The 461373-nt window shown below is 73.4% G+C and carries 443 protein-coding genes, 4 tRNA genes, 1 pseudogene and 1 riboswitch (2 of these 449 running past the window's edge); of the genes and pseudogenes, 203 read left to right on the plus strand and 245 right to left on the minus strand.

Translation table 11 applies throughout. From position 1 onward, the window contains the following. From CRP30_RS04190 to CRP30_RS04200, 3 genes are all read left to right on the plus strand, one after another. Positions 1–192, plus strand: partial view of a (Fe-S)-binding protein gene (locus CRP30_RS04190; protein WP_097182642.1) — the final stretch only. 2103 nt of this gene lie to the left of the window's left edge; 192 of the gene's 2295 nt are visible here — the last part of the coding sequence; the start codon falls outside the window, past its left edge; it ends in the stop codon at positions 190–192. 76 nt (positions 193–268) lie between these two features. Further along, the gene (locus tag CRP30_RS04195) at positions 269–1234 is read left to right on the plus strand and encodes a DUF389 domain-containing protein (RefSeq protein WP_235003159.1); all 966 of its coding nucleotides are present in this window, start codon (positions 269–271) and stop codon (positions 1232–1234) included. Positions 1235–1301: 67 nt separating this feature from the next. Further along, entirely contained in the window at positions 1302–2633 is a 1332-nt protein-coding gene (locus tag CRP30_RS04200) for an MFS transporter (protein WP_097182643.1), read from the plus strand. On the opposite strand, the gene dcd is transcribed toward CRP30_RS04200, so the two are convergent. Further along, entirely contained in the window at positions 2630–3214 is a 585-nt protein-coding gene (gene dcd, locus CRP30_RS04205) for a dCTP deaminase (protein ID WP_097182644.1), read from the minus strand. The genes CRP30_RS04200 and dcd overlap by 4 nt on opposite strands. Positions 3215–3386: 172 nt before the next feature. Between dcd and CRP30_RS04210 the strand changes: the two genes are divergently transcribed. Next, the gene (locus CRP30_RS04210; RefSeq protein WP_099459145.1) at positions 3387–6071 is read left to right on the plus strand and encodes a S8 family serine peptidase; all 2685 of its coding nucleotides are present in this window, start codon (positions 3387–3389) and stop codon (positions 6069–6071) included. 87 nt (positions 6072–6158) lie between these two features. Here CRP30_RS04210 and CRP30_RS04215 read toward each other — a convergent pair whose 3' ends face one another. From CRP30_RS04215 to CRP30_RS04230, 4 genes are read right to left on the minus strand one after another with little or no spacing between them, the layout of a single operon-like run. Then, positions 6159–8549: an ATP-binding cassette domain-containing protein gene (locus CRP30_RS04215; protein WP_097182646.1), complete on the minus strand. Its 2391-nt coding sequence runs from the start codon at positions 8547–8549 to the stop codon at positions 6159–6161. Next, positions 8546–9067, minus strand: a complete 522-nt coding sequence (locus CRP30_RS04220) for a pyridoxamine 5'-phosphate oxidase family protein (RefSeq protein ID WP_200814525.1) — start codon at positions 9065–9067, stop codon at positions 8546–8548. The genes CRP30_RS04215 and CRP30_RS04220 overlap by 4 nt, the downstream gene beginning before the upstream one ends. Positions 9068–9091: 24 nt before the next feature. Next, positions 9092–9502, minus strand: coding sequence for a VOC family protein (locus CRP30_RS04225; RefSeq protein WP_097183129.1), 411 nt, complete (start codon positions 9500–9502; stop codon positions 9092–9094). Positions 9503–9507: 5 nt separating this feature from the next. Continuing rightward, positions 9508–9957 (minus strand): helix-turn-helix transcriptional regulator, encoded by a 450-nt coding sequence (locus tag CRP30_RS04230; RefSeq protein WP_097182647.1) that lies wholly within the window; start codon positions 9955–9957, stop codon positions 9508–9510. A 132-nt stretch (positions 9958–10089) separates the two neighbouring features. On the opposite strand from CRP30_RS04230, the gene CRP30_RS04235 reads away from it, so the two are divergent. Next, positions 10090–10160 (plus strand) — tRNA-Gly (locus CRP30_RS04235). Positions 10161–10182: 22 nt separating this feature from the next. On the opposite strand, the gene CRP30_RS04240 is transcribed toward CRP30_RS04235, so the two are convergent. Further along, on the minus strand, positions 10183–10572 hold the full coding sequence (locus CRP30_RS04240) for a DUF2784 domain-containing protein (protein ID WP_097182648.1): 390 nt from the start codon (positions 10570–10572) through the stop codon (positions 10183–10185). Positions 10573–10623: 51 nt separating this feature from the next. On the opposite strand from CRP30_RS04240, the gene CRP30_RS04245 reads away from it, so the two are divergent. After that, positions 10624–12150 (plus strand): glycosyltransferase family protein, encoded by a 1527-nt coding sequence (locus CRP30_RS04245; RefSeq protein ID WP_097182649.1) that lies wholly within the window; start codon positions 10624–10626, stop codon positions 12148–12150. On the opposite strand, the gene CRP30_RS22405 is transcribed toward CRP30_RS04245, so the two are convergent. Both CRP30_RS22405 and CRP30_RS22410 read right to left on the minus strand, forming a co-directional pair. Then, positions 12108–12761: a CDP-alcohol phosphatidyltransferase family protein gene (locus CRP30_RS22405; RefSeq protein ID WP_159961510.1), complete on the minus strand. Its 654-nt coding sequence runs from the start codon at positions 12759–12761 to the stop codon at positions 12108–12110. The two genes, CRP30_RS04245 and CRP30_RS22405, sit on opposite strands and share 43 nt — an antisense overlap. 7 nt (positions 12762–12768) lie before the next feature. Beyond that, a complete protein-coding gene (locus CRP30_RS22410; protein WP_159961513.1) occupies positions 12769–14283 on the minus strand; it encodes a glycosyltransferase family protein in 1515 nt (504 codons plus the stop codon). Between the two features lie 84 nt (positions 14284–14367). Between CRP30_RS22410 and CRP30_RS04255 the strand changes: the two genes are divergently transcribed. Then, the gene (locus CRP30_RS04255) at positions 14368–15483 is read left to right on the plus strand and encodes a phosphatase PAP2 family protein (RefSeq protein WP_097182650.1); all 1116 of its coding nucleotides are present in this window, start codon (positions 14368–14370) and stop codon (positions 15481–15483) included. Between the two features lie 53 nt (positions 15484–15536). Here CRP30_RS04255 and CRP30_RS04260 read toward each other — a convergent pair whose 3' ends face one another. The 4 genes from CRP30_RS04260 to CRP30_RS04275 are packed head-to-tail and all read right to left on the minus strand — an operon-like array spanning position 15537 to position 19069. Further along, on the minus strand, positions 15537–15995 hold the full coding sequence (locus CRP30_RS04260; RefSeq protein ID WP_097182651.1) for a GtrA family protein: 459 nt from the start codon (positions 15993–15995) through the stop codon (positions 15537–15539). Further along, positions 15992–16759 carry a decaprenylphospho-beta-D-erythro-pentofuranosid-2-ulose 2-reductase gene (dprE2, locus tag CRP30_RS04265; protein ID WP_097182652.1) on the minus strand — a complete coding sequence of 256 codons (768 nt, stop codon included), beginning with the start codon at positions 16757–16759 and terminating at the stop codon, positions 15992–15994. The genes CRP30_RS04260 and dprE2 overlap by 4 nt, the downstream gene beginning before the upstream one ends. Beyond that, on the minus strand, positions 16756–18135 hold the full coding sequence (gene dprE1 / locus CRP30_RS04270) for a decaprenylphosphoryl-beta-D-ribose oxidase (RefSeq protein ID WP_097183130.1): 1380 nt from the start codon (positions 18133–18135) through the stop codon (positions 16756–16758). Before dprE1 ends, dprE2 begins: the two co-directional genes overlap by 4 nt. Next, positions 18128–19069, minus strand: coding sequence for a decaprenyl-phosphate phosphoribosyltransferase (locus CRP30_RS04275; protein WP_097182653.1), 942 nt, complete (start codon positions 19067–19069; stop codon positions 18128–18130). The genes dprE1 and CRP30_RS04275 overlap by 8 nt, the downstream gene beginning before the upstream one ends. A 143-nt stretch (positions 19070–19212) precedes the next feature. On the opposite strand from CRP30_RS04275, the gene CRP30_RS04280 reads away from it, so the two are divergent. After that, positions 19213–20259, plus strand: coding sequence for a hypothetical protein (locus tag CRP30_RS04280; protein ID WP_097182654.1), 1047 nt, complete (start codon positions 19213–19215; stop codon positions 20257–20259). Positions 20260–20263: 4 nt separating this feature from the next. On the opposite strand, the gene CRP30_RS04285 is transcribed toward CRP30_RS04280, so the two are convergent. Beyond that, positions 20264–22312, minus strand: a complete 2049-nt coding sequence (locus CRP30_RS04285) for a putative bifunctional diguanylate cyclase/phosphodiesterase (RefSeq protein WP_143278397.1) — start codon at positions 22310–22312, stop codon at positions 20264–20266. Positions 22313–22576: 264 nt separating this feature from the next. On the opposite strand from CRP30_RS04285, the gene CRP30_RS04290 reads away from it, so the two are divergent. Both CRP30_RS04290 and CRP30_RS04295 read left to right on the plus strand, forming a co-directional pair. Next, positions 22577–23101: a universal stress protein gene (locus CRP30_RS04290; RefSeq protein WP_097182656.1), complete on the plus strand. Its 525-nt coding sequence runs from the start codon at positions 22577–22579 to the stop codon at positions 23099–23101. A gap of 88 nt (positions 23102–23189) precedes the next feature. Next, positions 23190–24869 carry a sensor histidine kinase gene (locus CRP30_RS04295; protein WP_099459146.1) on the plus strand — a complete coding sequence of 560 codons (1680 nt, stop codon included), beginning with the start codon at positions 23190–23192 and terminating at the stop codon, positions 24867–24869. A 15-nt stretch (positions 24870–24884) separates the two neighbouring features. On the opposite strand, the gene CRP30_RS04300 is transcribed toward CRP30_RS04295, so the two are convergent. The 4 genes from CRP30_RS04300 to CRP30_RS04315 form a co-directional block, all read right to left on the minus strand. Further along, positions 24885–25535 (minus strand): response regulator, encoded by a 651-nt coding sequence (locus CRP30_RS04300; protein ID WP_097183131.1) that lies wholly within the window; start codon positions 25533–25535, stop codon positions 24885–24887. A 66-nt stretch (positions 25536–25601) separates the two neighbouring features. Next, positions 25602–26630, minus strand: a complete 1029-nt coding sequence (locus CRP30_RS04305; protein WP_097182658.1) for a type III polyketide synthase — start codon at positions 26628–26630, stop codon at positions 25602–25604. 60 nt (positions 26631–26690) lie between these two features. Then, a complete protein-coding gene (locus CRP30_RS04310) occupies positions 26691–27431 on the minus strand; it encodes a methyltransferase domain-containing protein (RefSeq protein WP_097182659.1) in 741 nt (246 codons plus the stop codon). A 20-nt stretch (positions 27432–27451) separates the two neighbouring features. Beyond that, a complete protein-coding gene (locus CRP30_RS04315; protein WP_097182660.1) occupies positions 27452–27793 on the minus strand; it encodes a DUF3140 domain-containing protein in 342 nt (113 codons plus the stop codon). Between the two features lie 101 nt (positions 27794–27894). Between CRP30_RS04315 and CRP30_RS04320 the strand changes: the two genes are divergently transcribed. Next, positions 27895–28818 (plus strand): ribokinase, encoded by a 924-nt coding sequence (locus CRP30_RS04320; protein WP_097182661.1) that lies wholly within the window; start codon positions 27895–27897, stop codon positions 28816–28818. Positions 28819–28885: 67 nt separating this feature from the next. Continuing rightward, the gene (locus tag CRP30_RS22415; protein WP_159961516.1) at positions 28886–29044 is read left to right on the plus strand and encodes a hypothetical protein; all 159 of its coding nucleotides are present in this window, start codon (positions 28886–28888) and stop codon (positions 29042–29044) included. Here the strand turns inward: CRP30_RS22415 and CRP30_RS04325 are convergent. Continuing rightward, positions 29038–30195, minus strand: coding sequence for an acyl-CoA dehydrogenase family protein (locus CRP30_RS04325; protein WP_235003160.1), 1158 nt, complete (start codon positions 30193–30195; stop codon positions 29038–29040). The two genes, CRP30_RS22415 and CRP30_RS04325, sit on opposite strands and share 7 nt — an antisense overlap. Next, the gene (locus tag CRP30_RS04330) at positions 30192–31001 is read right to left on the minus strand and encodes a TIGR03084 family metal-binding protein (RefSeq protein ID WP_097182662.1); all 810 of its coding nucleotides are present in this window, start codon (positions 30999–31001) and stop codon (positions 30192–30194) included. Before CRP30_RS04330 ends, CRP30_RS04325 begins: the two co-directional genes overlap by 4 nt. Positions 31002–31107: 106 nt before the next feature. Here CRP30_RS04330 and CRP30_RS04335 point away from each other — a divergent pair, with 106 nt between their 5' ends. The 8 genes from CRP30_RS04335 (at position 31108) to CRP30_RS22680 (ending at position 36646) form a co-directional block, all read left to right on the plus strand. Then, entirely contained in the window at positions 31108–32124 is a 1017-nt protein-coding gene (locus CRP30_RS04335; RefSeq protein ID WP_200814527.1) for a TIGR03617 family F420-dependent LLM class oxidoreductase, read from the plus strand. Between the two features lie 99 nt (positions 32125–32223). After that, on the plus strand, positions 32224–32361 hold the full coding sequence (locus CRP30_RS22420; RefSeq protein WP_159961519.1) for a hypothetical protein: 138 nt from the start codon (positions 32224–32226) through the stop codon (positions 32359–32361). 258 nt (positions 32362–32619) lie between these two features. After that, positions 32620–33264: a TetR/AcrR family transcriptional regulator gene (locus CRP30_RS04340; RefSeq protein WP_097182664.1), complete on the plus strand. Its 645-nt coding sequence runs from the start codon at positions 32620–32622 to the stop codon at positions 33262–33264. A 17-nt stretch (positions 33265–33281) separates the two neighbouring features. Next, a complete protein-coding gene (locus CRP30_RS04345) occupies positions 33282–33707 on the plus strand; it encodes a hypothetical protein (RefSeq protein WP_097182665.1) in 426 nt (141 codons plus the stop codon). Between the two features lie 48 nt (positions 33708–33755). Further along, positions 33756–33914, plus strand: a complete 159-nt coding sequence (locus CRP30_RS22675; protein WP_200814528.1) for a hypothetical protein — start codon at positions 33756–33758, stop codon at positions 33912–33914. Between the two features lie 69 nt (positions 33915–33983). After that, positions 33984–34358 carry a LapA family protein gene (locus CRP30_RS04350; RefSeq protein ID WP_235003161.1) on the plus strand — a complete coding sequence of 125 codons (375 nt, stop codon included), beginning with the start codon at positions 33984–33986 and terminating at the stop codon, positions 34356–34358. 133 nt (positions 34359–34491) lie between these two features. After that, a complete protein-coding gene (locus CRP30_RS04355; protein ID WP_097182667.1) occupies positions 34492–36336 on the plus strand; it encodes an acyl-CoA dehydrogenase in 1845 nt (614 codons plus the stop codon). Between the two features lie 145 nt (positions 36337–36481). After that, positions 36482–36646 carry a hypothetical protein gene (locus CRP30_RS22680; RefSeq protein ID WP_200814529.1) on the plus strand — a complete coding sequence of 55 codons (165 nt, stop codon included), beginning with the start codon at positions 36482–36484 and terminating at the stop codon, positions 36644–36646. Positions 36647–36708: 62 nt separating this feature from the next. Here CRP30_RS22680 and CRP30_RS04360 read toward each other — a convergent pair whose 3' ends face one another. Continuing rightward, positions 36709–38076: an MFS transporter gene (locus CRP30_RS04360; RefSeq protein WP_097182668.1), complete on the minus strand. Its 1368-nt coding sequence runs from the start codon at positions 38074–38076 to the stop codon at positions 36709–36711. Positions 38077–38237: 161 nt separating this feature from the next. On the opposite strand from CRP30_RS04360, the gene CRP30_RS04365 reads away from it, so the two are divergent. From CRP30_RS04365 to CRP30_RS04375, 3 genes are all read left to right on the plus strand, one after another. Then, complete coding sequence (locus tag CRP30_RS04365; RefSeq protein WP_097182669.1) at positions 38238–38993, plus strand: 3-hydroxybutyrate dehydrogenase; 756 nt, start codon at positions 38238–38240, stop codon at positions 38991–38993. A gap of 34 nt (positions 38994–39027) precedes the next feature. After that, on the plus strand, positions 39028–39921 hold the full coding sequence (locus CRP30_RS04370; RefSeq protein WP_235003162.1) for a 3-methyladenine DNA glycosylase: 894 nt from the start codon (positions 39028–39030) through the stop codon (positions 39919–39921). A 284-nt stretch (positions 39922–40205) separates the two neighbouring features. Next, positions 40206–41039, plus strand: a complete 834-nt coding sequence (locus tag CRP30_RS04375) for a tyrosine-protein phosphatase (protein ID WP_097182670.1) — start codon at positions 40206–40208, stop codon at positions 41037–41039. Position 41040: 1 nt separating this feature from the next. On the opposite strand, the gene CRP30_RS04380 is transcribed toward CRP30_RS04375, so the two are convergent. Continuing rightward, a complete protein-coding gene (locus CRP30_RS04380; RefSeq protein ID WP_235003163.1) occupies positions 41041–43107 on the minus strand; it encodes a sensor domain-containing diguanylate cyclase in 2067 nt (688 codons plus the stop codon). Between the two features lie 304 nt (positions 43108–43411). On the opposite strand from CRP30_RS04380, the gene CRP30_RS23195 reads away from it, so the two are divergent. Then, entirely contained in the window at positions 43412–43618 is a 207-nt protein-coding gene (locus CRP30_RS23195; protein ID WP_255407325.1) for a DUF4396 domain-containing protein, read from the plus strand. Positions 43619–43698: 80 nt separating this feature from the next. Here CRP30_RS23195 and CRP30_RS23200 read toward each other — a convergent pair whose 3' ends face one another. The 8 genes from CRP30_RS23200 to pdhA form a co-directional block, all read right to left on the minus strand. After that, entirely contained in the window at positions 43699–43833 is a 135-nt protein-coding gene (locus tag CRP30_RS23200) for a hypothetical protein (RefSeq protein WP_254920418.1), read from the minus strand. A gap of 196 nt (positions 43834–44029) precedes the next feature. Then, complete coding sequence (locus CRP30_RS04390; RefSeq protein ID WP_097182672.1) at positions 44030–44491, minus strand: SRPBCC family protein; 462 nt, start codon at positions 44489–44491, stop codon at positions 44030–44032. A gap of 99 nt (positions 44492–44590) precedes the next feature. Then, positions 44591–44986, minus strand: coding sequence for a PPOX class F420-dependent oxidoreductase (locus CRP30_RS04395; RefSeq protein WP_200814530.1), 396 nt, complete (start codon positions 44984–44986; stop codon positions 44591–44593). A gap of 36 nt (positions 44987–45022) precedes the next feature. Beyond that, on the minus strand, positions 45023–46189 hold the full coding sequence (locus tag CRP30_RS04400) for an AGE family epimerase/isomerase (protein WP_097182673.1): 1167 nt from the start codon (positions 46187–46189) through the stop codon (positions 45023–45025). After that, complete coding sequence (locus CRP30_RS04405; protein WP_097182674.1) at positions 46186–46563, minus strand: hypothetical protein; 378 nt, start codon at positions 46561–46563, stop codon at positions 46186–46188. The genes CRP30_RS04400 and CRP30_RS04405 overlap by 4 nt, the downstream gene beginning before the upstream one ends. 28 nt (positions 46564–46591) lie before the next feature. Beyond that, entirely contained in the window at positions 46592–48082 is a 1491-nt protein-coding gene (locus tag CRP30_RS04410; RefSeq protein WP_097182675.1) for a dihydrolipoamide acetyltransferase family protein, read from the minus strand. A 2-nt stretch (positions 48083–48084) separates the two neighbouring features. Continuing rightward, the gene (locus CRP30_RS04415; protein WP_097182676.1) at positions 48085–49062 is read right to left on the minus strand and encodes an alpha-ketoacid dehydrogenase subunit beta; all 978 of its coding nucleotides are present in this window, start codon (positions 49060–49062) and stop codon (positions 48085–48087) included. Next, positions 49059–50201: a pyruvate dehydrogenase (acetyl-transferring) E1 component subunit alpha gene (pdhA, locus tag CRP30_RS04420; RefSeq protein ID WP_099459147.1), complete on the minus strand. Its 1143-nt coding sequence runs from the start codon at positions 50199–50201 to the stop codon at positions 49059–49061. Before pdhA ends, CRP30_RS04415 begins: the two co-directional genes overlap by 4 nt. Positions 50202–50417: 216 nt before the next feature. Between pdhA and CRP30_RS04425 the strand changes: the two genes are divergently transcribed. Beyond that, a complete protein-coding gene (locus CRP30_RS04425) occupies positions 50418–50915 on the plus strand; it encodes an Lrp/AsnC family transcriptional regulator (protein ID WP_097182677.1) in 498 nt (165 codons plus the stop codon). A 64-nt stretch (positions 50916–50979) separates the two neighbouring features. Beyond that, entirely contained in the window at positions 50980–52923 is a 1944-nt protein-coding gene (locus CRP30_RS04430; protein WP_159961522.1) for an alpha/beta fold hydrolase, read from the plus strand. A 3-nt stretch (positions 52924–52926) separates the two neighbouring features. Here the strand turns inward: CRP30_RS04430 and CRP30_RS04435 are convergent, their stop codons facing one another. Continuing rightward, complete coding sequence (locus tag CRP30_RS04435) at positions 52927–53178, minus strand: DUF3253 domain-containing protein (RefSeq protein ID WP_097182679.1); 252 nt, start codon at positions 53176–53178, stop codon at positions 52927–52929. Positions 53179–53328: 150 nt separating this feature from the next. Between CRP30_RS04435 and CRP30_RS04440 the strand changes: the two genes are divergently transcribed. Further along, positions 53329–53841 (plus strand): hypothetical protein, encoded by a 513-nt coding sequence (locus tag CRP30_RS04440; protein WP_097182680.1) that lies wholly within the window; start codon positions 53329–53331, stop codon positions 53839–53841. Here the strand turns inward: CRP30_RS04440 and CRP30_RS04445 are convergent. Then, positions 53820–54497, minus strand: coding sequence for a class I SAM-dependent methyltransferase (locus tag CRP30_RS04445; protein ID WP_097183135.1), 678 nt, complete (start codon positions 54495–54497; stop codon positions 53820–53822). The two genes, CRP30_RS04440 and CRP30_RS04445, sit on opposite strands and share 22 nt — an antisense overlap. 85 nt (positions 54498–54582) lie before the next feature. Here CRP30_RS04445 and CRP30_RS04450 point away from each other — a divergent pair, with 85 nt between their 5' ends. Next, a complete protein-coding gene (locus CRP30_RS04450; RefSeq protein ID WP_097182681.1) occupies positions 54583–55101 on the plus strand; it encodes a hypothetical protein in 519 nt (172 codons plus the stop codon). A gap of 10 nt (positions 55102–55111) precedes the next feature. On the opposite strand, the gene CRP30_RS04455 is transcribed toward CRP30_RS04450, so the two are convergent. From CRP30_RS04455 to CRP30_RS22225, 3 genes are read right to left on the minus strand one after another with little or no spacing between them, the layout of a single operon-like run. Next, the gene (locus CRP30_RS04455; RefSeq protein WP_097182682.1) at positions 55112–56434 is read right to left on the minus strand and encodes a serine hydrolase domain-containing protein; all 1323 of its coding nucleotides are present in this window, start codon (positions 56432–56434) and stop codon (positions 55112–55114) included. A 38-nt stretch (positions 56435–56472) separates the two neighbouring features. Beyond that, complete coding sequence (locus CRP30_RS04460) at positions 56473–56796, minus strand: DUF3817 domain-containing protein (RefSeq protein WP_097182683.1); 324 nt, start codon at positions 56794–56796, stop codon at positions 56473–56475. Between the two features lie 21 nt (positions 56797–56817). Beyond that, positions 56818–57384 carry a hypothetical protein gene (locus CRP30_RS22225; RefSeq protein WP_097182684.1) on the minus strand — a complete coding sequence of 189 codons (567 nt, stop codon included), beginning with the start codon at positions 57382–57384 and terminating at the stop codon, positions 56818–56820. 26 nt (positions 57385–57410) lie between these two features. On the opposite strand from CRP30_RS22225, the gene CRP30_RS04470 reads away from it, so the two are divergent. Beyond that, the gene (locus CRP30_RS04470; protein WP_097182685.1) at positions 57411–57968 is read left to right on the plus strand and encodes a hypothetical protein; all 558 of its coding nucleotides are present in this window, start codon (positions 57411–57413) and stop codon (positions 57966–57968) included. 61 nt (positions 57969–58029) lie between these two features. Here the strand turns inward: CRP30_RS04470 and CRP30_RS04475 are convergent, their stop codons facing one another. Beyond that, positions 58030–59085 (minus strand): C40 family peptidase, encoded by a 1056-nt coding sequence (locus tag CRP30_RS04475; protein WP_097182686.1) that lies wholly within the window; start codon positions 59083–59085, stop codon positions 58030–58032. Positions 59086–59341: 256 nt separating this feature from the next. Between CRP30_RS04475 and CRP30_RS22425 the strand changes: the two genes are divergently transcribed. The 3 genes from CRP30_RS22425 to CRP30_RS04485 all read left to right on the plus strand — a co-directional run bounded on the left by CRP30_RS22425 (position 59342) and on the right by CRP30_RS04485 (position 61971). Beyond that, positions 59342–59509 (plus strand): hypothetical protein, encoded by a 168-nt coding sequence (locus CRP30_RS22425; protein ID WP_159961525.1) that lies wholly within the window; start codon positions 59342–59344, stop codon positions 59507–59509. 42 nt (positions 59510–59551) lie between these two features. Next, on the plus strand, positions 59552–61114 hold the full coding sequence (locus tag CRP30_RS04480; protein WP_097182687.1) for a phytoene desaturase family protein: 1563 nt from the start codon (positions 59552–59554) through the stop codon (positions 61112–61114). Positions 61115–61191: 77 nt separating this feature from the next. Beyond that, on the plus strand, positions 61192–61971 hold the full coding sequence (locus CRP30_RS04485; protein ID WP_255407329.1) for a YhjD/YihY/BrkB family envelope integrity protein: 780 nt from the start codon (positions 61192–61194) through the stop codon (positions 61969–61971). Here the strand turns inward: CRP30_RS04485 and CRP30_RS04490 are convergent. Together CRP30_RS04490 and CRP30_RS04495 are read right to left on the minus strand one after the other, a co-directional pair. Further along, positions 61957–64344 (minus strand): transglycosylase domain-containing protein, encoded by a 2388-nt coding sequence (locus CRP30_RS04490; RefSeq protein ID WP_235003165.1) that lies wholly within the window; start codon positions 64342–64344, stop codon positions 61957–61959. The genes CRP30_RS04485 and CRP30_RS04490 overlap by 15 nt on opposite strands. A 118-nt stretch (positions 64345–64462) precedes the next feature. After that, entirely contained in the window at positions 64463–66616 is a 2154-nt protein-coding gene (locus CRP30_RS04495; RefSeq protein WP_235003166.1) for a HelD family protein, read from the minus strand. 131 nt (positions 66617–66747) lie between these two features. Between CRP30_RS04495 and CRP30_RS04500 the strand changes: the two genes are divergently transcribed. Beyond that, positions 66748–67389, plus strand: a complete 642-nt coding sequence (locus CRP30_RS04500; protein WP_097182689.1) for a hypothetical protein — start codon at positions 66748–66750, stop codon at positions 67387–67389. Between the two features lie 2 nt (positions 67390–67391). Here the strand turns inward: CRP30_RS04500 and CRP30_RS04505 are convergent, their stop codons facing one another. Then, positions 67392–68060 carry an acVLRF1 family peptidyl-tRNA hydrolase gene (locus CRP30_RS04505; RefSeq protein ID WP_097182690.1) on the minus strand — a complete coding sequence of 223 codons (669 nt, stop codon included), beginning with the start codon at positions 68058–68060 and terminating at the stop codon, positions 67392–67394. Then, a complete protein-coding gene (locus CRP30_RS22430; RefSeq protein WP_159961528.1) occupies positions 68057–68203 on the minus strand; it encodes a hypothetical protein in 147 nt (48 codons plus the stop codon). Before CRP30_RS22430 ends, CRP30_RS04505 begins: the two co-directional genes overlap by 4 nt. Before the next feature lie 111 nt (positions 68204–68314). Here CRP30_RS22430 and CRP30_RS04510 point away from each other — a divergent pair, with 111 nt between their 5' ends. Continuing rightward, a complete protein-coding gene (locus tag CRP30_RS04510; protein ID WP_097182691.1) occupies positions 68315–70504 on the plus strand; it encodes an AAA family ATPase in 2190 nt (729 codons plus the stop codon). 68 nt (positions 70505–70572) lie between these two features. Here CRP30_RS04510 and CRP30_RS04515 read toward each other — a convergent pair whose 3' ends face one another. Continuing rightward, on the minus strand, positions 70573–71670 hold the full coding sequence (locus CRP30_RS04515) for a cupin domain-containing protein (protein WP_159961531.1): 1098 nt from the start codon (positions 71668–71670) through the stop codon (positions 70573–70575). A gap of 392 nt (positions 71671–72062) precedes the next feature. Here CRP30_RS04515 and CRP30_RS04520 point away from each other — a divergent pair, with 392 nt between their 5' ends. Next, entirely contained in the window at positions 72063–73190 is a 1128-nt protein-coding gene (locus CRP30_RS04520) for an MFS transporter (RefSeq protein WP_143278398.1), read from the plus strand. 8 nt (positions 73191–73198) lie between these two features. Here CRP30_RS04520 and CRP30_RS04525 read toward each other — a convergent pair whose 3' ends face one another. Continuing rightward, the gene (locus CRP30_RS04525) at positions 73199–73891 is read right to left on the minus strand and encodes a class II aldolase/adducin family protein (protein ID WP_097182694.1); all 693 of its coding nucleotides are present in this window, start codon (positions 73889–73891) and stop codon (positions 73199–73201) included. A 67-nt stretch (positions 73892–73958) separates the two neighbouring features. On the opposite strand from CRP30_RS04525, the gene CRP30_RS04530 reads away from it, so the two are divergent. Then, positions 73959–75218 (plus strand): NAD(P)/FAD-dependent oxidoreductase, encoded by a 1260-nt coding sequence (locus tag CRP30_RS04530; RefSeq protein ID WP_097182695.1) that lies wholly within the window; start codon positions 73959–73961, stop codon positions 75216–75218. A 52-nt stretch (positions 75219–75270) separates the two neighbouring features. Here the strand turns inward: CRP30_RS04530 and CRP30_RS04535 are convergent, their stop codons facing one another. Genes CRP30_RS04535 through CRP30_RS04555 form a run of 5 tightly spaced genes read right to left on the minus strand, consistent with a single transcriptional unit; the run spans position 75271 to position 79909 of the window. Next, a complete protein-coding gene (locus tag CRP30_RS04535; RefSeq protein ID WP_097182696.1) occupies positions 75271–76092 on the minus strand; it encodes an NAD(P)-dependent oxidoreductase in 822 nt (273 codons plus the stop codon). After that, complete coding sequence (locus tag CRP30_RS04540) at positions 76092–77081, minus strand: type 2 periplasmic-binding domain-containing protein (RefSeq protein ID WP_097182697.1); 990 nt, start codon at positions 77079–77081, stop codon at positions 76092–76094. Before CRP30_RS04540 ends, CRP30_RS04535 begins: the two co-directional genes overlap by 1 nt. 4 nt (positions 77082–77085) lie before the next feature. Then, entirely contained in the window at positions 77086–78096 is a 1011-nt protein-coding gene (locus CRP30_RS04545) for an amidohydrolase family protein (protein WP_097182698.1), read from the minus strand. Next, on the minus strand, positions 78093–78797 hold the full coding sequence (locus CRP30_RS04550; protein WP_097182699.1) for a 4-carboxy-4-hydroxy-2-oxoadipate aldolase/oxaloacetate decarboxylase: 705 nt from the start codon (positions 78795–78797) through the stop codon (positions 78093–78095). Before CRP30_RS04550 ends, CRP30_RS04545 begins: the two co-directional genes overlap by 4 nt. Then, positions 78794–79909 (minus strand): zinc-dependent alcohol dehydrogenase, encoded by a 1116-nt coding sequence (locus tag CRP30_RS04555; RefSeq protein WP_097182700.1) that lies wholly within the window; start codon positions 79907–79909, stop codon positions 78794–78796. Before CRP30_RS04555 ends, CRP30_RS04550 begins: the two co-directional genes overlap by 4 nt. 85 nt (positions 79910–79994) lie before the next feature. Here CRP30_RS04555 and CRP30_RS04560 point away from each other — a divergent pair, with 85 nt between their 5' ends. Together CRP30_RS04560 and CRP30_RS04565 are read left to right on the plus strand one after the other, a co-directional pair. After that, positions 79995–80936: an ABC transporter substrate-binding protein gene (locus tag CRP30_RS04560; RefSeq protein ID WP_200814531.1), complete on the plus strand. Its 942-nt coding sequence runs from the start codon at positions 79995–79997 to the stop codon at positions 80934–80936. 8 nt (positions 80937–80944) lie between these two features. After that, positions 80945–81400 (plus strand): RpiB/LacA/LacB family sugar-phosphate isomerase, encoded by a 456-nt coding sequence (locus CRP30_RS04565; protein ID WP_200814532.1) that lies wholly within the window; start codon positions 80945–80947, stop codon positions 81398–81400. 22 nt (positions 81401–81422) lie between these two features. On the opposite strand, the gene CRP30_RS22435 is transcribed toward CRP30_RS04565, so the two are convergent. From CRP30_RS22435 to CRP30_RS04590, 7 genes are all read right to left on the minus strand, one after another. After that, the gene (locus CRP30_RS22435; RefSeq protein ID WP_159961534.1) at positions 81423–81593 is read right to left on the minus strand and encodes a hypothetical protein; all 171 of its coding nucleotides are present in this window, start codon (positions 81591–81593) and stop codon (positions 81423–81425) included. Between the two features lie 295 nt (positions 81594–81888). After that, complete coding sequence (locus CRP30_RS04570; protein ID WP_097182701.1) at positions 81889–83181, minus strand: MFS transporter; 1293 nt, start codon at positions 83179–83181, stop codon at positions 81889–81891. Further along, positions 83182–84327 carry an ABC transporter ATP-binding protein gene (locus CRP30_RS04575; protein ID WP_097182702.1) on the minus strand — a complete coding sequence of 382 codons (1146 nt, stop codon included), beginning with the start codon at positions 84325–84327 and terminating at the stop codon, positions 83182–83184. It abuts the gene before it with no gap. A gap of 84 nt (positions 84328–84411) precedes the next feature. Next, complete coding sequence (locus CRP30_RS04580) at positions 84412–86175, minus strand: ABC transporter permease (protein ID WP_097182703.1); 1764 nt, start codon at positions 86173–86175, stop codon at positions 84412–84414. Positions 86176–86291: 116 nt separating this feature from the next. Beyond that, positions 86292–87398, minus strand: coding sequence for an ABC transporter substrate-binding protein (locus CRP30_RS04585; protein WP_097182704.1), 1107 nt, complete (start codon positions 87396–87398; stop codon positions 86292–86294). Between the two features lie 91 nt (positions 87399–87489). Beyond that, a complete protein-coding gene (locus CRP30_RS22440) occupies positions 87490–87654 on the minus strand; it encodes a hypothetical protein (protein ID WP_159961537.1) in 165 nt (54 codons plus the stop codon). A 152-nt stretch (positions 87655–87806) separates the two neighbouring features. Next, positions 87807–88646, minus strand: coding sequence for an NAD(P)-dependent oxidoreductase (locus CRP30_RS04590; protein ID WP_097182705.1), 840 nt, complete (start codon positions 88644–88646; stop codon positions 87807–87809). Positions 88647–88737: 91 nt separating this feature from the next. On the opposite strand from CRP30_RS04590, the gene CRP30_RS04595 reads away from it, so the two are divergent. Continuing rightward, the gene (locus CRP30_RS04595; protein ID WP_097182706.1) at positions 88738–90060 is read left to right on the plus strand and encodes an MFS transporter; all 1323 of its coding nucleotides are present in this window, start codon (positions 88738–88740) and stop codon (positions 90058–90060) included. Between the two features lie 141 nt (positions 90061–90201). Here the strand turns inward: CRP30_RS04595 and CRP30_RS04600 are convergent, their stop codons facing one another. The 6 genes from CRP30_RS04600 to CRP30_RS04625 all read right to left on the minus strand — a co-directional run bounded on the left by CRP30_RS04600 (position 90202) and on the right by CRP30_RS04625 (position 95224). Then, positions 90202–91251, minus strand: a complete 1050-nt coding sequence (locus tag CRP30_RS04600) for a tripartite tricarboxylate transporter substrate-binding protein (RefSeq protein WP_159961540.1) — start codon at positions 91249–91251, stop codon at positions 90202–90204. 63 nt (positions 91252–91314) lie between these two features. After that, entirely contained in the window at positions 91315–92178 is an 864-nt protein-coding gene (locus tag CRP30_RS04605; protein ID WP_200814534.1) for an alpha/beta fold hydrolase, read from the minus strand. Positions 92179–92206: 28 nt separating this feature from the next. Next, positions 92207–93040 carry a 3-methyl-2-oxobutanoate hydroxymethyltransferase gene (locus tag CRP30_RS04610; RefSeq protein WP_097182708.1) on the minus strand — a complete coding sequence of 278 codons (834 nt, stop codon included), beginning with the start codon at positions 93038–93040 and terminating at the stop codon, positions 92207–92209. Continuing rightward, positions 93033–93542, minus strand: coding sequence for a 3-methyl-2-oxobutanoate hydroxymethyltransferase (locus tag CRP30_RS04615; protein WP_097183141.1), 510 nt, complete (start codon positions 93540–93542; stop codon positions 93033–93035). Before CRP30_RS04615 ends, CRP30_RS04610 begins: the two co-directional genes overlap by 8 nt. Before the next feature lie 2 nt (positions 93543–93544). Next, complete coding sequence (locus tag CRP30_RS04620; protein WP_097182709.1) at positions 93545–94831, minus strand: aromatic ring-hydroxylating dioxygenase subunit alpha; 1287 nt, start codon at positions 94829–94831, stop codon at positions 93545–93547. 69 nt (positions 94832–94900) lie between these two features. Next, complete coding sequence (locus CRP30_RS04625; RefSeq protein ID WP_097182710.1) at positions 94901–95224, minus strand: 2Fe-2S iron-sulfur cluster-binding protein; 324 nt, start codon at positions 95222–95224, stop codon at positions 94901–94903. Between the two features lie 86 nt (positions 95225–95310). Between CRP30_RS04625 and CRP30_RS04630 the strand changes: the two genes are divergently transcribed. Beyond that, positions 95311–95970, plus strand: a complete 660-nt coding sequence (locus tag CRP30_RS04630; RefSeq protein ID WP_097182711.1) for a 2,3-bisphosphoglycerate-dependent phosphoglycerate mutase — start codon at positions 95311–95313, stop codon at positions 95968–95970. A gap of 106 nt (positions 95971–96076) precedes the next feature. Then, positions 96077–96832, plus strand: a complete 756-nt coding sequence (locus CRP30_RS04635) for a FadR/GntR family transcriptional regulator (protein ID WP_200814536.1) — start codon at positions 96077–96079, stop codon at positions 96830–96832. A 13-nt stretch (positions 96833–96845) separates the two neighbouring features. Here CRP30_RS04635 and CRP30_RS04640 read toward each other — a convergent pair whose 3' ends face one another. Then, on the minus strand, positions 96846–98432 hold the full coding sequence (locus CRP30_RS04640) for an ethanolamine ammonia-lyase reactivating factor EutA (RefSeq protein WP_097182712.1): 1587 nt from the start codon (positions 98430–98432) through the stop codon (positions 96846–96848). An 87-nt stretch (positions 98433–98519) separates the two neighbouring features. Next, complete coding sequence (locus CRP30_RS04645) at positions 98520–99641, minus strand: cupin domain-containing protein (protein ID WP_097182713.1); 1122 nt, start codon at positions 99639–99641, stop codon at positions 98520–98522. A 274-nt stretch (positions 99642–99915) separates the two neighbouring features. Between CRP30_RS04645 and CRP30_RS04650 the strand changes: the two genes are divergently transcribed. Both CRP30_RS04650 and CRP30_RS04655 read left to right on the plus strand, forming a co-directional pair. After that, positions 99916–101496 (plus strand): FAD-dependent monooxygenase, encoded by a 1581-nt coding sequence (locus CRP30_RS04650; RefSeq protein ID WP_097182714.1) that lies wholly within the window; start codon positions 99916–99918, stop codon positions 101494–101496. A 163-nt stretch (positions 101497–101659) separates the two neighbouring features. Continuing rightward, on the plus strand, positions 101660–101863 hold the full coding sequence (locus tag CRP30_RS04655) for a hypothetical protein (RefSeq protein ID WP_097182715.1): 204 nt from the start codon (positions 101660–101662) through the stop codon (positions 101861–101863). A gap of 28 nt (positions 101864–101891) precedes the next feature. Here CRP30_RS04655 and CRP30_RS04660 read toward each other — a convergent pair whose 3' ends face one another. The 6 genes from CRP30_RS04660 to CRP30_RS04685 all read right to left on the minus strand — a co-directional run bounded on the left by CRP30_RS04660 (position 101892) and on the right by CRP30_RS04685 (position 109418). Continuing rightward, the gene (locus tag CRP30_RS04660) at positions 101892–102581 is read right to left on the minus strand and encodes an isochorismatase family protein (RefSeq protein ID WP_097182716.1); all 690 of its coding nucleotides are present in this window, start codon (positions 102579–102581) and stop codon (positions 101892–101894) included. 97 nt (positions 102582–102678) lie between these two features. Continuing rightward, positions 102679–103725, minus strand: coding sequence for a Bug family tripartite tricarboxylate transporter substrate binding protein (locus CRP30_RS04665; RefSeq protein WP_097182717.1), 1047 nt, complete (start codon positions 103723–103725; stop codon positions 102679–102681). Positions 103726–103774: 49 nt separating this feature from the next. Continuing rightward, a complete protein-coding gene (locus tag CRP30_RS04670; protein WP_159961543.1) occupies positions 103775–104377 on the minus strand; it encodes a tripartite tricarboxylate transporter TctB family protein in 603 nt (200 codons plus the stop codon). A 53-nt stretch (positions 104378–104430) separates the two neighbouring features. Next, positions 104431–105954 (minus strand): tripartite tricarboxylate transporter permease, encoded by a 1524-nt coding sequence (locus tag CRP30_RS04675; protein WP_097182719.1) that lies wholly within the window; start codon positions 105952–105954, stop codon positions 104431–104433. Between the two features lie 214 nt (positions 105955–106168). Continuing rightward, a complete protein-coding gene (locus CRP30_RS04680) occupies positions 106169–107383 on the minus strand; it encodes an MFS transporter (protein WP_097182720.1) in 1215 nt (404 codons plus the stop codon). 220 nt (positions 107384–107603) lie between these two features. Beyond that, complete coding sequence (locus tag CRP30_RS04685) at positions 107604–109418, minus strand: phosphoenolpyruvate carboxykinase (GTP) (protein WP_097182721.1); 1815 nt, start codon at positions 109416–109418, stop codon at positions 107604–107606. Positions 109419–109638: 220 nt separating this feature from the next. Between CRP30_RS04685 and CRP30_RS04690 the strand changes: the two genes are divergently transcribed. Beyond that, positions 109639–110799: an NADH:flavin oxidoreductase/NADH oxidase gene (locus CRP30_RS04690; protein WP_097182722.1), complete on the plus strand. Its 1161-nt coding sequence runs from the start codon at positions 109639–109641 to the stop codon at positions 110797–110799. Positions 110800–110854: 55 nt separating this feature from the next. Continuing rightward, positions 110855–111262, plus strand: a complete 408-nt coding sequence (locus tag CRP30_RS04695) for a hypothetical protein (RefSeq protein WP_097182723.1) — start codon at positions 110855–110857, stop codon at positions 111260–111262. 7 nt (positions 111263–111269) lie between these two features. Here the strand turns inward: CRP30_RS04695 and CRP30_RS04700 are convergent, their stop codons facing one another. Both CRP30_RS04700 and CRP30_RS04705 read right to left on the minus strand, forming a co-directional pair. Continuing rightward, on the minus strand, positions 111270–111800 hold the full coding sequence (locus CRP30_RS04700) for an SRPBCC family protein (RefSeq protein WP_097182724.1): 531 nt from the start codon (positions 111798–111800) through the stop codon (positions 111270–111272). Then, positions 111797–112117, minus strand: coding sequence for an ArsR/SmtB family transcription factor (locus tag CRP30_RS04705; protein ID WP_097183143.1), 321 nt, complete (start codon positions 112115–112117; stop codon positions 111797–111799). The genes CRP30_RS04700 and CRP30_RS04705 overlap by 4 nt, the downstream gene beginning before the upstream one ends. 84 nt (positions 112118–112201) lie before the next feature. On the opposite strand from CRP30_RS04705, the gene CRP30_RS04710 reads away from it, so the two are divergent. Together CRP30_RS04710 and CRP30_RS04715 are read left to right on the plus strand one after the other, a co-directional pair. Beyond that, positions 112202–112411 (plus strand): hypothetical protein, encoded by a 210-nt coding sequence (locus CRP30_RS04710; RefSeq protein ID WP_097182725.1) that lies wholly within the window; start codon positions 112202–112204, stop codon positions 112409–112411. A gap of 88 nt (positions 112412–112499) precedes the next feature. Further along, on the plus strand, positions 112500–112742 hold the full coding sequence (locus tag CRP30_RS04715) for an acyl carrier protein (RefSeq protein ID WP_097182726.1): 243 nt from the start codon (positions 112500–112502) through the stop codon (positions 112740–112742). Between the two features lie 85 nt (positions 112743–112827). Here CRP30_RS04715 and CRP30_RS04720 read toward each other — a convergent pair whose 3' ends face one another. Beyond that, entirely contained in the window at positions 112828–113391 is a 564-nt protein-coding gene (locus CRP30_RS04720; protein ID WP_200814538.1) for a TetR/AcrR family transcriptional regulator, read from the minus strand. 56 nt (positions 113392–113447) lie between these two features. Here CRP30_RS04720 and CRP30_RS04725 point away from each other — a divergent pair, with 56 nt between their 5' ends. Both CRP30_RS04725 and CRP30_RS04730 read left to right on the plus strand, forming a co-directional pair. Then, positions 113448–114425 carry a DUF2867 domain-containing protein gene (locus CRP30_RS04725; protein WP_097182728.1) on the plus strand — a complete coding sequence of 326 codons (978 nt, stop codon included), beginning with the start codon at positions 113448–113450 and terminating at the stop codon, positions 114423–114425. A 62-nt stretch (positions 114426–114487) separates the two neighbouring features. Then, complete coding sequence (locus tag CRP30_RS04730; protein ID WP_097182729.1) at positions 114488–115450, plus strand: NAD(P)H-dependent flavin oxidoreductase; 963 nt, start codon at positions 114488–114490, stop codon at positions 115448–115450. On the opposite strand, the gene CRP30_RS04735 is transcribed toward CRP30_RS04730, so the two are convergent. The 3 genes from CRP30_RS04735 to CRP30_RS04745 are packed head-to-tail and all read right to left on the minus strand — an operon-like array spanning position 115447 to position 118433. Next, positions 115447–116139, minus strand: coding sequence for a DsbA family oxidoreductase (locus CRP30_RS04735; RefSeq protein ID WP_097182730.1), 693 nt, complete (start codon positions 116137–116139; stop codon positions 115447–115449). The genes CRP30_RS04730 and CRP30_RS04735 overlap by 4 nt on opposite strands. A 24-nt stretch (positions 116140–116163) precedes the next feature. Continuing rightward, positions 116164–117189 carry a cation diffusion facilitator family transporter gene (locus CRP30_RS04740; protein WP_097182731.1) on the minus strand — a complete coding sequence of 342 codons (1026 nt, stop codon included), beginning with the start codon at positions 117187–117189 and terminating at the stop codon, positions 116164–116166. Continuing rightward, on the minus strand, positions 117186–118433 hold the full coding sequence (locus tag CRP30_RS04745) for an MFS transporter (protein WP_097182732.1): 1248 nt from the start codon (positions 118431–118433) through the stop codon (positions 117186–117188). The genes CRP30_RS04740 and CRP30_RS04745 overlap by 4 nt, the downstream gene beginning before the upstream one ends. A 69-nt stretch (positions 118434–118502) precedes the next feature. Here CRP30_RS04745 and CRP30_RS04750 point away from each other — a divergent pair, with 69 nt between their 5' ends. Next, complete coding sequence (locus CRP30_RS04750; RefSeq protein ID WP_097182733.1) at positions 118503–118886, plus strand: MerR family transcriptional regulator; 384 nt, start codon at positions 118503–118505, stop codon at positions 118884–118886. A gap of 42 nt (positions 118887–118928) precedes the next feature. On the opposite strand, the gene CRP30_RS04755 is transcribed toward CRP30_RS04750, so the two are convergent. Further along, on the minus strand, positions 118929–119306 hold the full coding sequence (locus CRP30_RS04755) for an FKBP-type peptidyl-prolyl cis-trans isomerase (RefSeq protein WP_097182734.1): 378 nt from the start codon (positions 119304–119306) through the stop codon (positions 118929–118931). A 141-nt stretch (positions 119307–119447) separates the two neighbouring features. On the opposite strand from CRP30_RS04755, the gene CRP30_RS04760 reads away from it, so the two are divergent. After that, the gene (locus tag CRP30_RS04760) at positions 119448–119834 is read left to right on the plus strand and encodes a VOC family protein (RefSeq protein ID WP_097182735.1); all 387 of its coding nucleotides are present in this window, start codon (positions 119448–119450) and stop codon (positions 119832–119834) included. Then, complete coding sequence (locus CRP30_RS04765; protein WP_235003167.1) at positions 119831–121669, plus strand: glycoside hydrolase family 13 protein; 1839 nt, start codon at positions 119831–119833, stop codon at positions 121667–121669. Before CRP30_RS04760 ends, CRP30_RS04765 begins: the two co-directional genes overlap by 4 nt. 3 nt (positions 121670–121672) lie before the next feature. On the opposite strand, the gene CRP30_RS04770 is transcribed toward CRP30_RS04765, so the two are convergent. Further along, a complete protein-coding gene (locus CRP30_RS04770) occupies positions 121673–122116 on the minus strand; it encodes a MarR family winged helix-turn-helix transcriptional regulator (protein WP_200814539.1) in 444 nt (147 codons plus the stop codon). A 62-nt stretch (positions 122117–122178) separates the two neighbouring features. On the opposite strand from CRP30_RS04770, the gene CRP30_RS04775 reads away from it, so the two are divergent. Further along, positions 122179–122835, plus strand: coding sequence for a maleylpyruvate isomerase family mycothiol-dependent enzyme (locus CRP30_RS04775; RefSeq protein ID WP_097182738.1), 657 nt, complete (start codon positions 122179–122181; stop codon positions 122833–122835). 44 nt (positions 122836–122879) lie between these two features. Here CRP30_RS04775 and CRP30_RS04780 read toward each other — a convergent pair whose 3' ends face one another. Together CRP30_RS04780 and CRP30_RS04785 are read right to left on the minus strand one after the other, a co-directional pair. Beyond that, positions 122880–123740, minus strand: coding sequence for a lysophospholipid acyltransferase family protein (locus tag CRP30_RS04780; RefSeq protein WP_159961546.1), 861 nt, complete (start codon positions 123738–123740; stop codon positions 122880–122882). After that, the gene (locus CRP30_RS04785; protein WP_097182740.1) at positions 123737–124513 is read right to left on the minus strand and encodes a GNAT family N-acetyltransferase; all 777 of its coding nucleotides are present in this window, start codon (positions 124511–124513) and stop codon (positions 123737–123739) included. Before CRP30_RS04785 ends, CRP30_RS04780 begins: the two co-directional genes overlap by 4 nt. A 249-nt stretch (positions 124514–124762) precedes the next feature. Between CRP30_RS04785 and CRP30_RS04790 the strand changes: the two genes are divergently transcribed. Together CRP30_RS04790 and CRP30_RS04795 are read left to right on the plus strand one after the other, a co-directional pair. Next, a complete protein-coding gene (locus tag CRP30_RS04790; RefSeq protein WP_235003168.1) occupies positions 124763–125980 on the plus strand; it encodes an MFS transporter in 1218 nt (405 codons plus the stop codon). Positions 125981–126034: 54 nt separating this feature from the next. Continuing rightward, positions 126035–127045: a DNA polymerase III subunit beta family protein gene (locus CRP30_RS04795; protein WP_200814541.1), complete on the plus strand. Its 1011-nt coding sequence runs from the start codon at positions 126035–126037 to the stop codon at positions 127043–127045. 57 nt (positions 127046–127102) lie between these two features. Here CRP30_RS04795 and CRP30_RS04800 read toward each other — a convergent pair whose 3' ends face one another. Further along, positions 127103–128371: an acyl-CoA dehydrogenase family protein gene (locus CRP30_RS04800; RefSeq protein WP_097182741.1), complete on the minus strand. Its 1269-nt coding sequence runs from the start codon at positions 128369–128371 to the stop codon at positions 127103–127105. 117 nt (positions 128372–128488) lie between these two features. Here CRP30_RS04800 and CRP30_RS04805 point away from each other — a divergent pair, with 117 nt between their 5' ends. Then, positions 128489–129148: an NUDIX domain-containing protein gene (locus CRP30_RS04805; protein WP_235003169.1), complete on the plus strand. Its 660-nt coding sequence runs from the start codon at positions 128489–128491 to the stop codon at positions 129146–129148. Here the strand turns inward: CRP30_RS04805 and CRP30_RS04810 are convergent. Then, the gene (locus CRP30_RS04810; RefSeq protein ID WP_097182743.1) at positions 129138–131111 is read right to left on the minus strand and encodes an acetoacetate--CoA ligase; all 1974 of its coding nucleotides are present in this window, start codon (positions 131109–131111) and stop codon (positions 129138–129140) included. The genes CRP30_RS04805 and CRP30_RS04810 overlap by 11 nt on opposite strands. Before the next feature lie 74 nt (positions 131112–131185). Between CRP30_RS04810 and CRP30_RS04815 the strand changes: the two genes are divergently transcribed. From CRP30_RS04815 to CRP30_RS04840, 6 genes are all read left to right on the plus strand, one after another. Further along, entirely contained in the window at positions 131186–131581 is a 396-nt protein-coding gene (locus tag CRP30_RS04815; protein ID WP_097182744.1) for a DUF2237 family protein, read from the plus strand. A gap of 28 nt (positions 131582–131609) precedes the next feature. After that, positions 131610–132104, plus strand: coding sequence for a glutathione peroxidase (locus CRP30_RS04820; RefSeq protein WP_097182745.1), 495 nt, complete (start codon positions 131610–131612; stop codon positions 132102–132104). 74 nt (positions 132105–132178) lie between these two features. Further along, entirely contained in the window at positions 132179–133234 is a 1056-nt protein-coding gene (locus tag CRP30_RS04825; RefSeq protein ID WP_200814543.1) for a FecCD family ABC transporter permease, read from the plus strand. After that, on the plus strand, positions 133231–134298 hold the full coding sequence (locus CRP30_RS04830) for a FecCD family ABC transporter permease (RefSeq protein WP_097182747.1): 1068 nt from the start codon (positions 133231–133233) through the stop codon (positions 134296–134298). The genes CRP30_RS04825 and CRP30_RS04830 overlap by 4 nt, the downstream gene beginning before the upstream one ends. A 13-nt stretch (positions 134299–134311) precedes the next feature. After that, positions 134312–135139: an ABC transporter ATP-binding protein gene (locus CRP30_RS04835; RefSeq protein WP_097182748.1), complete on the plus strand. Its 828-nt coding sequence runs from the start codon at positions 134312–134314 to the stop codon at positions 135137–135139. Between the two features lie 86 nt (positions 135140–135225). After that, entirely contained in the window at positions 135226–136233 is a 1008-nt protein-coding gene (locus CRP30_RS04840) for an ABC transporter substrate-binding protein (RefSeq protein ID WP_097182749.1), read from the plus strand. An 84-nt stretch (positions 136234–136317) separates the two neighbouring features. Here CRP30_RS04840 and CRP30_RS04845 read toward each other — a convergent pair whose 3' ends face one another. Next, positions 136318–137283: an EamA family transporter gene (locus tag CRP30_RS04845; protein WP_097182750.1), complete on the minus strand. Its 966-nt coding sequence runs from the start codon at positions 137281–137283 to the stop codon at positions 136318–136320. 164 nt (positions 137284–137447) lie between these two features. Here CRP30_RS04845 and CRP30_RS04850 point away from each other — a divergent pair, with 164 nt between their 5' ends. From CRP30_RS04850 to CRP30_RS04860, 3 genes are all read left to right on the plus strand, one after another. Beyond that, positions 137448–138890 (plus strand): aldehyde dehydrogenase family protein, encoded by a 1443-nt coding sequence (locus CRP30_RS04850; protein ID WP_097182751.1) that lies wholly within the window; start codon positions 137448–137450, stop codon positions 138888–138890. Between the two features lie 88 nt (positions 138891–138978). Then, entirely contained in the window at positions 138979–140370 is a 1392-nt protein-coding gene (locus CRP30_RS04855; protein ID WP_097182752.1) for an aspartate aminotransferase family protein, read from the plus strand. A 132-nt stretch (positions 140371–140502) separates the two neighbouring features. Beyond that, entirely contained in the window at positions 140503–141420 is a 918-nt protein-coding gene (locus tag CRP30_RS04860; protein ID WP_097182753.1) for a PDDEXK-like endonuclease domain-containing protein, read from the plus strand. A 43-nt stretch (positions 141421–141463) separates the two neighbouring features. Here CRP30_RS04860 and CRP30_RS04865 read toward each other — a convergent pair whose 3' ends face one another. After that, the gene (locus tag CRP30_RS04865) at positions 141464–141880 is read right to left on the minus strand and encodes a universal stress protein (RefSeq protein WP_097182754.1); all 417 of its coding nucleotides are present in this window, start codon (positions 141878–141880) and stop codon (positions 141464–141466) included. Further along, positions 141877–143385, minus strand: a complete 1509-nt coding sequence (locus tag CRP30_RS04870; protein WP_097182755.1) for an APC family permease — start codon at positions 143383–143385, stop codon at positions 141877–141879. Before CRP30_RS04870 ends, CRP30_RS04865 begins: the two co-directional genes overlap by 4 nt. Positions 143386–143495: 110 nt before the next feature. On the opposite strand from CRP30_RS04870, the gene CRP30_RS04875 reads away from it, so the two are divergent. Continuing rightward, positions 143496–144704: a saccharopine dehydrogenase family protein gene (locus CRP30_RS04875; RefSeq protein WP_097182756.1), complete on the plus strand. Its 1209-nt coding sequence runs from the start codon at positions 143496–143498 to the stop codon at positions 144702–144704. 30 nt (positions 144705–144734) lie between these two features. Here CRP30_RS04875 and gabT read toward each other — a convergent pair whose 3' ends face one another. Next, entirely contained in the window at positions 144735–146093 is a 1359-nt protein-coding gene (gene gabT / locus CRP30_RS04880; RefSeq protein ID WP_097182757.1) for a 4-aminobutyrate--2-oxoglutarate transaminase, read from the minus strand. 139 nt (positions 146094–146232) lie between these two features. Here gabT and CRP30_RS04885 point away from each other — a divergent pair, with 139 nt between their 5' ends. Further along, positions 146233–147738, plus strand: a complete 1506-nt coding sequence (locus CRP30_RS04885) for a PucR family transcriptional regulator (protein WP_097182758.1) — start codon at positions 146233–146235, stop codon at positions 147736–147738. A 57-nt stretch (positions 147739–147795) separates the two neighbouring features. Here the strand turns inward: CRP30_RS04885 and CRP30_RS04890 are convergent, their stop codons facing one another. From CRP30_RS04890 to CRP30_RS04905, 4 genes are all read right to left on the minus strand, one after another. Next, positions 147796–148842: an LLM class flavin-dependent oxidoreductase gene (locus CRP30_RS04890; RefSeq protein WP_097182759.1), complete on the minus strand. Its 1047-nt coding sequence runs from the start codon at positions 148840–148842 to the stop codon at positions 147796–147798. Continuing rightward, positions 148839–150386, minus strand: coding sequence for an APC family permease (locus CRP30_RS04895; protein WP_200814544.1), 1548 nt, complete (start codon positions 150384–150386; stop codon positions 148839–148841). The genes CRP30_RS04890 and CRP30_RS04895 overlap by 4 nt, the downstream gene beginning before the upstream one ends. 155 nt (positions 150387–150541) lie before the next feature. Beyond that, on the minus strand, positions 150542–151261 hold the full coding sequence (locus tag CRP30_RS04900; protein WP_097182760.1) for a cache domain-containing protein: 720 nt from the start codon (positions 151259–151261) through the stop codon (positions 150542–150544). Continuing rightward, positions 151258–152031 carry a FadR/GntR family transcriptional regulator gene (locus tag CRP30_RS04905; protein WP_097182761.1) on the minus strand — a complete coding sequence of 258 codons (774 nt, stop codon included), beginning with the start codon at positions 152029–152031 and terminating at the stop codon, positions 151258–151260. Before CRP30_RS04905 ends, CRP30_RS04900 begins: the two co-directional genes overlap by 4 nt. A gap of 128 nt (positions 152032–152159) precedes the next feature. Here CRP30_RS04905 and CRP30_RS04910 point away from each other — a divergent pair, with 128 nt between their 5' ends. The 4 genes from CRP30_RS04910 to CRP30_RS04925 all read left to right on the plus strand — a co-directional run bounded on the left by CRP30_RS04910 (position 152160) and on the right by CRP30_RS04925 (position 157085). After that, a complete protein-coding gene (locus tag CRP30_RS04910; RefSeq protein ID WP_200814545.1) occupies positions 152160–153656 on the plus strand; it encodes a (Fe-S)-binding protein in 1497 nt (498 codons plus the stop codon). 2 nt (positions 153657–153658) lie between these two features. Next, positions 153659–155230, plus strand: a complete 1572-nt coding sequence (locus CRP30_RS04915; protein WP_097183148.1) for an FAD-binding oxidoreductase — start codon at positions 153659–153661, stop codon at positions 155228–155230. Beyond that, complete coding sequence (locus CRP30_RS04920; RefSeq protein WP_097182762.1) at positions 155217–155537, plus strand: hypothetical protein; 321 nt, start codon at positions 155217–155219, stop codon at positions 155535–155537. Before CRP30_RS04915 ends, CRP30_RS04920 begins: the two co-directional genes overlap by 14 nt. 102 nt (positions 155538–155639) lie before the next feature. Then, the gene (locus CRP30_RS04925) at positions 155640–157085 is read left to right on the plus strand and encodes a gamma-aminobutyraldehyde dehydrogenase (protein WP_097182763.1); all 1446 of its coding nucleotides are present in this window, start codon (positions 155640–155642) and stop codon (positions 157083–157085) included. Between the two features lie 91 nt (positions 157086–157176). On the opposite strand, the gene CRP30_RS04930 is transcribed toward CRP30_RS04925, so the two are convergent. Then, complete coding sequence (locus tag CRP30_RS04930) at positions 157177–158709, minus strand: APC family permease (RefSeq protein WP_097182764.1); 1533 nt, start codon at positions 158707–158709, stop codon at positions 157177–157179. A 330-nt stretch (positions 158710–159039) separates the two neighbouring features. On the opposite strand from CRP30_RS04930, the gene speB reads away from it, so the two are divergent. Continuing rightward, on the plus strand, positions 159040–160068 hold the full coding sequence (speB, locus tag CRP30_RS04935) for an agmatinase (RefSeq protein WP_097182765.1): 1029 nt from the start codon (positions 159040–159042) through the stop codon (positions 160066–160068). Further along, positions 160065–161960: a primary-amine oxidase gene (locus CRP30_RS04940; RefSeq protein WP_097182766.1), complete on the plus strand. Its 1896-nt coding sequence runs from the start codon at positions 160065–160067 to the stop codon at positions 161958–161960. Before speB ends, CRP30_RS04940 begins: the two co-directional genes overlap by 4 nt. Before the next feature lie 64 nt (positions 161961–162024). Here CRP30_RS04940 and CRP30_RS04945 read toward each other — a convergent pair whose 3' ends face one another. Beyond that, positions 162025–162510 (minus strand): Lrp/AsnC family transcriptional regulator, encoded by a 486-nt coding sequence (locus CRP30_RS04945; RefSeq protein ID WP_097182767.1) that lies wholly within the window; start codon positions 162508–162510, stop codon positions 162025–162027. Positions 162511–162713: 203 nt separating this feature from the next. Here CRP30_RS04945 and CRP30_RS04950 point away from each other — a divergent pair, with 203 nt between their 5' ends. From CRP30_RS04950 to CRP30_RS04965, 4 genes are all read left to right on the plus strand, one after another. Next, a complete protein-coding gene (locus CRP30_RS04950) occupies positions 162714–163082 on the plus strand; it encodes a hypothetical protein (protein ID WP_143278399.1) in 369 nt (122 codons plus the stop codon). Positions 163083–163104: 22 nt separating this feature from the next. Beyond that, positions 163105–163896: a thioesterase family protein gene (locus CRP30_RS04955; protein WP_097182769.1), complete on the plus strand. Its 792-nt coding sequence runs from the start codon at positions 163105–163107 to the stop codon at positions 163894–163896. A 93-nt stretch (positions 163897–163989) separates the two neighbouring features. After that, positions 163990–164880, plus strand: coding sequence for a mechanosensitive ion channel family protein (locus tag CRP30_RS04960; RefSeq protein ID WP_097182770.1), 891 nt, complete (start codon positions 163990–163992; stop codon positions 164878–164880). Next, positions 164877–165377 carry a WLR motif membrane protein gene (locus CRP30_RS04965; RefSeq protein ID WP_097182771.1) on the plus strand — a complete coding sequence of 167 codons (501 nt, stop codon included), beginning with the start codon at positions 164877–164879 and terminating at the stop codon, positions 165375–165377. The genes CRP30_RS04960 and CRP30_RS04965 overlap by 4 nt, the downstream gene beginning before the upstream one ends. Here the strand turns inward: CRP30_RS04965 and CRP30_RS04970 are convergent. After that, a complete protein-coding gene (locus CRP30_RS04970) occupies positions 165361–166413 on the minus strand; it encodes a zinc-dependent alcohol dehydrogenase family protein (RefSeq protein WP_097182772.1) in 1053 nt (350 codons plus the stop codon). The two genes, CRP30_RS04965 and CRP30_RS04970, sit on opposite strands and share 17 nt — an antisense overlap. 106 nt (positions 166414–166519) lie before the next feature. On the opposite strand from CRP30_RS04970, the gene CRP30_RS04975 reads away from it, so the two are divergent. The 4 genes from CRP30_RS04975 to CRP30_RS04990 all read left to right on the plus strand — a co-directional run bounded on the left by CRP30_RS04975 (position 166520) and on the right by CRP30_RS04990 (position 171517). Continuing rightward, positions 166520–167581, plus strand: a complete 1062-nt coding sequence (locus CRP30_RS04975) for a threonine aldolase family protein (protein WP_097182773.1) — start codon at positions 166520–166522, stop codon at positions 167579–167581. A 54-nt stretch (positions 167582–167635) separates the two neighbouring features. After that, a riboswitch (SAM riboswitch) is annotated at positions 167636–167751 on the plus strand. Positions 167752–167795: 44 nt separating this feature from the next. Then, positions 167796–169088: a bifunctional o-acetylhomoserine/o-acetylserine sulfhydrylase gene (locus tag CRP30_RS04980; protein WP_097182774.1), complete on the plus strand. Its 1293-nt coding sequence runs from the start codon at positions 167796–167798 to the stop codon at positions 169086–169088. A 19-nt stretch (positions 169089–169107) separates the two neighbouring features. Beyond that, entirely contained in the window at positions 169108–170178 is a 1071-nt protein-coding gene (metX, locus tag CRP30_RS04985) for a homoserine O-acetyltransferase MetX (RefSeq protein WP_097182775.1), read from the plus strand. A 133-nt stretch (positions 170179–170311) separates the two neighbouring features. After that, positions 170312–171517 (plus strand): cysteine desulfurase-like protein, encoded by a 1206-nt coding sequence (locus CRP30_RS04990; protein WP_097182776.1) that lies wholly within the window; start codon positions 170312–170314, stop codon positions 171515–171517. A gap of 10 nt (positions 171518–171527) precedes the next feature. Here CRP30_RS04990 and CRP30_RS04995 read toward each other — a convergent pair whose 3' ends face one another. Next, on the minus strand, positions 171528–172106 hold the full coding sequence (locus CRP30_RS04995) for a gamma carbonic anhydrase family protein (protein ID WP_235003170.1): 579 nt from the start codon (positions 172104–172106) through the stop codon (positions 171528–171530). A 64-nt stretch (positions 172107–172170) separates the two neighbouring features. Here CRP30_RS04995 and CRP30_RS05000 point away from each other — a divergent pair, with 64 nt between their 5' ends. Then, entirely contained in the window at positions 172171–173208 is a 1038-nt protein-coding gene (locus CRP30_RS05000) for a 5-methyltetrahydropteroyltriglutamate--homocysteine methyltransferase (protein ID WP_097182778.1), read from the plus strand. On the opposite strand, the gene CRP30_RS05005 is transcribed toward CRP30_RS05000, so the two are convergent. The 5 genes from CRP30_RS05005 to CRP30_RS05025 form a co-directional block, all read right to left on the minus strand. Next, complete coding sequence (locus CRP30_RS05005; protein ID WP_097182779.1) at positions 173209–173406, minus strand: helix-turn-helix transcriptional regulator; 198 nt, start codon at positions 173404–173406, stop codon at positions 173209–173211. A gap of 5 nt (positions 173407–173411) precedes the next feature. Further along, positions 173412–173819 carry a hypothetical protein gene (locus CRP30_RS05010; protein ID WP_097182780.1) on the minus strand — a complete coding sequence of 136 codons (408 nt, stop codon included), beginning with the start codon at positions 173817–173819 and terminating at the stop codon, positions 173412–173414. A gap of 83 nt (positions 173820–173902) precedes the next feature. Further along, entirely contained in the window at positions 173903–175252 is a 1350-nt protein-coding gene (gene gdhA, locus CRP30_RS05015; protein ID WP_097182781.1) for an NADP-specific glutamate dehydrogenase, read from the minus strand. A 59-nt stretch (positions 175253–175311) separates the two neighbouring features. Next, positions 175312–176202: an NAD(P)H-hydrate dehydratase gene (locus tag CRP30_RS05020; protein WP_097182782.1), complete on the minus strand. Its 891-nt coding sequence runs from the start codon at positions 176200–176202 to the stop codon at positions 175312–175314. Beyond that, positions 176183–176923: a histidine phosphatase family protein gene (locus CRP30_RS05025; protein ID WP_097182783.1), complete on the minus strand. Its 741-nt coding sequence runs from the start codon at positions 176921–176923 to the stop codon at positions 176183–176185. Before CRP30_RS05025 ends, CRP30_RS05020 begins: the two co-directional genes overlap by 20 nt. 105 nt (positions 176924–177028) lie before the next feature. On the opposite strand from CRP30_RS05025, the gene CRP30_RS05030 reads away from it, so the two are divergent. Further along, complete coding sequence (locus tag CRP30_RS05030) at positions 177029–177604, plus strand: YdeI/OmpD-associated family protein (protein ID WP_097182784.1); 576 nt, start codon at positions 177029–177031, stop codon at positions 177602–177604. 16 nt (positions 177605–177620) lie between these two features. On the opposite strand, the gene CRP30_RS05035 is transcribed toward CRP30_RS05030, so the two are convergent. The 5 genes from CRP30_RS05035 to CRP30_RS05055 all read right to left on the minus strand — a co-directional run bounded on the left by CRP30_RS05035 (position 177621) and on the right by CRP30_RS05055 (position 184411). Continuing rightward, the gene (locus tag CRP30_RS05035; protein WP_097182785.1) at positions 177621–178616 is read right to left on the minus strand and encodes a C40 family peptidase; all 996 of its coding nucleotides are present in this window, start codon (positions 178614–178616) and stop codon (positions 177621–177623) included. 356 nt (positions 178617–178972) lie between these two features. Continuing rightward, positions 178973–179275 (minus strand): hypothetical protein, encoded by a 303-nt coding sequence (locus CRP30_RS05040; protein WP_097182786.1) that lies wholly within the window; start codon positions 179273–179275, stop codon positions 178973–178975. A gap of 270 nt (positions 179276–179545) precedes the next feature. Further along, the gene (locus tag CRP30_RS05045) at positions 179546–180934 is read right to left on the minus strand and encodes a metallopeptidase TldD-related protein (protein ID WP_097182787.1); all 1389 of its coding nucleotides are present in this window, start codon (positions 180932–180934) and stop codon (positions 179546–179548) included. Between the two features lie 79 nt (positions 180935–181013). Continuing rightward, positions 181014–182525, minus strand: a complete 1512-nt coding sequence (locus tag CRP30_RS05050) for a TldD/PmbA family protein (RefSeq protein ID WP_097182788.1) — start codon at positions 182523–182525, stop codon at positions 181014–181016. A 23-nt stretch (positions 182526–182548) separates the two neighbouring features. Next, positions 182549–184411, minus strand: a complete 1863-nt coding sequence (locus CRP30_RS05055; RefSeq protein ID WP_235003171.1) for a cation:proton antiporter domain-containing protein — start codon at positions 184409–184411, stop codon at positions 182549–182551. 71 nt (positions 184412–184482) lie between these two features. Here CRP30_RS05055 and CRP30_RS05060 point away from each other — a divergent pair, with 71 nt between their 5' ends. After that, positions 184483–185286: an MBL fold metallo-hydrolase gene (locus tag CRP30_RS05060; RefSeq protein WP_097182790.1), complete on the plus strand. Its 804-nt coding sequence runs from the start codon at positions 184483–184485 to the stop codon at positions 185284–185286. Between the two features lie 153 nt (positions 185287–185439). Continuing rightward, positions 185440–185919 (plus strand): hypothetical protein, encoded by a 480-nt coding sequence (locus CRP30_RS05065; protein WP_097182791.1) that lies wholly within the window; start codon positions 185440–185442, stop codon positions 185917–185919. A gap of 9 nt (positions 185920–185928) precedes the next feature. Here the strand turns inward: CRP30_RS05065 and CRP30_RS05070 are convergent, their stop codons facing one another. The 6 genes from CRP30_RS05070 to CRP30_RS05095 all read right to left on the minus strand — a co-directional run bounded on the left by CRP30_RS05070 (position 185929) and on the right by CRP30_RS05095 (position 189544). Continuing rightward, entirely contained in the window at positions 185929–186315 is a 387-nt protein-coding gene (locus CRP30_RS05070; RefSeq protein ID WP_235003223.1) for a VOC family protein, read from the minus strand. Beyond that, on the minus strand, positions 186312–186740 hold the full coding sequence (locus tag CRP30_RS05075; RefSeq protein ID WP_200814546.1) for a DoxX family protein: 429 nt from the start codon (positions 186738–186740) through the stop codon (positions 186312–186314). Before CRP30_RS05075 ends, CRP30_RS05070 begins: the two co-directional genes overlap by 4 nt. Continuing rightward, positions 186737–187231 (minus strand): SRPBCC family protein, encoded by a 495-nt coding sequence (locus CRP30_RS05080; RefSeq protein WP_097182793.1) that lies wholly within the window; start codon positions 187229–187231, stop codon positions 186737–186739. Before CRP30_RS05080 ends, CRP30_RS05075 begins: the two co-directional genes overlap by 4 nt. Positions 187232–187308: 77 nt before the next feature. After that, on the minus strand, positions 187309–187794 hold the full coding sequence (locus tag CRP30_RS05085; RefSeq protein ID WP_097182794.1) for an SRPBCC family protein: 486 nt from the start codon (positions 187792–187794) through the stop codon (positions 187309–187311). Continuing rightward, entirely contained in the window at positions 187791–188147 is a 357-nt protein-coding gene (locus CRP30_RS05090; protein WP_097183150.1) for an ArsR/SmtB family transcription factor, read from the minus strand. The genes CRP30_RS05085 and CRP30_RS05090 overlap by 4 nt, the downstream gene beginning before the upstream one ends. A gap of 98 nt (positions 188148–188245) precedes the next feature. Then, positions 188246–189544, minus strand: a complete 1299-nt coding sequence (locus tag CRP30_RS05095) for an amidohydrolase family protein (RefSeq protein WP_097182795.1) — start codon at positions 189542–189544, stop codon at positions 188246–188248. A gap of 72 nt (positions 189545–189616) precedes the next feature. Here CRP30_RS05095 and CRP30_RS05100 point away from each other — a divergent pair, with 72 nt between their 5' ends. Then, entirely contained in the window at positions 189617–190297 is a 681-nt protein-coding gene (locus tag CRP30_RS05100) for a DedA family protein (RefSeq protein WP_097183151.1), read from the plus strand. Between the two features lie 11 nt (positions 190298–190308). Next, the gene (locus CRP30_RS05105) at positions 190309–190953 is read left to right on the plus strand and encodes an alpha/beta hydrolase family protein (protein WP_235003172.1); all 645 of its coding nucleotides are present in this window, start codon (positions 190309–190311) and stop codon (positions 190951–190953) included. Positions 190954–190963: 10 nt separating this feature from the next. On the opposite strand, the gene CRP30_RS05110 is transcribed toward CRP30_RS05105, so the two are convergent. The 11 genes from CRP30_RS05110 to CRP30_RS05160 all read right to left on the minus strand — a co-directional run bounded on the left by CRP30_RS05110 (position 190964) and on the right by CRP30_RS05160 (position 205361). Beyond that, complete coding sequence (locus tag CRP30_RS05110) at positions 190964–192499, minus strand: HNH endonuclease signature motif containing protein (RefSeq protein ID WP_097182796.1); 1536 nt, start codon at positions 192497–192499, stop codon at positions 190964–190966. Between the two features lie 54 nt (positions 192500–192553). Continuing rightward, positions 192554–193642, minus strand: coding sequence for an SRPBCC family protein (locus tag CRP30_RS05115; RefSeq protein WP_097182797.1), 1089 nt, complete (start codon positions 193640–193642; stop codon positions 192554–192556). Positions 193643–193780: 138 nt separating this feature from the next. Beyond that, positions 193781–194635 (minus strand): FAD binding domain-containing protein, encoded by an 855-nt coding sequence (locus tag CRP30_RS05120; protein ID WP_097182798.1) that lies wholly within the window; start codon positions 194633–194635, stop codon positions 193781–193783. Beyond that, positions 194632–197109, minus strand: coding sequence for a xanthine dehydrogenase family protein molybdopterin-binding subunit (locus CRP30_RS05125; RefSeq protein WP_097182799.1), 2478 nt, complete (start codon positions 197107–197109; stop codon positions 194632–194634). The genes CRP30_RS05120 and CRP30_RS05125 overlap by 4 nt, the downstream gene beginning before the upstream one ends. Further along, complete coding sequence (locus tag CRP30_RS05130; protein WP_097182800.1) at positions 197106–197651, minus strand: (2Fe-2S)-binding protein; 546 nt, start codon at positions 197649–197651, stop codon at positions 197106–197108. Before CRP30_RS05130 ends, CRP30_RS05125 begins: the two co-directional genes overlap by 4 nt. 186 nt (positions 197652–197837) lie before the next feature. Next, positions 197838–199028 (minus strand): MFS transporter, encoded by a 1191-nt coding sequence (locus tag CRP30_RS05135; RefSeq protein WP_235003173.1) that lies wholly within the window; start codon positions 199026–199028, stop codon positions 197838–197840. A gap of 101 nt (positions 199029–199129) precedes the next feature. Then, positions 199130–200443, minus strand: a complete 1314-nt coding sequence (locus CRP30_RS05140; RefSeq protein WP_235003174.1) for a sigma-54-dependent transcriptional regulator family protein — start codon at positions 200441–200443, stop codon at positions 199130–199132. Positions 200444–200540: 97 nt separating this feature from the next. Next, complete coding sequence (locus tag CRP30_RS05145; protein ID WP_097182802.1) at positions 200541–201809, minus strand: multidrug effflux MFS transporter; 1269 nt, start codon at positions 201807–201809, stop codon at positions 200541–200543. 131 nt (positions 201810–201940) lie between these two features. Next, positions 201941–203341, minus strand: a complete 1401-nt coding sequence (mftF, locus tag CRP30_RS05150) for a mycofactocin biosynthesis glycosyltransferase MftF (protein ID WP_097182803.1) — start codon at positions 203339–203341, stop codon at positions 201941–201943. Continuing rightward, the gene (locus tag CRP30_RS05155; RefSeq protein WP_097182804.1) at positions 203338–203886 is read right to left on the minus strand and encodes a cysteine hydrolase family protein; all 549 of its coding nucleotides are present in this window, start codon (positions 203884–203886) and stop codon (positions 203338–203340) included. The genes mftF and CRP30_RS05155 overlap by 4 nt, the downstream gene beginning before the upstream one ends. Next, complete coding sequence (locus CRP30_RS05160) at positions 203883–205361, minus strand: purine-cytosine permease family protein (RefSeq protein ID WP_097182805.1); 1479 nt, start codon at positions 205359–205361, stop codon at positions 203883–203885. Before CRP30_RS05160 ends, CRP30_RS05155 begins: the two co-directional genes overlap by 4 nt. Positions 205362–205532: 171 nt before the next feature. On the opposite strand from CRP30_RS05160, the gene CRP30_RS05165 reads away from it, so the two are divergent. Then, positions 205533–206531, plus strand: coding sequence for an iron-siderophore ABC transporter substrate-binding protein (locus CRP30_RS05165; RefSeq protein WP_097182806.1), 999 nt, complete (start codon positions 205533–205535; stop codon positions 206529–206531). A gap of 76 nt (positions 206532–206607) precedes the next feature. Here the strand turns inward: CRP30_RS05165 and mftE are convergent, their stop codons facing one another. Genes mftE through CRP30_RS05180 form a run of 3 tightly spaced genes read right to left on the minus strand, consistent with a single transcriptional unit; the run spans position 206608 to position 209280 of the window. After that, a complete protein-coding gene (gene mftE, locus CRP30_RS05170) occupies positions 206608–207348 on the minus strand; it encodes a mycofactocin biosynthesis peptidyl-dipeptidase MftE (RefSeq protein ID WP_097182807.1) in 741 nt (246 codons plus the stop codon). Positions 207349–207404: 56 nt separating this feature from the next. Continuing rightward, the gene (locus CRP30_RS05175; protein ID WP_200814549.1) at positions 207405–208286 is read right to left on the minus strand and encodes an ABC transporter permease; all 882 of its coding nucleotides are present in this window, start codon (positions 208284–208286) and stop codon (positions 207405–207407) included. Position 208287: 1 nt separating this feature from the next. Further along, positions 208288–209280 (minus strand): ATP-binding cassette domain-containing protein, encoded by a 993-nt coding sequence (locus tag CRP30_RS05180; RefSeq protein WP_097182808.1) that lies wholly within the window; start codon positions 209278–209280, stop codon positions 208288–208290. Between the two features lie 38 nt (positions 209281–209318). On the opposite strand from CRP30_RS05180, the gene CRP30_RS05185 reads away from it, so the two are divergent. Continuing rightward, complete coding sequence (locus CRP30_RS05185; RefSeq protein WP_097182809.1) at positions 209319–209999, plus strand: TetR/AcrR family transcriptional regulator C-terminal domain-containing protein; 681 nt, start codon at positions 209319–209321, stop codon at positions 209997–209999. A 41-nt stretch (positions 210000–210040) separates the two neighbouring features. Next, positions 210041–210523, plus strand: coding sequence for a pyridoxamine 5'-phosphate oxidase family protein (locus CRP30_RS05190; RefSeq protein ID WP_097182810.1), 483 nt, complete (start codon positions 210041–210043; stop codon positions 210521–210523). Positions 210524–210529: 6 nt separating this feature from the next. Here CRP30_RS05190 and CRP30_RS05195 read toward each other — a convergent pair whose 3' ends face one another. From CRP30_RS05195 to mftA, 4 genes are read right to left on the minus strand one after another with little or no spacing between them, the layout of a single operon-like run. Further along, the gene (locus CRP30_RS05195) at positions 210530–212413 is read right to left on the minus strand and encodes a putative bifunctional diguanylate cyclase/phosphodiesterase (protein WP_097182811.1); all 1884 of its coding nucleotides are present in this window, start codon (positions 212411–212413) and stop codon (positions 210530–210532) included. A gap of 39 nt (positions 212414–212452) precedes the next feature. Further along, on the minus strand, positions 212453–213682 hold the full coding sequence (mftC, locus tag CRP30_RS05200) for a mycofactocin radical SAM maturase (protein WP_097182812.1): 1230 nt from the start codon (positions 213680–213682) through the stop codon (positions 212453–212455). Next, positions 213679–213981 carry a mycofactocin biosynthesis chaperone MftB gene (gene mftB / locus CRP30_RS05205; RefSeq protein ID WP_097182813.1) on the minus strand — a complete coding sequence of 101 codons (303 nt, stop codon included), beginning with the start codon at positions 213979–213981 and terminating at the stop codon, positions 213679–213681. Before mftB ends, mftC begins: the two co-directional genes overlap by 4 nt. A 13-nt stretch (positions 213982–213994) precedes the next feature. Next, a complete protein-coding gene (gene mftA / locus CRP30_RS22945) occupies positions 213995–214120 on the minus strand; it encodes a mycofactocin precursor MftA (protein ID WP_099459148.1) in 126 nt (41 codons plus the stop codon). A 129-nt stretch (positions 214121–214249) separates the two neighbouring features. Here mftA and mftR point away from each other — a divergent pair, with 129 nt between their 5' ends. Continuing rightward, entirely contained in the window at positions 214250–214852 is a 603-nt protein-coding gene (gene mftR, locus CRP30_RS05215; protein ID WP_097182815.1) for a mycofactocin system transcriptional regulator MftR, read from the plus strand. 50 nt (positions 214853–214902) lie between these two features. On the opposite strand, the gene CRP30_RS05220 is transcribed toward mftR, so the two are convergent. Next, positions 214903–215721, minus strand: coding sequence for a mycofactocin-coupled SDR family oxidoreductase (locus tag CRP30_RS05220; RefSeq protein ID WP_235003175.1), 819 nt, complete (start codon positions 215719–215721; stop codon positions 214903–214905). Between the two features lie 128 nt (positions 215722–215849). Here CRP30_RS05220 and mftD point away from each other — a divergent pair, with 128 nt between their 5' ends. Beyond that, on the plus strand, positions 215850–217082 hold the full coding sequence (mftD, locus tag CRP30_RS05225; RefSeq protein ID WP_097182817.1) for a pre-mycofactocin synthase MftD: 1233 nt from the start codon (positions 215850–215852) through the stop codon (positions 217080–217082). A 14-nt stretch (positions 217083–217096) separates the two neighbouring features. Here the strand turns inward: mftD and CRP30_RS05230 are convergent, their stop codons facing one another. The 3 genes from CRP30_RS05230 to CRP30_RS05240 all read right to left on the minus strand — a co-directional run bounded on the left by CRP30_RS05230 (position 217097) and on the right by CRP30_RS05240 (position 219379). Further along, positions 217097–217300 (minus strand): hypothetical protein, encoded by a 204-nt coding sequence (locus tag CRP30_RS05230; protein ID WP_097183155.1) that lies wholly within the window; start codon positions 217298–217300, stop codon positions 217097–217099. 61 nt (positions 217301–217361) lie between these two features. Continuing rightward, a complete protein-coding gene (locus tag CRP30_RS05235) occupies positions 217362–217886 on the minus strand; it encodes a hypothetical protein (protein ID WP_143278400.1) in 525 nt (174 codons plus the stop codon). A 41-nt stretch (positions 217887–217927) separates the two neighbouring features. Next, positions 217928–219379, minus strand: a complete 1452-nt coding sequence (locus CRP30_RS05240) for a bifunctional 3-(3-hydroxy-phenyl)propionate/3-hydroxycinnamic acid hydroxylase (RefSeq protein ID WP_235003176.1) — start codon at positions 219377–219379, stop codon at positions 217928–217930. Between the two features lie 170 nt (positions 219380–219549). On the opposite strand from CRP30_RS05240, the gene CRP30_RS05245 reads away from it, so the two are divergent. Continuing rightward, complete coding sequence (locus CRP30_RS05245; protein WP_097182820.1) at positions 219550–220677, plus strand: NDMA-dependent alcohol dehydrogenase; 1128 nt, start codon at positions 219550–219552, stop codon at positions 220675–220677. Between the two features lie 70 nt (positions 220678–220747). On the opposite strand, the gene CRP30_RS05250 is transcribed toward CRP30_RS05245, so the two are convergent. From CRP30_RS05250 to CRP30_RS05280, 7 genes are all read right to left on the minus strand, one after another. Continuing rightward, complete coding sequence (locus CRP30_RS05250) at positions 220748–222595, minus strand: AAA family ATPase (protein WP_097182821.1); 1848 nt, start codon at positions 222593–222595, stop codon at positions 220748–220750. Next, complete coding sequence (locus CRP30_RS05255; RefSeq protein ID WP_097182822.1) at positions 222592–223182, minus strand: MOSC domain-containing protein; 591 nt, start codon at positions 223180–223182, stop codon at positions 222592–222594. Before CRP30_RS05255 ends, CRP30_RS05250 begins: the two co-directional genes overlap by 4 nt. 76 nt (positions 223183–223258) lie before the next feature. Further along, positions 223259–223783, minus strand: a complete 525-nt coding sequence (locus CRP30_RS05260; RefSeq protein WP_097182823.1) for a hypothetical protein — start codon at positions 223781–223783, stop codon at positions 223259–223261. Positions 223784–223811: 28 nt separating this feature from the next. Continuing rightward, positions 223812–224933 carry an XdhC family protein gene (locus CRP30_RS05265; RefSeq protein WP_097182824.1) on the minus strand — a complete coding sequence of 374 codons (1122 nt, stop codon included), beginning with the start codon at positions 224931–224933 and terminating at the stop codon, positions 223812–223814. Positions 224934–225034: 101 nt separating this feature from the next. Next, a complete protein-coding gene (locus CRP30_RS05270) occupies positions 225035–226159 on the minus strand; it encodes a vWA domain-containing protein (protein ID WP_097182825.1) in 1125 nt (374 codons plus the stop codon). Beyond that, entirely contained in the window at positions 226152–227075 is a 924-nt protein-coding gene (locus CRP30_RS05275; protein WP_200814550.1) for an AAA family ATPase, read from the minus strand. The genes CRP30_RS05270 and CRP30_RS05275 overlap by 8 nt, the downstream gene beginning before the upstream one ends. Before the next feature lie 129 nt (positions 227076–227204). Continuing rightward, complete coding sequence (locus tag CRP30_RS05280) at positions 227205–228071, minus strand: DUF2382 domain-containing protein (RefSeq protein WP_097182826.1); 867 nt, start codon at positions 228069–228071, stop codon at positions 227205–227207. A gap of 337 nt (positions 228072–228408) precedes the next feature. On the opposite strand from CRP30_RS05280, the gene CRP30_RS05285 reads away from it, so the two are divergent. Next, entirely contained in the window at positions 228409–229218 is an 810-nt protein-coding gene (locus CRP30_RS05285; RefSeq protein ID WP_097182827.1) for a DUF3097 domain-containing protein, read from the plus strand. Positions 229219–229291: 73 nt separating this feature from the next. Here the strand turns inward: CRP30_RS05285 and CRP30_RS05290 are convergent, their stop codons facing one another. Together CRP30_RS05290 and CRP30_RS05295 are read right to left on the minus strand one after the other, a co-directional pair. Next, entirely contained in the window at positions 229292–230131 is an 840-nt protein-coding gene (locus CRP30_RS05290) for an aldo/keto reductase (protein WP_200814551.1), read from the minus strand. A 75-nt stretch (positions 230132–230206) separates the two neighbouring features. Further along, on the minus strand, positions 230207–231463 hold the full coding sequence (locus CRP30_RS05295) for an MFS transporter (RefSeq protein ID WP_235003177.1): 1257 nt from the start codon (positions 231461–231463) through the stop codon (positions 230207–230209). 134 nt (positions 231464–231597) lie between these two features. On the opposite strand from CRP30_RS05295, the gene moaA reads away from it, so the two are divergent. The 5 genes from moaA (at position 231598) to CRP30_RS05320 (ending at position 234629) form a co-directional block, all read left to right on the plus strand. Beyond that, positions 231598–232647, plus strand: a complete 1050-nt coding sequence (moaA, locus tag CRP30_RS05300; protein ID WP_097182829.1) for a GTP 3',8-cyclase MoaA — start codon at positions 231598–231600, stop codon at positions 232645–232647. An 82-nt stretch (positions 232648–232729) separates the two neighbouring features. Next, positions 232730–232972, plus strand: a complete 243-nt coding sequence (locus CRP30_RS05305) for a MoaD/ThiS family protein (RefSeq protein ID WP_097182830.1) — start codon at positions 232730–232732, stop codon at positions 232970–232972. Between the two features lie 22 nt (positions 232973–232994). Next, a complete protein-coding gene (locus tag CRP30_RS05310) occupies positions 232995–233192 on the plus strand; it encodes a hypothetical protein (protein ID WP_097182831.1) in 198 nt (65 codons plus the stop codon). 47 nt (positions 233193–233239) lie between these two features. After that, positions 233240–233740: a GAF domain-containing protein gene (locus tag CRP30_RS05315; protein WP_097182832.1), complete on the plus strand. Its 501-nt coding sequence runs from the start codon at positions 233240–233242 to the stop codon at positions 233738–233740. A gap of 43 nt (positions 233741–233783) precedes the next feature. Then, positions 233784–234629, plus strand: a complete 846-nt coding sequence (locus CRP30_RS05320) for an SMP-30/gluconolactonase/LRE family protein (RefSeq protein ID WP_097182833.1) — start codon at positions 233784–233786, stop codon at positions 234627–234629. A gap of 3 nt (positions 234630–234632) precedes the next feature. Here CRP30_RS05320 and CRP30_RS05325 read toward each other — a convergent pair whose 3' ends face one another. Continuing rightward, positions 234633–235340, minus strand: a complete 708-nt coding sequence (locus CRP30_RS05325; protein ID WP_097182834.1) for a DUF4386 domain-containing protein — start codon at positions 235338–235340, stop codon at positions 234633–234635. Between the two features lie 95 nt (positions 235341–235435). Here CRP30_RS05325 and CRP30_RS05330 point away from each other — a divergent pair, with 95 nt between their 5' ends. Continuing rightward, positions 235436–236146 (plus strand): TetR/AcrR family transcriptional regulator, encoded by a 711-nt coding sequence (locus tag CRP30_RS05330; RefSeq protein ID WP_097182835.1) that lies wholly within the window; start codon positions 235436–235438, stop codon positions 236144–236146. Here the strand turns inward: CRP30_RS05330 and CRP30_RS05335 are convergent. From CRP30_RS05335 to CRP30_RS05360, 7 genes and pseudogenes are all read right to left on the minus strand, one after another. After that, positions 236143–236568 (minus strand): molybdenum cofactor biosynthesis protein MoaE, encoded by a 426-nt coding sequence (locus CRP30_RS05335; RefSeq protein ID WP_235003178.1) that lies wholly within the window; start codon positions 236566–236568, stop codon positions 236143–236145. The genes CRP30_RS05330 and CRP30_RS05335 overlap by 4 nt on opposite strands. Beyond that, positions 236565–237143 carry a nucleotidyltransferase family protein gene (locus CRP30_RS05340; RefSeq protein WP_235003179.1) on the minus strand — a complete coding sequence of 193 codons (579 nt, stop codon included), beginning with the start codon at positions 237141–237143 and terminating at the stop codon, positions 236565–236567. The genes CRP30_RS05335 and CRP30_RS05340 overlap by 4 nt, the downstream gene beginning before the upstream one ends. Before the next feature lie 44 nt (positions 237144–237187). After that, positions 237188–237643, minus strand: a complete 456-nt coding sequence (locus CRP30_RS23405; protein ID WP_439647018.1) for a TOBE domain-containing protein — start codon at positions 237641–237643, stop codon at positions 237188–237190. Positions 237644–237763: 120 nt separating this feature from the next. After that, a pseudogene (locus tag CRP30_RS23410) lies at positions 237764–238264 on the minus strand (ATP-binding cassette domain-containing protein); the annotation flags it as partial. Beyond that, the gene (gene modB / locus CRP30_RS05350; protein ID WP_097182837.1) at positions 238231–239034 is read right to left on the minus strand and encodes a molybdate ABC transporter permease subunit; all 804 of its coding nucleotides are present in this window, start codon (positions 239032–239034) and stop codon (positions 238231–238233) included. The pseudogene CRP30_RS23410 and the gene modB, both read right to left, overlap by 34 nt. Beyond that, entirely contained in the window at positions 239031–239852 is an 822-nt protein-coding gene (gene modA / locus CRP30_RS05355) for a molybdate ABC transporter substrate-binding protein (RefSeq protein ID WP_097182838.1), read from the minus strand. Before modA ends, modB begins: the two co-directional genes overlap by 4 nt. A 97-nt stretch (positions 239853–239949) precedes the next feature. Then, entirely contained in the window at positions 239950–240342 is a 393-nt protein-coding gene (locus CRP30_RS05360; RefSeq protein WP_097182839.1) for a TOBE domain-containing protein, read from the minus strand. A gap of 90 nt (positions 240343–240432) precedes the next feature. On the opposite strand from CRP30_RS05360, the gene CRP30_RS05365 reads away from it, so the two are divergent. The 6 genes from CRP30_RS05365 (at position 240433) to CRP30_RS05390 (ending at position 247212) form a co-directional block, all read left to right on the plus strand. Continuing rightward, the gene (locus CRP30_RS05365; RefSeq protein WP_235003180.1) at positions 240433–242205 is read left to right on the plus strand and encodes a RecQ family ATP-dependent DNA helicase; all 1773 of its coding nucleotides are present in this window, start codon (positions 240433–240435) and stop codon (positions 242203–242205) included. 121 nt (positions 242206–242326) lie between these two features. After that, positions 242327–243970, plus strand: a complete 1644-nt coding sequence (locus CRP30_RS05370) for a carbamoyltransferase family protein (protein ID WP_097182840.1) — start codon at positions 242327–242329, stop codon at positions 243968–243970. Between the two features lie 181 nt (positions 243971–244151). After that, the gene (locus CRP30_RS05375; protein WP_097183160.1) at positions 244152–244595 is read left to right on the plus strand and encodes a DUF4383 domain-containing protein; all 444 of its coding nucleotides are present in this window, start codon (positions 244152–244154) and stop codon (positions 244593–244595) included. Between the two features lie 144 nt (positions 244596–244739). Beyond that, positions 244740–245951: an acyl-CoA dehydrogenase family protein gene (locus CRP30_RS05380; protein WP_097182841.1), complete on the plus strand. Its 1212-nt coding sequence runs from the start codon at positions 244740–244742 to the stop codon at positions 245949–245951. A gap of 30 nt (positions 245952–245981) precedes the next feature. Then, on the plus strand, positions 245982–246380 hold the full coding sequence (locus CRP30_RS05385; protein ID WP_097182842.1) for a DUF1801 domain-containing protein: 399 nt from the start codon (positions 245982–245984) through the stop codon (positions 246378–246380). Positions 246381–246396: 16 nt separating this feature from the next. Then, complete coding sequence (locus CRP30_RS05390; protein ID WP_097182843.1) at positions 246397–247212, plus strand: NAD(P)H-binding protein; 816 nt, start codon at positions 246397–246399, stop codon at positions 247210–247212. 3 nt (positions 247213–247215) lie between these two features. Here CRP30_RS05390 and CRP30_RS05395 read toward each other — a convergent pair whose 3' ends face one another. After that, entirely contained in the window at positions 247216–247416 is a 201-nt protein-coding gene (locus CRP30_RS05395; RefSeq protein WP_097182844.1) for a hypothetical protein, read from the minus strand. Between the two features lie 159 nt (positions 247417–247575). On the opposite strand from CRP30_RS05395, the gene CRP30_RS05400 reads away from it, so the two are divergent. Both CRP30_RS05400 and CRP30_RS22445 read left to right on the plus strand, forming a co-directional pair. Then, positions 247576–248139, plus strand: coding sequence for a SigE family RNA polymerase sigma factor (locus CRP30_RS05400; protein ID WP_097182845.1), 564 nt, complete (start codon positions 247576–247578; stop codon positions 248137–248139). 1 nt (position 248140) lies between these two features. Further along, entirely contained in the window at positions 248141–249547 is a 1407-nt protein-coding gene (locus CRP30_RS22445; protein WP_097182846.1) for a hypothetical protein, read from the plus strand. A 15-nt stretch (positions 249548–249562) separates the two neighbouring features. Here CRP30_RS22445 and CRP30_RS05410 read toward each other — a convergent pair whose 3' ends face one another. Further along, a complete protein-coding gene (locus CRP30_RS05410; protein WP_097182847.1) occupies positions 249563–249778 on the minus strand; it encodes a hypothetical protein in 216 nt (71 codons plus the stop codon). A 25-nt stretch (positions 249779–249803) separates the two neighbouring features. Continuing rightward, complete coding sequence (locus tag CRP30_RS05415) at positions 249804–250319, minus strand: GNAT family N-acetyltransferase (protein ID WP_097182848.1); 516 nt, start codon at positions 250317–250319, stop codon at positions 249804–249806. A 71-nt stretch (positions 250320–250390) separates the two neighbouring features. Between CRP30_RS05415 and CRP30_RS05420 the strand changes: the two genes are divergently transcribed. The 4 genes from CRP30_RS05420 to CRP30_RS05435 are packed head-to-tail and all read left to right on the plus strand — an operon-like array spanning position 250391 to position 252562. Then, positions 250391–251275 carry a DNA/RNA non-specific endonuclease gene (locus CRP30_RS05420; RefSeq protein WP_097182849.1) on the plus strand — a complete coding sequence of 295 codons (885 nt, stop codon included), beginning with the start codon at positions 250391–250393 and terminating at the stop codon, positions 251273–251275. Positions 251276–251315: 40 nt separating this feature from the next. Then, positions 251316–251591: an ArsR/SmtB family transcription factor gene (locus CRP30_RS05425; protein ID WP_097182850.1), complete on the plus strand. Its 276-nt coding sequence runs from the start codon at positions 251316–251318 to the stop codon at positions 251589–251591. An 11-nt stretch (positions 251592–251602) separates the two neighbouring features. Beyond that, positions 251603–252001 (plus strand): VOC family protein, encoded by a 399-nt coding sequence (locus CRP30_RS05430; protein WP_097182851.1) that lies wholly within the window; start codon positions 251603–251605, stop codon positions 251999–252001. Positions 252002–252040: 39 nt separating this feature from the next. Next, positions 252041–252562, plus strand: a complete 522-nt coding sequence (locus tag CRP30_RS05435) for a GNAT family N-acetyltransferase (RefSeq protein WP_097182852.1) — start codon at positions 252041–252043, stop codon at positions 252560–252562. Positions 252563–252565: 3 nt separating this feature from the next. Here the strand turns inward: CRP30_RS05435 and CRP30_RS05440 are convergent, their stop codons facing one another. Beyond that, positions 252566–254143 (minus strand): LCP family protein, encoded by a 1578-nt coding sequence (locus CRP30_RS05440; RefSeq protein WP_235003181.1) that lies wholly within the window; start codon positions 254141–254143, stop codon positions 252566–252568. 196 nt (positions 254144–254339) lie between these two features. Between CRP30_RS05440 and CRP30_RS05445 the strand changes: the two genes are divergently transcribed. From CRP30_RS05445 to CRP30_RS05465, 5 genes are all read left to right on the plus strand, one after another. Continuing rightward, entirely contained in the window at positions 254340–255290 is a 951-nt protein-coding gene (locus CRP30_RS05445; protein ID WP_097182853.1) for an acyl-ACP desaturase, read from the plus strand. Positions 255291–255406: 116 nt separating this feature from the next. Continuing rightward, positions 255407–256213 (plus strand): exodeoxyribonuclease III, encoded by an 807-nt coding sequence (locus tag CRP30_RS05450; protein WP_235003182.1) that lies wholly within the window; start codon positions 255407–255409, stop codon positions 256211–256213. Positions 256214–256253: 40 nt separating this feature from the next. Continuing rightward, positions 256254–257342: an SPL family radical SAM protein gene (locus CRP30_RS05455; protein ID WP_097182854.1), complete on the plus strand. Its 1089-nt coding sequence runs from the start codon at positions 256254–256256 to the stop codon at positions 257340–257342. 22 nt (positions 257343–257364) lie between these two features. Continuing rightward, a complete protein-coding gene (gene yaaA, locus CRP30_RS05460) occupies positions 257365–258111 on the plus strand; it encodes a peroxide stress protein YaaA (protein WP_097182855.1) in 747 nt (248 codons plus the stop codon). A gap of 123 nt (positions 258112–258234) precedes the next feature. Beyond that, the gene (locus CRP30_RS05465; RefSeq protein WP_097182856.1) at positions 258235–260829 is read left to right on the plus strand and encodes a SpoIIE family protein phosphatase; all 2595 of its coding nucleotides are present in this window, start codon (positions 258235–258237) and stop codon (positions 260827–260829) included. 50 nt (positions 260830–260879) lie between these two features. Here the strand turns inward: CRP30_RS05465 and CRP30_RS05470 are convergent, their stop codons facing one another. Beyond that, positions 260880–262547: a DEAD/DEAH box helicase gene (locus CRP30_RS05470; RefSeq protein ID WP_200814553.1), complete on the minus strand. Its 1668-nt coding sequence runs from the start codon at positions 262545–262547 to the stop codon at positions 260880–260882. Between the two features lie 62 nt (positions 262548–262609). On the opposite strand from CRP30_RS05470, the gene CRP30_RS05475 reads away from it, so the two are divergent. Then, on the plus strand, positions 262610–264022 hold the full coding sequence (locus CRP30_RS05475; protein WP_097182858.1) for an amidase: 1413 nt from the start codon (positions 262610–262612) through the stop codon (positions 264020–264022). A gap of 72 nt (positions 264023–264094) precedes the next feature. Here the strand turns inward: CRP30_RS05475 and CRP30_RS05480 are convergent, their stop codons facing one another. The 3 genes from CRP30_RS05480 to CRP30_RS05490 form a co-directional block, all read right to left on the minus strand. Further along, positions 264095–265447: a glucose-6-phosphate dehydrogenase gene (locus tag CRP30_RS05480; RefSeq protein ID WP_097182859.1), complete on the minus strand. Its 1353-nt coding sequence runs from the start codon at positions 265445–265447 to the stop codon at positions 264095–264097. Positions 265448–265483: 36 nt separating this feature from the next. Continuing rightward, positions 265484–270454 carry an NAD-glutamate dehydrogenase gene (locus tag CRP30_RS05485; protein ID WP_200814554.1) on the minus strand — a complete coding sequence of 1657 codons (4971 nt, stop codon included), beginning with the start codon at positions 270452–270454 and terminating at the stop codon, positions 265484–265486. Positions 270455–270546: 92 nt separating this feature from the next. Next, a complete protein-coding gene (locus CRP30_RS05490) occupies positions 270547–270918 on the minus strand; it encodes a phage holin family protein (RefSeq protein WP_097182860.1) in 372 nt (123 codons plus the stop codon). Positions 270919–271033: 115 nt separating this feature from the next. On the opposite strand from CRP30_RS05490, the gene CRP30_RS05495 reads away from it, so the two are divergent. From CRP30_RS05495 to CRP30_RS05505, 3 genes are all read left to right on the plus strand, one after another. Further along, on the plus strand, positions 271034–271483 hold the full coding sequence (locus tag CRP30_RS05495) for a hypothetical protein (protein ID WP_097182861.1): 450 nt from the start codon (positions 271034–271036) through the stop codon (positions 271481–271483). A gap of 71 nt (positions 271484–271554) precedes the next feature. Beyond that, positions 271555–272748, plus strand: a complete 1194-nt coding sequence (locus CRP30_RS05500; RefSeq protein WP_097183164.1) for an ATP-binding protein — start codon at positions 271555–271557, stop codon at positions 272746–272748. Between the two features lie 75 nt (positions 272749–272823). Beyond that, on the plus strand, positions 272824–273576 hold the full coding sequence (locus tag CRP30_RS05505; protein ID WP_097182862.1) for a ZIP family metal transporter: 753 nt from the start codon (positions 272824–272826) through the stop codon (positions 273574–273576). Between the two features lie 9 nt (positions 273577–273585). Here the strand turns inward: CRP30_RS05505 and CRP30_RS05510 are convergent, their stop codons facing one another. After that, a complete protein-coding gene (locus CRP30_RS05510) occupies positions 273586–275355 on the minus strand; it encodes a SpoIIE family protein phosphatase (RefSeq protein WP_143278402.1) in 1770 nt (589 codons plus the stop codon). Between the two features lie 212 nt (positions 275356–275567). Between CRP30_RS05510 and CRP30_RS05515 the strand changes: the two genes are divergently transcribed. Together CRP30_RS05515 and CRP30_RS05520 are read left to right on the plus strand one after the other, a co-directional pair. Continuing rightward, positions 275568–277280 (plus strand): SpoIIE family protein phosphatase, encoded by a 1713-nt coding sequence (locus CRP30_RS05515; RefSeq protein ID WP_097182864.1) that lies wholly within the window; start codon positions 275568–275570, stop codon positions 277278–277280. Positions 277281–277307: 27 nt separating this feature from the next. After that, the gene (locus CRP30_RS05520; protein ID WP_097182865.1) at positions 277308–277766 is read left to right on the plus strand and encodes an ATP-binding protein; all 459 of its coding nucleotides are present in this window, start codon (positions 277308–277310) and stop codon (positions 277764–277766) included. 93 nt (positions 277767–277859) lie between these two features. On the opposite strand, the gene CRP30_RS05525 is transcribed toward CRP30_RS05520, so the two are convergent. The 16 genes from CRP30_RS05525 to crcB all read right to left on the minus strand — a co-directional run bounded on the left by CRP30_RS05525 (position 277860) and on the right by crcB (position 295192). Then, positions 277860–278342, minus strand: coding sequence for a hypothetical protein (locus CRP30_RS05525; RefSeq protein ID WP_097182866.1), 483 nt, complete (start codon positions 278340–278342; stop codon positions 277860–277862). Further along, positions 278339–278701 carry a response regulator gene (locus tag CRP30_RS05530; RefSeq protein WP_097182867.1) on the minus strand — a complete coding sequence of 121 codons (363 nt, stop codon included), beginning with the start codon at positions 278699–278701 and terminating at the stop codon, positions 278339–278341. Before CRP30_RS05530 ends, CRP30_RS05525 begins: the two co-directional genes overlap by 4 nt. Before the next feature lie 49 nt (positions 278702–278750). After that, positions 278751–279266, minus strand: coding sequence for a chemotaxis protein CheX (locus CRP30_RS05535; protein ID WP_097182868.1), 516 nt, complete (start codon positions 279264–279266; stop codon positions 278751–278753). Then, on the minus strand, positions 279263–279646 hold the full coding sequence (locus CRP30_RS05540) for a response regulator (protein ID WP_097182869.1): 384 nt from the start codon (positions 279644–279646) through the stop codon (positions 279263–279265). The genes CRP30_RS05535 and CRP30_RS05540 overlap by 4 nt, the downstream gene beginning before the upstream one ends. Before the next feature lie 2 nt (positions 279647–279648). Beyond that, on the minus strand, positions 279649–280473 hold the full coding sequence (locus CRP30_RS05545; protein WP_097182870.1) for a CheR family methyltransferase: 825 nt from the start codon (positions 280471–280473) through the stop codon (positions 279649–279651). Beyond that, the gene (locus CRP30_RS05550; RefSeq protein WP_097182871.1) at positions 280470–281579 is read right to left on the minus strand and encodes a protein-glutamate methylesterase/protein-glutamine glutaminase; all 1110 of its coding nucleotides are present in this window, start codon (positions 281577–281579) and stop codon (positions 280470–280472) included. The genes CRP30_RS05545 and CRP30_RS05550 overlap by 4 nt, the downstream gene beginning before the upstream one ends. Positions 281580–282009: 430 nt before the next feature. Continuing rightward, positions 282010–282900 (minus strand): hypothetical protein, encoded by an 891-nt coding sequence (locus CRP30_RS05555; protein ID WP_097182872.1) that lies wholly within the window; start codon positions 282898–282900, stop codon positions 282010–282012. A 167-nt stretch (positions 282901–283067) separates the two neighbouring features. Next, a complete protein-coding gene (locus CRP30_RS05560; RefSeq protein WP_097182873.1) occupies positions 283068–283520 on the minus strand; it encodes a chemotaxis protein CheW in 453 nt (150 codons plus the stop codon). 1 nt (position 283521) lies between these two features. After that, positions 283522–286023: a chemotaxis protein CheA gene (locus CRP30_RS05565; protein ID WP_097182874.1), complete on the minus strand. Its 2502-nt coding sequence runs from the start codon at positions 286021–286023 to the stop codon at positions 283522–283524. A 177-nt stretch (positions 286024–286200) separates the two neighbouring features. Then, positions 286201–287814, minus strand: coding sequence for a methyl-accepting chemotaxis protein (locus tag CRP30_RS05570; protein ID WP_097182875.1), 1614 nt, complete (start codon positions 287812–287814; stop codon positions 286201–286203). Positions 287815–288364: 550 nt separating this feature from the next. Further along, the gene (locus CRP30_RS05575) at positions 288365–289981 is read right to left on the minus strand and encodes a methyl-accepting chemotaxis protein (RefSeq protein ID WP_097182876.1); all 1617 of its coding nucleotides are present in this window, start codon (positions 289979–289981) and stop codon (positions 288365–288367) included. A 294-nt stretch (positions 289982–290275) separates the two neighbouring features. Next, positions 290276–291883 (minus strand): methyl-accepting chemotaxis protein, encoded by a 1608-nt coding sequence (locus CRP30_RS05580; RefSeq protein ID WP_200814555.1) that lies wholly within the window; start codon positions 291881–291883, stop codon positions 290276–290278. 313 nt (positions 291884–292196) lie between these two features. Further along, positions 292197–292952, minus strand: a complete 756-nt coding sequence (gene otsB, locus CRP30_RS05585) for a trehalose-phosphatase (RefSeq protein ID WP_235003183.1) — start codon at positions 292950–292952, stop codon at positions 292197–292199. Next, entirely contained in the window at positions 292949–294463 is a 1515-nt protein-coding gene (locus CRP30_RS05590; protein ID WP_235003184.1) for an alpha,alpha-trehalose-phosphate synthase (UDP-forming), read from the minus strand. The genes otsB and CRP30_RS05590 overlap by 4 nt, the downstream gene beginning before the upstream one ends. 13 nt (positions 294464–294476) lie before the next feature. Next, positions 294477–294824 carry a fluoride efflux transporter FluC gene (locus CRP30_RS05595; RefSeq protein ID WP_097182877.1) on the minus strand — a complete coding sequence of 116 codons (348 nt, stop codon included), beginning with the start codon at positions 294822–294824 and terminating at the stop codon, positions 294477–294479. Continuing rightward, positions 294821–295192, minus strand: coding sequence for a fluoride efflux transporter CrcB (crcB, locus tag CRP30_RS05600; protein WP_097182878.1), 372 nt, complete (start codon positions 295190–295192; stop codon positions 294821–294823). The genes CRP30_RS05595 and crcB overlap by 4 nt, the downstream gene beginning before the upstream one ends. A 94-nt stretch (positions 295193–295286) precedes the next feature. On the opposite strand from crcB, the gene CRP30_RS05605 reads away from it, so the two are divergent. Continuing rightward, on the plus strand, positions 295287–296438 hold the full coding sequence (locus CRP30_RS05605; RefSeq protein WP_200814556.1) for a CaiB/BaiF CoA transferase family protein: 1152 nt from the start codon (positions 295287–295289) through the stop codon (positions 296436–296438). On the opposite strand, the gene ngg is transcribed toward CRP30_RS05605, so the two are convergent. The 3 genes from ngg to CRP30_RS05620 form a co-directional block, all read right to left on the minus strand. Continuing rightward, positions 296435–298195, minus strand: coding sequence for an N-acetylglutaminylglutamine synthetase (gene ngg, locus CRP30_RS05610; protein ID WP_200814557.1), 1761 nt, complete (start codon positions 298193–298195; stop codon positions 296435–296437). The genes CRP30_RS05605 and ngg overlap by 4 nt on opposite strands. A 24-nt stretch (positions 298196–298219) precedes the next feature. Next, positions 298220–300004, minus strand: a complete 1785-nt coding sequence (locus CRP30_RS05615) for an N-acetylglutaminylglutamine amidotransferase (protein WP_097182879.1) — start codon at positions 300002–300004, stop codon at positions 298220–298222. A gap of 157 nt (positions 300005–300161) precedes the next feature. After that, on the minus strand, positions 300162–301646 hold the full coding sequence (locus CRP30_RS05620; protein WP_097182880.1) for a S8 family serine peptidase: 1485 nt from the start codon (positions 301644–301646) through the stop codon (positions 300162–300164). 125 nt (positions 301647–301771) lie between these two features. Between CRP30_RS05620 and CRP30_RS05625 the strand changes: the two genes are divergently transcribed. Next, on the plus strand, positions 301772–302764 hold the full coding sequence (locus CRP30_RS05625; RefSeq protein ID WP_097182881.1) for an aldo/keto reductase: 993 nt from the start codon (positions 301772–301774) through the stop codon (positions 302762–302764). 20 nt (positions 302765–302784) lie between these two features. On the opposite strand, the gene CRP30_RS05630 is transcribed toward CRP30_RS05625, so the two are convergent. The 4 genes from CRP30_RS05630 to CRP30_RS05645 all read right to left on the minus strand — a co-directional run bounded on the left by CRP30_RS05630 (position 302785) and on the right by CRP30_RS05645 (position 306619). Continuing rightward, a complete protein-coding gene (locus CRP30_RS05630; RefSeq protein ID WP_097182882.1) occupies positions 302785–303543 on the minus strand; it encodes an iron ABC transporter ATP-binding protein in 759 nt (252 codons plus the stop codon). Further along, positions 303540–304562 (minus strand): iron chelate uptake ABC transporter family permease subunit, encoded by a 1023-nt coding sequence (locus tag CRP30_RS05635; RefSeq protein ID WP_097182883.1) that lies wholly within the window; start codon positions 304560–304562, stop codon positions 303540–303542. Before CRP30_RS05635 ends, CRP30_RS05630 begins: the two co-directional genes overlap by 4 nt. Continuing rightward, positions 304552–305502: an ABC transporter permease gene (locus CRP30_RS05640; protein WP_235003186.1), complete on the minus strand. Its 951-nt coding sequence runs from the start codon at positions 305500–305502 to the stop codon at positions 304552–304554. Before CRP30_RS05640 ends, CRP30_RS05635 begins: the two co-directional genes overlap by 11 nt. A gap of 106 nt (positions 305503–305608) precedes the next feature. Then, on the minus strand, positions 305609–306619 hold the full coding sequence (locus CRP30_RS05645) for a siderophore ABC transporter substrate-binding protein (protein WP_097182885.1): 1011 nt from the start codon (positions 306617–306619) through the stop codon (positions 305609–305611). Positions 306620–306806: 187 nt separating this feature from the next. Here CRP30_RS05645 and CRP30_RS05650 point away from each other — a divergent pair, with 187 nt between their 5' ends. Together CRP30_RS05650 and CRP30_RS05655 are read left to right on the plus strand one after the other, a co-directional pair. Next, on the plus strand, positions 306807–307172 hold the full coding sequence (locus tag CRP30_RS05650) for a hypothetical protein (protein ID WP_097182886.1): 366 nt from the start codon (positions 306807–306809) through the stop codon (positions 307170–307172). Then, positions 307165–307623, plus strand: a complete 459-nt coding sequence (locus tag CRP30_RS05655; protein WP_235003225.1) for a hypothetical protein — start codon at positions 307165–307167, stop codon at positions 307621–307623. The genes CRP30_RS05650 and CRP30_RS05655 overlap by 8 nt, the downstream gene beginning before the upstream one ends. Here CRP30_RS05655 and CRP30_RS05660 read toward each other — a convergent pair. Further along, a complete protein-coding gene (locus CRP30_RS05660) occupies positions 307578–308306 on the minus strand; it encodes a hypothetical protein (RefSeq protein WP_097182887.1) in 729 nt (242 codons plus the stop codon). The genes CRP30_RS05655 and CRP30_RS05660 overlap by 46 nt on opposite strands. Positions 308307–308449: 143 nt before the next feature. Here CRP30_RS05660 and CRP30_RS05665 point away from each other — a divergent pair, with 143 nt between their 5' ends. Then, entirely contained in the window at positions 308450–310753 is a 2304-nt protein-coding gene (locus CRP30_RS05665; protein ID WP_097182888.1) for a SpoIIE family protein phosphatase, read from the plus strand. Between the two features lie 39 nt (positions 310754–310792). Here the strand turns inward: CRP30_RS05665 and CRP30_RS05670 are convergent, their stop codons facing one another. Further along, positions 310793–311302 (minus strand): flavin reductase family protein, encoded by a 510-nt coding sequence (locus CRP30_RS05670; protein ID WP_235003187.1) that lies wholly within the window; start codon positions 311300–311302, stop codon positions 310793–310795. Next, on the minus strand, positions 311299–312237 hold the full coding sequence (locus CRP30_RS05675; protein WP_097182889.1) for a hydroxymethylglutaryl-CoA lyase: 939 nt from the start codon (positions 312235–312237) through the stop codon (positions 311299–311301). Before CRP30_RS05675 ends, CRP30_RS05670 begins: the two co-directional genes overlap by 4 nt. Before the next feature lie 177 nt (positions 312238–312414). Here CRP30_RS05675 and CRP30_RS05680 point away from each other — a divergent pair, with 177 nt between their 5' ends. Then, the gene (locus CRP30_RS05680) at positions 312415–313323 is read left to right on the plus strand and encodes a GGDEF domain-containing protein (protein WP_097182890.1); all 909 of its coding nucleotides are present in this window, start codon (positions 312415–312417) and stop codon (positions 313321–313323) included. An 18-nt stretch (positions 313324–313341) separates the two neighbouring features. Here CRP30_RS05680 and CRP30_RS22235 read toward each other — a convergent pair whose 3' ends face one another. From CRP30_RS22235 to pgm, 5 genes are all read right to left on the minus strand, one after another. Continuing rightward, positions 313342–313998, minus strand: a complete 657-nt coding sequence (locus CRP30_RS22235) for a hypothetical protein (RefSeq protein WP_143278403.1) — start codon at positions 313996–313998, stop codon at positions 313342–313344. 133 nt (positions 313999–314131) lie between these two features. Beyond that, positions 314132–316381 (minus strand): MMPL family transporter, encoded by a 2250-nt coding sequence (locus CRP30_RS05690; RefSeq protein ID WP_097182891.1) that lies wholly within the window; start codon positions 316379–316381, stop codon positions 314132–314134. 48 nt (positions 316382–316429) lie between these two features. Further along, positions 316430–317047, minus strand: coding sequence for a TetR/AcrR family transcriptional regulator (locus tag CRP30_RS05695; protein WP_159961549.1), 618 nt, complete (start codon positions 317045–317047; stop codon positions 316430–316432). 65 nt (positions 317048–317112) lie between these two features. Continuing rightward, entirely contained in the window at positions 317113–318207 is a 1095-nt protein-coding gene (locus CRP30_RS05700) for a M20 family metallopeptidase (RefSeq protein ID WP_097182893.1), read from the minus strand. A 1-nt stretch (position 318208) separates the two neighbouring features. Next, the gene (gene pgm, locus CRP30_RS05705) at positions 318209–319843 is read right to left on the minus strand and encodes a phosphoglucomutase (alpha-D-glucose-1,6-bisphosphate-dependent) (RefSeq protein WP_097182894.1); all 1635 of its coding nucleotides are present in this window, start codon (positions 319841–319843) and stop codon (positions 318209–318211) included. A gap of 664 nt (positions 319844–320507) precedes the next feature. On the opposite strand from pgm, the gene CRP30_RS05710 reads away from it, so the two are divergent. Next, a complete protein-coding gene (locus CRP30_RS05710) occupies positions 320508–321722 on the plus strand; it encodes an HNH endonuclease signature motif containing protein (protein WP_097182895.1) in 1215 nt (404 codons plus the stop codon). Between the two features lie 300 nt (positions 321723–322022). Here CRP30_RS05710 and CRP30_RS05715 read toward each other — a convergent pair whose 3' ends face one another. Continuing rightward, positions 322023–322358, minus strand: coding sequence for a YnfA family protein (locus tag CRP30_RS05715; protein WP_097183171.1), 336 nt, complete (start codon positions 322356–322358; stop codon positions 322023–322025). Between the two features lie 100 nt (positions 322359–322458). Here CRP30_RS05715 and CRP30_RS05720 point away from each other — a divergent pair, with 100 nt between their 5' ends. Both CRP30_RS05720 and CRP30_RS05725 read left to right on the plus strand, forming a co-directional pair. Then, entirely contained in the window at positions 322459–323454 is a 996-nt protein-coding gene (locus tag CRP30_RS05720) for an ATP-binding cassette domain-containing protein (RefSeq protein WP_097182896.1), read from the plus strand. Beyond that, complete coding sequence (locus tag CRP30_RS05725; RefSeq protein WP_097182897.1) at positions 323451–324302, plus strand: ABC transporter permease; 852 nt, start codon at positions 323451–323453, stop codon at positions 324300–324302. Before CRP30_RS05720 ends, CRP30_RS05725 begins: the two co-directional genes overlap by 4 nt. A gap of 9 nt (positions 324303–324311) precedes the next feature. On the opposite strand, the gene CRP30_RS05730 is transcribed toward CRP30_RS05725, so the two are convergent. Further along, entirely contained in the window at positions 324312–325172 is an 861-nt protein-coding gene (locus CRP30_RS05730) for an alpha/beta fold hydrolase (protein ID WP_097182898.1), read from the minus strand. Positions 325173–325237: 65 nt separating this feature from the next. Between CRP30_RS05730 and CRP30_RS05735 the strand changes: the two genes are divergently transcribed. Beyond that, positions 325238–326977 carry a DEAD/DEAH box helicase gene (locus tag CRP30_RS05735; RefSeq protein WP_097182899.1) on the plus strand — a complete coding sequence of 580 codons (1740 nt, stop codon included), beginning with the start codon at positions 325238–325240 and terminating at the stop codon, positions 326975–326977. Here the strand turns inward: CRP30_RS05735 and CRP30_RS05740 are convergent. The 5 genes from CRP30_RS05740 to CRP30_RS05760 all read right to left on the minus strand — a co-directional run bounded on the left by CRP30_RS05740 (position 326964) and on the right by CRP30_RS05760 (position 330776). Beyond that, positions 326964–327356 (minus strand): DUF6220 domain-containing protein, encoded by a 393-nt coding sequence (locus CRP30_RS05740; RefSeq protein ID WP_097182900.1) that lies wholly within the window; start codon positions 327354–327356, stop codon positions 326964–326966. The genes CRP30_RS05735 and CRP30_RS05740 overlap by 14 nt on opposite strands. A gap of 5 nt (positions 327357–327361) precedes the next feature. Then, the gene (locus tag CRP30_RS05745) at positions 327362–327982 is read right to left on the minus strand and encodes a maleylpyruvate isomerase family mycothiol-dependent enzyme (protein ID WP_097182901.1); all 621 of its coding nucleotides are present in this window, start codon (positions 327980–327982) and stop codon (positions 327362–327364) included. 108 nt (positions 327983–328090) lie between these two features. Beyond that, entirely contained in the window at positions 328091–329629 is a 1539-nt protein-coding gene (locus CRP30_RS05750) for a flotillin family protein (RefSeq protein ID WP_097182902.1), read from the minus strand. Continuing rightward, complete coding sequence (locus tag CRP30_RS05755; RefSeq protein WP_200814558.1) at positions 329626–330192, minus strand: NfeD C-terminal domain-containing protein; 567 nt, start codon at positions 330190–330192, stop codon at positions 329626–329628. The genes CRP30_RS05750 and CRP30_RS05755 overlap by 4 nt, the downstream gene beginning before the upstream one ends. Positions 330193–330290: 98 nt before the next feature. Continuing rightward, on the minus strand, positions 330291–330776 hold the full coding sequence (locus CRP30_RS05760; protein ID WP_097182903.1) for a hypothetical protein: 486 nt from the start codon (positions 330774–330776) through the stop codon (positions 330291–330293). A gap of 69 nt (positions 330777–330845) precedes the next feature. Between CRP30_RS05760 and CRP30_RS05765 the strand changes: the two genes are divergently transcribed. The 3 genes from CRP30_RS05765 to CRP30_RS05775 are packed head-to-tail and all read left to right on the plus strand — an operon-like array spanning position 330846 to position 334459. Continuing rightward, positions 330846–332204 (plus strand): DNA polymerase IV, encoded by a 1359-nt coding sequence (locus CRP30_RS05765; RefSeq protein WP_097183172.1) that lies wholly within the window; start codon positions 330846–330848, stop codon positions 332202–332204. Then, complete coding sequence (locus tag CRP30_RS05770) at positions 332201–333829, plus strand: FAD-binding oxidoreductase (protein WP_097182904.1); 1629 nt, start codon at positions 332201–332203, stop codon at positions 333827–333829. The genes CRP30_RS05765 and CRP30_RS05770 overlap by 4 nt, the downstream gene beginning before the upstream one ends. A 9-nt stretch (positions 333830–333838) precedes the next feature. Then, on the plus strand, positions 333839–334459 hold the full coding sequence (locus CRP30_RS05775; RefSeq protein ID WP_200814559.1) for a class I SAM-dependent methyltransferase: 621 nt from the start codon (positions 333839–333841) through the stop codon (positions 334457–334459). 129 nt (positions 334460–334588) lie between these two features. Here the strand turns inward: CRP30_RS05775 and CRP30_RS05780 are convergent, their stop codons facing one another. The 3 genes from CRP30_RS05780 to CRP30_RS05790 are packed head-to-tail and all read right to left on the minus strand — an operon-like array spanning position 334589 to position 337267. After that, a complete protein-coding gene (locus tag CRP30_RS05780) occupies positions 334589–335479 on the minus strand; it encodes a hypothetical protein (protein ID WP_097182905.1) in 891 nt (296 codons plus the stop codon). Further along, positions 335476–336069 carry an RBBP9/YdeN family alpha/beta hydrolase gene (locus CRP30_RS05785; RefSeq protein WP_097183174.1) on the minus strand — a complete coding sequence of 198 codons (594 nt, stop codon included), beginning with the start codon at positions 336067–336069 and terminating at the stop codon, positions 335476–335478. The genes CRP30_RS05780 and CRP30_RS05785 overlap by 4 nt, the downstream gene beginning before the upstream one ends. Before the next feature lie 10 nt (positions 336070–336079). Continuing rightward, entirely contained in the window at positions 336080–337267 is a 1188-nt protein-coding gene (locus CRP30_RS05790; protein ID WP_097182906.1) for a PucR family transcriptional regulator, read from the minus strand. Between the two features lie 96 nt (positions 337268–337363). Here CRP30_RS05790 and CRP30_RS05795 point away from each other — a divergent pair, with 96 nt between their 5' ends. Both CRP30_RS05795 and CRP30_RS05800 read left to right on the plus strand, forming a co-directional pair. Next, positions 337364–338476, plus strand: coding sequence for a ferredoxin reductase (locus CRP30_RS05795; RefSeq protein WP_097182907.1), 1113 nt, complete (start codon positions 337364–337366; stop codon positions 338474–338476). A gap of 52 nt (positions 338477–338528) precedes the next feature. Next, positions 338529–339725 (plus strand): fatty acid desaturase family protein, encoded by a 1197-nt coding sequence (locus CRP30_RS05800; protein WP_097182908.1) that lies wholly within the window; start codon positions 338529–338531, stop codon positions 339723–339725. 94 nt (positions 339726–339819) lie between these two features. Here the strand turns inward: CRP30_RS05800 and CRP30_RS22690 are convergent, their stop codons facing one another. From CRP30_RS22690 to CRP30_RS05840, 8 genes are all read right to left on the minus strand, one after another. Continuing rightward, positions 339820–340239 carry a DUF7715 family protein gene (locus CRP30_RS22690; protein WP_200814560.1) on the minus strand — a complete coding sequence of 140 codons (420 nt, stop codon included), beginning with the start codon at positions 340237–340239 and terminating at the stop codon, positions 339820–339822. Positions 340240–340349: 110 nt separating this feature from the next. Beyond that, on the minus strand, positions 340350–342254 hold the full coding sequence (locus tag CRP30_RS05810) for an Ig-like domain-containing protein (protein WP_143278404.1): 1905 nt from the start codon (positions 342252–342254) through the stop codon (positions 340350–340352). 176 nt (positions 342255–342430) lie between these two features. After that, positions 342431–345046, minus strand: a complete 2616-nt coding sequence (gene dnaB / locus CRP30_RS05815) for a replicative DNA helicase (protein ID WP_097182910.1) — start codon at positions 345044–345046, stop codon at positions 342431–342433. 602 nt (positions 345047–345648) lie between these two features. Then, entirely contained in the window at positions 345649–346095 is a 447-nt protein-coding gene (rplI, locus tag CRP30_RS05820; protein ID WP_097183175.1) for a 50S ribosomal protein L9, read from the minus strand. An 11-nt stretch (positions 346096–346106) separates the two neighbouring features. Then, complete coding sequence (rpsR, locus tag CRP30_RS05825) at positions 346107–346343, minus strand: 30S ribosomal protein S18 (protein WP_097182911.1); 237 nt, start codon at positions 346341–346343, stop codon at positions 346107–346109. An 88-nt stretch (positions 346344–346431) separates the two neighbouring features. After that, a complete protein-coding gene (locus tag CRP30_RS05830) occupies positions 346432–346935 on the minus strand; it encodes a single-stranded DNA-binding protein (RefSeq protein WP_097182912.1) in 504 nt (167 codons plus the stop codon). A 2-nt stretch (positions 346936–346937) separates the two neighbouring features. Beyond that, a complete protein-coding gene (gene rpsF, locus CRP30_RS05835) occupies positions 346938–347225 on the minus strand; it encodes a 30S ribosomal protein S6 (protein ID WP_097183176.1) in 288 nt (95 codons plus the stop codon). Between the two features lie 177 nt (positions 347226–347402). Further along, a complete protein-coding gene (locus CRP30_RS05840; RefSeq protein WP_097182913.1) occupies positions 347403–348383 on the minus strand; it encodes a hypothetical protein in 981 nt (326 codons plus the stop codon). Between the two features lie 205 nt (positions 348384–348588). Here CRP30_RS05840 and CRP30_RS05845 point away from each other — a divergent pair, with 205 nt between their 5' ends. Further along, positions 348589–349404: a deoxyribonuclease IV gene (locus CRP30_RS05845; protein WP_097183177.1), complete on the plus strand. Its 816-nt coding sequence runs from the start codon at positions 348589–348591 to the stop codon at positions 349402–349404. On the opposite strand, the gene CRP30_RS05850 is transcribed toward CRP30_RS05845, so the two are convergent. The 3 genes from CRP30_RS05850 to CRP30_RS05860 all read right to left on the minus strand — a co-directional run bounded on the left by CRP30_RS05850 (position 349291) and on the right by CRP30_RS05860 (position 354005). After that, a complete protein-coding gene (locus tag CRP30_RS05850; RefSeq protein ID WP_097182914.1) occupies positions 349291–350811 on the minus strand; it encodes a glycosyltransferase family 87 protein in 1521 nt (506 codons plus the stop codon). The two genes, CRP30_RS05845 and CRP30_RS05850, sit on opposite strands and share 114 nt — an antisense overlap. Before the next feature lie 143 nt (positions 350812–350954). Further along, positions 350955–353417 carry a transglycosylase domain-containing protein gene (locus CRP30_RS05855; protein ID WP_235003188.1) on the minus strand — a complete coding sequence of 821 codons (2463 nt, stop codon included), beginning with the start codon at positions 353415–353417 and terminating at the stop codon, positions 350955–350957. Between the two features lie 174 nt (positions 353418–353591). Then, complete coding sequence (locus CRP30_RS05860) at positions 353592–354005, minus strand: DUF5318 family protein (RefSeq protein ID WP_097182916.1); 414 nt, start codon at positions 354003–354005, stop codon at positions 353592–353594. Between the two features lie 252 nt (positions 354006–354257). Between CRP30_RS05860 and CRP30_RS05865 the strand changes: the two genes are divergently transcribed. From CRP30_RS05865 to CRP30_RS05875, 3 genes are all read left to right on the plus strand, one after another. Continuing rightward, the gene (locus tag CRP30_RS05865) at positions 354258–354860 is read left to right on the plus strand and encodes a PadR family transcriptional regulator (protein ID WP_097182917.1); all 603 of its coding nucleotides are present in this window, start codon (positions 354258–354260) and stop codon (positions 354858–354860) included. Beyond that, positions 354848–355927 carry an inositol-3-phosphate synthase gene (locus tag CRP30_RS05870; protein WP_097182918.1) on the plus strand — a complete coding sequence of 360 codons (1080 nt, stop codon included), beginning with the start codon at positions 354848–354850 and terminating at the stop codon, positions 355925–355927. Before CRP30_RS05865 ends, CRP30_RS05870 begins: the two co-directional genes overlap by 13 nt. Before the next feature lie 157 nt (positions 355928–356084). Continuing rightward, positions 356085–356858 carry a hypothetical protein gene (locus CRP30_RS05875; RefSeq protein ID WP_097182919.1) on the plus strand — a complete coding sequence of 258 codons (774 nt, stop codon included), beginning with the start codon at positions 356085–356087 and terminating at the stop codon, positions 356856–356858. Positions 356859–356975: 117 nt separating this feature from the next. Here CRP30_RS05875 and CRP30_RS05880 read toward each other — a convergent pair whose 3' ends face one another. Then, positions 356976–357563 (minus strand): YqgE/AlgH family protein, encoded by a 588-nt coding sequence (locus tag CRP30_RS05880; RefSeq protein ID WP_235003189.1) that lies wholly within the window; start codon positions 357561–357563, stop codon positions 356976–356978. Positions 357564–357725: 162 nt separating this feature from the next. Between CRP30_RS05880 and CRP30_RS05885 the strand changes: the two genes are divergently transcribed. Next, the gene (locus CRP30_RS05885; protein ID WP_097182921.1) at positions 357726–359012 is read left to right on the plus strand and encodes an MFS transporter; all 1287 of its coding nucleotides are present in this window, start codon (positions 357726–357728) and stop codon (positions 359010–359012) included. Between the two features lie 15 nt (positions 359013–359027). Here CRP30_RS05885 and CRP30_RS05890 read toward each other — a convergent pair whose 3' ends face one another. Continuing rightward, a complete protein-coding gene (locus CRP30_RS05890) occupies positions 359028–360038 on the minus strand; it encodes a matrixin family metalloprotease (RefSeq protein WP_235003190.1) in 1011 nt (336 codons plus the stop codon). Between the two features lie 65 nt (positions 360039–360103). After that, a complete protein-coding gene (locus CRP30_RS05895) occupies positions 360104–361600 on the minus strand; it encodes a CCA tRNA nucleotidyltransferase (protein WP_235003191.1) in 1497 nt (498 codons plus the stop codon). Between the two features lie 57 nt (positions 361601–361657). Between CRP30_RS05895 and CRP30_RS05900 the strand changes: the two genes are divergently transcribed. The 9 genes from CRP30_RS05900 (at position 361658) to CRP30_RS05940 (ending at position 373814) form a co-directional block, all read left to right on the plus strand. Further along, positions 361658–362134: an NUDIX hydrolase gene (locus tag CRP30_RS05900; protein ID WP_097182923.1), complete on the plus strand. Its 477-nt coding sequence runs from the start codon at positions 361658–361660 to the stop codon at positions 362132–362134. Positions 362135–362208: 74 nt separating this feature from the next. Then, the gene (locus tag CRP30_RS05905; RefSeq protein WP_097182924.1) at positions 362209–364560 is read left to right on the plus strand and encodes a DUF6049 family protein; all 2352 of its coding nucleotides are present in this window, start codon (positions 362209–362211) and stop codon (positions 364558–364560) included. Beyond that, entirely contained in the window at positions 364557–366563 is a 2007-nt protein-coding gene (gene murJ / locus CRP30_RS05910) for a murein biosynthesis integral membrane protein MurJ (RefSeq protein ID WP_235003192.1), read from the plus strand. The genes CRP30_RS05905 and murJ overlap by 4 nt, the downstream gene beginning before the upstream one ends. Before the next feature lie 80 nt (positions 366564–366643). Beyond that, positions 366644–368383 (plus strand): hypothetical protein, encoded by a 1740-nt coding sequence (locus tag CRP30_RS05915; protein ID WP_097183180.1) that lies wholly within the window; start codon positions 366644–366646, stop codon positions 368381–368383. Positions 368384–368454: 71 nt separating this feature from the next. Next, complete coding sequence (gene trxB / locus CRP30_RS05920; RefSeq protein WP_097182925.1) at positions 368455–369435, plus strand: thioredoxin-disulfide reductase; 981 nt, start codon at positions 368455–368457, stop codon at positions 369433–369435. 125 nt (positions 369436–369560) lie between these two features. Next, positions 369561–369887 carry a thioredoxin gene (gene trxA / locus CRP30_RS05925; protein WP_097182926.1) on the plus strand — a complete coding sequence of 109 codons (327 nt, stop codon included), beginning with the start codon at positions 369561–369563 and terminating at the stop codon, positions 369885–369887. Positions 369888–370019: 132 nt separating this feature from the next. Continuing rightward, positions 370020–371207: an N-acetylmuramoyl-L-alanine amidase gene (locus tag CRP30_RS05930; RefSeq protein WP_235003193.1), complete on the plus strand. Its 1188-nt coding sequence runs from the start codon at positions 370020–370022 to the stop codon at positions 371205–371207. A 187-nt stretch (positions 371208–371394) separates the two neighbouring features. Beyond that, complete coding sequence (locus CRP30_RS05935) at positions 371395–372825, plus strand: aminotransferase-like domain-containing protein (protein ID WP_200814561.1); 1431 nt, start codon at positions 371395–371397, stop codon at positions 372823–372825. Next, a complete protein-coding gene (locus CRP30_RS05940; RefSeq protein ID WP_097182928.1) occupies positions 372822–373814 on the plus strand; it encodes a D-alanine--D-alanine ligase family protein in 993 nt (330 codons plus the stop codon). Before CRP30_RS05935 ends, CRP30_RS05940 begins: the two co-directional genes overlap by 4 nt. A gap of 80 nt (positions 373815–373894) precedes the next feature. On the opposite strand, the gene CRP30_RS05945 is transcribed toward CRP30_RS05940, so the two are convergent. From CRP30_RS05945 to rpmH, 8 genes are all read right to left on the minus strand, one after another. After that, entirely contained in the window at positions 373895–374947 is a 1053-nt protein-coding gene (locus CRP30_RS05945; RefSeq protein WP_097182929.1) for a ParB/RepB/Spo0J family partition protein, read from the minus strand. A gap of 28 nt (positions 374948–374975) precedes the next feature. Next, positions 374976–376010, minus strand: coding sequence for a ParA family protein (locus tag CRP30_RS05950; RefSeq protein WP_235003194.1), 1035 nt, complete (start codon positions 376008–376010; stop codon positions 374976–374978). 147 nt (positions 376011–376157) lie between these two features. After that, positions 376158–376838 carry a 16S rRNA (guanine(527)-N(7))-methyltransferase RsmG gene (gene rsmG / locus CRP30_RS05955; RefSeq protein WP_097182930.1) on the minus strand — a complete coding sequence of 227 codons (681 nt, stop codon included), beginning with the start codon at positions 376836–376838 and terminating at the stop codon, positions 376158–376160. 7 nt (positions 376839–376845) lie between these two features. After that, the gene (locus CRP30_RS05960) at positions 376846–377541 is read right to left on the minus strand and encodes a Jag family protein (protein ID WP_235003195.1); all 696 of its coding nucleotides are present in this window, start codon (positions 377539–377541) and stop codon (positions 376846–376848) included. A gap of 80 nt (positions 377542–377621) precedes the next feature. After that, positions 377622–378686 (minus strand): membrane protein insertase YidC, encoded by a 1065-nt coding sequence (yidC, locus tag CRP30_RS05965; RefSeq protein WP_097182931.1) that lies wholly within the window; start codon positions 378684–378686, stop codon positions 377622–377624. Continuing rightward, positions 378679–379053: a membrane protein insertion efficiency factor YidD gene (gene yidD / locus CRP30_RS05970; protein ID WP_097183183.1), complete on the minus strand. Its 375-nt coding sequence runs from the start codon at positions 379051–379053 to the stop codon at positions 378679–378681. The genes yidC and yidD overlap by 8 nt, the downstream gene beginning before the upstream one ends. Next, positions 379053–379463: a ribonuclease P protein component gene (rnpA, locus tag CRP30_RS05975; RefSeq protein ID WP_097182932.1), complete on the minus strand. Its 411-nt coding sequence runs from the start codon at positions 379461–379463 to the stop codon at positions 379053–379055. Before rnpA ends, yidD begins: the two co-directional genes overlap by 1 nt. 1 nt (position 379464) lies before the next feature. After that, on the minus strand, positions 379465–379602 hold the full coding sequence (gene rpmH, locus CRP30_RS05980) for a 50S ribosomal protein L34 (protein ID WP_026856313.1): 138 nt from the start codon (positions 379600–379602) through the stop codon (positions 379465–379467). Positions 379603–380241: 639 nt separating this feature from the next. Between rpmH and dnaA the strand changes: the two genes are divergently transcribed. The 7 genes from dnaA (at position 380242) to CRP30_RS06015 (ending at position 389736) form a co-directional block, all read left to right on the plus strand. Continuing rightward, positions 380242–381981 (plus strand): chromosomal replication initiator protein DnaA, encoded by a 1740-nt coding sequence (dnaA, locus tag CRP30_RS05985; RefSeq protein ID WP_097182933.1) that lies wholly within the window; start codon positions 380242–380244, stop codon positions 381979–381981. Positions 381982–382988: 1007 nt separating this feature from the next. Then, on the plus strand, positions 382989–384137 hold the full coding sequence (gene dnaN, locus CRP30_RS05990; protein WP_235003196.1) for a DNA polymerase III subunit beta: 1149 nt from the start codon (positions 382989–382991) through the stop codon (positions 384135–384137). Positions 384138–384252: 115 nt separating this feature from the next. After that, positions 384253–385185, plus strand: coding sequence for a phosphogluconate dehydrogenase (NAD(+)-dependent, decarboxylating) (gnd, locus tag CRP30_RS05995; protein WP_097182935.1), 933 nt, complete (start codon positions 384253–384255; stop codon positions 385183–385185). A 91-nt stretch (positions 385186–385276) separates the two neighbouring features. Beyond that, complete coding sequence (gene recF / locus CRP30_RS06000; RefSeq protein WP_097182936.1) at positions 385277–386470, plus strand: DNA replication/repair protein RecF; 1194 nt, start codon at positions 385277–385279, stop codon at positions 386468–386470. Beyond that, positions 386467–386967: a DciA family protein gene (locus CRP30_RS06005; RefSeq protein WP_097182937.1), complete on the plus strand. Its 501-nt coding sequence runs from the start codon at positions 386467–386469 to the stop codon at positions 386965–386967. The genes recF and CRP30_RS06005 overlap by 4 nt, the downstream gene beginning before the upstream one ends. A 26-nt stretch (positions 386968–386993) precedes the next feature. Then, on the plus strand, positions 386994–387938 hold the full coding sequence (locus CRP30_RS06010; RefSeq protein WP_097182938.1) for a hypothetical protein: 945 nt from the start codon (positions 386994–386996) through the stop codon (positions 387936–387938). A 124-nt stretch (positions 387939–388062) separates the two neighbouring features. Continuing rightward, a complete protein-coding gene (locus CRP30_RS06015) occupies positions 388063–389736 on the plus strand; it encodes an ABC transporter ATP-binding protein (protein ID WP_235003197.1) in 1674 nt (557 codons plus the stop codon). Here the strand turns inward: CRP30_RS06015 and CRP30_RS06020 are convergent. Further along, a complete protein-coding gene (locus CRP30_RS06020; RefSeq protein ID WP_097182940.1) occupies positions 389733–391211 on the minus strand; it encodes an SDR family oxidoreductase in 1479 nt (492 codons plus the stop codon). The two genes, CRP30_RS06015 and CRP30_RS06020, sit on opposite strands and share 4 nt — an antisense overlap. A 123-nt stretch (positions 391212–391334) precedes the next feature. Between CRP30_RS06020 and CRP30_RS06025 the strand changes: the two genes are divergently transcribed. The 8 genes from CRP30_RS06025 to CRP30_RS06055 all read left to right on the plus strand — a co-directional run bounded on the left by CRP30_RS06025 (position 391335) and on the right by CRP30_RS06055 (position 399625). Then, complete coding sequence (locus tag CRP30_RS06025; protein ID WP_097182941.1) at positions 391335–392759, plus strand: APC family permease; 1425 nt, start codon at positions 391335–391337, stop codon at positions 392757–392759. Positions 392760–393037: 278 nt separating this feature from the next. After that, complete coding sequence (gyrB, locus tag CRP30_RS06030) at positions 393038–395071, plus strand: DNA topoisomerase (ATP-hydrolyzing) subunit B (protein ID WP_097182942.1); 2034 nt, start codon at positions 393038–393040, stop codon at positions 395069–395071. Between the two features lie 96 nt (positions 395072–395167). Continuing rightward, positions 395168–397636 (plus strand): DNA gyrase subunit A, encoded by a 2469-nt coding sequence (gene gyrA, locus CRP30_RS06035; RefSeq protein WP_097182943.1) that lies wholly within the window; start codon positions 395168–395170, stop codon positions 397634–397636. A gap of 78 nt (positions 397637–397714) precedes the next feature. Beyond that, complete coding sequence (locus tag CRP30_RS06040) at positions 397715–398392, plus strand: DUF3566 domain-containing protein (RefSeq protein ID WP_097182944.1); 678 nt, start codon at positions 397715–397717, stop codon at positions 398390–398392. A gap of 197 nt (positions 398393–398589) precedes the next feature. After that, positions 398590–398663, plus strand: a tRNA-Ile gene (locus CRP30_RS06045). A 65-nt stretch (positions 398664–398728) separates the two neighbouring features. Further along, positions 398729–398872, plus strand: a complete 144-nt coding sequence (locus CRP30_RS22695; protein ID WP_200814562.1) for a DLW-39 family protein — start codon at positions 398729–398731, stop codon at positions 398870–398872. A gap of 30 nt (positions 398873–398902) precedes the next feature. Then, positions 398903–398975, plus strand: a tRNA-Ala gene (locus CRP30_RS06050). A 38-nt stretch (positions 398976–399013) separates the two neighbouring features. Beyond that, positions 399014–399625 (plus strand): hypothetical protein, encoded by a 612-nt coding sequence (locus CRP30_RS06055; RefSeq protein ID WP_097182945.1) that lies wholly within the window; start codon positions 399014–399016, stop codon positions 399623–399625. On the opposite strand, the gene CRP30_RS22450 is transcribed toward CRP30_RS06055, so the two are convergent. Then, on the minus strand, positions 399582–400205 hold the full coding sequence (locus CRP30_RS22450; protein WP_097182946.1) for a carboxymuconolactone decarboxylase family protein: 624 nt from the start codon (positions 400203–400205) through the stop codon (positions 399582–399584). The two genes, CRP30_RS06055 and CRP30_RS22450, sit on opposite strands and share 44 nt — an antisense overlap. Before the next feature lie 150 nt (positions 400206–400355). Between CRP30_RS22450 and CRP30_RS06065 the strand changes: the two genes are divergently transcribed. Both CRP30_RS06065 and CRP30_RS06070 read left to right on the plus strand, forming a co-directional pair. Then, the gene (locus CRP30_RS06065) at positions 400356–400889 is read left to right on the plus strand and encodes a peptidylprolyl isomerase (protein ID WP_097182947.1); all 534 of its coding nucleotides are present in this window, start codon (positions 400356–400358) and stop codon (positions 400887–400889) included. Between the two features lie 104 nt (positions 400890–400993). Next, positions 400994–401758, plus strand: coding sequence for a rhomboid family intramembrane serine protease (locus CRP30_RS06070; RefSeq protein WP_097182948.1), 765 nt, complete (start codon positions 400994–400996; stop codon positions 401756–401758). On the opposite strand, the gene CRP30_RS06075 is transcribed toward CRP30_RS06070, so the two are convergent. Beyond that, a complete protein-coding gene (locus tag CRP30_RS06075; protein WP_097182949.1) occupies positions 401755–402171 on the minus strand; it encodes a PH domain-containing protein in 417 nt (138 codons plus the stop codon). The two genes, CRP30_RS06070 and CRP30_RS06075, sit on opposite strands and share 4 nt — an antisense overlap. A gap of 86 nt (positions 402172–402257) precedes the next feature. Here CRP30_RS06075 and CRP30_RS06080 point away from each other — a divergent pair, with 86 nt between their 5' ends. Further along, the gene (locus CRP30_RS06080) at positions 402258–403418 is read left to right on the plus strand and encodes a thiolase family protein (protein WP_097182950.1); all 1161 of its coding nucleotides are present in this window, start codon (positions 402258–402260) and stop codon (positions 403416–403418) included. A gap of 515 nt (positions 403419–403933) precedes the next feature. Here the strand turns inward: CRP30_RS06080 and crgA are convergent. Next, entirely contained in the window at positions 403934–404206 is a 273-nt protein-coding gene (gene crgA, locus CRP30_RS06085; protein ID WP_097182951.1) for a cell division protein CrgA, read from the minus strand. Positions 404207–404334: 128 nt separating this feature from the next. Here crgA and CRP30_RS06090 point away from each other — a divergent pair, with 128 nt between their 5' ends. After that, positions 404335–405084 carry a DUF881 domain-containing protein gene (locus tag CRP30_RS06090; protein ID WP_097182952.1) on the plus strand — a complete coding sequence of 250 codons (750 nt, stop codon included), beginning with the start codon at positions 404335–404337 and terminating at the stop codon, positions 405082–405084. Between the two features lie 17 nt (positions 405085–405101). Continuing rightward, positions 405102–405764, plus strand: a complete 663-nt coding sequence (locus CRP30_RS06095) for an aminodeoxychorismate/anthranilate synthase component II (protein ID WP_235003198.1) — start codon at positions 405102–405104, stop codon at positions 405762–405764. A gap of 73 nt (positions 405765–405837) precedes the next feature. On the opposite strand, the gene pknB is transcribed toward CRP30_RS06095, so the two are convergent. From pknB to CRP30_RS06130, 7 genes are all read right to left on the minus strand, one after another. Beyond that, positions 405838–407757 carry a Stk1 family PASTA domain-containing Ser/Thr kinase gene (gene pknB / locus CRP30_RS06100; RefSeq protein WP_097182954.1) on the minus strand — a complete coding sequence of 640 codons (1920 nt, stop codon included), beginning with the start codon at positions 407755–407757 and terminating at the stop codon, positions 405838–405840. A 154-nt stretch (positions 407758–407911) separates the two neighbouring features. Next, positions 407912–409612 (minus strand): protein kinase domain-containing protein, encoded by a 1701-nt coding sequence (locus CRP30_RS06105; RefSeq protein WP_097182955.1) that lies wholly within the window; start codon positions 409610–409612, stop codon positions 407912–407914. After that, entirely contained in the window at positions 409612–411060 is a 1449-nt protein-coding gene (locus CRP30_RS06110; protein WP_097182956.1) for a peptidoglycan D,D-transpeptidase FtsI family protein, read from the minus strand. Before CRP30_RS06110 ends, CRP30_RS06105 begins: the two co-directional genes overlap by 1 nt. Next, complete coding sequence (locus CRP30_RS06115) at positions 411057–412472, minus strand: FtsW/RodA/SpoVE family cell cycle protein (RefSeq protein ID WP_097182957.1); 1416 nt, start codon at positions 412470–412472, stop codon at positions 411057–411059. The genes CRP30_RS06110 and CRP30_RS06115 overlap by 4 nt, the downstream gene beginning before the upstream one ends. Next, a complete protein-coding gene (locus CRP30_RS06120) occupies positions 412472–413881 on the minus strand; it encodes a PP2C family protein-serine/threonine phosphatase (RefSeq protein WP_097182958.1) in 1410 nt (469 codons plus the stop codon). Before CRP30_RS06120 ends, CRP30_RS06115 begins: the two co-directional genes overlap by 1 nt. A 73-nt stretch (positions 413882–413954) precedes the next feature. After that, positions 413955–414419, minus strand: a complete 465-nt coding sequence (locus CRP30_RS06125; RefSeq protein WP_097182959.1) for an FHA domain-containing protein FhaB/FipA — start codon at positions 414417–414419, stop codon at positions 413955–413957. Between the two features lie 16 nt (positions 414420–414435). Further along, on the minus strand, positions 414436–415272 hold the full coding sequence (locus CRP30_RS06130) for an FHA domain-containing protein (protein WP_097182960.1): 837 nt from the start codon (positions 415270–415272) through the stop codon (positions 414436–414438). A 190-nt stretch (positions 415273–415462) separates the two neighbouring features. Here CRP30_RS06130 and CRP30_RS06135 point away from each other — a divergent pair. Continuing rightward, a tRNA-Leu gene (locus CRP30_RS06135) sits at positions 415463–415545 on the plus strand. Positions 415546–415647: 102 nt separating this feature from the next. Here CRP30_RS06135 and CRP30_RS06140 read toward each other — a convergent pair. The 3 genes from CRP30_RS06140 to CRP30_RS06150 form a co-directional block, all read right to left on the minus strand. Further along, entirely contained in the window at positions 415648–416103 is a 456-nt protein-coding gene (locus tag CRP30_RS06140; protein WP_097182961.1) for a DUF1707 SHOCT-like domain-containing protein, read from the minus strand. A 91-nt stretch (positions 416104–416194) separates the two neighbouring features. Next, positions 416195–416674 carry a pyridoxamine 5'-phosphate oxidase family protein gene (locus tag CRP30_RS06145; protein WP_097182962.1) on the minus strand — a complete coding sequence of 160 codons (480 nt, stop codon included), beginning with the start codon at positions 416672–416674 and terminating at the stop codon, positions 416195–416197. 36 nt (positions 416675–416710) lie between these two features. After that, a complete protein-coding gene (locus tag CRP30_RS06150; protein WP_097182963.1) occupies positions 416711–417874 on the minus strand; it encodes an acyl-CoA dehydrogenase family protein in 1164 nt (387 codons plus the stop codon). Positions 417875–417934: 60 nt separating this feature from the next. On the opposite strand from CRP30_RS06150, the gene CRP30_RS06155 reads away from it, so the two are divergent. Further along, a complete protein-coding gene (locus CRP30_RS06155; RefSeq protein WP_097182964.1) occupies positions 417935–418468 on the plus strand; it encodes a GNAT family N-acetyltransferase in 534 nt (177 codons plus the stop codon). On the opposite strand, the gene CRP30_RS06160 is transcribed toward CRP30_RS06155, so the two are convergent. Continuing rightward, the gene (locus CRP30_RS06160; RefSeq protein WP_097182965.1) at positions 418429–419301 is read right to left on the minus strand and encodes a proline dehydrogenase family protein; all 873 of its coding nucleotides are present in this window, start codon (positions 419299–419301) and stop codon (positions 418429–418431) included. The genes CRP30_RS06155 and CRP30_RS06160 overlap by 40 nt on opposite strands. Positions 419302–419437: 136 nt before the next feature. Between CRP30_RS06160 and CRP30_RS06165 the strand changes: the two genes are divergently transcribed. From CRP30_RS06165 to nhaA, 8 genes are all read left to right on the plus strand, one after another. Next, complete coding sequence (locus tag CRP30_RS06165; protein ID WP_097182966.1) at positions 419438–421033, plus strand: methyl-accepting chemotaxis protein; 1596 nt, start codon at positions 419438–419440, stop codon at positions 421031–421033. A 17-nt stretch (positions 421034–421050) separates the two neighbouring features. Further along, entirely contained in the window at positions 421051–421701 is a 651-nt protein-coding gene (locus CRP30_RS06170; protein ID WP_097182967.1) for an endonuclease, read from the plus strand. A 129-nt stretch (positions 421702–421830) separates the two neighbouring features. Continuing rightward, complete coding sequence (locus CRP30_RS06175; protein ID WP_097183184.1) at positions 421831–422562, plus strand: MOSC domain-containing protein; 732 nt, start codon at positions 421831–421833, stop codon at positions 422560–422562. A 5-nt stretch (positions 422563–422567) separates the two neighbouring features. After that, a complete protein-coding gene (locus tag CRP30_RS06180; RefSeq protein WP_097182968.1) occupies positions 422568–422783 on the plus strand; it encodes an RNA-binding S4 domain-containing protein in 216 nt (71 codons plus the stop codon). A gap of 70 nt (positions 422784–422853) precedes the next feature. Further along, positions 422854–424287, plus strand: a complete 1434-nt coding sequence (locus CRP30_RS06185) for an RNB domain-containing ribonuclease (protein ID WP_097182969.1) — start codon at positions 422854–422856, stop codon at positions 424285–424287. Further along, a complete protein-coding gene (locus tag CRP30_RS06190) occupies positions 424284–425468 on the plus strand; it encodes a pyridoxal phosphate-dependent aminotransferase (RefSeq protein ID WP_097182970.1) in 1185 nt (394 codons plus the stop codon). The genes CRP30_RS06185 and CRP30_RS06190 overlap by 4 nt, the downstream gene beginning before the upstream one ends. A gap of 13 nt (positions 425469–425481) precedes the next feature. Further along, positions 425482–426246, plus strand: a complete 765-nt coding sequence (locus CRP30_RS06195; protein WP_097182971.1) for a nitrilase-related carbon-nitrogen hydrolase — start codon at positions 425482–425484, stop codon at positions 426244–426246. 138 nt (positions 426247–426384) lie between these two features. Then, on the plus strand, positions 426385–429006 hold the full coding sequence (nhaA, locus tag CRP30_RS06200) for a Na+/H+ antiporter NhaA (protein ID WP_159961555.1): 2622 nt from the start codon (positions 426385–426387) through the stop codon (positions 429004–429006). A gap of 4 nt (positions 429007–429010) precedes the next feature. On the opposite strand, the gene CRP30_RS06205 is transcribed toward nhaA, so the two are convergent. Further along, positions 429011–429946 (minus strand): PRC and DUF2382 domain-containing protein, encoded by a 936-nt coding sequence (locus CRP30_RS06205; RefSeq protein WP_097182972.1) that lies wholly within the window; start codon positions 429944–429946, stop codon positions 429011–429013. A gap of 140 nt (positions 429947–430086) precedes the next feature. On the opposite strand from CRP30_RS06205, the gene CRP30_RS06210 reads away from it, so the two are divergent. Together CRP30_RS06210 and CRP30_RS06215 are read left to right on the plus strand one after the other, a co-directional pair. Further along, positions 430087–431625 (plus strand): CYTH and CHAD domain-containing protein, encoded by a 1539-nt coding sequence (locus tag CRP30_RS06210; RefSeq protein WP_097182973.1) that lies wholly within the window; start codon positions 430087–430089, stop codon positions 431623–431625. A gap of 73 nt (positions 431626–431698) precedes the next feature. Continuing rightward, positions 431699–432949 (plus strand): metallophosphoesterase, encoded by a 1251-nt coding sequence (locus CRP30_RS06215; RefSeq protein ID WP_200814563.1) that lies wholly within the window; start codon positions 431699–431701, stop codon positions 432947–432949. Positions 432950–432952: 3 nt separating this feature from the next. Here CRP30_RS06215 and CRP30_RS06220 read toward each other — a convergent pair whose 3' ends face one another. Both CRP30_RS06220 and CRP30_RS06225 read right to left on the minus strand, forming a co-directional pair. Next, entirely contained in the window at positions 432953–433528 is a 576-nt protein-coding gene (locus CRP30_RS06220) for a TetR/AcrR family transcriptional regulator (protein ID WP_159961558.1), read from the minus strand. A 158-nt stretch (positions 433529–433686) separates the two neighbouring features. Beyond that, positions 433687–434718 (minus strand): ATP-dependent 6-phosphofructokinase, encoded by a 1032-nt coding sequence (locus tag CRP30_RS06225; protein ID WP_235003199.1) that lies wholly within the window; start codon positions 434716–434718, stop codon positions 433687–433689. Between the two features lie 161 nt (positions 434719–434879). On the opposite strand from CRP30_RS06225, the gene CRP30_RS06230 reads away from it, so the two are divergent. From CRP30_RS06230 to CRP30_RS06240, 3 genes are all read left to right on the plus strand, one after another. After that, positions 434880–435608 (plus strand): GntR family transcriptional regulator, encoded by a 729-nt coding sequence (locus tag CRP30_RS06230; RefSeq protein ID WP_235003200.1) that lies wholly within the window; start codon positions 434880–434882, stop codon positions 435606–435608. Beyond that, the gene (locus CRP30_RS06235) at positions 435608–436078 is read left to right on the plus strand and encodes an SRPBCC family protein (protein WP_097182976.1); all 471 of its coding nucleotides are present in this window, start codon (positions 435608–435610) and stop codon (positions 436076–436078) included. The genes CRP30_RS06230 and CRP30_RS06235 overlap by 1 nt, the downstream gene beginning before the upstream one ends. A gap of 165 nt (positions 436079–436243) precedes the next feature. After that, positions 436244–436516, plus strand: coding sequence for a GlsB/YeaQ/YmgE family stress response membrane protein (locus tag CRP30_RS06240; protein ID WP_200814564.1), 273 nt, complete (start codon positions 436244–436246; stop codon positions 436514–436516). 39 nt (positions 436517–436555) lie between these two features. On the opposite strand, the gene CRP30_RS06245 is transcribed toward CRP30_RS06240, so the two are convergent. After that, entirely contained in the window at positions 436556–437194 is a 639-nt protein-coding gene (locus tag CRP30_RS06245) for an MBL fold metallo-hydrolase (RefSeq protein ID WP_097182977.1), read from the minus strand. A 115-nt stretch (positions 437195–437309) separates the two neighbouring features. On the opposite strand from CRP30_RS06245, the gene CRP30_RS06250 reads away from it, so the two are divergent. Next, a complete protein-coding gene (locus CRP30_RS06250) occupies positions 437310–437531 on the plus strand; it encodes a hypothetical protein (RefSeq protein ID WP_097182978.1) in 222 nt (73 codons plus the stop codon). Between the two features lie 66 nt (positions 437532–437597). Here CRP30_RS06250 and CRP30_RS06255 read toward each other — a convergent pair whose 3' ends face one another. Beyond that, positions 437598–438134, minus strand: coding sequence for a hypothetical protein (locus CRP30_RS06255; RefSeq protein ID WP_143278405.1), 537 nt, complete (start codon positions 438132–438134; stop codon positions 437598–437600). Between the two features lie 63 nt (positions 438135–438197). Then, complete coding sequence (locus tag CRP30_RS06260; protein ID WP_097182980.1) at positions 438198–438974, minus strand: enoyl-CoA hydratase-related protein; 777 nt, start codon at positions 438972–438974, stop codon at positions 438198–438200. Between the two features lie 172 nt (positions 438975–439146). On the opposite strand from CRP30_RS06260, the gene efeU reads away from it, so the two are divergent. The 6 genes from efeU (at position 439147) to CRP30_RS06290 (ending at position 447769) form a co-directional block, all read left to right on the plus strand. After that, positions 439147–440037 carry an iron uptake transporter permease EfeU gene (gene efeU, locus CRP30_RS06265; protein ID WP_097182981.1) on the plus strand — a complete coding sequence of 297 codons (891 nt, stop codon included), beginning with the start codon at positions 439147–439149 and terminating at the stop codon, positions 440035–440037. Then, a complete protein-coding gene (gene efeO, locus CRP30_RS06270; protein WP_097182982.1) occupies positions 440024–441169 on the plus strand; it encodes an iron uptake system protein EfeO in 1146 nt (381 codons plus the stop codon). The genes efeU and efeO overlap by 14 nt, the downstream gene beginning before the upstream one ends. A 4-nt stretch (positions 441170–441173) precedes the next feature. Beyond that, on the plus strand, positions 441174–442478 hold the full coding sequence (gene efeB / locus CRP30_RS06275) for an iron uptake transporter deferrochelatase/peroxidase subunit (RefSeq protein WP_097182983.1): 1305 nt from the start codon (positions 441174–441176) through the stop codon (positions 442476–442478). Positions 442479–442701: 223 nt separating this feature from the next. Beyond that, positions 442702–444282, plus strand: coding sequence for a protein kinase domain-containing protein (locus tag CRP30_RS06280; RefSeq protein WP_097182984.1), 1581 nt, complete (start codon positions 442702–442704; stop codon positions 444280–444282). Between the two features lie 78 nt (positions 444283–444360). Next, entirely contained in the window at positions 444361–445845 is a 1485-nt protein-coding gene (locus CRP30_RS06285; protein ID WP_097182985.1) for a protein kinase domain-containing protein, read from the plus strand. Between the two features lie 109 nt (positions 445846–445954). Continuing rightward, positions 445955–447769 (plus strand): SpoIIE family protein phosphatase, encoded by a 1815-nt coding sequence (locus CRP30_RS06290; protein ID WP_143278406.1) that lies wholly within the window; start codon positions 445955–445957, stop codon positions 447767–447769. A 10-nt stretch (positions 447770–447779) separates the two neighbouring features. Here the strand turns inward: CRP30_RS06290 and CRP30_RS06295 are convergent, their stop codons facing one another. After that, entirely contained in the window at positions 447780–448577 is a 798-nt protein-coding gene (locus CRP30_RS06295) for a hypothetical protein (protein WP_143278407.1), read from the minus strand. Between the two features lie 153 nt (positions 448578–448730). Between CRP30_RS06295 and CRP30_RS06300 the strand changes: the two genes are divergently transcribed. Next, positions 448731–450014, plus strand: a complete 1284-nt coding sequence (locus tag CRP30_RS06300) for a competence/damage-inducible protein A (RefSeq protein WP_097182988.1) — start codon at positions 448731–448733, stop codon at positions 450012–450014. A 2-nt stretch (positions 450015–450016) separates the two neighbouring features. Here the strand turns inward: CRP30_RS06300 and CRP30_RS22700 are convergent, their stop codons facing one another. From CRP30_RS22700 to CRP30_RS22455, 4 genes are all read right to left on the minus strand, one after another. After that, positions 450017–450175, minus strand: a complete 159-nt coding sequence (locus CRP30_RS22700; protein WP_097182989.1) for a hypothetical protein — start codon at positions 450173–450175, stop codon at positions 450017–450019. 32 nt (positions 450176–450207) lie between these two features. Further along, a complete protein-coding gene (locus CRP30_RS06310) occupies positions 450208–451056 on the minus strand; it encodes a class E sortase (RefSeq protein WP_235003201.1) in 849 nt (282 codons plus the stop codon). Positions 451057–451233: 177 nt separating this feature from the next. Then, positions 451234–452625: an autotransporter outer membrane beta-barrel domain-containing protein gene (locus CRP30_RS06315; protein WP_097182990.1), complete on the minus strand. Its 1392-nt coding sequence runs from the start codon at positions 452623–452625 to the stop codon at positions 451234–451236. Between the two features lie 187 nt (positions 452626–452812). Next, positions 452813–453481: a hypothetical protein gene (locus tag CRP30_RS22455; RefSeq protein ID WP_097182991.1), complete on the minus strand. Its 669-nt coding sequence runs from the start codon at positions 453479–453481 to the stop codon at positions 452813–452815. Here CRP30_RS22455 and CRP30_RS22460 point away from each other — a divergent pair. The 6 genes from CRP30_RS22460 to CRP30_RS06350 all read left to right on the plus strand — a co-directional run bounded on the left by CRP30_RS22460 (position 453474) and on the right by CRP30_RS06350 (position 459439). Further along, the gene (locus CRP30_RS22460) at positions 453474–453737 is read left to right on the plus strand and encodes a hypothetical protein (protein WP_159961564.1); all 264 of its coding nucleotides are present in this window, start codon (positions 453474–453476) and stop codon (positions 453735–453737) included. The genes CRP30_RS22455 and CRP30_RS22460 overlap by 8 nt on opposite strands. A gap of 375 nt (positions 453738–454112) precedes the next feature. Continuing rightward, positions 454113–454319 carry a hypothetical protein gene (locus tag CRP30_RS06330; RefSeq protein ID WP_200814565.1) on the plus strand — a complete coding sequence of 69 codons (207 nt, stop codon included), beginning with the start codon at positions 454113–454115 and terminating at the stop codon, positions 454317–454319. Then, entirely contained in the window at positions 454307–454705 is a 399-nt protein-coding gene (locus CRP30_RS06335) for a type II toxin-antitoxin system death-on-curing family toxin (RefSeq protein ID WP_097182994.1), read from the plus strand. The genes CRP30_RS06330 and CRP30_RS06335 overlap by 13 nt, the downstream gene beginning before the upstream one ends. Before the next feature lie 23 nt (positions 454706–454728). Then, positions 454729–456348: an acyl-CoA dehydrogenase family protein gene (locus CRP30_RS06340; protein WP_097183189.1), complete on the plus strand. Its 1620-nt coding sequence runs from the start codon at positions 454729–454731 to the stop codon at positions 456346–456348. A gap of 119 nt (positions 456349–456467) precedes the next feature. Further along, positions 456468–458588, plus strand: a complete 2121-nt coding sequence (locus CRP30_RS06345; protein WP_235003202.1) for a putative bifunctional diguanylate cyclase/phosphodiesterase — start codon at positions 456468–456470, stop codon at positions 458586–458588. A 116-nt stretch (positions 458589–458704) separates the two neighbouring features. After that, positions 458705–459439, plus strand: a complete 735-nt coding sequence (locus CRP30_RS06350) for an NYN domain-containing protein (protein WP_235003203.1) — start codon at positions 458705–458707, stop codon at positions 459437–459439. Positions 459440–459476: 37 nt separating this feature from the next. Here CRP30_RS06350 and CRP30_RS06355 read toward each other — a convergent pair whose 3' ends face one another. Next, positions 459477–459923, minus strand: coding sequence for a YdeI/OmpD-associated family protein (locus CRP30_RS06355; RefSeq protein WP_097182996.1), 447 nt, complete (start codon positions 459921–459923; stop codon positions 459477–459479). Between the two features lie 180 nt (positions 459924–460103). On the opposite strand from CRP30_RS06355, the gene CRP30_RS06360 reads away from it, so the two are divergent. Together CRP30_RS06360 and CRP30_RS06365 are read left to right on the plus strand one after the other, a co-directional pair. Then, positions 460104–460766 carry a flagellar brake protein gene (locus CRP30_RS06360; RefSeq protein ID WP_097182997.1) on the plus strand — a complete coding sequence of 221 codons (663 nt, stop codon included), beginning with the start codon at positions 460104–460106 and terminating at the stop codon, positions 460764–460766. 76 nt (positions 460767–460842) lie between these two features. After that, a protein-coding gene (locus CRP30_RS06365; RefSeq protein ID WP_097182998.1) for a GTPase family protein crosses the window boundary here: on the plus strand, positions 460843–461373 show its beginning. Its footprint extends 1173 nt past the window's final position; the window shows 531 of its 1704 coding nt (coding positions 1–531); its start codon is at positions 460843–460845; its stop codon lies beyond the right edge, outside the window.

The following is a 461373-nucleotide window of genomic DNA, read 5'->3' on the forward strand; positions in this document are numbered from 1 at the left end:
GCGCTGACGTCGAAGAAGCAGAACGGCGAGGCGGGCGAGCACGTCGAGGTCCTCGACGTCAGCCAGATCCTGCTGCGCTCCATGACGCCGGTCGGCGTGGGCGCCCAGGGTGCGAAGTCCGGGCCGGACGTCGGCACCAAGGCCGGCCCCGACCCGGTCGGCGAGGGCTCGGCGGCCACCGAGCACGAGTAAGGACCGCCTCGCCCCCCACCACTCGCACGCTCGCGGCGGGCCCCTGCGAGGGGGCCGGTAGAACTACCCGGTGCTGATGCAACTGCGGGTCACCGTTCCGCCCGATCGGACGGACCGGGTCCGGGAACTGTTCGAGCGCTCCCCGGGGACGGCGCACCTGGCAGTGCTTCCGGGTGCCTCGCTGAGCCCGGCGGGTGACCTCGTGCTCGCCGACGTCGCGCGGGAGTCCGCCGACGGTCTGGTGGCTGCTCTCCAGGACCTCGACATCGACCGCGACGGCGGGATCGTCATGGTCGCGGTGGACGCGGCCGCCTCGAGGGCTGCGCGCGTGGCGGAGGAACGCGCCCCGGGCGACGGCGCCGACGCCGTCGTCTGGGAGCAGGTCGTCCGCACGGTGGACGCCGACTCCCGGTTGTCGGTCTCCTACCTGGCCTTCCTGACCATCGCGACCCTGCTGGCGGCGGTCGCGATCATCAACGACTCGGCGATCCTCGTCATCGGGGCCATGGTGCTGGGTCCGGAGTTCGCGCCCCTGGCAGGCCTGGCCGTGGCGCTGATCCACGGGCGACGCCGCATCGCGCGCAACGCGGCCGTCTCCCTGGTCGCCGGCTTCGCGGTCGCGATCGGCGTCACGGCGCTCGTCGCGCTGGTCGGCAGGTGGCTCGGCTGGTACGGCACAGAACTGCTCACCGCCGACCGGCCGGAGACCGGCTTCATCACCGCACCCGACCGCTGGTCGGTGGTCGTGGCCGTCCTCGCCGGGATCGCCGGGGTCCTGTCCCTGACGTCGGCCAAGAGCGGCGCACTGGTCGGTGTGTTCATCTCCGTCACGACGGTGCCCGCGGCGGCCGACATGGCGCTCTCCCTGGCCCTGGGCGGGCAGGCGGAATTCGTGCGTGCCGCCACCCAGCTCGGCATCAACCTCGTCGGGATCCTGGTGGCCGCCACCGTCACCCTGGCGCTCCAGAAGATCCTCTGGCACCGCGTCCCACGGGCCGCTCCCCCGATGAGCCGGTTGCCGCGCAGACGGCTGAGCGCCTGAGCACCCGTGCCGGGCCGGTGAGCAGGCCGGGCACCACCGCTGGTCGTCGGTGGAGGACCATGCCGGGGTGACCCGCACCGCCCCCGACCCCAGCACCGTCCGCACCGGGAGCCACCGGGGTCTCGGGTTGATCGCCGTCGCCATCGTGCTCACGGCGCTCAACCTCCGGACGGCGGTCACCAGCGTCGGGCCCGTGCTGGAGGAGATCGAGCGCGGTCTGGGCATCTCCAGCAGCCTGGCCGGGGTCATCACCACGATGCCGGTGCTCTGCTTCGCGCTCATCGGCTTCGCCGGGCCCGCCCTGTCCGCGCGCTACCGCGACTCGCACGTGCTGGCCGGCGCCCTGATCGCGATGACCGTCGGGCTCGGCCTGCGCAGCCTCGCCGGGGCCTTCCCGGTCTTCCTCGCCGGCACCGCGCTGGCGATGGCCGGCGGGGCGCTGGGCAACGTCATGCTCCCCAGCCTGGTGAAGCGCCACTTCCCGGGGCGGACCGGCCCGCTGGTGGGCGCCTACAGCACGGCGATGGGCCTCGGCGCGACCCTGGCCGCGGTCGCCTCGCAGCCGATCGCCGACGCGGCGGGCGGCGAGGGGTGGCGCTGGGGGCTGGTCGTGTGGGCGCTGCCCGCGCTCGTGGCGGCGGCGGTGTGGCTGGCCGTGCCGGCCGCGCCCGACGTCTCGCGGCAGACCCACACCGCGGTCCGGATGCGGGCACTGGTGCACAGCCCGACGGCGATGGCGATCACGGTCTTCTTCGGCGTCCAGGCGCTGCAGGCCTACGTCGTCATCGGCTGGTCGGCGCAGTACCTGCGCGACTCCGGGCTGAGCGCGGCCACCGCGGGCCTCCTGCTGGGCCTGAACTCCCTCGTCGGCCTACCGCTGAGCGCCGTGATCCCCTCGCTCACGGTCCGGCCACGCCTGCAGCGGCCGCTGCTGCTGGTGTTCCTCGCCAGCTACGTGTCCGGCTGGATGGGGCTGTGGACGGCGCCGACCGCCGCCCCCTGGCTGTGGATGACCCTCATCGCGGTGGGCATGGGCACCTTCTCGATGGCGCTCACGCTCATCGGGCTGCGGGCCCGCACGCCCGAGACGGTGTCCGCGCTCTCCACGGTCAGCCAGAGCTGGGGCTACGTGATCGCCGGGGCGGGTCCGCTGCTGGTCGGCGTCCTGCGCGGGGCGACGGGCAGCTACGACGGCATGTTCGTCATCGTGCTGGTGGGCGTCGCGGTGCTGGCCGTGGCCGGGTGGATCGCCACGCGACAGGTCTTCGTCGACGACGAGGTGGAACGGTCGGTCCCCGGCTGGTCACCGGCAGGCCGCTGCTCCGACGTGCTGGAGAGCGCCGGCGTCGAGGCCCCGGCCGCCGCCCGCGTCGCGGACAGCCCGGCGCCGCGCGACTAGGGGCGCCGGGTCTCGGTGCGGGTGAAGTTGCGGTAGGACCGGGAGGGCGTCGGGCCGCGCTGGTCCTGGTACCGCGAGCCGTACACCGCCGAGCCGTAGGGGTGCTGCGAGGCGCTGGTGAGGCGGAACAGGCACAGCTGTCCGATCTTCATCCCGGGCCACAGCGTGATCGGCAGGTTGGCCACGTTGGAGAGCTCCAGCGTGATGTGCCCCGAGAAGCCCGGGTCGACGAAGCCCGCCGTCGAGTGGGTGAGCAGCCCGAGCCGGCCGAGGGAGGACTTGCCCTCGAGGCGTGCCGCCAGGTCGTCGGGGATGCTCACGACCTCCAGGGTCGATCCGAGCACGAACTCGCCCGGGTGCAGCACGAACGGCTCGTCCCCGTCGGGCTCGACCAGCGTGGTCAGGTCGTCCTGCTGCTGGGCGGGGTCGATGTGGGTGTACCGGGCGTTGTTGAACACCCGGAAGAACCTGTCCAGCCGGACGTCGATGCTCGAGGGCTGGACCAGCCCGGCGTCGTAGGGCTCGATGCCGAGGCGACCCTCGGCGATCGCGGCAGTGATGTCGCGGTCGCTCAGCAGCATGGCGCGGAGTCTAGGGACCGCCTTCCTCACCCCTCCGGGCGAACCCACCCGACGGGTGCTCAACCGCCGTCCCCGACCCGCCGTTCACGACGGGGAAGACGTACGCCCACCCCGTCGCACGGGGTGGGCGCCCTCCGGACGGTCCGGCGGACAGACGTCCGGAGGTCCACGCATGAAGAGCAAGCGGATCCAGGCAGCGGTGCTGATCACCGCGGCGGTCGCCGGCTACGCCGGTGCCGCCGCGTTCTCGGCCGCGGCCGCTCCGGCACTGCCCGTCATCACGGACTGGGGTCCGGACGACGGCCACACGCGCTACGTGCTCACCGCCGCGGCGGGGGCCACCTCCCCCGAGCTGCTGGCCGGCCTGGCGGACGTCGACGGCGTCGTCAGCGCCCAGGCGCTGTCCGACGGCCGCGCCCTGATCGCCACCGACGGCCTGCTCCCGCAGGACCTCGCCGGGCTGCCCGGTGTCGCGGCGGTGGACTTCTCGCCGCAGGTCCCGGTGGCCGCCACGGTCAGCGACCCGCTCTTCCCGTCGTACGGGTGGCACCTGGAGAACACCGGCAGCAACGCCTCCGGGCAGCCCGCCGTCGCCGATGCCGACGTCGATGCCACCACGGGCTGGGACGCCGCCACCGGTGACGGCCTCGTCGTCGCCGTCGTGGACTCCGGCTTCGACTCCGACCACCCCGACCTGGCCGGCTCGCTCTGGGTCAACCCCGCCGAGCCCTGCGGCGCCGTCGACACCGACCGCAACGGCAAGGCCGGCGACTGCCACGGCTGGAACTGGTACGCCAACAGCCCCGCCATCGACAACGGCAGCTACGGCAGCCACGGCGCGTCGGTCTCCGGCACGGTCGGCGCACGGGCGGGGAACGGCATGGGCCTGGCCGGCGTCGCCCCTGACGTGACGATCATGCCGCTGGTAATCGGTGGCGGCAGCACCGTCGACGTGCTGGCCGGCGCGGAGGCCATCCGCTACGCCGTCGACCACGGCGCCGACGTCATCAACGCCTCCTGGGGCGGCCCGGTGAACGGGTACGCGCTGGACGCGCTCCGCTCGGCGGTCGCCTACGCCGCCGCGCACGACGTCCTCGTGGTGGCCGCGGCCGGCAACGACAGCGGCAACCGCGACTCGAACCTGGTGTACCCGGCGAGCCTGGACGGCTGGAACGTCATCACCGTCGGTGCCTCCACCGCGGCCGACACGATGAGCTCCTTCTCCGCGTACGGCGCCCGCTCGGTCGACCTCTTCGCCCCGGGCAGCCGCGTCGTCGTCACCACGAACACCGGCGGCTACGCGCTCGCCGACGGCACGTCGTTCTCGGCGCCCATCGTGGCCGCGGCGGTGGCCCTCTACCGGGGCGCGATGCCGACGGCGACGGCGTCGGAGATCAAGACCGCGCTGCTCGCCGACGCCGACCGCGTGCCCGCCTTCGCCGGCCGGTCGGTGACCGGTGGCCGGCTGACGACCAGCCGCCTCACCGCTTCCCTGGTCGAGTCGGCGGCCTACGCCTTCACCTCGATGCGGGCCCCGGCCGGCGTCGTGACCCCCACGATCGGTGTGACCGGCCCCGTCACGGCCGGCGACTACGACGTCGTCCTCGGCCTCGGCATGGAGTACGAGGGCGAGATCTGGGCCGTCGCGGACAAGGCGCTGACCCTGGACGGCGTCAGCGTCACCACCGACGACACCGGCGCCGCGACCTTCCCGCTCGGCGGCCGGGCCGGTCTCGACGGCACCGCGCTGTCCCCGAGCATGGATCTCGGTGACGGCCGCTACGTCCTGACCGTCCAGACGCTCCGCGACGGGGTCCCGGTCGGCCGGGCGTACGCCGCGCCGCTGCTGGTCGGCTCCGCGGTCCCCGCCCCCTCCTCCCCGGGCGGGACCACCCCCGGCACCACCGCGCCGGGCGGGACCACCCCGGGCACGGGCCCCGGCGGATCCGCCCCGGGCACCCCGACGACGCCGGGCGCCGGACCGGCTCCGACGTCGCCGGGAGGCTCGACGCCGCCGCGCAGCCCCGGCATCACGCCGGGCACCACCCCGCCCGGCGCGACGACGCCCGGCACCCCCACCCCCGGCACCCCCTCCCCCGGGACCACGTCCCCTGGGACGACGACCCCGGGCATCACGCCCGGCGCGACCACCCCGGGCACCACACCCGGCACCGGCCCGGGGACGGTTCCGGGCACCACTCCCGGCGCGAGCCCCGGGACGACCACGCCCGGGAGGACGGCACCCGGGACGACGCCGGGCACCACCACACCGGGGACCACGCCCCCTCCCCCGGGGACGTCGGCACCCGTGCCCGGGACGACGACCTATCCCGCGGTCGGCGCCTTCCGGATCACGTCGCTGTCCCCGAACGTGGTGCAGGTCGCCGGCGGCACCCTGGTCACCATCACCGGGCAGGCGCTCCCCACGAACCCGACGGTGCGGATCGGGGCGACGGCCGTGGCCACCGTGTCCACGGCGACCACCACGCGCGTCACCTTCCGGGTGCCCGCCCGGGTGGCGGGGACCTACGACGTGTCGGTCTTCGCACCCGACGGCCGGTCCACGGTCCTGAGCGGCGCGCTCACCTACGCGGCGGCGGTCGGCACGGCCCCCGGCGGGACGACGCCCGGGGCCACGCCGCCCGGCGGGACGACGCCGGGAGCCACCCCGCCCGGCGGGACGCCCGGGGGCACCACCCCCGGCGGAAGCACACCGGGCGGTACGGCACCGGGTGCCGACCCGGGCGTGCGCTCCGGCCCGGCCGGCGAGCGGCTGGTCCGTTCGGCGACCTTCGACCGGCTGCGGAACATCTGGTCCGTCGACTGCTCGTCGTCCTGCACCGGGGTCGCGATCTGACCCGCTGAGAGCTGCTGCGCCCCGTCCGACTTCCCCGTGCGGACGGGGCGCAGCGACGTCCGGGCCCCGTCGTCCGGGCCCCGGCGTTCAGGCTCCGACGTAGTCCGCGAGGTGCCGCCCGGTGAGGGTGGAGCGGGCGGCGACGAGGTCGGCCGGGGTGCCCTCGAAGACGATCCGGCCGCCGTCGTGGCCGGCGCCTGGACCGAGGTCGATGATCCAGTCGGCGTGCGCCATGACCGCCTGGTGGTGCTCGATGACCAGGACCGACTTGCCGCCGTCGACCAGCCGGTCGAGCAGACCGAGCAGGTTCTCGACGTCGGCCAGGTGCAGGCCGGTGGTGGGCTCGTCCAAGACGTAGACATCACCCTTCTCCGCCATCTGGGCGGCCAGCTTGAGCCGCTGCCGCTCGCCCCCCGAGAGCGTGGTGAGCGGCTGGCCGAGGGTGAGGTAGCCGAGCCCGACGTCGTCCAGCCGGTCCAGGACCGTGTGGGCGGCCGGCGTCCGCGCCTCGCCGTCGGCGAAGAACGCCTCGGCCTCGGTGACCGACATGGCCAGCACCTCGGCGATGTTCCGGCCCCCCAGCGTGTACTCCAGCACCGACGCCTGGAACCGCCGGCCCTCGCACTCCTCGCACGGCGACTCGACCGTCGCCATGACCCCGAGCTCGGTGTAGACGACTCCCGCGCCGTTGCAGGTGGGGCAGGCGCCCTCGGAGTTCGAGCTGAACAGCGCCGGCTTCACCCCGTTCGCCTTCGCGAACGCCTTGCGGATCGGCTCGAGCAGCCCGGTGTACGTGGCCGGATTGCTCCGCCGCGAGCCGCGGATCGCGCTCTGGTCGACCACCACGACGCCGTCGCGGCCCGCGACCGAACCGGTGATGAGCGAGCTCTTGCCCGAGCCGGCCACGCCGGTGAGCACGCACAGGACGCCGAGCGGGATGTCGACGTCGACGTCCCGGAGGTTGTGCGTGGACGCGCCGCGGACCTCCAGGGCGCCGGACGAGGAGCGCACCGACGGCTTCAGGGCCACCCGGTGGTCGAGGTGGCGTCCGGTCAGGGTGTCGCTGGCCCGCAGCCCCTCCAGGGTGCCCTCGAAGCACACCGTGCCGCCCCCCGTCCCGGCTCCGGGACCCAGGTCGACGACGTGGTCGGCGATCGCGATCGTCTCCGGCTTGTGCTCGACGACCAGCACGGTGTTGCCCTTGTCCCGCAGCTGCAGGAGGAGGCCGTTCATCCGCTCGATGTCGTGCGGGTGCAGACCGATCGTCGGCTCGTCGAAGACGTAGGTGACGTCGGTGAGGGACGACCCCAGGTGGCGGATCATCTTGGTCCGCTGCGCCTCGCCCCCGGACAGCGTGCCGGCCGGCCGGTCGAGGGAGAGGTAGCCCAGACCGATCTCGGCGAACGAGTCGAGCAGGTGCCGCAGCCCGCTGAGCAGCGGGGCGACCGATGGCTCGTCCAGGTCGCGGACCCATCCGGCGAGGTCGCTGATCTGCATCTGGCACAGGTCGGCGATGCTCTTGCCGCCGATCCGCGACGACCGGGCCTCGGGGGTCAGCCGCGTGCCGTCGCACTCGGGACAGGTCTGGAACGTGATCGCCCGTTCCACGAACGCGCGGATGTGGGGCTGCATCGCGTCGACGTCCTTGGAGAGCATCGACTTCTGGATCTTGGGGACGACGCCCTCGTAGGTCAGGTTGATGCCCTCGACCTTGATCTTGGTCGGCTCCTTGTAGAGGAGGTCGTGCAGCTCCTTCTTCGTGAACTTCGCGATCGGCTTGTCCATGTCGAAGCCGAAGCCGCTGAAGATGCGGCCGTACCAGCCCTCCATGCTGTAGCCGGGCACCGTCAGCGCACCCTCGGCCAGTGATTTGCTCTCGTCGTACAGCGCCGTGAGGTCGAAGTCGGAGACCGCGCCCATGCCCTCGCACCGCGGGCACATGCCGCCCATGTAGACGACGTCGCGCACCACGTTCTTCTCGACCCGACCTCCGGCCTTCTCCGTGCTCATGACGCCGCTGGCCTTGCGCGTCGGGACGTTGAACGAGAACGCCGTCGGCGGACCGACGTGCGGCGTGCCGAGCCGGCTGAACAGGATCCGCAGCATCGCGTTGGCGTCGGTGGCGGTGCCGACCGTGGACCGCGGATTGGCGCCCATCCGCTCCTGGTCGACGATGATCGCCGTCGTCAGGCCCTCGAGCAGGTCGACCTCGGGCCGGGCCAGGCTCGGCATGAAGCCCTGCACGAAGGCGCTGTAGGTCTCGTTGATCATCCGCTGCGACTCCGCGGCGATCGTCCCGAACACCAGCGAGCTCTTGCCCGAGCCCGAGACGCCGGTGAACACGGTCAGCCGGCGCTTCGGGATCTCGAGGCTGACGTCCTTGAGGTTGTTGACACGCGCGCCCAGCACGCGGATCCGGTCGTGGCTGTCGGCGACGGGCACCCCGGTCGATCTCAGGTCGTTCGTCGCCGTGCTCATCGGATCTCCATCTGCTCATCGGTGCCGTGCCCGCTGTCTACCGGATCGGGGAGACGTCCGACCAGCCACCGGCCGTCCCGCATCAGCTCGCGATCGGGCAGCTCGTCCACCTCGCGCCACGCCTGGATGCGGTGCGGGACGACGCGGAACCAGCGGTACGGGCCGTTCGACTCCCGCGGGTCGAAGCCGGTCCGCGCGGCGAACCGGTCTCCCCGCTCCCGCGGCAGCGCATCCATCTCCAGGACCTCGACGTCGCCCTCGATGATCGCGACGTCGCGGGTGAGCCCCAGCCCCAGCCGGACGGCCCGGGTGGCGGCGAGGTTCCGGCCGGTCGGGCTGGTCGCCGGCGTGGAGATCAGCAGCGCCTCGCCGTCCCAGTCGAACGACAGCGGCACCAGGTACGGGACGCCGTCCCCCGAGGCACTGGCCACCCACACGTCGACGTCGTGGGTGAGCCGGTGCTCGGTGTCGCGACGACGTTCCGCTCGGGAGCGGGAAGCGTCACCCATGGCGGTCATGGCATGTCCTTCGGGAACCGACGGTCAGCGCAGTTCCTGGAGCCGGATCATGTTGCCGGCGGGGTCGCGGAAGGCGCAGTCACGGACCCCGTACGGCTGGTCGGTGGGCTCCTGGACGACCTCGGCGCCGCTGCCTTCCAGCGTGGCGAACGTGCCGTCCAGGTCCTTGGTGGCCAGGTTGACGCCGAAGTAGCTGCCCTTGGCCATCAGCTCGAGGATGGTGCGCTGCTCGTCGTCGGTGAGGCCCGGCGTGGCGGTCGGCGGGTGCAGCACGATGTTGGTGTCCGGCTGCCCGGGCGGGCCGACGGTGATCCACCGCATGCCGCCGTAGCCCACGTCGAGGCGGACCTCGAAGCCGAGGGTGTCGCGGAAGAAGGCCAGGGAGGCGTCGGGATCGGTGTGCGGGAGGAAGCTGGAGTGAATGGTGATGTCCATGCCGGTCACGCTAGGGACGGCTCGGTCGCGGGCGCTTCTCGATTCCTGACCGGTCTGGTCACCTGCTTCGCGACGCACGACGGCATCCCGACCGTCGCCCGCGCGTGCTCGCGCCGGTAGACGCTCGGCGGCACCCCCACCAGCTCGGTGAAGCGGGTGCTGAACGTGCCGAGGGACGAGCAGCCGACCGCGAAGCAGACCTCGGTGACGCTGAGGTCGCCGCGACGGAGCAACGCCATCGCCCGCTCGATGCGGCGGGTCATCAGGTACGCGTAGGGCGACTCCCCGTACGCCTGCCTGAACTCGCGGCTGAGGTGGCCGGCCGACATGTGGGCGCCGCGGGCCAGCGCCTCGACGTCGAGGGGCTGCGCGTACTCCCGGTCGATGCGGTCCTTGACGCGGCGCAGGCGGGCGAGGTCGCGCAGGTGCTGCGTCGCCACGGAGCCGCTGGTCACGGTCGGGATCGTGTCATGCCGGACGGGGGTCGCGGCAGACCTCGCGCCGCCCGTCCGGGTGACCCGTGTACTCTCTCCGCAGATGCCACGGCCCGGGCGGCCGGGGCCTGTCTTCGCAGGTCAGAGCATCACGCGGGTGTAGTTCAATGGTAGAACATCAGCTTCCCAAGCTGACAGTGCGAGTTCGATTCTCGTCACCCGCTCTCCCCCGTCTCGCCGATGTGCTCAGGACGACGCGAGTCGCTCGCGGTCGGGCAGGTGCCGCCGCCGGCGCGTCAGCACGAGGACGTAGGACGCCAGGGCGATGCCCATGGCGGTGAGCCAGATCGCCGTCTCGTACTGCGCCGGGTAGAGGGTGTCGCGCAGGTAGTGCGCCGTGAAGCTGCCCTCGTACGGCGTCCGCCCCGCCTGTTCCAGCAGCCACTTCTCCAGCGTGGTGACGGGGCAGGTGAAGTCGGTGAGCGTGACGTAGATCGAGTACAGCGTCACCCCGATGGACGGCCAGATCCAGGCGAACCGGTGCAGCGCGAGGAATCCGCCGACCACCATGTAGACGAGAAACGCCATGTGGCCGAACGCGACGAGTGCCGCCGCCACCATGGCCAGGGCCTCCACAGGGGGACCATAGGCCGGGGACGCCCTTGACGGAACCGCTGGAATGTCCTCGTGACCGTGCGGTCGACGTCGTCCGGGCACGACGGGCGCGCCCGGACGACGACGAAGCGGTTCCTCGGCGTCCTGTGCCTCGCCGTGGTGCTCGTCCGCCTCACCTACCTGCCCCGCCCGTTGCGGAACGACGAGGGCGGCTACCTGCTGGTCGCGCGGCACTGGCACACCGGCGGGGAGTTCCTGTACGGCGACTACTTCGTCGACCGTCCCCCACTCCTCCTGCTGCTCTTCAAGGTCGCCGCCCTCACCGAGTGGGACCAGGCCATCCGGGCGCTCGCGATCCCCTTCGTCGTGCTGTTCGTCCTCGCCGGCTGGCACGCCGGCAGGCTCCTCGGCGGCGACGCGGGCGGCCGGTGGGCGGCGGTGGTGGCCGCGGGTCTGCTCTGCTCCCCCGGGCTGGCCGCCGACCAGGCGGACGGCGAGCTGTTCGGGGCCGTCCTGGTGATGGTGGCCCTCGCGCTGGCGCTCACCGCCTGGCACGCGGACCCACCCGGGAGCGCCGGGTGGTGGGCCGCCGGCGCCGGCGCGGCTGCCGCCGCCGCGCCCCTCGTCAAGCAGAACCTGCTCGAGGGCGTCCTCTTCCTGGCCGGCCTCGTCCTGTTCACGCGGTGGGGACGGGACGAGACCGCTCGGCGCCGTGCGCTCCTCGTCGCGTCGGCCGCCGCGGCCGGTGCGCTCGTCGTCTGTGCGCTGGCCGGGCTCTGGCTGGCGTCGTCGGCGGTGGAGCCGGCCGCCGCATGGCGCGACCTCGTGGGCTTCCGGGGTGCGGCCCTCGACGCCATCTGGTCCAGCAACCCCGACGCCACGATCCGCAGAGGCGCCCAGCTGCTGGTCCTCGGCGTCGTCGGCGGCCTCCTCCCCGTCGTCGTCGTGTGGTTGCTCGGCGCGCGCCGCGACCTCGCGCAGGGCTCTCCGGAAGGACGCACGATCACCGCGCTCGTGCTGTTCGGCGTCGCGGCGATCACCGCGGGGGGCAGCTTCTGGCCCGCCTACCTGCTGCAGCTCGCCCCCGCGGCCGTGCTCGCCGTGGCGGTGGTCGCCCCCCGCGCCACGGTGGCCGGCGCCTGGATGCGCGGGTGCAGCAGGGTGGTCGTCGGCGCCGCGGCCCTGGGAACCACCGTCGCCGTCGTCCTGCACGCGTCGGTGCCGTCGCTCTGGGCCGGCCAGCGGGTCGGCGAGTGGCTGGCGGACTCCAAGGCGCCCTCCGACACGGGCGTCGTCGCGTACGGCCTCCCGTCGGTCCTCGAGACGGCGGACATGTCCTCGCCCTACCCGCACCTGTGGAGCGTGCCCATGCGGACGGCCGATCCCGACCAGGCCCGTCTCCGGGCGACGCTGGCCGGGCCCCGGGCGCCGGCGTGGATCGTGCAGGTCACCGCGCTGGATGCCTGGCACATCGACGACGGGGCGCGGCTGCGCGACCTGGTCCACGACCGGTACCGCGTCGTGGCCACGATCTGCGGCTACCGGGTGTGGCTGCGTCAGGACCTGACGCGGGAGCTGTCCGCCCCACCGTCCTGCTGAGCGGACCGGCCCCCGCCCGGGCGACCCGGGCCGTCCGCAACCGCGACGCCCCCTGGCGCCGGAGCCGCCACCGCGAGGACCACCGGCCCCCGCCTGAGGACCGCCGCCCGCCGGCCGTAGTCGAGCCCGGTGACCAGCGTCCACACCACGGTGCCGACGACGACCACGTCCAGCACGACGGTCCAGCCGGGCACCGCCAGTGCCAGCACGATCAGCGCCGTCTGCGTCGCCGTCTTCACCTTGCCGCCGCGGCTGGCCGGAAGCACACCGTGCCGGAGCACCGTCAGCCGCAGGACGGTGACGGCGACCTCCCGGAGCAGGATGACGGCCGTCGCCCACCACGCGAGGAGGCCGAGCCCGGACAGGCACACCAGCGTCGTGCCCACCAGCGCCTTGTCGGCGATCGGGTCGGCGAGAGCGCCGAAGTCCGTGCACTGCCCCCAGCGGCGGGCGAGCCACCCGTCGGCCAGATCCGTGACCGACGCCGCTCCGAAGAGGATCAGCGCGGTCAGCCGCCCGCCGGCACTGTCCCCGGCGAGGGCGAGCACCGCCGCGACGGCGGGGACGCAGAGCAGGCGCAGGGCCGTGAGGAAGTTCGGGATCGTCCACACGCTCGCGTCACCGCCTGAACAGCATGAGGTGGTACGAGCACCCGGGGCCGCCACCGCTCGCCACGTGCGCGAGGCGGTAGGCCGACATGGCGGGATGGTCGTGGATCGCCTGCTCCGTGGGGTAGTACCCGACGAACGTCCCGGGCTCCCGGCTCGACAGCACGAGGACGTCCGGGGCCCGGTCGTGGACCAGGTCCGCGCGCTCCCGGAAGGGGATCCGGCCGGTCTCCTGGATGAGCGGCTCGTTGAGGAAGAAGTTGTCGACGACGAACCGCCCGCCCGCCCGGGCCGGCACGAGCCCGGCGTCGGAGATGGCGAAGGACGTGCCCGGCGGCGTCGTCCGCAGCCAGTCCAGCGCCGATTCCCGCGCACCGACCCGGCAGTCCATGTACCGCTCCTGCATGCCGTGGACGCTCCGGACATCGGCCGGCGGCAGCGCGAGCAGCAGCAGCCCGGCCGCGGCCGCGAGGACGACCGCCCACACGGAGCGCCCCCGCCGCACCAGCCGGGTGGCGCCGTACCCGACGACGACCGCCGACAGCAGGGCGAGCAGCGGCCACACCGGCATGAAGAACCGGCTGAAGGCATTGGCGCTGTCGAGCGTGCCGATGGATCCCAGCACGTAGACGACCACCGGGGCGGCGAGCAGGCGGGCCCGGCCGCCGACCAGCACCGCACCGACCAGGGCCAGCGCCATCGGCAGCCATGCCTGGTCCAGGAACTTGGTGAGCACGGTGACGCCGTCGCCGGCCCCCGACTTGTAGAGCACCGAGTTGGGGAGCAGGTGCCCGTACAGGCCGAGCCGGAGGCCCTCCAGCACGAGCTGCGAGCACAGCGGGACGCCGCCGAGCACCAGCCCCCGGACGAAGGCCCGACGGCGCGTCGACGCCCGGAACAGGCCGGGCACCTCGCCGGCCAGGACCACGGCGGCCACGACGGCGAGCCCCTCGGGTCGCAGCCACGGGAGCAGGGCGAACACCGCGGCGGCGTGCCACACCCGACCGCCGTCCCGGCGGGCGACCTCGAGAGTGCCCGCGGTGACGACGAGCGCCACCAGGAGCGTCTCCAGCCCGCCGACCGCCCAGAGCGCGAAGGGGGCGCTGCACGCGGTCAGGAAGGCGGCGATCATCGCCGCGTGCTCGCCGACGACGTGCCGGCCCCTGCCGTAGACGAGGGCCACGCAGGCGACGCCGCTGAGCACACCGACCGCTCGCGCCGCCCCCGGGGCCGACCAGCCCACCGCATCGGCGAGCGCCTCGAGCGCCACCAGCAGGGGGTTGCTGAACCCCTCGACGCGCGGGCCGCCCGGGTTCCAGACGAAGCCCTCCCCGGCCGCCAGGTTCTCCGCGTACCGGACGGAGATCCAGGCGTCGTCGGTCAGGAAGCCGCGGAGCACCCAGCACAGCGCCAGGTGGACGCCGGCCGACACACCGACGACGGCCCACCCGAGCCTCGACGCACCCCGGAAGCCCGGCTCCTCCGGAGTCCCCGTCGGGTCGACCGGTAGGGTGATCGTCCTCACGGCGCTCCGTATTTCTGCCGTTCACCGGCGAGTCGAGGCGACGACGACGTGTGTTTGCCGACGATTCAGAGAAAATAGCTGCACATGACTGAACCCGCCGTTCGTGTCGTCCGCTCCGGTGCCTACGGGATGGCCGTCGCCGTGGCACTGGTGAGCGGGATCGTCGCGATCGGCTGCGCCGTGTACCTGGGTCTCCCGCTGCGGGACCCGGACGGCTTCCTCGGACCGACCTACGTGCGCCTCCCGCTGATCGTGACGCTGATGCTCGCGGCGGACGTGCTGCCCCGCGCGCTGTGGCGGACCCGCTCCGCCACGGGGCTGGTGCAGCAGGTCGTCGTCGTCGCACGGGAGCGCTGGCCGTGGCGGCGGTTGCTGCCGGTCCTGATCGGCCTCGCCGCCTTCTACGCCACGTACGTGTCCTACCGGAACCTCAAGCACTTCCTCCCGCTGCTCCGGTCCGACATCGTCGACGACGAGCTTGCGGAGTCGGACGGGTGGTTCACGGGGGACACCGCACCCGCGGAGTTCCTCCACGACGTGCTGGGCACCGGTGCGGCCGCCCACATCCTCTCCTGGGTCTACCTGGCGTTCCTGATGTTCGTGCCCGCCTCCCTCGCGCTGGCCCTGGTCTCGAGGGCCCGCTCCCACGAGGCGTGCTGGTACGTCACGGCGCTGTGCCTCAACTGGTCCCTGGGCACGGCCAGCTACTACCTCCTGCCGTCCCGCGGCCCGGTGTACGCCCAGCCCGAGCTGTTCTGGGACCTCCCGCAGACCGGCACGTCGGCGCTGCAGCACAGCCTGCTGGTGTCCCGCTGGCTCGTCCTGGAGGATCCGCAGGGCACCGACCGCATCCAGAGCATCGCCGCCTTCGCGTCGCTGCACGTGTCGATCATCTTCACGGCGGCGCTGATCGCGCAGCTGACGCTCCGGTCGGTGGCTGTGCGCGCCGTCCTCTGGGCCTTCTTCGCGCTGACCGTCACCGCCACCATCTACTTCGGCTGGCACTACATCGTCGACGACATCGCGGGCCTGGCCATCGGCGGGGGCTCGGTGCTGCTGGCCGCGTGGGGCACCGGGCGGTTCCGCAGACCGGTGGCCGCCGCGCAGGACCAGGACGCGGCCGGGGCGGATCGCCCGGACCCGGACCCGGTGCCGGACCGGCTCCGCCGGCGACCGGAGACCTCCCCGTCAGCTCCCTGAGCACTCTCCGCCCGGCGCGCTCGCGGGGACGGTCGTCCGACCGCCGTGCCGGGTCAGTCCTCGGCATCCCGGAAGACGAACCGCCGGTAGGTCACGAAGCGGAAGACACCACCGAGAGCGAGCCCGACGCCGTTGGCCGAGATGTTGTCCGCCACCGGGCTGGTGAGCCCCATCACGTAGCGGGAGACCGCCAGACAGACCAGGGCGATCCCCAGGGCGACGGCGCTGAGCGCCATGTAGAGCGTGTACTCGCGGACGACGCTGCCGCGTGGGCGGTCCCCGTAGGTCCAGACGCGGTTGCCGACATAGGCGACGGTCGTCCCCAGGACGAGCGAGACGGTCTTGGCGACCAGGGGCTGGTCGCCGAGCAGGCCGCCACCGCCCAGGTGCACGAGCGCGTTGTAGCCCCCGACGTCGACGGCGAGACCGAGCACCCCGACCATCGCGAACCCCGCCGCCTCCCGACGGACCGCACCCGTGCGGCTCTCCACCGCGTCGGCCCGCGCGCTCATATCGGCAGCCTGCGGAAGACCGCCCGTGGCAGGTGCCGGAGCACGCTCATGACCAGCCGCAGCACGGACGGCACCCAGATCGTCTCCTTCCGCCACCGCACCCCCGCCACGATCGCCGTCGCCACTGCCTCCGGCGTCGTGCTCAACGGCGCGGCCGGGAGGTGCGCGGTCATCCGCGTCCGCACGAACCCGGGCCGGACGACCAGCACGTGGACGCCGGATCCACGCAGCGCGTCGCCGAGCCCCGTGGCGAACGCGTCGAGCCCCGCTTTTGCGGCACCGTAGACGAAGTTGGAGCGCCGGGGGCGTTCCCCCGCGACGCTGGAGAGGACCACGAGCGACCCGTGGCCCTGTGCCCGGAGCGCCTGCGCGAGGGGGACGCCGACCGACACAGCCGCGGTGAAGTCGACGGTCACGACCTCCACGGCGTGCTCGGCGTCGCGCTCGGCCCGCTCCTGCTCACCGAGGACGCCGAAGGCGATCAACGCCACGTCGACGTCTCCTCCGGCGAACGCACGGTCCACCACTGCCGCGTGGGACGTGCGGTCGAGGGCGTCGAACTCCAGGACGGTGACCTCGACGGACGCGGGCGCGGCGGCGGCCGCCAGGCGCTCCCCGGCCGACCGGAGAGCCACCGGGTCCCGGCCCGCGAGCACGACGCGGCGGGTGCGGTCCCCGACGAACCGCTCGGCGACGGCCAGGCCGATCTCCGACGTGCCGCCCAGCAGCAGCAGCGACTGGGGGGAACCGAGGGCGTTGATCACAGTGCGAGCCTCCGGGACAGATCGGATGCGAAGACGCGGTCCGGGTCGAGCCGTTCCCGCCCGGCCCGCCACTCCTCGAGCCGGGGGTACATCTGCGGCAGCAGCTCCGGGCGCAGCCGGGAGTCCTTCGCGAGGTAGACCCGCCCCCCGGCCTCGACGACGAGCTGGTCGAGGCCGTCGAGCAGCGCCGCCAGCCCGGGCGTCCGCATGGGGAGGTCGAGCGCGAGGGTCCACCCGGGGACGGGGAAGGACAGCGGCCCGGGGTCGGCCGGCCCGAACCGCTTGAGCACCGCGAGGAACGACGGCGCGCCGGCCGCGCTGAGCCGTCCGACGGCCGTCCGGACGGCGTCCTCCTGCCCGAACGGCACCACGAACTGGTACTGCAGGAAGCCCTCCGCCCCGTACACGCGGTTCCAGTCCAGCAGCCCGTCCAGGGGATGGAAGAACGCCGCCAGCGGCTGGATCTGCCCCTGCCGCCGGCGCGGCGACTTGCGGTACCAGAGCTCGTTGAAGGTGCGGACGGTGCCGCGGCGGAGCAGCCCCGAGGGCACGATCCCGGGGACCGTCGCGACCGGCCGCGGCGCGAACCGCAGCGGGTCCGCGCGGCGGCGGTCCGGGAGCGCCGCCCGGGGAGCGTGGTCGCCACGGGTGAGGACCGCGCGCCCGAGGCTGCCGCCGCGGGCCAGCAGGTCGATCCAGGCCACGGAGTAGCGGTACCGGTGGTCGGTGCTCGTCAGGCGGGCGAGGAGGTCGTCGAGGTCGGTGGCGCGCTCGGTGTCGACGGACATGTAGGCGGTCTCCACCGGGAGGAGCTGCACCCCGGCACGGAGGACCACCCCCGTCAGCCCCATGCCACCGGCGGTGACCCAGAATGCCTCGGCGTCCCTCGCCGGCTCCAGGGACCGGACCTGCCCGTCGGCGGTCAGCAGGTCGATCCACCGCACGTGCTGGGCGAAGCTGCCCTCCTGGTGGTGGTTCTTGCCGTGGATGTCCGCGGCGATCGCCCCGCCGATCGTCACGAAGCGCGTGCCGGGGGACACCGGGGGGAACCACCCGAACGGCAGCACGAGGCGCATCAGCCGGTCCAGGCTCATCCCGGCGTCGCACTCCACGATCCCCCGCGCCACGTCGAAGGACCGCACGCCGGCCATGGGGGTGAGGTCGAGCACGGCTCCCCCCGCGTTCTGCGCGGCGTCCCCGTAGCTGCGCCCCAGGCCGCGCCCGATGACCCCCCTCGGTGGCCGGGCGGTGACCGTCGCGACGGCCGCCTCGTCCGCTGCCACGGGCAGCACCCAGGACGTCGTCCGGGCCGTCCCGCCCCAGCCGGCGAGGACCTGCTGCGACCCTGCGCGCCCCGCGGGGGCGCCGTCAGACACCCAGGGCACCGCAGGTGAAGGCGCTGAGCCAGACGAGGCCGACGACCTGGAGACCGCGGTCGCTCAGCACGATGTCCTCGGGTGTGCCCGCGGCCCCGCGGTCGATGTTCAGGGCGTAGCGCAGGACGCCGACGACGAAGGGCGCCACCGAGAAGGCCAGCCAGGGCACCGTGGCGTCCATCCCCGGGGAGTGCGAGACCTCGAAGGCCCAGAGGCAGTACGTGGCCACGAGGACCGCCGCGGCGATCGACCAGACGAACCGCAGGTAGCTCGCCGAGTACTGCTCCAGGCACGGCCGCATGCTGGGGCCGTCGTCCCCGAGGTTGACCATCTCCGAGTACCGCTTGCCCGCGACGATGTAGAGGGACCCGAACGACGCGACGGTGAGGAACCACGGCGACAGCTCGAGCCCCGCGGCCAGGCCGCCGGCCATGGCCCGGAGGAGGAAGCCGGCCGCGACGACGGCGAGGTCGACCACCGGCTCGTGCTTGAGCCACCTGCTGTACAGGCTGGTCAGCACCGTGTACGTGGCGATGCACGCGGCCAGGGAGTAGTGCCCCGTGAGCGCCGGGAGCAGCACCGCGGCCAGCAGGAGGGCGACCCCGGCGATCGTCGCCGGCAGCAGGGGCAGGTCACCGCGGGCGATGGGGCGGTGGCGCTTGGTCGGGTGCAGCCGGTCGGCGTCCACGTCGCCGACGTCGTTCAGGAGGTAGGTCCCGGAGGAGGCGAGCACGAACGCGACCAGGGCGATCGCGGTGTCCAGCAGCACCTCGGGCCGGAAGAGCACGCCGGCCGCGAGCGGCGCCGCCACCACGAGTCCGTTCTTGGGCCACTGCCGCACGCGCAGGGCCTGGATCAGCGCCCGGGACGCCGAGGTCCGGTGCAGGGTCCGCTCGCCCGCGATGGCGTCGGACACGCCCGTAGCCGGTCTCATGTTGCCGTTCCTCCCTGTCGGCGCCGCACACCCGCTGGCTGGAGCGTTGGTCGGATCGACCGTGGGCCACCTCCCAGCATGCGGGCGGAACGGCCGGAGCGCTGACTGAGCGGACGGCGCCCACGCCCGGGAGACTGCCGTCCGTGGGCGTCGGAACGCCGTACGCACTGGCGGCGACCCGGTCACGTGCCCGGGCCGTCGAGCGCCTGAGCGCGGCACGGTGCCGGGTCGGGCTCGACGGCGTCCTCGCCGATCTCGACCGGACCGCCGAGCGCTGCACGGTCCCCGGTGCGGCCTCGGGGAACGGGTTCACCTGGGACGCCCGGGACCGCGACGACCCGTCCTGGTGGCCGCAGGGCATCGCGAGCATCCGCACGGGCGACGTCCTGCTCGTGGCCTGGTACTCCCGGCGCCGCGGGCTCGCGCCGACGCCGGGCACCCGGATCTCCGTGGTCGACCGGTCGGACCCGGACCGCCCTCGCTACCGGCACGTGCTGCTGGTCGTCCCGCGCCGGCTCCCCGGTCTCCGGGCCACCGGCGCCGTGCGGGTGCACGCGGGTGGGATCGCCGTCTGCGGGGACCTGCTCTACGTCGCCGACACCGTGCTCGGGCTGAGGCTCTTCCGCCTCCGCGACGTGCTGCGCGTCGGGCCGACCGGCCCGTCCCGCGGCTCCACCTACGTGCTCCCGCAGCTCACCGCGTTCCGGGTCCCGGTGCGCTCCGGCCGCCACCGGCTCCGGTACTCCTTCCTCTCGACCGGCGAGCTGGACCGGCAGCCGAGCCTCGTCGTCGGGGAGTACCGCCGCGCGGGCGCCTCGCCCCGGCTGGCCGTCTACCCGATCGACCCGAGCACGTGCCTGCCCGCGGTGGACGGCCGCGGTCGCGTGGCGCCGTCGGAGGTGCACGAGGGCCAGCCGGACCGGATGCAGGGCGCGGCCGTGCACGGCTCCGGGTGGTGGGTCACTGCCAGCGCCGGCGAGGGCGTGGCCGGGGACCTGTACACCGGTGCGCCGCACGGCTGGGTCCGGCACCGCGGGGTCCTGCCGACCGGGCCGGAGGACCTCGCCTGGTCCCGTCCCGGCGAGGAGCTGTGGTGCGCCTCGGAGTGGCCCGGGCGCCGGTGGGTCTTCCCCATCGACCCGGGTCGATGGCGGCCGTCCCCGGATCCGGGCGGGGCGGACGGCGCCTGACCGCTCAGGAGCGGGTGTCCGCCGGGCGGTGCACGTCGTGCAGGGTGCCGGTCGCGACGAGCAGCTCGGTCATCTGCTCGGCCCCCATCGGCCGCGCGAAGTGGTATCCCTGCGCGACGTCGCACCCCAGCTCGCGCAGCAGCGTCACGTGCGCCTGCTCCTCGACGCCCTCGGCGACGACGGTCAGCCCCAGGTTGTGACCCAGGTCGATCGCCGTGCGGACGAGGACGGCGTCGTGCGCGGTGGTGGTCATGCCGAGCACGAACGAGCGGTCGATCTTGAGCTCGTCGACCGGCAGCCGGCGCAGGTACGCCATCGAGCTGTAGCCGGTGCCGAAGTCGTCGATGGACAGCTTCACGCCGAGGTCGTGCAGCCGCTGCAGGACCTCCATGCAGCGCGCGGCGTCGCCCATGACCGCGCTCTCGGTGACCTCGAGCCGCAGCAGGGCTGCCGGCACGCCGTGCCCGGTGAGCAGCCGCTCGACCAGGTCGGGCAGTCCGGCGTCGAGGAGGCAGCGGGTGGACAGGTTCACGGCGACGGGGACGGCGCGGCCCGCGTCCAGCCACAGCCGCAGCTGGGCCAGCGCCAGGTCGAGCACGTGCTCGGTCAGCCGCAGGATGATGCCGGTGCCCTCGGCGGCCGGGATGAAGTCGCCGGGCGGGATGAGGCCCTGGGTCGGGTGCTGCCAGCGCAGCAGCGCCTCCATGCCCTCGATCCGCTCGCCGTCCAGGGTGTACTTGGGCTGGTAGTGGAGGAACAGCTCGTCGCCGCCCTCCAGCGCCCGGCGCAGGTCTCCGAGAACCGTGAGTCCCGACGACGTGGTGACGTGCTCGTCGGGCTCGAAGACCACCGCGCCCGCCTTCATCTCCTTGGCGACGTACATCGCGATGTCGGAGTTGCGCAGCAGCGCCTCGCTGTCGGTGCCGTGCCATGGCGAGATCGCCATGCCCACGCTCGCTTCGACGTCGAGGGAGACCCCGTCGACGTCGAACGGGCGGTGCAGTGCCTCGCGCAGCCGCTCGGCCACCTGCTCGGCCTCGGCGACCCCGTCGACGAGGGGGAGCAGGACGGCGAACTCGTCCCCGCCGAGGCGGGCCACGGTGTCGCCGTCGCGGAGCACCGACTGCAGGCGGGGACCGACCTGGCGGAGCAGCTTGTCCCCGTAGGAGTGGCCCAGGGTGTCGTTGATCTCCTTGAAGCGGTCCAGGTCGATCAGCAGGAGCGCGACCTCGCCGGCCGAGCGGGCGGCCGCGGCCAGGGACTGGTCGAGGCGGTCGCGCAGCAGCTCGCGGTTGGGCAGGCCGGTCAGGGCGTCGTGGGTGGCCTGGTGCCGGTCCCGCTCGGCGGAGCTGTGCAGCTCGTCGGTCTGGTGGCGCAGCTTCCGCGACGCCGACGCGATCAGCCGGAAGACGACGAGGTAGAACACGGTGAGGCAGACGACCAGGGCGATCGTCATGGTCCGCACGTCCTCGGCCACCGCGGCGGCGACCGGGGCGTAGGGCAGGTACAGCTCCATGGCACCGTCCGGGCTGGACGAGCCGTCGTACTGCACCGGCACGTAGACCTCGAGCATCACGCGCTCGCCGTCCTCGCTGCCGGCACTGTCGTCGTGCGAGTGGGAGAAGCCCGACACGACCTTCCCCGCGAGGGCGTCGTCCAGCTCGTGCGACTCCGACACGGCGCCGATGCGGTCGCTCTCGTTGGAGAAGACGATCTCGCGGGCACGGTTGAAGATCTTGAGCTCGACCGGATCGAGGTCGTCGAGCGAGCTGCCGTCCTGGAGGCCCGCCGCCGCGGTGTTCACGGCCGCGGCGACGCTGGCGAGCCGCTCGGGGTCGAAGCCCTCCGCCAGCTCCTGGGGGGTCAGCTGCTGCTGCAGGCCCAGGCGGACGGTGACGATCGCCGTCCACTCGGCCTGCTGGCGCGCCCGCTCGGCGATGGCCTCGCCCAGCACCGAGGAGAGGACCGCTCCCACGGCGATCGTGAGCAGCAGGCTGACCGCGCCGAAGCGTGTCAGGAGGCTGGTGCTCCGCGCCCGTCGAAGGAAGCTCATGACCTGACGATCGGACCGCGGGCCCTCGTGCTTGAGTTCGGGGGCTGCCACCCCCTCCTCGGGGTGAACGACGCGGTCCCCGGTTTCGGCGCTCGCAGAGGTCGGGTATCCCCGCTCCTCAGGGCGCGACGGCGTCGCCGCGTCGTCACGCTCCGTTCGGACACGCACGGTCCGCAGCGGAACGGCATCGGTACGCGTGGTCCGGACGACCGCTCGGGCCCTTGGTCCCTGGGAGACCGCTGGACGCCCCAGCACGATCGGTCCATGAGCGAGATCCGCCCCTGGGAGCCCGACCCGGCCGCCGGGGAGGAGACACCCCTCACGGTGCCGACCGCCCGCAGCGGCGAGGAGACCGTCGAGCCGCTGCGCCTGCCGCCCCTGCTCCCCCGCCGCCAGCACCCCTGGCTCGTCGTCGAGGTGGACGGCACGCCGGCCGGGCACGGCGCACTGGTGTGGGCGCTCCAGGAGGCCGCCCGGCGGGAGGCCACCGTCGTCGCCGTGCACGTCCTCGACGAGCCGGACGGCGACCCCCTCACGGGCTCCGGCCGGGCGCGGGTGCACGTCCAGCTCGCCGCCGCCGACCGCCTGGAGGCACACGTCCTGCGCGCCATCGCCGAGACGGGCGTGCACGGGCGCTCCCGCACCGCGGTGCTGGCCCGGCCGGTCTTCGATGCCCTCACCGCCGCGGCTCACGGCGCCGACCTCGTCGTCGTCGGGGCGGGCTGGAAGACGCTGCTGCGCCAGGCCGTTCCGCGTCCCCTGACCCGCCGGCTGGCCCGTGGCGCCTGAGCGTCCCCGCTCCGGCCCCCGACCCCGGCCGCGCGTGACCGCTCCCCAGCCGCTTCCCGAGCCGCTCCAGGACTCCTACCGTCGGGCCGTGCCCCCGCCCGACACCCTGGAGACGTCTGCGGCGGCCTCTCCTCTGCCCCCCGGCGGCCGGGCCGTCCCGGTGCTCACCGCGGCGCTCCGGGCGGCCGCCTCGGGCAGCCAGCTGGAGGCGACCCTGCACGACATCGTGCAGGCGGCCGTCCAGCACGTCGACGCCGCCTACGGGGCCCTCGGCGTGCTGACGCCCGACGGTGGACGGCTGGACCGGTTCGTCATCGCCGGCATGGGCGACGACGAGCGCGATCTCATCGGCCGACCGCCGGCGGGACACGGCATCCTCGGGCTCCTGGTGGCCGAGCCGTCGGTCCTGCGGCTGGACGACCTGGGCGAGCACGCGGCCTCGGTGGGCTTCCCGCCGGGGCATCCACCCATGCGCTCCTTCCTCGGGGTGCCGGTCCGGGTCGGCGAGGTGGTGTTCGGGAACCTGTACCTGACCGAGAAGCGGGGCGGTGGCCCGTTCACCCCGGCCGACACCGAGGTGGTGCAGGCACTCGCCGCGGTCGCAGGCATGGCGATCGACAACGCCCGGCTCGCCGAGCGGGCCGAGAGCCGGCGCAGGTGGGGGCAGGCCGCCACCGAGATGGCGACCGCCCTGCTGTCCGGCGACGATCCCGACCACGTCCTGCGCGCCGTGTCCACCCGGGTCTCCGCCCTGGCGGACGCGGACATGGCCGGCGTCCTCGCCCCGGCGCCCGACGATCCCGGGGCGCTGACGATCGTCACCGCCGTCGGTCCCGCCGCCCACGACGTCGAAGGGGTCCGGATCCCGATGGCGGGCACCTTCCTGGCTCCCACCCACGACGTCGGGGTGGCGCGGTACATCGAGGACATCAGCGCGATGCCCCTGGTCGGCACCCGCGCCGCGGTCGTCGTCGAGCTGACCGCCGGCTACGGGCCCGCGATGCTGGTCCCCCTGGGCACCGGCGCCAACCGGGGGATGCTCGTGATCCTGCGCTCGACCGGCAGCCCGCCGTTCCACCCGGAGGACCTGGACCTGCTGCAGGCCTTCGCGGCCCAGGCCTCGGTGGTGCTCGAGCTCGCGCACGCCCAGCAGCGGGCCGGCCGCCTCCAGGTGCAGGCCGATCGCGACCGCATCGCGCGCGACCTGCACGACCACGTCGTCCAGCGGATCTTCGCCACGGCCCTGTCGCTGGACCGGCTGGGCAGGTCGCTGGAGGACCGGCACCCCGACATCGCGGCCGGTCTCTCCGCACGCGTGGACGAGCTGCACGGGACCATCGCGCGGATCCGCACCTCCATCTTCGAGCTGCACCAGGCCGAGGACGCGTCGGCCGAGGCACTCCGGCACCGCCTCGCCGAGGTGCTCCGGTCGGTGACCGACGGCCACGAGGTGCGCCCGGACCTGCGCATCCGCAGCGAGCGCGACGACCTCCCGCCCGACCTGGCGCTCGACGTGGTCGCCGTGGTCCGCGAACTCGTCACGAACGTCGTCCGGCACGCGCGGGCCCGCCGGGTGACCGTCACCGTCGAGTTCGCCGAGCGCGCCTGCGTCGTGGTGACCGACGACGGGCGCGGGCTTCCGCCGGTCCTGGTCCGCAGCGGCCTGGCGAACCTGACCGACCGGGCCGAGCGTCGCGGCGGGAGGCTGTCCACGACGTCGTCGTCGTCGGGCACCGAGATCAGCTGGACGGCACCGATCGCCAGGTGAGCCGGGCCTCGCCGGTCAGACGTGCCCGCGGTCCCGGAGCTCGGTGGCGAGGATGGCCGCCTGGGTGCGCCGCTCGAGGCCCAGCTTGGCCAGCACATGGCTGGTGTAGTTCTTGACCGTCTTCTCGGCCAGCCCCATGCGGGCGCCGATCTGCCGGTTGGTGAGCCCCTCACCGATGAGCCCCAGCACGGTGCGCTCCTGGTCGGTCAGCAGGGCCAGCCGGTCGCTGCCGGCGGGCGCCGGACCGCGGGGGCGGGACGAGGCGGGGACGTCGTCGAAGAGGGTCCCGCCGGCGGCGACGGTGCGCACGGCGGAGATCAGGGCCGGCCCGCGGACCTGCTTGAGGAGGAAGCCGGCCGCTCCGGCCTGCACAGCGGAGTCCAGGGCCTCCTGCTCGGCGAAACTGGTCAGCACCAGGCACCGGAGCCCCGGCACCCGCTCCTGGAGCCCCCGGCAGAGCTGGGCACCGTCGCCGTCCGGGAGGCGCATGTCCAGCACGACGACGTCGGGGCGGACGGCGGGCACGCGGGCCAGGGCCTCCGTGGCCGATCCCGCCTCACCCACCACCGTGATGCCGGGATCGTCCTCGAGCACCTCGGCGACACCGCGGCGCACCACCTCGTGGTCGTCGACCAGGAAGACGCGGACCGGCGGGACCTGCTGCACCGGCGACACCCCCACTCTCCGTCACGAGAGTCACAGAGCGTAAACCCGTGGCCGACCTGCGGAAAGTCAGACGGGCATGAGGAGGGCGGCGTAGAGGGTGAGCCCGGGACCGAAGGCCATCACGACCACCGGTCCGTCGACGTCGGCCATCTCCTCGAGGACGAGGAGCACGGTCGCCGACGAGCAGTTGCCGTGCTCGGCCAGCACCCGGCGGGAGGTGGCCATCTGCTCCTCGGCCAGTCCCAGCTCGTCGCGGACGACGTCCAGGATGCGCGGCCCACCCGGGTGGACCGCCCATCCCGCGACGTCCTCGATGCGGAGGCCCGCGCCGGTCAGCAGCTCCTCGACCACCCCGCCGACGTGCCGGGACAGCACGTCGGGGACCCGGGGGGACAGCCCCATGCGGAACCCGAGGTCGGTGACGTCCCAGGTCATGTGGTCGGCGGTGGACGCGTCGGTGCGCGCCACCATGCCGGCCACCCGGCGGCCGCGAGCCGCACCGGGTTCGAGGACGACGGCCGCCGCGGCATCGGAGAAGAGCGCGTGCGCGACCACCTGCTCGAGGTCCCGCTGGGCGGGCTGGACGTGCAGGCTGGTCAGCTCGCAGCACAGCAGGACGGCCGGCCGGGACCGCGCGGTGACGAAGTCGCTGACGGCGGCCAGCCCCGGGATCGCGGCGTAGCAGCCCATGTGGCCCACGAGCAGCCGCTGCAGCCCCAGGGGCATGCCGAGGTCGCTGGCCAGCCGGATGTCGAGCCCCGGGGTGGCGTAGCCGGTGCAGGTGGCGACGGCGAACAGGCCGACGTCGCCCGGTGCCAGCCCGGCGGCGTCCAGCGCGCCCGCCACGGCCTGCTTGCCCAGCGGCAGCGCCTCCTGGACGTAGCGCTCCATGCGGGCGCCGGTCCCCCACTGGCTGAGGTCCTCGTCCATCGGACTGGCCACCGCGTGCCGGCGGCGGACCCCCGCGCTCTGGAAGATGCGCCGGGCGGCACGCACGCCCTCGTAGTGCTTGGCGAAGTAGCCGTCCCAGACGGCGTCCTGCTCGAACGTCGCGGGGAGGGCCGAGCCCACCCCGGTCACGACCGCGCTGGTCACGGGGTTCCCGCGGTCGGCGTCATGACCCGAACATACGTCGCGCGCAACGCACCCGCCGCCTCATCGCTTGCGGCCGTACCCGGCGAACACCACCGCCGTGGAGCGGATCGGTTTCATCGTGACGGACGCACGGCGGCCCAGGGCCCACGGGATCGCCTCCCGCATCGACGGCCGCAGCCCCACGAGCTCCAGGTCCAGCCCCAGCCGGTCGGCGGTGGCCAGCAGGCGGTCCCGGTCGACGAACAGGGCCGGGTCGTGCAGCCCGCGCGGGGGGCCACCTGGCAGCCGCTCGAGCAGGTGGACGTTGACCAGCCGGGACAGCCGGCCGGAGGCGAGCGCATCCAGCACGAGGACGCCGCCGGGGCGGAGCAGCCGGGCGCACTCGGCGACGACGCCGTCGTGGTCCTCGACGTGCTCCAGGATCTCCCCCGCCAGGACGACGTCGGCGCAGCCGTCGGCGAGCGGGACCGCCAGGACCGAGCCACGCACCGGGGTCACGCCGTGCGCCCGCGCCAGCTCCAGTCCGCGGAGGCCGATGTCCACCCCGACGTGCCGGTAGCCGAGCCTCGCCACGTGCGGACCCATCAACCCGCCGCCGCAGGCGAGGTCGACCAGCACCGCCCCGGCCGCCGGGGCGGGCGGGACGTGCTCGGCGCGCGAGGCCGCGAGCCAGTGCAGGGCCGCGAACTCCCCGTCGTGCCGCCACCATTCGTCGGCCAGCTCGTCGTACTGCGCGGGATCGTTGCGCCGGATGGCGGGAAGGTTGCGCCGGATGGCGGGAAGGTTGCGCCGGATGGCCATCAGCCTGCGATCAGCCCCTGTCAGCTCGTCTTCAGCGGGTCGTGGCCCCAGTTCATCAGGGAGTACCGCCAGTTGGAGGTCTCCACGTCCTCCTTGGCCGGTTCCTGGGCCAGGTGCCGCTGCACGTAGCCGTGGACCTTGCGCATGTGCGCCAGGTCGTCGTCGGTCAGGTCGTCCTTCCTCGTCCTCAACAGCTCGACGATCCGGCGACCGGACTGGTGCCCGGTGGACTCGTCGGAGCCGCTCCTCTGCCCGACCGACTGCGACTCGTCGGTCTCCAGCCACTGCTCCAGCTCGCCGGCCGTCATGTTCACCGCTTCGGCGAAGTCGCGCCGGATGTCGTCCTGGTCGTCGTGGGGCACGGGTCCTCCTGGGTCGGGGTCGGGGACCGGTCCGTACCTTTCCCTACCGGGGCAGAAACCGCTGGTCCCCGCAGATCCACCGCACCCGCACCGGAGGCCCCGTGTCCGTCACCGTCGTCGGCAGCCTCAACGAGGACGTGCTGGTCGCCGTCGACCGCCTGCCCGGCCGCGGCGAGACGGTCATCGGCCGCTCCGCGGCCACCGCGCCCGGCGGCAAGGGCGCCAACCAGGCCGCGGCCGCGGGCGAGCTGGGCCCGGGCGTGCACATGGTCGGCCGCGTCGGCGAGGACCCGGCCGGCGACCGGCAGCTGGCGGCGCTCGCCGGGTCGCGGGTGAACGTCAGCCGGGTGCTCCGGACCCGCGGGGTCCCGACGGGCACGGCGACCATCCCGGTCGAGCAGGGCAGCGGCGAGAACCTCATCGTGGTCGTCCCCGGGGCCAACGGGGCACTGGTCCCGGCCGACGCCGACGTCGAGTCGGTGCGCCGGGCGACGGTGCTCCTCCTGCAGCTCGAGGTGCCGATGACGACGGTGACCGCGGCCGCCGCCGCCGCGCGGGGCACCGTCGTCCTCACCCCCGCTCCCCCGCAGCCACTGCCCGCCGAGCTGCTGGAACGCGTCGACGTCCTGGTGCCGAACGAGCACGAGCTGGCCCAGCTGGCCGGCGCCGGGCCGGGCGAGCGGTCCCCCGCCGAGCTGGTCGACCTGGCTCGCTCGGTGGCGTCGTGCGCGGTCGTCGTGACGCTCGGGGCGCGGGGTGCGCTCGTCGTCCCGAGCGACGGCGAGCCGCTCCTCCAGACGCCGCCCCCGGTCACGCCGGTGGACACCACCGGGGCAGGCGACTGCTTCTGCGGCGCGCTGGCCCAGGCGCTGGCGGCCGACCCCGACCTCCCGTCCGCCGTCCGGTTCGCGGTGACTGCCGCGGCGCTGTCGACCACCGGTCCCGGCGCCCGCGGTGCGCTGCCCGACGCCGGGGCCGTGGCCGCGCTCCTCCCACGGACGCCACCGGCGACCGGTCTCGCCTGACCTGGGGGTTGCTCCCGCGGCGACGCGGGCACAGGCCGGTCAGCCGACGGATCGAGGAGGACCCGCCATGACCGAAACCGGTCGCACGCCGCACACGTCCGAACGCGCCGAGGGCGACCCGCCCGGCGAAGACGCGACCGGCGGCCGCACGCCGCACCCGGAGGAGCCGGCGGAGGGCGAGGAGGCCGGTCAGGGCGAGGGCGCCGACACCCCCACCGGTCAGTAGGAGCGCGGCAGCCGCAGGTCGTGCTGGGCGACGAAGCTCAGGATCATCTCCCGGCTGACCGGCGCGATCCGGCTGACCCGCGACATCGTCAGCAGGGCGGCCACGCCGTACTCCTGGGAGAGCCCGTTGCCGCCATGGGTCTGGATCGCCTGGTCGACGGCGTGCACGGCGGCCTCGGCCGCGGCGTACTTCGCGCTGTTGGCGGCGGTGCCGGCGTCCTGGCCGGCGTCGATCAGCCAGGCGGCCTTCTGCGTCATGAGCCGGGCGCACTCGATCTCGATCCGGCAGGCGGCCAGCGGGTGGGCGAGGCCCTGGTGCGCACCGATCGGTGTGCCCCACACCTGCCGGGTGCGGGCGTAGTCGGTGGCCTTGGCCATGGCCAGGCGGGCGACCCCCAGCGAGTACGCGGCGGCCATCACCCGCTCGGGGTTCAGGCCGGCGAACAGTTGCGCGATGCCCTGGTCGGGGTGCCCGACCAGCGCGTCGGCGGGCAGCCGGACGTCGTCGAGGAAGACCTGGAACTGCCGTTCGGGGCTCACGATCTCCATGGGGATCGGGTGCGCGGCCAGCCCCGGGGCGTCGGTGGGGACGACGAAGAGCGCCGGCCGGAGGGTGCCGCGCGGGCCGTCGGCGAGCCGGCCGACGACGAGCAGCGCGTCGGCCTGGTCCACGCCGCTGATCCAGACCTTCTGGCCACTGAGCACCCACTCGTCGCCGTCCCGGCGGGCCGCCGTGGTGATCTCGTGCGAGTTCGACCCGGCGTCGGGCTCGGTGATGGCGAAGCCCATGGTGCTCGAGCCGTCGGCCAGGCCGGGCAGCCAGCGCTGCTTCTGCTCGTCGGTGCCGAAGCGCCCGATGACGGTGCCGCAGATGGCCGGCGAGACCACCATCATCAGCAGCGGGCAACCGGCGGCGCCGAGTTCCTCGAGGACGATCGAGAGCTCGACCATCCCGCCACCGCCACCGCCGTACTCCTCGGGCAGGTTGACGCCCAGGAAGCCGGCCTTGCCCGCCTCCGCCCACAGCGCGTCGGTACGGCCGCCGGAGCGGGCCTGCTCGAGGAAGTAGGGCTGCCCGTACCGCGAACCGAGGTCGGCCACCGCCGCCCGCAGGGCGCGCAGTTCGTCGCCCTCGTCGAAGTGCAGGGTCACGGGGTCTCCTCCTGAGCGGGCGGGCGGTCCGCACCGGGCGGACCGGCGAAGGCCTGGGCGAGGTCGAGCCACCGGTCGGCGTCCGGTCCGGTGACGGTGAGGTGGAGGTCGGCGCGGTGTCGTCGCCGGGTGACCCGCAGGCAGAAGTCGAGCGCGGGCCCGGTGACCCGTTGCGCCGCGTCCTCCGGCCCGAAGGTCCACACCGCACCATCGGGGGCGGTGAGTTCCACCCGGAACGGCTCGGCGGGAGCGGGCAGCCCGTGCTGGGCGAACGCGAAGTCCCGGGTGCGGACACCGAGGTGCGCCACCGCGCGCAGCCGCAGTGAGACCGACGGCGGCAGCCGCAGGGCGTCGGTGACGTCGAGGCCGTGCGCCCACGTCTCCATCAACCGGGCCGTGGCCAGCGAGGCGGCCCCCATGGGCGGCCCGAACCACGGCACCGTCGCGCCGTCGGGCAGCGCCGCCAGCTCGCGGGCGAGTGCCGCCCGACCCGTGCGCCAGCGCGCCAGGAGGGGAGCCGGCTCCCCGGCGGCACCGGCAGCGGCGGCGGCGTCCACCGCACCGGCGAGGTCGGGCCCGGAGGCGGCCACCGCCGCGGTGAAGGCGGTCGGGTCGGTGACCGCGAGCAACGCCTGCTCGTCGGTCCAGGCGAGGTGGGCGATCTGCATGGCCACGGTCCAGCCGGCCGCGGGTGTGGGGGCGAGCCAGGCGATGTCCTCGAGCTGCGTGACGACCGTGTCGAGCTGCGCGCTCTCGGCCGCCAGGTCGTCGAGCAGCGCCGCGAGCAGGCGGGCGCGGTCGGACATCCCACCTCCGTCCGGACCCCGCTCCGGTGCCGGATCCGGCGCCGACCGTACGGGCGGCCTGCTCCTCCTGGCCAGCGGGCCGCCGGGTCGGGCAGGCTCGGGCACCGTGCTCCTCGACGCCGCGCTGCTGACCTCCGGGATCGACGACGTCCCGGCCACCGCCCGCGACCTGGAGGCCCGCGGCTACGCAGGGGTGTGGGCGTCGGAGGTCGACCACGACCCGTTCCTGCCGCTGCTGTCGGCCGGGCAGGCGACCGAGCGGCTCCAGGTGGGCACCGCGATCGCGGTGGCCTTCGCCCGGTCGCCGATGACGCTCGCCACGACCGCCTACGACCTCCAGCGCTACACCCGCGGGCGGTTCGTGCTGGGGCTGGGCACCCAGATCAAGGCGCACGTGGAGCGCCGGTTCTCGATGCCGTGGAGCCCACCGGTGGCGCGCATGCGCGAGTACGTGGCGGCCCTGCGCGCCATCTGGACGGCCTGGCAGGACGGCACGCCGCTGCGGTTCCAGGGCGAGCACTACCGGCACACGCTGATGACGCCGATGTTCGCGCCGGACCCGCACCCGTGGGGGCCGCCGCCGGTGTACCTGGCCGCCGTGGGCCCGGCCATGACCCGCCTGGTGGGCGAGGTCGCGGACGGCCTCCTCGTGCACGGCTTCACCACCGAGCGCTACCTCCGGGAACGGACGATGCCGGCGCTCGCCGAGGGGCTGGCCGCCGCGGGGCGGACGCGGGACCAGGTCACGGTCACCCTGCCGGGGCTGGTCGTCTCCGGCCGCACCGGGGCCGAGGTCGCCGAGGCGGTGAGCGCCGTCAAGGCCACCATCGCGTTCTACGGCAGCACCCCCGCCTACCGCCCGGTCCTCGAGCTGCACGGCTGGGCGGGGCTGGCCGACGAGCTGCACGCCCTGTCGGTGAGCCGGCGCGAGGAGAAGTGGACGGCGATGCGCGACCTGGTGGACGACGAGGTGCTGGCCGCCTTCGCCGTCGTCGCGGATCCGGACGACGTCGCCGCGGAGGTGCGCCGTCGGTTCGACGGACTCGTCGACCGGTTCAGCGTCTACGCCTCCTACCCGGCGCCGCTCGCGCTGTGGGACCCGCTGGTGGCGTCCTTCCGCTGAGTTCCCGCAGCGTCGGGTGACGCAGATCTCAGCCCCTCGGGGGTACATCACGTTCACCTGCCGTTTCCCTCACCGCTGCGCGGGGGCACGCTGGAGCACATGGACGACACGCAGCGCGATGTACGGGTTTCCGACGACTCCACCGAGGTGCAGACCGAGGAGAGCCGCAGCCCCGAGCCGGCGGCCGTGACCGTCGCCCGCATGCTGGCCAACCCTCGCCGCATCCGCCGCAACTGACGGCCCCGTCCCGAGGCTCGCACCGAGCTCGCGAGGTGGGAGGAGGACCGGGTCCTCTCGGTGTCCCCCACCACTCGCAGGCTCGTGGCGGGCCCTGCAGGAGGGCCGTTCCAGCAGCCCGCCGGTGACGGAGAGTCGCCACAATGGCCCCATGCCTCTCCGGTGTCCCGCATAACTCGCGCGCCTCTGGTCACCCAGAGCTACATCCGTCGGCGTGCCGCGAACTGATCCGTCACGTGAAGGTGCACGATCCGTGACGTGACCGCCGCCCCGCTCCTCGCCGCCGACGACACCTACGCCGCAGACCTGGGCGCCGGGTCGCCGGTCCGCCGCAGCCGCGCCGAGCGGCAGGCGATCGTCCTGGACACCGCGGAGCGGCTCTTCGCCGGCCGCAGCTCGCGCAGCGTCGGCATGGACGAGCTGGTCCGCGAGACGGGCCTGGGCAAGATGACGGTCTACCGGCTCTTCAAGAGCAAGGACGACCTCGTCGGGGCCTACCTCTCCCGCAAGGCCGCGACGGTGCTGGCCTTCATCGACGCCGAGCTGGTCCGGCTCGAGGGCGACCCCCGCGCGGCCCTGCTGTCGGTCGTCGACGCCGTCGAGCGGGACGTCACCCGCACCGGCTTCCGCGGCTGCCCGTTCAACAACGTCAGCAGCGAGTACGACGATCCGCAGCACCCCGCCCGCAGCGCGGCGGCCGACTACAAGTTCGAGCTGTACGGCCGGCTGGAGCGCCTGGCCGATCAGGTGGCCCCCGGCAAGGGCGAGGACCTCGCCGCCCAGCTGCACCTGATCATCGACGGCATGTACCTCTCCGGCGGCCTGCTCGGGCCCGACGGCCCCGCGTCGCACGGTCGCCGGCTCGCCGAGCGCCTGATCGTCATCGCGCAGGGCACCGTCTGACCCAGGACGATGGACGGGTGACGACCGACCGCACCCGGCCCGATCTCGACGATCCGACCGTCGAGGGTCTGGGCAAGCTCTCCGAGGCGCTGGAGACGGTCGAGCAGGCCCGCGGGCTCCTGTACGGCTTCCACCAGCTGACCGGCAAGGCCGACCTGCTGCTCCAGGACGCCGTCGACCTGCTCCGCGAGGCCGGGCACGCCGCCCTGGCCGACGACCTCGACAGGGACCTCGTCGGCCGCAACGTCATCGCCGACCGGTGGACGTTCCAGATCGTCGAGGACTACGACGCGCACTACTGGACGACGTTCCGCGACCTCGACGCCCGGGCCCGCGACGAGCTGGCCGGCGGGGACCGGCACGTGCTCGAGGCGCGGATGAAGCAGCGCGAGCGGACCGCCGGCCATCCCCGCCACGAGGCCGGTCCCGCGCTGGCCGACTGAGGAAGGACCCCGCTGTTTCGGTCACCTCGCGGCGGGCACCTGCCGGACATGACGATGCCCGAGGAGAACGACCGCGACGTGCAGCCTCTCGGCAGCGAGGTCGCACCCCCCGGGGACGACGAGTCGCAGGGCGGCGAGCCGGGACCGGCCAGTGGCGTCGCGGGCCCGAGCTTCCCGCCCGCGGACACCGAGCCGGACGCCGACTGAGACCGGATCGACGCAGGTCTGGCGCTCCCATGGACTGCGCTGCCCCGCGCTGAGCAGGACACTCGACGCGTGAGCACTCCTGAACCGCGCCCCGCGAGCATCCCCGGCACCGACCCGACCCTCGGCTCCCCGGGCGGCGACCGCCCGAGTCCTCCGCCGATGAGCGCCACCGGCCCGGACGGTCCGGCACCGAGCACCAAGCCGAGCCGGCACACCGGCCGGACGATCGGGCGCACCGTGGCGATCGCGCTGCTGCTGTTCGTGACCGTCGTCCTGGTGCTGTTCGTCGTCTTCAACACCCAGACCGTCGACATCAGCCTGGTCTTCACCGACGTGCGTGCGCCGCTGGTGGTCGCCCTGCTGATCGCCGCGGCCCTGGGCGGGGCGATCGTCGGGCTGCTCGACGCGGTCATGACCGTGCGAGGGCGACGCCGCAACCGCTGACCCCGATGGGGGAGACCCGTGCCTCCCGCGTGTCGGAGGACCCGGGTCTTGCCGTTGCTACCGGTGAGTAATAACGTTTGTTACTGGCGAGTAGGTAATCGCCGGCCACCGCAGCAGCACGGGAGTCAGCTCGATGACGCACTACACCGCCAACCTCCGGGACCTGGAGTTCAACCTCTTCGAGTTCCTGGACACCAAGGACCGGTTCGGCACCGGGCCGTTCGAGCAGATGGACGCGGACACCGCCCGCGGTGTGCTGGCCGAGGTCCGCAAGCTGGCCGAGGGCCCCGTCGCCGCGTCCTTCGTCGACGCCGACCGGAACCCGCCGGTGTTCGACCCGGCCACCCACTCCGTGTCGCTGCCGGAGTCGTTCAAGAAGTCGGTGAAGGCCGTCGAGGACGGCGAGTGGTACCGCCTCGACCTGCCCGAGCACCTCGGTGGTTTCGGCGCCCCCCACGTGCTCACCTGGGCCGCCTTCGAGATGATCCTCGGCGCCAACCCTGCCGTGTTCATGTACGGCTCGGGTGCCGCGTTCGCCGCGATCCTGGACGAGCTGGGCACGCCGGACCAGAAGCGCCTGGCCGAGCTCATGCTCGAGCACAAGTGGGGCGCCACGATGGTCCTCACCGAGCCCGACGCGGGCTCCGACGTCGGCGCCGGCACCACCAAGGCCGTGCAGCAGGCCGACGGCACCTGGCACATCACCGGCGTGAAGCGGTTCATCACCTCTGCCGAGCACGACCTCAGCGACAACATCATCCACCTGGTCCTGGCCCGTCCCGAAGGCGCGAAGGCCGGCACCAAGGGGCTGTCGCTGTTCGTCGTCCCCAAGTTCCACGTCGACCTCGCCACCGGCGAGCTGGGTGAGCGCAACGGCGCCTACGTGACCAACGTCGAGAAGAAGATGGGCCTCAAGGTCTCCACCACCTGCGAGGTGACCTTCGGCGACGGCCCGGTGCCGGCCCAGGGCTGGCTCGTGGGCGAGGTGCACGACGGCATCGCGCAGATGTTCAAGGTCATCGAGCACGCCCGCATGTTCGTCGGCGCCAAGGCGATCGCGACGCTGTCGGCCGGCTACCAGGTGGCGCTGGACTACGCGAAGACGCGCGTCCAGGGTGCCGACCTGACCGCGACGTCGAAGGACGCCCCGCGGGTGACCATCACCCACCACCCGGACGTCCGCCGCTCGTTGATGCTGCAGAAGTCCTATGCCGAGGGCATGCGCGCGCTGTACCTCTACGCGGCGAGCTTCCGCGACCAGATCACCGAGGCCGAGGCCGCGGGCGAGGAGGGCAGCGAGAAGGCGAAGCTGGCCGGGCGGGTCAACGACCTGCTGCTGCCGATCGTCAAGGGCTTCGGCTCCGAGCGGGCCACCCAGCTGCTCACCGCCGAATCGCTGCAGACGCTGGGCGGCTCCGGCTACCTGCAGGACTACCCGATCGAGCAGTACATCCGCGACTCCAAGATCGACACCCTCTACGAGGGCACCACGGCCATCCAGGGACAGGACTTCTTCTTCCGGAAGATCGTCAAGGACGGCGGCGTCGCCCTGACCTGGCTGGCCGAGCAGATCCAGGCCACGGTCGACGGCGAGGTGGGCAACGGCCGGCTCAAGGAGGAGCGCGCACTGCTCGGTGCCGCGCTGTCCGACGTGCAGGGGATGCTGGCCGCGATGTTCGGTCACCTCACCGCGGCGCAGGAGGACATGACCTCGCTGTACAAGGTCGCGCAGAGCAGCAGCCGGCTGCTGCTCGCCGCCGGCGATCTGGTCACCGGCTGGTTGCTCGTCCGCCAGTCGGAGGTCGCGCTCGCCGCGCTCTCCGGCGCGGTCAGCGAGAAGGACCGGCACTTCTACGAGGGCAAGCTGGCCGCCACGCGGTTCTTCGCCACCCAGGTGCTGCCCCGCCTGTCGTCGGAGCGGGTCATCGTCGAGAACACCGACAACGCGCTGATGGAGGTCGACGAGGCCGCCTTCTGAAGAAGGACCCCCTGCCCCCACCGCTCGCACGCTCGCGGCGGGACCCTGCAGCGGGGCCGTTCCATCACGCTTGGGCCGTCGTCCCTCCCGGGGGACGGCGGCCGTTCGCGTTCGGGCGGTCCGACGGCGGGGCATGAGGAGCCACATGAGCGAGTCAGACACCGGCTACCGCGAGTCCCCCGACACCACCGACGGACCGGTCGCCGAGGACCAGACCGGGGACGCGCCCCAGGGCGACGCCACCCTGACCACCGACGAGGAGGCCCAGGGCGACGACGGCGTCGTCCGCCCGGGCAACGCACCGGACTGAGGCGCGACCCCTCCAGTGCCCCGCCCTGCACGCTGGGGCGGGGCTCCGGAGGGGTCTTTCCGTCAGACCCGCTCGGCCGCTCGCCCCTCCGTCTTCGGCACGACCGCGTGGTCGGCGGCCAGGTCCCGCTTGCCGGTCTCGCCGTAGGAGAAGACCGCGACCACGGTGATGACAGCGCAGGCGACGAGGTACAGCGAGACCGCGGTGGTGTTGGGCTCCTCGAAGCTGCCCAGCAGCGCGAGCGCGATCAGCGGTGCCGGGGCGCCGGCGACCAGGGAGGCCAGCTGGGAGCCGATGCCGACGCCCGTGTACCGGGACTTCGTGCCGAACAGCTCGGCGAAGAAGGCCGCCTGCGGGCCGTACATCGCCCCGTGGAACAGCAGCCCGACGGTGATGGCGAGGACGCTCATCCAGAAGCTGTCGGCGTCCAGGAGGGCGAACAGGGCGAACGCCCAGGCGCCGATGCCGACCGCACCGAACAGGTAGACGGGCCTGCGCCCGATCCGGTCGGACAGGGCGCCCCACAGCGGGATGGTCACCAGGTGCACCGCCGACGCGACCACCAGGGCGTTGAGCGTGAACGAGGACTCCGCGCCCTGGGAGTTGATCAGGTAGGACAGGCTGAACGCGGTCAGCAGGTAGAACGAGACGTTCTCCGCGATCCGCGCCCCCATGGCGACGAGCACCTCGCGCTTGTAGTGCCCGAGCACGGTGAGGATCGGCGCCTTCTCCGCCACGCCCGTCTCGGCCGCCTTCTCCGCCGCGACGCGCTGCGCCTCCAGGAAGACCGGCGACTCGCTGACGGCGAGCCGCACGAAGAGCCCGACGAGGATCAGCACGGCCGACAGCAGGAACGGGATCCGCCAGCCCCAGCTCTCGAAGGCGGCGTCGGACTGGAAGGCGGCCAGCAGGGCGAGCACGCCGGTGGCGAGCAGGTTGCCGGCCGGGGCACCGGCCTGCGGCCACGACGACCAGAAGCCGCGGTTCTCCGGCTTCCCGTGCTCGGAGACGAGCAGGACGGCGCCGCCCCACTCACCGCCGAGGGCGAAGCCCTGGATGAGACGCAGGGTGACCAGCAGGATCGGCGCGAGGACGCCGACGGTGCCGAACGTCGGCAGCAGGCCGATGGCGAAGGTCGCGCCGCCCATCATGAGCAGTGAGATCACCAGGAGCTTCTTGCGGCCGATCCGGTCGCCGAAGTGGCCGAAGACCAGGGCGCCGATGGGCCGGGCCGCGAAGCCGACGGCGTAGGTCCCGAAGGAGAGCAGGGTGCCGGCGAACTCCGACTGGTCGGGGAAGAACAGCGCCGGGAATACCAGGGCGGCCGCCGAGCCGTAGAGGAAGAAGTCGTACCACTCGACGGTGGTGCCGATGACGCTCGCGCCGACGACCTTTCCGAAGCCGGCTCGGGGCTGCGCGGGTGCGGACATGAAGACTCCTCGCCGAGGTGGTGCCCGTCCAGGACGATGCCGGGACCGCGGAGACCCCGCGGCCTGGGCCCCCGCTACCCCGATGTGACGCAGGTCATGTCGCGGATCCGGAGCTGTCTCCCGGGCACCGCGGAGGGGGCCCGGGCCCTACGGTTGCGCGCATGGCGGTCAACGGTCCCCTGAGCGGGCGACGCGCACTCATCACCGGCGGCGGGTCGGGCATCGGGCGGGCGTGCGCGACCCGCCTGGCCGAGGCCGGGGCCGACATCGTGGTCGTCGACCGGGACGCCGAGGCCGCGGAGAGCGTCGCCGCCCAGGTCGGCGGCACCGCCGTGGCCGTCGACCTGTCCGATCTCGACGCTGTCGACGCGCTCGACCTCGCCGTCGACGTCCTGGTGAACAACGCGGGCCTGCAGCACGTGGCGCCCCTGCACGAGTTCCCCGTGGACCGGTTCTCCTACATCCTGCGGCTGATGCTCGAGGCGCCGTTCCGGCTGGCCCGGGGGGCGCTCCCGCACATGTACGAGCGCGGGTGGGGCCGGGTCGTCAACATCAGCTCCGTCCACGGCCTGCGCGCGTCGGCATACAAGTCCGCCTACGTGACGGCGAAGCACGGCCTGGAAGGGCTGTCCAAGGTCATCGCCCTCGAGGGCGCCGAGCACGGCGTCACGTCCAACTGCGTGAACCCCGCCTACGTCCGGACGCCTCTCGTCGAGGGGCAGATCGCCGACCAGGCCAAGGCCCACGGCCTGTCGGAGGACCAGGTCGTCGAGCAGGTCATGCTCGCCCCCGCCGCGCTCAAGCGACTGATCGAGCCCGCCGAGGTCGCCGACGCGGTGGCCTGGCTGTGCTCACCGGCCGCGCAGTCGGTCACCGGCACCTCGCTGGTGATGGACGGCGGCTGGAGCGCCCACTAGGGGAGCATCCGACCGCTGCTCCTAGCCTGGAGGCGTGCACCCCACCGTCGACGCCACCGTCGACCCCACCGCCGACACCGCCGTGCTGTCGCACGAGGAGTGGGCCGGTCGCACCGCGGCCCACGAGGCGCGGGTCGACCGGTGGGCGGTCCCGCACCGGGAGCGCCGGCAGCGCGGGGAGCCCCACCCCGTCCTGGACTTCCTGTTCAGCTACTACTCCGAGTCTCCCGGGCGGCTGCGTCGCTGGCACCCCGGCCCCGGCCTCGCGCTGGCCGCTCCGGCGCCGCACGCGGAGTGGCGCTGGTACACGGCGGACGGCACCACCGTGCGCCTGGACGTCGCCGCCTTCCTCGCCGACCGTGGCGACACCGTCCGGTTCGTCCGCCGACTGCTCGCCGCCACCGCGTCCCGGCCCGCGTTCAGCGGCTGTCTCGGCCTGCACGAGTGGGCGATGGTCTACCGCGGCACCGGGACCCGGCATCCGATTCCGCTCCGCCTCGGGCAGCAGGGCACCGACGACGTCGTCGAGGCGCACCCCATCCGGTGCAGCCACTTCGACGCCTTCCGCTTCTTCACCGGGCCCGCGGTCGGTCGCAACCGTCTGCAGCCCACGCGGGAGACCCAGGTGGAGCTGGAGCAGCCGGGCTGCCTCCACGCGGGCATGGATCTCTACAAGTGGGCCTACAAGCTCAGCCCCGCGACGCCGGGGCACCTGCTCGCCGACTGCTTCGAGCTCGCCGTGGACATCCGGGTGCTCGACATGCGGGCCTCTCCGTACGACCTGCGCGAGCACGGGTACGCGCCGGTCGCGATCGAGACGCCGGAGGGGAAGGCGGAGTACGTGGCGGCGCAGCGGGGGTTCGCCGAGCGGGGCGCCGTCCTGCGCGCCCGCCTGCTCGAGCTCTGCGCCGACCTGATCGACGGCTGACCGCGCGTCAGCCGAAGGCGATCGGCGGGACGTTCCCGTCGTCGAGGTTCCGTCCTCTGCCGCAGCGCCGGCACACCTGCCGCGCGGGACCCTGCAGACGTTCGTCCGCTGGGTGCTGCCGCACGTAGTCGTGCCAGCCGAGGCGACAGCGCCACGGCTTTCCGGCCATGGCCGCACGGTAGGGGCGGCCGGACCCGCGGCCCAGAGCCTTCCGTCCCTCCCCGGACGCCGGCCGTCCGCCCGCCCGAGGCCGTTCCGTCACCGGCGCGACGTACGGTCTTCGGGTGACCTCCACCCGCACCGGCCGCTGGGTGCGGCTCGACGGCACCACGAACACCCGCGATCTCGGGGGGCTGCCCACCGCGGACGGCGGCCGGACGGTGCCGGGCCGCATCCTGCGCAGCGACAACCTGCAGACCCTGAGTGACGACGACGTGCGGCTGCTGGTGGACGAGATCGGCCTGCGCCAGGTCGTCGACCTGCGCACCACGGCGGAGATCCTGCTGGAGGGCCGCGGACCGCTGCGGGACGTCGCGGACGTGACCCACCGGCACTTCACCCTCCTGCCCGAGCGGGGGCACCACACCGACGTCTTCGCCGTCGAGGAGGACGACGCCGAGCTCGACCTGCCGGCCGGCTGGCTGGAGTCGCTGCTCCCCCGCCAGGTCGCGGCGCACGACGAGGGCGAATCACCCGCCGTGCGGTCCTACCTCGGTTACCTCGGCCAGCGCGGCGACAACGTGGTCGAGGCGCTGCGCGCCCTCACCCACGCGGGGCCCGGAGCCTCGGTGGTGCACTGCGCCGCCGGGAAGGACCGGACCGGCGTGGTCTGCGCGCTCTCCCTGGCCGTCGCCGGCGTCCCCCACGAGGAGATCGTGGCCGACTACGCCATGACCGCCGAGGTCATCGACGCGCTGGTGGCCAAGCTGGCGTCCTCGCCGACCTACGCCGAGGACATGCAGACGCGGGACGTCGCCAGCCACACGCCCCGGGCCGAGACGATGGCGCGGGTGCTGGCACTGCTCGACGAACGGCACGGCGGGCCGCTCGGCTGGCTGGAGTCCCACGGGTTCGGTGCCGACGAGCAGGCCGTCCTGCGGTCCCGCCTGCGCGACTGAGTCAGCGGGTGGCGCGGGCCGCCCGTCCGGCGGAGCCGCCGCGCTGCTTGTCCCGGTACATGGCGGCGTCCGCCTCGCGGATCAGTTCATCGGCCGTGCGCTCGACGTCGGCCCCGTGCACCGCGACGCCGACGCTCGTGCCGACGACGACGTCGGTGCCCTCCAGGCGGAACGGCTCGGTGAAGCACTCCGCCACCCGCTCGGCCAGCCCGTGCGCGCCCGCGGCGTCGGCCAGTCCGGGCAGCACGATGGCGAACTCGTCGCCGCTGAGCCGCCCGACGGTGTCACCGGGGCGCACGACCGCGCGGAGCCGCGCCGCCACCTGACGCAGCAGCTCGTCCCCCGCGGCATGCCCGAGGGAGTCGTTGACCGCCTTGAACCCGTCCAGGTCGCAGAAGAGGACGCCCAGGTGGGCGCCGGGCCGGGCTCCGGGCAGCTCGCCCTCCAGCCGCTCCAGGAAGAGCACCCGGTTCGGCAGGCCGGTGAGCGCGTCGTGACTGGCCTGGTGCCGGACGGTCTCCAGCAGCCGCGCCTTCTGCAGCGCCGTGGAGGCCTGGTCACCGACGCCGCGCAGCCGGGCGAGCACGTCGCCGCCCAGCTCCTCCGGCGCCTGGCCCGCCTCCCAGCTCGCCGTGGCCACGCCCAGGAAGGTCGCCCCCGACAGCAGGGGGACGGCGACGACGTCGGAGACGGCGATCTCGGCCAGGAGCCGCTGCAGCGCCGGGCTGCTGTCGCCGGCGCTGATGATGCGGGGCTCCCGGTCGGTGAGCATCCCGACCAGCTCGGGGGTGTCCTCGGGGCGCAGGGCCGTGCCGAGGAGGACGTCACGCCGGCCCGGTCCGGTGCCCGCCGAGGCCAGGGCGCGCAGCTGCCCCTCGGCCGGGTCCCAGAGCATGACCGAGGCGCTGCTGCAGCCCACCACGCGCGGCAGGGCGGCGGCGACGATCGAGCTGATGGCCGACGCGTCCGACGCCCCGGCCAGCTCGTGGGCGAGGGACAGGAGCGCGCCGGCGCGGTCGGCCTCCAACCGGGCGTGCTCCAGCGCGAGGATCAGGTCGAGGGCGGCGGCGGCGTGCCCGGCGTACGCCGCGAGCATCGACTCCTCGTCACCCATCGTGCCGCTGCCGGCCGGGTAGATGGCCGCCAGCCGGCCGTGCGACCGGCGGGCGGAGGCGACGTCGACGACGACGGCGTTGGGCCCGAGGTCGCCGCCGGCGAGCAGCACGTCCGCGAGCGCGGTCACCTGCTCGGTGGGGAGTCCGGCGCTGTGCACCGTCGGCTGACCACCGCCGGGGGCCCGCACCGCCAGCAGGTACGCGGGCGCCAGCACGGCCTCGGCCGCCCGGGTCACGATCCGCCGGAGCGCCGAGTCGACGTCGTCGCTGCCCACGAGCTCGGTCGCCGCCGACTGCAGCGTCCGCAGCTGGCCGCGCAGGGCGTGCAGCTCGGGGCTGACCTCGTCCACCGCACGACGGCGGCGCAGCCTGCTGCGCCGGTCCCACGAGATCCGGTAGAGGCAGGATGCGTGGCCGTCGGACTCGCACTCGTCGTGCTCGATGCGCGCCGGAGGAAGACCGAAGACCGTGGGGACGACGCTGAAGAGACCCTGGGCGTAGCTGCAGTCGAGCCTGGAGTGCTCGAAACCCGGGTGGAGCGTGTACCGGATGGTGGCCGTGGTCGCGCCGGCCTCGAGGACCTCCATGGTCGACGTCGTGCTGAACTTGGCCACCGCACGTGGTAGCTGCTTGATGACCTGGCGCGGGCTGCCCATCGTGCGCAGCAGGATCACGATCGAGTGCGCGAGCCCGGTCTGCAGGGCGGCGGCCCCGACCTTGAACATGAGCTCGGGGTCGTCGAGCACCTCGGTGGCCGCGGCGAACAGCCGGATGCGCGTCTCGTAGCTCCACCAGAGCGACTGGTCCTCGAGCTGCTCGGCCGTGGCCGTGACGCCGGCCCGCAGGAGTACCTGGTCGACCGCCTCGGTGCCGCCGATCGTCCGGACGTAGCGGAGGAGTCCCCCCGTGGTGGCGCCCGACGTCTCACGGGCCTCGTCCCCGGTGGCGCTCACGGGGCACAGCCCGGCCGGGACGTCGACGCCATCGACACCGTCGACGCCGACCGCCCACCGGCGACGGCGCCCGGGACGGTCGACATCCGCATGAGAAGCACGATGCATGAAACGGCATGAATTGGCGCGGGCCTGAGGTCCCTGCCCCGATCGGGGGACGGGGCGGAGGAGCCGACCGCCCCCACACGGAGCCGTCGGTGGCGTCCGGACCCCTCGCGAGTGCCGCCGGAGCGGAGCCCTGCGGAGCGCAAATACCCCATGGGGGTATCGCGGGTCGACGGAAGCGCCTCCGCGGAACGCCTCCGTGCACCCACAGCAACAGCATGGCAGCACGGAGCAACCGGTCACCTGGGCGGCTGCCCGGCGGGCGACGCTGCACTGCCTCACCGGGTGCGCAATCCGAGAGGTGCTGGGCATGGTCATCGGCACCTCGCTCGGCCTGCACGACGCCGCTACCGTCGCCCTGGCCGTCGCCCTGGCCGTCGTCCTCGGCCACGCCCGAGGACGGTGAACGGCCCCGGACAGCGAGCGACCCCGGCCTCCGCGGGAGGTCGGGGTCGCTCTGGAGCGCCGAAGGACGGCGCCGCCGGGTCAGCGGCTGTTGGCGAGGGTGAGGAGCTCGTCGCGCATGGCCGGGCTGCTCGTACGGGCGAGAGCCTGGTTCAGCGCCCGCCGGGTACGCGCGGCCTGCCGACGCTGCTGCCACCGGGTCGTCACGCTGCTCATCTCTGCTTGCCTCTTTCGTCGAATCTGGTGCCTACACCCTTAGTAATGCAGGTTGACACCACTGTATTCCGACGAATCCCAACCAGAAGTGAAGCGTGGCCGAAGTTCTCTCACTCGGAGGGGTGAGAACGGTCACCCGACGACGACGGCGCCCGTCCCCACGCGGGGGACGGGCGCCGTCGGCAGATCCGGTCGGTCAGCTGGGGCGCTCGACGTCCCCGCGCCAGGCACCGGTCTCGGTGCCGCGGCTCTCGATGAACTCCTTGAACTTCTTCGCGTCCGCCTTCACCTGGCGGTCGTCGAAGCCGAGGGCGGCGCCGGCCTTCTCGACGAGGCCCTCGGGCTCCCAGTCGATCTGGATCATCACCCGGGTCTTGGCGTCGTCCAGGCGGTGGAAGGTGACCACCCCGGCGTGCTTGGCCTCACCGGTGGTGCTGGTCCAGGCGACGCGCTCCTCGGGGTGCTGCTCGGTGATCTCGGCGTCGAACTCGCGCTTCACGCCGTCGATGTTGGTGACCCAGTGGGTGTGGGTGTCGTCGAGCTGGGTGATCCGCTCGACCCCGCCCATGAACTGCGGGAACGACTCGAACTGCGTCCACTGGTCGTAGGCGACGCGGATGGGGACGTCGACGTCGATCGCTTCCTGCACGCTGGCCACTGCTGCGCTCCTCTGCTCGGGAATCGGTCGTGCACCGCCTACCCCCTCGGATTCAACGCGACACCTGCACGTGCAGGTCAGCGCAGTGCGGCCGCCCCGTCAGGTGATGAGCAGGGCGAGTCGTTCCGTCCGGGGACGGCGGCGCAGCCGCTCCACGAGCCGCTCGATCCCCAGGACGATCCGGGACTCCAGGGGGTACGTCCGCCGGATGACGGTCCGGGCCCCGTCGACGTCGGCCGGGGCCTCCCGCAGCTCCGCCGTCCCGTCGACCGGCTCGACGCCGTCGGCGACCTTCCCGAAGCGCCCGCACGGGCGGATCTGGACGCGGGGGTCGCTGCGGAGCCGCGTGACCTTCCCGCTCCCGGCCGGTGTCAGGACGACGAGGGCCGCTCCGGCCCGGCCCACCCACACCGGGGTGGACACCGGCTCCCCCGAGCGGCGGAACGTGGTCAGCGAGACGAAGCGCGAGTCGGCGAGCGGCAGCAGGGAGTCCACGGCCCGACGGTAGGCGCCCCGCCGCGATCGTCGCCGTCAGCGCAGTGCGGCGGCGACGCTCCCCCGTACGGGACGGCCGTCGAGGAGCAGCATCTGGACCAGGTGGTAGGCGTCCGGCTGCCCCACCCAGGTGCCCGTCCCGACCTCCCCCGACGGCGTCAGCTCGTGGTGCCAGCTCCCCGTGGCGGGGTCGGCGAAGCGTTGCTCCCCGTACGCGCGCCAGCGCTCGGCCAGGTCGCGGTAGGACCGCTCGCCGGTCGCCTCGGCCAGGACCGCGGCCGCGGCGACGGCCTCGCAGACGACCCAGTGCATGCGGGCCCCCACGACCGGCCGGTCGTCCCAGCCGAGGGTGTACGGGAAGCCGTCCGACCCGTCGGCGGCCCACCCTCGGGACGCCGCGGCGGCGAACAGGTCGACGGCGTCGCCCAGCAGCCAGGCCGGGGCCTCCGGCGTCACGGCGCGGACGTGCAGGGCGAGCCGCGCCCACTCGAACTGGTGCCCGATCGTCACGCCGTAGGGGCGGAACGGGTCGGCGGGCTCGTCGCGGTTGTAGTCGGGCAGCGGCGCCCAGGTCGCGGTGAAGTGCTCGGGAAGCCGCCAGTCGCCCGCCCGCGCCCAGCCGTGCACGACCCGCTCGACCGCGCGCCGCGCCTGCCCGCGCAACCGGTCGGCGACGACGGGATCGTCCACGGCGTCGGCGGCGGCCAGCATCGCCTCGACGCCGTGCATGTTGGCGTTGGCCCCGCGGTAGGGGTCCAGCCGGGTCCAGGCGGGGTCCCACTCCTCGACGGCGAGACCCTGCTCGTCGTCCCAGAACCGGGTCTGCCAGACCTCGAGGGCGTCGGCGAGCAGCGCGCGGCCCCCCGGGACGCCCGCCGTCGCCGCGGTGGATCCCGCCAGCACGACGAAGGCGTGCACGTAGGCGGCCTTGGTCCCGTCGTCGGTGCTGGACCGCCAGCCGCCGTGCTCGCGGTCGTGCAGCGGCCCGTCGGTGAGGGCGACGACGCCGTGCCGTGCGAGCTCGTCCGCCCCCGGGCGACCCAGGAGGGACGCCAGGCCGAAGACGTGCGTCATCCGCGCGACGATCCACGTCTCGACCGGCCGATCGGGGAGCACCCGGCCGTCGGCGCCCAGGTAGCCGAAGCCCCCGTCGGCCAGCCGCGACCGGGCGGCGAAGGCCAGCAGCCCGTCGAGGTCGGTCACCGGACCCGCCCGGCCGCCGCGACTCCCATCGCGAGCCGGATGGTCGCGACCATGATCACCACCAGCCCGACCAGTCGGCCGAGGCCGGCTCCGATGTCCGGCCCGTCGTCGGCCAGCAGGTCGAGCAGCACGAGGACGGCGAGCGCCGCGAGCACCACTGCCCCGAGCCGGCGCGGGTCGGCGGCCGCGCCCTCGACCGTCGACGAGATCAGCAGCAGACCGGCTCCCAGGGCGCACGCGTAGCCGAGGAACTGGACCAGGTCCGGCGCCAGCCCCTGCTCGAGGGCCGGCCGGCTGCCACCCCACACGATGGCCGCACCGGTGCACAGCACGAAGAGCAGGAGCAGGACGAGGGACGGCCGACGTCGGTCCATGGGCACACCTTCTGCGAGGGACGCCGAGTCAGAACGCCAGCGCCGCCCCCGGATCGTGCAGCAGTGCGCCGATGTCGGCCAGGAACCGCGAGCCCAACTCGCCGTCGATGATGCGGTGGTCGAAGGACAGCGCCAGCTGGGTCACCTGCCGCGGCACCACCTTCCCCTTGTGCACCCACGGCATCTCCCGCACGGCCCCGAACGCCAGGATCGCCGACTCACCCGGGTTCAGGATCGGCGTCCCCGTGTCGACGCCGAAGACACCGACGTTGGTGATCGTGATCGTGCCTCCGGCCATGTCCGCCGGCGCCGTTCGTCCCTCGCGCGCGGTGGCGGTGAGGTCGGCGAGCGCCCCGGCCAGCTCGGCCAGCGACATCCGGGCGGCGTCCTTGATGTTCGGGACGACGAGCCCTCGGGGGGTCGCGGCGGCGATGCCCAGGTTCACGTAGTCCTTCACCACGATCTCCTGCGCGGCCTCGTCCCAGCTGCTGTTCACCATCGGGTGGCGGCCGACGGCGAGCAGCAGGGCCTTGGCGACGAAGAGCAGCGGGCTGACCTTGACCCCGGCCAGCTCCGGCCGGGCGGCGAGACGCGCGCGCAGCTTCATCATCCGCGTCACGTCGACGGTCAGGAACTCGGTGACGTGCGGGGCGGTGAAGGCGCTGGCCACCATCGCGGCCGCGGTGTGCTTGCGGACGCCCTTGATCGGGATCCGCTGCTCGCGCTCCCCCGGCGTCCCGTTCTCCGCACCGAAGGAGCCCCGGAGGACGGTGCCACCGGCCCCCCTGGCGGCGAGGGCCGCGTCGACGTCGGCGCGGGTGATGACCCCGCCGGCCCCGGACCCGGTGATCGCGGCGAGGTCCACACCGAGGTCCTTGGCGTACTTGCGCACCGGGGGCTTGGCCAGCGGCCGGAGGCGGCCACGACCCTGCGGCGCCTGGGACGACGGCGCCGCCGCCCCGCCCAGCGCGTGCGCCTCGGCCTGCCGGCCGACCTCGAGCCCACCGTGCCGCACCGGCTTGGTGTCGGCGTCGGGGGCGGTGGCCAGCAGCGGAGGCCGCTCCGAACCGCCGGAGCCGTAGTCCGCCTCCGGGAGGACGATGGGTGCCGTCGCGCGCTCGGCCACGACCTGGCCGGAGCGGCGGGGGCGACGGCGCGCCTCGGTGGTCCGGGGCCCGTAGCCCACGAGCACCGCGGTCCGCCCGCCCGGGGCGGACCCGCCGATCAGCCCGGCGGCCGGCTCGTCGGTCGCGGGCGCCGCCGTTGCGGCGTCGCCTCCCACATCGATGGTGATGATCGGCGTCCCGACGTCGACCATCGTGCCTGCGTCGAAGAGCAGCTCGGTGACCGTGCCGGCGAACGGCGACGGCAGCTCGACGGCGGCCTTGGCCGTCTCCACCTCGCACAGCGGCTGGTTGACGGTGACCGTCTCGCCGACGGCGACGAGCCACTGGAGGATCTCGCCCTCGGTGAGCCCCTCGCCGACGTCGGGCAGCCTGAACTGCTTGAGCGCGCCCATCCTCAGAAGCCCATCGCGCGGTCGACGGCGTCGAGCACCCGGTCCAGGTCGGGCAGGTACTCCTCCTCCAGCTTCGACGGCGGGTACGGGGTGTCGTAGCCGCCGACCCGCAGCACCGGCGCCTCCAGCGAGTGGAAGCAGGTCTCGGTGACGCGGGCGGCGATCTCCGCGCCCAGGCCGAGTGTCGTCGGCGCCTCGTGGACGACGACGCAGCGGCCGGTGCGACGGACCGACTCGAACACCGGGTCCAGGTCGAGCGGCGAGACGGTGCGCAGGTCGATCACCTCGATCGAGCGCCCCTCGTCGGCGGCTGCCTGAGCGGCCTGGAGCGCCGTCTTCACCATCGGCCCGTAGGCCAGCAGCGTGACGTCGTCGCCCCCGCGGACCACCCGGGAGCCGAACAGCGGGTCCGGCGTCGCCGACGTGTCGACCTCCGCCTTCTCCCAGTACCGCCGCTTGGGCTCGAGGAAGACGATCGGGTCGGGGTGGGCGATCGCCTGCTGGATGCCCCAGTAGGCGTCGACCGGGTTGCTGACGGCGACGACCTTGAGCCCGGCCGTGTGCGCGAAATAGGCCTCGGGGCTCTCGCTGTGGTGCTCGACCGCGCCGATGCCGCCGCCCATGGGGATGCGGATGACGATCGGCATCGCCACCCTGCCCTTCGAGCGGGCGTGGATCTTGGCGACCTGGGTGACGATCTGGTTGTAGGCGGGGAAGACGAACCCGTCGAACTGGATCTCGCACACCGGCCGGTAGCCGCGCATCGCGAGCCCGACGGCGGTGCCGAGGATGCCGGCCTCGGCGAGCGGGGTGTCGACGACGCGGTCCTCGCCGAAGTCCTTCTGCAGGCCGTCGGTGATCCGGAAGACCCCGCCGAGCTTGCCGATGTCCTCCCCCATGAGCACGACCTTGGCGTCGTCCTCCATGGCGCGGCGCAGGCCGAGGTTGAGCGCCTTGCCGATGGTGAGGGTCTCCGTCATCGCTCGACTCCCCCCTCGAAGCTCGCGTGGTAGGCCTCGAACTCCGCCTGCTGGGCGGCCAGTGGCGGGGTCTGTTCGGCGTAGACGTGCTCGAACATGCTGCTGGGCGCCGGGTCGGGCATCTCCACCGTGCCGGTGCGGATGCGTGCCGCCAGCTCGTCGCCCTCGGCGTCCACCGACTCGAAGAACGCCGCGTCGGCGATGCCGTCCCGCGACAGGTGCGCCTTGAGCCGGGCGATCGGGTCGCGCAGCTTCCACTCCTCGAGCTCGCTCGCCAGCCGGTAGCGGGTGGGGTCGTCGGAGGTGGTGTGCGCGCCCATCCGGTAGGTGAACGCCTCGATGAAGGTCGGGCCCTGACCCTCGCGGGCGGCCTGCAGGGCGGCCCGGGTGACGGCGAGGACGGCGAGGACGTCGTTGCCGTCGACCCGCACACCGGGGAAGCCGAAGCCGGCCGCGCGCTGGTACAGCGGGATCCGCGTCTGGCGCTCCAGCGGGACGCTGATCGCGTACTGGTTGTTCTGGCAGAAGAAGACGACGGGTGCTGCGAAGCTGGCGGCGAAGACCATCGCCTCGTTGACCTCGCCCTGGCTCGTCGCGCCGTCGCCGAGGAAGGCCAGGACGGCGTCCTCCGACCCGTCGCGCTGGACGCCCATGGCGTAGCCGGTGGCGTGCAGGCACTGCGCGCCGATGACGATCGTGTACAGGTTGAAGCGGCGCGCGACCGGGTCCCAGCCGCCGTTGTCCACACCGCGGAACAGGCTCATCACGTCCAGCGGGTCCACACCGCGGGCCCAGGCGACCCCGTGCTCGCGGTACGTCGGGAAGGCCATGTCACCGTCGGCCAGCGCCCTGCCCGCGCCGACCTGGGCCGCCTCCTGACCCAGGAGCGAGGCCCAGATGCCCAGTTCGCCCTGCCGCTGCAGGGCGGTGGCCTCGACGTCCCAGCGCCGGACCAGCGCGAGGTCGCGGTAGAGGGAGCGCAGCTCCTCGTCGGAGATGTCGAGGGAGTAGTCGGGCTGCTCGACCCGCTCGCCCTCGGGCGTGAGCAGCTGGACCAGATCGGGCTGCTGCGGGAGGTGGGGTGCCGATGCCCCGGGGACCGGATCGACCACCTCGGTGGCCTGACGCAACGCCGTCATGGAGCTCTCCTCGCCGTCTTCCGCTCTGCCGGGGTCGCCGGGTGCCGCGGTCGTGGACGTCTCGTGGGCGCCGGGGTGTGGCGCCACTCACACATGGTGGCACGAGACCCCGGTCGGAGGACAAGACCATCCCGGCGTCGATCTGCGCAAGGTCCCTCGGACTGATTGCGCACACGGCGCAGTAGTAGGACGTCCACGCATGTCAGACTGAGCACCATGGCCGATGTGGACGCCACCGACGCCCGGCTGTTGCTGGCCCTCGGCGAGGACCCCCGCGCCAGCGTGATGGCGCTGTCGCAGCGGCTCGGACTGGCGCGCAACACCGTGCAGTCGCGGCTGGCCAGGTTGGAGACCAACGGGGTGCTCGCCCCGCTGGACCGGCGGGTGCGACCCGAAGCGCTCGGCTACCGGCTGAGCGCCTACGTCACCGTGCAGGTGGTGCAGCGCAGCCTCGCCGACGTCAGCGGTGCGCTGGCCGAGATCCCCGAGGTCGTCGAGGTGACCGGCCTCTCGGGGGTGGCCGACCTGCTGGTCGAGGTGGTGGCGAAGGATGCCGACGACCTCTGGCGGATCACCGAGCAGGTGCTGGCCATCCCCGGCGTCCAGCGCACCGACACCGCCCTCGCCCTGCGCCGGTTCGTCGACCACCGGCTCGGCCCCCTGCTGGAGCGCGCGGCCGGCCAGTCGGACGCCGCTCCTGACGGAGCGTCCTGAGTCGAGCGCTCTTCGTCACGGCGCGGCGGCGGCACTGCTCGATCGGTCCGCTCTACCGTGCGCCGTGCTCTTCACGACCCCGGCCGCGCGGCGTGGCGCGGCCCGCCTCGGGACCGGCGCCCTCGTCGGCGTGCTGGCCCTCACCGGCTGCACCCGGACGGTGCCCGGATCCGCCGCCTACGCGCCCCCGGGCGCCGAGGGGCAGGTGACGCAGGAGCCGTGTGCCGCGGACGGGTTCGACTGCGTGACGGTCAGCGTGCCGGCGGACCACTTCGCGCCGCGCTCCCCGACCTGGCAGGTCACCTTCGCGGTGCGCCGGGCTCCCGTGGAGTCGCGCGGCACGGTCGTCGTGGCGACCGGTGGCCCCGGGTCCAGCGGGATCATCGCGGCACCCGACCGCCTCGCGGCCATGTCCCCGGAGATCACCGACCACTACGACGTCGTCTTCTTCGACCAGCGGGGAATCGGCCGGTCCGAGCCGTTCCTCTGCGACGAGGCGCTGTACGGCGGTGGTGAGCCCATCGACTCATCGGCTACCGCCGCCGAGCGCGACGCCTACGCCGAGGACGCCGAGCAGTTCGCCACCGACTGCTTCGAGGAGGCCGGCGTCGACCCCGCCGATGCCGGGCGGTACAGCACGAACCAGGCCGCCGAGGACCTCGAGGCCTTCCGCGAATGGCTCGGCGCGGAACGACTGGTGCTCTACGGCGAGAGCTACGGCACCCAGTACGTGCAGACCTACGCCGCCGCCCACCCCGAGCACGTGCAGGCACTCGTCCTGGACGGCGTCGTCGACCTGGCCTCCGACGGCCTGAGCAACGCCCTGGAGCTCGCGCGCACGTACAGCGACGTCCTGACCGCCACCCTCGCCGCCTGCGACGCCGACATCGCCTGTGCCGGCGATGCTCCTGGCAGCGCGCTCCAGCAGTTCGACCGCCTCGCGGCCGACCTCGCCGAGCAGCCCGCCCGGTTCGACTTCCCGTTGCCCGACGGCACGACCGACGAGCGGGAGCTGACGCTGGAGGACCTCCGCTCGGCCGCAGCCTGGTCCCTGAGCGACCCCGGGTCCCGCTCGGCCCTGCAGGGGGCGCTCAACGCCGCCGCCGTCGGCAACCTCGTCCCGCTGGCCCGGCTGGTGGCGGCGAGCTGGGGAGCCGACCCGGAGGACGGCACCGCCTACGTCGATCCGGGGTTCTCCCCCGCGCTCTACCTCGCCGTGGACTGCACCGACTACGACAGCGTCCCGGCAGGGAGCACCGGGCGCGCCGTGCTCGACTCCTGGCTCGACGTCGCGGTGGCGCACGGGGTGGACCAGCTGCGGCTCGGGGACACCTTCTACGGGGCCCTCCCCTGCCTGTTCTGGCCCGACGGCGGCGCGGCCGCGGCCCGTCCGGCTCCGGTGACCGACCCGCCCTACCCGCTGCTGGTGCTCACCGCCGACACCGACGTGAACACCCCGTCAGCGGCGGCGAGACGCGTCCACCAGCGGACCGTCGACGAGGCCTCCCTCGTGCTCCAGCAGGGCGGTCCGCACGTGGTCTACGGCCGGGGGGAACCGTGCATCGACGATGCGGTCACCACGCTGATCACCACGGGAGCGCTCCCCGCACAGCGGACGACCGTCTGCCCGGGGGAACTCGCCTACTCCTACGCCCCCAATCCGCCCGACCGGCCGGCGCGGTACGTCGACCCGTACGCGACCGTCGACGCGGTGCTGAGCGGCACGCTCGGCAACGCGACCTACGCCTCCTGGACGGGCGAGGGGAACCTGGCACTGGGCTGCGACGCCGGCGGGTCCGCGCGCTACCGGACCGACCGCGACGGCGTGCTCCGCGTCGTCCTCTTCGGGTGCGCATGGACCGAGGGCGCGCCGGTCGACGGCGCCCTGCGCGTCGACGACGGCGGCTACGGCGACGTCTCCGGCACGATCACGCTGCCGTTCGCCGAACTGACGTTCGGGGAGTCGGGGGAGCTCACCGGGACGTTCCGTGGCAGCCCCGTCGGCTGACCGTCAGCGGGGCCGGCGCACCCGGACCGGGCCGCGCGCGGTGGCGACGTCGACGACCGCTCCGCCCTGGGTCACCTCGACCGCACCGGCCGCGGCCAGCCGCCCGGCCGCGGCCCGCGCCGCCGGCATGAGGTCGCGCCAGCCCTCCGCCGCGACCGCCCTGGCCGCCTCGGAGGGGCAGATGGAGACGTCGGGACGGCGCTGGTCGAGCAGCTCCTCGATCGTCCGCTCCAGCCGTACGTCGACGTCGTCCACGACCCCAGCCTGAGCGCCGCCGGCGGGCTCCGCCAGCGGGCGCTGGTCACACCGCCCGGTCGGGGGATGCTTCGCCAGGTGCGCCCGGACGACGTCGACCTCGCTGCTGAGCGGCCCCTTCGCGGCGGACGGCCCGACAGCAGGAGCCCCGTGACGGATGAGGACAGGCGCACCGAGCGGCTGGCGGTGCTGACGGCGATCGGCGCCGCGCTCGAGGACCCGATCCGCCTGCTCCAGGTCATCACCGGCGCCGCGGACGACGAGGACGCCGTCCGGAGGGTCGCCGCGGCCTTCGCCGTGACCGAGCCGGCTGCCCGGGTGCTCATGGATCTCCAGTTCGGCCGGCTGACCCGCGCCGCTCGGGACCGGCTGACCGAGGAGCTGCGCATCCTCCGCGCCGACTGGGGACCGCCGGTCGAGGCCCGGCTGGTGCTCACCGGCCGGACGGCGCTGCTGTCCGTCGACGGCACGGAGCGCCGCTTCACGGCAGGCGGGGTGAACGCGCTGCTCGACGAGGTCGTCGGCTTCCTGCGGTCGGAGATCGCGGTCTCCCGGCTGAGGCCGGTGGCCGTCGTGGTCACCGGCCGGGCCGCAGGACCGGTCGGGATGACCGTCCGGCCGGACGGCTCGGCCTCGTTCGGCTACGAGGACCGGGACGGCTGATCCCCCGCGTCCGAGACGGCGACCAGCAGGTGCACGACCTCCTCGCCCTCACCCACCCGGCGGTGCTCGGCGAGCACCAGGCCGGCGGCACCCAGGGCGTCCACCACGTCGTCGACCGGGCGGATGCGGAAGCCCTCCCGCGTGACCGCCATCCGGCTCATGGCCTCCGGGTCACCGAGGCCGACGACGAGTCGCCCGCCCGGGCGGAGCACGCGGTGGACCTCGCGGAAGGCCGCGGGGAGGTCGGGCAGGAAGTAGATCGTGTTGAGCGTGATCGCGGCGTCCACCGAGGAGTCGGCCAGCGGCAGCGCCTCGACCGGGGCGAGATGGAGCTGCAGCCGGCCGTCGGCGACCTGGCGAGCGAACCGCCGGGACGCGGCGGCGAGCATCGTCTCCGAGACGTCGACACCGTGGACCCGGCCGCCGCCCGGATCCACCTCCTCCAACCGGCCGAGGAGGAGCTCCAGCCCCACTCCGCCACCGAACCCGAGGTCGGCCAGCACGTCGCCCGGGCGCACCGGCAGCGCAGCGACCGCGGCTCGGAGGGCCGGGGCGTTGCGCCGGTTGAGCACCCGCCCGACCAGCCGGCCGAACGGCCCGCGCGGATGGCCCAGCTGTCGGGCCAGGGCTCGCGTCGCTCGTTCGGGCGGGGGCATGAGCGGATCGTAGGGACCCGGCGGTCCAGGGCGGAGCCCCGCCACCCGTCGTTCCTGCGGTCGCCGCCAAGGGTAGGGCTGCGGCATGGCGAAGAAGACCGCGATCGGGACGATCGGCAAGGGCAAGCGCGGGATCAGCACGGCCGGCTGGATGCTGCGCGGCGCCGCGGCCGGTGCTGCCGGCAGCACCGCGCTCAACGCCGTCACCTACCTCGACATGGCCGTCCGGGGGCGTGGGACCAGCTCCACCCCGGAGGACACGGTCGAGAAGCTGGCCCGGACCGCGCACCTGCCGATCCCGGGCGAGGGGGAGACGCGGGAGAACCGCAAGCAGGGGCTGGGCCCGCTCATGGGGCTGGTCGCCGGCATCGGTGTCGGCGTCCTGGGCGGCCTCGCCCGGGCGTCGGGGTACCGCTCCGCCACGCCGGTGGGCATCACGCTGACCACCCTCGGCGTCCTCGTCGCGGCGAACGGGCCGATGACGGTGCTCGGCGTCACCGATCCGCGCACCTGGTCGGCGACCGACTGGGTCAGCGACCTCGTGCCGCACCTGGCCTACGGCGTCGTCGTCAAGACCACGATGGACGCCTTCGACCGCCCGTGACGGACGGGGCCTAACGCCAGCCGCGCTCGTCGACGCCGCCGGGTACCGGCGCCTCGGGGTCGTAGGGGGTGCGGGTGAACACGAACGTGCCGAGGTCCAGGTGGTCGGTGGCGATGCGCAGCGTCTCACCGGCGAAGTAGCCGTCCAGCCCCAGCCACGTGCCGTCGTCCCGGGCGGTGAACCGGCTGGCCCGGCCGGTGCGCCCGGGCAGCGGGCCCAGGTGCAGCATCCCGGCGCCGCTCGTCCGCAGCACGTAGGGGGCCGGTCCCCAGAACCACATCCCGAGCAGGTCCAGGGCCACGGGGGACGGCGAGGGCCGCCAGGGCTCGACGATGCGCGGTTCGGCCGCCCGCAGGTCGGCCAGCAGCCCGAACACGGCGTTGTCCAGCCCGGACGTCGTGTTCGCCAGCGACACCGCCCCGGTCCGCTCGTCCCGGTCGACGAACACCCCGGCGAGGAAGCCGGGCATCGACCCTCCGTGGCCCACGAGCGTCCGGCCGTCGACGCGCAGCACCTGGACGCCCAGCCCGTACGCCGACCAGCCCACCGCGGAGGAGTCCACGCCGGCCGGCACGGTCATCTCCTCGAGCGTCGCCGGGTCGAGGACGTCGCCGGTGTCCCCGACCAGGAAGGCGGCGAACCGGGCGAGGTCGTCGAGGGTCGCCCAGAGCTGCCCGGCGGCGGCCATCACGCCGGCGTGGTGCTCCGGCTCGGGCAGCACGACGTCGGCCCACGGGTGGACGGCGGTTCCCGCGGCCGCCGGCGCCACCGGCCGCGGCGTCGTCCGGGTCATGCCGAGCGGCGCCAGCACCTCGGCGGTGACGGCGTCCTCCCACGAGGTGCTGCGCATGCGGGCGACCAGGTCGCCGAGCAGCCCGAAGCCGAGGTTGGAGTAGTGGAACCGTCGTGCGGCCCCCAGGACGACGTCCTCGCCGCGCAGCCCGAGGTCGTCGAGCGAGCCGCCGGGCGTCCGTTCCCACCAGCCGCCCGGGCTCTCGGCCGCGGCCCCGGCCAGGTGGGAGAGCAGCTGGCCGACGGTGCGGTTCCCGAACGGCGTCCCCGGCAGGTGCCGCTCGAGCGGGTCGTCGAGGCCCAGCCGGCCCTCGTCGCGGAGCCGCATGACGACGACGGCGGTGACCGTCTTGCTGATGGAGCCCAGGCGGTACTGGACGTCGGTGTGCGGCTCGGGGACGTCCCCGCGGCCGGCCGACCACGCGAGCCCGCCGTCCCGGACCACCCCGGCGACCAGGCTCGGCGCCCGGCCGTCGCGCTGGGCTCGGGCGGTGCGCGCCAGGAGGACGCGGGCGGTGGTGGGGAGGACGGGCTCGGGCATGACGGGGACCGTAGCGACCCCCCTCGGGCCGTCGCAGCTCAGGCGGCGACGGCCTCGCTGCGCGGCAGCTGCCCGGCGCGGGTGGCGCGTCGCTCGAACCACACGGTCGCCAGGGGCGGGATCGAGGCGATCAGCGCGAGCAGCGTCGTCCCGATCGACCAGCGCAGGACGCGCGCGGTCACGAGCGCGACCACGACGTAGGCCACGAAGATCCCGCCGTGGATCGGGCCGAAGATCTTCACGCCCAGCTCGGTGGTCTCCGGCACGTACTTCACGAACATGCCGACGAGCAGGCCGATCCAGGAGCAGGCCTCGGCGACGGCGACGATGCGGAACGCGGTGGCGGCGGCGCGGGGGTTCACGCCCCGATCCTCCCCGAGGGCTCAGCGCAGGTAGGCGCGTCCCCGGGGTGAGATTTCATACCCGACCTCCAGGCTGCGGGTCAGGCCCAGCTCCTTGAGCTTCCGGACATCGCGCTTGAACGGCAGCGTCTCCCGGCCCAGTGACGCCGCCAGGTCGGGCGCCCGCACGCCGGGCCGGTCGGCGATCAGCCGCAGGATCTCCCGCGTCCACGGCTCGCCCCGGGCGGCGTCCCAGCGGTCCAGCCGCGCGTCGAGGTCCTGCCGGTCCTCGTCGGACAGCTCGGCCTGCTCGCGCAGGGCCACCCGCGGGTCGGCCCCGGCCAGGGAGACCCGCATCCGGTAGACGTGTGCGCCGTCCCGGCGGTCGATCAGGCGCCGGAGCTCCGCCAGCGACCGGACACCTGCCTGCCGGGCGTCGTCCTCGGTGAGGGAACCGACGTCGACCTCCTCGACCGTCTCGACCAGCACGACGCCGGCACCGGTCCGCTGGGTGCTCCCGGGGCGCATGCGCGGCCGGTCCCAACGCCGGAACGCGAGCGTGACGGACCTGTCCGCGATGCCCGCGGCGGTGGTCGGACTGATCAGCACCCGCGCATGGTGGCAGGGTTCGAGCCGTGCGGGGACTGGCACGGCGGGAGTTCTGCCTGGTGCTGCTGCGCCGCATGGCCGACGTCCGGCCCGATCTGGTCGCCGAGGCGCTGCCCCGGCTGGGCGCCACTCGGGCCGAGGCGCACGCAGCGCACACCCGCTGGCAGGCGATGCACCACGCGCCGCGGGCACCACGGGGACTGGCCCTGCGGACGGCGGTGCTGGGGCCACCGGACGAGCTGGAGGACCGGCGTTTCGGTGACCTCGACATCCAGGTCCGGCGCTGGCCGGTGCCGCTGTGGCCGCACCTCCACTGGGAGCTGCTCACCGGCCCCGGCGGCACGGTGCTGAACGAGCACCTGGTCCGCATGCCCGGCTCACCCGTCCCGCGGGCCTCCGCCGGCGACCTGCGCGTCTGGGAGCACGTCCTGGACGACGTGGTCGGGCTGCCGGGAGCGGAGAGCGTCGACCCGGGCGTGGTCACCCGGTGGGCGATCCAGCTTCCCGGTGGCGTGCGGGCCACCTTCGTCTGGGGGCTCCTCCAGCAGGTCGAGGGCCCCCAGGGCACCGCTTCGTTCGTGTGAGGTGGCCCCGTCCAGAGGCTCGCCGCGAGCGTGCGAGCGGTGAGGAGGACTGGGCCCTTGCTCAGGCGGCGATGCGCCGGGCGCCGCTGTAGCCGCTCATCAGCGGCGCAACCTTGACCACGTCGCCCGAGGTCGGCGCGTGCACCATCTGGCCGTTGCCGATGTAGATGCCCACGTGGCTCACCGGGCTGTAGAAGAACACCAGGTCGCCGGGCTGGAGCTGGTCGCGCGGGACGGCCTGGCCCATCTGGGACTGCAGCCGGCTCGAGTGCGGCAGGCTGATGCCGGCGGCCTTGAAGGCGTAGGCGGTCAACCCGGAGCAGTCGTAGGCGTTCGGCCCGCCGGCTGCCCAGACGTAGGGCTTGCCGCGCTGGGCCATGGCGGTGTCGATGGCGATCTGCGCGGCCTCGCCGTTGGCGACCACCGGAGCGCTCGGTGCGGTGGACTCGCGGTCCTCCGAGCGGCTGGCGCGCTCCTCGCCGTGGCTGCTGGTCACGGCCTGCTGCTCCTGGGCACTGAGCTGTGCGAACGCGGCCTGGTAGGAGTCCACCTCGGCCTGGAGCGCTGCCTGCTGCGCGGCGACGGCGTCGTACTGGGCCTGGGCCTCGGCCGCGGCCTGCTGGGCGGTGGCCTGCGCCTGGGCGGCGGCGACGTTCGCCTCCGCCGCCCGCCCGAGGATCTCGGCCTGGTGGCCCGCGACCAGCTGCAGCGTCGCCATGCGGTCGACGAAGGCATCGGCGGAGTCGCTGGTCAGCATCGCCTGGAAGGAGCCGAGGCCCTCGCCGGTGTACGCCGTGCGGGCCAGGCCGCGGACGTGCTGCTGGGCGGCGGCGAGCTCGGCGGTTGCCTGCTCCATCGTGGTGACGGCGGCGGTGGCGGTGGCCCGCTGGGCCTCCAGCGCCACCCGCGCCTCGTTGAACTGCTCGGTGACCACCTCGAGCTCGTGCCCGCGGGCGGCGACCAGCGCGGCGGCCTCGGCCGAGGTGGCCGGTGCGGCCTGCGCGGGAACGGTGACGAACAGCGTCCCGATCACGGCGAGGAGGGCCAACGTGCCGCGGCCGATGGTCGGACGGCGGGACGACGTGCGGGGGAGCGCACTGCCGAGGGGGGACGCCATGATGCGGGCGGCTCTCCGTTTCTTGTGGTGTTGCAGAGGGTCCGTCAGGCGGTGCGAAGCGGTCACACAACGCCCCGGTGGACGCACAGACCGTAACGGCCGTGACCGTCTCGTGACAATGACAAAGATGTTTTTTGTTTGGTGTTCCAGTTCACCGGGCAGGAGCCGCGGCTGCCTCCGCCCCAGCAGTCACAGGGGTCCCGCGGGCCGGCGTCCGGACCGGTTTCAGACGCCGCAGCCCGGTCAGTACGGAGGCATGGATCTGAAGAAGCCGCTCGTCGTGCTCGCGCTGGCCGGCTCGCTCGTGGCGTGCGGCGACAACACGAATCTCGACCGGGGCGAGACGAACTGCGACTCGACCGGGCAGGAGGCGTCCAACCAGCAGGACGAGACCTGCGAGGAAGAGGGCCCCGAGGACGACTGACGTGCCGAGCGGCGCCGGGGCCCGGCTCGGTACCGTCCGCGGGTGACGCGCAGCAGGTACGACGTGGTCGTCGTCGGCGGGGGCCACAACGGCCTGGTGGCGGCGGCCTACCTGGCCAGGGCCGGCCGGTCGGTGCTCGTCCTGGAACGCCTGGCGCAGGTCGGCGGTGCCGCGATCAGCCGGCAGGTCTTCGACGGGGTCGACGTCCGGCTGTCCGCGTACTCCTACCTGGTCAGCCTGCTCCCCGACCGCATCGTCTCCGACCTCGGACTGGAGGTCCGGCTGGCCGACCGGTCGGTCGCGTCCTACACCGCCGCCTCCCGCGACGGCCGCCCCGCGGGCCTGCTCGTCGAGCGCGACGAGGGACCGGCCACGGCCACCTCGTTCCGGCAGCTGACGGGCTCCGACGACGAGTTCACCGGGTGGCAGCGCTTCTACGGCCGGCTGTCGACCCTCGCCGAGGACCTGGCTCCGACCCTGACCGAACCTCTGCTCACCTCCGACCAGCTGGCGGAGCGGCTGCGGGACCGCGAGCTCTGGCACGACCTCCGCGAGCGGCCGCTGGCCGACGTCGTGGCCGACCACCTGACCGACGACGTCGTCCGCGGGGTGGCGCTCACCGACGGGCTGATCGGGACCTTCGCCGACGTGCACGCCGACGACGGGCTCGCCGGGCGTTGCTTCCTGTACCACCTGGTCGGCAACGGCACCGGCCGCTGGCGGGTCCCCGTCGGCGGCATGGGTGCGGTCTCCGGCGCCATGGCGGCGGCCGCACGGCGTGCGGGTGCCGAGCTGGTCACCCGGGCGACGGTCACGGCCCTGGAGACCGCCTCGGACGCGGTCACGGTGCACTGGACCGACCACGACGGCCGGGCGGACGCCGTCGAGGCCGGGCACGTCGTGTGCGGCGCCGCCCCGAGCGTGCTGGACGCCCTCACGGGTGCCGCCGCCGGCCCGCGGCCGTCCGGGTCGCAGCTGAAGATCAACATGGTCCTGGCCCGCCTGCCGAGGCTGCGCTCGGGCGCCGACCCGGCCACCGCCTTCGCCGGCACCTTCCACGTGGACGAGTCCGCCGGGCAGATCGATGCGGCGTACGCACAGGCCGCTGCCGGACGGCTGCCCGACGTCATCCCCTTCGAGGTCTACTGCCACTCCTTGAGCGACCCGTCGATCCTGGGCCCGGTCGAGCGCGCCACCGGGCAGCACACGCTCACGCTGTTCGGGCTGCACACGCCGGCGGAGCTCTTCCGCGACGACCCGGTCGGCACCCGCCGGGAGGCGGTCCGCCGGGTGGTCGCCCAGCTGGACGCGCACCTCGAGGAACCGCTGCTGGACTGCCTCGCCCTCGACGCGGCCGGCGAGCCGTGCCTGCAGGCGGCGTCCCCGGTGGACGTGGAGGAGTCGCTGGCCATGCCGGGCGGGCACATCTTCCACGGCGACCTGGCCTGGCCGGTGGCGTCTGCTCCGGAGGAGGTCGGCACCTGGGGTGTGGCGACGGCGCACCCGAGGATCGTGGCGGCGTCCTCCGGCGGCACGGTCCGGGGTGGCGGGGTCAGCGGTCTCGGGGGCTACGCGGCGGCCCGGCACCTGCTGGACCCCCGCTGACGACCCCCTCCCGGCCCGGCCGCTCCCCCGGTCTGCGGGCCGGCGCGTCGGAGCTGCTGTCCGGGGTCCGCCGGCGGCTGGTCGGCCGGGACCTGGCCCTCATCGCGGCCGGGCTCACCTTCTACGCCGGTATCGCCGTCGTCCCCGTGCTCGTGCTCGCCTTCGCCCTCACCGCCTGGCTGACGTCGCCGGAGCGGGTGACGGGTCTGGGCCGGGAGCTGGCGGCCCTGCTGCCGTCCGACGTCGGCGCACCCGACGCCGTCGAACGGCTGGTGTCGGCGGGGGTCGGGCTGTCGCTGGTCGGTGGGCTGCTGGCCCTGCTCCCCATGTCCTTCTACGGCGAGGGGCTGCGCCGGGCGCTGCTGCGGTTCAGCAGCCGCCGGGAAGGCATGACCGGCTGGAAGGGACGGCTCGGTGCCGTCCCCCTCGTGCTGCTCACCCCGCTGCTGCTCTACCCGCTGCTGCTGGCGGTGCCGGTGATGGCCGACCTCGCCGAGACCGGCGGGTTCGGTGCCACGGTGGGCCGGGTCGCGCTGGGGTTCTACTCGGTCCTGGCGGCGCTGACGGTGCCGCTGGCCTGGGGGTTCCGCGTCGTTGCCGCGGGACGGGTGGGCCGGCCCGCCCTCGTGGCCGGTGCGCTGTTCACCGCGGCCTGCCTGAGCGGCTTCCTGCAGGGCTTCGTGCTCTTCCTCGCCCTGCCCCTGGACCTCGGCGCACCCTTCGGCGGGCTCGACGTCGTGGGCGGCATGGTCGCGCTGGGCCTCTGGCTCTTCCTGCTGCACCTGGTCGTCATCCTCGGCTGGCTGGCGACGCAGTCGCTGGACGAGGTGCTGGCCCGGCGGTCAGCGACCCGGTAGCGGCACCCGGTCCGGCAGGTCCTCCGCCCACGGCGGGAGGGCGGGAAGTTCAGGGTCCGGCGGCGGTTCCGACGGCGGGACGGGGGGCGGCTCGGCGGGAGGAGGCACCGGGACGACCGGCTCCTCCGGGACCGGGGCGGGCGGCACGTAGTCGGCGCCGTTGCTCACCAGGACGGAGACGACCTGCCCGAGCACCGCGCGTCCGCCGCGCCGCGGGCTGGTGCCCACGAACGCACCCTCGACGCTGCTGCTGTCCACGCGGACCGTGGTGCTCTGGAAGCCGGCGGCGGCCAGGACGCGCACGCAGTCTGCCTCCGAGGAGCAGCCGGGCACCGGGACGGTGTTGCCGTTGGCGACCTTCGGGTCCGCGGGCGGGAAGTCGCTGCTGCCGCGGGCTTCGAGGATCGGGGCCATCGCGTCGCGCCAGATCGTCGCGCCCTTGCCGCCGCCGAAGCCCCCGACGTTCTCCGGCTCCTTCGGGTTGAACACCATGACGCTGGCGGCGATCTCCGGCGTGTAGCCGACGAAGGCGACGGACAGGTTGTTCTGCGTGGTCCCGGTCTTGCCCGCGATCTGGTGGCCGGGGACGTAGGCGCGCGGGGCGGTCTGCCCGCTGTAGCCCGGCTCGACGTCCTTGCGCAGCATCTGGTTCAGCGTGGTCGCGATGCCGGCCGGGATGGCCCCGGCGGTGCAGTTGTCCGCCCTCACCACCGGCTCGCCGTCCTCGCCGAGCAGCGGCCGGCCGGTGCGGTCGAGGATGGCCGTGACCGGCCGGACGTCGCACCGGGTGCCGTTCGCGGCCAGCGTCGAGTAGGCGCTCGCCAGGGCCAGCGGGCTCGTCGCGTCCGGTCCGAAGGTGAAGGACCCGTTGTTCTCCTCGATCGTCCGCTGCGCCAGACCCGAGTCGTCGAACTGGTAGAGCCCCATCCGCTCCGCCATCCGCACCGGCTCCTCGACGCTGCCGAGCGCGTCCTCGAGCGCGAGGAAGTAGGTGTTGGACGACTGGTAGAGCGCGGTGGTCATGTCCAGCGTCGCTCGGTAGGTGCCGGAGTTGCGCACCGGGTACGGGCCGCCGTCCTTCTTGTAGACGCGGGAGTAGTACGGGCTCGGCGCGGTCAGCGTGTAGGAGTCGGAGAAGCCACGCGCCAGCGCGGCGGCCGCCACGAAGACCTTGAAGGTGGACCCGGCGCCGCGGCTGGCGGCCACGTTGAGGTTGTAGGACTCCTGCGTCGGGTCGGCGAGGTCGTAGCCGAAGATGCGGTTCACGCTCAGGGCCAGGAGGTGGCCGGTACCCGGCTGGACGGCGCTGAACGTCGCCACCCGGGTGTCCTCCAACGCCAGGGTCTCGAGGACGGCGGCGTCGCCGGAGCGCTGCAGGTCCGGGTCCAGCGTCGTCTGGATGACCAGGCCCTCGGTCTCGAGGTCCGTCTGGCTGATGCCGAGCTCCTGCGTCACGTACTTCTGCACGAAGTCGCAGACGTAGGGCCCGACGGTGGCCTCGACGCAGCCGCGTCGCGGGGCGGGTGCCGGGGCGAGTCCGAGGGGTTCCTGCGCCGCCTGCGCGGCGAGGGACGGCGCGATGTAGCGCTGCTGGGCCATCCGATCCAGCACCTGGTTGCGGCGGACCGTGGCCGCCTCGGGATCGACGAACGGATCATCGTCCGACGGGCTCTGCACCAGCCCGGCCAGCAGCGCCGCCTGCCCCAGGGTCAGCGCCGCCGCGTCCACCCCGAAGTAGGCCCGGGCGGCGGGCTGCACGCCGTAGGCGTTCTGCCCGAAGTACACGATGTTGAGGTAGCGGGTCAGCAGCTCGTCCTTGCTGTACCGGTCCTCCAGTGCCAGGGCCAGCCGTGCCTCGCGGAGCTTGCGGCCGACGCTCTCCTCGATGGCGGCCGCGCGCTCGACCGGGTCGTCGGTCGACTGGAGCAGCGTCTGCTTGACCAGCTGCTGGGTCAGCGTCGAGCCGCCCTCCATCACCTCACCGGCAGCCAGGTTCTTCACCAGCGCCCGGACGGTGCCCTGCACGTCGAGGCCGCCGTGCTCGTAGAAGCGGGCGTCCTCGACCGCGACCATCGCGTCCTTCATGACCTGGGCGATCTGCTCCGATGCCACCGGGGCCCGGTTCTCGCGGTAGAAGGAGGTGATCAGCTCACCGTTGGCGGCGAGCACGGTGGTGTTGCCGGGCGGAGGCCGGTCGGTCAGCTCGTCGGGCGGGTCACCGAGCAGGCTGGTGGACTGCTGGGCGGCGAGCGCCGGCCCGCCGATCCACGGCAGGAGCAACCCGGCCAGGAGGGCGCCGGCGAGGACGACGCTGAGGGCCAGCACGCCCAACGTGCGGAACGTCCGCACGCCCTGTGACATGCCCTGTGACATGGCCCTCCTCCCTCGGATGCGGGGCTCACCCCAACAGAGAACTACGCGGGCCACAATCCCCCGCGCCGTCCGTAGTCGCTCCGTGACGCAACGCGACGGGCCACTGAGAAGCGCGAGGTCAGAGGGTCGTGTGGTCCGCCACCCGCTCGGAGAGCGGCGCCGGGAGGTCGTCCCGGTGCAGCACGACGAGCGTGCTGACCGCCCGGGTGAGGACGACGTAGAGCCGGTGCAGACCCCGTGGCTCGGCCGCCGCGATCGCCGCCGGGTCGACCACCACCACCGCGTCGAACTCCAGCCCCTTGGCCAGGGTGGCCGGGACGACGGCGACGGGTGGCGTCTCGGCGCCGTCGTCGGTGAGCACCGCGGCCGGCATGCCCGCACCGGCGAGCAGCGCAGCGACGCCGGCCGCCGCGGCGTCGGCACAGACGACCCCGATCGAGCCCGGGCTCGTGCCCAGCTCGGCCACCACGTCGACGAGCGGTCCGGCGAAGGCGGCCACCGGCCGCACCCGCAGCGCTCCCGGGTCGGAGCGGACCGCGGTCGCCGCGAGGAGCCCCGGCGCCACGAGCGGCAGCAGCCGGTTGGCGAAGTCGAGCACCTCGCCGGGCACCCGATAGCCCCGGGTCAGCGGGCGGACGACGGTGTCCGGACGGCCGAGACCGGCCAGGGTCTCCCGCCAGTCCGACGGCGACCACGGGCTGGTGGCCTGGGCCAGGTCGCCCAGCACGGTCAGGGACCCGGCTGCCAGCCGGCGGGCGACGGCGCGGCACTGCATGGGCGAGAGGTCCTGGGCCTCGTCCACGACCACGTGCCCGTAGCCCGGGGTGCGCTCGAGGAGGCCGGCCAGCTCGTCGGCCAGGACCGCGTCGGCGTCGGTCCACGGTGCGGTGCGCACCGACCGCGGCGGCACCGGCCAGCGCAGCAGCGCCTGCTCGTCGTCGTCCAGCAGACCCCGTGCGGCGCGGGCGAGCCGGTCGGCGTCGCTCCAGAGCCCGGACAGCAGACCGGCCGCGTCCTGGGCCGGCCAGACCTCGTCGCAGAAGGCGCGGACCTCGGCGCTGCGGGCGGCCCGGCGCGTCTCCGCGTCACCGGGGCTGCCACCGGCCTCCTCCTTCTGCCGCCGGGCGTCCTCGGCCAGCACCATCATCAGCCGCTCGCGACCGGCCGCGTAGTGCAGCACCTGCTGGTCGTCGTCGGCGCGCCCCCTCCGGCGCAGGTCGTCCACGTAGCGCTTGAGCCGCTCCACCGGGATGCGGTACTTCCGGCCGTCCAGCGGCACCTGAAGCGAGTCCACCGGTTTGCGGATCTCGCCCCACAGCGCCCGGCGCAGCAGCTCGGCCATCCGGGCGTCGCCCTTGAGCACCGCGGCGTCGGGCCGGTCCACGGCGCGCACCGGCACCCGGGCGGTGAGGTCGGCGACCGTCGTCTGCTCGACGTCGACCTCGCCGAGGGTGGGGAGCACCTGCTCGATGTAGCGCAGGAACGCCCGGTTGGGCCCGACGACGAGGACGCCGGTCCGGGCCAGCTGCCCGCCGTGGGTGTACAGCAGGTACGCCGCCCGGTGCAGGCCGACCGCCGTCTTCCCGGTGCCCGGCCCGCCCTGGACGCAGATCGACTCGCTCAGCGGCGCCCGGACGACGTCGTCCTGGTCCGGCTGGATGGTGGCGACGATGTCGCGCATCGGTCCGCTGCGCGGGCGCTCGATCTCCTCCCGGAGGAACTCCCCCTTCTCCTCCGGGTGGGCGGGAGACGACCCGGCCAGGACCTCGTCCTCGTAGCCGGTGAGCTCCGCGCCCGAGAAGCCGAAGCGCCGCCGGCGGGCCACGCCCTGCGGATCGGCCGCGGTGGCCTGGTAGAACGGCCGGCTTATCGGGGCGCGCCAGTCGATGACGACCGGGTCGCCGGCGGCGTCGCGGACGTGCCGGCGGCCGATGTGGAAGGTCTCGGGCGCTGTGCCGGTCGGCGCTGTGCCGGCCGGCGCAGTGTCGGCCGGCGCAGTGTCGGCCGGCGCAGTGTCGGCCGGCGCAGTGTCGGCCGGCGCGGTGTCCGTGCGGCCGAAGAACGGCGGGACGCCGGGGTCGGCGGCCAGGGCGCGGAGCCGTTCGGCGCGTGCGGCACCCAGCCGCTCGGAGGCCCAGGCGTCGACTCCCGCGTCGACGACGGCCGAGGCGGCGGCCCGCATCTGGGTGAGGCACTCGGCGGCGCGCGCGAGGTGGGCGCGCTCCGCGGCGAGGACGGGATCGACGGTCTCGGACCCGTCAGGAGGAGACACGGTCGCAGGACGCTACGCCGCGGACGGCCTTGCGTCGACCGCCGTCCCGCCCTCGGATCGCTGCGGCGCCCGTCGGTATCGGTTCGGTCTCGACGCTTGGGGCCGACGCGGCCCGGCGGCAACCTGGGCCCATGGTCCGCGTCCGTCCGGTGCTGCTGCTGGTCGGCACCCTGCTGGTCGCGACCGGCTGTGCGGAGAGATCCCCGTCCGGAGCGCCGTCGCCGGACGACGCGCCGCCGTTCGTGACGTTGCAGCCCATGCCACCGGAGCCCGACCCCTTCCCGGAGGACGGGCTGCTGCCGGACGGCCAGCTCTCGCCGGAGGAGCTCGGCGCGCAGCCGATCCCCCACGAGCAGTTCACGTTCACCGAGCGACTGCACGCGCTCGCCGGCGAGTCCCCCGACTTCGGGGTCCTCGACGCGCGCGATCGCTCCGTGCTCGTCCTCCGCTGGTTCGGCGATCTCCCCACGGAGGTCGCCGCGCTGATCGAGGAGTACGCCGGCGCCCCGTTCGACATCCGGGTGGAGCCGACGCGCTACCGGCCGGGGGACCTGCGGGCGGAAGCGCAGCGGTTGCTCGCCGAGCACTCCGGCGTCGTCACCGTGACCTTCCCGCGGAACGAGGGAGACGGGGTCGGGATCGGCATCGACCCCGCGGAGGCCGCCTCCCCGGACCAGGCGGACCTGGAGCGGCTGGGCGTCACCAGCCGGTTCCCGCTCTTCCCGGAGGCCATGGGCCGACCGGTCCCCGCGGCAGGCGTCGCGGCAGGCTGACGTCAGTCGCCCCGCTCGTCCGGCTCGACGATGTGCACCTGGACGGCGCGGAACTGCTTCGGGGTCTCGAGCAGGACCGCCTTGGTCGGCTCGCCGACGTCCAGCGCCGGCTCCCGCCGCAGCGCGACCAGCGGCGCGAGACGGGCATCGGTCAGCACCTCGTCCACCAGGCCGCGATCGCCCCCGGTGAACAGCGCGGTCACCGACGCGGCGTGCGGCAGCAGCACCCGTACCGCGGTCTCGACGGCGTGGGTCACGACGGCGTCGGTCTGGTTCCCGCGCCTGCGGGCGAACCGCTGCTGCGACCAGCCACCGGCCGCCGTCCGGCCCTGCACCTGGCGCGCGTCGACCTTGGAGACGACGAGATCGGCGCCGTCGAAGACGCCCACCGCCCAGCGCCCGCGTCGCACCAGCAGGACCGCCGCCCGCTGCCGCTGCCGCGCGGCTGCGGTGAAGGTGCCCAGCAGCGGCGGCTGCGGGGTCCAGCCGACGGGCGCCTGCAGGACGACGGTGGTGCTGTCGGCGCAGGTGATGCGCAGCGCCTCCGCGGAGGGCGCGACCTCGGTGAAGCTCCCGTGCCGTTCGGCGACGCCGTCCAGCCAGCGGCCGAGCCGCTCCGGCGCCACCCCGAGCCGCCGACCGCCCCCGGTAGCGGGTCGCGGGCGAGTCACCAGGACCGCAACCCGAGCAGCCGGTCGAGTTCGTCGCCTACGCGCGAGCCGTCGTGCCCGTTGGTCAGCCAGGCCCGCACGTGGCCGATCGCCTCGGCCGGCTCCAGCGGCAGCCCGGCGTCGCGGCACTGCTCGAGCGGCATGCGCCGGGGGGCATGCGGGGGGAGGAGCGAACCCGGCAGAATGGACTGACCACCAGCTGGTTCCCCCGCAGGGACGAGTGAGGTGGATCCTCCCTCATCGAACGGAGCCCCATGCCATCGTCGGCCGTCGTCGACTCCCGCCCGATCGACTACCGGGCCGCGCACCTGTGCGCGGCCGTCCTCGCCCCCGACGTCCGGGCGACCCTCGGAGCGGCCGAGGGCGATGTGGTCCGGATCGCCACGGAGCGCGGGCGCAGCGTGCTGTGCCGGGTCTCGGGCCCGGTCGACGAGCCGGGAGCCGGCGGCGTGCGCATCGACCGGTTCACCCGGCAGGCGCTGAAGGCCTATCCGCACGAGCAGGTGACCCTGGAGCGGGTAGAACCGGCGCCCGCGCGAGAGCTCGCCCTGGTTCCCGGACTGGACATGAGCCAGCGCTTCGACCCGCAGCTGGTGCCCGCGCTCAGGCGGCTCCTCACCGAGCAGCGGGTCGCCGTCCGCCCGGGCATGCTCCTCTACGTCCGCATGCCCGACGCGATGGCCGGCGTCACGTACGAGGTTCACTTCGTCGCCCCGGTGGGCGGGGACGGCACCGAGGGCGTGGTCACCGGCGAGACGACCATCTGGATGGTCCAGGACGATCACCACCACGGGCCGGGCGACCACGAGCACGACCACGACAAGTCCTCCGAGACGGTGCTGAACACGACCTTCGAGGACGTCGGGGGGCTCACAGCGCAGATCAGAGAGGTACGCGAGTTCGTCGAGCTGCCCCTGATCTTCCCCCAGGTGTACCGCCAGTTGGGCATCAACCCCCCGCGCGGCGTGATCTTCCACGGGGCGCCGGGCACGGGGAAGACCCTGCTCGCCCGCAGCGTGGCCAACGAGATCAACGCCGAGCTCTTCTACATCAACGGGCCCGAGGTCGTCGGCACGTTCTCCGGCGAGACCGAGGCGAACCTGCGCAAGATCTTCGCCGAGGCGAGCCTGAACCCGCCGTCGATCATCTTCGTCGACGAGCTCGACGCCATCGCGCCGGCGCGGCGGATGGCCACGAGCACGACCGAGGCGCGAACCGTCACCCAGCTGCTGGCGCTGCTCGACGGACTCAAGCAGGCCGAGGGCGTGCTTGTCATCGGCACGACGAACCGGGTCGAGGCGATCGACCCGGCGCTGAGGCGGGCCGGCCGCTTCGACCGGGAGATCCACTTCCCGACCCCCGGAACCGAGGCGCGGGAGCAGATCCTCCGCGTGCAGACCCGGGAGATGCCGCTGGACGACGACGCCCTCGCCGGGCTGTCCGCGATCGCCGAGCGCGCGTACGGCTTCGTGGGCGCCGACATCATGGAGCTCAGCCGGGAGGCCGGGCTCAACGCCCTGCGACGGGCCTCGACGCGGTTCGTCGAGTCCCCGTCCATGGCCACCTACCCCGACGCCGCCGAACTCGTCGTCTCCCGCGGTGACTTCGACGCTGCCCTCGGCACCGTGCAGCCGGCCGCGATGCGCGAGTCGCTGATCACCTATCCGCGGGTGACGTGGGCCGACATCGGCGGGCTGGAGCAGGTGAAGATCCGGCTGCGCGACCTCGTCGAGAAGCCGCTGCGGCACCCGGAGGTCTTCGAGCGGATCGGGCTGTCGAGCAACCTCGGCGTCCTGCTCTACGGGCCACCCGGCACGGGCAAGACCCTGCTCGCCCAGGCGATCGCACGGGAGGCCGGCGTGAATTTCCTGCCGATCAACGGTCCCGAGCTGTTCTCCCAGTGGCTGGGCGAGTCCGAGGAGAGCGTGCGTCGCGTGTTCGACGTCGCCCGGCGCGCGGCACCGTGCATCGTGTTCTTCGACCAGCTGGACGCGGTCGTCCCCAAGCGCAGCGACCTCGAGCACGAGGGCACACGCGCGCCACAGCGGGTGGTCAACCAGCTCCTGGCCGAGCTGGACGGGATGGCGCAGCGCAGCCAGGTGCTCGTCATCGGCGCCACCAACCGGATGAACATGGTCGATCCTGCCGCACTCCGCCCCGGCAGGTTCGGTGTGCACTTGCACGTCGGCCCGCCGGACGAGGCCGGTCGAGCCGAGATCCTCCGGATCCACCTCGCGGGCACGGCGCTCGACGGCGACCTGACCCTCGACCGGATGGTGGAGCACCTGGTCCCACGGACCGCAGGGATGACCGGCGCCGACCTCGCCTTCCTCGTGCAGAACGCGAAGCTGGCGGCCCTGGACCTGGACCGGGCCGAGCCGAATCCGCGGTTGGATCTGGCGACCTTCGACGCGGTGCTCCTGGAGACGGGGCCGACGGGCTGACCCGCCGAAGGCGACCGCGAGCGCGCCCCGGGCGAACGAACCCGGGGTGCGGTCGCGGCCGCGTCGGCTCAGGCGGGCGGCGGCGCGGTGAAGCCGTCGCCGGCAGCAGCCCGCAGCGACGCGTCGTCGAACTCGGGCGCGTTCTCGAAGAACACGATGCGCGAGTAGCCGAGCTCGGCGTAGATGCTGTTCGACGCCCCGATGAGCTTCGCCGACTCGGTGCCGGTGCTGAACCGCTGCACGATCGTGTTGTGGGGCACCCAGATCATGTCCCCCTTCTTCCAGTCCCAGCGCGTTGGCTTCTTCGCCACACGCGCGTAGAACTGGTCGGCGATCTCGGCCTCGACGTCCCAGTGCAGGTCGTAACCCTCGCCGTCGAGGACGTGCACCGCCTCGTCGGCCATCTGCCACCGCTTGCCCGAACGGCTGTCGGCCGGGATCTCGTGCAGGTAGGCGTCGGTACCCTTGATCCGGAGGGGCGCACCCTTGCCGGCGATCTGGCGGACGCGGCCGAACTCGGTCCACAGCCACTCGGTGTCGGCAGGAGTGAGCACCTTGGGGACGAGCTCGTCACCCTCGGGACGCGCGGTCAGCCACTCGGTGCGCGGCTCCCACTGGTCCTCGTCGGCCGGCTTGGTGCCGATCTTCCCCTGGAAGGTGAGGCCGAGGAACAGCGACAGCGGCTTGGGCTTCATGACGAGGCAGACCGCGCGCTTCTCGGGGTCTGGGTTGTTGTGCCAGTGCACGCAGTCGTTGTGCACGGCGACGGCGTCCCCGGCGCTCCACGGGTAGTCCTTGCCGTCGTGGGTCTCGTAGCCGTTGCCCTCGAGCACGTAGAACAACGCCTCGTTCTGGTGTCCGTGCCCGTCGTTGCGCCCGTTGGGCTGGATCACGACGAAGTGCAGGTGCAGGCTCTGCGTGCGGAACTGCTCATCACCAGGGTCGATGATGTTCCAGTTCTCCTTGAGGCTCAGCCCCTCCCCCAGGGTCGGAGTCCACACCCGGGGAACGGTCGTGACGCGCTCGCGCCGCTCCTCGGTCAGGGTGTACCGGTTGCTGGCCAGCTCCCGCACGTAGATGCGGGCCTTCTTGTAGTGGTCGTCGTAGACGTGCACGTTCTGTGCCGTCTGCTCGCGGGTCTGGGACTTCGTTCGCTCCTGCTCCATGCAGCGCCTCCTCGGTGAGTCCAGTGGTATGACCATTTGACACCGAACCCTAGGTCTCCCACCAGAGGCTCGCTCAGGACTCCGGCCACGCGGCAGCCGGCACCCTGTGGGTTCATCGCCGACACGACTCTTCCAGGGGTCGTGCGCCTCGACGGGCGTTCCCGCAGAAACGCCCGGCGACGAGGCCGGGGTGGTGCGCCGCTCTGCCGAGTCCGCGGGGTCCAGTACCCACGACACCCCGGCCGAGGCGGTTCGACACCACCGTCCAGCGGAGGGCGTCGCGTGTCCACGAACACGAACATGCGGCAAGCCCGCGCACCCTGCGTCGGGTGGGGTGTCAGACCATTAGTCCACGACTGCTAGCGTGCCTGACGACGAGCGGGGGTGGGGACTTGGCCAGTCGGCGGGACACCCTCGCATCGGCGACAGGTGCCGGCATCTACTCGGTGTCGCTGAGCATCGCCAGCCTCGCGCTGCCCCTGCTGGCCATCGAAGCCGGGTACTCGGCCTTCGAGATCGGCGCGCTGACGGCAGCCTCGGCCCTGTCGCAGATGCTCGTGCGGCTCTGCCTCGGCTGGGCCATGCGCCGCTGGCCGGACTGGATCCTGATCGCCGCTGCCGGTGTACTGCTCGCCGTCAGCTGCGCCGTGGTGGCCGTCTCCGCGGGACTGGTCCCCTTCGTCGCGGCACAGCTGCTGCAGGGTGCCTCCCGCGCCCTCTTCTGGACCGGCAGCCAGACGCACGTCGTCCGGGGGGCGGGGCGCGCGGCCGGAGCCCTGGCACGGGTCAACCTTGCCGCCTCCGTCGGATTGCTGACCGGGCCCCTCCTCGCAGGCGTGCTGTCCGAGGACAGCCCGACCGTCGCCCTCGTCGTCGCCGCGGCCGTGGCGCTGCTCGGCCTGGTACCCAACGCGCTGCTGGACCGGCTGCCACCGTTCGCGCCCCCCGCCGACCGCCCCCCGGGCCGGGTGTGGCGCCGACCAGGGGTCGACGTCGCGTGCTGGGCGGGGATGACCGCCGGCGCCTGGCGGGCACTGCTGACCTCCTACGTGCCCGTCGCCCTGGACCAGGCGCGCCAGTCGGCCACCACGATCGGAACGCTCGTCGCCGCTGCGAACGGGGCATCCCTGGTGGGCACCGCCGTGGCCGGCCGGTTGCGGGGACGCTGGACCATGCCGCTGCTGGGGGCGGGCATCGTCCTGACCGGCATCGCGACCGGGCTGACCGGCGTGGTGGCCTGGAGCACCGCCCTCTCCGCGCTCGTGCTCGTGGTCAGCGGCATCGCAGCGGGGGCGGTCCAGGTGCTGGGGCCCGCCATCGCCGCGGAGGCGGTGCACCCCGAGGAGCGCGGCGAGGCCATCGCGGCGAGCGGCACCTTCCGCGCGGCCGCCCTCCTCGCGGCGCCGCTGGCCGTCGCCGGCCTGGTCGTCGCCATCCCCCTGACGCCTGCCATGGCGGTCGTGGGCGCCGGCATGCTGATCCCCGCGCTGGCCCTGCGCCGCCTCGGCCGGGCCGGGTAGCCCTGCGCTTAGCTCCGCTCGAGCCGCCGCACCAGGTAATCCCAGGCACCCTGCAGCATCGCGTCGGAGTAGCAGTGGTCCCGCTTGGACAGCGACTCCTCGGGCGAGGACCAGGTGGCCCATCCGCCGGCTGCCATGGCGGTGAGCTGCATCCGGCAGGCACGGTCGAGCAGGTAGGCGGTGACCGTCGCCGTCTGCACGTCCGGCGCGGCGACGACGATCCCGTGGTTGACCAGCAGGCAGGCGTTGCGTTCACCCAGCGCGGCGGCGACGGCACGGCCCAGCTCGGCGGTCAGCACGAGATCGCCGGTGCCCGTGAAGCGGGCGATGTCCGGTGGGGCGAACAGGTTCGCCTCGTGCGAGATGGGGCGCAGCGGAACCCCGATCGCCCCCAGCGCCACCGCGGCCGGGGAGTGGGTGTGGATGACGCTGCCGACGTCGGAGCGTGTCCGCATGACCTCGGTGTGGATGGGGTACTCGGCGTGCCGGCGACCGGTGCCGGCGAGCACCTCGCCGTCCCAGGACACCAGGATGACGTCGTCGGGCCCTACTTCCTCGAAGCCGAGCCCCGAGGCCTTCATCCAGATGCCGCGCCCCTCGGGGTCCCGGACCGAGACGTGCCCCCAGATGAGGTCGCCCTGGTCCGCAGCCCCCAGGATCCGGCACCCCAGCGACACCAGTCGGCGCAGGTCTTCGGTCATGTCTCGCCCTCCTCGACGTGTTATGGCAGAATGGTAATACCATTTGTTGGAGATTCGGGAGGCCCTCATGCCGCTCTCCGAGCACGAGGCCGGCACGCTGGTCGTCGGCGCCAGCCAGGCGGGCGCGCAGCTGGTGACGTCCCTGCGCCAGCTCGGCGACACCGCTCCGATCACGCTCGTCGGCGCGGAGGCGCACGCCCCCTACCAGCGGCCCCCGCTGTCCAAGGAGTTCCTGGCCGGTATGGCGACGCCGGAGACGCTGGCCTTTCGCAGCCCGACGTTCTACCCGGACCACGACATCGAGCTGGTGTGCGGCGAGCGGGTCGAGGAGATCGCGCTCCCCCGCGACGACCGGCCGGGAGTGGCCCGGACGGCCAGCGGCCGGGAGCTGCCCTTCGCCCGGTTGGCGCTCACCGTCGGCGCCCGTCCACGCCGGCTCGACGTGCCCGGCGCCGACCTCGGCGGGATCCTGTACCTGCGCGACCTCGACGACGCCGTCGCCCTGCGGGACCAGCTGGCCGGGGCCTCCCGCGTCGTCGTGGTCGGTGGCGGGTTCGTCGGTCTCGAGGCCGCGGCCGCCGCGCGGGCCATGGACAAGCAGGTCACCGTCGTCGAGGCGGCCGACCGGCTGGTCGGCCGGGCCGTGGCGCCGGTCGTCTCGGAGTTCTACCGCGGCGCCCACGAGCGCCGGGGCAGCACGGTCCTCCTCGCCACCGGGGTCGTCGGCTTCCAGGGCACCGCCGGCCGGGTCGAGGCCGTGCTCCTCGCCGACGGCCGCAGCCTGCCCGCCGATCTGGTCATGGTGGGCATCGGCGTGATCCCGCGCGTGGAGCTGGCCGAGCAGCTCGGGCTGGAGTGCGACGGCGGCATCGTCGTAGACGCGCACGCCCGCACCAGCGCGCCGTCGGTGGTCGCCGCCGGGGACTGCACGGTCCAGCCGCACCCCATGACCGGAGACGGCAGGGTCCGGCTGGAGTCGGTGCCCAGCGCCGTCGCGCAGGCCACGCTGGCCGCCACCACACTGCTCGGCCGAGAGGTCAGCACCCGCAGCGTGCCGTGGTTCTGGTCCAACCAGGGCGATCTGAAGCTGCAGATCGCCGGGCTGTCCACCGGCTTCGACGAGGCCGTGGTCCGCGGCAACCCCGACAGCGAGAGCTTCTCCGTCCTCTACTACCGCACCGGCCAGCTGCTGGCCGTCGACGCGGTCAACAGCCCCGCCGACTACCTGGCCGTGCGCAAGGCCCTCACCCACGGGCTGCCGCTGCCGGCCGACCGGGTCGCCGACGCCGGCACCCCGCTCAAGAGCCTGCTCACCGCGGCCGCCTGACCCCCGTCCTCCGCGGCGGCCGCGCCCGGTCCCCGCCACGGAGGACGCGGGCTCACCGCAGGTCGGCCAGGTCCTCGCGGGTCAGTTCGGTCACCAGCGGCTGCAGGGCCCGCACCAGCGGCACGTCCACGCCGGCCTCCTCCGCCATGGCCAGCGCGACCTCCAGGTCCTTCGCCGGCCAGCGCAGCCGGTGCAGACCCCAGTCGGCGAGCACCTGGTTGGCCCCGGTACCGGCCCCCAGGATGCTGCGCAGCCGGCCCGGCGCGACACCGAGCGAACGGGCCAGGCGCAACACCTCGACGTCGGCCCGCAGGGCCGTCCACATGAGCACGTTGTTGGCGCTCTTGGCCACCTGCCCGGTGCCGGGCCCACCGATGTGGCAGACGTCGGTCGCGAACGCCGCGAAGGCCTGCGCGCACCGGTCCAGCACCGCGGCTTCGCCGCCGCACATCAGCGTCAGGCCGGCCTGCTCGGCCGCCCGCTCGCCACCGACCAGCGCGACGTCGACCACCGCGACGCCCCGCTCCGCCGCGGCCTCCGCCATCCGGACACAGGTGTCGGGGCGCACGGACGCGCAGATCGCCACCACGGTCCCCGGACGGGCGGCGTCGCGGATACCGCCGGCGCCGGCGATCGCCTCCTCGACCTGGGCGTCGTCGACGACGACCAGCAGGACGAGATCGGCCTCCAGGGCGACGTCGGCGACCGAGTCGCGGAACTGCGCCCCCGCCTCCCCGATCCGCTCCTCGGCACCCGGAGCCGGGTCGGTCGCGAGCACCGGCCATCCCCGCTCGACGAGCCATCGACCCATCTCGGCACCCATCCGGCCCCAGCCCACGACGCCGACGGTGCGGATCTCCTCGACGACGGTCATCAGATGACGAACGCCTCAGCGGTCTCCGGCGCGAACAGCTCTGCCGGCTCGTACTGCCGCCGGGAAAGCCCCTGCTGGTGGTGGTAGCGCAGGAAGGTGGAAAGGACGTGCTCGTTGCCCGGCAGGCCGTAGGACCAGTAGTCCTCGCCCATCAGCGCCCGCGCCTCCTCGAGACCGGGGATGAGCCAGGGCAGCATGAACCGCAGCGCCGAGGCGTCGTACAGCTCCGCGGCGGCCTTCTGCTTGGCGAGGTAGAAGGCCTTGGTGAGCGTCTGGGCCACCCACGGGTGACTCTCGTAGACGTCCCGCCGGACGACCACGACGTGCATGATCGGGAAGATGCCGGTCTCGGCGAAGTACTGCTTCTCCGCCGCCACCGGATCGGCGAACAAGCGGCGCACGTTGCCGCCGGGCACGAAGGACGACGGCACCCGCGGACCCTGGAACGCGTCGATCTCGCCGTCGGCCAGCATCCGCGCCAACGTCTGGGCGGGACCGATCGGCGAGATGCGGATGCGCTCGCCGAGGTCCACCGCGGCCTTCTCGATCCGGCCCGGGGTTTCCTGCCCGCCCGTCCGGTACTCGACGGAGTCCACGGGCACCCCGTACTGGTCGGCGAGCAGACCGCGGATCCAGACGTTCGCCGTCAGCTGCCACTCCGGTGTGCCCACGACCTTGCCCCGCAGGTCCCCGGGCTTCTCGATGCCCGACTCCGCGTTCACGAAGATGCCGGTGTGCCGGAACTGCCGGGACGTGTAGACCGGCAGCGCGACGAACGGGGGATCGTGGAGGTCCAGGGACTTCACGTAGGACGACATCGACATCTCGGCGACCTCGAACTCCCGGAACCGCATCATCCGGAAGAACGTCTCCTCCACCGGCAGCCGCAGGTAGGTCAGGTCGATGCCGTCGGGGCGGACGGTGCCGTCCTCCAGCGCTCGGGTGCGGTCGTAGTCGCCACAGGCGAAGGTCAGGCGCAGTCGGGACACGGGGTCACTTCCCTCTCAGGCGGGCATCGAGCCGGGGGTAGACCCGGCGGGCATTTCCCTCGAGAACCGCCTGCAGCTGGGCCTCGTCCAGCCCGGCGGCGTCCAGGTACTGCAAGGTGTCGTCCCAGGCGATGCCGGTGTCCGGATCGCCGCCGCGCACCGCGCCGAGCATCTCGGAGGCGAAGAGGATGTTCTCCGCCGGGATCACCCGGGTCAGCAGGTCGATCCCCGGCTGGTGGTAGACGCAGGTGTCGAAGAAGACGTTGCGCAACAGCTCCGACGGGTCCTTCCAGCCCATGCGCATGGACAACCCCCGGTAGCGGCCCCAGTGGTAGGGAACCGCCCCGCCACCGTGCGGGATCACCAGCCGCAGCGCGGGGAACCGCTCGAACAGATCGCCCTCGAGCAGCTGCATGAAGGCGGAGGTGTCGGCGTTGAGGTAGTGGGCGCCGAGCGCGTGGAAGTTCGGGTTGCACGAGCTGGAGACGTGCACCATCGCGGGGACGTCGAGCTCCACCAGCGCCTCGTACACCGGGTACCAGTACGGATCGGTCAGCGGCGGGGAGTTCCAGAACCCCCCGGAGGGGTCCGGGTTGAGGTTGGCGCCGACGAACCCGCGGTCCTCGACGCAGCGGCGCAGCTCGGCGACGACGTCGTCCAGCGTTCCGCCGGGGGTCTGGGGGAGCTGGCAGACCGAGGCGAAGTGCTGCGGGTAGAGATCGGCCACCCGGGCGACCAGGTCGTTGCTGGCGCGCGCCCACGCGACGGCGGTGTCCCGGTCGGCGACGTGGTGCTCCATCCCCGACGCGCGCGGAGAGAAGATCATCAGGTCCCCACGGCGCTCGCGCAGGACCCTCAGCTGGTTGTTCTCGACGCTCTCCCGCACCTCGTCATCGCTGACGCTCCCGAGCTGCGGCGCACCGCCGCCGCTCTCCAGCGCGGCCTTCTGCGCCTTGCGGAAGAGGGTCAGCTGGGCCGGCTCGGTGGTGTAGTGGCCGTGGCAGTCGATGATCAACGCGGCGGCTCCTGTTCGACGTAGCGGAGCCCCTTGGCGGCCAGGGGTTCGCGCATGTCGTTCATGTCCAGTCCGAGCTGCCCGCCCCGGTACCGCTCCCGGATGCCCGCCTCGCGCTCCTCGCGGGCTCGGGCGGCCTGCAGCACCTCGACCGCGCGGCCCTGCGGCACGACGACCACGCCGTCGTCGTCGGCCACCACCACGTCACCCGGCTCGATCCACTGACCTGCGCAGACGACTCCCACGTTGACGCTGCCGAGCGTCTCCTTGATGCACCCGAACGCCGACACGTGGCGGGACCACGCCGGGAATCCCATGGCGGTCAGCTCGGCGACGTCGCGGACACCCGCGTCCACCACCACGCCGCGGACCCCCCTGGTTGCCAGGGCGGTGGCCAGCAGATCACCGATGTAGGCGGCCTGTGACGGCGTCGTGGGCGCGATGACCAGCACGTCGCCCTCGGCGCACTGCTCGACCGCCACGTGCACCATCCAGTTGTCCCCCGGCGGCAGGCTCACCGTGACGGCGGTGCCGGCGACCCGGGCGCCGGAGTACACCGGCCTCAGCGCGGGATCCAGCAGATGGGTGCGCCCCTGCGCCTCGTGGACGGTCGCGACACCGCACCCGGCGAGCCCGTCGACGACAGCCCGGTCTGCCCGGGCGATGCCCGTGACGACGACGTTGTCCCGGGCGGCGCTCATGCATCGCCCCAGGGCTTGAGGGAGATGTGCAGGGCGTCCTCACCGGTCTCGCCGGCGAGCGCCCGGATGGCATGGTCGACGTCCTCGAGGCCGAACGTGTGCGTGGCCAGCCGCTCCAGAGGGAACCGACCCGACGCCAGCTGGTCCAGCGCCAGCTCCACGGAGCGGTAGCTGTGGCCGCGCGCGCTGCCCAGGGTGATGCATTTCTCGGTCATCTTCTTCAGCGGGAAGTCCGGGAACGCGGCCTCCTCGCCCTGGGTGACCATGATGCCCTCGCGCCGCTTGAGCGCGTCGATGCCGAGCAGCACCGGCGCGGTGCCGGCCCCGGAGGTGCAGTCCAGGACGACGTCGACGCCCGTGCCCCCGGTGAGCTCCAGGACCCGCTCCAGCGGATCTTCGCGCTGGACGTCGATGACCGCGTCCGCGCCGAGGTCCAGGGCCAGCTGCAGCCGGGTTGCGTCGCGGGTGGTGCCGGTGACGACGATCAGCGAAGCACCCGCCTGCTTGGAGGCAACCACCTGGGAGAGCCCCTGCTGGCCGGGTCCCTGGATCAGCACGCTGGTCGCGTAGCCGACCTTGCCCGCGTTGAGCGCCCACTCGATGCCGTTGGACAGCGGGGTGACCAGGCCGGCGAGCTCGGCGCTGACGCCGTCGGGCACCTTGTGGGTGACGGCGTTCCAGGGCAGGTACAGGTACTGCGCGAACCCACCCCACAGGCGGCCGGGGTTGTTCGACGAGGTGTAGCCGTAGCGACGGGCGTCGGGGTTGGTGCGCCAATCGGTGAGCTCGCAGTGCCGGTACTCACCGGCCCGGCACCACTCGCAGTGCATGCAGCCGACGTAGTGCTCGACGAAGATCCGGTTGCCCTCGACGAGGCCGTGCATCCTGGACCACGTGGCGCCCGCCCGGGCGACGATCCCGACGTTCTCGTGCCCCATGATCACCGGCTCGTCGATCGTGGGCTTCCGGTACAGCTTCACGTCGGTGCCGCAGATCCCGGCCACCTCGATCTTGAGCAACGCGGCGTCGTCCGCGATCTCCGGCATCGGGAACTCCTGGAGCTCCGTCGTCCCCGGGGCGGTCCGGACCGCCGCAAGCACCTGTTCCGCCATTGCTGCTCCTCCCGCGCCGTGTGTCGTGGAGCACCCTAGACGACGGTCTATTGGTCTGACCATCAGCGTGCTAGCGTCCGCCGCCATGGCCGACCTGAACCTGCGCACCGTCACGCGCGCCCAGGGGAACAACCGGGCGCTGCTGGACGGCACCGTCACCCCCGAGGGCGCGACCTTCGCCTTCGAGGAGGTCCCCGTCCTGGTCCAGGGCTTCCGCCGGATGGTGCGGAACCTGGAGTTCGACGTCTGCGAGATGGCGCTGACGACCTACCTGGTCGCGAAGGCGCACGGGGTGCGCTTCACCGCGGTGCCGGCGTTCCTCGTCCGCGGCTTCCACCACGGAGCCATCACCGTCGACACGCGGCACGGCATCACCAAGCCGAAGCAGCTCGAGGGCAGGAAGGTCGGCGTCAACCGGGGATACACCGTGACCACCGGGGTGTGGGCGCGGTCGGTACTGGCCTCCGAGCACGGCGTCGACCTCGACTCGATCACCTGGGTGCTCTCCGGTGACGAGCACGTCGAGGCCTACCGACCGCCGGCGAACGTCGCCCCGATCGACCCGGGCCGGACGCTCGACGAGATGCTCGCCAGCCGCGACCTGGCCGCGGTCGTCGGGGTGGAGATCGACTCCCCCGACGCCCGCCCCCTGCTCCCCGAGGGCGCGGCACATGCGGCACTGCGACGGGGCCTGTGGCCGATCAACCACCTGGTGGTGATCCGCGACGAGCTGCTCGACCAGCACCCCGACCTCGGGCGTCGGGTGTTCGACGCCTTCGCCGAGTCGAAGCGGCGTTACGTGGACCAGTTGCGCAGCGGCTCGCTGCCGCAGGAGACGGCGACCGACCGCATGCACCGCAGCGTCATGGACATCACCGGGTGGGAAGACCCTCTGCCCTACGGGATCGAGCCCAACCGCGAGGTGCTGGAGGGCCTGCTGCGAGCGGCGGTGGACCAGAAGATCCTCGACCGCGCGCCGCGGCTGGAGGACGTCTTCGCAGCGGGCACCCGAGACGTCACGGCCTGAGGGGCGACGTGCGGATCGCCATCACCGCCGACCACAACGGGGTCGCGCTCAAGGCCCGGCTCGTCGAGGCCCTGCTGGCTGCCGGCCACGAGGTCGACGACCGCGGGCCGGCGTCCGGCGACGAGATCGTCGACTACCCGCCGCTGTGCGAGGACGTCTGCCGACGCGTGACGGACGGCCGGGCCGACCGGGCGGTCGTCGTCGGCGGCAGCGGCCAGGGCGAGGTGATCGCCTGCAACAAGCTGCGGGGCATCCGCGCCGGGCTGTGCCCCGACGTGTGGCACGCGGAGATCTCGCGGGGGAACAACGACTCGAACGTGCTGGTCCTCGGGGCGAAGGTGATCGCCCCTGACACGGCGGAGCTGGTCCTGGCCAGGTGGCTGGCGACGCCGTTTAAGGGCGACGTGCACGCCCGCCGCGTGGCGATGATCGAAGCGCTGGAGCGGGGCGAGTCACTGCTGTAGAGCGACCCACCCCGCGAACGGGTCAGCGGGAGAGGACGGGCACCCGGGCCGACGCCGGACGCAGGCGGCGGACGAACTCCGCGGCCCGGGTGAACCAGGAGCTGTCGCTGCCGCGGTACCGGCGGAGGCGCGGCTCGCCGCTGCCGATGAGGTTGGTGCTGACGCCTTCGGTGACGAACAGGGCAGAGTTCATGACGGATCTCCTCGCGGTCTGGAGTCGGCTCGCCCGCACGACGTGCGCGTGCGGCGCCCCGACGTCTCCATCGACGCGGGCGGCGCGACGACCTCGACTCTAAGCCGCTCCCACCTGCGGTTCCGTCGATCCGCCTGTGACCTCCTCCGCTGGGGTGCGTGGGTTTGATCACGGTGTGGTCTTGCGCACCACAACCCCCGCGGACCCACCCAGGGCCGGTGGTCGGCCTCCGACCCAGAGGTCGGTGCCGGGTTGAACACGACGACGACGTCGGGCAGCCACCCGTGCGTGCCGGTCAGCCCCTCCGGGTCTCCCCCGAGACCGGGCGCGCGTCGGAAGGCACCACCGGCTCCACCGGCTCGTCGGCGTCCTCGGCGGCGCCCCGGTAGTCGCGCACCACGTTGGCCCGCGACCAGAATGCCGCCGCCACGAGCATCGGGCCGATGCCCCCCAGGGTCAGCGCGAGCACCGGGCCGACAGCCCCGGCGAAGGCGCCCATGGCGACGTCCCCGATGGCCGGGCCACCGCGGGAGGACATCTGGTAGAACGCCGTGACCCGCCCCCGGATCTCGTCCGGGGTGTCGATCTGCACGGCCGCGTGCCGGATGGTCGTGGCCATCGCGTCGAACGCACCGAGGAGCAGCGCCGCCCCCACGGCCAGCCAGACGACCGGTGACTGCGCCAGGCCCATCGCCGCGATCCCGTACAGGAAGGTCGAGCCCAGCAGGATCCGACCCTGCCGCCGCGAGTCCTTGACCACCCGGAAGATCGTGTAGGTGGCCAGGAGCGCACCGGCGGACGGAGCGCTGGAGAGCACCCCGTACCCGGTGGCACCGACGGCGAGGACGTCGGTCGCGATCGCCGGCAGGAGCACCCGGTACGCCGACAGCACCGTCGCCGACAGGTCCAGCGCCATGAGACTGGTGATGAGCCGCCGGCGGACGACGTAGCGCGCCCCCTCCGCGATGCTGGCGACGATCGACACCGGCGGCGCCTGGTCGCTGACCAGCCGGGGCGTCCTGATGAAGGCGAGCACCACCACCAGCACCGCGTAGGTGACCACGTCGACCAGGTACATGAGGCCCGGGCCCCCGACCGCGATGAGCACCCCGGCCAGCAGCGGACCGAGCAGCACCGCCACCTCCCGGGAGGGGTTGAGCAGCGCGATCGCCTCGCCGATGTGCTTGCGGCCCACGAGTGCCGGGATGAGCGCCTGCCGGGCCGGCTGGTCGAACGTCGCCGCGGCCGTCGTGAACAGCACGCTCACGACCACGTGCCAGGCCTGCACCGCCCCGGAGAAGGTCACCACGGTGAGCGCCAGCGCCACGACCAGCGCCACCGCCTGCGCCGCCTGCAGCAGCCGCCGTCGGTCGTACCGGTCCGCCAGCGCCCCGCCGAGCGGGCTGAGCAGGATCAGCGCGACCGCCTGCCCCGCGCCGACCAACCCCGTGTAGGCGATGGAGTCGGTCAGCGCGTAGACGTGGAAGTAGTTCGCCGCGACGGTGCCCCGGGTGCCGATCTGGCTGAGGACGACTCCCGACCAGTAGAGCCTGAAGTCGCGGTTGGCGAAGACGGTCGGAAGGGGCACTCAGTTGACCGGGACGAGGGAGATCTTCGACGGGTCCAGCTGCAGGTACACCGGCGTACCCGACTCGATGGACACCGACGGGTTCACCCGGGCGCGCACCTCGTGCTGCCCCACAGAGACGACGTGGTCGACGGCGTCGCCCAGGAAGGCGCGGGCGACGACTTCGCCGGTCCACTCGTTGGCAGCCTGCTCGCCCCGGCTGACGGTGCTGAGCTCGACCGCCTCCGGACGGATCGACACCACGACCTCCGAGCCGACCGGCATGTGGTGGGCCGACTCGAGGAACAGGGTGCCGTTCGAGGTCTCCACGCAGTGCCGGCCGGCCTGCTGGGATGCGACCGTCCCCGGGATGAAGTTCGACGTGCCGATGAACTCGGCGACGAACTTGTTGGCCGGCTGCTCGTAAACCTCGCGCGGCTTGCCCAGCTGCACGACCGCACCCCGCTCCATGACCGCGATCTGCGTGGAGAGGGCCAGGGCCTCCACCTGGTCGTGCGTCACGTAGACCGAGGTGATCCCCAGCTCTCGCTGCAGCCGCTTGAGCTCGTAGCGCAGCGACTCCCGGAGCTTGGCGTCCAGGTTGGACAGCGGCTCGTCGAGGAGCAGCAGCGGGGGCTCGATCACCAGGGCCCGGGCGAGGGCCAGGCGCTGCTGCTGACCGCCGGAGAGCTTCGTCGCCTGCCGGCCGGACTGCTCGGAGAGCTGCATGGTCGCCAGTACGCGCTCGACCCGCTCGGAGATCTCCTTCTTCGCCGGGCGCTGGCCGCGGGGACGCACCTGCAGCGGGAAGGCCACGTTGTCGAACACGGTCATGTGCGGCCAGATCGCGTAGGACTGGAAGACCATGCCCAGACCGCGCTGGTTGGCCGGCAGGTTGACCGAGCGCCCGCTGCCGGTGGAGGAGAACATCACCCGGTCACCGACGGCGATGGTGCCGCTGTCCGGCTTCTCCAGGCCTGCGATCGAACGCAGCGTGGTGGTCTTCCCGCAGCCCGACGGGCCCAGCAGGGTGAACAGCTCACCCTCCTTGACCTCGAAGCTGACGTCGTTCACGGCGAAGACCGCGCTGTGCCCGGCCTCGTCCTTCTTCTTGCCGCGGGACTTCTCGCCGGCGAAGGACTTGATGAGGTTGTGGATCCTCAGCATGGGATTCAGGAGTCCTTTCCGACTCGGAGCACGTGCAGTGGATTCGGGTGGGGGTGGCTGTCCGGACGAGTACCGGCGGTCGGCTCAGTCCTCACGGAGACCCACCTTGGCGCCGAGCTTGTAGGCGATCGTGACCATCACCATCAGGGCCACCACCATGAGGACGCCGATGGCGGCCAGGACGTTGAACGACCCGTTCTCGAACTGCTCCCAGATCAGGATCGAGAGCACCTCGTTACCCGGGCTGTACAGCAGGATCGAGCTCGACAGCTCGCGGAAGCTGACGACCAGGATGTAGATGAAGCCGGCCGTGATGCCCGGCGACAGCAGGGGCAGCAGCACCCGCCGGAACGTGGTCCACCAGCTGGCGCCGCTGACCATCGCCGACTCCTCGAGCTCCGAGGAGATCTGCGTCATCGAGGTGGTCGCGTAGCGCATGCCGTACGGCATGTACTTGGTGCAGTAGGCGATCAGCAGGATCAGGAGCGTCCCGTAGATCGGCAGCGGGAAGCGCAGGTAGACGAACGAGATGGACAGACCCAGCACGATGCCGGGGATGACCAGCGGCACGAAGCTCAACTGCTCGACGATGCCTCGCCCGGGGATGGTGGAGCGGATGGAGATCCAGGACGCGACCGCCATCAGGGCCATGACGATCGTCGCGGCGCTGAGGCCGAGGATCAGACTGTTCCTCAGTGCTCGCGCGGCCGAGTCCATCTCGACCACCTGAACGAAGTTGTCCAGGGTGAAGGAGGACAACGCCTCCCACGACGGCGCCTGGTAGTACGGCAGCAGGGCGGCGTAGAGCAGCACCAGCAGCGGGCCGAGCACCGTGACGAAGAAGTAGAACAGGATGCCGACACCGACGACCGGCTTCCACTTGCCCAGGTCCATCGGCCGCGGTCGGAAACCCTTGCCGGTGACCGTCTGGTAGGTCTTGCTGCCCTTCCCGGCCAGCAGGCGGCTGACGGCGACACCGATGACGGCGACAGCCAGGAGGCTCACCGCGAGCGCGCCGGCTGCGCCGAGGTCCTGCGGATAGCTGCGCAGCACGAAGTAGATGCGGCTGGTGAAGACGTAGATACCGTTCTGCAGCCCGAGCAGCGCCGGGACCTCGAAGGACTCGAGGCTGGTGATCAGGATGACCAGGACCGAGGACAGGAGCGCCGGCCGCACCAGCGGCAGCGTCACCTTCCGCAGGGCCTGGAGGCGCGTGGCCCCCGACATCAGCGCGGACTCCTCGAGGGAGGGGTCCATCGACCTGAACGCCGCCACCATCAGCAGAAAGACGATCGGCGAGGAGTGCAGCCCCTCGACCCAGATCATCCCCCAGATGGTGAAGATGTTGAACGGGGCGCCGCCGAGGATGGGCTCGAAGAAGGCGTTCAGCAGCCCGATCTCCGGGCTGGCGAGGAAGATCCAGGAAACCGTGTACAGGATGCCGGGGATGACCAGCGGCACGATCGACGCAGCGAAGAACAGGGCCTTGAAGGGGACCGCCGTCCGCACGTTCAGGTAGGCCAGCGTCGTGCCGACCGTGATCGACAGCAGCGCCGAGCCGCCGGCGAAGGCGAGCGAATTGCCCCACAGCTCGCCCATCCGCCCGTCGCCGTAGGCGCGCTCGAAGCTCCCGAGGTCCAGACCCTCCGCGTCGAAGAAGGTGCCCCAGACGAGATAGCCGAGAGGGACGAGCGCCAGGTAGCCGATCGCGGCGGCCACCCCGGCGACGATGAACATCTTCGGCGTCAGTGGCCCCCGCCACCGAGCCTTACTGCGCTCCGGCGGGCCGTCGCTGGGCCGGGTCAATTCCTCCGGCGTCACCGCCGGATCGGCCAGGTTGGCGGTCATCCCGGGGGATCACTCCTTCGTCTGTGTGGTCCGAAAAGGTAGGGGCTCGGCCTGACCGGCCCGGGGCGGTGATGCGGGGCGGCGCCACGCGGATGCGTGACGCCGCCCCGGCGGGATCAGCCGCCGATGGTCTCGACGCCGGAGAGCAGGTCGTCGTAGCGCTGGCTCCACTCGGAGCCCTCGTCGAGCAGCAGCTGCCCGTCGACCGGGATGAGCTCGGACTCGATCTGGACGGTGGAGGGGGTGGCCGCCTGGTCCGCGAGGACCGCCTGGCCCTCCTCGAGCAGCCAGTCCATGAAGAGCATGGCCGTGGCGGGGTTCTGCGCGGTCTTCATGCAGCTGCCACCGTTGGGCCGGGCGATGATCGGATTGATGTAGGGCTGGGTCTCCAGCGGCGCCCCGTCGGCCATGGCCGCCTCGACGATGTAGGTGTAGTTCGACGAGGCGAGGCCGTACTGCCCGGCGCTCATCAACTCGGCCATGACCGTGTGGCCCTTGACGACCTTGGCGCCGTCGACGATGTCGGCCCAGAGCTGGTCGACCTCCTCCTGGCTCTTGCCTTCCTCGAGCCAGTAGTTGGTCAGGGCCATGTACCAGTCGTAGTCCCCGAGCTCGAGGGCCAGCTGACCGTCGTACTTGGGGTCGGCGAGGTCCTCCCACACCTTCGGCGGGTCGTTGATGATGTTGACGTTCCAGCTCGGGGCGAAGAGGTTGAACCGCGTCGCCACCCAGTCGTCGTAGACGCCTGCCTCGGGCACCTCCGCGATCCGCTCCGGCGAGGCGCACTGCGCCATGACGTCCTCCTGCTGGAGGGCCATCAGCTCGGTGGCGTTGGTCTCCACCACGTCGTTGCCGGCGAACCCGGCGTCCTGCTCCTGCAGGATCCGCTGCAGCACGGTCTCGGACCCGGCACGGTAGGTGCTCACGTCGATGTCGAAGGCCTCGGTGAAGGCCTCGGTGACGGCGTCGACCATGTCGGCGTTCATCGACGTGTAGAGGTTGAGGCCGTCCTCCTCGGCAGCGAGCTCGACCAGCCGGTCGCGACGCTCCTGGCCGGACAGTTCGCCGACCTCCTCGTACAGCTGCTCGGCCCCGGTCGGGCCGGAGGCGGCGTCGCCGTTCGACCCCTCAGACGACGAGGTCGGGTTGCCGCCACAGGCGGCGAGGACCATGACCGCGCCGGCCGCCAGAGCGGTGCTGGTGAGAGTGCGGGGCTTCCGCATGGTTGCGCTCACTTTCTCGAGGGAGTTCGGGGGGGGCGTTCGGGGGTGGGACGGTCGACCAGTCGCGCCCGGCCGTGGGCCACGACGTCCTTCAGAGCTGCGGCACCGACCCGGAGCCGAAGCGGTGGTCGTCGGGCTGCCCGGCGGAGCCGTCGGTCAGCTCCGCCGTGTCGGTCCGGACCGGCCCGCCGGGCCACCGGGCCACCGGGCCGGTCTCCCGGGCTGTCGCGACCAGCTCCAAGGGGCGGTTCCGCATGCGCCTCTCCATCGAGGACGGGGCCGGTGGGCCCGTGAACGGGGCAGATCCTGGTGCCGTCCCGGGCTGCCCCAGGACCTCTCGCGGGTGTGATGCAGTCAACAGACACAAGGCAATTTGGTCTAACCATTTGCCCAACCGTTATCGGACTGTTACCCGTCGTCCGATCGCAGCGGGCCGTCCGCGAGTAGCCGGGCGACGTCATCGACCGTCGTGCGGGCCATGACCTCGCGCGCCGTGGACGCCACCGGGACGTCCATGCCGACGCGCTCGGCCAGGTCGGCGGTGTTGGCGAGATCCTTGGCATGCCAGGTCAACCGCATCTGCTCGAGCTCTCGCAGCGTGCGTGAATCGGTCGGGCCGTCCTGCAGGGCGGCGCGCAGAACCGGCACCGACACGCCGCCCCGGCGCGCCAGCTCGAGCGCCTCGGTGATCGCCGAGATCTGCGCCCAGTGCACGAGGTTGTTCGCCGTCTTGCCGACCTGCCCCGCCCCGAGCGGACCGAGATGGTGCACCGCCTTGGTCCAGGGTTCGATCAGCGGCCGGATCTTGGCGAGGATTTCGGCGTCGCCGCCGACCAGGAGGTTCACCTCGCCCGCCTCGGCCCCCCGCACACCGCCGGTCAAGGCGGCATCGAGCACGCCGACCCCCGGTGGCGCGGCGTCGGCGATCGCCTGGCAGGTCTGGGGGCGCACGGAGGAGCAGAGCAGCACCACCGCCCCCTCGCGACATCCGGCGAGCAACCCGTCAGCACCGAGGCAGACATTCCGCACGTCCGCGTCGGAGGGGACGAAGATCAACACCAGACCGGCGCCCCGAGCCGCGTCGGGCAGCGACGCGACCGGTCGGGCGCCGAGCGCTGCGGCGCGACGGACCGCACCACCGTCGAGATCGAAGACCTGGACGGGGACCCCCGCGGTCAGGAGGTGGCGCGCGACAGGGGCGCCCATGGCGCCCAACCCGATGACGGCGACTGCTGCTGCATCGGCCACTCTCGGTCTCCTTCGAACGGGGCAGCCACGTGGTCGCCGTCACGTCTCGCATAAGGTAATACCTTCAGACCAGTCGTCAAGGGGGTGGCACATGCGATGGCCCCCCCTCCGACGTCGTCGGGCGCCTCCAGCTGCCGAACCCCCCCGACCGTGGCGCGAGCGCGCGTTCCGGTCCCTGCGGGTGCCGAACTACCGAACCTTCTTCACCGGTCACGCCGTCAGCGTGACCGGCACCTGGATGCAGCGAGTGGCGCAGGACTGGCTCGTGCTCGAGCTGTCCGACTCCGCGGTAGCCGTAGGCGTGGCCACCGCCCTGCAGGCGGTGCCGACCCTGCTGCTCGGCGTGTGGGGCGGCGTGCTCGTCGACCGCCTGGACCGGCGCCGCACGATCATGGGCACCCAGGCCGTCAGCGCGGTCCTGGCCGCCGTCCTCGCGGTTCTCACCCTCACCGGGGCCGTCCAACTGTGGATGGTGTTCGGGCTCGCCTTCGGCCTGGGCCTGGTCACAGTCCTCGACGGACCGGCGCGCCAGGCCTTCATCACCGAGATGGTCGGCCCCGAGGACTACGTCAACGCGCAGTCGCTCAACTCCACGATCCACAACCTGGGGCGCCTCCTGGGCCCCGCCGCGGCAGGGCTCCTCATCGCCTGGGCCGGCAGCGGGCTCGCCTTCGCCGTCAACGCCGCCTCGTTCGTGGGGGTGCTGGCGAGCCTCTGGCGCATCGACCCCGACCGCCTGCACCGCCGCGAACCCGCCCCGCGCCGCAGAGGCCAGGCGATGGAGGCTCTGCGCTACGTCTGGCGCCGCCCCGACCTGCGTGCCTGCATGCTGCTCGTCACCGTCGTCGCCCTGTTCGGCCAGAACTTCCGGGTGGTCCTGCCGGTCTTCGCCCGGGATGTCCTCGGCGGCGGCGCGGAGACCTACGGGTGGCTGACCTCCGCTCTCGGCGCGGGGGCCGTGATCGGTGCCCTGGGCAGCGCGGCACGGGAGCGGGTCAGCACCTGGTCGTTGCTGCTGTGGACCGGCGGTTTCTCCGGCGCCAGCATGCTGCTGGCCGGAGCGCCCGGCCTCGCGATCGCCCTGGGACTGCTCGTCGGCCTGGGCGTCACCAACATCTGCTTCAACACCCTTGCGCGGGTCCTGCTGCAGCTCGGCGTCGACGCCAGCATGCAGGGCCGCGTCATGGCGCTGCACGCCACCGTCTTCCTGGGCAGCACGCCGATCGGCGGGCCGCTGCTCGGTTGGATCTGCGAGCAGTTCAGCGCACGGGCGGGTCTGTTCCTCAGTGGCGTGGCCCCCGCCGTCGCGGCCCTGGCACTGCTGCCCACGCTGCGCCGCCTGCGCCCGCGGTCCGACGAGCCTCCTGCACCCGACCAGGCCGTCGAGCCCGGGATCCGGACGACCCCCTCCTGAACGGGCCGGGAGCCCGCGACCCGGTCCGGGCTACGGCTCGACCGGACTCGGGACGCGGCACGTCCGGGGCACCGGCACCCACGGACGGCGCCCCGCGGGGTCACCGCGGGGCGCCGGACGTCAGGACCCGGTCCTCGTGGATCAGTAGCTGGCGGTGACCAGCCGCTGGAACTCCTCCGGCGACTCGAGCACCTCGCGGACCAGGTCCGCGGCCTCCTCGCCGTTCAGCGGGTCGAGCGGCCGCTGCTGGCTCTCCAGTTCGGCGAGCAGCTCCTCGTTCTCCACCGCGCACTGGAAGCCCTCGCGCAGCGCCTCCACCTGCGGGTCCTCCATCTGCGGCGACACGATCAGCGAGCGCCCCGTCTCGCCCATCGCGATGAGGCTGTCCACGATGGCCTGCGCCTCGGCGTCGAGCGCCTCGGTCCCGCTGATGGCCGGGGTGTCGGGCAGCAGCGGGTCCGGCTCCTCGTCCACGGTCACCACGGGACGGACGTCGCCGGACTCGATGGCCCCCAGCTGGCTGTCCACCGGCAGGGCGTGGGCGTCGGCGTTGCCCGCGACCACCGACTGACGGGCCTCGGTGGACCCGGCGAAGCCGGTGATGATCTCGAACGGGAACCCGTAGGCCTCGCCGAGGATGTTGGGCGCGATGTAGTCGTTGGCGCCGGGACCCTGGGCGACGAAACGCACCGTCTGCCCGGACTCGACGATGTCCTGCCAGGTCTGGAAGGGGCTGTCCGGGGACACGACCACCACGTTCGGCGGTGCCGAGACCCGGCCGATCCAGTTGAGGTCGTTGAGGTCGAAGTTGGCGCCCTCGGCACCCGCGATCTGAGCGGACACCAGCCCGACCGTGTTCACGATCTGCAGCCGGTTCTCCGAGGCCGGGGCCGCCGCCGTCTTGTTCGTGGCGACGAGGCCGCCGGCGCCGGGCTCGTTGCGGACGACGAGCCGGGCCCCGGTGCACTCCTCGAGGTAGGGGGCCATGGCCCGGGCGTAGGCGTCGTAGCCCCCACCGGGCTCGTAAGGGACGACCAGGTCCACGTCCTCCCCGTCGAACACCTGCTCGGCCTCTCCGGAGGCCGAGGCGCCGGAGTCACCTTGGGACCCGCAGGCGGCGAGCGCGCCGGCGAGCGCCAGCGCCACGGTCACGCGGCCGATCGGCCGTCGCGAGCTCCTGATCGTTGCCATCATGTGCGACTCCTTCGTCGAGGGGGCCGGTCCGGCGGGACCGGCTGCGGTGCGGGAAGGCGGTCAGCCGGCCGGTAGCTGGACGGAGTCCAGGAAGGAGAGGATGCGCGCGGGCGCGGTGTCCTCGGTCTGCTCCGCCACGGGAGCGTCCCAGTAGTCGGCGTGCGGCAGGCACTCCTGCAGGTAGCGGGCCGCCGACGGCGCGTGCGAGTCGTCCTGCCCCGGCACGATCAGCGTCGGGGTGGCCAGCTCGAGCAGGTCCTCGGGCTCCGCGCCGGGGACGGTGTCACGGTCGAACATCAACCGTGCCGTCCCGCTGACCAGCACGGCGTAGCGCTCGGGGTCGGTTCGCGCGTACGCGCCGGCGAACTCCGGGTCGGTCCGGACGACGCTGTTCCAGGGACCCACCCGGGGATCCTTCGTGAAGCCGAGCTCGGTGTCGCGCACGAGCTCGACCACGGCGTCCAGGCCCCGCTCCTCCACGAACGACAGGTGCCGGCCGAAGCGCGCGTGCTGCTTCATCCGGTACTTCACGCCGCCGGCCGGGGAGTACAGCACCATGCTCGCGACCCGCTCCGGGGAGGCGACGGCGACCGCTGCCGCCGTGGAGCAGCCCACGCAGCCCCCCATGAGATGGGCCGAGGCGACACCGAGGTGGTCGAGGAGCCCCACGGCCTGCGCGACGTAGTCCTCCCAGCGGATCCGCTGCAGCCGTCCACCCGAGTGGCCCGACTCCCGCCGGTCGAAAGTGATGCACGTGTAGCGGGTGCTCAGGTGGTCCAGCAGCGCGAGGCGCCGGTACACGCCCACCGTCCGCCAGCTCTCCAGTGTGGAGTCGAAGCCCCCGGGGGAGAACATCAGCAGAGCCGGCCCGGAGCCGGTCACCTCGTAGCGCGTCTGGATTCCGTCGATGACGGCGGTGGGCACAGTGGGTGTCCTCTCGGAGTCGGTCGGGTCAGGTCGCTGACGGGACCGGGATGCCCCCGGGCAGCTGGCGGGCGGAACGGACGTCGTCGGCGTACGTCGTCATCGCCTCCAGCGTGAGCTGGGCGACGTTGACGTAGGTGTCGCGTGCCCCGTCGAGGGCCGACGCCGCGTAACCGATGGCCGCGTTGACCATCCGCATGCGGCCGTCGAGCCACGGACCGCCACCGAAGCCCCCGACGACCGGGATGGAGACGGCATCGGCCACCGCGGCACCGACCACCGGGCCGGAGTTGGTGAAGTTCAGCAGGGCGGCGCCCGCGTCCTCCAGCCGCCGGGCCTCGGCGACCATGTCGTCGAGCAGCTCCGCCGGCACCGCATCGGCCGCCGACGGCACGGACTTGTACTCGACGCCGTACCGCAGCGCCGTCTGCGGCGTGATGCCGAACTGCGCGAACACCGGGATCCCTGCGCGGTTCACCGCCTCGACCGCCTCCGGGTAGTCCGAGGCAGCGTCGAGCTTGACCATGTCGACGCCGGCCTCCTTGACGAACCGGATGGCCGCACGGACCGCCGCGTCGGCGCCCTCCTGCAACGGGCCGAACGGGAAGTCGACGCTGACCAGTGCCCGGGAGACTCCCCGGCGCACGGCCTTGGCGACGACCAGCATCTCCTCCATCGTCACCTCGAACGGGTTCGAGTGACCCCAGAGGTTCACGCCCACGGTGTCGCCCACGGAGACCAGGTCGACGCCGGCGCGGTCCACGATCCGGGCGACCTGGTAGTCCCACGCCACGACGCCGACGATCTTGCGCCCGTCGTCCTTCATCCGCTGCAGGTCGCGCAGCCCCACGCGCTCAGACACGGAGCGCGCTCAGCAGGTCGACGACGTCGGCCTCGTCGGCCGAGGGAAGCAGCACCCGCGCGTGCGGCCGCAGCGCGGCCACGGCCGCCGCGGCCGCCGTCCCGGCGTGCGTGCCGTCCCCGAGCACCAGGCCCGCGGTCTGGATCCCGCGCTCCCAGCAGGCCTTGCCGAGTGCGTAGGCGCCCCCCACGCCGGAGTCGTTCGTGGCGACCATGACGACCACCGACGCGCTGGCCAGCTCGTCGGCGAGGGTCGCCGGACCGCCGTCGATGCCGCGCAGGACGACGTCCCCGGCGGCGCCGGCGCCTGCCTCGCACACGTAGAAGCGCGCGTTGGCCCAGTCGTGCTGCGCCGTCCGGCTCAGCACGTCCGCCGCACCCTCGTCCAGGGCGACGACCCGCCCCGCCCGCGACGGGGCGATGGGCCGGTCGATCCGGTAGCGCGCCTCCTGGGCCGTGGCCGCACGGGCGCAGCTGCTCAGTGTCTGCGTCTGGACCGCCACGGTCACACCGAGGAGATCGGGAAGCCGGGGCGGACGCGGACGTCGTCGCGGGCGGCGGCGAGAAACGCCTCCTTCTGCGGGAGCACGACGGCGGCCGACCGGACGTGGTGGTGCGCCGGGTCGACCCCGGGCGGGGTCACGCCCTTGTCGCGCAGCGCGGTGGCCGCCCGGTACAGCTTCTGGCGGGCCTTGATGATGCCGCTGTCGGCCGGGACCAGGCGCTCCTTGGTGCGGTCGACGATCGGGCCCATGCTCTCCTGCAGCGAGGAGTCCTGGATCGCGATGCCCTCGACCCCGGAGTACCACTCCCCGGTCCGCTGCTTCTCGCGGTTCATCAGGTAGTCGTTGTCCATGTTCGCCTCGGGCCGGTAGGTGCCCGGGATGTTCTTGCTGTGCACGCCGTGGCCGTCGACCATGGCCTGCCGCTCCGCCTCGGTGAGGGGCCGCATGGGGTGGTAGTCGAAGCTGTACGCCCAGCAGTTCTCGTCGTCGATCGGGATCCAGAAGTGCCCGTGGATCGGGTGGTCACCGCGCGGGGGGACCATCGTGAACGACGGCATAACCCACGGCGTGATCCGCCAGTAGTACGACCCCTCCTCGGCATTGCGCCGGGCTCCGACGAAGAGGCCACCGTCGCTGTCGGCCACCTCGAAGAACGGCTTCGTGTCGTTGAGGTTGTACTGGTTGCCCTTTGCGCCCTTGAACAACGGGTCGCTCCTCAGGCCACCGGAGTGCAGGAACGTCACGTGGCTGGAATCGATGCCGCCTTCGAAGGCCTGCAGCCAGTTGCTCTGCTGCCAGCGCTTGGAGGTGTAGTGGTGCTCCGGCGGGGTGAGCGCGAACTCGAACTCCGGCAGGGGCGGCTGGGTCGCCGGGTCGCCCATGTACGTCCAGAGGACGTCACCGATCTTCACCAGCGGGTACGAGGTCAGCTTCACGTTCTCGGCGAAGCTGGAGTTGTCGGCCTCGGAGGGGACCTCGACGCACTGGCCCGTGGTGTCGTACTTCCAGCCGTGGTACGGGCAACGCAGGCCGCCATCCTCGTTCCGCCCGAACCAGAGGGACGCGCCGCGGTGTGCGCAGAACTCGTCGATGAGACCGTAGTTGCCGTAGCTGTCGCGGAAGGCGACCAGGCGCTCGGAGAGCAGCTTGAGCCGGATCGGCGGGCAGCCGTCCTCCGGCAGCTCCTCAGCCAGACAGGCGGGCATCCAGTACTGGCGGAACAGCTCACCCATGGCCGTTCCTGGGCCGGTCCTGGTCAGCAGCTCGTTGATGTCCTGGCGAAGCACGGGTCTCTCCTGTCCCAGCCGCGTGGTGGGCTGAATGTCTTACCTCGATGGGGGGCCGTCAACTGACGGTTACGGCTGCTGGGGCGGCACGTCGACGGTCAGACCGTCCAGCTCGGGCGAGAGGGGGATCTGACAACTCAGCCGGCTGCTGTCGCGCGGCTCGGAGACCGCCATCTCCAGGAGGTCCTGCTCCAGATCGTCCGGCTCGCCGACGAGCTCGGCGAACTCCGCTCGGACCCACACGTGGCACGTCGCGCAGGAGGCGTTCCCCCCGCATTCACCGATGATGCCGGGGACGCCGTTCTTGACGGCCGTGGCCATCACCGATTCCCCGACGGCTCCGTCCACCGCATGCTCTTGACCCGAGCCCCCGACGTAGACCACCTTCGGCACGGCGCACCTTCCGTAGTACCTGGGCCGACTGCGGGCCTCCGGGCATTGGTATGTCCATTAGACCACATTGTGTCTAGGGTCACGACATGCCCAGCCTCGTCCTCCTGCGCCACGGCGAGAGCGCCTGGAACGCGCGGGACGTCTTCACCGGCCAGGTCGACGTCGACCTCACGCCCCGCGGCGAGGAGCAGGCCCGGCGGTGCGGACCGACCCTGCGCGAGGCGGGCCTGCTCCCGGACCGGGTGTACAGCTCGACCCTGACGCGTGCGGTCCGCACGGCTGCGCTGGCCCTCGCGGCCGCGGGGCGCCCCTGCACCCCCACGCAGGATTGCCGCCTCGACGAGCGCAGCTACGGGGCCCTCGAGGGGCTCCCGCGCTCCGAGGTCCTCGCCCGCCACGGCGCGGAGCAGTACCGGCGGTGGCGCCGCTCGTGGGACGTGGCTCCCCCGCCGGTCCGGATCGGGGGCGTCGTGCGCCCCGGGGAGAGCCTCGCCGACGTCGCCGCCCGCCTGCGGCCCTGCTGGGAGGACGTCCTGGCGCCCGACCTCCGAGTCGGCCGCACCGTCCTGGTGGTCGCGCACAGCAATTCCCTGCGGGCGCTGATCGCCGTCCTGGACGGGGTGGGACCCGACCGGGTGCCGGAACTGGAGGTCCCGATCGCCGAGCCGCTGCACTACCTGCTTGACGACCGGGCGAGGCCTCTCGTGCCGGGCGGCCGGTACGTCAGGTCGCTGCCGCAGCGGTGACGAGGCGGCCGCGGAGCCACCCGGGAGCGTGACGGCCCGGTCTCGTTCGGGCTCCTGGCCGGTAAGGGTCGCCTACGATGCGGGGGTGACGACGTCGGGACCAACCGTGGCAGCAACCTCTGAGAGCTCCGCGGTCGGCAAGGGGGACCTGCTCAGCCGTGTGAGCGTGGGCCGCATTTCCGAGGTCATCGTGGACCAGATCCGCATGCTCATCCGGCAGGGGCAGCTGATTGCCGGTGACCGACTGCCCTCGGAGCGCGAGCTGTGCGAGCGGTTCGGCGTCAGCCGGGTCACCGTGCGGGAGGCGCTCCGGGTGCTGGAGGCCAACGGTCTGGTCGAGATCCGCGTCGGCGCCCGAGGAGGTGCGTTCGTGACCGCCCCGAGCAGCCGTCTGGTGGGAGCCGGGATCGCCGACCTCATCTCGCTGGCCACGCTGACCGCGGTCGAGGTCACCGAGGCCCGCATGGTGTTCGAACTGGGCATCGTCGCGCTGGTGTGCGAGCGGGCGACCGACGAGGACGTCGCCGCACTCCGGGAGATCTGCGACCGCAGCAGCGCCGCCCTGGAGAACGACGACTACCCGCTCGAGCTCTCCGCCGAGTGGCACACCCGGTTCGCCGTGGCGACGCACAACCGCGCGGTCGCCATGCTCGTGGAGTCGCTGCACGATCCGCTGGTGCACTCGCTCGAGCGAGCCCGCGAGGTGGCACCGCTGCACGGCCGTCAGGGCGTCGAGGAGCACCGCGCCCTGGTGGAGGCGATCGCCGCCCGCGACGCGGACGGCGCGACGGACCTGATGCGCACCCACCTGCTCCGCACGGCCGAGCGGGTGCGCGGGATGGAGCCGGCCGACCGGGGGTGAGCCGGAGGGGCGGTCACTGCCCCGGCTCGTCCCCGAAGACCAGCGACTTGATCGTGACCGGGACCGTCCGGGACGGGTAGCGCAACCGACCGATGTCGACGTAGTCGAAGTCCCGCAGGGCGAGGCCGTCCACGACCAGCACGTCGACGGTCACGCCGAGCTCGTGTTGGAGCAACCGGCCTACGGTCATCGCGACGTCCCCGTCCAGCACGACGTACACGGGGCGGCCGGCGGCGATGCGTTCCGCCAGCCCGTCACGCACCCCGCGCGCGAAGGCGGCCACCCGGTCGTAGCTCGGCAGACCGGACCACGACATGGCGAGGACGACGTCCTGGTCGGCGGCCGCGGCATCGAGGGCCACGAGGTGCCGGCGGACCGCCGCGGCCACCGCGTCGGCGTCCACGGTCTCCTCCAGCTCGTGGACCGGGTGCACCACCTGCAGGTTGCGACGCGGCAGCAGGGCGTCGGGATCGGAGATCCACCCGGTGTTGCCGCTGAGCTGGACGCTGTACTCCGAGGCCCCGAGCGCGGTCGCCCGGATGCACTCGCCGGCGGGTAGCAGCGGGCAGGGCAGCGCCCCGGCGTCGACCAGCCGTCGGACCGCCTCGCCCAGCGGGCGGCCGAGGTCGCCGAACGACGCGCGCTCCCGCCCGTAGACGTACTCGGCCACACCACCGGAGAACACCACCCCGTCGACGGGGCCGACGTCGGGGAGCGGATCGGTCAGGTACAGCTCGGCCACGTCCGGAGGGAGCTGCTTCCCGAGCGCGGCCAGCAACGCCTCGGCCATACCCTCGGCGACCCGCTCGACGTCCTCGCCGGCGACCACGTCGCCCAGGCTCCAGGAGAAGCCGGCGCGCTGTGCATGGGCCCGACCGCCCGGCTCGAGCCGGACGATCACCCCTGTCTCGTCCACCACCTGCAGCCGCCCGCCGATGTGGATCGCCGCGGTGGCCACCACCCGGCCGCGGTCCAGCACCGACAGCTTCGTCGTGCCGCCCCCGATGTCGACGTTGAGGATGCGGCGGCCGGTCTCGTACGACGCGCGCGCCGCCCCGGAGCCGAAGCCGGCCAGCATCGCCTCCATGTGATGCCCCGCCGTGGCGGTGACCAGTTCTCCGCCCCGCTCGGCGAGCACCCCGGCAATCGCCTCGGCGTTGCGGCGGCGGAGCGCCTCCCCGGTCAGGATCACCACGCCGGTGTCGATGTCCTCCGGACCGATGCGGGCCTCGCCGTAGGCGCGGTCGATGATCGTGCCCAGCGCCTCGGCGTCGATGTGCTCGGCGCTCGCGTACGGGGTCAGCGCCACGGGGGAGCGGTACACGGTGTCGCGCCGGACGACGATGTAGCGGCTGGTCAGGTCCTCGCCGATGCGCCGCAGGTGCAGCCGCGAGAAGACGACCTGGGTGCCGGAGGAGCCGATGTCCATGCCCACGCTGTGCAGCGTGACGTTGTCCTGCTGCCAGATCGGGTTGTCCTCGAGCGGCAGCTCGGCGTCGTCGTGGTCGTGGTCGTGATCGGGCGTGTGCGGCGAGTACACCGTCCTCGGCTCGGCGTGCTCGCGGCCGTAGACCGGCTCGGCGGGGTGGGTGTGCGTCACGTGGCGCTCCGGTGGGGGGGTGTAGACGCCGACGTGCGGCCCGCCTACGGAGGGCGGACCGCACGTCGAGGCGGGACAGGGGAGGGATCAGGCCGCAGACCTGGGCGGAAGATTCTCCTTCTCCTGCTCGTACGCGGCCTCCATCTTCGGCTCCAGCCCGTGCTTGGCCAGCGCCTCCTTGAAGGTCTCCCGCACGTACGACGACTCGTCGGCGTAGTCGATCTGGTCGCCACCGATGCGCTGGCTGATCCAGGCCTTCGGCACACCCTGGGCGTTGCGGATGGACACCACCTCGTGCTTGAAGGCGAGGTAGCGGGCCGGCTCCGTGCCGGTGTTGAAGTGCTGGTGGTACCACATGTTCGGCGGGACGATCATGCTTCCGGCCTGCCACTCGTAGCGCCGGGGCTCCTCGCCCTCCGGCCACATGAGGCTGTAGCCCTCGCCCGACAGGATGATGACGTGGGCGCCGGGGCCGTGGCGGTGACCCTTCTTGTACGTCGCGGTCGGGAACTGCGAGATGTGGCTGTTCATCGAGCCCTTGGCCATGTTGAAGCGGATGTGCCCACCGCCGGCACCGCGCTCCTTGGCCTCGATCAGCGGCAGGTTGATCGAGTCGGCCACGAAGTTGGTGTCGAGCAGCAGGCCCTTCTGCTCCCCCTTGGGCGCGAAGTAGTCCGGCTCGCCGTTGAAGCGCTTGGGGAAGTCGTGGGCGGTGCCGAAGACGAAGTCGATGTCGTCGTAGAGGTTGATGATCCCCGGCGCGTTCGTCGAGGAGACGAAGCGCGCGACCTCGGTGCCCGAACCGTTGAAGTGCTGGTGGTTGGCGTTGAGCGGAATGGCGAAAAGCGCCCCCGGACCCCACTCGAAGGTCACCTCGGCACCCGAGTCGTTCCACACCTTGGTGGACCCGTGGCCCGAGAGGACGAGGATCATCTCCTCGAACAGCTGCCGCTGCGGGGCCAGCTGCCCTCCGGTCGGGATCTCGGCCACGTAGCAGTCGTTCGAGGTGCGACTGGCCTCGTGGTTGATGAAGACGCCCCTGCCGCCGCGACGGGCCCAGTCCTTGAGCTCGACCGTCTTCAGGTCGGGCACGTAGTGCGCGGCGATGATGTCCAGCCCCTCGTCGGCCACCCAGCGGGTGTACGGCGAGTCCTTCTCGGTGGCGAACTTCGCCGCAAGACTCTCGTTGACGATGGCGTCCTTGGCCATGGGGCCTCCCTGGTCGACGGTGGGGTGCTCTCCGGGAACGGCGCGGCGTGAGCCGCCGACCGTGATCGGTAGGACCATAAGACCAGCCTTGGGGTGTGTCAAAGGCCACTACCCGACCTCCGTCGCGCCACCGGCCGGCGTCCCGGTTGCAGACCCTCCGTGGCCCTACCCCGGACTTCCGAGCCGCTCGGCGGACCGCGTCCGCGCGCGTCGACTCGCCTTCAGGCTCGTGGTCTAATCATTCGCCCATCGCACCGCCACGACGGAGGACGGCATGACCGAGCGACCCCAGGTGATCATCGTCGGCGGCGGCCCGGTCGGGGTGGGCCTCGCGCTCGACCTCGGGCTGCGCGGCATCCGCTGCGTCGTCGTCGAGCGGCGCACCGAGCTGTCCAGCATCCCCAAGGGGCAGGGGCTGTCGCAGCGCACGATGGAGCACGCGGCGCGCTGGGGCGTCGCGGACCAGCTGCGCGCGGCACGCACCATGCCCGAGGGGCACCCCATCGGGCAGGTCACCGTCTACGACAACCTCCTCGGCGAGTTCTGGAGCGCTCCGCCGGCGCGCGAGCTGGTGCAGGACTACTACGCCCAGGCCAACGAGCGCCTGCCCCAGTACCGCACCGAGGAGGTCCTGCGCCGCAAGCTCGCGGAGGTGCCCGGGGTCGAGCTGCGGCTGGGCTGGAAGGCGACCGAGCTCGAGCAGGACGACACCGGCGTCCGGGTGACCGTCGTGCGCGACGGTCGGCACGAGGTCCTGGAGGCGGCCTACGTGGTCGGCTGCGACGGCGGGCACTCCGTCGTCCGGGAGCAGGCCGACATCGAGCGCAGCGGCACCGACTGGGACGAGCTCGTCGCGCTGGTCGTGTTCCGCTCGCCGGAGCTGCACGAGGCGCTGAGCCGGTTCCCCGACCGGTCGACCTACCGCGTGATGCACCCGGACCTCAAGGGGTACTGGATGTTCTTCGGCCGGGTCGACGTCGGGGCGGAGTTCTTCTTCCACGCCCCGGTCGCCCCCGGCACCACCGCCGACGGTCCGGAGATCGTCGAGCTGCTGCACCGGGCGGCCGGATTCCCCTTCCCCCTGGAGATCGACCACGTCGGCTTCTGGGATCTCCGCGTCCAGGTGGCCCACCGCTACCGCGCGGAGCGGGCGTTCATCGCCGGGGACGCGGCGCACACCCACCCGCCCTACGGCGGCTTCGGACTCAACAACGGCCTCGAGGACGCGGCCAACCTCGGCTGGAAGCTCGCAGCCGCTCTGCAGGGATGGGGCGGCGACGCGCTCCTGGACTCCTACAGCCTGGAGCGGCAGCCGGTCTTCCGGGACGTCGGCGAAGACATCATCGGCGGCTGGATCCGGGACGACCGGGCCATGCTGGAGAAGTACCGCCCCGAGGACGACCCGGAGGAGTTCGCCCGCGCCTTCGAGGAGGCCGCGCGCGGCTTCGGCCGCCGGCTGCGGAGCTTCGAGCCCCACTACGAGGGCTCTCCCGTGGTCTTCGGCCCGCCCGGAGCCGTCAGCAGCGCCCACGGCGAGCACACCTTCACCGCCCGCACGGGACACCACCTGCCGCCGCGCCGCCTGAGCTCCGGTCGCCCGGTCTTCGAGGAGCTCGGTGCTGGTTTCACCCTCCTGGCCCTGGACGCGGACGACTCCACGGTCAGCGACTTCGAGGAGGCCGCCCGGTCCCGGGGCGTCCCGCTGACGGTCATCCGCGACGCGCCGGCCGGCGAGACGGCCGACTACGGGCAGCGGCTGATCCTCGTCCGGCCCGACCAGTTCGTGGCCTGGACCGACAAGGGGTCCCCGGTCGACGCCGAGCAGGTCCTGACGCGGGTCACCGGCGCCTCCTGAGGCCTGCGCCACAATTCCTCGGCAGTTCTCGCGCCATTGTGTGACCCATGCGATGAAGTAGATGGACGCGTGACCGCACTCACGCATTCATCGACCCATGTGCGCAATTTGCTGTCCTACCATTAGGCCAGGTAATGGTCAGGGCGCAGAAGGAGCAGTACACGTGACGAGCACCACCGGGGCCCAGTCCTCCGTAGCCGGCCTCATCGGGGTGCCGGACTGGTCCTTCCTCACGAGGATGCGCGCCGCAGCAGCCGGCACAGCCGCGGTCGTCGGTCGCTCGTTCGCATCGGCGCGGGCCTACGACGGCGCTGCGGGCACGTCGGCGCGGCGTGCGGCGCTGCGCGAGTTCGTCGCCACCCGCTGACCCCTCGCCCGTCGGGGCGCCGGGCCCGTCAGCCCGGTCCGGCGTCCAGCACCTGGAGCGCGCGGTCGGTGTGCACGACCGAGGCGTACTTGAGGCTCAGGTCGAACAGGCTCATCTTGTGCGACAGCGGGCTGCGGTCGAACGTCGCCTCCTCCACCACCACCACCCGGTAGCCGGCGGAGCAGGCGTCCACCGTGGTCGCCCGCACGCAGCCGCTGGTCGTCTCCCCCGCCACCACGAGCGTGTCGACGTCCAGATCGCGCAGCCAGGTGGCCAGCGGCGTGCCGAAGAAGGCACTCGCACAGCTTTTCCGCACCACGATCTCGCCCTCGCGGGGACGCAGGGGCTCGACGAACTCCAGTCCCGCCGCGTCGTCGTGCCCCGGCACCGGGGCCCGCTGGGTCACGCCGCCGCCCGGAACGCCCACTCGGGCGTCCCCCGTCGTGTGCAACACCGGCACGCCAGCCGCCCGTGCCCGCGTCAGCAACTCCTCCAGGTGCGGCAGCGCCGCCCATCCGGCCAGCCCGCAGGACGAGGGGAACTTCTCGATCGCCTCGGCGAGCGGCTGCGGCCGGTCGCCGAAGACCTTGCGGTAGCAGTCGATGAGCAGCAGCGCCGGCCTGCGGCCGGGTGGTCGCGGCCGGTAACGGGTCATCACCAGCCGCTCGTCGTCGCCGATGACGTCGTCCCAGCAGTGCCGCTCGTACTGCGGTTCCACGTGCCCTCCTCCGGACGCAGGCAGGCTGCCCCGGCACACCGGGATGCGGTGGGCCGGGGCAGGTTCATGGACGGCACAGCGGCCGCACAGGCACTGCTCAGTACAGGGTGGCCAGCAGCTCGCTGTAGGCCGGCGGCGCGTCCATGAGGTCCTGCACGAGGCCCTCGAGCTCGTCGCCCGGCAGGAATGCCAGCTCGCGCTCCTGCTCCTGGGACTCCGTCACCAGCTCCGGGTTCTCCATCGCTGCGGCCATCGCGGTGCGCAGGCAGGACATCGCGGCCTCGTCCATCCCGGGCGGGCCGACGAAGGGACGGCCGAGCTCGATGAGCGCCAGGTGTGCGTCGAGCAGTTCGGACTGCTCCTCGGTCGTCTCCAGCTCCGCGACGGTCGGGACGTCCTCGGGCAGCCAGTCCGGCCGCTCCTCACCCACGACGAGCACCGGGGTCTGGGTGTCGTCCTCGACCGCGCCGCGCCGGCTGGTGAGGTTGCCCGACATCCCGTCGATCGAGCCCTGGACGACCGCCAGCTCCGTCTCACCCGAGCCCGGGAACCCGGTCACGACCTCACCGGGGATGTCGAAGACTGCGCTGATCAGGGAGGAGGTGACGTAGTCCTCGGCGCCCGGACCGGTGGAGCCCCAGCGGAACTCGTCCGCGGCCACGACGTCCTCGAACGTCTGGTACGGCCCGGTCGCGCTCGTGACGAGCAGCGACGGGTCACTGGCCACGCGGCCGATGTAGGTGAAGTCGTCGAGGGAGAAGTTGGCGCCCTCCGCGCCGGCGATCGACGAGCCGCCGGCGCCGACGCCGTTCATGATCGCGAGCGTCGTGCCGTCGGCGTCCTCGGCGAGCAGGCTGTTGAGGGCCAGCAGTCCCCCGGCGCCGGGCTGGTTCTGCACGGCGATCGTGGCCCCGATCTCCTCCTCGATGTAGGGCGCGACGAGCCGGGTGTAGGAGTCGTAGCCGCCACCGGGCTCGTAGGGGACGACGATGGTGATGGTCTCCCCCTCGAGGGAGGAGCAGTCACCACTCCCGCCGGAGGCGGCCGGTTCGGAGTCGCTCGAGCAGCCGCTGAGCACACCGGCGCCGAGGCCGAGTGCGACCAGCGTCCGGAGGCTCCGCCGGTAGGGCAGGGCAGTGTTCATCGATTTCCCTCTCGGAGACGGTGACGGTGCAGGGGGGACGAAGGGTGGTTCAGTCCAGGAAGAGACCGGGCGGCACCGGGATGCCGAGCGCGAGCTCGAAGGCGGCGTACAGCACCGCGCCGATGGTGACGGCGTAGATCGCGCAGAACGTCCACGACCGCTTGCCGGCGAAGCGCAGGTACAGGACCGAGAAGAGCGGCGCGGTCACGAAGAGGCCGGCGACGTAGAGCAGCACGAAGAACCCGGTCACCCAGGCGATCGCCTCGGTCCAGCGCCGCGCCCCCGCGGTCTGGAAGACGTACTCGACGTCGTCCTCGTTGGCGTCGTCCTCGGCGGTGGTGCCGGCCGCCTGCGGCACGGACTCCGCCGGCACCGGCTCGATGGGACCGGCGGGGCTGGTGACCGGCGTCCGGGCACCCGCGGCGCGGCGCCCGCCCGCGAGCCGCAGCAGTGACTGCACGACCTGCAGGAACGCCACGGAGAACCCGAGGCCCGTCACGATGCGGGGGAAGATCGCCGCTTTGAACGACCAGTCGGCAGCTTCGAGGAAGGCCCAGCCGAAGAGCGCCAGCAACAGCAGGCCGAGGACGACGTCGGCCACGGCCCCCGTCGACGATCTGCGCGACGGCGCCTGCGGGGCCGGGTCTGCCATGCCGATCTCCTCGGTCCGGGCGGGGGACGTCGTGTGCCTCGACTCGGCGGCGCTCATGCCGACACGCCGCTCTGCTCGGGGCGCTTCTCCGCCCGGCTGCGGGCCCGCGCGCGCCGCACGACCGGCCCGACGATGGCCAGCAGCATGACGGCGCCGATGCCCAGGACGATCGGCCTGGTGAGCCAGTCCCACCCGAACAGCGAGTAGGAGAGGAAGAGGTACCGCTCGGCGAGGGAGCCCAGGACGACGGCGAGCAGGAAGGGCACCCGCGGCCAGTCGTAGCGGATGCAGACCACCCCGACGATCGCGGCGACGATCATCACCAGCACATCGGCGAAGCTGTTGCTGGCGGTGTAGGCGCCCAGCGCGAGCAGGAGCAGCAGGAACGGCACGAGCAGCGGGCCGGAGATGAACGTCAGGCGGGTGAGCGGCTTGAGGACGAAGAACGCCGCCGCCACCGCGATGAAGTTCGCCAGGACGGTCACCCAGATCATCGAGAAGGTGACGTCGAGGGACGTCGTCAGCATCTCCTCGCCGGGGTTGAGTCCGACGATGAGGAAGGCGGACAGCAGCACCGCGCTGCCGGCGCCGCCGGGGATGCCGAAGCCGATCGTCGGGATCAGCGAGCCGCTGTCCTTGGCGTTGTTCACCGCCCCCGAGGCGATGACGCCCTCGACCGCACCCTTACCGAACATCTCCGGCGTCTTCGAGCTCTGCTGCGCGGCGCCGTAGGCCATGAACTGGGCCACCGAACCGCCCAGGCCCGGGACGATCCCCACGCCGGTGCCGATGGCGCTGGAGCGGATGACCAGAGGCCAGTGCCGCAGGACGTCGCGGATGCCCTGCCCCACCCCGCTGAGGGAGGCCTCCGGCGTCGCGCCCCCGTCGGCGCTGGCGATGCTGCGCTTGCTCAGCATGAGCTGGAGCACCTCGGCGCCACCGAAAAGGCCCACGACCAGCGGGACGATGCCGATGCCGTCCCACAGGTAGAGCTGCTCGAAGGTGTAGCGCTGCGTTCCCTCCTGCGGGTCCAGCCCCACGAGGGCGATGAGGAGCCCGAAGGCAGCCATGATGAAGCCCTTGAGCAGGTGCTTGCCCGACAGTGCGACGACGAAGGTCAGGCCCAGCATCGTCAGGGCGAAGAACTCCGGCGGCGCGAAGGCGAGCACGACCGGGCGGATCACCGGGATGGCGAGGGCGAGAACCAGCGCCCCGAAGACGGCACCGAGGGCGGAACTGAACAGGACCGCGCCCAGCGCGCGGCCGCCCTCGCCGCGCTTGGTCATCGGGTGCCCGTCGAGCACCGTGGCGGCCGACGTCGCCTCACCGGGCACCCCGAAGAGCACCGAGGTGATGTCCCCGGTCGTCGACGTGACCACCCACATGCCGAGCAGGAAGGCGAACGCCTCGACCGGCTGCATGTCGAAGGTGAACGGCAGCATCAGCGCCAGCGTGACCGCGCCACCGAGGCCGGGGAGGATGCCGACCAGGAACCCGATGGCGACACCGAGCAGCATGAGCGCCAGTGGGAGCGGCTGGAAGACCTGGGTCAGGCCACTGATCGCCTCGGACAGCATGCTGATCTCTCCACTCCGTCCACGGGCGCCGGGCGGCACGTTCCCGTGGGGGGATCAACACCGCTCAACCTGGTCGGACCATTAGGCCAATGCCGTGGAACCGTAATGCATGGTGGTCTCCGTCACCAAGCCCGAGGGGTCGACCGACGATGTCGGCGTCCGGATGACCGCAAGGCACCGCACGCGGAGCCGCGCCCGGCTCCGTGACCGACGATCAGCGGATGAGCGCCGGCGACGAGGCGTGCTCCCCCGGGACGTGCAGCAGCTTCTGGAACACCGCGACGACCACGGCGGCGATGGCGGCGGCGACGGTGGCCACCAGGAAGGCGGCGTTGGCCCCGGACACGTCGACGATCTTGCCGGCGACGGAGGCACCGACGGCCACCCCGAGGCCGAGCGCCGTGCCGATCCAGGTGAACGCCTCCGTCACCGCGGACCGCGGGACGAGGAGTTCGGCGAGGGTGAACGAGCTGATCAGCGACGGCGAGACGGCGACGCCGGCCAGGACGACGAAGGGGACCATCACCCACACGTCGGTGACGACCAGCAGGGGGAGGCTGCAGACGGTCATGAGCACGAGGACGGCGGCCAGCCGGTGCCGCAGCGGGAACCGCCAGTGCACCGTGCCCCAGCCGATCCCGCTGGCCATCGACCCCACCGCCAGCCCGGCGATGAGCACCCCGGACAGCGACTTGGCCCCCTCCTGATCGGCGAACGCCACCAGCGCGATCTCCAGGCAGCCGAGGATGGCGCCCACCGCGGCGCCCACCACGAACAGGACCCGCAGCCCGGGCGTGCGGATCGCCGACGGTCCGTTGCGGTGCTCGTGCGGGGTCGGGGGAGGTTCGGTGCGGCCCTGGGCGGCGAACAGCAGGCTGCCGACCGCCGCGAGCGTGAACGCCGTGACCACCCCGCTGGTGGCGTGCCCCGTGGTGGACAGGAAGGTGACGAGCACCGGCCCGACGATGAAGACGAACTCGTCGACGACGGACTCCATCGCGAGCGCGGTGGGCAGGCGGTGGCTGCCGCGCAGCAGGTGCGTCCAGCGGACCCGGATCATCGAGGACACCGGCGGGATGCACGCCCCCGCGACGCCCGCCGAGACGAACACGGTCCAGAGCGGCCAGTCCTCCTTCACGGCGGCGAGGAAGCAGCACCCGGCCACCACGAAGACGCCGAGGACCGGGAGGAGCACCCGCCGTTGGCCGTGGTCGTCGGCCCAGCGGCCGAGGATCGGGCCCGCGGCCGCGGTCGTGACGGCGCCGGCGGCGGCAACGGCACCGCCCAGGCCGTAGGAGCCGGTCTCGTCGGCGACGAGGAGGACGCAGCCCAGCCCGACCATGGAGAGCGGCAGCCGCCCGATGAAGGCGGCGAGAACCATGGGCAGCGCGTGCGGGGTCCGGAGCACCTGCAGGTACGGATTCGCCACGAGCGGGGGAGCCTCCAGGAAGGACCGCCTCCCACCCACCCCTCGCGAGCTCGCGGTGGGGCCCTGGAGCCGGCCGTCAGTGCGGTACCCGGGAGGCTACCGACCCCGGACTGTCACGGCCCGCTGGGATGACGCGACGACACACCAATGCCGAGGGCCCGGACCGCCACGCTGCGGTCCGGGCCCTCGCTCCTCCCTGCCGGGGCAGGGTGGTCCTGGGTCAGGCCAGGCGGCTCTTGAGGATCTCCAGCTCGTCCCACATGGTGCTGGGCAGCTTGTCGCCGAACTTCTCGAACCACTCGGTGATCTGCGGGATCTCCTCGCGCCACTCCTCGGGCTTGACGGCGAGGGCCGCCGCCACCTGCTCCGGCGCCATGTCCAGGCCGGAGACGTCGAGCGAGTCGACGGTGGGGACGTGGCCGACGGGGGTCTCGACGGCGGCCGCCGTCCCCTCGAGGCGCTCCACGACCCACTTGAGGACCCGGCTGTTCTCACCGAAGCCCGGCCACAGGAAGCCGCCGTCCTCGTCACGACGGAACCAGTTCACGTAGAAGATCCGCGGCAGCTTCGTGGCGTCGGCCTGCTTGCCGGTGTTCACCCAGTGGCCGAAGTAGTCGGCGGCGTTGTAGCCGATGAACGGCAGCATCGCGAACGGGTCGCGGCGGACGACGCCGACCGCTCCGGTCGCGGCGGCGGTGGTCTCCGAGGAGAGCGTCGCACCCATGAACACGCCGTGGTTCCAGTCCCGCGCCTCGCTGACCAGCGGGATCGTGGTCTTGCGGCGCCCACCGAAGAGGATGGCCGAGATCGGGACACCCTTCGGGTCGGTGTACTCCGGCGCCAGGATCGGGCACTGGTTGATCGGGGTGCAGAAGCGGCTGTTGGGGTGGCTGGAGGGCTCGTCGCTCTCCGGCGTCCAGTCCCGGCCCTTCCAGTCGGTGAGGTGGGCGGGGGCGTCGTCGGTCATGCCCTCCCACCAGACGTCGCCGTCGTCGGTCAGCGCGACGTTGGTGAAGACCGAGTTGCCGTGCTCGATGGTGCGCATGGCGTTCGGGTTGGTGTCGTAGCCGGTGCCCGGCGCGACGCCGAACAGGCCGAACTCGGGGTTGATCGCGTAGAGCCGGCCGTCCTCACCGAAACGCATCCAGGCGATGTCGTCGCCGATCGTCTCGACCTTCCAGCCCGGGATGGTCGGCTCGAGCATCGCCAGGTTCGTCTTGCCGCAGGCCGAGGGGAACGCGCCGGCGACGTAGTACACCTTCTGCTGCGGGCTGGTGAGCTTGAGGATCAGCATGTGCTCGGCGAGCCAGCCCTCGTCGCGCGCCATCACCGAGGCGATGCGCAGCGAGTAGCACTTCTTGCCCAGCAGCGCGTTGCCGCCGTAACCCGAGCCGTAGGACCAGATGGCCCGCTCCTCGGGGAAGTGCACGATGTACTTGGTGTCGCTGCAGGGCCACGGGACGTCCTGCTGGCCCTCGTCGAGCGGGGCACCCAGGGAGTGCATGGCCGGCACGAACGGCCGGTCCTCGCCCATGGCGTCCAGGACGTACTGGCCGATCCGGGCCATGACGCGCATCGAGACGACGACGTACTCGGAGTCGGTGAGCTCGACGCCGAACATCGGGTTCTCGGCCTCGACCGGGCCCATGCAGAACGGGATGACGTACATCGTCCGGCCGCGCATGCACCCCCGGTACAGCTCGGTCATGATCGACTTCATCTCCGCCGGTTCCATCCAGTTGTTGGTGGGACCGGCGTCGGCCTCGTCGACGGAGCAGATGTAGGTGCGGTCCTCGACCCGGGCGACGTCACTGGGGTCGGAGGCGCAGTGGAACGAGTTGGGCTTGGCCTGCAGGCGGGTGAAGGTGCCGGCGTCGACCAGCTTGCCCGTGAGCCGCTCCCACTCCTCGTCGCTGCCGTCGACCCAGACCACCTGGTCCGGCGTCGTCAGCTCGGCCATCTCGCGCACCCATGCCAGCAGTCGGGCATGCGTCGTGGGGGCGTTGTCGAGACCGGGGGTGGCCACGGAAGTCACGGCGTCTCCATCCTGTGGTTAGCCGGGCGGGTCGGCACCGGCACGTGGTGCGGTGGACCCGGTGTCGGTGCTGGTGCAACGATCCGGATCACGTGAGGTTACCGAGGCTTCGCACCGCTGTAACCGTGAGAGATGTTACGTCTAGGACGTCTGGTCCTCAGGTCGGAAGACCCTGGTCGGGGATGGAAGAGCACGCCGGGTGAGCGTGTTGCCCCCCACCGTGAGCACTCCAGCCCTCTTCTCGCCCTTGACCCTCCGCGGCGTCACCCTTCCGAACCGGCTCGTGATCGCGCCGATGTGCCAGTACTCGGTGATCGACGGCCTCGTCGGCGACTACCACCTGGCGCACCTGGGCCGTTTCGCGCTCGGCGGGTTCGGGCTGGTCGTGGTCGAGGCCACCGGCGTGACCCCCGAGGCGCGGATCAGCCACGGGGACGTCGGCCTGTGGTCCGACGAGCAGGTGCCCGGCCTCGCCCGGGTGGTGGACTTCCTGCACGCCCACGGGTCGAAGGTCGGCATCCAGCTCGCCCACGCGGGGGCGAAGGCCTCCAGCAAGCGACCGTGGGACGGCGAGGGCCCGGTGACGGCGGACGACGCGCGCCCCGGCGAGGAGCCGTGGCAGACCGTGTCCGCGAGCGCGGTGCCGGTCGCGCCGGGCTGGCCCACGCCGCACGCGCTGACCGTGGAGGAACTGACCGGGGTGCGGGACGCCTTCGTCGCCGCGACCCGGCGGTCGCTGGACGCCGGCTTCGACGTCGTCGAGGTGCACGCCGCCCACGGCTACCTGCTCAACCAGTTCCTCTCGCCGCTGACCAACCGGCGGGACGACGGGTACGGCGGCTCGCGCGAGGGCCGCATGCGGTTCCCGCTGGAGGTGGTCGGGGCGGTGCGGGCAGCGTGGCCCGAGGACCGGCCGCTCTTCGTGCGCGTCTCGTCGGTGGACGGCTCCCGCGACGGCGTGACCCTCGAGGACACCCTCGCCTTCACCCGTGAGCTCAAGGCACTCGGGGTCGATGTCGTCGACGTCTCCGGCGGCGGGCTCGGCGGCGGCTGGCAGCACCCCATCGGCTACGGCTACCAGGTGCCGCACGCGGCGCGGATCCGCGCGGAGGCCGACATCGCGACCATGGCCGTGGGGCTGATCGTCGACGCACGGCAGGCCGAGGCCATCGTCGACCAGGGTTTCGCCGACCTCGTCGCCGTCGCGCGCGAGGCGCAGGACGACCCGAACTTCGCCGCCCGCGCCGCGCAGGAGCTCACCGGCAGCCACGACGTCTTCCCGGTGCAGGCCGGGCCACGGCTGGCCTCGCGCGACCGGCTGATCGGTCGGCTCGGCCCGTGGACCGGCCCGGACCCCGTCCAGGTGCAGCAGCCCGTCTGAGGACGGCGCGCGGAACGTCCCACCGGGGACGGCGAGCGCCCTACGGTCCGGCGTCATGGCCAACCGTCGGGCGCTCGTCGCCGTCTCCGCAGTCCAGCTCACCGCCGGCCTGGTCGGCCAGGTGGTCGCCCTCCGCCGGCGACGCCACTACGACATCCCGTTCATGACCGGCAGCGCGGAGCACGTCGGCCGCGACTCCTGGTGGTTCGGCACGGCGATCAGCGCGCCGTCCTACATGCTGGCCTCGCAGGCGTGGGGCATCGCGCGCCTCCTGCGCGACCCGGCGGACGACCGGGGGCGGCAGGTGCTGCGCCTCCTCGGTACCGGGATGGTCGCCGGCTACCTGTCCGAGCGCCTCTGCCGGCACCGGCTGACGCCGGGCGGGTTCGACCCGGTGGAGACGCCGATCGTGGCGGCCGGGTTCGGCGGCACGGTGGCGATGGCGCTGCTCAGCCGGCCGTGACCTCCGGTCAGGACGGCGTGCGTCCGTAGGACGGCCCGACCTCGGCGTAGAAGGCGTCCCAGTGGCCCGGCGCCGGGGCACCGCCCAGCTCCGCCTCGAGCTTGGCCAGGTACCAGTGCCAGCCCATCGCGAAGTCGACGACGTCGGCATCGGCGGGGAACACCTGGAGGAAGCTCAGGTGGGTCCGCCCGGCCTCGGTCCACAGGTCCAGGTCGACGCGCCAGTCCTCGGACTCCTGCTGCGTCCACTCCACCACCAGCCGCCGGGGCGGGTCGCACTCGAGGATCGTCATGGGCTCGCCGGTGTGCTCGCCCGCCTCGTGCGTCATGACGAACGAGCCGGTGCCGCCGGGGCCGCGCTCGCCGTCGTAGACGCCGATCCACCGCGCGAGGCGGTCGGGCTCGGTGAGCGCACCCCAGACGTCCTCGATCGGGTCGGGCCAGGAGCGGCGGAACTCCAGGCGCTGCCGGCCGTCGTCCAGCCGGGTCACCACGCCGCGTCGGGTCGCGAGGTCGGTTGCGGTCTCGGGTGTGGTCATGCGCCGTCTCCTGCTCGTCGTGCCCGCCGGCCGCGGGCGATCTCGGTGTCCAGTGCGTCCAGCCGCTGGGCCCACAGGTCGCGGTAGGGCTCCAGCCAGTCGTCGATCTCGCGCAGCGGCCCGGGATCCAGCGCGTAGAGGCGCCGTCGTCCCTCTGTGCGGGCGGTGACCAGCCCCGCCTCGCGCAGCACCCGCAGATGGCGGCTGATGGCCGGCCGGCTCACCGGGAAGCGCCCGGCGAGCTCTCCGGCGGGCACCTCCCCACGCGCCAGGAGGGCGACCAGCTCCCGCCGGACCGGGTCCGCCAGCGCCGCCATCGCCTCCACGGGTCATTCGTAACACGTCGGTTACGCGTTGCGCCAGAGGTTTCCTCCCCCGCGCGGCGGGGGCATGCGAGCGCCATGACCGTCACCGATCCCGACGTTCCCGACCCGCTCAACGACCCGCGCACGCTGCAGGCCGACCCCGGCGCGCACGGCCAGGGCGACGACCTCGCCTCGGCCGCCGACGATCCCGAGACGGCGGGCGAGGACGAGCTGGCGACCAGCCAGAACCTGCCCGACGAGGCCGGCGGCGGCGACGTCACGGGCGGCCTGGCGTCGGAACCCTGACCTCGAAACCCTGACCTCGATGTGACGGAGCGGTCCGGCACGGGTACCGCGCACCCCGTACCGACCGTTTCGAGTTCGAGGAGGACCGATGGCCACCGGCGAGACCGGCTTCGAGGACGTCTACTACGACCTCATCTCCGTCCAGTACCACTCGCTCAAGGCCGGGCACGACTACGGCCAGTACGTCCGGGACGCGGAGAACGCGGGTCTGGACGACGTCGCAGGCTTCTTCCGCGAGGTCATGGAGCAGGACTCCGCGCGGGCGAAGCGCTGCCACGAGTTCCTGGGCCGCCTGCAGGGAACCGACCAGGGCGGCCCCGCCACCCGATGATGGCGGGCGGTGCTCCGGACGCCGCGACGAGCGAACATCCGGAGCACCGTCCCCACGCCCTCTGCCTCAGGTCGGAACGACGACCTCAGGTGAGCAGGACGCGCATCATGGAGTCGAGGAACGCCTCAGCCTGCGGCCCCCGCGGTACCACGTCCGGAGTGCTGCGCATCAGCGTCGAGTAGCCCAGGTACGACGTGTACGCCAGCACCGCACGATGCTGGGCTTCCTCCTCCTCGAGGCCGGCGGTCACGAGCTGCTCGGCCACGTAGCCGATGCGACGGCGCGTCACCCTGGCCAGGACCTCCGCCACAGCCGGGTGGCTGGCGTCGGCGGCCAGCCCGAGGCTGCGGTCCGGCACGGTTCCGTGGGTCAGGAAGATCGCCGTGACGAGTTCCCGCAAGCGGGAGCGAGCGTCGGCCAGCGGCCCCAGCATGGCGATGACCGCGTCCGTCTCCTCGTTCTCCCACCGTTCGAGGGCGGCCCTGATGAGCTCCTCGCGGTTGCGGAAGTGCCAATAGAAGCTGCCCTTGGTGGTGCCGAGCGACCTCGCCAGCGGTTCGATCGCCAACCCCGCCACGCCACGCTCGCCGAGGACGTCCAGTGCGGCTCGGGTCCAGATCTCCCGACCGAGCCGCTGTTCCCGCGCCACCGTCCGTACGGTACCGTACGGACGGACCATACGGTCCCGTATGGAAGCTGGTCGCCGTGAAGGTCCACAACGTCCACGAACGCTTCGTCCCGGCTACGCCCGAAGCCGTGGGAGCCCTCCTCGCCACCCTCGGCAGTGCTGACGATGCGGTCTGGCCGCGCGACGACTGGTGGCCGATGGAGCTCGACCGCCGGTTGGGCGAAGGGGCCGTCGGCGGACACAGCGACATCCGCTACACCGTCGAGACGTACGAGCCCGGCCGCCGCGTCGTGTTCCGGTTCGATCCCTCCTGCGGTCTCGCAGGCACCCACACGTTCGACGTGCAGCCCCGGCCGGGCGGCGCGCTGATGCGCCACCACCTCACCGCTCGCGCACTCGGCCGCACCCGCCTGCTGTGGCCACTCGTGATCCGCCCGGTCCACGACGCCGTCGTCGAGGACGCCTTCGACCGCGTGCACGAGCGGTTCGAGCCCGGCCGGCAGCGCACGGCCTGGTCGCCGTACGTCCGACTGCTCCGCCGGGTGGGCGGACTGACCCGCCGGGCCGGCCGCGTGCAGGCCGCGCCGCCACCCGTCGACGGCCTGCTCGCCGCCTCCACACCGGACGTCGCCGACGCCTTCACCGTCGCGCTGCCCCCCGCGGCGTCCACGGACCTCGACGTCTGGCGCCGGAGCATCTTCGCCTCTCCACCGGCCACCGTTCGGCGGCTGCTGCGGCTCCGCGACCTCCTGGTGCGCCCCCTCGGGCTGCGCGAGGCCTCCGGCGTCGACCTGCACGAGGGCTTCCCGGTGCTGAGCCGTCGCGATGGTGAGGTGCTCATGGGTGTCGACGACCGGCACCTGGACTTCCGCGTCAGCCTGCGTCTGCTGCAGTCCGACTATGCGGGCGACTCCCTGCTGCTCACGACGACCGTGACCTTCCACGGCCCGCTCGGGCGGCTCTACTTCGCTCTCATCCGGCCCTTCCACCGCCGGATCGTCCCAGCGATGCTGCGGTCCGCCGTCACGAGAAACCCGGTGCCTCAGCGGACCTGACGCCGCCGGCTCGCTCGCGACGGCGGGAAGCGGATCAGCGTGGGCGACGGCAGGATGGGTAGGTGATCAGGACGTCGCTGACCCGCTGGTTCGACCTGACGACGCCGGTCATCGGTGCGCCGATGGCCGGCGTCTCCGGTGGAGAGCTGGCCGCCGCAGTATCCCGAGCGGGCGGTCTCGGGATGATCGGCGTGAGCGGGTCCCACTCCGCGCAGTTCGTCACCGAGCAGTGCGCGATCCCGGCCGCGGAGCTGCTGCCCTTCGGCGTCGGCCTGATGGCGTGGGTCCTGCCCGAGAGGCCCGATCTGCTCGAGTCGACCATCGCCGCGCAGCCCGGGCTCGTGTCGGTGTCCTTCGGCGACCCGGCGCCCTACGTGGGGCCGCTGCACGACGCCGGGATCGCGGTCGCGGCCCAGGTGAACACCACCGCCGACGTGCACCACGCGGTGGACGCCGGCGTCGACGTCCTGGTCGCCCAGGGGACCGAGGCCGGTGGGCACACCGGGCACCGCGCCACCCTGCCGCTGCTGCAGGAGGTGCTGACCCTCACCGACCGACCGGTCGTCGCGGCAGGCGGCATCGCGACGGGGCCCGGGATGGCCGCGGCCCTGGTCGCCGGAGCGGCCGGGGTCTGGATCGGCACGCCGCTGCTGGCCTGCCCCGAGGGGCTCAACTCCGCGGCGGCCCGGGAGCGCGTCCGGGCTGCGGGCGGGGACGCGACCGTGCTGACGCGCGCCTTCGACGTGGCCCAGGGGCTGGCCTGGCCCGAACGCTGGCCGGGGCGCGCCCTGGTCAACGAGTTCAGCCGGACGTGGCACGGACGCGAGCACGAGCTGCGACAGGACGCCGCCGCGTCGCAGCGCGTCGTCGACGCCCGGCAGATCGACGACCTCGAGCAGGGACCGCTCTACGCGGGCGAGTCCGTCGGACTCGTCACCGAGGAGCGGTCGGCCATGGACGTCGTCCGGGACCTGGACGCCGCGGCGGAGAAGGCACTCCGCGCGGTCCCCCGTCTCCTCGGTTAGACCGCGCAGCTGTCGTCGGTGCAGCCGTCGGCCGCGGGGACGGCGATCAGGGGGTTCGCGTCGGCCCATGCGCGCTCGAGGACCTGCAGGAGCAGCTCGGCGGGCTGGGCTCCGGCGGCGCCGTACTTCCGGTCGACGACGAAGAACGGGACGCCGGTCGCGCCCAGGGCCTTGGCCGTCGCGCCGTCCTCCCGGACCGCCGCCAGGAAGCGCCGGTCGGTCAGCGCCTCGCGGACCTCGGTCTCGTCCAGGCCGACCTCGAGGGCGAACGGCACGAGCGAGTCGACGTCGAAGACCGAGCGCCCCTCCTCGAAGTAGGCGTGCAGCAGGCGCTCCTTGAGCTCGTTGCGCTTGCCGTGCTCGGCGGCCAGGTGCAGCAGCTCGTGGGCCAGCAGCGTGTTCCCGCTGATCCCGTCCGACAGGTGGTACTCCAGCCCCTCGTCGGCGGCGACCTGCTCGACGCGGGCCATGTTCGCGCGCATGTCCTCGACGCTGGCGCCGTACTTGGCGGCGAGGGCCGGCAGCGTGGCGTGCGTCTCGCCCTCGGGCACGGAGGGGTCGAGCTGGAAGGACCGCCAGACGACCTCCACCTGGTCGCGGTGCGGGAACCGCTCGAGGGCGGTCTCCAGGCGGCGCTTGCCGATGTAGCACCAGGGACACACGACGTCGGACCAGACCTCTACCTGCATGACCGGGCAAACTTCGATGACGGCTCAACCATTCCGCGCGTCACCGGCATCCCGCGGCGGCTGCACCTCGGCGCGGGCCCGCCCGTCCCCCCGGGTCGGGTCCAGGAAGACGAAGCGCACGCCCCCGTGGCGGGCCACCAGCCGGCGCTCCGCCTCGTCCGAGGCGCGCTCGATGTCCGCCACGGTCGCGGTGTCGTCGAAGTCCACCTTCGCCATGACGACGAGCTGCCCCGGCCCTATCACCGTGGTCATCAGCACCGGCACGTCGCTGACCTGGTCCAGCCCGGCGATCTCCTGGCGCAGCTCCTCCTCGATCCGCGGGGACACCGACCGGCCGATGAGCAGCGACACGTTCGCCCCGGCCAGCGAACCCGCGACGAACAACAGGAGCACGCCGATGGCGATCGCCGCGACGCCGTCCCACACGGGGTCGCCCGTGAGCTGCTCCAGCCCCAGCCCGAGGGCGGCCAGCACGAGTCCGACAAGGGCGGCGCTGTCCTCGAAGGTGACCGCCTTGACCGTGGTGTCGCTGGTCTCCCGCAGGTACCGGCGCGACGTCGTCCCCCACTTCCGGGCGGAACTGCGCACCTGGCGCACCGCCTTCAGCCAGGACGCGCCCTCCAGGAGGAAGGAGAGCGCGAGGACGACGTAGGCGATCAGCGGGTCCCCCTGCTCCTCGCCCTCGAGGATCGTGGTGATGCCCTGCCAGAAGGAGAACCCGGCGCCGAGGGTGAAGGTGGCCAGGCAGGCCAGCAGCGCCCAGAAGTAGGTCTCTCGGCCGTAGCCGATGGGGTGCCGACCGTCGGGCGCCCTGGTGCCGCGCTTGAGCGCGACGAACAGCAGCACCTCGGTGATGGTGTCGGCGAGGGAGTGGGCGGCCTCCGAGAGCATCGCCGACGAGTGGCTCACCAGGCCGCCGACCAGCTTGGCGATCGCGATCCCGAGGTTCGCCAGGCCCGCGACGACGACCGTGCCGGTCGACTCGCTCCCGCTCCCCTCCGCCGCGTCCTTGGCGAGGACGTGGTCCGAGGCGGGCGCCGGTTGCGTCATGCAACGGATGGTTCCCCGGGAGTGGGCGCGCCATGCGCCCTACCGGGCGTCCTGCGCCACGGGACGAGCGCTGCCGCCCCCGTCGCGGCCAGCGCCGTAGCGGCCACGACGAGCCCCGGAGGTCCCCAGCGGGTGAGCACCAGGCCGCCGAGGACCGCGCCGGCGGCGATGCCGACGTTCAGCGCTGTGATCGCCAGCGCCCCCGCGACGTCCCGGACCTGCGGGGCGGCCAGCCGGGCCATGCGGGTCTGGAACACGGGCGGCAGCAGGCCGACGAGAAATCCCCAGAGGGCGACGACGAGGAAGGCCGGCACCGGATGCGTGCCCAGCAGCCCCAGCGCGGCCAGCGCGACGGCGAACGCGACGGCCGTGCCCGCGAGGGCCCCGTTAGGACGCCGGTCCGAGAGCGGACCGGCGACCGTCAGCCCCGCGACGCCGGCCGCACCGAAGACGAAGAGGACCACCGGCACCGCAGCTGCCGGCAGGTGGCCGGCGTCGGTGACCAGCACCGCGACGTACGTGGCGGCCGCGAAGTGGCCGGCCAGCACGGCCGCGGTGGCGGCAGCGCTGCGCAGCACGCCCGGCATGCTCGGGTCGCGCCACCAGGTCGTGCCCGTGCCCGTCGACTCCCGCCGGGCGGCGGCGGGTGCCACGAGGAGGACGCACGCGGGCGGGATCGTGAGCAACGCGAGGAGGGCGAACGCCGTCCGCCAGCCGACGGCGCCGCCGAGGGCGGTGGCCAGGGGGACGCCGAGCACCGCGGCCGCGGTCGGCCCGGCGAGCACGACCGCGACAGCCCGGCCGAGCCGCTCGGGGGGCACCAGGCTCGCTGCGTGGGGCACGAGGAGCGCCCAGACCAGCCCGTGGGCGGCGGCGCCCACGAGGCGGGCGAGGACGGCGGCGGCGAGCGTCGGCGCGGCGGCGGAGGCGAGGGTGGCGAGGCCGCTGACCAGCACCCCCACCGCGATGACCCGCTGCCGGGGCAGCCGTCGGGTGGCGCGGACCAGGAGGAGGCTGGTGGCCGCGAGGGTGAGCGCCCACACGGCGACCAGCGATCCGGCCGCCGAGGCGCTGACGCCCAGGTCGGCGGCGATCTCGGGGAGCAGGCCGGTCGGTGCGAGCTCCACGGTCACGGTGGCCCCGGCCGACACCGTGAGGGCGCCCAGCACCGCATGCGGGGAGCGCGGGGTGGGCGGGTCGGCCGGAGGCGCAGCGGCGGGGGCGGGTGCGGTCTCACAGGTCATGGCGGGACGCTAAGGATTGACACCGGTGTCAAGGTCAAGACCACAGCTCATCGGCGGGAGGAGCGGCGCGTGAAGATCGGCGGACTGGCCGAGCGGACCGGCGTGAGCGCCCGGATGCTGCGCTACTACGAGCAGCAGCACCTGCTCACCCCGGCCCGCACGGCGAACGGGTACCGCAGCTACCTCCCCGCGGACGTCGACCGCGTGCAGCAGATCAGGGCCCTGTTGGACGCCGGCCTGCCGACGCGGTTCGTGCGCGCCGTGCTCGACATGGGCCTGACCTCCGACGAGCCACCGGTTGCGGGCTGGACGCCGACCTGCACGTCGACGTTCGCCGGGATGCTGCGGACCGAGCTGGACCGGCTCGAGGACCGGCTGCGCTGCCTGGCCCGCAGCAGGGACGCCGTCCGGCAGTACCTCGACACGGTGACCGTCGCCGAGACCGTCGCCTGACGGCCGAGACCGTCGCCTGACGGCGTCCCCTGGACGGTCCCGTCAGCGCACGCCGACGAGGTCGACGACGAAGACGAGGGTGGCGCCGGGCTTGATGACGCCGCCCGCGCCGCGCTCGCCGTAGGCCTTGTGCGCCGGGATGGTCAGCCGGCGGCGGCCGCCGACCTTCATGCCGGCGATGCCCTCGTCCCACCCCTGGATGACCATGCCGACACCCAGCCGGAACTCCAGCGGGTCGCCGCGGTCCCACGACGCGTCGAACTGCTCGCCGCCGTCGTGGGTGACGCCGACGTAGTGGGCGCTGACCAGGCTGCCCGCGGTCGCCTCGGGTCCGTCGCCGACGGTGATGTCCTCGATGACGAGGTCCGCCGGGGCCGGCCCGGTGGGCGGCTCGACGTCCGGTCGGCTCAGCTCGGCCACGGTTCTCCCTCCTGCGCCGGGGCTCTCCCGGCATCCGCATCTCAGAGACGCTGCACCCATCCAAGCAGCGAGCCGTCGGGCCCGCTCGGACCGCTCCTCGCCCGGATGCCCGGCGGCCCGGTGCGGCACTAGCGTCGGGGCATGCTCGATCACTTGGCCCTCCAGTGCACGGACACCGGCGCCGCGTCGGACTTCTACACGCGGGTGCTCGCCCCGTGCGGCGTCCGCGAGCTCATGCGGTACGACGGTCCCGGCGGCGCCGTCGTCGGCCTCTGCGGGCCGGACAGCTTCCCGCGACTGTGGCTCGGCAGCGCCGTCGACACCGGCACCCGCCCGGTGCACGTGGCGATCACCGCGCCGTCCCGCCAGGCCGTCGACGAGGTGTTCGGGCTGGCCCGCGCCGCCGGGACCGAGATCCTGCACGAGCCGCGGGTCTGGCCGGAGTACCACCCGGGCTACTACGCCGTGTTCTTCCGCGACCCCGACGGCAACAACGTCGAGGCCGTGCACCACACGTTTCCGTCGTGACGGACGCGCCCCGCCCCATGGGCGCCGGGTCCGCGCCCCGCCCCATGGGCGCCGGGTCCGCGCCCCGCCCCATGGGCGCCGGGTCCGCGCCCCGCCCCATGGGCGCCGGGTCCGCGCCGTGGTGGACCAGCGCGGTCGCCTACCAGGTCTACCCGCGGTCGTTCCAGGACTCCGACGGCGACGGGATCGGCGACCTCGGCGGGATCCTGCAGCGCCTGGACCACCTCTCCGACCTCGGCGTCGACGTCCTGTGGCTCTCGCCGGTCTACCCCTCGCCGCAGGCCGACAACGGCTACGACATCAGCGACTACCAGGGCATCGACCCACTCTTCGGCACCCTCGAGCAGCTCGACGAGCTGATCGAGGCCCTGCACGCGCGCGGGATGAAGCTGCTGATGGACCTCGTCGTCAACCACACCAGCGACGAGCACCCCTGGTTCGTCGAGAGCCGGTCGTCCCCGACGTCGGCGAAGCGGGACTGGTACTGGTGGCGGCCGCCCAGGGCCGGGTTCGCCGGAGGCGACCCGGGCGCGGAGCCGACCAACTGGCAGTCGTTCTTCTCCGGCCCCACCTGGACGTACGACGAGGCCGGCGGCGAGTACTACCTGCACCTCTTCGACCGGAAGCAGCCCGACCTCAACTGGGAGAACCCCGAGGTCCGGCAGGCGGTCCACGCGATGATGCGCTGGTGGCTCGACCGCGGGGTCGACGGGTTCCGCATGGACGTCATCAACATGATCAGCAAGGACGTCGCAGACGACGGCCACCTGCACGACGGCCCGCCGATCGCCGGGACTCCGCTGGGCGACGGCTCGGCGTCCTACCTGGGCGGCCCGCGCATCCACGAGTTCCTGCAGGAGATGCACCGCGAGGTCTTCGCCGGACGGGACGGACCGTTCCTGACCGTCGGCGAGATGCCCGGCGTCACCGTCGAGGAGGCCCGGCTGTTCACCGACCCGGCGCGGGCCGAGGTGGACATGGTCTTCCAGTTCGAGCACGTCGGCCTCGACCACGAGGGCAGCAAGTGGCGGCCCGTGCCGTTGCGTCTGCGTGACCTGAAGGCCTCGTTCGGGCGCTGGCAGGCCGGGCTGGCCGACGTCGGCTGGAACTCCCTCTACTGGGACAACCACGACCAGCCGCGTGCCGTCTCCCGCTTCGGCGACGACTCCCCCGAGTACCGGCGCGACTCCGCGACCTGCCTGGCGACGCTGCTGCACCTGCACCGGGGGACGCCGTACGTCTACCAGGGCCAGGAGCTCGGGATGGCGAACTTCCCGTTCGCGAGCGTCGACGACTTCCGGGACGTGGAGTCGGTCAACCACTTCGGGACGGCGATGGTCGCGGGCGAGGACCCGGCGGCGGTGCTCGACGCCCTCCGCCGGATGAGCCGGGACAACGCCCGCACGCCCGTGCAGTGGGACGCCTCGCCGCACGCCGGCTTCACCACCGGGACGCCGTGGCTGCCGGTCAACCCCGACCACACGGAGTGGAACGCCGAGGCGCAGCGGCAGGACCCCTCGTCGGTCCTGGCGCACTACCGCCGGCTGATCGCGCTGCGGCACGAGAACCCGGTCGTGGCGCTCGGCGACTTCGCGATGCTGCTGCCCGACCACGACGACGTCTACGCGTTCACCCGCACCCTCGACGGCGAGGTGCTGCTCGTCGTCTGCAACGTCAGCCGGACCCCGCACCCCCTGCTGGAGCTGCTGCCGGAGGCGGCGGACGGCCGGCTGCTGCTCGGCAACCTGGCCGACGAGGACCCCGACCTGCTCCGCGCGTGGGAGGCCCGGGTGCTGGGGCTGGGGCTGGGGCTGGGGCTGGGGCTGGGGGCGTGACGGTCACCGCCACGGATCGGTGATCTCGCGCAGGTCGGTGAGGACGCTGCGCAGCTCCGCCATCCGGCCGACGCCGAGGTGGGCGGTCCACTCCGCCTCGACCTCGGCGACGATCCGTCGTGATGCCTCGACGCTGCGCCGTCCGCGCTCCGCGACCCGCACGAGCCTGGCCCGCCCGTCCTGGGGATCGGGCACGCGCTCCACGTAGCCGGCGCGCTCGAGCTGGTCGACGAGGAAGCCCGCGCTCTGCTTGGTGATGCCCGCCTGGGCGGCGAGGTCGGTCAGCCTGCTGCCGTCGGAGGCGATCCGCTGGAACACCCGCGCCTGGGCGGGGGTGAAGTCGTCGAAGCCCGCCGCGGCCAGCCCCTCGAACACGCGGGTCTCCATGGCGCGGTAGGGGAGGAACATCAGCAGTCCGACGTTCAGCGGCTCCGGCACGGTTGACATGCTAGGAGGCAGTCAGAGAGACTGACGAAGTAGTAAGACTCTCTGACGGAATTGGGTTCGACATGGACCACGACCAGAAGTGGGCGGTGATCGCGGAGCAGCGGCGCGCCCTGGCCGACATCCTCTCGGCGATCGACGCCGCGGACTGGGAGCGACCGTCGCTGTGCACGCAGTGGCGGGTGCGCGACGTCGCAGCCCACCTCGCGCTCACGCCTCGGTCGCCCGGCGTCCTGCGCATCCTGGTGGCCGGGCTCCGCGCCCGTGGCGACTTCGACGCGGTCAACCGTGACCTGGCCCGGACGCATGCCGAACGCCCGACCGACCGGCTGGTGGCGGACCTGCGGGAGCTGGCCGACTGCCGGCGCAAGCCCGCCATCACCACGCTCGACAACCTGCTCTTCGACACCCTCGTGCACGTGCAGGACATCACGGTCCCGCTCGGTGTCCCGGCCCCGATGCCGCTCGGGCCCGCGCGCGAGGGCGCGGAGCGCGTCTGGCGCATGGGCTGGCCCTTCTGGGCCCGACGCCGGTTGCGCGGGATGCGCCTGATCGCGACCGACGTCGACTGGTCCGTCGGCCAGGGGGACGAGGTCCGTGGCGCGATCCAGGACCTGCTGCTCCTGCTCACCGGCCGGACCGGGACCGTCCTGCCACGACTGAGCGGTCCGGGGACACGGCGACTGGCCGGCAGCGGCAACGTCCCCGGGGGCCTGGCGTAGACCGCGGGCCACGGCTTCGGGAGCAGTCCCCGCGGCACGCCGGCCTACGACGGTGCCGGCGTCCTCGTCCTGCCCTGACCCCTCGGCCGGCCGCCGGTCATGCCGTGGGCCCCTCGCCGCCGGCGAGCACCGGGCGACAGCGGCCGCGCCTCCGTCACCTGGGCGACCGCGTACTCGGCCAGCGCCGCGAGCTCCTTCCGGTCGAGCCCCGGCTCCAGCGCGGGCAGCTGGTGCACCTCGAGGACCAGACCGCGGGCGCCCACCACCCGGCCCATGCTGCGGCGCAGGGTGTCGCCGCCGAAGTAGCCCGCGGCCGCGGTGGCCCGGCCGTCGTCGAGCCGGTAGCGGAGCGCCACCGGGCAGACCGGAGCGCCGGCGTCGACCGCCGCCTGGAAGAACGCCGGCCGGAAGCGCCCCAGCTCGTTTCCGCACGCGGTGGTGCCCTCGGGGTGCAGGAGGACCGGCCCGCCCGCACGGAGGATGGCCGTCACCTCGGCCACCGACGCCGGCAGACCGCGCAGGCTGCCGCGGTCGAGGAACACGGTGCCCGAGCGACGCGCCCAGCCGCCGACCACCGGCCAGGTCGCGACCTCCGCCTTGGCCACCGGCCGCACCCGCGGGAAGAGCGCCAGCAGGGCGACGTCGTCGACCCACGACACGTGGTTGGCGACGACGAGCGGCCCCGGCCCCTCCCCCGGCCACGGCACCGCCGGCGGGAAGACCTGGACGACGATCCCGAGCGCCGCCAGCGCGCGCCCGGCGGCCGAGGCGGCGTCGCCACGCCCCGCTCCGGCCAGTGCACGGGAGACGTCGGCCCAGCGCCGCGCCCGGGTGGCCCGCGCGGCGCCCGGCACGTCGTCGAGGCAGGTCGGGGTGCAGGAGGAGACGGGGAACCAGCCGGTCACCGGGTGCTCCCGAGCAGGTGCCGCAGGATGCGCGGGTCGATGTCGGACATGCCGAGCAGCACGTAGAAGTCGGCCGTCCCGAAGCCCGCGTCGTGCGCCGGTCGCCCGCAGACCAGGGCGCCGATCCGCAGGTAGGCCCGGATCAACGGCGGCACGACCAGCCGCTCGGGCCGCGCCGGCGCGTGCACGTCGAACGGCACGCGCGGCAGGACCCACAGACCCGCCGGCGCGAGCCGCCGTTCGCGGACCAGCAGGTCCCAGACGCCGGCCGCGGTCGCCCCGCCGTCGGCCAGCCCGACCGAGGCGCAGCCTCCGAGGTGGGTGTGCCCGCCGTCGAGCACGTAGCGGGCGACCCCGGCCCAGAGCTGGGTGATCACCGCGCCGGTGCGGTGCGCCGGGTGGACGCAACTGCGCCCGGCCTCCACCAGCCCGGGCCGCAGGCCGGCGTGCCGGCTGAGGTCGAACTCGCCGTCGCCGTAGGAGCGTCCGAGCGCGGCGGCCCGGTGCGGCGGCAGCAGCCGGTAGGTGCCGACCACGCGGTCGGTGACCTCGTCGCGGACGACCAGGTGGTCGCAGTGCTCGTCCCACTCGTCCACGTCGCGGCCGGTGACGGCGCCGACCGGGTCCAGCGCGGCTCCGCACTCCAGGGCGAACACCTCGTGGCGCAGCCGCTGGGCGGCGTCGATCTCCGACGACGTGGTCGCCAGCGTGGTGCGGTAGCGGGGGGTGGACCGCTCAGGGGGTGGGGCTGTGATCGACGGAGCTGTGGTCACGACGACACCTCGTGTGCCGGAGGGCCCCGGACGGGCCCCGGACACCCCGCAGGGTCGGGATCGCAGGTGTCCGGCCGGTGCACGGCAGCGGACGACGCCACGTCGGTTCGGCTCTGTGCGGGAGGTTTCACCCCTCCTGCCCCGTCGTCCTCACCCGATCGGGCGTACGGGCGCCGCTCCGGAAAGGGTTCGTCGGCCGGGGCCGGCGCCGCCTAGGGTCTCCTCCTCGTGGGCCGGATCGTGCAAGCAGTGCTCCCGGCCCGCATGGGGACGTCGTTCCGCTGGCTGATCGGCTCGTCGTGGGTGAGCAACCTCGGCGACGGCATCGCGCTGGCCGCCGGGCCGCTGCTCGTCGCGTCCCAGACCTCCGACCCGTTCCTGGTCGCGCTCGCCGGCCTGCTGCAGCGCCTGCCGTGGCTGCTGTTCGGCCTGCACGCCGGCGTCCTGGCCGACCGGGTGGACCGCCGGCTGATCGTGATCGCGACGGATCTGGCACGCGCCGCCGTGCTCGCCGTCCTGGTGGCGGCGCTGCTGACCGGCTCGGTGGGCACGAGCGTGGTGCTGGCGGCGATGTTCCTGCTTGGGACCTCCGAGGTGTTCGCCGACACCACGAGCGCCACTCTGCTGCCGATGGTGGTGCCGCGGGCGGACCTCGGCATCGGCAATGCGCGGATCATGGCCGCGACGATCACCATGAACCAGCTGATCGGCCCGTCGGTTGGGGCGGCGCTGTTCGCCGTCGGGATGGCCTGGCCGTTCGCCGTCCAGATCGTCTGCGTCCTCCTCGGCGGCCTGCTGATCTCCCGGATGGTCGTGCCGCCACTGCCGGCGCCGCAGGGTCAGCGGCGCGTCGGGCGCGACATCGCCGAGGGCTTCCGGTGGACCTGGGGCAACCCGGCCGTCCGGACGCTGACCTTGGCGATCGTCACCTTCAACGTCACCTACGGCGCGGCCTGGTCGGTCCTCGTCCTCTACGCGACCGACATCCTGGGCCTGGGCCCGATCGGGTTCGGGCTGCTCACCACCGTGGGCGCGCTCGGCGGGATCGCCGGGACGGCCGGCTACGACTGGCTGGAGCGGCACGCCAGCCTCGCCGCGATCATGCGCGTCGGGCTGATCATCGAGACGTTCACGCACCTCGGGCTCGCCGTCACCACGACCCCCTGGGTGGCGATGACGATCATGTTCGTGTTCGGGGTGCACGCCTTCGTCTGGGGGACGACGTCGCGCACGGTCCGGATGCGGGCGGTGCCGGCCGAGCTGCAGGGGCGGGTGGGCAGCCTCTACTCGATCGGCGTCTTCGGCGGGATCGTCGCGGGCCAGGCCCTGGGCGGGGTCATCGCCCGGATCTGGGGCATCACCGGCCCGTTCTGGTTCGCCTTCGTGGGTTCCGCGGTGATCCTGGCGCTGATCTGGCGGGAGCTCGCACACATCGCGCACGCCGACGAAACCGCCCTCGCCGGCTGAGTGCTTGACTCTCGACCTGGTCGAGGCCCGACGGTCGGGCATGTGGAGGAACACGTGCGGGGGATCGGACAGATGGCCCGGGAGACCGGGCTGACGGTCAGCGCCCTGCGGTTCTACGACGGCGCCGGCGTCCTCGTGCCGGCCCGCGTGGACCCGCGCAGCAACTACCGCTGGTACAGCGACGACCAGGTGGGCACCGCCCGGCTGATCGCCCGGCTGCGGCGGGTGGGGCTGTCGCTCGCCGACATCTGCCGGGTGCTCGAGCACCGCCGGGATTCCTCGGTGGTGGACGGGATCCTCGGGGCGCACCTGACGCGCCTCGAGGCCGGCCTGGCAGACGCCCGCCGTGAGCTCTCCGCTGCCCGAGCCCTACTCGACCTGGAGCGCCCCATGACCGCGACCACCACCGTCCGCACCACCGCCCTCGAGCTCGGCGCCGCCCTGCGCGCCGTCCGCTACGCGGTCGGGAGCGACCCCGAGCTGCCCATGCTCACCGGCGTCCTGCTGGACGTGGACGACGCCACCGCCCGCCTGGCCGGCACCGACCGGTACCGGCTGGCCGTCTCGACGCTGGCCGGCGCGGAGGTGACCGGCGGGGTGAGCGCGCTGCTCCCGGTGGGCCTCGTCGACGAGGTGCTGGCCGCGCTGGGCGACGACGGCCCGGTGACGCTCTCCGTGGCCGGCGACGAGGTCACCGTCGACGTGCCCGGCCGGACGGTGACCGGGCGCCGGCTCGACCACGACTTCCCCGACTACCGGCGGCTCCTGCGCCCGAGCAGCGAGCACCGCATCGACACCGATGCGACCGCGCTCCGGGCCGAGCTGGCGGCGGCCCCCACCCGCACGGTGCCGCATGGCCCGGACGGCGCCGAGGAGACCGCGACGGTGCTGAGCCTCGGGCCGCTCCAGATCGGCGTGAACCGGGAGTTCCTGCTCGAGGCGCTGGACGCGGGCGCGGCCGGACAGCTGGTGCTGGAGCTGGACGGGCCGATCGCGCCGCTCGCGTTGCGCGACCCGGCCCGCCCCGGCGACGTCAGCATGCTGATGCCCATCCGCCTGCCCTGACCGTTGTGCGCGTATCCACCTCTCCGCGGCTGGATGAGGTGGATACGCGCACAGTCGTCAGGACAGCGGGCTCCGCGGGAGCAGGCGGTCGCTGATGATCCGCTTCTGGATCTCGCTGGTGCCCTCGAAGATGGTGGTCAGCCGGGCGTCGCGCCAGTGCCGCTCGACCTGCCGCTCGGTGGTGTATCCGTTCCCGCCGTGCAGCTGCATGGCCTGGTTGGTCACCCGCACCGACATCTCGGTGGCCTCGAGCTTCACCATCGATGCCTCCTTGGCCACCGGCAGGCCGAGGTCCAGCAGATGGGCGACCTGGCGGTAGAAGGCGCGCGACTGCTCGATCTGCGCCGCCATCTCGGCGACGGCGAAGCGCAGCGCCTGGAAATCGCCGATCGGGTGGCCGAACTGCTCGCGCTCCTGCAGGTAGAGGATGCAGTCCTCCAGCGCCGCGCGGGCCAGCCCGACGGCTCGTGCGGCGGTGTGCACCCGGGCGGTGTTGAGGAACTTCTGCGCCTCGGCGAACCCGGCCTGCTTCGCGGCGGCCGCGTCGAGGCCCTCCTCGGCACTGTCCTCCCGGGCGGCCTTGGCCTGGTCGATCACGTTGTCCCTGGGGATGCGGACGCCGTCGAAGGTGAGGTCCCAGGTCAGGAAGCCGTGGTAGCCGATCTTGTCGATCGGGTGGCCGGACAGGCCCTCGGGGAACTCGCCCCGCTTCTTCTCCAGCAGCAGGTTGAGCAGGCCGGCCGACCGCGACTCCCCCTCCTCCGGCTCGCGCTCGCGCACCAGCACCTGGATGAAGTCGGCCGCCTTGGCGTTGCCGCACCAGCGCTTGTGCCCGGTGACCACCCACTCGTCGCCGTCGAGGACGGCCTTCGTGGAGACCCCGGCCAGGTCGGAGCCGGCGTCGGGCTCCGACAGGGCGATGGCGCCGATCCAGTCCCCGCGGGCGCTGCGGGCCATGAGGTCGTGCCGGCGGTCGGCGTCGAGCACGGCGGTGCCGAGCCCCTGCGACCGCGCCAGGATGCTGGCCGTCGACATCCACGCCCGGGCCAGCTCCTCGCTGACCATGCAGTACTCGAAGACGCCGAGGCCGAGGCCGCCCTGCTCGGCGGGCACGGTGATGCCGAAGTACCCGAGTTCGGCCAGCCGCGCGAGCAGGGACGCCGGGATCTCGCCCTTCTGCGGGTCGAGCTCGTTCGCGACCGGCAGCACCTCGTCCATGGCGAACCGGCGGGCCTGCTCCTGCAGCTTCTCCCGGTCGGGCGTGTGCCAGGGCGGCAGCAGCACCGGCGGCTCGGGCTGCCAGGTCTCGGTCTCGCTCGACGTCATCGTCGGCTTCTCTCCTCCGGGGCGGGGATGATCTCGTACACCTTGGCGGCTGGGGGTGCCCGCCGCACCCCGTCGTCACCCGTGAGGTGAGCAGCCTCACCGGGCATGATCATCCGCGTGAGCATTCCGGGCATCGACGTCCCCGACCATCGCGGCCGCACCGGCCTGGACCAGGTAGGACGCGACCTGGACCGCAATCCCGACGTCGTCGTGACGGACGTGGAGCTGCTCGCCAGCGGCTGGCACGTGCTGCGGAAGACGACCTTCGACCGCCGCCGCAGCGACGGCGAGTGGGTGAGCGAGCAGCGGGAGACCTACGACCGCGGCAACGGCGCGACGATGCTCCTGTACGACGTCGAGCGCCGGACGGTGCTGCTCACCCGGCAGTTCCGCTACCCCGTCTACGTCAACGGCCACCCCGACGGGCTGCTGATCGAGGCCGCCGCCGGGCTCCTGGACGACGACGCCCCGGAGGACGCCGTCCGCCGCGAGGTCGAGGAGGAACTGGGCGTCGCCGTCGGCGAGGTGCAGCACGTCTTCGACGTCTTCATGAGCCCCGGCTCGGTGACCGAGCGGCTGCACTTCTACGCCGCGCCCTACCGCCCCGCCGACCGCACCGGCGCGGGCGGCGGGCTCGCGGAGGAGGGCGAGGACATCGAGGTGCTGGAGCTGCCCTTCGACGAGGCGCTGGACATGGTCGACGACGGCCGGATCGCCGACGCCAAGACGATCCTGCTGCTGCAGTGGGCCGCTCTGCGCGGCCCGTTCAGGACGTGACGCGGTCCTTCGCCAGCCGGACGAAGTGGTCGACGAGCGACGCGTCGTCCACGGCGCCGGTGTTGACTGCATTGGACGGGTCGGCGCCCTGGAACAGCTTCTTCAGCGGCACCTCCAGCCGCTTGCCGGTCCGGGTGTGCGGCACCCCGGGGACGGCGATGATCTCGTCGGGCACGTGCCGCGGCGACGCCTGCTCCCGGATCGTCGTCCGCAGCCGGGCCTGCAGCTCGTCGGTGAGCTCCTCCCCCGGGGCCAGCTGCACGAACAGCGGCATCCAGTAGCCGCCGTCGGGCTGCTCCACCCCGAGGACGACGCAGTCGACGACGGCCGGGATCGACTCGACCGCCGCGTAGATGTCGGCCGTGCCCATCCGGACGCCGCCACGGTTGAGCGTTGAGTCGGAGCGGCCGGTGATGATGCAGGTGCCGCGGTCGGTGATCTCGAGCCAGTCGCCGTGCCGCCAGACGCCCCGCCACGGCTCGAAGTAGGCCTCCCGGTAGCGCGTGCCGTCGGGGTCGTTCCAGAAGTACAGTGGCATCGAGGGCATCGGCTCGGTGACCACCAGTTCCCCGAGCTCGCCGACCACGGGGCGTCCCTCCTCGTCCCACGAGGCCACCGCCACACCGAGGTTGGGCCGCTGCAGCTCTCCGGCGGTCACCGGCAGCAGCGGGGAGCTGCCGATGAACCCGGCCGCGACGTCGGTGCCGCCGGACGCCGACGTCAGCTGCAGGTCGGTGCCGACGGCGTCGTACACCCAGAAGTACGAGGCAGCGGGCAGCGGGGATCCCGTGCAACCCAGCACGCGCAGCGCGGACAGGTCGTGCTCGTCGCCGGGCCGGACGCCGGCCTTCTGGCACGCGGCGAGGTACCCGGGGCTGGTGCCCAGGACGGTGACGCCGACCCGGGCGGCGAGCGCGAACTGCGCGTCGACGGTCGGGTAGGCGGGGGCGCCGTCGTGCAGCACCGCGGTGGCGCCGGCGAGCAGCGAGGACACCACGACGTTCCACATCATCCAGGCGGTCGAGGTGTACCAGTAGAAGCGGTCGCCGGGGCCCAGGCCCTGGTGCACGACCCCCGACTTCAGCTGCTCCAGCACCACGCCGCCGTGCGGGTGCACGATCCCCTTCGGCAGCCCCGTCGTCCCGGACGAGTAGAGGATCCACAGCGGGGCGTCGAACGGCAGCGGCTCGAACTCCGGCTCCTGCGCGTCCGCGACGGCCTCCGCCCAGGGCAGGGCGCCGTCGGGCACCTCGGAGGGGAAGAGCCGGGGGACGGCGACCGTCGTCCGCACCGTGGGCAGACCGGCGCGCAGCTCGGCGACGACGTCGCGCCGATCGTGCTCCCTGCCGTTGAACCGGTAGCCGTCGACCGCGACGAGGACGACCGGCTCGATCTGGGCGAACCGGTCGAGGACGGCGCGGGTGCCGAAGTCGGGCGCGCACGACGACCACACCGCACCGATCGACGCGGCACCGAGGAACGCGACCACCGCCTCCGGGACGTTGGGCAGGTAGCCGGCCACCCGGTCACCCCGCTGGACGCCGACGCGCCGGAGCGTGGCGGCGAAGGCTCCGACCTGGCGCCGCAGCGACGCCCAGGAAATCTCCACCGGCTCCGTGTCCTCGGCGACGACCACGAGGGCCGGGTGTTCCTCGGTGGCGTGCCGCAACGCCTGCTCGGCGTAGTTGACCGTCGTCCCGGGGAACCAGACCGCGCCGGGCATGCTCCGGTCGGTGAGCACGCGCTCGTCGGGGACGTCGGGCAGCACGCCGGTCCAGGTGGCCAGGTCGCCCCAGAACTGGTCCAGGTGCTCGACCGACCAGCGCCACAGGGAGTCGTAGTCGGTCGGGTCGCCGAAGGAGAGACCCCGCCGCTCCTCCACCCACCGGGCGAAGGCGGCCATGCGGGTCGCCCGCATGCTCTCGGGCGTCGGCTTCCAGAGTTCTGCGGGGACGTCGGCCACGCCCCGACCATGCCATCCTGACCGCGCGCCCACCATGTACTCGCACTGCGCACCGACGACCGCCGAGGAGTTCCGTGGAGCCGGACGAGCGCAACGTGCTGGGCGGGCCGCTGGAACCGTGCGGAACCGAGCCGCTGACCGGCTTCTACCGGGACGGCTGCTGCAGCAGCGGGCCCGAGGACCTCGGCTCGCACACCGTCTGCGCCGTCGTCTCGGCGGACTTCCTCCGCATGCAGCGCGAACTGGGGAACGACCTGTCCACCCCGCGGCCGGAGTACGGGTTCCCCGGCCTCGAGCCCGGTGACCGCTGGTGCGTCGTCGCCGTGCGGTGGCTGCAGGCCTACCAGGCCGGCGCGGCCGCGGGGGTCGTCCTGGCCGCGACGAACGCCCGCGCGCTGGAGATCGTGCCGATCGAGGCGTTGCGCCAGCACGCGGTCGACGTCCCCGACGACATCAGCGGCCTGGAATGAACGCCGCCCCGGCGGCGCTGGCGGTGAGATGAGCGATCTCCTCGACGTCCCCCTGACCACGCTCCAGGGCGAGCCCACGACGCTCCGCGAGCTGACCGGTGGCCGCCCGGCCCTCGTCGTCAACGTGGCCAGCCGCTGCGGGCTCACCCCCCAGTACGCGGCGCTGGAGGCGATCCACGAGGAGTACGCCGCGCGCGGGTTCACCGTCGTCGGCGTCCCGTGCAACCAGTTCATGAGGCAGGAGCCGGGCACCGCCGAGGAGATCGCGGAGTTCTGCTCGGCCACCTACGGGGTCACGTTCCCGATGACGGAGAAGGTCGACGTCAACGGACCGGACGCCCACCCGCTCTACCGGCAGCTGACCGGCACGCCCGACGTCGACGGCAACGACGGCGACGTCGCCTGGAACTTCGAGAAGTTCGTGATCGGCGGGCACGGCGAGGTCGTCGCCCGCTTCCGCCCGCAGACCCAGCCGGACGCCCCCGAGGTGCGGGCCGCCATCGAGTCCGTGCTGCCCGCCTGACCTCGCGCTTCCCCACGGGCGACCCCGGGTAGGTAAGGTAAGCCTTCCTTATCGCACCGTCCCGGGAGCCGCACGTGACCGCCGCGACCGCTGCCCCCGTCCGGGGCTCCGCGGCTGCGCCACGGCGCCCGGCGCGGTCCCGCCGCTGGATCGGTCTGGTCGTCCTCCTCGCGCTGACCGTGCTCGCCTGCCTGGCCAGCATCGCCGTCGGCACCCGCTCGATCGGCCTGGGCGAGGTCTGGCGCTCGCTGCTGGACAGCGGTCTCACCAGCGAGGAAGCGGTGATCGTCCGCCAGCTCCGGGTGCCCCGCACGGTGCTGGGGCTGCTGGTCGGCATGGCCCTCGGCGTGGCCGGCGCGCTCATGCAGGGCCACACCCGCAATCCACTGGGCGATCCGGGGCTCCTCGGGGTGACGGCCGGCGCGAGCCTGGCCGTCGTCCTCTCGATCGCCTGGCTCGGCATCGGGACGCCGTCGGGGTACGTCTGGTTCGCCTTCCTCGGCGCCCTGCTCGGCACCGTGGCCGTCTACGCGATCGGCTCGGCCGGCCGCGACGGCGCCACGCCGGTCACCCTCGCGCTGGCCGGTGCCGCGCTGTCGGCCCTGCTCTACGGGCTGGTGCGCGCCGTCCTGGTCACCGACCAGCAGACGCTGGACCAGTTCCGCTTCTGGGTGGTCGGCGCGCTCGCCGGCCGGGACGCCGACGTCGCGTGGCAGGTGGGCCCGTTCATCGCCCTCGGCCTGCTGCTCGCGGTGGTCAACAGCCCCGCGCTCAACCTGCTCGGCCTCGGCGAGGACGTCGCCCGCGGGCTCGGACAGCGGATCTGGCTCGCCCGGGTGGTCGGGCTCGCGGCCATCACCCTGCTGGCCGGCGCCGCCACGGCCGCCTGCGGGCCGATCGCCTTCGTCGGGCTGGTCGTGCCGCACGCGGTCCGTGCCGTCACGGGCCCCGACCACCGATGGCTCGTCCCCTGCTCCGCGCTGGCCGGCGCCGTCCTGCTGCTGACCGCCGACGTGATCGGGCGGGTCGTCGCCCGCCCCGGTGAGCTGCAGGTCGGGATCGTGCTGGCCCTCGTCGGGGCGCCGTTCTTCATCGCGCTGGTGCGCCGCCGGAAGACGGCCGGGCTGTGACCGTCGGGACGGCGCCCCGGCCGGCCCCGCTGAGGACAGGCACGGTCGTCCGCGTCGGCCGGGTCTCCGGGATCGTGCGGTGGCGGCAGCTGGTCGTGCCGCTGGCGGCCTCCGTCGTGCTCGTGCTGCTCTCGGCGGTCAGCCTGGGCCGCGGGGACTTCCCGATCAGCGTGCCGGACGTGCTCCGGACGCTCGTCGGCCTGGGCGAGGGGGCGCAGGACTTCATCGTCCTGGAGCTGCGGGCGCCCCGGATCGTGGTGGGCGTGCTCGTCGGCCTGGCCCTGGGCGTCGCCGGAGCGCTCTTCCAGACCTTCGCCCGCAACCCGCTCGCCTCCCCCGACACCCTCGGCATCACCATGGGCGCCTCCGTCGGGGCCGTCGCCGCCATCGTGCTGAGCGGCGGCACCCTCGCCGGGTTCGGCATCCCGTTCTCCGCGCTGCTCGGCGCGCTGCTCGTCGGGCTGCTCCTCTTCGCGCTCACGTGGCGCGCCGGCATCGACGGCTACCGGCTGGTGCTCGTGGGCATCGCGCTGTGGTCGGTGAGCACCGCCCTCGTCGACTGGCTCCTCACCACCGCCGACATCTACGACGCCGCGGCCGCCTACGTCTGGATCACCGGGTCGCTCAACGCCCGCACGTGGGAGAACGCACTCCCCCTGGCCGTCGCCCTCGCCGTGCTCCTCCCGCTCGCCCTGGCGGCCAGCCGCTCGCTCGCCGTCCTCCAGTTCGGCGACGACACCGCCCGCGGGCTCGGCGTCCGGCTGCAGGCCGCGCAGGCGGCCGTCGTGCTCATCGCGAACGGCTGCGTCGCGTTCGCCGTCTCGGCCGCCGGGCCGATCACCTTCGTCGCGCTGGTGGTCCCGCAGATCGCCGTCCGCCTCACCGGCGGCTCGCGTCCGCCGCTGCTGGCCTCCGGCCTCCTCGGCGCCCTGCTGGTCGTCGGCGCGGACCTGGTGACCCGCACCGTGCTCCCGGAGGCGCTCCCGGTCGGCATCCTCACCGCCGTCCTCGGCGCCCCCTACCTGCTCTGGCTCCTCGTCCGCGGAAGGCGGCAGTTCACATGAGGACGAACCGGCTGTGACCCAGCTCCTCGACCCCGGGACGACGGCCGCGAGCGGACGGGTCCGTCTCGCCGCCGAGCAGGTCACGCTCGCCTATGACGACCACGTCGTCGTCCGCGACCTGGACCTGCAGCTCACCGAGGGATCGTTCACCGCCATCGTCGGCCCCAACGGCTGCGGGAAGTCCACCCTGCTCCGCGCCCTGGGCCGGCTGATGCGGCCGACCGGGGGGCAGGTGCTGCTCGACGGGCAGGCGATCGCGAAGACGCCGACCCGGGAGGTGGCGAAGGTGCTCGGCCTGCTCCCGCAGGCACCGACCGCGCCCGAGGGCCTGACCGTCGCCGACCTGGTGGCGCGCGGCCGGCACCCGCACCAGACCTGGCTGCGCCAGTGGTCGCACGACGACGAGGCCGTGGTCGCCGAGGCGCTGACCTGGACCGACATGGCGGAGCTGGCCGACCGGCCGGTCGACGAGCTCTCGGGCGGACAGCGGCAGCGCGCATGGATCTCGATGGCCCTGGCCCAGGGCACCGACCTCCTGCTGCTCGACGAGCCGACGACCTACCTCGACCTGTCCCACCAGATCGACGTCCTCGAGCTGGTCGGCCGCCTGCACGCCGAGCGCGGCCGCACCGTCGTCGTCGTGCTGCACGACCTCAACCTGGCCGCCCGCTACGCCCACCGCCTGGTCGCCATGAAGGACGGCGTCCTGGTCGGCTCGGGCCGGCCCGAGGAGGTGCTGACGGAGCAGCTGCTCGCCGACGTCTTCGACCTGGAGGCACGCGTGCTGCCCGACCCCGTCTCGGGCACGCCCATGGTCGTGCCGGTCCGCCGGTTGCGCTGACCCCCTCTTCCGATTCCCACTTAGGGCAGGCTAACCTTCCTCGCGAGCGGGGATGATCATGCATCCCCACAGCCGAGGGAGTTCCGTTGCACCGCACCTCTCGCCGCCTCGTCGGCGGCCTCCTGGCCCTGGGCGTGACCGTGGGCGTCAGCGCCTGCGGGAACGACAGCGCCGACACCGGGACCGACGCCGCCGCCGAGGGCGGCTGGTCGTTCACCGACGACCTGGGCACCACCGTCGAGCTGGAGGAGGCCCCCACCCGCATCGCCGGCCTGAACGACCTCACGGCCTCGTTGTGGAACTACGGCATCGAGCCGGTCGCGACCTTCGGCCAGACCTCCGCCGCGGAGGACGTCGCCTTCGAGGGCAAGGACCTGTCCGACGTCGCGATCGTCGGCTCGGCCTACGGCGAGATCGACCTCGAGGCGCTGGCCGCCGCCGACCCCGACCTCATCGTCACCACGATCTACCCCATCGACTCCTCCGGCGAGATCCCCGAGGACACCCCCGGGTACGGCTTCAACGACCTCGCCCAGCAGGAGCAGATCGCCGAGATCGCGCCCATCGTCACCATCGCCTACCGCGGTTCGGCAGCTGACGTCGTCGAGCGGGTGGTCGAGCTGGCCGATGCACTCGGCGTCGACACCGAGGGCGGACCCGTGGCCGAGGCCCGCGCCGACTTCGAGGCGGCGTCCCAGACGCTCACCGAGGCCGCCGGCAGCGGCGTGAGCGTGCTGCCCGTCTTCGCGACCGAGGCCGACGGCTGGTGGATGGCCAAGGCGGCCGACGATCCGCAGCTCGCGCTCTACCAGGAGCTGGGCGTGGAGTTCGTCGACCCGGGCGGCGAGGACTACTTCTGGAACTCGGTGGGGTGGGAGGAGGTTCCGGAGCACCCCAGCGACGTCCTGCTGTACTCGCTCCGGTTCAGCATGACGCCGGAGGAGATCGCCGCACAGCCGACCGCGGCCCTGCTGCCGGCGGTCCAGGCGGGGCAGCTCTACCCGTGGAAGTACATCGGGCCGGACTACGTCGCCCAGGCCGCCTACATGGTGGAGCTGGCGGGCTACCTGACCGAGGCGCAGAAGGTCACCTGAGAAGGCCGGCGCCGCGCGCGCCCAGATCGGCGATCTCGCCCCCTTCACGGCCTCGAAGGGGGCGAGATCGCCGATCTCGCCGGTTCAGGACGACAGCGCCGCCGGGGTCTCCGGCAGCGGCGTCGGCGCGGGCGAGGTGCGCGCGGTCTGCGCCAGCACGATCCCGGTCAGGACGACGGCACCCCCGAGCACCTGCCAGCCGCTGAGCACCTGCTCCACCCAGAGCCACGCGACCACCGAGGCGAACACCGGCTCGACGGTCGCGACCAGCCCCGCCGCCGTGGGCGCGAGGTGGCGCAGCGCGGAGATCGACAGCCAGAACGGCACCACGGCACCGAGCAGCACGATCCAGGCGACGAGCAGCCACAGCGGCGCCTGGAGGGAGCCCACCGACAGCGGGACCCGCTCGGTGAGCACCGCGGCGTCGAACCGCCACCAGGGTGCCGCCACCGCCCAGAAGACCGCCGCCGCCACGAAGCTCCAGCAGGTCAGCGTCACGGGGTCCGCGGTGACGGTGCCCCGCTCGCCCATCAGGTAGTAGGTGGCCAGGCAGAGCGCGGCCAGCAGCGCGGCACCCACCCCGACGACGTCGAGCGACCCGCCGTCCTGCCACACCTCCGCGACGAACACCAGCCCCGACAACGAGAGCAGCAGGGCGAGCCACAGGCGGCTGCGCACCTTCTCGCGGCGGACCAGCCACACGTACAGGGCGATGAAGACCGGTGCGGTCATCTCGAAGACCAGGGCGATCCCGACCGGCATCCGGCCGATCGCCACGTAGTAGAGGAACTGGGTCAGCGCCACGCCCACGACGCCGAAGACGGCGAGGAAGGGCACCTCGCGCCAGGTCACCCGCAGCCGCCCGGGGGCGACGACGGCCAGCACCACGACGAGAGCGAGCGCGGCGCCCGTGCACCGCAGCGCGGTGAGGCGCGTCGGCTCGATCCCGGCGTCCAGCGCCAGGGTCGACACCGTCCCGTTGACGGCGAAGAAGGCCGCCGCGGCCAGGGTGAGGGCATAGCCCAGCGCGGGGCGCGCGACGCGGGTCACCCCGCAACGGTAGTCCCCGTCCGGGCTCGTGCCCCCTACAGGTCACGTTCACCCCGCCGTGCCGGGACGGCGTGCCCCGACGGAGGGCGTGTACGGAACGGCAGCTCCCTGCCGGCGAACGGGTCCGGCACCGTGACACCGGAGCAACGGCCGAGGAGGACTCCGTGACCAGCACCTATCCGTACTGGGTCGCCGGACGGGCGGCGACCGGTGAGGCCACCGTCGAGGTGCGCTCGCCCTACGACGGCTCGATCGCCGGCACGACGACCGAGCCGACGGCCGCCCACGTCGAGCAGGCCGTGGCCGCCGCCGACGCGGCCCGGGCCGAGTTCGCCGCCACCCCCGCCCACGTGCGGGCAGGCGCCCTCGACCACGTGTCCCGGCGCCTCGCCGAGCGCAGCGAGGAGATCGCCGCGCTGATCACCGCCGAGTCCGGGAAGCCGCTCAAGTGGTCGCGGACGGAGGTCGCCCGTGCGGTGTCCACGTTCCGCTGGGGAGCCGAGGAGGCCCGTCGCTGGTCGGGGACCCTCCAGCGCCTGGACACCGACCCCGCGGCCACCGGCCGGCTGGCGCTGGTGCGCCGCGCACCCCGCGGACCCGTCCTCGGCATCGCGCCGTTCAACTTCCCGCTGAACCTGGTCGCCCACAAGGTGGCTCCGGCGATCGCGGTCGGGGCGCCGATCGTGGTCAAGCCGGCGCCGGCCACTCCCCTCGTCGCCCTCCTCCTCGGGGAGCTGCTCGCCGAGACCGACCTGCCGGCCGGCTCCTGGTCGGTACTGCCGGTACCGAACCCCGTCGCCGCCGAACTGGTCGCCGACCCCCGGCTGCCGGTCGTCTCCTTCACCGGCTCCGTCCCGGTCGGCTGGGCGATCCGCGACACCGTGCCCCGCAAGCACGTCACCCTGGAACTGGGCGGCAACGCCGCGGTCGTCGTGGGCCCCGACCAGGGGGACGACGAGTCGCTGGCCTGGGCGGCGTCCCGGATCGCGACCTTCGCCATGTACCAGGCGGGGCAGTCCTGCATCTCCGTGCAGCGGGTCTACGCCCACCGCGACGTGTCCGCCGCACTTGCCGACCGCGTCGTGGCCGCCGTGCGGGCGCTGACCACCGGGGACCCCACGGACGAGCGGACCGACGTCGGCCCGCTCATCGACGAGGCGGCCGCCCGGCGGGTGGAGACCTGGGTCGACGCCGCCGTCCGGGACGGCGCGCGGGTCCTGACCGGCGGCGGGCGCGACGGTGCCGACTACGCACCCACCGTGCTCGCCGACGTGCCCGCCACCGCCCAGGTCCTCTGCGACGAGGTGTTCGGCCCCGTCGTGGTCCTGGAGACGGTGGACTCCCTGGACGAGGCCTTCGACCGGGTCAACGACTCGCGCTTCGGTCTGCAGGCCGGCGTCTTCACCCGCGACCTGCAGGTCGCCTTCCGCGCCGCCCAGGTCCTGGAGGTCGGCGGCGTCGTCATCGGCGACGTGCCCAGCTACCGGGCGGACCAGATGCCCTACGGCGGCGTGAAGGACTCGGGCACGGGCCGCGAGGGCGTGCGCTCGGCGATGGAGGACCTGACCGAGGAGCGGGTCCTCGTCCTCACCGGACTGGCGCTCTGAGCACCACCACCGACGGTCTCGTCTGCCTGACCCGTCTGGCGCTACTGTTCGACGGGCCGAAACCCACCGCGGACGACGGGATCCGAAGATGACCACCACCGAGCAGGACGTCACCGGGACCACCTCGCCGTTCGGCGCGGACGCCGCCCGGAACCTGTGGCTGCACTTCTCGCGGATGGGCGGCTACGCCGACGCCCCGCCACCGGTCATCGTCCGCGGCGAGGGCGCCAGGATCTTCGACGACCGCGGCCGCAGCTACCTCGACGGGCTGGCCGGCCTCTTCGTCGTCCAGGCGGGGCACGGCCGGCGCGTGCTGGCCGAGGCGGCCGCCCGCCAGGCCGAGCAGCTGGCCTTCTTCCCCCTGTGGTCCTACGCGCACCCCGCCGCGATCGAGCTGTCCCAGCGGCTCGCCGCGGCGGCTCCGGGCGACCTGAACCGCGTCTTCTTCACCAGCGGCGGCGGCGAGGCGGTCGAGACGGCGTGGAAGGCCGCCAAGCAGTACTTCAAGCTGACCGGCCGGCCGCAGAAGACCAAGGTCATCAGCCGGGCCGTCGCGTACCACGGCACCACGCAGGGGGCGCTCTCCATCACCGGGATCCCGGCGCTGAAGGAGGCCTTCGAGCCGCTGGTCCCCGGGACCTTCCGGGTGCCCAACACCAACATCTACCGGGCGCCGGTCTTCGGTGACGACCCCAAGGCCTTCGGCCGGTGGGCCGCCGACCAGATCGAGCAGCAGATCCTCTTCGAGGGCCCGGACACCGTGGCCGCGGTCTTCCTGGAGCCGGTGCAGAACGCCGGGGGCTGCTTCCCGCCGCCGCCGGGCTACTTCGACCGGGTGCGCGAGATCTGCGACCGGCACGACGTCCTGCTGGTCAGCGACGAGGTCATCTGCGCCTTCGGCCGCCTCGGCACCACGTTCGCCTGCGACAAGTTCGGCTACGTGCCGGACATGATCACCTGCGCCAAGGGCATGACCTCGGGCTACTCGCCGATCGGCGCGATGATCGCGTCCGACCGGGTCATGGAGCCCTTCCTCCAGGGCGCGGCCAGCTTCGCCCACGGCTACACCTTCGGCGGGCACCCGGTGAGCTCCGCCGTCGCGCTGGCGAACCTGGACATCTTCGAGGACGAGCGTCTCGACCAGCACGTCCTCGAGACCGAGGGCGCGTTCCGGACCACCCTGGAGCGGCTGCTCGACCTCCCCATCGTCGGCGACGTGCGCGGCGACGGCTTCTTCTACGGGATCGAGCTGGTCAAGGACAAGGCGACCAAGGAGACCTTCGACGCCGCCGAGTCCGAGCGCCTGCTGCGCGGATTCCTGTCCGGCGCGCTGTTCGAGGCCGGGCTGTACTGCCGCGCCGACGACCGCGGCGACCCGGTCATCCAGCTCGCGCCGCCGCTGATCTGCGGCCAGGCGGAGTTCGACGAGATGGAGCAGATCCTCCGCGGCGTGCTCTCGGAGGCCTGGTCGAAGCTCTGACGCGGGGGCAGCGGAGCGCACGGACGCCCCGTTCCGGGCCCGGGAACGGGGCCTGACTGCGCTTCACGGCGCGCCGTCCACAGATGGTCCCGTGGCACCCCCGGCCGGCCGGCGGCTCGCCAGGCTCGACGGATGGTTCTCGACGTCGCGGCGGTGGTCGGCCCGCAGGGCTGGACGACCTGGGACGCACTGACCGCTCGGGTCGACCGGAAGACCGTCGCCCGGTGGACGGCGACCGGCGCGCTGGTGCGGCTCCACCCCGGCGTCTACGCCACGTCCTCGGCCGCCACCCAGTGGCGGACCAGGGTGGCGGCCACGGTCCTCGCCCGCGGCGGGGTCGCCGGCCACCGGACGGCGCTGGCCCTCTGGGACCTCGTCCCGGCGGGCGGCCCGGTGCACGTGACGGTCGAGCCTCCCCGGAGCAACCGGTCCCCGGCCGGCGTCGTGCTGCACCGGTCCCCCGACCTCCACGACGCGATCCGGAGCGTGGACGGTATCCCGGTGACCTCCGTGGAGCGATCGCTCGTCGACACCTGGGGTCGCCCGGGCGGGCTGGCGCGCCCCGTCGTACGAGCCGCTGTCATCGCGGCGGTGCGCCGCCGGATGTGCCGTCCCGTCGATCTCGCCACCGAGGTCGACCGGCGCCCGCAGCTGACGGCCAGGTCGTCGCTCCTCGGGCTGATCCGACTGCTCGCCGAGGGATGTCAGAGCGAGCTGGAGATCTGGGGCTGCCTCCACGTCCTGCGCGCGCCGGGGATGCCGGCCTTCACGCTCCAGCACCGGGTGGTGGTGGGCGGCCGGACGTTCTTCCTCGACGCGGCGTGCGGGGAGGTGCGGCTCGCGGTCGAGATGGACGGCGCGGCCTGGCACGGTTCGCGGGAGCAGCGCGAACGCGACATCCGCCGCGATGCGCTCCTGGCCACGACCGGCTGGCAGACGCTCCGGTTCGGCTTCGCGCGGCTGACCGGCTCGCCGGACGAGTGCCGGCGCGAGATCCGGTCCGTCCATGCCGCCCGGCTCGGCCTGATGCGTCCGGGTGGAGCGCAGTGAGGCCCCTTTCCCCGGCCGGGAAAGGGGCGTCGGCGCGCTCCGCTCACCCCGCCGCGGGGACGCAGAGGACCGGGCGGTCGCTGATCTGCAGCAGCTTGTGCGGCACGGACCCGAGGACGGCGCCGCGCAGGGGGCTCTCGCCGCTCGTCCCGACGACGATGACCCGCGCGTCGTGCCGGTCGGCCGCCTCGACGAGTGCCTGGGCGGGCTTGGCGTCGAGCACCTCGACCACGGTCCGCACGCCGGCGGCGTCCACCTCGGCGACCGCCTGCTCGACCGCCTTCCGGCCCATCTCCGACAGCGCGCGCTGGTGGGCGCGGAACTCCTCCCCCATGCCGCCGGGCGGCTCGGCTCCGTAGACGAGGACCAGCGGCTCGTCCAGCCGGGCGGCGAGGTCGATGGCCATGGACAGGGCCCTGCGGGCGCCCGGCGACTCGTCGTACCCCAGGACGATGCTCACCGGAGCTCCTCGTCGACGAGGATGCGGTCGCCGGCGATCCCGGGCCGCTCCTGCCAGTACCGGGCGTCCTTGGCCCGCCAGACGAACATCACCACCAGGCCGGTGAGGAAGATCCCGACCCCGATCACCAGCGGCGGACCGACGCCGAGCCAGGCCTGCCCCGTGTAGGAGTTCCCCGGGTCGGACAGGTCGCGGATCGCGAGCCCCAGCAGCCAGATGAGCAGCGCCGAGCCGATCAGCGGCCCCACGCCGATGAGGAAGAAGGCGGAGACGCTGTGGGTCAGCCGGCGCCGGTGGTACACCGCGCAAGCGACGCCGGTCAGCGCGTAGTAGAAGGCGATGAGCAGCGACAGCGCCGTGATCGAGTCGAACAGGGCGTTCTCGCTGACGAGGCTGACCAGGACGAACCAGACGCTGGCGATGATCCCGACCCACCAGGTCGAGACGTCCGGCGTGCGGAAGCGCGGAGAGATGTGCCCGAAGCGCCGCGGGAGGGCGTGCCGGCGGGCCATGGACAGCGCCGTCCGGGACGCCGGCAGGATGGTGGTCTGCGTGGAGGCGATGGCGGCGGTCGCCACCGACAGCAGCACCACCCAGTCCCAGCCGCCCATGACCTCCGTGGACAGCAACGCGAAGATCGCCTCCTCCTCGCCGGCGTTCTCCGACAGGTAGTCGGTGCCGGCGAAGGCCAGGACGGCGGTGGTGACGCCGACGTAGGTGACCAGCAGCACCAGCGTCGAGACGATGGCTGCGCGGCCCGGCGTCTTCGTCGAGTCGCGGGTCTCCTCGGTGAGGTTGACCGCGGACTCCCATCCCCAGTAGGCGAAGACGCCCAGGAGGAGGCCGCCGGAGAGCGCCCCGGCTCCGGCACCGAAGGGGTTGAGCCAGTCCCAGCCCGGGTCCAGACCACCCAGGGGGCTGTCCCCGGACAGGCCACGGCCCAGCGCCACCCCGGCGAACACGAGCAGCGCCGCCGTCTGGGCGAGGATCAGCACGTTCTGCAGCCGTGCCGACAGCTCGGTGCCGAGCACGCAGATCCAGGTCATCAGCAGGATCAGCCCGACGGTCAGGACGAGGACGAGCGGCTTGTTCTCGGCCAGCGAGTCCAGGCCGACCGTGCGGAGCGTGAACACCACGCCCACGTTGGCCAGGGAGCCGATGATCAGGACGCCGGTCATCGTGATGGCCCAGCCGCCGATCCACCCGGCCCACGGCCCCATGGCGCGGGTCACCCAGGAGAACGTCGTCCCGCAGTCGGGATCGACCCGGTTGAGGGCGGCGAACGCGCCGGCGATGAGCACCATCGGCACGAACGAGGCCAGCAGGAGCCCGGGTGCGTGCACCCCGCCCAGGGCCACGAGAGCGCCGATGATCGCCGCGAGGGTGTAGGCCGGCGAGGTCGAGGCCAGCCCGATCACCAGGGCGTCGAGGAAGCCGATGGCACCCGGGCGGAGCGTCTGCTCCTCGTCGGGGCGGACGGCGGAGCGGGCCGGGTCCACGGTCATCCGACGGTTATCGCAGCCCAGACGCGGATCGGCAAGGGTTTGCCGGTATCAACACTGTTACGGCGACGGAAGTCGTGGCTAGGGTGACCGGGACACAACGGAGGTCCTGCATGCGCATCCTGCTCGTCGGTGCCGGTGGAGTGGGCGGAGCGATCACCTCGATCGCCGCCCGCCGGTCGTTCGTGGAGCACCTGGTCGTGGCCGACTACGACCCCGCCCGCGCCGACAAGGCCGTCGCCGCCACGGGGGACCCCAGGTTCGTGGCCGCGCAGGTGGACGCGACCGACGAGGCCGCGGTCGGGGCACTGCTGGCCGAGCACCGCTGCGACGCGCTGCTCAACGCGACCGATCCGCGGTTCGTCATGCCGCTGTTCCGGGCCGCCCTGGCCGCGGGGGTGCACTACCTGGACATGGCGATGTCGCTGTCCCGGCCGCATCCCGAGCGCCCCTACGAGGAGGTCGGCGTCAAGCTCGGCGACGAGCAGTTCGCCCTGGCCGCCGACTGGGAGGCCCGGGGGCGGCTGGCGCTGGTCGGCATCGGCGTGGAACCCGGGCTGTCCGACGTCTTCGCCCGCTACGCCGCCGACCACCTGTTCTCGGAGATCGACGAGCTGGGCGTGCGCGACGGGGCGGACCTGACGGTGCGGGGACACGACTTCGCGCCCTCGTTCAGCATCTGGACGACGATCGAGGAGTGCCTCAACCCGCCGGTGGTCTTCGAGCGGGATCGCGGCTGGTTCACCACGGCGCCGTTCAGCGAGCCCGAGGTGTTCGACTTCCCCGAGGGGATCGGCCCCGTCGAGTGCGTGAACGTGGAGCACGAGGAGGTGCTCCTCATGCCCCGCTGGGTCGACGCGCGCCGGGTGACGTTCAAGTACGGCCTCGGCGAGGAGTTCATCGACGTCCTCAAGACCCTGCACAAGCTCGGGCTGGACTCGACCACGCCGGTCCGCGTCGGCGGCGTCGAGGTGTCGCCGCGCGACGTCGTCGCCGCCTGCCTGCCGGACCCGGCCGGCCTCGGCGAGCTGATGGAGGGCCGGACCTGCGCCGGGCTGTGGGTGAGCGGCACCGGGACCGACGGCGAGCCACGGCAGGTCTACCTGTACCACGTGGTGGACAACGCCTGGTCGATGCGCGAGTACGGCGCCCAGGCCGTCGTCTGGCAGACGGCGATCAACCCGGTGGTCGCGCTCGAGCTGCTCGCCACCGGCGCCTGGCAGGGCGTGGGCGTGCTCGGCCCGGAGGCCTTCGACGCGGTGCCCTTCCTCGACCTGCTGACGGAGTACGGCTCCCCCTGGGGCATGCGCGAGGGGGGCTGACGGACCCCCGCAGGGCAGGGGTCCGTCACGTCACCTGGCGGGCGCCAGCTCGTCGAAGACGGCGTCCAGGACGTCGAGCGCCTCGGTGAGCAGCTCCTGGCCGATGACCAGCGGGGGCAGGAAGCGCAGCACGTTGCCGAAGGTGCCGGCCGTGAGCGTCAGCACGCCCTGCGCGTGGCAGGCCTTGGCGATGCGGCCCGTGAGCTCCGCGTCCGGCTCGCTCGTCCCGGCCTTGACCAGCTCGACCGCCAGCATCGCGCCGCGGCCGCGGACGTCACCGACCACCGACGTCCGCTCCTGCAGGGCCCGGAGCCGGGGCAGCATCGTGGCCTCGATGGCGCGCGCCGCCCCGGCGAGGTCCTGCTCGCGCATCGTGCGGATGGTGGCCAGGGCGGCGGCGCACGCCACGGGGTTGCCCCCGTACGTGCCCCCGAGCCCACCGGTGTGGACGGAGTCCATGAGCTCGGCCCGGCCGGTCAGCCCGGCCAGCGGCAGCCCGCCGGCGATGCCCTTGGCGGTGGTGACCAGGTCCGGCACGACGCCCTCGTGCTCGGAGGCGAACCAGGCACCCGTCCGGCAGAAGCCGGTCTGGATCTCGTCGGCGATGAACACCGCACCGGCCTCGCGGCTCCACTCGGCCAGCGCCGGGAGGAAGCCCGGCGCCGGGACGACGAAGCCGCCCTCGCCCTGGATCGGCTCGATGAGGACGGCGGCGACGTTGCCGGCGCCGACCTGGGTCTCGATCATCGCGATCGCGCGGGCCGCGGCCTGCTCCCCCGTCGTCCCCGGCTGGTCGCGGAACGGATAGGACATCGGCACCCGGTGGATGTCGGAGGCGAAGGGCCCGAAGCCGTCCTTGTAGGGCATGTTCTTCGCCGTCAGCGCCATCGTGAGGTTCGTCCGCCCGTGGTAGGCGTGGTCGAACACCACCACCGCGGTGCGCCCGGTGGCGTGCCGGGCCACCTTGACCGCGTTCTCCACGGCCTCGGCGCCGGAGTTGAACAGGGCCGACTTCTTCGCGTGGTCCCCGGGAGTGAGGGCGGACAGCTCCTCGCAGACGGCGACGTAGCCCTCGTAGGGCGTGACCATGAAGCAGGTGTGGGTGAACGCCGCGACCTGCGCCTGCACGGCGGCGACCACCGCGGGCGCCGCGTTGCCGACGTTGGTGACCGCGATGCCCGAGCCGAGGTCGATGAAGGAGTTGCCGTCGACGTCGACGATCACGCCGCCGCCGGCGCGCTCGGCGTAGACCGGCATGGTGCTGCCGACGGCGGAGGTCACCGCGGCCGCACGCCGGTCGGCGAGCGCGCGGGAGCGGGGGCCGGGCACCTCGGTCACCAGGCGTCGCTCCTGGGCCAGCGTGTCGGGGCCGGTGAGCAGGTCGGTCATGGCATCTCCTCGCGGGCACGGGATGCCCCCGTGCGAAGGACGGGGCGCCGCTCCAGCGTGGGCCGCGCGGCGGGCCGGCGGTACCGTCCACTCCGGCGCGGCACACGCGCCGGAGTGTCCACTTCGTCGAAGGGCGCCCGTGCCCGTCACCGTCGCCGGCCTGCTCGGCACCCCCTCGCTCGAGCTGAGGCTGCACACCCGCACCGCACCGGCGGACCGGCCGGTGTCGTGGGTGCACGTGAGCGAGCTGGCCGACCCGACTCCCTTCCTCGAGGGCGGCGAGCTGCTGCTCACCACCGGGCTCGCCCTGGCCCCCGGCGCCGCGGTCGGCGACTACGTGCGCCGGCTGGCCGACACGGGCGTGGTCGCCCTCGGCCTGGGCACCGGCCTGAGCCTCGCGGACGTGCCGGAGGAGCTGGTCACCGCCGCCGACGCCTGCGGCCTGGCGGTGCTCGAGGTCCCGAGACAGACCCCGTTCATCGCGTTGTCCCGGGCGGTCTCGGCCGCGCTGGCCGCCGACCAGTACGCGGCCGTCAGCCGCAGCTCGGCCGCGCAGCGGGAGCTCACCCGCGCGGCGCTGGCGGACGGCGGTCCGGGCGCCCTGGTCGACCGGCTGGCCGCGCTCATCGGGGGGTGGGCGCTGCTCTTCGACGCCGGGGGCGGTCTGCTGGCCGCCGCGCCGGCCGGCGCCTCGTCCCGGGCGGCGGGCCTGGCCGAGGAGATCGACCGGCTGCGCGGGCTGCGCGCTCCCGCCGGCGGCGCGGTGTCGCTGCCCGAGGAGACCGTGCTGGTGCAGTCCTTCGGCGCGCGGACGCGGGGTTTCCTCGCCGTCGGCCGGGGCGGACCGTTCCCCCCGGCCGACCGGCACGTCGTCAACGCCGCGGTCGCCCTGCTGACGCTGCGCATGGAGCAGTCGCGGTCCCTGGACACCGCGACGGCGACCCTGCACAGCGCCCTCCTGCGCCTGCTCCTCGCCGGGGAGGTCTCGACCGTCCGGCCGGTGGCGGAGGCGCTGGGGCACCAGCTGCCCGCGGAGCCGCTCCGGGTGCTCACCGTCCTGGGCACGGACGAGCAGCGCTCGGCCGCCGGCCACGTGGCGGCCGACGCCGCGACCCTCACGCGCGGGCACGTGTTCTCCGCGACCCAGGACGACGCCCTGGTCCTGGTGGTGTCCGACGACGGCGCGCTGGCCGACCGGCTGGGCGGCCTGCCCGGTCGGGTCGCGGGGGCAGCCGTCGGGATCTCCGCACCGGTGCCGTGGGCCCGGCTGACCGAGGGCGCCCGGCAGGCGCGGCAGGCGGCGGAGCAGAGCCGGACGACGGCCGGCCGGGTGACCGCGTTCCCCGACCTGGTGGGGCGAGGCCTGGCATCGGTGCTCGACCCGGAGCAGGTCGCGACCTTCGCCGAGGCGCTGCTCGCCCCCCTCGCGGCCGCCGACCGGGCCGGTCAGGGTGACCTGGTCGAGTCGCTGCGCGTGTGGCTGGCCCACCACGGCCAGTGGGAGCCGGCGGCCGCGCGGCTGGGCGTGCACCGGCACACCCTCCGCAAGCGCATCCGCCGCGCCGGCGAGCTCCTCGGGCGGGACCTCGACTCCCCGGGTGCCCGGGCGGAGCTGTGGCTGGCGTTGCACCCACCCGTCAGGTGACGTGCCGTCCCCTCCCGGGCGTCCGCGAGCCCCGCGGGCCCGGGAGGGGGCGCTGCCTCAGGTGAAGGCGGGCATCACTTCGTCGTGCAGCAGCTGCAGCTGCTCGTCGACGGTGGCGACCCCCGGGACGTCGCGCCCGGTGAAGGCCTTGACCAGCGACGCGTCGGTGATGGCGGCGATGAGGTGGTTGACCCCGGACGGCTCGATCTCCTTGATCTTCGCCGTCACCTCCTCCGGGGTGCCCGCGAAGGACAGCTTCTCCGCGATCTCCGGCGTCGTCAGCTCGATCCCCTTGGCCAGGTCCCCGGCACCGATCGCCTCGATGATCGGCGTGAGGCTGTCGGGATCGACGCCGTTGCGCTCGAGCTGCTCCGCCGGCATGGACGACGCGTAGATGCCGACCATGCTGCGCGCCGCATCCTTCGCCGCCGCCGAGTCACGACCCACGGCGAGCACCACCCAGGCTCCGAAGTCCAGCGTCGTCCAGTCCTTGCCGGCCCGGTCCGCGCCGATCCGCAGGTGCTCGGCCGCGTAGTCGTAGGCCTCGCGGGTGTAGCTCAGGGCGTGGTGGCAGCCGTCGGAGTGCTCGGCCGAGGCCTCGAAGGACTTCGGCCCCCGCATGGCGCCCATCTTCACCGGCACCCGCTCCTGCACCGGCCGCGCGAACGTGAACAGCCCGTTGTACTGGAAGAACTCGCCGTCGAAGGTGATCGCGCCGTCGTCGAGCAGCGTGCGGATCACCTGGACGCCCTCGATGACGCGTGACAGCGGCTTGGTGTTCTTCCAGTCGATGCCGTACTGGGCGAGCAGCCCGAAGTTGCCGCTCGACAGCACCACCTCGGCGCGCCCGCCGGTCAGCTCGTCCAGGGTGGCGGTCGCCTGGGCGATGAGCGTCGGCTCCCGGAGCACGACGCCGGACACGCTCGGCCCGAACCGGATGTTCGACGTCTGCTGGGCAGCGGCGGCGAACAGCAGCCACATGTCCTTGTGCCACGTCTCGTCGGCGGCGTAGCAGGCGTGGAACCCCAGCTCGTCCGCCAGCCGGATGGACCTCAGCGACTCCTCGAGCGGGTAGTCCGGGAGCATGACATAACTGAACCTCATCGCATCTCCTCACGTGCCTGGGCGCGGGCCTCGGGCGAGGCACCGCCTCGGATCTGCTGCAGCTGTCGCGCCACCTCGCGGGCGTCGCCCTCGGGGATGTGCGCAGAATGCCGGTCCGGCCGGGCCAGGGCCAGGTACAGCAGCCCGCTCCCCGCGACGACGGCGAGCCCGATGGCGACGATCCAGCGGTCGAGGAAGGTCTCGGTACCCGGTGCCGGCTTGATCAGCAGGACGATCGCGAAGATGCCGTAGGCCAGCGCGAGGACGTTGACGACGAGCCCGGCGGTGCCCAGGTTCCACAGGCCGGCGGGCCGCCAGCCCTTGAGCCGCTGGCGCAGCGCAGCGAGCACCACGGCCTGGAAGGAGACGTAGATGCCGAGCACGGCGAAGGCCGTGACGCGCGCCAGGATGCCTTCCTGGAAGTAGACGAACAGCGCGATCAGGACCGGGACGACGCAGACGACGAGCAGCGCGTTGGTCGGGACGGCGTGCCGGGACGAGACGTGCGAGAGCCAGCCGCTGGCCGGCAGCATGCGGTCGCGGGCGAAGGCGTAGAGCAGCCGGCTGCCCGCGGCCTGCAGGGACAGCACGCAGGAGAGGAAGGCGACGACGGTGACGACCAGGAAGACCTTCGAGCCCGCCGTCCCCAGGGAGTTCTCGAGGATCGAGGGGATGGGGTCGGCGTCCTCCCCGCTGATGATCGCCGGCAGGTCCGGTGCCGCCAGCACGTAGCCGGCGTAGGAGACGAAGCCGGAGACACCGCCGACCACGATGGTGAGGATCATGGCGCGCGGGATCTGCCGGGTCGGGTCGGCGACCTCCTCTGCCACGTCCCCACAGGCCTCGAAGCCGTAGAACAGGAAGAGCCCGGAGAGCGAGGCGGCCAGGAAGACCCCGAGGTAGCCGTCTCCCCCACCGGCCCCGAGCGAGTCGAAGAAGACCGAGAACGGCTGCTCGCGGCGGAACAGCAGCAGGAAGAGGCCGAGGGCGATGACGCCGATGAGCTCGGCGAGCAGGCCGATCTGGGCGATCCGGGCCAGGTTGCGGGTGCCGCTGTAGTTGACCGCGAAGGCGACGACCAGCAGGGCCACCGCGGTCGCGAGCACGACCGCCGGGGTCGCCTCCAGGTCGAACAGGGCGGCGACGAACCCGCCGCCGAACTCGGCGACGGCGGTGATGGTCACGATGACCGCCCAGATGTAGATCCAGGAGACGATCCAGGCGTACCGCCGGTTCCACAGCCGTCGTGTCCACGGGTAGATGCCGCCGGCCAGGGGGTACTGGGAGACGACCTCACCGAAGACGAGCGCCACCAGCAGCTGGCCGACGCCCACGATCACGATCCACCAGATCGCCGGCGGCCCGCCGATCGACAGGCTGTAGGCGAACAGCGAGTACACGCCGACCAGCGGCGAGAGGTACGTGAAGCCGAGGGCCATGTTCGCCCACAGACCCATGCTGCGGTGGAACTCGCCCGAGTAGCCGAGCGCGGCCAGCTGGGCCTCGTCGTCGATCGGACCGGGGGGTGATCCGGGTGCGGTCACGCAGCCTCCTGCAAAGGGGTGGAGCGGCCGACGGCGGATGCCGGGTGTGCCGCAGCCCACACGAACGCCGGGAAACCTATAGATACAGAGTTCACAGGACAAGACCGCAGCGTTGCGATCTCGTTGCATGTGGCCCTGGCCGGGTGCCCGCGCGGTCAGGCCCTCAGGAGCGTCGCGTCGCCGACCAGGTGCAACCGCCACGGGACGCCGGGGACGCCGGCACCGGCCCCCAGCGGATCGGCGCCCCGGGGCAGCAGGCTGCCGACCAGCCGCCGGGGTGCGGTCGACAGGACTACGCGGTCCTCGTCGTTGAGCAGCACGAAGGGGGCGGGGAGCCCGCCCAGGAGCGCCAGCAGGTGGTTCTCGAACCGGCGCACCGACACGTCGGCACCCACGACCCCGACGAACTCGCCGTCGACGACGACGGGCTCGGTCAGCGTCAGCAGGTAGCGGCCCGTCCCGTGCACGTCGACGTAGGGGCCCACCACGTGCCGGCGGCCGGTACGCCGGGGGACGTCGAACCACTCCGTGGCCGTGTAGTCGTAGTACCCGAGGCTGGTGGGCCGGAGGTCGGGCTCCAGGCTGCGCAGGGGACCGCCGCCGGGGTCGAGCTGCCACCACTCCAGGCGCAGCGGGAGCTCCTCGTCCGGGCGGGGTGCCACCACCAGGCCCAGCCCGACCGCGAGCTGGCCCGGCGCGTGCAGCAGCTCGCGGACGTCGTGGTCGAGGACCGTGCCACCGGTGTGCAGGCCGTCCCGCGCCGCCGGTCGCCGGACGGCGGCGTGCACCTGGGCGACCGTGCCGAAGACCTGCTCGACCACGTCGGAGACCGCGGCACGGACGCGCGCGATCTCCCGCCCCCCGGGCGACGTCACGACACCTCCCGCGCGGCGACGGCGCCGTCCCCGCCCGCCCGCAGGCGCAGCTCGATCGACCACAGCGTGCGGGTCTCGATGTGCTCCTCGGTGAGCCGCCGTGCCAGGCCGCCGTCCCGGTCCTCGATCGCGTCCACCACCGCCCGGTGCCCGGCGACCATCACGTCGAGCAGCCCCGGATCGGAGGCGGGCGGCCACGGCAGCTGGCCGAGCTCGAGGTGCAGGTCCATGACCTGCATCGTCAGCCGCACGGACTGCGCGCAGGCGGCCAGCTCGATGAAGTACCGCCCCTCGGCGCGCCGCTGGCCGGTGACGGAGTCGGCGATCGCCAGCCGGTCGACGATGTCGCGCAGCCGGGCGATCTCGGTACGCGAGGCCCGGCCGGCGGCGAGCCGGGCCGCGGCCGCGGAGACCGCCCCGTGCACGTCGCCCAGCTCGCGCAGGTCGGTGGTCCCCAGCTCGGCCAGCCGGGCGTCGGCCAGCTCGCCCAGGACGTCGTCCCGCGCCCGGACGAAGCTGCCGCCGCCCCGGCCGCGCCGGGTGACCACCAGGCCGAGCTTGCGCAGCTCCGCGAGCGCCTCCCGCAGCGTCATCGTCGAGACGTTGAGCATGGTGGCCAGATCGGCCTCCGGAGGCAGCTGCTCGCCGTCGCCGAGGAGGCCGAGCGCGATCGCGCTCCCGACGCGGCGCACGACCGCCTCGCTGCGGAGGGCGCCGTCGTCCAGCGGCGAGAAGACCGCACGACGGGCGTCACCGCTGAGCAGTTGCACGCACGCCTCCCGCCGGCCGGATGCCGCCAAGTGTTGCACCAGCGATACCCGTTCTTAACCGTTGATTCCATAGGTTTTGGCCGTTAGCGTGGCCCCCACCACTCAGCCCCCTGTGACGAGGAGCACCAGTGACACAGGTCGAGCCGGACCGCGCCGCCGAGGCGGACGCACTGTCCCGCCCCTTCACACCCGGGGCGCCGTCCAACCCACCCGAGCTGGCGGACTTCCCCGAGACCCTCGCCGGCCCGGTGCCTCCGCCGCGCCAGGACCCGAGGACCGCCGCGTTCGTCGAGCAGTGGCGCAACGCCTCGTACAACTGCTACTCGTCCGGGCACAAGTTCTGCCGCGAGGTCTGCCCGGTCACCCAGGTCGAGCGCAACGAGTCGTGGACGCCGACCGCGTTCCACGCCAACGTCGTGGCCATGGAGCGCGGTGAGCTCGACATCGAGGACATCGCGGCCGACTACGTCAACTGCACGCAGTGCGGCGCCTGCGAGCTGCGCTGCCCCAACACGCTCTTCACCGGCGACTTCTACCGGTTCCGCACCCGTACCGTCGACGTGGTCAAGGCGGTGCGGTCCCTCGCCGTGGAGAGCGGCATCCACCAGCCGAACTGGCAGATCTGGAACGAGCGCACCGATCTGCGCACGCACGAGCCGGTCCTGGGCGAGACGCCGGTGAACCAGGAGAAGGTCCGCGACTGGGCCGAGGGGCTCGATCTCCCGATCGGCGGTGAGACGGTCCTGTTCGTCGACTGCGAGGCGGCGTTCTACCGGACGTCCGTGCCGCGGGCGGTGGCCCAGATGCTGCAGCTGGCCGGCTACGAATTCGGGCTCATGGAGGACCAGTGGTGCTGCGGCGGCCCGGCCGCCGAGATGGGCTACGCCGACCAGGCCCAGCGCTTCGCCCGCCACAACCTGGACAACTGGCGGAAGACGGGCACGAAGCGGCTGCTGGTGCTCGACCCGCACGACTACATCAGCTTCACCGAGGACTACCCGAAGTACTTCGGCGAGGAGTTCGACATCGAGGTCGTGCTCGTCATCGAGGTGCTGGCCCAGCTGCTGCGTGCGGGGAAGCTGACCCCGTCGGTCCCGGTGGACCGGGCGATCACCTACCACGACCCGTGCCGGCTCAACAAGCGCAAGGGCATCTGGGAGGAGCCCCGCGAGCTGCTCCGCGCCATCCCGGGGCTGAAGTTCGAGGACGTCGACCGGGTGACCCAGTGGTCCTACTGCTCCGGCGGTGGCGGCGGGCTGCCGATCGAGAAGCCCGAGCTCACCGCCAAGATCAGCGCGATGCGGCTGGAGCGGGCCGCGGAGCTCGACGTCGACACGCTGGTCAGCGCCTGCCCGTGGTCGGAGCGGCCGCTGAGCGAGGCCGGTGACGCCGAGGACATCGACGTCGTCGACCTGCACGAGCTGTTCGCGCAGTCGCTCGGGATCACCGTCGGCGGGTCCCGCGGCGACGTCGGCGACCGGCGGCTGGCCCAGGAGCGCACCGGCGTCCCGGGGCGGGCGCGGCGGGAGCACGGCAGCAGCCGCGGTGGCTGCGGCGGTGGTGGCGGGGGCTGCGGCGGCGGGTGCGGGAACGGTTCCGGCGGCTGCGGGTGCGGGGGGCACTGACCATGACGATCACCGAACCGGCCGGGCCCATCGGCACCGCGCCCTTCACCACCGAACCACTCAGCGACGACCGCCTCACCGCCCTGGTCCGGGCGCTGCGACCGGTCCTGGCCGACGACCAGATCCTGCTCGCCAAGACCGACCGCTACAACCGCGCCCGCGTGCCGGCGCCGTTCCCGGTGCACCGGTGGGCCGAACGGGTGCCCGACGTCGTGGTCATGCCCACCTCGACCGAGCAGGTGGCCGCGGTGGTGAGGATCGCCAACGAGATGCGCATCCCGGTCGTCCCGCGGGACGGCGGCACGGGGCTGACCGACGGCGCGGTCCCCCACCGCCGCGGGATCGTCGTCGACGTCAAGAAGATGAACCAGATCCACGAGCTGGACCTGGTCAACCGGACCGTGACGGTCGGCACCGGCATCAGCATGATGAAGCTCAACGAGCGGTTGGCCAAGCACGGGCTCTTCTATCCCGACGACCCGGCGTCCTACCCGTGCTCGCTGGTGGGAGGGAGGATCGGCACCAGCGGCTGGTCGCTCATCGGCTCCCGGTACGGGCACACCCGCGACCTCGTGCTCAGCTTCGACCACGTGCTGCCCACCGGCGACGTCCTGCATGTCGGCGACGGCATCGGCCGGAAGATCAGCAAGTCCTCCAGCGGCTACTCCCTCAAGCACCTGTTCATGGGCCACCAGGGCACGCTGGGCATCGCCACGAAGGCGACGCTCAAGTTGTTCCCCAAGCCGGAGGCCGAGCTCTCGCCGTTCTGGGCGTTCGACAACTACGAGGACGCCCACGCCTGCACGGGTGCGCTGGCCCGTGCCGGGGTGGCGACCTTCGCCGGCGCCGTCCTCTTCGACGAGCACAAGGTTGCCTACCTGCGTCGCGACGACGAGGCCTACATCCCGCAGCCGGCCGACGTCCGGGCGCTGGTCTGCTCGGTCATGTACGGCTACGAGGACGAGGTGCGGGCCGGCGGCAAGCGGCTGTTCCGCATCGCCAAGGAACACGGCGCCCGCTACCTCGGCGACGAGATCTCCGAGGGCGACTGGGCGGCCCGGCACGACCGGTACGCCACGCCGCTGCACGGGCGGACCAAGGACGGCCAGGTCATCCCGATGTCCTGGCACTGCGAGGACGCCGCGGTCAACTTCTCCGCCGTCCCGGCGGTCAGCCGGGCGTGGCACGAGATCCTGGCCGACCTCCGGCGCAAGACCGACGTCTTCGACGACTGGGGCATGTTCGCCTACACCTCCGCCGCCACCGGGGTCGACTACCTGACCGAGATCGACGTCGGCATCTGGGAGCAGCGCCTGGACGACAAGGCCTGGGCGGCATGGGTGAAGGCCAAGCGGGACATCGGCGCGGTGGCGCTCGCCCACGGCGGCTCGATGAGCGCCTGCCACGGCTCCTGCCGGGAGGGCGAGGTGGACCTGGTGCCCGAGGAGCTCGGCCGCGGCTTCGACGTGATGCTCGACGTCAAGCGGTCCCTGGACCCGAACAACATCATGAACCCGGGCAAGTACCTGCTGGACCGCGCGTACGGGAGGGACACCACCGATGAGAACCGATGACCAGCCGACGGGCCCGTCCGCCAGCGCGCCCTACCGCTTCGCCGAGCAGCACACCCCGCCGGCGCCGGTGCGGGTGAGCGAGGTGGCGCAGACCACCTTCGAGCACGTCTACGAGGTCGACCCGCGGCTGATGGAGGTGCACGTCCTCCAGCAGGTGTTCCCCAACTGGGACACCCTCCGGATCATGCGCAGCCGGGCGGACCACCTCGCCTGGATGCACACGCACTTCGCGGAGAAGGTCATCACCGGGTCGGAAATCCTGGCGGAGATCGAGCGCGAGAGCACGCCGGTACCACCACCCCTCTAGGACGCCACCTCTCGAGGCGTGACTTCTGCGGATAGCGTGCCGATCCCGGCTGCGCGCCACGCGGACTGGCGCCGCGCCCCCGTCCAACGATAGGAATCAGTCGTGAGCGACAAGCTGGAGCTGCAGAACTTCGTCGGCGGCGAGCACGCCGGCACCGCCGACGGCCACCGGATGGACCTGGTCGACCCGAGCACCGGCGAGGTCTTCGCGTCCGCGCCGGTCTCCGGGGCGGAGGACGTCGACCGCGCCTACCGCGTGGCCGCCGACGCCTTCGAGACCTGGCGGGACACCACCCCGTCGGAGCGGCAGCAGGCGCTGCTGAAGCTCGCCGACGCGGTCGAGGAGCACGCCGAGGAACTGGTCGCGCTGGAGAGCCGCAACACCGGCAAGCCGATCGGCCTGACCGCCTCGGAGGAGATCCCCCCGATGGTCGACCAGATCCGGTTCTTCGCCGGGGCGGCCCGCACCCTGGAGGGCAAGGCCGCGGCCGAGTACATGGCCGGGCACACCAGCTGGGTCCGCCGCGAGCCGATCGGCGTCGTGGGCCAGGTGACGCCGTGGAACTACCCGATGATGATGGCGGTCTGGAAGATCGCGCCGGCGCTGGCGGCCGGCAACACCGTCGTCCTGAAGCCGTCGGACACCACCCCCGCGACGACGCTGCGGCTGGCCGAGCTCGCCGCCGACATCCTCCCCGCGGGCGTCCTCAACGTCGTCTGCGGCGACCGCGACACCGGCCGGGCGCTGGTCGAGCACAAGGTGCCCCAGCTCGTGGCGATCACCGGCTCCGTCCGGGCCGGCATGGAGGTGGCCGGCGCCGCGGCCAAGGACGTCAAGCGGGTGCACCTGGAGCTGGGCGGCAAGGCGCCGGTCGTCGTCTTCGACGACGCGGACCTGGAGGCGGCCGCCGAGGCGATCGCCGTGGCCGGCTACTTCAACGCCGGCCAGGACTGCACCGCCGCCTCCCGCGTGCTGGTCGCCCCCGGCATCCACGACGACTTCGTGGCGGCGCTGACCGAGCAGGCGAGGAACACCGCCACCACGTACGCGAACGGCGCCACGGACGAGGACGCCATGGTGCCGCCGGTGAACAACGCCAACCAGCTCGCCCACGTCACCGGCTTCCTCGACCGGGCACCCGACCACGCGGAGATCACCGCCGGCGGCCACCGGCAGGGCGACCGCGGCTTCTTCGTCGAGCCCACCGTCGTCGCCGGGCTGCGGCAGGACGACGAGATGGTGCAGCGGGAGATCTTCGGCCCGGTCATCACCGTGCAGCGGTTCACCGACGAGGACGAGGCGGTGCGCTGGGCCAACGGCGTCGAGCTCGGCCTGGCCTCCAGCGTGTGGACGAAGGACTTCGGCCGGGCCATGCGGATGAGCAAGCGGCTGGACTTCGGGTGCGTGTGGATCAACACCCACATCCCGCTCGTGGCCGAGATGCCCCACGGCGGGTTCAAGCACTCCGGGTACGGCAAGGACCTGTCGATGTACGGGCTCGAGGACTACACCCGCATCAAGCACGTCATGGCCAACATCGAGAGCTGAGCCGCGGCCGCGCCGACGGCGACGGAGCGCACCGACGCCCCCTTCTGCGGCTCAGAAGGGGGCGTCGGCGCGCTTCACCGGCAGGCGGGAGTCAGTCCTCGAACACCAGCGCCGGGGTGTCGGTGCGCAGCGTCTCGCCCCGGAAGAACTCCGGGTGCTTGGCCCGCCACACGAGCATGAGCACGGCGCCCAGCAGGAGCAGGCCGATGCCGATGACGAAGACGCTGCCGACGCCGAACACCGACGACCCGCTGCCGTACGCCGGGTCGAGCGTGTCGACGGCGGTCTGCACGAACACCGCCGTGAGCATCACCGCCCCCAGCAGGGGGAACACGCCCTTGAAGACCAGGTCGCGGGCGCTGCGGGTCAGCTCGCGCCGGAAGTACCAGACGCAGGCGTAGGCGGTCAGGCCGTAGTAGAAGCAGATCATCAGGCCGAGTGCGTAGATCGTGTCGATGAGGACGTTCTCGCTGATCAGCGTCATCCCGACGTAGAAGACCGCGGTGCCGATGCCGGACGCCAGGGTCGCGGTGGACGGCGTCAGGAAGCGCGGGTGCACGTCGCCGAACCGCTTCGGGATCGCCCCGTAGGTGCCCATCGCCAGCAGGGTGCGGGCCGGCGGCAGGAACGTCGTCTGCAGCGACGACGCCGAGCTGGCGACCACGGCGAGGAAGAGCAGGAACGCCAGGCCCGTGCCCATCACCGGGTCGGCGAGCGCGGCGAAGACGTTGGCCCCCGTGTCCTCGTTGCCGAGGCCGGTGCCCTCGTCCCCGATGCCGGCGTACATCTGCACGGCGATCGCGGTCACCAGGTAGGTCACGACGATGACCGCCATGGACAGCAGCGCCGCCCGGCCCGGCGTGCGCGCGCTGCCGGAGGTCTCCTCGTTGACCGTCAGGCAGGTGTCCCAGCCCCAGTAGATGAACAGCGAGAGGGAGAGCCCCGCGGTGAAGGCGCTGAACGAGCCGATCGCGGTCGGGTCGAGCCAGGACAGCTCGAACGGGATGCTGTCGGGCGCCGAGCCGGTCTTCGCCAGCGCGAGCACCACGAACAGGGCGAGCACCGCCATCTGGAAGCCGACCAGGACGTACTGCACGCGCTTGGTGGTCTGCACGCCGCGGTAGGCCACCCAGGTGGCCAGGGCGACGAACGCCACGCAGGTGAGGACGTTGACGAGCTTGTTGCCGCCCAGGTCCGCCAGCCACGCCGACCCGGTCAGCTCGCCCAGGAGCAGGTAGAAGAAGGAGACGGCGACCCCGGCGAGGCTGGACAGCACGATGATCGTCGCCAGCAGCGCACCCCAGCCGGCGAGCCAGCCGACGTAGGGGTTGAAGGCCTTGGTCGCCCACGTGAAGGACGTCCCGCAGTCCGGCGCGACGCGGTTGAGCTCCCGGTAGGCGTAGGCCACCAGCAGCATCGGCAGGAAGCCGGCGAGGAAGATCGCCGGCATCTGCAGCCCCACCTCGGTGACGGTCGGACCGAGGGTGACGGTGAGCGCGTACACCGGCGCGATGCTGGAGACGCCGAGCACGACGCTGGCCAGCAGGCCGACGGAGTTCTTCGACAGGCCCTTCGCGCGGAGGTCGCCGGCCGGTGCGACCGGGGCGTGGGGGTCGAGCGACATGCGGGGTCCTTGTCTCGAGGCCCGATCTCGGGGCGGCGGTGCGGGGTCCGGAACAGCGAGCGGTCGCCCCGGCGTGTCCTGCGTCACGCAGAGCCAGCCAGCTCACCGCGACCGGCGGAAGCGGCCACCCTGTCCACCGGAGGCCGGCAGAGGTGCCGATCCGGCACACCGGACGGCGTCCGAGGCGGCCGGGAGGCACTGTTCCGCACCACGGTTTCCGTCGTGTTTCCTCGTACGGACCACCGGTTCGGTCGTGCACCACCTGTCGACCGGCCGGATACGCATGCCATGCTGAGGAGGCCCGGACCCCGCACGACAGGACCGCACCCCATGCCCCGTTACGGCGCCCAGTTCGGGCCCGACGTCACCTACCTGGGTGTCGAGCGCTGCGACCTCGACGACCCGGCGTCCTTCGCGGGTGCCGACGTCGTCATCGTCGGGGCGCCCTTCGACGGCGGGACGTCGCACCGCCCCGGGACGCGGTTCGGCCCGCAGGCCATCCGCATGACCGACTACCTGCCCCACGACGGCTCGCGCCCGAGCCTGGCGCTGCGCACCGACGGCCTCCAGGACCTCCGCGTGCTGGACGCCGGGGACGTGGAGATGTACTCCGGCGACATCGAGACGGCGCTGCCGGCGCTGGAGGCCGCCGTCGAGAAGGTCGCCCGCGCCGGGGCGATCCCCGTCGTCCTGGGCGGCGACCACTCCATCGCCTTCGCCGACGCCACGGGCGTCGCCAACGCCCTCGGCCACGGCCGGGTGTCGATGCTGCACTTCGACGCCCACGCCGACACCGGAGACATCGAGTTCGGCTCGCTGTGGGGACACGGTCAGCCGATGCGCCGGCTGATCGAGTCCGGCGCCCTGCGCGGGGACCGCTTCCTCCAGATCGGCCTGCGCGGCTACTGGCCGCCGCCGGCGACCCTGGACTGGATGGCCGAGCAGCGGATGCGCTCCTACGAGATGACCGAGATCGTCCACCGGGGGCTGTCCGAGTGCCTCACGGAGGCCTTCGGCATCGCGACGGACGAGTGCGAGGGCGTCTTCCTCTCGGTGGACATCGACGTCTGCGACCCCGGGCACGCGCCCGGTACCGGGACGCCGGAGCCGGGCGGTCTCACCGCCCGCCAACTGCTCGACTCCGTCCGGCGCATCTGCCTCGAGCTGCCCGTCGTCGGGGTGGACGTGGTCGAGGTGAGCCCGCCCTACGACCACGCCGACATCACCGCGGCCCTGGCCAACCGTGTCGTCCTCGAAGCACTCTCCGCCATCGCCCGCCGCCGCACCGGCGTCCCGCACGACCCCTCCCTCCCTCTCCTCGCCGACCGCCCCACCACCACCCCGGAGACCTCCGCATGACCGCGCACCCGCTGGACCCGCTGACCGCCGACGAGTTCCGCGCCACCGCCGCCGTGCTGCGGCGGGACAGGGGCGTCGACGAGCGCTGGCGGTTCGCCGCCATCGAGCTGCGCGAGCCGGCCAAGGACGTCGTCCGCGCGTTCACCCCCGGCGACCCGATCCGCCGCGAGGCGCGGGTCACCTGCTGGAGCCGCGACGAGGGCACGACGTACAAGGCGCTGGTCTCGCTCACCGACGATGCGGTCGTGTCCTGGGAGGCCGTGCCCGGCGAGCAGGCGAACATGACCGTCGACGAGTGGCACGAGGCGCACGAGGCGCTGATCGCCCACCCCGACGTCATCGCCGCCCTCGCCCGGCGCGGCATCACCGACCTGGACCTGGTGCTCATCGACACCTGGGCCTACGGGCACTCCCTGATCCCCACGGAGTTCCAGGACCGGCGGGTCGGCTGGACCGACGTGTGGCGCCGCTCCACCCCGACGGGCAACCCGTACGCCAACCCGGTGGACGGCCTGCACTTCGTGGTGGACATGAACACCATGGAGCTGCTGCGGATCGAGGACGACGACGCCCCGCCGGCCGGTGGGTCGCGGATGGGCGAGTACACCCCGGACCTGGTGCCCGGCCTCGTCCAGCGCACCGACGTCAAGGCTCTGGAGATCACCCAGCCGGAGGGTCCCTCCTTCACCCTCGACGGCAACGAGCTGCGCTGGCAGAACTGGACGATGCGGCTGGGGTTCAACTACCGCGAGGGGCTGGTCATCCACCGCGTCGGTTACCGCGACGGCGAGGACGTCCGGCCGATCGCGCACCGCCTGTCCTTCGCCGAGATGGTCGTCCCCTACCGGGACCCCAGCCCGGACCACCACCGCCGCACCGCCTTCGACATCGGCGAGTGGGGGCTGGGTTTCATGACCACGTCCCTGAAGCTCGGCTGCGACTGCCTCGGCGACATCACCTACGTCGACGCCGTCCTGCACGACAGCCGGGGCGAGCCGTACACGATCGAGAACGCCATCTGCCTGCACGAGGAGGACGACGGCGTGCTGTGGAAGCACGTCGACGAGCGCGCCGGATCGGAGGTGCGGCGGTCGCGGCGGATGGTGGTGTCCTTCCACGCCACGGTCGCGAACTACGAGTACCTGACGTACTGGCGCTTCTACCAGGACGGCACGATCGAGTGCGAGGTCCGCGCGACCGGGATCATGGTGACCAGCGCCTTCGACGGGGAGGTCCCGCCCACCGGCACCGTCGTCGACGACCGCACCTACGCCCCGTTCCACCAGCACTTCATCGTCGCGCGCATGGACATGGAGATCGACGGGCCGGAAAACACCGTCGTCGTCTCCGAGAGCGAGGCGGTGCCCGTCTCGGACACCAACCCGCACGGCCTGGCGCTCGTGCAGCGCAGCCGGCCGCTGCTCACCGAGTCCGAGGGCAAGCAGGACCTCGACTGGGCCAGCCAGCGCGGCTGGAAGGTCGTCAACCGGAACCGGCTCAACCGGCTGGGCACGCCGACCGGCTACAAGCTCGTCGCCTCCGGGTCCTTCCCGGCCCTGGTCGACCGCAACTCCCCGATCATGCAGCGGGCCGAGGTCATCGACCACACGCTGTGGGTCACGCCGTACGCGGAGGAGGAGCGCTGGCCCGCCGGCGAGTTCTGCAACCAGAGCCGCGGCTCCGCCGGGCTGCCGGAGTGGACCTCGGCCGACCGGCCCATCGCCGACACCGACATCGTGCTGTGGCACGTCTTCGGCATCCACCACATCCCGCGGCCCGAGGACTGGCCGGTCATGCCGGTGGACATCGTCTCGTTCTCGCTCAAGCCGTGGGGGTTCTTCGACCGCAACCCGGCGCTCGACGTGCCGCCCAACCCGTCGCGCTGCCACTAGGAGGACCTCTCTGCCCCCCACCGCTCGCACGCTCGCGGCGGGACCCTGCAGCGAGGCCGGCCGCTCAGCTGTCCGGGGCGCCGGTGCGGCGGGTGCCCCAGGCGTAGGTCTGCTTGCGGAGGCCGAGGTACATGAACGTCTCGGTGGACTCCACGCCCTCGATCGCCCGGATCCTGCTGACGATGCCCAGCAGCTGGTCGTCGTCCTCGCACACGGTCTCGGCGAGGACGTCGAACGAGCCCGCGGTGATGACCACGTAGTCCACCTCCTCGAAGGCGGCCAGCGCGTCGGCGACGACCCGGGAGTCCCCCCGCGTCCGCACCCCCACCATCGCCTGCCGGGCGAAGCCCACCTGGAGCGGGTCGGTGACGGCGACGATCTGCATGATCCCGGCGTCGAGCAGCCGCTGCACGCGCTGGCGGACGGCGGCCTCGGACAACCCGACGGCCGCGGCGATGCGCGCGTAGGGACGGCGGCCGTCCTCCTGCAGTTGCTCGACGATCGCGCGGGAGACGTCGTCGAGCACCAGTCCCCGGTCCCGGATCGTCACGCCTGCCGCCTCCTGACCACGGGATCCGTCGCGATGACGGGCTCCGACGGAGCGGATCCTATCGAGACCGGCGGGCGCACCACCGCTGCCCGGCCCGACCGGCCGCGCGATCCGCCCAGGGAGCTCACAGGACCGTCCGGTTCCCTGGCGGCATGGAGACGGATGGACCCGATGAGGATCGACCGGATCAGCAGGTGGGCGCCGTGCGGCGACGGCAGCCGTGGTCCGAGCGCCGCCGCCGTTTGCTGCTCGGCCTCGCCGGGGGTGGCCTGGCCGGCGGGCTCGGTGCGATCGCGCTGCCCGCGCAGTACGGGGTGACCGCCGGGCTGCTGGCTCTGCTGTGCGGATTCCTGCTGCTGGCGGCCGCCGCCGCGTTCGTCCTCGTGCCGGGGCCCGGCACGGCCGGCACGCTCGCGCGGTCGGTCCCCCTGGCCGGCGCGGCGTGCGTCGTCGCCGTCCTCCTCCTGCTGTCCGCCCCCGAGGACGTGCGGTGGCTGTGGTGGTCGGCGACCGCGGCCACCGCCGCATGGACCGGGGGTGCCGCCTGGCAGGCCCGCCGCACGGCGGTCTGAGGGGAGCGCCAGACTGCTGGGCATGGAACTCCCGGCCGCTCTCTACGAGCCCACGGACGACGGGTACCTGGCGACCGCCCTGACCATCGGACCCTGGGATCCGGGGCTGCAGCACGCCGGCCCGCCGGCTGCGCTGCTGCTCCGCGAGGCCGAGCGGGCGAGCGGGATCGAGGGCGGGCAGACGGTGCGGCTGGCCTACGACATCTTCGGCCCGGTGCCGGTGGGCCCGGTCCGGCTGCGGTCGTCGGTCGTCCGGTCGGGACGGCGGATCGAGCTGGTCGAGGTGGTGCTGACGGCCGGTGACGAGCGGCCGCTGATGCGGCTGTCGGCCTGGCGGATGCGCACCCGCGCCGACGGCGCCGCACCGCCGGCCCCCGCGCCCCATCCCGCGGTCGCCGGGCCGCAGGACAGCCGCGCGGAGGACGCGGCGTTCTTCACCACCGACGTCGCCTACCACCGGGCGCTGGAGTGGCGGTTCCCCACCGGGAGCTTCAACGCCCCCGGCCCCGCGTCGGCCTGGACGACCCCGCGCTGCTCCCTCGTCGAGGGCGAGCCGATGACGCCGCTGCAGCACCTGCTGGTCATGACCGACGCGGCCAGCGGGATCTCCGCCGAGCTGGACTGGACGAGGGCCACGTTCGCCAACGTCGACCTGCTGGTCTCGCTCAGTCGGCCACCCCGCGGGGAGTGGGTGGGCATGGACGCGGTGACCACGCTGGGCGGCTCCGGTGCCGCGCTGTGCACGGCCGTCCTCTTCGACGAGGACGGCGCGATCGGCCGGTCGGCGCAGTCGCTCTTCGTGGAGCCACGCTGACGGCCCGTCGGCGCCCCGGACGAGAACGGGGCATGGTGGACCGGACGACGGATCGACGAGGGACCGACCGACCGATCGAGTGACAGGAGTGGCATGGATGCGCTGACCGAGGTGCGCGACTGGCTCTCGGGCCGCGGGCTCGAGGTGGTGCTGATCGTCGTCGGATCGGTGCTCCTGGCCCGCTTCGTCTCGTGGGTGGGCACCCGGATCACCGACCGGATCGACGCCCGCTACACGGGCGGCGACGCGCTGGTCCGCTCGGAGGCTGCCAAGCACCGGCACTCCCTCACCCAGGTGCTCACCTGGGCCGCGGTGGTGCTCATCTACTCGATCGCGGTGTTCTTCGTGCTGGACCGGCTGGGCGTCCCGGTGACCGGCCTGGTCGCGCCGGCGACGGTCCTCGGCGTCGGGCTCGGCTTCGGCGCCCAGCGGATCGTCGGCGACGTCCTGGCCGGCTTCTTCATCATCACCGAGCGGCAGTACGGCTTCGGGGACGTCGTCTCGATCCAGGTGGTCGGCGGCGGGGACCCGGCGAACGGCACCGTCGAGGACGTGACGCTGCGGGTGACCCGCGTCCGGTCGGCCGACGGCGAGGTCGTCACGGTCCCCAACGGGCAGATCGTCAAGGTCGTGAACCTGTCGCGCGACTGGGCGCGGGCCGTCGTCGACGTCCCGATCCCCACCGCCGTCGACGTCAACCGGGCCAACGAGATCCTCCGCGGCGTCGGCCGCGAGGCGTTCCGCGACCCGGCCCTGCGGCCGCTGCTGCTCGACCCGCCCAGCGTCATGGGCGTGGAGAGCCTCGACCTCGACCAGGTGAACGTCCGGATGGTGGCGCGCACCCTGCCCGGCAAGCAGTTCGAGGTGGGCCGTGACCTGCGCGCCCGTGTCGTGCTGGCCTTCCGCGCCCAGGGGATGAGCGTGCCGACGCCGACGACCGTGTCGGCCGCCGTGCCCGGCCGCCGGGCGGAGGAGGACGCGTGACCGGGCCGGAGGAGAAGGCGACCGCGGAGCAGCCGACAGAGGTGCAGCCGGAGGTCCAGCCGTCGGTCAGCACGTCCCCCGCGGACGGGCCGACACGCAGCCGCTGGCACCCGTCGCGGATCCCCTCGCACCTGGGCCGCGCACGGACGTCGACGGTGGTCCTCGCCGTCCTCTTCGTCGCCGTCTACGTGCTGTACCTCAACGTGAAGCCGCCGACGCCGGGGGCCGCGACGACGTCGACCACGGAGACCGGCACCGTCGTGCCCGCGCCTTCGCCCACGACGACGACGGGGCCGGAGCCGGCTCCCGAGACGACCCCGGAGGCGACGACGTCCGCACCCCGGACGACGACCGCCCCGTCCACCAGCGCCGAGCCGACGCCCACCGAGGAGCCGACGGAGACCCCCCTCGAGGAGACCGACGAACCGCTGCCCTCGACCACGAGCGCCCCGTCCACCCGGACGAGCGCCCCCACGGGGGTCAGCCCGTCGGGCTGATCCGGGGTCGGAACGACGTGACGACGGCGATCCCGGGCCGGCCGCCGACCTCGGCGAGGGCGGCCGGGGCGTCGTCGAGCCCCAGCTCCCGGGTCACGAGCCGGCGCGGGTCCAGCCGGCCGGCGGAGATCAGGCCCAGCAGCTCGGGGTAGGCGTGGGCGGCCATGCCGTGGCTGCCGAGCACCTGCAGTTCCAGGGCGATCACCCGCTCCATCGGCACGTCGGCGCGGCCCTGGCCGGGCGGCAGCAGGCCGACCTGCACGTGCCGCCCGCGGGGCCGGAGGCTGCGGACGGAGTTCGCGCAGGTCACCGGCGCGCCCAGGGCGTCGAGGGAGACGTGCGCCCCGCCGCCGGTCAGCTCCACGACGGCGGCCGGGACGTCGGCACCGCCGTCCAGGACGTGCTCGGCACCCAGCTCCCGCGCCAGCTCGAGGGCGCCGGCCGCGACGTCGACGGCGACCACCCGGGCGCCGGCGGACACCGCGATCTGGACGGCGGACAGGCCCACGCCGCCGCAGCCGTGCACCGCGACCCATTCCCCGGGTCGTACCCGGGCGACGTGCACGACCGCGCGGAAGGCGGTGGCGTAGCGGCAGCCCAGCGCCGCGGCGGTGGCCAGGTCGAGGTCCGCGGGGACCGCGACGAGGTTCACGTCGGCCGCGTCGAGCGCCACGAACGCGGCCAGCGAGCCCCAGTGCGTGAAACCGGGCTGCGTCTGGCGGGCGCACACCTGGTGCTCCCCCGCCGCGCACTGCGCGCACCGGCCGCAGGCGTTGACGAACGGCACCGTCACCCGGTCGCCCACCCGCCATCGCCGGACCTCCGCCCCGACCGCGGCCACCGTGCCCGCCAGCTCGTGCCCGGGGACGTGCGGCAGGACGACGTCGGGGTCGTGACCCTGCCAGGCGTGCCAGTCACTGCGGCAGATCCCGCTGGCCGCGACCTCCACGACGACGCCGTGCGGCGACGGGTCGGGCGCCGGGACCTCCCGGACCGTCAGCGGGCCGGCGAAGGACTCGAAGAGCAGCGCGCGCACGCGCCCAGCCTGCCGTGCCCGGGGTCGGGCGGCCGAGCGGGCCGTGACGTGCCGGGCATCGGCCGGTTCGGGACGGCTGTTTCACGTGAGACATCAGACTGGGGTCGTGGACGCCGACCTGACCGCTCTCCGCGACGCCTGCGACCGCGCGCTCCCCGGGCACGGGCCGCAGACGGCCGCCGACCTGCTGGCGACCGTCCCGCCGGACACCGCCGTCGACCGCTACGGCGACGGCGGGGTGGTGGCCGAGCTGGAGGCCGAGGTGGCCGCGCTGCTCGGCCTCCCGGCCGCCGTGTACCTGCCGAGCGGGGTGATGGCGCAGCAGGCCGCGCTGCGGGTGCACGCCGACCGGCGGGGCCGGCGCGCGGTCGTCTACCACCCGGAGAGCCACCTCGAGCGGCACGAGGACCGGGCCCCGGAACGGCTGCACGGGCTCGTCGGGCGGCCGGCCGGGGACCGGCACCGGCTGCTCCTGCGCGCCGACCTCGACGCCGTCGCCGAACCGCCCGCCGCGCTGCTGGTCGAACTGCCGCAGCGCGACCTCGGCGGGCAGCTGCCCGCCTGGGACGACCTCGTCGCGCAGGTCGCCTGGGCCCGCCAACGGGGCGCCGCCGCCCACCTCGACGGCGCCCGGCTGTGGGAGGCCGCAGCCGGCTACGCCCGTCCGCCGGCCGAGATCGCCGCCCTGTTCGACACCGTCTACGTCAGCTTCTACAAGGGCATCGGCGCGCTGGCGGGGTGCTGCCTGGCCGGCCCGGCGGACGTCGTCGCCGAGGTGCGCGAGTGGCGCCGGCGGATGGGCGGCACGCTGTTCGGGCTGTGGCCGGGAGCGGCGTCGGCGCTCAGCTGCCTGCGCCGGCGGCTGCCGCTGTTCCCCGGCTACCTGCAGCGGGCGCGGGAGATCGCCGACGCCGTGCGCGACCTGCCCGGGGTCACCGTCATCCCCGGCCCCCCGCAGACGCCGATGCTGCACCTGCTGCTCCGCACGGGCGCGGACGACTTCCGGACTGCCGCGCGAGAGCTCGCCGAGGGCGGTCTCTGGACGTGGGAGCGGTCGATGACGACCGGCGACCCCGCGGTGCAGCGGGTCGAGCTCCCGGTCGGCGACGCCACCATGGCGCTGTCCCTCGACGAGGTGCGCGGGGCGATCGCGACGCTGGCCGGCTGACCAGGCCCCGGGCGGGTGTGCCGGGTGCGTTCCGGCGTCCTAGGATCGGCAGTGGCTCACGAGAGGCAGCGACAAGCACCTGGCTGGCTGCCCGGCAACCTCAACTCCGTCTGAGGTGCTCCAGGGGAAGAGCCGGCCGGACGACGCCCGTCGCCCGGCAAGGACGGAGTTCCTGCGCGCCGCGGGATCTCCCGCGAGCGATAGGAGACGGCGCATGACCGACCCGCAGAGCTGGAGCTTCGAGACCCGGCAGATCCACGCCGGCACGAGCCCCGACCCGACGACCGGCGCCCGCGCGCTGCCGATCTACGCCACCACGGCCTACCAGTTCCGCGACAGCAAGCACGCCGCGGACCTCTTCGCCCTGGCCGAGATGGGCAACATCTACACGCGGATCATGAACCCGACGCAGGACGCGCTGGAGCAGCGCGTGGCCTCGCTCGAGGGCGGTGTCGCGGCGCTGGCCGTGGCGAGCGGGCAGTCGGCGACCACCCTGGCGCTGCTCAACGTCGCCGAGGCCGGCGACCACGTCGTCGCCTCCGCCTCGCTGTACGGCGGCACGTACAACCTGCTGCACCACTCGCTGCCCAAGCTCGGCGTCACGGTCTCCTTCGTCGAGAACCCGGACGACCCGGAGAACTGGCAGTCCCTGGTGCAGGCCAACACCAAGGCCTTCTTCGGCGAGACCATCGGCAACCCCAAGGGCGACATCCTCGACATCGAGACCGTCGCCGGGGTGGCCCACCGCAACGGCGTCCCGCTGATCGTCGACAACACCATCGCGACGCCGTACCTGATCCGGCCGTTCGAGTTCGGCGCGGACGTCGTCGTGCACTCGGCCACCAAGTACCTGGGCGGGCACGGCACCGCGATCGCCGGCCTGATCGTGGACGGCGGCACGTTCGACTGGGCCGGTGGCAAGCACCCGGGCTTCACCACCCCGGACCCGACCTACAACGGCGTGGTCTACAAGGATCTGGGCGCACCCGCCTACGCGCTCAAGGCCCGCGTGCAGCTGCTGCGCGACCTCGGCCCGGCCATTTCCCCGTTCAACGCCTTCCTGGTCGTGCAGGGCATCGAGACGCTGTCGCTGCGCCTCGAGCGGCACGTGGGGAACGCCACGAAGGTGGCGCGGTTCCTGGAGAGCCACGACGCCGTCGACCGGGTGAACTACCCGGCGCTGGAGTCCTCGCCGTGGCACGGGGCGCAGCAGAAGTACGCGCCCAAGGGTGCCGGTGCGGTGCTGACGTTCGAGCTGCACGGGGGCCGCGAGGCCGGCCAGAAGTTCGTGGAGGCGCTGGAGCTGCACAGCCACGTGGCCAACATCGGTGACGTCCGCAGCCTCGTCATCCACCCGGCGTCGACGACGCACTCGCAGCTCACGCCCGACGAGCAGCTGACGACCGGTGTCACGCCGGGCCTGGTGCGACTCGCCGTGGGCCTGGAGGGCATCGAGGACATCCTCGCCGACCTCGAGGCCGGTTTCCGCGCCGCCAAGGCCGTCTGACCGCGCCGGCGGGCCGATCATGGGCGGGTGGGTCGAGGGGGACCCGGTCGGCGACCGGGTGTTCCTCGACCTGCCCGCGTTCTCCCCGGAGCGCGGCGGCGTGCTGCCGGCGGTCCGGGTCGCGTACGAGACGTGGGGGACCCTCGCGGCGGACGGCGGGAACGCCGTCCTGGTCGAGCACGCTCTCACCGGCGACAGCCACGTCGTCGGTCCGGCCGGGCCGGGGCACCCGACGCCGGGGTGGTGGGACGGGCTGGTCGGGCCCGGCGCCCCGCTGGACACCGACCGGTTCTTCGTCGTCTGCGCCAACGTGCTGGGCGGCTGCCAGGGGACGACGGGGCCGTCGTCCCTCGACCCGGACGGGATCCGCTGGGGGTCGCGGTTCCCCGAGGTGACCGTCGGCGACCAGGTGCGGGTGGAGGCGGCGCTCGCCGACGCGCTCGGCATCGACCGGTGGGCGTGCGTCGTCGGCGGCTCCATGGGCGGCATGCGGGCGCTGGAGTGGGCGGTGGCGCTCCCCGAGCGGGTGGGGACGCTGTTCTTCCTCGCGTCGGGCGCCGTGGCCACCGCCGACCAGATCGGCACGCAGACCACCCAGCAGGCCGCCGTGCGCAGCGACCCCCGCTGGGCGGGCGGTGACTACGACCCGGCCGACCCCCCGCTGCAGGGGCTGGGCGTCGCCCGCCGGATCGCCCACCTCACCTACCGCAGCGCGTTCGAGCTGGGTGAGCGGTTCGGCTCCGCGGTGCAGGAGGACGGCCGGTTCGCCGTCGCCAGCTACCTGGAGCACCACGCCGACAAGCTGGGCCGCCGGTTCGACGCCGGCAGCTACGTCGTGCTCACCGAGACCATGAACAGCTGGGACGTCGGCCGTGGCCGCGGTGGCGTCGAGGCGGCGCTGGGCCGGGTGACCGCGCGGTCGGTGGTGGCCGGTGTGGACAGCGACCGGCTCTACCCGATCACCCAGCAGCAGCAGGTGGCCGACGGGCTCGACGTCCCGCTGCACGTGATCGCGTCCCCCTACGGGCACGACGGCTTCCTCATCGAGGTGGACGCGGTCGGGAAGCTGCTGCGGGACCTGCTGCGCTGACCGCTGCGCCTGCCACCTGCCACCTGCCACCTGCCACCTGCCACCTGCGGATGCTCGTGCTCTGAGTCCGTGGGGACTCAGAGCACGAGCGTGCGGAGGTGCCGCTCCGGTCGCCTGGGTAGCGTCGCCGGGCATGAGCTACGACGTCGCCGCGGTCCGGGCGCAGTTCCCGGCGCTGCGAGCCGGCACCGCCCACTTCGACGGCCCCGGTGGCACCCAGGTGCCGGAGGCCGTCGCCCGCGCGGTCGCCGACACCCTCACCGCGCCGATCGCCAACCGCGGCCGGACCACCGCCGCGGAACGCACCGCCGACGACGTCGTGACCGGTGCACGCTCGGCCCTGGCGGACCTGCTCGGCGCCGACCCGCGCGGGATCGTCTTCGGCCGCAGCGCCACCCAGCTGACCTTCGACGCCTCGCGGGCGATCGCGGCCGGCTGGGGGCCGGGTGACGAGGTCGTCGTCTCCCGGCTCGACCACGACGCGAACATCCGCCCGTGGGTGATCGCGGCCGAGGCCGCCGGCGCGACGGTGCGCTGGGCGGCCTTCGACCCCGCGACGGGCGAGCTCACCGCCGACGACGTCGCCGAGGTGCTCACCGACCGCACCCGGCTGGTGGCCGTCACCGGGGCGTCGAACCTGATCGGCACCCGCCCGCCGGTGGCCGCCATCGCCGAGCGCGTGCACGCGGCCGGCGCCCTGCTCGCGGTCGACGGCGTGCACCTCACCGCCCACGCCCCCGTGGACGTCCGCGCGCTGGGCGCGGACCTCTACACCTGCTCGCCGTACAAGTTCCTCGGGCCGCACTGCGGCGTCCTGACCGCCGACCCCGCGCTGCTGGGGTCGCTGGCACCGGCCAAGCTGCTGCCGTCGTCGGACGACGTCCCGGAGCGCTTCGAGCTGGGCACGCTGCCCTACGAGCTGATGGCCGGGACGACGGCGGCGATCGACTTCCTCGCCGGCCTCGCCCCGGACGGTGGTACGCGGCGGGAGCGGCTGCTGAGCGCGATGGCGGCCGTCGAGGAGTACGAGGACGGCCTGCGCGAGCACCTGGAGGCGGGCCTGGCCGCGCTGCCCGGTGTCCGGCTCTGGTCGCGCGCCGCGCACCGGACGCCCACCCTGCTGGCCACGTTCGACGGGCGGGACGCCGCGGACGCGTACCGCTTCCTCGCCGCGCGGGGGGTGAACGCTCCGGCGGGCTCGTTCTACGCGATCGAGGCCAGCCGCTGGCTCGGCCTCGGCGCCGCCGGCGGCCTGCGCGTCGGCCTCGCGCCCTACAGCGACCGCGACGACGTCGACCGCCTGCTCACGGGCCTGAGGGAGTGGCTGGCCGTCCGTTAGGACCCCGGCGTCAGGACAAGGCGTCGCCCGGCACCATGCCGGCCGGCGGCAGCGGGCGCCGGACCACCGGGCGGACCTTGCGCGCCTCGGGGAGCCGCTCGTAGTAGGCGGCCGCGTTCCCGCGGATGTGCAGCAGGTCGTCGTCGGTGGCCTCCCGCACCACCTTCGCCGGGACGCCGGCGATCACCGAGCGCGGCGGGAACTGCTTGCCCTGGGTGACCACGGCGCCGGCGGCCACGATCGAGCCCGAGCCGATGTGCGCTCCGTTCATGACGACGCTGCCCATGCCCACCAGCACCTCGTCGTCGATCCGGGCCCCGTGCAGCACCACGCGGTGCCCCACGGTGACGTCCCGCCCGATCACCAGCGGGAAGCCGGGGTCGGAGTGCAGCGTGCAGCCGTCCTGGACGTTGGACCCCGCGCCGATCTCGATCGTCTCGTGGTCGGCCCGGGCCACCGCGCCGTACCAGATGCTGGCGCGCGGACCCATGCTGACGGCACCCACCACGACGGCGGTCGGTGCCACGAAGGCGTCGTCGTCGATCTTCGGGGCCCCGAAGGGGAGTTCCGCGATGTAGTTGTCTGCCACGCCGTCCAGCACAGCACAGCCCCGGACTGCGCGCACCGGTCGCCCGCGCGGCAGACTCGCCGACATGCCCGCCCGCGCCCTGCCCCGGCTGCCCACGTCGATCGTCGGGAGCCTGCCCCAGCCGGACTGGCTCATCGACCGGGACCGCCTCGCCCACCAGTTCCCGCCACGGGTGCGGGCAGCGGAGCTGTGGCGGGTCGCGCCGGAGCTCCTCGCCGGGGCGCAGGACGACGCGACCCTGCTGGCGATCCGGTCGCAGGAGGACGCGGGGCTCGACATCGTCACCGACGGCGAGATCCGGCGGGAGTCGTACTCCAACCACTTCGCGACGGCGCTCAGCGGGATCGACGTGGACCGTCCCGGCAGCATCCTCAACCGCTCCGGCAAGCCGATCCCGGTGCCGCGGGTGGTCGGTGACGTCGGCCGGCCGGCCCCCGTCCAGGCCGACGACGTCCGGTTCCTGCGCGCGCACACCGACCGGACCGTGAAGATCACCGTCCCCGGGCCCTTCACCATGGCGCAGCAAGCCCAGGACGACCACTACGGCGACGACCGCGCGCTGGCGCTGGCCTACGCCGACGTCGTCCGTGCCGAGATCGCGGACCTCTTCGCCGCCGGCGCCGACATCGTGCAGATCGACGAGCCGTGGCTGCAGGCCCGCCCCGACGTCGCCCGGCGGTACGGGGCGGAGGCGGTGACCCGGGCCGTGGAGGGCGCGCCCGGCCCGGTGCACCTGCACCTGTGCTTCGGCTACGCCGCGATGGTCGCCGAGCGTCCCGAGGGCTACTCGTTCCTGCCCGAGCTCGCCGACACCCCCGTCGACACGGTGGCCGTGGAGACCGCGCAGTCCTCCCTCGACCCGGCCACGCTGCGGCCGCTCCGCGGCAAGGGCATCGCCCTCGGCGTCCTCGACCTGTCCACCCCGGAGGTGGAGACCCCCGAGGTGGTGGCCGACCGCGTCCGGCGGGCGCTGGTCGACGTCGACGTCGACCGGCTGGTGCTCACCAGCGACTGCGGTCTCAAGTACCTGCCCCGCGACTCCGCCGCCGGCAAGATGCGCTCCCTGGCGCTGGCCGCCGAGATCCTGCGCGCCGAGCTCTAGTCAGCTCTCGTCGGGCGTGAAGACGTCCTCGATCCGGCAGCCGAACAGGGCCGCCACCCGGAACGCCAGCGGCAGGCTGGGGTCGAAGCGTCCCTTCTCGAGCGAGATCACGGTCTGCCGGGAGACGCCCAGCTCCTCGGCCAGCCGGCCCTGCGACCAGCCGCGGGCGGCGCGGCGCTCGGCGAGGTCGTTGCGCACCCCCCTCAGGCCTCGCGTCGGCGCAGCACCGCGAGGCGGACGGCCACGTCGGCCATCGCGACGACGAGCAGGGCGCCCAGCGCCGTCGTCGCGGCCACCTCCAGGCCGGTGGTGGCGAGCGCGGTCGTGCCGACGCCCGCGACGACCAGGACGTCCAGGAACGACGCCGAGGCGCTGCGGTGCCACCACTGCTGCTCGACGGTCTCCTCCGGCCGGGCGACCTCCTCGGTGTCCGCGGTGCCGGACAGGAAGACCAGCCAGCCGACGCCGTAGGCCGGTCCGACGGCGCACGCGGCGAAGACGCCGGTGCGCAGCCAGAACTCGTCGTCGTTCCCGAAGACCCCGGCCAGCAACCCGAGCGCGGCCGCGATCACCAGCCCCGTGAGCACCGCAGCGACGTGCCGCACGACCATGATCGACTCCCCTGTGAAGCGTGCTTGACAGGGGAGAGGGAATCAGCGGTGCACGGAACTGTCAAGCACGCTTGACAGAGGTGTCAGATCAGCCCGTGCGCGTGCACGGCCTCCGCGACCTCCAGGAAGCCGGCGACGTTGGCGCCGAGCACCAGGTCGCCGGGCGATCCGTACTCCTCGGCGGTCTCGTGGCACCGACGGTGGATGTTGCGCATGATCTCCTCGAGCCGCTGCTCGCTGTGCTCGAACGTCCACCGGTCGCGCGAGGCGTTCTGCTGCATCTCCAGGGCCGAGGTCGCCACGCCGCCGGCGTTGGCCGCCTTGCCCGGCGCGAACGCGATGCCGGCCTCCCGGAGCGCCGCGACCGCCTCGGGGGTCGTCGGCATGTTGGCGCCCTCCACGACGTAGCGGCAGCCGTTGCCGGCCAGTGTCCGGGCCGCGTCGGCGTCCAGCTCGTTCTGCGTCGCGCTGGGGACGGCGACGTCGCAGGGGACGTCCCAGACGCTGCCGTCCACGACGAACGACGCGCCGCTCACGCGGTCGGCGTAGTCGGAGATCCGGCCGCGCTCGACCTCCTTGACCTGCTTGAGGACCTCGACGTCGATGCCCTGCTCGTCGACGACGTAGCCGCTGGAGTCCGAGCAGGCCACCACCCTGCCGCCGAGCTGGTGCACCTTCTCGATGCCGTACACCGCGACGTTGCCCGAGCCGCTGATCACCGTGCGCTTGCCGTCGAACGACTCGCCGGCCGCCTCCATCATCGCCTGGGCGAAGAACGCGGCGCCGTAGCCGGTGGCCTCCGTGCGCACGAGCGCCCCGCCCCAGCCGAGACCCTTGCCGGTGAGGACACCGGACTCGTAGCGGTTGGTGATCCGCTTGTACTGGCCGAAGAGGTAGCCGATCTCGCGGGCGCCGACGCCGATGTCACCGGCGGGCACGTCGGTGTACTCGCCGATGTGCCGGTACAGCTCGGTCATGAACGACTGGCAGAACCGCATGACCTCGGCGTCCGACCGGCCCTTGGGGTCGAAGTCGGAGCCGCCCTTGCCACCGCCGATCGGCATGCCGGTGAGCGCGTTCTTGAAGATCTGCTCGAAGCCGAGGAACTTGACGATGCCCAGGTTCACCGAGGGGTGGAAGCGCAGGCCGCCCTTGTAGGGCCCGAGAGCGGAGTTGAACTCCACGCGGAACCCGCGGTTGATCTGCACCTCGCCGGAGTCGTCCTGCCACGGGACCCGGAAGATGATCTGCCGCTCGGGCTCGCAGATCCGCTCGATCGTCTTCATCTCCGCGTACTCGCTGTGCCGTCCCAGGACGACGGCGAGAGACTCCAGCACCTCGCGGACGGCCTGGTGGAACTCCTCCTCGCCGGGGTTGCGGCGCAGCACCTCCGCGTAGATCTCCTGCACCTTCGCCGGCACGTCGACGTGCACGCAACCTCCAGGACTGGTCGGACGAACGGGGAGTCAACGTACGCGCGACGCTCCGGCGCTCACGGGACGACCTCGGCCAGCGCCTTGGGGATCTCCCCCGGCAGCTCCCGCGCGAGGAAGCCGAGCCGCCCCACCGAGGAGGCCAGCCGCTCCCCCGCCCGGCCGTGCAGGTAGGCGGCCCAGACCGCGGCCTGGGCCGGCTCGGCGCCACGGGCCAGCAGGCCTCCGGTGATGCCGGCCCGCACGTCGCCGGAGCCGGAGACACCCAGCCCGGCGTTCCCGCTCTCGTCCAGCCACAGCTGCCCGTCCGGCGTCGCGATCCACGACGTCGCCCCGCCCAGGCCGACGACCGCCCGCGTCCGCCCCGCGAGATCGAGGGTGGCCGCGCCCGGGTCGTCGTCGATCTCGTCCTCCTCCACGTGCAGGGCGTAGCTGATCTCCGTCGGGTTCGGGGTCAGCACCACCCGGCCGCCGAGGTGGTGCAGGCAGGTGTCGTCGGCGGTGACGCAGGCCAGCCCGAGAGCGTCGATGGCGAGGGGGCCGCGGAGGTGCGGCAGGAGCCGCTTGCCGAAGGCCTCCGTCGCGTCCTTGTCCGTCATGCCCGGCCCGATGAGCACGGCGTCGGCGGACTCGGCCAGCTCGCGCACGACGTCCGCGGCCTCGGGTGCCACGGCGCCGCCATCGGTCTCGGGCAGCGCCCGCACGAGGGCCTCGGGCAGCGCGGCGGCGGCGAACGGGGCGAGGGAGGCCACGGTGGCGACCTGGAGCTTGCCGGCGCCCGCGCGCATGGCGCCCTCGGCGGCGAGCAGGACGGCGCCCAGGGTCTCGGTGCTGCCCCCGATCACCAGGATCGAGCCGCGGGCGTTCTTGCCGCCGGTCGGCTCCGGGAGCTGCCAGCCGCGCAGCACCTCGGGGGTGACCTGCGTGGGCTCAGGGCTGCTGGACGACATCGGGCTCCTCGGTGACTTCCTCGTCGCGGGCGACCAGGTGGTCGACGGCGTTGAACTCGGCGAGCCGGAGATCGCCGGCGTCGTCCATCTCGTAGCGGGTCAGCGAGGCGTTGGCGACCTGTTCCTCGCGGTCGACCTCGAGCAGCTCCTGCTCGGTCAGTTCCTCGAGGACGTACCGGAGCACCATGATCACGGCCTGGTGGGCGACGATCAGCAGCCGTTCGCAGTCGTGCCGCAGCGCCTCGGTGGCCAGCAGGCTGCGGATCCGCAGCGCGACGTCGGCCCAGCTCTCCCCGCCCGGCGGCCGGTAGTAGAACTTCCCGAGCAGGTCGCGGCGGCGTGCCTCGTCCGGGTACTGCTCCCGGATCCCGGTGCCCGTCATGCCGTCGAAGGCACCGAAGTCGCGCTCGCGCAGCCGTTCGTCGGTGCGGACGCGGACGTCCAGTCCCGCGGTGGCCAGCTGTGCCGTCGTCAGCGCCCGGGCGAACGGCGAGCTCAGCACCGCCGTCGGCCGCTGGTCGGCGGGCAGCTCGGCCAGGTGCCGGCCGAGCGCCTCGGCCTGGGCGCGGCCGGTGTCGGACAGGGGGACGTCGGGGTCGCGGACGTCGAGCTCCAGGCGGCCGGCCCCGGCCTCCTGCGCCCGGGCGTCGGCGACGTTCCCCACGCTCTCGCCGTGGCGGACGAGCCACACCACCGCCGGTCCGGGTCCACGGTCGCTCACGGGCTCTCCTCGCCGGTGCAGGGTGCGGTCACCCGGACGGCGTTAGCCGCGCAGGTGAGCGCCGAAACCGGCCGAACCGTCAGTGGCCGCAGGCAGGATGTGCCCGTGACGCTGCCGACCGACTTCCCGGTGCTCGCCTTCGCCGACCAGGCCGCCCTCGAGGCCTGGCTGGAGGCCGAGCACCTCACCGCCCCCGGGCTGTACGTGAAGATCGCCAAGAAGGCCACGGGCGTCCCGTCGGTGAACTGGGAGCAGATGGTCGAGGTGCTGCTCTGCTTCGGCTGGATCGACGGCCGGGCGAACCGGCTCGACGACTCCTGGTACCTGCAGCGCATCACCCCGCGGCGCGCGAAGAGCGTGTGGTCGCAGAAGAACGTGGCGACCGTGGAGCGGCTGATCGCCGAGGGCCGGATGCGGCCGGCCGGGCTCGCGGCGGTGGAGGCCGCCCAGGCCGACGGGCGCTGGGAACGGGCCTACGCCGGGCCGGCCACCATCACGATGCCGGACGACCTGGCCGCGGCACTGGACGCCGAGCCCGCGGCCCGGGCCGCGTACGACGCGCTGGACGGCCAGAACCGGTACTCCGTCCTCCACCGCGTGCACACGGCGGCCACGCCGGTCACCCGCGCGAAGCGGATCACGGCCCTGGTGCAGAAGCTGCGCGAGGACGGCGTGCCCTGAGGCCCCGTCCAGAGGTTCAGCCGAGCCGGACGCCGAACCTGAAGCCGCTCTGGTCGACGCTGGTGACGGCGACCGGCGAGCCGTACGTGCGGGCGTGCACCATCATCCCGTTGCCGATGTAGAGGCCCACGTGGCTGATCGGCGAGTAGAAGAAGACCAGGTCGCCCGCCTGCAGCTCACCGCGCGAGACCTGAGTGCCCAACTGCGACTGCGCGCGGCTGGAGTGCGGCAGGGAGATGCCCGCCGCGGCATAGGCGTACATGGTGAGGCCGGAGCAGTCGAAGGCGTCCGGGCCGGTCGCGCCGTAGAGGTAGCGGTCACCGACCTGCTCGAGAGCCGCCGTGATCGCGTCTCCCGCGGCGCCGGGGGGCATCGGCAGGTCCCGGGGGGCCTGGATCGCGCGACCGGCCACGGCCGTGGTGACCGCGGCCTGCTCGGCGGCCGACAGACGGGCGAAGTCGGCCTGGTACCGGTCGGCCTTCGCCTGCGCCTCGGCCTTCTGGGCCTGGAGCTGGTCGCGGCTCGCCTGGGCGGCGGCGGCGGCCTGGTCGGCGGCGGCCTGCGCCTGCTCCGCGGCCGACTGCGCGATCTCCACCTCCGCGACGAGGTCGTTGGTGTGCGTGGCGATCATGTCCAGCGTCGTCATCTGCTGGACGAGCTCGGCGGCGGACTCGCTGGTGAGGAAGGCGGCCACCCGCGACTGGGTCTTGCCGGTGAAGCTGCTCTGCGCGATCGCCGCGATCCGGGGCGCGTAGACGTCGAGGGCCGCCTGGGCGGCGGTGGCCTGCGCGGCGGCGTCGGCAGCGGCCTGCTGCTGGGCGGCGACGACGAGCTCCGCCTCGTGCAGTTGCTCGTCGATGACGGTCAGCTGCTGGGCGGTCTCGCGCATGAGGGTCTGCGCCTCGGTCGCGGTCGTGGGGTCGGCCGCGGCGGTCGAGGGGGCCAGCAGCCCGGTCGACACCGCGACCAGCGCGGCACCGAGGACGGCGCCGAGGGACCTGCCGAGTGACATGGCGGCGCGAGAAGGGCGCCGGGTCGTCGTGCGCGTGGACTGCACCGTCCGCCTCCGTCAGCTAGCGCCGGGCCCGGGGAAGGGGCACCATTCCGAGCGCGTCACGACGGACGGTAGGGATCCGGTGTCGACAAGTGCTGCACGGCGCGCTGATGACCGACGAGGCCACATTCCCTGCCGTCCCACCACATCCCAGCCGTCCCACTGATCCCACCCGTCCCGGCGCGACCATTCGCCACAACGGTCACCCTGCGGTGGCCGGAAAGCAGAAATGTGCGCCCAGGGTGCATTCCGCGTCGTGCGGAATGCGCCCCGGGCGCACATCAGCGCCCGCCGTCGAGAGGCGGGCGGACGAACTAGCCGGCGAGAGGTTCCTGCGCGACCTGCAGGGAGGCCACCGTGTCGAGGTCGCGCAGGATCGCGGCGAGCTCGTCGGCGGTCCATGCCTCGCAGCAGTCGCAGGTCTCGTCGTAGGTGGCGAGGCCGAGGCGGCCGCCGGCCTGGTCCTCGGCGATGGCGAGGTGCCCGGCGGCGGGATGACGATGGCAGGCGCAGCCCTGGGCGCACAGCCCGAGGCCCCACCCGGAGATCACGACCGTACGGCCGTCATCGCGGATCTTGCCCACCTGGAAGACGGACGGCTTGCGACTCCTGCTCACGGAGTCCTCCCCTTCGACAGTCCCGGTGGAAGTCCGGGCCCGGTGCGGTGCGGTGCGGACGAACTGGACAAGTAATCGGCAGGAATTCCACAGACCTGAAACCCCGTACGCGAATGCGTCCACTTCTCGGTCGAGCAGTGCCGCTCTTCCGATACCGAGCGTAATCGCGACAGCACGGGCCGTCCCCGGCATTTGTCACTGACGGTTGCGCGCAACAGTTGTGCACAAGTGGCCGTGCCGACTCGCGCCGTGCGACGCGTGTGACAGGAGTCAGCTCGCGGGGCTCACACTGCTCATGTTGAAGTCCGGCACGCGCAGCGCGGGCATCGCGCAGCGGGTGAACCAGTCGTTCCACTCCCGGGGCAGCGTCCGCTCGGTGCGGCCCGCCTGGACCACCCGCCCGAGGAGATCGACCGGCGATTCGTTGAACCGGAAGTTGTTGACCGCCCCCGTCACCTCGCCGCCCTCCACGAGGAAGACGCCGTCCCGGGTGAGCCCGGTGAGCAGCAGGGTCTGCGGGTCCACCTCGCGGATGTACCAGAGGGTGGTGAGGAACAGGCCGCGTTCCGTGCCGGCGAGCATCTCCTCGGTGGACGCCGACGCCGCCGGGTCCTCCAGGATCAGGTTGCCCACGGCCGCCGTCGCCGGCGCCGTGGTCCGCAGCGCCCACGCGCGGGGGCGGATCAGGTTCGCCAGCGTCCCGTCCCGGATCCAGTCCACGGCAGGGGTCGCCATCCCGTTGTCGAACACGGACGCCGACCCGGACGACGCGCCGACCACCTGGAAGGGGGCCGTCTCCAGGCCGGGGGCGTGCGGGTCGCTGCGCAGGGTCAGCGGGAGCGCGGCCAGCCGCTCCCCCACCCGGTTGCCGCCGCCGGTCCGGGCGAAGACGTTGCGGCCCTCGTCGGCATCGCGCGCCTCCATCGTCCAGTACAGGTAGATCATCAGGTCGCTGACCGCCGACGGCGGCAGCAGCGTCTCGTAGCGGCCGGCCGGCAGCTCGACGCGGCGCCTCGACCAACCCATCTTCTTCGCGACGTCCGCGGCCAGGTCGGCCACCGAGACGTCGCGGAAGTCCCGCGTGCCGACCCCCGCCCAGACCGAGCGGCCGAAGTCGGGGCTCTTGCCGTTCAGCTCCACCCGGCCGCCGGGCTGGTCGTGCCGCAACCGCAGGCCGGTCGAGCTGCCGAGGTAGGTGGTGCTCATCCCGTGCTCGGCGAACCCGTAGAGCAGCTCGTCGCGGTCGCGGGCCTCGCCGAACGCCTGGCCGAGGTCGGGGGCGAAGTCGGCGAACACCTCGATCGAGGTCTCGGCGGCGGGGGCGTCCCAGTCGCCGTTCCCTGTCGGGACGTCGCTGATCAGCGGGACGACGTCCTCGGCGGGCCCGGCGTCACGTGCGGCCTGCTCGCTCGCTGCGACCAGCTCGGCGACGTCCGGCGTCCCGGTGCGGGTCACCGTGCCGGCCGCCATGCCGGCGCCACCGTCGACGAAGGAGATGACGACGACCTGGCGGGAGCGCATCGACCCGTTCGTCGTCAGGCTGTTGGCCGCCCAGCGCAGGTTGGCCTCGGAGCTCTCGACGACGAAGGTGATCTGGTCGTCGGCGGTCGAGGCCGCGAGGCACTTCTCGACCAGCTCCTGCGGGCTCACCCGGCTCATCTGTTCACCCGTTCGCTACCGCGCAGCGCTCCGCTCCTCGGTCGCTGGCGCTCCCTGCGATGCTCACACCGCTGTCCGCTCATCGCCCGCCCTCCTGCACGGTGTTGAGGATGTTCACGCCCTCGAAGAGCGCCGAGGGGCAGCCGTGGCTGACCGGGGCGACCTGGCCGGGCTGGGCCTTGCCGCAGTTCATCGCGCCGCCGAGCACGTAGGTGTCCGGGCCGCCGACGACCGTCATGGCGCCCCAGAAGTCGGTGGTCGTCGCCTGGTAGGCGACGTCGCGCACCTGCCCGGCCAGCCGGCCACCCTCGATCCGGTAGAACCGCTGGCCGGTGAACTGGAAGTTGTAGCGCTGCATGTCGATCGACCAGCTCTTGTCGCCGACGACGTAGATGCCGTGCTCCACCCCGGCGATCAGGTCCTCGGTGGAGGGGCCCGCCGGGTCGGGTCGCAGGGACACGTTCGCCATCCGCTGGACCGGCACGTGGCCGGGCGAGTCGGCGAACGCGCAGCCGTTGGAGCGGTCCAGACCGCGCAGCCGGGCCATGTTGCGGTCGATCTGGTACCCGACGAGGACGCCGTCCCTCACGATGTCCCACTGCTGGCCGGCGACTCCCTCGTCGTCCCAGCCGACGGTGGAGAGGCCGTGCAGCGCCGTCCGGTCCCCCGTCACGTTCAGCAGCGGCGAGCCGTACTGCAGCGTCCCGAGCTTGTCGACGGTGGCGAACGACGTCCCGGCGTAGGCGGCCTCGTAGCCGAGCGCCCGATCCAACTCGGTGGCGTGGCCGATGGACTCGTGGATGGTCAGCCACAGGTTGGACGGGTCGACGACGAGGTCGTGCCGGCCGGCCGTGACCGACGGCGCCTTGGTCTTCTCGCGCAGCAGCTCGGGGATCTCGGCCAGCTCGGCGCGCCAGTCCCAGCCGGTCCCGGTCAGGTACTCCCAGCCGCGGCCCACCGGCGGGGCGAGCGTCCGCATGCTCTCGAAGGAGCCGGTGGCCCGGTCGACGGTGAGGGCGGTGAACTCCGGCGAGATGCGGATGCGCTGCTGGCGGGTGCGGGTGCCGGCCGTGTCGGCGTAGTACTTCTGCTCCTTCACGTGCATGCACCGGCTCTGCACGTGCTCGACGCCGTCGGCTGCCAGCAGCTGCTCGGAGAGCTCGGTGAGCAGGCCCGCCTTGTCCGCGTCGGGCACGTCGAAGGGGTCGACGTCGTACGCGGAGACGAAGACGGCGTCCGGGTACACCGGTTCGGGCGCGAGCTCGACGCGGTCGGTGTTGATGGCGGCGGACACCTTCGCGACGGTGACGGCCTCCTCGGCGAGCCGGACCGCCTCGGCCGCCGTGAGGACGACGCCCGCGGCGAAGCCCCACGTGCCCTCGTGCACGACGCGGACCGACAACCCGAGGTCCTCGCCGTCGACGGATGCCTCGGGACGGGCGTCGCGCAGGCTGATCGTCTGCGTGCGGATCCGCTCGACCCGGATGTCGGCGTGCTCGCAGCCGAGGTCGACGGCGCGGGTCAGCGCGGCGTCGGTGAGCGCGGACAGCGGCAGGGCGAGGAAGGTCTCGTCGATCGCGCGGACTGGCACGCGCCCCTTCCTACCAGCAGCCGTCAGCCGAGTTCCTCGTCGAGCCAGCACCACCGCCACGCCTCACCCGGCTCGGCACTGACGACGACCGGGTGCCCGGCCGAGCCGAAGTGCGCCCGGGAGTGCCGCCTCGGCGACGAGTCGCAGCACCCCACGTGCCCGCAGGACAGGCATCGGCGCAGGTGGACCCACGTCGTGCCCTCGACGAGGCAGTCCTCGCAGGCCGAGGCGGGCTGGGCATCCCCCACCGGCGCGGAGCGCAGGTGAGGGCAGTGGGTCTCGCGGGGACGGGGCGCCAGCGCCCGGTCGCGCGCCAGGGACTCGAGCTCCTCGGTGCGGTCGAGCAGCGATTCCTCGACGTCGATCGCGGCCAGGGCGGCGGAGAGGACGTCGCCGGGCGCGGTGCCGTCGTCGCGGGCGCGGATGACCACCTCGCGTTCAGCGGCGAGCATCTCCATGCGCAGCCGCGCGTAGGTGTTCGACGGCGTCTCCTGGTCGGCGAGCGGTCGGCCGAGACGCTCCCAGGCGGCGTGCGAGCGAGCCATCGAGCGGTCGCGCAACCGCTCGACGACGCCCTCGGGCTCGGAGCCCGTGGCCACCTCGTCGAGCCGGCGCAGTCCGGCCGCGCTCGCGGCGTCCCCGAGCTCGGCGGCGCGCAGCGCGTCTTCGGCCGGGTCCGGGGCCGGCAGGCCCGCCCGGCGGACCAGCCACGGCAGCGTCGAGCCCTGGATCAGCAGGCTCCCGACGACGACGGTGAAGGCGGCGAGCAGCAGCACCTCCCGGTCGGGCAGGTCCTCGGGCAGCAGCTGGGCCGCCGCCAGGGTGACCACCCCGCGCATGCCGGCCCAGGACACGAGGCCGGCGACCCTCGGGCTCCACGCCTGGCGCCGCATCCGGGGCGTGCCCGACGCCAGGATGCCGGCCAGCCCGAAGATGAAGACGGCCCGGGCGACCACCGTGGCCACGAGCACGGTCACGCAGACGGCGACGATGCGGCCGGTGCCCAGATCGCTGTCGGCGGCATCGTCGAGCAGCCCGGGCAGCTGCAGGCCGATCACCAGAAAGACGGCGTTCTCCAGCACGAAGGCGACCGTGCGCCAGGTGATCGCCTCGGTGACCCGCGCCGACGCCGTCTGCACGCGCGGCGAGAGGTGGGCCAGGGCCAGGCCGGTGACGACGGTGGCCAGGACGCCGGAGGCGTGCACCTCCTCGGCCGGGAGGAAGGCCAGGTACGGGGCGACGAAGGAGATTAGGGTGTCGAGCACCGGGTCCTTGACGCGTGCCCGCAGCACGGCCAGCACCGCCGCGACCACCCCGCCGATCAGCACGCCGCCGACGACCGCCCAGACGAAGTCGCCGGCGACCTCCGGCACGGAGGGGGACGCCGTCAATGCGGACACCGCGACCGTCAGGGCGATGAGTGCCGCCGCGTCGTTGACCAGGCTCTCCTGCTCGAGCAGGGTCGCCACCCTGCGGGGCAGGCCCAGCCGGCGGCCCAGCGCGGCCGCGGCGACGGCATCGGGCGGCGCGACGACGGCGCCCAGGGCCAGCGCGGCGGCGACGGCCACCCCGGGCAGCACCAGCCAGGTGGCCCACCCGACGACCCCGGTGGTGAACACGACGAGCACCACCGACAGGGACACGATGCTGGTCTTGTTGTGCTTGAAGTCGAACAGCGACGTGCGGACCGCCGTCGCATAGAGCAGCGGCGGGAGCAGCACGTGCAGGACCAGGTCCGGGTCCAGGCGGACATCTGGCACGTGCGGGAGGAACGAGGCCGCGGCGCCGACGACCACGAGGACCAGCGGGGTCGGCCACCCGAACCGGTCGCACATGCCGGCGACGACCCCGACGGCGATGACCAGGGCGACGATCTCTGCGGTCATCTCCACAGCCGCACCCAACTGCGCTGCGGTGCGGCGGTGTTCCCGGCGGCCGCGACGGGTAGCCGCGACACATGCCCGAACCCGCGGACGACGTGACGATGACCTTCGGCGGCACCGCCACGATGCTGCTGCGGATCGGCGGGTTCACGCTGCTCACCGATCCGAACTTCCTGCACCGCGGGCAGAGGGCGCACCTGGGCTACGGCCTGCGGGCCAAGCGGCTCACCGAGCCGGCGCTGCAGCCCACGCAGCTACCGGAGCTCGACGGGATCCTGCTGTCGCACATGCACGGCGACCACTGGGACCGGATCGCCACGAAGTCCCTGCCCAAGGAGACCCCGGTCGTCACCACCCGCGAGGCGGCGAGGTGCCTCGCCGACCGCGGGTTCTCCGCCACTGCCGACCTGCAGCCGTGGCAGACCCACGAGTTCCACCGGGGCGCCGACACGCTGCGGATCACCTCGGTACCGGGCGTCCACGGGCCGGGGCCGCTGGCGAAGGTGCTGCCGGCGGTGATGGGCAGCGTCCTCGAGCTGATCCACGGCGCGGATGTCGTCTGGCGGGGCTACATCAGCGGCGACACCCTGTACCGGCCCTACCTCGGCGAGGTGCTCGAGCGGTGTGGACCGCTCGACGTGCTCATCCCGCACCTGGGCGGCACCAAGGCGCTCGGGCTGACGGTGACGATGGACGCGCAGCAGGGGGCCGACCTCGTGGAGCTGCTGAAGCCGCCGGTCACCGTGCCGGTCCACTACGACGACTACGACCGCTTCCGGTCCCCGCTCGGCGACTTCGTGGCCGAGGTCGGCCGGCGGCAGCTGCCGGGGGCGGTCCGGACGGTGCAGCGCGGCGACACGATCTCCCTGCGCGCCTAGGGCGTCTCTACGGGCCTTTGGCGTCCTACCGCGGCTCAGCCCCTGGGATGACGCCGGGGCGAGTGGAGATCATCTTCCGGCCCGACGCCCGGTGACGCCGCCCTGACCCAGGCTCGTCCTGCCACGCACCGTGGCCCGACGAGAGGGAGAACGATGATCAGCAGGCGGACGGCGCTCGGCGTGAGCGGGGGTCTGGTCGCGGTGGCAGGAGCGGCGGTGGCCGGCGTGGTGGTCACGATGCCGGCCGGGGTGGACGGCGCCGGCGCCATGCTGGCCGAGTTCCGGGGCCACACCGAGACGTCGGACTACGCCGATGCGGACGCCGCGCCCCGGGACCTGCTGCCGCAGTGGACCCGGACGGTCGGCCACGACGTGACCGTCGTCCGGCCGGGGGACACCTCGGGTGACGACTCGGGCAGCGTCCGGGCCGACATGCGCCTGGACCCCAGCTCCGAGCTCCCCACGTCGTGCACGGAGCTGCCCGACGTCGGCATGCCCTGGGACGGCGGTGGGCGGTGGCCCGATCTGGGATCGGCTACCGCCCACGTGTGCGAGGGCTGGATCACCGTCGTGATCGACGACGCGCTGTACCTCTGGACCGACGACGAGCTCCGGGCGCCCGCCCGGTCCTGAGCTCCGACGTCAGAACGCGTCCCCGGTGCGCCAGGCCATCTCCTGGAGCGTCCAGCCGTTGCCGTCGGGGTCCTCGAACCCCGCGTACCGGACGCCGCCGCCGACGTCCTGCACCGCTCCGACGTCGACGCCGCGCCCGATCAGGTCGTCCCGGGCGCGCTCGATGCCGTCGACGACCAGGTGCAGACCACGGACCGATCCGGGAGTGCCCTGGTACGCGGGCACCCCGGTGCCGAAACCGACCGAGCAGGCCGAGCCCGGGGGCGTCAGCTGCACGACCCGCACCCCGTCCGCCGGGGTCACGTCGACGTCGAGGGTGAACCCGAGCCGGTCGGCGTAGAAGGCCTTGGCGCGGTCGACGTCGGCGACGGGGATCGGCACCAGTTCGAGCTTCATGTCCACGGGGACTCCTGTGCACGACGGGACGGGACCAGGGCCCGGACATCGTCCCAGCGGGCCCACGCGACCACGGCGGCCGCGACGAGGAGGGCGATCGTCAGCGCGGGGGTGACCTCGAGGACGACCACGTTGGTGAACGTCGCCCCCGTCATGAGCGCCACCAGGCCGAGTGCCGCGACGCCGGCCAGCCGCGGGACGAGGAGCCCGATCACGCCGAGCACCTCGCACGTGCCGACGAAGATGCGCAGCCACTGGCCGGCGCCGATGTCGGCGAACATCTCGACCATCGCCGCGTCGCCGGCGAGCTTCGCCAGACCGGCCATCGCGAACACGGCCGCCAGGGCCAGCCGCAGCACCAGGACGGCGATCCTGCCGGCACCTCCGGCCGCAGTGCGCTGGGCGACCGCAGCCCCGGTGGTCACGTCGTCCCGCCGGCACCGCCGGCCAGGAACTCGTCCAGCTTCTCGTAGCCCGCCGTCGCGCCGTCGACCATCCCGCTGGCGACGAAGGCGTCCCGGTCGGCGAAGGAGTCGCACAGCGAGGTGGTCGTCAGCCGAGTGCGGCCGCCGAGGTCCTCGAAGCGGTACTTCTCCAGCGCGACGCCGTCCGGGTCGCCCTCGAACGTGAGCGTCTGGACGATCAGCTCGGCGGGACGGAGCTCGTGGAAGCAGCCCCGGAAGCCGTACTCCTCACCGTCGCCCACGGCCAGGTAGCGGTAGGACCCGCCGGTGCGGGCGTCCCAGTGGTCGATCCGCATCTCGATCTCGCGGGGGCCCATCCACTGCACGACCAGTGCCGGGTCGACGTGGGCGCGGTAGACCTTCTCCGGCGGGGCGTCGAACTCGCGCGCGATCCGGACGAGCGGCACGTCGGGGTCGGACACGATCTGGGTCTCGCGGGTGGTGCTGGTCATGACGGCATTCCTCTCTCGGGCCGATGATTCGGGGGGACGCCCCGGGCCGGCGGTCCGCCGGCCCGGGGCGCGGGGCATCAGCCGCGGGCGAGGAGCTCGTCGAGCTTCGCGTAGCCCTCGTTGACGCCGACGTCCATGCCGCTGGCGACGAAGCCGTCGCGGCCCTCGAACGAGTCGACCAGCGAGGTCGCCGTCAGCCGGGTGCGGCCGCCACCGATGTCCTCCAGGACCAGCTTCTCCAGCGCGACGCCGTCGGGCATGCCCTCGAACGTGAAGGTCTGCACGATGAGCTCGTCGGGCCGCAGCTCGTGGAAGGAGCCGTAGAAGCCGTACTCCTGGCCCTCGTGGATCGCCGTGTACCGCCAGGAGCCGCCGGTGCGGCAGTCCCACTGGTCGATCCGCGTCTGCGTGCTGTCCGGCCCCATCCACTGGGCGACCAACTCGGGATCGGTGTGCGCGCGGTAGACCTTCGCCGGCGGCGCGTCGAACTCCCGGATGATCCGGACGATCGGGACGTCGGGGTCGGAGACGATCTGGGTCTCGTGCTTCGTGGTGCTGGTCATGACGGGGTTCCTTCCGGGGGTGAGGTGACGGGCTCGTCCGGCATGGCTGCCAGGACGTCGTCCAGACGGCGGTAGCGCTCCTCGGCCTGCCGCCGGTACCGCTCGATCCACTTGGTCATCAGGTCGAAGACATTCGCTTCGAGGTGCACCGGGCGGCGTTGCGCCTCCCGGCTCCGGCTCACCAGGCCGGCGTCCTCGAGCACCTTGAGGTGCTTCGAGACGGCCTGGACGGTCACGTCGTAGGGCGCGGCGAGCTCGTTGACCGTGGCGTCGGCGACCGCGAGTCGCGCCACGATGTCCCGCCGGGTGGGGTCGGCCAGTGCCGAGAACACCCGGGAGAGCGGATCTGCCACCACTTCGTCCTCCTCATTCAACCTTTCGGTTGAGGAAGAGGTTAGGACGGCAAGCGGCCGTGGTCAACCGTTTGGTTGAAGAAGTTGTCGGCGGCTGGTCAGCCGGCCGCGAGACGCGCGGCCCGCTGGGCGACGTCGAGGCGCAGCGCCTCGGTGTCCACCGTGGTCGAGGCGGCGTCCCGGACGACCTGGCGACCGGCCACCCACACGTCGCGCACGTGCCGCCCGGCGCCGGACCACACCAGGTGCGCCAGCAGGTCCGCCGGATCACCGACCGGCTCGAAGACCAGGTCGCGGGTGTCGACGTGCACCAGGTCCGCGCGGCGCCCGGCCGTGAGCTGCCCGAGGTCGGGCCGGCCGATCGCGTCGGCCGCCCCTCCCGTGGCCAGCCAGACCGCCTCGGCCGCGGTGAGCGCCGTCGCCGACCGCTCCGAGAGGCGGGCGAAGGACGCGGCGAGCCGCAGGTCGGCCAGCAGGTCGAGGCCGTCGTTGGACGCCGGGCCGTCGGTGCCCATGCCCACCCGGATGCCGCGGTCGAGCATCGCCCGGAGCCGCGCGATCCCGCTGGCGAGCTTGGCGTTGCTGGCCGGGCAGTGCGCGACCGCGACGTCGTACTCCGCCCAGAGGTCGAGGTCGCCGTCGTCCATGTGCACGCAGTGCGCGGCCAGCACCCGGCCGCCCAGGACGTCGTGGGCCGCGAGCAGGGCCGGCACCGACAGGCCGTGCGTGGCGAGCAGCTCCGCACCCTCGGTCGCGGTCTCCGCCACGTGCAGGTGCAGCAGCCTGCCGTGCTCGCGGGTGAGCTGGGCCGCCTCGCGCAGTACGGGGAGCGGGACGGTGTAGGCGGCGTGCGGCCCGATCCCGAACTCCACGGAGCCGTCGTCCGGCGCGCTCGCGAACAGCCTCAGGGCGTCGGCCAGCTGCTCCTGGAGCGGCGGCAGGCTCGGCATCGGGATGAGCGTGGCGAGGATCAGCGCGCGGGCGCCGGTGGTGCCGACGGCGGCGGCGATGCGCTCCGAATGGAAGTACATCTCGACACTGGTGGTCACGCCGTTGCGGAGCATCTCCGCGGAGGCGGCGGTCATGGCCACCTCCACGTCGTCCCCGGTGAGCCGGGCCTCCCGCGGCCACATCACCTCCTGCAGCCACCGGTCCAGCGGAAGGCCCTCGCCCTGCCCGCGGAACAGCACCATCGGGGCGTGGGAGTGGGTGTTGACCATGCCCGGCATGAGCAGGCCCGGGAGCTCGACGAGCTCGGCGTCCCCGGCCGGCGGGGCGTCGGCGGCCGGCCCGACCCAGGTGATCAGGCCGTCGTCGACGTCGACGACGGCATCCGGGACGACCGTCCCCTCCCGGTCCCCGACGACGACGGCGCGGGCGGTGAACCGGTGCGACATGGAACCCGAACCTAGTGCCGCGCCGCCCGAGGGGCGCGGCGACGTCGCGGAGCCGCCGATACCGTGGTGGCCATGTCACTCCTCGCCGCCGCCGCATCCGACGAGGGCGGGATCACCGGCTTCCTGCTGGACCTGGTCGACAGGCTGGGCGCGGTCGGAGTCGGTCTGAGCATCCTGGCCGAGACGGTCATCCCGCCGATCCCCAGCGAGGCGGTGCTCGGGCTGGCGGGGGTGCTGATCAACGAGGGCCGGATGAACGTCGTCCCCGTCGTCCTCTTCGCGACGCTCGGCTCCGTCATCGGCGCGATCTTCTTCTACTTCGTGGGCAAGGCGCTGGGCCCGCGCCGGTCGCACGCGTTCCTCGACCGGCTGCCGCTGGTGGAGACCGAGGACGTGGACAGGACCTTCGCCTGGTTCGAGCGGCACGGCCGCTCGGCGGTCTTCTTCGGCCGCATGGTGCCGATCGTGCGCAGCTTCATCTCGGTTCCGGCCGGGGTCGTGCGCATGCCGTTCGGGCAGTTCCTGCTGTTCACCACCGCGGGCAGCCTGATCTGGAACAGCGTGCTGATCGGCCTGGGCGTCGCGGCCGGTGACTTCATCCGGGACAACCTGAAGTACCTGGACTACCTCGTCGTCGCGGCCGTGGTCGCCGTCGTTGGCTGGTTCGTCTACCGCAAGGCGTCCGGGAAGCTGCACCGTCCTCCGGCAGCGGGCAGCACGCTGCCGGTGGACGAGCGCGACCAGGCTCCGTGACCGGATTCCATGTGACCGGATTCGATGTGACCGGACTCGGTGTCGAGACCCCGCACGGCCCGGCCCGCGCGCACGTGACGGACGGCGGCGGCGGAACGACCGGCACGCTCGTTCTCGGGCACGGCGCCGGCGGTGGCGTGGAGTCCGTCGACCTGGTGGCGGTCACGGACGAGGCGGCGCGGGCCGGCTGGCGGGTGGTGCGGGTGGAGCAGCCGTGGCGGGTGGCCGGCAAGCGCATCGCCACGGCGCCGCCCACGCTCGACGCGGGGTGGAGCGCGGTGCTGGACCGGCTCCGGGCGGACGACGTCCTCACCGGCCCCCTGGTGCTCGGTGGACGGAGCGCCGGGGCACGGGTGGCGTGCCGGACGGCGGCCGCGCAGGGCGCAGCCGGGGTGCTGGCGCTGGCGTTCCCGCTGCACCCGCCCGGCCGGCCGGAGAAGAGCCGCGCGGACGAGCTGACCGCCGTCCCGGTGCCGCTGGTCGTCGTCCAGGGCGAGACCGACGCCTTCGGCGGACCGGCGGACGTGGCGGCGGTGCTCACCGGGCAGGCGGGCGCCTCGGTCTACGCCGTCCCTGGTGACCACTCGCTGAAGCGCAACGTCGACATCGTGGCCGCTGCCGCGATGTCCTGGCTGGACGACCTCGTCGCTCGCTGAGCACGCCTCGTCAGAAGGGTGCCGGTTCGTCCTCGAGCTGTGCCGCACGGACGGCCGGGTCGTCGTAGCCCGGTGGTCGGGTGACCCGGGTGACCCCGCTGGGTGTGGTGACGGTGAGGACGCCGTCCGAAGTCATCGAGAAGGACCAGCCAGGGGCGTGGGTCTTGAGGCGGTGGTGCCGTCGGCAGAGGCAACAGAGGTTCTCGCAGGCCGTGGCGCCGCCCTCGGCGTGGGCGCGCATGTGGTCGAGGTCGGCCCAGCCGGCGGAGTTCCGGCAGCCGGGCTGACGGCACGTGCGGTCGCGCGTCATGACGAACCGCTCCTGTGCCGGCGTGTGCCGGTAGCGGCCGACCGGAGGTGGCCGGTCCAGGACCGGGCAGTCGCACTGACCGTCGGGGTGCTGGGGGCAGCCGCGGCGGGCCAGGCGTTCCAGCTCGGCGCGGGTGACGACGGCGCGCAGCGCGCCCGTCGCGGGATGGGTGAGGGCCAGGTGCAGGGTGCCGCCGGCGGGTGCCTGCAGCCCACCGGGGCAGAGCGCGTCCAGCTCTTCGAGCAGGGCGCGCAGGTGGGCGGCGGTGATCGCCTCGCCGTTCAGCTCCGCCGTCGGCGTCGAGGCCGGTCCCCGGAGCGCGTCGGGGGGTGCGAGCACCGTCAGATGAGCCGTGACGGGTGGCCGGGAGGTGTCCCAGGGCCGGGTGACCAGGTCGTAGAGCACCCCGACCCGCAGCTGCCCGATGCCGCGCGAGTCGCCGTCCGCCTTCGCCATGTGCGCGTAGCGGTCCATGGTGCGACTGATGGTGTCGGCCATCTCCCGGGGCAGGAACACCGACAGCTCCGCCATCCCGTCGCGCATCGGGCGGACCGCCACGTCGGCGGCGCGGGCGGCCTGCCGGCGCCGGCGGTCGGCAGCGGCGGGGTCGTGGCGGAGCAACTCGGCGCGCACCGCGGCCTGCAGCCGGCGGACGGGCAGTTCCCGCGCCCCCGGCAGGACCGCAGCCTCCACGGCGGCCAGCACGTGCGGCTCCACCTCCCGCGAGGGCGCCAGCAGCTCGGCGGCCAACGCGAGGCCGCGCGGCCGGTCCAGCCGACCGTCGGCCATCGCCGCCCACGTGCCGGGCAGGTGGCGGACCAGCAGCACGGAGAGGTCGGCCTGTTTCGTCGCGGCGGTGCGGGAGCAGCGGGAGATGATCGCCAGCTCGTCGGCGAAGAACTCGCTCACCCCGGGCGCCGCTTCCCGGCCGGGCGCGGGCAGCCCGTCCGGTGACGCCGCGCCGGGCTCACCGATCTGCCGGTCCTGCGAGTCCGGCCGCCGACGGGCGAGCTCGGCGACCAGTTGCGCCCGGTAGGCCGTCAGCTGCGCATCCACCTGGTCGACGCGCTGCACCTCGGCCGCGAGCTCTCGGTCGGTGCGGGAGCGCACCGGCATGAGCTCGCCTAGCCGCGTGGGTCGTTCGATCACCCCGGGCGGGAGGATCGACGGCGGCCACGACGGCTCATCGAGGGTGTTGACCGTCACCCCGACGCCGAACCCACCGCCCTCGAACACATGAGCGACGATACGGAGGGGGTCTGACAGTTCGGGCCCCCGACCAGGAGGTTCTCAGCGGCGGCGACGACGCCGTCGGACCAGCAGCGTGAGGACCAGCAGCACGCCGGCCACACCGGCAGCCGACGCGGCATAGCGGGCCATGGCGGCACCGCCGGCCACCTCGAGCAGGTCGATCGGCTCCGGCTCCGTCTGCGGACGGGCCACGGGCCGCGGACCGGCCGAGGGAACGCTGCGCACCGGGCCGCCGGTCGCCGGCCGCTTCGGCGGAGCCGTGGGCCCACCGGGCGGCGCACTGGGGGCCTTGGCCGTCGCGGGCGCGGTGTCCGCCACGGCAGGAGCGGCGTCGGTGGTGGCGGCCGGAGCGGCCTCCTCCAGCGGCGGCACGGCCTTCACCGGCACGGTCTTGGCCGCCGCCTTCTTCGCCGGTGCCGCCTTCTTCGCGGGGGCCGCCTTGGCGGCCGGCGTCGCCTTCTTGGCCGGCTCCACGGGGCTGGAGGCGCTCACCTTGTCCGTCGCCGCCGCGGCGGCCTTCTTCGTGGTCGCGGCCGCCTTCTTCACCGCTCCACCGCCTGCGCCGTTCGACGCGGCCTGCTCTGCCGACGCGGCGATCTCCTCGACCGCGCCGGTGACGGTGGCGGCAGCCTTCGCCGCGGGGCTCGCGCTCGCGGCCGCGCGGGCGGCGTCCCCCTGCGCGTCGCCCTCCCCGAGCTGGGCGGCCAGCTTGTCGGCGAACTGCCCGAGCAGCTTGTTCCCGACGTCGGTCATGACGCCCCGGCCGAACTGCGCGGGCCGGCCGGTGATGTTGAGGTCGGTCAGCACGTCGACCCGCGTGATCGCGCCCTCCGCCGCCAGCTTCGCCGTGATGGTCGCCGCCGCCGTGCCGTTGCCCCGCTGGTCCTTGCCCTTGGCGTCGATGACGGCGCGGTGGGCGGCCTCGTCCTTCTCGACGAACGACGCCTTGCCCTGGTAGGTCAGGTTGATCGGGCCCAGCTTGACCTTGACCCGCCCGGTGAAGTCATCGCCGTCGACGCTGTCGAGCGCGGCACCGGGCATGCAGGGCGCGATCCGCTCGATGTCGAGGAGCACCCGCCAGGCCTCGTCGAGCGGCACGGGCACGGTGAACGAGTTCTCCAGCTGCACGGATGACCTCCTGGAGGTGCGTCCGGTCGACCCACCCCCGAGGGGCGGGCCGACCGGGACGGACGGGTACGGACCGGCGCGGCCCCGTCCAGAGCACCGCCCCGAGTGCGAGGGGTGGGGAGGACGGGGTCCCTCAAGCTACAGCCCTGCGGCCGCCGTGACCGCGCGGCGAGTCAGCACCTGGGCCAGGTGTTGCCGGTAGTCCGCCTGCGCGTTGAGGTCGCTGCTCGGGGTGGTGCCGTCGGCCGCGTGCTCGGCGGCCGCGGCGATGGCCTCGCCCGTGGCCTCCGCGCCGGTCAGCGCCTCCTCGACCGCGGACGCCCGCAGCGGGGTCGGGCCCATGTTGGTCAGCCCGATCCGCGCCTCGGCGATCCGGCCGCCCTCCATCCGCACCGCCGCGGCGACGGCCACGATCGACCAGGCCTGGGCCACCCGGTTGAACTTCTCGTAGTGCATGCCCCAGCCCTCGCGCTTGGGGATCCGGATCTCGACGAGCAGCTCCCCCTCCTGCAGCGCGGTGGTGAGGTAGTCGACGAAGAAGTCCGCGGCCGGCACGGTGCGCCGCCCCTCGAGCCCGGCGACGACGAACTCGGCGTCCAGCGCCAGCGCCACCGCCGGCAGGTCACCGGCGGGGTCGGCGTGCGCGAGGGCGCCCCCGAAGGTCCCGCGGTGGCGGACCTGGCGGTCGGCCACCGTCTCGGTCGCCTCGGCGATCAGCGGCGCATACCGCGCGATCAGCGGGTCGGAGAGGACGTCGGAGTGCGTCGTCATGGCGCCGACGACGATCGCGTCCCCCTCCTCGCGCACACCGCGGAGCTCGGCGACCCGGGTGAGGTCGACGACGGTCTCGGGGGCCGCCAGGCGCAGCCGCATGACGGGGATCAGCGACTGCCCGCCGGCGAGGATCTTCACGTCCTCCCCACCGGAGGCGACGGCCTGCAGCGCCTCGTCGATCGTGGACGGGCGGGCGTAGGCGAACGGAGCGGGAATCACTGCAGGCCTCCTGCCGTGCTCGGAGCGTCGCTGGAGTCGGCGGCCTGGGCGTTGGTCCGGGCCGATGCGCGGTCCCCGCCGTCACCGCCCTCGTGGATGGCCCGCCAGACGCGTTCCGGGGTCAGCGGCATGCGGATGTCGCTCACGCCCAGGTGCCGGACGGCGTCGATCGCGGCGTTGACGACGGCCGGGGTGCTGGCGATGCAGCCGGCCTCGCCGACGCCCTTGGCCCCGATCGGGTTGCTGGGTGCGGTGTGCACGGTGTTGCCGGTGTCGAAGTGCGGCAGGTCCGAGGCCGCCGGCACCAGGTAGTCGACGAAGGTGCCGGTGGTCAGGTTGCCGTCGGCGTCGTACACCGCCTCCTCGTACAGCGCCTGCGCGATCCCCTGGGCCAGCCCGCCGTGCACCTGTCCCTCGACGATCAGCGGGTTCACGATCGTCCCGACGTCGTCCACGCAGGCGTACTTCCGGATCTTCACGAAGCCGGTCTCGGTGTCGACCTCCATCGCGCACAGGTGCGTGCCGTGGGGAAAGGAGAAGTTCTCCGGGTCGAACGTCGCCTCGGCGTCGATGGAGGGCTCGATGCCCTCCGGGTAGTCGTGCGCCGCGAAGATGGCGAGGGCGATCTCCTGGATGCCCAGGCCCGTGCCCGGGGTGCCGCGGACGGAGAACTTCCCGCCGGAGAACTCCAGGTCGTCCTCGCTCGCCTCCAGCAGGTGCGCGGCGATCCGGCGCGCCTTGGCGACCACCTTCTCCGCTGCCTTCACCACCGCGGTGCCGCCGACGACGAGCGACCGGGAGCCGTAGGTGTCCAGGCCCTTGGAGGAGATGGCAGTGTCGCCGTGCAGCACCTCGACGTCCTCGAACGGCACCCCGAGGTGGTCGGCGACCAGCTGGCTCCAGGCCGTCTCGTGGCCCTGCCCGTGTGGCGTGGACCCGGTCACCACCTCGACCTTGCCGGTCGGCAGCATCCGGATGGACGCCGACTCCCAGCCACCGGCGCCGAAGGACAGCGAGCCCAGGACCCGGGACGGGGCCAGCCCGCACATCTCGGTGAAGGTGGAGAAGCCGATGCCCAGCTGCAGCGGGTCGTTCGACTCGCGGCGGCGCTTCTGCTCGGCCCGCAGCTCGTCGTAACCGAGCAGGTCCAGCGCGTCCTGGGTGGCCTTCTCGTAGTCGCCGCTGTCGTACTGCAGCCCCGCGACCGTGGTGAAGGGGAACTCCTCGGCGTTGATCCAGTTCTTCTTCCGGACCTCGAGCGGGTCCATGCCGAGCTCGTCGGCGAGCTCGTCCATGATCCGCTCGATCGCGAAGGTGGCCTCGGGCCGCCCGGCGCCGCGGTAGGCGTCGGTGGGCACCTTGTTGGTGAAGACGCCGTCGCACTCGAAGCGGTAGGCCGGGAACTTGTAGATGCCGGGGAACATGAACGCGCCGAGCGCCGGGATGCCGGGCGTGATCAGCCGCAGGTAGGCGCCCATGTCGGCCAGCAGCCGCACCCGCAGTCCCTTGACGTTGCCCTCGCGGTCGGCGGCGACGTCGATGTACTGGATCTGGTCGCGACCGTGGTGGGCCGTCATCAGCGACTCGCTGCGCGTCTCGGTCCACTTGATCGGCTTCCCGAGCCGGCGGGCCACCAGCAGCGTGACGACCTCCTCCGGCGTGGGCGTGATCTTGCCGCCGAACCCGCCGCCGACGTCCGGGGCGATGACCCGCAGCTTGTGCTCGGGGACGCCGGTGACCATCGCCAGCATCACCCGCAGGATGTGCGGGATCTGGGTGGAGGACCAGAGCGTGTAGTTGTCGCCCTGCGGCTGGACGACGACCGAGCGCGGCTCCATGAAGGCGGGGATGAGCCGCTGCTGCACGAACCGCCGGCTGACCACGACCTCGGCGTCGGCGAACGCCTGCTCGGTGTCGGCCCCGGTGCCGGCGTCGCCGGCGTCGAAGACGAAGTGGTAGCTGGTGTTGGACGACGTGTGGTCGTGGCAGAGGTGCGCGTCGGCCTTGACCGCCTCCTCCATGTCGAGGACGACGGGCAGCACGTCGTAGTCGACGTCGACCAGCTCGACGGCGTCCTGCGCGGCGACCTTGCTGCGCGCCACGATGACCGCCACGGCCTCGCCGACGTGGTTCACCTCGTCGACGGCGATCGACGGGTGCCCCGGGTTGACCATGTCGGGGGTGACCGGCCAGGCGCAGGGCAGCGAGCCCTGCTCGTCGGCGACGTCACGCCCGGTGAAGACGGCGATGACGCCGGGCGCCTGCTGGGCGGCGCTCACGTCGATCTGGGTGATCTTGCCGTGGGCCACGGGGCTGCGCACGAAGGCCATGTGCAGCATCCCGGGCAGGACCATGTTGTCGGTCCACGTGGTGCGGCCGGTGATCAGCCGGGCGTCCTCCTTGCGGCGACGCGCCTTGCCGATCTCCTTCTCGGGGACGGCGTCGGCGGTGGTCGGCTCCTCGACGAGGGTCACGACTGCACCGCCACGTGCGGGGCGGCCGCGGTGTCGACGACGGCCGGCGATTCGTGGCTGGTCCCCGACGCCGCCCGGCCGTGCATCTCCCCGGCGGCCTGCTGCACGGCGCGGACGATGTTCTGGTAGCCGGTGCAGCGGCAGAGGTTGCCCTCGATCCCCTCGCGGACCTCGTCCTCGCTCGGGTCGGGGTTGTCGTTCACGAGGTCGATCGAGGCCATGATCATCCCGGGGGTGCAGAACCCGCACTGCAGGCCGTGCATCTCGTGGAAGGCCTTCTGCATCGGGTGCAGCGTGCCGTTCTGCGAGATGCCCTCGATCGTGGTCACCTCGCTGCCGTCGGCCTGGACGGCGAAGACGGTGCAGCTCTTCACGGCCTCGCCGTCGAGGTGCACCGTGCAGGCGCCGCAGTTGCTCGTGTCGCAGCCGACGACCGTGCCGACCTTGCCGAGCTGTTCACGCAGGTAGTGCACGAGGAGTGTCCGTGGCTCGACGTCGTCGCTGTAGGACGCCCCGTCGACCCGCACAGAAATCTGGGTCACCGATCCTCCGCTCACAGGTGTGGCCCCGGTCACGTCCCGGGGTGCACGGCGGAGTCTGCATCGCCGATCGCGACTTAGGCCAGGCTCAGTGACCCGGAGCCGCTCCCGGGACCCCGGAATCCGGCGGAAAGCCGGGGTGCGGGGCCGTCCGAGCGGCCGACCGCAACGTTGCAGCGTGGTTGCAGCTCAGCCGACGGGCAGGCGTTCGCCGACCGCGGCCGGGGCGGCCGGGCGCCGGTCGCGGCGCCGGAGCACGGCGGAGACCACCAGCGGCACCAGCCCGGCGGCCGCGAGACCGGCGCCGACGGCGCTCGGTGCGCGGTAGCCCAGGCCCGCGGCGATCACCAGGCCGCCGACCCACGCCCCGAGGGCGTTGGCCAGGTTGAGCGCCGAGTGGTTCAGCGCGGCCCCCAGCATCTGCGCCTCCCCGGCGGTCTCCATCAACCGCAGCTGCAGCAGGATCGCCAGCGTCGAGCCGCTGATGGACACCAGGAGGACGCCGACCAGCAGCCCGGGTGCCCACGGGGCCACCAGCGCGGTGCCGGCGAGCACGACCATCAGCGTCACCAGGGACCCGGCCACCGAGGGGAACAGCGCCCAGTCGCCGAGCCGCCCGGCGAGCGCCGTACCGACCACCCCGCCGATCCCGTAGACGAAGAGGACGACGGGCAGGGTCCCGCGGGAGAGCTCCGCGACGTCGGTGACCAGCGGGGCGATGTAGCTGTAGAGCGCGAACATGCCACCGAAGCCGACGATGCCGATCACGAGCGTCAGCAGGACCTGCGGCCGGCGCAGCGCGCCCAGCTCGCCGCGGACGGTGGCCTCGGGGCGCCCCGGCGTGGACGGGACGACGGCGAGCACGGCCGCGATGGTCGCGGCCGCCAGGACCACGACGAGCCAGTACGCCGAGCGCCAGCCGACCGTCTGCCCCAGCCAGGTCGCGGCCGGGACGCCGGCGACCAGGGCGACGGAGAGGCCCAGCATGACCGAGCTGACCGCCCGCCCCCGGAGCCGCGGCGCGACCAGGGAGGCGGCGACGAGGGAGGCGACGCCGAAGTAGGCGCCGTGCGGGAGCCCGGCCAGGAGGCGGGCCACCAGCAGGGTGCGGTACCCCGGCGCCAGGGCGGTGAGCACGTTGCCGACCAGCAACGCGCCCATGAGCCCGACGAGCAGGGCGCGACGGGGGAGGCGGGCGCTCAGCGCCGCGATCACCGGGGCACCGATCACGACCCCGACCGCGTAGGCGGAGATGACGTGGCCGGCCGAGGGGATGTCGACACCCACGCCGTCGGCGATGTCGGGCAGGACGCCCATCGTCACGAACTCGGTCGTGCCGATCGCGAACCCGCCGAGCGCCAGCGCGACGATCGCGATCACGGTCCGCACCGTGCTCAGGGATGGGGCGGTCTCGGGGGGTGCGGCACTCACGCGGAGTGCCAAGGGCTCCCCATCGGCCGGCATTCCCGCGTCCGGCGAGTTCAGCGTGCGCGTCGTCCGCGGCGCAGGCGCAGCAGGTGCGCCGCCGCGGCGGCACGCCGCGGCGAGCTCGCCGGCAGGGAGTCGAGGCAGCTCTGCCAGATCGCGACGTCGTCCCGGGCCTCGGGCAGCTGGGCGAAGCGCAGCAGGAGCTCGGGACGGCGGCTGCGCAGGACCGCCTGCCGCAGCAGCGCGCCCACCCGCTCGCGGGCGACGGCGACCCCGGGCGCGCGGGAGCCGGGCAGCACCGCCCCGGGATAGCGCTCCAGCGCCTCCCCCACCGACCCGCGGGCCAGCAGCCGGCGCACCTGGTCCAGATCCGTGTCGATGCGCCCGAGCAGGCGGTAGGGCCGCGATCCCACCAGGTCCGCCCCGACGAGGCGGCGCAGCCGGGACAGCTCCGCCCGCACGGTGACCTCCGCGGCCTCGCCGGGGTGGCACTCGGCCGCCAGCTGGACCGCCGTCCGGCCCTCCCCCGCGACGGCCGCCTCGGCGAGCAGGAGCAGCAGCTCGGAGTGGCGGAGCGAGAGCTCCACAGGTCCGGAGGGAAGGGTCAGCCGCGCGCGTTCGCGGCCCAGGACGTCCAGCCGGGGCGCCAGGCGCTGCACCGGCCCCGGCCGGCTCCGCCGCTGCAGCTGATCCCGGTGCTGCCAGCGCAGTTCGGACTCCACCGCGGCGACGGTCGCCCGCACCAGCGTGAGCACGTGCGGACTGGCCACGTGGTCGCCGCCGGTCACGTCGATCGCCCCGAGCAGGACGCCGGTGACCGGGTCGTGCACCGGCGCGGCCGAGCAGCTCCAGGGCTGCACCGGGCGGCGGTAGTGCTCGCTGCCGTAGATCTGGACGGCGTGGTCGACGGCCAGCGCGGTGCCCGGCGCGTTGGTGCCGACGACCTCCTCGGCCCACCGGGCGCCCTCGACGAAGTGCATGCCCGCCGCCCGGGAGCGCAGCGCCGAGTCACCCTCCACCCAGAGCATCCGGCCGCCGGCGTCGGTGACCGCGACGATCATGCGGTCGTCCTCGGCGTCCTCGACCAGCAGCCGGCGGATCACCGGCATCACCGGTGCGAGGGGGTGGGCCTCCCGGTAGGCGATCAGGTCGTCGTCCAGGAGGTCCACCGGGGGCACCCCGCCGTCGGGGTCCACGCCGCTGCCCAGCGACCGGCGCCACGAGTCGTGGACCACCGCGCGCACTGCGTTCTCAGGTAGAGCCGTGCCCGTGACGAGGCGTTCGTGGGCGGCGCGCAGCCGCCGGTCGTGGTCCGGGCCCGGGCGCCCCGCGGGGAGCGCCAGCCAGGGGTTCACGGCCGGCGGCACGGGGCGCTCCGCCAACGGTGGCTCATGTCACGGCCATCGTGACCGCTGACCGGCGCATGCACCAGAGATGGAGCCCCCGGAGTTGGTGCCGCCGGGTTCAGTGCGCGGCGGCGGGCACCACGTCGTCGTCGGGCACGGGGAGCTCCCACGGCCGGACGACGACCACGAGGACGACGATGGCGAGCACCAGGGCGGCGACGACGACCGTGCCGATCGCCACCGCGTCGTTGCCGAGCAGGCCCACCACGGGCGACACCAGCGCGCCGACCCCGAACTGGACGGCGCCCAGCAGGGCCGCGGCGGTCCCGGCCGCCTCACCGTGGCGGGAGAGGGCCAGCGCGGGTGCGTTGGGCAGCGCGAGACCACAGGCGAAGAGGACCGCCCACAGGCTCCCGGCGACGGCCCACAGGCCACCGGTGCCCGTGGCGGCGAGCACGACCAGCGCGATACCGGCGACCGCTCCGGCGACGGTGCCCGCCACGAGCAGCTGCTGGGGCGACCAGCGACGCAGCAGGACCGGGTTGAGCTGGGTGGCGCCGATCAGCCAGAAGGCACCGGCGCCGAACAGCAGGCCGAACTGCTGCTCGTCGAGACCGAACTCGCCCTGGTAGACGAAGGCCGAGCCGGAGACGTAGCTGAACAGCCCGGCCATGGTGAGCCCGGCGACCAGCACGAGGCCGACGTAGGCGCGGTCGTGGAAGAGGCCGCGGTAGCCGCGGAGGGTCCCGCTGACGCCGCTGCTCTGCCGCCGCTCGGGAGGCAGGGTCTCGGGGAGGAGGCGGGCGCCGACGACGATCATGAGGACGCCGTAGACGGCGAGGAAGGCGAAGATCCCGCGCCACGAGGTGAACCGCAGCATCTCCCCGCCGATGGTGGGCGCGAGCACCGGCGCTGCGCCCAGGACGAGGAAGAGCCGGGAGAGCATCGTCGCGGCGGCGCGGCCGTCGTACAGGTCCCGCACGATGGCGATGGCGATGACGGCACCGGCCGCCGTCCCGACGCCCTGGAGCACCCGGAGCGCGCCGAGCACCGCCAGGTTCGGGGCGACGATCACCAGCAGGGACGCCAGCACGTGCAGTGCGGTGCCGGCCAGCAGCGGCCGCTTCCGGCCGATCGCGTCGGACACCGGGCCGAGCACGAGCTGGCCCAGCGCGAGCCCGATGAGGGTCCCGGTCAACGTCAGCTGCACGGCTGCCGACGTCGTCTCGAGCTCCCGGGTGATGGTCGGGAGCGCAGGCAGGTACATGTCGATGGTCAGCGGGCCGATGGCCACGAATCCGCCGAGGACCAGCGCGGTGCGGGCGACGCCGGGTCGCTCGACCGCGGGGGCGGGAGTGGAAGTGGGCCGTTCCTGGAGGGCGGTCACGGTGGTCCTGTTCTGCTCGCTCGCGTCGCGGAGACCGACGCTGGCCGAGCCGCACTACGAGGGGCTCCAAGTCCGAAGGCCCGCGAACCATTCCGGCTCGGCAGAGGAACGCCCCACAGTTCACTCGCGGTTCACCGACGGGGCCGTGCCGGGAGCAGAGCCCGGACGCTGCCCGCCCGCGCGGCACCGGCCCAGAGCCCGGCGCCGTAGGCGAGGTCCTCCAGCCGCCGGGCGACGGCGAAACGGACCGGTCCCACCCGTGCCCGGTGGGGCACCCAGGCCACGGCGGCGTCAGCGACGGCCACGGCGGCCACCCAGCGGCGAGCGCGACGGGAGACCAGGGCGGCGGAGAGGGCCAGCGGCCAGTGGTGACGGGTGACCGATCGGGCCAGCGCCCGCCCCGAGGCACCGACGCCCCGGGCCACCAGCAGCGCGGCGAAGCCCACGGGCGGCCGCTCCCCCGCGCCGGCCAGGCGGACGGCGAGCCGGGCGGTCGTCGCGGCCAGGACGCCGGCCGACGCCACCCCGCCCGCCCGGTGCCCCGAGAGGGCCAGGGCCCAGGCCAGCGCCGTCTCGGGAGCCATGACGACGGGGGCCACCGCGCCGGGGTGCCGCGCGTCGAGCAGCGCCGCCCCGGTGCCGTAGAACGCGCGGCGGCGCAGCCACTGCGCCGTCGTCCCCGGGTGCTCGTGCGCGACCCGGGCGTCCGGTTCGTACCGCACCCGCCAGCCGGCGCGGATCAGCCGCCAGACGAGGTCGACGTCCTCCGCGACGCGCATCGACTCGTCGAAGCCCTCCCCCAGCGCGTCGCGGCGGACGAGCAGCGCCGCGCTCGGCACGTACGGGACCGCCGAGCCCGGACGCACCGCGGCCGCCTGCCCGCCCATGTCGAGGGCGCTGACCGCCGCCTCGTACCCGGCGAACCAGCCGCGGCCCCGGCCCAGGGCGACGATGCGTGGCGCCACCACCGCCAGCCGCGGGTCGTCCAGGTGGGGGCGCAGGCGCTCGAGCCAACCGGTGCGCGGCACGCAGTCGGAGTCCAGGAAGGCGACGAGGGGAGTTCCCGCCGCCCGCATCCCCGCGTTCCGGGCGGCCGCCGGGCCCTCCGGCACCTGGTGCCGCACGACGCGGACCCCCGGAGCGGTCACCGGCTCCGCCGAGCCGTCGTCGACCACCACGACCGGGAGGTCCGCGGTCGCCGGGTCGGACCCCAGCGCCGCCAGCAGGCGGGCCAGCTCGACCGGGCGGTCCTTCACCGGGACGACGACCGTCACGTCGTCGGCGGCCCGGGGGCGCAGGTCGGGATGGGCGATCCCGGCGTCGAGCAGCTGCGCAGCCAGGACCGCCGTGGTGCGGTCCCGGACGGCGAGCCGGTCGCCGGTGAGCAGCCCGCGGGCGCGGGCCGAGAGCCGCAGGAGGCGCAGCGGTGAGCCGCCGAGCAGGGCGGCGCCGCCGTCCCGCCGGCGGGTGCGCGGGTCCAGCCGGACGGTGAAGCCGTCGGGCAGCCGGGCCGCGGGCGCTGCGGGCGTCACCGCCCCGCCAGCACCTCGTCGGTGGTCGCGATCGCCACCAGCGGGGCATAGAGGCCCATGATCCGCACCGCCGCGTCGTGGTCGTCGTCGGTGGAGCCCGCGCAGGCGTCCCGCACGACCCGGACGGGCACGCCGGCATCGGCGGCGGGCAGCACGGTGGAGATGACGCAGCAGTCGGTGGCGACGCCGGCGACGGTCAGCGGACCGTCCCCGACGATCGCGGCGAGCTCCGGCCCCCACTTGCCGAAGGTCGTCGCCTCCAGGACCGGGTGGGTGCCCGGGTCCTCGACCAGCGCGTACAGCGGCGCGTCCGGCGGCTGACGGGCGAAGTCGAACTGCTCGTAGTACGCCGTCCAGGCCCCGGCCGGCCGGTCCGGCGCGACGAATCGCGTCCAGACGACCCGGTCGCCGAAGGCATCCACCAGCCGGCGGATCCGTGGCCGGACCTCCGCGAACCGGGGCGCCCCCCAGGCCGAGTCCACGTCCCCGAAGACGTGCTGCAGGTCGACGACGACCAGCCAGCCCTCGGGTCCGGGCGCGCTCACCCGCCGATCCTCTCCTGCGCGCGGACGGCCGGGCGACGCAGGGCGAACGTGCCGAGCAGGCCGATCAGCAACGCGGCGAGGACGCCGAGGTTGGCGTACGCCCAGTCGCCCTCGCGGCCGCCCAGCCCGACGGCGCCCAGCAGGTAGCCCTGCCAGTCCAGCCAGCCGGCGTAGGTGTTGGTGACCAGGCCCCACCCGACGACGGTGCCCGCGAGGAGGAGGGCCAGCGGGACCGGCTGGACGCTGCCGTACCGGCCGCGGGCGTCGTAGAGGTCGGCCTCGGCGTAGTCGCGCTTCCGCACCGCCAGGTCCGCCAGCACGATCCCGCACCAGGCCGCGATCGGGACGCCCAGCGTGATGAGGAAGCCCTGGAACTGGAAGAAGAACTCGTCGGCGACGAAGACCACGAAGATCGTCCCCAGGACCATCAGCACGCCGTCGATCAGCGCGGCCACCGGCCGGGGCACCCGGACGCCGGCGGCGAGCAGGGAGAGCCCGGACGAGTAGATGTCGAGCAGCGCGCCGCCGATCAGGCCGAGCACGACGACGAGGATGAACGGCACCAGGAACCAGGTGGGCAGGATCGTGCCGAGGGCGCCGATCGGGTCCGCACCGATGGCCGCCGACAGGTCGGGGTCGGAGCCGGCGAGCAGGAGGCCGGTGAGCAGCAGCAGGACCGGGGCCAGCGCCCCACCGAACGTCGTCCAGCCGACGACGCCGCGCGTGGACGCCTCGCGCGGCAGGTACCGCGAGTAGTCGGCCGCCGCGTTCACCCAGCCGAAGCCGTAGCCGGTCATCACGAAGACCAGCGCGCCGACGAAGGCCGCGGTCGAGCCCGGCTGCGCGGAGGTGACCGCCGACCAGTCGATCTCGCCGGCGACCAGGGCGATGTAGACGACGGTCAGCACCCCGGTGACGACCGTGATCACGGTCTGCATGCGCATGATCAGGTCGAAGCCCAGGACGCCGCCGGCGACCACCAGCGCAGCGACGACGAGCAGCGCGACCACCTGGGTGGCGGTGCCGCCGCTCCAGCCCAGCTGGGTGAAGACGGTCGACGTCGCCAGGGTGGCCAGCGAGACCAGCACGGTCTCCCAGCCGACGGTCAGGATCCAGGACAGCACCGCCGGCACCTTGTTGCCGTTCACGCCGAACGCCGCGCGGCTCAGCACCAGGGTCGGCGCGGACCCCCGCTTCCCGGCGATGGCGACGAAGCCGCAGAGCAGGAAGGAGACGACGATCCCGACGACGCCCGCGACGACGGCCTGCCAGAAGCTGATCCCGAAGCCGAGGAGGAACGAGCCGTAGGCCAGGCCCAGGACGCTGACGTTGGCGCCGAACCAGGGCCAGAACAGCTGCCGGGTGGTGCCCTTGCGCTCGCTCTCGTCGATGACGTTGATGCCGTTGGTCTCGACGGCCACCCGCGGCGTGGGCGGGCCGGGGACCTCGGGGGCGTGGGTGGCCTGCTGTGCCATCGGTGCGTCCTCCTGCGGTGCGCCGGGTCCGGCGGATCCTTCGTCGCTGCGGCACGGTAGCCGCGCGCGCCCCGGCGGGCCCGCGGGCCGCAGCCGCAGACGGGTCCGGTGATCCGATCGTGATCTCCGTGTGCTTAGGTCAGCCTTACCTGACCGTCCGAAGGAGCACGCATGTCCGCCCGTCCCGCCCTCCGCGGTGCCGCCCTCCTGGCCACCGCTCTCGTCGTCGCCGGCTGCGGTTCCGGTGACGACATGGCGCCCGACTCCGGCGGGGCGGCATCGGGCTCGTCGGAGGCCTTCCCCGTCACGGTGAGCACGGCGTTCGGCGACGTGACGGTCGAGGAGGAGCCCACGCGCGTCGTCGCGCTCGGCTGGTCCGACGCGGAGACCGCACTGGCTCTCGGCGTCCAGCCGGTCGGCGCGAGCGACTGGCTCGCCGTCGGGACCGACGACGGTCTCGGCGAGTGGGTCGAGCAGGAGTACGACGAGGCGCCGGAGATCATCGAGACCCTGGAGCCCAGCTTCGAGGCCATCGCGGCGCTCGAGCCGGACCTGATCCTGGACACCCGCTCGTCCGCCGACCAGGAGCGCTACGACCTGCTGAGCGAGATCGCGCCGACGATCGGCCAGCCCGAGGGCGTCGGGCCGTACCAGACCACCTGGCAGCAGCAGCTGGACCTGGTCGGGCAGGCGCTCGGCCGGACCGAGGAGGCCTCCGACCTGGAGGCCGAGGTCGAGCAGGCGTTCACCGACGCCGCCGCCGAGCACCCCGAGTTCGAGGGCACGGAGGTCGCCGTGGGCGCCTACAGCTCCGACGGCTTCGCCGCGTACGTCAGCGGCGACGCCCGCGTGGCGTTCATGGAGCAGCTGGGCTTCCAGAACAAGGCCGCCATCGAGGAGCAGGCCACCGAGAGCTTCTTCGTCCCGGTGAGCGAGGAGCAGCTGAACCTGCTCGACGCCGAGCTGACCGTCGTCTTCCCGATCTTCGTGGAGGCGAGCGAGTTCACCGGCAACCCGCTGTGGCAGGCCCTGCCGTCGGTGCAGCAGGGGCGCGCCGTCGTCCTCGAGGACACAACGCTGCTCAACGCCTTCTCCAGCGCCTCCGCGCCCGGCCTGCTCTACGCCCTGGACAACGTGGTGCCGCAGTTCGCCGACGCCCTCGGCGGCTGATCACTCGCGGCCGCGTTCTGCGTTCTCCGGCGCGGGGGCCGGAGGCCTCCCGCCGGGGAACGCTCGATGGCTCAGCTCAGCTGGGGGACGGCACCTGGTCGCGGGGTCGTCCGGAGGACGACAGATCACGCAGCCGCCCGTAGTCGTCCACGGACCAGGTGGCGACAGCTCCGACGAGGCGCCCGCTCAGCTGGCTCAGCATGGTCTCGCCCTCGGCGGCCGTCGCGCCGGCCGGGTCGCCGAGCACCCCGTTCGGGCTGACCGCCCGCACACCCTCGGCCTGCATCCGGGGCAGCAAGTCCCGAAGCGGCGCCGTCGCTCCCGCTTCCGCGCGGTCGCTGCGCACCTCACCGGGTTCCACGTGCAACATCAGTGACGTCTCGACCCGCCCGGCGTGGGCGTCGCCGCCCGGGACGGCGCACGGGAACCAGGCGACGTCCCGGCCCTCGGTGCGCAGCTGGGGGACGGCTGAGCGCAGGGCGTAGAAGTTGCCGCCGTGGCCGTTGACGACCAGGACCCGGGACGCCCAGCGGCAAGCCGAGCGCGCGTACTCCACCAGCAGGCTGGTCAGCACGTCCGTGCCGATCGACACGGTTCCGGGGAAGCCCTCGTGCTCCCCGGCGGCGCCGTACGGGATGGCCGGCGCGAGCAGCGCGCCCTCCAGCGCCCCTGCCGCGGTTTCGGCGACCGCGGAGGCGAGGGCGGCGTCGGTGCCGAGCGGCAGGTGGGGGCCGTGCTGCTCGATCGAGCCCAACGGCACGATGAGCAGCGGCCGCTCGGGAATCTCCGGCCAGACCGCGCCGGCCAAGGAAGTCACCGCACGAGCCTAGCCAGCCGGCGAGGGGCCTTCGTGGCCACGAAGGCCCCTCCGGGCTACTCGGTGGTCTTGAAGACCTTCGCCGCCAGGCTCACCAGACCGAGGGTGATGACGGCGACGGTGAGCAGCTGGACGCCGACCGGGACCTCCCAGCCGAACCAGGTGAGCACCGGCACGAGCCGCTCCTGCTCGGCCGCCGTCAGGGACAGGTGCTCCAGCGAGAAGTGCCGCATGGGCTGCACCACGTAGGTCAGCGGGTTGACGCGGGTGAGGACCGCGAGCCAGTCCGGCAGCCCCGAGACCGGGAACAGCGACCCGGACAGGAACATCATCGGCATGATCAGCAGCTGGCTGATCGGCATCGCCGCCTGGATGGTCTTGATCCGGGTGGAGAGCAGGACGCCGAGCGCGGTCAGCAGCAGCGCCCCCAGGAACAGGCAGCCGATGAGCTGGAGGAGCAGCAGCGGCGAGTAGGGCAGACCGACGGTGCCCAGCAGCGCGAGCAGCACCAGGCTCTGCCCCGTCGCCACGATCGCCCCGCCGAGGCACTTGCCCCAGATGATCGAGGCGCGGGAGATCGGCGCGACCATCATCTCGCGGAGGAACCCGAACTCCCGGTCCCAGACGAGCGAGATCCCGGCGAACGCGGCCGTGAACAGCACCGACGTGGCCAGCACGCCCGGGAAGAGGAACGTCTCGAAGCTGGTGTTCCCCCCGGTGTCGACGATGCTGCCGAGCCCGGTGCCCATCACGAAGATGAACAGCAGCGGCTGCAGCAGCATGGTGACCATGCGGGCCTTGTCCTGCTTGAAGCGCAGCAGCTCGCGACGGGTGACGACCCAGGTCGCCCGCAGCTGGTGGGTCATGTCGTCGCGGACCTCGGGCAGCGCCTCGAACGGCGGCTCGACGGCGGAGGTCGCCGTGTCGCGGGATGTCATGTCATCGCCTCCCGGCGAACGGGAAGCCGGACCCCTGCGGGGCCTCGGAGTCGCGGATGGTGCGGCCGGTGTAGGTCATGAAGACGTCGTCGAGGCTCGGGCGGGTGACCGTGACCGAGCGGATGTGGACGCCGAGCTCGGTGAACAGCCGGGGCACGACCTGCGCGCCGTCGGCGACGGCGAGGGTCACCTGACCCTCGTGCATCCCGGCCTCCACGCCGAGCCGCTCGCCGACCCGGGTGATCGCCAGCTCGTCGTCGTCGGTGCGCAGCGCGATCCGATCGGTGCCGATGCTGGACTTCAGCGCCTCCGGGGTGTCCTCCACGACGACCTCACCGTGGTCCATGATCGCGATCCGGTCGCAGTGCTCGGCCTCGTCCATGTAGTGCGTGGTGACGAAGACGGTGATGCCGGTGCGCCGGCGGAGGTCGTGCAGGTAGTCCCAGATCGCGGCGCGGGTCTGCGGGTCCAGCCCGATCGTCGGCTCGTCGAGGAACAGGACCTGCGGGGAGTGCACCAGGCCGCGGGCGATCTCCAGCCGGCGCTTCATGCCGCCGGAGAACTTCAGGACGACGTCGGACCGGCGGTCGGCGAGGTCGACCATGGTCAGCACCTCGTCGATGCGGCGCTCGGCGTCGGCGCGCGAGAGACCGTAGAGGTCCGCGTGGAACCGCAGGTTCTGCTCCGCGGTCAGCTGGAGGTCGAGCGTCTGCTGCTGGAACACCAGCCCGATCCGGCGGCGCACCCGGTCGCGCTGGCGCACGACGTCGAAGCCGGCGACCCGGGCCGTGCCTCCGTCCGGGTTGCGGATCGTGCAGAGCATCTCGATGGTGGTGGACTTCCCGGCGCCGTTCGGCCCGAGGAACCCGTAGATCTGGCCGGCCTCGACGTGCAGGTCGATGCCCCGGACGGCACGGACGACGGTGTCGCCGCTCGTGTAGGTCTTGGTGAGACCGGCGACCTCGATCGCCGGCCCTCTAACGGTGTTAGACACATGCGACAGGCTGCCCCTAACACCGTTAGGGTGTCAAGGTGGTTTCCGAGCCGTCGGGCGGGCGCGCCCCCGTCACGCGTGGGGCCATCGTCGACGCCGCCCTCGCTCTCCTCGCCGAGGGCGGGCTCGAGGCGGTGTCCTTCCGCCGGATCGCGAAGTCGCTCGGCGTGGCCGGCCCGACGCTCTACTGGCACGTCGAGAACAAGCGCCAGCTCATGGACCTCATGGCCGAGGAGCTGCTGCGGAGGACCGGGCGGGCCTACGGCGGGCCGGCGCCCGGCCAGCCGTGGTGGGAGTGGCTCCGGGACGACGCGCAGGCGATGTTCGACGCGCTGATCGCCACCAGGGACGCCCCGCGCGTCCTGGCCGGCAACCGGCCCAGCCAGGAGGCCTTCCCGGAGATCGAGCGTGTGCTCCGGGTGCTGGTGGACGCCGGCCTGACGCCCGGCGAGGCGCAGCAGACGCTGTTCACGATCGGCGCCTACGTGATCGGCAGCGCCACCGAGTGGCAGGCGGAGGCGGAGCGGGCGACCAGCCAGGCGCTGCCGGATCCGGCGGACGAGGAGCTGAACGCCTTCCGCGCGCGGGTGCTCAGCGAGCAGCCGCTGCTGCTCGCCGCGATCGACGAGCGGCTGGGCCAGTCCGACACCGGCTCCTTCGAGTTCGGGCTCGGCCTCCTCGTCGACGGGCTGCGTGCCCGGTTCGCGCCGGAACGGTGACGGGGCGTGTCGGCGGTCCGGTCGTGGGCACTGGGGGACCCATGAGCGATGACCAGACGCGCAAGGTGGCCGAGCTGCTGAAGGGTGAGCGCTTCGGCTTCCTCACCACCATCACGATGGACGGCCGGCTCACCAGCCGGCCGATGACGCTGCAGGAGGTCGAGTTCGACGGCGACCTGTGGTTCTTCGCCGAGCGCGACTCCACCCCGGTCGAGCACATCACCGCCTCCCCGGAGGTGAACGTCGGCGTCGGCTCGGGCGGCACCTGGGTCTCGCTCACCGGCGACGCCGAGGTCGTGGAGGACACGGCGAAGAAGCGGGAGCTGTGGAACAGCGCGGTCGAGGCGTGGTTCCCGCAGGGTCCGGACGACGCGAGCGTCGTCCTGCTGAAGGTGCACGCGGACTCTGCCGAGTACTGGGACGCCCCCGGTGGCCGGCTGGCGACGGCGTTCAGCTTCGTCAAGGCGAAGGTCACCGGCGAGCGGATCGACAGCGGGGAGAACGAGAAGGTCGACCTCCCCTAGGCAGGCTCAGCCGGCCGGGGCCTCCTGCATCCGCTCGATCGCCGAGGCGCCCCGCGGCGCGGGGATGGCGACGGCGGCGGTGCCGAGGTGGGCCCCGGCCTGCGCGGCCGGCTCCGGCCGGGCGAACAGGTACCCCTGGGCGGAACCGCAGTCCAGGTCTGCCAGCGCGCGACGCTGCCCCTCGGTCTCGACGCCCTCGGCGACGACGTCGAGGCCCAGCGTGCGGGCGAGCTCGACGATCGAGGTGATCAGCGTGACCGCCGAGCGGCCCAAAGGCAGGTCCATGACGAAGCTGCGGTCGATCTTGATGATGTCCGCCGGCAGGTGGCGCAGGTAGGACAGCCCCGAGAAGCCGGTGCCGAAGTCGTCGATGGCGATGCGGACGCCGAGGGCGCGCAGCGACCCGAGCTGGGCGACGACGTCCTCCATGTCGCGGACCAGGACACCTTCGGTGACCTCGAGGGTCAGTTGCGCGGCCGGGAAGCCGCTCTCCTCGAGCGCGGCGACGACCTCGGCGGTGACGTCGCCGTCCTGGAACTGGCGCGGCGAGAGGTTGACGGCCATGCGCAGCGGAGCGCCGGTCTCGGTGGTCCAGACGGCGCCCTGGCGCAGCGCCTCGCGCAGCACCCAGCGGCCGATCCCCGCGATCGCGCCGGTCTCCTCGGCGAGCGGGATGAACTCGACCGGCGGGACCAGGCCGCGCTCGGGGTGGTTCCAGCGCACGAGCGCCTCGAACCCGGTGGTGCGGCCGTCGGTCAGGCGCACCGTCGGCTGGTAGTGGACCTCCAGCTGACCGTCCTCGACGGCGCGCTCCAGGTCCTGTGCGAGGCGGGCCCGGCGGCGCGCGGCCTCGGCCATCCCGTCCGCGTACACGACGAGGCGGTTCTTGCCCTGGGCCTTGGCCAGGTACATGGCGAGGTCGGCGTTGCGCAGCAGGGCTCCGGCCGTGCGATCGGTGGTGTCCGAGGACGCGGCGATGCCGACGCTCCCGTGCACCGTGACCGTGCCGTCGGCGAGCGGGACGGGGAGCGACAGCGCCACCAGGGTGCGTTCGCCGACCGCGCGGGCGACGTCCGTGCCGCCGTCGACCACGACGGCGAACTCGTCGCCGCCGATCCGGGCGACGACGTCGCCCGGGCGGACGCAGCCGCGCAGCCGCTCGGCGAGGACGAGCAGCAGCTCGTCACCGGACGCGTGACCCCGGCTGTCGTTGACGGCCTTGAAGTCGTCGAGGTCGATGAACAGCAGGCTGACCGCACCACCGCGGCCCAGCAGGCGGTGGGTGATCTCCTCGAGCAGGGTCCGGTTGGCCAGGCCGGTCAGCGGGTCGCTGAGCACCTGGTGCTCGTTGAGCCGCCAGGAGGCCAGGTGGGCGATGCTGGCGGCCAGGACGAAGACCGCGTGGATCCCGGCCCAGGCCCAGGGGTTGTGCTGGGCGTCGTGGCTGAAGACCTCGTGCGGGTACAGCGTGCCGAAGACGCCGTGGTGGATGACCACCACGAGGAGCGCGATGCCGTAGGGCACCCAGTCCTGGTACAGCGAGACGACGCCGATGATCACGAAGAAGATGAAGTGGGACTCGGTGACCCCGCTCCACAGGTGCACCAGCGCGACCGACCCCGCCAGCAGGCTCGCCGTGGTCGCCGCAGCGCGGGTCTTGCGCCCCAGCTGCGGCATGGCCGCCACGAGGACGGGCCCGGCGACGGCGGCCAGGACGAGGACGGCGGCGGGCTGGCCGGCACCCCGCGACCAGGCGAAGAGCACGAGCAGCCCGGCCAACGCGAGGCAGAGCCGCATGATGGCGCGGTGCCGCCGCTCCCAGACGGCCTCGGGGAGCAGGCGCCCCTCGGGCAGCAGCCCGGCAGCCCTTTCACGAAGACGGGTGATCACTCCCGCCCATCGACACCTACACGCGGGAACTGGAGCGGATCACCCCTCCGAGGGAGGACGCCAGCGCGGGTCGAGGCCCGCCAGCGGTGACTCGTCGCAGATCTTGACGGGGATGCTCGGGATGCCGAGCAGCGTGGGCTGACCGCGGACCGGGCCCGTGTGCGAGTGGTCGATGTGGCTGCGCGGGGGAACCAGCTCCCGGTCGCGGGCGGCCAGTGCCGTCTCGCCGTAGCCCTGGACGCACTCGGGGTCGGGCCCGTCCAGCGGGAGGCCGGTGAAGAACTTCGCGGCCATGCACCCGCCGCGGCAGGCGTCGAAGTGGGCGCACTTCGTGCAGGCGCCGCCGGTCTGCGGGTTGCGCAGGTCGGCGAACAGCTCCGACTGCTGCCACACCCGCTGGAAGCCGCCCTCGTCCCGGACGTTCCCGGCCAGGAAGTTCTCGTGGATGGCGAACGGGCAGGCGTAGACGTCGCCGACCGGGTCGATCAGGCAGACCACGCGCCCGGCGCCGCACAGGTTCAGTCCCGGCAGCGCCTCCCCGAGCGCGGAGAGGTGGAAGAACGAGTCGCCGGTGAGCACCTGGTCGCCGTTGGCCAGCAGCCAGGCGTACAGCTCGCGCTGCTGCTGCTGGGTCGGGTGCAGGCGGTCCCAGACGTCGGCGCCGCGGCCCGACGGCCGGAAGCGGGTGATGCGCAGCTGGGCGCCGTAGCGGTCGGTGAGCGCCTTGAACTCGTCGAGCTGGCCGGCGTTCTCCCGCGTGACCACGACGGAGACCTTGACGTCCTTCATGCCGGCCTCGGCCAGGTTCTCCAGCGCGCGGGTCGCGGTGGCGAAGGAGCCGGTGCCGCGGACGGCGTCGTTCACCTCGGCGGTGGCGCCGTCCAGGGAGATCTGCACGTCGACGTAGTCGGTGCGGGCCAGCTGCTGGGCGCGGGCCCGGTCCAGCTTGATCCCGTTGGTGGAGAACTTGACGCCGACGTCGTGACCGATGGCGTAGTCGAGCAGGTGCCAGAAGTCCGGCCGGACGGTGGGCTCGCCGCCGCCGACGTTGACGTAGAAGACCTGCATCCGCTGCAGCTCGTCGATGACCCGCTCGGCCTCGGCCGTGGACAGCTCCCGCGGGTCCCGGCGTCCCGAGGAGGACAGGCAGTGCACGCACGCCAGGTTGCAGGCGTAGGTGAGCTCCCAGGTCAGGCAGATCGGGGCGTCCAGCCCGTACTCGAACTGGTCGACCAGACGTCCGCCGACCGGTCGCTCGACGGTGGTCACGGGGTCTCCCTGCGTTCGATCATCTGCGAGCGGGCGAGGTCGGCGAGCGCCTTGACGTAGGCGGGGCGCTGCGCCTCGGTCACGCCGCAGGCGACGAGCGTCGCGGCGGCGGTGGGGTGGTCGGACAGCGCGGTGACGACGGCGACCAGCTGTCTCGACTTCAGGAAGGAGAGCTTCCGCGTGCCGAAGGAGTAGACCAGCGCGCCGAACGGCTCGGGCCGCAGCGCCACCGACCGGGCCTTCTGCCAGGGCAGCGACGGGTCGAAGGCGACCGGGTCGGGCCCGGTCGGAGCGGTCATCGCGAGCAGCGGCTCAGTAGACGCCGCACATGCCGTCGATGGAGACCTCCTCGACGAGGGACTCCTCCACCAGCTCCTCCTCCGCGACCACGGGGGCCGGGGCGGGAACGGTCTCGACGGCGGTGTTCGTCTCGGGCACGGCGCACTCCAGGTGATCGCGGTCACGACGGGTGAGGCGAGGCTAGTGGCACCCGGTGCCACCGGACAAGGCGGGCTTCCTGTCCGCGCTCAGCATCCACCCGCTGCCCCGGACCGGCATGATCGGCGCGTGACGCAGACGGGAGCGGCGCCCGCCGGAACCCCGGCCGAGGACGCCCGGGCACGCGTGGAGCGGGCCGCCCTGGAGCTGTTCGCGCAGCGCGGGTTCGACGCCGTCACCGCCGACGAGGTCGCCGACGCCGCCGGCATCAGCCGCCGCACCTTCTTCCGCCACCACCCCACGAAGGCCGACGCGGTGTGGGGCGACTTCGCCCGGCACGTGGCCCGCCTCGAGGAGCTGCTCCGGAGCGCCGACCCCGCACGACCGGTGCTGGCGACGGTCTGCGGCGCCTACGTCGACGTCAACGACTACGGGCCGGAGGACCTCCCGGTACTGCGGCAGCGGATGCGGCTGATCCTGACCGAGCCGGCCCTGCAGGCCCACTCCCAGCTGCGCTACGCCGAGATCGACCGGGTCGTGGCCGAGTACGTCGCCCGGCGGACCGGGGACGCGCCCACCGCCCTGCTGCCGCGGCTCGTCGGGGCCGGCACCCGCGCGGCGGCGATGACCGCCTTCGCGGTGTGGCTGACCGACGACCGGGTGCCGCTCCGGGAGCACCTGACCCGGGCCTTCGACGAGCTGACCGGGGGCTTCCCGAGCCTGGGCCGGTGAGGAGCCCGGCCGCGGCCGGGCCCCTCACGGCGCACTCAGGAGTACTGCGCTCAGAAGTACTGGGCGCCGCCGTCGACGGACAGGTGCTCGGCGGTGATGAACGACGCCTCGTCGGAGAGCAGGAAGGCGACGGCGTCGGCGATCTGGTCGGCCTCGGCGTAGGGCGGGTCGATGAACGTCGTCCCCATGGCCGCCAGCCTCGGGTTGCTGGCGTTCGTGTGCTCGATCGCGGTGATCATGTCGCCGCTGCCCATCGGGGTGGCCACGCCGCCGGGGTGGACGGAGTTGACCCGGATGCGGTGCTTGCCCAGCTCGGCGGCGAAGCCGCGGGTCATCCCGACCAGGGCGTGCTTGCTGGTCGTGTAGTGGATCATGAACGGCTGCATCTTCTTGCCCGCGTACGAGCTGGTCAGGACGATCGAGCCACCGTTGCCGCCGGCGATGATGTGCGGCGCGCTGGCCATCACGGTGTTCCAGACGCCGGTGACGTTGATGTCGATGGTGTCCCTGAAGACCGCCGGCGTCGTCTCGTCCCAGGTGCTCGGGATGCAGATGCCAGCGTTCGCGACGACGAGGTCCAGCCGACCGAAGGCCTCCACCCCGCGGGCGAGGAAGTCCGCCATGCCGGCCAGGTCGCGCACGTCGCCCTGGTGGGTCAGGACCCTCCGGCCGGTCGCCTCGACCGCCGCCGCGGTCTCCTTCAGCTCGTCGGGGGTGGCCGAGTCGTAGGGGACGCCCGGCAGGGGGCCGGCCAGATCGAGGGCCAGGACGTCGGCTCCCTCGCGGGCCAGCCGAACGGCGTGGGCGCGGCCCTGCCCCCGCGCTGCACCGGTGATGAATGCGACCTTGCCGTCCAGCCGTCCGCTCACGTGCTCAGCTCCTCCTCCGATGGCCGCGCACCGCTGCGCCGCCCACTGTGGCGGCCGTCTCACCGCCAGCCGTAGCATGGCACTCAGTGCCACCGGCCGTCGAGAGCCGGTCCGTCGAGGAGGTCCCCATGGCGAACCCCTGGTTCGAGTCCGTCGCCGAGGCCCAGCGGCGCGCCAGGAAGCGGCTGCCCAAGGGCGTCTACGGCGCTCTGGTCGCCGGGTCCGAGCGGGGGCTGACCGCCGAGGACAACCTCGCCGCATTCGCCGAGCTCGGCTTCGCCCCGCACACCGCCGGTCTCGCCAACGAGCGGAACATGGGCGTGACCGTGATGGGTCAGTCCATGTCGATGCCCGTCCTGATCAGCCCGACCGGCGTGCAGGCGGTCCACCCCGACGGTGAGGTCGCCGTCGCCCGCGCGGCTGCCGCCCGGGGTGTCGCGATGGGGCTGTCCTCGTTCGCGAGCAAGCCGATCGAGGAGGTCGTGGCGGCCAACCCGCAGACGTTCTTCCAGATGTACTGGGTCGGCACGCGCGAGGAGATGCTCGCCCGGATGGACCGCGCCAAGCGGGCCGGCGCCGTCGGGATGATCGCCACCCTCGACTGGTCGTTCGCCTACGGCCGCGACTGGGGCAGCCCGTTCATCCCCGAGAAGATCGACCTCGAGGCGGTCCGGCGGTACGCGCCCCAGGTGCTCGCCAGGCCGCGCTGGCTGCTGGACTTCGCGAGGACCAGGAAGCTCCCCGACCTCACCGTCCCCAACATGGTGGCCGCGCCCGGGGAGAAGCCGCCCACGTTCTTCGGTGCCTACGGCATGTGGATGCAGTCGCCCATGCCCACGTGGGAGGACGTCGCCTGGCTGCGCGAGCAGTGGGACGGGCCGTTCATGCTGAAGGGCGTCATGCGGGTCGACGACGCCCGGCGGGCCGTCGACGCCGGGGTCACCGCGATCTCGGTCTCCAACCACGGCGGCAACAACCTCGACGGCACGCCGGCCTCGATCCGGGCTCTCCCGTCGGTCGCCGAGGCGGTCGGCGACCAGATCGAGGTCCTCCTGGACGGCGGCATCCGCCGCGGTGGCGACGTCGCGAAGGCCCTCGCCCTGGGCGCCAAGGCCGTGATGATCGGGCGCGCCTACCTGTGGGGCCTCGCCGCCAACGGCCAGGCCGGGGTGGAGAACGTCCTCGACCTGCTGCGCGACGGGCTCGGCTCGGCCATGGTGGGCCTCGGCCGACCGGACGTCTCCGAACTCAGCCGCGACGACCTCGTGGTCCCGCCCGGCTTCGAGCGCTCGCTGGGGCAGGCCGCCGTCGACACCGCGCTGCAGCCCGTGTCACCGAGCCGCCGGCGCCGCGAGGCCTGACCCGGCTGTGCCGTCTAGCCGCCGAGCAGGCCGCCGAGACCGCCGCCGCCCCCGAACTTCTTCATGAGCTCCATCGGGTCGAGGCCGAACTTCGAGAGCAGCCCGGCGTCCTTGTCCGTGTCGACCTGACCGGGCAGTTCCTGGTCGGCCTGCTGGGCCTTGTCGTGGTCGCCCTGCGAGCGCAGCAGCTCCAGGACCTGGTTCTTGTCGATGTTCATGACCGCGGGGTACCCCTCGCCGGCCGCTCCGACCCCCGTGCGGACGGGGACGTGCCGGAGCTCAGCCCCGCAGGGCGTCGGGCCGGAGCAGTTCGGCACGGCGCCGCAGCCGGAGCAGCACGACCCGGTGCGCGGCGGCGGCCGTGATCCAGACCGGGACCGAGAGCCACCACCAGGGGTCGTCCGCGACGGCCAGGTAGATCCCGAGGGCGGCCATGAGCAGGAAGAGGGCCGGACCCCAGATCCGCTGCCGCTCCAGCTGTGCCGACTGCGCCAGCACCACGTCGTGGGCGGCCTGCCGGACGTCCACGTCGTCCGGGACCGGCCCCCGCCACGCCGCGCGCCGCACCCGCTTCGACAACCCCTCCGGCGACCGCGCCGCGACCTCGCGCAGCCCGCGGTTCTGCCGGTGCTGGATCGGGCCCATCACCCCGCCGAAGAACACGCCGAGGACGGCGCCCGTCACGATCGCGGCGGTCCAGCTCTCGCCCTGCACGCGGGTGATCAGCGCCCAGAGGACGGCGAAGGACGTGCCGGCGACCAGTGCCAGGACCCAGGCCGGAGCTCTCAGCAACCGCTCGCGCACGCGGTGATCGTGCCGTTCGCCGGCGGCCGGTGGCCACGGCGTCACCCGCTCGGGCGTCCCCTGTCCGCCGAGCGGACGATGCGGTCGGGGCGGAGCTGCACGGTCGACGCCCGGCCCAGCCAGCCGCGCAGCGCCCCGCTCGGGTCCTCGACGGTGATCTCGACCCCGTCGGCCCGGCGCACGACGAGGCCCGCGGTGATCTCGGCGGCGCCGTCGCCGAGGACGTCGTCCAGCCGGCAGGGTCGTCCGTCGACGAGGACCTCCGGCTGGGGGGCCAGCACCCCGGCCAGCCGTCGGCCTGTTCGCCCACGGCGGTCGACGAGCGGACCGCGGCGCAGTGGCGGCGTCCGGCTGTCGGTCGCCAGCCGGGCGACCGCGGGGATCCGCCGGACCGCGGCCAGCACGCCCCGACGGACGACGTCGCCGCCCCGGCCGCCTCCGGTCATGAGGGCGCCCAGCAGCTGGGCCACCCGGATGAGCGCACGGGCGTGCGGTTCACGCTCCGCCTGGTAGGTGTCGAGGAGCTCCTCGCCCGCCTCGCCGGCCACGACGGCGGCCAGCTTCCACGCCAGCTGGTGGACGTCGCGGAGCCCCAGCCCGAGGCCCTGCCCCACGAACGGTGGGGAGAGGTGCGCGGCGTCGCCGGCGAGGAGGACGCGGCCCACCCGCCAGCGGTCGGCGACCTGCGCGCGGAACGTGTACTCGACCGCGCGGACGATCTCCACCTTCGCCGGGTCGACCGGCGCCAGCAGGTCGGCCAGCCGCTCCGGCGTCGTCGCGTCGGCGACCGTCTCCCCCGATCCGAGCCGGGCCTCCCAGCGGTACCGGTCGCCCGTCACCGGCATGAACGTCGCCGGCCGCCGGGCGTCGCAGACCTGGTGGGCGCCCGGCCACACGGGCAGCACCACCGGTGAGCGGACGTCCAGCACGAGCCACCTGTCGGCCGGCCCGAGGTCGCGCATCGACCCCCCGATCAGCCGTCGGACCGTGCTGTTGGCGCCGTCGCAGCCCAGGACCGCCGACGCCCGGACGGACCGGTCCTCCACCGACACCACGACGTGCGGCCCGTCCTGACGCAGCCCCGTGACCTCGCCACCCCGCTGGACGGCGATGCGCGGCTCCGCCTCGGCCGCCGCGGCCAGCACCTCCTCCAGATCCGGCTGGTGGACCAGCGAGCCCTGCGGCCAGCCGTGCACGCCGGCGTCGGGGTGCCGGCCGAACTCCGCGAGCACGCGGTGCCGGCCGTCGAGCAGCCTGAGGCCCGCCAGTGGCCGGCTGCGCGCGAGGACGTCGTCGGCCACCCCCGCGGCCTGCAGCACCCGGAACACCTCGTCGTCCAGGTGGACGGCGCGCGGCAACGGATAGGGCTCCCGGTGCTTCTCCAGGACGACGACATCGAGGCCGCGGCGGGCGAGCAGCAGCGCCGCCGTCAGGCCCACCGGTCCGGCGCCGACCACGACCACGGGGCCGCCGGGCACACGGGGAGCAGACATCGCGCCAGTGTCGCCGACCGCTGCACGACGTTGCAGTGCGGCGGCCGGAACGAGCGGTCCGGTTGACGGGCCGTCCGCGGCCTCAGCAGAGTGTGACCCACGGCACGGTACCCAGGCGTACCGCGCCGCTCTGTCTTGCCAATGGTGGCGTGTCGACGGAAGGGACCTCTGTGAAGACCAAGGGCGCGATCTTGTGGGGCGTGGGCGAGGAATGGTCGGTCGAGGAGATCGAGATCGGCGATCCGCGGGAGGGTGAGGTCACCGTCGAGCTCGCCGCCTCCGGCCTGTGCCACTCGGACGAGCACCTGGTCACCGGCGGCACCCCGGTCGCGTTCTACCCGGTGATCGGCGGCCACGAGGGCGCCGGCGTCGTCACCAAGGTGGGCCCGGGCGTCACGGGGCTCAAGGAGGGCGACCACGTCGTCACCGCGTTCATCCCGGCCTGCGGTCAGTGCCCGCCGTGTTCGCGCGGGATGCAGAACCTCTGCGACCTCGGCGCGAGCCTGCTCGCCGGCACCTCGATCTCCGACGGCAGCTACCGCGTCCAGGCGAAGGGCAAGGACGTCATCCCGATGTGCCTGCTCGGCACCTTCTCCCCGTACATGACGGTGCACCAGGCGTCGGTGGTCAAGATCGAGCCGGACATCCCGCTGGAGATCGCGGCCCTCGTCGGCTGCGGCGTCACGACCGGGTGGGGCTCGGCGACCAAGGTGGCCGACGTCCGGCCCGGTGAGAACGTCGTGATCATGGGCGCCGGCGGCGTCGGCATGAACGCCGTCCAGGGCGCCGCGGCGGCCGGGGCCAAGCGCGTCATGGTCATCGACCCGGTGGCCAGGAAGCGCGAGTGGGCCATGGACATGGGCGCCACCCACGTCTACGAGAACGCGGAGGAGGCCGCCGGCAAGGTCAACGAGCTGACCTGGGGCCGCATGGCGGAGAAGACCATCATCACGGTGGGCGACATCCAGGGCGAGGACGTCGCCACCGCGCTCAGCCTCACCGGCAAGGGCGGCCGGGTCGTCGTCACCGGCATGGGCAACTACGCCAACATGGACGTGAAGCTCAGCCTCTTCGAGCTCACCCTGCTGCAGAAGGACCTGCAGGGCGCCATCTTCGGCGGCCTCGCCCCGCGCAACGCCATCCCCGAGCTGCTCTCGCTCTACCAGGAGGGGCAGCTCAAGCTGGACGAGCTGGTCACCACGAAGTACTCCCTGGAAGAGGTCAACCAGGGCTACCAGGACATGCGCGACGGCAAGAACATCCGCGGCATGATCGTCTACACCGACGCCGACCGCTGAAGGACCCCGTCCTCCCCACCCCTCGCGAGCTCGGGGCGGGACCCGGGACGGGGCCGCGCGCGGCCCGCCCTCAGCCGAGCAGTCGGGTGAGGGCGGGCCCGAGGTCGGTCATCGACCGGACGGGCTGCATCGTCCCGCCACCCCGGGCGGCGAGCAGCCGCGCCGCGTCGAGCGCCTCCGCGCTCGGCAGCGGGCACAGCACGTGCAACCGGTCGATCCCGGCCAGCGCCGTCCCGGCCGGCTCCCCCGCCGTCGACAGGCAGTCCGACAGCAGGACGACGACCCGCTCGTCCGCCGTCGCCGGCACGAGCTGCTGCCGCGCCCCGCGCAGGGCCGCGCCCAGATCGGTCCTCCCGTGCCCGCGCAGCCCCACCAGGTCCAGGACGACGTCCTCGGCCGCCCGGTGCCGCCCGTGCGGCTGCAGCACGGTCACGTCGTCGGCGAAGGTGAGCACGCTGGTCGTCAGCCGTTCGTCGGCCGCCAGCACCACCCCGGCCGCGGCGACGGCGGCGATCGCCACCCCGAGCCCCTGCATCGAGCCCGAGCGGTCGACCACCAGGCACACCGCGCGCCGGGAGCCCGCCCAGCGGCGGGTGACCAGGTCGTCGGCGGCCGGCGGCCACACCCCGGTCCACCGGTCCAGGGTGCGGTCGAGGTCGAGGTCGCCCTCCGGCCGGCGGGAGGCCACCAGCCGCCACGTGCCGCGGGCACGGGCCGCCCCGGTCCGACCGACCTGCACGAACACCCGCGCGGCCAGCCGGCGGGCGGCGGCCCGGAGCTCCCGGTCCGTGGCGGTCGCCAGGTCGGCCAGGAGGGCCGCGGCCGCATCCGGGTCCTCGCCCATCAGGCCGGCGAACGCGTCCTCGTCGAGATCGCCCACCTCCGGGCTGACCGCGGCGAAGGCGTCGTGCCGCAGCTGCATCTCCCGCCGGCCGGTCGTCCGGGGCGACCGCCGCGATGCAGCATCACGACGAGGAGGTGTCGCGTCGGGGCCCGCCTCGGCCGGCGGGCCCGGCGCTTTTCCCGGACCACCCCCGGGCGGCGCGCCGTCGTCGCCGGAGACCTCGGGAGGACCCGCGTCGACCGGCCAGACCTCGTCGAGGATCTCGTCCAGCACCGCCTCCGGGGTCCGCTCCACGCCCTCGGTGACCCGGATCCGTCCCGACAGCGCCGCGTGGGCGGCGTCGCGGGCGGTCTCCCGGCCGTCGGCCAGCTGCCGACCGCGCAGGCGCAGCAGCCCGTCGAGCAGCAGGACCAGGTCGATCGCCCCGCGCACCGACGATCCGGTGCGCAGGTCCCGGTGCTCGCGGGTCGCGCGGACCAGCCGGACGGCGAGCGCGACGCCCCGGTCGTCGGCGGCGGTCACACCGGCCACGATCGCCCGCTCCGCCTCCTCCGGCTGGTAGCCGAGGACCACCCGGCACATCCGGTCGGCGATGGCCTGGCCGACCCGCGCGGTGCCGATCGCGTCGAACGGGTTCATCGCCGCGATCAGCCGGAATCCCGAGGCGGCCCGGACGGTGCCGAGCCGCGGGACGGCGATCTCGCCCTCGGTCAGCACGGTGATGAGGACGTTGAGGGTCTCCTCCGGGATCCGGTTGAGCTCCTCCAGGTAGAGCAGACCCGAACCGCGCATGGCGGTCAGCAGCGGCCCGTCGGTGAAGTTCTCCGGCAGGTAGCCGCCCGCGAGCACGGCCGAGGGGTCGTACTGCCCGACCAGCCGTGCCGGGGTCAGCTCCGCGTTGCCCTCGACGAAGACGACCTCCGACCCGGTGGCGGCGGCCACCGATCGGAGCAGGGTGGACTTGCCGGTACCCGGCGGCCCCTCCAGGACGACGTGCCGGTGGGTGGCCAGCGCGACGGTCAGCACTTCCCGCTCGCGGTCCAGTCCGACGACGAAGCCGGGATCGGTGGTCATGGCGTCCTTCCTGCGCGGTGCGGGACCAGCCGACGGGCGGCTCCGGCACGGGTGGCGTCCAGCGGCACGGCGCTGCGCAGGACCGCGGGGCCGAGCCGGAGGACGCCGTCGGTGAGCGGTGCGCAGCGGATCCCGGCGCGCCCGCGCATGCCCCGGTGGGCACCGGGCACGAGCACGGTGTCCAGCCAGGCGCAGGGGTTCGCGGGCCGCCCGCCCCGCAGCACGACGACGCCCTCCCCGCAGTCGAGGGAGAACTCCTGGCCGCGCAGCGCCTCCACCTCCGCTCCGCGCAGGACGACGTTGCGGCGGGCCAGCAACGGGTCCAGCGGACCCGAGTCCAGTTCCGCGGCGAGCGCCTCCACGGACTCGGCGGCCAGCACGGTCACCGACGCGTCCCGGTGCGCGGGCCGCCCGGCGTAGCGGTCGCCGACGATGCCCGACCCCGCACGCACCTCGATCCGCCCGCGCCGGTCGGCCGTCTGCCCGGGCACCGTGCCGCCCGGCCGCCCGTCGTACCGGTGCTCCGGCGAAGCGAGCAGCCCGACGATCTCGACGCCGTACCGGTGCCGCAGTTCCGTCTCGTTCATCGGGCTCGCGCCGAGGGCAGACGCGGGCACCGTGCCAGGGACCGCACCGATCCGATGGTCACCGGCACCGACGGGGTCATCCAGCGGACGCGACGTGATCGGTGAACGTCTCCAGGGCGGCGCCGGCGCGGTCCATCCGCGCCGTGCGCCAGCGCCCGCCGGAGAGCGGTACCGGAGAGAGCGTGAGGAGGTGCCGTTCCGGTGGCACCTGCACCTGGTCGTACCTGTGGTCCAGGGCCTCGTCGCGCCCCTCCACCTGCACGAGCAGAGCGCACACCAGCGGACGGCCGAACTCGTGCTCGAAGACGGTCGGACCGCCCCAGTCGGTGATCGCCAGGCGCCCGTGCGGCAGATGGACGGTGCAGGCCGATGCGATCACGCCGGGGTTCTCGGCCGGGAGCGAGAGCGGCCCGTCGAGGACGCGCACCGTCAGGTCGACGTCCCCGAGCTGCACCCCGGTGGAGATCCGCACCCCCTGCTCCGCCGGCGCGAGGATCCCGTCGTTGGCCATGTCGACGCTCGACGTGTCGAAGTCACCGCCCGCGGCCAGCGCGTAGTACTGGTAGTAGTCCGCTCTCACCATCGTGTGCCGCTCGATCAACTCGCCGAGCTCCCCTCGGTCGGACTCGTCAACGGTCGGCCGTGCGATGGATGGGACCGTCCGTGCCGGCCAGCCGCTCCCCCGAGCCGCCCCAGCGGCCGGCGATGATCTCCGCGGCGATCGAGATCGCCGTCTCCTCGGGCGTCCGGGCGCCGAGATCCAGGCCGATGGGCGAGGACAGCCGAGCGATCTCCTCCTCCGCCAGCCCGGCCTCAGCCAGCCGCGCCAGCCGCTCGTCGTGCGTGCGTCGGGAGCCCATCGCCCCGACGTAGGCCACCGGGATCCGCAGCGCGACCTCCAGCAACGGGACGTCGAACTTCGGGTCGTGGGTGAGCACGCAGAGCACGGTGCGCTCGTCGATCCGCCCGGCGTCCACCTCGGCCTGCAGATAGCGGTGCGGCCACTCGACGATCACCTCGTGCGCGTCGGGGAACCGCTTGGGCGTGGCGAAGACCGGCCGGGCGTCGCACACCGTGACCCGGTAGCCGAGGAAGGCGCCGACCCGCGCGACGGCGGCGGCGAAGTCGATGGCGCCGAAGACGACCATCCGGGCCGGCGGCGCGAACGAGTTGACGAAGAGCGTGAGGTCGTCACCGCGCCGCTCCCCGTCGTGCCCGACGTGCAGCAGGGCGGTCCGCCCGGCCGCGAGCATGCCCCGGGCGTCGGCCGCCACGGCGTCGTCCAGGCGCTGGAGACCGAGGGTGCCGGACGTCCGGTCCGGCCACAGGACCAGCCGCCGGCCCAGCCGGTCGTCCGGTCCCTTCACCACGGTGACGACGGCGACCGGCTCGTGCCGGTCCACCGACTCGGCGACCTCACCGAGCTCGGGGAAGGACTCCCGCGAGATCGGTTCCACGAACACGTCCAGGATCCCGCCGCAGGTGAGGCCCACCGCGAAGGCGTCGTCGTCGCTGACGCCGTAGCGCTCCAGCGTCGGCACGCCGGTCTCGACGGCGTCCTTGGCCTCCTCGTAGACCGCACCCTCGACGCAGCCACCGGAGACGCTGCCGACCGCGGTGCCGTCGGGACCGACGAGCATCGAGGCACCGGCCGGACGGGGCGCCGACCGCCAGGTGGCGACGACGGTCCCCATGCCGACGGTCTCCCCTGCCTGCCACCAGCCGATCAGGTCGTCCAGGACGTCACGCATCGACAGCTCCTTGTCTCGGGAACCGGACCCAGGTCGGCCCCGTCCGGAGGCTCGCCCTGAGCGTGCGAAGGGTGAGAGGGACGGGGTCCTTCTCCAACGTCTCAGGCACGCTGGATCACGCCTGTCAGCTCCTCGAACGCGGCCATGCTGTGCCCCGACACGAAGTGGTCGACCGACGGCAGGGCCGCCTGCATCCCCCCGGTCAGCGGCTCGTACCCCGACCGGCCCTTGTGCGGGTTCACCCAGACGACGGCGTGCGCGAGGCGCCGCAGCCGCACCATCTGCTCGGCCAGCAGGTCGGTGCGGCCGCGCTCCCAGCCGTCGCTGCAGAGCACGATCACCGCTCCCCGGGCGGTGCCCCGCTGCCCCCAGCGGTCCAGGAACGCCTTGAGCACCTCGCCCAGCCGGGTGCCGCCGGACCAGTCGGGGATGGCCGACCCGCTCGCGGCCAGTGCCCGGTCGGCGTCGCGCAACCGCATCTCGCGGGTGACCCGGGTCAGCCGCGTGCCGATCGTGAAGACCTCGGTGGACGACGGCCGCGCCCGGACGGCGGCGTGCGCGAAGCGCAGCAGCGCGTCGGCGTAGGGGGTCATCGATCCGGAGACGTCGACCAGCAGGACGACGCGGCGCGGGCGCGCCCTGCGACGGTGGTGCACCAGGCGGGTGACCTCCCCGCCGCTGCGCAGCGCCCGGCGGACGGTCCGCGCCTGGTGCACCGATCCGTTGGAGTTCGGCCGTCGGCGGCGGGACGGGCGCATCGGGGTGGCGGGCACCAGCAGCGCGAACAGCCGGCGGAGGTGCTCGCGCTCGGCCGGGGTCAGCTCGGCCACGTCCCGCTGGCGGAGCACCTCCTCGGCGCTCGCCTGCACCGCGAGATCCGGGGCCTCCGTCGCGTCGTCGCCGTCCTCGTTCCCCTGCTCCAGCGGCGCCGACGTGGCCAGCTGCACCTCCGGAGGGCCGGACTGCCGAGGAGCGCGCGGGCGCTGCCCCGAGAAGTAGACGGCGAAGGCGGCGTCGTAGCGGTCGAGGTCGTCCGGCCCCCCGCAGAGGGTCAGCCGGCCCGCCCAGTACACGGCGCGGGGGTCCAGGACGTCGAGCGCCCCGACCGCCGCCAGCATCGCCTCGACCCGGTCCGGGGAGGCGCCGACGCCGGCGTGCCGCAGCGTGCGCGCGAAGCCGAGCACGGTGTCGACGACGTCGCGGGCAGGCCGGGGTCCGTCACGCACCGAACAGCGCTCCCCGTCCCAGGCCGTGCACGCGCTCGGTGTCCTCGCGGTACTTGAGGACGGCACCGAGGGTCCGCGCGGCCAGGTCGGGATCGAGGTCGCGCGCCCCCAGGGTGTGCAGCGCGGTCGCCCAGTCCATCGACTCGGCGATGCCGGGTGGCTTGAGCAGGTCGAACGTGCGCAGCTTCGCCGTCGCCCGGGCCACCTCGCGCGCCAGCTGATCGGTCACCTGGGGCAGCCGGCTGCGCAGGATCGCCACCTCCCGGTCGAACTCCGGGTGCTGCAGCCAGTGGTAGAGGCAGCGGCGCTTGAGGGCGTCGTGCACCTCGCGCGTCCGGTTCGACGTCAGGACGACGAGCGGCGGCGTCGTCGCCCGGACGGTGCCCAGCTCGGGGATGGAGATGGTGAAGTCCGACAGCACCTCCAGCAGGAAGGCCTCGAACTCGTCGTCGGCCCGGTCCACCTCGTCCACGAGCAGCACGCTCGGGGAGTCCTCGAGGGCCTGCAGCAGCGGGCGGGCGAGCAGGAAGCGGCGGTCGTAGAGGGAGGCCTCGAGCGATTCGGTGTCGGTGGTGGCATGCGCGGCCTCGGCGGCGCGCAGGTGCAGGAGCTGACGGCCGAAGTCCCAGTCGTAGAGGGCCTGGCTGGCCTCGAGCCCCTCGTAGCACTGCAGCCGGTAGATCGGCCGGCCGGTCACCTGGGCCAGTGCCTGCGCGAGGGCGGTCTTGCCGACGCCCGCCTCGCCCTCCAGGAACAGCGGCCGGTGCATGACCAGCGCCAGGTACGCGGCGGTCGCCAGCCCCTCGTCGGGCAGGTAGCCGGTGGACTCCAGCGCGGCCGAGAGCTCCTCCGGCCCGGAGAAGGTCGCCTCGGCGGCCGGGGCGGCGGCGATCGGCGTGACGGTGGGCTCGCTCACACGGGTGAGCATCCCACCGCACGCAGAACGGCGGCCGGTCGAGTCTGGTCCTCGACCGGCCGCCGCCGTCCGTGCGTCCCGGCGCCGAGCGCGCCGGGGCTGGTTCAGGTGCTGACGAGACGCTGCTGACTAGACGCGACGGTCCGTGGTGGTGCCGTCGCCGTCCAGCTCGACCTCTTCCTTGCGCAGCCCCTCGCTCACCTGGGTCTGCTCGGTGACCGTGGTCTTGTCGAGGCGGACGCGCTCGACCGGCACGGCCTCCTTCTCCACGACCGGGGTCTCGGCGTGCAGGACGACCTCGTGCTCCTCCTCGGAGATGGCGGGCCCGTCCATCGCGTTGCCGATGTTGGCGTCGGTGATGGGCTCGCGCTCGAGGCGGACCTCCTCGTGGGACACGGGGACGGTCTCGGTCACGTTCTCCGTCACGACGTACTTGCGCAGCCGGGCACGGCCGACCTCTTCCGAGCGGGTGCCCACGTTTAGGCGCTCCTCGGACAGCGTCATCGCGTCGTCCGTGGTCGGGCCCGAGGTGTCGTGGCCCACGGTGCCGCGCTCGTTCAGGTCGGTGTCCGTGCGGCCGGTGCCGGCCATGCCCGTCGTGGCCATGTCGTTGGTGGCCATGTCGTTGGTGGCCATGCCCGTCGTCGACTCGGTGGTGGTCATGGTCTGCGCGGTGTCGGTACCGGCGCCCATGCCGTAGTAGCGGTACAGCTCCTGCTCCTCCTGCGGGGAGAGGTGGCCGTCGGTGTCGACCTTCGGAGCGTCCTTCACCTTCGACTTGCTGACGGGTACGCGGAGGCCGTCGTTGGTGAGGTCGGCGTTCCGGATCGGGACGAAGGACTCCTTCGTGCCGAACATGCCGGTGCGCACCGTGACCCACTCGGGCTGGCCCGTCTCGTCGTCGAGGTAGACCTCGGCAGCCGAGCCGATCTTGTCGCCGGACTCGTCGTAGACGTCCTGGCCGATCACGCGGCTGATGGTGTCAGTGCCGATCATCAGGTGGTGCTCCCATCCATTGTTCGGGGATGCGCGGTCGGTCAGTGGGTGTCCGTGTCGGGAGGAGCGAAACGATCTCGGCGGTTCCGACACGCCCGGAGACGGGGTGACCGGGGCCGCCCTTTCCCGTGACGGCGCGGCACGCCAATCCGGTGCGGCCGGCTTCCACTGCAGGTCAGGGCGCCATCGTGTTGCGCGCAACCTGTCGATTTCGGCGACCTGGGCTGATGCTCCCTACTGACTACTCTCCGCGTTGTCGCCGTTGCTCGGGCGTGTCCCACGTCTCATCCGGCGCGTCCTGCACGGTCCGGCCGGAGATCGTGCTCAGCATGGAGGGATGCCGCCCCGCTCCCCGTACGACAACCTCGTCCACCCGCGGACCGTCAGGAAGCCGGTGCCGCAGGTCGAGGCGGAGAAGGACCTCGTGGTCGAGGACCCGAGCTCGGGCTTCGTCGGCGCCGTCGTCCGGTGCGAGAAGGACGTCGTGCACCTCGAGGACCGCTTCGGCAAGGTCAGGGGTTACCCGCTGGGCCCGGGCTTCTGGGTGGACGGCCGGCCCGTGGTCCTCGTCCGGCCCAAGCACGCGGCACCGTCGGGTCCGCTGCGCAGCGCCTCGGGCTCGCTGTACGTGAACAACGCCCGCGCACGGGTGGCCCGGGCGGGCCGGATCTACGTCGAGGGCAAGCACGACGCGGAGCTGGTGGAGAAGGTCTGGGGCCACGACCTGCGCATCGAGGGCGTGGTCGTGGAGCCCCTGCACGGCGTGGACGACCTGCCGGCGATCGTGAAGGAGTTCCGGCCGACCCAGGGCCGGCGGCTCGGCGTCCTGGTCGACCACCTCGTGAAGGGCTCGAAGGAGTCCCGCATCGCCGAGCAGATCACCGGCGCGCACGCGCTCGTGGTCGGCCACCCGTTCATCGACATCTGGCAGGCCGTCAAGCCGTCGGTCGTGGGCATCAAGGCCTGGCCGACGGTCCCCAAGGGCGAGGACTGGAAGACCGGCGTCTGCCGGCGGCTGGGCTGGGAGGACGACACCGGCTACGTGTGGGCGCAGCGCATCCTCGCGAGGGTCGGCAGCTTCACCGACCTCGAGCCCGCGCTGCTCGGCCGGGTGGAGGAGCTCATCGACTTCGTGACGACGGACTGATGACGGGCCCCGTCCTCCCCACCCTTCGCACGCTCGGGGCGGGCCCCGGGACGGGGCCGAGAGGCGGGGTACCTCAGCCGGGGATGTAGTTGAAGGTGTCGGGGTCGGGGCCGGTGCGCTCGCCCCGGTCCAGGCCCGAGATCGACGCCATGTCACCGGTGGAGAGCTCGAAGTCGAACAGCGCGAAGTTCTGCTCGATGCGCTCGCGGGTCACCGACTTCGGGAACACGACGTCGCCGCGCTGGATGTGCCAGCGGAGCACGACCTGCGCCGGCGTGCGCTCCAGCCGCTGCGCGATCGCGGTGATCGCCGGGTCGTCGAGGACCTTGCCCTGGGCGATCGGCGACCAGGCCTCGGTGACGATCTCGTGGTCGGCATCGAAGGCGCGCACGTCGTCCTGCGCCAGGTACGGGTGCACCTCGATCTGGTTCACCGCCGGCCGCACCTCGGTCTCGGCGAACAGCCGGCGCAGGTGGTGCGGCTGGAAGTTGGAGACGCCGATCGCCCGGACCCGCCCGCCGGCGTAGATCTCCTCCATGGCCTTCCAAGTCTCGACGTAGTCGACGTCGATGCCCGGCAGCGGCCAATGGATCAGGAAGAGGTCCAGCTGCTCGAAGCCGAGGTCGGCCAGCGACTGGTCGAAGGCGCGTAGGGCGTCGTCGCGCCGGTGGAAGCCGTTGTTCAGCTTGCTGGTCACGAAGATCTCACCGCGATCGATGCCCGACCGGGCCACTGCCTCGCCGACGCCCTTCTCGTTGCCGTACATCTCGGCGGTGTCGATGTGCCGGTAGCCGATCTCGAGCGCCGTGGCGACGGTCTCGGCGGTGTCCTCGGGCGGGACCTGGTAGACGCCGAACCCGAGCTGCGGGATCTCGACGCCGTTGTTCAGGGTGATGGAGGGCACGGTGGCCACAGGGTGGGTCCTCTCGCGGTAGGGGTGGGGTCGCGTCCTGCGCATCCGGTCGTGCGCGATCGACCCCGGGCCCGCCTACCCGGTGATGTCGTCCTCAACCCGCGCGGGCGCCGTGGCCCATCCCACGGCGGGCTCCGGTGCACGGAGCAGGACGGCCCCGGCCAGCGCGAGCAGGGCCGCCAGCCCCCCGGCGAGGGCGGGGACGGCGAAGGCCCGCTCTGCACCCCAGGCGTCGACGGCGGCTCCGGCGAGGGCGGACCCCGCGGTCACCCCCAGCGTCAGCCCGGTGATCGTCCAGGCCAGCGACTCGGTGAGGACGCCGGGCGCCACCCGCGACTCGACCAGCGACGTACCCGACACCAGCACCGGCGCGATGGTGAGGCCGGCCAGGAAGCCGCACACGATGAGCATCGGCAGCGAGCCGACCACCCACAGCGTCTGGGCGGCCAGCCCGAAGGCCACCGCCGTGCCCACGAAGCGGACGGCCAGCGTCCCCGGCACCCGCGCCAGCCCGTAGACCAGCCCGGCGACCAGGCTGCCGCCGGCGAACACGGCCAGCGCCAGCCCGGAGAGCGCGGTGGCCCCCTGCTCCTCGGCGAAGCCGATCACCACGACGTCGATCGCGCCGAAGACGGTGCCGACCGCCAGGTAGGTGACGACGACGACCAGCAGCGTGGGCGTCAGCACCGACCGCCGCCGGCCGATCGCCGTCGGGTCGACCGGGTGCACCGGCGGCTCCGTGCCGGTCTGGGCGGCCAGCCACAGGCCGCCGGCCACACCGAACGCGACGCCGGTGAGGAACCCGACCGGTGGCGCGATCAGCGTGGCCAGGAGGGTCACCAGCGGTGGGCCGACGACGAACACCACCTCGTCGACGACGGCTTCGAAGGCGTAGGCGGTCTGCCGGCTCGTCGGATCGAGGACGGCCGACCAGCGCGCGCGGACCAGGGAGCCGACGTTCGGCCCGCTCGCCCCGGCGAGTGCGGCGAGGAGGAACCAGCTCCACCGGGGGCCGCCGGCCACCACCGAGGCCACGAACGCGACGCCGGTGAGCGCGAAGGCGGCCATGGCCAGCCGGAGCACCCGGCTCTGCCCGCGGCGGTCCATGGCGCGGGCCCACTGCGGGCCGGCCAGGCCGTAGCTCAGCGCGAGGGTGCCCGACACAGCGCCCGCCATCCCGTAGCTGCCGGTCTCGCCCTCCACGAGCAGCACGGCGCCGAGGCCGAGCATCGGAGCGGGGAGCCGGCCGATCCAGCCGGCGAAGGAGAACGATGGCGAGCCGGGGACGGCGAACAGGCGGGCGTACGGGCTGAAGACGGTGCGGGGTGACACGGAGTTCTCGCGCTTCCTGGCCACAGGCGAGTGCGGGTAGTCCTCCGCCGGGCTCTCGGGTGGCGCGGTCAGCCTAACGGGGGCGGCCGACGTCCCCACCTCCTTTTCGGCGGCGGCGCTACTACATTCGGTGCATGACCAGCCCGCTGCCCGACCCCCGCGTGCGCACCACCGCCGCGCCGGCGCCCGGGAGCGGTGGGCTGGTCGACCGGCACGGCCGTGTCGCCACCGACCTGCGCGTCTCGCTGACCGACCGCTGCAACCTGCGCTGCACCTACTGCATGCCGCCGGAGGGGCTCGACTGGCTGCCCAAGGTCGAGGTGCTGACCGACGAGGAGATCGTCCGGCTGGTCCGCATCGGCGTCGAGATGCTCGGCATCGAGGAGGTCCGGTTCACCGGCGGCGAGCCGCTGCTGCGTCCGGGCCTCGTCGGCATCGTCGCCGGGGCGACCGCTCTGACGCCGCGTCCCGAGGTCAGCCTGACCACGAACGCGATCGGCCTCGCCCGGGTCGCCCCGGCGCTGGCCGCCGCCGGCCTCGACCGGATCAACGTCAGCCTGGACACCGTCGACCGCGACCGGTTCAAGCAGCTCACCCACCGCGACCGCTTCGACGACGTCGTCGCCGGTCTGGCCGCCGCCCGGGCAGCGGGGCTGACGCCGGTCAAGGTGAACGCGGTCCTGCTGCGCGGGATGAACGAGGAGGACGCCGTCCCGCTGCTCGACTTCTGCCTGGAGCACGGCTACCAGCTGCGGTTCATCGAGCAGATGCCGCTGGACGCCCACCACGCCTGGACGCGCGGCGAGATGGTCACCGCCGAGGACATCCTCGAGCGGCTGTCGGCCGCCCACACGCTCACTCCCGACACCGAGGCCCGGGGGTCGGCGCCCGCCGAGCGCTGGCTGGTCGACGGCGGGCCCGCCACGGTCGGCGTCATCGCGTCGGTCACCCGGTCGTTCTGCGGGACCTGCGACCGCACCCGGCTGACCGCCGACGGCCAGATCCGCAACTGCCTGTTCGCCCGCGACGAGTCCGACCTCCGCACGCCGATGCGGGAGGGCGCCACCGACCAGGAGATCGCCGACCGCTGGCGGATCGCGACCCTCGGCAAGCTGCCCGGGCACGGCATCGACGACCCGAGCTTCCTGCAGCCGACGCGCCCGATGTCGGCGATCGGGGGCTGAGCGTGGGAGCGGACAGGGACGTGAGCATCGCAGCGAGCGCCGGCGAGCGAGGAGCGGGGCGCCCCGCGGGAGCGACCGGGGCATGAGCGTCACGGTGCGGTACTTCGCCGGCGCCCGCGCAGCTGCCGGTGTCGACACCGAGGCCCGCGAGGCGGCGAGCCTCGACGAGCTGGTGGGCCAGATCGTGGCCGATCACGGCGAGAAGCTGGAACGGGTGCTCACCGCCTGCTCCTTCCTGGTCGACGGAACCTCCGTCCGGGACCGGGCGTTGGTCCTGTCACCGGGGGCGGTGGTGGATGTCCTCCCGCCGTTCGCGGGGGGCTGAGGGCCTGCGGAAGGATGACGGCATGAGCATCTTCGACAAGGCGAAGGCCAAGGCAGAGGAACTGCTGGGCCGGGCCGAGCAGGTCTACGGGGAGTCCCACGGTGACGCGGCCGCCACGGTGGCCGGTGAGGCACACGTGCTGGAGGCCGAGGCCGAGGAGCAAGAACTCGAGCGGCAGGAGCACCACCGCGACGACGACGGGCTCGCGGGAGCCCGCTGACCCGTATCGAGCGGTTGACGCTCCCTCCTGGGGGAACAACGAACGGCATGGTCCCGGCGGATGTCGCCGACGTCGCGCCGTGGCGGGACTGGTGTTCCGCCGCGGAGGGTTCGCTGCGCTTCCTGGCCGAGCAACTCGGCTGGGACTTCTGGATGGTGACCGAGGTCGTCGACGGCCGGCAGGTCGTGCTGCTGGCCCATCCGCCGGACGCCGTCCGGCCCGGGATGGAACTCCCCTGGGAGGAGAGCTTCTGCCGGCAGATGATCGAGGGCAACGCTCCCCGGCTCGCCACGGTCACCGCCGCCGTCCCCGCCTACGCCTCCCGCACCACCGGTCCGCTGCGCGACGTCGCCGCCTACGTGGGGGTGCCGCTGCTCCGCGCCGACGACAGCCTCTTCGGCACGCTCTGCGGCGTGGCCTTCCGCGCCAAGCCGCGCAGCGCGGCGCGCGACCTGCGCGTGGTGGAGGCGGCAGCCCGCCTGCTGAGCACGCTCATGGCCGCCGGCATGACACCCCCGCCGCTGCCCGACGAGGCGCCCTCCGGCTGAGCCGCGGCTGGCGCCGCGGCGGCGGGTGCGGTCAGATCGTGCGGTGCGAGCCGAGCAGCTGACCGACGTGGTCACCTTCCACGGCGAGGGCCCGGTCTGGTGGCCGGACAGCAGCGGTCTGCGGTGCGTGGACATGCTCGCCGGCGACGTCCTCACCCTCGGCGGCGACGGTGCCGTGCGCCGGACGCACGTCGGGGACGTCGCTGCGGTCGTCCGCCCCCGCCGGGGCGGCGGAGCGGTGTTCGCCGTCGAGCGCGGGTTCGTCCTGGAGGACCCGGACGGGACACGGGCCGTCCTCGACCCCGTGTGGAGCGACCCGGGCGTGCGCATGAACGAGGGCGGCTGCGACCCCGACGGCCGGTTCTGGTGCGGGTCCATGGCCTACGACCAGGCCCCCGGCGCCGGGGCGATGTACCGCCTGGACCCCGATGGCAGCGCCCGTGAGGTCTTCGGCGGCGTCACCGTCTCCAACGGGCTGGAGTGGAGCCCCGACGGCTCGACGGCGTACTACAACGACACCGCGACCCACCGCATCGACGTCTTCGACTACGACCGGGAGGGCGGGCTGACCGGTCGCCGTCCGTTCGTGGCGCCGGGCGCCGACGAGAGCCCCGACGGGCTCACCGTCGACGCTGAGGGCGGGGTCTGGGTGGCCTTCTACGGTGGCGGCCAGGTGCGTCGGTACGACGCCGGAGGGCGCCTGGACGAGGTGGTCGACGTGCCGACGCCGCAGGTGACCGCGTGCACGCTCGGCGGGCCGGAGCTCGACCAGCTCTTCATCACGACGTCGCGCCAGGGCATGCGGCCCGGCGACGACCCGCTCGCCGGCGCCCTGTTCATGGTGGACGCCGGCGTGCGGGGCCGGCCCGTGCGGGACTTCGCGGGCTGACCTTCAGCCCACCGGCGCGGCCGGCCGGACCGGCGGCGCGCCCAGGGCCGCGGTGGGCCGGAAGCCCCGGACGACGAGGTGGACGGCCAGGCTCATCTCCCAGGCGAACACCGGCAGCGCGGCGAGCGTGCCGACCACCGAGACCTGCTCGTAGGCACCGAGCAGCACCGCGATCCCGGAGGCGAGGATGAGCGGCCCGCCGACCAGCCCGAGGACGGCGATCCAGCGCGACACCAGGCCGGACCGGTACATCAGGCCGGCCAGCAGCAGCGTGTTCACGCCCAGAGCGACGTTGGGTCCCAGCAGGAAGGTCCAGTCCTTGACGGCGACGAGCGCCTCCTGGACCACGACGAGCGCACCGTCGTCGCTCCCGCCGGCGTCCTGGCGCAGGCTGACGACCGCCAGGACGGCGACCAGGCCCAGGGCGATGAGGGCGCCCTCCATGAGGCGGCCCAGGGCGTAGCCCAGCGCGGCGGTGTGGTTCTCCCGCCGGACGACGGGATACAGCGCGACGCCGGTGCCCACGACGGCGACGACCGTGACGATCTCCAGCAACGCCCCCAGGAGCACGCGCCCGTCCGATCCGGCGCCCAGCACGTACTCCGCATCGCCGAGCACCGGCTGGAACAGCCCCAGCGCCGGGATCGACGCGGCGGCGGCCACCAGGAAGAACACCCCGGCGGTCGTCGCGGTCCGTCTCGTCGAGCTCATGTCTGCCTCCGATCTGAGGTGTACGGCGTACACCATCGAGGAGTAACGGTAGGTGTACGGTGTACACCTGTCAAGGACCCTGGGAGGGTGGGCGCATGGCGCAGCAGACGGGAGCCGCGCGCCGGGCCCCTCTGACCAGGGAGCGCGTGCTGCGCACCGCCGTCGCGCGGGCCGACGCGGCCGGGATCGGGTCGATCAGCATGCGCGGGCTCGCCCAGGAGCTGGGCGTCGTCCCGATGGCGCTCTACAAGCACGTGGCCAACAAGGACGAGTTGCTCGACGGCATGGTCGACCTCGTCATCGAGGAGTTCGACCCGCCGGCCGACGCCCTGGACTGGAAGGACGAGGTCCGCGAGCGGGTCCTCTCGGCCCGGCGCGCGGTGCTGCGGCACCCCTGGGCGCGGCTGGCCATCGAGTCACGGACGCGCCGGACGCCCGCCGTCCTCGGCTACATGGACTCCCTCGCGGGAGCGTTCCGCGGCGGCGGCTTCTCGGCCAACCTCACCCACCACGTGATGCACGCGCTGGGAAACCGCATCTGGGGCTTCACCCCGGAACTGTTCGACGAACCCGCGGATCCGGACGCACCGCCGCCGACTGCCGCGGCGCAGGAGGCCACGGCGCGGCAGTTCGCCGAGCGCTACCCGCACATCCTGGAGATCGCGATGGCCGCCACCGACGGCGACCTGTCGCGCGTCGGGGAGGGGTGCGACGAGCAGTTCGAGTTCGAGTTCGCGCTCGACCTGCTGCTCGACGGGTTCGACCGGCTCCGTGCCGAGGGCTGGACGTCCCGCCGGCGGCCCTAGGGGCAGGCCACCCATTCCTCCTCGCCGTCGGTGAAGACCTGCCGCTTCCAGATCGGCAGCCGCTTCTTCACCTCGTCGACCAGCTCGGCGCAGGCGGCGAACGCCTGACCGCGATGCGACGCGCTGACCGCGCAGGCCAGGGCGATGTCGCCGATGCCGAGCAGCCCGATGCGGTGGGAGACGGCGACGGCGTGCACGTCCGGCCGGGCGGCGAACTCCTCGGCCAGCTCGATGATCACGTCGGTGGCGGTCGGGTGGCCCACGTACTCGAGCTCCGTCACCGACCGGCCACCGTCGTGGTCGCGCACCACGCCGGCGAAGGAGACGACGGCGCCGGCGGCCTTGTCGGCCACGGCGTCCTCGTGCTCGGCCACGGACAGCGGCGCGTCGACGACTCTGGCGATCAGGTGGCCGGCGGTCACGGCGCCGAAGGTACTCCGGGCGGCGGGACGTCGAGGTCGGCCGGATCCGCCAGGCCGGTGCAGTCGACCTCCGTGACGTCGTGCGCCGCCAGGTACGCGCGGGCGCCCTCGTCGCCGGTGGCCGTCCCCACCACGCCCGCCCAGTGCTCGCGCCCGATGAGGACCGGGTGCGCCCGCACCCCGTCGTAGGTGGCGACGGCCAGCGCGCCGGGTGACGCGTGGCCGACCATCCGCTGCAGGGCCTCGGCCGTCATCCCCGGCATGTCGACCAGCAGCACCAGGGCGGCGTCGACCCGTCCGGGCCAGCCCCGCAGCCCCTCCAGGCCGGTGCGCAGCGAGGAGGCCATGCCGGTCTCCCAGTCCTCGTTGGCCAGCACCGTGGCGCCGTCCAGGTCGGCCGTCCGCCAGACGTCCACGGCCCGCGCGCCGAGCACCACGAGCACCGGGTCGCAGACCTCCCGCGCCGTCCGCACCGCCCGATCGACCAGGAGGCTGCCCCCGTACTCGACGAGGGCCTTGGGCATGCCGTAGCGGCGGCCGCCCCCGGCGGCGAGGACGACGGCGGCGGTGGGCACCGGACCACTCTCCCAGCGTTGGCCATGGTGGCCACGAAGGCCCCTCAGCGCCGGTAGACGGCGACCTCGGAGGCCTTCACCGTGGCCCACACCTCCGCGCCCGGGACGAGTCCCAGCTCGGCGAAGGCGGTGGCCGTGACGTCGGCGACCAGCGGGACCTCGCCGGCCAGCTCGCAGCGCACGGTGGCGCCGTGCGGGGTCGCGCCGACCAGCCGGGCCGGCCAGACGTTGCGCGGGCTCCCGTCCGGACGGGACAGGTACAGCGCGACCGACTCCGGGCGGACGGCGGCGAACACCGGCCCGGCCGCCTCCTCCGCCACCGCGACCTCTCCTCCGCCGTCCAGCCGCACCGTCCGCCCCTGCCCGGTGCCGGCCAGCAGCGAGAGCCCCGCCAGGCGCGCCACGTAGTCCGTCCGCGGCCGCCGGTTCACCTCGTCCGGGGTGCCGGTCTGCACCACCCGCCCGTCCTCGACGACGACGACCCGGTCGGCCAGCGCCATCGCGTCCACCGGGTCGTGCGTCACCAGCACCGTGCTGCCGGCGAAGTCGCCGAGATGGCGGCGCAGCTCCGCCCGGACCGCCAGCCGCGTGCGGGCGTCCAGGGCCGACAGCGGCTCGTCGAGCAGCAGCAGCGCCGGGGCACCGACCAGCGCGCGGGCGAGGGCCGCGCGCTGCGCCTGCCCGCCGGAGAGCTCCGCGGGACGGCGGTCCCCGAGGCCTTCGAGCCCCACCCGGCCGAGCCAGGCGTCCGCGGCGGCCCGCCGGTCGGCCCGGCCGACGCCGCGCGTGCGCAGCCCGAAGCCGACGTTGTCCGCGACGCTCAGGTGGGGGAACAGCAGCGCGTCCTGGAAGACCATGCCCAGCGACCGCCGGTGGGCCGGCAGGTGGACGCCGTCGTCGTCCCAGGGCGTCCCGTCGACGGCGACCCGTCCCCCGTCCGGGGGCAGCAGCCCGGCCAGCACGCGCAGCAGGGTGGACTTGCCGGCGCCGTTGGGGCCGAGGACGGCGAGCACCTCCCCGTCGGCGACGGCGAGGTCGACGGCGAGGTCCAGCGAGCCGCGCCGGACCGCGACGGAGGCCTCCAGGGTCACGGCACCGCCCGGCCGAGCCAGCGGTCGCGCAGGAGGAGCAGCGTGGCCAGGGAGACCGCCAGCAGGACGAGGGAGAGGACGATCGCCGCCTCCGGCTCCCGCTGCAGCGCGAGGTAGACCGCCAGCGGCATGGTCTGCGTCGTCCCCGGGAAGTTGCCGGCGAAGGTGATCGTCGCGCCGAACTCCCCCAGCGCCCGCGCCCAGCAGAGCACTGCTCCGGCGGCCACCCCGGGTGCCACCAGGGGCAGCGTCACCCGCCGGAACGTCGTCCAGCGGTCGGCGCCCAGCGTCGCGGCGACGTCCTCGAACCGGGTGTCGGCGGCGCGCAGCGCCCCCTCGACGCTGACCACCAGGAACGGCATGGCCACGAACGTCTCGGCGATGACGACGGCGGTCGTGGTGAACGGGATCGTGATGCCGAAGGCGTCGTCGAGCCAGCTGCCCACGATCCCCTGCCGACCCAGGACCAGGAACAGCGCCACCCCGCCGACGACCGGCGGCAGCACGAGGGGCACCGTGACGAGCGCGCGCAGGAGGCTGCGACCCCGCATCCGCGACCGTGCCAGCACCCAGGCGAGCGGAACTCCCAGGACCAGCGACAGCAGCGTGGCGAGAGTGGCGGAGACCAGGGACAGCCGCAACGCCTGGCCCACCCCGGGGGCGGCGAGCTGCTCCCCCACCGACGACCACGGCGCCCGCACCAGCAGGCCGACCAGCGGCAGGACGAGGAACGCCACGCCGAGCGCCGCCGGCACCAGCAGCGGCGCGGGGACGCGGGCCCCCTCCCGCGGCCGGCTCACGGCTCGAAGAACCCGGCGTCCGCGACGAGCTGCCGGCCCTCGTCGGAGAGCACCAGGTCCACGAACGCCTGTGCGGCCTCGCGGTTCGGCGCCTCCTCCAGCACCGCGACCGGGTAGCGGTTGCGGGCCGCCTCCGCCTCGCGGAAGGCCAGGGCGACCACGTCGTTCCCCGCCGTCTGCACGTCGGTGCGGTAGACCAGCCCCGCGTCGACCTCGCCGAGCAGCACCTTGGTGAGCACCGCGCGGACGTCGTCCTCGTAGGTGTCGGGGACGTCGGACAGCCCCGCACGGTCCAGCACCTCGGCGGCGGCGGCGCCGCACGGGACCTCCGGGGCGCAGACGGCGAGCGTGACGTCGCGGACGAGCAGGTCCGCGATGCCCGGGATGCCCGCCTGCTCCGGCTGCTCGATGCCCGCGGGGTTGTCGAGCGGGAGCGCCAGCATCAGCCGGTTCGACGCGAAGAGCTCCGGCCCGGTCGCCAGGCCGGCGTCCACGACCCGGGCCATCTGGGCCTCGTCGGCGGGGGCGAAGACGTCGGCCGGCGCGCCCTGCTCCAGCTGGGCGGCCAGAGCGGCGCTGCCGGCGACGTTCAGCTGCACCTCGAGCCCGGGGTTCTCCTGCTCCAGCCGGTCGCCCACCTCGGTGAAGACATCGGTGAGCGAGGCGGCCGCGAAGACGGTCAGCGTGCCGGCGAGACCGGCGTCCCCGGAGGGATCGGTCAGGATCTCCTCCTCGCCGGCCGGCGCGTCCCCCTCGCCACCGCAGCCGGCCAGGAGCACGCCCGCCGCGAGCAGCGCGAGCAGGGGGCGAGTGCGCATGGATCCTCCGACGTCGTCCGCGACAGCGGACGAAGTGGAGCAGATCGTTCCGTGGATGCGCAAGCGCCTGTCGGCGACAGCTCCGCAGCTGCGGCGCCTAGGGGACGTCCACGCTGACCTGCGTGGCCTTCACGGTGGCGACGGCACGGACGCCGACCTCGAGCCCCAGCTCGTCGGCGGCCTCCCGCGACATGAGCGAGACGACGCGGAACGGGCCCGCCTGGATCTCGACCTGCGCCATGACGGTGTCCCGGACGACGTTCGTCACGATGCCGGTGAGCCGGTTGCGCGCGGACGACGGCGTCGTCCCGGGCTCGGGCGCCTCGCGCAGCTGCGTCGCGACCCGCGCGAGATCGGCGCCGTCCACGACCGCCGGTCCCGTGCCGTCGCGGCGGGCGGGCAGACGGCCGCCGTCGATCCACCGCCGCACCGTGTCGTCGCTGACGCCGAGCAGCGCCGCCGCCTCGGCGATCCGGTAGGTGGCGGCCACGGCCAGACCCTAGACGCCGGTCGCGGACGGGCCTCCGCTGTGGACAGGCGTCGACAGCCACCCCGGCCGACCGTCGCGGGAGCGGGCAGCGTGCACTCCGGCCGTTTGGTGATCTCGGTCGCCGGGGAGACGGAACCGGTGCCCCCCGCCTCTCCTCCGGACAGCCCCGGTGACAACCCTGCCGGGAACTCCGCCTCGGTGCGCACCCGCCGCATCCGCGAGTTCGCCCGCGACGTCCTCGGCTACAGCGAGTTCCGGCCGGGGCAGGAGAAGGCCATGCAGGCCGTCGTCGGAGGCCGGGACACCCTTGCCGTGCTCCCGTCGGGCGCCGGCAAGACGGCGGTCTACCAGGTCGCCGGGCAGCTGCTCGACGGTCCGGTCGTGGTCGTCTCTCCCCTGATCGCCCTGCAGCGCGACCAGGTCGAGCGGCTGGCCGAGATCGAGGACCGTGCGGGCCGGGCAGCCCAGCTGAACTCCACGATGTCGGCCGGGGACCAGCGGGAAGCCCTCGACTCGCTGCGTGACGGAACGGTCCGCTTCCTCTTCCTCGCCCCCGAGCAGCTGGCCAAGCCCGAGGTCGTGGACGCCGTCGCCGAGGCCAAGCCCGCCCTCTTCGTCGTCGACGAGGCACACTGCGTCTCCGCCTGGGGCCACGACTTCCGGCCCGACTACCTGCGGCTGGGCGGGGTCGTCGAGCAGCTCGGCCACCCGACGGTGCTCGCCCTCACCGCCACCGCCGCCCCGCCGGTCCGCGCCGAGATCGTCGAGCGGCTGGAGATGCGCGAGCCCGAGATCGTCGTCGCCGGGTTCGACCGGCCGGAGATCCGCCTGGAGGTCGACCACCACGCCGACGCGCGGGGCAAGGAGCTGGGCGTGCTGGAGCGGGTGCTGGCCGAGGTGAGCGCGGGGCGCGGGCCGGGCATCGTCTACAGCGCCACCCGCCGCGGCACCGAGGACATCGCGACCCAGCTCGCTGACCGCGGGCTGCGGGTCCGGCCCTACCACGCGGGACTGGGCAGGAGCGATCGCGAGGACGCCCAGCGGGCCTGGATGGACGACGAGCTGGACGTCGTCGTCGCCACCACCGCGTTCGGGATGGGCATCGACAAGCCGGGGACCCGGTTCGTCGTCCACGCCGAGCCCGCCGACTCGATCGACAGCTACTACCAGGAGATCGGCCGGGCCGGCCGGGACGGCGAGCCGGCGCTGGCCGTGCTCGTCTACCGGCAGGAGGACCTCGGCATCCGGCGCTTCTTCGCCGCCGGGACGCCCGGCGAGGAGGAGCTGCAGCAGGTCGCCGGGTTGGTCCAGGCCGCGGCCGCCGCAGGCATCGACGAGGGCGTCGACGTGAAGGACCTGCGCGAGGAGACCGGGCGCGCGGCCACCCCGCTGGCCCGCGACCTCAACCTCCTCGAGCAGGTCGAGGCGGTCGTCCTGGACGAGGAGGGTGCCGCCCACCCCGCGAAGGACGGCCCGGGACCCGCCGAGGCCGCGGCGGCCGCGCGCGAGCTGGCCGAGCACCACGAGAAGGTCGACCAGAGCCGCGTGGAGATGATGCGCGGGTACGCGGAGACCACGGAGTGCCGGCGGCAGTTCCTGCTCGGGTACTTCGGCGAGCAGCTCGACGAGCCGTGCGGCAACTGCGACACCTGTTCGGCCGGCACCGCCCAGCACGTCCCCGGGCCGGACGACCACGACACCCCGTTCCCCGTCGAGATGCCGGTCGAGCACAGCGAGTGGGGCGCCGGCGTGGTCATGCGGGTGGAGGACGACCGGGTCACCGTGCTCTTCGACGACGTCGGCTACAAGACGCTCGGGGTGGCCGCCGTCCTGGAGCACGACCTGCTGCGCGCCCGCGGGTGACGCCGACCGGACCCGGTCACCGCTTCGGGCTGCGGGTTCGGTGGCGCGCCGTGATCATCGGCAGTACGCGGGATCGGCGTCCGCACCGGACAGGCGCGACCCCAGGACAAGGAGTGCATGCGTGAAGGTCCTCGGCATCAACGCGATCTACCACGACCCAGCGGCGGCCCTCGTCGTCGACGGGAAGGTGGTCGCCGCTGCGGAAGAGGAGCGGTTCAGCCGGCGCAAGCACGGGAAGCGGCCGCTGCCCTGGAGCGCCTGGGAGCTGCCGGAGCTGTCCGCGGCCTGGTGCCTGAGGGAAGCGGGCATCCGCCCCGAGGAGCTGGACGCCGTCGCCTACTCCTTCGACCCGGGCCTGATGACGACGCCCGAGGCGACGGGCCTGTTCGACGACGGCGACGTGATGCGCAAGAAGTACGCCGAGATGGCGCCGGACTTCCTCGCCCACGCCCTTCCGGGGCTCGACCCGGCGAAGGTCCGCTTCGTCAAGCACCACGTCGCCCACGCCGCCTCCGCGGGGCTCGCCGCGCCGCAGCGGGACAACGCGGTGCTGGTGCTCGACGGCCGGGGGGAGGCGCACAGCCACCTGGCCGGGCGCTACGTCGACGGTCAGCTGGAGGTGCTGGCCGGGCAGGCGCTGCCGCACTCCCTGGGACTGCTGTACGAGGACCTCACCGACCACCTCGGCTTCCTGCGCAGCTCCGACGAGTTCAAGGTCATGGCGATGGCCTCCTACGGCAAGCCACGTTTCCTCGGGGAGCTGTCCGAGCTGATCCGGGCCACCGACGACGGCGGCTTCCGCACGGAGAAGATCGACTTCACCGAGTTCGCTCCGCGGCTCGGCGCGGGCGACGAATGGACCGAGGAGCACGCCGACCTCGCCGCCAGCGTGCAGCAGCGGCTGGAAGAGGTGCTGATCGACCTCGCCCGCTGGGTGCACGAGCAGACCGGTGACCGGGTCCTGACCATGGCCGGCGGGACGGCGCTCAACTGCGTGGCCAACACCCGCATCCTGGCCGAGAGCCCCTTCGAGGAGGTGTGGGTGCAGCCGGCGGCGGGCGACGCCGGGACGGCCCTGGGCGCCGCGCTGCACGTGGCCCGCGACCTCGGCGAGGACACCGAGCCGATGCCCGGCGCCGCGCTCGGCCGGGGGTGGAGCGACGACGAGATCGAGAAGGTGCTGCAGACGGCGGCGATCGAGTACGAGCGGCCGGACGACGTCGCCGAGGTCGTCGCCGAGACGCTCGCCGACAACGGCATCGTGGCCTGGTTCCAGGGGCGCAGCGAGTACGGGCCGCGGGCGCTCGGCAACCGCTCCCTGATGGCCCACCCCGGCTTCGAGGCCAACCTCGAGCGGATGAACGACGTGAAGGGACGCGAGCAGTTCCGGCCGGTGGCGCCCATGGTGCTGCTGGAGAGGGCGCCGGAGATCTTCAGCCGCGGGCCGATCCCCTCGCCGTACATGCTCTTCGTCCACGACGTCGCCCCGGAGTGGCGGGAACGCATCCCGACCGTCACGCACGTCGACGGGACGGCACGCATCCAGACCATCGACCCGGAGCAGTCCCCGCTGGTCCACCGCATGATCGCGGCGTTCGAGCGCCGCACCGGCATCCCGGTGGTCGTCAACACCAGCCTCAACACCGCCGGCCGCCCGATGGTCGACGACCCGCGGGACGCCCTCGAGTGCTTCGGCTCGGCACCGGTCGACCTGCTGGCGATCGGCCCGTTCGTCGTCCGCCGGAGGCGGCCCACCCAGGGATGAACCAACCGGGGGGCGCGATGCGAACACCTGCGGAACCCCCTGCGACGGGGCCGGAACGCCGGTGACGTTTCGGCAACGTCTGTCGCCCGGACGGGGGAGATCTGTTACGCCCGACATTTCGGGGGTACCGGATTCGGCAACCCCCGCCGGGACCCCGGTGGGCTCACTTATGGAGGACACCATGGCCGCAAACGCGGGCAACAACGCAGCAGGCCGGGGCAAGACCGTCCCGGAGATCCTGGCCCTCGCATTCGGGGCCGTGTACCTGCTGGTCGGGATCGTCGGGTTCTTCGTCACGGGCTTCGACGACTTCTTCGCCCACAACACCAACGAGAAGCTGCTCGGCATCTTCGAGATCAACGGGATGCACAACGTCGTGCACATCGTGATCGGCATCGCCGGACTGGCGCTCGGCCGCACCCTGGCCGGCGCCCGCACCTACGGCTGGCTGCTCGCTGTCGGCTACGGCGCCGCCTTCGTCTACGGCCTCATCGCCATGGGCAAGGACTGGGACTTCCTCAGCATCAACACCGCTGACAACGTCCTGCACATCGCCACCGCCCTCGTCGGCCTGGTGATCGCCCTGCTGCCGGTGCGCAACGCCGTCGACAGCCGTCGTCACTGATCCACCCCGTCCCGGCCCGTCGGCCGGGCACCCGAGAGCCGGGTCCAGCCTCCTCACCGGAGCGCCGGGCCCGGCTCTCGACGTCTCCGGACTCCCGGCGACCCCCGGTGCGACGCCGGTCACGTCCGCGGCTAGCGTGCGGACATGGACTTCGCTGTCTCCGCCAAGGCCGAGGACGTCTGCGCGCGTGCGTGGGACTTCATGCGCGAGCACGTCTTCCCCGCAGAGCCCGTCTACGACGCCTGGCGCGCCGAGCGCGGGCACGACAACCACGAGCACCCGCCGGTGCTGGAGGAACTGAAGGCCGAGGCGCGCAAGCGCGGCCTGTGGAACCTCTTCCACCACGAGGTCGGCGGGCTCACCAACCTCGAGTACGCCTCCGTCGCCGAGATCACCGGCTGGTCGCCGACCATCGCCCCCGAGGCCATGAACGTCGGCGCGCCGGACACCGGCAACATGGAGACGCTCATGCTCTTCGGCACCGAGGAGCACAAGCAGCGCTGGCTCGCCCCGCTGCTCGAGGGGGAGATCCGCTCCGGCTTCGCCATGACCGAGCCCGACGTGGCCTCCTCGGACGCCCGCAACATCCAGACCTCCATGGTCCGCGACGGCGACGAGTACGTGATCAACGGCCGCAAGTGGTGGACCTCCGGTGCCGCCGACGAGCGCTGTCAGATCTTCATCGTCATGGGCAAGACCGACCCCGACGGTCCGCCGCACCGGCAGCAGTCGATGATCCTCGTCCCCCGCGACACCCCCGGGCTGGAGATCGTCCGCCACCTGCCGGTCTTCGGGTACCAGGACCAGCACGGCCACTCCGAGCTGCGCTTCACCGACGTCCGGGTGCCGGTGAGCAACATCCTGTCCGGCGAGGGCGACGGCTTCATGATCGCCCAGGCGCGGCTGGGTCCCGGCCGGATCCACCACTGCATGCGCGCCATCGGCATGGCCGAGCGGGCTCTCGCCCTCATGGTCGAGCGGACGAAGTCGCGGGTCGCGTTCGGCCGGCCCCTGGCCGATCAGGGGACCGTCCGCGAGGCGATCGCCCTCTCCCGCATCGAGATCGACCAGGCCCGGCTCTACGTGCTCAAGACCGCCGACCTGATCGACAAGTACGGGGCCAAGGGCGCTCGTACCGAGATCTCCGCCATCAAGGTGGCCGCCCCCAAGGTGGCCCTCGACGTCATCGACCGCGCCATCCAGGTGCACGGTGGCGCCGGCGTCAGCAACGACACGGTGCTGGCGCGCTTCTACGCGAGCGCCCGCACGCTGCGCATCGTGGACGGCCCCGACGCGGTGCACATCCGCGGCGTCGCCAAGGAGGAGCTGGCCCGGGAGCGCCCCTACTCCGGCTGAACTGTCGGACGCCGGGTGCACGATCGGCCCGTGCCTGACGCTTCCGAGGTCGACACCCGGGTCCATCCCGAGGTCGACGCCCTGCTGGCCCAGCACGACGACGCCGTGGCGGCGGTCGCGCGGCGCGTCCGCGCGGCCGTCCTCTCGGGCCACGCCGATCTGGGAGAACGCGTCCGGCACGGCTGGCACTCGATCAACTACCGCGACCCCGTGGCCGGTTTCGTGTGCGCGATCCTCCCGAGGGCCGACCGCGTCCACCTCGTGTTCGAGCGCGGTGTCCTCCTGCCCGACCCCGCGGGCCTCCTGACCGGCTCCGGCCGGCAGGTGCGGGGCCTGGAGTACACCGGCGGGAGCCCGGTGGACGCGGCCGTCGTCCAGGAGTTCCTGGACCACGCCGTCGAGATCGGCGCCGGCCTGCGGGTGCGCTGACCCGGAGGGACATGTCATGACCGAACCGATCGCCGTCCTCGGGGCCACCGGTACGACCGGCCGGCGGCTGACGACCCGGCTGCGGGAGCAGGGCTGCGCCGTCCGCCCGCTGAGCAGGAGCACGACGCCCCCGTTCGACTGGACGGTGCCGCCCACCTGGAAGCCGGCGGTGTCCGGCTCGACCGCCCTGTACCTGATGGCGCCCGACGGGGTGCCGGTCGACCGCGACTTCGTGCGGCTCGCCGTCGACTCCGGCGTGCGCCGGATCGTGCTCCTCTCCAGCGGTGCCATCGAGGAGATGGGCGACACCCGGTTGCTGGACGCCGAACGGGCCGTCCGGGAGTCGGGCGCCGAGTGGACGGTGCTGCGAGCCGGGTGGATGGACCAGAACTTCGACGAGGGGTTCTTCCGCGACGCCGTCCTGGCCGGCGAGCTGGCGGTCCCCGTGGGCAACCTCCGGCAGGCATTCGTGGACGCCCAGGACGTCGCCGACGTGGCTGCCGCGGTCCTCACCGGCGCCGGGCACGGGGGCCGGACCTACGACGTCCTGGGCCCCGAGGCGCTCGGCTTCGCCGAGGCGCTGGCCGTCGTCGGGCGCGCCGGTGGCCGCGTTGTCCGGTTCTCCGGCGATCCGGACGCCTACCTGGACACCCAGCTCGGCCTCGGGCGGGAGCGCGCCGAGGTCGAGGCGGAGGTGGCGGCGTTCCAGGCACTGGCCGCCCGTGGCGACGACGTGCCCGACGACTCCGTGCCGCGGCTGACCGGCCGGCCGGCCACGACCTTCGGGGAGTACGCCCGGCGAGCGGCCGCCGCCGGGGCGTGGCGGGACTGATGCTCAGGGGGCGATGGTGCCCCCGAAGGCCCCGCCGGCCAGCTTCGCCATGAGCTGGGTGCGGTCGAGGCCGAGGGCGTCGAGCGCGTCGCCGTCCCGATCGGTGTCCACCTCGTCGGGCAGCTCGCGCTCGGCCCGGTCCGCCGTCTCGTTGTCTCCCTGGGTGTGCAGCAAGCGCAGCAGCTCCTGCTTGTCCAGCTTCACCTGTCCTCCGTCCGTCGCGCGTCCAGGCGAGTGTGGTGCGCGTCACGTGCAGCCGCAAACCACGGCGCACTGGAACCGGCCTGATCACGATCCGGTCACGAGGGCGTTCGCCCTGCCCGCCCAGGAACGTCATAGAGAGTGACGACAGGGGAGGCTCACGTGGGAGCAACGGACGGCGAGGCCGCCTTCGAGGCGTTCGTCGCGGCCCGATCGGGCGACCTCCTCCGCACCGCGGTCCTGCTGACGCGTGACCGCGGCCATGCGGAGGACCTGCTCCAGACGGCGCTGGTCAAGGCCTACCGGCGGTGGGGCCGCATCGACGGCGACCCCTACCCCTACGTGCGGCGGATCCTGGTCACCAGTGCCGCGAGCTGGCGGCGGCTGCGGACCACCCAGGAGATCGTCTCGCTGCCGGCCTGGGACCCCGCCACCCCGGACGGCACCGCCGACGTCGACGAGCGCGAGCGGATGGCCGAGGCCCTCGCCACCCTCCCGCCCCGCATGCGCGCGGTGCTCGTCCTCCGCTACACCGAGGACCTGAGCGAGGCAGCCACCGCCGAGCTCCTCGGCTGCTCGGTCCACACCGTGCGGAGCCAGACCGTCCGCGGACTGGCCCGCCTGCGCACGGTCCTGGGTGCCACGCTGCCGCCCGCCCCGCCCCGCACGCAGCCGCCCACCGTCCTTGTCTCCTACCCGCCCCACCACACCGGCGAGGAGTGCTGACGTGACGATCTCCGACACCGAGCTGGAGGCGGGCCTGCGCGGCCTCCGCGCCCGCGCCCGCGACATCGCCCCGCCGCCGCACGACCTGGCGCAGCGGACCCGCGAGCGCTACCGCGCGCAGCGGCGCACCCGGGCGGCCCTGGCCGCCGGAGGTCTGGCGGCGGCCCTGGTCCTCGTCGGCGTCCCGGTGGTCGCCTCGACGATCGCGGCCGACCCGCAGCGCGGCGAGGTGGCCGGCCCGTCGGACCGCCCGTTCGTGCCGGCGCCGCCGTCCGGCCTGTACGCCGTGCCCACCCGCGGCGGCCTCGCCGACGACGGCACCTGGCTCGACGAGGTGGCCGCCCTGGAGTGGGCACTCCCCGACCCCGACCTGTACGGCACCGGCCTGACGCCGCCGAACGCTCCTCCGGGCACGCGACGCGTCGCATTCGCCGACGACGTCGCCAGCGGCCGGATCGCCCTCGTCCTCGGCATCGCCGACCGCCAGGTGGTGCACGCCTGGTTCACCGGCCCCGCGGGGGCGTCCCCGGAGGAGATGGAGCTGGCCACCCTGCCCGGCGTCGCCTCCCCCGGCAGTGCCCTCGCCCTGCTCGACGCACCGGGTCCGGACGCTGCCGAGCTGACCCTCGTCGTCGTCGCCGAGCCCGGCGACGCCGTCGACCTCGGTCTCACTCCCGTGGTGGAGGCCGACGGTCAGGTGCGCGCCGACCGGATCGACCTCGACGTCGAGGACGGCATCGCGAACGTCGAGGTCGAGATGGACGTGCCCTTCTTCCGGGTGGGGGGCGACGTGCGGGCGACGCGGGAGAACGGCAGCGACCGGAGCATGACCATGGAGGAGAGCGCGCGCCTGCGTGGCGATGCGGCCCCCACCGAGTTCATGCCCCTGGCCACCGCCGAGGATCCGCGCGGCCTGGCCGGCCGCAGCGACCCGGAGGCCGCACAGTGGTCGGTCGGCTCGATGCTCGCCTCGTACGGGCTGACCGCCGAGCAGGCCCGGCCGACGCTCCTGGCCGCGGGGCAGCTGGGCGCCCGGGTGGACCGGTACGGCGAGCTCTACGGGCTGACTCACCCCTCCGGGGCCACCACCACCTGGCTGATCAGCTACTCCCCCGGCAACCGCTCCGGCGGGGTGACGACCACGAGCTATCCCGCCGTCCCCGCGGGCACTCCGCTGCTGGACCAGGTCGTCGCGGTCGAGGCCATGGCCGGGATCATCGTCAGCGCCCCCACCGGCGTCGAGGCGCAGGTGCTCGGCGCCGACGGCGCGCTGCTGGTGACCGTGCCGCTCGAGCGGGGCGCGGGGACGGCCCCCTACAACGGCCGGCAGGAGGCGGCGAGCGTCCGGATCGTGGACGGCGCCGGCAACGTGGTCGCCGAGGCGCCGATGACGGGCACCGGCGGATGACCGGACCGGCGTCGCTCAGGCTCCCGAGGAACGCCTGACCAGGAAGCCGCCGACCCCGGCGAGGGCGAGCCCCAGCACGAGCTGCCCGATGCCGACCCCGGTCGAGTCGCTGGCGAACCAGCTCACCGACGAGACCAGGAGGACGGCGGCGACGCCCAGGACGAGCAGGCCGACCAGCCGTTCCCGCCGGGCGTTGCGGGAGACGGGTGCGTCGGGGGTCGGATCGGTCATGCCCACCAGCCTGTCAAACGGGGGGTCACAGCCGGCAGGCCATGACGATCTCGTCCCGGTCGTCGCCGGGCGCGACCCGGATCGCGCCGGGCAGCCGGCCGACCTCCGCATAACCCAGTCCTCGGTAGAACGCATCGACCCCGGTGCCGTCCCGGGCCGTCAGGTGCAGGAACTCCCAGCCGCGCTCGCGGGCGATCCGGTGCACGCCGTCCATCAGCACCCGGCCCAGCCCCTGCCCCTGCCGGGACGGGTGCACCTGCACCCGCAGCACCGTGCCCCAGTGCCGGCGCAAGGGGCTCAGCGAGCCGACGACGCTGGCGAACCCCGCCGTCGTGCCGTCGACGGTGAGCAGCGCCAGCACGTCACGACCGGAGTCGACGCCCTCGAGCAGCTTGTCGAGCAGCGGGACGACGTCGTCCTCGGTGACCGGGGGCACGAAACCGACGGCGCCGCCGGCGTTGGTGACGTCGGTCCAGCAGGTCAGCAGCTCCTGCCGCAGACCCTCGTCGACGTCGGACACGGCACGGACCTCGGCACCCACGCCGACATTCTCCCGCGCGGCCCGCGCGCGACCTCCTACCGGCCCGGCGCGAGGGGTCCTAGCGTTCCTCCATGACGCACCTGTCCGCTGCTCCGCCGGCGGACGAACTCGACGACCGGGCCGGCTACGACCCCGCCTTCCTCGGCCCGCCGGTGCCCGTTCCGCTGCCGACGGAACCGCTGCCCACGGTGCTGCTGCGGTACCTGCACTACAGCGTGCTGTTCCGTCCCGACCGCCGGTTCGCCGCCGTGACGGCGCTCGCCCTGGACGGCGCCCGGCTGTTCCAGGTGGACCGCACCGACGCCTGGCGGCTGGACCCCCGCCTGGCGGCGGAGCTGCAGGCAGGGCCCCCGGTGTACGCGGACAACGACCTCGACCGTGGGCACCTGGTGATGCGCGCGTCGGCGACCTGGGGGCACACCGAGGAGGAGGCGCGGAAGGCCGAGGCCGACACCTTCTACTTCCCGAACGCCGCACCCCAGAACAAGCTGTTCAACCAGGGGCGGAAGCTGTGGGCCGGCCTGGAGCACCACGTGCTGGACCATGCCGCTGCGCACGACCGGAAGCTCGTGGTGCTCACCGGCCCGGTGCTCGACCCGGCGGATCCGCCCTACCGCGGGATCCGCATCCCGCTGCGCTTCTGGAAGGTGGTCGCCTTCGTCCAGGCCGGCGCCCTCGCCGCGACCGGCTACCTCCTCGACCAGACACCGCTGGTCGACGACCTGACGGCGGCGTTCGAGGACGTTCCGGCCGGCCAGGTGCCCCCGCTGGGCGCGTTCCGGACGTTCCAGGTGCCGGTCGCCGATCTGGCCGCGCTCACCGGGCTCGAGCTCGGCCGGCTGGCCCTGGCCGATCTCCTGGGCGCCGCGGCGACCGGGACGGCGCCCCCGCCCGGCGGCGCGAACACCGGCTGGCTGCGGCTGTCCTCGCTGGACGGCGTGGTCCTGACGAGCTGAGGACTTGTCAGGCAAGTACACACTTGCCTATTGTTGCGGCGTGGGCGATGTCTTCAAGGCCCTCGCGGACCCGACCCGGCGCGCGATCCTCGACGAGCTCCAGGAGCGGAACGGCCAGACCCTGTTCGAGCTGTGCACGCGGCTGATCAGCAAGCACGGGCTCAGCTCGTCGCGGCAGGCCGTGTCCCAGCACCTGGACGTGCTCGAGGCCGCGGGCCTGGTCCACACCCGCCGCGAGGGTCGCTACAAGTTCCACGACCTGGACACCTCGCCCCTCCGGACCATCACCGACCGGTGGCAGCTGCCCACCGACTGAGGAGAACTGCCATGCGGATCAACCTGGCCAGCATCCACGTCGACGACCAGGAGAAGGCCCTGCGCTTCTACACCGACGTCCTCGGCTTCCTGCCGAAGAACGACGTCCCCATGGGCGAGCACCGGTGGCTGACCGTCGTCTCCCCGGAGGAGCCCGACGGCGTGGAGCTGGTCCTCGAGCCCGACGACCACCCCGCCGTCCGCCCCTACACGGAGGCGCTGGTGGCCGACGGCATCCCGTTCACGTCCTTCGCCGTCGCCGACGTGCACGCGGAGTTCGACCGACTGAAGGGCCTCGGCGTCACCTTCACGCAGGAGCCCACGGTGATGGGCCCGGTGACGACGGCCGTGCTGGACGACACCTGCGGGAACCTGATCCAGATCGCCGCCATGGAGGCGCCGGCGTCGTGACCCGGTGCGCGGACCGGCGCCGGCGTCCACACTCCCCCGGTGCACATCCGCCGGGAGCAGCCCGCCGACCACGACGCCGTCCGTTCCGTCCACCGCGCGGCGTTCGGCCGCGGGGCGGCGGACCGGCCCGACGACGTCGTCGAGGCGCGCCTGACCGACGAGCTGCGCGAGGACGTGGGCTTCCTGCCGCACCTGTCGCTGGTCGCCGTCGAGGGCGGGTCGGTCGTGGGGCACGTGCTGGCCACCCGGGGGTGGCTGGAGCCCCTCGGCCGGCCGGCGCTCGGGCTCGGTCCGCTCGGGGTGCGGCCGGCCGGGCAGGGGCACGGGGTCGGCACGGCGCTCGTGCACGCGCTCCTCGCGGTCGCGGAGGCCTGCGAGGAGCGCGTGGTCGCCCTCCTCGGGGCTCCCGCCTACTACCGGCGGTTCGACTTCCGGCCCGCCGCCGAGCTGGGCATCACCGCCCCGGTCCCGGCGTGGGGCGCGCACTTCCAGGCCCGGCTGCTCACCGGCGCGCCGGTAAGTGGCGCGTTCCGCTACGCCGCGCCCTTCGACCGGCTCTGAGGGTCAGCCGCCGCGGGTCGGCGGCTGGCCCTGGGCGAGCGCCTCCTGGGCCCGGACCGGGTCGTAGGCGCAGGCGTCCGACACGTCGGCGGCGGGGCCGCCCGACGGGGCCGGCGGTGCCGCGGAGGTGGAGGGGGCGGCGGGAGTCCCCGCCGGGGTCCCCTCGGCCGGGGCATCGTCGCCCGGGGCATCGACGGGAACGTCCGCGGGGGCGATCGACTGCTGGACGATCTGCCGCATCAGGTCGTAGTCGGGGTAGGCCGGGGAGATGAGGCTGGGGTCGAAGACGACGCTGCGCACGCCCGCGTCCTTGACCAGGAAGCCCAGGTCGACGAAGTCGTCCAGCGCGGACCGCGGGATGTCGGTGCGCACGATGTCCTGGGTGGTCGCCGCCAGGTCCTGGTAGGAGCGCAACAGCGTCACCGGGTCGGCGGCGGCGATGATCGCGTCGATCGTGCAGCGCTGACGATCCATCCGGTCGTAGTCGGTGAGCCCGAACCGCCCCCTGGCGAAGGCCAGCGCTGTCGCGCCGTCCAGCTCCTGGTCCGGTCCGGGCGCGATGTAGGCGTCGGGGAGCGAGCCGGTGCCGGGGTCACCGCCGACCGGCACGAAGTAGTTCACGTTCACGGTGATGCCGCCGAGAGCGTCGACCAGGCTGCTGAACCCGTCCAGGTTGACCAGCACGTAGTAGTCGATGTCGAGGCCGAGCGCCTCACCGACCCCCAGCTTGAGGAAGTCCGCGCCCGGGTCGTCGGTCGGACCCAGGACGTCCGGATGGTCGGCGGGTCCGTTGCGGTAGACCGCGTTGAGCAGGCTCTCGCTCTCGTTCCCCGACTCGAAGCCGTCGGGGTAGATCGCCGCCAGGGGGCTGTCGGCGGGGAACGGGAGGTCCTCCAGGTTGCGGGGCAGGCTGAAGAGCGTCGTCTCCCCGGTCTCGGTGGCGATGCTGGCCACGATGACGGTGTCGGTGCGCACGCCGTCCCGCCCCTCCCCGCCGTCGCCGCCCAGGAGCAGCACGTTGACCCGCTCCTGGTCACCGAACGGATCGGGGGTGTCCTCGACGGTCGCCGAGCGGCCGTCGTCGTCGAACACCCCGGCGATCAGGTCCCGCTGCGTGGCGGCGAGCCGGCCGACCAGCACCGCGGGTGCCACCACCGCGACCACCAGGAGCGTCACGACCAGGGCGCCGACGACGTGCTGTCCCCGCGACGGGCGGCGCGGCAGCAGCATGCGGTAGCCGGCGACGATGACGACCACCCAGAGCAGCGCCAGCAGGGCGACCGAACCGACGATCCAGAGCAGCCGGTCGGTGTCGACGGCGGCCCGGAGGGCGGCGCGGCGTCCCCCGGTGGCCAGCCAGACACCGCCGCCGACCAGCAGGAGGAAGACCACGAGGGTCACCGCGCCCAGCACTCGCCGGCCGGCGGCGAGGAACGCCGTCCCGGGGAGGACCGCACCGAGCACGCTCAGGCCGAGCGCGGGACCGAACCCTCTGTCCCGGCGGTGCCGGGAACCGGGAGCGCGGCGCACGCCCGCACCGTCGAACAGGTCGTCGCCAGGAGTGCCGGGGCCGGCGCTCACGCGCCTGCCGTCGATCCGCGCCGCCTGGTCATGGCTCCATGATCGCACCGCGGCCGCGGCGAGCGCCCCGGACCGGCATTCCCGGTCCGCCCGGAAGGGGTAGGACGACACCGAAGAGGGAACCCAGGAAGGACGACGACCAGTGGTTACGGTGGCGTAGGTTCGCTGGCGTAGGTCGAGTCACCCGGAGGTCCCCATGCCCCAGACGTCCCCCGCCGCGGCAGTGCTCACCGAGCTGGAGCCCGTGGTCGCGGAGAACCTCGACCGGCACATCAGGATCGCCAAGGAGTGGCATCCGCACGACTACGTGCCCTGGGACGAGGGCCGCAACTTCGCCTTCCTCGGTGGCGAGGACTGGACCCCGGAGCAGTCCCGGCTGGACGCGACGGCGAAGGCCGCGATGTTCGTCAACCTGCTCACCGAGGACAACCTCCCCAGCTACCACCGCGAGATCGCCACCCGGTTCGGTCGAGACGGCGCGTGGGGGCAGTGGGTCGGCCGCTGGACCGCGGAAGAGGGGCGGCACGGCGTGGCCCTGCGCGACTACCTCGTCGTCACCCGCGGGGTGGATCCGGTGGAGCTCGAGCGGGCCCGGATGGACTACATGACCACCGGCTACGACTCCGGGGACAAGAGCCCGCTGGAGGCGGTCGCGTACGTGTCCTTCCAGGAACTGGCGACGCGTGTCTCGCACCGGAACACGGGCAAGGCCACCGGCGACCCGATCGCGGACAAGCTGCTCGCCCGTATCGCGACGGACGAGAACCTGCACATGATCTTCTACCGGAACCTGGTCACGGCAGCGTTCGACATCGACCCCGACGAGACGATGAAGGCCGTGGCCAACGAGGTCATGAACTTCGAGATGCCCGGCGCCAACATGGCCAACTTCCGCAAGAACTCCACGATCATCGCCAAGGCCGGCATCTACGACCTCCGACTGCACCACGACGAGGTGGTCAGCCCCATCCTGCGCACGTGGAAGGTCTTCGACCGCAGCGACTTCGGCCCCGAGGGCGAGCAGGCCCGAGAGCAGCTCGCCGCCTTCCTCACCGGGCTGGACGCCCAGGCGACCAAGTTCGTGGAGAGCCGCGAGCGGCTGCGGGCACGCATGGCCGCCAAGGGGGAGACGCCGGTCCAGGTGTGAACAGTCCTGTCACGCCGAGTGGGGGCCCGGAGGGTCTCCGCGCAGGTGTGACGCAGCGGCTCAACGGCGGGTGGGGGGCACCTGCCCGCGGTGTTGACCGGTAGGTCGACAATGTCATGGTGCGGCTGGCGACCTGGAACGTGAACTCGATCCGCTCCCGGGCCGACCGGGTCGCGGCCTGGCTGGAACGCAGCGACGTCGACGTCCTGGCCCTGCAGGAGACCAAGTGCCGCGACGACCAGTTCCCCGAGATGGTGTTCAGCGCCCTCGGCTACGAGGTGGCCCACGTCGGCCACTCGCAGTGGAACGGCGTCGCGATCCTGTCCCGCATCGGCATCGACGACGTCCAGGTCGGTTTCGAGGGCATGCCGTCCTGGTCGGCCAAGGAGGGGCAGGACCCCGCCCCGGAGGCCCGGGCGCTGGGCGCCACCTGCGGCGGCGTCCGGGTGTGGAGCCTGTACGTGCCCAACGGCCGCACCCTGGCCGACCCGCACCTGCAGTACAAGCTCGAGTGGCTGGCGGCCCTGCGGACGACGGCGGCGCGGTGGCAGGCCGAAGCCCCTGACCTGCCCACGGCCCTGGTCGGCGACTGGAACATCGCGCCGGAGAACGACGACGTCTGGGACATGGCCGTCTTCGCCCACTCCACGCACGTCTCCCCACCCGAGCGGGCAGCTTTCCGCGCGATCGTCGAGGCGGGGTATGCCGACGTCGTCCGGCCCTACACGCCGGGCCCCGGCGTCTACACCTACTGGGACTACACGCAGCTGCGGTTCCCACGTCGCGAGGGCATGCGGATCGACTTCGTGCTCGGCTCCCCCGCGCTGCAGAGCCGGGTCACCGGCGCCCGCATCGACCGCGAGGAGCGCAAGGGCAAGGGCGCCAGCGACCACGCGCCCGTGGTGGTCGACCTCACCCCCTGACGGGGGCCTGCGCCGCCCCGCACGGGCGTTGCACCAGGTGATGACCCCCGTCGCCGCCCCCGTCCCCACCCGCCTCTGGACGCCCGCCCGCGTCCTGGTCACCCGCTCGGCCGCCGAGCGCCCCTACGCCCGGTCCGTACTCGAGCGGCTCGAGGCCGCCGGGGTGTCCGACGTCGAGCTGCTGCGCGGCGACCGGCTCCCCAACCTGCGCGGCGACGGCGACCGCGCGGCGTTCATGCGGGCGAAGAACACCCTGGCCCTCGTCGTCGGGGCGCCCTCCCGCCGCCGGCTGCAGCCCATCCCGCCGTCGGCGGACTGGCGCTTCGACCTCGCCGAGGGGTGCCCGGCGCACTGCCAGTACTGCTATCTCGCCGGCTCGCTCACCGGCCCGCCGATCACGCGCGTGTTCGCCGATCTCGACGAGGTCCTCGACGGGCTGGCCCCCTACGTCGGCCGGGGGTCGGTCACCTCCGGCACCGTCGCGCGGGGCGGCGAGGGCACGACGTTCGAGGCCTCCTGCTACACCGATCCGCTGGCGCTCGAGCACCTGACCGGCGGCCTGGCGCGGGCCATCACCCACTTCGGCACCCACGACTGGAACGGCCCGGTGCAGCTGCGGGCGACGACCAAGTTCGACGACGTCGGCTCCCTGCTCGACCTCCCGCACGCCGGCCGCACCCGGCTGAGGTTCTCGCTCAACGCGGCTTCGGTCGCCCGCCGCTTCGAGTCGGCGACCAGTCCGGTGCAGGGCCGGCTCGCAGCACTCGGCGCCGTCGCCGCGGCCGGATACCCGGTGGGCGTGACGATCGCCCCGATCATGCCGGGCGAGGAATGGCAGGAGGAGTACGGCGACCTGCTCGACGGGATCGCCGCCGCCGTCCCGGACGGGGCGGACCTCACGGTCGAGTGCATCACGCACCGCTTCACGCCGGGCAGCAAGGCGACGCTGACCGAGTGGTACCCGCGGAGCCGGCTGGAGATGGACGAGGACCGGCGGACGACGAAGCGCGGCAAGTTCGGCGCCGTCAAGCACGTCTACCCGAAGGACACGATGGCGGAGCTGCGGAGCTGGTTCCGGAGCGAGATCGACGCCCGCCTGCCCGCCGCCCGCCTCCTCTACTGGACCTGACCCCCACGTACCGTCGGCCCCCGTGCTCGTCCTCCTGCCGCCGTCGGAGACCAAGGCCCCCGGCGGGGACGGCGCTCCCCTCGACCTGGCCGTGCTGACGGCGCCCGAGCTGACGGACACGCGCGCGGAGATCGCCGACGCCCTCGTCAAGCTGGCCGGCGACGTCCCGGCCGCCCGCACCGCGCTGGGCCTGTCGCCGACGCAGGACGCGGAGATCGTCCGCAACGCCGAGCTGTGGACCAGCCCTACCCGGCCGGCACTGGAGCGGTACACCGGGGTGCTCTACGACGCGCTGGACGTCGGGTCGATGACCCGGGCGCAGCGCTCGCGGGCGACCGGCCGGCTGGCCGTGGGCTCGGCCCTCTTCGGCCTGGTCCGCGGCGGTGACCCGATCCCGGCCTACCGGCTGTCCGCGGGCTCGGCGCTTCCCGGGCTGCCGACGCTGCGCGCGCTGTGGAAGCCGGTCCTCTCCCCCGTCCTGGCGGCCGTCGACGAGCTGGTCGTCGACCTGCGCAGCGGCTCGTACGCCGCGCTGGCTCCGGTTCCCGGCGCGGTGACGCTCGAGGTGCTGAGCGAGCGCCCCGACGGGACCCGTTCGGTGGTGAGCCACTTCAACAAGGCCCACAAGGGCCGCGTGGCGCGGTTGCTGGCGTTGACGACCGCCGAACCGGCGGACGTCGTGCGGCTGCGGAGCCTGCTGAGGAGGGCGGGGTTGCACGTGGAACATGACGGCGGCCGCGCGCTGACGCTCGTCGTCGCCGCGCCGTGAGTCCGGTCGTCAGGACGTGATGTTCGTCAGGTCCATTGCGCGCAACACACCGCGCATGGCATAACTCTTGTCGACGCTCCAGCACGCGGGCGCCCCTGGCCTGAACCAGGACGAAAGGGACCAGTGGACGACCCCGCAGACCGGGCGGCCGCCGAGGAGCTCGGTGTCGGCCCGGCCGCTCTCCTGGCCCGCGACGCCGCCCGTTCGGACGCCGTCGCGCGACTCCGGCCGAGGGATGCCGACGGTGCCGGCCTGGACCGGCTCGCCGAGCTGGCCGCACGCCTCCTGGGCACCGGTTCCAGCCAGGTCTCGCTGCTCGGTGACGCCCAGCTGGTCCCCGCGGGTGTCGGCCTGCCGCCCGGCGTGCTGGGGTCCACGTCTCCGCTCGCCGAGTCGCTGTGCACGGTGACCGCCGCGCTCGCCGGTCCGCTCGCGATCGAGGACGCGCGCCTCGACGTCCGGGTACGGGATCTCCCGCCCGTCGCCGGCGGTGAGGTCGTCTCCTACCTCGGCACCCCGCTGGTCACCCACGACGGCCGGATCGTCGGCGCGCTGTGCGTCTTCTCCCCCGAGGCCCGGACGTGGTCGGCGCAGGACGTCGCGACCCTGACCCAGCTCGCCGGATCGGTCGTCACCGAGCTCGAGCTGTCGGCCCTGGTGCGCGAGTACGAGGAGGACCGCCTGCGGTGGGGGCTGGCGATCGACGCCGCCCGCATCGGCACGTTCGACTGGGACCTGACGAGCCGGAAGCTGACGTGGGACGACCGCCTGCTGGCGATGTTCGGTTTCCAGGCCGGCGAGTTCGAGCAGACGATCGAGGCGTTCAACGACCGGCTCCACACCGACGACGTCGACCGCGTCAGCGAGGCGCTGACCGCGGCGATCGAGAGCGGCGGCGAGTTCGAGGCGGAGTACCGGATCGTCCTGCCGAGCGGGGAGAACCGCTGGGTGCACGCCCGGGGTCGCGCGCTCTGCGACGAGAACGGCGTCGCCGACCGCTTCCTCGGCGCTGCCTACGACACCACCGACGAGCAGGCGAGCACCGCCCGGGTCAGCCGGGTCCTGGACGCCATGCCGGCCGGCTTCTACAGCCTGGACCGGGAGTGGCACTTCACCCACGTGAACGCCGAGGCGGAGCGCCTCCTCGGGACCACCCGGGAGGAGCTGCTGGGCCGGGTGATCTGGGAGGCCTTCCCGGCAGCCCTCAACAGCATCTTCGAGGAGAGCTACCGCGCGGCCGTCCGGACCGGTGAGCCGGTCTCCTTCGACGCCTACTACCCCGCCCCGCTGGACGGCTGGTACGAACTGCGCGCATGGCCCAGCCCCGACGGTCTGTCGGTCTACTTCCTCGAGGTCACCGCCCGCCGGCGCGACCAGGACCGCGCCCAGCGCTCGGCCGAGCGGCTGGCCGTGCTGGCGCAGGTCAGCGCGGAGATGGCCGGCACGCTGGACACGCAGGCAGCCGTCGGGCACCTCCCGCGCCTCGTCGTCCCGCGCCTCGCCGACTTCTGCATCGTGACCCTCGTCGAGCCCGACGGCCGGGCGCGTGACGTGGGCTCGTGGCACGCGGAAGCCGCATCGCGGAGCCTGCTCCAGCGGTATGCCGAGGTCCGCCTGGACAGCATGCCGATCGGATCGCCCGTCGCGCGCGCGCTCCTCACCGGCGAGCAGGTCCGGGAGCAGGGCGCCGCCGTGGTCGAACTCCTGCCGCCCGGCGAGGCCCGCGACCTGCTTCAGGTCCTCCGCCCCACGGTCGCCGTCGTGCTGCCCATCCGCGGTCGCGGCCGGACGCTCGGGCTGCTCACGCTGTACTACCGGGCGGACACCATCCGGGAGCACGACCTGTCCACCGCGCAGGACGTCGCCGACCGGACGGGCCTGGCACTGGACAACGCCCGGCTCTACAGCGCGCAGCAGCAGCTGGCCGAGGGCCTGCAGCGCAGCCTCCTCACCGAGCCGCCGCAGCCCGACCACGCCGAGATCGCCGTCCGCTACCTCCCCGCGGCGGAGGCGGCCCGCGTGGGCGGCGACTGGTACGACGCCTTCCTGCAGCCGTCGGGGGCCACCATGCTCGTGATCGGCGACGTCGTCGGTCACGACACCGCGGCCGCGGCCGCGATGGGGCAGCTGCGCGGACTCCTGCGCGGGATCGCGACCTACAGCGACGCCAGCCCGGCCGAGGTGCTCCGCGGGCTGGACGCGTCGATGACGACGTTGCAGATGAGGACGCTGGCCACCGCGGCGGTCGCCCGCTTCGAGCAGACCCCCGACGAGCTGGAGCGGGGCGTCACACGGATGCGCTGGGCCAATGCCGGGCACCTGCCGCCGCTGGTGATCAATCCCGACGGCAGCGTGGCCGAGCTGGCGGCGTGGAAGGGCGACCTGCTGCTGGGCGTCGACGCCGAGACGGTCCGCCGCGAGTCCGTCGTCACGCTCGATCGCGGCGCGACCGTGCTGCTGTTCACCGACGGCCTCGTGGAGCGGCGGAACTCCGACCTCGACGCCGGCCTGACCCGGCTGCGCGACGCCCTGGTCGAGCTGGCCGGCCGGCCGCTGGAGGAGCTGCTCGACGAGGTGCTGGAGCGCCTGGTCCACGGTCGACCCGAGGACGACGTCGCACTGGTCGCCGTCCGGCTGCACCGGCAGGACCGCCCGCGCCCCGCCGAGGCGGGGCCGAACGACGTCCCGGACGACGTCCCGGACGACCCGGCCCCCTGACAGGGCCCGCCGCGAGCTCGCGAGTGGTGGGGGGTCAGGGGGTCCTTCTCCTAGGCCTTGTCGCGGCGGACGGTCGCCTTCCGTCCCTTGATCATCGTCGCCTTGAGGGCGCTGATCACCTCGTCCGCCGCGGGCTCCGGGACCTCCACCAGGGCGAACCGCTGGTGGATCTCGATCGCGCCGATGTCCCGCCCGGTCAATCCGGTCTCGCCGGTGATCGCGCCGACCAGGTCACCCGGGCGGACACCCGCCTCCCGGCCCAGCCCCACGAACAGCCGGGCCGCCGGCCCGCCCGCCGAGCGCCGCGGTGGGCCGCCGCCGTCGCGGCCACCCGTGCGGGGGCCCGTGCCGGAGTCCGGGCGGAAGGTGACCTGCGGGATCTCCGCGTCGTCCTCGGCCGCTCCCCCGGCTTCGTGGGCCAGCTTCACCGCCGCCAGCGCGACCTCCATGAGGTCGAACTCGTCGGCGAGGGACTCGACCACCACCCGGAAGCCGTCCAGGTCGCCGTCCAGGAGCGTCTCGCGCAGCGCGCCCCGCGTGAGGTCGAGCCGGCGGGCCCGCAGGTCGGCGACGGTCGGGACGGTCTGCACCGAGATCGGGCTGCCGGCGACCCGCTCGATGGTCTTGAGCATCCGGTGCTCGCGCGGCTCGGCCAGGGTGATCGCCACGCCCTCGCGCCCCGCGCGGCCGACGCGCCCGATGCGGTGCACGTAGGACTCGGGCGCCGAGGGGACGTCGTAGTTCACGACGTGGGTGAGCTGGTCGATGTCCAGCCCGCGCGCCGCGACGTCGGTGGCCACCAGCAGGTCCGCCGTCCCGCCGCGCAGCCGGCCCATGACGCGGTCGCGCTGCTCCTGGCTCATGCCGCCGTGCAGCGCCTCGGCACGGTAGCCCCGGCCGTTGAGGGTCTCGGTGAGAGAGTCGACCTCCTCGCGGGTGCGGCAGAAGACGATCGCCGCCGTCGGGGCCTCGATGTCGAGGATGCGGCCCAGCGCGGCCGGCTTGGCCGCCCGGGGGACGACGTAGGCGGTCTGCCGGACGCGCGGGGCCTCCCCTGCGGCCGTCTTCTCCCGGGCGATCGAGATGCGGACCGGGTCGCGGAGGTGCCGCCGCGCCAGGGAGTCGAGCCGGCGGGGCATCGTCGCGGAGAAGAGAACCGTCTGCCGAGTCTCCGGCGTCTGGGCGAGGATCGCCTCGAGGTCCTCGGCGAAGCCCATGTCGAGCATCTCGTCGGCCTCGTCGAGCACGACGGTGACGACGTCGCCGAGCTGCAGGCTGCCGCGGTTGAGCAGGTCCAGCGCCCGGCCCGGCGTGGCGACGACGACGTCGACGCCGGACTCCAGGCTGCGCAGCTGCCGCACGATCGGGGCGCCGCCGTAGACCGGGAGGACGCGGGCACCGAGGTCCTTGCCGTAGCGGTGGAACGCCTCGGAGACCTGGACCGCGAGCTCGCGGGTCGGCAGGAGGACGAGCGCGACCGGGGCCTTGTCGCGCCGGTGGGCGGTCAGCTGCTGGAGCACCGGCAGCGCGAAGGCCGCGGTCTTGCCCGTGCCGGTGGCGGCCTGCCCCAGCAGGTCCCGGCCCTCGACCAGCGGCGGGATGGCCTCCTGCTGGATCGGGGTGGGCTCCTCGTAGCCGAGTGCCGACAGGGCGGCCAGCAGCTCGGGCCGCAGCTCCAGGTCCTCGAAGGTCGCGCTGGTGTCTCGTTCGTCGTCCATCGGGTCCATCGTTCCCTCGTGGCCCGTACCGCATGCCACCGGGGGCATGACAGGCTCGGCCGGTGACCGACGACCTGTGCCTGCGGCCGGCGACGCAGCTGGCCGACCTGCTGCGCAACCGTGAGATCTCCGCCCGCGAGCTCCTCGACGCGCACCTCGACCGCATCGACCGGCTCAACCCCTCGGTGAACGCCGTCGTCACCCTGGACGCGGACGGGGCACGGGCGGCCGCCGACGCCGCCGACGCGACCCTGGCGGCCGGCGACCCGGTCGGGCCGCTGCACGGCCTGCCGGTCGCGCACAAGGACACCCACGCCACCGGCGGCATGCGGACGACGTGGGGATCACCCCTGCACGCCGACACCGTGCCCCTGCGCGACGAGCTGGTGGTGGCCCGGCTGCAGGCGGCCGGGGCGATCCGGATCGGCAAGACGAACGTGCCGGAGTTCGCCGCCGGGTCGCACACCTTCAACCCGCTCTTCGGCGCGACCCACAACCCCTACCGGCACGGGCTGTCGGCCGGTGGGTCCTCGGGCGGGGCCGCCGCCGCGCTGGCTGCGGGGTTCGTGCCCCTGGCCGAGGGCAGCGACATGGGCGGCTCCCTGCGGAACCCGGCGGGCTTCTGCAACGTGGTGGGGTTGCGGCCCACGCCCGGCCGGGTGCCCACGTGGCCGGCGCCGATGGCCTGGTCGCAGCTCTCGGTGCAGGGACCCATGGGCCGGACCGTCGCCGACGTGGCGCTGCAGCTCTCGGTCCTGGCCGGCCCGGATCCGCGGGTGCCGATCGCGCTCGGCGACGATCCGACGGCGTTCGCCGCCGACCTGCCGACGTCCCTCGCCGGACTGCGAGTGGCCTGGGCGCCGGATCTCGGCGGCCAGGTGACCGTCGACCCGGCGATCACGGCGGTGCTCGCGCCGTCGGTCGGGGTGTTCGAGTCGCTCGGGGCCACCGTGGAGGAGGCCTGTCCGGACCTGTCCGGGGCGGACGACGTGTTCGGGACGCTGCGGGCGTGGCTCTTCGACGCCGCGTTCAGCGACCTGGCCCGCCGTTCCCCGGACAAGCTGAAGGAGTCCATCCGGTGGAACGCCGAGCTGGGCGCGAAGCTCACCGGCTCCGACCTGGCCCGCGCCGAGCAGCAGCACACGAAGCTCTACGAGCGGATGGTCGCGTTCTTCGAGCAGTACGACGTCCTCCTCGCACCGACCACACAGGTGCTGCCGTTCCCGGTGGAGATCGAGTACCCGACCGAGATCGCCGGCGTGCACCAGGAGAACTACCTGGAGTGGATGCGGTCCTGCACCGTCGTCTCGGCGACCGGCTGCCCGGCGCTGTCGGTGCCGGGTGGGTTCACCGGCGACGGGCTGCCCGTCGGCCTGCAGGTCATCGGGGCACCGCGGGCCGACCGCCGGGTGCTCGAGGTGGGGCACGCCTTCGAGCAGGCCACCCGCTTCGGCGAGCGCCGCCCCGCTCTCTGACCACGTCTACCGCTCTCTAGGAGCGCACCTAGACACGCGGAGACGGCGCTATGCCGCTGGAGCCGCCCCGCGTCAGCCGGGTCCGTCGGAGCCGGCGGGGTACTCGCGCAGCGGCACGTCCCCGGCGTCCCAGGCCGCCAGGATCGGCTCCACGATGCGCCACGACTCCTCGGCCTCGGCGGCACTGATGGACAGCGTCGGGTCGCCGGCCAGCATCTCCTTGATCAGCAGTCCGTAGGCCGACAGCCGGCGGGGTGGCAGCTCGATGCCCAGCGTCGTCCGCTCCAGGTCGAACGGGTCCCCCGCACCGTTGAGGTTGAGCTCGAGGGAGATCGTGTCCGGGTCGAAGCCCAGGCGCAGGAGCCCGGCCTCGGGCGGGGTACCGCCGAAGGCGAGGTGCGGGACGGGCTTGAACCGGACCAGGATCTCCTGCCGGTTCTCGCCGAGGGCCTTCCCCGAGCGCAGGCGGAACGGCACGCCCGCCCAGCGCCAGTTGTCGATGGTCACCGTGTACTCGGCGTAGGTCTCGGTCTCGCGCGCCGGCTCCACACCCTCCTCGGCGACGTAGTCGGGCAGCTCCTGGCCGTCCACGGTCCCGGCCGTGTAGCGGCCCCGCACGGTGTCGCGGGCCATGTCCGCAGGCGGCCGGACGACACGGAGGACGTCGGCCTTGCGCGCGGCGAGGCTTCCCGCGTCGACCGCCGCGGGCGGCTCCATCGCGATGACCGCGAGCTGCTGGAGCAGGTGGTTCTGCAGCATGTCCCGCAGCGCGCCGGCGGTGTCGTAGTAGCCCGCCCGCCCCTCGAGGCCCAGCGTCTCGTCGAAGACGATGTCGACCCGCTCGACGTGGCCGGCGTTCCAGACCGGCTCGAACAGCCGGTTGGCGAAGCGCAGCCCGAGGATGTTGAGCACCGTCTGGGTGGCCATGAAGTGGTCGACGCGGAAGACCGCCTCGTCCGGCAGCAGCTGCGCCAGCACCGCGTTCAGCTCGCGGGCGTCGTCGGCGTTCTCGCCGAACGGCTTCTCCACCGCGACGGCGGCACCCTCGGGCAGGCCGACCTCGGTCAGCGCCCGCAGCGTGGGGAGGAAGACCGTGTTGGGCAGCGCCAGGTAGACCACCGGCACGCCGCCGGCCCGCTCGAGCACCGCGCGCAGGTCGGCGGGCTCGGTCACCGAACCCTGGTGGTACCCGAGCCGGGCGAGCAGCCGGTCGCGGGCCGCCTCGGGCACGTGTGCCGCGTGCTCGGTCAGCCGTTCCCGCGCCCAGTCGCGGTAGTCGTCGTCGGAGAGCTCCTCACGGCCCACCGCCAGGAGCGTCTGGTCGTCGGTGAGCTCACCGACGTCCTCGAGCTCGGCCAGGCCGGGCAGCATCAACCGGCCGGTGAGGTCACCGGCACCGCCGAGCACCACGAGAGGTCGGGTCATGGGACGCCCCTGCCCAGACCCGGAGCGCCGGAACCCCTACTCGGGCGGGCGGGGGAGGCGGCGGGCCTGACGCCGCTTCCGCAGCCCGCGCAGGGTCCGGACGGCGACCAGCAGCTCGGCCAGCTCGTGGCGGTCCCCGGACGCGATGTCGGCCAGCTGCGCGGCCGAGCGGGCCTGCGTGGTGTCCCACGCCTCCACCCACCCGGCGACCAGCTGGTGCGGGTCGTCGTCGTCGGAACCGCGGGCGGTGAGCACGTCCTCGGTGAGCGACGCGGCCTCGGCGGCGAGGTCGTCGCGCAGCGAGGCCCGCGCCATCGACGGCCAGCGGCGGTCACGGGGCAGCGCGGTGACCAGCTCGCGCAGCGGCACCAGCCCCAGCCGCTCGGCCAGGCACTGCATGACCTGCCCGGCCAGCGCCACCGGCGCCCCGGTCCGCTCGGTCACGACGGCGAGGTCGAGCGCCGCGGGCAGCAGAGGGGCGGCGGCGACCTCCGCGGCGAGCTCCGGGGGCACCCCCGCCTCCTGCAGCCGGCTGACGCGGGCCGCGTAGGCCGCGGCCTCCACCCCCAGCAGCCAGGTGGGCAGCGCGGCCCGGACCGCAGCGACCGGCGCGGCGAACCGGTCCCTCACGGCGGCGACCGGAGGAACCGGATCGGCGACCAGGTCCGGCTGGCGCAGCAGCCAGCGCGCCGACCGCTCGGCGAGCCGGGTGGCCTCCGTGCGCAGCTCCACCTGCGTCGTCGCCGACACCTGGTTGTCCATGGCGCCGACCGCGTCCCACTGGCGGTCGACGTCGAACACCGCCCGGGCGACGGCATGGGCCCGGACGACGCGGTCCAGTGGCACCCCGGTCTCCTGGTGCAGCCGGAAGAGCCCGGTGACGCCGGCGATGTTGACCGCGCGGTTGGTCAGCGCCGTCGCGACGATCTCCCGCCGGAGCGGGTGGCCGGTGATCGCCGCCGGGAACCGCTCGCGCAGCCGGCTCGGGAAGTAGCCGGTGAGCAGGTCGTCCAGGGCAGGGTCGTCGGGGAGGTCGCTGTGCAGGACGACGTCGCCGGTCTCGAGCTTGGCGTAGGCGAGCAGGACCGACAGCTCGGGGCCGGTGAGCGCCTGCCCGTCGCGCCGCCGCTCGGCCAGCGCGCGGTCGTCGGGGAGCGCCTCCACGCTGCGCAGCAGCCGGCCCGACCGCTCCAGGGAGCGCAGGAAGCGCTCGTGCGCGTCCAGCAGGCTGCGGGCCGACGTCACCTCGACGGCCAGGGTGGCGTTCTGGTCGTGGTTGTCGGAAAGCACGGAGCCGGCGACCTCGTCGGCCATCTCGCCCAGCAGCGCGGCCCGGCCGGCAGCGTCGATGCCGCCGTCGTCGACCACCCGGTTGAGGGCGATCTTGATGTTGACCTCGTGGTCGGAGGTGTCGACGCCGGCGGAGTTGTCGATGGCGTCGGTGTTCACCCGGCCACCGGTGAGGGCGTACTCGACCCGGCCGCGCTGGGTCAGCCCGAGGTTCCCGCCCTCGCCGACCACCCGCACGCGCAGCTGTCCGCCGTCGACCCGCACCGCGTCGTTGGCCTTGTCCCCGGCGTCCAGCGCGCTCTCGGTGGCCGCCTTCACGTACGTGCCGATGCCGCCGTTGAACAGCAGGTCGACCGGCGCGAGCAGGATCGCCCGGATCAGCTCCACCGGGGTGAGGGAGTCCACGCCGTCGTCGATGCCGAGCGCGGCGCGCATCGGCGCGGAGACCGGGATCGCCTTCGCCGTCCGCGGCCAGACGCCGCCGCCTGCGCTGATGCGCGACCGGTTGTAATCGGCCCACGACGAGCGCTGCAGGCCGAACAGCCGCTTGCGCTCGGCGAAGGAGGCCGCCGCGTCGGGCGTGGGGTCGACGAACACGTGCCGGTGGTCGAAGGCCCCGACCAGCCGGATGTGCTCCGACAGCAGCATCCCGTTGCCGAAGACGTCGCCGGACATGTCGCCGATGCCGACGACGGTGAAGTCCTGCCGCTGCACGTCCACGTCGAGCTCGCGGAAGTGCCGGGTCACCGACTCCCAGGCGCCGCGGGCCGTGATGCCCATGGCCTTGTGGTCGTAGCCGACCGAGCCGCCCGAGGCGAACGCGTCGCCCAGCCAGAACCCGCGCTCGATGGCGACCGAGTTCGCGAGGTCGGAGAAGGTCGCCGTCCCCTTGTCGGCCGCGACCACGAGGTAGGTGTCGTCGCCGTCGTGCCGGACGACCTTCTCCGGCGGCACGACCGTGCCGTCGACCAGGTTGTCGGTGAGGGAGAGCAGCGCGCCGATGAACAGCCGGTAGCAGGCCTGGCCCTCGGCGATGGCGGCGTCGCGCGAGGCCCCGTCGGGCGGCGGGTTCTTGACGACGAAGCCGCCCTTGGCGCCGGTCGGCACGATGACGGTGTTCTTCACCATCTGCGCCTTGACCAGGCCGAGCACCTCGGTGCGCAGGTCCTCGCGCCGGTCGGACCAGCGCAGCCCGCCGCGGGCGACGGCGCCGAAGCGCAGGTGGATGCCCATGACGCGCGGCGAGCTCACCCACACCTCCCGGGCCGGCCGGGGCTCGGGCAGGTCGGGGACGGCCTTCGGGTCCAGCTTCAGCGCGAGCGGTCCGCCCGCGTAGTACGTCGTCCGCTGGGTGGCGGTCACCGCGGCGAGCAGCGAGCTCAGCACCCGGTCGGCGTCCAGGGAGGCCACCTCGCCGATCGACCCGCGCAGCGCCTCGACCAGCTCGTCCTGCCGCTTCGCCCGGCCGTTGACCCGGCCCGGAGAGAAACGCGTCTCGAACAGCAGCACCAGCCGGGCGACGACGTCGGGATGCGCGGCGAGGGTCTCCTCGACGTAGCGCTGCCCGAAGGGCAGCCCCGCCTGGCGCAGCCACTGCACGTAGGCCCGCACCACGCTGACCTGCCGCCAGTTCAGGCCGGCGAGCAGGACCAGGGCACCGAGCCCGTCGTCCTCGGCCTCTCCCCGCCAGACCGCGCCGACGGCGTCGGTGAACCGCTCGGGGAGGGACCGCAGCAGCGGCAGCTCGCCGGCCGGCACCGCCACCCCGAAGTCGTAGATCCACGTCGGCGGGGCGCCGATCCGGTCGATCTCGTAGGGCCGCTCGTCGACGACGTCGACGCCCATGTTCTGCAGGACGGGCAGGACCTCCGACAGCAGGAGCCGCTGCCCGACCCGGTAGACGGTGAGTCGGCGGTCGCCGGCCGCGGCGCCCTTCGAGGTCCACAGGCGCATGGACAGCTGTCCCTCGCCGAGGCCGTCCAGCCGGGCCAGGTCGTCCACGGCCTGCTCGGGCGGGAAGTCCTGCTGGTAGCCGGCCGGGAAGGCGTCGGCGACCCGGGCCAGCAGCTTCTCCGCATCGGCGCCGTAGCGGGCGTGCAGCGCGTCGGAGAGCCCGTCGGTCCAGCTGCGGGCGGCCGCGGCGAGCTCGTCCTGCAGTCCTTCGGCGTCGACGGACACCGGCTTGTGGCTGCCGCGCCGCCCCATGGGCACGCGCACCACGAAGTGCAGCCGGGCGAGGACGGACTCGGTGGAGCGCGCCGTGTACTCGATGCTCGTCCCGCCGAGCCGCTCGAGGAGGACCTGCTGCATCGCCAGCCGGACCTCGGTCGTGTAGCGGTCGCGGGGCAGGTAGACGAGGGCCGACCAGAACCGGCCGGTGGGGTCCTGCCGCAGGAAGAGCCGGGTCTGGCGGCGTTCCTGCAGGTGGAGGACGGCGTTGGCGACGGGCAGGAGCTCGTCCGTGCCCACCTGGAGCAGCTCGTCGCGCGGATAGGTCTCGAGGACCTCCAGCAGCTCCTTGCCGGTGTGGCTGTCGGCCGGGACGCCGGAGCGGGCGACCACCTCCGCGACCCGCCGGCGCACCAGCGGGACGTCGACGACGCTGCTCGTGTAGGCCGCGGACGGGAACAGGCCGACGAAGCGGAACTGGCGCGCCCGGCCCTGCGCGTCCGCGGGGAGGCTGACGGCCACGAGGTCCAGCCACGCCCGCCGGTACACCGGGGACCGGGTGTCGGCCTTGGTCACGGTCAGCAGGCGCTGGCCCGGGGTCCGGACGGCCTCGGGCATGCGTGCGGTCGGCTCGCTCATGTCCATGTCGCTGCGGAGCACACCCAGGCCGCTGCCAGGGACGACGGCCGCGCCCTGCTTGGCCCGCCCGGCCCCCTGCTCCACCTCGCGCGAGCCGAGGAGGACGAAGTTCCCGTCGGCCAGCCAGCGCAGCAGCGCGGCGGCCTCGGCGGGATCGTCGGCGGGGTCGGTGTCCGGGCCGGTGGGGACGCCGCCGGCCAACTCGTCCAGCCGGCCGGCCACCTCCACCAGCCGCAGCCGGAGGCGCTCGGCGTCCTCGTGGACGGCGCGCACGTCGTCGAGCACCGTGCGCAGGCCATGGACGAGGTCGCTGCTGGCCTCCTCGTCGAGCGGCCCGTCGAGGACGACGGCCATCCACGACTCGGTCAGGGCGTCGGACCCGCAGCCGGCGGCCTGTCCGCTGTCGCAGAAGGCCTTGATGCGCCCGCCGACGTCGCGTCGCACCACCACGACCGGGTGGACGATGTGCGCCAGCGCGAAGCCCTGCCGCACGACCTCGGCGGTGACCGAGTCGACCAGGTAGGGCATGTCGTCGGTGACCAGCCGCACCACGGCGCGACCATCCGGGAGGCGTTGCGCGTCGACCGTGGCCGAACCCGTCGGCCGCACCTCGGCCAGCCGCAGGTGGCCCAGCGCCAGCTCGGCGAGCTCCGCCGGCTCGTGCCCGAGCACCTCGGCCGCCGGCTCGCTCCAGTAGTAGCGCTGCAGCAGGCCCGGCAGGTCGTCAGGGGTGCACCCCGTCGGCAGCTCGCGCCCGGTCGAGCGGGCCGCCTCGGCGGCGCTGTCCAGGAGCTGCCGCTTCTCGTCGCGGGCGGCCTCCAGCGCGGCGAGCTCGGTCAGGGCGCCGCCCGACGGCCCCCCGTCCGGTGCGCGCACCGGGGTCTCCGGGGCAACCGTGGTGCTGGCCATGTCAGGCCACGCTACTGCGGTCCGGACCACTTCTCATGGCGACGCCGGGCGGCGTTACCGACCCGTGGCCGGACGCACCGCCCAGGCGCAGCTCAGCGGTCCAGGAGCTGGTCGGCCACCCACCCGGCGACGGCGAGGATCAGGCCGCCGATGATCGCCGTGCCGAACCCGTCGATCGTCAGGCGGTCGGTGAGCCCGGCGGTCAGCGCGAGCAGCGCCGCGTTGATGACCAGCAGGAACAGGCCCAGCGTCAGCAGGACGAACGGCAGGGACAGCAGTCGCAGGAGCGGCCCCACGATCGCGTTCACCACGCCGAAGATCAACCCGATCCAGAGGTAGGTGCCGTAGATGCCGAGCGGCCCGTCGGGGTTCTCCACGACGTTCAGCCCCGACAGGACGTCGTACTTCGTCAGGCCGAAGAAGACGGCGGCGAGGATGACGACCTTGAGCGCGAACTTGATCACGCGGCCGACGCTAGCGGTGCGCGCTTGTCCGTTGGGGGATCTGGCCGGATCTGCGGGTGTCTAGCGCCTGCCCTAGAGATTGGCAGACGCCGCTCGACGGGCGAGAATCCTCGCCGTGACGACGACCGACGAGCCGCTGGCCATCCGGCAGCCGCGGTGGGTCCGGCTCGTGGGCCCCGCCTTCCTCGCCGTCTGGGGATCGGCCTTCCTGTTCTCCGACGACGGCTGGGGGAACTTCCGGGTGCCGGGTCTGGTCATCGCCGTCGTCGCGGTGGCGTTCGTCGGCCGCATGCTGTTCTGGAGCGCCATCGGCACCGACGACGGCCGGCTCACCGTGCGGAACGCCTGGTCCACCCGCACGTTCACCCGGGACGAGATCGACGGCGTGGAGGTCGACCGCGCCGCCGGCCGTGGCTGGGCGGTGTGGCTGCGGCTCGCGGACGGCGGACGCCATTCCCTCGACGTGACCCAGGCGCCGTTCCTGGGGCCCTTCCGCGCGACCCTCGAGCGGCAGGCCGACGCCGTCCGTGCGTGGCTCGACGGCCGGCCGCACGCCTTCCTCTGATCCCACGACACGCCTAGCCCGTTCTACCGATCTCTACGGATCGGACTAGAGAACGCCATACGGTGCTCGACATGGATCCCGTCCGGAACCCGTACGCGCCCGGCGCCGGCCAGCGACCCCCCGAGCTGGCCGGTCGGGACACCGAGCTCTCGGCCTTCGACGTGGTGCTGGAGCGGATCGCCCACGGCCGGCCGGAGCGCTCGCTCGTGCTGACCGGGCTGCGCGGCGTCGGCAAGACCGTGCTGCTCAACCAGCTGCGGTCGGCGGCGATCTCGCGCGGCTGGGGCACCGGCAAGATCGAGGCGCGTCCCGAGCAGTCGCTGCGGCGGCCGGTCTCCTCCGCGCTGCACATGGCGCTGCGCGAGCTGGGGCCGCGCCACCGCGACCAGGGGTCGATGGAGGAGGTCCTCGGCGTCGTCAAGGCCTTCGCGCAGCGGGTGAGCCCAGCCGACGCGAAGGTGCGGGACCGGTGGCAGCCCGGCATCGACGTCCCTGCGGCCACGGGGCGCGCCGACTCCGGCGACATGGAGATCGACCTCGTCGAGCTGCTCAGCGACGCGGCCGGGGTGGCCGCCGACATCGGCAGCGGCATCGCGCTGTTCATCGACGAGATGCAGGACGTCCAGCCCGACGACGTCTCGGCCATCTGCGCGGCCTGCCACGAGCTCTCCCAGCAGGGCGCGCCGCTGATCGTCGTGGGTGCGGGTCTCCCCCACCTGCCCGCCGTGCTGTCGGCGTCGAAGAGCTACTCCGAACGGCTTTTCCGGTACCTGCGCATCGACCGGCTGGAGCGCGAGGCCGCCGATCGCGCGCTGATCGCACCCGCCGAGCGGGAGGGGGTGGAGTTCGCGCAGGGCGCCCTGGACGCCCTGTACGAGGCCGCCGACGGCTACCCGTACTTCGTGCAGGCCTACGGCAAGGTGACGTGGGACGTCGCCGCCTCCTCCCCCATCACCGCCGCCGACGTCGCGATGGCCGCGCCGGTCGCCGAGACCGAGCTCGCCGTCGGGTTCTTCGGCTCCCGCTACGACCGCGCGACCCCGGCCGAGCGCGAGTACATGCACGCCATGGCCGAGCTGGGCGGACCGGGCGGCGCGGCCGTGGCCACGTCGGAGGTGGCCGTCTCCCTCGGCCGGAAGCCCGCGTCCCTCTCCCCCGCGCGTGACTCGCTGATCAAGAAGGGCCTGGTCTACTCGGCCGAGCGCGGGCAGATCGCCTTCACCGTCCCGCACTTCGGCCGCTACCTCCTGCGCCACCCGGACTAGGGAAAGGACCCCGGTCCTCCTCCCCGCTCGCGAGCTCGCGGCGAGCCTCTGGACGGGGCCGGGTACAAAGCCCGCATGCCGGTGTGGATCGAGGCGGGGCTGTTCGGGCTGCTCGGTGGGGCCGCCCTCGTGCTGGGTGCGCTGGTCGCCTGGTTCGCCCGGGTGCCGCAGGCCGTCGTCGCGGGGGTCATGGCCTTCGGCTCGGGCGTGCTCATCTCCGCCGTGGCCTTCGACCTCATGGAGGAGGCCGCGGACACCGGCGGCCTGCTGCCCGCCGCCGCGGGCTTCGTGGCCGGCGCCCTGGCCTACGTCACCGCCAACGCCGTCCTGGCCCGCCGCGGCGCACGGCACCGCAAGCGCTCGGGCGGCCTGCAGCCCTCGGAGCGCGACCAGGCCGGCAGCGGGATGGCGATCGCGGTCGGCGCGCTGCTGGACGGCATCCCCGAGTCCGTCGTCCTCGGACTGGGACTCCTGGGCGGGGGCTCGGTGAGCGTGCCCGTGCTGGCGGCGGTGTTCATCTCCAACGTGCCGGAAGGCCTGTCGAGCGCCGCCGGCATGAAGCGCAGCGGGCGGTCGGCGCGCTACGTCTTCGGGGTCTGGGGCGGCATCGCGGTGGCCAGCGGCCTCGCCGCGCTGCTGGGCTACCTGGCGCTGGGCAGCGCCTCCCCCGAGGTGATCGCGGTGATCACCGCGGTGGCGGCCGGTGCGATCCTCACCATGGTGGCCGACACGATGATCCCCGAGGCGTTCGAGGAGACCCGCTCGTGGACCGGGGTGATCACCACCCTCGGCTTCCTGACCGCGTTCGCGATCGAGGTCGCCGGTTGACGGCCTCGTTCACCGGACGAGCGGCACGGCGGGCGGCAGCACGTTCGGGCCTGCCACCGCCGGGCGCTCGGCGTGCACCGGGTGCGCCCGGACGGCGAGCACGGCGACGTCGTCCTCGACGCCGACGCCCAGCATCTCGGCGAGCAGCCGGTCGCACAGCTGGTCCAGGTGCAGGTCCACCGAACCGGCGAGGACCTCGCGGAGCCGCTCACGCCCGTCGTCCAGCAGCATGCCGCGGCGCTCGAACAGACCGTCGGTGAAGAGGAGCAGGGTGCTGCCCTCGGGCATCTCGGCGACGCCGTCGACGCGCGGGCCCAGCCAGCCGATGCCCACGGGTGGCCCGACCGGCGCCGTCAGGTCGAGCACGGTCCCGTCGGCCAGCAGCAGCATCGGGTCGGGGTGGCCCGCCGTCGCCCAGCGCAGCCGCCGCAGACCAGCGGCCCGGTCCCCCGGCCCCTGCTCGATCCGGCAGACCAGCGCCGTCGCCATCGCGGGGACGGCCAGGCCGACCAGCGCGTGGTCGACGCGGCGGATCACGCCGGCCGGTTCCTCGAGCCGGTCGAACGCGATGCCCCGCACCAGCGTCTTGACCTGACCCATGGCCGCCGCGGCCTCGATGTCGTGACCCATGACGTCGCCGATCACGACGACCGTGTCGCCGTCGGGCTGCAGGAAGGCGTCGTACCAGTCGCCCCCGATCGAGACGCCCTGGGTGGCCGGCCGGTAGCGGACGGCCAGCTCCAGCTGGTCGGGTTGCACCGGCGGGGACAGCAGGCTCAGCTGCAGCCGCTCGGCGACCTGCTGGTTGGCCAGCGCCAGCCGGGCGTTGTCCAGCGCGAGCGCCGCCCGGCGCGAGGCGATCTCGGCGGTGCGCAGCTCGTCACCGGTGTGCGCCCCGCGGGCCGATCCGTTGACGAGGGTGATCGCGCCGAAGGTCTCCCCCCGCGCGACCAGCGGGAAGGTGGCCACCGCGGCCGGGCGGAGCGGACGCAGCTCCTCGCGGGCCGTGGGGTTCACGACCATCGCCTCGATGTGGGCGTCGGTCAGCTCGGGGATGATCACCGGCCGGTTGTTCCGCAGGGCCGTGGGGACCGGGGCGCTCGCGTGATTGGTCGCCACCCGGGCATCCGCGTACCGGTGCATCGCGGCCACCTGGGCCGGGTCGCTGTGCGCGCGCCCGACGTCCCGGCGGGTGCCGTCCGGGTCGACCACGCTGACCAGGCACCAGTCGGCCAGCGTCGGGACGACGAGGTGCGCGAACCGGTCGACCGCCTCGTCGACATCCAGCGTCGACGTCATGGCCAGGTTGATCTCCCCGAGCAGCAGGAGGTGCCGGCCGGCCAGCTCGGCGGACTCGGCCGCCGCTGCTGCCGACGCTGCGGCTTCCTCCCGGTCCGTCACGGCCGCCGCCCGCTCCTCGAGCATCCGGCGGCGCTCGGTGACGTCGTCGTACGTGACGACCAGTCCCGCATCGGTGAGGAAGGCGTCGGCGCGGAACCACTTCCCGAGCGGCCCGAACCAGGCCTCGGTCCCGGCGGTCACCCCGGTCGACCGCACTCCGCGGTACAGCTCGTCGAAGGGGCCGCCGACGGCCTCCGGGAACTCCGCCCAGACGTCTCGTCCGAGCAGGCCGTCGACGGTCCGGTCGAGGACGCGTGCCCCGGCCGGGTTGATGTAGCGGAAGCGCCAGTCCGCGTCGAGGACGAACAGCGGCCGCTCCATGCCCTCGACGGCCTGCAGCAGCAGGTCGCCGGGCGGAGGGGCCGCCTCGTACGTCATGCGGCCCACTCTGCCCCATCCCCCGGCCTACGCCGTAAACCTGGGCGCTCCCGGTCTCCGGTCCCACCCCGACGGGCGGAGATGCCCCGCTCCGCGCCTCCTTGGCAGCGGCGGGCCGGGTGGACACAATCAGGTGCGTCCCCGCCCTGTCGGTGTGGACGCTCCGACAAAGGGGCCGACCGTCGGAAGCGGCCAGGCGTGGGGGCACCGGGGTGGATGAGCAGGAGGCGCGGCAGCGCGAGGGCATCGGGCCTCCTCCCGACGCCGATCTCGGCCGGTTCCTCCAGACCATGCCGGCCGCCTTCTGCTTCCTCGACAAGCGCTGGAACCTCCACTACGTCAACGCGGAGGCCGAGCGGCTCCTGGGGCGCTCGTGGTCGGAGCTGGCCGGGCAGTCCCTGTGGGAGGCCGTCCCCGAGCTGGTCGGCAGCGACGTCGAGACCCACTACCGGACGGCGGTGGCCACGGGCCGGCCGCTCACCTTCGAGGCCGCCCACCCGGGCGTCGGGGGGTGGTTCGAGATCAGGGCCTGGCCCACGCCGGACGGGCTGGCCGTCTACCTGCTGGACGTGACCGACCGGCGCGACGCGGAGGAGGCCGCACGCCGGGCCACCGCCCGCACGGCGCTGCTCGCCCGGGTGAGCGCCGAGCTCTCGGGTCAGCTGGACACGCTGTCGGCGCTGGCCCGGCTGGCGCAGCTGGTCGTGCCGGTGCTGGCCGACGCCTGCATCGTGACGCTCGTCGACCGGGAGGGGCACGCGCGCGACGTCGGCTCCTGGCACGGGGACCCCGCACGACGTCCGGTCATGGACCGTTACGCGCAGCTCCGCCTCGCCACCCTGCCCGGCACGTCCCCCGTCGCCCAGGCGCTCGCGGCCGGGACGCCGGTGACCGAGTCCGTCGACGCCGTCCTCCGGGTCATGCCGGAGGGGCCGGCTCGGGATCTGCTCGTCGAGCTCTCCCCCGCCACGGCGGTCGTCCTGCCGCTGACGGCCGACGCCCGCACCGTCGGGGTCCTGACCCTGTACCAGGACGCGGACCGGGTGATGCGCGCGGAGGACACCGACACCGCGTGGCAGGTGGCCGCGGAGGCCGCCCGGGCCATCGCCCGGGTGCACCGGCACAGCCAGCAGGCGCAGCTGGCCGAGACGCTCCAGCGCAGCCTGCTGACCGAGCCGCCGGCGGTGGACGGGCTCGCCGTCGTGGTGCGGTACGTCCCGGCGGCCGAGGCCGCGCGGGTGGGCGGCGACTGGTACGACGCCTTCCTCCAGCGCGACGACGCCCTGATGGTGGTCATCGGGGACGTGGTGGGCCACGACACGGCGGCCGCGGCGGCGATGGGTCAGTTGCGTGGCCTGCTGCGCGGCATAGCGCACTACAGCGGCGCCGGGCCCGCCGAGGTGCTCCGCGGACTGGACGACGCCGTCGTCGGGATGCACGACGACACGCTGGCGACCGCGGCGATCGTGCGCTTCGAGCAGGACGGGCAGGGCGGCCCGCGCCTCCGCTGGGCCAACGCCGGGCACCCCCCGCCGATCGTCGTCGCGGCCGACGGCGGGATCACGGTGCTGGGGTCGGAGCTGGGCGACCTGATGCTCGGGGTCGACCCGACGGCGGTCCGGGCCGAGTCGGTGGTCGCCCTGCCGCCCGGCACGACCGTCCTCCTGCACACCGACGGCCTCATCGAGCGCAGGGACAGCAGCCTGGACGACGGCACCCGCACTCTCCTCGGGCATCTCCGGGAGCTCGCCGGGCGTCCGTTGGAGGAGCTGTGCGACGGGCTGCTGCGCAGGATGCTGCGCGGCATCCCCCAGGACGACGTGGCACTGGTGGCCGTCCGGTGTGCCGGAGCCCACCCCGCCGGGGCAGGAACACAGCCCCCCGGACGGTTGACGACCCCGGCTACGGGGCACCCCCGGCGCTGACATCGATTCCACACCGGGGACGAGGGCATGGGGAGACTCGCGTGGCCGCTGCGCCCGCTGCCGGACGGGCGCGGCGAGGTCTGGCGATGGGACCTGCGTGGACTGGCCGAGCTGGCCGCCGCCCGGGCGGGCCTGCGTAGCAGGCTCGGCGTGGTCGGCTTCCCCCCTCCCGACGAGGACACGGCGGGTGAGCGGCTGGTGCTCGCCTTCGACGAGCTGGCCTCCAACGCCCTGCGGCACGGGGAGTCGCCCGTCGTGGCGACGGTCGTCGCCGGCAGCGGTGGATGGCTCCTCGACGTGAGCGACCGGGCGCCGGAGACGATGCCCGCCCCGGCCGTCGACCGCGATCCGGCGAAGGGCGGCATGGGGCTGCACCTGGTGGCCCGCCTGTCCGTGGCACACGGCTGGTACGTCGACGGCGGCCGCAAGCACGTCTGGGCCTGCCTGCCCACCACCGTCGCGGACCGCCGGCCGGCCCTGGCCTGAGCAGCACAGCGCCCGGGGCCGCGGGGACCCGAAGGTCCCGGCGCCGCCCCGGGCGTCTGCAGGCGGTCCGGAGACCGCGGTGTCAGCTCCGGATCAGGGGATGACCAGGGACAGGGCGCCCTTGCCGTAGCCCTGGATGTCGATGGCGAAGTCGGCACGGTTGAACGCGGCGAGCATGCCCGCCAGGTCCGGTGCGACCTCCTCGCCGGGCGCGTACAGCTTGTGCAGCTTGGAGTGCGGGGCGCCCGGGGTGTTGAACAGCGCGGACAGCACGTTCACCACCTCGTGCAGCGCCTCGAGCTGCATGCCGCTCAGCTCGCCGTCCTCCTCGACGGCGTCCTGGCAGCCGCCGGGGGGCAGCAGGGCCAGACCGCCGGCGGTGTAGGCCGACGCCCCGAGGTCCATCAGGCAGAGCGCGTTGACCGACATGTCGGGGGACACGTAGACGGCCACGGAGACCGGGCGGTCCGGCGTCGGGGTCACCGGTGCGCCGGGTGACACGACGACGGTGCGGCCCACGAGGCCCTCGAGCATGTCGCGGACGTCCTTGGCGGCCGGCAGCAGCACCGTGCTCATGCGATCACCCCGTCCAGGTGCTCGGTGAAGGTGTCGGCGGTGAACGGCTTGGCGATGAGGAAGAGGGCGCCGGCGTTGGCGGCCTTCTCGCGCATCTCCGGGGAGCCCTCCGAGGTGACGAAGCCGAACGGCACGGCCGAACCCGAGGCGCGCAGCGCCTGGAGGCACTCGATGCCGGTCATGTTCGGCATGTTCCAGTCCGACAGGACCAGATCCGGCTTCTCCGAGCCGACCTTGGCCAGCGCGTCGGCGCCGTCCTCGGCCTCGACGATGTCGTGGTCGTCGTACCCGGCCTGGCGCAACGTGCGGATGACGATCTGCCGCATGACGCGGCTGTCGTCGGCGACGAGGATCTTCACAGTGACACTCCGTTCTGGGGGGATCGCGGTTCTGGGTAGATCGTGCGATTCAGTGGGTGAGCGGCAGGGCCGGCAGGGCGCCCTGGACGGAGATGGCGACGGGCTGGCCGCGCCACAGGACGTCGATGCGGCACAGGTCGGCCGGATTGCGCACGGCGGGGGCGTCGCCGACGTCGGGGAGGCTCAGCCCCGACGGTCCGGGGAGAGCGGCCTTGACGTTCCCGCCGACGACGTTGGCGATCTCGCCGAACGCGTCGGCGACGTCCTCGTCCTCGAGCTCCGCGGGAGCGGCCGGGCCCAGGAGGGCGCGGGTCAGCTCCGCGGCGGTCCGGCGGCCGGTGGTGAGGACCACCGAGCCGGTCCACGGGCCGACGACGTCGACCCAGGCGGACAGCGGGTCCACGGGCAGGTCGCCGGGAATCGGGATCAGGACCTCGTCCTCGCCGACCAGCGCGATCCACGCCTCACCGGCGATCGACTCGACGGTGGGTGCGTCGATGAGCTCGGTGATCAGCGGGCGGGCGTCGACGGCGCGACGCCGTTCGCCGGAGTCGATCGTGGTCACAGCGCAACCTCCTGGGGAAGCAGGCCGAGCAGGGCGAGCTTGTCGCGGATGGCGTCGGCGGTGAACGGCTTGATCACGTACTCGTGGGCGCCGGCGGCCAGGGCGCGCACGATCTGCGTGTGCTCGCTCTCCGAGGTGACCATCATGAGAGTGATCGAGCGCCACGACGGGTTGGAACGGACGGCGGAGACGAACTGCAGTCCGTCCATCACCGGCATGTTCCAGTCGACGCAGACCAGCTCGGGGATCCAGCCCTCGTCGAGCACGTCGAGGCCTTCCCTCCCGTGGCCGGCGCCGCGGACCTCGTAGCCGAGGCCCTCCAGGATTGCTGTGACGATCCGGCGCATGGCGCGGGAGTCGTCGATGACCAGAGCACGCACGTTCAGGCCCCCTTCAGTGGGCGGTAGGCGGAGCTGCGGCCGACGACGACCCGCTCCCAGGAGTCGTCCACCCCGAGCGTCGTCTCTGCCGCACCGAGGAACAGCCATCCGTCGGGGCGCATGAGGTCGCGCACGCGGCGGAGGATCGCCTGCTTCGTGGGCAGGTCGAAGTAGATGAGCACGTTGCGCAGGTAGACCACGTCGAAAGGGCCCATCCGCGGCAACGGCGCTGCGAGGTTGCACTCGGTGGCGGTCACCATCCGTCGCAGCGGGGCGGCCACCTCCCACTCGTTGCCCACCCGGGTGAAGTGCCGGACGAGCATCGGAGCGGGCAGCCCGCGGTTGACCTCGAGCTGGCTGAACCGCCCGGCCTTCGTGCGGGTCACCATCTCGCGGGAGAGGTCGGTCGCGGTGATCGAGACGCGGCTGGTGGCGTTCGGGATCGAGTCCTCGAGCAGCATCGCGATCGTGTACGGCTCCTGCCCGCTGGAGCTGGCGGCCGACCAGATCTGCAGGCGCTCGTTCGGCCCACGCGCGGCCAGCAGCGCCGGCATGACGGTGGAGGTGAGCGCGGTGAACGGGTCGCCGTCGCGGAACCACGAGGTCTCGTTCGTGGTCAGCGCCTCGACGATCCGGCGGTTGCAGTCGGCGTCCGGGCGGTTGCGCACGGAGTCCACGAACTGGGAGACGTCCGGGATGCCCCTCTCCCGGGCGATGGGCAGCAGCCGCGCCTCGACGAGGTACTCCTTGCCCGGCTGCAGGACGATCGCGCTCTCCTTGTGCACGAGCGCGCGGACCCAGTCGAAGCTGGTGGTGGTGAGGGTCATCGGAGGGCTCCAGCGACGGTTGCGGCGGGTCGAGCAGTGGCGGTGAGGCCCGAGAGGTGGCGGGCGATGGCGTCCGGGATGCGATCGAGGGGCAGAACCTCGTCGGCGTAGCCGGCCTGGCTGATGGCTCCGGGCATGCCCCAGACGACCGAGGTGGCCTGGTCCTGCACCAGGACGGTCCCTCCGGCGGCACGGATCTCGCCGGCACCGTTGCGGCCGTCGGCGCCCATGCCGGTCAGGACGACGGCCAGGACGGCACCGTCGAACGCCGTGACGGCCGAGCGGAAGAGCGGGTCGACCGCCGGACGGCAGAAGTTCTCGGGCGGCCCCTGGTTCAGCCCGGTCGTCAGCCCCCGCGCGGTGGCCCGCACGACGAGGTGGTGGTCCCCGGGGGCCAGGTGCACGGTGCCCGGGAGGAGCGGGGTGCCGTCGGAGGCCTCCACGACGCGCAGGGGGCACAGCCGGTCCAGGCGCTGCGCGAACTGGCGCGTGAACACCGGAGGCATGTGCTGGACGAGCAGCACGGGCACGGGCAGGGAGGCGGGGAGCTGGGGGAGCACCTTGGCGAGGGCCTCGGGTCCACCGGTCGAGGAGCCGATCACCAGGACCGCGGGCTTCTTGCCCGGGCCGGTGCGGGGGGCCGCCGGCGGAGGTGGGGGGACCGGGGCCGCCACGCGGGCCGGCCCCATGCTCACCGGACGGCCCGTGAGCGCCTTGATCTTGGGGATGAGCTGCTCGCGCACGCTCTCCATCGACTGACCGACGCTGCCGACGTTGGCCGGCTTGGTGACGTACTCGTTGGCACCGGCCGAGAGCGCGTCGAGGGTGGCCGACGCACCGCGCTCGGTCAGCGTGCTGAACATGACGATGGGCACGCGGTTGCGCGTCGCGCGGATCGCGCGGACGGCCTCGATGCCGTTCATCTCCGGCATCTCGATGTCCATCGTGACCAGGTCCGGCTTGAGCTGCTCCAGCTTGCTCACGGCGATCCGGCCGTTGACGGCGGTGCCGACGACCTCGATGTCCGGATCCGCGGAGAGCACGTCGGTCACGATCTTCCGGACGACGACGGAATCGTCGACGACCATCACCCTGATCGGGTTCACGCGTGTCCTCCTGCTTCCCTGCGGGGCTCAGCCCGGCAGGCTGTTCAGTTCTGTATCGGCACCGGTTCGCGACCCTTGAGCGAAAGCTCGGGTTCTCTCGTCCACCAGGCGGCCCGGGAGGGCGCCGACGACGTTGCCGTCACAGGGAGCTTCGGACGTGCGCAATCAAAAGAAAAGCGATCGCGCGAACTCGTTACGCAATTCCTCGACGACCGTTCCGAAAGCGTCGAAATAGCATTTCGGCAATGTGTCGACAATTGCGTGCCGGTCGCCGTCCGGGCGCGAAAGGCCCAGGTCACCGCGCCGCGGACGGGGGACTGCCGGGCGCGGTGGGATCAGGACGTGCCGGTCACCGGGTGGCCGACGACACGGTCACCCCGGCAGCCCGGCAGCCCGGAGCCCCCGCGCCGACGCGGGGCGGGGGTGTGGGTCAGCGGGCGGCGACGCGGCGCCAGGGCGCCTGGAGGACCGCCGCGGAGGCGTCGTCGAGCAGATCGGCCATGGCCACGCCCTGGACACACCCGGAGACGGCGTTCCACACCCCGGCGGCGCCGTCGTGCAGGTCGAAGCCGCCGTCGAGGAAGGCCTGGACGGCGTGCAGCTGTGCGGTGGCCAGTGCCCGGGTCCGCCCGGACACGTGCGCGCCCCAGGACGCCTCGTGCATGGCCGTGGCCCACGGGCGGCGCTCGGTGCGCCCGTGATCCACGGCGGCGCGCCAGGCTGCGCGGCCGGCGTCGTCGAGGGACCGCACGGCGTCCAGCAGGACGCTCAGGTCGCCGGCAGCGGGACCGAGCTCGTCGCCGACCGTGGGGGCGGGGAGACCGCGCTCGACGGCCCGGTCGTAGGGACCGGTGAGCTCGCGGCGGACCAGCGGGGGGAGCACACCGGCCGCCCAGTAGCCCACGGCGGCGTCGGCGAGGACGGCCACGGCCTGATCCCGCTCGTCCTCGCCGAGGTCGGCGGCCGGCGCGTGCTCGGGCCCGAGGACGTCGTCGCGGAGCAGGCGCTCCAGCGTCGGGGCGTCGCCGATGGTGCCCTGCTCGAGCTGGGTCACCAGCACGGCGGCGCGGTCCGCGCCGGCAGCGGCGTTGCGCATGTGCGGGACGGTGGCCGCCATCTCCCGGGCCCGGCGGCCACGGACGGCGAGCAGACCGCGCTCCTCGCGGGTCAGACCGCGGCCCGGGGCGGCCTCGGCCAGCCGCCCGAGGGTGTCGGCGTCGGCCTGGAGGCCGGTCAGGAGCACGCCGGCGACGGCGCGGCCCGCAGGGAGCCGCACCAGGTCGAAGCCGAGCGTCGCGGCACTGACCAGGGAGTAGGGCACGGTCGCCTCCAGGGGTGGGTTCCCCCATGCTGGCGGTGATCGGCCGGAAACGCGATTCACGACGACGCGACCGTCACCCCTTCGCGGGAGGGCGAGAGGGTGACGGTCGCGTGTTCAGTGCACGTGCGTGTATGGCTGATCACGCCGGGTGACCGATGGAGCGGCCGTCAGGCGCTGACCGCCTTCTGGACGTCCAGGGCCAGCAGGAGCTGGCCGCGCAGCTTGTACGCGCCGCGGATCAGGTCGCGAGCCTGACCCTCGAGGGTGTCCGGCGGGGCCTCGAAGTCGGCGGCGTCCACGTCGACGACGTCCGCGATCGAATCGACGAGCATGCTGACGGCCTCGCCGTGCAGCCGGACGACGATCACGACGGGGTCGGTGCCCTCGGGGCGCGGCGGCCGCCCGAGGCGCTCCCGCAGCTCGATCGCGGTCACCACCTGGCCCCGGAGGTTGATCAGCCCGGCGACGGCCGTCGGCGCGAGCGGCACGCGCGTGAGCTGCTGGCTGCGCAGCACCTCCTGCACGTGCTCGACCTCGATGCCGTACAGGTCACCGTCCAGCCGGAAGGTGGCCAGCTGCCCGCTGGTCGCGGGCGCGGGAGCGTGGGTGGGGGCGGTCACGTCAGACCTCCAGCAGAGAGGCGGGGACGCCGGTCGGCGTCGTGGGGGCGGAGTAGAACGCCGGGTCGGCGGCCAGGATCGCGGCGCGGACGTCCAGCAGCTCGGTGACCCGGTCGCCGAGGACGGCGGAACCGAGCAGGCCGAGGTCGTCGATGTCGCTGCGCACAGCGGCCTCGCCGTCGACGATGTCGAGGATCTCCTCCACGACGATCGCGACGCTCCGGCCGTGGTCGCTGTAGACGATGACCTCGAGCACCTCGCGCTCGGTCTCGCCGTAGGCGCCCAGGTGCCGGTCGAGCCGGATCATCGGCAGGATCGCACCGCGGTACTGCACGACCTCGCGGTTGCCGACCTTCTCCACCGACTCGGTGCGCACCTGCTCGAGGCGGGTGACCGTGTCGAGCGGGATGGCCACGCGCCGGCCGCCGCCGATGGCAGCGAGCAGCATGCGCTGGCGGTCGGTCTCGCTGGCGGCCGCGGCGGCGTGCGCGGCGGCCTTCTGCGGGTCCTGCCGCTCGTTGGTCTCGGCGCGCAGGGCCCGCCGGGCGAGCGCCTGGACGTCGAGGATGAGCGCGACGGTGCCGTCACCGAGGACGGTCGCGCCGGAGTATAGGCCGATCGCCTTCATCTGGCCGCCGACCGCCTTGACGACGATCTCCTCGGTGTTGATGACGCGGTCCACGACCAGGCCGAAACGGCGCCCCTCGGAGCGCAGGACGGCGATGACCACGTGGCCGTCGTGCCGCTCGGAGGTCAGGCCGAGCACATCGGTCAGGCGCACGAGCGGGAGCAGTTCGCCGCGGAGCCGGTAGACCTGGGCCCCGCCGACCTCCTCGACGGCGTTGGCGGCCTTCTCGGCGTCCAGGCTGACGAGCTCCTGCAGGCTGATCTGCGGGATGGCGTACCGGTCGGAGGCGCACTCGACGGTCAGCGCGGGCACGATCGCCAGCGTCAACGGGATGCGCAGCCGGCAGACGGTCCCCACACCGGGGTCGGACTCGACCTCGATGGTGCCGCCGATGGACTCGATGTTGGTCTTGACGACGTCCATGCCGACACCGCGGCCGGAGACGTTGGTGACCGCGGCAGCCGTGGAGAAGCCGGGCAGGAAGATCAGCTGCAGGATGTCGGACGGGCTCATCCGGGTGAGACCGTCGGCCGTCACCAGGCCCCGCTGCACGGCCTTGGCGCCGAGCTTGGCCGGGTCGATCCCCGCGCCGTCGTCGGCGACCTCGACGACGACCTGGCCGCTCTCGTGCCGGGCACGCAGGGTCAGGATGCCCTCGGCGGGCTTGCCCGCCTTCTTGCGCACGTCCGGCGCCTCGATGCCGTGGTCGACGGAGTTGCGGACCAGGTGGGTCAACGGGTCCTTGACCGCCTCGAGCAGCGTCTTGTCGAGCTCGGTCTCCCGGCCCTCCATCTCCAGCCGCACGCTCTTGCCGCACTGCAGCCCCAGGTCGCGGACGACGCGCGGCAGCTTGGACCAGATGTGGTCGATGGGCTGCATGCGCGTCTTCATGACGCCTTCCTGCAGCTCGCTCGCGATCAGGTTGAGTCGCTGCGAGGCCCGGATCAGGTCCGTGTCGGTCTGCCGCGCGACGTTCTGCACGATCTGGTTGCGGGTCAGCACGAGCTCGCCGACCAGCAGCATCAGCTCGTCGAGCAGGTCGACGTCGACGCGGATCGTGCTGTCGGCGACGCCGCGCCGGGTCTGGCCGTCACCCGCGGCCGCGGGTGTCGTCTCCCCGTCGGTCTGCTCTGCGGCGGGAGCCGGCGGGGCCGACTCCTCGACGATGGGCTCGGGGATGACTGCGTTCGCTCCCTCGTGCAGTTCCTCGGCGAGGACGCCGACGGGCGCGTCGTCCCGCGGGCCGGCGGCGGGTGCCGCCGGGGTCGTGCCGGCGCGCGGCGTGGTCGCCTTGCGCGCGGTGGTCTTCCTGGTGGGCGCCTTGACCGCAGCCTTGACCGCAGCCTTGACCGGGGCCTTCGCCGGGGCCTTGGCCGCAGCCTTGGCCGGGGCCTTCGCGGCGGCCTTGGCCGGAGCCTTCACCGCAGCCGCAGTCGTGGCCGGGGCGGCGGCGCGCGGGGTCGGGATGGCCGGGGCCGGTGCCGCCGGTGCATCGTCCATGGCCGCGGTGATGGCCGCGACGACCCCGGCGACCTCCACGCCACCCTCGCCGCCACTGGCCTCGATCGAGGTGAGCAGGGAGCGGACCGTGTCCACCATCTGCAGCAGCACGCTGGTGCGCGCCGGGCTCAGCTCCAGCTCGCCGTCCCGCAGGCGGGAGAGCATGTTCTCCCCGACGTGCGTGACCTCCTCGAGCCGGTTGAAGGCGAGGAAGCCGCTGGTGCCCTTGATCGTGTGGATCGTCCGGAAGATGCTGGACAGCCGCTCGCGCGAGTTGGGGTCCTGCTCCAGGGCGACCAGGTCCGAGTCCAGCTGGTCGAGGTTCTCGTGGCTCTCCACCAGGAACTCTTCGACGATGTCGTCCAGACCGTCCACCGTTGTTGCCTTCTCTCTCGCGTCGCGAAACGGCTGGGAGCCGGTCCGGTTGGGTCATCGGCGCGCCGCCGGCGGAGTCAAGGTGAATCCGCCGGCGGCAACTGCCGTCGTGCCTGTTATCGGCACCCGCGGCGCGGGTCCGACACCCGCCCGCCGGTGACGGGCAAGAGGGCTTCCTCAGTAGGTGAAGTTGCCGACCGTGGTGCGCAGGTCGGCGGCCATGCGGGACAGCTCGTCGACGGCGGTGCGGGTCTGGGTCAGCGCCTGCGTGGTGGAATCCGCGGCGGTGGACACGCCGGTGATGTTGCTGGCGATCTCCGTCGTCCCACCGGCGGCCTCCTGGACCGAGCGCGACATCTCGTTCGTCGTGGCCGTCTGCTCCTCCACCGCGGAGGCGATGGTGGTCTGCCGGTCGGAGATCTGCGCGACGATGGAGCTGATCTCCTCGATCGCGGCCACCGCGGCGGTGGTGTCGCCCTGGATGGACTGCACCCGCCGGGCGATGTCCTCGGTGGCCTTCGCCGTCTCCTGCGCCAGCTCCTTCACCTCGTTGGCCACCACCGCGAAGCCCTTGCCCGCCTCGCCGGCCCGGGCCGCCTCGATGGTCGCGTTCAGCGCCAGCAGGTTGGTCTGCTCGGCGATCGAGGTGATGACCTTGACGACGTTGCCGATCTCGGCCGAGGACGCGCCCAGCTTGGCGACGGTCGCCGTCGTGGTCTCGGCGGCGGTCACGGCGCGGGCGGCGACCTCGCTGGCCTCCGCGGCGTTGGAGGCGATCTCCCGGATCGAAGCGCCCATCTCCTCGGCACCCGCGGCCACGGTCTGCACGCTGCGGGAGACCTCCTCCGCGGCCGAGGACACGACACCGGACTGCGCGGCGGTCTCCTCCGCCGATGCCGAGATCTGCGCGGAGGAGGCGCTCAGCTCCTCCGACGACGCCGCCACCGCATCCGCGGACGCGGCCACCGAGCCCAGCACCGAGCGCAGGCTCGCCTGGGCCGTGGCCAGGGAGGCAGCCATGCGGCCGAGCTCGTCGGCCGAGCGGACCTCGGGGGTGACCGTCAGGTCGCCCTCGGCGAGCGCGTCCACGGACTTCTGCACCGAACGGACGGTGGCCACGATCTGCCGGACGACGAGCACACCCAGCAGGGAGGCGGCGGCGATCCCGATGGCAAGGGCGGTCCACAGGGTGACGCGCGCCGACGAGGCCAGGTCCTGGCCGGCGGCGGCGTCGGCCTGCGCGTCGACGGCCTGCCGCTCCTGCTCGACCCCGAAGGCGTCGGACAGCCCTCGGCCGGCTTCGGCCAGTGAGCCGTTGGCGATGGCCAGGGCGGCGGCCTCGTTGCCGGCGTCGGCGACCGGGACGAGCTGGGTGTCGACCGTCGCGTAGTAGGCGTCGATCGCGTCCTGCAGGGGCGCGACGTCGGCGGGGTTGTTCAGCGTGCCGACGTAGGACTCCCACTGCTGGGTGAACAGCTCGCGGCGCTCGACGAGGTCGGCCGTCAGGCTCGCGCGGGTGGCGTCGTTCGAGAGGCCGTAGAGGATGTAGCGGGCACGGTCACCCTGGAACGTGCGCTGCGCCTCGCCCAACTTGTTCAGCGGGACGATGGAGTCCTCGTAGAGGGTTTCGCCGGCGTCGGCCAGGGTCCCCATCCGCTGGACCGCAAGGACGGTCACGGCGCAGGCCACGATCGCGAGGACGGCCAGCGCAGCCCCGATCTTGACGCCGATCGGACGGTCGGCGAACCAGCGTGCCCGACCGGTTCGGGCGGGCAGGGCGGATGCGGTCATGGCGGTTCTCCAGGGAAAGGGTGGTGCGAGGCGGCCGGGTTTCGGCGTGCCCGGAATGGTTCAGCGGAGCCGATCCATCGACTGGCGCCTCTGTGACGAACCAAAAAGATAGGACACTTCTGGTTGGGTTGGTTCCATTTTCAATCGTGTCGCGGCGGCTCGGGAGACATTGGTCGGTGACCGCATTTCCCATGTCGACATGGCGCCATTGTGATTGCGTCGGAGCACAAGTGACGGAGGGGAAGTGTGAGCAAGCGGGGACGGGAACTGGTCATGATCGCCGGCACGTCCGCCGATGACCACCGACCGGGGAACGACCGGGACTGCGGTGGACGGGGAGCGTTCCCGCTCGTCCAGGTGGTGAGGTCCTCGCAGGCACCGTTCCGCACCCCCGCGAACTCGTCCACCGCCGCGCGGGTCCGGTCGCCGGGCCCTGCCTCTTCCCGGAGGGCACAGACACCGAGGAGCGCACGACCCCGGGGGTCGTGCGCTCCTCGTCGTCGTGCCGGTCAGCGCCGGTCCACGGCCCCCGTGCGAGGCCCTCGGTCCGTCAGTAGGTGAACCGCCCGACGGTGGTGCGGAGGTCGGCGGCCATGCGGGACAGCTCGTCGACGGCGGTGCGGGTCTGCGTCAGCGCCTGGGTGGTCGAGTCCGCGGCCGAGGAGACCCCGGTGATGTTCGCGGCGATCTCGCCGGTGCCGCTGGCCGCCTCCTGGACGGAGCGGGACATCTCGCTGGTGGTGGCGGTCTGCTCCTCCACCGCACTGGCGATGGTCGTCTGCCGGTCGGAGATCTGCGCGACGATGCTGCTGATCTCCTCGATCGCCGTCACCGCCGCCGTGGTGTCGCCCTGGATGGCGAGCACCCGCTTGGCGATGTCCTCGGTCGCCTTCGCCGTCTCCTGCGCCAGCTCCTTGACCTCGTTGGCCACGACGGCGAAGCCCTTGCCGGCCTCGCCCGCCCGGGCCGCCTCGATGGTGGCGTTCAGGGCCAGCAGGTTGGTCTGCTCGGCGATGCTCGTGATGACCTTGACGACGTTGCCGATCTCGGCGGAGGACGCCCCGAGCTTCGCGACGGTCGCCGTGGTGGTCTCCGCGGCGACCACGGCCTTGGCCGCGACCTCGCTGGCCTCGGCGGCGTTGCTGGCGATCTCCCGGATGGAGGCCCCCATCTGCTCGGCACCCGCGGCCACGGTCTGCACGTTCCGGCTGACCTCCTCGGCCGCCGAGGACACGACACCGGACTGCGCGGAGGTCTCCTCCGCCGACGCCGAGATCTGCGCCGAGTTCGCGCTCAGCTCCTCCGACGAGGCGGCGACGGCATCCGCCGACTGCACGACCGAGGAGAGGACCTCCCGCAGGCTGGCCTGCGCGGAGTCGAGGGCTGCGGCCATCCGGCCCAGCTCGTCGTGGGAGGTGATCCCGGTGGCGACGGTCAGGTCGCCGCGCGCCATGGCCTCGGCCGAGGCCTGGACGGCGGTGACGGTGCGCGTGATGCGGCGTACGACGAACCACGTGAGTGCCGCGGCGACGAGGATCGAGGCCAGAGTCACCGACAGCAGGGTCGTCTTCGCGTCCGACACGTCCTCGGCGGCGTCGGCGGTGCGGCTCGCCGCCTGGGTGGACTGCGCGATGCCTTCTTCCTCGAGGCCGTCGGCGATGTCGGTGAGGAGCGGGCTGGAGACGTCGCGGTAGACCTGGGCGTAGGTCTTCAGGTTGCCGGCGTCGGCGGCCGGGAACAGCTGGGCGGCGTTCGTGGCGAGGAACTGCTCGCGGGCGCCCAGGTACTTGTCGATGGCGGCCTGGTCGATGATGTACGGCTCGTAATCGGCGAGCGCTGCCTCGACGTCGGCCTGCTTCTCCTCCATCTCGCCGAGCAGCTCCACTCGACGGGCCGGGTCGGACACGGCGTACTCGAGCACCCGCGCGCGGTGCGCGGCCGTGGCCCGCTGCACCGCGGAGAGGGCGTTCAGCGGCTCCAGGTTCTCCTCGTAGATGCTCTCCTGGTCGGCGTGCATGTGGTCGATGCGGTCGAGGGCGAGGACGTTCGTGCCGAGCACGACGACGCCGAGCAGGCCGACGACGGCGCCGATCTTCACGCCGATGGGACGGTCGGCGAACCATCCACCGGATCGCCCGGATCGAGTGGTGCGGGCTGGGACGGTCATTGCGGGACTCCAGGGGACGCTCGTGGGCTTCGGGGTTTGACGGACCGGAAGACCGCCGTCGTCCCGATCGCCGAAAGAATGCGTGACGCCGATCCGCGTGAGCAGCAATGGCGCGGCGTGTCGGTGGAGTGCGGTCGAGAAAGGTCGGCTACCGCGTTTGGCCGGTGTCTTTGTCGACAATTCCGGAGGCCCCGGAAATGGACCGAGGGGCGCACGACCGGTAGGTCGTGCGCCCCTCGGGCCGTTCAGATGCTCACCCCGGGCCTGTGAGGAGTGGGGGAGCCGTGTCCGTGGTCAGTAGGTGAACCTGCCGACGGTGGTGCGCAGCTCCGCGGCCATCTGCGACAGCTCGTCCACGGCGAGCCGCGTCTGGGTCAGCGCCTGCGTGGTCGACTCCGCGGCCGAGGACACGCCGGTGATGTTCGCGGCGATCTCTCCGGTGCCACTGGCGGCCTCCTGGACCGAGCGGGACATCTCGCTCGTCGTCGCCGTCTGCTCCTCCACCGCGGAGGCGATGGTGGTCTGCCGGTCGGAGATCTGCGCGACGATCGCGGAGATCTCGTCGATGGCAGCGACCGCGGCGGTGGTGTCGCCCTGGATGGCGAGCACGCGCTTGGCGATGTCCTCGGTGGCCTTCGCCGTCTCCTGGGCCAGCTCCTTGACCTCGTTGGCCACGACCGCGAAACCCTTGCCGGCCTCCCCGGCCCGGGCCGCCTCGATGGTGGCGTTGAGGGCCAGCAGGTTGGTCTGCTCGGCGATCGAGGTGATCACCTTGACGACGTTGCCGATCTCCGCCGACGACTCACCCAGCTTGTCGACCGTGGCCTTGGTCGTCGCAGCAGCGGCGACCGCACGGTTGGCGACCTCGCTGGCCTCCGCGGCGTTGGAGGCGATCTCCCGGATGGAGGCCCCCATCTGCTCGGCACCGGCGGCGACGGTCTCGACGCTGCGGGAGACCTCCTCGGCCGCAGAGGCGACGACGCCACCCTGGGTGGAGGTCTCCTCGGCCGAGGCGGAGATCTGCGCGGAGCTGGCGCTCAGCTCCTCGGAGGAGGACGCGACGGCGTGCGCGGAGGAGGCGACACCGGCCAGGACCACACGCAGGTTCTCCTGGGCAAGGTCCAGCGCGGCTGCCATCTGGCCGACCTCGTCCTTGGACACCACACCGGTCGCCTTGGTCAGGTCGCCGGCGGCGAGGGCCTCGAGCGACAGCTTCACCGCGCGAACGGGCCGGGTGATCGAGCGCATGATCACCCAGCTGACCAGGCCGATGACGGCCAGCGCCGCCATGGCGATGAGCAGGCTGATGGTTTGGGCGCGGGCGATCGCGTCGTCCAGCCTGACCTGGGCGGCGTCACTGTCGGCGGCGAGTGCATCCTTCGCCGTGCCGACGGCGCCGTCGGTCAGGTCGTTGGCGGTCTGGATGTCCTCCCACGCGGCGCGCGTCGCGGCCTGGTCGGCGACCGCCGAATTCACGAACGTGGAGATGGCGTCCATGTAGGCGACGTAACTGTCGGCCAGGCCGGCCACCGCGTCGGCGCTCGCGCCGGTCAGGGAGATGGGGGCCAGCTCGTCGAGCAGCGCTTGGGGGGTGGCGATGTCGTCGGCCAGCTCGGTGAGCTGCTCGGCCGGGACGTCGCGGACGATCGACTTGAAGCCGTCGACCTTGAGCTCGCTGGCCCGCGTATCCAGCTGGAGCACCAGCTCCTGGGCCTCGTTGAGGTTCTCGAGCTCGGCGTTGGCCTCGCGCACCGTGGCGTTGCCGATGAGCATCGAGGCGAGGACCCCGCCGAGGGCGAGCAAGACGACGGTCACGAGGAGACCGAACTTGACGGCGAGCGGACGGTCGGCGAACCAGCCGGCTCGCCGCCCGCGAGCGGGAGAGGGGGGAGAGGCGTTCACGGTTGACCGTCCTGAGGGAGAAATGGTGCATGTGCCGGATGGGTGACACGTTGATTGTTGTCACTCCAAGGACCCGCAGACGTTCACCATTCATGGACCCGTCCGATTCGTGATGTGTACGGCGGGTCAGCGCATTCCAGGCGCAATTTGTCGATTCGGCCCATCAGATGACGGGTCGGCGCTCGCCCTGCCGAAGTGGGTCCAGCTGGGCGGATGTCCGTGTACCGCCGTCCGTGTCGACAACGGCGGGGCGGTGAGGACGGGCTCGGGACTTTCGTCCTCTTTCGTCGTGTGCGACACGACCGGCCCGAGCTCAGACGAGCAGGTCCGCCAGCTGCCGCAGCACCGCGAGCGCGCCCGGGAGATCGGCGACCCGGTGCTGCGCCGCCGTGGCACCGTCACCGACCTTCACCGTGACGTCGCCGGGGCCGAGGGCGCGGAAGCCGTCCTCGTCCGTGAGGTCGTCCCCCAGGTACAGCGTCGCGGCGGCCCCCAGCTCAGCTCCCAGACGCACCAGGGCGCTGCCCTTGTCCGCGTCCGTCACGGCGAGCTCGAGGACGTCCTTGCCCGGCTTCTTCGTCAGTGACGAATCAGCGATCGAGCCCGCCTCGTCCAGGAGTGCAGTACCGGCGACGCGATCGACGACCTGTCGGACGTGGACGGCCACGCTCGCCGGCTTCACCTCCAACCGCGCCCCGGCCACGCGGGAGACGAGGGGCTCCAGCCGAGCGGCGAGCGCGTCCCGGCGGGTCGCGAGCTCCCCGGCCAGGGGACCGTCGAACTCGGCGCCGTGGCTGCCCACCCAGCGGTACGGACCTGAGAGCCCGCTCGTCCGCTGCAGGTCGGCGACACCGCGTCCGCTGACCAGGGCGACCGTGACGCCGTCGACAGCAGCCAGACGCGCGAGCACCTCCGCGACACCCGCCTCCGGGACGGCGTCGGAGGGGTCGTCCCGCAGCCGAGCCAGGACGCCGTCGTAGTCGCTGGCCACCAGGAGCGGACGGCGGGCGGCGATCGCGCCCAGGCCGGTCACCAGCCCGGGAGGCAGCGCGTCAGGGGAGGAGGTCACCCCTGGGCCCCGCCCCGGCCGTTCGACAGCGGCGTGGCTGCCCGCCCGGCGACCCGCCCACTGGTCTGGCCACCGTCCTGGGCCTTGAGCGCGTCGAAGAACGAGCTCGCCCAGTGCTCGAGGTCGTTCTTCGCGAGGTGGCGGCGCATGGCGCGCATCCGCGAGGCGGCCTCGCGCGGGTCGACGCGGAGCGCCCGCAGCAGCTGGTTCTTCACGCCCGCGATGTCGTGCGGGTTGACCAGGAAGGCCTGCTTCAGCTCCGCGGCGGCGCCGGCGAACTCCGACAGCACGAGCGCGCCGCCGAGGTCGGAACGTGCGGCCACGTACTCCTTGGCCACCAGGTTCATGCCGTCCCGGTACGGCGTCACGAGCATGACGTCGGCAGCCCGGTACAGCGCGGCGAGCTCTTCCCGCGGCATCGACTGGTTGAAGTAGTGCACCGCCGGGCCCGCCATCGAGCCGAAGACGCCGTTGATGTGGCCGACCTGCTGCTCGATGGTCTCCCGCATGTGCACGTAGTGCTCGACCCGCTCGCGGCTCGGCGTGGCCACCTGGACGAGGACGGTGCCTGGCGACTCGACGGCGCCGTCCTCGAGCAGCTCCTCGAAGGCATTGAGCCGGACGCTGATGCCCTTGGTGTAGTCGAGCCGGTCGACGCCCAGGATGATCTTGTCCGGGTTGCCGAGCTCCTTGCGGATCTCCTCGGCGCGGGCCAGCACCTCGGGGGAGCGGGCCAGCTCGTCGAACGCCGCGACGTCGATCGAGATGGGGAAGGCCTTCGCCGTCACCGCGCGGCCGTCGTACTCGATGGTGTTCTTGCGGGCCGGGAGGTCGTGCAGTCGGCGGGCCAGCTGGACGAAGTTCGTCGCCGCCGAGGGGCGCTGGAAGCCCACCAGGTCGGCGCCGAGCAGCCCCTCGACGATGGCCGACCGCCACGGCAGCTGGGTGAACAGCTCGTAGGGCGGGAAGGGGATGTGCAGGAAGAACCCGATCGTCAGGTCGGGCCGCTGCTGGCGCAGGAGCGCCGGGACGAGCTGCAGCTGGTAGTCGTGCACCCAGACGATCGCGCCTTCGGCGGCGACGGCCGCGGCGCGTTCGGCGAAGCGCTTGTTGACCTGGACGTAGGTGTCCCACCAGGTCCGGTGGTACTCCGGCTTCTCGACCACGTCGTGGTACAGCGGCCACAGCGAGGCGTTGGACATGCCCTCGTAGTAGCGGTCGACCTCGTCCTCGGTGAGCTCCACCGGGATCAGCGACATCCCCCCGGACTCGAACGGCTCCGGCGCCTCGCCGGCCGAGCCGGACCAGCCCACCCACGCGCCGCCGCGGCCGGCCACGAAGGGCTCCAGCGCGGTCACCAGCCCGCCCGGGCTGCGCTGCCACCGGGTGCTGCCGTCGGGATCGGTGACCTGGTCGACCGGGAGCCGGTTGGCCACGACGACGACCGGGCTGTCCGCGCCGACGTCGTCGCCCGTGTCCGCGCCCGTGTGGTTGCCCGTGTTCTCCGCCATACCGTGCACGACCCTATCCGGCCACTGCGTACCCGGCTGCCGCAGCACCGAGACCCAGCACCAACGTCGCCGCCAGGTAGCCGACCGCGCGTCCGAGCGCGCGCTCCTCCAGTATCCGGACGACGTCGGCACCGAAGGCCGAGAACGTCGTCAGTGCTCCGCAGAAGCCGGTGCCGACGAGCGCGAGCACCGCGGGGGAGACGTCGGACAGGCCGAGCAGGACGCCGAGCAGCGCGCTGCCGGCGACGTTGACCGCCAGGGTGCCGAGCGCCGGATCGCCCGAGCGGGCGGCCAGCCGGGTCGCGAGCAGCCGCAGCGGCGTCCCCACGGCCGCCCCGAGGACGACGAGCACCGGGATCACCGGGCGACCCGCCGCGCCGTGAGGGCCCCGAGCGCCACCGCCAGGACACCGCCCACGACGGACACCAGCACGTAGCCGGCGGCCAGTGCGATGTGCCCGCGCTCCACCAGGTCGACGACCTCCACCGCGAAGGTCGAGTAGGTGGTGTAGCCGCCCAGGATGCCGACGCCGAGGAACGGCCGGGCCCAGGACGGCTCGGGCTCGCGGGCGGTGAGGACGGCGAGCAGGGCACCGATGAGCAGGCAGCCGGTGAGGTTCACCAGGAGGGTGGCCCAGGGCCAGCCGCCGGGGGAGGGGAGCGCCTCCGCCAACGCCCAACGGGCCAGCGCGCCGAGGGCACCGCCCAGGGCCGCGAGTAGATAGGCCACGTGCTGCCCTCCCCGGCCGGCCGTTGCGCCGTGTACGGCAGCATGCGCGCAGAAGGGTCGCACGGGCGCGACCCCGGGCACGGGAGGTGTCGCCGTGGGACCGCTGCAGGGCGTACGGGTCGTCGAGTTCGCGGGGCTGGGGCCGGGCCCGTTCTGCGGCATGCTGCTGGCCGACCTGGGCGCCGACGTCGTCCGCATCGACCGGCGGGGGAGCCGTGGCGGACTGATCGGCGCGCTCGGTGCCACCTCCCTGCTCGACCGCGGCAAGCGCTCGATCGCCCTGGACCTCAAGGACGCCGACGACCTGGCCGTCGTCCGGGCGCTGGTGGAGCGGGCCGACGTCCTCCTCGAGGGGTTCCGGCCCGGGGTCATGGAGCGCCTGGGCCTGGGACCGGACGAGCTGCTGGCCCTGAAGCCGTCGCTGGTCTACGGCCGGATGACCGGCTGGGGTCAGACCGGCCCGCTGGCGAGCTCGGCCGGGCACGACATCGGCTACATCGCGCTCACCGGAGCCCTGGGGGCGTCCGGCCGGCCCGGCGAGCGCCCGGCGCCGCCGCTGAACCTGCTGGGCGACTTCGGCGGTGGGGGAGTGTTCCTCGCGCTCGGGGCCGTGGCGGCGCTGGTGCACGCGCGGGCCACGGGGGAGGGGCAGGTGGTGGACGCGGCGATCGTCGACGGGACCGCCGTCCTCACGACGATGATCCACGGGATGCTCGACGCCGGCGTCTGGACCGACCGGCGCGGCAGGAACCTGCTGGACACCGGTGCGCCGTTCTACGACGTGTACCGCTGCGCCGACGGGCAGTTCCTCGCGGTCGGGGCGCTGGAGGAGCAGTTCTACGCCGCGCTGCTCGACGGCCTGGGGCTGGCCGGCGACGAGTCGCTGCCCGACCGCAACGACCCGCGCCAGTGGGGTGCCCTCCGCGACCGGTTCACCGCGGCCTTCGCCGCCCGCACGCGCGACGAGTGGTGGACGGTCTTCGCCGGCACGGACGCGTGCGTCGCGCCCGTCTGGTCACTGCTGGAGGCCACGCAGGACCAGCACAACCGGGAGCGCGGCGTGTTCACGGAGGTCGACGGCGTCGTCCAGCCTGACGTCGCACCCCGGTTCTCGGTCACTCCCGGCAGCGTCGGGTCGGTGCCGCAGCCCGGGCAGCACGACGCCGAGATCCGCGCCGAACTCGAGAAAGGACCCCGTCCTCCCCACCCCTCGCAAGCTCGGGGCGGGCCCCTGGACGGGGCCTAACGGCGGCGGGTCTCGGGGAAGAGCAGGTCGACGAAGCGCTCGGCGACCGGCTGCGGCTCGTGGTTGGCCAGCCCCGGGCGTTCGTTGGCCTCGATGAACACGTAGTCCGGCCCGTCCACCGCCGGCACGAGGAAGTCGATGCCCGTGACCGGGATCCCCAGCGCCTCGGCGGCACGCACGGCCGCCTCGGCGATCGTGGGATGCAGGCGGGCGGTGACGTCCTCGATGGTGCCCCCGGTGTGCAGGTTCGCCGTCCGCCGCACCGGGACGCGTTCCCCGTTCGGCGGGACGTCGTCCATCGCGTAGCCCGCCTCGGCCACCACCTCGGCGGTCGTGTCGTCCAGCGGGATGCTGGACTCGCCGCCGGTGGCCCGCTCCCGGCGCCGGCTGGTCGCCTTCACCAGGTCCACGACCGGGTTGCGCCCGTCGCCGACCACCTCGGCCGGACGCCGGACCGCCGCCGCGACGACCTGCCGGTCGATCACGACCACCCGCAGGTCGTCGCCCTGGACCAGCTCCTCGACGAGCACGTCCGGGCAGAACTGCAGCGCGTACGCGACGGCCTTCCCCAGTCCGGCCTCGTCCGTGACGCCCACGGTGATGCCGCGCCCCTGCTCGCCTCGCGCCGGCTTGACCACCACCGCACCGACGTCCCGCAGCAGGGCCGCCGCGTCCTCGAGGTCGCCGTCGCCCGCGAGCGCCCCGCGGGCCACCCGGACGCCGGCTCGCCGCATGATCCGCCGGGTGACGCGCTTGTCGTCGCAGCGGCTCATCGCCACTGCGCTGGTGAACTCCGACAGCGACTCGCGGGTGAGGATCGTGCGCCCGCCGACCGTCAGCCGCATCTCCCCCCAGTCCGCGTCGGTGACCTCGACGCGGATCCCCCGCCGCAACGCCTCCTCGGCGATGATCAGCGCGTAGGGGTTGAGCTTCTCCAGGCCCGGCGGCCGCGAGGCGAACAGCGCCGTGTTGATCGGGTTCTTGCGCTTGACGCAGACGGCGGGGACCCGCACGAAACCCAGCTTGCGGTAGAGCGTGATCGCCGGGGTGTTGTCGTGCATGACCGACAGGTCGAGGTAGGCCCGGCTGCGTCCGACGTAGCGCTCGACCAGGACACGAACGAGGGCCTCACCGGTCCCCGGCGGCGCGTCCTGCTTGTCCGCCACCAGGCACCACAGGCTGGTTCCCCCCTCGGGGTCCCCGAAGGCGAGCTCGTGGTCCACGCCGGTCACGGTGCCGACGATCTTCCCGGTGCGGGTGTCCTCGGCGACGAGGTAGGTGAAGGTACGGGTGCGGTGGTTGGCCCACATCGTCGCGGCATCCGCGGCGACCATGCCGTTGCGGGCGTAGAGATCGTTGATCTGGTCCATCTCCGCCGCCGACGTCACCGTCCGCACGAACACGCCCCGGATCACGTCGGGGCGGGGGCGGTAGCGGTGCAGGTCGAGCCGGTAGGTCAGCGACGGGTCGATGAACAGCTCGTCGGGCGCCATCCCGACGAGCACCTGCGGGTCGCGCGGGTAGACGCAGATGTCGCGGCGCCCGGTCTCCTCACCGCGCAGGGCCGCCACGATGCCGCTGAGCTCGCGGAAGGTCTGGCCGAAGACCAGCTGACCCCAGCCGAGGTCGAGGACGACGTCGGTCCCCATGCCCTCGATCTCGTGCGCGGTCGGCTCGTGCCACGACCGGCTGGTCAGCGACGGGGCCGGCTGGCCGTGCTCGCGACGCCGGTGCCCGGCGACGCGGAGCGGCGTCACCCGGACCTCCGCCGACCGCCGCTCTCAGACCGCATGACTCTGCAGCCACAGCTCGAGCAGCCCCAGCTGCCACAGCTTGTTGCCCCGCAGCGGCGTCAGCTCGCTGTTCGGGTCCGCGAGCAGGGCGTCCACGTACTCCGGGCGGAACAGCCCGCGGTCACGGGCCGCGTCCGACGCCAGGGCGTCGCGCACCAGGCCGAGCACCTTGCCCTCGAGGTGCGTGATCGCCGGCACCGGGAAGTAGCCCTTGGGCCGGTCGATGACCTCCGGCGGGATGATCCGTCGCCCGATCGCCTTGAGGATGCCCTTGCCCCCGTCGGCGAGCTTCAGCTCCGGCGGGCAGAGTGCGGCGAGCTCGACCAGGTCGTGGTCGAGGAACGGCACACGGGCCTCCAGCCCCCACGCCATGGACATGTTGTCCACCCGCTTGACCGGGTCGTCGACGAGCATCACCTCGCTGTCCAGGCGCAGGGCGGCGTCGACCGCGGTCTCGGCCCCCGACCGTGACATGTGGTCGCGGACGAACGCCAGGCTCGGGTCCTCGGCGAGCGCGTACCGGTCGGAGACGACCGAGCGCAGCTGCGCGTGGTCGCGGTCGAAGAACGCCTTCGCGTACTTCTCCACGGCCTCCTCGCGGCCGACGCCCGCCAGCGGCGGGTACCAGTGGTAGCCGGCGAACACCTCGTCGGCGCCCTGGCCCGACTGGACGACCCGGATGGTCTCGCTCACCCGCTCGCTGAGCAGGTCGAACGCGACGACGTCGTGGCTGACCATCGGCTCGGCCATGGCCCCGATGGCGTGCCCGAGCGCGGCCGACAGCTCGTCGGAGGTGACCCGGATCCGGTGGTGGTTCGTGCCGAAATGCTCGGCGATGACGTCGGAGTAGGCGAACTCGTCGCCCTCGCGGCCGCCGACGGACTCGAAGCCGATCGAGTACGTCGCCAGGTCGCGCTGCCCCTCCTGGGCCAGCAGGCCCACGATCAGGCTGGAGTCCAGGCCGCCGGAGAGCAGCACGCCGACGGGGATGTCGGAGACCAGGCGACGCCGGACGGCGACCCGGAGGGCCTCCTCGACGGCGTCCTCCCAGTCGCGGGCCGACCAGTTCGCGTGCTCGGGGCGGCGCTCGTAGGTGGCGTTCCAGTACCGCTCCTCGCGGCTGGTGCCGTCGGGCTCGATGATCCGCAGCGTGGCCGGCGGCAGCTTCCGGACGCCGTTGAGGATCGTGCGCGGCGCCGGGACGACGGCGTGCCAGGACAGGTAGTGGTGCAGCGCGACGGGGTCGATCGAGGTGTCGACATCGCCAGCCTTGAGCAGCGCCGGCAGGGTGGAGGCGAACCGCAGGCGCTTCCCGGGCGTCTCCGCGAGGTAGAGCGGCTTGATCCCGAGCCGGTCGCGGGCCATGACGGTCCGGCCGGTGTCCCGCTCGTGGATCACGAACGCGAACATGCCGTGCAGGTGCGAGACGACGTCGGGGCCCCAGTGGGCGTATCCCTTGAGGATCACCTCGGTGTCGCTGTGCGAGAAGAAGCGGTAGCCGTGGCCCTCGAGCTCGGCGCGCAGCTCCTGGTAGTCGTAGATGCAGCCGTTGAAGACCGCCGTCAGGCCGAGGTCGTTGTCCACCATCGGCTGGGAGCCGCAGGTGGAGAGGTCGATGACCGACAGCCGGCGGTGACCGAAAGCCACCCGCCCGTTGCTCCACGACCCCTGGCCGTCCGGGCCGCGGGGGACCAGGGACTCGACCATGCGGGCGACCGCGGTCGTGTCGGCCATGGACCCGTCGAACGTGATCTCGCCGCAGAGGCCGCACATGCCGAACGATCTAACTCCCCTCCGGGGCGGCCCGCGACGCGAGGTCGGCCCGGGGTGGCGCAGTTCACGCCCGCCCCGGGCCGCTGTTCCACGTGGAACCGGCCGGCCTGCAGGGGCCCGCCGCGAGCGTGCGAGTGGTGGGGGGCAGGGGGTCCTTCTACAGCCGGGCCACCGCCGCGACGACGTCGACCAGGCCGGTGCCCTTGTCGTAGGACGTGGCGTAGTCCCCGACGGAGGTGTACGGCGCACCGTCGGTGAACCGGTGGGTGGTCGCCTTGAGCGCCGCCTCGATCTCGGCCGGGGTGGCCGACGGGTCGGCCTGGAAGAGCTGGGCGACGATGCCGGCGACGTGCGGGGCGGCCATCGACGTCCCGCTGATCGTGTTGAACGTGCCGACGTCGAGCAACCCCGGGCCGTGGCGCGGGTCCAGTCCGGTGGCGCAGATCGGCAGGTAGAGCCGGCAGGACGACGTGATGTTCTCGCCCGGTGCTGCGAGGTCCGGCCAGGTGGTGGGATCGGCGGCCGCGCCGCGGGAGGAGTACTCGCTGACGACGCCGTCCCGGGTGCCGCTGTCCTGGTCGAAGTAGGACGCGACCGAGAGGATGCCGCCGGTGGGGTCCTGGCCGGGCGGGTTGGTCAGCGACGCCGAGCCGTCGCCGCCGTCGTTGCCGGCGGCCCACACCGTGACGACGCCCTCGTCGGCCAGGGCGCGCTGCAGCTTCACCGTCGCCGAGTTCGGGTCGAACTCCCCGCCACCGGTGGGGCCGTAGGAGTTGTTGGTGACCTTGATCGGGGGGCAGACGTCGGCGGGAACCCCGGCGCCACAGGGCGCCTCATGGTTCTCCAGCACCCAGTTGAGCGCCGAGTCGGCCCCGACGATCAGCAGCACCGCGCCGGTGGAGATGGACACGATGCTCGCGCCGGGTGCGGCGCCGGTGAGCTCCCCACCGTCGGCGAGCGACGTGGGCCGGCCGGCGACGATCCCGCTCACGTGCGTCCCGTGACCGCCGCCGGAGACGGTGTCGGTGTCCAGGGAGCCCGGGACGCGGAGCACGCAGTCGGTCGTGGGGTCGGACTCGACGAGACAGACGCTCTTGAGGTTCGCCACCACCGCGCTGCTGCCGTCGGCGTCGCGGAAGTACGGGTGCGTCGGGTCGACACCCGAGTCGATGACCGCCACCGACACGCCGCTGCCGTCCAGCGCCCGGCCGTTCGCACCGGTGAGGGTCGAGACCGCCTCGGCTCCGCGGGTGGCGGCGTTGGAGGTCTCCTGCGCGAACGCGATCGGGGTGTTGCCCTCGAGGTAGGTGACGCCGGGCTCGGTCCGCGCGGACTCGATCTGGTCCGTGGTGCCGGACGCCACGACGACGCCGATCCGCTCGAACTCCGTCACCGCCGACATCCCGGTGGCCTCGACCGCGGCACGGGCGGCCGCGACGTCGGTGCCGTGCACCAGGACCGTCGTCGGGACGCCGCCGGGAAGCGTGCCGAGCTGCTCGGCCAGGAAGTCCTGGACCGGCGCGGGCGGCGGATCGGCCGGGGCTGCCTGGGCCGGGGCTGCGAGGACCGCCGCCGTGATGACGGACAGCCCTCCCGCGGCGAGGGTTCGACGCAGTCTCGTCGGGGACAACGACCGGTTCATCGGCACTCCTCGCGGGTCACAGCGGTGTGTGCGCTGTCCCAACGACGCGACCGGCCGCCGGTTACCCGTCGGTAGGGAGAACTTCCCGGCGGTTGGCTGCCGGCCGGGCGGGGCACGTGGCGCTCATGCGCACACGCGATCTGGGCAGCCTGACCGTTCCGGCCGAGGGCCTGGGTTGCATGGGGATGAGCGAGTTCTACGGCACCGGCGACCAGCAGGAGGCCGAGCGGACCATCCACCGCGCCCTCGACCTGGGCGTCACGTTCCTCGACACCGCCGACATGTACGGGCCGTTCACCAACGAGCGGCTCGTCGGCCAGGCGATCGCCGGCCGGCGTGAGGAGGTGGTGCTGGCCACCAAGTTCGGCAACGAGCGGCGCGAGGACGGCAGCTTCGTCCGCATCAACGGGGAGCCCGACTACGTGCGCCGGGCCTGCGACGCCTCGCTCCAGCGGCTCGGTGTCGACGTCATCGACCTGTACTACCAGCACCGGGTGGACACCTCGGTCCCGATCGAGGACACCTGGGGTGCGCTCGGAGAGCTGGTGGCCGCCGGGAAAATCCGGTACGCCGGCATCTCGGAGGCCGCTCCCGAGACCATCCGCAGGGCGCATGCCGTGCAGGCGGTCACCGCGGTGCAGACGGAGTACTCGCTGTGGACCCGGGACCCGGAGGACGACGGGGTGCTGGCCACCTGCGCCGAACTGGGCATCGGCTTCGTCGCGTATTCACCGATCGGCCGCGGGTTTCTCTCCGGCGAGATCCGGAGCATCGACGACCTGGCACCCGACGACTTCCGGCGCCGCAACCCGCGCTTCCAGGGCGCGGCCTTCGAGCAGAACCTGCAGCTGGTCGACCGGGTGCGGGAGATCGCCCGCGAGAAGGACGTCACCGCGAGCCAGCTCGCCCTGGCGTGGGTGATGGCGCAGAGCGATGTCCCCGGCCATCCGCCGATCGTGCCGATCCCGGGTACCAAGCGGGTGCGATACCTGGAGGAGAACGCGGCGGCGGCCGACGTCGCGCTCACCGACGAGGACCTCGCCCGGCTCGACGAGGCGGCACCGCGGGGCGCTGCCGCCGGGGACCGCTACCCGGACATGTCCACGGTCCACCGCTGAGGCACCCCGCGGCGTCCGGATCAGCCGTAGTGGACGGCGACGGGCCGTCCGTCGATCTCGCGGACGTCGACGGCCGTGTCGTAGACGGCCTCCAGCACGCTGGGGCGCATGACGTCGCGCGCAGGCCCGTCCGCGACGACGCGGCCCTCGCGCATCGCGACGATGCGGTCGGCGTAGCTCGCCGCGGCGTTGATGTCGTGCAGCACGAGGACGACCCGCTTGCCGAGCTCGTCGGCCGTCCGGCGGATCAGCCGCAGGATCTCGGTCATGTGCCGCAGGTCCAGGTTGTTGAGCGGTTCGTCGAGCAGCACGTACTTGGTGTCCTGGGCCAGCACCATGGCGATGAAGGCCCGCTGGCGCTGCCCGCCCGAGAGCTCGTCGAGGAAGCGGCTCCGGAAGCCGTCGAGGTCGAGGTAGTCGATCGCGCGGTCGATGTGGTCGCGGTCCACTCCGGTGAGCCGGCCACGGGAGTGCGGGAACCGGCCGAACTCCACCAGGTCGTGGACGGTCAGGCGCGCCGCCACGTGGTTGTCCTGCCGCAGCACCGCGAGGACCTTCGCCAGCTCGCTCGACGGCGTCGTCGCCACGTCCATGCCGTCCACCGCCAGACGCCCGGCGTCGGGCCGGATCAGCCGGCCGACGAGGCCGAACAGCGTCGACTTCCCCGCCCCGTTCGGGCCGATGAGGGCGGTCACGCCCTCCGCGCCGAACTCGATGGAGAGGTCGTCGACCACCGCCTGCCTGCCGTAGCGCTTGGTGACGTTCTCGAGCGCGATCACCGCGCCCCCTTCCGCAGGACGAGGTACAGGAAGAACAGGCCGCCGGCGAAGTCGATCACCGTGGACAGCGTGCCGCCGAAGGAGAACACCCGCTCCAGCACCAGCTGGCCGCCGAGCAGGCAGACCACCCCGATGAGCACGGCGGCGGGCAGCGTCCACACGTGGCGGAAGGACCCGGCGTAGGAGTAGGCCAGGTTGGCGACGACGAGACCGAGGAACAGGATCGGCCCCACCAGCGCGGTCGAGGCGGCGATCATCACCGACACGGCCGCGAAGAGGGCCAGCACGACGCGCCGGTGGTCCACCCCGAGACCCACCGCGGCCGGCTCGCCCAGGGCGAGGACGTCGAGCGTGCGCAGCAGCGGCACGACGGCGGCCGTGGCGAGGACGACGAGCGTTCCGGTCAGCGCCAGCAGCGTCCCGTCGGGGCGGGTGAGGGAGGCGAACAGCGCGTCGGACAGCACCTGGAAGTCCAGCGGGTCGAGCATCCGCTGCATCCACTCGGCGAAGCTGCGGAAGAACGTGCCCAGCACGATGCCCACCAGCAGCATGAGGTGGATCGACCGCCGCCGGCCGCCGAAGAGCCAGGTGAAGAGCAGCACGCTGAAGGCCACCATCACGACGACCTGGACCAGCCACAGGGCGAGGGCGTCGGCCGCGAGGAACGCCGCCGAGCCCGAGAAGAACACGAGGACCGTGGAGATCAGCACGTAGAACGCGTCGAACCCCATGATCGACGGCGTGAGGATGCGGTTCTGCGTGATCGTCTGGAAGACCACCGTGGACACCCCGACCGCCGTGGCGACGACGAACATCGCCAGGACGGTGCGGCCGCGGATCTCCAGCGCGAAGGCCAGCGAGCCGGGGACGCCGGTGAACAGGTAGGTCACGACGAGGGCCAGCACGACGGCGCCGAGCGCGGAGAGCCGGACCGCCGGCCGGGCCCACGATGCGGCGAGCCGGGTGCGGACAGCGCTCCCCGCGGGCGCGGCGGTCGTGGTGGCGGGGTCAGTGAGCACGACTGCCGCTCCGCAGGAGGAGCCAGAGGAACAGGACGGCGCCGATGACGCCGACGACGACCGACAGCGGGATCTCGTAGGGGAAGCGCACGACGCGGGCGACGATGTCGCAGGCGAGCACGAAGACGGCACCGGTACCGGCGACCCACGGGATCGAGCGGCGGACGTTGTCGCCGATCACCAGGCTCACGACGTTCGGCACGACGAGCCCGAGGAACGGGACGATCCCCGCGGTCACGAGCACTGCCGCGGTGATGACGGCGATGACCACCATGCCGACGGCGACGACCCGGCGGTAGTCCAGACCCAGGTTGGTCGCGAACTCCTCGCCGAGGCCGATGACGCTGAACCGGTCCGCGGCCACCCAGGCGACCACCACCATGAGGCCGGCGATCCACAGGAACTCGTACCGGCCCTGCATGACGGTGGCGAAGCTGCCCTGCGCCCACTGCCCGAGCGACTGGAGCAGGTCGAGCCGGTAGGCGAAGAAGGTCGTCACGGCCGCGACCACCCCGCCCAGCATGATGCCGACGAGGGGGACGAGCACGAGCTGACGCACCGGGACGAAGCGCACCACCCGCAGGAACACCCAGGTCCCGAACAGCCCGAAGGCCGCCGCGACGCCCATCTTCCCGACGACGGCCAGGCCCGGGAAGAAGACCATCGTCACCAGCATCCCGAGGGTCGCGAACTCGGTGACGCCGGTGGTCCCGGGTTCCACGAACTTGTTGCGCACCAGCATCTGCATGATCAGGCCGGCGATGCCCAGGGAGGCGCCGACGAGCAGCACCGCGACCGTGCGCGGGATCCGGCTGGCGACGAGGAGGAAGGCCGCGTCGCTCTGCGACCCCCCGGCCAGCAGCGCGGCCGGGGACACGTCGGAGACGCCGACGAACAGGCTGGCGCCCGCGAGGGCCACGAGGAGGACACCGACGAGCACCCCCACCCCCCTGCGGCGGGGCCGCTGAGGGACGGGGGTGCTCGTCGGGGAGCGGTCGAGCGCCGTCACTGCTGCCAGGAGCGGCGTGCGGCCGGAGGCGCGTCGCTCACCCGGTGATCTGCAGGACGTCGTCGATCATGATCTGCGTGGTCTGGATGCCACCGAACACGACGTACCAGGCCACCGGGTCGAGGTAGACGATCTGGTCGTTCCGGTGGGCCGTCGTCTGCCGGACGATCTCGTTGTCGAGGACGGCCTCCGCCGCCTGGGCCCCCGCCTCCCCGGTCGCGGCGTCGCGGTCGACCACCCACAGGTAGTCGGGGTCGGTCTCGAGCAGGAACTCGAAGGAGACGGGCTCCCCGTGCGTGGCGGCCTCGATGTCGTCGACGACCGGCTGCACGCCGAACGCGTCGTAGATCAGCCCGCCGCGGGCGCCGCGGGCGTCGGTGCCCTCGCCGGCCGGGGCCATGGCGCTGAGCTCGCCGCCGGAGACCATGAGACCCAGGCCGGTGCCGGCGTCGGCGGTGGCCGCGCGTGCCTGCTCGATGCCCTCCTGGACCTCGCTGACAGCGGCGGCCGCCTCGTCCTCGGTGCCCAGCACCTCACCCAGGAACGTGGCGTTGCGCTCGAGGGTCTCGGTGTACGAGCCGCGCAGGCTGAGGTCGACGGTCGGCGCGATCTCGCTGAGGTCCTCGTACAGCGCGGAGGACCGGCCGCCGATGACGATCAGGTCCGGCTGCTGCGACTCGATCTCGATGACGTCGGCCTCGAACAGAGTCCCGGCGTTGAAGGCGTCGTCGGCCAGGTGCTCCCGCAGGTAGTCCGGCACCGAGTCCAGCGGGGCGCCCGCGACCTCGCCGCCGAGCGCACCGATCGTGTCGAGTGCGGCCAGGTCGAACACCACGATCCGCTCGGGGTCCTTCGGGACCTCGACGGTGGTCTCCTCGAACGCGGGTTCCTCGTCCTCGCCCGCGGTGTTGCGGTCCCACGTGAAGCTGACGGTGCCGCCCTCGTCGGCAGCGGCGTCCGCCGTGGCGTCCCCGCCGCACGCGGACAGGCCCAGGACGGCGGCGAGGGGCAGGGCGAGGGCCGCGAGCGGCCGGCGGGAGGTGCGCATGGTGCTCCTGACGAACGGTATGAGGTCACCCTTACTTAGGCTTGGCTAACCTGCCATACCGCTTCAGCCGCGCTTCCACCGGGTCGTGCGCGCCGTCCCCCGGGGCCGGGCCGGGGCGGACCGGGCGGCAGGATGTCGGCGTGGCAGTCGTCGTCCCGAGGGGACCCGCCCCGTCGGGGACGCACCGGTGACGCCGGCCCTGGTCGTGACGATCACGGTGGCTGCCGCGGCGGTGGCCGTCCTCGGCGTCCTGTCCACGTTGGCCCGGCGCCGCATCGGCCTCGTCCACCTGGTCGCCGTCGGCGTCCTGGAGGCCCTCCTGCTCCTCCAGACCGTGATCGCCGTCGTCGCCCTGGCCGGCGGTGAGCGGCCGGAGGACGTCCCGACCTTCCTCAGCTACCTGATCGGGGTCGCCCTGGTCCCGGTCGCCGGGACCCTGTGGGCGCGCGCCGAACGCACGCGCTGGGCCGGCACGGTGCTCGCCGTGGCCGGCGCCGTCGTCGGCGTCATGGTCTGGCGGCTGCTCCAGCTCTGGGAGGTCACCGGTGCGTGACGACCGGGGTCTGGGCGCCCCCGCCGAGCAGGGGGCGTCCGGTCCGGGCCGGGTCCTCGTGGCGGTCTACGGCACGTTCGCCCTGGCAGCCGGCGCTCGCGCGGCGGTGCAGCTGGCGACCCGCTTCGACGAGGCGCCCGTCGCCTACCTGCTGTCGGCGTTCGCGGCCGCCGTCTACGTCGTCGCCACCGTGGGCCTGGCTCGCGGCGCACGGGGCCGCCGCCTGGCGCTGATCGCCATCACCGTCGAGCTGGTCGGGGTGCTGGCCGTCGGGACGCTCTCCCTGGCCGATCCGGCCGCCTTCCCGGACGAGACCGTCTGGTCGGCCTACGGGCGCGGCTACTACTTCGTCCCGCTCGTGCTGCCGGTTCTCGGGCTCCTCCTGCTCCGCCGCGGCCCGGCGGCTCAGAAGTCCCCGCCGAAGTCCCCACCGAAGTCGCCGCCTCCGTAGTCCCCACCACCGAAGTCGCCGCCTGCGTAGTCCCCACCACCGAGGTCCCCACCGCCGCCGTAGTCCCCGCCGGGGTCGCCTCCCTGGTCGGTCCCGTCGGCGCCGGCCCCGTCCTGGTAGCCCTCGGCGTAGGCCTCCTCGTCCCCCCCGCCGAACAGACCGCCGTCGCCCATGCCGGTGTCGAAGAGCGCGTCGGCGACCGCCGTGCCGATGACAAGTCCACCGATGGTGCCCAGCAGGCTGCCGCCGATCATGCCGCCCATGCCCATGCCCATGCCGCCGCCGTAGCCGCCGCCGTAGCCCGGGCCGTACCCCGGGCCGTAGCCGCCACGGCCGCCGGGGCCGAACCCGCCCAGCGCCCGTTCGAGGGTGCCCGGCGAACGCATCTCCGCCCGCGTGGCGACCCGGGCGAGGGTCGCCGGATCGTCGTCGCGCGGTCGCTCACCGGCCGGCACCGCGGCGGCGAGCTGCGCCAGCACCTGCTGCCGCTGCTCGACGGTGAGCTGGCCGAACGCCTCGGTGTGGGCCTGCTCGATCTGCTCGGGCGGTGCCGTGCGCAACAGGTAGCGGTACCGGGCGATCGCCTGGTCGTCAGGAAGCTGCCCCCCGGCGCCGCCAGGTCCCTGCTGCTGCGCCGCGGCCGGTCGGGGGCGGCGGCCGAAGAGCCGGTCGAGCAGTCCCATGCTGATTCCTCTCGGCGGGACCGCGGCGGAGGGTCCGCGGCGGCCGCGGACGGGCGGTTCCCCGTGCCGCCCTCGGCCACACGTCCGCGGAGAATCGCAGGTCAGCCCTGAGACCGATCGATGGCACGCGGTTAGATGGTTCCGTGCCGACCGAGCGCCAGCATCCCGGGTCACCCGCTGCTGCCGACCCCGACCTGTGGCAGCAGGCCGGGATCGTCACCGCCGCCAGCGCTGCCGGCTCCGGGCGGAGCGGTCCCACCGGAGCGCAGTCGAGCCTCCCGGGCGTGCTCTCCGGGGTGCCGGTCGCCGTGCTGATCATCGACCGGACGGCCAGCTCGGTCGTCTACGCCAACCCGGCCGCGGTGGAGCTGGCCGGGAACGTGCGCCTCCCGGTCGACGTCGACACCTGGGGGGCCTCAGCTGGGCTGACCGACCTCTCGGGCGATCCGCTGGCCAGCACCACCGGGCCGCTGTCGACCGTGGCGCAGGGTCGCCCGGTCGCCGGTGAGGCCGTGCGCCTCGCCCCGGGCAGGAGCACCGAGGAGCAACGAGCGGACGCCGCCGGCCCCGGTGGGCAGGACGACTCGCTGCTGTGGGTGACCGGCTTCCCGCTGTCGGAGGACGGCAGCGAGCAGCAGCTGTCCCTCGTCGTGTTCCTGAACCACGACCCGCCACACGAGGTCGTTGATCCGGAGGCCTATCTGCAGGCGCTGCGCGAACGGGCGGTGCTCGCCACCGACACCGCCTTCACCATCACCGATCCGCGCCGGCCGGACAACCCGCTCATCTGGGTCAACCCGTCGTTCACCCGGGTCACGGGCTACGAGGCGGCAGAGGTGATCGGCCGCAACTGCCGCTTTCTGCAGGGGTCGGCCACCGAGGCCGGCGCCGTCGAGGAGATCCGCGCCGGGATCGCGGAGCAGCGCACGGTGACGACGACCCTGCTGAACTACCGCAAGGACGGCACGGCCTTCTGGAACCAGCTGTCGGTCAGCCCCGTCTTCGACGGCGACGGCGAGCTGGTCAGCTTCGTGGGCGTGCAGACCGACGTCACCGAGCGGGTCCGCGTGGAGCACGAACGGGAGGCCGCGTTCGCGGCCGAGCAGGCCGCCCGCCAGGAGGCCGAACTGGCCCGGGCCGTGGCCGAGCAGGCCCGGAGGGACGCCGAGCAGGCGCAGGGGGAGGCCGAACGTGCCCAGAGCCGGCTGGCGCTCATGGCGGAGGCGACCAGCTCACTGATCGCCACGCTGGACATGGACGAGCTCCTCGACCGGTTGGCCGACCTCTGCGTCCCTCGCCTCGCCGACTGGGTCTACGTCACCGTGCTCGACGACTACGGCGACATCCACGGCGCCGTGGCCCGGCACCGGGACGGCCGGGAAGCCGATCTCCAGCTGTTCACCGACCTGCACGTGCTGCACCTGCCCGCCGAGTCCCCGAGCCGGCGGAGCATGACGAGCTCGGCGCCGGTGCTGCTGGCCGATGTCACCCCCGAGATCATCGAGAGGGCCATCACCTCGATCGGTGCGCGGGAGGTGTTCCACCGACTGGGCGGCAGCTCCGTGCTGACGGTCCCGATGGTGGCCCGGCGCCGGACCCTGGGCGCCATCGCACTGGTACGGAGCCCGGGTGGGCCCGCCTTCACGCAGAGCGACGTCGACCTGGCCGCCGACCTGGCCGGGCGCGCCGCCCTCGCCATCGACAACGTGCGGCTGTACCAGCGGGAGCACTCGGTGGCCGACACCCTGCAGCGCTCGTTGCTGCCGGTGCTGCCGGAGGTCCCCGGCATCGAGTCGGCCGCCCACTACGTGAGCGCGTCCACGGCGGCCGACGTCGGTGGCGACTTCTACGACCTGCTGCACCTGCCGGACGGATCGATCGGCATCGTGGTGGGTGACGTGGTGGGCCACGACGTGGCCGCCGCGGCCGCGATGGGCCACCTGCGCGGCCTGCTGCGGGCCTGCATCTGGGACGCCGAGGACCCCGACCCCGGCAGCGTGCTGGCCCGCGTCGACCGGCTGGTCCAGGGTCTGCAGGTCGCCTCGCTCGCGACCATGGTCTACGCCCGCGCCGTACCGCCGTCGGCCCCGGGGGCGCCGTGGCGGGTGCACGTGGCGAACGCCGGCCACCCGCCGGCCCTGCTCCGGTCGCCCGACGGCGGTGTGCGGGTGCTCGAGGAGATCACCGGGATGCTGGTCGGCGTCGACGTCACGACGCACCGCGGGACGGTGGTGCTCGACGTGCCGCCCGGCACCACCCTCGTCGCCTACACCGACGGCCTCATCGAGCACCCCGGTGCCGACATGGACGAGGGAATCCACGAGCTCTACGAGCGGGTCGCCGGCGCGCCGGTGGGCGCCGGGCCGCGGGAGCTCTGCGACGTCGCTGTGAGCGGTGCGCTGGACCACCGGGACGACGTCGCGGTGCTGGCCGTCCGCTTCGGCTGAGAAAGGACCCCACGTCCCCCACCCCTCGGCGCCGTTCCATCAGCTCCGGAACAGCCCGTAGGTGCCGCGGTGGAACAGCAGCGGACGTCGGTCGGCATGGGCTCCGAGGTCGAGCACGCGGGCCACGACGATCGTGTGGTCGCCGCCGTCGTACTCGGCCCACAGCTCCCCGTCGATCCACGCCACCACGTCGTGCAGGACCGGCGAGCCGTGCGCACTAGGGGTCCACGGGACGCCCGCGAACTTGTCCGGGCCGGACCGGGCGAAGTTCTGCGAGACGGCGTCCTGCCCCTCGGACAGCACGTTGACGCAGAAGCGGCCGATGCGGCGGAGCCGGGGCCACGTCGTGGAGGTCCGCGCCGGTGCCAGGGCGACGAGCGGCGGGTCGAGGGACAGGGAGCTGAACGACTGGCAGGTGAAGCCGAGCGGGCCCTCCTCGGTGGCGGCGGTGACGACCGTGACACCGGACGCGAAGTGCCCGAGGACCTCCCGCATCACCCGCGGGTCGACGATCGGCGGCGCGCCGTCGGGCACCGGGTGGCCCGTCACCCGGCGGACGATGCGGGCCGCGGCACCGATCGGCCGCCCGCCCGGTAGAGGGAGCTGGGCAGCTCGTGGCCCACGGCCTCCTCGGTGATCCGGGCGGCGGCGAGCACGGCGTCCAGGTCGATCCCGGTGCGCACCCCCGACTCCTCGAGCAGGTAGACCAGCTCCTCCGTCGCGATGTTGCCGCTGGCGCCGGGGGCGAACGGGCAACCGCCGAGGCCGCCGACCGAGGAGTCCAGCTGGGTGACGCCGGCCTGGATGGCGGCCAGGGCGTTGGCCTGGCCGGTGCCGCGGGTGTCGTGGAAGTGCACGCCGACGGGCACGCCGGGGCAGGCCCGGCGCACCGCGTCGAGCAGCTGGACGACGCGGAGCGGCGTGGTCGTGCCGATGGTGTCGCCGAGGCAGAGCTGGTCGGCGCCCGCGGTGACGGCGGCGCGGGCGACGTCGACGGTCCGGGGGATCGCCGTCCGGCCCTCGAAGGGGCAGTCCCAGGCAGTGGCGATGATGACCTCGAGGGAGCCGCCGGCCCCGTGGGCCAGCCCGGCGATCTCGCCGACGGCGGCGACGGCATCGGTGGTGGACCGGCCGGCGTTGGCGCGGCTGTGCGCGTCCGACGCGGAGACGACGTACTCGAGGTGGGCGACGCCGGCGTCCACGGCCCGCACCGCCCCGCGGGGGTTCGCGACCAGCGCCGACCAGTGCACGTCGCCCCAGCGCGACAGCTCGGCGGCGACCTGGTCGGCGTCGGCGAGGGCGGGGACGGCCTTCGGAGAGACGAACGACGTCGCCTCGATCCGGCGGACGCCGGTGGCGACCAGAGCCTCCAGCATGGCCAGCTTGGCCTCCAGCGGAACCGGCGCCTCGATCTGGAGGCCGTCACGCATGCCGACCTCGCGGACGTCGACCTCCGTCGGCAGCACCAGGTCGAACTCGATCACACCCAACTCCCGATCACGCCGCACCCCTCGACTGTCAGTGGTCCCCCGCATCCTGCACCTCCGCGCCGCCACCCGGGCGGGTGACCCGGGCGGGTGACTCGGAACGGTTCCGTGACGCCCGCCGCGGGCAACCGGGTAGTGGTCACGCAGGATGGGTGCGATGGAAGGAGGCAGAACGTGATCGATGTCGTGGACGCCCTGCCCCCGGCCGACCGGCGGAGCGCCTTCGCCAACGCCCCCATGGGCATCGCGCTCACCACGCCGGACGGCATCCTGGTCGACGCCAACCCGGCGCTGTGCCTGATGCTGGGCCGCAGCGAGGAGGACATGCACGGGCACTCGGTGCTCGACCAGATCCACCCCGACGCCGTGTCGTCCGCCCGGCAGGCGCACTCCTCCTGGATCGCGGCATCCACCCGGCCGATGCGCATCGAGACCCGGTTGCTGCGCGCCGACGGCACCGACCTTCCCGTGCAGGTCACCGCCTCCATGGTGGCGGAGGGCCGGGACGGCCAGGCCGCCCACCTCGTGATGATCGTCGAGGACATCACCGAGCGGAAGGCGCTCGAGGCACAGCTGGTCCACCGCTCGCTGCACGACCCGCTCACCGGCCTGCCCAACCGGCTGCTCTTCCAGGACCGGCTCTGGCACGCCCTGGAGCGGGGACGCCGGGAGGAGACCCCCACCTGCGTGCTCATCACCGACCTGGACGGCTTCAAGGCGATCAACGACGAGCTCGGGCACCCCATGGGCGACCTGGTGCTGGTGACCTTCGCCGAGCGCCTGCGCTCGGTGCTGCGCGCCAGCGACACCGCGGCGCGGCTCGGTGGCGACGAGTTCAGCATCGTCTGCGAGAACACCGAGCCCGCCGACGCCGAGATCCTGGCGGAACGGCTGCGCGCCCAGGTGACCGAGCCGCTGGTCCTCGACGGCAGGACGATCTCCGTCGGGCTCAGCATCGGCATCGGCTCCGTGGCCGGCGGTGACCACCCGGGCGACGTCTACGAGCGGGTCATCCGCGAGGCCGACGACGCCATGTACGCCGACAAGTCCCGCCGCCGGCGCCAGGCGGCGCGGCAGCGCTGAGCGCAGCTCCGCGGGGGCTCAGCCCGCGGCCGCCCAGCCCCGCACCCGGGGGAGCCACGCGTACACCGCCGTCAGGACCGGCAGCGGGAGCGCGAACACGCCGAAGAACACCATGCCCATGACGGTGTCCGCGTCCTGGGTGGCCGCGCCCACGATCCCCACCAGCAGCAGGACGCCGACCGATGCGAGCGCTCCTCCGAACAGCACCTTCGGCGACCCGCGGCCCAGCAGGACGGCCGCGCCCGCGATGACGGCGAACGCGCACGGGAAGCCGAGCAGCATCAGGACCGTGGACAGGTCGTCCTCCCCGTCGGTGACGGCGAGCAGGATGATCAGCGAGACCAGGAGGGTCAGGCCGCCGGTGACGAAGCCCAGGACGGCAGCGGCGAGCGCCGCACCGGGCCGCGCCGGGCCGTGGGGCCACGGCAGCGGCGCCGGCGACCAGTAGACCGGCGGGCCGTACCCGGGCGGCGGGCCGTAGCCAGGCGGCTGGCCGTAGCCAGGCGGCTGGCCGTAGCCGGGCGGCGGGCCGTACCCGGGCGGCTGGCCGTAGCCCGGGACCGACCCGTACGCCTGCTGGTCGTAGCCCTGCCACTGACCCGGCGGCTGTGCCGGTGGCACGTAGGTCCCGGGCGGGTAGGCGTCCCAGTCCTGCGTGCTGCCCTCGCTGGTCATGGGGAGAGTGTGCCGTGGCCGGGGCGCGGCTCCGGACATGCTGCCCGGGTCTGGGGACGCGCCGCAGGAGACCGTGCGTCCCCGGCCGCCCCGCGCGTCACTGTCGCCTGGTCGTCCGCCACGGCTCTCCGGCTCAGCCGACGGGCGTCGTCACCGGCTCCCGCGGGGCGGGCGGGTGCGGCGCGGCGCCCAGCCGGGCGCCCTCGACGTCCAGGTCCGGGAGGATGCGGTCCAGCCAGCGGGGGAGCCACCAGGCCGAGCGGCCCAGCAGCGCGAGGACCGCGGGGACGAGCGTCATCCGGACCAGGAAGGCGTCCACCAGGATGCCGACCGCGAGGCCGAGGGCGATCGCCTTGACGATGACGTCCTCGATGGTCACGAAGCTGGCGAACACCGAGAACATGATGAGCGCCGCGGCCACGACGACGCGGGCGGCGTGCCGCGCCCCGGTGACGACCGCCTCGCGGGGTTCCGCCCCGTGCACGTACTCCTCCCGCATCCGGGAGACCAGGAAGACCTCGTAGTCCATGGCCAGCCCGAAGAGCACCGCCATGAGCAGCACGGGCAGGAAGCTGATCACCGGGCCGGTGGCGGGGACGCCGAGCAGGTCGCTGAACCAGCCCCACTGGAACACCGCCACGACGGCGCCGAACGAGGCCGCCACCGACAGCAGGAAGCCGACGGCCGCCTTGATCGGCACCAGGATCGAGCGGAACACGAGCAGGAGCAGAACCAGCGCGAGGCCGACGACGACGACCGCGAAGGGCAGCAGTGCCGCGCCGAGCCGGTCGGACACGTCGATCGCGACCGCGGTCTGGCCGGTGACGGCGAGATCGGCGCCCGTCTCCTCCTCCAGGTCGGGAGCGAGGTCGCGGATGGCACCCACCAACTGGTTGGTGGCCTCCTCCTGCGGGCCGCTCTCCGGGATCACCGTCACGATCGCGGTGGTGCCGTCGGGCAGCAGGGTCGGCTGGGCGTAGGCGACGTCGTCCAGACCGCCCTCGAACTCGCCCGGCGTCTGCGTCGGCGTGCCGCCCAGGGCGACGGCGATCTCGCCGACCGACCGCTCGGCGGTCGCCGGGTCCAGGCCCTCGACGAGGACCACGAGCGGCCCGTTGAGGCCCGGGCCGAAGTTGTCGCTGATCAGGTCGTAGGCCTGCCGTTCCGGGCTCTCCGGCGCGGCGGTGGAGTTGTCGGGCAGCGCGAGCTGCAGCTGCGGCGCCGGGAGGGCCAGCACGATCAGCCCGGCCAGGACGGCCACCACGGTCAGCAGCGGACGGCGGGTGACCAGCCGGGTCCACCGGGCGCCCATCGAGCCGCCGACGCCGGTGCTCGCGGCCGCGTCGGCCGCCTCGCGGCGGGCGGTCCGCGAGCCGGGCTTCGGGGCGAGGCGGGCGCCGGCGAAGCCCAGCAGCGCCGGGAGCAGGGTCAGCGCCACCAGGACGGCGACCAGCACGGTGCCGGCGGCGCCGACGCCCATCACGGTCAGGAACGGGATGCCGACGACGGTGAGGCCGGACAGCGCGATGACCACCGTGAGGCCGGCGAAGACGACGGCCGACCCTGCGGTGCCGACCGCGCGCGCCGTCGACTCCTCCGGATCCATCCCCGCCGCCAGCTGGGTGCGGTGCCGGGACAGGATGAACAGCGTGTAGTCGATGCCGACCGCGAGCCCGATCATCAGGGCCAGCGTGGGGGCCGACGAGGACAGCGTGACCAGGTTCGAGGTCAGCAGCAGGGCGCCCATGCCGATGGCGATGCCGATGAACGCGGTCAGCAGGTTGAGGCCGGCGGCCAGCAGCGAGCCGAAGGTCAGCACCAGCACGAGCACGGCGACACCGACACCGATGAACTCGGTGGCGCCGATCGTCACGCCCGTCGTCCCGAAGGCGTTGCCGCCGACGGCGACCTCGAGGCCGGCGTCCTCCGCGGCCGCGGTCGTCTCCTGGAGGGCGTCGAGCGTGCCCGGGTCCAGCAGCTCGCGCTCCACCTCGAAGGAGACGGTGGCCAGCGCCGCCCCGCCGTCGGGGGCGATCGCCTGGGTCCGGAAGGGGTCGGCCACCGAGCCGACCTGCGGCGTCTCCGCCGCCGTGGCGACGACCTGCTGGATGGCGGCGGCGAACGCCGGATCGGCGACGGTGGCGCCGTCGGGGGCCACGAAAACGATCTGGGCGCTGGCACCGCCGGCGCCGGGGGCGGCCTCGTTCAGCTGGTCCAGGGCGTCCTGCGACTCCGAGCCCGGGATCGTGAACTCGTCGTCGAAGGAGTTGCCCAGGGTGAGCAGCAGTGCGACGACGGCGCCGAGGACGGCCAGCCAGACCACCGACACCACGCCTCGGTGACGGAAGGAAGCGCGGCCGAGCCGGGCGAGCAGGGTTGCCATGGGGAAGAGATCTCCGGATCCGTGGGACGACTCGGGTGGTGACTGCGCTCAGGTGGTGACTGCGGAGCGCAGCAGGAGGAGCAGGGCGGTGCGCTGGAGCTCGGCTGCGTCGTCGCGGCCGTCGGGGAGCTGTTGCACGACGGCGCCGTCGTGGACCGCGAGGATCATGCGGGCGAGCTGATCCGACGACACGGTCAGCCGGAGCCCGGTCCTCGGGGCGGCAGCGTCGATGAGTGCCGCGAGGCGGGCGTGCATCTCGTCGGCGTGCTGCCGCAGTGCCGCGGCCGCCTCCGGGTGCCGTGCCGCATGCAGCCGGTACTCCATGAGGACGAGCACCCAGGTGCGGTCGGCGCGCAGGGTGGACAGGCAGCGCTCCACGGCGGTGGCGACCGGGTCGGCGGCGTGCTCGATGCCGACCAGCTGCTGCTCCGCCCGGGCGAGGTTGCGGGCGGTCTCCCGGGTGAAGAGGGCGGCGAAGAGCTCGTCCTTGCTGCGGAAGCTGGAGTAGAACGCGCCGCGGGTGAACCCACCGCGGCGGCAGATGTCCTCCACGCTGGCGGCGGCGAAGCCCACCTCGGCGAACGTCTCCAGCGCCGCGTCCAGCAGCCGCTCGACGGTGTCGGCACGGCGGCGCTTGGGACGCGTCTCGACGTCCTCCACGGTCACGATGCAGGACTGTATTCGATGCATCGGTGTATTCGATTCAGGAGTGCATCGATGTGGGGCACGTCTCAGGGACGGCGGCCCCACCGCGCGGCGACCTCGGTGAACGTGGCGGCCGCCTGCTCGAGCTCGGTCACCTCGACGTACTCGTCCCGCGCGTGCATGACCGCCGGCGTTCCGGGACCCCAGACCACGATCGGCGCCGTGCCGACCGCCGGGCGCAGCACCGAGGCGTCGGTGAAGTAGGTCGCCGGCCCGGGCTGCACCGCCGCGGGGAGGCCGGTGACCCACGGGTCGTCGGCGGGGGTGCTCATCGGCGGCAGGTCCACCCGCACCTCCACGTCGGCGACCTCGGCCTGACCGCGCCACCACGCGAGCAACTGCCCCGGGTCGCCGACGGTCCGCATGTCGATCAGCGCCTCCGCGCTGTCCGGGACGACGTTCGGCACCGTGCCGCCGCTGATCACGCCCGCGTTCCACGTCTCGGTGCCGAGGAAGGCGTCGGAGCTCAGCGGGAGGCCCGCGCCGGCCCGGCCGAGGACGGCGACGAGGTCGAGGACGGCGTTGTGGCCGCGCTCGGGTGTGCTGCCGTGCGCCGCCCGCCCCGCGGTGCGGACACCCACCCACAGCGCGCCCTTGTGCCCGAGGACCACCTGGTTGCCGGTGGCCTCCGGCACGATGACCGCCCCGATCCGCTGCTCGGCCAGCGCCGCCGCTGCGGCGGCCGCCCCCTTCGAGCCGATCTCCTCGTCGCTGGTGAGGAGGAGGGCGACCGGCGTCTCCGGATCCGCGGCCGCCAGCGCGGCGGCGGCCGCGACCACCCCGGCCTTCATGTCGCTGCCGCCCCGGCCCCACACGCGCCCGCCGTCGACGTCCGCCCCGAACGGGTCGCGCGCCCAGCTGCCCTCGTCGGGGACCGGCACGGTGTCGACGTGGCAGGCCAGCAGCAGCTGCGGGCGGGCGGGGTCGGTGGGGGTGCGCAACAGGGTCCACGGCTGGTCGGGGTCGTCGCCGCGGCTGGCCTGCAGATGGGGCGCGCGCTCCCGCAGCACCTCCACGAGCAGCCCCATCGCCTGCCGCTGGGCGGCTGCGTCCCCGGAGACGGTGGACAGGCGCACCAGCTCCTGGAGCAGCTCGACGAGGTCCGTCGCGGGCATGGTCATGTCAGCCTCCCAGCGCCGCGGTGACCACGCTCCGGGCCTCCTCCTGGACCTGCGCCAGGTGCTCGGGTCCGTGGAAGGACTCCGCGTAGATCTTGTAGACGTCCTCGGTGCCCGAGGGCCGCGCGGCGAACCAGGCGTTCTCCGTCGTCACCTTGAGGCCGCCGATGGCGGCGTCGTTGCCCGGGGCGCGGGTCAGCTTGGCGGTGATCGGCTCCCCGGCCAGCTCGGTGGCGATGACGTCGTCCGGCGACAGCCTGCCCAGCGCCGTCTTCTGCTGCCGGGTGGCCGGGGCGTCGATCCGGGCGTAGGCGGACTCCCCGAAGTGCTCGGTGAGCTGCCGGTGCAGCTTCGAGGGGGACCGCCCCGTCACGGCCTGGATCTCGCTGGCGAGCAGGGCCAGCAGGATGCCGTCCTTGTCCGTCGTCCAGACCCCGCCGTCCCGGCGCAGGAAGGATGCGCCGGCCGACTCCTCGCCCCCGAAGCCGACGGACCCGTCGAGCAGCCCCGGCACGAACCACTTGAACCCGACCGGCACCTCCACCAGCGCGCGGCCGAGGTCGGCGACGACGCGGTCGATCAGCGAGCTGGACACCAGCGTCTTGCCGACGGCGGCGTCACCGGCCCACCCCGGGCGGTGGCTGAGCAGGTACGCGATCGAGACGGCCAGGAAGTGGTTGGGGTTCATCAGCCCGCCGTCGGGGGTGACGATGCCGTGCCGGTCGGCGTCGGCGTCGTTCCCCGTGGCGATCTCGAACTCCGACTTCCGGCCGACCAGCGAGGCCATCGCCGAGGGGGAGGAGCAGTCCATCCGGATCCTGCCGTCCCAGTCGAGCGTCATGAACCGCCAGGTGGGGTCGACCAGCGGGTTCACCACGGTCAGCTCCAGCCGGTGCCGGTCGGCGATGGCTGCCCAGTAGTCGACGCTGGCCCCGCCCAGGGGGTCCGCACCGATGCGCACGCCCGCCTGCCGGATCGCGTCGAGGTCGACGACGGTCGGCAGGTCGTCGACGTAGGTGCCGAGGAAGTCGTAGCCCCGCGCGGCCGCCCGCGCCTGCTCCAGCGGCACCCGGCGGACCCCGCTGAGCCCGGCGCGCAGGAGGTCGTTGGCCCGGCCGGCGATCCAGCCGGTGGCGTCGGTGTCCGCCGGCCCGCCGTGCGGCGGGTTGTACTTGAAGCCGCCGTCGCGGGGCGGGTTGTGCGACGGGGTGACGACGATGCCGTCCGCGAGGCCGCTGGTCCGGCCCCGGTTGGCGCCGAGGATCGCGTGGCTGACCGCCGGCGTGGGGGTGTAGCGCCCGGCGTCGTCCACCAGGACGGTGACGTCGTTGGCGACCAGCACCTCCAGCGCCGTCGCCCAGGCCGGTTCGGAGAGGGCATGGGTGTCGCGGCCGATGAACAGCGGCCCGTCGTAGCCCTGCTCGCCCCGGTACTCGCAGATGGCCTGGGTGGTGGCCAGGATGTGCGCCTCGTTGAACGCGGCGTCGAAGCTGGAACCCCGGTGGCCGGAGGTGCCGAACACGACCTGCTGCGCGGGCTCGGCCGGGTCGGGCTCGATCGTGTAGTAGGCGGTGACGAGCGAGGCGACGTCGACCAGGTCGCCGGGCTGGGCGGGCTGTCCCGCACGAGGGTCGCTCATGCGGAGATCTTGACGCCCTGACCGGGCTCCCGCGAGGTCGGCTCCGGTGCCCGGCTAGTAGCCGGTGCGGGCGGCGGCCCCGACCACCATCCCGGGGAGGAGGATCCCCACACCCACCCAGCCGAGGACGACGCCGGCGATCGCCATCCCGCCGCCGGCTTCCGCGCGCTGGCGAACGGCTGCGGGCGATGCAGCCGAAGACGAGCGCGAGGATGCTGCCCAGCCAGTGGATCCACAGGATGCCCAGGACCATCGAGGCGATGGCCGGCCCCGTTGGTGCGCTGCGGCGGCAGGTACGGGTAGCCGTAACCGCCGTAGGGCCGCTGTCCGTAGGGCGGGGCGGCTGGCCGGGGTAGGGACCGGCGCCCTGGCCGCCCGCGGCCGCACCCCAGGGATCGGGGGCGCCGTACTGCGGTCCCTGCGACGTCATGGCCTCGTCCTCCACCGGCACCGACGGTCCACCCGCCGGCTGGGCAGAACTGCACGAGCCGGTTCCGTTCGTCTCGTGGCCAACGCGCCGACCGTCGCCCCTCCGGGTCGCGTTCTGCCTGCGTTCGACGACATTGCGACTCTGCCGGTCCTTCCGCCTCTGACCTGCGGTTTCTGTCGTACCCCTTGCCTACTGTCGGGGTGTCGGTAGGAGCCGTGGGAGAGGGGGTCCGACGTGTCGGAGTTGCGTTCGACCCTCGACGAGCTGGCCGGGATCGACCTCGCTGAACTGTCCGCCGAGGCGCTGCTGGACCTGACGGCTGAGCTGGTGACGGCGAGCAACCGGATCGCCGCGGCGATGACGACCGTGGTCCGGGCGGCGGACAAGCGGGAGGCCTATCAGCGCGACGGGGCCGTGTCGATGAAGGCCTGGCTGCGGGGCAGCTGCCGGATGGCCCCGGAGCTGGCGACGGCGGCGGTGTCCACCGGCCGGCGGCTGGAGCTACTGCCGGAAACGTCGGCGGCGTTCGCCGCCGGTGAGATCAGCGCCGCGCACGCCCGGGTGATCACCAAGGAGATGACTCCCCGTCGGTTGGCGAAAGCCGCCGACGCCGGCATCGATCTCGCCGAGACCGACGCGATCCTCGCCGACCTGGCACGCGAGACCGCGCCGCACGAGACTGCCCGCGGCGTGAAGGCCTGGGTCGCCGGCGTGGACCCCGACGGGACGCTGGACGACGCCGCCGACACCCGCCGCCGCTTCACCATGGCGACCGGCCTGGACGGTCGGGTGCACCTGCGCGGCGAACTCGACGCCGCCGGTGGGGAGTACCTGCACACCGCCCTCGGGGCGCTCATGAACGGCGACCGCCCGGCCGGCGACCTGCGCTCGCACGCCGAACGTCAGGGTGAGGCGCTGGTGGCGCTCGCCCGCGGCGCCCTGGACGCCGGCGGGCTGCCGACCGTCCGCGGGGAACGCCCGCACGTGCGGGTCACCATCGACCTGATGGCGCTGTGCGCGGAGCGTGGCGCGGCCGGGTTCTCGGGCGGGTCCCTGGGATGGGCCGGCCCGATCAACCCGGAGACGGCGCGGCGGCTGGCCTGCGACGCCGGCGTCTCGCGCATCATCACCGGCCCGAGCGGACTGCCGCTGGACTCCGGCCGTGAGCAGCGCGCACCCAGCGCAGGGATCCGGCGGGCCGTCGAGGTCCGCGACGAGCACTGCGTGTTCGCCGGCTGCGACGCCCTGCCCGAGTGGTGCGATTTCCACCATGTCGTCCACTGGGCGCACGGTGGCCCGACGAACTGCGACAACGGGGCGCTGCTCTGTGAACGCCACCACACCGCTGTCCACGAGGGCGGATTCGGAATCCAGCGGGATCCCGGCACCGACCGCTGGCACACCTACCGGCCGGACGGCTCGGAGATCCTCAGCCGAGCCGGGCCCTGAGCGGTGCCGCCGCCCGGCGGCCGGGGCTGATGCAGGCCGCCGCGAGCAGCGAGCGTTCCGAAGCATCCCTCCCTGCGGTCCCGTCCACGACCCGCGGGCTTCGTCGAGTGACTGGCGATGCCAGCACTCGCCGTGCGGACGTGTCTTGCCGTGCCGTCGGCTCGAGTGACAGCCGCACTGTGAGGTCCGGGCGCACGCCCGCCCGCGCCTCGCCAAGATCGCCGCCTGAGGCAACGCGCATCAGCTCCAGCCGCCAGGCGGCACCCTCAGCCGATGCGGCGCCCGAGGATCGATCCGGCGTCAGACGGCGCGGGGGGCGTACATGATGACCGCGACGCCGACGAGGCAGATCAGCGCGCCCGCGACGTCCCAGCGGTCGGGGCGGAAGCCGTCCACGACCATGCCCCAGAGCAGCGAGCCGGCGACGAAGACCCCGCCGTAGGCCGCGAGGATGCGGCCGAAGTTCGCATCGGGCTGCAGGGTCGCGACGAAGCCGTAGAGCCCGAGCACGATCACCCCGGCACCGATCCAGATCCAGCCCCGGTGCTCCCGCACGCCCTGCCAGACGAGCCAGGCCCCGCCGATCTCGGCGAGCGCGGCCAGGACGAACAACGCGACGGAGCGGGCGACGGTCACCGATCCGACGGTAGCGACCACCCGTCACCGTCCGGTCGGCGCGTTCGCGCTGCGCGAAAACCGCTCCAGGATTGTCGGTGGGGTGCACCACACTCGTTCCATGGGCAGCACACCTGCGGTCGAGGCGATCGACCTGGTCAAGCACTTCGGTGACACCCACGCCGTCGACGGGGTCAGCTTCGTCGTCCCCGAGGGCACGGTCCTCGGTCTGCTCGGCCCCAACGGCGCCGGCAAGACCACGCTGGTGCGCATGCTGACCACGCTCAGCGTGCCCACGAGCGGAACCGGCCGGGTGGCCGGTCACGACATCGTCCGGGAGCCGATCCAGGTCCGCCGCAGCATGGGCCTGACCGGCCAGGCGGCGACGGTCGACGAGATCCTGACCGGCCGCGAGAACCTCAAGCTCATCGGCGCCCTCTACGGCCTGCCGAAGGCCTACGTCCGGGAGGCCACCGAGCGGCTGTTCGACCGGTTCGACCTGTCCGACGCCGCCGACCGGCAGGCGAAGACCTACTCGGGGGGCATGCGCCGGCGGCTCGACCTGGCGGTGAGCCTCCTGGCAGCACCGCCGATCCTCTTCCTCGACGAGCCGACGACCGGGCTCGACCCGCACAGCAGGTCGGGGCTCTGGGCCGTCCTGCGGGAGCTCGTCGACGAGGGCACCACCCTGGTGCTGACGACGCAGTACCTCGAGGAGGCCGACCACCTGGCCGACGAGATCGTCGTCGTCGACAAGGGCCGGGTCATCGCCGCCGGCACCCCGACGCAGCTCAAGGACCAGGCCGGCCGAGCGAGCGTGGTGGTCACCCTCACCCATGCCGCCGACCTGGACGCCGCGGCGGAGCTGATGCGCGCGCACTCACCCGAGGTGCACGTCGAACGGGGCAGCCGCCGGCTGACCGCCCAGGCCGGAGGTCTCGGCGACATGACGCGGATCGCCGCCGTCTTCGAGTCCAGCGGCGTCGAGCTCGACGACCTCGGGCTGGCCCGGCCCAGCCTCGACGACGTCTTCCTGCACCTCACCGGGCGCCGCGCCGAGCCCGGCGCCGACGCCGACAACAGCACCGACGCGACCCCCGAGGGAGTCACCCCGTGACCGCCGTCCGGAGCCAGACCACCGCCCTGTCCCCCACCGAGCGGCCGCCGATCTCGCCGCCGTCCCTCCTCCGGGCGGCGTCGACGATCGTCTGGCGCAACCTCATCCACATCCGCCGGATGCCGGAGATGCTGCTCGACGTCACCGTGCAGTCGGTGATGTTCGTGCTGCTGTTCGCCTACGTGTTCGGCGGGGCGATCGCGGTGCAGGCCTCCAACTACCGGGAGTTCCTGCTGCCCGGGATCATGGTCCAGACCATGGTGTTCTCCTCCGCCATCGTGGCCATGGGGCTGACGAGCGACCTGCAGAAGGGCTTCGTCGACCGGTTCAAGTCGCTGCCGGTCCCGCGGCCCGCGGTCCTCGTCGGGCGCAGCATCTCCAGCCTCATCCACTCGAGCATCGGCATCGCCGTGATGGGCGTGACCGGTCTGCTCATCGGCTGGCGGGTGCGCAACGGTTTCCTGGACGGCGTGCTCGGCTTCGCGCTGCTGCTGCTGTTCGGGTTCGCCCTGATCTGGCTCGGCATCTGGGTGGGTTCGCTGATGCGCACCGTGGAGGCGGTGCAGGGCTTCATGTTCACCGTGATGTTCCCGCTGACCTTCGTCGCGAACACCTTCGTGCCCACGGAGAGCATGCCGGCGTGGCTGCGCACGATCTCCGAGTGGAACCCGGTGTCCGCGCTGACCCAGGCCTGCCGGGAGCTGTGGGGGAACGGGCTGCCCGCACCCGCGGACGCCGCCTGGCCGCTGCAGAACGCGGTGCCGGTCTCCATCGGCTGGTCCCTCTTGCTGACGGCGATCTTCGCGCCGCTCGCGGTCTCGGCCTTCCGCCGCCGGTCGCGGGACTGACCCGCCGGATCAGGACTCGACGCGCTCCAGGAACCGCCGGATCGTCTCCAGGAAGACCTCGGGCTGCTCGGAGTGCACCCAGTGCCCGGCGTTCTTGATGCGAACGAGCCGGGTCGCCGGGAAGAGCGCGTCCATGTGCGGGCGGTCCTCGTCCAGCACGTAGGTCGAGTTCGCCCCCGCGATCCAGAGCACCGGTCCGTCGAAGGTCGCGCCGGGCGGGGGATCGGGGAATCCGCGCAGCTCGCCGAGATCGCGCTCCAGCAGTTCGAGGTTCAGCCGCCACCGCCAGCCGTCGCCGCCGGTCCCCTCCCGGACGAGGCTCTGCAGCAGGAAACTGCGCACCATCCGGCTGGGGACGGCGGTGCGCAGTGCGGCGTCGGCGTCGGCGCGGGTGGTCAGCGCGTCCAGGTCCATCGTCCGCATGGCGGCGATGAAGGCCGCGAACGGCGACGCCTCCTCGTCGGGGTCGTCGGTGCGCCCACCCTGCAGCGGGTACTCGACCGGGGCGATGTCGACGACCACCAGGGCGCGCAGCAGCTCGGGCCGGCGCAGCGCCAGCTGCATCGCCACCTTGCCGCCCATCGAGTGGCCGACGAGCGTGACCGGCTCCCCCAGGCGCTCCAGCTCGGCGGCCAGCATCTCCGCCATGTCGAGGTACTCGACCCGGTCGGTCCACGGCGAGTGCCCGTGGTTGGGCAGATCGACCAGCGTCACCCGGTGGGCGTCGGAGATGCCCTTCGCGATGGTCGTCCAGTTCTTCCCCTGGCCGAACAGCCCGTGCACGAAGACGACGTCCGGACCGGAGTCCCCCACCGTCCGCGTGGCAAGGCGCTCGTCCTGCCCCTCGGTGGCGCCGACCTCGTCCGTCACCCGGCGATTCCACCACGCCCTGTCGGTGCCGCCGCCTACCGTGCCGGGGGACGAGGGGAAGAGGCATGCCCGGACGACGGCGGCGCAGCACGGCCGGCCGCAGCAGGACCAGCGCGAGCACCACGCGGACGACCAGCACCGCGAAGCGCGCCACCACGCCGGCCCGGTCGAGGAAGCCGGCACCCGAGACGCCCGTGGCGGGCCCGGGGGAGCGGGTGTGGGTGCTGGCCGTCCCGTTCCGTGCGCCCGCGCCGGGCGCCGTCTGGCACGCCGGCCTGCAGGCGCACGTCTGGGTCGGGGCGGAGCTGCCTCCGTCGCTCGCGCCCTACGACCCGCCGCCGTACAGCTTCGAGCGCTTCCTCGAGGACGAGCTCAACGAGAAGCCGCGGCCGATCCCCCTGGCCCGGCCGATGACGCCGCGCGACCAGCAGTGCGACGGCGCGGACGTGGTCGCCGCGCACGCGAACGCCGGCGGCCGGGTCTTCCTGCTCGGTGACGACCCGGGCGTGGGCAAGACCGGGACGGCGATCCTGGCGGTCAAGGCCATCGCCGAGCAGCGCGACGTCCGCACGGTGCTGGTCGTCGCCGACCGCCCGGCGGCCATCACCATCCCGCACTGGGCACGCTCCATCGCCGGGTTCGGCGACGGCGGCCTCCGGTGGTGCGTCACCACCTGGGACCGGCTGGCGAAGGTCAGCAAGCTCCGCTTCGACGTCGTCGTCGCCGACGAGGCGCACATGGTGCGGCACACCACGACGCAGCGGTGGAAGCACTGGAAGGCGGTGTCCGGCGCCGGCCGGGTGAAGGACGCCCCCTACGTGCTCGCCACGACGGCGACCCCCGCGCACACCCCGCTCGAGCTGCCGTACCTGGCGCCGGAGTTCGCCGCCCGGCACGGCGAGGGCGTCCGCGAGTGGGCCGACCTGCCGAAGCGGCTCGAAGCGCACGGGTTCCACGTGGAACGTGGCCGCTACGGCTGGCAGTGGACCGAGGACGCCGACCAGCGGCGCACCGACCTCGCCCGCCTGCAGAGCTGGCTCGCCGAGGCGGAGCCGCCCGCGACGCTGCACCGGCCCGCGCCGTGGGGCCCCGTCTCGGTCACCGGGACGCCCGTGGCGCTCACCCCCGCGGAGCGGGCCGCCTACGACTCCGAGTGGTCGGAGTTCCGGGCGGAGATGCAACTGGCCCGCCGGTCGCGGCAGAGCGCCAAGGGCCGGGCCGCCCTCCTCCGTTTCCGGCAGAAGGCCGGGCTCATCCGCGTCCAGGCCACGGTCGACTGGATCAAGGCGCAGGTGGAGGCCGAGCGCCAGGTCGCGGTGTCCGTGGAGTTCGTGGAGACGGCAGCCGACCCGATCCGCGAGGCGCTGCTCGAGTCGGGCATTCCGGTGGCGGGGATCTACGGCCGCGACCGCTTCGACGTCGAGAGCGAGCGGCTGCGCTTCCAGCGGGGCGAGGCCATGGTCTGCGTCTTCACCGTGACCGCGTCGATCTCCCTGCACGCCGGCGAGACGCTGCCCGACGGTCGCCCGGCCTCGGACACCCCCCGGGTCGGCCTCTTCCACCAGCCCCGGTTCTCCGGCATCCAGGCCCGGCAGGTCACCGGCCGCACCCACCGGGACGGGAAGACATCGCCCTGGCGGATCGCCTTCGCCGAGGACACCGTCGAGGAGCAGGTTGCCCGCGTGATGGTCGAGCGGCTGGCGGTCAGCGGATCGGCTGCCGGCGCCGACACGTCGTCGCTGCAGGAGATCGCCGAGCTGCTCGACGCCGACTGGCTGCCCGCCACCGCGCTCACGGAGGAGTGAGGGACCGCCGCCCGGAGTCCCAGAACAGCCACGCGGGGACGCCCACGATCACCAGGCCGCTGAGCGCGTGCAGCCCGCCCAGCCAGGCGTCGTCGAACCCGGCCGAGGCGAGCGCGTGCTGCACGAAGCCGGCCAGCACGAGCACGACCGCGCACCCGGCGATCTGCCGCGCGCCGGCGCGGGCGACGACGGCGAGGACGACGGGCACGAGCGACGCCGCGGCGATCACGATGCTGAAGGTCCGGTGCGGCTCGAAGCCTGGATCGCCGCGCGAGGAGAAGACCCCGAGCCCGGCCAGGAAGATCTGCACCGCCCCGAGCAGGACGAACGCCCCCAGCGCCCAGTGGTAGGCCTGGTACGCACCCCGCCGCCGGTCCACCAGCGTCAGCCCAGGCGCCGGGTCAGGCGATCGGCGCCCGGCCCGCTCAACTCCCCGGCGACCGCCGTCCGTCCCGCGACGGCCATCAGCAGCGCCTCCCCGGTCCCGTGCACCTCCGGCCCGCGGCCGAACGACCAGTCGATGTCGGTGGCCACCAGGCGGACGTCCCGCGCACGGAGGACGCCGCGCAGCACCGGCCCGAACAGCGCGGTCCGCAGCGCGGGCACGAGCCGGTCGGCCGGGACGGCCCGCGGCAGGCCCAGCGGCCGCCGGATGTCCTGCTGGTGGATGAGGCCGTCGGTCAGGGCGATCGCCCCGCCCATCCCCGCGGTCAGCCCGGCCGGCGTGAGGTGCTGCCGGAGCCGTTCCACCAGCTCGGCCGGCGTGCGCCCGGCATCGTCAGCCAGCCCCACCGCGTTGGTGCGGCCGACGAGGAACCGGCCGCGAGCGAACCGGGCCGCCAGTGCCCGCGGCCCCAGGTCCTCGTAGCTCAGCACGTGCGCGACGACGTCACGGACGGTCCAGCCGGCGCAGAGCGACGGCGCCCGCCACTGCTCGTCGGTCAGCCGTTCCAGCAGCTCGAGCAGGTCCTCCCGCTCGGCCCGGGCCTGCGCCATGACGCCCATGCCTCGGCACCCTAGAGCCGACCACCCCGCCGGGAGTGACCCGCGTCGCTCCGGGAGTCGAGTCCGCACGCCCGCCCGTCGAGCGCTGGGCCGGGCGACGTCGCCGGGTCAGGCCTGCCCGTTGTGCGACGCCCCCTCGCCGTCGGAGGTGATCGGCACCCGGGTGACGCCGTCCGCGGCACCAGCGGCGCTGCCGCTGAGCCGGCGGAGCAGCGCGCCCACGTCGATGCCGGTCAGGTCACCGGAGAGCTGCAACCCCTGCGCCACGTTGGACGCCACGGACTTCCCGAGCGCCCCGGCGCCGTCGGTGGAGATGACGGTCATCTTGTCCACGCCCGAGAGCGGGGCGGCCGCGGCGCCGACGACGTCGGGCAGCACCTTGACCAGCATCTCCAGGATCGCGGCCTCGCCGTACTTGGCGAAGGCGTCCGAGCGGGCGTCCAGCGCCTCGGCCTCGGCCTGACCACGGGCCAGGATGGCGGCCGCCTCGGCCGCACCCTCGCGCTCGACGGCGTCGGCGATGGCCTCGCGCCGCAGCTTCTCGGCCTCACCGCGCTTGGCGCCCTCGATCGCCTCCGCCTCGGCCAGCGCCGAACGGCGGGCGCGCTCGCCCTCACCCGACAGCTTCGCCTGCTCGGCGGCGGCCTGCGCCGCGGCGATCGTGGCCTGGCGCTGCGCCTCGGCGGTCAGGATGGCCGAGTTCTTCCGGCCCTCCGCCTCCTGTTCGACGCGGTACCGCTCGGCGTCGGCGGGACGGCGCACCTTGGTGTCCAGCTGCCGCTCGGTCAGCGACGCCGTCCGGACGGCGACCTTCTCCTGCTCTGCGAGGATCGCCTGGTCCTGTGCCGCCTGCGCCAGCGGGCCCGCCGCGGCGGCGCGGGCCTTGGCCGCGTCGGTCTCGGCCGCGATCTCGGCCTGCTTCAGGGCGAGCTGCCGCTGGGCGATGGCGATCGCCTCGTCGGCCAGCAGCTGCTCCTGCTGGGCCGCCTGCCGGGCCCGCGCCTCGGCGATGCTGGCCTCCTTGAGCACCCGCGCGGCCTCGGGGCGGCCGAGGTCGGCGAGGTAGGAGCCCTCGGCCTGGATGTCCTGCAGCTGGAAGGTGTCGAGCACCAGGCCCTGACCGGTCAGCGACGACTCGGCCTCCTCGGCGACGGCGGAGGCGAAGGCGGCGCGGTCGCGGATGATCTCCTCGATGGTCAGCCGGCCGACGATCGAGCGCAGCGCACCCGCGAGCACCTCCGAGGTGAAGGTGTCGATGCCCTGCTGCTGGTTGAGGAAGCGCTGCGCGGCGGCGCGGATCGAGCTCTCGGTGCCACCGACCTTCACGATCGCGACCCCCTCGAGGTCGCACTTCACGCCCTGCTTGGAGACGGCGCCCCGGATGCCCACCGGGATCCGCCGGCTGGAGAGGTCCATCGTGTGCAGCTTCTGCACGACGGGCAGCACGAAGACGCTGGCGCCCATGACCACCTTCTGGCCCGAGCTGTCCCGCGAGACCACGCCCGAGGCGTCGGTGACCTGGCGGCCCTGCCGGCCGGTGACCAGGAACGCCTGGTTCGGGCCGGCCACCTTGATCCGGGAGAGGACGAGCAGGACCAGCAGGAGGACCAGGGCGGCGATGCCGCCGATGGCGTAGAGCAGCGTCATGGGGAGGTGCCTCCGGGCTCGGGCAGGGGGTCGGGGAACGTGTCGGGTGCGGTGGAGACAACCTCGACCGCGGTGTCGCTGAGGGCCTCGGTGACGTAGACCGGCGTGCCGGCGGGCAGCGCGGTGTCGCTCCGGGCCGAGAACTTGAGGTGCTGGCCCGCGAGCGCCAGCCGGACCTCGCCGAAACCGGTGGCCGGCACCGCGGAGACGACGACGCCCTGGGCGCCGAGGAGGTGGGAGCGGGTCAGGATCTCCTGCGTCGGCATGTCCTTCAGCGCGCGGGAGAGGCGGACGGCGCCCCAGGCCAGGGGGACGGCGACGACCAGCCCCGCCGCGAGGGCGAGGAGCGCGGTGCCTGCGTCCGGGAGGCTCTCCGGCAGGAGACTCACCGCGGCCGCGCCGCCGAAGCCGACCCCACCGAGCAGGGCGGCGATCGCCGGCACCGAGAACGGGCCGTCCGCGTCGACGTCGCCCAGCCCGAGGTCGCCCAGCTCGCCGACGAACAGCGAGACCAGGAGTACGAGGAGGCCGACGGCGCCGATCACGAGGAAGACCCCTGCCACCGCCCGCGCCCTCCCGTCCGTCGTCGGGGCGCAGCCTCCCAGTTCCGGCACCCCCGGGGCAACGAAGTCCCCCGGGGGTGTGGACGACCGCCTCGCCGTCAGGCCCGCAGGGTCCGACCCAGGACCGCGAGCAGATCCGCGGCGTCCGCGGGGAACGTCCGGCGCGCGCGGCGGAAGGACCGCGTGAGCAGCGCGAACAGGCCGGCGGCGGGAAGGCACAGCGCCACGCCGCCCCACTCGCCGTTGAGCGCCGCCCCTCCGGCGCCGGCGAGCAGGACGACCACGACGACGGCGTAGAGGCCCACCCAGAACAGGGACATGGCGTTCTCGACCACCGTGCCGACCAGCCCCACGCTCCCGTCGGGGCTCCGCTCCAGCTGGCCGTCGAGCAGGGGGAACGTGACGTACCGGTGGGACACCCGCCGCACCCGGACGTCCCCGTCCGGCCTGGCCCGGACCACCAGGTCGCCCACCTCCCGCGGACGTCGGCGCGCCCGCTCCACCGCCGTCGTCATGAGCTCGGCGGCCTGCGGCCCGTCCCTCCCCGGCACGGGGACGGTGACCGACAAGCGCTGGCGTCGCATCGTTCTCCTCCCGGCGGGCTGATCCCGCCCCGCGATCCTGCCTGCGCCCGGGACCGGACAATGGAGGCCATGCGGCGAGAGGCGAGTGTGCTGCACCTCGACCTCGACGCCTTCTTCGCCGCGGTCGAGCAGCGTGACAAGCCGTCCCTGCGGGGTCGACCGGTCGTCGTCGGCGGGGTCGGTGGGCGCGGCGTCGTCGCCACGGCGTCGTACGAGGCGCGGGCGTACGGCGCCCGCTCGGCGATGTCGACGGCCGAGGCGCGGCGGCGGTGCCCGTCGGGGACGGCGTTCCTCGGCGGACGGTTCGCCGCCTACCGGCGCACGTCCGACGTCGTCATGGCGCTGCTCCGCGAGCTCTCGCCGCTGGTCGAGCCGGCGTCGATGGACGAGGCCTACGTCGACCTTGCCGCCGATTCGGGCCACGACCTCTCCGTGGCGGGCGTGACCGAGCTGGGCCGCCGCCTCAAGGACCGGATCGCCGAGGCGACCGGGGGAGTGACCGGCTCGGTCGGGATCGGGACGTCGAAGCTGATGGCCAAGATCGGCTCGGACCTGCAGAAGCCGGACGGGCTGGTCGTCGTCCCGCCCGGGTCGGAGCTCGACGTGCTGCACCCGCTGCCGGTCACCCGGCTGGGCGGGGTGGGGCCCGCGACGGCGGAGCGGCTGCACCAGATCGGGGTGAAGACCGTGGGCGACCTGGCCGCGCGGTCGCTGGCCGACCTGGTGGCCCTCGCGGGCAAGGCCCACGGCGCGGGGCTGTACGCCCTCGCCCGCGCCGAGGACGACCGCGCCGTCGTCCCCGACCGGGGCGTGAAGTCGGTGTCCCACGAGGAGACCTTCGAGCGCGACCTCACCGACCTCGACGTCCTCAACCGCGAGATCGACTCGATGGCCGCACGCGTGGCCGAGCGCCTGCGCGCGTCCGCGTTCTCCGGCCGCACGGTCACCCTGAAACTCCGCCGGTACGACTTCACGACGCTGACGCGCTCCCAGACGCTGCCCCAGCCCACCGACGACGGCCGCACCATCGCCGCCATCGCCCGGCGGCTGCTCAGCGATGCCGGAACCCAGGGTGGGCTGCGGCTGCTCGGCGTCGGCATCTCCGGGCTGTCGGTCTACGCCCAGGGCGACCTGTTCGCCGAGGACCTGCTCACCGGCGAGCCCGAGCCCCTCCCGGACGTCGTCACCGCCGTCGACGCGCCCGAGCCGGAGCCGGAGGTCGACCTGCCCGCCGAGCGCCGGTGGTGGCCCGGACAGGACGTCCGCCACGAGGAGTTGGGCGCGGGCTGGGTGTGGGGCCGGGGGCTCGGGCGGGTCACCGTCCGTTTCGAGGGCCCGCTCACCCCGCCCGGGAAGGTGCGCACCCTCTCCGCCGACGACCCCCTGCTGCACGCCACCGACCCGCCCGACTGGAGGACCACCGGATGACGCGCTCGTGGTGGGGATGGGGCCGCACCGACCGAGCCCTCGCCGACGACGAGTGCGTCGAACTCGCCGCGCTGATCCCCGGGCTGCCCGGCCGGCCGCGCGCCGTCCCCCGGCTGCGGGACCTCGAGGTCCCGCCGTCCCGGCTGGGCCCGCCGTCGTCGCTGCCGCTGACCACCGACCCTGCCGTCCGGGCCGCGCACAGCTACGGGAAGGCCTACCGGGACGTCGTCCGCGCGCTGGCCGGCGACCTGGGCGGGGCGCCCGACGCCGTCGCGCATCCCGCCGACGAGGACGACGTCGTCCGGCTGCTCGACTGGGCCGGCACGGCCGGCGTCGTGGTCGTGCCCTTCGGTGGCGGGAGCTCCGTCGTCGGTGGCGTGGAGTACCGCGGTGACCGGCCCTGGGTGTCGATGGACCTCACCCGGCTGGATCGCGTGCTGGAGATCGACAGGGTGAGCCGGGCGGCCCGTATCCAGGGCGGCGCCCTCGGGCCGGTGCTGGAGGAGCAGCTGCGGCCCGCCGGCCTGACGCTGCGGCACTTCCCGCAGAGCTTCGAGTTCTCCACGCTGGGCGGCTGGCTGGCCACCCGCGCGGGCGGCCACTACGCGACCCTGCACACGCACATCGACGACCTCGTCGAGTCGATGCGCGTCGTCACGCCCGCCGGGGTGCACGAGTCGTGGCGGCTGCCCGGATCGGGCGCCGGCCCGTCGCCGGACCGCTTGTTCCTCGGGTCCGAGGGCACGCTCGGCGTCGTCACCGAGGCGTGGATGCGGCTGCAGGACCGGCCGCGATGGAAGGCGTCGGCCTCGGTCACCTTCCCGGACATGACGACGGCGACGACGGCGGTGCGGGCGATCTCGCAGGCAGGCCTCCATCCGGCGAACTGCCGGCTGCTCGACGCAGGGGAGGCGGCGCTGTCCGGGGCGTCGACGACGGGGGAGTGCGTGCTCGTGCTGGGCGTGGAGTCGGCGGCGGTGCCCGTGGCGGGGCGGCTGGCCGAGCTGACCGGGCTCGCGCGGGACGCCGGCGGGTCGGTGGCCGGCGACCCTGTCGGCGGGGCGGTCGACGCCGCGGACGCCATCGATGCCGCGGGCGCCATCGATGCCGCGGGCGCCATCGATGCCGCGGGCGCCATCGATGCCGCGGGCGCCTGGCGCGCGGCGTTCCTGCGGATGCCCTACGTCCGCGACGGGCTGGCGCGGATGAGCGCGATCGTGGAGACCTTCGAGACCGCGTGCACCTGGGACCGCGTGGACGAGCTGGTCGCGACGGTGCAGGCGGAGGTCGGCGCCGCGGTCGGAGAGGTCACCGGCGCACCGGGGCTGGTCAACTGCCGGTTCACCCACGTCTATCCCGACGGCGCGGCGCCGTACTTCACGGTGATCACCGCCGGACGGCCCGGCTCGGAGGTGGCCATGTGGGACGACGTGAAGACGGCGGCGTCGGAGGTGCTGGGCCGCCTCGGCGCCACGATCACCCACCACCACGCCGTCGGCCGCGACCACCGGCCCGGTTACGACCGGCAGCGGCCCGAACCGTTCGCGGCCGCCCTCCGCGCGGTCAAGGCGACGCTGGACCCGGCGGGCATCCTCAACCCGGGCGTGCTGATCGATCCCGTGTAGAACGGCGGCATGACCGAACACGCCGCCCCGGAGCCCAGCGCCTGGACCCGGATGACCCAGGAGGACCCCGGCCACTCGGCCGCCTACGTGCAGCGGTTCCGCTCGCTCGCCGAGCAGGGGATGGACCTGGTGGGGGAGGCCCGGCTGGTGGACACCATGCTGGCCCGGGGCTCGCGGGTGCTGGACGCGGGCTGTGGTCCCGGGCGGGTCGGCGGCTTCCTGGCCTCGGTGGGGCACGACGTGGTCGGGGTGGACGTCGACCCGGTGCTGATCGCCGCCGCGGAGGAGGACCACCCCGGTCCGCGCTGGCTGGTCGGTGACCTGGCGGAGCTGGACCTCCCGGCGGCGGGGATCGCCGACCCCTTCGACGCCATCGTCAGCGCGGGCAACGTGATGACCTTCCTGGCCGAGAGCACCCGCGGCGAGGTGCTGCGCCGGCTGCGGGCCCACCTGCGGCCCGACGGCCGGGCGGTCATCGGTTTCGGTGCCGGCCGCGGCTACGAGTTCGACGACTTCCTCGCCGACGCGCGGGCGGCCGGCTGGGAGCCCGACCTGCTGCTGGCCACCTGGGATCTGCGGCCCTTCACCGCGGACGCCGACTTCCTGGTGGCGGTGCTGCGTCCCGCCTGACGAGGCCGGGGCCAGGTGATCGCGCGGTCCGGCTGGGGCAGGGGCGGACCACGCGACGCACAGGGCGTTCGGACGCCGGGGCCCAAGCGGACCGCCTCGGCGCGCCCGCTTCCGGTGGCGCGTCGCGGATCAGCCGATGACGCCGTTGGCCCGCAGCAGGACGAGTGAGTTCACCGTCCGGTGCCCGCGCCACTCCAGGGTCGCCGCGGGGGAGTAGCTGGCGAAGTCGACCGCCCAACCGCCGTCGGACCGCTGGCCGTCGGCAAGTCGCTCGAGCTCGGCCTCGACCACCCCGGGGGCGAACAGCGACCGCCCCGGACCACCGGGGAGCGGCGCGAAGTCCAGCGGCCGCATGAACTCGTCGTCGGCACCTCCGGCCACGTGCAGCAGCCCGTCGGCCGGGACGTGCGGCCGCAGGGCCTCGAGGGCCTCGGCCGCGGCGGGCTCGGTCCGCGCCGCGGCGTCGAGGAACTGGGCGGCGAAGGCCAGCACCATGGCGTGCGGTTCCGGCCCCAGCTCGCGGACGGCCCGGAGGCAGTAGGCGGTGGCCCGCCCGAGCCAGGGGTGCGTCGCGACATCGGGGTCGGTCTCCGCCACCCGGTGCGCGACCGCGGCCACCACCGCGGTGATCTGCAGCGACGACGTCCCGGCATCCGCACCCGCCCAGAACGGCGCGCAGGCCGCCGGATCGGGCACCGGCAGCGCGAACGGCAGGCCGCCGTCGGGGAGCGACGCGGCGTCCAGCCAGTCGCACAGCTCCCGCGCGCGGCCGGTCGCCGTCGGCGCGACGTCGGCGAAGACCTCGAACGCGTGCAGCGCTCCGCCGGGCTGGCTCGTCCGCGAGCGCAGGTCCGGCTCGAGTCCCCACCCGTAGCCGCCGTCGGGGTTGCGGTAGCCGTCGACGGCGGCGAGGACCTCCTCCGGACCGCCGTCGCCGAACAGCAGGTCGAACCGCCGCCGGTCGAGCACCCGTGCCGAGGTGGCGAGGAAGTTCGCGGCCTTGTCCAGGTCGACCGTCATCGCTGCTCCCGCCCCACGATGCGGACCGCCGGATCCAGGCACCACTGGAGCACCGACGGCCAGGACCCGTAGCCGGCCGGCAGGTCCAGGTGCGCACCGCCGGGGATCACGTCCGCGTCCATCCCGAACAGGTCGGCGTACAGCGAAGCCGCGCCGCCGGGGAAGTACGGGTCGTCGTCGGAAGCGACGAACCGGACCCGCCGGCGCAGTTCCTCGTCCAGGGGCGCGGCCTCGATACCGGGCGGCGCGAACGCGGCGACCGCCGGGTAGGACCGCAGGACGTCGGCCGACGGCGGGGCCACGAGCAGCACCCGGTCCGGCTGCAGCTCCCCGAGGGCCGGCGCGGCCTGCCACCACAGCAGGACGGCGAGGCTGTGGCAGACGAGCACCCGCTCGCGACCGCGGTCGAGCCGGGCCAGCTCGTCGCTCAGCAGGTCCAGCCAGTCGGCGAGGACCGGCTGGTCCGGCTCCGGGAACTGCGGATACCGGACGCCGGCGCCGCGGCCGGCCAGCTCATCCGCCAGCCAGCGCTGCCAGTGGCCGTCCGGCCGCCGGTTCTCCCAGCCGTGCACGATCAGGAAGTCCGCCATCACCCGATGATCATGGACGACGGTTCGACGGCGGCGCGACGCCCAGGGCGATGGTGAGCTCCAGGACGGTCCGCGGGTCCTCCAGCCGCTTGCCGTACAGCTCGCGCAGCTGCCCCATGCGGTACCGCACCGTCTGCGGGTGGACGAACAGCTCGGCGGCGACCGCGTCCCGCCGGCCGTGGTGCAGCAGCCAGCACCGGAGGGTCTCGGTCAGCTTCTCGCGGGCGCCGTCGGCGAGGTCGGCCAGCGGCGCCAGTGCCTGGGCGCGGAGATCGGCGAGCGCCCCCTCGTCGGCGCGGAGCACCAGGTCGGCCAGCCGGTCCTCGGTGTCCAGCGGTTCCGGCCCCTCCGCCGTCAGGCCCAGATCGACGGCTCGCACGGCGCGCGCGTAGGAGCCGGCCACCTCGTGCCAGGGCCGCGCGGGCCCCACCACGGCCTCGCGCTCGCCGAGGGACCGCAGCAACGCCGGCCGCGACCGGCCCTCCGCGTCGGGGACGAGCAGGACCACGAGCTCGCCGGGCACCTCCTCGGTGGATCGCAGCGTGCGCGGGTCGAGCAGTGCCACGGCGCCGCGCACCCGGGCCGCGGGGAGCAGCACCGCGGTCAGCGTGCGCGGCGGCGTCCAGTCGGCCCGCTCGGCCGCCGCCAGAAGATCCTCTCGGGGGCCACCGCCCAGCAGCCGGTTCGCCAGCCGTTCCAGGTAGCGCTCCCTGACCCGCCCGCTGGTCGCCAGCTCGTCGCTGTGCCCGGCGACGCTGGCCGCCGACAGCTGGTCGATGTAGGCGAAGACCAGTTCCGCGAAGCGGGCGAGCTGCTCCGCGGTCAGGCCGGCGCGGACCCCGCTGTCGGCCATGTGCCGCCACGAGACCCGGGCACCGACCCGGTAGGCGCCCAGCAGCGCGTCCATCGACCGGCCGCTGCGTGCCTCACCGCGACCGAGGGCGTAGGCCCCGTCCAGCGCCGGCTGGATCGGCGTGCTCGCATCCCCGTCACCCCCCGCCGACGCGAGGACCAGGAACCCGCCGAGGGCGAGCTCGACGGCGTTCTCGATGGTCCGCCCCATCGCGCCGCTGAACGCGCCGGCGTAGCTGGGCACCTCGACGACGATCGCGGCGACCGTCTGCTCGGCGACGTCCGGCAGTTCCTGCCGCATGGCATCGGCGACGGCGTGCGGGATGCTGAGCGCGTCCGCCGACATAAACGTCCTCCGTTTGTTCGCAGGAAACAGAACTTACCGCTGGATTCACGTCAGCCACACAGGTAACTCGCTCTTTCGGTGGGCAATCTTCTGTGTATGACGACCACCGCCCCGCGCCCTGCCCAGGCCCGGCCGCGCCCCGTCCGGCGAACCGAGGCCCTGCGCGACCGGGTGCTCAAGCTCGCCGAGTTCGTGACCACCCCGCTCCTGCCGACCGACTACCTCGACCTGGTCGACCCGCTGCGTTCCGGCGCAGACCTGCGCGGTCGCATCGAGGCCATCCAGCACGAGACGCGCGACGCCGCGACGGTCGTCATCCGCCCCGGGCGCAGCTGGCGGCCGCACAAGCCCGGTCAGTACATCCGGATCGGCATCGACGTCGACGGCGTGCGGCAGTGGCGGGCGTACTCGCTGACGTCGGACCTGACGCGCACCGACGGCTGCATCAGCGTCACGGTGAAGGCCATCCCCGGCGGGAAGGTCAGCAACCACCTGGTGCACCGGGCGAAGCCGGGCACGATCGTCCAGCTCGACCAGGCGGCCGGCGAGTTCTGCCTGCCCGACGAGCACCCGGAGAAGGCGCTGTTCGTGACTGCCGGCTCCGGCATCACGCCGGTCATGGGCATCCTGCGCAACCACCCCGAGCTCACCGACGTCGTCCTGGTGCACTCCGCCCCTACCGCCGACGACGTCGTCTTCGGTTCCGAGCTGCGGCAGATGGCCGCCGAGGGCCGGATCCGGCTGATCGAGCAGCACACCGACAGCGCCGGGATGCTCGACGCCCGGTCGATCGCCGACCTCGTCCCCGACCTGCACGAGCGCTCCACCTGGGCCTGCGGGCCGGTGGGGATGCTCGAGGCGCTCGAGGAGCACTGGGACAAGGCCGGCATCGCCGACCGGCTCTACACCGAGCGTTTCCGGCCCGCGGTCGTCGTCACCGGCGAGGGCGGCACCGTGAACTTCACCAAGAACGGCACCACGCTCGAGGCCGACGGTGCCACCCCGATCCTCGACGCCGCCGAAGAGGCCGGCGTCCTCATGCCGAGCGGCTGCCGCATGGGCATCTGCTACGGCTGCGTGCTCCCGCTCCGCGAAGGCGCCGTGCGCGACCTCCGCAACGGCGAGCTGACCGTCGCCGCCCCGGGCGACGGCGTGCTCATCCAGACCTGCGTGAGCGCCGCTGCCGGCGCCTGCACCGTGGACCACTGAGCCGAGCCCTGCTCCCCGACCACTGACCGCCCCGATCCAGAGGAGACGGACCATGACCGTTCTGCAGAAGAAGTCCGACAACCCCGTCGCGCACCTGTCCGCCGAGGACATCGAGATGATCGGCAAGGAGCTCGACACCATCCGTCAGGAGGTGCGCGACAGCCTGGGTGAGGACGACGCCAAGTACATCCGCAAGGTCATCGACGTCCAGCGCAAGCTCGAGCTGGGCAGCCGGGCAGCGCTGCTGGTCTCGATGTTCCCGCCGGCCTGGGTCGTCGGGACGGTCGGCCTGTCGGTCGCCAAGATCCTCGAGAACATGGAGATCGGGCACAACATCCTGCACGGCCAGTGGGACTGGATGCGCGATCCCAAGATCCACTCCACGACGTGGGAGTGGGACATGGCCAGCCCGGCCGAGCAGTGGAAGCACTCGCACAACGAGCTGCACCACACGTACACGAACGTGATCGGCAAGGACAACGACCTCGGCTACGGGATCATGCGCGTCGACGAGGACCAGCGCTGGCACCCGATGTACCTGGCCCAGCCGCTGTGGAACTTCATCAACGCCTGCTTCTTCGAGTACGGGATCGCTGCCTACGACCTCGAACTCGGCAAGAACCTCGCGTCGAAGAAGCGCCGCCAGAACCCGGAGTTCAAGGCCGCCTACAAGCAGGTGCTCAAGAAGATCCGCAACCAGGCGGGCAAGGACTACCTGGTCCACCCTGCGCTGTCCGGCCCGTCGTTCCTGCCGACCCTGGCCGCGAACTTCACCGCCAACGTCGTGCGCAACCTGTGGTCGCACTCGGTGATCATGTGCGGGCACTTCCCCGAGGGCGTCGAGACCTTCGAGAAGAAGTCGATCGACGGCGAGACCCGCGGTGAGTGGTACCTGCGCCAGATGCTCGGCTCGGCCAACATCTCGGGCAGCAAGGCCATGCACATCATGACCGGCAACCTGTCGCACCAGGTGGAGCACCACCTGTTCCCCGACATCCCGAGCAACCGGTACGCCGAGATCGCGCCCAAGGTGAAGGACATCTTCGACCGCTACGGGCTGACCTACCACTCCGCCCCGCTGTACAAGCAGGTCGCGAGCGCGTGGCACAAGGTCATCCGGCTCTCGCTGCCCAACGGCTGGCTCGCGGAGACGACGCCGAAGAACGCGCCGGCGCAGGTCATCAAGCTGGTGCGCATGACGACCGGCGGCAAGAAGGTCCGCCGCGAGCTGTCGAAGGCCGCCGCCTGAGGAAGGACCCCGTCCCCCTCACGCTCAGGTGAGCCGCGGACGGGGCCGTAGACCGGAGAGGCCCAGGACCCGCGTGGTCCTGGGCCTCTCCGGTTCATGGCTCGCCGACCCCGCCGGGCTCAGACCGCCAGGTCAAGTTGTCGAGCCGCCGGCCGACCACGGCACCTACGGGCACGTGGGCGATCTCCGCCAGGTCCTCCAGCGTCGCTGACACGACGTCCTCGAACTCCGCGTAGCCGATCACGTCAGGTCCCATGCCCGCCGAGACGTAGTAGCCCGTGATGGCCAGCCGCACGTCGGCGGGGGAGACGTCGAGGTCGCGCACCACGGCGGTCGTGGTGGCCCGCATGGAGCTCATCCCGGAGAAGGCACGCCCGCAACCGCACCCACCGTCCGGATCGGCCTGGTCCGTCGCGCAGACGAACCCCGGCAGGACGAGTTCCCCTTCGATCGCGAAGCAGAAGTCGCCGTCCTGCTCGCCCTGTCCTTCTCGCGTCGCCGTCAGCAGCTTCATGCGGGCACCGTGCCACTGCGGTCCGACAGTTCGACGCGTCCCACGTGGAACGGGGAGGGGCCCAGGACCGTCACGGTCCTGGGCCCCTCCGCGGCACCCCGGCCGGCCGGTCAGGGCCTCAGCGCGGGGTTCGGGAAGTTGAGGGGCAGCAGCACGGCGGGATCGTTGATCGGCACCTCCCAGACGGCTCCGGTGCCGTCCGGGTCGGCCACCCGCCCGCTGCGCAGGAACTCCGACACCTGCGCCAGGCCCTGCAGCCAGGCCGGGTTGTCCGGGTTCAGCAGGAACGAGTGCGGGTTGTCCGTGCGACCGGTGCGGTCGTGGCGGTACAGGCTGGTCCGCGACCACAGGTCACCCGCGTCGACGAGCGTGTAGGACGTCGGGTTGGGCACCGTCTGGTCGCCGAGGGCCACCTGCAGCAGCACCCGGCGATCGTCGATCAGCGGCGCGAACGTCTCCGGGCTCCCCGGCCGGCTCAGCCACGTCGCCTTCGCCAGGTGGTCCTGGATCGCCAGCGCTCCCGGGACGGTCGCCGTCACCGGGCCCTCACCGCGCAGCGGAAGCTGTTCCTGGAAGAACGCCCGACTGCGGTCCTGGCTGTTGAGCAGCCCGGCCGCCTGCAGCGACTGGGTGGTCAGCAGCCGGAAGGCGGGCGCCAGCCGCGCGATCTCGGTGATCGGCCCACCTGGCACGTTGAGCACCGCCCGGCTGATCGCCGGGTCCGCCCCGGTGAGCATCGAGCCGTAGATGCCGCCGAAGCTCTGCCCGAAGTAGGTCACGCCGCGGCCCGAGAGGTCGGGGGATCGGTCACCGTCGACGTCGGTGTCCAGGGACCGCACCAGCGTCATGATGTCGGCTGCCGTCTGCCGCAGCGCGTCACGGGAGGAGACCGCGGCGGCGCCCCCGCTGGCCGAGGATCCCTCACTGGCCTCGATGTCGCCGTCGCCGTCCTGGTCGATGCCTCGGCCGTATGCCGGCAGCGTCGTCGTCGTGCCGCCGCTGGTGACCCGCCACGTGCTGCCCGGCCCGTAGCCGTGGCCCACCACGTTGGTGGCGATGGTGGCGATGCCCTCGGCGGCGTTCGTGGTGGCGGCGAGGAAGGCGGCGTTCGTGGAGCTGGTGAAGCCGTGCCCGAAGACGGCAACCGGCCACCCGCCGGCCGGGGCCTTGCCTGCCGGCAGCACGGCGACGAAGGGCAGTCGCGCCGCGGCCACCGGGAGGGGGCCGAAGTCACGGGTCGGGGTCTGGCGGATCGTGACGTCCGGCTGCAGCCAGGACGGCGCGAGGTAGGAGCCGAAGACCAGCAGGCTGCCCGCGGGGAGTTGCTGGGTCGGCACGGGGGCCGGGGCCGGGTCGACCGTGCCGCGGTCCTGTGCCCAGTCGACGGTCGTGCCGGCCGCCGGGAACGTCCCCTCCACCCGCAGCCCGGGGGCGATACCGACGGCGCCGAGCGCTCGTCCGCCGACGTCGATCTGCCGGCGCAGGTCCACCAGGCCGTCGGTCGCGCTCATCGTGGTGAACGTGTCCTGGGCGGCCTTGTTCGCCGGCCCGCCCTGGACGCTCAGCCGGTAGGTCGTGCCCGGGGCGAGCTGTTCGGCCGGATGGGCGTAGACCGTGTTCGAGGCCCGGTCGTAGACGACGCGGTCGACGCCGGTGCGCCAGCCGCCGCGCGACTCCTGGACCGTGATGCGCTGGGCCATCTGCGCGGGATCGACCGGGGCGCTGAACGTGACGGCGAGCCGAGGGTCGAGGTCGAAGCCGTCGAGCTCGTTGAGCCGCTGCACCAGCCCGCAGGTGATGGCCGGGCCGCAGTTCTGCGTGGGCAGGGCCACGCGACGGCCGGTGAGCTGCCGGCCGTCGGGGACGGTGAGGGAGTTGCTGGGGAACAGGGACACCGGGTCGGCCTTCGGCTGGGGCGCAGCGAGGGCCGAGGGTGCGGTGGCGGCGAACGTGGCGGTGAGGGCCAGCGCGCCGACGGCGGACATCGTCGTCCGCCGCCAGGAACGAAGGGTCACGAGTACTCCTGGTGTGTCGGGGGTCCCCTTCCTACGTGACGGTGATCCAGGCCACACACGCGGGGTCACTGGACGGTCACTGGCGGCGCGGTGCGGAGATGCCCGAGCACGGCGAGCACTGCACGGGAGAGGCCCGGAACCGCAAGGATTCCGGGCCTCTGGTGGAGGTGCCGCGGCTAGTTGGCCATGTCCACGAAGCGGCTGTAGTGGCCCTGGAAGGCGACCGTGACGTTGGCGGTCGGGCCGTTGCGGTGCTTGACCAGCATGATGTCGGCCTCGCCGGCCCGCGGGGACTCCTTCTCGTACATGTCCTCGCGGTGGATCATCATGACCATGTCGGCGTCCTGCTCGATCGAGCCGGACTCACGGAGGTCGGACAGCATCGGCTTCTTGTCCTGACGCTGCTCGGAGCCACGGTTGAGCTGCGACATCGCGATGACCGGGACCTCGAGCTCCTTGGCCAGCAGCTTGAGCGCACGCGAGAACTCCGAGACCTCCTGCTGACGGCTCTCGACCTTCTTGCCCGACGTCATCAGCTGCAGGTAGTCGATGACGATCAGCTTGAGGTCGTTGCGCTGCTTGAGCCGCCGCGCCTTGGCCCGGATCTCCATCATCGTCATGTTCGGGGAGTCGTCGATGTAGAGCGGCGCATCGGCGATCTCGCCCATCCGGCGGGCCAGCTTCGACCAGTCCTCGTCGGACAGGGAGCCGGCGCGCATGTGGTGCAGCGGCACCTTCGCCTCGGCCGACAGCAGACGCATGGTGATCTCGTGCTTGCTCATCTCCAGGCTGAAGATGGCGGCAGGCAGGTGGTTCTTCACCGACGCCGAGCGCGCGATGTCGAGCCCCAGCGTCGAGTTGTGCGTCGGGATGAAGCTGCGGCCGGCGAGGAAGAGGTGGTCCTCCGCGTCGACCTGGATGCACCGCACCGGAACGCTCGGGATGAGCCGCACGTCGGTGATGAAGCGACTGCCCCGAGAGGTGAACGTCCGAGCACCACGCTCCTTGTGCAGCAGCTTCTTCCGCTCCAGCTTGAAGACCTCGTCGTCGGTGCTGAACGTCAGCGTGAAGCAGGTCGAGGAGTCCTCGGAGCGCCCGCGCACGCGCTTGGTCGTCATGCGGACGCGGTAGCCCAGGCTGGCCATGAGCTCGCGAGCGTCCTCGGCCAGCCGCCGGCTGGTGACGCCGAACTGGACGACCCCGCTCGGCGCCACGGTGCCATCGGTGTCGAGCAGGCCGGCGAGCAGCGCCCGCCGCTGCGCGATGGACCCGCGCAGGTACTGCGTCGGGATGTGCTTGTCGTTCAGCACTCCGAGCTTTCGCAGGAGCGCCTGGACGGTCCCGTGGTCGTCCCTGCAGGCCTGGCACTGCGCCATGCCGGAAGACGGACCGCCGCAGTCGGGGCAGGAGGCCTGGAGTCCCACGCCACCGGCCGCCCGCAGAGCACCGCCACAGGCCTTGCCGCAGGTCTGCACCTGCGACGTCATGGGGAAGAACCGCTCTCCGCACATCGGGCAGGTGCGGTCCTCGGTCGCGACCCGCGGCGGGAGCTGGAGCGAGTACCGGCGGTCCGCGCCCGTGGGCTGTGCGACCAGGCCTTCGCTCTCGATGTAGACGGCGATCTCCGGGTCTGCGCTGGTGAACTGCGCCGCGGCGGAGGTGCCGTCACCGAGCCAGACACCGAGAGCGTACGGCGGAACGGGGAGGTCGGCCGGTGACAGATCGAGCGGGGCCGCGTTCGTCACGGAGTGATTGAGCCGGGCGTCCTTCGTGGCGCAACGAACCGTCCGGGCGATCTCCTCGGTGGTGCGCACCTCCGCGAAGGTCCTCCGGTTGCGGCACCGGTTGGTGCCCGCGGCGGCCGCCTGGGCCGACTTCCGGCTGGCGCGGGTCTCGGTGAGCCACTGGTGCTGTGCATCCGCGACGATCACCGAACCGTCGGAGAAGTGCACCGCGTAGCAGGGCCGGTCGGTCAAGACGTCGGTCGCGGCGACCACCGTCGTGGGTCGGCCGTCGGAGCCGATCACCCGGTCACCGACGGCGATCTCGCCCATCGTCGTCCAACCCGAGGGGGTGGCGATCGGGGTGTCCAGGGCCAGGGCCTTGCCCACGCCGGGACGGGCCGCGATGACGATCATCTGACCGGCCTGCAGACCGTTGGTGAGCTCGTCGAGGTCACGGATGCCGGTCGGGACGCCGCGGCTGACCCCGCCACGGGAGGCGATCGCGTCCAGCTCGTCCATGGTCGGCTGGAGGATGTCCTCGAGGCGCGAGTAGTCCGCGCTCATCCGCTTCTCGGTGACGTCGTAGATCTCCTGCTGCGCCCGGTCGACGATGTCGTCGACGTCGCCCTTGCCGCCCGCGGCGCCGTAGCCGAGCTGCACCACCCGGGTGCCGGCCTCCACCAGCCGCCGCAGCACGGCCTGCTCGGCCACGATCGCGGCGTAGTAGCCGGCGTTGGCCGCCGTCGGTGTGGAGGCGATCAGGGTGTGCAGGTAGACCGCACCGCCCATCTTGGACAGCTGGTCGGTGCGGTTGAGCTCGGCGGCGACGGTGATCGCGTCCGCCGGCTCGCCGCGGCCGTAGAGGTCGAGGATGCAGTCGAAGATGATCTGGTGCGCCGGCCGGTAGAAGTCCGGCCCCTGGAGCGCCTCCACGACGTCGGCGACCGCGTCCTTGCTGAGCAGCATGCCGCCGAGCACCGACTGCTCGGCGGCGACGTCCTGCGGCGGCTGCCGGTCGTAGGCCGGCGCCGTCGCTGTCGGCCGGCTGAAGTCGTCGGCCACCGCCACGGTTGTCCTCCATCTCGTGCGGGCGCGCCCGCGGCACCACTCCGAGGGGAAGCCGGAGTTCGGCGAGCGCGCCGGACCGAACGTCTGTTCGGTGATTGCTACCGCCAGGCACTGACATGTTGGACGGAGCCAAGTCCGGCGCCTGGCGGCAGCTGGGGAGGACGTTAGGAAGCCGGAGGGGGGCCCGTCCAACACCGGTGTGCACGTCGATCTGCACAACTTGTGGACAAGTCGGTGGATTCACGCCTGTCGACATGTGGAGACGGCGGGGGACACGCGGCGGCCATCCGCCGTCCCCCCTGCCGTCACCTGCGGGAACGGGATCCACGGGCTGTGGACGGCAGAAAGTTCTCAACAATTTTCCGGGGCGCGCACCACGAGTCCCACGCTCCCCCGGACCCGTCTCCCCGCCCGGGGAGACCGGTCGTCGCGCCTGGGAGGCGGGACGTCGCGCCTGCGCCCCCCGGGGCACCGGAGCCGCCGCCAGCACCTCCACGGGGCGCACAGCGGGCCGGCGCCCGGTTCGGGTCCCGGGACGACGGAAGGGGCGCCGGACCGCAGTCCGACGCCCCTTCCGGGCTGGCCCCCGCAGGGGCCCTGGCTCAGCCGGGGACGACCTCGATCGTCAGCTGGGTCGTGACCTCCGGGTGCACCCGCACGGTGACGCTGTGCTCGCCGGTGGTCTTGATGCTGCTGGGCAGCTCGATCCGGCGGCGGTCGAGCTCCGGACCACCCGCCGCGGAGACCGCGGCGGCCACGTCGGCGGTGGTGACGCGGCCGAACAGCCGGCCGCCCTCACCGGCGCGGGCCGGGACCTGCACCCTGAGGCCGGTCAGACGCCCGGCCACGGCCTGCGCGTCCTCGTGCGAGGCGACCTCGCGGGCGGCACGCGCCCGACGGAGCGACTCGACCTGCTTCTGGGCACCACGGGTGGCCGCGATGGCCAGGCCGCGGGGCAGGAGGTAGTTGCGGCCGTAGCCGCCCTTGACCTCGACGGTGTCACCGGAGGAACCGAGACCGGTGACCTCCTGCGTGAGGATCAGCTTCATGGTGCTCATGATCAGCGCGCCGTCGAGGTGTAGGGCAGCAGTGCCATCTCGCGGCTGTTCTTCACGGCCACGGCGACGTCACGCTGGTGCTGGCTGCAGTTGCCGCTGACGCGGCGGGCACGGATCTTGCCGCGGTCGGAGATGAACTTCCGCAGCAGGGTCGTGTCCTTGTAGTCGATGTAGGTCGCCTTGTCCTTGCAGAACTGGCAGACCTTCTTCTTGATCTTGCGGATGGGAGGCTTTGGCACTGGGTTCTCCAGAAAGTGAGGTGATGGAGCGGCCGCTCGCCGGGGCCCGCGCCGAACGGAGAGGCGTGGGGGGCGAGGGGGTCCTTCTTCAGAAGGGCGGTTCGTCCGACGGTCCGGCGGGCGTCGACCAGGGGTCGCTCGCTCCGCCGCCACCGCCGCCACTGCCGCCACCGGAGAAGCCGCCACCGCCGCCGCCGCCACCACCGAAGCCGCCGCCACCCTCACCGCGCGATGCGCGGGTGACCTTCGCGGTGGCGTAACGGAGGGACGGGCCGATCTCGTCGACCTCGAGTTCGATGACGGTGCGCTTCTCGCCTTCCTTCGTGTCGAAGGAGCGCTGCTTGAGGCGGCCGCTCACGATGACCCGCGAGCCCCGCGTCAGCGACTCGGCCACGTTCTCCGCGGCCTGACGCCAGACGTTGCAGCGGAGAAACAGCGCTTCGCCGTCCTTCCACTCCTGCGACTGGCGGTCGAAGGTGCGCGGGGTCGACGCGACGGTGAAGTTGGCGACGGCAGCGCCCGACGGCGTGAAGCGCAGCTCCGGATCGGCGGTGAGGTTGCCGATGACGGTGATGACGGTTTCGCCGGCCATGGTCAGTGGGCCTCGGGGCGCATCAGCTTCGTGCGGAGCACCGACTCGTTCAGGTTGAGCTGGCGGTCCAGCTCGGCCACGGCGGCGGGCTCGGACTCGATCGTGACGATCGCGTAGATGCCCTCGACCTGCTTCTTGATCTCGTAGGCCAGCCGACGCCGGCCCCAGATCTCGGTCTTGACGGTGCCACCGGCCTTGGTGACGACGGTCAGGAACCGGTCGAGCGAGGGAGCGATGGTCCGCTCCTCGAGCTCGGGGTCGAGGATGACCATCAATTCGTAGTTACGCACGGAGAACCCCACCTCCTCTGGACTTGGCGGCTGCAGGACGTCTGCAGCAGGAGGGTCGTGCATGCGTCGCGCGCCCCGACAGGTGTCGAGAGCGCGCTGATCCAGGTTACCAGCGCCCGGGAACGCGGCGGCGGCCGCCGTCCCCGGGGGACGACGGCCGCCGGCCGGGTGCGCTCGTCACTCCACCGGCGAGCGCGACGCCTGGTGGGTGCGGACCAGTGCGGCCGTGACCGCGGCGAGGGCCACCACCGCGGCCAGGGCAGCGGCAGGGAGCGTCTGGGCGGGGGTCGCCTCGGAGGCGGCCTGCGTGACCGGGTCGCTCTCCTCGAGGGCGACGTCGTCCAGGCCGGCCAGCTGACCGAACACCGGCACCGACGCGCCGTCGTAGCTGCCCGCCACACCGCCGGCACCGCCCCCCGAACCCGCGCGGTCGGCCCCGCCGAGGCTGCGGCCGGGCACGAAGTAGCGCGACGGGTCGAACGCGGAGGCGGCCACGATGTCCGACGGCGTCATCCGCGGTGCGCCGAAGTCGGTGTCGTACGTGTAGACGTCACCCGGGGTGCCGGCCAGCGGGGATCCGTCGGTGGCGCCGTCGGTGGGCGCGGGAGCACCCGGTCCGGCCGGTCCGGTCGGGCCGCCGGGGGTGGGCGGCGGCTGGACCTGCCCGGTCGGCAGCGGCACGTTGACCTGCGGGAGCTGCGGCAGCCCCACGCTGGGCAGGGTGGGCAGGTTCGGCGCGATGGTCTGCACGACGTAGGGGATCGGGGCGGGCAGCGGCGGGAGCGACGCCAGGGTCTTGTCCACCACCTGCTGCAGGGTCACGCCCACCGGCAGGCTGGCCTGCGGGACGATCCGGTAGGTGTAGGTGATCGAGCCGGTGGTCGCCGGAGCCGAGAAGTTCCACGCAGCGCTCTGGTCGGTGGCGAGCTTCCGCTCCTGGCCGAAGAAGTTCACCGCGACGTCGGTGTGGACCGTGACGGAGAGGTTGACCAGCCCGAGGTTGATCCCGCCCTTGTTCTGCGCCGGGATCTTGTTCACGAACGTCACCGACCCGCCCGCGTCGACACTGGCCACGGGAGGCGTCAGGTTCCTGATCTCGATCGTCGCGCTCGGGGCGGCCGCGGCGCTGGGGGCCATGAGGACCGAGAAGGCGGCCACGCCCAACCAACCGAGTACCGCAGCGGCGACTCCTCGCTGCGCGGTTCGACGGATCCGACCGGTTGCCATCGTCTTCTCTACCTCCACTGTGCGCCGAGATCAGCTCGCCTACTGGTGAGTAACCCCCGTCACGTTGCTTGAACGATGATGTGTGATCGCAGTTACGGCTAAACCTGAAATCGGGGAAGAACTAGGGTCCGTGAGCGTGGCTCTCCACCCGATCGGCGTACACGTCGGCCCTGGTCTGACCGAGGACAACGAGCTCGAGGACGGCGGCCCGCTGGCCCGCGCGGCCGAGATGGACGCCGACGGCGTCCAGGTGTTCCTCACCGACCCGCAGAGCTACAAGAACCCGAAGCCGCGGCCCGACCAGGCGGACCTGCTGGGCTCGGACGTCATGGTCGTGGTCCACGCGCCGTACATGCTGAACGTCGCGACGACGAACAACCGGATCCGCGTCCCGGGCCGCAAGCTGCTCGCGGCGCACGCCGCGGGGGCGGCAGCCATCGGCGCCTTCGGCCTGGTCGTGCACGGTGGGCACGTACTGGCCGAGGACGACCCGGCGATCGGTGTGGACAACTGGCGCAAGACGTTCGCCTACCAGCAGAAGGACGGCGGCTTCCCGCTCCCGCTGCTGATCGAGAACACCGCCGGGGGCGGCAACGCCATGGCGCGCGACCTCGACGCCGTCGACCGGCTGTTCGACGCCGTCGGCGAGTTCGGCGCCGGTTTCGTGCTCGACACCTGCCACGCCTGGGCGGCCGGCTGGGACCTGTCCACCGTGGTCGACGACGTCCGCGCCCGGGCGGGCCGGATCGACCTGGTGCACCTGAACAACAGCCGCGACCCGCACGGCTCCAGCCGCGACCGGCACGCCCCGCTGACCGAGGGCGAGATCCCCACCGAGCTACTGGTCGAGGTGGCGCGGGCGGCCGACTGCCCCGTCGTCCTCGAGACCCCCGGGGACGCCGCGTCGCACGCCGAGGAGATCGCCCTCCTGCGCACCGCCCTCGGGGGCTGAGCGCAGCAGCCGCACCCCACGCAGCAGCCGGCGGTCCGGAGCCCGGTCGAGCGGGCCCCCGGCCGGATCGTCGACCCCGGGCCAGCTGGTCCGCACCACGTCGCCGTCCGGGCGCAGCACGTCGCGGACGACGAGGGCCATGAGCACGAGGACCGCCGTGTCGCGCAGGAGCACGCCGAAGAAGAACCACTCGACCTCGATGCCGCGGTTGTCCGTGCCGAGGTAGTGCAGCATCGTCACGATCCACACCATGACCTCGGTGGCCTGCCAGAGCAGCAGGGAACGCCAGCGCGGGCGGGCGAGCACGGCCAGGGGCAGCAACCAGAGCGAGAACTGCGGACTCCACACCTTGTTGAGCAGCAGGAAACCGGCCACCAGCAGGAAGGCCAGCTGCGCCACCCGGGGGCGGACGGGCGCAGCCATCCCGAGCCATGCGACGCCGGCCGCGAGCGCGAGCAGGCACACCGTGACGACGGCGTTGAGGACCGACGGCGTCTCGCCCGCCGCGAGCGGGCCGTCGAGGATGCGCTGGTCGGTCGCGTGCAGCGCGATGTTCCAGATCGACTCCGGGTTGGCCGGCCGCTCGCGGCTGAAGACGAAGAACCAGGACCAGTTGTCCGCCGCGGCGAGCGCGACGGGGAGGTTCACCGCCGACCAGGCCACCGCCGCGGCCGCCACCGCCACCACCCAGGCCCGCAGCCGGCCGGCCCGCAGGCAGAGCACGAAGAGGACCCCGAACAGCAGCAGCGGGTAGAACTTCGCCGCGATGCCCAGGCCGAGGAGGACACCGGCCGCCACCGGGCGGGACCGCGCCCAGGCGAGCATGCCGAGGGTGGCGAGCGCGACGGCGAGCAGGTCCCAGTTCGTGAAGGCGTGCACGAGCAGGATCGGGGACAGGCCGATCATCGCCGCGTCCCAGGGCCGACGGCCGGACAGCCCGAGCACCGCGCGCACCAGCACGAGCGCGCAGGCAGACAGCAGGAGGCACGTCAGGACGGTGAAGGCCTGCACGGTCGGGACGCCGGGCAGCAGGCCGACCGAGTCCGTCGCCGTGACGTACAGGCGGGCTCCGGTCGCGGCGAGGGCCATCAGGCCGCCGGTGAGGACCGGGTACTCGACCCGCGCGTCCAGGTAGGGCAGGGCTCCCTCGCCGAGGCCGTAGCTGCCGAAGAGCGGCACCGCGTCGGAGTAGCAGAGATGGGTGTACTGGCGCGAGCCGCTCCAGTCCCCCGAGGCGCAGGGCGCCTGCTTGGCCCACGCGAGCGCCAGGACGCAGGTGGCGAAGAGGAGGCAGACGCGGAGCGGCGTCCAGAACCGGGCCCGCCCGGTCACCGCGTGCCGGCCCCAGGGGCCACCTACGGCCTCGCTCGCCTGCGCCGCGACGGCATCGACCCAGGTGGGGACCACGCGATCGGGTCGCGAGGGCGGCGTGACCACCGGTGCGCCCGTTCCACGTGGAACGTGCACGGACCCCCCCGGAGTGGTTCCGGAGGGGTCCGTGGAGGTGGTGCTCACCCGCTCAGTGTGCGGGACGGGAGGAGCCGCACGGCTCAGCCGTCGCCGTCCTCCTCGGGCAACCCGGGCACGCCTTCCTGCGGCGCGTCCGGGTCGGGGTCCGGGTTCGGGTTCGGGTTCGGATTGGGGTTGGGGTTGGGGTTCGGGTCCGGATTGGGGTTCGGGTCCGGATTGGGGTTCGGGTTCGGGTCGGGGTTCGGCGCGGGGCTCGGGACCGTGCTCGGCGTCGGGGCCGTGGTGGCCGGCACGTCCGGCTCCGGCTCCGGCTCCGGTTCCGGCTCCGGGACGCCCTCGCCCGTGTCTCCCTCGATGAGCGGCTCGCTCGGCAGCTCCTCTTCCGGCGTGCCGGCGAGGACGGTGTTCATGAACTCCTGCCAGATGGCGCCCGGGAGCCCCGAGCCGTAGATGATCTGCTCCCGCGCGTTGCGGATCGGGTCGTTCGGGTTGTCGTTGCCCATCCAGACGGCCGTGGACAGGGACGGGGTGTACCCGACCATCCAGGCGTCGGAGTTCTCCTCCGCGTTGAGGCCCTGGGTACCGGTCTTGCTGGCGACCTCCCGCCCGCCGTCCAGTGCCCGACGCGAGTACGAGGCGACGTCCTTGAGCGCGTAGGTGACGTCGTTGGCCACGTCGGCGTCGATGACCTGCTCGCCCGGGTCGCCGGCGTACTCGAGCAGGACCGCGCCCGCGTTGTCGGCGACCTTCGCGACGAAGTACGGATCCCGCTCGACGCCGCCGGCGGCGAAGGTGGCGAAGCCGTGCGCCTGGTCGATCGTGCGCATCTCGTACTCACCGATGCCGATCGAGGAGCCGATCGTCCCGGTCTCCGGGTTGGCCAGGGTCGGCACGCCGAGCAGCAGGGGGCTGCCCTCCTCCCACACGTCGGGCAGACCGGAGGCCCGCCGGGCCACGTCGGCGACCTTGTCCGGGCCCACCTCGTAGGCCAGCCCGTAGAAGGTGGTGTTCAGGGAGCGGGTGATGGCCTCCTGCAGCGTGCACGACCCGCACGAGGCACCGCCGGAGTTGCGCACGGGGGCGTCGCGGTCCGGGAACTCCTGGGGCGAGCTCCCGTCACGGCGCGCCGTGACGCTGATGCCCTGCTCCAGCGCCGCCGCCAGGACGTAGGGCTTCACCGACGACCCCGGCTGACGCTGCGCCCGCGCGTAGTCGATGGCGCCCTCGCCGGCTCCGACGTCACCGCCGTAGTACGCCTTCACGGCGCCCGTGCGCGGGTCCACCGCCACGATGGCCTCCCGCAGGCCCTCGGGCTCCCCGTCCATGACCTCGGCGACGGCCGTCACCGCGGCGTTCTGCATGCCCGGGTCCACCGTGGTGGTGATCCGGAGGCCGCCGGCGCGCACCTGCTGCTCGTCGTACCCGTGCTTGCCCTCCATCTCGGCGAGCACCCGGTTGACGATCAGGCCCTTGTAGTCGGTCGGGATGCCGAGCGACGAGCCGGCCTTGGGCAGGACCGCGGGGTACACGGAGGCGGCGCGCTCCTGGGAGGTCAGCCACCCCTCCTCGACCATGGCGTCGAGCACCCGGCCCCAGCGGTCCTGGGCGTCCTCCGGGCTGACCTCGGGGTCGTACCGCGAAGGGCTGCGGATGAGGACCGCGAGCACGGCCCCCTGCTGCGCGGTCAGCTGGGCGGCGGAGACACCGAAGTAGGTATTGGCCGCGGCCTCGATGCCGTAGGCACCCCGGCCGTAGTAGATCGTGTTCAGGTAGTTCTCGAGGATCTGCTGCTTGGTGTAGTTGTTGTCGAGCTTGATCGACAGGAAGAGCTCCTGGAACTTCCGGCTGAACGTCTGCTCGGAGTTCTGCAGGATCGCGTTCTTCACGTACTGCTGGGTGATCGTGGAGCCACCCTGGGTCGCGCCGCCGGTCAGGTTGTTCCACGTGGCCCGGATGATCGCGGGCACGGAGATCCCGGGGTCGGAGTAGAAGCTGCGGTTCTCCGCCGCCAGGACGGCGTTCTGGGCCGGCTCGGCGATCTGGTCCAGCGCCACGTTCGTGCGGTTCTCGTCGCCGAGGCGCGCCATCTCGGTCGTGCCGTCGGAGTAGTAGATGACCGTCGTCTGGGCCGTGGTGATGGAGTCGGGGCTCGGCACCTCGGTGCTGGCGTAGACGACACCGACGAAGACACCGAGCAGCACCAGCATGCCCGCCATCAGCCCACCGGCGATCTTGAGCCGGCGTCTGCGCTTCTGCTTCTTGCTCCGCGCGGTGCCCTTGGGCCCGCCTGCCTTCGCCGCGCTGCCCTTGGTGCCGGAGCCCCGGGGCTTGGCACCGGCGGCGGCACCGGCAGGGCGGCTGCCCGGGGGACGAGGCGGGGTGCCGCCGGAGCGGGCGGCCGTCGTGCGGGCCCGCCCGCCGCCCGCGGCCGGCCGACCTGATCCACGGCCGCCCCCGCCGGTGCTCCGGGTCCGCGCGGGCGGCGGACGGCGGACCGATCCGGCGCGCGGCGCTACGGGCGAGGTCTCGTCGTGGGAAGGCACGAGGAACCCCTCTCTCTGTCGGTTCTCTGTCGTCGATCGTCTTCGGCGGCCGACCGATGGTCCAGCCTGGCGTGTCGCGCCCTGCGAGCGGGGGAGGACCGCGCGCATCGGCACCCGTGCGGGGCTGCTGTGACGGAGGGGTCCGGCGTGACGCCGGCCCTCCCGCCCCGGGCGCTACTCCGTGGCCGTCCGGCGCCGCCCCCTGCGGGGCTGCTGCCCCGGCACGGGCTCGACACCCAGCACGTACGAGGAGTCGAGGTGGTTCCAGCCACAGCTGCGACACACCTCGACGGCGTACACCGTGAACTCGTCCTGTGCGGCGTCCATCCGGGCCAGTTCGGCCCCGGTCTTCGCCTGCCCCGAGGTCGGGCCCAGGTGGTCGCCGTACACGTAGTTCACCAGGGTCAGCTGTTCCTTGCGGCACACCGGGCAGGCGATCGAGGTCGCCTCGCCGTGGTACTTCGCCGCCCGGGAGAGGTACGGACTCGCGTCGCAGACCTCGAACAGACCCGTGCGGCCCGCGTACACGTCGGCGAGAACAGCTCGCCGCTGCAGCGAGTAGTCCACGACGGAGCGACGTCCGGGCACGGCGGCCAATGTACGCAGTGACACTGCGATCCTCGCGGATCGCGACCGCCGCCACCTGCCGTCCCCGACACCGCGGAGCCGCCGGGCCGCGCTGCAGGGGCCCGCCGCGAGCTTGCGAGCGGTGGGCGGCAGCGGGGTCCTTCTGCTGCGCGGACCCCTCCGGGGCCCACTCGGCGCGACCCCGAGGGTCGCCATGTCATGGCTTCGATGTATCGTCTCGATACATCGGGAACACCGGCTGAGGGAGGCGCGATGCTCGAGTTCGCCATCCTCGGTCTGCTCCACCAGTCCCCGATGCACGGGTACGAGCTGCGCAAGCAGCTGTCCGAGGTGCTCGGAGGGATGCGGAGCATCTCCTACGGGTCCCTCTACCCGGCGCTCAAGCGCCTGCGGGCGGCCGGGCTCATCTCCAGCGACGAGCCCGATCCGCGTGCGCTGCTGCCGGCGGACGCCCCACCGCTCACCGGCCGGCGCGGCAAGGTGGTCTACACGATCACCGCGGAGGGCAAGGAACGCTTCCACGAGCTGGTCAGCCAGACCGGCCCGGAGGCCTACGACGACGGCGGGCTCTTCGGCGTCCGTCTGGCCTTCTTCCGGCACACCGCCGCCGACGTGCGGCTGCGCATCCTCGAGGGTCGCCGCCGGACCGTCGAGCAGCAGCGGGAAGGCCTCCGTTCCTCGCTGGCCAGGACCAGGCAGCGGCTGGACCGGTACACCCTCGAGCTCCAGCGCCACGGCCTCGAGTCGGTGGACCGCGAGGTCCGCTGGCTGAACGAGTTGATCGACACCGAACGCCGAGAGGCGACCACGACAGAGAGCACCAGCTCGGAGAAGGAGAACCCATGGGGTCAGTGAAGGTCGCCATCGTCGGCGTCGGGAACTGCGCGGCCTCGCTCGTGCAGGGCGTGGAGTACTACCGGGACGCCGACGAGACCACGTCGGTCCCGGGGCTCATGCACGTCCGCTTCGGCGAGTACCACGTCTCCGACGTCGAGTTCGTCGCCGCGTTCGACGTGGACGCCAAGAAGGTCGGGCGTGACCTCTCCGAGGCCATCGTCGCCAGCGAGAACAACACGATCAAGATCGCCGACGTCCCGCCGCTCGGCGTGACCGTGCAGCGCGGCACCACGCTGGACGGGCTCGGCAAGTACTACCGCGAGATCGTCGAGGAGTCCGACGAGCAGCCGGTGGACATGGTCGCGGCGCTGCGGGAGTCCGGTGCCGACGTCCTCGTCTGCTACCTGCCCGTCGGTTCGCAGCAGGCCGCCGAGTTCTACGCCCAGGCCGCCATCGACGCGGGCGTGGCCTTCGTGAACGCCCTGCCGGTGTTCATCGCCGGGACCAAGGAGTGGGCGGACAAGTTCACCGCCGCCGGTGTCCCGATCGTCGGAGACGACATCAAGAGCCAGGTCGGGGCCACCATCACCCACCGCGTGCTGGCGAAGCTGTTCGAGGACCGCGGTGTCCAGCTCGACCGCACCATGCAGCTCAACGTCGGCGGCAACATGGACTTCAAGAACATGCTCGAGCGCGAGCGCCTGGAGTCCAAGAAGATCTCCAAGACCCAGTCGGTCACGAGCCAGGTCGACCGCGACATGGGCAAGGGCAACGTCCACATCGGCCCGTCGGACCACGTGCCGTGGCTGTCGGACCGCAAGTGGGCCTACGTCCGCCTCGAGGGCCGCGCCTTCGGCGACGTCCCGCTGAACCTGGAGTACAAGCTCGAGGTGTGGGACTCGCCGAACTCGGCCGGCATCATCATCGACGCCGTCCGGGCCGCGAAGATCGCCAAGGACCGCGGCATCGGCGGCCCGATCCTGTCGGCGTCCTCGTACTTCATGAAGAGCCCGCCGGTGCAGTACGACGACAGCGAGGCCCGCGACGCCGTCGAGGCGTTCATCGCCGGCACCATCGAGCGCTGAACAAGGACCACCCTTCCCCCGACGCCTCGCAGGCTCGGCGCGGGACCCTGAAGGGTGGCCGCTCCAGTACCTCGCCTGGGCCCGCGTCTCCTCCGGGGACGCGGGCCCTGCCGCGTCCTGCGGGGTGTGGAGCCGCCCGCTGCCTACGCTGCTCCACATGCCTCCCCGCGTCGTCCGACTGGTCGTCGCGGCGGCCCTGGGACTGGCTCTGATGACCGGCTGCACCGCCGACGACGCCGCCGGGCGGCCCATCGGGGGCGGGGTCACCGAGGCGGAGGCGCAGCAGCTCGCCGCCCTCCTGCAGCGCAACCAGCAGCGCGGAGGAGCGGACTTCGTCGCGACGGCCCCCTACGGCGAGGGCCGGTTGCTCACCCTCACCGGATCCGTGGACTTCCGCGAGGGGGTCGGCCGCGCCCAGGCGGTCACCAGCTTCGACGACGGCCGCCCCGAGGACACCCGGACGCTCTTCTTCACCCCGGAGGACGTGTGGGTGGGCGACGTCCCCGGCATGGCGAAGGCACTCGCAGCCGCCGGGGGGCCCGCGGCCGGCTACCTGCGCCGCCCGGTCACCACCGGCACCGAGGACGGCGTCCCGCTCCTGGTCGACGTCCTCACCGAGGTACTGCTCAACCTCACCGCCCGCGCGGCGGACGACCCCCGGTCCTTCCTCGACGGCGGCTACACCTGGCAGGGCCAGCGCTCCATCGACAGCCGCCTGACCACGCTGTTCGGCCTGCCGGGCGGGCGGACGGTCGCCGTCTCCTCGTCCGACGACCTGCTCACCCAGTTCGTGACCACGGTGGCCCAGGGCGGCTTCGACGTCACGATCACGCTGTCGGACCACGGCATGCGGCGCATCGACCTGCCGGCCGACGACCAGACCGCTGAGGCGGCGGCGTACCCGGAGGTCGCGGCGGCGCTGGGGATCTGAACGCACCGGGGTTCTGCGGACACCCGGGCTCCGAAGACAACAGGAGAGGGCGGCCTCTTCCCCAGACCGCCCTCTCCCGGGTTCCTTCCTACCAGATCCGGAGCGATCCGGGCACCCTCAGTTGACGGATGGGTCTGCTGGGGCGGTCGAGAGCACTGCGAGGCGTCCGGACTGCCGACCCATGACCTCGCGCCAGAGCACGGGGCCCGACGCCTGGCTCAGCACGTCGTCGGCCCGGCCCGGCACGCACGCCCACGCCCCCTCGGCGATCTCCCCGGCCAACTGGCCCGCCGACCAGCCGGCGTAGCCGGCGAAGACGCGGAGCCCGGTCAGCTCCTCCTCCAGCTCCGACGGGTCGCGGTCGAGGTCCACGAGGTACACGTCGTCGGCGACCCGGCGCAGCGGGCTGTCGCCCTCCGCGGTCGCGGACGGACAGGTGGCCAGGCACAGGGCGGTGTCGGTCTCGCAGGGCCCGCCCACGTGGAACACCCCGGGGCTGACGGCGAGGTCGCACCACCCCGGCAGGACGTCGCGGATCTCCACCTGGCTCGGGCGGCCGAGGACGACGCCCAGCGTGCCGGTGTCGGAGTGGTCGAGCACGTAGACGACGGTGCCGGCGAACGTGGGGTCGGTGAGCGCGGGCATCGCCACGAGCAGCGAGCCCGGGCGGACGTCGTCCAGGGAGCCGATCGTCAGCGCCGGCACGGCTGGAACGCGTCGTCGACCGGTCACGGGCCGCACGGGCGGGCCGGACTCGGGATCGGGTGACGAGGGCACCGGAGTCATCCCCACCAGTGTGCCCCACTCGCAGCTCCGCGCCAGCCGATCACGCCCGGCCACCGCGTCGTCCCTCCGTAGGGTGACCGCGTGCCGCAGGTCGTGACGGGCGTCCGCCCCGTGCTGCGCCGCGGCGACTTCCGGCGCCTGCTGGCCACGCGCCTGCTGTCGCAGTTCGGCGACGGCGTCTTCCAGGCCGCACTGGCCGGCACCGTGCTGTTCAACCCCCAGCGGGCGGCCGAGCCGGCCGACATCGCCGCGGGTTTCGCCGTCCTCCTGCTGCCGTACTCGCTCGTCGGCCCCTTCGCCGGTGTCTGGCTCGACCGCTGGAGCCGTCGGCAGGTCCTGCTGGTCGCCAACGTCGTCCGGGCCGGCCTGGTGGCCGTGGTGGCTGCGCTCGTCCTGGGCGGCGTCGAGGGAGCTGCCTTCTACTCGGCCGGGCTGGCCGTCTTCTCGGTCAACCGGTTCGTCCTCTCCGCGCTGTCGGCGGGGCTGCCGCACACGGTCGACGAGCCCTCGCTCGTCCCGGCGAACGCCCTGTCGACGACGGCCGGCGGGGTGTCCACGGTGCTCGGGGGAGCCGCGGCGATCCTGGTGCTGGAGGCGACCAGCTCGGCGGATCCGGGGTACGCCGCCGTGGCGCTCGCCGCGGGGTTGCCCTATCTCGGTGCATCGGCCGTGGTGCGCGGCTTCCCCCGGCCTCATCTGGGACCCGACCACCCGGCCGATCCCGTCCGCCGATCGGCTCGCGCGTCCGCCCGGGACACCGTGCTCGGCATGGTGGCCGGTGCGCGGCACGTGGCCGCCCGTCCTCCGGCGGCGGCCGCGCTGCTGGCGATCGGGTTGCACCGGCTCTGCTACGGCGTCTTCACGCTCATGGCGCTGCTCCTCTACCGGAACACCTTCCCGGCGGGCGGGAGCCCGTTCCCCGGCGGGATCCTCGGGCTGGGTCAGGTCGTGGCCGCCGCCGCGGTCGGCACCCTCGCCGCTGCCGCCGTCACGCCGGCGGTCGTGCGCCGCATGGGCACCCGGCGGTGGGTCCCGGCCCTCCTCGTCGGCGGCGGGGCGGCCCAGCTGGCCCTGGCCCTGGAGCCGGCGCCGTGGTCGGTCGTCCTGGTCGGGGTGCTGCTCGGGTTCGTGGCGCAGGGCGTGAAGATCTGCGTGGACAGCACGCTGCAGGAGACGGTGGAGGACGACTACCGCGGCCGGGTCTTCTCCGTCTACGACACGCTGTTCAACCTGACGTTCGTCCTCGCCCTGGTGGTGGGCGCCGCCGCGCTGCCGGAGTCCGGCGTCTCCCTGTCGGTGCCCGTGGTGGTCACCGGCTGCTATCTGCTCGCCGCGGTCACCTCCGCGCGGATGACCCGCCGGCATTGACCCGCGGGATCGCGATCAGAGCTCGGGCACGCAGGGGCCACTGCCCAGCACCTCCAGGCCGGTGAGGTCACCGGGACCGAGGTCGGGCACCTCCCGGCGGGCCTCGGGGTACATCAGCTGGGCCGGGTCGTCGACGTGGGCCAGGCCGACGAGGTGGCCCAGTTCGTGCAGGACGATCGCCCGCACCGTCTCGGCACCGTCGCGGAAGGACAGGATCTCCGGCAGGCGGCCGGCGTCCAGCGAGACCGTCCCGGAGACGAAGACCCGCGTCCCCTCGCCCAGGGAGACCGCGACACTGCCGGCCTGGCCGACCGTGTCGCCCGCCAGGGCCGGGTTCTGCTCCTCGGTCTCCCACGCGACCAGCACCGGCGCCCAGCGGTCGCCGTAGCGGTCGGGCTGGAACACCGGGCGGTCCAGGGTGGTGGGCTCGTCGCTGGGACCGTCGTGGACGAACCGCAGACCGGTGACCTCCGAGAGCCGGGCGAACGCCGCGTGGACGGCCTCCTCGCCGCCGGGGGGCGCGTTGTCGGGGCGCAGGACGTAGTGCACCGGGCGACAGGGGTCGTAGGTGACCGGCGTGACGCCGTCGGGCTGGAAGGCGATGAAGCCGTACGGGCCGCCCTCCGGCGGGGCGGGGAGCGGCGTCCCGAGCGGGCGGCGGGCGGCCTCGATCCCGGCCGTGGGCCGGTCCGGCGGCGATGTGGGGGTCGGTGGCGTGGCCGAGGGGACGGCGGTGGGCGGGGCCGGGGTCACCGACGACCAGGGCGAGGTGCTCGGCCCCACCAGCACGGCGGCGACAAGGCTCAGGACGACGACCAGCGGGACGACGAGGAGCCCGCGCAGCAGCCTCCGGCCGCGCCGGCGCACGGGTCGCGGCGGCGGCCCGGGGGAGCGCCACGGGATCGGGTCGACCCGGACGCCCGCGGCCTCGTCCAGCACCCACTGCGGCACCCGACCGGTGGGCGACGACGGCAGGGCGCCGCCCTCCCGGTCCGGGTCGCCCACGGTGCGATCGAACGGGTCCACGTCCGGATTGTCGGCACACCCGGGAGAACCTGGAGTCCGGCGCGCGGGGAGTCACCCCAGGGAGGTCAGCCCTGGGTCGCCCACCACTCCTTCAGTGCGGCCTCGGCGTCGTCGGGGTCGAGCGGCCCGCGCTCGAGGCGCAGGTCCTTGAGGAACCGCCACGCACGGCCCACCTCGGGGCCCGGGCCCAGGCCGAGGATCGACATGATCGCGTTGCCGTCGAGGTCGGGACGGACGCGGGCCAGGTCCTCCTGCGCGGACAGTTCGCGGATGCGCTGCTCGAGGGAGTCGTAGGTGGCCGACAGCGCTGCCGCCCGTTTCTTGTTGCGCGTCGTCGAGTCCGAACGGACGAGCTTGTGCAGCCGCGAGAGCAGGTCGCCGGCGTCGGTGACGTAGCGGCGCACCGCGGAGTCGGTCCACTCGCCGCTGCCGTACCCGTGGAAGCGCAGGTGCAGGAAGGTCAGCCGGGAGACGTCCTCGACGATCTCCTTCGGGTAGCGCAGCGCGGTCAGGCGCTTGCGGACCAGCTTGGCGCCGACCACCTCGTGGTGGTGGAAGGAGACGCGCCCGCGCGGCTCGTGCCGGCGGGTGGCCGGCTTGCCGATGTCGTGCAGCAGCGCGGCCAGCCGCAGCACCAGGTCGGGCGACGCACCGTCCTCACCGGCCGCGACCGCCGCCTTCTCCAGCGCGATCGCCTGGTCGAGCACCGTGAGCGAGTGCGTGTAGACGTCCTTGTGCTGGTGGTGCTCGTCGATCTCCATCCGCAGCGCGGACAACTCCGGGAGCACGACGTCGGCCAGTCCCGTCCCGACGAAGAGCTGCAGCGCCTCCCGCGGCGAGTCCTGCAGGAGTGTCTTCGACAGCTCGGCCTGCACCCGCTCGGGGGTGATCCGCGCCAGCTCGCCGGACATCGCGGTCATGGCCTCGACCACCTCGGGCACCGGTGCGAGACCGAGCTGGGCCACGAAGCGGACGGCGCGCAGCATGCGCAGGGGGTCGTCGGCGAAGGAGTCGGCAGCCGTGCCGGGTGTGCGCAGCCGGCGGGCCAGCAGGTCGCCCAGGCCGCCGAACGGATCGGTGACACTGCGGTCCGGACCCAACGAGACGGCCATCGCGTTCACCGTGAAGTCCCGGCGCACGAGGTCGTCGACGAGCGAGTCGCCCCACGCGACCTCGGGGTTGCGGGACTCGCGGTCGTAGCGGTCGGCGCGGAAGGTGGTGATCTCCACCCGCACCCCACGGATCTCGGCGCCCACGGTGCCGAAGGCGATGCCGGTGTTCCACGTGGAACCGGCCCAGCCCCGGAGCAGCCCGAGGATCTGCTCGGGGCGGGCGTCCGTCGTCACGTCCAGGTCGCCCGGGACCCGCGGGCCGCCCGCGCCCGCCGACAGAAGCGCGTCCCGGACCGAACCGCCGACCAGGTGGGCCTCGAAGCCCGCGTCGGTGAACCGCTGGCCCAGCTCCACGAGCACGGGGGAGAGCTCGACCAGTTCGCGCACCGTCTCCTGGACGGCCGGGGGCACCGGCTCGGGGGAAGGAGGACGCGCAGGCTGATCGGACACGACGAGTCAGAGTAGTGCCGGGCGCCTCGCCGCCCACCCCCGCGCTACCCTCCTGGCATGGCTGGGACGGGCGCGCGTGGACGCCCCGGCCGCCGGTTGCGCCGGGTCGACGAGACCTCCGCCGGGGGCCTGGTGGTGGCCGACGACGGTGTGACAGGGCCTCGTGCCGCCCTGATCGGCCGCACCGACCGCCGCGGCCGGCTCCTCTGGTCGCTGCCGAAGGGTCACATCGAGGCCGGTGAGACGCCCGAGGACACCGCCGTCCGCGAGGTGGCCGAGGAGACCGGGATCATCGGTGAGGTCGTCGCGCCCCTCGGCATCATCGACTTCTGGTTCGTCGCCGACGGTCGCCGCGTGCACAAGACCGTCCACCACTTCCTGCTCCGGGCCATCGGTGGCGCGCTCTCCGATGCCGACGTCGAGGTCACCGAGGTCGCCTGGGTGCCCCTCGAGGAACTGAACGGCCGACTGGCCTACGCGGACGAACGGGCCCTGGTCGAGCGGGCGCCGGCGCTGCTGGCCGACAGCGCCTGACCCGGCTTGCGAAGTCGAGACGGCAGAGCGCGCACCCGCGTTCCGCGGCCCACGCGCGCCGGCGAGGAGGTCCGATGACGCGGCCGGCACTGCTCCGCGCCGCCGCCGGACCCCTGTTCGCCACGGCGATCGGTCTCACCGCGCTCGGGGTGCCCGCGACCCAGGCGTCGGCCGCGCCACCCCCGGTTCCTGCCTCGCCGCTGGCAGCGCCGGTGACGGACGCGACCGAGGGCGACCGGCCGGTCCGCATCGAGGTGGGCCGGTTCGAGCCGCGCACCATCACGCCGGGCTCGCTGGTCTCCGTGACCGGCACGCTGACCAACACCGGGTCCTCGGCGATCACCGACCTGAGCGTCCGGCTGCAGCGGGGCGAGGTGATCACCACGCGCGCCGACCTGGCGTTCGACCAGCGCGACCCCGATCCCGCGACGACCGTCATGTCGCCGTTCCAGCCCGTGGACGGCGAGCTGGCCGCCGGCGCCGAGCTGGACTTCAGCTACACCGTCCCGTCCGAGACGCTCCGCCTCACCGAGGACGGCGTCTACCCCGTGCTGCTCAACGTCAACGGCGCGGTGGACGGCGCGGAGCAGCAGCGGGTCGGTGAGCTCTCCACCTACGTCGTCCAGCAGCCGGCGGCGCCCACGGCGCGCACGGCCGTGGCCTGGCTGTGGCCGCTCGTCGAGCCCTCGCACCGCACCCCCTCGGGTGGCTTCCGCGACGACGGTCTCGCCGAGGCGGTCGCCGGCGGTGGTCGGCTGGACCGGGCGCTCGCGGTCATCGAGCGGCTGCCCGGCGGGGCGACCGGCGACGGGACGGTGGTCGCCCCCGCCCTGCAGGTGACCCTGGCGATCGACCCGGCGCTCGTCGAGGAGCTGCGGCTCATGGCCCAGGGCCCCTACGAGGTCGACGGGCGGGCGGGCACGGGGACCGACGACGCCGCCGCCTTCCTCGAGCGGCTGGCGGACGTCGCCGCCGTCCACCCGGTCGTCGCCCTGGCCTACGGAGACGTCGACGCCGACGCGGTGGTCGGCGCCGGCATCCCCGCCGTGCTCGCCCGGAGCCTGCCGGGTACCCCTGCGGGGACCGCCCAGGACCCGCCCGGGACCACCCGCAGCGACGACGGCGCAGCGGCGGCGAGCACCAGCGGCGCGCCGGAGTCCCCCGCTCCGCAACCCGACGCGGGCCCGGGGGACACCGGCGCCGGAGCCGCCATCCTGTCCGACGCCCTCGACGTCGAGCCGCGCACCGATCTCGCCTGGGCCGCGGGCGGCGCCGTCCGCGCGGACACCCTGCGGGTCCTGCAGGCCGGCGGAGTGGAGCGCGTCGTCCTCGGCGCGGACGGGCTGACCGACGGCGAGGACGCCACGGGACACGCCGACCCCACGGCCGCCGCCCGCACGACGATCGCCACCGCCTCCGGAACGGTCGAGGCGCTCGTCGCCGACCCGACCCTCGGTGCGCTCGTCGGTGCCGCGGAGCAGGTCGACGGGGGGGCCCGCCTGGCCGAGCAGCGGTATCTCGCCGAGCTCGCCGTCCTGAGCCTGCAGGCCCCCGAGGGCACCGAGCAGACCGTGCTGGTCGCTCCTCCGCGCGAGCTCGATGCCGGGCCCGAGGGCGCCGGAGCGATGATGGCCGACACCGCGGGCCTGCCCTGGCTGCGTCCGGCGACCGTCGCGGAGCTGTCCGCCGGCACCCCCGTTCCCGCGGGTGACCTCGCCGGCCCGCCGGAGGCACCCGCCCTCGACCCCACCGGGGTCGCCGGCCTCGTCGCCGCCGCCGCCAGCCGGGAGGACCTGGCCGGCGCGGTGGTGGGCGACGCCGATCTCGCGCTGCGCAGCTACGACGCGGCCATCTCCCGTGCCGCGTCGGCCACCCGTCGCGACGACGCCGAGGACTTCCGGGCGGTCAGTGCCGCCCTGGAGAGCGCCCTGGACGACGTCCTCGGCCGGGTGACGCTGCTCGCGCCGGCCGACGGCACGTACAGCCTGGGCTCCAGCGACGCACCGCTGGTGCTGACCGTGCGCAACGACCTCCCGGTGACCGTCGAGGTGCTCCTCGACCTGCGCGCCCGCGGCGGGAGCGGCCTGTCCATCGGGGACATGGGCCTCCAGACCCTGGCCCCGGGTGAGCGGACGACCCTCACGGTGCCCACGGAGGTCCGCCAGGCCGGCGGGTTCGCCGTCCGGGCCCAGCTGACGACACCCACGGGCCGGCCGCTAGGCGACGAGATCTCCCTGCAGGTCAAGAGCACGGCCTACGGCTCCATCTCCCTGATCATCACGATCGGGGCGGCCGTGCTGCTCGGCCTGCTCTTCCTGCGCCGGCTGGTCAACTTCGTGCTCCGCCGCCGCGCGACCGCCCCCGGCGAGCCGGCCGGCGGGCCCGAGGGCGCCACCCTGCAGCCGCCCAACCGGAGCCCGGTGTGACCGCCGGGCCGGACGACCGGCCCGCCGCGGACGAGGTGCGCGCCGGACGCCCACCGGTCCCCCCGGCGACTCCCCGCCCGCAGCGACGGCCAGGTGGCCCGTCGCTGCCCCCGCCGCCGTACCGGGCGACACCCCCGCCCTCGGCGCCGTTCGCCGACCAGGGGTCCGGCGGCGCACCGTCGGGCCAGCCGCCGGTGCCCCCGCCCGTCCCGCGGCCGTCCGCCGCGGCACGGCCCCCTGCGCGACCCCTGCCGCCGCTGCCGCCGCTGCGCAACCGCTGGGTCCCGGCCGCCGACGACAACTTCACCCAGGTGATCACGGTCCTGCCCCCGGTCCCGCGCGGGCCGGTGGCGGAGACCGAGGAGGAGGCCGACCAGCGCGAGGGAGCGCCCGGCGCCGCTGGTGGCATCCTCCGCGCCGCCGGCACCATGGCGGTCGCCACGCTGGTCTCGCGCATCACGGGACTGCTGCGGACGATGGTGCTCGCCGCCGCGCTCGGCGTCACCCTGGTGGCCGACGCCTACACCACCGCCAACACGCTGCCGAACATCGTCTACGAGCTCCTGCTGGGCGGGGTGCTGAGTTCGGTCGTCGTCCCGCTCCTCGTGCACGCCCAGGAACGGGACGCCGACGGCGGGGTCGCCTACACGCAGCGGCTGGCCACCATCGCCGTGGCCGCCCTGACGCTCGTCACGGCCCTGGCCGTGCTCGCCGCTCCTTTCCTCACCCGGCTCGCAGGCATCAGCGACGACCCGGGTCAGGTGGAGCTGGGCACCTGGCTGACCCGCATCCTGCTGGTCGAGGTCGTCTTCTACGGCATCGGCGCCCTGGCCCAGGCGGTCCTCAACTCGCGCGGGGTCTTCGGGCCACCGGCATGGGCGCCCGTCCTCAACAACGTCGTGGTCATCGCCACCGGCGCGCTGTTCCTCGCGGCCAGCGACCCCCTGGACCTCACGCCCACGACGATCACCCCCGGCCAGGTCTGGCTGCTGGGCATCGGCACGACCCTCGGCATCGCCGTCCAGGCCCTGGTCCTGCTCCCGCTGCTCGGGAAGGCGGGGGTCCCGCTGCGCCCGCGCTGGGGTTTCCGGGAGACCGGCCTCCGGGAGGCGGGCACGCTGGGCCTCTGGGTCGTCGGCTACTCGGCGGTGAGCGCTCTCGGCGTCGTCGTGGCCACCCGGATCGCGAACGCGGCGACCCGCGAGGGCGGCCTGGGCTCGACGGCCTTCTCCTACGCCAGCCTCCTGTTCCAGATGCCCTACGGGATCATCGGCGTCGCCCTGCTGACCGCGCTCCTGCCCCGCATGAGCCGGGCCGCGGCCCGGTCGGACGTGACCGGGGTGACGGACGACCTGTCACTGGGCACCCGGCTCTCGGCACTGGGCCTGCTGCCGGTCACCGCGGCGCTGGTCGTGCTGGGGCCTCCGATCGGCGTCCTGGCCTTCGCCCGGGGGAACACCTCCCTCGAGGAGGCGGCGGCCATCGGGACCGCGCTCGCCGTCGGGGCCTTCGGGCTGCTGCCCATGGCGGTGACGCTGCTCCAGCTGCGGGTCTTCTACGCCATGAAGGACGCGCGGACGCCCACGCTGATCCAGATCGGGATGGTCGCCGTCCGCGTGCCCCTCCTGCTCCTGGTCCCCACCGTCGTCGACCCCGAGCACGTCGTCGCCGGACTGATGCTCGTCACCGGGATCACCTACGTGGCGGGCTGGGTCATCGGGGACGTCGCCCTGCGCCGAAAGCTGGGTGGGCGGCGGTCGGGGGCGACCCTCGGGCCGCTGCTGCGCATGACCGCCGTCGCCGTCGTGGCCGGTGGCGCCGGGCTCCTTGTCCGGAACGTGACCGACGACCTCGTCGGCACGTCCCCGGCAGGGTCGCTCGTCACGGTCCTGGTCGGTACCGTGGTCATCGGCGGCGTGGCTCTCGCGGGTCTCGTGATCGCCCGTGTCCCGGAGGTCCGGGAGCCCCTCGCGGCGCTCAGGACCCGGAAGGGACGCGGGTGACCGGACCCACGCGGGATGCGCCGCCACCGTCGGAGCACTCGCGCCCGCGGCCGCAACAGGACAGGGGGTCGACAGTGTCGATGACATCGACGACGACCGGCCTCCCCGACCGCTACCGCCCGCTCGACCAGGTCGGCGCGGACGAGCCGACGCCCACGGGCGTCATCCAGTGCTGGCGGGCCAAGGACCGCGTCCTGAACCGCGACGTCGCGATCCGCGTGCACACCCCCGCCGGCCCGGCCGCGCACGGGTGGATCAGCCGGGCGCTCACCGCGGGCGGGCTCGCCACCCCGGCCCTGGCCATGGTCTACGACGCCTCCGAGGGCACCGGCGACCCCCAGGTCCCCGGCGGCGCCGCCTACGTCGTCAACGAGTGGATCGACGGCGAGACCCTCGCCGAGCGGCTCACCCGTGGCCCGATGCCCGACCGCGAGGTGCGCACCGTGCTGCGCCGGCTCGCCGAGGGCGTCGCCGAGGCGCACCGGGTCGGCCTGGCCGTGGGCGGGCTGACGCCCGACAACGTCGTGCTCCGCCCCAACGGGCTGGTCGGCCTGCGGGCCGTCCCCGCGGCCACCGGCACCATCGACGGCGACATCGCCGCCCTCGGCGCGCTGCTCGAGGTCTGCCTCACCGGCCTGGACCCGAGCCGGCCGGGGACGCGCAAGCTCACCGGTCCGTCCGACCTCGTGGCGCTCGTGCGCCGGGCGCGGTCGACCGAACCCGGCCAGGGCCTGTCCAGCGTCGCGGCGATGGCCTCGCTGCTCGCCGAACGGTCCCGCCCCGGTCCCATGTCGGCAGCCGCCCGCGCCGAGGAGACCGACAGCGGCTGGTTGCGCCGGCTGCGCGACCGCCGTCCCGACCAGGTCTCCGACCACCCCGTCGACGGCGCCCCGCTGAACACCGTGGCGGCCGACGGCGACGCGGTCCCGCTCGACCGCGAGACGCTGCCGCCGGTCCCTCCGGTGCGCCCGGTCACCGACACCGCCGTCGCCCCGGCTGCGCTCGGCGGCGACACCATCGCGGCCGGCTCCGTCGCGCCGTCCGGCGGTGCCTACGCCGGATCGGCCTCCCCCGCTCCGCCCGCGCGCTACGACGACGAGCCGTTCCAGGTGCTCGACGACGACCGCGGCTACGACCACCACCCGTACGACGAGCCGGCCACCGGCGAGGACGACCTCGACGAGGACGGCGCCAAGCGGCACAAGCTCGTCGTCGTCGGCCTGCCGCTGCTCGCGCTCCTCGTGGTCATCGGTCTGGCGTGGTGGTTCGGCAAGGGCGTCATCTCGGTGGCGGACGGCGTCGACGAGACGCCCGGGTCGACGCCCTCCATCAGCGCCCCCGCCCAGGAGACCGATGGCGGCGGCGTCGCCGCCGGCGAGGCGGTGGCGATCGCCGGAGGCGACGTCTTCGACCCCCAGGGCGACGGCGACCCCGACCACCCCGAGGACGTGCCGCTCGCGTTCGACGACGACGCCGCGACGTCCTGGACGACCTACGAGTACCGGGGGTCGCCGGCCTTCGGCAACCTCAAGGACGGCGTCGGCCTGGTGCTCGACCTCGGTTCGGCCCAGGAGCTCGCGGCGGTCGGCGTCGAGGGTTCCCCCGGCGCCACGGTCGAGATCCGCACGGGCGACTCCGCCGACGGCGACATCGACAGCTTCGAGGTCGCCGCGGACGGTGAGCTCGAGCAGCAGACCGAGTTCGCCTTCGACGAGCCGGTGTCGGCGCGGTACGTGCTGGTCTGGATCACCGGCCTGGTCCCGAGCGAGGGCGGCTTCTCCGCCGAACTCGCCGAGGTCACCGTCAAGGCGGCCGGCTGAACCCGGGGAATGCTCCCCCTACGATCCTCGTTGTGCCGCCCGTGAGTGACTTCCCATCGCCTGGTCCCGCCGTGACGACGGAGGGGATCGTCGACCCCGTCATCCCGCCTGCCGAGCACGACGGCATCCGTGACCTGATCATCATCGGCTCCGGCCCCGCCGGGTACACGGCGGCCACCTACGCCGCCCGGGCGAACCTGCACCCGCTGGTGTTCGAGGGCTCGCAGTTCGGTGGCGCGCTCATGACCACCACCGAGGTGGAGAACTTCCCCGGCTTCCCGCATGGCATCCAGGGCCCGCAGCTCATGGACGACATGCGCACGCAGGCGGAGAAGTTCGGCGCCGAGCTGGTGCCGCGCGACGTCACCGAGGTCGACCTCACGGCCACGCCCAAGATCGTGAAGGTGGGCGACGAGGTGCACCGCGCCCACGCGGTGATCGTCGCCACCGGTTCCAAGTACCGCTACCTCGGGCTGGACAACGAGCAGCGCCTGCTGGGCCGCGGCGTCTCGGCCTGTGCCACGTGCGACGGCTTCTTCTTCCGCGACCAGGACATCGTGGTGGTCGGTGGCGGTGACTCCGCGATGGAGGAGGCCACCTTCCTCACCCGGTTCGCCAAGAGCGTCACCGTCGTGCACCGGCGGAACGAGCTGCGCGCCTCCAAGATCATGGTCAAGCGCGCGCAGGACAACGAGAAGATCCGCTGGGCGCTCGGCAAGCAGGTCACCGACGTGCTGGGGGAGACCACCGTCGACGCCGTCCAGGTCACCGACGTCGAGAGCGGCGCCACCGAGACGATGACCGTGAGCGGCCTGTTCGTGGCGATCGGCCACGACCCCCGCAGCGAGCTGTTCGCCGGTCAGTTGAAGCTCGACGACGAGGGCTACATCCAGGTGGAGCACCCGAGCACCCGGACCAGCATCGACGGCGTCTTCGCCTGCGGCGACGTGGTCGACCACATCTACCGGCAGGCCATCACCTCGGCCGGCACCGGCGCGGCGTCGGCGATCGATGCCGAGCGCTGGCTCGCCGACACCTTCGACGAGAGGTAAGGACCCCTCTGCCCCACCGCTCGCAGGCTCGCGGCGGGACGCTGCACAGGGGCCGGGCATGAATCCACCCGCCGGTCGGTTGACCTGACAGGTACCCCGCAAGCCGAGACAAGGGAGAACGACCCATGGCAGGCAACACCGTCACGGTGACCGACACGAGCTTCGCCAGCGACGTGCTGGGCAGCGACAAGCCCGTGCTCGTGGACTTCTGGGCGGAGTGGTGCGGCCCGTGCAAGATGGTCGCCCCCGTCCTCGAGGAGATCGCCGCCGAGCACGGCGACAAGCTCACGATCGCCAAGCTGAACATCGACGAGAACCCGCAGATCGCCCGCGACTACCAGGTCATGTCGATCCCGACCATGACGGTGTTCCAGGGTGGCAAGCCGGTGAAGAGCATCATCGGCGCCAAGCCCAAGGGCGCGATCCTGAACGACCTCGCCGACTACCTGTGACGTACGGCCCCCCTCGGGGGCCACGCTGAGTTGCCACGGGCCCATCCGACCATCCGGTCGGGTGGGCCCGCTCTCGTCCGGGTGGACCCCGGTGGGCCGGTAGCGGACAGGAGGACGACAATCGGTAGCACGATGGGAACCGACAGCCAGATGACACCGCTGCGCCTCGGGGACCGGGGGGCCGCGGTGGCCGACGTGCAGACAGCACTCCGGAGCCTCGGACTGCTCCCCGACCGCGACGGCACGACCGTCCCCCGGCCGCCCACCGCGATGGCCACCCTCCCCGATGTCGCACTGGCTGCGGCGGAGTACGACGCCGCGACCGAACTCGCCGTCCGCCACTTCCAGCAGACCCGAGGGCTGTCGGTGGACGGCAGGGTCGGCGAGGAGACCTACCGGGCCCTCAACGAGGCCCGCTGGTCGCTGGGGGACCGGCTGCTGCGGTACGACCCCGAGCGGCCCGTCCGCGGCGACGACGTCATCAGCCTGCAGGAGCGGGTGCACGAGCTCGGCTACGACGCGGGCCCCGTCGACGGGGTCTTCGGGCCCGGGACCGAGGAAGGACTGCGGAGGTTCCAGCGCGACTACGGCCTGACCGCCGACGGCACCTGCGGGCCCGCCACCCTGCGCGCCCTCCGCCAGCTCGGTCGCAAGGTCACCGGTGGGCGCCCGCAGCTGCTGCGCCAGAGCGCCTCCTTCGTCGACAGCGGCCCGCACCTCATCGGCCGGCGCATCGTCGTCGACCCGGGGCACGGCGGCGACGACCCCGGCTTCACCGCGGGGGAGACCACCGAGGCCGACCTCGTCTTCGATCTCGCCTCGCGGATCGAGGGACGGCTGGCGGCCGCCGGCGCCACGGTCTACCTGACCCGCGGGCGGGACCAGAATCCTGCGGCGAGCGAGCGCACCGCCTTCGCCAACGACGCCCGCGCCGACCTGTTCATCGCCCTGCACGTGGACGCGCACACCTCCGCGCACGCCCGCGGGGTGGCCAGCTACTACTACGGGACCGGATCGGGGGCGTCCTCCACGGTCGGGGAGCAGTTCGCCAACCTGGCGCGCCGCGAGGTCGTCGCCCGCACCGGGCTGCTGGACCTCGGCTCGCACCCGAAGACCTGGGACCTGCTGCGGATGAGCCGCATGCCCGCCGTCCGGCTGGATGCGGGCTACCTGTCGCACCCGGTCGACCGGCTGGTCCTGCTCGACGCGCGCGTGCGCAGCGCCATCGCCGCCGGTGTCCTGGCCGCCGTGCAGCGGCTCTTCCTGCCGGCGGAGGCCGATCCGCCGACCGGCACGTTCGTCCTGCCCGAGAGGTTGTGAGCCTGCGAGAGTGCTATGACATTGCGATCCTCCGGATCGCACCGCGGCCAGGAGCCGTCCCGACCTGCGCAGAGCCGCTGAGTCGTCCCTGCGCGGGACCCTCCGGGCCCCACTCGGGCCGACATTGCAGTCCAGTTGCTCGGGAGGCTCGGTTCCCCGGCTTCCTGCCGTCCTTACACTCGGCAGGGTGCCCACCACTCCGACCGGCTCGCCCGCCGGTCCCGGTCAGCAGGGGACGCACCTGACGCACGGTGCGCATCCCCACGTCGTGCCGCGCCATCCGCGGCTGGACCCTCTGGCGGACCGGTACGCAGCTCGCACCCACGGGATGAAGACCTCGGAGATCCGGGCGCTGTTCTCGGTGGTGAGCCGGCCCGAGGTCGTCTCCCTGGCCGGAGGCATGCCCGCGGTGACCGCGCTCCCGCTCGACGCGGTCGGCTCGATGATCGGCGACCTCGTCTCCGGCATGGGCGCCCAGACGCTGCAGTACGGCTCGGGCCAGGGCGATCCCCGCCTGCGTGAGCGCATCTGCGACGTCATGGCCCTGGAAGGGATCCGCGACGCCTCCGCCAGCGAGGTGGTCGTCACGGTCGGCTCCCAGCAGGCCCTGGACCTGGTGACCCGCGTCTTCGTCGACCCCGGCGACGTCATCCTCGCCGAGGCGCCGTCCTACGTCGGAGCCCTGGGTGTCTTCCAGTCCGCCCAGGCCCGCGTCCGGCACATCGCCATGGACGACGACGGGCTGATCCCGGAGGCCCTGGAGCAGGCGCTGGTCGAGTGCCGGGCCAACGGTGACCGCGTGAAGTTCCTCTACACCGTGCCGAACTTCCACAACCCGGCCGGCGTGACGCTCACCGAGACCCGCCGCGAGGCCGTCATGGCGATCGCCGAGCGGCACGACCTCCTGATCATCGAGGACAACCCCTACGGCCTCCTCGGATTCGACCACGAGCCGATGCGCGCGCTGCGGGCCCGCGACTCGCAGCGGGTCATCTATCTGGGCTCCTTCTCCAAGACGTTCTCCCCAGGTCTGCGGGTCGGCTGGGTGCTGGCTCCGCTGGCCGTGCGGGAGAAGCTGGTCCTGGCAACCGAGGCGCAGGTGCTCTGTCCGCCGTCGCTCACCCAGTACGCGGTGGCCCGGTACCTGGACACCCAGCCCTGGCGGGAGCAGATCAAGCTGTTCTCCGAGCTCTACCGCGAGCGCCGCGACGCCTGCCTGGAGTCCCTGGACGCCATGATGCCCGCGGGCACGACGTGGACCCGCCCCGACGGCGGCTTCTACGTGTGGCTGAAGCTCCCGCACGGCCTGGACGCCAAGCGCATGCAGCCGCGCGCGGTCAACGCCCTGGTCGCCTACGTGCCAGGGATCGGCTTCTACGCCGACGGCAGCGGGCGCGAGTACATGCGGCTCTCCTACTGCTACCCCGAGCCCGACCAGATCCGGGAGGGAGTGCGCCGGCTGGCCCGCGTCGTCGAGGCCGAGCTGGACCTGCACTCCACGTTCGACGCCGTCGACACCGGCACCTTCCGCGCCGTCGGCCGCCGCGCCTCCGGGCACGACGCCGAGACGATCGTCGGCCCGGCCAACAGCAACGCCTACGAGGACGGACGGGCATGACCGAGCCGACGGCCACCTCCCCCGCTCCGGGCGCGGGCACCTCCGGTCTGCGCGCCGTCGTCCTCAGCGGCGGGCTGAACTTCGAGCGCGAGGTCAGCCTGTCCTCGGGGACGCAGGTGTGGGAGGAGCTGGCGCGTGCCGGCGTCGACGCCGAGATCCGCGACGCCGATGCCGATCTGCTGCCCGGTCTCGCCGCCTCCCCGGCCGACGCGGTCTTCATCGCTCTGCACGGTGCCACCGGTGAGGACGGCGCTCTGCGGGCGGTCCTGGACCTCGCCGGCGTGCCGTACGTGGGGTCACCTGCCGCGGCCTGCCGGCTCGCCTGGGACAAGCCGGCCGCCAAGTCGGTCGTGCGAGCCGCCGGAGCGACGACGCCGGACTGGGTGGCCCTGCCGCACAGCACCTTCCGGGAGCTCGGTGCAGGGGCGGTGCTGGACCTCATGGTCGCCCGCCTCGGCCTTCCGCTGATGGTGAAGCCGGCCTCGGGCGGCTCCGCCCTCGGCGTGCAGAAGGTCAGCAACGTCGAGGAGCTGCCGGCCGCCATGGTCAGCTGCTTCGCCTACGGCGACACCGTCATGGTCGAGCGCTACATCGAAGGCATCGAGCTGGCGATCTCGGTCGTCGACCTGGGGGAGGGCCCGCAGGCGCTCCCGGCCGTGGAGATCGCTCCCGCGTCCGGCGTCTTCGACTACACCGCCCGGTACACGCCGGGGCTGACCGAGTACCACGTACCGGCGCGCGTCTCCGACGACGTCGCCGGTCGCGCGGCCGCCCTTGCCGTCCAGGTGCACGAGGCCCTAGGGCTCGCCGACCTCTCGCGGACGGACGCCATCGTCTCCGCGGACGGCGAGGTGCACTTCCTCGAGGTGAACGTGTCCCCCGGTCTCACCGAGACGTCGATGTTCCCGATGGCCGTCGAAGCGGCGGGGTACGAGCTCGGTGAGGTGCTCGCCGGTCTGCTCGCCGGCCGGGCAGTGACCGTGCGCTGAGCGCACACTGCCACGCACAAAGAGTAAGGCCCTGTTCCGTCATGTGACGGAACAGGGCCTTTCTCGCAGGTGGGTGGAGATCATCCCTCGGGACGGCGTCCGGTGATCTCCGGGGCCATCACACCGATGATCCGCTGCAGGTCGTCGACCGAGCCGAACTCGACGACGATCTTCCCCTTGGACCGGCCGATCTGGATCTTGACCTTCGTCTCGAACCGGTCGGACAGCCGGGACCCGAGTTCCTCCACGCCGGGGGCCGTGATGTTCCGCGCCCGGCGCTTGGCGGTGGGGCGATCCACCACGGCCATGGCGACGGCCTCCTCGGTGGCGCGCACCGACATCCCCTCGGCCACGATCCGGGTGGCCAGAGCGTCCTGCGCCTCGGCGTCCGGCAGGCCGAGGAGTGCCCGCGCATGGCCCGCGGAGATGACACCGGCGGCGACCCGCGTCTGGACCTTCACCGGCAGCTTCATCAGCCGGATGGTGTTGGTGACCTGCGAGCGACTGCGGCCGATGCGGCCGGCGAGCTCCTCGTGCGTGGCCCCGAACTCCTCGAGCAGCTGCTGGTACGCGGCCGCCTCCTCCAGCGGGTTCAGCTGGACGCGGTGGATGTTCTCGAGCAGGGCGTCGCGGAGCATCGCGTCGTCCGTGGTGTCCCGGACGATCGCCGGCACGGTGTCCAGGCCCGCCGCGCGGGCGGCGCGGAGCCGGCGCTCGCCCATGATGAGCTCGTAGGCGACCCCACCGTCGTCGTCGCGGCCGTTCTCGCGGACGACGATCGGCTGGAGGAGCCCGAACTCCTTGACGCTGTAGGTCAGCTCCTCCAGGGCCTCGTCGTCGAAGACCTGCCGGGGCTGCTTCGGGTTCGGGACGATCGCCGTGACCGCCACCTCCCGGAGTTCCGCGCCCGGGACGCCGACGGCGCTGACCCCGTCGTCCCCCACCGGCGCCGCAGGCACGTCGGAAGACGGTTCGCTCGCCGCGGGCGGGTCGGGCACCAGGGTGACCGCCGGCGCGCTGGGGGAAGCTGTCTCGACCGGGGCGGCGACGGCCGCGGCCGTGTGCTCCGACGGGGGAGCACTGGTGGGGATGAGGGCCGCCAGGCCCCGGCCCAGTCCGCCGCGCTTGTTCATGGCCGCTCTCCGCTCACCCGTGACTCGTTCACGAACTCTCCTGCGTGCTGACTGCGTGCTGCGCCACGGGCGGCACGGCGACCCCGGCCATGCCGGGGCGGTCGAGCGGTGGCAGATCGACGCCGCGCTCGGCGAGCTGCCGCGCCGCCTCCACGTAACTGGTCGAGCCGCGCGACCCGGGGTCGTAGGTGAGCACCGACTGGCCGTAGCCCGGCGCCTCGGAGACGCGGACGTTGCGGGGGATGACCGCCGGCAGCACGAGCTCGCCGAAGTGGTTGCGCACCTCGTCGGCCACCTGATCGGCGAGCTTCGTCCGGCCGTCGTACATGGTGAGCAGGATGGTCCGCACAGCGATGCCCGGGTTGAGGTGCTGGCGGACCAGGTCGATGTTGTTGAGCAGCTGCCCGAGGCCCTCCAGCGCGTAGTACTCGCACTGGATGGGGATGAGCACCTCGTCGCCGGCGACGAGCGCGTTCAACGTGAGCAGGCCGAGCGACGGCGGGCAGTCGATGAGCACGTAGTGCGGGCGCTGCTCGGGCGGGAGCTCGTGCACGTAGGCCTCGATGGCCCGGCGCAGGCGGTGCTCGCGGGCCACGACGGAGACCAGCTCGATCTCGGCGCCGGCCAGGTCGATCGTGGCCGGGACGCAGAGCAGCTTCGGGCTGGCCGTCGTCGGGTGGACCACCTCGCCCAGGGAGTTGTCCCCGACGAGGGCGTCGTAGACCGACGGGGTGCCGACGGTGTGCTCCACGCCGAGGGCCGTGCTGGCGTTCCCCTGGGGGTCGAGGTCGATGACCAGGGTCCGGAGCCCGTAGAGGGCGAGCGCCACCCCCAGGTTCACCGTGGACGTCGTCTTGCCGACGCCGCCCTTCTGGTTCGCGATGGTGATGACCCGGATCCGGTTCGGCGCCGGGAAGGGTTCCTGGTCGGCGGCGTGCAGCACGCGCGTCGCGCGCATCGCCTCCATGGCGATGGGGCTGTCGAAGTCGGCCATCCCGGCCGAGGACGACGATGACTGGTCGGCGGCCAGGCTGCTGCGCAGCCGTTCGCCCGGGTCGGTCATCGGTCGTCCCTCCTGCATGCCCTGCTCATGTCCCCAGCCGTTTCACGTGGAACGCGGATCCGGCGGTCCTGTTCCACGTGGAACGGAGGAAGGACCCCCGGCCCCCCACCGCTCGCACGCTCGCGTCGGGACCCTGCAGGGGGCCGCTCACCGAGTTCCCCGCGTCATGACCACCACGGTAGTGGCAGCGTCCCCCAGCTCCGCACCGACGGCCCGCGGATGCACGTCCCGCATCCCCGCAGCGGTCAGCTCGGGCAGCAGGCGGGGCAGGTCCTGGAGGGCCCTGGCCCCGACGAGCGCCACCAGCTGCGTGCCCGGGCGCATCAGCCCGCGGCACCAGGCGACGAGGCGGGGGAGGGGAGCCACCGCCCGGGCGGTGACGACGTCGACCGGTCCGACCGCCGAGACGACCGAGCGCTCCTCCGCCCGGCCGCGGACCACCCGCCACGGACGCCCGCCGTCCGGCGCGAGGTCGGCCACCGCCTGGTCGAGGAACTCGACCCGCCGCGACATCGGTTCGACCAGGGTCAGCGCGAGGTCGGGGCGTGCCAGCCCGAGCGGGATGCCCGGAAGCCCGGCACCGCTGCCGACATCCACGACGTGCGCGTCCTGCGGGACCGCCTCGGCCACGGCCGCGCTGTTGAGCACGTGCCGGTCCCACAGCCGGGGGACCTCCCTCGGTCCGATGAGGCCGCGGACCACACCGTCACTCGCCAGCCGGGCGACGTACCGCTCCGCCCGGGGGAGGGCGGAGCCGAACACCTGGTGGGCGGTCGACGGCGTCGGCGGGGCCCCGTCCCCCGGGGGATCCTCCTCTGCGCCGCTCATCGAGTTCTCACCTGTCGGGCAGGACCACGACGCGGCGGTTCGGCTCCTCGCCCTCGGACTCGCTGTGCACACCGGCGACCGAGGCGATGACGTCGTGCACGACCTTGCGCTCGAACGGGTTCATGGGCGACAGCCGCTCGGGCTGACCGCTCGAGGCGACCCGGCCGGCCGTCTCACCGGCCAGCGTCGTGAGGTCGGCACGGCGCTTGGCCCGGTACTCGCCGACGTCCAGCATGAGCCGGCTCCGGACGCCCGTGGACTGGGCGACGGCCAGCCGGGTCAGCTCCTGGAGCGCCTCCAGCGTGGCGCCGTCCGGGCCGATCAGGTCGGTGAGCTTCCCGCCGACGATCGCCACGGAGGCCCGGTCGCCCTCGACGTCGAGGTCGATGTCCCCGTCCTTGTCCAGGATGTCGAGCAGGCGCTCGAGGTAGTCCCCGGCGACGTCACCCTCCCGGACGAGGAGGTCATCGCCGTCCTCATCGTCCTCATCGTCCTCAGCCGCCCCGGCTGCCCCATCGGCATCGGTGTCGACCGGCTCGATCACCGCGTCGGCACCCAGGGCGTCGTCGACGGCCGGCTCCAGGATGTCGTCGGGGTCACCCACGCCGCTGGCGGCCGGCGTCAGCACGGTGCGGGTAGCGGTGTCGTCCCCCAGTGCGGTGTCGGTCGGTGCGGTGTCGGTGGGCTGCTGCGGGGCACTCACAGGGGTTCCTCCCAGGTCGGTGCGGGCGAACCGGGCGGACCCGGTGGTCTGGTGAGCGGCGGGGCGGTGACGCGCTGCGCTCAGCGGCGCTTGCGCTTGCCCCGGTTCGGCGGCGACTGACCGGCCCGCGTGGCCCCGGTGGCGCCGCCCTGCTTGCCCGGCGGCCGCCCGTTCGAGGAGTTCCCGTCGGTCGGTGCTGCGTCAGTGACGTCACCGGTCGCGGGGTCGGCGGCGGGAGCGACGGGACGACCGCCCTTGGGGCGTACGGGCTTGGCGCCCGGCTTGGGCGCGAGCGTCTTCGGGTCGATGACCGGCTTGTCAGCGGCGGCCTTCGCCTTGGCGGCGTCGGACCCGGGCGGCGGCATCTTGCGCAGGATGAAGAACTGCTGGCCCAGCGTCCACAGGTTGTTGGTGAACCAGTAGAGGAGGACGCCGATCGGGAAGATGAAGCCGGAGACGAACAGGCCCGCGGGCATGACGTAGAGCAGGATCTTCTGCACCATCGCGGCCTGACCCTCGACCGGGCCCGAGCGCCGCATGATCTGCTTCTGGGTGAAGTACGTGGTCAGACACATGATCACGATCAGCACGAACGCGACGATGCGGATGTTGGTGTAGGTCACCCCGGCGATGTCGAGGATCGCCGTCTCCTTGGCGCCGCTCATGTTGAACGACGAGGAGATGGGCGCGCCCAGGAGCTTGGCCCGCGCGGCCTCGTCGGTCAGGTCGTCGGACCAGCTGTAGAGCCCCGGCTTGTCCGGCGCGAGCCGGCGCAGCACGTGGAAGAGGGAGAGGAAGACCGGGATCTGCGGGAGGATCGGCAGACAGCCGGCCAGCGGGTTGACCCCGCGCTCCTTCTGCAACGCCATCATCGCCTGGCTGAGGCCCTGCCGGTCGCTGCCGTACTGCTTGCGCAGCTTGGCCATCTCCGGCTGGAGCTCCTGCATCGCCCGCTGCGACTTGACCTGCTTGACGAACAGCGGGAAGAGGATCAGGCGGATCGTGACCACCAGGAACACGATCGCCAGGACCCAGGTCAGGCCGCCGAGGCCGGACTCGGCCGGCGGGTCACCGAAGAGGGTGTTCCACAGCGAGTGCCACCGCGCCATCACCCAGGAGATGGCGGTGTACAGCCAGTCAAGCAACGGAGGACTCCTCGTTCGTCCCGGGGTCAGCCGGGGCGGCTCGGTGGGGACGGCCGGCGGCCGAGCTCTCGCCGCGGTCCGGGGACGACACTGCTCTGCTCGACGAGTGGCCGACGTCTGCGGTTCCGTCGGCTCCTTCGTCCCGGCCGCTGGGGCCCCCGGGCACGAGGTCCACCCCGCCGGGGTGCCACGGCGCGCACTTGAGGATCCGGACCAGCGCCAGCCAGCTCCCGCGGGCGGCCCCGTGCCGCTGCACCGCCTCGGCGGCGTAGGCGCTGCAGGTGGGGTGGAAACGGCACCGCGGCGGGAGGGCCGGGCTGATCGCCCTCGAGTAGAAGCCGATGGCGGCGAGCAGCGCCCGGCGCATCACGGCCGGGTCCCCCGGTCGCCGAGCAGGCGGGCCAGGCCCGCGCTCAGGTCGCGACGAAGGTCCTCGGATGCCGCCGTACCCGCCTCGGGCCGGGCCCGGACGACGAGGTCCGCTGAGGCCGGCAGCCGGTGCAGTTCGTCCCGGACCACGGCGCGCAGCCGTCGGGTCACGCGATGACGGACCACCGAGTTGCCGACGGCCTTGCCGACCACGAAACCGACCCGGGCACCGGGTGCGCGCGCGGGCGTGTCACCTGTCGCCGACCGCGACAGGGAAGGCGGAACGGCCTGCTCGGGCCGTTCGGGGAGGTAGTGGAGCACCATGGTCGGCCGCCCGGCGCGCCTGCCGGACCGGACGACCGCGGTGAACTCCGGACGCCGGCGCAGGCGTGCCTGCGCGGGCAGCACGTCAGGCGGAAAGGTTCTCGCGACCCTTGCGCCGACGACCGGCGAGGATCGCCCGGCCCGCGCGGGTACGCATCCGCAGCCGGAAGCCGTGGGTCTTCGACCGTCGGCGGTTGTTCGGCTGGAACGTGCGCTTGCTCACGAGGTACTCCTACTACATGACATCGGCGGTGCGCACCCGCCGGTGGGCGAGCACGCGCGGGGCGACCGGGACGAACGGCGACGTGCCGCGCCCACGACCCCGGAGGCTGGTCACTGCGGCGCGGAACTCCCCGCTCCCCACCTGCACGGGAACCGCGCGGGCGACGGAGGCGGCCGGAACCGTCCACAGACTCCAGCCAGCATAACCGAGATCGTGCTGGTGCCGAAGGGCGGGCGGACCGCGACCGCCGATGATCCCCCCGCGCGACCCCCGCATGGCGGCGGCACGCCGCAGGCGACGCGCCCGGGCTGCCCGGCCGAGCGTTGCCGGGCTGTGGATGGGGCTGTTAGCGTCGCCGTCGCTCCGCGTCGGACGTCAGGGTCACGACGTGTGGGCCGACCCCGTCGGTCAGCCGACCACCGAACCGTCCGCTCTCCCGCCGTTTCCGGCCGTCGACCTGCAGGAATGCGGATCGGTGTCGGCTCCGGCACACGGACCCGGCAGCATCCGTCGCCGACCGTGCACAGCCTGTGGACACCGGTGTGGAATGACTGCGTCCACACATCCACAGCGGGACCGTCGAGCGGTCGCCGGAACGCCGTCGACCGGGGTCGACACCGATGGGGAGGAAGAAGCGGCATGGCCGATGCCACGCTGGACCTGGCGACCGTCTGGGACCAGATCCGCGAGCGGCTGGCGACGAGCCTGTCCCCTCAGCAGAACGCGATGCTGAACCTGACCCGCCCCCTCGGGCTGGTCGAGGACACGGCCGTTCTCGCTGCTCCCAACGAGTTCACCCAGACCGTCCTCGAGTCCCGCATGCGCCGGGTGCTGGCCGAGGCGCTGTCCGAGCAGTTCGGGCGCGACATCCGCGTCGCCGTCCAGCTGGAGGACTCGCCTCCGGAGCCGGCGACCGAGACCCGCGACCAGGAGCCCACCCGTCGCCCCTGGACGGCGGCCGAGGTGCAGCGCGCCGAGGAGGACCGGGCCAGCCGCGACCGCGCCGACGACGGACGCAGCGCGTTCGGCGTGCGCACCGACGCGGTCGGGTCCGCGCCCTGGGACCGGGACGGCCACGACGACAGGTCGGCCCGCGCCGATTCCGAGGTCCGCGAGCTCCGGCCGGTCGACCGCGCGCCGGTCGACCGCGGTGCACCGGGGGACTGGGCCACCACCTGGGGGAGTCAGCCCACCGGTCGTGACTGGGGCGGGAACGAGGACGGCCGATCGGCCGACGTCCTGCCGTTCGACGTCGACGGCTCCGACGGGAACGACCAGCGCGGGCGGTCCGCCGCAGGGGCAGGGCGCGGACGTCGTCCGGACGCCGGTCGCCCGGCCGGCCTGGACCCCGGCATGAACCCCAAGTACGTCTTCGACAGCTTCGTCATCGGCAACAGCAACCGGTTCGCCCATGCCGCGGCCGTCGCGGTGGCCGAGGCACCCGCCCGCGCCTACAACCCGCTGTTCATCTACGGGGAATCGGGGCTGGGCAAGACCCACCTGCTGCACGCGATCGGTCACTACGCGGCGCGGATGTTCCCGAACGTGAAGGTGCGCTACGTCAGCACCGAGGAGTTCACGAACGAGTTCATCAACCTGGTGCACTCCGGCCGGGCCGAGGACTTCCGCCGTCGCTACCGGGACATCGACTTCCTGCTGATCGACGACATCCAGTTCCTCGAGCGGGCCGAGCGCACGCAGGAGGAGTTCTTCCACACCTTCAACACGCTGCACAACGCCAGCAAGCAGATCGTCATCACCTCCGACCGCGCGCCGAAGAAGCTGACGACGCTGGAGGACCGGCTGCGCACGCGGTTCGAGTGGGGCCTGATCACCGACGTCCAGGCGCCCGACCTCGAGACCCGCATCGCCATCCTCCGGAAGAAGGCCTGGGGCGAGCGGCTCCAGGTGCCCGACGCGGTGCTGGAGTTCATCGCCAGCAAGGTGCAGACGAACATCCGCGAGCTCGAGGGCGCGCTGATCCGGGTCACCGCGTTCGCCAGCCTCAACAAGCAGCAGGTCGACCTGCCCCTGGCCGAGCTGGTGCTCAAGGACCTGATCAGCGACGAGCAGGGCCCGCAGATCACCGCGGCGATCATCATGGCCGCGACCGCCGAGTACTTCTCCGTGACGATGGAGGAGCTCCAGGGCAGCAACCGGAGCCGGACGCTGGTCAACGCCCGGCAGATCGCGATGTACCTGTGCCGCGAACTCACCGAGCTGTCACTGCCCCGGATCGGAGCCTCCTTCGGCGGCAAGGACCACACCACGGTCATGCACGCGGTCAAGAAGATCACCAACCTGATGAGCGAGCGCCGGGCCACGTACACGCAGGTCACGGAGCTGACGGCCCGCATCAAGAGCCGCGCCCGGCAGTAGAAGGACCCCGTCCTCCCCACCCCTCGCACGCCCGTGGGCGGTGCCCTGGACGGGGCCACTCCGGACCGCACCGCCCACGGGCGACGGATCAGAGGGGACGGGACGGCACACGTCGCGCCGAGTGGGCCCGGAGGGTCCGCGCAGGCGTGACTCAGCGGCTCAGCCAGCTGGGGGACGGCACGTGGAGGCGGTGTCGTCCGGAGGACGACAGAGTGGTTGTCCCGGGGGTTGTCCACAGCCGTGGACAGAAGTCGACAGCGACGATGCCCTGATCGGAGGCGGTGGCCGCCGGTGGCCGGCCGGTGACCGCCGTCGACTCATCGAGAAGTTGTCCCCAGGAATGTGCACAGGTTGGGGAGATCTCGTGCCCGCCGGGTCACGGCAGGTCACCGGCCCCTGCGTCCCGGTCGGCCGGGCTCGAACTCGTACTCGCCCCTGACCTGCGGGTATGGGCCTGTCGTCGCCTGAGAGCGGCACGGCGTCGGATCCCGGTCGCTCGTCCCTGGGCACGACCTGGGGATCCACCCGGGAGACGCAGGGGACAGGGGGTGGACGGCGGCGGGCAGCGGTGAACAACCGTAGAGATGTCCACGTGTCGACACAGGCGGGACGGTCACCGCCCACAGTCGGCCAACAGGCCCATTCCTGCCCTGACCTGCGCGAAGGGCCCCGATCCCCAGCTTCCACACGTGTGATGACGAGGATGAGGGAGTTATCTCGATGAATCCTTGAACCACATTCTGGGTGGGGACGCTCCGCTCAGGGGGCCCCGAGGGCCAGCAGGAAGGGCAGCGGGACGGGGTCTCGCGCGGGGGCGTCGGCCCGGGTCCCGAGGTGCTCGACCAGCTCATCGAGGGACCGGGGTTTCCCCCCGGGGGACCGCAGCAGGCACGATGAGCACCGCACCGGCACAGGACGCCCCCGCGTCCTGCCCGCCGGTATCGGGAAGCCGCACCCGCCAGAGGGTCGGGATCAGAGCTGGGGTGGGTCGAGAGATGAAGTTCCGGGTGGCACGTGAGGTGCTCGCCGACGCCGTCGCGTGGACGGCGCGCAGCCTGCCGCCTCGACCGTCGGTGCCCGTACTGGCCGGCATCCTGCTCGAGGTCGACGGGAACCAGCTGTCGGTGTCGGGCTTCGACTATGAGGTCTCGGCCCGCGCCGAGGTCGACGTCCAGGCCACCGAGAGCGGCCGGGCACTGGTCCCGGGCCGGCTGCTGGCCGAGATCACCCGGGCGCTCCCCCCGCACCCGGTCGAGATCACCGCCGAGGGCCCCAGGCTGGCTCTCGTCTGCGGCAACGCCCGCTTCAGCCTGCCGACGCTGCCGGTGGAGGACTACCCGTCCCTGCCGTCGATGCCGTCCTCGGCCGGGCTCGTCGACAGCGACGTCTTCGCCGAGGCGGTGGGCCAGGTCGCCGTCGCCGCCGGACGGGACGACACGCTGCCGATGCTCACCGGCGTGCGCCTGGAGATCGAGGACGACCTGATCACGCTGGCGGCCACGGACCGCTACCGCCTCGCGGTGCGCGAGTTCGCCTGGCGCCCCGAGACGCCGGGTGTCTCCGCCGCCGTGCTGGTTCCGGCACGCACCCTGGCCGAGGCCGCGAAGACGCTGACCAGCGGCCCGGAGATCGTGCTCTCGCTGTCGTCGGGGAGCTCCGGCGAAGGCATCCTGGGCCTCTCCGGCAAGGACCGGCAGACCACGACCCGCCTGCTCGACGCCGAGTTCGTGAAGTACCGCGCGATCATGCCGAACGACTCGAACTCCCACGCGTCCCTGCCGGTGGGCCTGTTCACCGACGCGGCCAAGCGCGTCGCCCTGGTCGCCGAGCGAGGCACGCCCCTGCGCTGCGAGTTCACCCCGGGGCAGGTCACGCTGCACGCCGGCGGCTCGGACGAGGAGGGCCAGGCCGAGGAGCGGTGCGACGTCGAGTTCGACGGCGAACCGCTCACCATCGGCTTCAACCCGACGTTCCTGCTCGACGGCCTGGCCGCCGTGCACACCGAGCGGGCCCGGATCGACTTCACCAGCCCGCTCAAGCCGGCCGTGCTCTCCGGTGTGGAGGAGCCGGCGGCCGACGACGGCAAGCCGGCCGGCCCGGCGGAGCGCACCGGGAGCTACCGCTACCTGATCATGCCGGTGCGCCTGCCCGGCTGAAAAAGGACCTCGTCGCCCCCCACCACCCGCACGCTCGCGGTGGGACCCTGCGACGAGGCCGTCGGCCGGGCACGATGAGCAGGAAACTCGATAACACGAAAGAGGGGACGACGTCGTGCAGCTGGGGCTTGTCGGGCTGGGCAAGATGGGCGGCAACATGGCCGAGCGGCTGCGCCGCGGAGGTCACGAGGTCGTCGGTTACGACCACTCACCGGGCAAGCGGGACGTGGACAGCCTGCCCGCGCTCGTCGAGGCGCTGAGCGCGCCGCGCGTGGTGTGGGTGATGGTCCCGGCCGGTGAGCCGACCAAGGCCACCGTCAAGGAGCTCGGCGAGCTGCTGAGCCCGGGCGACGTGGTGATCGAGGGCGGTAACTCCAAGTACACCGACGACCAGGTGCACGACGTCATGCTGCGCGAGAAGGGCATCGGCTACATCGACGCCGGAGTCTCCGGCGGCGTGTGGGGCCTGGAGAACGGCTACGCGCTGATGGTCGGCGGCACCAAGGAGGACGTCGCCAAGGCACAGCCGATCTTCGACGCGCTCCGGCCCCCGACGCCGGAGGACGCGTCCGGTCAGGCCATGCCGGGCGTGGGCTTCGTGCACGCGGGTCCCGTGGGCGCGGGGCACTTCAGCAAGATGGTCCACAACGGCATCGAGTACGCGATGATGCAGGCCTACGGCGAGGGCTACGAGCTGCTGGCCGCCGTCGACCTGATCGAGGACGTCCCCGGCGTCGTCGCCTCGTGGACGCAGGGCACCGTCATCCGCTCGTGGCTGCTCGACCTGCTGGTCCGGGCGCTGCAGGAGGACCCCGAGCTCGAGCGCATCAAGGGCTACGCGGAGGACTCCGGCGAGGGCCGGTGGACCGTGGAGCAGGCGATCGAGAACGCCGTCCCGATGCCCACGATCGCCGCCTCGCTGTTCGCCCGCTTCGTGTCCCGCCAGGACGACTCGCCGACCATGAAGGCCGTCGCCGCGCTGCGCCAGCAGTTCGGCGGCCACGCGGTGCACGCCGTCCAGGCGCAGGAGGCCGAACGGCCGGCATGACGAAGGACCCCCGTGCCCCCCACCACTCGCAGGCTCGCGGCGGGGCCCTGCACGGGGGCCGTTCCAGCACGTCACGGAGGGGCCGGCTCTGATGTACGTCCGGCACCTGCAGGTGGGGTCGTTCCGCAACTGGGAGCACGTCGACCTGCCGCTCGGCCCGGGACCCACCGTCTTCGTGGGTCGCAACGGCGAGGGCAAGACCAACCTGGTCGAGGCGATCGGCTACCTCGCCACCATGGGCAGCCACCGGGTGTCCTCCGACGCGCCGCTGGTGCGGCACGGCGCCGAGCAGGCCGTCGTCCGGGCGGCGCTGCGCCGGGGCGACCGGGAGCTGCTGGTCGAGATCGAGATCAACCCGGGCCGGGCCAACCGCGTGCGGGTCAACCGCGGTCCCCTGCCCCGGCCTCGTGAGCTGCTCGGCATGGTCCGGACCGTGCTGTTCGCCCCCGAGGACCTCGCCCTGGTGCGCGGCGACCCCACCGAGCGACGGCGGTTCCTCGACGAGCTGCTGGTGACCCGCACCCCGCGTCTGGCCGGCGTGCGGTCGGACTACGACCGCGTGCTCAAGCAGCGCAACGCCCTGCTGAAGACCGCCCGGCTGGCCCGCGGCAAGGCGATCGAGACCCTCGACGTGTGGGACGGGCACCTGACCGACTACGGCGGGCAGTTGCTGGCGGCCCGGCTGCACCTGGTCGCCGACCTCGCGCCGCACATGTCCGAGGCCTACGCCGAGGTGGCCGGCGAGGGCGCCGTGGTCGCAGGCCTCGGTTACAGCTCGACCGTCCCCCTCGCCGGCACCGGCTCAGCGGTGGCGCCCGGCGCCCCCGTCCCCTCGGCGGCGGAGCTCACGGAGGCGATGCGGGAGCGGATCGCCGAACGCCGCAACGACGAGCTGGACCGCGGCATGACGCTGGTCGGTCCGCACCGCGACGACCTCGTCATCCACCTGGGACCTGCCCAGGCCAAGGGCTTCGCCAGCCACGGGGAGTCCTGGTCCCTGGCGCTCGCGCTGAAGCTCGCCACCTTCGCCCTCTTGAGAGGCGAGGGCGAGGACCCCATCCTGATCCTCGACGACGTCTTCGCCACCCTCGACGCCGAGCGTCGCGCCGCCCTGGCGGCGGTGGCGCGGTCGGCGGAGCAGACGCTGATCACCGCGGCGGTGGTCGACGACGTGCCGGAGGAGCTGCGCGGTGTCCGGGTCGAGGTGGGCGGTGGCTACGCGGTCGTGGTGAAGGACGGGCCGGGGGTCGGGGAGCGGGCCGTCGTCGAGGGGCGGGTCCCGTGACCGAGGAACGGCCGGCCCGGCCCAGCGACATCGCGCGGGCCGCGCTCGAGGCTGCCCGCGCCGCCTCCGCCGCTCGTCCCCAGCCGACCCGCCGGCGCATCGCCGGGCCGCGGCGGACCTGGACGGGCGCCGGCCCGGGCGCCGACGACCCGCAGCCCCTGGGCCGCCTGGTCGACTCGCTGGTCACCGAGCAGGACTGGTCGGACCGGACCCGTATCGGTGCGGTCTTCGGTCGCTGGTCGGCCCTCGTGGGGCCCGACATCGCCGAGCACTGCCGACCGGAGACCCTCACCGAGGGAGAGCTGCTGGTCGTCGCGGAATCGACGGCGTGGGCCACGCAGTTGCGCCTGCTGGCACCCTCGATCCTCGGCAAGCTCCGCGCGCAGGTCGGCGGGGACGTCGTGACCCGGTTGCGCGTTGTCGGACCGACGGCCCCCAGCTGGAAGAAGGGCCCGCGCTCGGTGCGCGGGCGGGGGCCCCGGGACACCTACGGATAGCACCGCACCACGACGGAAGGGCAGCGATGAGCACCCCGCGGGACCGCGACGGCTTCGACGACGACGAGGCCGGCCGCGCCTGGCAGGAGCCGGCCCACCTGGGTGGCGACCGGCCCGCCGACGACCAGCCCTCCCCCGACGAGCCGCGCGACGAGCCGAACTTCGCCGACCGGCGCAAGCAGCCGCGCGACAGCGACCACACCGCGGAGGGGGCGACCTGGCAGCCGCCCGGATGGGACCTGCCCGCGGCCACCCCCGACCGGGGCCGGCAGTCCGGCGTCGACCCGTCCTGGGCGCCGCCCGGGCCGCCGCCGACGACGGCCCCCGAACGCCCCCGTGGCCTGTTCGGCGGGCGCGCGCGGCCCCAGGACCCGGAGATGACGCGGGCGTTCACCTACGAGGGCGACCCGCTCGGTGCGCAGGGCTGGGCCCTGCAGCACGGCTGGACGGTCTCCGACGGCAGCGGCCCGGAGGACGCCGTCCTGCAGGAGCTGCTCGCCGGCTCACCCGTGCGGCCCGGCAAGGAGGCGCGGCCGGCGTCGGTGCTGCGCGGCCGCGCCGGAGCGGTCGAGCTCGTCGCGTTCGACGTCGTCGAGCCGCTGGGCAAGCGCTGGGTGGCCACCCACGCGATCACGGCCGCCCCGATGCTGGGCGTCGTGCCCGTCCTGCGGCTCTCGCCCGCCCGGCTGTGGAAGCACCGCACCGGCGGGATGATGCCGCTCCTCAGCGGCAACGAGGCGTTCGACGGCCGCTGGCAGCTGCTGGTCGCGGAGGACGGTCCGCAGGTGCGGCGACTCGCCCAGGACCCGGCCGTGCAGGGCCTGCTGCTCGGCACCGACGACGGCGACGAGTTCTGGACCGGCGCCGGGCACCTGGCCGCCGTCCGGCCCGACGGGCACCGGCCACTGCTCATCGAGCACCACGCCCGGCTGCTGACGGCGATCGTCGGCGCGCTGGCCGCGGGCCACTGAGACGGCCGGTCCGCTGACCAGCCCGGACGACCCCGACCCGGGTGCCGCGCCGGAGGCGGGCGCCGGCATCCGGGAGCTCCTGCCCCTCCTGCGACCGCACCGGCGGCCCCTGGCGGCAGCCGCCGTGCTGTCCCTGGTCGCCGCCGCGGGGGCCCTGGCCCAGCCCGCCCTGGTCTCGCGCGTCATCGCCGTCGTCGGCTCGGGGGAGCCACTCCTCCCCGCGGTCGGCCTCCTGGTGGTGGTGCTGCTCGCGGCCTCGGCGCTGTCGGCGTTCCAGCAGTTCCTGCTGCAGCGGACCGCCGAGGGCGTCGTGCTCAGCACGCGGCGGCTGCTCACCGACCGGTTGCTGCGGCTGCCGATCGCCGAGTACGACCGGCGGCGCACGGGTGACCTGATGTCGCGGGTCGGCTCGGACACCACGCTGCTGCGGGCGACGGTCACCTCGGGCGTCGTCGACGTCGCCGGTTCCGTGGTGCTCGCCCTCGGCGCCGTGGTGGCGATGGCGCTGGTCGACGTCTGGCTGCTGCTGCTCACCGTCGTCTCCGTCGCGATCGGCGTGACGACGGCCGTGCTCGCCTCGCGCGGGGTCCGGCGCCTTTCCCGGCAGGCGCAGGAGGAGGTCGGCGCCATGACGGCCGCGGTGGAGCGGGCGCTGTCGGCGGTCCGGACCATCCGGGCGAGCGGTGCCACCGCCCGCGAGGCCGCCGCCGTCGGTGCCAGCGCGGGCCGGGCGTACACGGCGGGCGTCCGGGTGGCCCGGCTGGAGGCGCTCGTCTCGCCGGCCGGGTCGATCGCCGTGCAGGGCGCCTTCCTGGCCGTGCTCGGCGTGGGTGGCTACCGCGTGGCGAACGGCTCCATGACCGTCGCCGAGCTGGTCGCGTTCATCCTGTACCTGTTCCTGCTGGTCATGCCGCTGGGTCAGGCGATCGGTGCGTACACCGAGCTGCAGACCGGGCTCGGCGCACTGGTCCGGATCCAGGAGATCCTCGCCCTCGACCCCGAGGACGACGAGCACGCGGAGCGGCCCGCCCGGGCCGCCGCGCCGGCCCCCGCGACGGCCGCCGGGCCACCACCGCTCCTGCAGCTCGACGGCGTCGACTTCGGCTACCCCGACGGGACGCCGGTGCTGCGCGGGGTGTCCTTCGACGTGCCGGCAGGCAGCCGGGTGGCGCTGGTCGGGCCCTCCGGCGCCGGGAAGTCCACGATCCTGGCCCTCATCGAGGGCTTCTACCCGGTGAGCGCCGGCGTCGTCCGCTGGTCGGGGACCGATGTCCGGGAGATGCCGCGCGCGGCCCTGCGGGCCCGGCTCGGCTACGTCGAGCAGGAGGCGCCGGTCCTGGCCGGGTCGGTGCGGGACAACCTGCTGCTCACCCGGCCCGACGCCACCGATCCCGAGCTGTGGGCCGTGCTGGCCGACGTCGGGCTGACGCAGGTGGTGCGGCGCTCGCCCCGCGGCCTCGACGTGCTGGTCGGCGACGAGGGGGTGCTGCTCTCCGGAGGGGAGCGGCAGCGCCTGGCCATCGCGCGCTCCCTGCTCGCCCGCCCGGAGCTCCTCCTGCTGGACGAGCCGACCGCCAGCCTGGACGCCCGCAACGAACAGCTGCTGCGCGAGACCCTGGCCGCGGCGTCGGCCGACCGCGCGCTGCTGGTGGTGGCCCACCGCCTGTCCACCGTGCTCGACAGCGACCAGATCGTGGTCCTGGACCAGGGGCGGGTGGTCGCACGGGGGACCCACGACGAACTGGTGGACAGCAGTCCGCTCTACCGGGAGCTGGCCACCGCCCAGCTCCTGGTCTAGGGCCGCTCGGCGGCGCGGGCGATGCCCTTGACCATCCCGCCGAAGACGAACCCGTGGAACGCGGCGACCGCCCACCAGTAGGCGTGACCGGCCAGCCCGTGCGGCGCGAAGGTCGCCCGCTGCCGGAGCACCGCGCCACCGTTCGCCGGGTCGTGTTCCACGTGGAACTCGAGCCACGCGAGACCGGGCAGGCGCATCTCCGCGCGCAGCCGCAGCAGCCTTCCCCGCTCCAGCTCCTCGACCCGCCAGAAGTCCAGGGCGTCGCCGACGAAGAGCTTCGCCGGGTCGCGGCGGCCCCTCCGCAGGCCGACGCCGCCCACCGCCCGGTCCATCCACCCGCGCACCCGCCAGGCCAGCGGGAAGGAGTACCAGCCGCTGTCGCCGCCGATCCCCTCCACGACGCCCCAGAGGGCGTCGGCGTCGGCCGTCGTCGTCCGCGTCCGCTCGTCGACGTAGAGGCTCCCGCCGGCCCAGTCCGGATCGGTGGGCAGCGGGGACGACGGAGCCCCGGGCGTGGAGGCGCTCGACCACCGGGTGGTGACGGCGGAGCTGTGCACGCGGGCGATGGCGAGCCGCACCGCCTCGTCGAAGCTGAGCAGCCCCTCCGGCGGGTCGGGGACGAACTCCGCGATGTCGTGCTCCTGGCAGACCACCGTGTTGCGCAGCGACTCCACCAGCGGCCGGGCGATGCCGGCCGGGACGGGCGTGATCAGGCCGACCCAGTGGCTGGAGAGGGACGGCGAGAACAGCGGGACCGGCAGGATCCGCCGTCGGGGCAGGCCGGCGACGACGGCGTACCGCTGCATCATCTCGGCGTAGTTCATGACGTCGGGCCCGCCGATGTCGAAGCCGCGGTGCACCGTGGCCGGCAGCTCCGCGCAGCCGACCAGGTAGCGCAGGACGTCGCGGATGGCGATCGGCTGGATGCGGCTGTGCACCCAGCGCGGCGTCACCATCACCGGCAGCCGCTCGGTGAGGTACCGCAGCATCTCGAACGACGCCGAGCCGGAGCCGAGCACGACCGCGGCCCGGAGCACGGCGGTCGGGACGCCGGAGGCGAGCAGGATCCCGGCGACCTCGATCCGTGACCGCAGGTGGGGTGAGAGCTCCTCCCCCTGCGGCTCCAGTGCCCCGAGGTAGACCAGGCGCCCCACCCCGGCGGTGCGCGCGGCGCCGGCCATGACCCGGGCGGTCCGGCGGTCGGTCTCCTCGAACTCCGGCCCGGTGGCCAGGGCGTGGATCAGGTAGTAGACGACGTCGACGCCCTCGCAGGCGGCCGCGACCTGCTCCGGGTCGGTGGCGTCGGCGCGCGCCACCTCCACCTCGCCCGACCACGGGTGGTCCCGGATCCGCTCCGGGGAGCGGGTCATCACGCGCACCCGGTGCCCGGCCGCCAGCAGGTCGGGCACCAGCCGGCCGCCGATGTAGCCGGTGGCGCCGGTGACGAGGCAGAGCCGGGGCGCGTCGGAGGTCATGCGACCGAGTGTCGGCGCGATCGCGGTGTCGCGCCCGAATCGCGGGACGACGGCATGAGCAGCACGATCACCGCGTCGGCCGACGGCGGTCGTCCCCAGCACTCTGCACATGCAGGAGAGCCCATGTCCGACACGACCACCGCGGACGACCGGACCGCCGACGGCCGACCGACCCTCAAGCGGGTGATGGGGCCGGGACTGCTCCTGCTGTTCATCGTCGGTGACGTCCTGGGCACCGGCATCTACGCGCTGACCGGCACGGTGGCCGCCGAGGTCGGCGGCGTCGTCTGGCTGCCCTTCCTCGTCGCGTTCCTCGTCGCACTGATCACCGCGTTCTCCTATCTGGAGCTGGTGACGAAGTACCCGCAGGCCGCCGGGGCCGCGCTGTACGCGCACAAGGCGTTCGGCATCCACTTCGTGACGTTCCTCGTCGCCTTCGCCGTCATGAGCTCCGGCATCACCTCGGCGTCGACCGCGGCGCGGGCGTTCAGCGCCAACGCGGCCGAGGTGTTCGGCCTCGACCTCGGTGAGGGCATCGGCATCACGCTCATCGGGCTGGGCTTCATGACGCTGGTCGCGCTGGTGAACCACCGGGGCGTGGGGGAGAGCGTCAAGGCGAACGTGGTGCTCACCTGCGTCGAGCTCAGCGGCCTGCTGATCATCATCGGGATCGGCGTCTGGGCCCTCGGGATCGGCGACGGCGACTTCTCGCGGGTCACCGAGTTCGACACCGGTGACAAGTCGGTGCTGACCGGAGTGATCGCCGCGACCGGACTGGCGTTCTTCGCGATGGTCGGCTTCGAGGACTCGGTCAACATGGCCGAGGAGTGCAAGGAGCCCCGCCGGATCTTCCCGAAGGTGCTGCTGCTGGGGCTCGGCATCACCGGCGTCATCTACGTGCTGGTGTCCGTCTCGGCCATCGCGCTGGTGCCGGCCGACCAGCTCAGCGAGGGCGAGACGCCGCTGCTGCAGGTCGTCGAGGCCGGCGCCCCCGGGTTCCCGGTCGGGCTCTTCGGCGTCATCACCATGTTCGCCGTCGCCAACACCGCGCTCATCAACATGCTGATGGCCAGCCGGCTCGTCTACGGGCTGGGCCGGGAGCGCGTGCTGCCGCCGCTGCTCGGCCGCGTCCACCAGAAGCGGCGGACGCCCACGACGGCGATCCTCTTCACCACCGCCCTCGCCTTCGGGCTGATCACGTTCGTCGGCGGCGTGCCGGCGCTCGGCGGTACCACGGCGCTGCTGCTGCTCATCGTCTTCACCGTCGTGAACGTCGCGGTCCTGGTGCTGCGCCGCGACCACGTCGACGCCGACCACTTCCGCACGCCCACGTTCCTCCCGGTGGTCGGCGCGCTCGCCTGCGGCTTCCTCGCCACGCCGTGGGCCGGCCGGCCCGCGGAGCAGTACCGCGTCGCCGGGATCCTGCTGGCCATCGGCGTGGTCCTGTGGGGTGTGACGGTCCTGGTCAACCGGCGGACCGGCGGCGGAGGGCCCGGGTTCGACCCGATCTCGCTCGCGGGTGACCGCCCCTCGGGGCCCCGCAACTGAGGCCCCGCTGCAGGGTCCCGCCGCGAGCTTGCGAGCAGTGGGGGGCAGGGGGGTCCATACGGGCGTGTCATTCCCCGGGGCAGGACGGGTGGTGGTGGACGAGCCGAAAGTGGCTCAGACACGACGTCAGGGCGTGGACGGCGGCATTCCTGTCGGTGGACCCGGTATCCTCGAGAGCAGAAACCGCCAGCAACCGGCTCAGTGCCGTTGTGCGCCCTCGGCCCCCCTCCCAGCTCCGGGGGGAGCCGCGTGCCGGTTGCGCGAAAGGAAGGCCCCACGTGGTCGCAGCACCGCAGACCGAGAACGCCTACTCCGGCAGCTCCATCACCGTCCTGGAGGGGCTCGAGGCGGTCCGCAAGCGCCCCGGTATGTACATCGGTTCCACGGGTGAGCGCGGCCTGCACCACATGGTGTGGGAGGTCGTGGACAACTCGGTCGACGAGGCACTGGCGGGGCACGCGGACCGGGTCCACGTCACCCTGCTGGCCGACGGCGGCGTCCGGGTCGAGGACAACGGCCGCGGCATCCCGGTGGACGAGCACCCGGTGGAGAAGCGGCCCGCCGTCGAGGTGATCATGACCGTCCTGCACGCGGGCGGGAAGTTCGACGGGAAGAGCTACGGCGTCTCCGGTGGTCTGCACGGCGTCGGCGTCACCGTCGTCAACGCCCTGTCGACGCGGCTGGACGTCCAGGTCTGGACCCAGGGCACCGAGTGGACGCAGAGCTACGCCTACGCCAAGCCGGGCCCGCTGGTGGAGGTCGGCCCGACGAAGAAGCGTGGCACCGCCATCACCTTCTGGGCCGACCCCGAGATCTTCGAGACGACGACCTACTCGTTCGACACGATCAACCGCCGCCTGCAGGAGATGGCCTTCCTCAACAAGGGCCTGACGATCGTCCTGCGCGACGAGCGGCCCGGGCACAGCAAGGTCGAGTCCGGCCTGGCCGACGAGATCACCCTCGCCGAGGCCGCTCCGGAGGCCGGCGCCGAGGAGAAGGCCTTCGAGGCCACCGAGATCACCTACAAGTACGACGCCGGCCTGATCGACTACGTCGGGCACATCAACGCGAAGAAGTCGCCGATCCACAAGTCGGTCGTGAGCTTCTCCGCCGAGGGCACCGGCAAGAACAACATGGCCATGTCGATCGACGTCGCGATGCAGTGGTCCGAGGCGTACTCGGAGTCGGTCTACACGTTCGCCAACATCATCAACACCCACGAGGGCGGCACCCACGAGGAGGGCTTCCGCGCGGCGCTGACGTCGATCGTCAACCGCTACGCCGAGGAGAAGAAGCTCTTCAAGGGCAAGGACGAGAAGCTCACCGGTGAGGACATCCGCGAGGGCCTGGCCGCCATCGTCTCGGTGAAGCTGGGCGACCCGCAGTTCGAGGGCCAGACGAAGACCAAGCTCGGCAACACCGAGGTCAAGGGCTTCGTCCAGAAGGTCTGCAACGAGCAGATCGGGCACTGGTTCGAGGCGAACCCGACCGAGGCCAAGATGATCATCAACAAGGCCTCGTCGGCGGCCCGGGCCCGCCGCGCAGCGCAGGACGCGCGCAAGCTCGCCCGCAAGAACCTGCTGAGCAACAACTCCCTGCCGGGGAAGCTCGCCGACTGCCGCTCGACCGACCCGCGCAACTCCGAGGTCTACATCGTCGAGGGCGACTCGGCCGGCGGCTCGGCCAAGTCCGGCCGCGACTCGATGTTCCAGGCGATCCTGCCCATCCGCGGCAAGATCATCAACGTCGAGAAGGCACGCATCGACCGGGTCCTCAAGAACAACGAGGTCCAGTCGATGATCACCGCCTTCGGCACCGGCATCCACGACGAGTTCGACCTGTCGAAGCTGCGCTATCACAAGATCATCCTGATGGCGGACGCCGACGTCGACGGCCAGCACATCCGGACGCTGCTGCTGACCCTGCTGTTCCGCTTCATGCGCCCGCTGGTCGAGGCCGGCTACGTCTACCTGGCCCAGCCCCCGCTGTACAAGATCAAGTGGGGCGGCAAGACCGGCGACGAGTACGTCTACACCGACAAGGAGAAGGAAGGCGCTCTCCGCCTCGGTGCCGAGGCCGGCCGCAAGATCAAGGACGACGCCATCCAGCGCTTCAAGGGCCTCGGCGAGATGAACGCCACCGAGCTCTGGGAGACCACGATGAACCCGGAGACCCGGGTGCTCCTGCAGGTCACCCTCGAGGACGCCGCCACCGCCGACGAGCTGTTCAGCGTGCTCATGGGCGAGGACGTCGAGGCGCGCCGCAGCTTCATCACCCGCAACGCCAAGGACGTCCGCTTCCTCGACGTGTAACGCCCCCTGCCCCGCACGACCCCGGCCCCGTCCCGGGTCCGCCCTGAGCTTGCGAAGGGTGGGGAGGACGGGGTCCTTCGACTGGAGATCTGAACCGTGACCGAGACACCTGCCCGCGACCGCGTCGAGCCGGTCGACCTCCAGCAGGAGATGCAGCGCAGCTACATCGACTACGCGATGTCGGTCATCGTCGGGCGGGCACTGCCCGAGGTCCGCGACGGCCTGAAGCCGGTGCACCGCCGCGTGCTCTACGCGATGTACGACCAGGGCTTCCGACCCGACCGCAGCTACGTCAAGTGCGCCCGCGTCGTCGGTGAGGTGATGGGTAACTACCACCCGCACGGCGACAGCTCGATCTACGACGCCCTGGTGCGTCTGGCCCAGCCGTGGTCGATGCGGTACCCGCTGGTCGACGGTCAGGGGAACTTCGGCTCTCCCGGCAACGACCCGGCCGCCGCCATGCGGTACACCGAGGCGCGGCTGACCCCGCTGGCCATGGAGATGCTGCGGGACATCGACGAGGAGACCGTCGACTTCCAGCCGAACTACGACGGCAAGAACCAGGAGCCGCTGGTCCTGCCGGGGCGCATCCCGAACCTGCTGATCAACGGCTCGGCCGGCATCGCCGTCGGCATGGCGACCAACATGCCGCCGCACAACCTGCGCGAGGTCGCCGCCGCCGTCTTCTGGGTCCTCGAGCACCCCGACGCCGAGGCGGAAGAGGCCCTCAACGCGTGCATGGAGCGGATCAAGGGCCCGGACTTCCCCACGCACGGCCTGATCGTCGGCCGCGAGGGCATCGACTCCGCCTACCGGACCGGTCGCGGCTCGGTGCGCATGCGCGCCGTCGTCACCGTGGAGGAGGACTCCCGCGGGCGGGTGCAGCTGGTCTGCACGGAGCTGCCCTACCAGGTCAACCCCGACAACCTGGCCGAGGCCATCGCCGAGGCGGTCAAGGACGGGCGCCTGCAGGGGATCAGCGAGATCGCCGACGAGTCCAGCGACCGCGTGGGCCGCCGGCTGGTCATCACCCTGCGCCGCGACGCCGTCGCCAAGGTCGTGCTGAACAACCTCTACAAGCACACCCAGCTGCAGACGACGTTCGGCTGCAACATGCTCTCCATCGTCGACGGCGTCCCGCGGACGCTGCGTCTGGACGAGCTGGTCAAGCTCTACGTCAACCACCAGATCGAGGTCATCCAGCGGCGGACCCGCTACCGGCTGCGCAAGGCCGAGGAGCGCGCGCACATCCTGCGCGGCCTGGCCAAGGCGCTGGACCAGCTGGACGCGGTCATCACGCTCATCCGCAACAGCGAGTCGGCCGACGCCGCCCGCGGCGGGCTGATGGAGCTGCTCGACATCGACGAGATCCAGGCCGTCGCGATCCTGGACATGCAGCTGCGCCGGCTGGCCGCCCTGGAGCGCCAGCGGATCCTCGACCAGCTGGCCGAGCTGGAGCGCGAGATCGCCGACCTCGAGGCGATCCTGGCCAGCCCCGAGCGGCAGCGCCAGATCATCCACGACGAGCTGGCCGAGATCGTCGAGAAGTACGGCGACGACCGCCGCACCCAGTTCGTCGCGAACGACGGCGACGTCTCGATGGAGGACCTCATCGCGGAGGAGGAGGTCGTCGTCACCATCACCCGCACCGGCTACGCGAAGCGGACGAAGAGCGACCTCTACCGCTCGCAGCGCCGCGGCGGGAAGGGCGTCATGGGGGCGGCGCTCAAGCAGGACGACATCGTCGACCACTTCTTCGTGGGCTCCACCCACGACTGGATCCTCTTCTTCACGAACAAGGGGCGGGTCTACCGCTCCAAGGCCTACGAGCTGCCCGAGGCCAACCGCACCGCGCGGGGCCAGCACGTGGCCAACATCCTGGCCTTCCAGCCGGACGAGAAGATCGCCCAGGTCATGCAGATCAAGGACTACGGCGTCGCGCCGTACCTGGTCCTGGCCACGGCCAAGGGGCAGGTGAAGAAGACCCGGCTGACCGACTTCGACTCCCCCCGGCAGGGCGGCGTCATCGCGATCAACCTGCGCGACGGCGACGAGCTGGTCGGCGCGGCGCTGATCGAGGACGGGTCCGACCTGCTGCTGGTCACCCGCAAGGCCATGTCGATCCGCTTCACGGCCGACGACACCGCGCTCCGGCCGATGGGCCGGGCCACGGAGGGCGTCCGCGGCATCTCGCTGACCGACGACGACCGGTTGCTGTCGCTGATGGTCGTGCAGGAGGGCGTCGACGTCCTCGTCGCCACCGAGCGCGGTTTCGCCAAGCGCACCGGCATCGAGAACTACCCGAACCAGGGCCGGGGCGGCAAGGGTGTGCTGACGGCCGACCCCAAGGCCCGGAAGGGCGCGCTCGTCGGCGCGCTCCCGGTGACCCTCGGGGACGAGTTGTACGCGATCACCTCCGGCGGGGGCGTGATCCGGACGCCGGTCAACGGCGTGCGGCACAACAAGGACCGCGCCACGATGGGTGTCAAGCTCATGAACTTGCCGGAGGACGTGTCGATCGTGGCGATCGCCCGTACGACGGACAATGACGAGCCCGACGCCTAATCTGAGCGCAGATGGCAGCGGGTCCGGTCCGGTCCCGCTGGGGAGCGGCGCGCGCCGCCCGGGGATGGGGAGACTGGCATGAGCGACCGGACGCAGGGTTCGGTGCGCACGGAGTCCGCCGCGGTGACCGACGGTTCGACGGGCGCCGGCCCGTCGACGGGCTCGACCGCGGTCGGGGCTCCCCCGGTCACGGCGACGCAGACGATCCCCACGACGGGCAGCCAGAAGGCCCAGGTCCCGACCGCAGGCCCGGCCACGGGCAGCACGCCGGCCGTCGGTCAGCCGGTCGGCGCACCTCCGGTCGGCGCACCCTCGGTCGGCGCGCCGTCCGAGGACACCGCCGCCGCCGGCCGCGCCCCCAAGGGACGGGTCCCGGGGCGGGGCGGCCGCGGTCCGCGGCGGGCCCGTCTGCAGCTGCGCCACATCGACACCTGGTCGGCGCTGAAGATCTCCCTGGTGCTCTCCATCGCGATGTTCTTCATCTGGATGGTCGCGGTCGGGATCCTCTACGGGGTGCTCAACGCCCTGGGCGTGTTCGACACCCTCAACGACCTGTTCGGCCAGATCGGCTCGGCGTCCGGCGACGAGGCCACTGGTGACGCCGTCACCCCCGGTCTGGTCTTCGGCGGCGCCGCGATCATCGGCGCGATCAACATCGTGCTGATGACGGCGCTGTGCACTGTCGGGACGTTCATCTACAACCTCTGCTCCGACCTGGTCGGCGGCCTCGAGCTCACGCTCTCCGAGCGCGACTAGCAGAAGGACCCCGTCGCCCCCCACCACTCGCGGGCTCGTGGCGGGCCCCTGCGACGGTGCCACTCGCCTCGCGGGCTCGGGGCGAGCCTCTGGACGGGGCCGAGCGCCTGCGCGGGACCTTCCGGGCCCCACTCGGTGTGAGGCTCCCCCCTCCCGTCGGCGGCAGCAGGGGGGCAGGTAAGCTTTCCGAGGTTCACGGGCCTGTAGCTCAGCTGGTTAGAGCGCATCCCTGATAAGGATGAGGCCGGAGGTTCAAGTCCTCCCAGGCCCACCCGTGTCCTCGCCGGTCGCAACAGCCTCCGGCGCCGAGTCGTATCGGTCGAGGAGGTACCCCGCGTGCTGAAGAAGCTGGCACTCGCCGCCATCGCCGCCGGGGCCCTGGCCGCCGTGCGCAAGCGCTCGGGCGGCAAGGCCGAGGCGGACCTGTGGCACGAGGCCACCCAGGGTCCCGGCTCAGTGAGCACGCCCACCACCCGCTGAACCACCCGTCCGCCCCGCACGGGACGGTCAGGGGACGTAGCTCAATTGGCAGAGCACCGCCTTTGCAAGGCGGGGGTTAGGGGTTCGATTCCCCTCGTCTCCACAGTCCTCAGCTCCGCCGTTCGCGCTGCGAGGGATGCCATGGACCTCAGGCAGGCCGCCCCCTGGGCCCGCGCCGCTGGTGCGACGGGCATGGCCGCCAACGCACTCCTGGTGGGCTTCTACGCCCTCGAGGCGGGCCGCCGGCCGCGGCGGATCTCCCTCGGCTCGGCCAACGACCTGGTCGGGTCCCTCGGCACGGCGCTCATGCTCCCGGTCGCCGTGGCGGTCAGCCCGGACCGGTGGACCCGGCGCCTCGGCCTCATCTCCATGACGGTCCTCACCATCGCCGGACCGGCCCTGGTCGCCGGCTTCGTGACGTTCCGCAGGCAGCTGCCGGTCGCGCTCGCCGGGTTCGCGGGCCTGTCCGGGTGGGTCGTGCTCACCAGCCGGGCGCACCGGGGCGTCCTGCCCGGGCCGGTGACCCGGCTCGGCTTCCGGTCCGGGGGTGCGGTGCTGGCGGGCGGCTGCACCGCGGCGGCCGGGATGCTGTTCCCCGCCGGCTCCACGGGGCGGCAGGTCGCCCTCGCGGCCGCGGGCGTATCGGGAAGCACCGGCATGCTCGCCCTGCCGCTCTGGTTCCTCCGCCTGGGGGCCGCGGCCGCCGAGGTCACCCCGGCGACGGAGCGGCAGCCGGAGACCGGCCGTAGGTGACCGCCTGGCGCACCGACTCCGGGGCGTCCGTCACCAGTTGCACGTCCGGTCGCGCGCCCAGGGCGTCGTTCACCGTCGAGAAGGCGATCCGCAACGCCACGTACACGGTCATCGACAGGATCTGGGCGTCGTCCAGACCCGCAGCTCGCAGCGCGTCGACGTGGGCCTGCGTCGTGCCGCTCGGATCCCGGGCGAGCTGCCGGGCCCAGCGGGCCAGCGCCCGGTCCTCCGGCTCGAGGGCGCCGTCCTCGCCCCGCAGCACCGCCGCCGCGATCCCGTCGCCGGCCTCGTCGGCGAGGCGTCGCCCCCAGGCGAGGGAGCAGTGCGGGTCGCCGAGGGCCGACGCGGCAGCGGCCACGAGGATCCCCCGCTGCCGGTAGGACAGGCCCGCGTCCGCGGCGGCCTGCCGGAGCTGGTCCGTGAGCGCCGCCTGCGCGGCGGGGCGGTGCGCCCAGGCGTGCGAGAGATTCATGACGTAGCCGGACTCCGCGCGGTCGTCGGCGAACAGCTCCTCGACCGCCGGTCCGGGCGGCGCCGGCCGCAGGAACCCGGTGTCCGGCTGCGTCTCGTCGGTGGTCATGTGGAGCCTCTTCCGGCGCGGGTGACGTCGGCGGGAAACTAGCGCCGACGGCGCACGGAGAGCGAGTGCTCCGCCGCCGGCCGATGTTCCACGGGGAGCCGGAGGCCCACCGGTCGGTCGTGCCCCGCGGAACGGTGGCAGAGTGGAGCCGTGACTGAATCGACTCCCGCCCGCCGCGCGGTGCTGCACACCAACCACGGCGACATCACCGTCGACCTCTTCCCGGACCACGCTCCGAAGACGGTCGCCAACTTCGCCGACCTCGCCGAGGGCGCCCGCGAGTGGACGCACCCCGAGACCCGTCAGAAGACCACCGACAAGCTGTACGACGGCACGATCTTCCACCGGGTCATCTCCGGCTTCATGATCCAGGGCGGCGACCCGCTCGGTCAGGGCTTCGGTGGCCCCGGCTACCAGTTCGGCGACGAGTTCCACCCGGAGCTGTCCTTCGACCGCCCGTACCTGCTGGCCATGGCCAACGCCGGCCCGGGCACCAACGGCTCGCAGTTCTTCATCACCGTCGGCCCCACCCCGCACCTGAACCGCAAGCACACGATCTTCGGCGAGGTGGCCGACCAGGCCGGCCGCGACGTCGTGGACAAGATCGCCGCCGTCCCCACGGCCCGTGGTGACAAGCCGGTCGAGGACGTGGTCATCGAGTCCGTCGAGGTGCAGCGCAGCTGACCGAGCACCAGCCGGCGCCCCCCACCACCTGCTGCTACCGGCATCCGGACCGGCCCACCGGCATCTCCTGCGCGCGGTGCGGTCGGCCCATCTGCCCGGAGTGCATGATCCCCGCCTCGGTGGGGTTCCAGTGCCCCGAGTGCGTCCGGGACGGGAACGCCTCGGTGCGCCCCGTCCGCCGGAGCAGCGGGCTGCAGGTGGCGGGGCGCCGCTGGGGTGTCATCACCCTGGGGCTGATCGCGGCCAACGTCGCGATGTTCCTGGTCACCGCGGTGTCCGCGGCGACCGTCGGCAACTCGCCGGCGGACAACGCGCGATCGCCGGTGTTCGAGGCCCTGTCCCAGTGGCCGTACGGGGTGAACCTGTTCGGCGAGTGGTGGCGGGTGTTCACGGCCGCGTTCCTGCACATCGGCCCGATCCACCTCGCGATGAACATGCTCGCGCTGCTGATCTTCGGCTCGGAGCTCGAGCGGCAGCTGGGCCGCCGGCGCTACCTCGCGCTGTACCTGCTGTCGGCCCTCGGCGGAGCGGTCGCCATCCAGCTGCTGGGCGATCCGCGCGTGCCCGTGGCGGGTGCCTCGGCGGCGATCTACGGCCTGCTGGGCGCCCTGGGCGTCGTCATGCTGGCCAACCGGCAGGACCTGCGCGGGTTGCTCACCCTGCTGGCGATCAACGTGTTCATCAGCTTCCTGCCCGGAATCTCCCTGCTGGGCCACCTCGGCGGGCTGGTCGTCGGTGCGCTGACCGCCGGGATCCTCGTGCTCACCCGGCGGAAGCCCCCGCTGCAGATCACCGCGCTGGTGGTCCTGGCCGTCGTCCTGCTGGTCCTCGCCCTGACCGTCCCCACCCTCACGGTGGTCGATCTCTAGAGCCGCCGCGTCGGGTCCAGCCCGCGCAGCCGGCGGGCGACCTCACCGGGATCGGCACCGAGGTCGCGCCGGCCGAGCACCACGAGCACGCCGTCGTCGTCGACGCCCGTGGCCGTGTCCAGCTCGAGCGTCCGCCCGCGCACCCCCAGCCGGCGGGACTCGCGGACGCTCACCCGCAGGGCTCCCCAGGGCAGGTGCACGACGCCCGTGAGCCTCCGGACGTCGACCCCGTCGGGCCCGGCGCTCAGCCGCGGCCGGATCAGCAGGTCCCGGACGACGAGGGCCAGCACGAGCAGCGCCCCCGCCCCCACCAGCACCCGGCCGAGCGGGTCCACGAGGACGACGCCCAGCGTCAGGCCCAGCCCCACGACGGCGAGCGCGGCGGTCTCGGCGGCTCGGGGGGACCATGTCACCGTCCCAGCCTGCCAGTGCCGCTGTCGTCCTACGATCGGTCAGGGTTGACCGTTCGGGGCCCGGACCGTCGTGGAGGAGTTCGACCATGCGTGATGCCGTCATCTGTGCCGCCGTCCGTACGCCCGTGGGGAAGCGCGGGGGAGGGCTGTCCGGCGTGCATGCCGTCGACCTCTCCGCGCACGTGCTCCAGGTGCTCGCGGAGCGGTCGGGCCTCGACCCCGCCGTCGTCGAGGACGTGTTCTGGGGCTGTGTGAGCCAGGTGGGCGAGCAGACGTTCAACATCGGCCGGAACGCGGCGCTCGCCGCCGGCTGGCCGGAGAGCGTCCCCGGGACGACGATCGACCGGCAGTGCGGCTCCTCGCAGCAGGCCGTCGCCTTCGCCGCGGCGACCGTGATCAGCGGCCAGGCCGACGTCGTCGTGGCCGGCGGCGTCGAGTCCATGAGCCGGGTCCCCATGGGGGCCGCCCGCGGGGACGGCTCGGCGGGCATGCCGCTCGGTCCGCGCTTCCTCGAGCGCTACGACGGGGTGTACCCCAACCAGGGCGTCGGCGCCGAGATGATCGCCGACCGCTGGGGCTTCTCCCGCACCCAGCTCGACGAGTTCTCCCTCGCCTCGCACGAGAAGGCCGCCAAGGCGCAGGCCGACGGCGCGTTCGAGGAGGAGATCGCGCCGGTGACGACGGCCGACGGCACGGTGGTCAGCGCCGACGAGGGCATCCGCGCCGGCGGCACCCTGGAGAAGCTGGCCTCGCTGAAGACGCCCTTCAAGGAGGACGGCGTCATCAGCGCCGGCAACGCCAGCCAGATCTCCGACGGTGCCGCGGCGCTGCTGGTGACCACGAGCGAGAAGGCCCGCGACCTGGGCATGACCCCCCTGGTGCGGATCCACACGACCGTGATGGCCGGGGACGACCCGATCATCATGCTCACCGCTCCGATCCCCGCGACGCAGAAGGTGCTCTCGCGCTCCGGGCTCTCCATCGACGACATCGGGATCTACGAGGTGAACGAGGCGTTCGCGCCCGTGCCCATGGCCTGGCTGGCCGACATCGGTGGCGACCCGGCCCGGCTGAACCCCCGCGGCGGGGCCATCGCGCTGGGACACCCGCTGGGCGGGTCCGGCGCCCGGATCATGACGACGCTGATCCACCAGATGCAGGCCCAGGGGATCCGCTACGGCCTGCAGACCATGTGCGAGGGCGGCGGCATGGCGAACGCCACGGTGCTGGAGCTGCTCGACGCCTGAGCACGGACCACCCGCACGGCCCCCGACCACCGCGGTCGGGGGCCGTCGTCGTTCAGGCCGTCGTCGTCCCCGGGTCTGTGGACGTCGCTCGGGGCGCGGAGACGGAACGGTACCGGCCGTCGTGTCGCCACCCGGTTCCCGAGCGTCACCGGCGCGCACGTCGTCGCAGGTCAGGGCGGGTACTGCGGGGTCCGGGTCACCGTCCCGGGGGCGGCCCCTTGTCGACACGTCCACAGGCGAATGCACAGCTGGGGACAGACTCACACAGGTGTAGTTACCCCCGTGGTGCTCTCGTCCCATCCGTCTCACCCGAGGCATCCGCGCAGGTCAGCGCGGTGCGGGCCCGTTCCGTCTCTCCACACGCGGTGGACAACCCTGTTGGTGGAGCGCCATGTCGACCTGTGGACGGAGCGCGCGTCCGTACACAGCACCGGACGCGGGGACGACAGAGGCCCCCGCCCCCGATGGGGGCGAGGGCCTCGTGTACCCGGCGCTCCTGGCGGAGCGGTCCTGGGTCAGCGCCAGCGCATCGACATGACCAGGCCGGCGACCATGGCGCCGAACCCGATCGCGAAGTTCCACGCCGACAGCGACACCATGAACGGGATCCGGTCACCGGCGACGTAGTAGACGACGATCCACAGCAGGCCGATGAGCATGAGCGCCACCATCAGCGGGGCGTACCACCGGGGGCTGGGCTGGAGGGCCTTCGCCTGGGGTGAGCGCGACTGCAGCACGCTCTCCGGCGGTGTGTAGGCCGACTTCTTGCGCACCTTGGACTTGGGCAACCGACGAACTCCCTTCCGCGGGCCGGGCGGTCACCCCGGCCGGAACTGCCCCCAGCCTAAGCTGCCTGTGGACGGGGCGGCCGAGCGACGCTCTGTTGCCCGCCGTTCGTCACCCCGAGGAGGTGCCCGTGCGCCGCATCCTGCCGGCCGGCCGCCGGCTCTCCCCGTGGACGGCGCTGGTGCCCGTCGTGGCCCTCCTGGCGGGGCTGCTGTTCGCCACGTCCGGGCGGACCGCCCAGGGCACGGACCTGCGGGCCGGCGAGGTGACCGAGCTCTCCGGGCTGATCGACCAGCGCGACGAGCTCATCGCGGGCCAGGAGGACCAGCTGGGCGCCCTGCAGCGGCAGGTGGAACAGCTCACCGAGCAGGCTGCCTCCCGCGACGGTGACGTCGCGGCCGCCCGGAGCGCCGGCGAGGCCGGGGAGCTGTCGGCCGCGCTCGTGCCGCTCACCGGTCCGGGTGTGGTCATCACGCTGGACGACGCCCCCACCCGCCCGGACGGCAGCCTGCCCATGAACGCGCGCCCCGACGACCTGGTCATCCACCAGTCCGACGTGCAGGCCGTGGTGAACGCCGTGTGGGCCGCCGCGGCCGACGGGGTCGCCATCATGGACGAGCGGCTGATCGCCACCAGCGCCGTCCGATGCGTCGGCAACACGCTGCTCCTGCAGGGCCGCACCTACTCGCCGCCGTTCGTCGTCACGGCCATCGCGGACGCCTCGGCGGTGCGGGCGCAGCTGGCCGTCTCGCCGCAGGTGAAGGTCTTCCAGGAGGCGGTCGAGGCCTACGGGCTCACCTTCACCGTGCGCGAGCGGCCCACCGTCGAGCTGCCCGCCTACGATGGCCCTCTGGACCTGCAGTACGCCACCACCGGATGAGAGGACGGACCTCGAGCGTGACCAGCACCTCCGCCGGGCGTCCCGTGCTCGTCGTGGACAACTTCGACAGCTTCGTCTACAACCTGGTCCAGTACCTGGGCCAGCTCGGCGTGCGCTGCATCGTGCGGCGCAACGACGCCGTGGACGTCGACGAGCTCGCCGATCTCGACGTCGCCGGTGTCCTGCTCTCCCCGGGGCCCGGGACGCCGACCGGTGCCGGGGTCACCGTCCCCATGGTGCGGGCCGCGGCCGAGGCCGGCACGCCCGTGCTCGGCGTCTGCCTGGGGCACCAGGCCATCGCCGAGGCGTTCGGCGGCGTGGTGGTCCGGGCGCCGGAGCTGCTGCACGGCAAGACCAGCCAGGTCGTGCACGAGGGCGAGGGTGTGCTGGCCGGTCTGCCCTCGCCGTTCACCGCGACGCGCTACCACTCGCTCGCCGTCGACCCGGCCACCGTGCCCGCGGAGCTGGAGGTCACCGGCACCACGCCGTCGGGGATCGTCATGGCCCTGCGGCACCGGGAGCTGCCGGTCGAGGGCGTCCAGTTCCATCCGGAGTCCGTCCTCACGGAGGGCGGGCACCACCTGCTGGCGACCTGGCTGACCGCCTGCGGGCTCGCGCCCGACCCGGCGGTCGTGGCGGCCGCGTCCGCGACCGCTCAGCGGCTCGCCCAGCCCGCCTGAGGCCCCCGCCCCTCGGCCCCGTCCCGGGTCCCACCCCCGAGCGCGCGAGGAGTGGGGAGGACGGGGTCCTTGCTCAGTCCTCTCCGCCTCCGGCGGCGGCCCGGGCGATGAACAGGGTGATCGCCTGGTCGGCGGGCGCCTCGGTACCGGTCGGGGGGTTGGACTCCACGACCGTGCCGGGGACGTCGTCCGGTTCGGCGTCGACCGGCGTGACGGTGACGGGACCGGTGAAGCCGGCGGACTGGAGCGCCTGCCGTGCCGCCTGCTCCGTGCGGCCGGTCAGGTCAGGCACCTGGAGAGCACCGGGCCCACCCGACACCCGCAGGACGATGCGCGTCCCGGAGCCCGCCGGGCTGCCCGTGCCGGGGTCGGTGCCGACGACCGTCCCGGGCGCCTCGGCCGCGTCGACCTCCTCGGTGCTGATCTGGGCGTCGCTGAAGCCGGCCTGGGTCAGGACCGCCCGGGCGTCGGCCTCGGAGCGGCCGGTGACGTCCGGCAGGTCGATGGTGCCGGTCGACAGGCCGAGGGTGATGGTCTGGCCGGGCGACGCCGACTCGCCGACGGCCGGCTCGACGGAGGCGACGCTGTCCTCGTCCTCCAGCGAGTCGACCTGGCGGGTGTTGATGCTGCCGGTGAAGCCGGCCTGCTCCAACGCCGCGCGGGCCTGGTCCTCGTCGAACCCGATGACGTCGGGGATGCGGATGGCGTCCGGCGCGACGCCGACCACGAGGTCGACCTCGCTGCCCTTCTCGACCTGGGCGCCACCGGCCGGGCTGGACTCCAGCACCGTCCCGACCTGCGTCGGGTCGGTGGTGTCCCGCTCGGTCTCGGTCCCGACGACCAGGCCGGCGTCGGTGAGGTCCTGCCGCGCGTCGGCGACGGGCACGCCCAGCAGGGTGGGCACCTGAACCGTCTGCGCGGTCGGCTGCTCCTGCTCGCCGCCGCTCATGGCGATGGCGATGGCGATGGCGCCGCCGATCAGCAGCACGGCGACCACGGAGACGATGGCGATGAGGCGGCGCTTGCGCTTCTTGCGCTCGAGCTCGTCCTCGTCGTCCCAGCCGTCGTCCTCGCCGTAGGCGCCGCCGGGGCGGGTCGCCGCGAGGATGGTCGTCTTCTCGGCGTCCCCCATGACCGGGGTGGCCTCGACGCGCTGCCCGGCCAGGGCCCGCAGCAGGTCGTTGCGCATCTCGGCGGCCGACTGGTACCGGTTCGCCGGGTTCTTGCTCATGGACTTGAGCAGGATCGCGTCGAGCTCGGCCGGGATCATCGGGTTGATCGACGACGGCAGCTTCGGGTCCTCGCGCACGTGCTGGTAGGCCACCGCGACGGGGGAGTCGCCGGTGAACGGGGGAGCCCCGGTCACGAGCTCGTACAGCATGCAGCCGAGGGAGTAGACGTCGGAGCGGGCGTCGACGCTCTCGCCCCGCGCCTGCTCGGGCGAGAGGTACTGGGCGGTGCCGATGACGGCGGCCGTGGAGGTGATCGTCGCCGCGGAGTCGGAGACCGCCCGCGCGATGCCGAAGTCCATCACCTTCACCGTGCCCTGGGGCGTGATCATCACGTTCCCGGGCTTCACGTCCCGGTGCACGATGCCGTTGCGGTGGCTGAAGTCCAGGGCGCCGCAGATGTCGGCCGAGAGGCTCATCGCGCGCTCGGGCGAGAGCCGGCCCTCGCGACGCAGCACGTCGCGCAAGGTCTCGCCCTCGACGTACTCCATGACGATGTAGGGCGTCGCCCCGGTGCTGGTGCGGTCCTCGCCGGTGTCGTAGACGGCGACGATCGCCGGGTGGTTCAGGGAGGCCGACGCCTGTGCCTCGCGCCGGAACCGCACCTGGAAGGACGGGTCCCGGGCCAGGTCGTGGCGGAGCACCTTGACGGCCACCTCGCGGCCGAGCCGCAGGTCACGCCCCCGGTGGACCTCGGCCATGCCGCCGCGGCCCAGCACGCCACCGATCTCGTAGCGCTCGCCGAGCACCTGCGGCGTGGTCATCGGAGGTCCTCTCGGGCGGGGCGGTGCGTCGTCCGGGCGCGGGCCTCGGCGAGCGGGCGGGCACCCCGCGGTGCGGGGTCTCCGGCGGGCAGGGAGCCGTCCGGGAGCCTATCCGCTGAGCGGCCGGATCCCGGGGAGCCGGAGGGACGCGTGATCACTCCGTCCCCACCGGGCCGGCGGCCCCGTTCTCCTCCGCCGGAGGCGGCTCCTCCTCCTCATCCGCCGGCGGAGGGTCCTCGTCCGGCGGAGGTTCCGGCTGGCCGGGCTGGGGGGCCACCGACACGGAGGACGACGAGGAGCTGCTGGAACTCGGGGGAGTGCTCGAGGTGGGCGCCGTCGTGCGGGGCGCGGTCGTGGGGGCGGCCGAGGTCTCGGGTTCGGGAGCCTCCTCCTCCGCCTCGTCGGCGTCGTCCTCGGGCGCGTACGCCTCTTCCGCGACGTAGAGGGTCACCGCGGCGCCCGGCGGCACCGTGGTGCCCGAGGGGTCCAGGGCGGCGACGTCGCCGACGGCCAGGGCCTGGCCGGCGCCCACGAGCTGGTCCTCGTCCGCGGCGGTCTCGGTGACCACCAGCTGCGCCGCCTCGAGCTCGGCCCGCACCTCGTCCACCGGGCGCCCCACGAACCCGGCCGGGTCGAGCAGGAGACCGGCGGCGGACGTGCTCGCGGACGACGAGCTGCTGCTGCTCCCCGCGGCCTCGCCGCGCCCGCGGTTGCCGTCGGTGAGCAGGAACCAGGTGCCGCCGCCGAGCAGGAGCACGAGGACCAGGGCCGCGGCGATCCAGGCCCACTTCCGGCGGCCGCCGCGCTCGTCGTCCGGCTCGTCGTCGGGGTACCACTGCTCGTCCTCGGGCTGGGCCTGCAGCGGCGGCATCGCCCTGCCCGGCCCGGTCCTCGGGCCGGCCCCGGCCACCGCGGTGGCGCCGGTGGCGGCGATGACCTGGGTGCGTGAGTCGGCCAGCTCGTCGGTGGCGACGATCTGCGTCGGCCGGGTGCCCGGGCCGACGACCGGCGCGAGCGTGCCACCGGCAGCGACCCGGCGGATCGCCTCGGCGAACCCGCTGCCGTCGGGGAACCGGTCGGCGGGGTCCTTGGCCAGTGCGCGCTCGACCAGCAGGCGGACGGCCGGCGGGATGTGCGACGGCAGGGGCGGCGGAGGCCGGTTGATGTGCGCCAGGGCGATGGCGACCTGGGAGGCGCCGTCGAAGGGCCGGGCGCCGGTCAGGCACTCGTAGGCCACGACGCCGAGGGAGTAGACGTCGGAGGCGGCGGTGACCTCCATGCCCTGGGCCTGCTCGGGCGAGAGGTACTGCGCCGTCCCGACCACCATGCCGGTGCGCGTCAGCGGGGTGGTGTCGCGTGCCTGGGCGATGCCGAAGTCGGTCAGCTTGACCACGCCGTCGGGGCGCACCATCAGGTTGCCGGGCTTGATGTCGCGGTGCACGACCCCGGCGCGGTGGGCGGCGGAGAGTCCCTCGGCGGACTGGCTCAGCACGTGCAGCGTCCAGTCGACGGGGAGGGCGCCCTCGTCGTGCAGGATCGTGACCAGCGGCTGGCCCTCGACGAACTCCATGACGAGGAAGGCCAGTTGCTGACCGTTCACGTCGTCGACGGTCTCTCCGTAGTCGAAGACGGAGGCGATGTTCGGGTGGGTCAGGGCCGCGGTGTGCCGGGCCTCGTTGCGGAAGCGGGCCAGGAAGCTCGGATCGCCGGTGAACTCGCTCTTCAGGACCTTCGCGGCGACGATGCGGTCGAGGACCTGGTCGCGCGCCTTCCACACCTCGCCCATGCCGCCCACGGCGATGGGCGCGGTGATCTCGTACCGGCCCGCCAGCAGGCTCCCCGTGGACAGCGCCATCAGTCCCCCTGCGCGTCGAGATAGGCCTCGATCACCTGGCGGGCGATCGGGGCGGAGCGCTCGCCACCGGTCCCGCCACCGTTCGCCACGAACACGGCGACGGCGATCTGCGGGTCGTCGGCCGGCGCGAAGCCCATGAACCAGGTGTGGTCGGCGACGTCCTCGCTGACCTGCGCGGTCCCCGTCTTGCCCGCGACCTCGACGCCGTCGATGCGGGCGGCGCGCCCCGATCCGCGGGCGACGACGCTGACCATCATCTCGGTCAGCTGGTTCGCGACGTCGGCGGAGATGGGCTCGCGCCACTCCTCCGGCTCGGTGGAGTCGATGACGGTGAGGTCGGGCGCCTGCAGCTCGTCCACCAGGTAGGGCTTCATCTGCACGCCGTCGTTGGCCACCGTGGCCGCGACGAGCGCGGCCTGCAGCGGCGTCATGCGGACGTCGCGCTGGCCGATGGAGGTCTGGGCCAGAGCGGCGTCGTCCTCGACGTCGCCGATGCTGCTGCCCTCGACGCGCAGCGGGATCTCGTAGCGCTCGCCGTCCAGCCCGAAGGCCTCGGACATCTCGCGGATGCGGTCCTCGCCGAGGTCCATGCCCAGCTGGGCGAAGGCGGTGTTGCAGGAGATCGTGAGCGCGTCGATGAGCGGTTGCTGGCCGCTGGGGTCGCAGCTGGACCCGTTGAAGTTGGGGATCACCCGGGTGCTGTTGGGCAGGGGCAGCTCGGTCGGCGCGGGGACGACGGTGTCGGGGGTGTACTCGCCGTCGGCCAGTGCGGCGGCGGAGACGATGACCTTGAACAGCGAGCCGGGCGGGAAGTTGTCGCCGATGGCCCGGTTGAGGCGCGGGTCCCGCTCGGCGGCGTCGAGCTGGTCGGCGTACTCGCGGATGGCCGCCGGGTCGTGGCTGGACAGCCGGCCGGGGTCGTAGGTGGGCGTGCTGGCCATGCCGAGGATCGCGCCGGTGGAGGGGTCGAGGGCCACGACGGCACCGGTCACGCCCTCGAGGCCGGCCATCGCCGCCGCCTGGACGGCGGGGTCCAGCGTCAGGACCACGTCACCGCCGGCCGGGTCCCGCCCGGTGAACAGGTCGGCGAGCCGGCGCAGGGTCAGCCGGCCGTCGGAGCCGGAGAGCACGTCGTTCTCGGCCCGCTCGAGCTGCGAGTTGTTGTAGATCAGCGAGTGGTACCCGGTGACCGCCGCGTACAACTCCCCCTGCGGGTACTGGCGCAGGTACTTCAGCCGGCCGTCGGTGGGCACCGACTCGGCGACGGCGGTGCCGGCGACGACGATGGCGCCGCGTTCCCGGTCGTACTCCGCGGCGAGGACCCGGGTGTTGCCGGAGTCCTTGCGCAGCTCGTCGGAGCGCACGACCTGGATGTAGTTGACGTTGACGATCAGCAGCGTGAAGAGCACCAGCACGCTGATGGCGACCTTGCGCAGCGGTGCGTTCACGGCGTCACCACCTCCGTGGGCGCGTCGCCGAGGCGCACGGGCGCGGCGGCGGGCGGGGTGGCCGGGCGGCGCGCGGCGTCGCTGATGCGCACCAGCAGTGCGACCAGCACGAAGTTGGCCACCAGCGAGGAGCCGCCGTAGGCGAGGAACGGCGTCGTCAGCCCGGTGAGGGGCAGGAGGCCGGTGACGCCGCCGAGGACGACGAAGACCTGCCAGGCGACGGCGAAGGCCAGCCCGGCGGCGAGGAGCTTGCCGAAGGGGTCGCGCACGACGAGGGAGGTGCGCAGGCCGCGCTCCACCAGGATCAGGTAGACGACGATGACGGCGACCAGACCGAAGAGCCCGAGCTCCTCGCCGACTGCCGAGGCGATGAAGTCGCTCTTGGCCACCGGCACCTGGTCGGGGCGGCCGCCGCCGAGCCCGGCGCCGAACAGGCCGCCGGTGCCGAGCCCGAACAGCGACTGGACCAGCTGGTAGCCGGCGCCGTCGCGGTAGGCGAAGGGGTCCAGCCACGTGTCGACGCGGGCCTGCACGTGGCCGAAGACGTTGTAGGCGAGGAAGGCCCCGGCGGCGAACAGGCCGACGCCGATCAGCAGCCAGCTGGAGCGCTCGGTGGCGACGTAGAGCATCACCACGAAGATGCCGAACAGCAGCAGCGAGCTGCCCAGGTCGCGCTCGAAGACCAGCACCAGGATCGACAGGATCCAGGCCACGAGCACCGGCCCGAGGTCACGGCCGCGGGGCAGCTCGATGCCGGCGACGCGGCGGCTGGCCAGGGCGAGCACGTCGCGCTTGTCGACCAGGTAGGCGGCGAAGAAGACGACGAGGCAGATCTTGGCGAACTCGCCGGGCTGGATGGAGAAGCCCGCCACCCGGATCCAGATCTTGGCGCCGTTGACCTCCGACATGGAGGCCGGCAGCAGAGCGGGGAGCGCGAGCAGCGCCAGGCCGGCGAGGGCCAGCGTGTAGGCGTAGCGGGAGAGCGTGCGGTGGTCCTTCACGAACACCAGGAAGGCGACGAACAGCGCGACGCCGAGGGTCGCCCACACCAGCTGGACCGGCGCGTCCTCACGGGTGATGGTGCTCTCGACCTGCTCGGCGGCGAGGTCGAGCCGGTGGATGACGGTGAGCCCCAGGCCGACCAGCAGGGCGACGGCGGGGAGCAGCAGGGGGTCGGCGTAGGGCGCCCACTTGCGGATGACGAGGTGGGCCACCACCCAGAGCGCGGAGATCCAGGCGCTGAACCCGGCCATCTCCGGCCGCAGCGACCCAGTGATGGTGAGGTCGACGATGCACTGGGCGAGGACGGTGAGGAGCACCGCGAAGCCCAGCAGGACCGCCTCGGTGCCCCGGCGCGTCGGCGGGGCGGCACCGGGGGCGGCGGCGCGGGGGTCGGTCGCGGGGCCGGCCATCAGCCGGCCTCGCGGCAGGTCACCCCAGGCTCGGACGACGCCGTCGTCCGGGCCGGCGTGGTGGGGGACGCGCTGACCTCGCCGGGCACCGGCTCGGTGGGCACCGAGTCGGTGGGCACCGGCGCCGCCGTGGGGTCGGGGGTCGGCGTGGGGGTGGGCGCCTGGCTCGGCGAGGGCTGGGTCGACCCCGTGCTGGAGCACACCGGCAGCCGCTGGTCGCGCAGGGCGTCGAGGATGCGGTCGGCGTCGGCAGCGCCGTCGGCGGTGATGCCGCCGCGGACCCGGCTGCGGGCGGCCGGCGTGAGATCCGTCAGCGCCATCCCGCTGTCCCGGTCGAGCTCGAAGAAGTCGAAGCCCGCGATCGAGACGTCGAGCCCCCGGAACACGGCGACCTGGTCCTCGTCGCCGCCGGCGTCCACACCGACGAACCAGTGCCCGAGGGCCCACACGTACGTACCCACAGCTCCCGCCACGAGCACGACGAGGACTGCCACCGCCACGAGGAGGAGTCGGAGCGGGCGGCGGCGGGCGGAGGAGCCGCCGCCCGGCGGCGGTGTCGGTGGGGGCGGTGACTGGGGCTGCGGATCGGCCAGGGCAGCGCGTCCGGCGGCCGAGCGGGCGTCGACCTGGCGCTGGCCGATGTTGTCGCCGGCGGCGCCGTCGATCACGGGGTCCAGCCGGCCGCGGCCGCCGGTGTCCTCGACGACGTCGGCCACGATCACCGTGATGTTGTCCGGCCCACCGCTGCGCAGTGCGAGCTCGATCAGCCGGTCGGCCGTGGACTGCGGGTCGGGGTCCTGGAGCGCCTCGGCGATGGTCTCCTCGCTCACGACACCGGAGAGTCCGTCGGAGCAGAGCAGATAGCGGTCGCCGTCGCGGACCTCCCGCATCGAGAGGTCCGGCTCGACCTCCTGGCCGTTGAGGGCCCGCAGGAGCAGCGAGCGCTGCGGGTGGCTGTTGGCCTCCTCGGCGGTGATCCGGCCGTCGTCGATCAGCGTCTGCACGAACGTGTCGTCGTGGGTGATCTGGGAGAGCTGGCCGTCGCGCACCAGGTAGGCGCGCGAGTCGCCCACGTGGCAGAGGGCGAGCCGGCCGCCGGCGAACAGGATCGCGGTGAGCGTCGTCCCCATGCCCTCGAGCTGGGGGGACTCGCGGATGACCTCGCGCAGGTGCTCGCTGCCCTCGAAGACGGCCTCGCGCATGGACTGGAGCATGTCGCCGGACGGCGTGTCGTCGTCCAGGTGCTCCAGGGCGGCGATGACGACCTTGCTGGCGACGTCGCCCGCGGCGTGCCCGCCCATGCCGTCGGCCACGGCGAGCAGCCGTGGGCCGGCGTAGACGGAGTCCTGGTTGTTGCCGCGGATCAGGCCGCGGTCCGAGCGCGCCGCATACCTCAGGACGAGGCTCATGCATCCACCTCGCTGGCGCTCGGGGGGCGCATGCGCCCGGTTGCTGTCCTCATGTCGGAGTCGGCACGTCGTCTCACGTGCGCAGCTCCAGGGCAGTCTGCCCGATGCGGATCGGCTGACCGGGACCGACCAGGAGAGGGCCCTGGACGCGCTGCTGGTCCAGGTAGGTCCCGTTGGTGGATCCGAGGTCCTCCACGTACCACTGACCTCCCCGGTTGGTCAGCCGCGCGTGGCGGGAGCTGGCGAAGTCGTCGGTGAGGACGAGGGTCGAGTCGTCGGCCCGGCCGATGAGGATCGGCTGGTCGCCCAGCGTGATCTTCGTGCCGGTCAGCGGGCCGGCGGTGACGACCAGGGTCTTGGGTCCGCGCTGGCCGCGCTTGCGGCCGACCGCCGCGGCGGCCCGCGGGGGGACCGACGCGACCCGCCCGGTCCGGCCGCCGAAGAGGTCGGCCCGGACCACGCGGAAGGCCGCGAAGATGAAGAGCCACAGGAGCAGCAGGAATCCGAAGCGGAAGACCTGCAGGACGATCTCGCTCACCGAGCGGCCAGTCTGCTCACTGGCCCTCCTGGCGGTACACCAGCACCGAGTGGCCGATCCGGATGACGTCTCCGTCGGAGAGGGCGTGCCGGTTGACGCGGCGGCCGTTGACCAGCGTGCCGTTGGTCGAGCCCAGGTCCTCGACGGTCGCGGTGCCGCCGTCCAGGACCACGTCGACGTGCTTGCGGCTGACGCCGGTGTCCGGGAGGCGGATGTCGGCCTCGGTGCCGCGGCCGATCACGTTCCGGCCGGTGGACAGCTCGTGCCGGGTGCCGGGGCCGTCGACGACGAGGACGTGGGTGTAGCCGGGGCGGCTGCCCGCGCGGCCGGTGAACGACGGGCCCTGCTTGCCGGTGTCGGTGGCGTTCGCGCGTCCGCGCAACGGCGGGAGCGGGGGGAGCGGCGGCAGGGGCGGGTGCGCGCCGGTCGCGGGACGCGGAGGAGCGGCGACGGCGAGGTCGTCGCGCGCCGGCGGGCGGGCCGGGTCGGCGACGTGCGAGCTGACCTCGAAGACGCCGGTCGGCAGGTCGGTGTCCTGCTCCAGCCGGACGGTGACCTTGTCGAAGACCTGGTAGCCCTCGTCGTCGATGTGCTCGGCCACCATGTCGGCGAGCTCGGCGGCGAGCTGGTCCGACCACTGGCCGAGGTGCTCGAAGTCGGTGGCGCCCAGGGTCACCACGTAGACGTTGGGGGCGAGGACGCGGCCCTCACCCATGACCGAGCGCTGCTCGTCGGCCTCGCGCTGGAGCGCCGTGGCGATCTCGGCCGGGTGGACCTTCCCCTTGAAGATGCGGGCGAACGCGAGCCCGACCATGCCCTCGAGGCGTCGCTCGAAGCGCTGCAGCACACCCACAGTCGCTCCTTTGCGTCCGGCCGGTCGTCCACATGTGCCACCAGTGATCGTAGCCGGGACGTGGCTTCCCGACCGGCCGGTAACCCCGCGACTCCCCGGGCGTCACTTTCGGCACGGCCGCCGTCGACGGGGGAACGACCCACCCCCCGGCCGGGTCACGGCCCCTGGCTGCTAATCTCGTCGGGCGCCAGGGCAAGTGGCGGAATGGCAGACGCGCACGGTTCAGGTCCGTGTGTCCGAAAGGACGTGGGGGTTCAACTCCCCCCTTGCCCACCCAGAACGACCAGCACCCCGTCCACCGGTTCGCCCGGAGGGCGGGGTCTCCTGTTCTCCCGGGGCGGTCTGCTTCCTGGGGCGATCTGCTTGCCGGGGCGATCAGCGCAGCGCGGGAGGGCCGTCCGGCTCGTCGTCGCGCCGGGTAAGGGTCTGAGCCAGCAGCACCGCACCCCAGGGGCCGATGACCCAGACCGGCCAGAAGTAGAGGAACTGCCAGCTGGCCAGCGAGGTCGCGGCCCAGATGACCAGCACGATCAGCGACGTCGTGACCCAGGACCGCCACGAGTGCGGATCGGCGTCCCAGCCCCCGTGGGACCCGACGTGCGCGGGCGCCGGAGCAGGGACCGGCGCCGCGGCCGGACGCGCTGCGAGGCCGGTCGGGGGCAGGTCGGCGGTGATCTCCTCGAGCTCGCCGTAGGTCTTCGCCCCGTAGACCCGCGACAGCCGGTCGTCGTACTCGTCGACGGTCAGCCGGCCGGCGGACATGTGCTGGCCGAGGACGGTCGCGACGGCGGCGCGGTCGGCGTCGGCGGCGCGGAGGTGGGGCTCGGGCATCGGGGTTCTCCTGGGGCGGGGGTGTCCCCAGTCTCGTCCGCACGACCCGTCCGGGTCCACTGACGGACGTCACGGCTTCCCCGTGCGTTCGTCAGGTGCGAGCGGTCCGCGTCAGCCCGGTCTCCGGCCGCCACGACGTGACCACCAGGGCGGTCCTCGCCTCGTCCAGTGCCACGAGCACCACCTGGTCGAGCTCCACCCGGAACAGCTCGAACCCCATGTGCCCGGCCGCCACCCCCGCCGCGCGCGCGAAGTCGGCGCGCTCGCCCGGGTCGGTGACCGGGACCGCGCGACCGCCGAGCTTCGCGTCGGACTCGAACGCGTCGGGTTCCGGGCTGCCGCTGTGCAGCATGAAGCGCGGGTCGCGGCGCAGGTCGGTGAACTTCACGGAACCGGGCATGCCGGCCAGCCACGGCTCGCCCTCGACGAAGTCCATCTCGATGCCGCTGATCCGCGGTGAGCCGTCGCGGCGGAGGGTGGCGAGGTACTTGTGCCGGCGCGCGTCGAAGGCGGCGCGCACCCGGGCGGCGAACTCCGGTTCCTGGCTCTGGACGTCGGCGAACGTGGCCATGGGGGCACTGTGCACCGCGCCACCGGCACGTGGGGGTCAGCCGGTCGCGGGAGCCGCCTCCCGGGCCAGCGCCTTGCCGATGACCATCCGCTGGATCTGGTTCGTGCCCTCGAAGATCTGCATGACCTTCGCCTCGCGCATGTACCGCTCGGCCGGGAAGTCGCGGGTGTACCCGGCACCGCCCAGCACCTGGACGGCGTCCGTGGTCACCTTCATGGCCGCGTCGGTGGCCACGAGCTTGGCGATGCTCGCCTGCCGCCCGTACTCCTTGCCGGCGTCCCTGCGGCGAGCCGCGACCAGGTACATGGCGCGGGCGGACTCCACCGCGGCGGCCATGTCGGCCAGCAGGAAGGCGACGCCCTGGTGGTCGACGATCGCGCGGCCGAACGCCTGCCGCTCCCGCGCGTAGGACACCGCCAGGTCGAGCGCGGACTGGGCGAGCCCGACGGCGACGGCGCTGACGCCGAGCCGCCCCGAGTCGAGTGCGGCCAGGGCGATCGACAGGCCGCGGCCGCGCTCGCCGACGAGCCGGTCAGCGGGCACCGGGACGTCGTCCAGCCGGACGGCGGCGGTGGTCGAGCCGGTGAGCCCCATCTTCTCCTCCGGCTGCGCGGCCGAGAAGCCGGCGAGGTCGGGGGTCAGGTGGAAGCAGGAAATCGCCCGCTCGCCGTCGTCCGGTGTGCGCAGGAAGGTCGAGTAGAAGTCGGCGTGTCCGCCATGGGTGACCCAGGCCTTCTCGCCGGAGGCCAGCCAGCCGTCGTCGGCCACCTTCGCGCTCGCGCGCATGGCGGCGGGGTCGGAGCCCGCGTGGGCCTCCGACAGGCAATAGGCGCCGAGCGTCTGCCCGCCGACCAGGTCCGGCAGCAGATCGCGGCGCTGGGCCTCGGTACCGAAGCGGTCGATCGGGAAGCAGGCGAGCGTGTGGACGCTGACGCCGAGCGCGACGCTCGCCCAGCGGGCCGCGAGTTCCTCGACCACCTGCAGGTAGACCTCGTAGGGCTGGCCACCGCCGCCCACGTCCTCGCCGAAGGGGAGGCCCAGCAGGCCGGCGTCGCCGAGGGTGCGGAACACCTCCCGGGGGAAGCGCTCCTCGCGCTCGTACTGCGCGGCCCTGGGTGCGAGCTCGGCGTCGGCCAGCTCGCGGGTCAGCGCGAGCAGGTCGTGGGCCTCGGAGGTGGGCAGTTCGCGGTCGACCGGCACGGTGCTCCCTCGGGTCAGGCGGTACCGAGGAGGGTACGACGCGGTTGGCAGGATCCTCGCGTGCAGATCCACCAGGCGGAGTGGGACGACGACGACGTCCAGCGGCTGACGACCGAGCAGCAGGACGAGGTCCGGGCGCGGTACGGCGGCAGGGACGAGCCCGGCGCTCACCCCACGGCGGCCGACGTCGGCGTCGTCCTGGTGGCCCGGGACGACGACGGCACACCGCTCGGCTGCGGCGCTCTGCGCGACCTCGGCGGCGGGGTCGCCGAGGTGAAGCGGATGTACGTGGTGCCGGCCGCCCGGGGGCGCGGGGTGTCGAAGGCGGTGCTCGCCGGGTTGGAGGACGCCGCCCGCGAGCAGGGCTGGACGACGCTGCGCCTGGAGACCGGGCCGCTGCAGCCGGAGGCGATCGGTCTCTACGAGGGCGCCGGGTACCGGCCGATCGCGGCCTTCGGTGCCTACGTCGGCGATCCCGACGCCGAGGAGTCGCTCTTCCTGGAGCGCGTGCTGGAGGGCGGGACGCCTGCACCGGCGTCCCCGGCGCCCGCGGGTCACGCGCCCCGCGACTCCGCGACCCGCCTCATCCAGTAGCGGAACCAGTTCGCGCCGTACGGCACGTACACCCTCGTGGGGACGCCCCGCCGCGCCAGCCCGTCCAGGACGTCCGACCGGACGCCGAGCAACTGCTCGACGGTCACGGGACCGTTCTGGAGCACAGCCTCCTGGAGCCGTCGGTCGTGGGTCGCCGCCGACCACGTCGCACCGGCACGGGACAGCCTCCGGGCGAGCTCCAGGTAGGCCACGTCGGTGGGCTCGCCGTGCGGCCGCGCACCGGTTCCCTCCAGGTAGGCGCCCTTCACCAGACGGACGTGCACCCCGGCAGCGGCGAGCCGGTCGGCGTCCGCAGGGGAGCGGAGGAGGTTCGCCTGCACGGTCGCGCCCAGCCGGTCGGCGAGGCCGCGGGAGGCCACGCCGAGGACGCAGTCGAGGATCGCGTCGGTCCGGCCGGCATCCTCCGCGCCGACCTGGACCCGCCGGCCGCCCGGCAGCGCGTCGGCGATCGCCGCGAGGCGGTCCTCGGCGCCGGCGGGATCGACGTCGACGGCCAGGTGGCTGAGGTCCACCGCGAGCCACACGTCGGCCGGCGCGGGCGGGAGCTCGGCGAGGAGGGCGTGGTACTCCCCGGCCACCCGGTCGGCCTCCGCCGGATCGTCCACCAGCTCGCCGAAGGCGTCGACGCTGACGCCGTGCCCGTGCGCGAGGAGCGCGGCGGCCACCGTTCGTGCCTCGCGGCTCGTGCGCCCCGCCACGTAGCGGGAGGCCGACAGCCACGCCCACCGTTCGCCGCCCGGTACCGAGCGCACCGCCCGCTCGAACGGGGCGCTGGTCGCAAGGCGGAACAACACGGCACGGTCCAGGCGCACGGCCGGATCATGCCAGGAGGAGATGTGGTTGTAGTCACCAACCAACGGGTGAATTCGCGCCACCGAGCTCCGAGGCCGAGCCGGACGTGTCGATGGGTCACGGACAACCTAATTGGCTCCGTCCTGTGAGGCTCCCATGCAGCACCCCCCGCGTCCCACGACCCGCCTCGCCGATCTCCCCGTGGCCTGGAAGATCACGCTCACCGCCCTGTGCGGGCTCCTCGTCGCCGCCGTCGTCGGCACCCTCGGGCTGATCCGGATGAGCGCGCTGGACGACGCCACCGTGCACCAGAACCAGACGGCGCTGGCGCTGGAGGACCTCGAGACCGCCCGGTCGGCCTTCCTGACGGTGCGCCTGGACGCCTACGGCATCCTCTTCGCCGCCGATGACGCGCGTCCGGCCGCCGAGCAGAAGCTCGCCACCGACGACGCCGCCCTGGACACCGCCCTCGCCGGGTACCTCGGCAGCCCGCTGGCGACGGACGGCGCGGCGGACCTGTCCGCGCTCGTCGGCGAGTACCGCGAACTGCGGGCCGGAGGGCTGCTCGCCGCGGCCCGGGCCGGCGACGTGCCCGCCTTCGAGGCCGCTCTGCCCGGCGTCCGCGACATCGGCGTCCAGACCCTGGATGCCCTCGCCGCCGCCTCGGGTGCCCAGCAGGACCAGGCGGCCGACGCCCTCGGTACGGCGCACCAGGAGTACGAGGACTCGCGCACGCTGCTCCTCGTCGTCCTCGGCGCCGGGCTGCTCGCGGCCCTGGTGGCCGCCTCCGCCGTCAGTCGCGCGATCACCCGCCCGCTCGCCCGGGTGCGGGACAGCCTGCGGGCCCTCGCGGCCGGCGACCTGACCCACGACCCGGCGGTGCACAGCGCCGACGAGCCGGGACAGATGGCCGCCGCCCTGAGGGAGGCGCAGGAGAGCCTGAGCGCCACGCTCAGCACGGTGACGGCCTCCGCCGCGTCGCTCACCGGCTCCGCCGCGGCACTGACGGCCGGTGGCACCCGGCTGGACGAGTCGGCGCACGCCATCGCCACCCAGGCCACGGCGAGCGCATCCCGCGCCGGGACGGTCAGCGAGAGCGTCCAGACCGCTGCCGACGGCGTGGAGGAGATGCGCGCCGCCATCGGCGAGATCGCGGTGAGCGCCAGCGCGGCCGCCTCGGTCACCGGCCGGGCGGTCCAGCAGGCGGTGGACGCGGCCGGACAGCTCGAGCGGCTGGGCGAGTCGACCGCGGGCATCAGCTCGAGCGTGCGGACCATCGCGTCCGTGGCCGGTCAGACCCACCTGCTCGCGCTCAACGCGACCATCGAGGCGGCGCGCGCCGGCGAGGCCGGCGCCGGCTTCGCCGTCGTGGCCGGCGAGGTCAAGGATCTCGCCCAGGAGACCGCGCAGGCCAGCCGGGAGATCGCCGAGCGGGTGCTGCACATCCAGACCGAGTCCGAGGCCACGGCCGGCGTCCTGGCCGAGATCATCGCCGTCATCCGGCAGGTCGACGCGCTGCAGACCACCATCGCCGCGGCCGTCGAGGAGCAGACCGCGACGACGTTCACGATGGCGCAGAGCATCACGCAGGCAGCCGACAGCACGACCGAGATCGCCGGCACGGCCGCCGCGGCCGCGGACACCGCCGCCAGCGTCACCGTCGACGCCGGTGGGGTGGCCGACGCCAGCCGGGCCCTCCAGGGCCTCGCCGAGCAACTCCGCACGCAGGTGGAGGCGTTCCGCACCCGGTGACGGGTAGCGGGCACGGCATGGGGGACGAGCGCCTGACGGACGACGCCGTCGCCCGTGCCGTGCTCGCGCGGTACGGCACGACGTACGCCGAGGAGGCGGGCATCCGGCTCGCCGACGAACCGGCGCCGCTGTTCCAGCTCCTGGTGCTGGCCCAGCTCCTGTCCGCGCGGATCGGGGCCGGCGTGGCGGTCGCCACGGCGGCAGAGCTGTTCGCCGCGGGCTGGACCACGCCGGCGCGGCTGCGCGACGCCGGCCGGGGCCGCGTCGTCGCGGCCCTGGGGCGGGGCGGCTACCGCCGCTACGACGAGCGGACCGCCACCCAGCTGCGGGAGATGACAGAGCTCGTGCTCGCCCGGTACGACGGCGACCTGCGCGGGCTGGCGGCGGCGTCGGGGCAGGACCCGGGCCGCGCCTCGGTGCTCGTGCAGGAGGTCAAGGGCATCGGGCCGACCGGTGCGGCGGTCCTCCTCCGCGAGGTCCAGGCCGTGTGGCCCTGGGTGCGGCCCTGCATCGACGGGCGGGCCCGAGCGGGCGCCCGTCGGGTGGGGCTCCCGGACACCGCTGCAGTGCTGGCCGCACTGGTGGCGGGCGACGACCTCGCGCGGTTCGCCGCAGCCCTGGTGCGCGTCTCCCTGCTGCCGGCGAGCCAGGACGCGCTGAGCGGCTGACCGCCCTGTGGTGAGCTGACCGCATGCACCAGCCCTCCTGGCCGTCGTCCGAGCCCGGCGAGGTCCGGCTGATCGCCGGCGCCGCCGACCCGGCGCGCAGCTGGACGGTGGCCTGAGGTGGCCGGTCCGATGCGCGTCGCGGAGCTGTGGCGCTACCCGGTCAAGTCGTTGCAGGGCGAACGCCTGGCGGCGGCGGAGATCGACGCCCTCGGGATCGCCGGTGACCGTCGCTGGGCGCTGTTCGACCGCACTTCCGGCCTGGGGCTCACCGCGCGGCGGGTGCCGGAGCTGCTGTTCGGGTCGGCCCGGCTCACCAGTGACGGCGGCGTGGAAGTGGTGCTCCCCGACGGCACGGTGACCACGGACGAGCAGGTCCTCTCCGACTGGTTGGGCCGGGACGTGGAGCTGCGCGCCGCGTCCGAGCGGGACGACCAGATCCCGACGTACGAGGCCCCGGCGGACGAGGACGTGCCCGACCCCACCGAGTGGCTGCAGTGGGAGGGCGCCCCCGGGCCGTTCCACGACAGCCCCCGCATCCGGTTGTCGCTGGTCTCCACCGGGACCCTCGGCACCTGGGACCGGCGCCGGTTCCGCGCCAACGTCGTCCTGGACGGCGAGGGGGAGGACGAGCTGCGCGGGCGGGAGGCGGACCTCGGCACCGTGCGGCTGCGGGTGGGCATCCCCATCGCCCGGTGCGTGATGACCACCCGCCCGCAGCCGGGAGGCATCGGCCGCGACACCTCGGTGCTCAAGACCATCCATCGCGAGCGGGACGGCCACCTCGCGGTGCGCGCCGCCGTCCTCGCGGCCGGGACCGTGCGCACCGGCGACGCGCTGGTGGTCGCGGAGTCGGCAGACTGACCGCCATGCGCACCGTCGACCTCCGCTCCGGCGAGGACACCATCCGCCTGGGTCAGCTGCTCAAGCTCGTCGACGCCGTCCCGACCGGAGCCCAGGTGAAGGACGTGCTGTTCGCCGGGACCGTCCGGGTCAACGGCGAGCCGGAGGAGCGCCGAGGGCGCCAGCTGCACCGCGGCGACGTCGTCCAGATCCAGGGCATGGAGGACGTCCGCATCGCGTGACCGAGGGGCGTGCGACCAGCCACTTGGTCCTCGTTCCACGTGGAACCTCCGGTTCTGCCAGGCTGGCGGCATGGTCCGTGCCCCGATCCGCGTGCCCCGGTGGCCCGAGGCCGCGACGGAGGGTCCGGACTTCGCGGCGATCCGCGCGGAGTTCGACGTCCCCGAGGAGTTCTCGGCCGACGTCCTGGCCGAGGCCGAGGACCGGGCCGCGCAGGCGCGTCTTCCCGAGCTGGACGCCACCGACGTCCCGTTCGTCACGCTCGACCCGGTCGGCAGCCGCGACCTGGACCAGGCGGTGCACCTCGCCGCCCGGGGCGACGGCTACCGGGTGAGCTACGCGATCGCCGACGTCGGGGCGGTCGTCGACCTCAAGGGTCCGCTGGACGGCGAGGCCCGCCGCCGGGGCCAGACGTTGTACAGCCCCGACCGCCGCACCCCGCTGCACCCGCCGGTGCTGAGCGAGGGCGCGGCCAGCCTCCTCGCCGACCAGCTCCGCGCGGCGGCCCTCTGGACGATCGACCTGGACGCCGACGGCGAGCCGGTCCGGGTCGAGCTGCGCCGCGCGCGGGTGCGCAGTCGCGCCCAGCTCGACTACCCCTCCGTGCAGGCGCAGGCCGACGCCGGGACGCTGCCCGAGCCGCTCGCGCTGCTGCCCGAGGTGGGCGCGCTCCTGCAGCGACGGGCCACCGACCGGGGTGCCATCGAGCTCGGCACGCCGGACCAGGAGGTGGTCGCGACGCCGGACGGCTGGACGCTGGCGTTCCGCGGCGACCTCCCCGTCGAGGGATGGAACGCCGAGATCTCGCTGCTCACCGGCCGGTGCGCCGCCGGCCTGATGCTCGACGGCGGCGTGGGGCTGCTCCGCACGCTGCCGCCCGCCCCGCCGCAGGACGTCGCCCGGCTGCGGCAGCTCGCGCCCGCGCTCGGTGTGGACTGGCACGAGGGCCGGGCCCCGGGCGAGGTGATCGCGGGCCTCGACCCCACTCGTCCCGGCCATGCCGCCTTCCTGGAGGAGGCCGTGAGCCTGCTGCGCGGAGCCGCGTACACGGCGTTCGACGGCGCACCGCCCGAGCAGCCCGGCCACGGCGGGGTGGGGGCGCCCTACGCGCACGTCACGGCGCCGCTGCGGCGGCTGGTCGACCGCTTCGGCACCGAGGTCTGCCTCGCGCTGGCGGCGGGCCGGGAGCCGTCGGCGGATCTCCGCGCCGCGCTGCCCGGGCTCCCGGCGCTCATGGCGGCGTCGGACCGGCGCACCCGCGAGGTCGAGCGCGCGGTGGTCGACGCCACCGAGGCCTGGCTGCTGCGCGGCCGGGTGGGGGAGACCTTCTCCGCGGTGGTGGTCGAGGCCGACGACGGACGCGGCACGGTGGTGCTCGACGACCTGGCGATCCGCGGCCGGTGCACCGGCGCGGGACTGCGCCCGGGCACCCGGGTGCGGGTCCGCCTGGAGGTGGCCGACGTCGTGGGCCGCGTCGTCCGTTTCACGCTGGAGGAGTCCGCATGACGCGGGTTCCCTACCTGTCCGCCCGCCTGCAGGGCTTCGGGACGACGGTCTTCGCCGAGATGAGCGCGCTGGCGGTGGCCACCGGCTCGGTGAACCTCGGCCAGGGGTTCCCCGACTACCCCGGCCCGCCCGAGGTCCTCGACGTGGCCCGCGCCGCCATCGGCACCGCCGCCGACCAGTACCCGCCCGGTCCCGGCACCCCGGAGCTGCGGACGGCGGTGGCCGCCCACGTGCAGCGTTTCCGGGGGAGGGCCTACGACGCCGACACGGAGGTCCTGGTCACCGCCGGGGCGACCGAGGCCTTGTCGGCGGCGCTGCTCGCCCTGCTGGAGACCGGCGACGAGGTCGTCCTCTTCGAGCCGATGTACGACTGCTACGCGGCGGGCATCGCGATGGCCGGCGGCGTGGCCCGGCCGGTGCCGTTGCACCCGCCGGCCGGCGGCGTCGGGACCTGGACCTTCGACCCGGAGGCGCTGCGCGCGGCGATCACCCCGCGCACCCGCATGCTCCTGCTGAACACCCCGCACAACCCCACCGGGAAGGTGTTCACGGAGGAGGAGCTGGAGCTCCTGGCCGGGCACGTCCTCGAGCACGACCTCCTGGTCCTCACCGACGAGGTGTACGAGCACCTGGTCTTCGACGGCACCCGGCACCGGTCGATCGCCGACGTCCCCGGCCTGCGGGACCGGACGCTGGTCGTCGGGAGCGCCGGCAAGACCTTCAACGTCACCGGCTGGAAGATCGGCTGGATCTGCGGCCCTGCCCCGCTCGTCTCCGCCGTCCGCACGGCCAAGCAGTTCCTCACCTTCGTCAACGGTGGCCCGTTCCAGCCGGCCGTCGCCGCCGGGCTGGCGCTGCCGGACGCCTATTTCACCGGGCTGGCACAGGACCTGCAGTACCGCCGGGACGTGCTCGTGCAGGGGCTGGCCGAGGCGGGGCTGCCGGTGATCAGCCCGGAGGCGACCTACTTCGCGACCGTGGACGTCCGCCCGGTGCAGCCCGACGGCGACGGGCTGGCGTTCTGCCGTGCCCTGCCCGAGCGGGCCGGGGTGGTGGGGGTGCCGACCGGGGTGTTCTACGACCCGGAGCACGCGCACCTGGGCCGCCACCTGGTGCGGTTCGCCTTCTGCAAGAGCGACGCGGTCCTGGGCGATGCGGTGGAACGGCTGAGGAGGCTCTGATGAGGTGGGTGCAGTGAGGATCGCCGCGGTGCAGCACGACATCGTCTGGGAGGACCGGGACGCCAATTTCGCCCGGCTGGCCCCCCAGGTGGCCCGGGCGGTCGGGGCGGGTGCGGAGCTGGTGCTGCTCACCGAGACCTTCAGCACCGGGTTCTCGATGACGCCAGGCATCGGCGAGCCGGAGGGCGGCCCGTCGGCGCAGTTCCTCGCGGGCCAAGCGGCCGAGCACGGCGTGTGGGTGGGCGGCACGTGCCCGGAGATCGCCGACGGGCAGCAGCTGCCCTACAACTCGTTCGTCCTCGCCGGGCCCGACGGCACCGTCCACCGCTACCGCAAGCTGCACCCGTTCACCCACGCCGGCGAGCACGAGCGGTTCCGGGCCGGGGAGGGGCCGGTGACCCTGGACGTCGGCGGGCTCCGCATCACCCCGTTCGTCTGCTACGACCTGCGCTTCGCCGACGTGTTCTGGACGGCGGCGCCGGCCACCGACGTCTACCTGGTCCCCGCCAACTGGCCCAGCCCCCGGCGACTGCACTGGCAGACGCTGCTGCAGGCGCGGGCCATCGAGAACCAGGCCTACGTCGTGGGGTGCAACCGGGTGGGGACGGCCGGCGACGGCACCGAGCACGCCGGGGACAGCCGGATCGTGAGCCCCATGGGGGAGCTGCTGGCGACGGCGGCGGGCGTCGAGACGATCGTGCTGGCCGACGTCGACGCCGCCGAGGTGACGGCGACCCGCGACCGGCTGCGCTTCATCCCCGACCGCCGGGGGAGCTGACCCCGCCGCCGACCTCACCTCGCGACCGCCGTCCCCGTGCTCCGGCGCGAGGACGGCGACCTCGCGGTCGGGACGGCGAGCGTGGGGGGCACGGACGGGGACTCCCGCCGGAAACGTCCGGGCCCTAGCGTTCCCCCGGTGACCACCCTGACCGGTGCGAGCCGCACCGGATCCGCGCACCTCGCCGCCCAGCTCTCCGCCCCCGCCCGCCGGCTGATGCGCTCCGGCGTCGCCGGCGCCGGCCTGATGGTGCTCGCCACCCTCGTGGCGCTGGTGTGGGCGAACTCGCCCTGGGCCGACTCCTACGACGAGCTCTGGCACACCGAGCTGGCCCTCAGCTTCGGCGACTCCGCGATCGCCATGGACCTGCAGCACTGGGTCAACGACGGGCTGATGGTGTTCTTCTTCTTCCTCATCGGCATGGAGGTGCGCCGCGAGCTGTCGATGGGCGAGCTGGTGCAGCGCAGCCGGCTCACCATCCCGACGCTCGCGGCGGTCGCCGGCCTGGTGATCCCGTCGCTGCTCTACCTGGCCATCAACGCCGGCGGCGACGGCGCGGTGGGCTGGGGCATCCCGATGGCCACCGACACCGCCTTCGTGCTCGGCGCGCTGGCGATCTTCGGCCGCCACACGCCCATACAGCTGCGGGTCTTCCTGCTGTCGCTGTCGGTGGTCGACGACATCGGCGCGCTGAGCGCGATCGCGATCTTCTACTCCGACGAGATCGATCTCCTCGCCCTGGCGATCGCCGGCCTCTGCGTCCTGGCCTTCATCGGGCTGTCCCGGATGCAGGTCTGGCGGGGGCCGGCCTACTTCGCCGTCGGCGCGGTGATGTGGGTGGCGATGTACGAGTCGGGCGTGCACGCCACCATCGGCGGCGTCGTCCTGGGGCTGCTGGTCAGCGCCTACCCCCCGCGCCGGGCCGAGGTCGAGCGGGCCGGGTCGCTGGCCCGGGCGTTCCGCCAGTCACCGGAGCCCTCCCTGGCCCGCGAGGCCAAGCTGTCGGTGGAGCGCGCGATCTCGCCCAACGAGCGCATCGGCGCGGTCCTCGTGCCGTGGAGCAGTTACGTCGTCGTGCCGGTGTTCGCCCTCGCCAACGCCGGGGTGCGCATCGACGGCACGCTGCTGGAGCGCGCGCTCACCTCGCCGGTGACCATCGGCGTCTTCGTCGGGCTCGCGGTGGGCAAGCTGCTCGGCGTCGGGCTGGCCGCGGCGCTCGCCGTCCGGCTGCGGCTCGGCGTCCTCCCGCCCGGGGTCGGCCTCGGCCACGTGTGGAGCGGCGCGGCCCTGACCGGCCTGGGCTTCACCGTCTCGCTGTTCGTCACCGACCTCGCCTTCGACGACGAGCGGCTCCGCGAGGAGGCGACCATCGGCATCCTCGCCGCCGCCGTGGTCTCCACCGCCCTGGGCGCGCTGTTCTTCCGCGTGCTGGGCCGGCGCAGCAGCGCCCCCGAGCGGCCGGTCGAGCTCGACCCGCCCGTGGACCCCGCCGTCGACCACGTCCGCGGCCCGGTCGACGCCCCGCTCACCCTCGTCGAGTACGGCGACATGGAGTGCCCCTTCTGCGGGCGGGCGACCGGCGTGGTGAGCGAGCTGCGCGGGCGCTTCGGCGACGACCTGCGCTACGTCTTCCGGCACCTGCCGCTGGTGGAGCTGCACCCGCACGCCCAGCTCGCCGCCGAGGCGACCGAGGCGGCCGGCGCCCAGGGCAGGTTCTGGGAGATGCACGACAAGCTGTTCGCCCACCAGGAGGAGCTGGAGGCGACCGACCTCCTCGACCACGCCTCGGCCCTCGGGCTCGACCTCGAGCGGTTCGCCCGCGAGCTGGGCGACGGCACCCACGCGCCGCGCATCCGGGACGACGTGGCCGGGGCGGAGGCGAGCGGGGTGGAGGGCACACCGACGTTCTTCGTCAACGGCGTCCGGCACAGTGGCCGCGCCGGCACCGACGAACTGGCGGCGGCCCTGCTGCGCACGGATCCGCGCGGCACTCCGGTGGAGCGCTCGGTGGCCGGGCCCACGCCAGCCCCGGGACCGCGCCCGCCGACCCCGCTCTCCCCACCGGCGAGGCTGCCCGCGGTCGAGGGGCTGGCGGAGACCGAGGACCCGAGCGGCGCCTCACCGCGGCTGGACGACCGCCAGCTCGCCGTCCTCCGCCGGGCGGGCCGCCGGCGCACGACGACGGGGGGCGAGGTCCTGGTCCAGGGCGGGGCCAGCGAGTGGGACTTCGTCGTGGTCCTCGACGGCACCGTCGCGGTCCTCGAGGACCCCGGTCCCGGCGACGGCGACCGGCCGCGCGTGGTCATGGTCGTCGGGCCCGGGCGGTTCCTGGGTGGGCTCAACATGCTGGCCGGCCAGCGCGCCGTGCGGACGGTGGTCGCCGCGGCTCCCGGGACGGTGGTCACGCTGAGCGTGCAGCGCCTGCGTCAGGTGATGAGCGAGGACCGGGAGCTGGCCGACCTCATCATGCGGTCGTTCCTGCTGCGCCGGGCGATGCTGATCGGCAAGGCGACCGGGATCCGCGTCGTCGGGGACCGTTCGTGGCCCGCCAGCGTCCAGCTGCAGGCCGTCCTGGACGAGCACGGCATCGCCCACCAGTGGCTGGACCCGGCCGAGCACGAGGCCGCCCGGGCGGTGCTCGCCGAGAACGCCACCCTGGACGAGGAGCGGCCGGTCGTCGTCGCCTCGGACGGGCGGGTCCTGGTCGACCCCGCGCCCGACGAGGTGCTTCGGGCGGCAGGGGTGGATCGGGTCGGCTGACCCCTCAGAGGCGGTTCGGGGCGCTGTCCTGGGCGAGGGCGGCGTGCCGGCCGGTGTCCTGGTCGACCGCGCCCCGCGGCGCTCCGGCCTGCGGAGTGCTGTCGTGGTCGACGACGATCTGCTCCCGCTGCACCTGCTCGGTGACCGTCTCCTGCCCCTGCACCACCTGGGTGCGCAGCCGCACCCGCTCCACCGGCACCACCTCGACGGTGACCACGGGGCGCTCCGTGTGCAGGACGATCTCGCTCGGCAGACCGGTCGTCGTCCCGAGCCGGTCGCCGGTCCCGAGCTCGTCGTGGGCCCCGGGGCGGTCGTCGGTCAGCAGGGACTCGCCCGGGCCGTCGTCGACGGCGTCGATGGGGACCTGCTCGAGCCGGATCTCCTCGCGCCGGATCGGCACGGTGATCTGGACCTCCTCGGTGACCACGTACTTGACCAGCCGGGCGCGCGTGGTGGCCACCCGCTCGGTGCCGACGACGAGCTGCTCCTCGCTCCGGGTCATCGAGCCGTCGCCGGTGGCGGCCGGGGGCCGCGGCGCCTCGGCGGGCAGCTCCACGGTCGGGGCCGCGGCCGCGCTCGCGTCGACAGGTGCGGTGTCGCCGCGGTCGGTGGCGGTGCCCCCGACAGCGCCCCCGACGGCGCCGTAGTGCCGGCGCAGCTCGGACTCGTCGTCGGGCGTGAGGTGCGCCCCCGCCAGCGACGGCGCGTTCTTCACGGCGTCGGCGTCGACGGGCAGGCGCAGCGTGCCGTCCTGGAAGCTCGCGTCGATCGCCGGAGCCACCGAGTGCCGCGTGCCGAACAGGCCCGTCATGACCGCCACCCACGACGGCGCTCCCGTGCGGTCGTCCAGGTAGAAGTGCTCGACCGTGCCGATCTTCTGACCGCTCGCGTCGTAGGCGGTGCTCCCGATCGCTGCGGAGATCTCTCGCTCGTCCAACATGGGCTGGGCTCCCTCCGCGCGGCGCTCCCCGACCGGGCGCCGTCGGGTCGTGACGTGCCCAGCAGCGGTAGCCCACGAACATGCCCGCGCTAGGTTCGAGGCCAGGGCCGCGCCCCGCGGCAGGAGAGGAGCGCGCCGGCATGACCAGTGGGCACCTGGAGATCGAGACCAAGTACGACGTCGCAGAGGGCTTCACGCTCCCCTCCCTCGACGGACTGGACGGGGTGGGACAGGTGAGCGGGCCCGTCGAGCACGGGCTCGAGGCGGTCTACCACGACACCGCAGACCTGCGGCTGCTGCGCGCCCGGGTGACGCTGCGCCGCCGCACGGGTGGACCGGACGCGGGCTGGCACCTCAAGCTGCCCGCCGGTACCGCCCGGCGCGAGCTGCACGCACCGCTGGGCCGCGCGGTCAAGAAGCCGCCGCAGACCCTGGCCGCGCCGGTGGCGGGTCTGCTCCGCGGGGCGCGCACCGCCCCGGTGGCCACGCTGCGGACCCGTCGGCAGGTCACGGCCCTGCGCGACGACGCCGGCCGCCTGCTGGCCGAGGTCGCCGACGACATGGTCACCGCCACGGTGCCCGCCGTGGCGCCCGGCGAGCCCGCCGAGCTGCACACCTGGCGCGAGATCGAGGTCGAGCTGGGGGACGGCGACCCGGACGCCGCCGCTGCGGTCGCCGCGGCGGTGGGGGAGCGGCTCGCCGCCGCCGGCGCCCACCCGTCGGCGTCGGCGTCGAAGGTGGGACGGGTGCTGGCGTCCCGGCTGGCCGCCGTGGTCCCGCCCCCGGCGAAGCGACGCAAGAAGGGCCCCCGCGCGGGCGAGTTCGTCACGGTGGCCCTCGCCGAGCAGGTGGCGCTGCTGCAGGCCGCGGACGTCGCGCTGCGCACCGACCAGCCCGATGCCGTCCACCAGCTGCGGGTGGGCTCCCGCCGCCTGCGCAGCTCCCTGGCCGCCCTCCGCATCGTCCTCGACCGGCAGGCGACCGACCCGCTCCGCGAGGAGCTCGCCTGGCTGGGCGGGCAGCTCGCCCAGGCCCGGGACGACGAGGTGGCCCTGGCCCACCTGAGGGAGCTGGTGGCCGAGCAGCCCGCCGAGCTGGTGCTCGGGCCGGTCGCGGCGCGTCTGCAGCAGCTCCAGGTCAAGGACGAGCAGGCCGGTCTGGACCGGGCCCGGGACACCCTCTCCGACCAGCGCTACCTGCGGCTGCTGGACGCCCTGCACGCGCTGGTCTCCGATCCTCCCCTCCTGGAGCGGGCCGACGAGCGGATCGAGGCGGTGCTCCGCGACGCCGTCGGCCACTCCGTGCGCCGGCTGCGTCGCCGCATGAAGGTCGCCGAGGACGCTCGAGGGGCCGGGAACGACGAGCCCCTGCACGACGTGCGCAAGGCAGCCAAGGGCGTCCGCTACGTGACGGAGATCGCCCGCGCCGAGGTGGGTGGGCTCAAGGACGTCGTGCGCGCGGCGAAGCGGGTCCAGGAGGTGCTGGGGGTCCTGCAGGACACCACCGTCACCCGTGAGCTGTGCCGTCGCCTCGCCGTCGTCGCCTTCGCGGCCGGGGAGAACGGGTTCACCTTCGGCCGGCTGCACGCGCTCGAGCAGGCCCGGGCGGAGCGGGCCGAGCAGGAGTTCTGGAAGATCGAGCCGGAGCTCCGCCGGGTGCTGAAGGACGCGGCGAGCTAGCGGGCCGCCGCCGCCCCGGCGTCGTTCCCTGGGAGACTCCTCGCGTGACGGACACCGGGCGACGGGTGCGCCCGTGTCGCTGATCGCCCTGCTCGGCTTCGGCACCGTGGTGCTGCTGGCCATGCTGCTGCTGCACGGCTACCTCTGGTTCCGCCTGGTACGCGGCACCACCGTCCCCGGCCGGCTGCGCCGGCGGCTGACGCGGCTCACCCTGGTGCTGGCGCTGCTGCCCGCGCTGGCCATCAGCCTGCGCCGCACCCTCCCGCTGGACGCGGCCGCCCCGCTCGACTGGATCGCCTACAGCTGGCTGGGCGTCGCCTTCTACGCCTTCCTCGCCCTGCTGGTCCTGGAACCGGTGCGGCTGATCGGCAACCTCGTCCTCCGGAGAAGGGCACGCAGGCCCGAACCGGTCGCGGCCGCGCTCGTACCCGCGGGTGCCATCCGGGAGGACGCCGAGGTCATCGCGTCACCGGATCCGCTGCCCCGGCGGCTGTTTCTCGCCCGGAGCCTCGCGGTCACCGCCGGCGCCGTCGCGCTGGGCACCGCCGGTACCGGTGCCTGGTTCGCCAACTCGCCGCCCGTCGTCCGCCGCGTGCCGGTGACGCTGGCCGGGCTGGACTCGGCACTCGACGGGCTCCGGATCGTCACCTTCTCCGACGGGCATCTCTCGGCGACCTACGGCGGTCGGCGGTTCGAGCGGCTGGTCGAGCTGGTCAACGAGCAGCGCCCCGACGTGGTGGCGATCGTCGGCGACCTGGTGGACGGCGACGTCGCCGAGCTGCGCGAGGAGGCGGCGCCACTGGCGGACCTGGTCAGCGACCAGGGCGTCTTCTTCGTGACCGGCAACCACGAGTACTTCGTCGACACGAACGCCTGGCTGCGGCACCTGCCCTCCCTCGGCGTGGACGTGCTCCGCAACGAGCGGGTCGCCATCCGCCGAGGCGGGGCGTCCTTCGACCTGGCCGGCATCGACGACCGGACGGCGGCGTCGTCGGGGCTCGCCGGGCACGGCGCGGACCTCGACGCGGCGCTCGACGGGCGCGACGACGGCGTCCCGGTGGTCCTGATGGCCCACCAGCCGGTGCAGGTGGAGCAGGCGGCGGCGGCCGGGGTGGATCTGCAGCTGTCCGGCCACACCCATGGCGGGCAGCTGTGGCCGTTCGACTACGCCATCCGGCTGGACCAGCCCGCGGTCGAGGGCCTGTCCCGGCACGGTGACACGCAGCTGTACGTCACCTCCGGGGCGGGGTACTGGGGACCGCCGATGCGGATCGGCGCCCGGCCCGAGGTCACCGTGGTGGAGCTGCGCAGCCCCCGGGGCTGAGCGTCAGAACCCCTGGAGGGCGTCGAACGCCTCCTCGATGAGCTCTTCGGGCTTCCGCTCCCCGTTGCCGTCGGCCCACGCCAGGAGCCCGGCCGTGTAGGCGGACAGGTAGGCGTTGACGACCACGGCGTCCCGCGCGGTGAGCGCCGTGCCGGACAGCTCGGGGAGTGCCGCGGTGATCATCTCGGCCGTGATGCGTTCGAAGGTGGCCGCGCCCGTGCGCAGGCTCGGCGTGGCGGCGATGATCCGCCAGCGGACCAGCTGGGCCTCCCGGAACTCCGGGGTCCAGGACGCGAGCCACATCGGCATCGACCGGCGGACGCGTTCAGCGACCGGCCCCGTCGGGTGGAAGGCGAACAGCGCGGCGATGTCGTCCGCCGTCGGCAGCTGCATGATCAGGTGTTCCTTGGACGCGTAGTGCGCGTAGAAGGTGGGGACGGAGACACCTGCCGCCCGCGCGATCTGACCCACGCTGACGGCGTCGAACCCGTGCTCGGCGAAGAGGTCCAGGGCGCCGTCGTAGATCCGCTGATGGGTCGCCGCCCACCGCCGGGCACGCCAATCGGGCGTCTCGGTCACGATGGTCCTCCGATGCCCCCGTCGGCTCACCGTCACCGCACCGGTGGTTTCGAGGCGATGGCTGGGGGCCATTGTGCGCCCCGTACCCGGGGACGAGGAATGCACTCGTGGCCAAGGACCCCCGGCTCACCTGGGCAGTTGTTGCCCGGGCGGTGGGATCAGCCGGTGAAGGCGGCGGTCTCCGCCAGCCGGGAGGGGGTCACGGTCTTCAGGCGGGCGACCGCCTTCTCCAGCGGCACGAGCTCGATCTCGGTGCCGCGCAGGGCCACCATCTGGCCGTGGTCGCCCTTGTGGGCGGCGATCGTCGCGTGCAGGCCGAACCGGGTGGCCAGGACGCGGTCGAAGGACGTCGGGGTGCCGCCGCGCTGGACGTGGCCCAGCACGGTCGTGCGAACCTCCTTGCCGGTGCGCCGCTCCAGCTCGGCGCCGAGCTGCTGGGCGACCCCGGTGAAGCGGCGGTGGCCGTACTCGTCCACGCCGCCGTCCCGCAGGTCCATGGTCCCGGGGCGGGGCGTCGCGCCCTCGGCCACGACGCCGATCACGTGGGAGTCGCCGCGCGCGAACCGCTCGCTGACCAGCCGGCAGACGTCCTCGATGTCGAACGGCTCCTCGGGCACCAGCGTGAGGTGCGCGCCCGAGGCGAGGCCGGCGTGCAGCGCGATCCAGCCGGCGTGCCGGCCCATGACCTCGACGAGCAGGACCCGCTGGTGGGACTCGGCTGTGGTGTGCAGCCGGTCGATCATCTCGGTGGCGATGCTGACCGCGGTGTCGAAGCCGAAGGTCAGGTCGGTCTCGTCGATGTCGTTGTCGATGGTCTTGGGGATGCCGACGACGGGGACGCCGGCCTGCGAGAGCAGATGGGCGGCGGTGAGCGTGCCCTCCCCGCCGATCGGGATGAGGACGTCGATGCCGTGCGTGGCCAGCACGTCCTTCATCTGGGGCAGCTCGTTGCTGATCCGCTCCGGGGCGACCCGGGCCGAGCCGAGCGTGGTCCCGCCGCGGGTCAGCAGCCCGTCGACGGCCGCGATGTCCAGCGGTGTCGTCCGGTCCTCGAGCAGGCCGCGCCAGCCGTCGCGGAAGCCGACGACCTCGCTGCCGTAGTGGGCCGAGGCCGTGCGGACGACGGAGCGGATGACGGCGTTGAGGCCGGGGCAGTCGCCCCCGCCGGTGAGGACACCGATGCGCAACACGTTCTCCCTCGAGAGGCGAGATGCGACCATACGTCATGACGTCCTGATGTTTCGCCTCCCGCGCCGGAGCGTCCCGCTGCATGGGAATCGATGTGACGTCTGATACGACATGACGACCAGACGTCTTGAGATCCCGTACCTTTGCACGCGTGGTGAGCCCCGTGACCGGACCCAAGTACCTGGCGGTCCGGGAGCACCTCCGCCGCCGGGTCGCCTCCCTGCCCGAGCTGACCCTCCTCCCGCCGGAGCCGGTGCTGTGCGCCGAGTACGGCGTCAGCCGGATCACCCTGCGCCGTGCGGTCGACGGCCTGGTCGCCGACGGGCACCTGGTGCGGGAGCAGGGTCGGGGCACCTACGTCACCCGCCCGGCCATCCGGCACGAGTACCGCGAGAGCTTCGTGCACCGGATCGCCGGCTTCAGCTCGGTGATGAGCGAGCAGGGCGCACAGGTGGGCACGAAGGTGCTCACCCAGCGGGTCGTGCCCGTCCCCGCCTCCGTGGCGGTGGAGCTCGCGCTCGACGGGACGACCGACGTCGTGGAGCTCGAGCGGCTGCGCAGCGTCGACGGGGAGCCCAACCACGTCGCGCACAGCTTTCTCCCCGCCGAGCTCTACCCCGGCGCCGTCGATGCCGACTTCAGCGAGGGCTCGCTGTACGACTACCTGCGGCGCGAGTACCAGGCGGACCTGGCCACCGCCCGGATCGTGGTCGACGTCGGCACGGCGGCCCCGGACGAGGCGGACCTGCTGCGGGTCGTCGCCGGCTCACCGCTGCTCGTCGTCCGGACGACGGTGCGCGACAGCGCCGGCCGCCCCCTCGTGCACAGCTACTCCCGGCTGCGGCCGGACGTGAGCCAGGTCGAGTTCGAGGTCTCGGTGGGCGGCCGCTGATGAGCACCACGGCCGCCGGCGTCCGTCTCGTCCCGCAGGCGCCGGCCGAGGTCTGGCGGGCGCTCGCCGTCCTGGAGCCCTACTGCTCGGTGTGCGACGTCTCCTACGTCCTGGGCGAGCCGACCGGCGCACCCGGCGTCGGGACGACGTTCGTCTGCGCTCCCGGACGGCTCGACGGCGCGCCCACCGCAGGCGCGCCGCAGGGCGAGATCGTGGAATGGGACGCGCCCCGGGTGGTGGCCACCCGGCTGCGACTCACCCCGGAGACCTGGACCACCCGGATCGAGCTGACCGGGACCGACGGCGGCGGTACGCGGGTGGCCATGACCATCACCCACGAGCCGACCGGCGGGGGCCGGGTGGTGCGCCGCCTGCAGCGCGGAGCCCTGCGGCGGCTGGTCCAGCGGACCGTGGACGCCGAGCTGGCCAAGGTGCCGGCCCACGTGGAGCGCGTCGCCGGTCCCGCGTGACCGACCCCGCCGGAGAAACCGCGGCCGGGAGACCTGCGCCTCACCCCGATGGGGGATTCCGCGCATCGATGATCGCTCCGGGGGTAGAGCCTCCTGTCGTGCACCGACGTGCGCAACCGGCACATGCCGGATGGGGGCCACGTCGGACGAACGAAGGAGAACGCTGTGCAGATCCTCGGCCTCATCGTGGTCGGCCTCATCATCGGCGCCCTCGCCCGGCTCATCAAGCCCGGCAAGCAGCGCCTGAGCATCCTCATGACGCTCGTGCTGGGTGTCGTCGGCGCCATCATCGGCGGCCTCATCGGTCACCTGTTCAACCGCGACACCAGCATCTGGGAGCTCAACATCGTCGGCTTCATCATCGCCGTCGTGGCTGCTGTCCTCCTGATCGGTGTCGCCGAGAGCGTCTCCGGTCGCTCGCGCGGCGCCGTCCGCTGACCTGTTCCCGGGGGACGCGGCCGGGCACGAGGCACTGCCTCAGAGCTCGGTCGTGTCCCCCGGGGCCAGCCGGCTGAACGGCGTGGGGGTCCCCGGACCCCGCTCGCCCAGCAGCCCGGTCACCACTCCCAGTCCTGCCTCGTTGAGCAGGCCGTCGTGGACGGCGAACGCCTGGTCGGCGTGCACCGCCCGCACGTAGTCAATGAGATCGGCCGTGCGCGACCACGGCGCGTGCATCGGGACGAGCAACGTCGGCACCGGCTCGTCGGGCACGGTCAGCGCATCCCCGGGGTGGAAGACCTCACCGCCGACGAAGAACCCGATGTTGGCGATCCGCGGGATGTCCGGGTGCACCTCCGCGTGCAGCTCGCCGTGGACCTGCACGTCGAAACCGGCCACCGTGACCGCGTCGCCGTGGCCCACCACGTGCAGCCGGCCGCCCAGGCCCTCGAGCCGGGCCGCCACCGACGTGTTCGTCCAGACCTCCAGCCGGGGATCGGCGTCCAGCGCCGCGCGCAGCCGCTCCGGCTCGAAGTGGTCGGCGTGCTCGTGGGTGATCAGCACCGCGTCGGCACCCTCGAACGCCGTCGGCTCGGTGAACGCGCCCGGGTCGATCACGAGGCTGCGGTCGCCGTCGGCCAGGACGACGCACGCGTGGCCGTGCTTGGTCAGCTCCATGCCCGCATCCTGCCCCGGCCGCCCGGGCTGCGCAGACCGCTCCCCCTCCCTCGTCGGGGGGAGAGGCGGGCCCGTACGCGTAACCCTCGGGCGGACGTCTGCCGACGTTCCTCGCATGATGCTGCAGACGACCGTGTTCGCCGCCGCACGCAGTCGCGCGCACGGACCCACCGTGGCGCTGTGGCACGCCGTCGAGCTCCACCGCCCGCCGGCCGAGGTGGACGGTGCCTGCGAGCTCACCCTCTGCGGCTCGCTGGCGCGGGTGTCGACCGACGAGTCGTGGCCCGTGGCCGCGACCGACGTCTGCCCGGCGTGCGCCCTGCTCTCCACCTGCTGAGAGCCCACTGACGCCCTGTCGCCGGGTGGGGGAGCTCGCCCCGACGGCAGGTGCACACGTCGCGGGTCAGCCCGCGTGCACGTCCCGCTGGTCGAGCTGGGCCGCCAGGTCGTCCAGGACCGCGCGGCGCCGCTCCGCGAAGAAGCGGCACGCGGCCGCGCCGGCCGTCAGCCCGAAGCCGAGGCCCAGGGCGGCGGCCAGCCCGCCCCCGGTCACGAAGAACGCCGCTCCGGCGCAGACGAGCGCGCCGCTCCCCAGGATCACCGGGAAGAGCCACCGCCAGACCCACAGCGCGGAACGGTGGTGGTCGAGAGCGTCGCGCCAGACGTCCGGCCCGACCAGGTGCCGTGGGAGCGTGCCGCGGTGGATCGCACCCGCGAGCGGGCGCTGGACCGCCCGTAGCCGCCTCGGGGGGATCACAGCGGCGATCGCCAGGGCCGTGAGCCCTCCGGTCGCGGAGCGAGCAGCGGTCTCGGCCCAGCTCCAGTCGTCGTCCCCGAGCAGCGCGTGCGCGACCCAGCCGACCAGCCACACCCAGGCGGCGCCGATCGCGAAGACCACCGCCAGGCGGCGGCGCTCCGGCAGGCGGGACGGCCTCGTCACGCCGAGGATCCTGGCCTCCACCCGCGACCGGCCGCCAGGGCCGTCCCCTGACGGGTGACTCCCTCAGCGGCCGGTGAACCTCGGCGCGCGCTTCTCCAGGAAGGCCTCGACGGCCTCGAGGTGGTCGGCGGTCCGGCCGAGCTCGTTCTGCAGCCGCGCCTCCGACGCCAGCGTGGCCTCCAGCGAGTCGGTGGCCGCCGTGGCCAGCACCGTCTTCACCGCCCGGTAGGCCGCCGTCGGACCGTTCGCCAGCCGGGCGGCGAGCGCCTGTGCCTCCGGCAGCACCTGCTCCGCCGGCACGACCCGGTGCACCAGGCCCCACTGCTCGGCGGTCTCCGCGGAGAAGGGGTCCGGCAGCAGCAGCAGCTGGGCCGCCCGGGAGCCGCCGACGCAGTGCACGAGGCGCGACGCGAGCGCCGAGTCGCTCGACAGCCCCACGCCGGTGAACGCCGTCGTGAACTTCGACCCGGCCGCGGCCACCCGCAGGTCGCCGGACAGCGCGATGCCGAGCCCGGCCCCGGCGCACGCGCCGTTGATCCCGACGACGACCGGGACGCGCATTGCCGAGAGGGCCAGGATCAGCGGGTTGTACTCCTCCTCCACGACCGAGAGGGAGGTCGCGGCGTTCCCGCGAAGCGACTCGACGTGCTCGGCGAGGTCCTGCCCCACGCAGAAGGCGCGACCGGAGCCGGTCAGCAGCAGCGCGCGCACCGACTCGTCCGCAGCCACCTCCCGCACCGCGGCCAGCAGCTCCCGGCGCAGCGCGTGGTCCAGTCCCGGACGCAGCAACGTCAGCGTGGCCACGCCGCCGTCGTCGGCCCTGCTCACCGTGTCGGACATCGACAGCCTCTCCTCCGCTCGGTCGTCCGGGCGCCGTCACCCTGCCACGACCCCGTCGCGGTCGGCAGGTGTGGTGTGGGCCACCTGCTGGTGCACCGCCGGATCGCGACTATGGTGAGGCTTGCCTACGTCGTCCGGCGGGGGTCCACCGTCGTCGCGATCGGTTCCAGCCATGGGTCAGGCCTTCCTCGCCAGCTACCTGATCGGCCTCCGCGAGGGTCTCGAGGCGACGCTCGTCGTCAGCATCCTGGTGGCCTACCTGGTGAAGTCCGGTCGCCGTCGTCAGCTCCTGCCGCTGTGGGGCGGTGTGGCCGCCGCCGTCGGCCTCTCCGTGCTGTTCGGGGCACTGCTGACCTACACCGAGACCTCGCTGCTGGCCGACTACCGCTCGCGCGAGCTCTTCGAGGCGATCGCCTCGGTCCTCGCCGTCGTCCTCGTGACCTGGATGATCTTCTGGATGCGCCGCACGGCCCGCCGGCTCAAGGGGGATCTGACCGGGAAGCTCGAGGCCGCGATCGGGGTCGGGGTGCTGGCCGTGGCGGGCATCGCCTTCGTGTCGGTGATCCGCGAGGGGCTGGAGACCGCGCTCCTCTTCTACGCCGCCGCACAGGGCGCCACCTCGACGTCCACCCCGCTGGTCGCGATCTCCCTCGGCATCCTGACGTCGATCCTCATCGGCTTCGGGCTCTACGCCGGGGCCATCCGCGTGAACCTGCAGAAGTTCTTCACGGTCAGCGGCGTGCTGCTGGTCTTCGTCGCCGCCGGGATCCTGAAGTACGGCGTGCACGACTTCCAGGAGGCCGGGGTCCTGCCCGGCCTGGACGTGATCGCCTTCGACATCTCCGGCGTCCTCGACCCCAACAGCTGGTACGGCGCGGCCATCGCCGGGATGTTCAACATCACCGCGGCCCCCACCGTGCTCGAGATGGTCGCGTACTTCGCCTACCTCGTCCCGGTGCTCTGCGCCTTCCTCTGGCCGTCCCGGCCAGCCCCTGCTTCCCGGACCGGTGCGGCTCCGGGTTCCTCCACGACGTCGGAGAACTCTCAGCATGTTCCTGCGTGACCGCCGGCTCGCCCTCCTCCCCGCCCTCGCGCTCGCCGTCCTGACGGCCGCCTGCGGCGGATCCGACGACGGCGGGAACGGCGGCAGCACCGCCGCCGCCGACACCATCCCCGTCGCCGCGACCGACGACTTCTGCGAGGTGGAGGCCTCCGAGCTCGAGGCCGGCACGCACGAGTTCGAGGTGACCAACGGCGGCAGCAAGATCACCGAGTTCTACGTCTACGCCGAGGGCGACCGCGTCATGGCCGAGGTCGAGAACATCGCCCCGGGCCTGAGCCGTCCCCTGCTCGTCGAGCTGCCGGCCGGCGAGTACGAGACCGCCTGCAAGCCCGGGATGATCGGCGACGGCATCCGCAACCCGCTGACCGTCACCGGCGAGTCCGCCCAGCTGTCGGAGGACGAGTCGCTCGCCCAGGCCGCCGAGGACTACCAGCGGTACGTGCAGAGCCAGACCGCGGCGCTCACCGAGCAGACGACGGCCTTCGTCGAGGCCGTCAAGGCCGGCGACATCGAGGGCGCGAAGGCGCTGTTCCCGGTGGCCCGCACCTACTGGGAGCGGATCGAGCCGGTGGCCGAGATCTTCGGTGACCTCGACCCGCGGATCGACGGCCGCGAGGGCGACCAGGCCGAGGGCGAGGACTTCACCGGCTACCACCGCATCGAGAAGGCGCTGTGGGAGACCGGCGACGTCTCCGACATGGGTCCCTACGCCGACCAGCTGCAGGCCGACGTCGCGGAGATCGTGGCCCTCGCGAACGAGACGACGCTCGACCCGCTCCAGCTGGCCAACGGCGCGAAGGCCCTCCTCGACGAGGTGGCCACCGGGAAGATCACCGGCGAGGAGGACCGCTACTCCCACACCGACCTCTGGGACTTCGCGGCCAACCTCGAGGGCTCGCAGGCCGCCGTCCAGGCGCTGCGGCCCTACCTCGAGGAGGCCGACCCCGAGCTGGTGACGGAGATCGACGAGCGGTTCGCCGAGACCGAGGCCGAGCTGGGGCAGTACCGCGCCGGCGACGGCTGGATGCTGCACGACCAGCTCTCCGAGGAGCAGCTCAAGGGCCTCAGCGACAGCATCACGGCGCTGACCGAGTCGGTCAGCCAGGTCGCGGCGGTCGTCGCAGACCGATGACGTCATGACCGAGCAGCAGGGTCCGGAGCCGCAGCCGGCGGGGGTCTCCCGTCGGCGGCTCTTCGGCTGGGTCGGCGCCGGCACCGCCGGCGTCCTGGCCGCCGGCGCGACCGGCGGCATGATCGGTCGGACGACGGCGGTGGAGACCGCGTCCTCGTCCGGACCGGGGCCCGATGACGCCGTCGAGTTCACCGGTGCGCACCAGGCCGGGATCGTCACCCCGGCCCAGGACCGGCTGCACTTCGTCGCCTTCGACGTCACCACCGACGACCGTGACGAGCTCGTGGAGGTGCTGAAGAACTGGACCGCCGCGGCGCGCCGCATGACGGCGGGCAGGGACGCCGGCCCAGTGGGAGCCGTGGAGGGCGAGCGGTTCGCCCCGCCGGACGACACCGGCGAGGCGATCGGCCTGCCGCCCTCGGGCCTCACCCTGACCATCGGGTTCGGCCCGACCCTGTTCCGGACGGCCGAGGGGGTCGACCGGTTCGGTCTCGATGCTCGGCGTCCCGCCCCGCTCACCGATCTCCCCGCCTTCGCGGGCGACCAGCTGGACCCGGCCATCAGCGGCGGCGACATCTGCATCCAGGCCTGTGCGAACGACCCGCAGGTCGCGGTGCACGCAGTCCGGAACCTGGTGCGGCTCGGTGCCGGCGTGGTGAGCGTGCGCTGGTCGCAGCTCGGCTTCGGCCGGACCTCCTCCACCAGCACGGGGCAGGACACCCCGCGGAACCTCTTCGGCTTCAAGGACGGCACGAACAACCTCAAGGCCGAGAACGAGACGGCCCTGGACCGCTTCGTGTGGGTGACCGACGACGACAGCGGCGCCGACTGGCTCTCGGGGGGCTCGTACCTGGTCACCCGGCGGATCCGCATGCTCATCGAGCCGTGGGACACCTCGACCCTCGACGAGCAGCACCGCACCATCGGCCGGACCAAGGGCACCGGTGCACCGCTGGGTCAGCGGGAGGAGTTCGACCCGGTCGACTTCCGGAAGCAGGTCGACGGGGAGTTCGCGATCCCCGAGACGTCGCACGTCTTCCTCGCCAACCCCACCAACTCGGGCACCGCGATCCTGCGCCGCGGCTACAGCTTCGTGGACGGCTCCGACGGCCTCGGCCGGTTGGACGCCGGGCTCTTCTTCATCGCCTACCAGCGGGACCCGGAGACCGGCTTCGTCCAGGTCCAGCGGAACCTGCGGCTGGACGCGATGAACGAGTACATCCGGCACACGTCGTCGGCGGTCTTCGCCTGCCCCCCGGGGATCCGGGACGACGCCGACTGGTGGGGCCGGGCACTGTTCGACGGCTGAGCCCGTCCTGAGCCGCGCGCAGCCGTCGCCGGACCGGTACGCACCGGAGTCGGCGCGCCGGGGCGCTCGCAAAGTCCCAGGTCGCGGCGTCACCCCGGTCGCGCATGTGACCGATCATGTGTAGCCCCGCCCCCGACTGGACAGAGGGGAACGGGGAGAATCACTCCCGGCGGCGACGTGGCGGCCTTCAGCAGCAGGGCCGGACAGGCAAGGGAGCACTACCGTGGTCGAACCGGGACGACGGTGCCTGGGCGACCGCTACGAACTGGACCGGCTGATCGCCGCCGGCGGCATGGGACAGGTCTGGCGGGCCCAGGATCTCGCCCTGCAGCGTCCGGTCGCGGTCAAGGTCCTCCGCAGTGAGTACACGGGCGACCCCACCTTCGTCGCCCGCTTCCGCGCCGAGGCCCAGCACGCGGCGTCGCTGAGCCACCCCAACATCGCCGCGGTCTTCGACTACGGCGAGGAGACCGCCCAGGACGGCACGGGGGAGACCCTCGCCTACCTGGTGATGGAGCTCGTCGAGGGCGAGCCCCTCTCCGCGCTCGTCGCCCGCGAGGGAGCCCTCGGCACGGAGACGACGCTCGGACTGCTCCGCCAGACCGCGTTCGGCCTCGGCGAGGCACACCGCGCGGGGATGGTCCACCGCGACGTCAAGCCGGGCAACATCCTGGTCCGCCCCGACGGCAGCGTGAAGATCACCGACTTCGGCATCGCCTGGTCGGCGCGCAGCGTCGCACTGACCCGCACCGGGCAGGTCATCGGCACCCCGCAGTACCTCTCCCCCGAGCAGGCCGAGGGTCGCCCCGCCACGCCCGCCAGCGACGTCTACGCCCTCGGCCTCATCGGCTACGAGTGCCTGACCGGCTCCCCCGCGTTCGAGGGCGACAACCCCGTCACCATCGCGCTCAAGCAGGTCCGCCAGGATCCCGAGCCGCTGCCCGCGGATCTGCCCGCCGAGGTCCGCGCGCTGATCGGACGGGCGCTCGGCAAGGACGCGGGCACCCGCTTCCCCGACGGCGCCGCGTTCGTCGCCGCCATCGACGACGTGCAGGCCGGTCGTCCCCTGCCCGCGGCACCGCCCACCGCGTCGGTCGCGTCCGCGGCGGTCGTCCCGCCGTCCCGGACGCCGGGCCCGGAGACCCAGCTCAGCGGCTCGGTGACCCGCCCACCGGCGGCCCGGCAACGCAGCCGCGTCGCCATGGTCCTGCTGCCGCTGCTCGCGCTGCTGGCCGGCGCGGGCATCGCGGTCGCCCTGTTGCAGGCACTGTCCGACGGGTCCTCCGGCTCGCCCGCGGAGGCGGCCGAGCAGCGCGACAGCGGGAGCGTCGTCCTGGACGCCGACGAGTACATCGGCCGGCCCCTCGAGGAGGTCGTCCGGCGCCTCACCCGGCTCGGCCTCGACGTGCAGCCCCGGGGCGAGGCCCGGGACGACGTGGTCCCCGACCAGGTGACCGGGGTCGCGCCGGACGGCGAGCCGCTGTCGCCCGGCGACACCGTCGTCGTCACGTACGCCACGGGCACGGAGTCGGGGAGCGGACCGGCCGAGCAACCCGCGGTGACCGGTTCTTCGGGCGGCGGCGGGAGCACGGCCGAGCCGACGGAGCAGGCGGTCCCGGTCGCCGGGACGACGGCGCCGTCCACCCGCTCGACGGCCCCGGTTCCCACGTTGGCCGGCACCCCCACGTCGGAGCAGCCCTCGGAGTCCCCGACGACGTCCTCCCCGACCGGCAGCGGGACGACGTCCGCACCGGAGACCACCGCACCCACCACCACCGCGACGTCGACCTCCCCGGCCGGGTGACGTCGCCGCCTCTGACGTGTGGTCCGCCCGACCGGGTGCCAGGCTGGTCGGGGGACCGATGGCGACAGGAGTGACGGGATGGTGGAACCGGGGCGTCGCACCCTCGGCGACCGCTACGAGCTCGGCTCCCTGCTGGCCACCGGCGGCATGGGCCAGGTGTGGCGGGGCCGGGACACCCTGCTCGACCGCCCCGTCGCGGTGAAGGTCCTCCGCAACGAGTTCACCGGGGATCCGACCTTCCTCGCCCGCTTCCGCGCCGAGGCCCGGCACACGGCGGTCCTGGCGCACCGCAACATCGCCGCCCTCTACGACTACGGCGAGGAGACGGCGCAGGACGGCACGGGGGAGACCCTCGCCTACCTGGTGATGGAGCTGGTCGACGGCGAATCGCTGTCGGACCTGCTGGCGCGCGAACGGCGGCTGCCGGTCGGGCCGACCCTCGACCTGCTGGAGCAGACCGCCGCCGGACTCGCGGCGGCGCACGCGGCGGGTGTGGTGCACCGGGACGTCAAGCCGGGCAACGTGCTGGTCGGCGCGGACGGCACGATCAAGATCACCGACTTCGGCATCGCCTGGTCGGCCTCCAGCGTCCCGCTCACGCAGACCGGCCAGGTCGTCGGCACGGCGCACTACCTGTCGCCCGAGCAGGCGGCCGGCACCAAGGCCGGCCCGGCCAGCGACGTCTACAGCCTCGGCATGATCGGCTACGAGTGCCTGGCCGGACGCCGGGCGTTCGACGGCGACAACTCCGTGCAGATCGCGCTCCGCCAGCTCCGGGACACCCCCGACCCGTTGCCGGACGACGTCCCCGAGAACGTCCGCCGGCTGATCGGCCGCGCGTTGCTCAAGGACCCGGCCCAGCGGTTCCCCGACGGCGCAGCCTTCCGCGACGCCGTCGCCGACGTGCTGGTCGGCCGCATGCTCACCCCACCCCCGGTGGACACCGGCACCCGCCGGTTCGCGGCCGTGGCGGGCCCGCCGCCGCGCCGCCGGTGGCTGCGGGTGCTGGCGCCGGTCGCCGCTCTCCTGGCCGGCGCCGGGATCGCGGTCGCCGGGGTCCAGCTCGTCGGCAGCGATCCGCCGCCGGCCACCGCCGCGGGGCCGACGACGGTCGTCCTCGTCGCCGACGACTACCTGGGCCGGCCGGTCGGCGAGGTGGAGGCGGAGCTCGGGGCCTCCGGCTTCGCCGTCGAGCGCCGGGCGGAGGAGACGGCGGCCCGACCCGCCGGGACGGTCACCGCGATCTCCCCGGCCGGCGCAGTCCGCGTCGGCTCGACCATCGTCGTCCGCTACGCGGTGGCCCCCGCCGTCGCCCCGGTGAGCGAGACCCCCGCCCCCCGGCCGGCGGAGGTTCCGCAGTCCGGCGGCGGGCCCGGGACGGCGGTCTCCCCGCCAGTGGCCGGGAACGCGGGCGAGGCGGCTGACGATGGGGCCGACGAGGGGGCCGACGAGGGCGGGGCCGACGACGCCGACGACGCGGCGCCCGGGAACGGGAACGGGAAGGGGAACGGCAACGGGAACGGCGGCGGTAAGGGCAACGGGCGGGGCCGCGGCGACGGCTGAGCCGGCTCCGCGCGCGGTCGGGCCGGCATGACAGGATCGCCGGCGAGCCCCGGCGGACCGGCCGGGACACGGGACGGGCGTCGCGACCGAGCGAGCCGGGCAGGGTGGGGTGACGAGCGGCGTGGGGGAGCGGTCCGGCGAGCCGCCGCAGACCGACTACGCGGCCGTCTTCCGGGCGATGCCCACCCCGTACCTGGTCATGACGCCGGACCTGGTCATCGCCGACGCGAACCCGGCCTACCTGGCGAGGACGGGCCGCCGCCTCGACGAGCTCGTGGGCCGGCCGGTGTTCGACGCGTTCCCGGGCAACCCGAACGAGACCGACCCGGACGGCGGCGCCACGCGGATCCGCGCCTCGTTCGAACGGGCCCGGGACACCGGCCTGATCGACACGATGGAGCTGCAGGAGTACGACATCCCCGACGGCCGGGGCGGCTTCTCCCAGCGGTTCTGGAGCCTGATCAGCATCCCGGTGGTCGACGGGAGCGGCGCGTGCCGGTACGTCATCCAGCGCGCCGAGGACATCACCGACTACGTCCTCGACCAGCGGGGCGCGGGCGATCGCGGGGAACCGAGCCACGGCATGGAGTGGCGCCGCCGCGTGCTCGACGTCGAGTCCGACCTCTTCGCCCGGGGGCTGGAGCTGGCGGCGTCCCGGGAGGCGGAGCTGGCCACGGCACGCCGCCTCGCCGCGCTGGCGGGGGTGGCCCTGGATCTCGCAGCGGCGGACAGCGTCGAGGAGCTGGTCCAGATCGTGTCGGTGAGCGGCCTGGAGGCGCTCGGCGCCCACGGTGCGGCCGTCGCCGTCCGCGACGGTGAGCTGCTGCGGCTGGAGCTCACCGAGGACCTCGGCCCCGTCGCTCGTGAGCGGTACGCCGTGCTGCCCCTGGACGCCCCCCTGCCCGGAGCCGTCGCCGCGCGGACCGGACGCACCCTCGTGCTCCCCGATCGCGCCGCCACGGTGGCCTTCGCCGCCGAGATGGCCGAGGCCGTCCAGTCCACGGGGAACGAGGCATGGGTCGCCCTGCCGCTGCAGGCGGGCTCGCGCAACCTCGGCTCCCTGATGGTCGGCTGGACGCGGGCGCAGGCCTTCACGGCCGAGGACATCGACCTGCTGGAGGCGTTCGCCGCCCAGTGCGCGCAGGTCCTCGACCGCATCCAGACCCGGCAGGCGGAGCGGGCGGCGCACGCGGCGGTCCGCGGGATGGCGGAGGCCCTCCAGCGCAGCCTGCTGACCGAGCCCCCGCAGCCGGCGGACCTGGAGATCGCCGTCCGGTACCTGCCGGCGGCGGAGCAGGCCCAGGTCGGCGGCGACTGGTACGACGCCTTCATGGTGGGCGACGGCAGCACCATGCTGGTCATCGGCGACGTCACTGGGCACGACCGGCACGCCGCCGCGGCCATGGCCCAGGTCCGCAACGTGCTGCGCGGCGTGGCGCACAGCCAGCCCGAGTCACCCGCCCGGGTCCTCGCCGCGCTCGACCGGGCCATGGGCGATCTCGCCGTCGGCACCCTGGCCACCGCCGTCCTGGCGCGGGTGGAGAACGGCCCCGACGGCGCCGGGTGCCAGCGGTTGCTGCGCTGGTCGAACGCCGGGCACCCGCCCCCCGTCCTGGTCGAGGCCGACGGCACGGTCACCCTCCTGGAGAGGACGCCCAACCGGCTGCTCGGCGTGGAGGCGGGCTCCCTGCGGGTGGAGCACGTCTGGCTGCTGCCGCCGGGCGCGACGCTGCTGCTCTACACCGACGGCCTCGTGGAACGCCGGGGCGCCACCCTCGACGACGGGATGGCCTGGCTGTGCGAGGAGGTGTCCCGGCTGCACGCCCTGCCGCTCGACGAGTTGTGCGACCGCCTGCTGGAGGTCCTGCCGGCGGAGCTGGACGACGACGTCGCGATCCTCGCGCTGCGGGCACGGCACACCTGAGCCGGCGGGGTCAGTCCTTCCGGCTGCGCGGGCCGATCCAGAGCGCGCCACCCAGCGCGGCCAGGGCGGCGGTGAGGACGAAGCCGCGGTCGCTGTCGACGACCGGGAGGACGACGAGCAGCCAGAAGACGGCCAGGCCGACCAGTCCGGCGGCGGCCACCCGCCATGCCGGGCCGGAACGCAGCCGGTTGCCGGCCGGGAAGAAGGCGGCGAACGCCACGAGGCCGAGCAGGACGCAGGCCGTGGCGAAGGCCGACCAGAGGGGGATGCGCTGCCAGTAGGACTCGACCTCCTCGCCCCGCATCGTCAGCCCGATCTCGAGCAGCGCCAGCGAGACGACGGTCAGGCCGAGGCCGAGTAGGGCGGGCCGGTCCCAGGTGGCCCGGCGCTTCGCCGGTCGGTCGGCCACGGCCGGCGACTCGAGCGTCTCGGGCCACACCGGACCGGCAGGGTTCTCGGGCGCCGGCGCGGCTGCCCCGTGCGGGGCGGCCTGCGCAGTCGAGCCCGCGTCGGCGGGCGGCCCGGCCTCGTCGTGCGGGACAGGAGTCGGCCGGACCGGGGGCGGCGGCGGGGGCGTGCCGATGCCCGGCAGGCCGGGTACGAAGTCGACCGGCCCGGTCGGGGCGAGCGTCTCGACCGGCTCCACCGGTGCCGGCGTGGTGGCACCCGGGTGCGGCGGGAGCTGCTGCGTGGCGGTCGCGCCGGCGGGCGGCTGCACGACGGGGATCTCCTGGGTGCTCGGCGGCCGGGTGCTCGGTGGCTGGGCGCTGCCGGGCGCCGCGGGCGACTGGGGGTCGGACGAACTCACGGCTCCTCCTCTGCTCCGGGGTGGGGTGGTCGGCGTGCGCCGGTAGGTCCGCGGATCGGGCCCGCGGATCGGACCCGGCGCTCCGCACGGTATCCGCGCGCGGTCGCCCGGCCTGCGAGGCGCCCCGGGGTGCACCGCGCCTAGGGTCGGTGCGTGGGTACGCGCGCAGGCATCGTCGTCACCGGGACCGAGGTGCTCACCGGTCGGGTGCCCGACCGCAACGGGCCCTGGCTCGCCGAGCAGCTCCGCCTCCTCGGCGTCGACGTGGGCCACGTGGTCGTCGTGGGCGACCGCCCCGAGGACCTGCGGGCGGCCCTCTCCTTCCTCACCAGCACCGGCGCCTCCCTCGTCATCACCTCCGGCGGGCTGGGGCCGACGGCCGACGACCTGACCGCGGAGGTCGTGGGCGCGTACCAGGGACGGCCGTCCGCGGTGGACGCCGAGCTGGAGCAGCGGATCGCGGCGGTGGTCGAACGGCTGATGGCCCGCCGCGGCTGGCGGACCGACCCGTCCGCGACGGCGGCCGGCGTCCGCAAGCAGGCCCGGGTGCCCGACGGCGCGACCGTGCTCGGACCGGTCGGCACCGCACCGGGTCTCGTGGTGCCGCCGGCGGACGGGCGGGACGGACCGACGGTCCTGGTGCTCCCCGGTCCGCCGTCGGAGCTGCAGGGCATGTGGCCCGACGCGGTGGCGGCGGCGCCGGTCCGCGCGGCACTGACGGGTGCGACCGAGCTGCGCCAGGAGACGGTGCGGCTGTGGGGAACGCTGGAGGCGCAGCTCGCCGTCACCCTCCGGGAACTCGACGCGGAGCTCTCCGGGCTGGAGATCACGACGTGCCTGCGGGAGGGCGAGCTGGAGATCGTCACCCGCTTCGCGCCCGCGGCGCAGGGGGCCTACGACCGGCTCGCCGCGGCGCTGGCCGCCGAGTACGCCGGCACGATCTTCTCCACCGGCCCGACCCTCGACGAGCTGGTGGGCCGGGCGTTCGCCGATCAGGGCCGGACGGTGGCCACGGCGGAGTCGTGCACCGGCGGGCTGCTGGCCGCGCGGCTGACCGAGCGGCCGGGATCGTCGGCCTGGGTCCGTGGCGGCGTCGTCGCCTACGCCAACACGGCGAAGGAGCAGCTGCTCGACGTCCCAGCAGCGCTGCTGGCCGAGCACGGGGCGGTGAGCGCCGAGGTCGCGGTCGCGCTCGCCGAGGGCGCCCGGGCACGGTTCGGGACGGACGTCGGCGTCGGCATCACCGGGATCGCCGGGCCGGGCGGCGGGTCTCCGGAGAAGCCGGTCGGGACGGTGCACCTGTGCGTCGCGACCGCGGACGGCCGGGAGGCGCGCGCCCTGCGGCTGCCCGGTGCACGGTCCGCCGTCCGGGAGCGGTCGGTCACGATGGCGATGCACCTGCTGCGCCGGGCGTTGCTCGGGGGACCGCCCGCCTGAGGTCAGGGCGTGACGGTCACCTCGGTGAAGGGCAGGAGCGGCTCGACCTCGGGGAAGACCACGAAGAGGAGCAGGGCCGCCACGGCCAGGACCAGGACCAGCGCCTCGAGCGCCTTCACTGCCGTGCTGCCCGGCAGGCGCCGCCAGATCCAGGTGTACATGCGGATGGCCTCCGGAGTCGTCGCGGGCAGCGTCAGCTGCCGAGCGCGGGGGGCCCGTCGGGAGCGGACGCCTTGCTCACCGGGGCGCCGTCCAGCCGGGCGTGGACGATGAGCCGCTGCGCGGCCGAGTACTTCGGGTGGCACGTGGTGAGCGTCAGGTAGGCGCCCGAGGTCGCGGCGTCCACGGACGCGCCGGGAGTCGGCGAGATGACCGCGGTGTCTGTCGGCCGGACGATCTCGCGGCCCGGGATGCCACTGGGGTCCGCGCGGAAGTCGCCCGTGGCCGGGTCCCCGAGGACCCGGTAGGTGTACCAGTTGCCCTCGGTCTCGACCACGATGGCGTCCCCCGGCCGCATGCGGTCCAGGTCGAGGAAGGGTGACCCGCGACCGACGCGGTGGCCGGCCACTGCGAAGTTCCCCTCCTGGCCGGGCATCGCGGTGTCGAGGTAGTGGCCCGGCCCCTGCTCGAGCTGCACCTGGGCGGTGCCCTCGACGATCACGCGGGAGTAGTCCTCGCCCAGGCGCGGGATGTGCAGCACGGCGAGCGGCTGACCCAGCTCTGCCTGGAAGGACTCCGGGGCGGGGGCGGGGGCGGGGGCAGGCGCGCCCGCCGGAGGGGTCACCGTGGGGGCGTCGGCCGGGGGGGACTCCGCCCACTGCTCCTGGATCTGCTGGCTGAGCTGGTCCTGTTCCCGCGCGGCGATGAGGTCGGTGACGTAGAGCTCGTAGACGACGAACAGCAGGGCGACGAGTCCGAAGGTGATCAGCGTCTGGCCGATGCCGCGGGACAGCGTCCGCAGCCAGTCGCCCCGCGAGCGCGGCGCGGCCGCGGTGGGCCGGGTGTCGCTCGGGGGGCTGTCCACGTCGACTGCGCTGCTCACCGCGGATCCTGTCTGCCGGGAGGGGTGGGCACCTCCTGCCGGACGTCGATCCCGGCAGGAGGTGCCCTGGTCATGCCCTACGGGTGGTGGGTGGTGCCGTACTGGTGTTGCCCTGCTGGTGGTGCTGAGTGGTGCCCGGCCCGCCGCCCTGGATGGGTCGGGCGGCGGGCCGGTGGATCAGACCGCCGCGGTGGCGGTGCGGCGACGGCCGGCCAGCGTGAGAGCGCCACCCGCACCCAGGGCCAGGAGGCCCAGGGTCAGCGGAGCGGTGGTCTCGGCGCCGGTGTAGGCCAGCTGGCCCTTCGGCTGTGCGTGGGTGTTCATCGGAGCGGCGGCCCGGTGGTGGACCGGAGCCGCGGCCTTGTGGTGCTGCTGGACCGGAGCGGCCTCGTGCTTGGCCGGAGCCGGCTGCGCCGGGGCGTGGTGCACCGGCTTCTCGTTCGGCTTGCAGACCCAGGCGCTGCCGCCACCGGCGGTGGCGTTGTTGGAGCAGGTCACGTCAGCGTCGCCGCCGATCGAGATGATGTTGATGATGTTGGTGATGTGCTGCGAGCAGTCGACGTCGCCCTCTTCGCTGTAGCAGGTGAGGGTGTTGTCGTTGCCGACGATGACCTTGATGATCGAGTCGCCGCCGTTGGCGTTGACGGTGCCGGTCTCGGCGTTGTTGTCGACGTTGTTGCGGGCGTCACTGTCCTGGTCGAGGTAGGTGTCGCCGTAACCGCCGTCGCCGTGCTTGCCACCGTCTCCGCCACTGGTCACGGAGTCGTTGTCGTTGCGGGCGTTGGCGTTGTAGCGGGCAGCGTTGCCGGCCGCGGCGTTGTTGCTGCCGTGGACCCCGGCGTCGCCGCCGCGGGAGGCGACGTCGACCTCGTTGTGGATGACCTGCGAGCCCTCGGCGTCGCCCTTGTCGTCGCTGCCGGCGTCGACGGAGTTGCCGTTGCCGGCGATGACGCCGACGACGGAGTCGCCGCCGTTGGCGTTGACGGTGCCGGACTCGGCGTTGTTGTCGACGTTGTTGCGGGCGTCGGCGTCCTGGACGACGTCGGTGTAGGCGTCGCCGCCGTCGCCGTGCTTGCCGGCGTCCCCGCCCGTGGTGACGGAGTCGTTGTGGTTGGAGGCGTCGGCGTTGTACGACGCACCGTTGCCGGCGGCCGCGTTGTTGCTGTTGCTGACGCTGGCGTTGCCGCCCTGCGACGCGACGTCGACCTCGTTGTGGACGGTCTGCGACGCGTTCACGTCACCCTTGTCGCCGCTCCCGGCGTCGACCGAGTTGCCGTTGCCGGCGAACACGATGACGTAGGAGTCGCCGCCGTTGGCGTTGACGGTGCCGGACTCGGCGTTGTTGCTGACGTTGTTGCGGGCGTCGGCATCCTGGTCGACGACCGTCTCGGCGCCGCCGCCGGAGCCGCCGGAGCCGCCCTCGCCGCCGGTGGTGACCGACTCGTTGCTGTTGGCGGCCTCGGCGTCGTAGGAAGCGGTGTTGCCCGCTGCTGCGTTGTTGCTGCCGCTGACGTCTGCGTCAGAGGCGCTCGCCGCCGCCTGGCCGAGGATGAGGAATCCTCCGGCCATGCCTGCGATGGCGAGTCCGTTTCTCACGGATCGATTCACGTGCGTGTCCTTTGTGAATGTGCGCGTCACATGCGGGTATGAAGTGACGCGCTGGTGAATGGGTGACGAGCGGGGCGGCTGCACTTGGTCGGTGATGTGCCCCCCGTGGCACACCTGAGGACGGACGCAGGCCGCAGTAGCGGCGGCGTCAGTCCGGCCGTGTAGCGGGGTCGGTCGCCGTGAGGGTGGGCGACCCCGCTGCCGGCGCCGCGACGCCGGGCTCGTTCACCGCGAGGAAGATGTCGGCAGGCGTGCCGAGGACCGCGGCAACGACGGAACCCACGGTCTTGGACGTGCTCTGGCCGGCGCTCTGGCTGCCGCAACCGGCGCCGGCGACCGTGGGAGCCGGCGCGCTGGAGGACAGCGGCGCCTCAGGGGCGGACGGCTGCGGCGCGGGCTCCGGCGTGACCTGGCCGATGAACTGCTGGGCGAGCAGGTCCGACGTCTCCGGGGAAGCCGCGCTCGGCGCCACCGCGGGTGCGGTCCGCTCGGCGGCACCGGCGCCCGTCGACCGGGCGGTCCCGGCGGTGCCGGCGTCCGCGGCCGATCCGGGCACGGCGCAGAGCACGGCGAGGTCGCCGGCGGGCTGGGTGGCCGGCGCCGCGGCCTGAGCCGTCGCCGGAGTCGTTCCCGAGCAGGCCGGGGCGTCCGTGGTGGCAGCCGTGGCGGTCGCGGACGCGCCTCGCGACTCGTCGCATGCCGACTGTGCCGTGCCGGGCGTCCCGCCCACCTCGGTGGTCGTGACGGTGGTGGTGCCGTCCCGGTTCGTCGTCGTCGTGGTCGTCGTGTCGGTGGTGGTGGTGGTCGTCGTGGTCACGCTGCTGCTCGTGGCCGACGCGAGGACGGTGACGTTCCCGGCTGACGCGGAGACATCGTCCGCCGCGGCGCCGCCCGGCGCTGCCGACGCACCCTGCGGTGCCGGCACGGGCTCGGGAACGCTGCCCGCGGTGGTGGCCACCGACGTGACCGAGGCGCCGATCGCGCTGGTGGAAGCCTCCACGACCGAGGTCACCGTCGACGTGACCACGCTGGTGATCGAACGCGGGCTCGGCTGCGCCTCTGTCGGTGCCTGATCGGCCTCCGCGGCGACGGGAGCCGGCTCGTCGGCGTGGGCCGCCGCGGCGGTCCCGACCGCGATGCAGGCGTAGGCCCCGGCCCCCAGGACGCACGCCTGCAGGCTGCGACGGAGCAGCGACCTGCGGACAGGGAACGGCTCCAGGCCGTTCCTGCTCGCGGTGGTCCCCGTCATGGGGCGGACGTTATGAACGAGTTCGTCTCGTGACTACCGGGTCGTGCACCACCGTGAAGTGTGCGGCGTGTCACCTGCCCTCACCCGACCGGGGGATTGCGGAGAGTAACCGAAACCGGGTTGTTACCGAGTCTGGTATCAACCTGATACCTGGCTGAGACCACAGCGGGGCGACACCCAGGGGGTGTGGAGCATGGCCATGACGCTCAGGCTGAGCCCGGCGCAGTCCGAGGCACTGCGCCGTCGCGCCGTGGCCGAGGGCGCCTCGATGCAGGACGTCGCCCGGCGGGCGGTGGAGGCCTACATCCGGGCCCACGAGCCCGAGGTGCCGATCGCGACCGTGATCGACACCGAGCTGCACCGGTTCGCCGGGGCCGTCGAGTGGTTGAGCCGATGGCGGGACTGACCCTCGAGGACCTGCTCGAGGTCGCCCGGCGCACGCTCGGGTCGGACATGCGGGTCCGCGACCTGGGGCTGCTCACGGCCGCGCTGGCCCGGATCGAGGCGCGCGCGCTGGGCCACGACGTGTACCCCACCGTCGAGGAGCGGGCGGCCGCCCTGCTGCACTCCCTCGCCACCACCGCGCCGCTCGTGCACGGCAACCGGCCCTTCGCGTGGGCGGCGACGGCGGTCTACCTGGCCCGCAGGGGCTGTCCCTCGGCGCTCACCGACGAGCAGGCGGTCAGCCTGGTCACCGACGTCCTGACCGGCCGCGTCGAGGCCGTCACGGCGATCGCCGACCGGCTGCGCGGGACGAGCGGACCCGCCGCCGGGACGCCGTCCCCCGCGTGAGCGCCCCACGTACGGTGGCGATCATGGGGTCCACGCACGAGGTGACCAACCAGGTTCCGCCGCTCGCCGGGCACGACCCGATCGCCGGTGACACCGCGCTCGCGGAGGCCTGCGTCCGGCACGCCGACGCCACGGCGCTCGCGTCGCTGGCCGATCTCGGGCGGCTCTCCGGCAGCGAGCAGGCGCAGGAGTGGGGCCGGCTGGCCAACGAGAACCCGCCCCGGCTGCGGACGCACGACCGGTACGGGCACCGGATCGACGAGGTCGAGTTCCACCCGGCCTGGCACGAGCTCATGCGCACCGCCGTGGGGCACGGCCTGGCCGGCGCCCCGTGGGCGGAGCGGTCCCCCCACGCGCACGTCCGGCGCGCCGTCGGCTACTTCGGGTGGACGCAGAACGAGATGGGTCACGGCTGTCCGGTGACGATGACCTACGCGGTCGTCCCCGCGCTGCGGCGCACACCCGAGCTCGCCGCCCGCTACGAACCGGGGCTGACGTCGACCGCCTACCAGTTCGGGCTGGCCGAGCCGACCGGCAAGCGCGGCCTCGTCGCCGGCATGGGGATGACGGAGAAGCAGGGCGGCTCCGACGTCCGGGCCAACAGCACCCGCGCCGTCGCCCAGCCGGACGGGTCCTACCGGCTGACCGGTCACAAGTGGTTCACCTCGGCGCCGATGAGCGACCTCTTCCTGGTGCTGGCCCGGCTGGAGGAGGGCATCTCCTGCTTCGTGGTCCCCCGGGTGCTGCCGGACGGCACGCGCAACGTGTTCCACGTGCAACGTCTGAAGGACAAGCTCGGCGACCGGTCCAACGCCAGCAGCGAGGTGGAGTTCGACGGGACGACGGGGTGGCTCGTGGGGGAGCCGGGGCGCGGGGTGCCGGCCATCATCGAGATGGTCAACATGACCCGCCTGGACTGCGTCCTCGGTTCGGCTGCCACCATCCGTGCCGCGCTCACGCAGGCCATCCACCACGCGCGGCACCGGCGGGCCTTCGGCGCCCTGCTCGTCGACCAGCCGCTCATGCAGAACGTGCTGGCCGATCTGGCCGTGGAGAGCGAGGCGGCGACGGCGCTGGCGATCCGGCTCGCCGCTGCGGTCGACGCCGGGGAGTCGCCCTTCCTGCGGCTGGCCGGCGCCGCCGCGAAGTTCTGGGTGTGCAAGCGGACGCCGGGCGTCGTGGCCGAGGCCATGGAGGTGCTCGGCGGCAACGGCTACGTCGAGGACTCGGGCCTGCCGCGGCTCTACCGGCAGTCGCCGCTGAACTCCATCTGGGAGGGCTCGGGAAACGTGATCGCGCTCGACGTGCTGCGCGCCATGGGCCGCTCGTCGGACTCCCTGGCCGCCGTCGACGCGGAGCTGGAGCTCGCGCGAGGCGTCGACGACCGGTACGACGACGCCGTCGGGCGGCTGCGCGCGGAGCTCGCCGACCCCGAGGACCTGCCCGTCCGGGCGCGGCGGATCGCCGGTCTCCTCGCTCTCTGCCTGCAGGGCTCCCTGCTCCTGCGGCACGCGCCCGACGCGGTCGCGGACGCCTTCTGCGCCTCTCGCCTGGGCGGGAGCGGCGGTGGCGTGCTCGGAATGCTGCCCGCGACGACGGCGGCCGCCAAGATCGTCGAACGGGCGTCGGTCGCCCCTGTCTGATCGGCGGTCGGGATGACTACTCTCGTGTCATTCACCGATCACCGGCAGCGGTGCCGGGCGGTGTCGTGCCGTAATTCCGCTAGCTGCGGATCGACCATGAGCGGACGAGAGCGGGCAGCGTGCAACCAGACGACGACGGCCCTCGGTCGGGACGGCGCGACGTGCTGGACGGCGTCCCCGACGCGGTCTACCGGCTGGACGCGCAGGGACGGTTCACCTATCTGAACGCCGCGGCGGAGGGCCTCTTCAGGCGCCGGGCCGACGAGCTGATCGGCCGCTCGATGGTCGAGTGCTTCCCGATGCTGGAAGGCACTCCCGCGGAGAAGCTGCTGCACGAGGTGCTCGCCACGGCCGAACCGCGGCAGTTCGACCACTACGCCGAGCAGCGGGACCGCTGGTTCGAGGTCCGCGCCTTCCCGGATGCCGAGGGCATCGCGGTCTTCTTCCGCGACGTCGACGCCCAGCACCGCGCCGCGCAACGTCGCGAGACCGCGCTCCGCGAGCTCACCGCCGTCCTCGAGGCACTGCCGTCCGCGACGGTCCTGGTGGACGAGGACGGCCGGATCCTCATCACCAACCGGGCCTGGGAGGCCAACAGCGAGCTGCTGCGCAGCAGCGGCATCGATCCCGGCGGCCTCGACGACGACTACCTCGAGTGCCTGCGCCGCGGACTGCCGGGGGACGACCAGGCGGCGGTGGCCGCCGGCCTGGCCAGGCTGCAGGCGGAGCCGCTGGACGGCCTGCCCGGCTCCTTCGACCACGAGTACTCCGCGCAGCTCGGGTCCTTCGCCACCTGGTTCCGGCTGCAGGCCGCGCGCGTGCCCGACTCCCGGCGCGTGGTGGTCACGCACACCGACATCACCGAGCGGGTCCGCGGCGAGCAGGCGCTCGCCTGGCGGGCCGGGCACGACGAGCTGACCGGCCTGCCGAACCGGGCGACGCTGCTGGACATGATCGCCGACGCCCTCGCCCACGGGACTCCGGACGCCCCGGGCACGGCGCTGCTGGTGCTGGACCTCGACGGCTTCAAGACCGTCAACGACTCCCTCGGCCACCAGATCGGCGACCGGCTGCTGCGGCAGGTGGGGGAGCGCCTCGCCGAGCAGGTGCGGCCGGGCGACGCCGTCGGGCGGCTCGGCGCGGACCAGTTCGTCGTGCTGGCCCGCAGTTGCGATCAGGCGGAGGCGGCCGCGCTGGCCTTCCGCCTGCAGTCGACCTTCGCGCTGCCCTTCACCGCGTCCGGCATCTCCGTGCCGCTGTCGGCGAGCATCGGCGTCGCTGTCTCCCGTTCCGACGTCCGCGACCCGCACCAGCTGCTCAGCGACGCGGATGCGGCGATGTTCGCCGCGAAGAGCTCGGGCCGCGACCGGGTGCACCTGTTCTCCCCGGGTCTGCGCGAGGCGGCGCGCTGGCGCCTGGAGGTCGCCACCCGGCTGCGCGGGGACGCCATCGACCAGCTGGTCGTCCACTACCAGCCGGTGGTCCGCCTCGACACCGGCGAGGTGGAGGGCGTGGAGGCGCTGGTCCGCTGGCAGCACCCGGAGCGGGGCCTGCTGCCCCCCGACTCCTTCCTCTCCGTCGCGGAGGAGACCGGTCAGGTCATCCCCATCACCCGGTGGCTGCTGCGCGAGACCACCCGCAAGGCCGCCGAGTGGGCGGCGCAGGGCCTGCCGCTGCGCATGTCGGTGAACATCAGCGCCCGCCACTTCTCCGCCGAGACGTTGGTCCGGGACGTGCGCGTCGCGTTGCGCGACTCCGGCCTGCCGCCCGACCAGCTCGTCCTCGAGCTGACCGAGACCAGCGTGGCCGAGGACCCGACGCGCGCCGAGGACCAGCTGACCGTGCTGCGCAGCTTCGGTGTCCGGGTGGCCATCGACGACTTCGGCACCGGTTGGTCCTCGCTGGCCCAGCTGTTCGCCCTACCCATCGGCACGCTGAAGATCGACCGGTCGCTGCTCAACGCGGCCGAGCGGGCGGTGGCCGGGGAGACCGGAGCGGTGCTGCACGCGATCGTGGAGCTCACCCGCACACTGGGGATCCGGTCGGTGGCCGAGGGCGTGGAGACGCCCGAACACCTGCGGATGGTCCGGGAGGCCGGCTGCGACCTCGCCCAGGGGTGGCTGCTCGGCCAGGCCATGCCGGCCGAGGAGATCCCGCGTTTCGTGCGCTCGGTCCAGGCCGCGGGCGGGGACCTCTGCGCGCTGGCGGTCGCCGGCGCATCGGTCCCCCAGGCAGGGTGATCGGCCGCCGCGTGGGCCGCCGGGCGAGCGCGCCGGGCGGGCCGCCCCGGGTGCCGGACGCGCGTCCGCCGGTCCCGGAGCGCACCGGCCGGCAGGCGGCGCGGCACACTGCTCCCGTGCCCGACAGCCTGGACGCCGAACTCGCCACCCTCACCGACGAGGAACAGGCGGCCGACAGCCCCTCGCCCCAGCCGGCCGCGGGAGCGCCGGAGGGCCGGCAGCAACCGGCGCTGGACCTGCTCATCTGGGACGCCCCGAACATCGACATGACCCTGTCGACGGTCATCGGGGCCCGGCCCACCGCGGCCTCCCGGCCGCGGTTCGACGCCATCGCGGCCTGGTTCGTCGAGGGCGCGGGCGACCCGTCCACGCCCGGCGCGGCCGATGTCGAGGCGTGCGTGTTCGCCAACATCCCGCCACAGCCGGGGACGCTGCAGCGCTGGGTCGAGGCCCTGCGCGGGTTCGGCTACTCGGTCTTCGCCCGGCCGAAGTCGCAGCCCGACGACGACATCGACCAGGACATGCTCGACCACATCGCCGTCCGGGCGCACAGCCACCGGCTGCGCCGGCTGGTCGTGTTCTCGGGTGACGGGCGGAACTTCGCCGAGCCGCTGGAGCAGCTCGTCCGCGAGGGCACCCAGGTCGTCGTCGTCGCCTTCAGCGAGGTCGCGGGGTACGCGATCAGTTCGGAGCTGCTGGAGTTCATCGACATCGAGGACGTCCCCGGGGCGTTCGTCGAGCCCCTGGACCGCGTGCGCCTCGACGCCCTCCCGCCGGACGGCGCCTGGCTGCGGCCGACCCGCAGCCTGCGGGACTTCGTCAGCAGCTTCACCGCCCGCCGGGACCGCTGAGCGCTGCCGTCCCGCAGACGGGCGGTCGCCGCCGTGCTCAGCGGCCGCCCGAGCGCAGCGTCTCGAGCGCCTTGGCGACCCGTCGCTGACGGGTCTCCGGGGTCTTCGCGTCCTCGACGGCCAACACGTGCCGACGCCGATGGCTGTACGACAGTCGCTCGAACGCCTCGCGGGCCGCGGGGTCGCCGTCGAGGGCGACGCGCAGGTCCTCGGGGACGGCGACCTCCCGGGGCTCGGTGTCCAGCTCGATGTCGACCTCGACGTCGTCGCCCGCCGCCACGCCGGCCGCCGTCCGGTGCTCCGCACTCAGCGGGAGCAGGTACCGCCCGCCCATGACCGCCACGGTGCTGCGGTACGTGTGCCCGCCCACCGTCACCCGGACCGGCGGCTTCTTCCCCGCACCGAGCTCCTCCACCACGGCGGCGGGCACCTCCATGCCCGTGGCGGTCCTCCCGCCCAGCTCGACCCTCGTCGTGAACCTCACGCAGGGGAGTCTGCCCGGCCGGCACCGCCGCCTCCATCCGCTGCCCCGAGGAGCGGTCCCCGCTGCGGCGCGTCGGGCACGGCGGCGTCGCCGGGCGGGAACCCGCGGGTTACCGTCGCCGACCGGGGAGTTCCACCGGGTCGACGACCCCGTGCCCCGTAGACCGATCGGAGAGGACCCATGACGAGCGTTCCGGGAGTCGATCATCCCGAGGAGCAGACGGAGGCCGAGGTGACGCTCGACGGGCGGGGCATCTCGGTCAGCTCGCGCGTGGAAGGCGTCACCAAGGGCTTCATCACCGTGCGTCCGTCCGTGGGCGAGTTCGTCGAGCAGGTGGTGGTCCGGGTCGGCGACCCCGTCGCGATCTTCTGGTCGAGCGAGGAGACCCAGCGCTCCCTCCCGGCGCGGGTCAGCGACGTCGAGACCGGCGCGGTCGTCCGGTGGCGGATGGAGGCCACCGGGCCGGCCGAGGTCAGTCAGCGGCGGCAGGCGGTTCGTGGGCGGGTGCAGGCGCCGGTCGTGGCCGGCTACGGGGCGATCGACCTCACGGGCACGACCATCGACCTCAGCGAGGCCGGGCTGCGCGCGGAGTTCGAGGGCCTCGGGGCCCCACCGGAGGCCGGCGCGAAGCTCGACCTGGTCCTGACCCTGGACGACGGTGAGACGAGGACGAAGGCGGAGGTGGTGCGCACCCACGCCCGTGGCGCCCGCTGGATCATGTCGATCCGCTTCCTCGGCATCCAGGAGAAGGATCAGGACCGCGTCCGCCGGAGGGTCTTCACGGCGCTCCGCGAGGAGCGGGCGAGCAAGGCCGGTCATGCCCTTCCGGACCCGCGGGACTAGCTCTGCCCCACTCGCGGGAGCAGTCCCGCCGAACCCGCGGGGGTAGCCGGGGTCCGTACGGGGCAGTGCTCCGGATGTGACCGCCCCGCCCCTCCGGCTCCCCGACGCCCTCGCGGCGTTGCGCGATCAGCTGGCGATGACGCCTCTCGGGCTGGCCACGCCGGGCCGGGACGACGCCGTCCGCGCCGCCCGCGCCGTCCGTGACCAGATCGACGACTACCTGCTCCCCCGGCTCGGTGACCTGGACGCGCCGCTGCTCACCGTCGTCGGAGGCTCCACCGGCGCCGGCAAGTCCACGCTGGTGAACAGCCTCATCGGCAGCCCGGTGACGACGGCGGGCGTCCTCCGGCCGACGACGCGGGCCCCGGTCCTCGTCTGCGCGCGGTCGGACGCGGCCGCCTTCGCCGGTGACCGGGTGCTCCCGGGCTTGTCCCGGGTCACCGGCGGCAGCGGCGGTCCGGGCACCGTCCAGCTCGTCGTCCGCGACGACGTCCCGCCGGGCCTCGCCCTCCTGGACGCCCCCGACGTCGACTCGGTGGTGGAGTCCAACCGCGAGCTGGCCGGGCAGCTCCTGGCCGCGGCGGACCTCTGGGTCTTCGTCACCACC

This window comes from Blastococcus haudaquaticus, from assembly GCF_900230285.1.
Taxonomy (GTDB): domain Bacteria; phylum Actinomycetota; class Actinomycetes; order Mycobacteriales; family Geodermatophilaceae; genus Blastococcus_B; species Blastococcus_B haudaquaticus.

Coding starts and splice junctions, on each gene's coding strand:
- CRP30_RS04525 (WP_097182694.1), bottom strand. CDS start 73,891: ATGACCGAAGACCTGCGCCGACTGGTGTCGCTGGGGTGCCGGATCCTG.
- CRP30_RS06285 (WP_097182985.1), top strand. CDS start 444,361: ATGGTGGAACCGGGGCGTCGCACCCTCGGCGACCGCTACGAGCTCGGC.
- CRP30_RS04210 (WP_099459145.1), top strand. CDS start 3,387: ATGAAGAGCAAGCGGATCCAGGCAGCGGTGCTGATCACCGCGGCGGTC.
- CRP30_RS06260 (WP_097182980.1), bottom strand. CDS start 438,974: ATGTCCGACACGGTGAGCAGGGCCGACGACGGCGGCGTGGCCACGCTG.
- moaA (WP_097182829.1), top strand. CDS start 231,598: ATGACCAGCCCGCTGCCCGACCCCCGCGTGCGCACCACCGCCGCGCCG.
- CRP30_RS04630 (WP_097182711.1), top strand. CDS start 95,311: ATGCCCAGCCTCGTCCTCCTGCGCCACGGCGAGAGCGCCTGGAACGCG.
- CRP30_RS05930 (WP_235003193.1), top strand. CDS start 370,020: ATGGGAACCGACAGCCAGATGACACCGCTGCGCCTCGGGGACCGGGGG.
- CRP30_RS22420 (WP_159961519.1), top strand. CDS start 32,224: ATGGACGACACGCAGCGCGATGTACGGGTTTCCGACGACTCCACCGAG.
- CRP30_RS06210 (WP_097182973.1), top strand. CDS start 430,087: ATGACCAGTGGGCACCTGGAGATCGAGACCAAGTACGACGTCGCAGAG.
- efeB (WP_097182983.1), top strand. CDS start 441,174: ATGACCGAGCAGCAGGGTCCGGAGCCGCAGCCGGCGGGGGTCTCCCGT.
- CRP30_RS06340 (WP_097183189.1), top strand. CDS start 454,729: ATGGGGTCCACGCACGAGGTGACCAACCAGGTTCCGCCGCTCGCCGGG.
- CRP30_RS06170 (WP_097182967.1), top strand. CDS start 421,051: ATGGGGGACGAGCGCCTGACGGACGACGCCGTCGCCCGTGCCGTGCTC.
- CRP30_RS05900 (WP_097182923.1), top strand. CDS start 361,658: ATGGCTGGGACGGGCGCGCGTGGACGCCCCGGCCGCCGGTTGCGCCGG.
- CRP30_RS06180 (WP_097182968.1), top strand. CDS start 422,568: ATGCGCACCGTCGACCTCCGCTCCGGCGAGGACACCATCCGCCTGGGT.
- CRP30_RS06190 (WP_097182970.1), top strand. CDS start 424,284: ATGACGCGGGTTCCCTACCTGTCCGCCCGCCTGCAGGGCTTCGGGACG.
- CRP30_RS05720 (WP_097182896.1), top strand. CDS start 322,459: ATGGGCAGCACACCTGCGGTCGAGGCGATCGACCTGGTCAAGCACTTC.
- CRP30_RS04365 (WP_097182669.1), top strand. CDS start 38,238: ATGGCGGTCAACGGTCCCCTGAGCGGGCGACGCGCACTCATCACCGGC.
- CRP30_RS05430 (WP_097182851.1), top strand. CDS start 251,603: ATGCGGATCAACCTGGCCAGCATCCACGTCGACGACCAGGAGAAGGCC.
- CRP30_RS04220 (WP_200814525.1), bottom strand. CDS start 9,067: ATGACCGCCATGGGTGACGCTTCCCGCTCCCGAGCGGAACGTCGTCGC.
- CRP30_RS05690 (WP_097182891.1), bottom strand. CDS start 316,381: ATGGCAACCCTGCTCGCCCGGCTCGGCCGCGCTTCCTTCCGTCACCGA.
- CRP30_RS05800 (WP_097182908.1), top strand. CDS start 338,529: ATGACCGTTCTGCAGAAGAAGTCCGACAACCCCGTCGCGCACCTGTCC.
- CRP30_RS06070 (WP_097182948.1), top strand. CDS start 400,994: ATGATCCCCGCCTCGGTGGGGTTCCAGTGCCCCGAGTGCGTCCGGGAC.
- CRP30_RS22690 (WP_200814560.1), bottom strand. CDS start 340,239: ATGAAGCTGCTGACGGCGACGCGAGAAGGACAGGGCGAGCAGGACGGC.
- CRP30_RS05780 (WP_097182905.1), bottom strand. CDS start 335,479: ATGACGGTCGACCTGGACAAGGCCGCGAACTTCCTCGCCACCTCGGCA.
- CRP30_RS22435 (WP_159961534.1), bottom strand. CDS start 81,593: ATGAACTCTGCCCTGTTCGTCACCGAAGGCGTCAGCACCAACCTCATC.
- CRP30_RS04410 (WP_097182675.1), bottom strand. CDS start 48,082: ATGGGCGCGCTCAAGCAGTTCAGGCTGCCCGACGTCGGCGAGGGGCTC.
- CRP30_RS05790 (WP_097182906.1), bottom strand. CDS start 337,267: ATGTCGGCGGACGCGCTCAGCATCCCGCACGCCGTCGCCGATGCCATG.
- CRP30_RS05745 (WP_097182901.1), bottom strand. CDS start 327,982: ATGGGCGTCATGGCGCAGGCCCGGGCCGAGCGGGAGGACCTGCTCGAG.
- CRP30_RS04645 (WP_097182713.1), bottom strand. CDS start 99,641: ATGGCCAAGGACGCCATCGTCAACGAGAGTCTTGCGGCGAAGTTCGCC.
- CRP30_RS04310 (WP_097182659.1), bottom strand. CDS start 27,431: ATGGCCATCCGGCGCAACCTTCCCGCCATCCGGCGCAACCTTCCCGCC.
- CRP30_RS05160 (WP_097182805.1), bottom strand. CDS start 205,361: ATGGCACAGCAGGCCACCCACGCCCCCGAGGTCCCCGGCCCGCCCACG.
- CRP30_RS05000 (WP_097182778.1), top strand. CDS start 172,171: ATGCCCGCCCGCGCCCTGCCCCGGCTGCCCACGTCGATCGTCGGGAGC.
- pgm (WP_097182894.1), bottom strand. CDS start 319,843: ATGAGCGACCCTCGTGCGGGACAGCCCGCCCAGCCCGGCGACCTGGTC.
- CRP30_RS06055 (WP_097182945.1), top strand. CDS start 399,014: ATGGACCTCAGGCAGGCCGCCCCCTGGGCCCGCGCCGCTGGTGCGACG.
- rplI (WP_097183175.1), bottom strand. CDS start 346,095: ATGAAGCTGATCCTCACGCAGGAGGTCACCGGTCTCGGTTCCTCCGGT.
- CRP30_RS04290 (WP_097182656.1), top strand. CDS start 22,577: ATGAGCGAGATCCGCCCCTGGGAGCCCGACCCGGCCGCCGGGGAGGAG.
- CRP30_RS05285 (WP_097182827.1), top strand. CDS start 228,409: ATGCCGCCCCGCTCCCCGTACGACAACCTCGTCCACCCGCGGACCGTC.
- CRP30_RS04735 (WP_097182730.1), bottom strand. CDS start 116,139: ATGCAGGTAGAGGTCTGGTCCGACGTCGTGTGTCCCTGGTGCTACATC.
- CRP30_RS04955 (WP_097182769.1), top strand. CDS start 163,105: ATGGAACTCCCGGCCGCTCTCTACGAGCCCACGGACGACGGGTACCTG.
- CRP30_RS04745 (WP_097182732.1), bottom strand. CDS start 118,433: ATGACCTGTGAGACCGCACCCGCCCCCGCCGCTGCGCCTCCGGCCGAC.
- CRP30_RS22440 (WP_159961537.1), bottom strand. CDS start 87,654: ATGCGGAACCGCCCCTTGGAGCTGGTCGCGACAGCCCGGGAGACCGGC.
- CRP30_RS04195 (WP_235003159.1), top strand. CDS start 269: ATGCAACTGCGGGTCACCGTTCCGCCCGATCGGACGGACCGGGTCCGG.
- CRP30_RS04980 (WP_097182774.1), top strand. CDS start 167,796: ATGACCGACCCGCAGAGCTGGAGCTTCGAGACCCGGCAGATCCACGCC.
- CRP30_RS05525 (WP_097182866.1), bottom strand. CDS start 278,342: ATGAGCACGGTGCTGCTGCCGGCCGCCAAGGACGTCCGCGACATGCTC.
- CRP30_RS04260 (WP_097182651.1), bottom strand. CDS start 15,995: ATGAGCGCGCGGGCCGACGCGGTGGAGAGCCGCACGGGTGCGGTCCGT.
- CRP30_RS04890 (WP_097182759.1), bottom strand. CDS start 148,842: ATGAGGTTCAGTTATGTCATGCTCCCGGACTACCCGCTCGAGGAGTCG.
- CRP30_RS05310 (WP_097182831.1), top strand. CDS start 232,995: ATGAGCATCTTCGACAAGGCGAAGGCCAAGGCAGAGGAACTGCTGGGC.
- CRP30_RS05830 (WP_097182912.1), bottom strand. CDS start 346,935: ATGGCCGGCGAAACCGTCATCACCGTCATCGGCAACCTCACCGCCGAT.
- CRP30_RS05325 (WP_097182834.1), bottom strand. CDS start 235,340: ATGAGCTCGACGAGACGGACCGCGACGACCGCCGGGGTGTTCTTCCTG.
- CRP30_RS22450 (WP_097182946.1), bottom strand. CDS start 400,205: ATGACCACCGACGAGACGCAGCCGGACACCGGGTTCCTGCGGCCGGCG.
- CRP30_RS04255 (WP_097182650.1), top strand. CDS start 14,368: ATGACTGAACCCGCCGTTCGTGTCGTCCGCTCCGGTGCCTACGGGATG.
- CRP30_RS05280 (WP_097182826.1), bottom strand. CDS start 228,071: ATGATCGGCACTGACACCATCAGCCGCGTGATCGGCCAGGACGTCTAC.
- CRP30_RS04695 (WP_097182723.1), top strand. CDS start 110,855: ATGGCCAACCGTCGGGCGCTCGTCGCCGTCTCCGCAGTCCAGCTCACC.
- CRP30_RS05230 (WP_097183155.1), bottom strand. CDS start 217,300: ATGAACATCGACAAGAACCAGGTCCTGGAGCTGCTGCGCTCGCAGGGC.
- CRP30_RS04675 (WP_097182719.1), bottom strand. CDS start 105,954: ATGCTGTCCGAGGCGATCAGTGGCCTGACCCAGGTCTTCCAGCCGCTC.
- recF (WP_097182936.1), top strand. CDS start 385,277: ATGTACGTCCGGCACCTGCAGGTGGGGTCGTTCCGCAACTGGGAGCAC.
- CRP30_RS04715 (WP_097182726.1), top strand. CDS start 112,500: ATGGCCACCGGCGAGACCGGCTTCGAGGACGTCTACTACGACCTCATC.
- CRP30_RS23405 (WP_439647018.1), bottom strand. CDS start 237,643: ATGGCGCTGGCCGACCGGGTCGTCGTCGTCGAGGACGGGCGGGTGGTG.
- speB (WP_097182765.1), top strand. CDS start 159,040: ATGCCCCGTTACGGCGCCCAGTTCGGGCCCGACGTCACCTACCTGGGT.
- CRP30_RS06360 (WP_097182997.1), top strand. CDS start 460,104: ATGACGAGCGTTCCGGGAGTCGATCATCCCGAGGAGCAGACGGAGGCC.
- CRP30_RS05915 (WP_097183180.1), top strand. CDS start 366,644: ATGACATCGACGACGACCGGCCTCCCCGACCGCTACCGCCCGCTCGAC.
- CRP30_RS05240 (WP_235003176.1), bottom strand. CDS start 219,379: ATGTCTGCTCCCCGTGTGCCCGGCGGCCCCGTGGTCGTGGTCGGCGCC.
- CRP30_RS05060 (WP_097182790.1), top strand. CDS start 184,483: ATGCCCGAACCCGCGGACGACGTGACGATGACCTTCGGCGGCACCGCC.
- CRP30_RS05750 (WP_097182902.1), bottom strand. CDS start 329,629: ATGACGCTGCTCTACGCCATCGGCGGCATCGCCGCCCTGGTCCTCCTG.
- CRP30_RS04775 (WP_097182738.1), top strand. CDS start 122,179: ATGGACCACGACCAGAAGTGGGCGGTGATCGCGGAGCAGCGGCGCGCC.
- CRP30_RS04415 (WP_097182676.1), bottom strand. CDS start 49,062: ATGACGGAGACCCTCACCATCGGCAAGGCGCTCAACCTCGGCCTGCGC.
- CRP30_RS04500 (WP_097182689.1), top strand. CDS start 66,748: ATGGTCCGCGTCCGTCCGGTGCTGCTGCTGGTCGGCACCCTGCTGGTC.
- CRP30_RS06235 (WP_097182976.1), top strand. CDS start 435,608: ATGAGCACCACGGCCGCCGGCGTCCGTCTCGTCCCGCAGGCGCCGGCC.
- CRP30_RS04705 (WP_097183143.1), bottom strand. CDS start 112,117: ATGGCGGCGCTGGCGGACCCGGTCCGGCGGGAGCTGGTCGCCCTCCTG.
- CRP30_RS05795 (WP_097182907.1), top strand. CDS start 337,364: ATGACGACCACCGCCCCGCGCCCTGCCCAGGCCCGGCCGCGCCCCGTC.
- CRP30_RS05945 (WP_097182929.1), bottom strand. CDS start 374,947: ATGAACAAGCGCGGCGGACTGGGCCGGGGCCTGGCGGCCCTCATCCCC.
- CRP30_RS05390 (WP_097182843.1), top strand. CDS start 246,397: ATGACCGAACCGATCGCCGTCCTCGGGGCCACCGGTACGACCGGCCGG.
- CRP30_RS06020 (WP_097182940.1), bottom strand. CDS start 391,211: ATGACCTCCGACGCGCCCCGGCTCTGCCTCGTCACCGGCGCCACCGGC.
- CRP30_RS22700 (WP_097182989.1), bottom strand. CDS start 450,175: ATGTACACCTGGATCTGGCGGCGCCTGCCGGGCAGCACGGCAGTGAAG.
- CRP30_RS04555 (WP_097182700.1), bottom strand. CDS start 79,909: ATGGCGGAACAGGTGCTTGCGGCGGTCCGGACCGCCCCGGGGACGACG.
- CRP30_RS05020 (WP_097182782.1), bottom strand. CDS start 176,202: ATGTCGTCCAGCAGCCCTGAGCCCACGCAGGTCACCCCCGAGGTGCTG.
- CRP30_RS05080 (WP_097182793.1), bottom strand. CDS start 187,231: ATGACCAGCACCACCCGCGAGACCCAGATCGTGTCCGACCCCGACGTG.
- CRP30_RS05330 (WP_097182835.1), top strand. CDS start 235,436: ATGGCGCAGCAGACGGGAGCCGCGCGCCGGGCCCCTCTGACCAGGGAG.
- CRP30_RS05375 (WP_097183160.1), top strand. CDS start 244,152: ATGGCCGCAAACGCGGGCAACAACGCAGCAGGCCGGGGCAAGACCGTC.
- CRP30_RS05660 (WP_097182887.1), bottom strand. CDS start 308,306: ATGGGACTGCTCGACCGGCTCTTCGGCCGCCGCCCCCGACCGGCCGCG.
- CRP30_RS04600 (WP_159961540.1), bottom strand. CDS start 91,251: ATGGCAACGATCAGGAGCTCGCGACGGCCGATCGGCCGCGTGACCGTG.
- CRP30_RS04475 (WP_097182686.1), bottom strand. CDS start 59,085: ATGGCGTCCCCCCTCGGCAGTGCGCTCCCCCGCACGTCGTCCCGCCGT.
- CRP30_RS05165 (WP_097182806.1), top strand. CDS start 205,533: ATGTCCGCCCGTCCCGCCCTCCGCGGTGCCGCCCTCCTGGCCACCGCT.
- CRP30_RS05305 (WP_097182830.1), top strand. CDS start 232,730: ATGAGCGTCACGGTGCGGTACTTCGCCGGCGCCCGCGCAGCTGCCGGT.
- CRP30_RS05940 (WP_097182928.1), top strand. CDS start 372,822: ATGACCGAGCCGACGGCCACCTCCCCCGCTCCGGGCGCGGGCACCTCC.
- CRP30_RS06105 (WP_097182955.1), bottom strand. CDS start 409,612: ATGGCGCTGTCCACGGGGAGCCTGCTGGCGGGCCGGTACGAGATCACC.
- CRP30_RS05255 (WP_097182822.1), bottom strand. CDS start 223,182: ATGAACGAGACGGAACTGCGGCACCGGTACGGCGTCGAGATCGTCGGG.
- CRP30_RS05455 (WP_097182854.1), top strand. CDS start 256,254: ATGACCCCCGTCGCCGCCCCCGTCCCCACCCGCCTCTGGACGCCCGCC.
- CRP30_RS06140 (WP_097182961.1), bottom strand. CDS start 416,103: ATGCCCGAGCCCCACCTCCGCGCCGCCGACGCCGACCGCGCCGCCGTC.
- trxA (WP_097182926.1), top strand. CDS start 369,561: ATGGCAGGCAACACCGTCACGGTGACCGACACGAGCTTCGCCAGCGAC.
- CRP30_RS05510 (WP_143278402.1), bottom strand. CDS start 275,355: ATGACGTACGAGGCGGCCCCTCCGCCCGGCGACCTGCTGCTGCAGGCC.
- CRP30_RS05085 (WP_097182794.1), bottom strand. CDS start 187,794: ATGACCAGCACCACGAAGCACGAGACCCAGATCGTCTCCGACCCCGAC.
- CRP30_RS05250 (WP_097182821.1), bottom strand. CDS start 222,595: ATGACCACCGATCCCGGCTTCGTCGTCGGACTGGACCGCGAGCGGGAA.
- CRP30_RS05500 (WP_097183164.1), top strand. CDS start 271,555: ATGGATCCCGTCCGGAACCCGTACGCGCCCGGCGCCGGCCAGCGACCC.
- CRP30_RS04875 (WP_097182756.1), top strand. CDS start 143,496: ATGCGCATCCTGCTCGTCGGTGCCGGTGGAGTGGGCGGAGCGATCACC.
- CRP30_RS06120 (WP_097182958.1), bottom strand. CDS start 413,881: ATGAGCCTCGTCCTGAGGTATGCGGCGCGCTCGGACCGCGGCCTGATC.
- CRP30_RS23200 (WP_254920418.1), bottom strand. CDS start 43,833: ATGAGCAGCGTGACGACCCGGTGGCAGCAGCGTCGGCAGGCCGCGCGT.
- CRP30_RS22415 (WP_159961516.1), top strand. CDS start 28,886: ATGACCGAAACCGGTCGCACGCCGCACACGTCCGAACGCGCCGAGGGC.
- CRP30_RS05505 (WP_097182862.1), top strand. CDS start 272,824: ATGCCGGTGTGGATCGAGGCGGGGCTGTTCGGGCTGCTCGGTGGGGCC.
- CRP30_RS04740 (WP_097182731.1), bottom strand. CDS start 117,189: ATGACGCAACCGGCGCCCGCCTCGGACCACGTCCTCGCCAAGGACGCG.
- CRP30_RS22425 (WP_159961525.1), top strand. CDS start 59,342: ATGGATCTGAAGAAGCCGCTCGTCGTGCTCGCGCTGGCCGGCTCGCTC.
- dnaA (WP_097182933.1), top strand. CDS start 380,242: ATGGCCGATGCCACGCTGGACCTGGCGACCGTCTGGGACCAGATCCGC.
- CRP30_RS04515 (WP_159961531.1), bottom strand. CDS start 71,670: ATGGAGCAGGAGCGAACGAAGTCCCAGACCCGCGAGCAGACGGCACAG.
- CRP30_RS06175 (WP_097183184.1), top strand. CDS start 421,831: ATGCGCGTCGCGGAGCTGTGGCGCTACCCGGTCAAGTCGTTGCAGGGC.
- CRP30_RS04215 (WP_097182646.1), bottom strand. CDS start 8,549: ATGAGCACGGCGACGAACGACCTGAGATCGACCGGGGTGCCCGTCGCC.
- CRP30_RS05620 (WP_097182880.1), bottom strand. CDS start 301,646: ATGAACCGGTCGTTGTCCCCGACGAGACTGCGTCGAACCCTCGCCGCG.
- metX (WP_097182775.1), top strand. CDS start 169,108: ATGGGCGGGTGGGTCGAGGGGGACCCGGTCGGCGACCGGGTGTTCCTC.
- CRP30_RS05315 (WP_097182832.1), top strand. CDS start 233,240: ATGGTCCCGGCGGATGTCGCCGACGTCGCGCCGTGGCGGGACTGGTGT.
- CRP30_RS05520 (WP_097182865.1), top strand. CDS start 277,308: ATGGGGAGACTCGCGTGGCCGCTGCGCCCGCTGCCGGACGGGCGCGGC.
- CRP30_RS05045 (WP_097182787.1), bottom strand. CDS start 180,934: ATGAGCCGGGTGAGCCCGCAGGAGCTGGTCGAGAAGTGCCTCGCGGCC.
- CRP30_RS05865 (WP_097182917.1), top strand. CDS start 354,258: ATGCTCGAGTTCGCCATCCTCGGTCTGCTCCACCAGTCCCCGATGCAC.
- CRP30_RS04445 (WP_097183135.1), bottom strand. CDS start 54,497: ATGCCCCCGCCCGAACGAGCGACGCGAGCCCTGGCCCGACAGCTGGGC.
- CRP30_RS22235 (WP_143278403.1), bottom strand. CDS start 313,998: ATGACCAGCGAGGGCAGCACGCAGGACTGGGACGCCTACCCGCCCGGG.
- modA (WP_097182838.1), bottom strand. CDS start 239,852: ATGCGCACTCGCCCCCTGCTCGCGCTGCTCGCGGCGGGCGTGCTCCTG.
- CRP30_RS05785 (WP_097183174.1), bottom strand. CDS start 336,069: ATGGCGGACTTCCTGATCGTGCACGGCTGGGAGAACCGGCGGCCGGAC.
- CRP30_RS05645 (WP_097182885.1), bottom strand. CDS start 306,619: ATGCGCACCTCCCGCCGGCCGCTCGCGGCCCTCGCCCTGCCCCTCGCC.
- CRP30_RS05410 (WP_097182847.1), bottom strand. CDS start 249,778: ATGACCGATCCGACCCCCGACGCACCCGTCTCCCGCAACGCCCGGCGG.
- CRP30_RS04585 (WP_097182704.1), bottom strand. CDS start 87,398: ATGCGGAAGCCCCGCACTCTCACCAGCACCGCTCTGGCGGCCGGCGCG.
- CRP30_RS04455 (WP_097182682.1), bottom strand. CDS start 56,434: ATGCCCGAGCCCGTCCTCCCCACCACCGCCCGCGTCCTCCTGGCGCGC.
- CRP30_RS04855 (WP_097182752.1), top strand. CDS start 138,979: ATGACCACCACCGAGCAGGACGTCACCGGGACCACCTCGCCGTTCGGC.
- efeU (WP_097182981.1), top strand. CDS start 439,147: ATGGGTCAGGCCTTCCTCGCCAGCTACCTGATCGGCCTCCGCGAGGGT.
- CRP30_RS06145 (WP_097182962.1), bottom strand. CDS start 416,674: ATGGCCACGTTCGCCGACGTCCAGAGCCAGGAACCGGAGTTCGCCGCC.
- CRP30_RS04360 (WP_097182668.1), bottom strand. CDS start 38,076: ATGTCCGCACCCGCGCAGCCCCGAGCCGGCTTCGGAAAGGTCGTCGGC.
- CRP30_RS05765 (WP_097183172.1), top strand. CDS start 330,846: ATGCGGCGAGAGGCGAGTGTGCTGCACCTCGACCTCGACGCCTTCTTC.
- pknB (WP_097182954.1), bottom strand. CDS start 407,757: ATGACCACGCCGCAGGTGCTCGGCGAGCGCTACGAGATCGGTGGCGTG.
- CRP30_RS04700 (WP_097182724.1), bottom strand. CDS start 111,800: ATGACCACACCCGAGACCGCAACCGACCTCGCGACCCGACGCGGCGTG.
- gabT (WP_097182757.1), bottom strand. CDS start 146,093: ATGACCGACCTGCTCACCGGCCCCGACACGCTGGCCCAGGAGCGACGC.
- CRP30_RS04450 (WP_097182681.1), top strand. CDS start 54,583: ATGGCGAAGAAGACCGCGATCGGGACGATCGGCAAGGGCAAGCGCGGG.
- CRP30_RS04595 (WP_097182706.1), top strand. CDS start 88,738: ATGCGATGGCCCCCCCTCCGACGTCGTCGGGCGCCTCCAGCTGCCGAA.
- CRP30_RS05450 (WP_235003182.1), top strand. CDS start 255,407: ATGGTGCGGCTGGCGACCTGGAACGTGAACTCGATCCGCTCCCGGGCC.
- CRP30_RS05070 (WP_235003223.1), bottom strand. CDS start 186,315: ATGAAGCTCGAACTGGTGCCGATCCCCGTCGCCGACGTCGACCGCGCC.
- CRP30_RS04930 (WP_097182764.1), bottom strand. CDS start 158,709: ATGTCGCTCGACCCCCACGCCCCGGTCGCACCGGCCGGCGACCTCCGC.
- CRP30_RS06330 (WP_200814565.1), top strand. CDS start 454,113: ATGACGCTCAGGCTGAGCCCGGCGCAGTCCGAGGCACTGCGCCGTCGC.
- CRP30_RS06205 (WP_097182972.1), bottom strand. CDS start 429,946: ATGTTGGACGAGCGAGAGATCTCCGCAGCGATCGGGAGCACCGCCTAC.
- CRP30_RS05950 (WP_235003194.1), bottom strand. CDS start 376,010: ATGACCGACCCGGGCGAACGGCTGCGCAGCAGCCTGGCCGCCGACCAG.
- CRP30_RS04560 (WP_200814531.1), top strand. CDS start 79,995: ATGGCCGACCTGAACCTGCGCACCGTCACGCGCGCCCAGGGGAACAAC.
- CRP30_RS04275 (WP_097182653.1), bottom strand. CDS start 19,069: ATGAGACCGGCTACGGGCGTGTCCGACGCCATCGCGGGCGAGCGGACC.
- CRP30_RS06250 (WP_097182978.1), top strand. CDS start 437,310: ATGATGCTGCAGACGACCGTGTTCGCCGCCGCACGCAGTCGCGCGCAC.
- CRP30_RS05035 (WP_097182785.1), bottom strand. CDS start 178,616: ATGTCACTCGGCAGGTCCCTCGGCGCCGTCCTCGGTGCCGCGCTGGTC.
- CRP30_RS06315 (WP_097182990.1), bottom strand. CDS start 452,625: ATGGCCGGAGGATTCCTCATCCTCGGCCAGGCGGCGGCGAGCGCCTCT.
- CRP30_RS04425 (WP_097182677.1), top strand. CDS start 50,418: ATGGCCGATGTGGACGCCACCGACGCCCGGCTGTTGCTGGCCCTCGGC.
- CRP30_RS06165 (WP_097182966.1), top strand. CDS start 419,438: ATGCAGCACCCCCCGCGTCCCACGACCCGCCTCGCCGATCTCCCCGTG.
- CRP30_RS05485 (WP_200814554.1), bottom strand. CDS start 270,454: ATGGCCAGCACCACGGTTGCCCCGGAGACCCCGGTGCGCGCACCGGAC.
- CRP30_RS05735 (WP_097182899.1), top strand. CDS start 325,238: ATGCCCGGACGACGGCGGCGCAGCACGGCCGGCCGCAGCAGGACCAGC.
- CRP30_RS05875 (WP_097182919.1), top strand. CDS start 356,085: ATGCCTCCCCGCGTCGTCCGACTGGTCGTCGCGGCGGCCCTGGGACTG.
- CRP30_RS04510 (WP_097182691.1), top strand. CDS start 68,315: ATGCCATCGTCGGCCGTCGTCGACTCCCGCCCGATCGACTACCGGGCC.
- CRP30_RS04285 (WP_143278397.1), bottom strand. CDS start 22,312: ATGAGCTTCCTTCGACGGGCGCGGAGCACCAGCCTCCTGACACGCTTC.
- CRP30_RS05590 (WP_235003184.1), bottom strand. CDS start 294,463: ATGGCGGAGAACACGGGCAACCACACGGGCGCGGACACGGGCGACGAC.
- CRP30_RS04665 (WP_097182717.1), bottom strand. CDS start 103,725: ATGAACACTGCCCTGCCCTACCGGCGGAGCCTCCGGACGCTGGTCGCA.
- CRP30_RS04960 (WP_097182770.1), top strand. CDS start 163,990: ATGGATGCGCTGACCGAGGTGCGCGACTGGCTCTCGGGCCGCGGGCTC.
- CRP30_RS04530 (WP_097182695.1), top strand. CDS start 73,959: ATGCCGCTCTCCGAGCACGAGGCCGGCACGCTGGTCGTCGGCGCCAGC.
- CRP30_RS04550 (WP_097182699.1), bottom strand. CDS start 78,797: ATGAGCGCCGCCCGGGACAACGTCGTCGTCACGGGCATCGCCCGGGCA.
- CRP30_RS05265 (WP_097182824.1), bottom strand. CDS start 224,933: ATGCGTGACGTCCTGGACGACCTGATCGGCTGGTGGCAGGCAGGGGAG.
- CRP30_RS04920 (WP_097182762.1), top strand. CDS start 155,217: ATGAGAACCGATGACCAGCCGACGGGCCCGTCCGCCAGCGCGCCCTAC.
- CRP30_RS04670 (WP_159961543.1), bottom strand. CDS start 104,377: ATGGCAGACCCGGCCCCGCAGGCGCCGTCGCGCAGATCGTCGACGGGG.
- CRP30_RS05870 (WP_097182918.1), top strand. CDS start 354,848: ATGGGGTCAGTGAAGGTCGCCATCGTCGGCGTCGGGAACTGCGCGGCC.
- CRP30_RS06115 (WP_097182957.1), bottom strand. CDS start 412,472: ATGGCCGGCCCCGCGACCGACCCCCGCGCCGCCGCCCCCGGTGCCGCC.
- CRP30_RS05545 (WP_097182870.1), bottom strand. CDS start 280,473: ATGACCCTCACCACCACCAGCTTCGACTGGGTCCGCGCGCTCGTGCAC.
- CRP30_RS06335 (WP_097182994.1), top strand. CDS start 454,307: ATGGCGGGACTGACCCTCGAGGACCTGCTCGAGGTCGCCCGGCGCACG.
- CRP30_RS04820 (WP_097182745.1), top strand. CDS start 131,610: ATGAGCGATCTCCTCGACGTCCCCCTGACCACGCTCCAGGGCGAGCCC.
- CRP30_RS05190 (WP_097182810.1), top strand. CDS start 210,041: ATGAGCGATGACCAGACGCGCAAGGTGGCCGAGCTGCTGAAGGGTGAG.
- efeO (WP_097182982.1), top strand. CDS start 440,024: ATGTTCCTGCGTGACCGCCGGCTCGCCCTCCTCCCCGCCCTCGCGCTC.
- mftD (WP_097182817.1), top strand. CDS start 215,850: ATGGCGAACCCCTGGTTCGAGTCCGTCGCCGAGGCCCAGCGGCGCGCC.
- CRP30_RS05480 (WP_097182859.1), bottom strand. CDS start 265,447: ATGACCCGACCTCTCGTGGTGCTCGGCGGTGCCGGTGACCTCACCGGC.
- CRP30_RS04940 (WP_097182766.1), top strand. CDS start 160,065: ATGACCGCGCACCCGCTGGACCCGCTGACCGCCGACGAGTTCCGCGCC.
- CRP30_RS22680 (WP_200814529.1), top strand. CDS start 36,482: ATGAGCGAGTCAGACACCGGCTACCGCGAGTCCCCCGACACCACCGAC.
- CRP30_RS04915 (WP_097183148.1), top strand. CDS start 153,659: ATGACGATCACCGAACCGGCCGGGCCCATCGGCACCGCGCCCTTCACC.
- yidD (WP_097183183.1), bottom strand. CDS start 379,053: ATGCGCCGGGCGCTGCTCGCCGCCATCGGCTTCTACTCGAGGGCGATC.
- CRP30_RS05095 (WP_097182795.1), bottom strand. CDS start 189,544: ATGTCGCACCGGTTCACCGCCCGCGCCGTCGTCGTCGGGGACCGGGAG.
- CRP30_RS04650 (WP_097182714.1), top strand. CDS start 99,916: ATGACCGAGCGACCCCAGGTGATCATCGTCGGCGGCGGCCCGGTCGGG.
- CRP30_RS04800 (WP_097182741.1), bottom strand. CDS start 128,371: ATGACGTCGAGCGAGACCGAGACCTGGCAGCCCGAGCCGCCGGTGCTG.
- CRP30_RS04710 (WP_097182725.1), top strand. CDS start 112,202: ATGACCGTCACCGATCCCGACGTTCCCGACCCGCTCAACGACCCGCGC.
- pdhA (WP_099459147.1), bottom strand. CDS start 50,201: ATGACGGCGTTGCGTCAGGCCACCGAGGTGGTCGATCCGGTCCCCGGG.
- CRP30_RS04770 (WP_200814539.1), bottom strand. CDS start 122,116: ATGTCAACCGTGCCGGAGCCGCTGAACGTCGGACTGCTGATGTTCCTC.
- CRP30_RS05615 (WP_097182879.1), bottom strand. CDS start 300,004: ATGTGCGGCCTCTGCGGCGAGATCACGTTCGACGGGTCCATGGCCGAC.
- CRP30_RS04575 (WP_097182702.1), bottom strand. CDS start 84,327: ATGCTGAGGATCCACAACCTCATCAAGTCCTTCGCCGGCGAGAAGTCC.
- CRP30_RS04330 (WP_097182662.1), bottom strand. CDS start 31,001: ATGTCCGACCGCGCCCGCCTGCTCGCGGCGCTGCTCGACGACCTGGCG.
- CRP30_RS05380 (WP_097182841.1), top strand. CDS start 244,740: ATGGACTTCGCTGTCTCCGCCAAGGCCGAGGACGTCTGCGCGCGTGCG.
- CRP30_RS06185 (WP_097182969.1), top strand. CDS start 422,854: ATGGTCCGTGCCCCGATCCGCGTGCCCCGGTGGCCCGAGGCCGCGACG.
- CRP30_RS05700 (WP_097182893.1), bottom strand. CDS start 318,207: ATGACCATGCCCGCGACGGACCTCGTCGAGCTGCTCCAGGAGCTGGTG.
- CRP30_RS04490 (WP_235003165.1), bottom strand. CDS start 64,344: ATGTCACAGGGCATGTCACAGGGCGTGCGGACGTTCCGCACGTTGGGC.
- CRP30_RS06245 (WP_097182977.1), bottom strand. CDS start 437,194: ATGGAGCTGACCAAGCACGGCCACGCGTGCGTCGTCCTGGCCGACGGC.
- CRP30_RS05760 (WP_097182903.1), bottom strand. CDS start 330,776: ATGCGACGCCAGCGCTTGTCGGTCACCGTCCCCGTGCCGGGGAGGGAC.
- CRP30_RS05420 (WP_097182849.1), top strand. CDS start 250,391: ATGACGCACCTGTCCGCTGCTCCGCCGGCGGACGAACTCGACGACCGG.
- CRP30_RS05175 (WP_200814549.1), bottom strand. CDS start 208,286: ATGACATCCCGCGACACGGCGACCTCCGCCGTCGAGCCGCCGTTCGAG.
- CRP30_RS04860 (WP_097182753.1), top strand. CDS start 140,503: ATGGTTCTCGACGTCGCGGCGGTGGTCGGCCCGCAGGGCTGGACGACC.
- CRP30_RS22430 (WP_159961528.1), bottom strand. CDS start 68,203: ATGCCGCTCGAGCAGTGCCGCGACGCCGGGCTGCCGCTGGAGCCGGCC.
- CRP30_RS06040 (WP_097182944.1), top strand. CDS start 397,715: ATGAGCGACCGGACGCAGGGTTCGGTGCGCACGGAGTCCGCCGCGGTG.
- CRP30_RS06025 (WP_097182941.1), top strand. CDS start 391,335: ATGTCCGACACGACCACCGCGGACGACCGGACCGCCGACGGCCGACCG.
- CRP30_RS06010 (WP_097182938.1), top strand. CDS start 386,994: ATGAGCACCCCGCGGGACCGCGACGGCTTCGACGACGACGAGGCCGGC.
- dcd (WP_097182644.1), bottom strand. CDS start 3,214: ATGCTGCTGAGCGACCGCGACATCACTGCCGCGATCGCCGAGGGTCGC.
- CRP30_RS05905 (WP_097182924.1), top strand. CDS start 362,209: ATGACGCGGCCGGCACTGCTCCGCGCCGCCGCCGGACCCCTGTTCGCC.
- CRP30_RS04355 (WP_097182667.1), top strand. CDS start 34,492: ATGACGCACTACACCGCCAACCTCCGGGACCTGGAGTTCAACCTCTTC.
- CRP30_RS04870 (WP_097182755.1), bottom strand. CDS start 143,385: ATGACCGTGGACCCGGCCCGCTCCGCCGTCCGCCCCGACGAGGAGCAG.
- CRP30_RS05055 (WP_235003171.1), bottom strand. CDS start 184,411: ATGACCGCAGAGATCGTCGCCCTGGTCATCGCCGTCGGGGTCGTCGCC.
- CRP30_RS04580 (WP_097182703.1), bottom strand. CDS start 86,175: ATGACCGCCAACCTGGCCGATCCGGCGGTGACGCCGGAGGAATTGACC.
- CRP30_RS05010 (WP_097182780.1), bottom strand. CDS start 173,819: ATGGTCGTGCGGCACGTCGCTGCGGTGCTCACGGGGCTGGTGATCGCG.
- CRP30_RS04990 (WP_097182776.1), top strand. CDS start 170,312: ATGAGCTACGACGTCGCCGCGGTCCGGGCGCAGTTCCCGGCGCTGCGA.
- CRP30_RS05445 (WP_097182853.1), top strand. CDS start 254,340: ATGCCCCAGACGTCCCCCGCCGCGGCAGTGCTCACCGAGCTGGAGCCC.
- CRP30_RS04405 (WP_097182674.1), bottom strand. CDS start 46,563: ATGGACCGACGTCGGCCGTCCCTCGTCCTGCTCCTGCTCTTCGTGCTG.
- CRP30_RS04225 (WP_097183129.1), bottom strand. CDS start 9,502: ATGGACATCACCATTCACTCCAGCTTCCTCCCGCACACCGATCCCGAC.
- CRP30_RS04535 (WP_097182696.1), bottom strand. CDS start 76,092: ATGACCGTCGTCGAGGAGATCCGCACCGTCGGCGTCGTGGGCTGGGGC.
- CRP30_RS05625 (WP_097182881.1), top strand. CDS start 301,772: ATGCGCACACGCGATCTGGGCAGCCTGACCGTTCCGGCCGAGGGCCTG.
- rsmG (WP_097182930.1), bottom strand. CDS start 376,838: ATGAGCGGCGCAGAGGAGGATCCCCCGGGGGACGGGGCCCCGCCGACG.
- CRP30_RS05065 (WP_097182791.1), top strand. CDS start 185,440: ATGATCAGCAGGCGGACGGCGCTCGGCGTGAGCGGGGGTCTGGTCGCG.
- CRP30_RS05470 (WP_200814553.1), bottom strand. CDS start 262,547: ATGGACGACGAACGAGACACCAGCGCGACCTTCGAGGACCTGGAGCTG.
- mftB (WP_097182813.1), bottom strand. CDS start 213,981: ATGACCGCTCCGACCGGGCCCGACCCGGTCGCCTTCGACCCGTCGCTG.
- CRP30_RS05770 (WP_097182904.1), top strand. CDS start 332,201: ATGACGCGCTCGTGGTGGGGATGGGGCCGCACCGACCGAGCCCTCGCC.
- CRP30_RS05100 (WP_097183151.1), top strand. CDS start 189,617: ATGTCACTCCTCGCCGCCGCCGCATCCGACGAGGGCGGGATCACCGGC.
- CRP30_RS05575 (WP_097182876.1), bottom strand. CDS start 289,981: ATGACCGTCCCAGCCCGCACCACTCGATCCGGGCGATCCGGTGGATGG.
- CRP30_RS22675 (WP_200814528.1), top strand. CDS start 33,756: ATGACGATGCCCGAGGAGAACGACCGCGACGTGCAGCCTCTCGGCAGC.
- CRP30_RS05775 (WP_200814559.1), top strand. CDS start 333,839: ATGACCGAACACGCCGCCCCGGAGCCCAGCGCCTGGACCCGGATGACC.
- CRP30_RS05570 (WP_097182875.1), bottom strand. CDS start 287,814: ATGACCGCATCCGCCCTGCCCGCCCGAACCGGTCGGGCACGCTGGTTC.
- CRP30_RS06080 (WP_097182950.1), top strand. CDS start 402,258: ATGCGTGATGCCGTCATCTGTGCCGCCGTCCGTACGCCCGTGGGGAAG.
- CRP30_RS04760 (WP_097182735.1), top strand. CDS start 119,448: ATGCTCGATCACTTGGCCCTCCAGTGCACGGACACCGGCGCCGCGTCG.